The sequence below is a fragment of the Arthrobacter alpinus genome, from assembly GCF_900105965.1.
GTDB classification, from domain to species: Bacteria; Actinomycetota; Actinomycetes; order Actinomycetales; family Micrococcaceae; genus Specibacter; species Specibacter alpinus.
Window position 1 is genome coordinate 3,893,062 of sequence record NZ_FNTV01000001.1, and the last position, 344,961, is coordinate 4,238,022.

Sequence of the window (344,961 nt, forward strand, 5' to 3'; positions counted from 1 at the left end):
CTCTTGGTTGTGGACAACACCTTCGCTTCGCCGTACCTGCAGAACCCCCTGGCCCTGGGCGCCGACGTGGTGGTCCATTCCACCACCAAGTACATTGGCGGTCACTCCGATGCCTCCGGCGGCGCCATCATTTTGTCCGACGCCGAGGCTGCCGAGAAGATCGGCTTCGTCCAGTTCGCCGTGGGTGCCGTTTCAGCCCCCATGGAAGCCTGGCTGACCACGCGCGGGCTCAAGACCCTGGGCGTGCGCATGGACCGGCACTGCAGCAACGCGCAGCAGATCGCCGAGTGGCTGCTGACCCGGCCCGAGGTTGAGAAGGTCTTGTACCCGGGCCTGCCCGACCACCCCGGGCACGAACTGGCCGCCAAGCAGATGCGTGGTTTCGGCGGCATGATCTCGGTGCAGTTCAAGGGTGGCGAGGCTGCTGCGCGCAAGGTAGCCGAGTCCACCCACCTATTCACGTTGGCCGAGTCGTTGGGCGGCATTGAATCACTCATGAACTACCCGTCTGAGATGACACACGCCTCCGTCAAGGGCACCGAGCTGGCCGTGCCGGAAAACCTCATCCGGTTGTCCGTGGGCATTGAGGACATCGCTGACCTCATTGCGGATCTGGACCAGGCGCTCAACACCCTGGGCTAACCGCCCGCCCCACCCAGCCAAACCCAACGCTCCATCAGATACGGGGCACTTTTCAAGAACGCTCTCGCAGTTCACACTGCGAGAGCGTTCTGGTTTCCAGGACTATTTGCATGCTTCCTACACCATGCACCTGATAAAAACTATGACAATTAGGTAACAGTTAGCTGATTTGCGTATCGATTCGGTATCGTTTTAGGGTTAGTCATGCCCTGCGGGGCGGGCGGTACTCTTTCGCCCACGATTGCCCGGGCCTTCCCACACCGCACACCGTCACGCGGAAGGCCACGGAAACAACCTCCATATCTATAGGTTGGACGGTGGCGCGCAGATGTCCGGGGACGGATGGAGCGCAGGTGGCCTTAGGGAGAACGCATCGATGAAGACCTCTAAAATCACACGCAACATTGGCCGTGTCCTGGCTATCGGCGCCATCGCCGGAGGCGGGCTGGCGGTAGCTGGAACCGGCGCCAACGCAGCCGACGGCGGTACGTGGGACGCGCTGGCACAGTGCGAAAGCGGTGGCAACTGGGCCACCAATACCGGCAATGGTTTCTCAGGCGGACTCCAATTCACGCCGAGTACCTGGGCTGCCTATGGCGGAACCGGGGCACCTGAAAGCGCAACACGCGAACAGCAGATTGCCGTGGCTGAGAACGTACAGGCCGGTCAGGGATGGGGAGCATGGCCTTCCTGTGCCGCCGAGCTTGGGTTGAGTGGCGGCGGTGGACAGGCTTATTCACCGGCTGCCGTTCCTGCCGAAGCCGCTCCTGCTCCCGTGGCCGCACAGTCCAGCGACGTAGTACCTGTTGAGCAGGCCCCGGTAGTGGAGGCACCCGTTGAACAAGCCCCCGTTGTTGAAGCCCCTGTTGAGCAGGCGCCTGCCGCAGTTGAGGTAGCCCTGAGCGGTGAAACGTACACCATCGAATCCGGCGATACCCTAAGCATCATCGCCGACAAGCTGGGCATCCAGGGTGGCTGGGAAGCCCTCTACCTGGCCAACGCTGACACGGTAATCCACCAGGACCTGATCTTCACGGGCTCAGTACTCCAGCTCCCGGCCTAGTCCCCACGCCCTCCCCCACCTCGTTCCTCGGCCGGGGCCCCTCGGGCGCGTGGGCCCACCACGCCGACTTTCATCTCGCAAGCTCGGCCGGGGCCCCTCGGGCGCGTGGGCCTACCACGCCCACCACCAAACGCGACATCACTTAACGGCCGTAAAACGCAAACGCTCCAGCACTGACTGCTGGAGCGTTTGGCGTTAATGGACGTTAAAAGACGCGGCGTTGAGGTTAGACGCGGGAAGCCGCGGCACCTACCCGGGTGTCGGCGTCGTACGTGTAAACCTGCTTGCCGCCGATGAACACCGTCAGCGCGCTCTGCATGACGTCCAGGGGATCCCCGCTCCACAGCACCAGATCGGCGTCCTTGCCTACCTTGAGCGAACCGATTCGATCAGCCAAGCCCAGTACCTTGGCCGGGTTGATGGTGATGGCGCGCAAGGCCACGTCCTTGTCCAGGCCTTCCTTCACAGCAAAGGTTGCCTGGTGGACCAGGAAGTTGATGGGCACAACCGGGTGGTCGGTGATTATGGAAATCTCCACTCCGGCGGCCGCCAATTTGCCCGGGTTGGCAATGGAACGGCCACGCAGTTCCGGCTTCGACTTGGTGGTGAATAGCGGGCCAATCAGCACCGGCGTGCCGCGTTTGGCCAGCACATCGCCGAGAATGTGGGCCTCCGTGCCGTGATCAATGACCAGTTCGTAGCCGAATTCGTCGGCCAGACGCATGGCCGTGGCGATGTCGTCGGCCCGGTGGCAGTGCTGGCGCCACGGGATCTCCCGACGCAGCACCATGGCCAGCGCCTCCATCTGGGCATCGCGCGGCCGCGGTTCGGGCAGCGCCATCCAGTTCTGTGCAGCCATGAAGGCCTGACGAATAATAAGCGCCGTGCCCAGCCGGGTGGAGGGCGTTTTCTTTTTCTCGCCATAAACATTCTTGGGATTCTCACCCAGCGCGGATTTCACGCCGCTGGGCGAGCGCAGCACCATCTCGTCGATGTAGCGCCCGTGCGTGTGCATGGCCACGGCCTGCCCTCCGATGGGGTTTCCGGAACCCGGGTTCACATTGACCACTGTGATACCGCCAGCCAGGGCATCATTGAAGCCCGGGTCAAAAGGGTCGACGGCGTCAATGGCGCGCACCGCAGCCATGACGGGATCGGTCATTTCGTTGACGTCACTCGTGGATCCCACCTCTCCCTCGGGGTGCATGCCCAGGTGGACATGGGCGTCGATAAAGCCGGGCAGCAGCCACTGGCCTTTCGCATCAAGAACATCTGCACCGTCAGGGATCTGAATGGATGCGCCAAGACCAAGAATCTTGCCGCCTTCAACCAGCACGGTGCCGTCAAAGGGTTCACCTTCCACCGGCACCACATGGGCGTTGGTGATGGCCAAAACGCGCCTCTTGGCGACGGCGGCAGCCTCACGAATGGCCGCGCTGATCGAGGCCGTATTGGCCGCAGGCTTCACCGGCACAGCCTTGCCGGACTTTTTACCGGGCTTGGCAGTGGCGGATTTGGCCACGAGGAGACCACCTGGTTTTCCTGCTGGCGCGGCCGCCCGGCGGGTGACCCGACCTGGCACAAAGGCGCCCTCTGACGTTCCGCCGGGCTTCGGGGTGGGTGCTGAGGGTGTCATGACGGCCTTTCGTTTGCCAATGGTGAACTATTCCAAGCTACAACGTTTACTCCTGCACGGGGCCACTGCGGGAGGCATGCCAAACGGTGCCCCACTTTCTTATATGCGCTGAACTCGGCGTGAGTTATGCGCATAGGGGGCGGTCCACTTTCTGTATGCGATGAACCCGCGGTGAGTTTTGCGCCCGTGGTCAAGATGCGCTGGACTCGCCATGAGTTTTGCGCAGAATGGTTCACCTGCACGCTTAGGCTGGGGCGATGTATACAAAGACTGCCCTGATCACGGGCGTTGGCCGCACGGTGGGTATTGGCGCAGCCGTTGCCCGCACGCTCGCCGCTGACGGCTGGAACCTTGTCCTGAATTATTGGCAGGCCTATGACGAACGCATGCCCTGGGGCGTTCAGCCGGAGGACATCGACACGCTCACGGCCGAGCTTGAGGCAGCCGGTGCGCGGGTGTGGGCCCTGCCGGCAGACCTGGGCGACCCGTCCGCCGTCGAACGTCTCATGGAACAGATCGCCACGAAAGCCGGGCCGCTGACGGGCATGGTGATGTCACATTGCGAATCGATCGATTCGGGGGTTCTGGACACCTCGCTGGAGAGTTTCGAGCGCCACTTCGCCGTCAATACCCGCGCCAACTGGCAGCTGATTGCTGCTTTTGCCCGGCAGGCAACGGACGACGGCGGAGCCTTGGTTGCGCTGACAAGTGACCACACAGCTTTCAACCTTCCGTACGGTGCCTCCAAGGGTGCGCTGGACAGGATCGTGATTGCCGCCGCGCGCGAACTCGGCGGGCAGGGCATCAGCGCCAATGTGCTCAACCCGGGCCCGGTGGATACCGGCTGGATGGATGAGGGGACGCGAACCGCCATGACGGCATTGCAACCGGGCGGACGGCTGGGTACCCCGGCCGATGTTGCCCCCACCGTTGCTTTCCTCCTGTCCCCGGGTGGGCGCTGGGTCAGCGGCCAGCTGATCAAGGCCGACGGCGGTTTCTCGGCCTAGCGCCGTTGCCGCATCACCGCATCGGCTGCAGTTTCGATTCATGCCGCCTTATGTATCACCCCTAGCAACGGGAACAAGTAGAGGCGGCGTGTCAGGAAGCCGTCAAGATTGACCGGTCCCGCGTAAGGAACCCGTAAAAACAAGCTCCAAACCCACGCCCCGGGTGTGCGATTGAGTCAAGACATCAACGCACATTGGGAAAGTAGGATTGCTGTGGTTTTAGCGACGTGGTTAATTTTGGGGCTGGTGGGGCTGGCCTTGCTGGTCTACCTGCTGGCTGCCCTCATCCGCCCCGAGAAGTGGTGACCGGGCACCATGGACCTCAACGTTTTCTCGTTGGCCACCCAGCTGGCCGTATTGATCGTGGTGCTGGCTGCCCTGCACCAGCCCCTGGGCAAATATCTCGCCGCAACGTTCACCAGCCACAAGCACTTGGCAGTGGAACGCGGGCTGTACAAGCTCTCAGGCATTGACGCCAAGGCAGACCAGCACTGGAAGGTATACCTGCGCTCGCTGCTGGCATTTAGCATCGTCTCCATCGTGGTGCTGTTCCTGGCCCAGCTGCTGCAAGGAATCCTGCCCTTCAACCAGGGGCTGGGGGCCGTTGACCCGTGGGTTGCCATGAACACGGCAGTCTCCTTTGTCACCAACACCAACTGGCAAACCTACGTCCCGGAGACAACCCTGGGCTTCGGCATCCAGATGATGCTGCTCGCTGTGCAGAACTTCCTCAGCGCGGCCGTGGGGCTCGCAGTTGTGGTGGCCCTGATTCGCGGACTCACCAGGGCCCAAACCAACAACTTAGGCAATTTCTGGGTCGACCTGACTCGCGGCACCCTGCGCGTCCTGCTGCCCATGGCCGTTATTGGCGCCGTGGTCCTGATTGTCACCGGCGTCATCCAGAACTGGGGCGGCACCAACATCCACACCCTGGTCACCGGTGCCCAGCAAACAGTCCCCGGCGGACCGGTGGCCTCTCAGGAGGCCATCAAGCTCCTGGGCACCAACGGCGGCGGCTACTTCAATGCCAACTCCGCCCACCCGTTCGAAAACCCCACCGCATTCAGCAGCCTGTTTGAGGTGTTCCTGATCCTTCTCATCCCGTTCTCCCTGCCAGCCATGTACGGACGCATGGTGGGCGACAAACGCCAGGGCTACACGGTACTCACCGTGATGTTGGCATTCTGGCTGGCGTCCACCACATTGATGGCATGGGCCATTGCCGCCTTCACCGGCAGCGGCACCAGCGTGGGAGAAGGGTTCGAGCAGCGCCTCGGGATTGCCCCCAGCGCCCTGTTCGCCACAGCAACCACCCTGACCTCAACCGGGGCCGTCAACGTGGCCCACGATTCCCTGCCACCCCTGGCCGGCGGGCTCGCCATGCTGAACATGATGCTGGGTGAGATTGCTCCAGGGGGAGTGGGCTCGGGCCTCTACGGGATGCTGATCCTGGCTGTGGTGGCCGTGTTCATTGGCGGACTCATGGTGGGACGCACCCCAGAGTTCCTGGGCAAGAAGATTGGCGCACCCCAGATGAAGCTCGTGGCCCTGTACATTCTGGTCACGCCCACCTTGGCGCTGCTGGGCACAGGCATCACCGTCGCAACGCCGGCGCTCGCAGCGGCTGCACCCGCCGGGGGCCCGCACGGTTTCAGTGAAATCCTTTACGCCTTCACGTCAGCCGCGAACAACAACGGCTCGGCCTTTGGTGGCATCACCAGCTCCGGTCCCGGACTGGCCACCCTGTTGGCGCTGGCCATGTTCATCGGCCGTTTCCTGCCCATCGCGCTGGTATTGGCGCTCGCAGGCTCCCTGGCGAAGCAACGCAAAATCCCCGCAACCACGGGAACACTCGCCACGCACGGACCGCTCTTCGCCGTGCTCTTGGGCGGCATCTCCCTGATCCTGACCGCACTCACCTACTTCCCCGCGCTCGCCCTGGGCCCGGCTGCTGAAGGACTGCTCAAATGAACCTCAACAACACACTTGCGGCGCTTCCCCTGGCCTTCCGCAAGCTCAATCCCCGCCAGATGATCCATTCGCCAGTCATGTTCACAGTGCTGATCGGCTCCGTTGTCTGCACCGCCGTGAGTATTCAGCAGCTGGCCATTGCCTCCGATTCGGCAGTATTTTCCATCATCGTCACGGTGTGGCTTTGGTTGACGGTGCTGTTTGGCAACTTGTCCGAGGCCATCGCCGAGGGCCGTGGCAAGGCCCAAGCTGACAGTCTCCGTGCCGCCAGGACCTCCGTTATGGCACGACGCCGGACCCGCGCCTTGGTGCCAGCCGGTGCGTCAGGCGCAGGCCAAGACGTCAACGACGACGGCTATGAAGAGGAAAGGGTCCCCGGCACCGACCTCAAGGTGGGTGACATTGTCATCTGCGAGGCAGGGGACCTCATCCCCAGCGACGGCGACGTCATCGAGGGCCTGGCCAGCGTGGACGAATCCGCCATTACCGGAGAATCGGCACCCGTCATCCGCGAATCCGGTGGCGACAGAAGCTCCGTCACGGGCGGCACCATGGTGCTCTCGGACAGGATCGTCATCCGCATCACGGCAGCCAGCGGCAAGACGTTCCTGGACAGGATGATCTCCCTGGTGGAAGGTGCCACCCGGCAGAAGACGCCCAATGAAATCGCGTTGAACGTGCTGCTGGCCTCGCTGACAATCGTGTTCGTGGTCGCCGTCATGACGCTGGCCCCCATGGCCAACTTCGCCAACGCACTGCCCACCCCCGTGGTGTTGGTGGCGCTGCTGGTCTGCCTGATCCCCACCACCATCGGCGCCCTGGTTCCTGCCATCGGCATCGCCGGCATGGACAGGCTCATCCAGCGCAACGTCCTGGCCACCTCCGGCCGGGCCGTGGAAACCGCCGGCGACATCACCACCCTCCTGCTCGACAAGACGGGCACCATCACCTACGGCAACCGCCGCGCCGTTGCTTTCATAGCGGCCGACGGCGTGAACCAGCAGCTGCTTGTCGATTCGGCACGCTTGTCCTCGCTGGCAGACGAAACACCCGAGGGCCGCTCCATTGTGGAACTGGCCCAGAAGGACGGAACGCCGCAGGACCCAACGGCAACGCTCACCCCGGACGTCGAGGTCATTGAGTTCAGCGCCGTCACCCGCATGAGCGGGCTCAACCTGCCCGTGGGGCATCCTGCCAACCCGGGCCCAACAAACCTGAAGGTGCGCAAGGGGGCGGCGTCCGCCGTCGAACACTATGCCAAGGAACGCGGCGGGAGCCTGCCGCAGGAACTTCAAGATGCGGTCCTGAAGATTTCCGGGACTGGCGGCACCCCGCTGCTCGTGGCCACGCATAGCGGCGAGCGCGCGCAGATTCTTGGCGTCATTCACCTGGCCGACGTGGTCAAACCAGGCATGAAGGAACGGTTCGCCGAGCTGCGGGCCATGGGAATCAAGACCATCATGATCACCGGCGACAACAAGATCACGGCCGCCGCGATTGCCGCCGAGGCCGGGGTGGATGACTTTGTTGCCGAGGCCACCCCGGAGGACAAATTGGCTGTCATCAAGGCCGAACAGGAGGCGGGGAGATTGGTGGCCATGACGGGGGACGGCACCAATGACGCCCCGGCGCTGGCTGCGGCGGATGTGGGTGTGGCCATGAATTCGGGCACCAGTGCGGCCAAGGAAGCTGCCAACATGGTGGATTTGGATTCGGACCCCACCAAGCTCATTGACATTGTGGGCATTGGCAAGCAGTTGCTGATCACGCGCGGTTCGCTGACCACTTTTTCGGTGGCGAACGACGTGGCCAAGTACTTTGCCATTGTGCCGGCCCTGTTTGCGGCGACGTTCCCCGGGCTGGGGCTGCTGAACATCATGGGGCTGTCGTCCCCCGAGAGTGCCATCCTGTCGGCCGTCATCTTCAACGCCCTGGTCATTGTTGCGCTGGTGCCGCTGGCGCTGCGTGGCGTGAAGTACCGGGCCGTCTCGGCGGCCAAGGCGCTGTCCCGGAACCTGCTCATCTTTGGCCTGGGCGGCGTCATCGCCCCGTTCATCGGCATCAAGCTCATAGACCTGCTGGTCTCCCTCATCCCCACGATTGGTCACTAATATGAACGCCTACGGACGCCAACTACTCACGGCCCTGCGGTTCCTGCTGTGCGCCACCCTGCTGCTGGGCCTGGCGTACCCCGTGCTGGTCTTCGGGGCCGGGCAGCTCATCGCCCCCGCCCAGGCCAACGGCTCCATCATCAGCAACGGCGGCAAGGCAGTCGGTTCGTCACTGCTGGCCCAGCCGGTCACCGGCACGGCGTACTTCTTCCCGCGGCCCTCGGCTGTGGGCTGGGACCCGGCGACGTCGTCGGCCACAAACCTTGGGCCCAATCAGGCGGCGTTGGTGGAGGCCATCGCCACCAACAGGGGAGAGGTGGCTGCACGGGAGAAGGTATCGCCGGCGGAGGTTCCGATCGACGCCGTCACAGCCAGCGGCTCAGGGCTGGACCCGGATATTTCCCCGGCCTACGCAGCCCTGCAAGTGTCACGGGTGGCGGCCGCCAACGGGCTCAGCGAGGCGGCCGTGAAGGACCTGGTGGAGCAAAACACGAGCGCCGGGGTGAACGCCTTTCTGGGGCAGCCCTCGGTCAACACCACCACCTTGAATGCTGCCCTTAAAGCTGTGCAGAAAACCCCAACAGGCCTGCGAGAATAAACTATGACGCGCGGCATATTGCGAATCTTTCTCGGTGCAGCCCCCGGTGTAGGCAAGACCTACTCCATGCTGGAGGAAGGTCATGCCCAAGCCGCGGCCGGTGTTGATGTGGTGGCGGGAATTGTTCTTGACCACGGGCGGGAACAAACCCGCGCGCAACTAGACGGCCTGGAGTCCATAGCCGTCAGGACCGTCAACTACCGGGGCAGCGATTTTGAAGAATTGGACGTTGCGGCCCTGCTAGCGCGTAAACCGGCTCTGGCCCTGGTGGATGAGTACGCCCACTCCAACATTCCCGGGGCCGGCAACGCCAAGCGTTGGCAGGACGTGGAGGAGCTCCTGGCCGCTGGCATCGATGTGTATTCCACTGTCAACGTCCAGCACCTGGCCTCGCTGGGGGACGTGGTGGAGACCATTACCGGTGTTCGCCAGCAGGAGACGGTGCCCGATGACATTGTTCGCCGGGCAGACCAGATAGAACTCGTGGACATCCCGCCTGAACTGCTGCGTCAACGGCTCAGCACAGGCCATGTCTATGCGGCCGACAAGGTCGACGCCGCGCTGGCCAACTATTTCAGGTTGGGAAACCTCACGGCACTGCGCGAACTGGCCTTGTTGTGGCTGGCCGACAGGGTGGAAGAGGGCGTGGCCGCTTATAGGGAAAGCCACGGCATCGCCACCAGCTGGCCAACTCGCGAAAGGGTCGTAGTGGGGCTGCCGGGTGGGCCGGAGGGCGAGGTGCTGTTGCGCCGTGCGGCCCGCATCCTTAGCCGGGTCAGCGGCGGGGAGTTGCTCGCCGTGCACGTGCCCAGATCCGACGGCGTCGCCGGGGACGCGCCGTCGGCCCTTGAAGGGCAGCGGCAACTCGTCACCGATTTGGGCGGCACCTACCACTTTGTAGGCGGGGCGGACCCGGCGCAGGCGCTGCTGGATTTTGCCAAGAATGCCGGAGCGACCCAAATCGTGATTGGTTCATCGCGGCGCAAGCCCCGCCTTGGCTTCCTGTTTGGCCCGGGTGTTGGTGCCAGGGTTGTGCGCGACGCCGGTGACATGGACGTGCACATGGTGCCGCACCCCCTGAGTGGCTCCGGGCGTGCCGTGCGCAACCGCAGTGAGCTGAACAGAACTCGCGTAGTTGTTGGATTCGTCCTTGCTGTGACTCTGCCCGTCCTGGTCCAGCTGTGCACGGGTCCGTTGAGCCTGCAAACCATCATGGTGGTCCAACTGGCGGCAACCATCGCTGTTGCCTTGGTGGGGGGCCTCTGGCCTGCGGTGTTGGCTGCCGTATGGGGAATCTTGATACTGAACTTTTATTCGGCACCACCGTTGGGCACTCTCCACATCAACGATCCCGAAAATCTTCTGACGCTGCTGGTGTTTTTGCTCGTCGCTGTTGCGGTTGCACTGGCAGTGGACAAATCTGCCCGCCGTTCGCGGGAAGCCCTGCGGGCCGGCGCGGAGGCAGCCACACTGAGTGAGCTGGCCCGCGGCATCCTGGCCTCGCAGGACACCGTGCAGGTGCTCCTGGAACAGGTTCGGGACCATTTCGCCATGCGCTCGGTAGTGCTTTTCCGCAGTGCGCGGGACGGCAATGGCTGGAGCCTGGAAGCCTCTGTAGGGGATGATCCGCCGCAGAACCCTGAACAGGCGGACACCCTTGAGGAAGTTTCCGAGCATTGGATGCTTGGCCTGGCAGGACGGATTTTGCCGTCGAGCGACAGGCGCCTGCTCAGTGCCTTTGGTGCGCACCTGCTGGCCTTGGAACAGCGCGAGGCATTGAGCGAGACCCAGCGCGAGAACGTGCAATTGAGCCAGGACAACAACATTAGAACCTCAGTTCTGCGGGCCGTCTCCCATGACCTGCGCACACCGTTGGCAGGGATCAAGCTAGCCGTCAGCAGCCTGCGCCAGAGCGAGGTAACCTTCAGCCCCGAGGACGAAGCCGAGCTGCTGGGCACCATTGAGCACTACTCGGACAGGATGGACGCCCTGGTGGGCAACTTGTTGGACATGTCCCGCCTCAGCGCCCAGATGGTGAGCCCCGTTGTGGGGCCAGTGAGCTGGCAAGAGGTGTTGCCGGCTGCCTTGCACGGGGTCCCCGCCGGCCGCGTGCGCCGCGAGCTGCCCCCGAACATGCCGCCCATTGAGGCCGATCCCGGACTGCTCGAGCGGGTTATCGCCAACATCGTGGAAAACGCCGTGAAGTATGCCCCGGACTCGGAAATCCTGGTGGTCGGTTCCATCGGCGGAAGCGGCAGTGCCACCATCAACGGCCGCCCCGCCAGCGAATTGCGCGTGGTGGATCATGGCAAGGGCGTCCCCGCGGCCGAGGTCATGGCCATGTTCAGGCCTTTTCAAAGGCTCGACGACGTCTCTTACGGCCCGCGCGGCGGCACCGGCGTGGGACTGGGGCTGGCTGTTGCCAAGGGATTCACCGAGATTATGGGCGGGATGCTCGAGGCTGCTCAAACACCCGGCGGTGGGTTGACCATGATCATTCGCATACCGCTGTCCACCGGAATTGTAAGGACCCTGCCATGACAACAGTTTTAGTGGTTGATGACGAACCTCAGATCCTGCGTGCCCTGCAGATCAACCTGCACGCGCACGGCTACACGGTGGTTGCGGCGCACAACGGAACCACGGCGCTGGCCGCCGCACAGGCTCACGTGATCGACGTCGTCGTACTTGACCTTGGGCTGCCCGACATGGACGGAATGGACGTGATAGCCGGGTTGCGCGGCTGGAGCGAGGTGCCCATCATTGTGCTCTCGGCCCGGCACGGTTCGCATGACAAAGTTGAGGCGCTCGATGCCGGAGCCGACGACTACGTGACCAAGCCGTTTGGGCTGGATGAGCTGCTGGCCAGGCTCCGGGCGGCAACGCGACGCTCCGGACCGCAGGTGGCCGAGCCGTGCGTGGAAACGGCCGAATTCACGGTGGACCTGGCCAATAAGCAGGTGTTCCGCCACGACCAACCGGTGCGGATGACGCCCACCGAATGGAGCGTTCTGGAGCTGTTGGTGCGCAATCCGGGCCGGCTCGTGAGCCAGCAGCAAATCCTGACCGATGTATGGGGGCCCGCGTATGCCAAGGAAACCCATTATCTGCGCGTGTACATGGCTCAGCTGCGCAGGAAATTGGAGAGCGATCCCGCCGCACCGGTGCACCTGCTCACGGAAGCCGGTATGGGGTACCGGTTCGCGCCGTAGCCCGTACGCAGCTTCGTAAATAAGGTGGCAGAATTGCAGGGCGCCACCGGCTTGTCAGTCCAGGGTGGCTGCCCTTTTCAGACACCTCTTGCAAGGAATTCATGAAGACCTCAGCACCACCCATTGGGCGGGCACGCTCCATTGCCTTGATTTCACTGTTCCTAGCCTCCTTCATGGAGCTCTTGGACGCCACAATTGTCAACGTGGCCCTGCCCGATATTGAACGTGCACTGGGTGCCCAGAATGCCGAATTGCAGTGGATGGTTGCCTCCTACACGCTGGCACTGGCCATCGGCCTCATCACAGGATCCCGGCTGGGCGATATATTCGGTCGCAAAAAGGTCTTCATCATCGGCCTGGTGGCCTTCACCGTGGCCTCCGTGCTGTGCGGTGCCGCGATGAACCCGGAGATGCTAATTGCCTCCCGCGCCCTGCAGGGTTTTGCCTCTGCGGCCATGATTCCCCAGGTTCTTTCCAGCCTTCAGGTCATGTACAAGCCGTCCGAACGCGCTGGCGCCATGGCCGGGTTCTCCGCATTGGCTGGTGTTGCTGCCGTGTCCGGACCCATCCTGGGCGCCGTGCTGACCAACGCGGACATCTTCGGTTGGGGCTGGCGCACCATCTTCTTCGTCAACATCCCCGTTGGTATCTTCGCCGTCATCTGCGCCATCAAATTTGTTCCCGAATCCAAGGCGCCGGTGCGGCACAAGCTTGACCTGTCCGGCGTCGTCATTCTTGCCGTGGGCATGATGGCCATCCTGTACCCGCTCACGATGGGACGCGAGGAAGGCTGGCCGCTGTGGACCTACCTCTCCATGGTGTTCGGCCTGCTGGTGTTGACCGGTTTTGTGCTGCTGCAGCACAGGGAGGAAAAGCGCGGTGGAGAACCATTGGTGGCTGTGTCGCTCTTCAAGAGCCGGCCGTTTGCCGCCGGCATTGTCATGATGTTCCTGTTCTTCATCCCCATGAACGGCTTCTTCCTGATCCAGACACTGTTCCTGCAGATCGGCCTTGAATACCCCATTCTGAAGGCCGGCCTGACCATGATCCCGTTCTCCATCATGGTGCCGGTGCTCGCCGGCATTTCGGCCGCGATCCTCGCCAAGAAGATTGGCCGTGTGGTGCTGCAGCTGGGCCCGTTGGTCATCGCCGCAGGCTTTGTGGTCCTGATCCTGACGGTTCAGTCCGTGGGCGGAACCGTCACCCCGTGGCACCTGCTGGCCGGGTTGGCCCTGAGCGGCGCCGGCTTCGGCATGGTCGTGGCACCCGTGGGAATCTTTGTCCTTTCTGAAGTCCCCACCAAATTCGCCGGCAGCGCCTCTGGCCTGTTCAACACCACCAGCCAGCTCGCCGGAGCCTTGGGTGTTGCCATCATCGGCACCATCTACTTCAACTCGCTGGAGTCCAGCACAGGCACCAGCCAGTCGGCCGTGTTCATTGATGGCTTCACCTTCACCATGTGGATCATGGCCGGCGGCATGGTCTTGGCCTCGATCGCGGCAACGTTCCTGCCGCGCTGGGCCAGCGAGTCCGATGTCTCCGGGGCCGTTGAACTGGTTGACGCTTAAGAAATACGACGTGTAGGTCCCCGACATGGGTGGGCCCGGCACCTCTGGATTAGGGTTAAACCATGACTTCCTTGCTCCCGCCGAGCGCTTCCGTACTGGCAATTTGCCGGGTCCACCAACTGATCACCACAAAAACCGGTTTTGGTGTCACGGCCATCGACAAACGCGCCGTTGACGGACCAGTCAACCTGCGCCGGTTCGGTGTGTTTGGGGACGTGCAGGCAGACTCGGAACACCACGGCGGGCCGGATCAAGCCGTCTATGCCTATTCTCAGGAAGATGCCGACTACTGGAATGCCGAGCTGGGACGCCCCATTCCGCCCGGATTGTTCGGCGAGAATCTGCGTACTCACGGCGTGGCCACAACCGAGGCTGTGATCGGCACGAGGTGGCGGATCGGCAAGGCCCTGCTGGAGGTGACCTCCCCACGTGTTCCTTGTGCAACCTTTGGTGAGCGGATGGACGAGCCCCAGTGGGTCAAGAGGTTCACCCAGGCCGGGCGCGTGGGCACCTACCTGCGGGTGTTGGAGACGGGCAAGGCCCAAGCCGGTGACGCCGTCGTCGTTGAACACGTGCCGGAGCACGGAATAACGGTGGGCAAGTTCTTCGGCGACCCCACAGTAGAAGACGTTCATACGCTTCAAGCCCTGCATGATTCCGGCGCGCTCGCGCTGGGAAATCACTACTGGCCGTACTTCCGCAAGATCCTCGCGAACGCCATCTAGGCAAGGGTGTGCCGAACCTCACGGGCCGGCATCGACTTTCTCTATACCGCAGCGGTAAGGTATGCCCTACAATTTAAATATCCCCCACTCCGGTATCTCCTTTTATTTTCTGCCCAATTTTTGAGGCAGGAGCCTGAAGTGTTTGGGGCCCGCAACGTTAATGTGCGGGCAAGTAGCGTTCATAGGGGATTGCCGGCAAAGAAACGCCATGCAGCATTGGTTTTATTGCAATGCTGGCGGCCGTAGCAACGGTCGTAAAGATGGCGCGAGATCCTGCCCGGGATGCCGAGTAGCGGCTGGATTTCTGCAATGCGGCGTTCCTCGCCGCTTGGCCCTATGAATGAGGACATTTTGACCATGCCCGAAAACTTGACAGAAACTTCCCCGGAGACCGAGGAAGAAATCGAAACTACTTTCGCTGACTTGGGTATTGACGGCCGCGTGCTGTCCGCCCTGAACGACGTCGGCTACGAGAAGCCCTCACCCATCCAGGCAGCAACCATCCCGCTGCTGCTCGAAGGCCGCGACGTTGTTGGCCTGGCGCAGACCGGAACCGGTAAGACGGCAGCATTCGCCGTTCCCGCCCTGTCCCGCATGGCTGAGCTGATGGACCTCAACGGTCCCACCAAGGACACCCAGATCCTGGTTCTTGCTCCGACTCGCGAGCTGGCCCTTCAGGTTGCTGAAGCGTTCACCTCCTACGCCAAGTACATGGACAACTTCTCCGTGCTCCCCGTTTACGGTGGCTCTGCCTACGGCCCGCAGCTTGCTGGCCTGCGCCGCGGTGCACAGGTTGTTGTCGGTACCCCCGGCCGCGTTATCGACCACCTCTCCAAGGGCTCCTTGGACCTCTCCAACCTCCAGTACCTGGTCTTGGATGAGGCCGATGAGATGCTGCGCATGGGCTTCGCCGAAGACGTAGAGAAGATCTTGGCTGAGACCCCGAAGGAGAAGCAGGTTGCCCTGTTCTCCGCCACGATGCCGGGCCAGATCCGCCGCATCTCCAAGCAGTACCTGAACAACCCGGCCGAGGTCACGGTCAAGTCGAAGACCACCACCGGCGCCAACACCCGTCAGCGTTACTTGCAGGTCATGGGCCCGCACAAGCTCGACGCACTGACCCGCGTGCTTGAGGTTGAGCAGTTCGAGGGCGTCATCGCGTTCGTTCGCACCAAGATGGCCACCGAAGACCTCGCCGACAAGCTGAAGTCACGCGGCTTCCAGGCTGCCGCCATCAACGGCGACATCCCGCAGCAGCAGCGCGAGCGCACCGTTGAGGCATTGCGCGACGGCAAGATCGACATCCTGGTTGCTACCGACGTTGCGGCCCGTGGCCTTGACGTTGAGCGCATCACGCACGTCATCAACTACGACATCCCGCATGACACCGAGTCCTACGTGCACCGCATTGGCCGTACGGGGCGTGCAGGCCGTTCAGGTGACGCCATCTTGTTCATGACTCCTCGCGAGAAGTACTTGCTGCGCGCCATCGAGAAGGCCACGCGCCAGCCGGTGGAGCAGATGCACCTGCCGTCCGCTGAAACCATCAACTCCCTTCGCTTGGGCAAGTTCGCTGAGAAGATCACCGAAACCCTGGCCAGCAAGGACGTTGCCAAGTTCCGCGACCTGATTTCTTCCTACGAGCAGGAGCACGACGTGCCCGCCTCGGAGATTGCTGCAGCCTTGGCCGTAATGGCCCAGGGCGGCCAGCCGTTGCTCGTCAATGACCTGCCGGCAGCTCCGGAATACCAGAAGAAGGAACGCTCCAAGGACGGCTTCGGCTCACGTGGCCCGACCCGCACCCTGACCGAGGGCAACGCCACCTACCGCATCTCGGTAGGCCGTCGCCAGCGCGTCATGCCCGGCTCCATTGTTGGCGCCATTGCCAACGAAGGCGGCCTGTCCTCCTCGCAGATCGGCGGCATCGACATCCGCTCCGATCACACCTTGGTGGAACTGCCTGCCGATCTGAGCAAGGACCAGTGGAAGGCGCTGAGCCGCACTCGCATCAGCGGTGAGCTCATCAACCTGGAGCTGGACAAGGGACGCCGCCCCTCCGGCGGCAGCGCCCCCTACCAGGGCGGTGGCGAGCGCAATGACCGCGGTCAGGGCGGCTTCAAGAAGAAGTTCGACGGCGACCGCACCGGTGGCTTCCGCGGCGGTGACCGTGACCGCGGTGCAGACCGCGGCTTCAGCAGCGATCGCGGCCAGGGCCACACCGGCCATGGTGCCGGCGACCGCCGTCCCCGCCACGAAGGCGGACAGAGCTTCAACAGCAAGGGCAAGTGGTAAACACCACGCCCCAAGGCGCTAAAAATGCCGGCCACCTGCAAGGGTGGCCGGCATTTTTTATTGCCAAATTCTTGGCCTAATTTGGTATGTGACGCAACTCATGAAGGAGTCGCTTTGGGGTCATAAACCCTTGATTTCCAGGGCTTCTTTGCTAGTTTTCACCTTGCCATTACGAGTGAAACGCTGCCTCTTGGGCCAATTACGGGTACTACGGAGAGCGCCGATTTCACATCCAGCAAAAGCGCTGGTAAAGTATTCTCTCGTTGCCCCCCTAGCTCAGTGGTAGAGCGCGTTCTTGGTAAGAACGAGGTCACCGGATCGATTCCGGTGGGGGGCTCGCGAATGAGAAGGCTCGTGTCAAGACGGTTTTGACCGGGGCGGCACGGGCCGAACTCATTTGGGGCGGCATAGCTCAGTTGGTTAGAGCGCACGACTCATAATCGTGAGGTCCCGAGATCGAGTCTCGGTGCCGCTACAGAGTAAGCCCCCTCCCGCACTATGCGGGAGGGGGCTTTTTTGTGTCCCCTGAATTTAGCCGGTTATTGTATCTATGACGTGCCGAGTTGCCTTATTGCAACTCATGGCCACGTGGTCACGGTTTTGGGGAACTGAGGAGTAGTCATGATTGAGCCGGATATGTTGGTGATCCCTGGGCGGAGCCACGACAAAGTTACGTTGCGTGGACACGAATCTTTGGAGAACTATTCACGCCCCTGGCGGCTGGTCCCACATAAGAAGGCCGGGTTCCACGCAACGGTACAGACATGGCATTCTCGGCGGCTCCTGCTCTCTCGTGCACAAGGAGACGCCATCATGATGTACCGGGATGCAGAGCATCTCCGGGACGGCCACGATCGCTTTCTCCTCATGGTCCTTGTCCATGAGGGCGGACTGACCTGCGAGCAGCGCGGCAGGATGACAACTGCCTCGCAGGGATCCATCGTGACGCTGCTGCCGAAAGAAACGTTCTGGTCAAGTGCGATGGACGGAACCGACGCAACCCTGCTCTTTGTGCCAGTTGGATATCTTGAGGAGCGCGGCATCGGCGCGGATGTCCTGGCTGCCGCGGCGTGGCATGGCGGACCGCTTTTGGAGGGGATCCGGGCTCTTGTGGACAGAACTCTCGAATTGCCGGAGGATCAACGCGAACAACACGCTATCCATGTTGAACAAGCACTGCTTGAACTCCTGGTTGGCCTCATCGCGCAGTATTTGCAGTCCCTGGGCAGCCACGACGCTGCAGCCGAGGAAGTACGCCGGCGCGTGGCGTCAGCAATTGCCAACAATTACGCCAATCCGTCATACAACGTTGCCTCCATTGCTGCTGAGCTGGGTGTCAGCCGCAGGTATCTGTACAAGGTGTATGAGGGTCGCGAGACGTCCGTGGGCGCGCTGCTGCGCTCCAAGCGGCTTGATGAGGCAGAGATCCTGCTGCGCCGCCAAGATTTCGGGCCAACACTGTCTCGGATCGGAAAATCGGTCGGCTTCACCAGCGCGGAGAGCTTTGGGCGGTCCTTCAAGGACCGGACAGGGACCACCCCCTCCGAATACCGTGCCCGGCACAAGACCCACGGCACGAGAAGAACCGCAGACTAGCGCTGCTGCCCTTTCGGACGTGCACACAAGCGTTTTTGTGCACCAAGACCTGCGAATTCGTGTTTTCGCGTCACGATTCGCTTTGGGCTTACTAGCCTGAATACAACACACAAACTTACTTAGGTCACGGGGACTCTGTGCCCAAATTGCCGACGGCTGCCAAGGCCGCCGGCAATTGTTGCTTGAAGAGACAAATAATCGCACTGAATAGATGGGGACCAATGCGACGCAGGGGTAGAAGTAAATTAGCCACGGCCACAAGAATGCTGATGGCAGCAAGCCTCGTACTCTTGGGCATGGGGACGGCGTTGCCCGCGCAGGCAGCAGAGTTGCCGGCAAGTGTCGGCACCATCAGCAAGAGCAATGACCTGAGCGGCAAGCCGCTGGTCCCGGGCCAGGAATTCAAATACGAGATCTTGGTGACGTGCGCCGGCATCACGGCCGAATGTGTCAACTACACCGTGACTGACCAGCTGCCCCCGGGCCTGGAAATGACGAGCCTGCCGCAGAGCACCGACACCCAGATCGTCAGCTATGACGTCGTGAGCGGCTTGCTGACGGTTGAGTTCAAGCTCCCACTGCAGCACCCCGCAGGGACCGTGGGCCTGCCGGCAGGATCGCCCGTCAGCTTTGAGCTTGGCATGCGGCTGCCCCTTGACAGCGAACTGCTCGACGGCGACACCGTCAGCAACACCGCCGTGGGCTCGGGTGACAACTTCCCTGATGTGCAGAGCACCAGCGACATCATCGTCTCCGTGCCCAAGGTCATCACACCTGTCGCCACCAAGTCCTGGAGCGACGGCTCGGCAGTGGCCGGCACCGGCGAGGCCAGCACCATCACCCTCGGTGTGCGCAACGAATCCACGTCTTCGGCCAATGTCACCTCACTGAGCGTGACTGACGACGCCGCTGCCACCTTCGAGAACTTCAACTTCACCTCCGCGGCAGTTGAGTCCTTCCCCAAGGGCGCCGACACTGCCACCCTGCGCGTGAAGACCACCGCTGGCTGGGTCGACGGCGGAAGCCTCACCGCCGCCGGGACGTTTGCCCTGCCGGCAGGAATCAACCCCACCGACGTGATCGGCACCGAAGTCACCTTCACCAACACGGCCGGCGCAAAACTGCCGTACGACGCCACCGGTGGCACCGTAAAGCTCGGAATGGAACTGCGTGACACCCTGCGTTCCACCGGTGCACCGCTGGCCCCAGCTACAAAACTCACCGTCAACAACTGCGCAACGCCCTCGGCCGCCGAAACTGGCGGCACGGCAGTCTCCGGAACTGCCGTCTGCGCCCCGTACCAGGTCCTGCCCGACACAGTCATCATCACGGGCAGCAAGAAATTTTTTGCCGATGAAAACGGTGACTGGAGCAAGCAGAACAACGAGCACGCCGTGCAGGGCCAGCCCTCCGGCGTCACCGCCACCGTGGACGCGACGAACGGTTCGCCCTTCCCTGTGAAGGAAATCGTCATTATTGAGCCCGACCCGGAAAGCCCCGGCGAGATGGACAAAGTGGACCTGGAAACCGTCCGCTTCCGCCCTCCGGCTGGTGCCACCAGCGTAACCTTGACCGTCGGCTACAGCAGTGGCGCGCCGGTCGTGAAGACGTACACTATTGCCGAGCTTGCAGCCCAGGGCGGGGTGGAGACCATTCTCCGTTCCGGCTCCGACGTCACCCAGGTCAAGGTCAGCTACTCCGGTGTTGACACCAATGGCAACCCCTCCATCGCTGAAGGGGCCAAGGCGGGTCTGGATCTGCACGGCAAGCTCAACGACAAGGTCACCGCGGACGACGTCACCGACGGCATCGCCAACTGCGCAGCCGTCAAGGCCGACGACGGCCGTGTGGACGGGCAGGGCACTGCCTCCGGCAAAGCCTGCCAGTCGCTGCCGATCGAGCCTCCCCGGACCACCGGCCAAGGCGTCAAGGACGTTGGCCAGACCTCCGTCCCGATGGGCCAGCCCATTCCCTTCACGTTGAACGTGAAGAACAACGGCAACATTGCCATGGCCAACCCTGTCATCACGGACCCGCCCATGAACCCGGACGGCACATTGATGGACGGCTATGCCAACCCCTTTGAACAGCTGAAGATCACCGCGGCCTCCATCAGCAAGGCTGCCGCCCTGCCCAACGTGGCCATCGAGCTATACGTCAACGGCGCCTGGGTGCCGTACGTTGCCGGCGACGCGAACGTGGCAGATGCCAAGGGCGTACGTGCCACCATGGCCGGCTCCCTGCCGCCAGGGTCAGCGTTCACGCTGAACCTGGTCACCGAGCGCCGTCCCGGCATCGCCGAATCGGTCACGATCCTGAACTGCTTCGCTACCGGCTCTGGCGGCGTCTTCACGCCCGGCGACCCGGCCTGTGCGCCGGCCATCACCACGGGCCCGCAGGACTCGGCAGCAGCCCTGAACAAGAACATCCAGCCGGGCACCCTGCCGGAGTATGTTCCGGGCCTGCCCACCCAGTACGCCGACGTGTCGGTGTCCATCCGCAACACCGGAAACCTCAGCGCCAAGACGCTGCGCGTCACCGACGCGGACGCGGACTTCTTTGACGCAGTGGACTTCAGCGCCGTCAAGAGCGTGAAATTCCCCAAGGGCGCCAACAGGGTCCAGATCGACGTCCTGACGCCAACAGGCTGGGTGGTCGGCACGCCGTCGGACAAGGGGATCCTCCCGGCCGGGGTGAATCCGGCCAATGTCCGCGGTTTCCAGGCGACATTCAGTCACAGCAGCAACGGCTTCGTCGTTACCCCGTGCAAGTCTGCGGCGGCCAACTCGGACACCGAGTGCATCGGCACCGTGGCCTACACGGTCAGCCCGCGCCAGACACTGCGCAGCAACCCGGCCGTCAAGGTGCCTGCAGTTTTGGAAAACACTGCCTCCGGACAATACTGGACAACCATCAACGCCGGCGGCCCCGTCGCCGTCGGAGAGGATGTCAAGGCAACCCTGACCCTGACCAAGGGCAGCTCACAGCTCGCGGTCGACAAAACCCCGGACACCGTTGTGTCGGCAGGCGCCAAGGCGCCGTTCTACCTCAAGGTCAGCAACACCGGAACGGGCAACCTCACGGGCTTGAACGTCAAGGACATGCTCCCGCCGGGCATCAGCTTTGACGAGACGTTCGTCGGCGACAACGGGCTGCCGTACAAGATCAGGAATGTCCAGATCCCGGCCAGCACCCCGGTTCTGCCCACCCCGGCCTTCATTGCAGAAACCACGGGCGAACGCGTCTCGGCACTGCTCTGGGACTTTGGCAAGAACGCCGACGGCAGTGACTTCCTTTTCGCACCCGGCTCCACGTTTGTCATTGAAATCCAGGTCACCCTGGCCCCGGGCTCCAATGCCGGGGACCTAGTGAAGAACACCATGGGGGCAACATCGACCAACCCGGATCTGGTGTGCAAGGGCACTGAGGACGCTGACAACGTCTTCGGCGAAGGCACCTACTGCATCGACTCGGCCCAGCTGACGGTCAAGGCCGGCGCGTTCTTCCAGTCCCGCAAGTGGGTTGCCGGAACGCCGAGCCTTGGCTGGTACAACACACTGACGAAGGCGGCCGTGCCGGTGGGCGGGGCAACGTGCCCGGCCATCGACGCCGGTGGCGTGAAGTACACCGCGTACCCTTGCGTTGCCCTGGTCAACCCGGGTGACAACTTCAAGTACATCCTGCGTCTGGTCAACTCCGGTACGGAAGCGGGAACTGACATGCGTGTCATCGACACGTTCCCGTCAGCCGGGGACAAGGGAATCGTTGGCGGCCAAGACCGCGGCACCGAGTGGGACAAACGCCCCACCCTGGCCAGCGAACCGAAGCTGACCGGACCCGGCACCATGACCACCTTGTACAGCGACAAGGCGGCCGTCTGCTCCAAGGACCTCGCCATGGGCGGCGCCGGCTCCACCAGCGAACAGTGCGCCACTGGCGACTGGGCTGCTGCCTATGGGCCCGGCGTTACGGCAGCGCAGTTCCGGCTGGCCTTCGATCCGAAGATCGGCCCCGGCGGCCTGGTGGACATCTCATTTGAGATGAAGTCCCCCATGGACGTGACAGCCGTCAGCGACCCCACCGTGGCCTGGAACTCCTTCGCTCACGCTGAAACCACCGACCGCAACGGCAGCCCGCACGTTTTGCCTCCTACCGAGCCCATCAAGGTGGGCGTGGCCCTGGCCTACGGTGATCTGACGCTCGTAAAGAAGATCGGGCAGAACCCGTCCAACCTCCCCGTGGCAGGTGCCGAGTTCACCTTCCATGTGACGTGTGAGATCACGCCCGTGGGCGGCGTACTGGCCACGGTTTGGGACAAGGACTATAAGGTCACATCTCTGGCCGAGGTCAAGGTCACCGGCATTCCCGCCAACTCAAGCTGCAAGGTGTGGGAAGTTGACGCCCTGGGCGGCTTCACCGACCACGGCCCGGAAGACCCCCTGACCTTTGTCATCAAGCCCGGGCTGGGGGCGCCCAGCGTGGAAACCGCCACGATCACCAATGATTTCCCCGACGCCGTTGTGGCGTTGGAGAAGATCGTGACAGGAGCTGCTGCGCAGTTTGCCCAGGACACCTACCCCATGGACCTGTTCTGCACTTTCCAGGGACGCCCGGTGGATGGCTACAGCCCCAAGAAGATTCAGGTCCCAGCCAACGACAACCGCTACGTCACGGCCGTTCCGCCAGGCAGCAGGTGCCATGTAGTTGAAACCGACAACGGCGGCGCAACCGAGGTCACGTATCTCCCCGCCAAGGCCGGCAGCACCACCGAATCAGGATCCGTCACCACCGCGTCCGGGAACCCTGTCAACGTACAGGTCACGAACGATTTCCGCGCGGGCTCACTGTCGGTGAACAAGGAAACCACTGGTGCCGGCGCCCCCGAGCTGGCTCAGGGCCCGTTCACGTTCAATGTGCTGTGCTCCTTCAACGGTGTTGACGGCGTCGTGGACAAGACCATCACCATCCTTCAGGGCAAGGTTGGCCAGACCACCTTCACCTCGGAGGAATTGACCGGCCTGCCCGCCGGGGCAAGCTGCGTGGTGACCGAGACCGACAATGGCGGGGCCGACTACACTCCTGACCCGGTCACCGTCGTTGTCCCCGACAGCGACAATGCAGTGGTTGGCTTCACCGGCGAGAACGCCAACACGTTCTCCGCCGGCACCATCGGCCTGGCCAAGGTCCTGGACGGCGACGCGGCAAGCGAGGACTACGCCACAAACGCCCTCTTTAGCATCATGGTGACCTGCCAGCGCGATGCAGTGGACTCTGAGGGCAACCCCATCCGCACCACAGTGCTGTCCCAGAGTGTTGACATCAAGGGCGGTGAAACAGTCGCCGCCCTGATGGGCGCGGACGGCAAGCCGGTGAAGCTGCCGGTCGGCACCCATTGCTTCGGCGAGGAGACCAACGCCGGCGGCGCCACCTCCAGCAGCGTTGACCACAACAGCTTCGAAACGGCCGCCATCGTTGAGGTCCAGGAAGACGCCTCCGTCGTCCAGGAAATGGCCATCACCGCCACCAACACCTTCGACTACGGCCAGCTTGAACTGTCCAAGAAGCTCGACGGCGCAGCCGCCGGGTATGTGGGTGAGCGCGAGTTTACGCTGGCCCTGACCTGCCAGCTGGACCAAGGCGCGGAGGCGGCAACCGCCGTCGTGAAGGGCCGTGAGTTCACCATCAAGGGCGGCGAATCCATCACCGTGGAGAAGCTTCCCGTGGGAGCCGGTTGCTGGGTGGCTGAGACCGAAGCTGGCGGCGCCTCAAGCGTCAGCATCGACCACAACGATGCCGCAACTGCCGCCGTCGTTGGAGCTGAGGGGACCGTGACGCTGACGGTTGCCAACACTTTCGACGCCGGTCTGCTCACGGTCTCAAAGAAGGTCGTCAACGGTGGCGCTGGCCCGTACTCCTTTGAACTTGTGTGCACCACCGGGCAAGGCGCTGTGGCACTGGCGCCGGGGGATGCTGCATTCAACCTCAAGGGTGGCGAGTCCAGGACCGTCAGTGTTCCCAACGGCGCTGCGTGCGCCGTCACCGAACGTGACGTCCCGGCGGGGGCAGCAGTCACGTACACCGCCTCCTCTGGTTCCACCGATGGGACCGTGGCAGTCGCTACGGAAGCCAATGTCCAGGTGACCAACACCTTCAAGGTCGCCCCTGTGGTGGCCGACCCCGGAATGGATGTACAGCTGGGCAACACCGGTGCCAACGGTATTGCGGGCATTTCACTTGCCGCCGTTGGTGCCATGGTGCTGGGCATGATCCTGATTGGCCGCAGACGTGCCAAGGTCCGGCCCTAACGCCTGATCCCGCCTCCAACCAAGACGCGGCCACCTGGGAGCCTTAGCTTCCCGGTGGCCGCGTCTTTCCTATGTCCTCGTGGAGTGCCAGCCCAATGGGGTATGTAGTGTGGGGGAGTGGGGTGCGGCGGAAAACGCCGCCGGCGCCCGGTACATAGTGTGAACGAAGGTAGGGAACTGTCATGACCAAAGTGATGATTATTGGCGGACACGGAAAGATCGCCCTCTTGCTGGCGCCGCTGTTGAAACAAGCAGGAGTTGAGGTCACCTCGGTGATTCGCAACGCTGCACATATCGATGATGTGGCGGCAGCGGGTGCCACGCCCGTGGTGCACGACGTCGCTTCTTCCTCGGTTGACGAACTCGCCGACCTCTTTGCCGGCCAGGACGCAATCATTTGGTCCGCCGGGGCAGGCGGCGGCAGTGCCGAACGGACTTATGCCGTGGACAGGGACGCCGCCATCGCCTCCATGGACGCCGCCGTGCAGGCTGGGATTCCGCGCTACATCATGGTCTCCTACCTGGGAGCCGGCACGGATCACGGAGTGCCGCCGGAGAACGGCTTCTTTGCCTACGCCGAAGCCAAGGCTGCCGCCGATGCCCACCTGCGGACACTGAGCGCACTGGCATGGACCATCCTGGCGCCCGGGGCACTCACGCTGGATGCGCCGTCGGGCTTGGTCGATCCAACGCCAGCGGTGGACCGGGATCCGGCCGACGCTGGCAAGACCTCCCGAGCCAATGTCGCGCTCATGGCTGCTGCCGTGCTTGAACACCCCAAGACCATCATGCGCACCGTGGAGTTCAGCGACGGGCAGACGTCAATAGCGAAGGTCCTCACGCCGTAAAGTAAAAGGCGTGGAACAGCTCGTATTGATTATTGGTCTCTTGTTCGCCACCGTGGTTGCCGTCGGTTTGGGGGACAAGCTGCGTCTGCCCTATCCGGTGCTCATGCTCATCATGGCTGGCGCGCTGACGTTCATCCCCGGTTTTCCGGACTTGAGGATCGATCCCGAGCTGATCCTGCCTATTTTCTTGCCGCCGCTGCTTTTTGCCACGGCACAAAAGAGTTCGTGGTCGGTCTTTAGGATCCGTTGGCGCACCATCATCATGTTGGCGATCGCCCTTGTGGTGGTATCCACCGCGTTGGTGGCCGGAGCTGCTTGGCTGCTGATCCCCGGCATCGGCATCCCGGCGGCCCTGGCTTTGGGCGCCATGGCAGCCCCGCCGGACCCCGTAGCGGTGGAATCGGTGGCTACCCGCGTTCATATGCCCCGGCGCTTGATCACCGTCCTGCAAAGCGAGGGCCTGTTCAACGACGCCGCCGCAATCGTGATCTTCCAGGCCGCCGTCGCAGCCGCCATGGACGGCCAGCCCTTCGGCTTGGGTGTGGTGGGGAAGTTTGTGCTGGGAGCGGTTGTCGCCGTCGCGGTGGGCCTGCTCATGGGGCGGGTGACGAGTTTGATCACCAAACTGATCACCTCTTCCGTGGCTCGCAGCGCAGTGACCCTGGTGGTTCCTTTTGTGGCGTACATCCTTGCCGAGGAGGTTCATGCCTCAGGTGTTATTGCCGTGGTGGTGACGGCGTTGGAGATCAAGCGCCATGCCCGGGCGGAGGACGCCACTGAACGCATCACCCGTGCGGCCTTCTGGGACGTTGTGGAGTTGCTTGTGACGGGCCTTGCCTTTGGTTTGGTGGGGTTGGAGGTCCGTGAGGTCATCCGCGAAGAGGGTGCAGCCATTTGGGGCATGCTCCCCATGGCCATCAGCATCAGTGTTTTGGTCATCTTGACCCGCTTCCTGTGGTTTGCCATGATGGCGCTGCTGTCCAGAAAACGCGACGGCGATCTCCCTCCCACGAGCCTGAAGGATGTCATCATCCTTTCCTGGTGCGGTATGCGCGGGCTGGCCACCTTGGCGCTGGCCTTGGCGTTGCCTACGGTCTTGCCCTCTGGTGAAGCGTTCCCCGGCCGGCATGAAATCATCGTTGCCGCTTGTGCCGTCCTGCTGACCACGTTGGTGCTGCCGGGGCTTACCCTCCCGTGGCTCATGCGCGTGCTCAAGGCAACGGACGACGGCGTCGAGGAACGTGAAGCGGCCAAACTCCTGGCCCTGCGTGCCCAGGAAGCGGCCGTCGCGGCGCTGAAGGACAATGAGGTCATCAAGAATTTGCCGCCGGAAAAGATCGCTCTCGTCAAGGCCCGCATGCAGCGGCTGCAGGCCGAACTCCTTGACGGCAGTCTCAAAAATGAAGGCCAGGCCGAACGCCGCCGTCGCGGCCGTGAACTGGCCATAGCCGTGCAAACCATTGCGCTCGACGCAGCCCGGGCCGAGGTGCTGATGGCACGCAACGAACCGGAGACCGATCCGGAGGTCGCAGACCGCGTCCTGCGCCAACTGGATCTCCGCACCATGATCATGCCGGACTGATCCCCGCTTCCTCCCAAAGCTCGCACCTCGCTTCGGGGCCCCGCCACACCCTCGTTTTGGACGTAGGAAAAGCAGCGTTGGCGACTTGGCGTTCCAAGTCGCCAACGCTGCTTTTTCGCGGCGTCTCAGGCGGACAGGGCTTGGGATCCCCGTCCAGCCAGTGTTGCCTCCGGGCGGGCCAAGCCGTAGTGCTCCCGCAGGGTCCGGCCGGTGTACTCGGTACGGAACAACCCGCGATCCTGCAGGAGGGGAACCACCTTGTCCACAAAGTCATCCAGCCCGGCCGGGAACGTTGGCGGCATGATGTTGAACCCGTCCGCCGCCCCCGTGGTAAACCACAGCTCAATCTCGTCGGCCACCTGGGCAGGAGTTCCGATGAAGGTGAAATGACCTCGGGCACCAGCCAGCTTTTCTGTCAGCTCACGGATGGTGAGCGACTCCTTCCGGGCGACGTCAACGATCAACTTCTTGCGACTTTGGGCGCCGTCCGTTTCGGCGGGAAGCTCCGGCAACTGTGCATCCAAGGAATACCCGGACAGGTCAAAGTCCAGCTGCTGTGAGAGCTGATGCACACCGTAGTCAGGGTTGGCCAGGGAATTGAGGTAATCGTATTTTTCCTGCGCCTCCTGCTCCGTTTCCCCGATGTAGGCGCTGATGCCAGGGAGGATCAACAACTCGTCACGGGAACGCCCAAAGGCGCCCAGGCGCCCCTTGAGGTCTGCATAAAACTCCCGCGCGGACTCAACGCTCAGATGTGCCGTGAACACCGCCTCGGCGTGGCGGGCGGCAAACTCCTTGCCTGCCTCACTGGACCCTGCCTGAACGAGCAGCGGATGGCCTTGAACCGGGCGCGGCAGATTGAGCGGACCCCGCACCTGAAAGTGTTTGCCTTGATGATTGATCTCGTGGATCTTGTCCGGGTCGCTGTAGATGCCTGTGGCTTGGTCGGCCACCACTGCATCATCTGCCCAGCTGTCCCAGAGCGCCTTGGCGGTGTCCAGGAATTCATGTGCCCTTTCGTAGCGCAGGGAATGGGCTGGCCGGTCCGCAAGATTGAAATTCTTCGCTTCGCCCTGCCCGGCAGAGGTGACGATGTTCCACCCTGCCCGACCACCACTGATCCGGTCCACGGAAGCAAATGCCCGGGCCAGCGAATACGGCTGGTTATACGTGGTGGAGGCCGTGGCGATCAGTCCGATCCGCTCGGTGGCCGTAGCCAGCGCCGAGAGCAGCGTCAGCGGCTCAAAAGAGCTGTAGGCGTTGTACTGGATGTTGCTTGAGATGGCCAGGCCGTCGGCCAAAAACAGCGAATCCAGCTTGCCGCGTTCTGCCGTCTTGGCGATGGTGAGGTAGTGCTCAATGTCCTGTTCCGCCAAGGGATTCACATCCGGGTGGCGCCAAGACGCCTCGTGGTGGCCTGTGCCGTGGACAAAGGCGTTCAGGTGCAGTTCGCGTTTTTGCGTGGCCATGGCTAGTTCACCGGCGCAATCACCGAGTAGGAAGCGGACTCGCCCTGCAGCGACTGGCTGGGCTGACCGGTGATGCCCACGGGGATCTCGCCGGCAATTGTGACGCGGTTCAGCGTGCGGGGTGCGCCGTCGTAATTGTCAGGGGCGTAGTGCTGGGTGATGCGGTTGTCGAAGAGCACCACCTGGTTGGGTTCCCAGTTCACGCGCACAATGTTCTCCGGACGGGTCACATAGGCCTGCAGCAGGCGGATGATGTCCTTGGATTCCGTATTGGAAAGTCCAACAATGCGCAGCCGTTGGGCAAAGCCGCCAATGAACAGCCCCCGTTCACCCGTCAGCGGGTGGACGCGAACCACAGGATGTACGGATTCGAAGATCTCACGAGTGAATTCTGCCCGGCGCTCGGTGGCATTGGCGTGCTCAAGATTCTTGGGCACCGAGTAGTCGTAGTCGTTCGTGTGGACGGCCCACAAGGTATCGGCAAACGCCCTGAGCTCCTCCGGCAGGTCTTGATAGGCCGCCGCCGAAGAAGCAATCAGTGTCTCGCCACCATACGGGGGCAGCGTAATGCTGCGCAGAGTGGATGCCTGTGGGGGATTGTGGACGAACGTGACATCTGTGTGCCAGGTGTTGGCGGAGCCGTTTTCGCTGTCCACGGGAAGGACGTTTGCGGCACCGTCCACCGAGGCCACCGTGGGGTGGGCCGCGGTCAGCGGGCCAAAGTAGCTCGCAAAGCGGACCTGGGCCTCATCCGTGGTGATGTTGGCTTCACGGAAAACCAGGGCCTTGTGTTCATTGAGCGCCGAGCGAATCGCGGCGACCTGGGCGGGGCGCAGCGGCGTGCTTAGATCCAGGCCGCGAATTTCGGCGCCAATCCGGCTACCGAGTTTGGAGAAGGCAAGAACTTCGGTGGAAACGGGTGTATCTGTAATGACTGACATGGAAAACTCCTTAGGGTCTGGGGTGCACATAGGGGTGTTTAAGAGTTGAAATTGGTCCGCCACCGGGAAAAGTGGCGTTCGGCCGCGACCAGCAGTCCATTCACCAGCAGTCCCAGCAAGGAGACCGTGAGGATGCCTGCGTACATTTGCGGAATGAGGAAACTGTTTTGGGCATTCGTGATGAGATAGCCCAAGCCGGCCTTGGCTCCCACCATCTCGGCGGCGATCAGCACCAGGATGGCTGAGGTGCCGGCCATCCTGATTCCCGTGAAAATGGTGGGAACGGCCGACGGCAGAATGACTTTCCGGAAGAGCGCCGGACTGCGAAGCCCCAGCGACCGGGCGGCACGGACCAGCAGCGGATCCACCGTGCGTACCCCCGCGATGGTGTTTAGGAGAACGGGGAAGAACGCCGCGAAGGCCACAATCGTGATCTTGGATTCCTCGCCGATTCCCAACAGGAGTGTGAAGACCGGAAGCAGCGCCAGGGCTGCGGTGTTGCGGAACAGCTCCAGCAACGGGTTCAGGAAGGAATGCAGCGGACGGTACCAGGCAATGACCAGCCCCAAGGAAATACCAAGAACGACGGCGATGCTGAAGCCAGCTGCCGATCGCGTCAGGCTGGCCGCCAAGTGACTTTGCAGCGCTCCCGTGGCGATGAGGTCTGCGCCGGCAATCAGCACCTCGTGTAAGGGTGGCAGGAAGACGCGGGTGGAATCGCTGGCCAGATAGCGCGGGCCCACCTCCCAGAAGGCCAGAAAGAGGAGTACTGCCGCCGATTTCCACAGCCAGGAACCGGCGGTGGTGACGGCTCGGCGCCAAGGCAGTGCCGCCGTCGTCCGTGTCTTTTCGGGGAGTTGCGAGGCAGGTGCCTCGGTGCGCGGCGAGGCCGTGGCTGTTCCCTTTGCTTGCGTCAGTAGGGCACTCATCAGGCGGCACTCCTTTGCTGGGTGGGTACTTCATCCGGGGCAGTCCCGTCCGGGAGGACCTTGCGGTGGCCGGCGTTCTGGGCGGCCTGGACCTCATCGTGGAGCAGCGACCAGACCTTGTGCCGGTGCTCGATGAATGTTGTGGTGGAACGGATATCGGCTTGTTGTTGCCTCTCGCCCAGATCAATGTCAACGATCGCCTTGAGCCGGCCGGGCCGGGAACTCAGGACGGCGACGCGTTGGCCCAGGTAGACGGCCTCATCGATCCCGTGGGTGATGAAGATAATGGTCTTGCCGGTCTCCTGCCAAATCCGCAGCAGCTCATCCTGGAGCTGTTCACGAGTCTGGGCATCCAGGGCCGCGAACGGTTCGTCCATCAAGAGGATGTCCGGTTCGTAGGCGAGACTGCGGGCGATCGCGACACGCTGTTTCATGCCGCCGGAGAGCTCGTGCGGGTATCTCTCGGCGAAACCGGTCAGGCCCACCAAATCAAGGTAATCATTAGCCTTGGCAGCACGCTGGCGGCGGTTCAGGCCGGATCCTTCCAACCCAATGGAAACGTTCGTTGCTGCCGTTCGCCAAGGGAACAGGGCGTATTGCTGGAAGACCACGGCGCGGTCCTGACCGGGGCCCGTGACCTCCTTGCCGTCCACGAGGACCTGGCCGGCGGCCGGCCGGGTCAAACCCGCCAGCAGATCAAGCAGAGTTGTTTTGCCGGAGCCGCTGGGGCCCACGATCGTCAGGAATTCTCCGGCCCTGACATCGAGGTTGAAGTCGTCCAGGACCACAAGGGAGCTGGTGCCGGTTGGCAGTCGGCCTGTGGTGGGGCTGCTTTTCGTGGCACGGACGGTAAATGCCTGGCGAACATGACGGAGACTGATTTTCGCGGTCATGGTTATCCCTTCGAAACCGGGGTTGAGGAAGTAGGAGCCTGGAGTCCCGCCAGGTCATTGAAATCGTTGGTGTAGTACTTGCTCGGCTGAAGTTCCCCGCTGATGAGCCCGGCATCCTTGAGATAGCCGGCCCAAAGCGTGAAGTGTTTGTCCTCGATAATTCCGGCGTTGGGAACACCCACGCTCTTCCAGTACTGCAGGGCATCGGTGCTTTCGCTGCGGCCCCGGGCCTGAATGATCTTGGTGAAGCGGGCAATGACGTCCGCACGGGGCGTGGTGGTTTCCCACTCGATGGCCTTGGCAACACCGGTTGTGAAGGTTCGTACCGTGGTGGGGTTCTCCTTGATGAAGTCATCGCGGAAGACGTATTGGCCACCTGGGAATGAGCCGAAGAACTCCACATCGGTAAAGAGCGCTCGCAGGCCGCCGGCGGCCAGGGCTTTGTCCTGGAGCACGGAGCCGAGCGATCCGGCGTCGATCTGGCCCCTGCGGATGGCCTGTTCGGTGTCATTGGGAGGCAACACCACCAACTGCACCTGCTTGATCTCGGCTTCGCTGAGACCGTTGTTGGCGAGATAGGTGTGGATGACAGCTTCGGATTGACCACCGAGGGTGTTGACGCCGATCTTTTTGCCGATCAGGTCCTTGGCCGTTCGGATGGGGCTTTCCTTGAGGACGTAAAAACCGGTGAATGTTTTGTCATCCGAGCCGTAGTAGTTCACAACACCCGTGATCTGGGCGCCGGCATCGGCGAGTTTGACCACGGCCCCGGTGAATGCGCCACCAAAGTCGGTCTGATTTGTGGCCGCCGACTGGATGTCCTGCGGGCCGCTGATGGTGTTGCCCACCCATTCCAAGGTGAGGCCGTCCAGGTAGCCCAGATCCGCGGCCAGTTCGGGCAGGGTGACCGAATTTGCTGATCCCTGGTACTTCAAGGTGGTGACCTCGGCTCCGCCACCACTGGCCGTTGCGGGGCCGCCGCAAGCGGAGACGGCCATCGAAAGGATGACGGCGGTCGCTGCGGTGGCCAGTGGGAGGAAGCGTTTCATGGTGTCCAGTCCTGTTGTTGGTCCTGCTCCTCGTTTGAGGTTGCAGGGGATTTTTGGTGGTGTGAACGATGTAAACGGACTTCTTGGACGGGTGCAATCACGTTCGACGCCGAGGGACATGGCGGGAAACATGCGGCAAAGTAGGGCTACGAACAGTCATATTTCGCTTGTGACGCCTGATTTCTTGACGTGACAAGAACTCTTGACGGGTCCGGCGTCCAGGACACTAATACGCCTCTTGGCCGAGGATTCCTTGACTTGGTGTTGGCAGCGGCGTCCAATGAAGACATCGTGTTGTACTGGGTAACGCGTCGGTGTCAGGAGCCGGTCATGAGTTCAGTTCTCGCATGGTTCAAGGGCATCATTCCGGCCTCGCCGACGGATCCAGCTGAGCTTGCCCAGCGGAGACGGCTGACGTACTGGCGTACAGGGACGCTGGCGGTCTTGGCGGTGACGCTGTGGATTGCCATGGCCGAAGTGGACAGACTGATCGCGGACTCCGCCACATCCACCGGCAGGAGCGCCTCGGCCAGCTCATTGCAGGCCCTTGACCCTCGGCTGGGTCAGGAAAACTGGGGTCTTTGGCTGAGCCTGGCGGAGGACATCCGGCAACAAGTCTGTGGGCTCTTGCTCATCTATTCCGTGCTGGATGCCATTTTTGCCGTTTTATACATCACGCTGCTGTACGGCTTCTTTTCCTCCAGGATCATGGCAAGGCTGGCAGTTGGAGCCGTGGCCGCCGGTGAACTGGCGGAGTTGATCTTGCAGGCGCAAGGCATCCGCCAACTGCGGCTGGGCACTCTTCCAGAATTTCTGGGCTCCGCCCTTATTGCCTCCAGTGTGAAATGGGCGGGTCTGGCTGCACTGGTGTTGTTCGTGTTTGTCTATCCAAGTTTCCGTACGTCCGTGCGGAACTGCTTGCGGAGGGCATGGCGAGCATTGTTCTTTCACCGGATCTCCGTTGCCATGATCGTGGTGATTGGCGCCCTCGCGCTGGTGCCCATCCCAGGGGTGAACGATCAGATGCCTGATACCCAAAGGGCATGGGTTGATGCTGGGTCGAACAAGTTTGTGGTCACAAGTTGTGCGGCGCTCTTAGTCTCCGGCGGGTTGTTTTATCTGGGGCGGCGCCGCAGTGAATTGGCGTGGTCGCTGTATTTTGCGGTGCCAGATCCGCCCAACGACGCTCCCAAGTACTGGATGTGGGCGTTGCCGCCTGCGCTGCTGGGGCTGGCCATAGTGTTCGTCATGATGACAACCGGGCTCATCGTCCCACTGAGCGGTCAAACATGGGTGGCTGCGGTTGTCCCGTTGGCGGTGTCACTACTGAGTTTTCTTCTTGTCAGCGTCTCCGGGCCCGGGGTGTCGATCGCGCCAAGGCCGCCCGATCCACTCCGGGCCATGGATGCCTGGCGGTGTGGGGATGTGCTGGCGATCGTGCTCTTGGCAATTTCGGGCATGGCGCTCGTCAGGGCCTTCGCAGCTCCGCTGGCCTTGGGCCTGGTAGGTGCCGTGGACTTCGACGGGTCCTTGTGGGCCAGCGTCCGCTACTTCATGGTGGGCCTGCTGATCGTGGCGTTGGCTTTCCCTGTGGGCGCGTATCTGGTGAGGAGCCTCTGGGGTGGAATTCTTGACCCCCGCGTGATTGCCGGAGCCACAACGAAAAAGGTCAACGTAATCGTGGCCCTTGTTTTTACGGGACTGGGGTTTGCCTTTGCCATGAACCCCGTGGCCCTGAGTAAATTTGCCGGAGTTCCCGGAACGGCGCTTCTGACCATGGGAGCCTGGGTCATGGTGATCGGGCTGAGCGTTGTGGCTCTGCAGCGTCAGGTGCCGCTGCAGTTGTTCAAGCTCATGGGGCTGCGGGCAAATCCTGTCATCAGCTTGCTTGCGGTGGTGCTTGCGGTTGGGTCCTTGAACGGTGGGAATCCTGTACTGCACCACGTGCGAGAAAAGGATGCTTCTGCTGCGGTCGAGGCAGGATTAGTGGATCGGCCGAGCCTCGCGGAGGCCTTCGACTCCTGGCTGCAGCGAGATGCCGATTGCGGCATAGATGTCATGTCGGCGGACGGCACCAAGAGTGCGCATCAGGTCCGGCCGATGATCCTCGTTGCCGCAGAAGGTGGCGGGATCCGCGCAGCGAGTTGGACGGCGCGGGCGCTTGAGAAGTTATCCAGCGCAGGAGCCTGCGGGAGCAACTCGGTGTTCGTGTCCTCGGGCGTCAGCGGTGGCTCGTTTGGCCTGACCCTGAGCAGGCTCTACGGACACGACGCTGTGGCAACTATGGAAACCCTGGCCCAGCCCGGACCTTTGGGGGCGGCCGTCGCCGGTGCCATGGTGGGTGACATTGTCGCTTCCGGCACCGGGCTCATGATCCCCACGCGTTTCAAAGACCCTGTCACGGGCGTGGAAAACGTTGCCTGGAACGATCGGGCCGGACTGGTGGAATCCTTATGGGAGGAATCTGCAGGAAAATTGGCGCAGTCATTCGATCCCACGATTGCTGGACCAACCGGGGCGCTGGTGCTCAATTCCACAGACACCGGGACCGGCTGCAGAGTAGTTGTCAGCCAGATTGATCTACCCAGTGCGAGGGACACTCAAAACGTAGGCCCGCCAAACGGTTTGTCCTGCGTTGCCGGGCAGGGTTTCCCCTTGTCTGTGGATCTGTTCGATCAACAGGCGCAATGCCCTCTCGGGCTGCGTTGGTCCACGGCCACGCTGCTCTCGGGCCGGTTCCCCATCATCTCCCCGGCCGGCAGGGCACCAGCAGTGACGGCTAGCCCGGGTGAGGGGCCCCAATGCCGCATGCAGCAGGGATTCCAGCTCATCGATGGCGGGTATTCGGAAGGGTCAGCGTTGGGAACCATCAGCGACCTCTGGCCCACCCTTCAAGCGGAGATCATAGGCCACAACGCTTGCGTCCTTGCAGCTGCTTCCTGGCCCGCAGGCCAGGAAGCAGCTGCTGCGGATCCCTGCGCGGGGGTTGATGCGACCGCGGATTTAGTAGTTCCCATCTTCTTGTTCCTGCAAAACTCCCCGGGCGCAGACATTGTTGGACAGCCTCCCCAAGCTGCGGGTGAATTGGCGGTTCCCTTGGCTGGCCTTAGGGCGGCCAAACTCCAGAGCGGCTCTGCGGCATGGATCCAGCGGCTCGAAGCGGGCGCCGTGGCGTGCCCCTCAACGTTGGCAGGCAACGATTGTGTGAACGCCACCGCCGGGGTGCGGGCAGCGCTGGGGGACCGGTCCGTCGTCGTGGTTGCCACCAACAGCGTTCCAGCCTTGGCGGCGCCCCTCGGATGGTCGTTGTCGAATATGAGCCAGCGACAGCTTGCAGAGGCCATGGATCAGGAAGCGCTCGTGACAAAGGATGACGCTGACATGCAGTCCTTTGCAAAGCTGCTGGCATTCCTTCGAGGCTAGCGATTCTGGTGCAATCCGCTAGTAAAAGTTGCGTTGCTTTGTTGCAGGCCACAAAGCAACTTTTTGCCCATCCGTATACGGTAGAGGTATGTCTAGCTCCGTTGGCAATGAAGCCGCTACCGCACCTGTCCGCATTCGTAACATTCCCGCAGAAATTGCCCGCTCGTGGCTTCTGGTTCCGGCGACGCGCCCGGAGATCTTTGACGAGTCCGCCAACTCGCGCGCAGACGCCGTTGTCCTGGACATCGAAGATGCAGTAGACCCCAAGAAGAAGGACGCCGCCCGCGCCGACGTCATCGCTTGGCTGCGCAACGGCGGCCAGGCCTGGGTCCGCATCAACGACGTTCAGTCAGCCTTCTGGGCCGACGACGTCGCCAACCTGCGCAACGTCCCCGGCTTGCTCGGCGTCATGCTGGCCAAGACCGAGAACGCCGAACAGGTCAAGGAAACCTACCACCGCCTTGACGGTAAGACCCGTGTGCTCGCCTTGGTTGAATCTGCACTGGGCATCGAGGAAGCCAACAACATTGCCCGCGCCGAGGGTGCCTTCCGCCTTGCCTTTGGCTCAGGTGACTTCCGTCGCGACACCGGCATGGCCGCCGATCGCGAAGCAATGGCATATCCGCGCGCCAAGCTGGTTGTGGCCAGCCGCGTTGGCAACCTGCCCGGCCCCATCGACGGACCCACCGTTGGCACCAACCACCCGATCCTGCGTGAGCAGTCTGCCATCACGGTCTCGATGGGCATGACGGGCAAGTTGTGCCTCGCCATGGACCAAACCACCATCATCAACGAGGTCATCAGCCCCACGCCTTCCGACGTTGCCTGGGCCACCGATTTCATGAACGATTTCAACGCCCGCGGCGGCGTGATCCGCGACGGCTCCGACCTTCCCCGCCTGGGTCGCGCCGAGAAGATCATGAAGCTCGCTGTCGCTTACGGCGTCCAGCCCGCACTCTAGCCAAACCGGTGGTCGAGCCTGTCAAGACCGGCCTGGTCCGCGGCGTCTCGTGGAGGCCCGGAGGTCCTGCGCTCTCGCTCATGGCGGACGACGCCGATGCCCAGCTGCCTTTGTCGGCTGGGCAGTGGCTGCGGTTCGAGGTGCTTTCCGGCGATGGAATTCCGGCTCGTTACTGTCTGGGGTACACCAGCGTGCAGGGGCCGGAAGATTCGCTGCACCACTCTTGCCCCACTCACCAGGGCGCCGAACGCGGTTTCCAGTGCGGCGCCTGTTTTGCTCGGGACGATCTGCGGCACATGCATGATTTTCACCGCAGCGGCCAGGCCCCGCCCGGGATGCGCAGCTATTTATCGCAGCAGCACTGGTTGTACATCGCCACGTTTGCCGACGGCACCACCAAGGTGGGCACCGCTTCCAATCTGAGTAAGTGGCGGCGCCTGGCCGAGCAAGGCGCAGTGGTGGCGCAGTATGTTGCGTTGGCCCGGGATGGGGCCGTAGTGCGATTGCTGGAAGATTCGGTGACCAAGGAACTTGGAGTCACGCAATTTGTGCGTGCCGCAAGCAAGGCAGCATCCCTTCTTACGCCCCGGAGTAAGGCGGAACTTGAGCTGCGCAATCGAGAGGTGGCCGGCGTCGTGCGTGAATTCTTGCACGAACGCACGCAGCCGGGTTTCGAGATTGTCGACGAGCAGTGGCGTGGCAGCGATTTTGCCCGCGGAATTCTAGCCGGTGGTCCGAGGATCGCGTACCCGCAGCCCCTGGACTCGGGCAGGCATGGCATGAAGCTGCTTTCCATGCTGGGAGCCAACGCGCTGGTGTCTCTTGATGATGCGGAGGCGGCGTTTGTCGTGGACCTTGGCGGGCTCAAGGGGCATCGGATCAGGTCCGGCGCCTTTAGCACCGAGATTCCGGCCCTGCAGGAATCTCTCTTCTAGTGGCTTCCGGCTTCACGGGTAGACTCAGAGCGTGATTAACGACTTCTGGGAAACCGCACCGCCAGCCTACAAATACGCCGTTTTTGGTGGCATGGGGCTGACCTTCATCGGCATTGTCATCATTGTCATCGGTGCCCTTACTTCTACCGCGTCCATGACGTTCATTGCTCTGCCGTTCGTCGGGGTGGGACTGCTGGCGCACATGGCGTCCCTGGGCTTGCGCGGCCACAACATCCGCAAGGAACTCAAAGCCGCCGAGAAGCGCGAAGCAGAGCGCAACTAACCCCAACGCCGCATCACTTAAGGTTCGTGCGCAGTGTCATGGCGAATCCAAACAGCAGATCAGGCGGGTTGGGACCCAGTTTTTCGCCTGACCTGCTGTCTCAATTGAGCAGGCTAGTGCTCCACAGGTGCCGCGTTGGCCACTGCACCACGTAGCGCCCAGAGGCACATGAGTGCCGCGCCGAGCATGAGGGCAACGCTGACCAGCGCCACGGTTCCCTGTCCGGAATCAAAGGCATGCTTGGCCGATTCCAGCAATGCGGCACCCTGCTGCTCGGGGAGCTTTGCGGCAACATCGATAGCGCCACCCAGGGTCTGAGATGCATTTTCCGTCTCCGCCCCCGAAAGCCCGGACGGAACGGCAACATTCAGCCTGTAGGCAGCAGCCAGAACGCTGCCCAAGATAGCTGTTCCCAGGACCGATCCCACTTCATAGGCGGTTTCCGAGATCGCCGAGGCAGCACCCGCCTTGGCCGGGGGCGCAGCGGCCAGGATCAGGTCATTGGAGATGGTCTCCGCCATGCCGACGCCGGCACCTAGGACGGCGAACGCTGCAATGATGCCCAGTACTGAACCGTCTGTGTTTAGCCAGACGATCAGGAACCCCGTGGCATTTAGGAACAAGCCCCCGGCTACCAGGTACTTCGGCTTGAAACGCCCGGCCAGGGAGGCTGCCAGGAGTCCCGAGACGATCGTGATGGCGAGGCCCGGCACCAAGACAAAGGCGGCATGGGTGGGGGAGAGGCCCACCACAAGCTGGAGATGCTGGGTGACGAAGTACAAGAATCCAACCAGCGCAAAGATGCTCAGCAAGTTGGCGCTCACGCTGCCGCTGAACACGGGATTCTTGAACAACGTCACATCCATCATGGGGTTTGCGCGGCGCAATTGCCGGCGCACAAAAACCACGGCCAGCGCGATACCCGCAGCGATGAGTGCCATATTGATGACGGAGAAGCCCGACTGGGCCATTTCCTTGATGCCAAAGATAGTGGGCACCATGGCTCCGAAGGTCAACAGAATGCTCACCACGTCAATGCGCCCCGGGTTGGGGTCCTTGGACTCCGGGACAAAGATGGGCGCCAAGATCAGGAATGGAACCAGCACCGGCACCGACATCAGGAAGACTGCGCCCCACCAGAAGTGTTCCAGGATGAAGCCGCCCACAATGGGGCCCAACGCTGCGCCGCCGGAGAAACCAGCCGCCCAGACGGCAATGGCCGTGCGCCGCTGAGTCGGATGCAAGAACAAGTTTCGGATCAGGGACAGGGTTGAGGGCATCAGCATGGCGCCGAAGAGGCCCAACAGGGCGCGGTAGCCAATGAGGGCCCCGGCGTTGGGGGCGAAGGCTGCCAGGACTGAAACGATCGCGAAGCCGGTGCTGCCGATCATGAGCATGCGGCGCCGGCCAAATCTATCTGCCATGCTGCCCATCGGGATCAGCAAGGCGGCCAGAACCAGCGGGTAGACGTCAATGATCCACAGCAGCTCCGAGGCAGACGGCACCAAGGCCAGGGAGATTGAGGGGATTGCGAAGCTCAGGACCGTATTGTCAACGGATACGAGCAAAACGGGCAGCATCAAGACGATCAGGGCAATCCATGTACGGATTCCTGCACGCTGCGGAGTGTGAGCTGATGTGGTGTTAAGAGTCGTTGACGCCATGGCAATAGTCTATACCGTCCAGCCGGTACAGTAAACCGTCTGGACGGTGCAGTCCATCACCTCTTGTAGGGTGGACTCATGACTACACAGACATCCACGCGTGAGCGAATCCTTGGTGCTTATGAGGATTTACTCATTGACGACGGCCCCCGGGCCGCCACCTTGGATGCTGTTGCGGCGGCCGCTGGCGTTTCAAAGGGCGGTCTCCTCTATCACTTCAAGAGCAAGGAAGCGCTGACCGAGGGATTGCTCGCAAAGCTGCGGGAGTACGCGGAACTGGATTTCGCCGCGATGGCCGCGGACCCGGAGGGGTGCGCAAGCTATTACGTACGCACCAGCGTCTTTGGCGATACTCCCTTTGACCGGGCCATTGTTGCTGCCCACCGCCTCATTCAGAGCGACGAGGACGTGGTTCGCCTGGTCTTCTCCGAAATCCACTCGCGCTGGTTTGAACTGATCCAGAGTGATATTACCGATGCTGCCGTGGCCCGCGCCGTGATGTTGTTGGGGGACGGGCTCTACTTCAACGCAACACTTTTTGGCTTCCAAACCGGTGTGGGAAGTGCCGTCAACCCGCAAGAGCGTGTTGACGTTGCCTCCCTCCTGGAAGTGGTGGCCAGAATGAAGTCCGGCACACGGTCGTAGTATGCGCCGGAGCACGTCCGGGCTATAGGCTTGAGCGCATGAGTATCAATCCCGAACTGCAGGGGCGCAGCTACCAATTAAGCGAAATTTACAGTGTGGGCCGAGAGTCCATCCGTGATTTCGCCAGGGCCGTCAAGGCCAGCCACACGGCCCACTTTGATGTTGCCGCGGCACAGGCTTTGGGTCATGCCGATCTGGTGGCTCCACCCACCTATGCCATCATCGTGGCCCAGCGGGCGGACGCCCTGCTGATCAACGATTCCGATTCCGGCATCGACTTCTCCCGCGTGGTCCACGCGGAGCAGCGCTTCACCCACCATAAGGCCATCGTCGCCGGCGACGAGCTCGTCGCAGAATTGCACGTGGACACCGTCCGCGGCATGGGAGGTGGGGCCATGATCACCACCCGCGCCGAAATTTCAACCGTCGACGGCGCTGCTGTCGCCACCACAGTCTCGGCCATCCTGGTCCGCGGGGAGGGACAGTAATGAACACTCCAGCGATAAACATTGCAGATTTGGCCGTGGGCACCGAAATCGGCTCACGCACCATCGAGATTTCCCGAGCCGACCTGGTCAAGTACGCCGGGGCCTCGGGTGACTTTAACCCCATCCACTGGAACGAACGCTTCGCCCGCGAGGTTGAACTACCCGGCGTCATCGCCCACGGCATGTTCACCATGGGTGCGGCGGTTCAGCTGGTGACCGACTGGATCGGCGACCCCGGCGCCGTCGTCAGCTACGGCACACGCTTCACCAAGCCCGTGCCGGTGGCCGATCTTGAAGGTGAGCCTGGCGCCGTCGTCAACGTTGTGGGCGTCATTGGTGCCCTGGATGCCGACGCCGGCACTGCCCGAATCGACCTGACGGTCACCTTGGAAGGCCAGAAAGTTTTGGTTAAAGCCCAGGCCTTGGTTCGCGTGGCGTGAACCAAATCAACGCCTGGCGCAACGGGGTAGTCACCGCGTACGCCGGTTCCGGGTTGGTGTTTGCCACCTGGGTTTCCCGCATTCCGGCCGTCCGCGACGATCTTGGGCTGACCCCGGGCCAGGTGGGACTGATGCTGCTCTGCATGTCGTTGGGGTCGTTCATCTCGGTGGCGGCATCCGGCCTCATCGTGCTTCGCCTTGGCTCAAAGCTGACCACCCGGCTGGGCAGCCTCATCCAGGCACTTGGCGTGGTCATCTTGGGCCTGGGAGCCACGGTATTTTCGGATTCGCTGGTGGTGGGCATTGGTCTTGTCCTGGTGGGCCTTGGCACGGGCTGCTGGAACACGTCCTCAAATATTGAAGGAGCGGCCGTTGAACGGGCGCTGGGCCGGCATATTATGCCGCGTTTGCACGGTGCCTTCAGCATCGGCACCGTGCTGGGCGCAGGCGTTGGTGCGTTGGCGGCGGCCGTTCACCTGCCCGTTGCCATTCATCTGGGCGTGATTGCCATGGCTGTTTGTATTGCTGTGATGATCGGTGCCGGTCACTATCAGGCCGACAAGGTCGGCTCCACGGGCGTCATGGTTGATGTCACCGAGGCAAGTGCCGTGCCGGGAACCGGTCCGATCCCTGTTGTGACAGGCCAAACTGCCCAGAATCACGGCTCCGCCAAGAACGGCTCCGCCAAGAGCACCGAAGCCACGGTCGCCGCAGAGAAGGCCAGCAAGGCTGCCGGCAAGGCAAAGATTGCTGCGGCCTGGCGCGATCCTCGCACGCTGTTGCTCGGCGCCCTCGTGTTGGGCCTTGGCTTGGCCGAAGGTGCGGCCGGTGACTGGGTGGCGCTGGCCATGGTTGACGGGCACAGTTCGACGGCGGCGCTTGGCGCCGTCGGGTACGGCATCTTCGTCTCGGCGATGACAATCGGTCGCTTTGCTGGAACGGTGGTTCTGGACAAGTACGGGCGCGTGATTGTGCTGCGCGTGGGTGCCGCCCTTGCCGTCATTGGTTTGGGTCTTTTTGTCTTCGCGCCTTCGGTTGAGCTTGCCATGGCTGCGTTGATCTTCTGGGGTCTTGGTTCGGCATTGGGTTTCCCTGTGGCCATGTCCGCGGCATCCGACGATCCCGAACACGCAGCAGCCCGCGTTTCCGTGGTTTCCACTGTGGGCTATGGAGCCTTCTTGGGTGGTCCGCCACTGCTGGGTTTGTTGGCCGAACATGTGGGAGTGCTCAATTCACTCCTAGCCGTGCTGGTCATGTTGGTGATCGCCTTCTTCCTGACCCCCGTGGTGCGACGGCCTGCGTATCTGGACGCGAACGAGCACGCACACTCGGGATAGTCTGGAGAGGTGAATGCGCAAACGTCTCTTAGTTCCCTGACAACACTTGCCGTGGGCGGACCCGCTCGCAAATTGATTGTGGCCACCACCGAGGCGGAAATTATTGCCGCGGTCAAGCAAGCCGACGCCGCGGGCGAGCCGTTGCTGATCATTGGTGGCGGCTCCAATCTGATCGTCTCCGATGAAGGATTTGCCGGGACCGTGGTGCAGATCGCCAGCAAGGGCTTTGTCGCTGATTCCCAAGACTCCTGCGGCGGCGCCTCAGTGGTGGTCCAGGCCGGCCACAATTGGGATGATTTTGTCCACCAGGCCGTGCTGCACGCGTGGAGCGGCGTTGAGGCGCTTTCCGGCATTCCGGGTAGTGCGGGTGCAACGCCCGTGCAGAACGTCGGGGCCTACGGTTGCGAAGTCTCCCAAACCATTGCCGCCGTGCGAACGTGGGACAGGGAAAATAATGCCGTCCGCACGTTCACTAACTCCGAACTAAAGTTTGGCTACCGCGAGTCGCTCCTGAAGGCCACCACCGTCAACGGATCCCCGCGCTATGTGGTCCTGACGGTTGAATTCCAACTGCTCCTGGGCCGGATGAGCGCCCCCGTGAAGTACGCAGAGCTGGCCCGCCGCCTCGGAGTGGAGGTTGGTCAGCGCGCCAATTCACTCGAGCTGCGCCGCACCGTCCTGGCCCTGCGCGCGTCCAAGGGCATGGTCCTGGACCCGTCCGACCGCGACACCTTCTCCACCGGCTCCTTCTTCACCAACCCGATCGTTAGCGCCGACGTTGCCGCGGGCCTGCCCGAGGACGCCCCGCGTTGGCCTGCCGGTGACCTGGTCAAGCTCAGTGCTGGATGGCTCATTGAGCATGCGGGGTTCTCCAAGGGCTTTGGCCTGGCAGGGGAGCTTTCCGCCGGGACGGACGACGCCGGGACCCCGCCGCGTGCTTCCCTGTCCACGAAGCACACCCTCGCCATCACGAACCGTGGCGAGGCTCGCGCCGAGGATGTCCTGGCTATTGCGAGGGAGGTTCGGGATGGCGTCGTCCGTAAGTTTGGGATCACCCTGGTCCCGGAACCCGTGCTGGTGGGGTGCGCGCTCTAACCTCCGAATTTGAACAATGCCGCCCGTCCTGACAATCGCCGCCGTTACACCACCGGCAATTGTCAGGACCGGCGGCATTTTTGCTGAAGCGACCCGCACCCCGTCACAAGGAGTTATCCACAATCACGAAATTGTGCCTTACAGGCGTCTCCCGACGGTGCAAGGCTTGAGGGATGGACACTTTGCGACTGATTCAGCCGGCCGACTTGGGTCGCCTGGGACAGGACACAACGAAGCTTGCAAAGCTCTGCACCAAGGGAGAGTTGGTGCGCATTCGCCGTGGCGTCTATGCAACATCCGAAGAATGGAAGCAACTGGGGCCGCTGCAACGGTACGGTGCCCAAGCCGCCGCGTTCCAGGCGGTGGTGGCGACGCAGCCAGTGTTATGCCACGCCACGGCTGCGCTCCTGTGGGGTCTGTGGATTGTGGGGGTGCCAAACAAGTTGCACGTTGTGACGGAGGTCGTGGGCAGTGGGCGCAGTTCCAAGGACGTGGTCCGCCATGTTGGCTCGAGGATGGACAACACGGTGGGTTGCGGGCCGTTCCTCTTGACCGACAAGCTGCGGACAACAATGGTGCTCATTGGGGAGCTGGCCTTTCCTTACGCGGTGGCCGTCTGCGACTCCGCACTCCGAGAACCCCATCCGCAGCACGCCGTAAACCGGTTTGGACCCGCCGGTGTCGAGGCCGGACGTCATGAACCTTCGTGGGTTACCGACGGCCCGCAGGGGCCCGCCCTCTCCCTTGATGAACTGCGGATGGCGGCTTCCCTGCTGCCCAGCAAAGCCGCCCGTGAACGCACCCTTGCTGTCATCAACTTTGCGTCAGCCCTGTCAGGATCGGCCGGGGAATCCATCAGCCGCGCGAAAATGCATCAGCTGGGATTTCCTGCGCCCATCCTGCAGAAGAAATACACCCTGCGGGACGGTAAAACCGCGTTGGTTGATTTTTGGTTCAAGGAGCAGAACGTTGCCGGCGAATTCGACGGAAAGGCAAAGTACCTGCGCGCTGATTGGGGCGGTGGTTCCATGGAGGAACGCCTATGGAAGGAAAAGTGTCGAGAGGACGATATCCGTGGTCAGGGCGTTTCTTTTGTTCGGTGGACTTGGCGTGAATTGCAGGACCGGGCGTTGTTTACGGCACTGTTGCGTCGGGCAGGTTTACCGCAAGCATGAGGGCAGCCTGCCGCACCCATACCCGGGTAGGGGGTCAAGACGGCTCCTGAGTGTGATGTGCACTGCAGTTTCAGAACGTAACGTGATGGGTAGATTGAAACTTTTTCGTTACGTGATGATTGGGCATCCGTGAGGCACCAAGAGGAGCACAATGTCATCCGCAACGCTTGACTCGACCGATCTACTGGAAGAGACTCCGGACGCGACGCCTGCGCGGAAACGCCCGGCCCGCGATCGCCATGTCACTGACTTCATTCAACTCACGGAGCAGGTTCGTGCCGCGGGTCTTATGGAGCGCGACATCAAGTGGTACGTGCTACGCATTGTCCGCCAGAGCATTGGCTACTTGGCCGTGTTGGCACTGTTCCTGACACTGGGCCAGACCTGGTGGCAGATGATCACCGCAGTGCTGTTCGCCTTCATGTGTACACAGACCGCCTTCATTTCGCACGACGCCGCACACCGCCAGGTCTTCGCCTCAGCCAAGAAGAACGCCTGGCTGGCCCGTATTGCCGGCAACTTGTTCGTGGGCCTGTCCTACGGCTGGTGGATGAACAAGCACGGCAAGCACCACCTGAACCCGAACAAGATCGGTGTGGATGGCGATATTGACCCCGGTGCGCTCGTGTTTGATCCCGAGAACGCCGCCAAGCGAACCGGCTTCGCCAAGTGGTTCGCCCGCCGCCAGGGCGCCTTCTTCTTCCCGCTGCTGACCCTTGCAGCCCTTGACCTGCACATTGCAGCCGTCAAGCGTGTGCTGGACCGCAAGCAGATTGTGCCCGAGCGCACGGCGGAGATCGCCCTTCTCGCAGTCCGCCTGGTCCTGCTTCCCGCATTCACCGTCTGGTTCCTGGGATGGGGCATCGGCCTGGCATTCGTTGCCGTGCAGATCATGGGTCTTGGCCTGTACATGGGCTGCGCGTTCGCCCCGAACCACAAGGGCATGCCGCTGGTTCCCAAGGACGTCAAGATTGACTTCATGCGCCGCCAGACCCTCATGAGCCGCAACATCTCCGGCGGCTGGTGGGTGGACGTTGGTATGGGCGGTTTGAACTACCAGATCGAACACCACTTGTTCCCCACCATGTCCTCCAAGAACTTGAAGGCCGTCCAGCCCATGGTCCGCCAGTACTGTGCCGAGCGAAACATCGCCTACACCGAGACCACTCTGGGCCAGTCGTACATGATCGTGATGCGTTACCTGAACCGTGTTGGCCTGGGCCAGCGTGACCCCTTCGAGTGCCCCATCACGGCCAGCATGCGCACCGCCCGCTGACACAATCGTTTGGGCTAGATTGGGTCCATGACCACTAGCGTCGCCACTCTTGCCCGGCTGCGGCTCGCAGCCCAAGGAATCCTGCCAACGTCCACCAGTCCCACACCGGGGCCGGTGGACGTTGTGCGTTCAATGACAGCACTCCAGGGCCAGGATTTCCCCGGCGCCTTGTGGTCCATCGGGCTGCGCTCGCCCGGTTCCTCGCGGACAGGCATTGAGGCTGCCTTCAACCGGGGCGAATTGGTCCGTTCCTGCCCTCTCCGCGGCACCCTGCACGTGACGGTGGCCGAGGATCTGGGCTGGATCCTCTCCCTGACGGCGGAGCGGATGGCCAAGGGCCAGGCCACCCGCCACCGCCAGTTGGAAATTACGACGCCGGACGTGGACCAGGTGCGTGTGATTGCCTTGTCGCTGCTGGAAGGCTCGGGCGGCAGGGTCACCCGCGATGAACTGACTGCAGCTTTTGAGCAGGCGGGCCAGTCCACGAAGGCCCAGCGCGGCTACCATTTCCTGTTCCTGCTCTGCCTTGAAGGGACGCTGGTGCAGGGGCCCATCAACAGTGAGGGCAACGGCAATTCCCAGTTCTACGTCAGCGCGCGGGAGTGGATCAAGAACCCGCGCACACTGGATCGCGGGGGTGCGCTGGCAGAGTTGGCCCTTCGATACTTCCGCAGCCACGGACCGGCAACTGTCAGCGACTTCCAGTGGTGGAGCAAGCTCACGCTGGCGGACATCAGGACAGGCCTGGACGGGGCGGCGGGGGAGCTCGAGACCATTGAGTGTAACGGGGCAACATACTATTTGGCCCCGGAGACAGCCGAGCTGACGGGCGGGACGGTTCCGGGTGCCCGGTCCGTGCTCCTGTTGCCAGGCTTTGACGAGTACCTGCTGGGCTACACGGACCGCAGTGCCGCACTGGCCCCGGAGCACGCGCCGCTGACGGTGCCCGGAAACAACGGCATGTTCAAGGCCACCGTGGTGACAGGCGGCAAGGTGGCGGGAACATGGCGCAAGGCGCAAACCGCGGCCGAACGCGAGAGGCAACGGGCCGGCGCGGTGCTTCCGGAGCTGTTTGACGGGCTGACGCCAAACCAGGACAAGGCGTTGGACAAGACCGCGAAGGCCTACGCTCGCTGGTTAAGCAACTGAGCCTCCCATGCCGTTGATCGAGGCAGGGAGGCTCAGCTAAAAAGGGCTACAGCGTGCCGACGGCGATCTTCAGCATGCGGCGCAGCGGCTCGGCGGCACCCCAGAGGAGCTGGTCGCCCACCGTGAATGCGCTGATGTACTCGGGGCCCATTTCCATCTTGCGGATGCGGCCCACCGGAACCTCCAACGTGCCGGAGGCGGCAACGGGCGTCAGATCCGCCATGGAGGCTTCCTTGGTGTTGGGAACCACCTTGGCCCACTCGTTGTCGTTGGCCAGCAGGGACTCGATCTCGGACACGGACAGGTCCTCGCGAAGCTTGAGCGTCAGTGCCTGGGAGTGGGAGCGCATGGCGCCGATGCGCACGCACAGGCCGTCCATGATCACCTTGTTCTCGGAAGTGGTGCCCAGGATTTTGTTGGTCTCAACCCCGGCCTTCCACTCTTCCTTGGACTGGCCGTTGCCCAAATCCGCGTCGATCCAGGGGATCAAGGAGCCGGCCAGCGGAACGCCAAACTGCGAAGAGTCGATGCCTTCGCGCTGGTGGGCCAGGACCTTGCGGTCAATTTCCAGGATGGCCGACGCCGGGTTGTCCAGTTCGGAGGAAACCTCGGAGTTGAGCGTGCCGAACTGGTTCAGGAGTTCGCGCATGTGGCGCGCGCCGCCTCCGGAGGCAGCCTGGTACGTCATGGACGTGCCCCACTCGACCAGGCCGTTCTTGAACAGCCCGCCCAAGCCCATGAGCATGCAGGAAACGGTGCAGTTGCCGCCCACAAAGTCCTTGACGCCGGATGCCAGCCCGGCATCAATGACGGAGCGGTTGATGGGGTCAAGCACAATGATCGAGTCGTTGTTCATGCGCAGCGTGGAGGCCGCGTCCATCCAGAGGCCGTCCCAGCCGCGGTTGCGCAGCTCGGTGTGCACGCGGGAGGTGTAGTCGCCGCCCTGGGCCGTGACAATAATGGGAAGCTTCGCCAGAGTGTCAATATCAAAGGCGTCTTCGAGTTTGCCGGTGTCGCCGCCGGTAATCGCCGGGGCAGCGCCGCCGGCGTTCGAGGTCGAGAAGAAGACGGGGTTGATATCGCCGAAGTCGCCTTCGTCCTGCATGCGCTGCACCAGGACGGAACCGACCATGCCACGCCAGCCAACCAGGCCGACGGAAGGAACACTGTTATTGGTCATGTCCCCAGTTTAGAGGGGAGGGGCAAATTGGCTGTAGTTCGTTTCACCAAGCGAACAAGTGCGACGCCGTTTCCCACCACCGCACCGGCGTTCGGACGGGCAGGCGAGCAATTCGCGGCGGAGGGGACGCCTGTTTACTCCGGGCGGACCAAGGTGATGCCGCGGTCCTTGCGCAGCTTCTCGGCCTTGCGTTCGCGGACATAGTAGCTCCAGCTCCAGACGGTAAAGACAGCCGCCAAGAGCATCGGAACCAAGACTCTGGCGGCCGCGCCGAACCCGTCTTGGACCCACAGAATGACAAATGCGACGGCCGAGATACCGGAAAAGACTGAAATGATCATGGAGATCACCAAGAGCCCGCCAGCGCTGTTTACCGGTTTGACGGCGCTGCCCGCCGAGCCCTTGTAAACGCCGTATTCCTCAACGGTCATGCCCTGCCGGAACGCTTCACGCTCAACTTGCGACTTGTAGTAGCCCTTTCCCGGCCGACCGGAAGGGACGTAGCCCGGCTGCCCGGGGGCTGCCGAATGGGAGCCGGCGGTTTTTTTCGGACGGTTGCTCATGACACCAGCGCGGCACGCAGCCCGGACAGGGATGCAAGCACGTCTTCGGAGCTCAGCCCCGTGCGTTCCACGACGTCCGCGGCCGGATCCTTGGCCTGCCCAATGGCCCACGCCTGCGAGTCGGGACGAATCATCAAATGGTCTTCGGAGTCCAGCGTACGGCTCAGCACATAGGCGGTTCCGGTCTTCGTTTGGCGGACATGCTCCTCAATGATGTCCATTTCTGCTGCAGCGCCATCGAGCGTGGGGTCCTGGGCGAAGACAAACCAGGTGGACAGGGTGCGGGGCTGGAGCAGCACCTTGACCTTGTCCGACTCGACATGGACAACTGTGTCAATGGAGTCACCGGTCATGAGGCTGATCTCGGTCCACCGGGTTGCCTGGGCCAGGGCGTAGGCGAGGACCATGGCCGGACCCTCTAGTTCAATGTCCTCCCCCTGGGCCGATGCGAAGCCCCGAGCCAGCAGCGATGATGCCCCGGCGACACACAGCTGGTCGGAATCGAGTTCGTCGGTCAAACGGAGGACTGCAGCGCTCTTGCGGGCCTGAGCCGTTGACGTCGACCTCAGCACGTAGGCAACTTCTGCGAAACCGAATCCATAAGATTCGGCAGATTCAGGCTGGGATGTGGATGTTAGGTCCATGGCTCGTGCAATCCGTTCTTTGACTTGTACAGTTTCTTCAATACGGGCGGGAATTTACCCAAAACCGAGGAATTTTGCCGCACCCTTGCCAAGATCCTTGATGCCGTCACCGACGTCGTTGGCAAACTTGCCCGGATCGGTGACCGCCGAGGCAATCCCGTCGCCGATGGCCTTCACACCGTTGTTCACGAAATCTTTCACAACTGGGATGTCATAGATGGCCCACCCCACGCTGATCACCTGGGCCACCGTACCTGCTGGCGGGGGAAGGAAGCAGGCCACACCCAGTGCCGTCTTGGCACCGGAAATGGCTGCCTTGTTCATGTCACCTTCGGCAATGCCCGCAATCGTGTCGTAACCGCTCAGTCCCACGCCAAGCCAACCAAGACCACGTCCAAGCCCGCCCTTGCCCAGCCACTCCAGCTGGCTGCCCTTGAACAGCTGGGGAGTTTCAGCAAAGAACCCCTTCATGGAATTTAGTGTGGGGAAGTACTTGTTGAGGTTCTTCAACCCCAGCAGGTCAGTTGCCGAGTCCATGAGGTTGTAGGGTGCGCTGCGAGCCGCAAGCTTTCCCCATTGCGAGGCGTCCTTGAAGACGTCCCAGCCCTTGGCAGCCATATGGCTGAGTCCGAACACGTTTTTTGGCAAAGAAAAGGCGTTCTTGATGTTGCCGTAGAATTTCCAGCCTTCCCTAAACGGCGACTCCTTGGAAAGCCAGTCGGGCCCCCATGGATTCGGCCCGCCGGTGCCCGTTCCGGGGACGCCGGCCGGCCCGCCCAAACTGGCCACCGAGCTGGTCTGCTCCTGTTCGGCGGCGTTTTTCTTGAGGAGATCGGCTGCGTCCTCCAGCATGGCGGCCGTGCGGGAAATGACACCGCGTTGCTGGCCACGCCATTGCGAAGCGAAGCGTTGCGCATCCGGGCCGTGCCAATAGCGTGGCAACTGGTTGACGGCGCCGTCGATCACCTTCTGCGCTTGCGCCAGTTTTTGAGAGCTGCCAGAAAAGTCCCTGGCCAGCGCGCGTAGTTCTTCAACATCAGCGCCCAGCATTTCAGTCATGGTGGCTCCGGAAGGTGAGGGGACAATAACAAGTTTGAGATCATCTTGAGCCTAGCGGCCCTTTTGCTTCCCGGCGATGGGGTGGTCTCCCCATGAAGAGGCTACAGAGCTTCAAACTCCGTCTCGCCCTTGGCCCACAACGTGAACCGGTATTCGCTCCCATTCTTGGAGGTGTGCCAGCCCTCCAGCGGCGACGCCCCGCGGAACGACCATTCCTGGCCCAGACCCGGAGCCTGCGTATCCCCGGCAACGTTCGAGTTGATGACTGTCACCACGGCCACATTGGCGTGCTCTGCGGCCTGTGCAAAGATTTCCCCGCCACCAATGACCCACACTTCGCTGCCGCCGGGGGAGAACTGCGCCTCAACCAGCGCCTCCTCCACCGAGCCAAGCACGACGGCGCCACTCGCCTCGGGCGTCGAGCCCCAGCCCTCCTGGCGGGTCACCACAATGTTGGTGCGATCCGGCAGCGGGCGGAACCTGTCCGGGAACGATTCCCAGGTCTTTCGGCCCATGACTACGGGGTGGCCCGCAGTGACGCGCTTGAAGTGGGCCAGGTCCTCGGGCAGGTGCCAAGGCATGCCGCCGTCGGCCCCGATGATGCCCTGATTGGTCTGGGCCCAGATCATGCCCACGATGGGTTGGCTGAAACGGTAGGTGGAAGCGGACTCGCTCATACGGCTATCGGTGCCTTAATCGTGGGGTGGTGCTGGTAGTCAAGAATTTCAAAGTCTTCGAACGTGTAATCCAGGATGGAATCCGGCTTGCGGGTGAAACGCAGCTTCGGGTATGGGTACGGTTCGCGCGAAAGCTGTTCGGTCACCTGGGCCACGTGGTCGTCGTAAATGTGCACGTCGCCGCCGGTCCAGATGAATTCGCCCGGCTCCATGTCAAGCTGGTGGGCCACCATCATGGTCAGAAGTGCGTAGGAGGCGATGTTGAACGGGACACCCAGAAAGGTGTCGGCCGAGCGCTGGTACAGCTGGCAGCTGAGCTTCCCACGGCCGTCCTCTGTGGGGGCAACGTAGAACTGGAAGAAGGCGTGGCACGGGGGCAGCGCCATGTTCTTCAACTCGCCAACATTCCAGGCCGAGACAATGTGGCGGCGGGAATCGGGGTTCTCCCGCAGGGATTCCATGACCTGGGATATCTGGTCGATGTGTTCGCCGTCCGGGGTGGGCCACGAGCGCCACTGAACGCCATAGACGGGACCCAGCTCGCCGTCGTCGTCCGCCCACTCGTTCCAGATCTTGACGCCATTTTCCTGCAGCCAATGCACATTGGAATCTCCGCGCAAGAACCACAACAGTTCCATGGCGATCGACTTGAAATGCACTCGCTTGGTGGTGATCAGCGGGAAGCTTTCGCTCAGATCAAATCGCAGCTGGCGGCCAAAAACGCTGCGCGTTCCGGTGCCGGTGCGGTCCGATTTCGCCGTGCCGGTTGCCAGCACGTCGGCAAGCATGTCTTCGTACGGGGTCAAAATAGTCACGCCCAACAGTCTACTTGGCCCGCTGGGGGAGTCGTCCAACGGCTCGAGTTCGCCATTGTGGTGACTTAGAGCGTTCTAAGTCACCACAACTGCGAACTGGGTGAGGCGGCTACTTCGCCAGCAGGTCTGCGTGGTGTTCTTCGACCACGTTGGGATGTGCCCGGAGGCGGTAACGGAGCGCATTGTCGCCATAGGTCTCCAAGATGGGGCTGTTGGTGGGGTCAACCGAAAGCCCGCGAGCCTTGGACTGAAACTCCGGGCTCACGGCAAGCTGGGGCATGGTGGCATCCAGCGCAGGGTTGTAGAAGAACGGGAGGGAGATCCTGTCCGTTCCGCGCAGGGGAGAGATCACACGGTGCAATGTCGCCTTGAGGTAACCGTTGGTTGCCAACTCCAGCATCTCGCCAATGTTGACCACAAAAGTCCCGGGAACCTGAGGGGCGTCGATCCACTTGCCCTGGTATTCCACCTGGAGGCCGCCCTTGTCAGGCTCCACAAGGAGCAGCGTTATGACGCCGCCGTCGCGGTGGGAACCCACACCTTGGACGGGGTCGGGGTTGGACTCCCCTGGGTAGCGGACAATCTTCAGAACAGGGAATGCGCGGGATGCGAAGGCCGCGTCAAAAGTGTCCTCGGGGGCGCCAAGCGACACCGCGAGCGCTCGCAGCAGATCCAGGGAAATGGCACTGAGCCGTTCGGTCCACTCGGAAACCACGGTACGCATTTCCGGCAATGCTTCGGGCCACAGGTTTGGACCCTCTAGGCGCCAGTAGTCTGCAACGCCGTCGCCGGCTTCAACCGTGTCACGCTCCACGCCGATATCGATTTGTTCGCGCCAATCGATGGCATTGTCGGTGAGCTCGCCGCCAATGCGGGTGTAGCCGCGAAACTGCGGGCTGTGAACGTTCTCCACCGCAAGCTTCAGATCCTCGGGGAGTTCAAAAAAGCGACGGGAAATATCAAGCATGGAGTCCGTGAGCTCCTGCGGAATGCCGTGGCCGGCCAAGTAGAGGAAGCCAACCTCGTGCATGGCATCGCGCAGTTCATTTCGGAACGCGGTGGCTTCTTCTGGGCCCGCGTTGAGGCGGGAGAAGTCCAGGACGGGCAGTGAATCGAGTGACGGCATGCTATATATCCTTTGCGGTAACGTTGGCAAGCGGAATCCCTTATTCGCTCCAATGTTACGTACCAGAATCCCCGAATGGGGAAATACGTGTCGAAATGCTACGTCCCGTGCATGGCTGAGGCCTGGAATGCCGCATTATGCGCTCTTCCAGGCCTCAGTAATTTGGTGCCGTTGCGGCAACTTCGGCGGCGTCTAGCCACGCAGCAGCCGGCCGTTAGTCCTCAAACGGTTTGTGCTGCTCCAGGGCAACGATCCGCCCGGGAATCTCCTGCGACATGTGGACCAACAGCACCTCGCCGGGAGACAAATGCGGATCAAGGTATGGCAGTGAGTGAGCCATGTCGTCCGGCATGTGCTTGGCCAGAGTGTCCAGAACCGTGGGGAGCACGGGCCTGTGAGTACACACGGCGGTGGCGCTATTGCGGGTCATCAGCTTTTCCAGCACAGCTTCAACCTTGGCCGGCTGGCGCTTGTGGTCTGCCTCGGTCAACCACGAGACCACCTTCACCTTGGCCTTGGTGGCCTGGGCATAGGGGGAGATTGTGGAGATGCACCGCATCCAACCGCTCGTGTAAACCCGTCCGGGGTGCCACGACATCAGCAAGCGCTGCAGGTACAGAGCCTGACGCTTACCCGTTGCCGCCAAGGGGCGTTCACCCTCAGCACGGGTCCAGGCAGACCGCGGCTTGGCTTTTGCATGCCTGATGATGATCAGCGGCCAGGTGCTCAAAGACCCAGCCTCATGTGCCGCAACCAGTGCCTCAAGCGGTTCCACATCGGAGGGATTTGAGAGCAGGCCGCGTGCCTTGTTGGGGCTGCACCAAAGGACGGCGTCCACTTCCTTCCCATCCGCCATGGCGGGCATGTCATCGACGGAAGAAGCCCAGTAGTGAACTTCCTTCAAGCCCGGCTTGACGGCATAGCGAATGGACGGCAGCGGAATGCCCAAGGTGATTGGCAGGCCCACCTCTTCATAGACTTCGCGCACCGCACATTCGGGCAGAGTTTCCCCCTTGTCCAGCTTGCCCTTGGGCCACGACCAATCGTCATAGCGCTGGCGATGAATCAGCAGGACTTCAAGCTTTTTCTTTTTGACCCGCCAGCACAAGGCACCGGCAGCATAAACGGAGGCATAGGAACCTTCGGCAACATTTTCTTCGAGGTGTTCAGTGGTACGCATTAACGGTGCAGTGTAGATCGCGGACGTGAACGGTTGGCAAGCAACCACGATTGGACGTCGAGTAGGGGGTTTCCGTCAGTATCTTGGTGGTGGCGTTTCCATTCACCTTCGTTGTCCAGGTGCCAGCTGGCGGTTCCCGGATCAAGGTAGCGGGTCAGCAGCGAGTTCACCTCGGAAATATCATCCTTGTTGGAGAGCTGCACCAGCGCCTCAACCCGGCGGTCCAGGTTGCGGTGCATCATGTCTGCCGAACCAATGAAGACCACGGGATCCCCGCCATTGGCGAAGGTGAACACCCGTGAATGCTCCAGGAAACGGCCCAGAACGGAGCGGACCGTGATGTTCTCGCTCAGGCCCGGAACGCCCGGACGCAGTGAACAGATGCCGCGCACAATCACGCCGACGTCAACACCGGCCTGAGACGCCCGGTAGAGGGAATCGATGATGGCTTCATCCACCATGGAGTTGACCTTGATGCGGACCTTGGCCGGCAGTCCGGCCTGCTTGTTCGCAATTTCGGCATCGATGCGTTCAATCAAACCGGAACGGACCGACCGTGGAGCCACCAGCAACCTGTCAAAGGATGTTTTTGGTGCGTACCCGGAGAGCTGGTTGAACAGCTTCGACAGGTCCTCGCCCACCTGGTTATCGGCCGTAAGCAGACCCAGATCCTCGTAGTATCGGGCCGTTCGCGGGTGGTAATTACCCGTACCAATGTGGCAGTAGCGCCGCAGGCCGTCCTGTTCTTGACGGACAACCAGTGAGAGTTTGCAGTGAGTTTTCAGCCCCACAATGCCGTACACCACGTGCACGCCGGCTTGTTCAAGCTTGCGAGCCCAAGAGATGTTGGCCTGCTCGTCAAAACGGGCCTTAATCTCAACGAGAGCCAGAACCTGCTTACCGGCCTCGGCGGCATCAACGAGTGCGTCCACGATGGGGGAGTCACCCGAGGTCCTGTACAAGGTCTGCTTGATGGCGCGAACCTTGGGGTCGGCGGCGGCCTGTTCCAGGAAAGCCTGCACCGATGTGGAGAAGGCGTCATAGGGGTGGTGGAGCAGGATGTCACGACGGCGCATGGCGGCAAAGACGTTGGCCGCCTTGGACGTTTCCGAGGCGTTGAGGTCCCGGGAGGTGTGAGCGACGTGCTTGGGGTAGCGCAGATCTGGCCGGTCGATCCCACCAATCACCGACAAACCGCGCAGGTCAAGGGGTGCCGGAAGGAAGTAAACCTCGGTCTCGTCAACATCCAGTTCACGCACCAAGAGCTCAAGGATGCTCGGGTTGATGTCCGTAGCCACCTCGAGGCGAACAGGTGGGCCAAACTTGCGGCGCAACAGTTCCTTCTCCAGCGCCTGCAGGAGGTTTTCGGCGTCGTCCTCTTCAACTTCGAGGTCTTCGTTGCGGGTGACGCGGAAGGTGTGGTGCTCCACAATTTCCATGCCGGGGAACAGCTGATCCAGATGCTGGGCAATCACTTCTTCCAAGGGGATGAAGCGGGCAACCCGGCCGGGGACGGTGCCGGCGCGGGCGCCGTCGAGGGAAACCAGGCGTTCCAGCAGGTCCGGCACCTTCAGGCGAGCAAAAAGTTCCTTGTCGCTCACGGGGTTGCGCACCACTACAGCCAGGTTCAGGGACAGCCCGGAGATGTAGGGGAAGGGGTGGGCCGGGTCCACGGCCAGCGGTGTGAGGATGGGAAAGATCTTCTCGGCGAACATCTTGGACAGCTGGACCTTGGACGGGTCATCGAGTTCGTCCCAGTGCACCAGGTGGATGTGCTCGTAGGCCAGGGCCGGACGGATCTGGCTGGCAAATACGTGGGCGTGCCGTGACTGCAGTTCGTGGGCGGCGTCGCTGATCTGCTCTAGAACCTCCAGCGGGCTCAGGCCAGCCGGTGACGGCACGGCCAAGCCTGCTGCGATGCGGCGCTTGAGGCCAGCCACACGCACCATGAAGAATTCGTCCAGGTTGGAGGCGAAGATGGACAAGAAGTTCACGCGTTCCAGGAGCTGCAGATCCGGATCTTCGGCCAGCTCTAGGACGCGGGAGTTGAATGCCAGCCAGCTCAGTTCACGGTCAAGAAACCTGTCGGGGCTGATGTCGCCCTCGGGGATAAGCGTTGGCTCAAAGTCCGGTATCTCAATTCGATCCTGGGTGGCCCGGGATGCCGGAACTTCGCCAGCAATAAATCGTTCCCGGCCGTTAGCCACCGCCAAGTTCGTGGTTCCCTTGTATTCGCGCTTCATGAACATGTCCTCATTGTTGGTACTGCATTGCAACAACCTTATGCCGCAGGTGCTCGGATTAGGCCGACATGGGGCCGTACATGACATCGGAATCCCACTTGGTGAATCCCAGTTTGCGGTACAGCGCCACAGCAGCTTCATTGTCCGCATCAACGTAAAGCATAATGGCGCTCAGCCCGGCTTTTTGCAGGTGGTCGATTCCCTGGCGAGTCAGTACCTTGCCGAGTCCCAGTCCCTGCGCTGCCGGAGTCACGCCCACGACGTAAACCTCGCCAATGGCCGCCTGGCCCGAACGAGCGGGGTGGACCTTGGTCCAGTGGAATCCCAAGATCTCATCGTTCGCGTCAACGGCGAGGAAGAATCCGGCCGGATCGAACCAATCTTCTGCCATGCGGGCCTGCAGATCAGCCAGCGTCATGGCGCCCTGTTCCGGGTGGTGCGCGAAGGCCGCAGCGTTGGCCACCAACCAGGCCTCTTCGTCCTGGTGCGGGACAAACGTCCGCAACGTCACGCCGTCGTCGGTCCTGAGGTCAGGGGTATCCGCGGACGACGGCGTCTGCCGGACCAGGCGCATGCGCCACAGTTCGCGAATGGCTCGGTATCCGTAGCTGGCCGCTAGATCGGCGGCCGCCTCGTGATCGCCATGCGACCAGGCTTTGATGCCTTGCAGGCCCCTGACCTCCACAAGTTTGTCGGCCAGGATCGCGCCAACGCCTTCGTTGCGATAGGTGGGGTGCACGGCAATTTCCAGCACGCCTTCACTGCCATTGAGGACCACAACGGCCACACCGGCAAGGTCTTCACTTGCGGTAGGGGAAGCGTCTTCAGGGGCATACGTCAGCAGGGTCAGGACCGAGTGGGGGCCCGCCGCGGTGGCTTTGAGTTCCACCAGGGTCTGCTCTGAAAAGGGTGGGTTGCCGTCGGTGTCCTCGGCCGCGTCAATCACCGTTTGGATCTCGCGCAGGAGATCGGGCCCGGGTGCGCCGGGGATCACGGTCACTGGCCAGCTGTCAGTCTTTGCGGGGCTCATAAGCACAGCCTAGTGGGGGTGCATGCGTGAATGCGAGACTCAGCGTCCGCGGATCGTGTCAGGGACAAAAAGCGAACACTGGCACCAAGGGCTCAATTTGCGTGTAGGTGCGGAGGTGACATACAGTTTGGGAGCAGCATCGCCCGGTTTTCACGGGTGCTGCAACTGGGGGGATGCACCAGTGGGGTGTCCTCGATACGTTCGACCCGTATGTCCTCCACCAACAAGTAAGGCCCGAATCCTTCATGGATTCGGGCCTTACTTTTGTTTGGGGCGGTTCAGGCGTCCGTCAGGGCGCCGTCGTTCATTTGGGAAACCGTGAGCCGGTACCCCACGTTGCGCACCGTGCTGATCAGATTTTCATTTTCGGAGCCGAGCTTGGCACGCAGGCGCCTGACGTGAACGTCCACTGTGCGTGTGCCACCGTAGTAGTCATAACCCCACACTTCGTTGAGCAGCTGGGCCCGGGTGAAAACGCGGCCAGGATGCTGGGCCAGGTACTTGAGAAGTTCAAATTCCTTATACGTCAGGTTCAGTATGGTGCCATGGACGCGGGCCGTGTAGCTGTCCTCGTCGATGACAATACCGGCGGCATGGATTTCCTGATTGGTGTCGTCATCGGCGCTGGCCGCACGCGTCACCGCCAAACGGATCCGGGCCTCAACCTCGGCGGGTCCGGCTGATTCAAGAATGACGTCGTCGGCCGCCCATGAAGCTGTCACGGCGGCCATGCCGCCCTCGGTCAGGACCAGCAGCAAAGGCACGTTGATTCCGGTGGCGCGCAACAATTGGGTCAGGGAGCGGGCCCCGGCCAGATCCTTGCGGGCGTCCACCATGATGAGATCTGAGGGCTTTGCATCGAGCAAAGCGGTGGGGACTGCGGGGAGGATGTGGACCGTGTGGCTCAAAAGTTCCAGGGCAGGCAGAACATCCACGGAACTGCCGTGGTTGTTGGTCAGCATTAAGATCTGCGACATGACTTCCTAACAAAGTACTTTGAAACGCGCATCTTTGAGCGACGAACCAACTGCAAGCCCCATGTAGACAGGGATACCCAGAAATCAAGACGCCCCGCCCGCAGGGTTGTTCCACAGTGTACCGGCAGAATAGGGCAGGATTGATGTGTGAAGTCATCTGCAGCCGGACTTATAGGAATCGTCGCCCTTGCGCTATTAGTGTCTGGGCACTACGTGGGACTTGGATACTCGGTGGGGGTCAGCGTGCTGCTCTCCGTCATCTTTGGCTACGGTTGGCCCCACTACTTGGGGATTCCGGCCAAGAAGACTCTGGGCACCATCATTGCCCTCACAGGTGCCGGGTCTTCCCTCAGTGTTGGTCTGAGTCAAGGATCCGATTACCTGATGTGGACGCCCGTCTACATCGCCCTGGGCTTCGGCGCCATCATGGTTGTTCAGATCATTCGCGGTACGGGGCAGAAGCACCGTTTGGAATCCACGCTTGGTTCCGGAGCCGGCGTCCTTATCTCCGGATTCGTCTGCGGCTGGGTGGCCTCACTGAGATATCTCGGCGAGCCCGGGCTGACCCTCATTGTGGGCATTAGCGCGGCCGTCGCCGTGATTGCCGGGATGCTGCCCTGGCCCGATCGCGCCGGGGCGCCGCTAGCCATTGGCTTGGCCGCCTTGGCCGGTCCGCTCGCCGCGCTGCTGTTTTCGGATGTCCGGATCCTGCCGGCAATGGTCCTTGGCATCATTGCCGGAGCCGTGATCGCCGCCTTCCACCGGCTGCGGACACTATCGGGTGCTCCCGTGCGGTTGATAGGGGTTGCGGCAGCCTCACTCGCCCCGATTCTTCCATTGGGTTCGCTGCTGTACTTCGTCGAAAAAATACTTCTGCGCTAGCCCTCTCACCACTGAGTGCTGCGTCAGGAAAAAACACCGCCAGAACATTGTTAGGATGGCACTATGAGCGTACTAGCCTTGGAAATCTTCTTCATTTGCCTTCTGGCCGTGGCCGGCGTGACCATGGCATGGTTTGCCGGACTGGTGGTGTGGCGTCTCTTCAAGGGTCAGCAGTAACCTGCCATGCCTATTGAGATACCCACAGATCTGACCCCGGAACTCGTTCCGTTGTCCTGGCTGCTTGGAACCTGGACCGGCTCCGGGCGCCTTGGCGCCGGTGAAGACGATTCGGAATACTTCACCCAGACGGTCACCTTTGCCGCGAACGGCCTGCCATACCTTAAGTACACGGCGGAGTCGTGGCTCACGGATGAGCAGGGCACTGTCCTGCGACCATTGTCTGTTGAGACCGGCTTCTGGCAGCTGGACCGCACCCTGAATGATTCCGACGGCGGACCGGGCCTGATACCGGCCGATATTGTTCCAGCCCTCCGCACCGCCGACGACGTCGAAGCCCTGCGCAACGCTGACGGCGGCTTCGACATCATGGTCAACATTGTGCACCCCGGTGGCATCTCCGAGCTGTACTACGGAACCATCAAGGGCCCGCAGATTCAGCTCTCCACGGACGCCGTCATGCGTGGCGCAGGAGCCAAGGAATACACCGCGGCAACCCGCATCTTTGGGCTCGTCAATGGCGATCTCTACTGGCGTTGGGATGTAGCCGCACACGGCAAGGCCCTGGCCGCCCACGCCTCAGCTGCCCTCCGCAAGGCCAGCTCCTAAGCTTTCATAAATCCGTGACTGGGCAGATAAGGCCGCTTTGAACATTCAAAGCGGCCTTATCTGTCGGGTCAGGGCTGCAGGCCGGCCGGACTGGTCGGAATAGGCCACTAGAAGAAGGCGTTGGAACCGTTATGAGCTATTTGAGTCCTTTGTTAAACCGTTCCGGCGCCGTCCAGGCAGGTGGCCTTGATGCCGGGGTTGCCGCCCACTATGGTGATCCCAATCGCGAACAGCGCCTGTTGGCGGGGTACCTTGGCAAACCAGGATCCGCCGTCGTGGATCTTTCCCACAGGGGAGTGGTTACCGTGACGGGGCCTGACCGTTTGAGCTGGCTCAACACCCTGTCCTCCCAAGCCGTTACCACCCTTGCCCCGGGTGTGGGCACGGAGCTGTTGCTCCTGACCATTCAGGGCCGTATCGAGTTCGATGCCCGCGTTGTTGACGACGGTGAAACCACGTGGCTGATCGTGGAGAGCGCCGAGGCGGAACCGCTCGCGAAGTGGCTCAATTCCATGAAGTTCACGTTGCGCGTTGAGATTGCAGACGTTTCAGCTGATTGGGCGGTGCTCGGGTCAGTGACCGAGGTTCCACACTGGGACAACCACCTCGTTTGGGTTGATCCCTGGCCGCATGTTGCCGTTGGCGGCTATAGCTATGCGGCCGTCCCCGAAGCAGAACACCCGGGACTGGAACGGCCATGGCGCGAATACCTGATCCCCGCCTCCGCCTTGGAGAAAGAAGTTGGCGATCTCCCGCTGGCAGGGGTTTGGGCTGCGGAGGCGCTACGTCTGGCCGCATGGCGGCCACGCCGCGGAGCCGAGACGGACGACAAAACCATCCCGCATGAGTTGGACTTGCTTCGTACAGCCGTTCACCTGGCCAAGGGTTGCTACAAGGGCCAGGAGACGGTCGCCCGTGTGCACAACTTGGGCCACCCGCCCCGGCGTCTGGTTTTCTTGCAGCTTGACGGTTCCTTGCACACACTGCCTGCGCCCGGCAGTCAAGTATTCCTCGATGACCGCGTGGTGGGCACGGTTACCTCCGTGGCCCAGCACTTTGAGATGGGGCCCATTGCGCTGGCGTTGGTCAAGCGTTCCGTGGATCCTGCCGCGGTTCTGAACGTTAACGATGACGGTGAAATGTACCCGGCCAATCAAGAGCTCATCGTTGCCACGGACGCCGGCCAAGTGGTGGGCAGGCAGTCAGGTTTCCTGCGCGCCCCGCGTTAAACAGCCTGCAGTAAAAGAGCTCCACGTCACCCTTTGGTGCTCTTGTGTCCCATTATTCCACGTGGAATAATTCTCGTGGAATAGAAAAAGGGGAACCGCAAACATGGCACGAACTAAGCCGCTGACGCCGTTGGGCATTTCGGCCTTGGGGCTTCTCGTTGAACGGCCAATGCACCCCTATGAGATGTACCAGGTCCTCATGCAACGTCACGAAGACCGGATCGTCAAGGTCCGCCCGGGCACGCTGTATCACGCGGTGGGTCGGCTTGCAGTTGATGGCTTGGTGGAGCCGGTCGGTACGGAGCGCGACGGCAATCGTCCAGAACGCACCACCTACGCAATCCTTCCCGCAGGCAGGGTTGCGCTCAAAGGCCGCGTCGAGGATCTGATATCGACACCCATCAATGAATATCCGTGTTTCCCCCAAGCCTTGGACGAGGCACACAACCTGCCGGCTGGCTCCGTCGTCGAACTTCTAGAGCACCGACTGGGCCTCCTGCAAGAGCAACTGGACGGGCTGGAAACAGGCGTTGCGAAGGCATTGGCCAAAGGTGTTGAGCCAAGATTCCTGGTCGATGCCGATTATCAACAAGTCTTGCTGAACGCCGAAATTCGGTGGGTCGGCCAGCTGTGTGGCGATATCAACTCCGGGGCCTTGCCCTGGTGAACACGCTGCTCCCACGTACGAATCAAGATTAAGGAAATCCATGGAAACCGTGGAAAAACCGTGGCCCGCGTTATGGGCGCTCGTGCTGGGATTCTTCATGATCCTGGTCGATTCCACCATCGTCTCGGTGGCCAACCCGAAGATCATGGAGGGTCTGAACACTGACATTAACTCGGTCATTTGGGTTACCAGTGCTTACCTCTTGGCGTATGCCGTGCCCTTGCTCGTCACTGGACGATTGGGTGATAAGTACGGTCCCAAGAACCTGTATCTCATTGGTTTGACTGTCTTTACCCTCGCCTCCCTGTGGTGTGGTTTCTCCAACGACATTGGCACGCTCATTGTGGCCCGTGTTGCGCAGGGCCTCGGTGCAGCGCTCATGACACCCCAAACCATGGCCGTCATTACCCGCATCTTTGCGCCGGACAAGCGTGGACCGGCCATGGGGTTGTGGGGTGCCACAGCAGGTGTCGCCATGCTGGTGGGGCCAATTCTCGGTGGTGTGCTGGTTGACGGACTGGGCTGGGAATGGATCTTCTTTGTCAACGTTCCTGTCGGCGTGATTGCTTTTGTCTTGGCTTGGCGGCTCGTCCCCAAGCTGCAAACCCACGAACACAAGTTTGATCTTCTGGGCGTTGCGCTGAGTTCGGTGGGGCTCTTTCTCTTGGTGTTCGGCATTCAGGAAGGTGCCACCTATGACTGGGGGACCATCGCAGGCCCGCTGACGGTCTGGGGCATGATCATTGCCGGCATTGTCTTCTTGATAGCTTTCGTCTGGTGGCAGGCCGTCAATAAGGGCGAGCCGCTGGTGCCGCTGCACTTGTTCAAGGTGCGGAACTTCTCCCTGGCCAACACGGCCATCACCGCCATGGGATTCAGTGTCACGGCCATGAGCCTCCCTCTGTTCTTCTACTACCAGCTGGTGCGTGGCATGACGCCCACCCAGTCCGCGTTGATGATGATCCCCATGGCTCTGGCATCAGGGGTTCTGGCGCCGTTCGTGGGCAAGCTGGTTGATGTGGTCAATCCCAGGTACGTCGCCTTTACGGGCTTCATCCTTATGGCGGTATCCCTCGCCTGGACCGCCGCGCTCATGACCCCGGATACAGCCATTTGGCTGTTCCTGCTCCCCAGCGCCCTGCTCGGCATCGCAAGCTCGGGTATTTGGGCGCCGCTGTCAACCACTGCCACCCGAAACCTTGCCCCGCGCGAGGCCGGTGCAGGTGCTGGTATCTACAACACCACGCGCCAGATTGGTGCCGTCCTGGGCAGCGCGGCCATTGCCGCATTGATTTCTGCCCGCCTGGCCGCCGAGATGCCGGCAGGTGCCGGGACAGGGGCGCAGGACGTCAAGGGAGCTTTGCCGGAGTTCCTTCAGGCAGGATTCTCAACCGCCATGGCGCAGTCGATCTTGCTACCGGCAGCGGTGGTCCTGATTGGCGCAGCGGTCGCAATCATGTTTGCCAAGCCGCGCCCCGTGTCAGCTATTTATGCGGGTTTTGAGGGGACGGCAGAGACACCCGAGTCTGCAACCCGGCAACACTAAGCCCCAGAGAAGTTGCGAGGGAATGGGCCGGGGCATTGTTCACGTCCGCACTTAACTGCACAATGAGCCCGGCGGCCAGGGCTTCATGGGCGGCAATGCTTGTGGCGAGTCGGCCCATTCCCTGCCGCCGGAACTCGGGCGCAACGAGCGTTCCCAAAGGGGCCAGTAGTCCCTGATACTCCCCGTAGGCGCTGCAGGCGAGAGGTGCGGCGTCGGGCTCTGCCGAGGACATGATGGTGAACTTGTGGGCTAGACGGGCCAGGCCCACATCGTTGACGTCGTCGGGCGGGCAGAGGGCCTCCAAGGCGGCAACATCGGCCTCACCCGTTGACACGTGAACCGTGTGGTCAGGCTGGTGGAGCTCAAGGTCATCCGCGTAGTAAAGGGCCGCCGTGCCAAGGCTGCGGCCGCCGGCATCGCGTGTGAGGCGCAGCAGTGTGGCATGGTCGCTGAGCTCATCGTCGTCAAGGCTTTCAGCGGCGGCCAGGAGCTCGGCCGGTCCCGTCAGCACGGCCTTGTCCCACAGCCTCAAGAAGGTCAGCGAAGGATCGTTGGTGGCGTGATTGATCCGGGTGCCGTCGGCCCCGACCAGGAGAGAATCCTCGGGTAACGCCAGCCCGCGCTCCCAAGCCAGGAACACGATGGGCGCGGAGGCGAGGTCAAAGGTCATGGCTTAAACGTTAGCGCCCTTACAGCAAAGGTGTGCTGCAAGGGCGCGTGCGTCACGTTTTTAAGGTTGATGCTTAGCCGAACAGGATGGCGGCTTCTTCGTAGCGGTGCTGCGGAACCGTCTTGAGGTTGCCCAAGGCAGCCTCGAAGGGGACGTGCTCAATCTCGGTGCCCTTGAGGGCAACCATGGTGCCCCAGCGTTCCTCCACAACGGAGTCCACGGCGGCCATGCCCAGACGGGTGGCAAGCACACGGTCAAAGCTGGAAGGGACGCCGCCGCGCTGAATGTGGCCCAGGATGGTTGCGCGGGTTTCGATGCCGGTGCGGGCTTCGATTTCCGGCGCAAGCTGCTCGGAGATTCCGCCGAGGCGGGGACGGCCAAAGGTGTCCAGACCACGCTCTGAGTGTGCCGTGTCCTGGTGGTCTGGGACAAAGCCTTCGGCAACTACAACCAGCGGCGCACGTCCGCGATCGTGAGCTTCCTTAACCCACTCGACGATCTGATCCATGCTGGTGTTTTGTTCCGGAATCAGGACGGCGTGTGCGCCGGTGGCCATGCCTGCGTGAAGTGCGATCCAACCAACGTGGCGGCCCATGACCTCTGCGATCATGCAGCGGTGGTGAGATTCGCCCGTGGTGCGCAAGCGGTCGATCGCCTCGGTGGCGATCTGTACGGCCGTGTCAAAACCAAAGGTGTAATCCGTGGCGTCAAGATCGTTGTCTACGGTCTTGGGAACGCCAACAATCTTCAGGCCAGCATCCGTGAGGCGGCGGGCGGCGGCGAGGGTTCCTTCGCCGCCGATCGCGATCAGTGCGTCAATGCCGAGGCGCTCCATGTGGGCCTTGATGACCTCGGGGCCGCCATTTCCTTCAAAAGGGTTGGTGCGGGACGTGCCCAAAATGGTTCCGCCCTGCTTGGAGATGCCACGGACCATCTGGCGGGGGAGGTCCATGACGTCGCCCTCAACCACACCGCGCCAACCGTCACGGAAACCAACGAACTCGTGGCCGTAGCTCTTGATGCCTTTGAGCACGATTCCGCGGATAACAGCGTTCAAGCCTGGGCAGTCGCCGCCGCTGGTGAGAATTCCAATCTTCATGGGTACCTAGGTCCTTCGAGGGGGTGTGTCTAATGGGGATTGAGCGCACCATTGAGCTCCTCTTCTAGAACATTCTAGACGCTCATGTGATCCCGGCAACGTCACGCCCATCACGTGGACGGCTTTGGCTATGGCTGCTTTTTGCTCAAAAGCTTCACGGCGCCGCCTGCAACCATGGCCACACCCGCGCCGAGCAGCAGCCACATGGCCGTTTGTCCGGCGTCCAGATCAAGGTTCAGTTGACTGCTGAGAATGACCAAGAGTCCAATGACAAGGACGACGGCGCCCCAGACTATGGTGCCGACCCTCGCCGGGTGCCTGGTTGTCGTGGTGACCTCCGGGTCATGCGGGGGCTGTGGGGCTGCGGGGTTGTTCATGATGTGCTCCGTGGGGGTGGTTGATGGTTCTGAGGATGAGGTGAACGAGACCATGGCGGTCACTTCCCGCCTACGGGGAGCACGTCGATGGTGCTTGCCGCGCCTTCGAGGGTTATGACAATCCCGTTGCCGGTGGCATCCGGGTTGATCTCGGTGGTGGACTCTTCGGCGAGGGCGCCGCCGTTGTCCTTGCCGTTGACGGTCAGTGATGCAGCGGCCAATTGGCTCTTGACTGTCACGGGGATGTCCGCGGGCACTTTGAGGATGACGCTCGCTGCGACTGCCTTGATGGGGACTTGAATGTCTTCGGTGAGGGGTGGGGTGCTCCCCAGCTGGGTCAGGTCAAAGGTGGCGCTGCCCAGCACCACGGTCCGCCCGGCCTCCGCCGCGGAACTGGTTTCCGGGGTCCAACGCACATCGTTGAAGGCGGTGACGGGTCCGGCATGCGGGGGAATGCTGAAGAGGCCGGCGAAGATCAGGGCAAAGACTGCGAATGTTCCGAGCCCGCCGGCTGAGCGTCCGCGGAAGCCTGCTGCCACGATCCCCAGTCCGGCGGTCATAGCGGCGGCGGCCGCGGCAATAGCTGTCTCATAGCCGTTGAGGTCCCAGATATTGCTGGCATTTAGCAGCAGCACTGCGGCGCCCACAATGGCGGCCAATCCCAGGACGAGCAGACTGGCTGCGGCTCCGAGCCGCGGTGTCGTCTTGACCGGCTGGCGCTTGATGTACATCGCCGGGTTGGGCGCGAACCCGGGATTGGCTGCGAAGGGCTGGGTGGGTGCGTAGCCGGCCCCTGCATGAGAAGCAGGGTGGGAGAACGCGGCTGGTGCGGCCGGGGCGTTGGCGTAGGGGCGGGGCTGGTGCGCAGCGGTGCTTCCCTCTACGGACTTGGAGCGGGTGATGGCCCAGTAGATGAGCCAACCAATGCCGCCGATGAAGAACAGCGGCCAGGGGAACCATCCGTCGTCACCGCCAAAGATGAAGCCCTGGCCGGGGCCGAGCAGCCCGAGCAACGTCACGATGGTGGCACCCGTCATTCCGGCTGACCAGCGGCCGCGCCCCACCTCCTCGACGTGAATGCGGCCATCGGGCTCGGGCAACAGTGCCCAGGCCACGCCGTAGGCCAGAAGCCCGACGCCGAAGAACAGTGTCAGGACCACGGCAAGGCCGCGCACAATGACGGGGTCGATCCCCCACTTGTTGGCGAGGCCACTGCAGACGCCGCCAATCCAGCGGTTGCCTCCGCGTTGGACGCCGAGGCCGCGAAGCCATTGGAAGAATTTTGCGGACTCAGGTTCTTGGGGTGCGATGCTCGGCTCCGGGAGGGGAGCATCCGGTTCCATCGCGGGTTCGGCTGGTTGATCTGGGGTTTCATGGGAAGTGTTCATACTTCAATGGTGTCGCCCGGCCGGGCTCCGTGCCATCGGGGGTGACCCTGAAAGAACCCTGAAGGATCCCCGGGAAGCACTGCGGGTGGGGCCTTATCGTGTTTGGATTGAATCATGAGCGCAAAGATGTACCGATCCCAACAGCGAATTATCGCCGGGGTATGCGGTGGCCTGGCCGAACACCTTGGAATCAAGGTGGGACTCGTGCGCGCCATCATTGTCGGCACCAGCTTCTTCTTTGGCGCAGGGCTGGTCTTTTATGGCTGGTTGTGGCTGCTGGTGCCCATGGCCGGTGAGCAGCCGGCGGGAGGAAGTAAAGAGCTCGACGCCGATGGCAACCCACGGCTCAAGTTGTTTCGCCCCGCTGCGGGTGCCGAAGCCGCCACGGCTGACAACGAGGGTTTGCAAGATGCCGCTGGGAAACAGAAGCTGTCCATTGGCTTCAAGGATGTCCTCATTGGAGGGTGCCTGGTCATCATCGCGATAGTGGTGTTCGGTCAACAGCTCGGTGGGAACCAACAGATGGGCAACCTCATTCCGCTGCTGGTCATCATCATGGGTGCTGTTTTGGCCTGGATGCAGCTGGACAACACCCGGCGTGTGGGCCTGCTCAGCGCAGCCAGGATGAACACGCCCATGGCCCTGCTGCGTCTCGGCGGAGGTCTCGCCCTCGTCATCACGGGTGTCATTGTGATCGTGACAGGGGCAGGATCGTGGCAGCTGATGTGGGCCTCGGTTGTAGCCTCGCTGGCTGTTCTGGCTGGCGTGGGCCTCGTGTTGGCACCGTGGGCGCTAAAGTTCTGGCGCGAGTTCCAAGACGAACGGGCAGGGCGCATCCGTGAATCCGAGCGGGCGGAAATTGCGGCCCATCTGCACGATTCGGTACTTCAAACGCTGGCGCTGATTCAAAAGAACGCGAGCTCAGCTACGGACGTCACACGATTGGCCAGAGCCCAGGAACGGGAATTGCGTGAGTGGATTTACCAAGAGAATGAGCGCAATTCCGGGGCGTTGGTGGAACGTGTCAAGGCCGCTTGTGCTGAGGCCGAGGACCTCTACGGCCAGGTCGTGGAGGTTGTGGCAGTAGGCGATACCGAGCTGACAGAGCGAGGCAACGCCCTGGTCCAGGCCGTCCGCGAAGCCGTCATGAACGGGGCCCGCCACGGTGGAACCACGGTGTCGGTATACCTTGAGGCCGGGCCCAAGGGTGTGGATGTGTTTGTCAAGGACCGCGGCACGGGCTTTGATGTCAGCACGGTACCAGCGGACAGGCTGGGAGTTCGGGAGTCCGTCGTCGGACGTATGCAGCGCAACGGCGGGACCGCTGAGATCATTAGTTCAGCCGAAGGAACCGAAGTCCGGCTGCACCTGCCCATCGAAACACCCGTCACCGAGGAAGCAAAATGACAATGCCAGCAACGCCCATCAGGGTTGTGATTGTTGACGACCATGCCATCTTCCGGTCAGGACTCAAGGCGGACCTTGCCCAAGATATCGCCGTTCTCGCAGAGGCAGCCACGGTGGAGGAGGCCATCGCGGCCGTCACCGCCCAGCAACCTGATGTGGTGTTGCTGGACGTGCACCTGCCCGGCGGCCGCGGACAAGGCGGACGTGAAGTGATTGCCGGCTGCGCCGCATTGCTGAGCACCACCAAGTTTCTGGCCCTAAGCGTTTCAGACTCGGCCGAGGATGTGGTGTCCGTGATCAGGGCTGGCGCCCGGGGCTACGTCACAAAGTCCATTTCGGGAGCAGAAATATCAGATGCGGTCCGCCGTGTTGCCGGCGGTGACGCCGTGTTTTCGCCCAGGCTGGCCGGCTTCGTCCTGGACGCCTTCGGCACGGCAGAAGTCGCCGTGGAGGACGAGCTCGACAAGCTCTCGGCCCGCGAGCTGGAGGTCATGCGCTTGATTGCCCGCGGCTACTCCTACAAGGAGGTGGCCAAGGCCCTGTTCATCTCCATCAAGACCGTGGAAACTCACGTCTCGGCGGTCCTGCGCAAGCTGCAGCTGTCCTCCCGCCACGAACTCACCCGCTGGGCTGTAGACCGCCGCCTGCTGTAGGGGGATCCGTGAAATTATGCGCCGAACCCGCCGCCAGTTCTGCGCATAGCGTCGGCCGACTGCCACTATGCGCGGTGCCCAGCGCGAGTTGTGCGCATAAACACTTATGCGCACAACCCGAAACGAGTTGTGCGCATAAGTTCAGGGCTTGCTTGGATTATTTGGCGGAGCCCAGGAATTCCTGCAAGCGGCCAACGCCCACGGCCAGGTCGTCGTCGCCCAGCGCGTAGGACAGGCGCAGGTAGCCGCTGGGGCCGAAGGCTTCGCCGGGAACAACGGCAACTTCAGCCTTTTCCAGGATCAACGCAGCCAGTTCCGCAGAGGTGGCCGGACGTATCCCGCCGATTTCGCGTCCCAAGAGTCCACGAACATCTGCATAGGCGTAAAAGGCGCCGTGCGGGGTGGGGCATTCGACGCCGTCGATCGAGTTCAGCGCGGCAACCATAGCCTTGCGTCGTCGGTCGAAGGCGACCTTCATCTCATCCACTGCTGTCAGCGGACCGGCAACGGCTGCCAGGGCAGCCATCTGTGAGACGTTGGAAACGTTGGAGGTTGCGTGCGACTGAAGGTTCGTGGCGGCCTTGGTCACATCCAGGGGCGCGATCATCCATCCCACGCGCCAGCCTGTCATGGCGTAAGTCTTGGCAACGCCGTTGAGGATCACAACCTTGTCGCCGAGCTCCGGTACAGCCGTGGCAATCGAGGTGAAGGGCACGCCGTCGTAGGTGAGGTGCTCGTAGATTTCATCCGTGATGACCCAAAGGCCCTTGGATGCGGCCCACAACCCAATTCCGCGCGTCTGCTCGGGTGAGTACACGGCGCCCGTGGGGTTGGAGGGGGATACGAAGAGCAGCACCTTGGTGCGCGGTGTCACGGCAGCCTCAAGCTGTTCAATCGTGACCATGTAGCCCTGCTCGGGCCCGGCAAATACCTCAACCGGAACGCCTCCGGCCAGGCGGATGGCCTCCGGGTAGGTGGTCCAGAAAGGAGCGGGAACGATGACCTCATCTCCCGGATCAAGCAGTGTCGCGAAAGATTCGTAGACTGCCTGCTTGCCACCATTGGTCACAAGAACCTGGGCGGGGTCCACAGCGTACCCGGAGTCCCGCAGGGTCTTGGCGGCGATGGCACTGCGCAGCTCGGGCAAACCTGCTGCGGGCGAGTAGCGGTGGAACTTGGGCTGACGGGCTGCGTCAATTGCCGCCTCAACAATGTAGTCAGGGGTTGGGAAATCCGGCTCGCCGGCTCCGAAACCAATGACCGGGCGCCCGGCAGCCTTCAAGGCCTTAGCTTTGGCATCAACGGCCAGGGTTGCGGATTCGGCAATCGCGGAGATCCTTGCGGATACGCGGCGCACGGAGGCTTGGTCAACTGTCAAGTCGGCAGACATCAGCAATCTTTCTTTGGTGGGAGGCCCAAAATACTTTCATCGTCAGTAACTACTTTAGGGGCATCGCGTGCTCGGTTCGACTAACGCCCATTGAATGCGTAGAATGGTTAACCGGTGTTCAAACACCATGATGGTTCACGCCTTCAAGCCGGTTTGGAATCACGGCCTTGAGACTGTAAGTTATTCATGGTTTACAAACACCGAGTGGATCTGGAAGCACAAGAAGTTCTCTCGTTTTGTGCGTAATTTCCAAAGGGTAGTGGCGCAATTGGTAGCGCAGCGGTCTCCAAAACCGCAGGTTGCAGGTTCGAGTCCTGTCTGCCCTGCGCATAAGCACAGCAATTTTGCACGGTGATTTGTGCAGTCAAAGCTTGCTTAAGCGAATAGTTTGCACATCGCACGGTCCGAATCCACGGATCTGCGCGGATTCCAACTAATGATGAGTGAGGCACTGGTGACCGAAACTGCGGCAAGCAGCTCCAAGGGCCCGGCCAAGAAGGCGACAAAACCCGGCAAGCCCGGAATTTTTAGCCGGATTGCACTCTTCCTTCGCCAAGTAATTGGCGAACTGAAGAAGGTTGTCACCCCCACTCGCAAAGAGTTGATCAACATGACCGCCGTTGTGCTGGTATTCGTTGTAATCATGATGGGCATTGTGACCGTCTTGGATTTGGGCTTCGGCAACGCCGTTCTCTGGATCTTCGGTGGAAACATCAACATCGAGCAGTAAAACGCTCAACTTGGCCGACCCCGCCGAAAACTTCGGCATTGGGTCGGTTTGAGCCATTTAAGAACGCACAAGGAAAGCAGGAAATTCGTGTCTGAGCTGGAGCCCGAGGCAACATACAGTGAGCAGGACCAGGACACTGTGGTTGCTGATGCTGCCATCAATGCCGACCTTGATGCATCCGATGACACCATCGAAGCAGTCGAAGCTGAAGAAGCAGTAGCTGCCGATGAGCGCGAAGATGCCTCCGAGGCTGACGCCGTCGCCGAATCTGCCGAGCCTGACGTTGATCCCGCCGAGGAATTCAAGGCCAAGCTGCGCCGCCAGGAGGGTGACTGGTACGTCATTCACTCCTACGCCGGTTACGAAAACCGCGTCAAGGTAAACCTTGAGTCACGCAGCCAGACGTTGAACATGGAAGATTTCATCTTCGAGATTCAGGTCCCCATGGAAGAAGTCGTGGAGATCAAGAATGCCCAGCGCAAGGTCGTCAACCGCGTTCGCATTCCCGGCTACGTTCTTGTCCGCATGGATCTGACCGACGCATCATGGGGCGTTGTTCGCCACACCCCCGGTGTTACAGGCTTCGTTGGCAACGCCCACAACCCTGTTCCGCTGCGCCTGGAGGAAGTCTTCTCCATGCTCGCCCCGATCTTCGAGGAGCAGCAGGCAGAAGAGACCGGCGTTCCGCTGCGTCACGATCCGCTCGACGCCGAGATCGACTTTGAAGTTGGCGAAGCCGTCATCGTCAAGGATGGTCCGTTCGAGGGACTGTCCGCATCGATCTCCGAGATCAAGCCCGAAGCTGCACAGCTCGTTGTCTTGGTTTCCATCTTCGAGCGTGAAACCCCCGTCACCCTCGCATTCAACCAGGTCAGCAAGATCTAGTTGCCCACAATTTTCGTTCCGCAAGAGCGTGCTTAGCTCCTGCGAAACGTTCGGCCGGACGCCATTCGGCCAACCACCTTGGACGCGCTCCGTCGTCCTAGGAAAGATATTGAGAGAAGGACCCTACATTGGCTCCCAAGAAGAAGGTCACCGGCCTTATCAAGCTGCAGATCCAGGCAGGCGCCGCTAACCCGGCACCGCCCATCGGTCCGGCACTTGGTCAGCACGGCGTCAACATCATGGAATTCTGCAAGGCGTACAACGCTGCAACGGAATCCCAGCGCGGAAACGTCATCCCCGTTGAAATCACGGTTTACGAAGACCGAACATTTACGTTCATCACCAAGACCCCGCCGGCTGCAGAGCTCATCAAGAAGGCTGCAGGCGTTGCCAAGGGTTCAGCTACCCCGCACACCGTCAAGGTTGCTCAGCTGACCAAGGCCCAGGTTACCGAGATCGCCACCCAGAAGATGGTTGACCTCAACGCCACGAGCATCGAAGGCGCCGAGAAGATCATCGCCGGTACCGCTCGTTCCATGGGTATCACGGTCGAGGCTTAAGCCTATTCCACCCCGGTGGTCACGCCTGTCGAGACCGCCAGTTACACCAAATTCATCAAGAACGACGCCGGGTCACTCACTTCGAGTGGGTTGCGGCGTACGTAGTGGCAGGGCCCGCGCGGTCCTAACGACCACAACTGCACAAGGAGAAACGCAGCATGGCAAAGCGCAGTAAAGCATATGAGGCAGCTCAGGCCAAGATCGATGCGGAGAACGTATACGCACCCTTCGACGCCATCAAGCTCGCCAAGGACACCAACCCGTCCAAGTTCGACGCTACCGTTGAGGTTGCCTTCCGCTTGGGTGTAGACCCTCGCAAGGCTGACCAGATGATCCGCGGAACGGTTAACCTGCCTCACGGTACCGGTAAGACCGCCCGCGTTCTGGTTTTCGCAACGGGTGAGCGTGCCGAGGCTGCAATCGCAGCCGGCGCCGACTTCGTTGGCACCGACGACCTGATCGAAAAGATCCAGGGCGGCTGGACCGACTTCGACGCAGCCGTGGCTACACCTGACCTCATGGGTAAGGTTGGTCGTTTGGGTAAGGTTTTGGGTCCTCGTAACCTGATGCCGAACCCGAAGACCGGTACCGTCACCAACGACGTTGCCAAGGCTGTTAATGACATCAAGGGTGGAAAGGTTGACTTCCGCGTCGACAAGCACTCCAACCTTCACTTCATCATCGGCAAGGTTTCCTTCGACGCCGTCAAGCTGGCCGAGAACTACGCAGCCGTTCTGGAAGAGGTGCTTCGTTTGAAGCCGTCCGCTTCCAAGGGCCGTTACCTGCAGAAGGCCACCGTCTCCACGACGTTCGGCCCGGGTATTGCTGTAGACGCTGCAGCAACCAAGGTTGTTATCGAGGCTTAGTCCTTAAGGACTGATTCGGGAGGGTCGTTGCAGCGGTTGCTGCAGCGGCCCTCCCTTTTTTGTATGCTGAAGGATAACGCACACCGCCGATTCCGGCTCGTGCCCTCCAGCGCAGGATGTTGTTTCTGCGCACCATCGTTTTTTAGGGAGTAACCGTATGGAAGTTAGGATCCGCCAAGCCGGCGCCATTGACGCAACAGCCTTGGCCGAACTGGCAGCCATCACGTTTCCCCTGGCTTCTCCTGCGGACAGCCCGGAAGAGGACGTGAGCGCTTTTATTGCTGCCAATCTCGGGGCCGCTTCATTCCTGAAGTATCTGTCCGACTCCCAGCGGGTGTTGTTTGTGGCCGAAGAAGTTAGCGGCGACCTCGCGGGTCGTCTGGTGGCCTATGCGATGCTCGTCGATGCGCCGCCGTCGGACCCTGACGTGGCCAGTGTGGTGACACACTCGGACGCCGTCGAACTGAGCAAATGTTATGCGCATCCTGCCGTCCATGGTGGGGGAGTGGCGGCCAAGATCATGCGGGCCAGCCTGGCTTGGGTGGCACAACACGGCAACCGGACCACGTGGCTGGGAGTGAACAATGAGAATGTTCGAGCCCAAACTTTCTACGGCAAGCACGGGTTCAGCATTGCAGGAACCAGAAGTTTTCAATTGGGGACGAGGGTCGAGCATGACTTTGTCATGGTGCGGCCTCCAGGAAAGACGATCACGGGGTAATCGAGATATGACTGAAGCTACCATCGAGCAACTGCGAATTCCCGAGACCCTTGACGGCGAACTGGCCCACGATTTCCTCCAAGCGGTTGAAGTTTCACGCCAGGTGCGTGTCCATACGTGGGGCAATGACAAGCTCGCCTACACGGCCGAAGAGTTGTTTGCCCAATGCCACGATCCCTTTGAATGGAACGTGGTGTTGGTTGCCCGGCAGGACGGCAGCATAGTTGGTCGTGCCGGGATCGTCCTGCCGTTGGACGACAATACCGAACTCGCCTACGTGACACTTGACGTGCTGCCGACCGCATCTGGTGCGGGTCTTGGCCGGAAGCTCCTTGAGGCGGCGGAGACTTTTGTGAGGGGCGAGAATCGCAAGATCGTCATGGTTGAAACCAACCATCCGGCGGCCACCCTCGCTGATGCCGAGAGTGAGCAAATCCCAGCCTCCCAGGGAAGCGGAACCCTGCCGCTGAGCAGCAGGGAAGCCCGCTTCGCGTACAGCGCCGGCTATGAATTGGAACGAGTGGAACAATTTAGTGCCTGTGCACTTCCTCTTGATGCGGCTCTGGTTGCCAAGCTGAGCCAACAGGCCGCGGCGACACACAAGTCCTCGTATGCGGTCCACCAATGGATGGACACGTGCCCGGAGGAGTGGGAACACGACTTTGTCCGGCTGGAACGAGACCTGGTGGATGGCAAGCCGGCCGACGACGACGACGACGGCAACGGTGATGCCCAGGAGCCGTGGGATGTGGCCCAGCTACGCGAAACCGAGGAACTCTCCGCCCTGACCGGCCGGCGAACCCTGGTCAGCGCCGCCGAGGATCTCCAGACCGGTGCCCTGGTGGGCTTCACCTCTATTTCTGTGCTTGGCAAGCGCCAAGATGTAGCGTTCCAGGATGACACGGTGGTTGAGCCCGCTCACAAGGGCCGGGACGTCGGACTGCTCATCAAGGTCGCCAACATGGAGGCTTTGATGCGTGAATTCCCGCAAGCCGGATCAATCTTCACGTGGAATGCGCCCGAGAACTCCTACATGCTCACGGTTAACGCCCAGCTCGGTTACGTCAGCGCCGGAATGACAGGGCAGTGGCGCAAGGACTTCAACGCCCTATAGGCAGTGGCTTGTAGCCAGTGACACATGCGGTGGATTTGGAATCTGTCTACGCCGTCCTGTAATCTTAAGGAACCAAAGACCGTCGGTCGATGTCTACCTCCCCCAACGAAGCAAACGCAGCATGCGTTCACTTGCATTGGATTCGGGCCGGTTTTCATCCGAAAAGTCCTCATATGGACGACCAGCGCAGGTGCACAAAGCCTATGAGCAGTGTTGAACCGGGAGCAATCCCATGGATCCGCTGCGCAAAACGCCCCGTACATCTGTGCGGGGCGTTTTTTTGTCCGGGTTCCAGCTTGCTGGAGAAGGGCAAGGACTAAGAAAAGATCGGCACCTAATTCCCGGAAGGAGTGTTATGGCAACGCCAACAAAGGTGGCTGCAGTTGCAGAAATCAAGCAAGATTTCACTGAATCAACTGCCGCAGTCCTAACCGAATACCGTGGGCTCACCGTAGCTCAGCTCAAGGAGCTGCGCGTTTCTCTCGGCCAGGACACCAAGTTCTCGGTTGTAAAGAACACTCTGACTGCCATTGCGGCCAAGGAAGCTGGTGTTGACGCTTTCGATGGTCAGCTCTCCGGCCCCACCGCCATTGCATTCATCAAGGGTGACGCTGTTGCAGCGGCAAAGAGCCTGACGGATTTTGCAAAGGCCAACAAGCAGCTGGTCATCAAGACCGGTATCTTCGAAGGCAAGGCTCTCGATGCTTCTGCAGTTGCCGCTCTGGCAGCTCTCGAGTCTCGCGAACTGCAGCTGGCCAAGGTTGCTGGCATCCTCAAGGCTCCGATGGCCGCCGCTGCGCGCACCCTCGAAGCCCTGCGTTTGAAGCTGGCCGAAGGTGCACCCGCTGAGGAAGCACCCGCAGTCGAAGAAGAAGCTCCGGTTGCTGAAGAAGCTCCCGCTGCTGAAGCTGAGACCACCGAGGCCTAGTCCTCATCAGGGATTTATCCCTGTTAGTTTTCCCCTAAATCCATGAGGACTTAGGTTTTAGATTTGGCCCAGTCTTGGGCCAGTAAACAAGAAGGAGCGCCACTCATGGCTAAGCTCACCAACGACGAGCTCATTGCAGCTTTCAAGGAACTGACCATCATCGAGCTCTCTGAGTTCGTCAAGCTCTTCGAAGAGACCTTCGAAGTAACCGCTGCTGCCGTTGCAGTTGCTGGTCCTGCTGGCGGTGCCGCAGAAGAAGCTGCTGAGCAGACTGAATTCGACGTTATCCTCGAAGCAGCCGGCGACAAGAAGATCGCAGTTATCAAGGAAGTTCGCTCGATCACTTCCTTGGGTCTGAAGGAAGCCAAGGAGGTCGTTGACTCGGCTCCTAAGGCTGTTCTTGAAGGTGCAACGAAGGAAGCTGCTGAGAAGGCCAAGGAAGCTCTCGAAGCTGCCGGCGCCACGGTTACCCTCAAGTAATCACCTCGCTCTTCAAAAGAAGCCCCGCACCGATTGGTGCGGGGCTTCTTTGCGTCCGGGGGCTGGTCGAGACTCGGTTGCCAGCTCCGGCGCCTGTCGAGATCCGGCGGTGGACCGGCATTCCCTCGGCCGCTTTCCGACCGCCGGCCGCGGCCGGCCTTGCGGTCTCCCTGACGCGGCCTACGGAAACGCCGGCTCCACCCCCGATGTGGTTGGACGCTTCCCCAAGGCGCCAGAGCCGACGTTTTTTGTAGGCGACGTAAAGGAGACGCCAAAGGCCGCCCGCGGCCGACGCGTCGGATAGTCGCCGGAAAAATGGCGGCTCTGGCGCCGCTGCGACTACTCCGGCACTGAAATATCGGCCACTGTGGCGTCGAACGCTGCGATGAGATCGTCGCCGGAGACGAACATGCTGTAGCCGTGTTCGCCGGCGCCCATGGCGACCTTGCGCCCGCGGATGCCTTCATCGGCGAACACGGGCCACGCCGTGGTACTGCCCAGGGGAGTGATGGTGCCGCGCTCGTATCCTGTGGCATCCAGGGCGACGTCGGCCGTTGGCATCTTGAGTTTGTTGACACCCACCACGGCACGGAGCTTTGGCCATGCAATGGAGCGGCCGCCGGGCACCAGGGCAAACAAGAAGCTGCCATCGCTGCGCTTGACCACCAGGGACTTCACAATATCCGAGGGCTCAATGCCCATGAGGGCGGCGGCCTCAACGAGAGAGCCCGCGGCCGGTCGAGGAAAGATCTCGATATCGAGTCCCCGCGTGGCAGCATCGGCGGCTACCCGCGCGTGACCGCTGGGCTCAGCTTCTGCGCTCACTTGGCCTCCAGGAACAGCAGCAACGCCTCACCTTGACCGCCTCCGCCACAGAGGGCCACAGCGGCCTTGCCTGTTCCGCGACGGTGCAGTTCAGTGGCTGCGTGGAGGGCAAGCCGGGCACCTGAGGCGCCAATCGGATGGCCTAGGGCAATCGCCCCGCCATGGATATTGCACTTGTCCAGCGGCAGGTCCAGGTCCGCGAGCGACTGGACGGCTACGGAACCGAAGGCTTCGTTGATTTCGATGAAGTCTAGATCTGCCACATTCCAACCGGCCGTATTCAGTGCCTTGTTGATGGCGTTGGAGGGCTGGGAATGCAAGGAGTTGTCCGGGCCAGCCACCTGGCCGGGGGCGCCAACCACGGCAAGCCACTCCAAACCGTTCGCCTCGGCGTATGCGCGGGAGGAAAGGACCAGCGCGCTGGCGCCGTCGGATAGGGGAGAGGAGTTGCCAGCGGTGATGGCGCCGTCGGCCGTGAATGCCGGGCGCAATCCGGCCAACGTCTCCAGCGTGGTCTGCGGGCGGATCCCCTCATCGTGGGTTAGTACCAACGGTTCGCCCTTGCGCTGGGGGACGGTGACCGGGACGATCTCGTCGTCAAAGGCGCCCGCGGCCACGGCGGCGGCGGCGCGCTGATGTGAGGCCACGGCAACTTCATCCTGCGCCGTGCGTGAGATGTTCAACCGAATGTTCCCGCGCTCGGTGGAGAGTCCCATGGAGTCTCCGTCGAAGGCATCGGTGAGGCCGTCATGCGCAGCCACATCCAGGGCCTGCACGGCTCCGTAAGTCCATCCTTGGCGAGAGCCGGGCAGAATGTGTGGCGCGCGTGTCATGGACTCCTGACCGCCCGCCACCACCACGGTGGCCTCGCCACTGCGGATCAGCCGTGCGGCGTCGATCACGGCGGTGAGGCCGGACAAGCACACCTTATTGATGGTTACGGCCGGCACGTTCCAGCTAATCCCGGCGCCCACGGCACTTTGCCGTGCAGGGTTCTGCCCGGCACCGGCCTGCAGTACCTGGCCCATGATCACGTAGTCGATGTCGGCGGCCTCAATACCGGCCTTGGCGAGGGCTCCCGCGATGGCCTTGGCCCCAAGTTCGACGGCGGCAAAGCCCGCCAGCTGTCCGTTGAGCCGGCCCTGCGGGGTGCGCGCCCCCGCGAGAATTACAACATCATTTGCCTGTGTCGCCATGGTGTCCGTGCTCCTCAAAACTTCTGCCGTACGGATCCTCATTGAGCCGTACATCGTATGCCATAGAATCTAACAGCTTGGGCTGGCTAGAAATTTCTTCGGCACACATCTGGGTGTTGAAACGTGGATGTGACCGGACTAATAGCGGCCCAGAAACCCCGTAGAATCAACGATTTCTGACTCATGAACATTGATACTTGCAGTTTTCTGCTTGGTGGGGTAGACGCGTGGGCACTTTGTCCTGTAATGTAGTTCTTTGCGTATCCCTCTTAACCTTCAGCCTTCATATAGCGGTGGGCTTTGTTTCGGTCAAGAGTTACGGAAAGCATGCAATGCCGGGCGGAATAACCGCTGGGTGGGGCGCTATCCGGGACTACTTGGCCAGCGTTCGTCCGGGTTTGATGACCAGGACTGAATCGGGTGAGGGTCCGTAAGAACAAGCCTGCAGGTCTGTGGAAGGATCCCTCTTGGTCGCCTCGAGCACCTCTAATGTAAATAACGCTGCAACCGCTATCGATTCAAACAGCACCGATGGTGCAAAGAGTCGCCTCTCATTCGCAAAGATTCACGAGCCGCTTGACGTGCCGAATCTGCTTGCACTCCAGACCGAGAGCTTTGACTGGCTCGTAGGTAACGGGCGCTGGCAGGATCGCATGCAGACAGCTGTGGATGCTGGCGATGACAGTGTGGCCGTCACCTCGGGCCTATCCGACATCTTCGAAGAGATCTCCCCGATTGAGGACTTCCAGGGCACCATGTCCCTGTCCTTCACGGAACCGGAGTTCTCTGACCCCAAGTTCACCGTTGACGAGTGCAAGGACCGCGACGCTACGTACGCCGCACCGCTGTACGTCAAGGCCGAGTTCATGAACAACTTGACCGGTGAAATCAAGCAGCAGACTGTCTTCATGGGCGATTTCCCGCTCATGACCAACAAGGGTACCTTCGTCATCAACGGCACCGAGCGTGTTGTTGTGTCGCAGCTGGTCCGTTCCCCGGGTGCTTACTTTGAGCGCACTGCGGACAAGACCAGTGACAAGGAAATCTTCACCGCTAAGATCATCCCCTCACGTGGTGCATGGTTTGAGCTGGAGATTGACAAGCGCGACCAGGTTGGCGTTCGTCTTGACCGCAAGCGCAAGCAGTCGGTCACCGTACTGCTGAAGGCCTTGGGCTGGACCGAAGGTCAGATCCTGGAGGAGTTCGGCGAGTTCGACTCCATCCGTGCCACCTTGGAAAAGGATGCCACCACGGGTCGCGAAGATGCCTTGCTTGACATCTACCGGAAGCTGCGCCCGGGCGAGCCGCCCACAGTTGACGCCGCTGACGCGCTGCTGAACAACCTGTACTTCAACCCCAAGCGCTACGATCTGGCCAAAGTGGGCCGTTACAAGATCAACCGCAAGCTGGGTATTGACCTGCCGTTGAGCGACGAGAAGGCATCAGTGCTGAGCGTGGACGACATCGTCGCCATGATCAAGTACCTGGTTGCTTTGCACGCCGGCAACAAGACCACCAAGGGCCAGCGCGACGGCGCCGAGGTTGACTTGCGCGTTGATGTCGATGACATCGACCACTTCGGCAACCGTCGTATCCGCGCCGTAGGCGAGCTCATCGAGAACCAGGTCCGCACGGGCCTTTCTCGTATGGAGCGCGTTGTTCGCGAGCGTATGACCACTCAGGACGTCGAAGCGATCACGCCGCAGACCCTGATCAACATCCGCCCCGTTGTGGCAGCCATCAAGGAGTTCTTCGGAACTTCCCAGCTCTCACAGTTCATGGATCAGAACAACCCGCTGGCCGGTCTGACGCACAAGCGTCGCCTGTCCGCGCTGGGCCCGGGCGGTTTGTCCCGTGACCGTGCAGGCATGGAAGTTCGAGACGTTCACCCGTCCCACTACGGCCGTATGTGCCCCATTGAAACCCCTGAAGGCCCCAACATTGGTCTGATTGGTTCATTGGCATCCTACGGACGCATCAACCCGTTCGGTTTCATCGAGACCCCGTACCGCCGGGTCAAGGGTGGTGTGGTCTCTGACGAGGTCGATTACCTGACTGCCGATGACGAGATGGAAGTTGTTATCGCTCAGGCCAACGCGCCGCTCGATGCCAACAACCACTTCGCCGAAGAATCCGTCCTGGTTCGCCAGCGCGGTGGTGGCGGCGAGCCGGTTTTGATCCCGGCCAACGACGTCGAGTACATGGATGTTTCCCCGCGCCAGATGGTGTCCGTGGCAACAGCCTTGATCCCGTTCCTCGAGCACGACGATGCTAACCGCGCACTCATGGGTGCCAACATGCAGCGTCAGGCTGTGCCGCTGGTCCAGTCCGAGGCCCCGTTTGTGGGAACCGGCATGGAGCGCGCCACAGCAGTTGACGCCGGTGACGTTGTCATCGCCAAGAAGGCCGGTGTGGTCTCCGAGGTTTCAGCAGATGTTGTTGTCATGCTGAACGACGACGGCTCGGAGATCAGCTACCCGATCGCCAAGTACCAGCGTTCCAACCAGGGAACGGCCTACAACCAGCGCGTTTTGGCCTCTGAGGGCCAGCGTCTGGAAGTTGGCGGCATCATCGCTGATGGTCCGGCAACGGACATGGGTGAGCTTGCCTTGGGTAAGAACCTCTTGGTTGCCTTCATGTCTTGGGAAGGTCACAACTACGAGGATGCCATCATCCTTTCGCAGCGCATTGTTGCCGAAGATGTACTGTCCTCCATTCACATCGAAGAGCATGAAATCGACGCCCGCGACACCAAGCTTGGTGCCGAGGAAATCACTCGGGACATCCCGAACGTTTCCGAGGAAATCCTTGCTGGTCTCGACGAGCGCGGCATCATCCACATCGGTGCTGAAGTTGAAGCCGGCGACATCCTGGTTGGAAAGGTAACGCCTAAGGGCGAGACCGAGCTGACCCCGGAAGAGCGTTTGCTGCGCGCCATCTTCGGTGAGAAGAGCCGCGAAGTTCGCGACACTTCCTTGAAGGTTCCCCACGGCGAGTCCGGAACTGTCATCGGTGTGCGCGTCTTCGACCGCGACTCCGAAGATGACCTGCCCCCGGAGTGAACCAGCTGGTTCGCGTCTACGTTGCCAACAAGCGCAAGATCACCGATGGTGACAAGCTCGCTGGCCGTCACGGTAACAAGGGTGTCATCTCCAAGATCCTCCCGATCGAAGATATGCCCTTCTTGGCTGACGGCACCCCCGTTGACATCGTCCTGAACCCCTTGGGTGTTCCGGGTCGAATGAACGTTGGCCAGGTCCTGGAAATCCACCTCGGTTGGGTTGCCAAGACCGGTTGGAAGGTTGAAGGTGAGCCTGACTGGATCAAGAACCTGCCGAACCTGCCGCGTGAAATCGGTCAGACGAAGGTTGCCACCCCGGTCTTCGACGGTGCCCGTGACTCTGAAATCACCGGCCTGCTCGATTCCACCAATGTGACTCGCGACGGCGACCGCCTGATCGATTCCTCGGGTAAGACCCGTCTGTTCGACGGCCGCTCCGGCGAGCCGTTCCCGGATCCGATCTCCGTTGGTTACATGTACATCTTGAAGCTTCACCACTTGGTGGACGACAAGATCCACGCCCGCTCCACGGGCCCGTACTCCATGATCACCCAGCAGCCCTTGGGCGGTAAGGCCCAGTTCGGTGGCCAGCGCTTTGGTGAGATGGAAGTTTGGGCACTTGAGGCATACGGCGCGGCGTACACGCTGCAGGAACTGCTGACCATCAAGTCCGATGACATCCATGGCCGCGTGAAGGTTTACGAAGCCATCGTCAAGGGCGAGAACATTCCGGAGCCGGGTATCCCCGAATCCTTCAAGGTTCTCATCAAGGAAATGCAGTCGCTGTGCCTGAACGTGGAAGTGCTTTCCACGGACGGAACCACGATTGAGATGCGTGACTCGGATGAAGAAGTCTTCCGGGCCGCGGAGGAGCTGGGCATCGACCTTTCACGGGCCGAGCCGAACTCTGTCGAAGAAGTTTAGTGACTTTGACGGCGGTGGCCAGCCCACCGCCGTCGCACTTCTTCCCGTACCCGACACAGACTTTCAGACTTTAGAGAATTAGAGAGAACAGGACCCATATGTCCAGCGAATCCTCCTTCGGCCTCATGCAGATTGGCCTGGCCACCGCGCAAGATATTCGCGACTGGAGCCACGGCGAAGTCAAGAAGCCGGAAACCATCAACTACCGTACGCTCAAGCCTGAGAAGGACGGCCTCTTCTGTGAGAAGATCTTCGGCCCGTCCCGCGACTGGGAATGCTACTGCGGTAAGTACAAGCGCGTGCGCTTCAAGGGCATCATTTGTGAGCGTTGTGGCGTTGAAGTCACCCGCGCCAAGGTGCGCCGTGAGCGCATGGGCCACATTGAACTTGCTGCTCCCGTAACCCACATCTGGTACTTCAAGGGCGTTCCCTCGCGCTTGGGCTACCTCTTGGACCTGGCACCGAAGGACCTTGAAAAGGTCATCTACTTCGCTGCCTACATGATCACCAGCGTTGACGACGCAGCACGTCACGAAGAGCTGCCGAACCTCCAGATTGAGCACGACCTGGAAAAGAAGCGCATGGTGGACACCCGTGACAGCGACATCGCCACGATCGCCCGCGATCTTGAGGGTGAGCTTGCACGCCTGGAAGGCGAAGGCGCCAAGGCTGCCGATAAGAAGAAGGCCCGCGATTCAGCGGACCGTCAGATGGCCAACGTGCGCAAGCGCGCTGACGCTGACATCGACCGCCTCGAGCAGGTTTGGGACCGTTTCAAGGCCCTCAAGGTTGCCGACCTCGAAGGTGACGAGGCCCTGTACCGCGAACTGCGTGACCGTTATGGCATGTTCTTCGAAGGTGCCATGGGTGCCGAAGCCATCAAGAGCCGTCTTGAGACCTTTGACATGCCCGGTGAAGCGGAGATCCTTCGCGACATCATCGCCAACGGCAAGGGCCAGCGCAAGACCCGTGCCCTCAAGCGACTGAAGGTTGTCAACGCATTCTTGACCACCAACAACAGCCCGCTTGGCATGGTTCTGGATGCCGTCCCGGTCATCCCGCCGGAACTGCGCCCCATGGTTCAGCTCGACGGTGGCCGTTTCGCCACCTCGGACTTGAACGATCTGTACCGTCGCGTGATCAACCGCAACAACCGTCTCAAGCGCCTGCTTGATCTGGGTGCTCCGGAGATCATCGTCAACAACGAAAAGCGCATGCTGCAGGAAGCTGTTGACTCCCTGTTCGACAACGGTCGTCGTGGCCGTCCCGTCACTGGACCGGGCAACCGTCCGTTGAAGTCCCTGAGCGACATGCTCAAGGGCAAGCAGGGTCGTTTCCGTCAGAACCTCCTCGGTAAGCGCGTTGACTACTCTGGCCGTTCGGTTATTGTTGTTGGCCCGCAGCTGAAGCTGCACCAGTGTGGTCTGCCCAAGCAGATGGCCCTGGAGCTCTTCAAGCCGTTCGTGATGAAGCGCCTGGTTGACCTCAACCACGCACAGAACATCAAGAGCGCCAAGCGCATGGTTGAGCGTTTCCGTCCCCAGGTTTGGGATGTTCTCGAAGAGATCATCACCGAGCACCCGGTACTGCTGAACCGTGCACCAACCCTGCACCGTTTGGGTATCCAGGCGTTCGAGCCTCAGCTTGTTGAAGGTAAGGCAATCCAGCTTCACCCGCTGGTTTGTGGTGCTTTCAACGCTGACTTCGACGGTGACCAGATGGCAGTTCACTTGCCGCTGAGCCCTGAAGCCCAGGCTGAAGCCCGCATCTTGATGTTGTCCTCGAACAACATTTTGAAGCCTTCAGATGGCCGCCCGGTTACCTTGCCTTCGCAGGATATGATCATCGGTCTGTACCACTTGACCACCAAGCGCGAGGGTTCCGTTGGCGAAGGCCGCGTATTCTCCACCTCCGCCGAGGCCATCATGGCCCACGACGCCGGTGAGCTGCACTTGAACTCCCAGGTGAAGATCCGTTTGGACAACTTCATCCCGGGTGCCGAGCGCAAGGGTCCGGAAGGCTTCGTTGCTGGCGGTTCCGCCATCATCGACACCTCCTTGGGCCAGGTCATCTTCAACGAGACTCTTCCTGAGGATTACCCCTGGGTTGAGGCTGTTGCCGATAAGGGTCAGCTCTCTGAGATCGTCAACGACCTCGCCGAGCGCTACCCCAAGGTTATTGTGGCAGCAACACTGGATAACCTGAAGGATGCCGGTTTCTACTGGGCAACCCGCTCAGGTGTCACCGTTGCCATCTCCGACATCAAGGTGCCCGAATCCAAGCCCGCCATTTTGGAGAGCTACGAGATCAAGGCAGCCAAGGTCCAGGCCCAGTACGACAAGGGTCTGATCGCTGACGAGGAGCGCCGCCAGGAGCTCATCGACATCTGGAACCAGGCAACCAACGAGATCGCTGACTCGATGCGTGCGTCCTTCGCCGTGTCCAACACGATTAACCGTATGGTTTCCTCCGGTGCTCGTGGTAACTGGATGCAGGTTCGCCAGATTGCCGGTATCCGTGGCTTGGTAGCCAACCCGAAGGGTGAAATTATTCCTCGCCCGATCAAGTCCTCCTACCGTGAGGGCCTGTCGGTTTTGGAGTACTTCATTGCTACTCACGGTGCTCGTAAGGGTCTGGCTGATACCGCTCTGCGTACGGCTAACTCCGGTTACCTGACGCGTCGTTTGGTTGACGTTTCACAGGATGTCATCGTTCGCGAAGACGACTGTGGCACCGAGCGCGGATTGACCCTGCCCATCGCAGTGGTTGATTCCATGGGTGAGTTTGTGCTGCACGAGGAAGTTGAGAACAGCGTTTACGCTCGTACCTTGGCTGCCGAGGTAGTTGACTCCTCAGGTGCCGTTTTGGCCGAGGCCGGAGACGACGTCGGAGATGTCCTCATTGCCAAGCTGTTCGCAGCCGGCATCGAAGAGATCAAGGTCCGTTCCGTACTTACTTGTGAGTCCACGGTTGGAACCTGCGCACTGTGCTACGGCCGTTCCCTGGCCACGGGTAAGACCGTGGACATTGGTGAGGCTGTCGGCATTATCGCCGCTCAGTCCATTGGTGAGCCCGGTACTCAGCTGACCATGCGTACCTTCCACACCGGTGGTGCTGTTTCCGCCAGCCGTGGCGAGGACATCACCCAGGGTCTGCCCCGTATTCAGGAGCTCTTCGAAGCACGTACCCCCAAGGGTGTTGCTCCGATCGCAGAAGCTGCCGGCCGCATCAACATTGATGAGTCCGAGAAGACCATGCGTTTGATCCTGACACCGGACGACGGCACGGAAGAGATCGCTTACCCGGTCCTGCGACGCGCACGCCTGACGGTTGCCGACGGCGAGCACGTTGAGGTTGGCCAGAAGCTGATTGTGGGTGCAGTTGACCCCAAGCAGGTTCTGCGCATCCTCGGCCCGCGTGCCGCTCAGAAGCACCTCGTTGAGGAAGTTCAGGGCGTTTACCGCAGCCAGGGTGTAGGTATCCACGACAAGCACGTCGAGGTTATCGTCCGCCAGATGCTTCGCCGCGTCACGGTCATCGAGTCCGGTGACTCGAAGCTGCTGCCCGGTGAGCTTGCCGAGCGCGGCCGCTTCGAGACGGAAAACCGTCGCGTTGTGTCCGAGGGCAAGAAGCCGGCATCAGGCCGTAACGAGCTCATGGGTATCACCAAGGCTTCCTTGGCCACCGAATCATGGCTCTCCGCTGCTTCCTTCCAGGAAACCACCCGCGTTTTGACGCAGGCGGCCATGGAAGGCAAGTCTGACCCGTTGCTGGGTCTGAAGGAGAACGTGATCATCGGTAAGTTGATCCCCGCTGGTACCGGTCTGCCGCGCTACACCAACGTCACGGTGGAGCCCACAGAAGAAGCCAAGGCCAACCTGTTCACCGGTCCGAGCGCTTTCAGCGACTTTGACTACGTGGGCGGCGTTGGAGACTTGGGCGCCGAGTTCCGTGCCATCCCCTTGGATGACTACGATCTGGGCACCAACTTCTCCGGATAGTCCCCAACTCCTCCCCGTCATTGGGTCGCTAGCGACCCAATGACAGGGCCCCTCGGAGTTGTGGGCCCATACGCGTGGGCCCAGCTAACTGAAAGTTCGACGGCGGTGACTCACCCAATCCGGGTGGGGCACCGCCGTCGTGCTTTAACCAAACGCTCGCGCAGTAGCGGGGGGATTCTTGGGAACGCTCGCGCAGTAGGGTGAGCGAGTGTTGCGCGAAAGGGCCCCGTATCTGAGCGAGCGTCCACTGGGGGAGCGGGCCGATTTCTTGGCGGGCCCGAACCCGTGGTAACGTAGTGAGTAATTGTTAGTGTGGCAGTGGATAAGAGCTTCTATTTCCTTCGCTTAGGTGAAGAAAGTGGATGCGGGTCCGGGTTGTACGGTTCTTGTACAGCGAATGCCACATTTTTGCATGCCTAGGCGCTGTGAAGTCGCCAAGCCTGCGACTACCAGTAAACGGCTTACCCCCAGCGACTGAATCATTCCGGTCGGCGGGGCAAGCAACACGATAAAACAACGGAGAACACGAAAGTGCCTACGATTAACCAGCTGGTCCGAAAGGGCCGGACACCCAAGGTCACGAAGACCAAGGCTCCCGCATTGAAGGGCAGCCCCATGCGTCGCGGCGTTTGCACGCGCGTTTACACCACCACCCCGAAGAAGCCGAACTCGGCTCTGCGTAAGGTTGCACGCGTGCGCCTCAACGGCGGCGTGGAAGTTACTGCTTACATCCCCGGTGTAGGCCACAACCTCCAGGAGCACTCCATCGTGCTCGTCCGTGGAGGCCGTGTTAAGGACCTTCCCGGTGTTCGTTACAAGATCGTCCGCGGTGCATTGGATACCCAGGGCGTCAAGAACCGCAAGCAGGCTCGTAGCCGCTACGGTGCAAAGATGGAGAAGAAGTAATATGCCTCGCAAGGGTCCGGCCCCCAAGCGGCCGCTAGTTGTAGATCCCGTATACGGTTCCCCTTTGGTCACTCAGCTGATCAACAAGGTCCTGGTTGACGGTAAGAAGTCCACCGCAGAGCGCATCGTTTACGGCGCACTCGAGGGTGTACGCGAGAAGACCGGTGCTGATCCCGTTGTTGCCTTGAAGAAGGCCATGGAGAACATCAAGCCGAGCCTCGAGGTCAAGTCCCGCCGCGTTGGTGGCGCCACCTACCAGGTTCCGGTTGAAGTCAAGCCGGGTCGTCAGACCGCGCTTGCACTGCGCTGGTTGGTTGGTTACTCGAAGGCTCGCCGCGAGAAGACCATGACCGAGCGTTTGCGCAACGAAGTTCTGGATGCCTCCAATGGTCTTGGTGCCGCTGTCAAGCGTCGCGAAGACACTCACAAGATGGCTGAGTCCAACAAGGCCTTCGCCCATTACCGCTGGTAACTAGAGCCAAGAAGTTGCCGGCGGTAAACCCGCCGGCAACTTTTCAGCTCATCTTTAGATAAGGGAGACACCGTGGCACAGGACGTGCTTACAGACCTTAACCAGGTTCGCAACATTGGCATCATGGCCCATATTGATGCTGGCAAGACCACTACGACTGAGCGCATTCTGTTCTACACGGGTGTGAACCACAAGATCGGCGAAACGCACGACGGTGCTTCGACGACTGACTGGATGGAACAGGAAAAGGAACGCGGCATCACTATCACGTCTGCCGCCGTGACCTGCTACTGGAACAAGAACCAGATCAACATCATTGACACCCCCGGCCACGTTGACTTCACGGTGGAAGTTGAGCGCTCCTTGCGAGTTCTCGATGGCGCCGTTGCTGTCTTCGACGGCAAGGAAGGCGTTGAGCCCCAGTCTGAGACCGTTTGGCGCCAGGCTGACAAGTACAACGTTCCGCGTATCTGCTTTGTCAACAAGATGGACAAGCTCGGTGCTGACTTCTACTTCACCGTAGACACCATCATCAACCGCTTGGGTGCCAAGCCGTTGGTTATGCAGCTGCCGATCGGCGTCGAGAGCGAATTCACCGGCGTCGTCGACTTGCTGACCATGAAGGCCTTCGTTTGGGCCGGTGACTCCAAGGGTGACGTCACCATGGGTGCCGCCTACGAAATCCAGGAGATCCCCGCTGATCTGCAGGAGAAGGCTGAAGAATACCGCGCAGCCCTCGTCGAGGCAGCTGCCGAGTCTTCCGAAGAGCTCATGGAGAAGTACCTCGAGGGCGAAGAGCCCTCCATCGAGGAACTGAAGGCTGGCATTCGCAAGCTGACGGTTAACTCCGAGATCTACCCGGTCTTCTGTGGTTCCGCATTCAAGAACCGCGGCGTGCAGCCGATGCTCGATGCTGTCATCGACTTCCTGCCGAACCCGTTGGATGTTGGCGCCATGATCGGTCACGATCCTCGCGACGAGTCCATCGAGATCAAGCGCGAGCCGAGCGAGACGGAGCCGTTCTCGGCTCTGGCCTTCAAGATCGCGACTCACCCCTTCTTCGGCCAGTTGAACTTCATTCGCGTGTACTCCGGCAAGGCAACTTCCGGTACACAGCTGATGAACTCGACCAAGGGCAAGAAGGAACGCATTGGCAAGCTCTTCCAGATGCACGCCAATAAGGAAATGCCCGTTGATGAGATCCACGCAGGTCACATCTACGCAGTGATCGGCCTCAAGGACACCACCACCGGTGACACCTTGTGCGATCCGGCTAACCCGATCGTTCTCGAGTCGATGACCTTCCCCGCTCCCGTGATCTTCGTTGCCATTGAGCCGAAGACCAAGGGTGACCAGGAGAAGCTCTCCACGGCTATCCAGAAGCTCTCCGCTGAGGACCCGACGTTCACCGTCAACCTCAACGAAGACACAGGCCAGACCGAAATTGGCGGCATGGGCGAGCTCCACTTGGACATCCTTGTGGACCGCATGCGTCGCGAATTCAACGTTGAAGCCAACGTTGGCAAGCCGCAGGTTGCATACCGCGAAACCATCAAGCGCGCCGTTGCCAAGCACGACTACACTCACAAGAAGCAGACCGGTGGTTCAGGTCAGTTCGCAAAGATCCAGATCGCCATTGAGCCGTTGGATACTGCCGAAGGTGAAATGTACGAGTTCAGCAACAAGGTCTCCGGTGGCCGTGTTCCTCGTGAATACATCCCCAGCGTTGACCAGGGCATCCAGTCCGCACTGCCTGACGGTGTGCTGGCCGGTTACCCGATGGTTGGCATCAAGGCCACACTGCTCGACGGTGCGTCCCACGATGTAGACTCCTCCGAAATGGCCTTCAAGATCGCCGGTCGAATGGCGTTCAAGGAAGCTGCTCGGATGGCTAACCCGATTCTGCTTGAACCGTTGATGGAAGTTGAAGTCCGCACCCCTGAGGAATACATGGGTGAAGTAATCGGTGACATCAACTCTCGTCGTGGCCAGATGCAGTCCATGGAGGATGCAAGCGGTGTCAAGGTCATCAAGGCTCTTGTTCCGTTGTCCGGCATGTTCGGTTACATCGGTGACCTGCGGTCCAAGACCCAGGGTCGTGCCGTGTACTCGATGAAGTTCGACAGCTACTCTGAGGTTCCGAAGGCAGTAGCCGACGAGATCATCCAGAAGGCCCGCGGCGAGTAGTCGCTCTTTTTGACTGGGTCTGTTCCGGCCTTAGGCTGGAACAGACCCAATCGGAAGCAATTTCTTAAATATCAAAAGCCCCCAGTAGACTTATTTTGATTTCAGTGGCGAACAGCGCTGCTGAGAGTAAGTTTTCTAAAAGTTCTAGGAGGAACCCGTGGCAAAGGCAAAGTTCGAGCGGACCAAGCCGCACGTTAACATCGGCACCATCGGTCACGTTGACCATGGTAAGACCACGTTGACGGCTGCCATTTCCAAGGTACTGTACGACAAGTACCCGACTCTCAACGAGCAGCGTGATTTCGGTTCCATCGACTCGGCGCCGGAAGAGCGCCAGCGTGGTATCACGATCAACATCTCTCACGTTGAGTACCAGACCGAGAAGCGCCACTACGCACACGTAGACGCCCCCGGTCACGCTGACTACATCAAGAACATGATCACCGGTGCTGCCCAGATGGACGGCGCTATCCTGGTGGTTGCTGCGACTGACGGCCCGATGGCCCAGACTCGCGAGCACGTTCTGTTGGCCCGCCAGGTTGGTGTTCCCTACCTGCTGGTCGCACTGAACAAGTCCGACATGGTTGATGACGAAGAACTCCTCGACTTGGTCGAAATGGAAGTTCGCGAACTGCTCTCCTCACAGGGCTTCGACGGCGACGAGGCACCTGTTGTCCGCGTTTCCGGCTTGAAGGCTCTGGAAGGCGACCCGGTTTGGGTCAAGACTGTTGAAGACCTGATGGACGCAGTGGACAACCACGTGCCGGACCCCATCCGCGACAAGGACAAGCCGTTCTTGATGCCGGTTGAAGATGTCTTCACCATCACCGGTCGTGGCACCGTTGTTACGGGCCGCGCCGAGCGTGGAACGCTTCAGATCAACTCTGAGGTCGAGATCGTCGGCATCCGTCCGGTCCAGAAGACCACGGTTACCGGTATCGAAATGTTCCACAAGCAGCTCGACGAGGCTTGGGCCGGCGAGAACTGTGGTCTGCTGCTCCGCGGTATCAAGCGCGAAGACGTAGAGCGTGGCCAGGTTATCGTGAAGCCGGGTTCCATTACCCCGCACACCGATTTCGAAGCCAACGTCTACATCTTGGCCAAGGATGAGGGCGGTCGTCACAACCCGTTCTACTCCAACTACCGCCCGCAGTTCTACTTCCGCACCACGGATGTTACCGGCGTTATCACCTTGCCTGAGGGCACGGAAATGGTTATGCCTGGCGACAACACCGAAATGACTGTCGCGCTGATCCAGCCGATCGCCATGGAAGAGGGCCTCGGCTTCGCTATTCGCGAAGGCGGCCGCACCGTTGGTTCAGGTCGTGTCACCAAGATCATCAAGTAGTCTCTAACTACTTAGGTTCTTGAAGGAGGGTCCCAGCTTCGGCTGGGGCCCTTCTTTTTGTGCTCCGTGGATCAGGCCGTGCATTCTCGCCGAACAAGACGGTTATCCACAATCGATGGCGTAACTACTCTATTTTAGAACCACGTGCCCTAAACTGAGAGTTCACCGTGAGTAGGGGAATCGCATGAGTCAGCAAGAGCAACCGGGGCTGCCCGTTCAGCAACAGATAAATGTGGGTCTCGCCGAGGCATACCGCCAGGGCTATCTGGAAGGCCACCTCGCCGGGTGGAAGGATGCCCTTGCGGCGCAGGCCCAGGTGACCGCGGTTCCCCTTGCCGTCAAGCAGCCACCCAACGTGATGCCCACGTCTCCTGCTTTCGGGCACGGCACACCGGTGCAGCCGGCTCCTCCCGGGCCTCAGCAAACGCCGATCGCGCCGACTCCTGCGGTTCAGCAGCAACACCTATTGCCGGAGCCACGGCCCATGCCCGTGGGGCAGACGTTCAATCCTGTCTATCCCGTGCAGATGGCGACTCAGCCCGCCAAGCCGCTCAGCCCAGAGGCCGCCGCAGCGCGGAAGGCCAAGCGGGAGAACCAGAATATCAATATCACCTTGTATGTTGCGAGTCTCTTGATGGTGGCGGCTGCGGCCCTCTTCGTGGGAAGCAACGTACCGGTTCCTGTTCGTCTTTTCGGGGTCTGGGCCGGCACGGCGCTTTTCTATGTGGCGGGGCTTGTTCTCCACAGCAGGATTGCCCGGCTCAAGCCCGCGGCTGTGGCATTCACTGGTACGGCGTTGGCAATCATTCCTTTTGCGGGCCTTGCCACCTACAACCTTGGTTTTCCTGAGGCGCCGTTCGTGTGGCTGCTGACCTCACTGATAGGCACTGTTGCCTATGTCGTGGCGGCTGTGCAACTGAACAGTCGTCTCGTGGTTTACCTTTCCCTAGCGTTCCTATTGTCCACGGCCTGGTCTTCAGTTGCTGTTCTGGGCGCCGCGTTGGCCTGGTACTTTACGGCTCTTATTGTCTTCTCCGCACTACTGTCACTAGCTGGCTATCTCCTGAAGCGACGCGCCGCCAACGGCAGCGGCGGACTGGGACTGTACGCAAAGCCACTCTCAGATCTGGGGCCTTGGTTTACCCCGGTGGGCTTGGCCGGTTCATTGGCCTTTGGGCTGTCGCTGAATGCTGCTGATCACGCCCTGGTCCTTGTCGCAGGCGCAATCTTCTACGCGGTCATGACCTTCATTTCCATGCCCTCCCTAAAGCGATTCAACTACGTTGGCTTGCGGGTTTCACTCACACTCGCGGCGCCCTTCATTGGTTGGATGATGCAACCGGAGCTGGCCTGGGCCGCTGGCGCGTTTACGGTGGTCATTGCCATTCAGATCCTGCTCATCTCCTATGCACACGAGCGCATTGGCGCTTACCTGAGGAGCGCCGAGTGGGCGCGCTGGGACGTTTGGGGGAGCATTCCGGCCCTGACTGCTGGTTCTTTGCTCTGGAGCCTTGGTTGGTATTGGGTGCGGGAGGGCAACGGGGGAGAAGTGCCCCTTGCCGCCGTGGGGGTTGGCGTGGCCTTGGTGGTATCCATGGAGGCCGTTCCTGCGTTCCTACCCCGTGGCGAGTGGTTCCCCTTGCCGGCGCTGGGCGCAGTCCTGTTGTTTTCTCCCTTTCTGACAGCCGGAGGCTGGACCGCAATTTTGGCGGTCTCCCTCTGCTATTCCACGCTTAGGTATCTCCGAGCTGCCTCCGGGGTCCTCAAACAGGCCATGCTGGTCGTGGCCAGGATTCTAGCGACGGCGCTTGTGGCCTCGGTGCTGGCCACCTTCGTTCCGGAATACCCGGGCAAGGCACACCTGATCATCGCCGTGACAGCAGTTGTCTCGGCTCTGCAGCTGGCTGCAGACACCCTCCTGACGAGGGTGGATGCCGCGAATCCCATCACCAAGTACTCGGCTGCTGCTTGGACGCTGACCGGCACGTTCCTGGTAGCTGTGCTTTCGGTGCTCTATTTCAATGAGAAGCTGTCTGAAACCCCCGACCCTGCGGTGATGGAAATGCTCCGGGTTGAGTTCCTCGTGACGGCGGTGGTCATGGCGATTGCTGTGGCATTGCATTCCTTGAGCGCGCTACCGCGACAGGGTGGTTGGGTCGGCGCGGAGGTGCTGGCGCCGTCGTACTTTATTGTTGTTGCACTCTTCACGGGACCGGTCTTTGCCGCAAGCGGAGCCAGCGTCGCGTGGGCAGCCACCATGGGCTACCTGATCATCGCTGGGCTGCGACTGCTCCGCTCGGACCAGACTGGGCATCGCTGGTTGTACTGGTGGGGTGCTCGGGGCGTCTGGATGCTGCTGGTGGTGGCATTGTTCCAGCTGTGGGTCGAGAAAGATCCGCAGGCCGAAATCGGTGACACAGAGCTGAGTCTGGGACTAGTCCTGCTGCTGGCCATGGTTGTGCACCTGGCGATTCTTACCGGAGCGGTCCGGAGCGGACACAACATCCCCGGACTGCCAGTGGACGTGTACGTCACTTTGTCGGCAGTTGCTGTCACGGGTGTCCTCAGCGTCATCTGGCAGCCAACCGGTTTGTGGACCACCTTGGTGGTTTTTGCGGTGGTCACGGCCGCAGTGGGAGTTCTTGCCGTGGCTGCGACCACGCATCGGGATCCTGCGGCGTCGGCTGTCTGGGCGGCACCCGCTGCCATGATTGCTTTGGCCCTGTGCAGTATTGCGCACAGGCCGCAGCTGGCGATTGTGTTGGCTTTCATCCTCGCGGTCTCAGCGGTGCTCGCTGCCAAGAGCTCAGGGCCACTGGTCAGGGGTGCGCACTTCCTGCTGACTCGGGTGAGCGTTACGGTTCTTGTTGGTGTTCTGGTCCGTGAGATGACCGCGGACCTTGCCATTGTTTCCCTTGCCCTCACCTGTGCCTTGCTGGCGCAGGTGGTCCTGCAATACATCGCTGGGCAGCAGGGTCGCTTCAATGCTGCGGTGGGCGAAGCTAATTTCTTGTGGGCAAGCCTCTGGCTGCTCTTGACCGCGCAGACTTTGGTTCCTGTGACCTACCACCTCGCCTCAGGCGGATTTGGCTCTCCGGGCGGCGCGCTGCGCTGGGTTGTGGCCGTTGAGCTGCTTGTCCTGGCAGTGACATCCCTTGTTGCGCAGGCGCTTCTGAAGCAGCGAGGGGCTTCATTTATGGCACTCGTTGCGGTTATGGGAGGGGCCGCCGTCATGGCCCCTGTACTGTGGCCCGGTGCTACGGCGCTGATTCTCCTTGCCTTGACGGTTGCCGTCATAGCGTGGCGGTGCCTGTACACGCCCAAGACCACGGAAATGCGCTGGTACTGGATCGTTGCCACTGGCTGCTTCCTTGTCACGGCGTGCGTTGTTGATAGCGAGGCCGCGACCGGAATCTTTGCCGGGATGTGGTTGGTAGCCGGACTGGCCCTCATTGTGGGTGCCCATCTCATGAAGCTGCCGTGGCTGACCCTACCGGGATCGCTGATGGTACTGCTGGCAGCTGTGCTGTTTAGGGCTCAGGTACTCGATCTGTCTGCAAGTCCCGGCTACTCCGCCCTTGCCGGATTCGCAGTGCTTCTAGGGACCCTGTACGTAGTGCGGTTGCTTTCCCTTGACTTGGCCGATGATCGTCAGATTCAACGCGGCAGCCTTGTTGGCACGGCGTTGGCCGGAGGCGTGTTCTTTGCGTTGTGGTCCATGTTCGACAACGATGTGATCCTCCTTGGGGCGTGCGCCTTTACTCTTGTGGCCGTGTTGACCTGCGTGGAGGCACCCGCTGCCTTGCGACGCCTCGCCGTTGACGCGAGCGTTGTTGGCTGCGCAGGTGTGTGGTTTGTTGCATGCTCCAAATACGTCGACCTGGGCTTGTTCTGGGCCGTGCTGTGGTGTGCGTTTGCCTTGGGTGGCCTGGCCGTCATCCGCTACCTGGGGCAGCAGCAAGAGGCTGGGAAGGGTTTGCTGCTCGGCGCTGCGACCGTAGCAAGCTTTGCTGCAGTGTTGACCATCTACAGCGGAGACACACTCCAGCAACTTATCTCGCTGCTGGTCTTCGTTGCACTCTTGGCAGTTGGTTTGAGTCTGGACGAACGTGTCTTCACCATTTGGGGTGCCATCGGAGTTGCGACCGCAGTGCTGTGGTATCTGCGTGGATTCACCTACATAATGCTTGCACTCCTAGCGTTGGGGTTGATTGGATTCGCCATCTGGCGCCTGAACCGCAAGAAGCCGGCCGACGGCGCCCCCGTACCCACGCAGGTGCTATCTGACGCTCCGGACCTGCCCCACGGCTAGGGCCCCGGCCAAAGCCGTGATGCCCGAAACAAGAAAGAGCAGCGTGAACCCTCCTGACAGGCTAACCAGTACCGCACCCAACATTGGAGCAAAGGCTTGCGGCACGGTAAGCGCGATGTTCATGATGCCGAGGTCCTTGCCCCGAGAGAGCTGGTCTGGCAGGACCTCTGTGGCCAGGGCCTGATCCACGGACAGGAAGCAGCCGTAGCCCAAGCCCAGCAGGGCGGCGGCGAACGTGGCCGCGCCCAGCGTGGGGACGAAGGCGAGGATCAGTGCGGCCGTGGCTTGCAGCACCGACGCGAAAAAGACGAAGACCCGACGTCGTCCCAGCCTGTCCGAGAGCCGGCCAAGCCAGAGGGATGCTGCGATCACAAAAACCATGTACACCAGTGTCAGGAGAATGAGCGAACCCTCGGCATCGGCAACTTGCAGGCCGTACATCAGGAAGTACAACAGCAAACTTGTGCCAAAGGCATTGCCGAGGTTGACCAGTACCCGGCTCAGGAGCGTCCAACCGAAGTCGGGAAAGGCCCGGGGGCTGATCCACATTCCCTCAAGCAGTGAACGCCACGTAAGTGGAGACACAACCCCTCGCGGCAGGACCGCGTCCGGGACGAGCAACAGGAACGGCAGCACCAGAATCACGAGCAGGGCGGCCATGAGGGTGTAGCCACCAAACGTCCCGAGCCCCAATGTCGTCACAAGGACTAACCCGGCAATGATGCCCATAGCCTGTGGTGCCGAAATCCATCCTGAGACGTAGCCACGTTGGTTGACGGGGACTTGATCGGAAATGGCGGCGGTGAGAGCCGCCGTGAGTACGCAGAAGAAGATGCCTGCAGCTACCCAGCAGACCCCGATTCCCACCAGGGAATGCTGAAATCCCAAGAACAGCAAGGAGACGGCGAATCCTGCCGTGCCGGCAGCAATCCAGGGTCGTCGTCGGCCAAAGCGGGACGTGGTGCGGTCGGACAAGGCGCCGGTTAGGGGGTAGGCAACCAGCGCAAATGCACCAGCAATCCCAGAGATCGTGCCGAAACCGAGCACGTTCTGGATCCAATCCGTCGTGGCCAGCAACTCTTCAAGCTGTAGCGGAAGGAGCAATTGCACGGGTGTCAGCTGCGCAATCCAGACCCCAAACCAGCTCAGCGCGAAGAATGTAACCCATCGCCCGCCCACTCTCCGTGTGGGGAGAGCGGCGATCGCCGCGCTTGCAGAGGACACTGACCCGTTGATATTTTTAGTGACTTTGCTCACGATTGCAGCCTCTCACGCTCGTGAAGGGAGTGGAAGTGGCGCTGATGGCCCGGTTCGGTCCGAGTCGCGCGGTTAAAGTAAGCAAGCCCACGCCACCCCGGATTGGCGTTCTGGCGCGGAATCCGGCATACTTATTGAGTTGTTCAAGTGCTTTTTCGAGTCCCGACCGAGATAATGCTCGGTGCAGGGTCCAAGCTAAAGCCCAAACATAACCTTCCTTCGCATCATAGGTGCGGGTACGTGCGCGAATTATCCGCGACACGCCCGACCGCGGGGGTCGGAGCTTCGATGGATTGAGGAACCCGGAATTATCCGGATTCAGTTCATTGGGAGCGTGGCTGTGAGTGCCACATATGAACCCGGAAAAGTAAACAGCGTTTACGTCAACAGCATTGCTCCTACAGGATGCTTCGTTACAGGAAAGAGAGTCACGACGCCATGGCGGGACAAAAAATCCGCATCCGGCTGAAGTCATATGACCACGAGGTTATTGATGTTTCAGCCCGGAAGATCGTTGAGACGGTCACGCGCGCAGGCGCAACGGTAGTAGGCCCTGTGCCGCTGCCCACCGAGAAGAACATTTACTGCGTAATTCGTTCACCTCACAAGTACAAGGACAGCCGCGAGCACTTTGAAATGCGCACGCACAAGCGTCTAATCGACATCATCGATCCCACGCCGAAGGCAGTTGATTCGCTTATGCGTCTCGACCTGCCGGCCGACGTGAACATCGAAATCAAACTGTAGGGAGGTGCTGAGAAACTATGACCGCGACCCGAAACACTAAGGGCATCCTGGGCACGAAGCTCGGCATGACCCAGGTCTGGGACGAGAACAACTTGCTTGTTCCCGTAACCGTCGTCCAGGCCGACTCCAACGTCATCACCCAGCTGCGCAACGCAGAGGTAGATGGCTATGTAGCGATCCAGATCGGCTACGGCCAGATCGATCCTCGTAAGGTAACCAAGCCCTTGGCTGGTCACTTCGCAAAGGCAGGCGTCACGCCTCGCCGCCACGTCGTCGAGCTGCGCACCGAAGATGCTGACACCTACACCCTCGGCCAGGAGCTCTCCGTTGAGATCTTCGAAGCCGGCCAGAAGGTCGACGTCGTCGGCACTTCAAAGGGTAAGGGCTTCGCCGGTGTCATGAAGCGTCACGGCTTCAAGGGTGCTCCGGCCTCGCACGGTGCACACAAGAACCACCGCAAGCCCGGTTCCATCGGTGGCGCGTCCACCCCTGGCCGCGTTTTCAAGGGTATGCGCATGGCAGGCCGTATGGGTGCCGAGCGCGTAACCACCATGAACCTCACGGTTCACGGTGTTGACGCCGAGAAGTCGCTGCTGCTGATCAAGGGTGCCGTCCCCGGCGCCCGCGGCCAGGTCGTATTCGTACGCGCCGCCGTGAAGGGAGCATAAGTAAATGACTACTGTCAAAGTAGATCTGCCCGCAGAGATCTTCGACGTACAGACCAACGTGCCGCTGTTGCACCAGGTTGTCGTAGCTCAGCTCGCTGCCGCCCGTCAGGGTACCCACAAGACCAAGACCCGCGCCGAAGTTTCTGGTGCAGGCCGTAAGCCGCATGCACAGAAGGGTACCGGCCGCGCCCGTCAGGGTTCTATCCGCGCCCCTCACATGACCGGCGGTGGCGTTGTCCACGGTCCGACCCCTCGCGATTACAGCCAGCGCACGCCCAAGAAGATGAAGGCTGCAGCTCTCCGCGGCGCCCTCTCTGACCGCGCACGCAACGGCCGCATTCACGTTATCGCTGAATTGGTTTCCGGCACCACGCCGTCCACCAAGGCTGCAAAGGCTGTTTTGGCCGCCGTTACAACTCGCAGGAACCTGCTGGTTGTCATCGAGCGCGCCAACGACGCCACTGCACTGAGCGTACGTAACATCACCAACCTTCACGTTCTGTACGTTGACCAGCTCAACACCTATGACGTGCTCGTTTCTGATGACATCGTCTTCACCAAGGCTGCCTACGACGTTTTCGTCTCGGGCCGTGCCGCTGCTGAGGCTTTCGCTTCCAGCATGCTGCTGGTTGAGGACTTGGTTTCCGAAGATGCAGCTGATGACGCCGAAGGCACCATCAAGGGCAACAAGGACTCCATGAAGTACCACGTGCCTGGTTCACGCTGGTACGACGCCACTGTGGCCGAGGTTTGGTTCTCAACGGTTGAGGAAGCCAAGGCCGCTGGCTTTGTTCCCGCCGGTGGCGAAGCTGCCCAGACTATTGAGGAGGACGCCAAGTGAGCGCCGTCACAATCAAGGATCCGCGCGACGTAGTGCTTGCACCCGTCGTCTCGGAAAAGAGCTACGGCTTGATCGACGAAGGTAAGTACACCTTCTTGGTTGACCCTCGCTCGAACAAGACCGAGATCAAGCTGGCCGTGGAGAAGATTTTCTCCGTCAAGGTCGACACGATCAACACCATCAACCGTGCCGGTAAGCGCAAGCGCACCAAGTTCGGATGGGGACAGCGTAAGAGCACCAAGCGCGCAATTGTCTCCCTCCGCGAGGGCACGATCGACATCTTCGGCGGTCCGCTTTCATAAGCGGAGACCACTTTAACGAGGAAATAAACTATGGGAATCCGTAAATACAAGCCGACAACCCCGGGCCGTCGCGGCTCGAGCGTTGCCGACTTCACAGAAATCACGCGGTCGACTCCGGAGAAGTCTCTGGTTCGTCCCCTGCCCAAAAAGGGTGGCCGTAACAACACCGGTCGTATCACGACTCGTCACAAGGGTGGTGGCCACAAGCGCCAGTACCGCCTGATTGACTTCCGTCGTCACGACAAGGATGGCGTAAACGCACGCGTTGCTGAGATCGAATACGATCCCAACCGCACCGCTCGCATTGCCCTCCTGCACTACGTTGATGGCACCAAGCGTTACATCATCGCACCGAACAAGCTCAGCCAGGGAGACTTCGTAGAAGCCGGCCCCGCAGCTGATATCAAGCCTGGCAACAACCTTCCGTTGCGCAACATCCCCGTGGGTACTGTTATCCACGCTGTGGAGCTGCGTCCCGGTGGCGGTGCCAAGATGGCTCGTTCGGCTGGTGCTTCGGTTCAGCTCGTCGCCAAGGAAGGCAAGTTCGCCCAGCTGCGTCTGCCCTCCGGCGAAATCCGCAACGTTGATGCGCGCTGCCGCGCGACCATCGGCGAAGTTGGCAACGCTGAGCAGTCCAACATCAACTGGGGTAAGGCTGGCCGTATGCGCTGGAAGGGCGTACGCCCGACCGTCCGCGGTGTTGTCATGAACCCGGTCGATCACCCGCATGGTGGTGGTGAAGGTAAGACCTCCGGTGGACGTCACCCGGTTAACCCGAACGGTAAGCGTGAAGGCCGTACCCGCCGTCCCAACAAAGAGAGCGACAAGCTGATTGTTCGTCGCCGCCGTACTGGCAAGAACAAGCGATAGGAGCCTGGAGACATGCCACGTAGCCTGAAGAAGGGTCCCTTCGTTGACCAGCACCTCTTTGTAAAGGTAGCTCGGGAGAACGAAAATGGAACCAAGAACGTAATTAAGACCTGGTCCCGCCGCTCGATGATCGTCCCCGATATGTTGGGTCACACGATCGCCGTGCACGATGGTCGCAAGCACATCCCCGTGTTTGTAACCGAGTCGATGGTCGGGCACAAGCTCGGCGAATTCGCCCTCACGCGGACATTCCGCGGCCATGTTAAGGACGACCGTAAGGGCAAGCGCCGCTAGGCGCCTGCATTTACGGCTAAGACGAGAGAGAGATAGCAATGGAAGCCAAGGCAAGTGCGCGTCATCTGCGCGTAACGCCTATGAAGGCCCGGCGCGTCGTCAACCTGATTCGTGGCAAGCAGGCGAATGAGGCATTGGCGATTTTGAAGTTTGCCCCACAGGCAGCTTCGGAGCCGGTATTCAAGGTAGTCCAGTCCGCAGTGGCTAACGCCCGCGTTCTGGCAGATCGCGACAGCATCGCGTTCAACGAGAACGATCTGTACATCAGCGAGATCTTCGTTGATGAAGGCCCCACCATGAAGCGGTTCCAGCCGCGAGCACAGGGCCGTGCATTCCAGATCAAGAAGCGCACCAGCCACGTCACAGTGGTTGTTGCGACACCCGAGAAAGAGGAGGCTCGCTAAGTGGGACAGAAAGTAAACCCGCACGGGTTCCGTCTCGGGATCACCACGGACCACCGTTCACACTGGTTCGCGGACAGCAACAAGCCCGGTCAGCGCTACAAGGACTTCGTAAAAGAAGACATCCAGATCCGCGCACTCATGTCCACGGGCATGGACCGCGCCGGTATTTCCAAGGTTGAGATCGAGCGCACCCGTGACCGTGTACGTGTGGATATCCACACCGCACGCCCCGGTATTGTTATCGGTCGTCGTGGAGCAGAAGCAGACCGCATTCGCGGCGAGCTCGAAAAGCTCACCGGCAAGCAGGTTCAGCTGAACATCTTGGAAGTCAAGAACCCGGAAGCTGACGCTCAGCTCGTTGCCCAGGGCATCGCTGAGCAGCTGACTTCACGTGTGGCTTTCCGCCGCGCAATGAAGAAGGCCATGCAGTCCGCACAGCGCACCGGCAGCGTCAAGGGCATCCGTGTCGCTTGTGCTGGTCGCTTGGGTGGCGCTGAAATGTCACGCACCGAGTTCTACCGCGAAGGTCGTGTGCCCCTGCACACCCTGCGTGCCAACATCGATTACGGCTTCTTCGAAGCCAAGACCGTGTTCGGCCGTATTGGTGTCAAGGTCTGGATCTACAAGGGCGATGTCACGAGCAAGGAACTGGCTGCTCAGGCAGCTGCTGCTCCTGCACGTGGCCGTGGCCCGCGCCGTGACGGCGATGACCGCGGAAACCGCGGCCCTCGCGCCGGTGGCGACCGTCGTCGTAACGACCGTCCTGAGCGCACCGAGGCTGCTGCCGCGGTTGAGGCTCCTGTAGCTGCAGCTCCGGCAGCAGAAGGAGGAGAGGCTTAAATGCTTATCCCACGTCGAGTAAAGCACCGCAAGCAGCACCACCCGGGTCGTTCCGGGCAGGCTACTGGCGGCACCACGGTTTCGTTTGGTGAGTGGGGCATTCAGGCTCTTTCGCCGGCATACGTAACCAACCGTCAGATCGAGTCCGCTCGTATCGCCATGACTCGTCACATCAAGCGTGGCGGAAAGGTGTGGATCAACATCTACCCTGACCGTCCCTTGACGAAGAAGCCTGCCGAAACCCGCATGGGTTCCGGTAAGGGTTCACCCGAGTGGTGGATTGCAAATGTCAAGCCGGGTCGTGTTCTCTTCGAACTCTCCGGTGTATCAGAAGAGGTAGCACGCGAGGCATTGCGCCTGGCAATCCACAAGCTGCCGTTGAAAGCACGCATTGTGCGTCGCGAAGGTGGTGAGTAGAGATGTCAATTGGTTCCAAGGAACTTGCCCCTGCACAGCTTGATGGGTTCGACAATGCACGTCTTGTTGAAGAACTCCGTAAGGCTAAGGAAGAACTGTTCAACTTGCGCTTCCAGTCGGCTACCGGCCAGCTGGAAGGCCACGGTCGCCTGCGCGTTGTAAAGCGCGACATCGCCCGTATCTACACAGTATTGCGTGAGCGCGAGCTGGGCATTCGCCCGGACGTCGTTGCCGCAGCACCCGTGGAGAAGGCCTCCAAGAAGGCTGACAAGGAAGCCAAGAAGGCCTCCAAGAAGGCTGAAACATCCGAGGAGGACGCCAAGTGAGCGATTCTGTAAACAACACCGAAACTGGCGCGGAGACTGTTGTCCGTAACGAGCGCAAGAAACTGCGCGGTTACGTTGTCTCCGACAAGATGGATAAGACCATCGTTGTTGAGGTTGAAGACCGCGTAAAGCATGCTCTTTACGGTAAGGTTCTTCGCCGCAACAAGAAGATCAAGGCTCACGATGAAGAGAACAGCGCCGGCATCGGCGACCTGGTCGTCATCAGCGAGACCCGCCCGCTCTCCGCAACCAAGCGTTTCCGCCTGGTTGAGATCGTAGAGAAGGCTAAGTAAGCACTTCTGCCATTTGGTTGAAACTGTGAACTAAAACGTTGGGCCCATTACCGCAAGGTGATGGGCCCAACGTCGTTTAACGCCCGACGTCGGTGGTCCTGACTCGCTGAAGCCGGCAGTCACATGATCGGGCACGAATGTGTGCCCCAGCTAACGCGTTTGGTAGGACGGCGGCGTAACTTGTGGTATCGGCGTCGTGCTAGGATTGTTTATTGCTGCGCTTTTTCTGTGCGACCGTCTACGGTTGCGGCAGTTGAGTGCGCAATTTACTCGTAAATGTCTCGTGCCACTTCAAACTGCCCTCCAGAGCGTGAAAATCTTCACGCACATGACTGGAGCGGAAAGTGCAGTTGGCATGAAACGTTTAGGCGTGTTTTGGCAAAATCCAGGCACGTCGAGAGACATCCCGAACAATACGTTCCGCAAGGCTTATCCATAGATAGCTTATGGCCAAGAACCGGCGCGACGAACAGGAGATACTAGTGATTCAGCAGGAGTCGCGGCTTAAGATCGCCGACAACACGGGGGCCAAGGAAATCTTGACCATCCGCGTTCTCGGTGGATCTGGGCGCCGCTACGCAGGCATCGGTGACACCATTGTCGCCACCGTCAAGGATGCAATTCCCGGCGGTAACGTAAAGAAGGGTGACGTCGTCAAGGCTGTCATCGTTCGTACCAAGAAGGAACGCCGCCGTGCGGATGGTTCCTACATCAAGTTCGATGAGAATGCAGCTGTCATTCTCAAAGCTGACGGGGACCCCCGCGGTACCCGTATCTTCGGCCCGGTTGGCCGTGAACTTCGTGACAAGAAGTTCATGAAGATCATCTCGTTGGCTCCGGAGGTGCTGTAACTTATGGCAAAGATCAAGAAGGGTGACCTGGTTCAGGTCATCACAGGCGCCAAGGCAGAACGTGGCGGCGACCGTGGCAAGCAGGGCAAGGTCCTGAAGGTCTACACCGAAACCAACCGCGTGTTGGTAGAGGGCGTAAACCGCGTCACCAAGCACACCAAAGCCGGTCAGACGGAACGTGGCACCAACACTGGTGGCATCGAAATCGTCGAAGCACCTATTCACATCTCCAACGTTGCTGTAGTGGACCCGTCCACGAAGAAGCCGACCCGCGTTGGCTACCGCATCGAAACCGTTGAGCGCGATGGCCGCGAGCGTCAAGTACGTATTCGCTTCGCCAAGACCTCGGGGAAGGATCTGGCATGAGCGCCGCAGTCGCAGAGAACACACCCAAGATCACACCTCGCCTGAAGAGCCGCTACGCAGCGGAAATCAAGGCTGGTTTGGTTGAGGAGTTCAAGTACTCAAACGTCAACCAGGTTCCGCGCTTGGTCAAGGTCGTTGTCAACATGGGTGTTGGAGATGCCGCTAAGGACTCCAAGCTCATCGACCACGCCGTCCGTGACCTCACCGCCATCACCGGTCAGAAGCCTCAGGTAACTAAGGCTCGCAAGTCCATCGCACAGTTCAAGCTGCGCGAAGGCATGCCGATCGGTTGCCACGCAACTCTGCGTGGAGATCGCATGTGGGAATTCCTGGACCGCTTGGTCACACTGGCACTGCCCCGTATCCGCGACTTCCGCGGCCTCAGTGGCAAGCAGTTTGACGGCAACGGAAACTACACCTTCGGTCTGACCGAACAGGTTATGTTCCACGAGATCGACCAGGATTCCATCGACCGCCCCCGCGGTATGGACATCACCGTCGTGACCACAGCCAAGACCGATGACGAAGGCCGCGCGCTGCTCAAGGCGCTTGGCTTCCCGTTTAAATCCGAAGATAAATAATCTACGTAACAGGTCCGTTTTGCGGGTGAACCGCGTTGAAATCTAATTTTCACGCCGTGGCACCACGCGAAGGAAACCGTTACGAGGAAGGGCAAGCGCCCAAATGACAATGACAGATCCTGTCGCAGACATGCTTACGCGTCTGCGCAACGCAAACTCGGCACACCACGACACCGTGTCCATGCCGTTTAGCAAGCTTAAAGGCCACATCGCCGACATCCTCAAGGCACAGGGTTACATCTCTGCCTGGAAGGTTGAAGACGCTGAGGTTGGCAAGAAGCTGACCATCGACTTGAAGTACGGTCCCGCACGTGAGCGTTCAATCGCTGGCCTGCGCCGTATCTCCAAGCCCGGACTGCGCGTTTACGCAAAGTCCACGAACCTCCCCAACGTTTTGGGTGGTTTGGGTGTCGCTATCCTGTCGACGTCTTCAGGTCTTTTGACCGACCGTCAGGCTGCCAAGAAGGGCGTGGGTGGGGAAGTCCTCGCCTACGTCTGGTAGTAGAGAGAGAAGGGAAAGAACTTATGTCACGTATTGGACGTCTCCCCATCTCCGTGCCTGCCGGCGTTGAGGTCAAGATTGAAGACAGCCTTGTTTCCGTCAAGGGCCCGAAGGGAACGCTGGAATTGAACATTTCCAGCCCCATCACGGCTGCTCTCGAAGAGAACACCATCACGGTTAGCCGCCCCAACGATGAGCGCAACTCGCGTTCACTCCACGGCCTTACCCGTACCCTCATTGACAACCTGATCATCGGTGTCACTGCTGGCTACGAGAAGAAGCTGGAAATTGTTGGTACCGGTTACCGCGTAGTTGCCAAGGGTAAGGACCTGGAGTTCGCTCTGGGCTTCAGCCACCCGGTCCTCATTGAGGCACCCGAAGGCATCACACTGGCAGTGGAGAGCCCCACAAAGCTCTCTGTGTCAGGTATTAGCAAGCAGCAGGTGGGCGAAGTTGCTGCCAACATCCGCAAGCTGCGCAAGCCCGACCCGTACAAGGGTAAGGGCGTTCGCTACGCTGGCGAGATCATCCGCCGCAAGGTCGGAAAGGCTGGTAAGTAACCATGGCACTATCCGTACGAGGAAAGTCCAAGGCCGCAGCACGCGGCCGTCGTCACCTGCGAGTTCGCAAGCGCGTCAGCGGAACGACTGTGCGTCCGCGGCTGGTCGTCAACCGTTCAGCTCGCCACGTATTTGTTCAGGTCATCGATGATACCCAGGGTCTGACCCTGGTGTCTGCATCGACCCTGGAAGCAGACATGCGCGCATTTGACGGTGACAAGACCGCCAAGGCAAAGCGCATTGGTGAGCTCGTTGCCGAGCGCGCCAAGGCTGCAGGCATCGAAGCTGTTGTCTTCGACCGTGGCGGTAACCGCTACCACGGCCGTGTCGCAGCTATTGCTGACGGCGCACGTGAAGGCGGTCTGGCACTGTGACCGAAAACATCAACAAGGAGAACACTGTGTCAGAAGCAACTGCAGCTGACTCTGCAGCCGCGAAGACCGAAACTGCTGCAGGCGCCGATGGCGCTCGTGGCCGTGGCGGTCGCGACGGTGCTCGTGGAGGCCGCGAAGGCGGTCGCGACGGCGGCCGTGGCCGCGGTGGTCGTGACGGTGGACGCGAGGCTGAGAAGAGCCAGTTCATCGAGCGCGTTGTCAACATCAACCGCGTTGCCAAGGTTGTCAAGGGTGGTCGTCGCTTCAGCTTCACCGCACTGGTAATCGTCGGCGACGGCAACGGTCTGGTTGGCGTCGGCTACGGCAAGGCTAAGGAAGTTCCTGCCGCTATCGCCAAGGGTGTTGAAGAAGCTAAGAAGTCCTTCTTCCGCGTCCCCATGATCGGCAAGACCATCCCGCACCGCGTACAGGGTGAGGCCGCCGCAGGCGTCGTCATGCTGCGCCCGGCTGCTGCTGGTACCGGTGTTATTGCCGGTGGCCCGGTTCGTGCGATCTTGGAATGCGTTGGCATCCACGACGTGCTGTCCAAGTCACTCGGTTCCTCAAACGCCATCAACATTGTTCACGCAACTGTTGCTGCTTTGAAGGGCCTGGAAGATCCCAAGGCTGTTGCGGCTCGCCGTGGCCTGCCTTTGGACGAAGTTGCTCCGGCTGTGCTGTTGCGCAACATGCAAAAGGCAGGTCTGTAATGACTACACCGAAGAATGTTCAGGTTTCCGAGAACAAGCTGGAAATCACTCAGGTTAGGGGCGTCGTTGGCGCCAAGCAGTTCCAGAAGGATACCCTTCGTTCACTGGGTCTGAAGCGTATCGGTCACACTGTTGTCCGCACCGCTGATGCAGTGACCGTAGGCATGGTCAACACGGTTCCGCACCTGATCACGGTTGAGGAGACGAAGTAAAGTGGCTGAGAAGACTACTGAAACTGCTGAAAAGCAGAACACACTGAAGGTCCACCACCTGCGTCCCGCACCGGGTGCCAAGACGGCTAAAACCCGTGTTGGCCGTGGTGAAGGATCCAAGGGTAAGACCGCTGGCCGCGGTACCAAGGGTACCAAGGCTCGCTACCAGGTTAAGGCTGGCTTTGCCGGTGGCCAGTTGCCGCTGCACATGCGCCTGCCGAAGCTGCGTGGCTTCAAGAACCCGTTCCGCGTTGAGTTCCAGGTTGTAAACCTGGACAAGCTGAACGAGCTCTTCCCCGAAGGTGGCGTTGTCACCGTCGAGGCACTCGTTGAGAAGGGCGCCGTTCGCAAGAACCAGCCCGTGAAGGTGCTGGGCACCGGTGACTTGACCGTCAAGGTTGACGTTACCGCCCACGCATTCTCTTCCAGCGCAGTTGAGAAAATCGCCGCCGCAGGTGGAACCACCACTGAACTCTAACCAGTTCATAAATGCGCGCGTTTAGCGACTAGACTCTTGGTGAGCGGAGCTCCGGTTCCGCTCACCAGGGGTCTTTCTTTATATCTAAAATGTTTCCGGAAGCTTGGATTATCCAAGCATGTTATCCGTCACATTGCCGGTGCGACCTGAATCACCCACTAGAATTATTCCTTGTGCTTCATCTGAGAAGCCAACCTCATTACTAGACATCAGGAGGACGCTTGCTTACCGCATTTGGCCGCGCCTTTCGCACGCCTGATCTGCGACGCAAGTTGTTGTTCACGCTGGGAATTATTGCCATCTTCCGCATGGGTGCATTCATCCCATCGCCTGGAATTGATTACCGAAATGTCCAACAGTGCGTGAACGCTGCTGACACAAGCCAGGGTATCTACCAGCTGGTTAACTTGTTCAGCGGTGGCGCCTTGCTTCAGGTTTCCATCTTTGCTTTGGGAATCATGCCGTACATTACGGCCAGCATCATCGTTCAGCTCCTCCGCGTTGTGATTCCCCGTTTCCAGGAACTGCACCTTGAAGGTGCACAGGGACAGGCCAAGCTGACGCAGTACACGCGTTACTTGACCATTGCCCTGGGTCTGCTCAACGCAACGACCTTGGTGACGCTTGCTCGCTCCGGCCAGCTCTTTGCCGGTTGTGGTGCCGCAGGTTCGCCCGGCGCGTTGATTCCCAACGACAGCCTGATCACGATCTTGCTTCTTGTCATCACCTTGACGGCCGGTTCCGGCTTGATCATGTGGATGGGCGAGCTCGTGACCGAAAAGGGTGTTGGCAACGGCATGTCCTTGCTGATCTTCACGGCCATCGCCGCGCAGTTCCCCACCTCCTTGGGTGCCATCCTGAAGACTCAGGGCTGGGGCACGTTCCTGACGGTCCTGGTCATTGGCCTGGTTGTTGTAGCCCTGGTCGTCTTCGTTGAACAATCACAACGTCGTGTTCCTGTTCAGTATGCAAAGCGCATGGTGGGACGTCGCACAATGGGCGGCACCAGCACCTACATCCCGATCAAGGTGAATATGGCCGGTGTAATCCCGGTTATCTTCGCTTCCTCGATGTTGTACCTGCCGGCCCTGCTGGCACAGTTCGCCACACCGGCAAACAGCACCGATATTCCCGGCTGGGTCGAATGGATCAACAACTACCTCACGCGTGGAGATCACCCGATCTACATGCTGATGTACTTCCTGTTGACCATTGGATTCACCTACTTCTATGTCGCGATCACCTTCAACCCTGAAGAGGTCTCCGACAACATGAAGAAGTACGGCGGTTTCATCCCCGGTATCCGTGCCGGCCGCCCCACCCAGGATTACTTGCAATACGTTATTTCGCGCATCACACTGCCGGGCGCAATCTACCTGGCATTTGTCGCCTTGATTCCGCTCATCGCCCTGGTCTTGGTTGGGGCAAACCAGAACTTCCCGTTCGGTGGTACCTCGATTTTGATCATTGTGGGTGTTGGTTTGGAGACGGTCAAGCAGATTGATGCGCAACTCCAGCAGCGCCACTATGAAGGGTTATTGCGATGACAAGAATGCTGATCATTGGACCTCCCGGTTCGGGCAAAGGTACACAGGCAGAACGAATCGTTGGAGAGTTGGGAATTGTTGCCATCTCCACCGGCGATATCTTCCGTGCGAACGTCAAGGGCGAAACTCCCTTGGGCCTTGAAGCCAAGAAGTACATGGACAACGGCGACTTTGTTCCGGACAGCGTCACGAACCGCATGGTTCGCGACCGCCTCGCCCAGAGCGATGTAGCTGACGGCTTCCTCTTGGATGGCTACCCGCGCACTTCTCCCCAGGTCGATGAACTGGACGACATCTTGGGCAGCGCCGGCCTCAGCCTGGACATTGTCCTGCAGCTGACGGCCGACGACGAAGAGCTCGTTAAGCGTCTGCTGAACCGTGCGCTGGAGACCGGCCGAAGCGATGACACCGAATCCGTCATCCGCCACCGTCTGGACCTCTACCGTGAACAGACCGAGGTTGTAGTGGCCCGCTATGCGGAGCGCGGCATTCTGGCCAAGGTTGATGGACTCGGCGACATGGACGAAGTCACTGCACGCATCATGGACGCCATCAAGAGCGTCTAACCCGCCTAAGTCAAGGCGAATGCATTTTCCAACGGCACACTAGCTGCCTGGTTGTGAAGGAGGGCTCCTTCCCGCATTACGGGGAGGGGCCCTTGTTCATTTCCCTACCGAAAGGATTCTTCATGGCGTTCGGCCAGCCGAAGATTGAATACAAGACCATCGATCAAATGCGCATCATGCGCCGCAGTGGGCTCATCCTTGATGCTGCGTTGAACACCACCGTTGCCGCCGTTTCACCCGGAATCACCACCGGGGACCTCGACGCCATCTTCGCGGGCGAGCTGAAGAAGGCCGGCGCCAAGTCCAACTTCCTTGGCTACCATGGCTTCCCCGCCACTATTTGTACCTCTGTCAACGAGGAAGTTGTTCACGGCATCCCCGGCTCGCGTGTTCTGGAGGCGGGCGATCTGCTCTCGATCGACGGCGGCGCGATTATTGAGGGTTGGCACTCTGACTCCGCACGCAGCGTGATTGTTGGCGGGCCCAAGGATGAGGATCCCGCAGATCGCCGCCTCAGTGACATCACCGAGGAAGGCATGTGGGCCGGCATCGCCGCCATGGCAAATGGCAAGTACGTTGGCGACATCGGTGACGCCATTGACGACTACGTAACCTCGCAGCCCGGCAAGGAATTGGGCATCCTCGAGGACTACGTTGGCCACGGCATTGGTTCTGCCATGCATATGGCCCCGGACGTTCTGAACTACTCATCCAAGCACCGCGGCCCGAAGCTCAAGGCGGGCATGTGCCTAGCGATCGAGCCCATGCTGGTTCGCGGAGGCCTGGACACCATCACGCTCCAAGACGATTGGACAGTTGTCACCGCAGACAAGGCCCGCTCGGCTCACTGGGAGCACTCCGTGGCCTTCCATGCCAAGGGCATTGTTGTTCTCACCGCTGCCGATGGCGGCGCGCAGCGACTTGCACCGTACGGCGTCACCCCAGTGGAAATCTAGCCCAGCAGCGTCACGGTTCCCCTGTTTCCTTCATCGGAGGAGGCAGGGGAACAACTATTTAAGCTGTGTTTGCCTCCTGTCCACCTCGACGCCACCAGAACAGTCATTGCGCTCCGTACCTTGGTCATTGAAGCCGAAGGGGCGCACGCCGAGACGCGCAGCCAGCCCCTTGAGAGAACAATCACGAGGACTGCACAGTATGCACATCTATGCCCACCGGGGAGTGTCTGCCCACCTGCCGGAGAACACGCTAGCGGCCTTCTCCCGAGCCATTGACCTAGGCGTCACCGGCATTGAACTGGACGTCCACCTCTCTGCCGATGAGATCCCGGTAGTGATCCATGACGATACGGCTGACCGTACAACCAATGGCACCGGCAGCATCACCGAGTTCACCGCCCGCCAGCTGGGTCTGCTCGATGCCGGCAGCGGACAATACGTGCCAACGCTCGCCCAAGTTTTGAATCTGGCAGCCGGCAAGGTTCGAGTCAACATTGAGATTAAGGATGCGGCAGCCATCGGACCTGTGGCCGAAGTCGTTGACAGCATTCCCGGGTTGGACTGGTTCGCCTCATCGGCGGACTGGGACGCCTTGGCTGAACTGGGCCGTAAGGTTGCCGGCACCAAGGTTTATCCGCTCTGCATCGGCAAGGTTGAGAAGCTCCGGGCGTTTTTGCCTGACGATGCAACGGGGGAGGAGTTCGCCGGACGCGGACTCGTCGACGCCATCGCCTTTGCGCTCAACAATGGCGGTGAAGGGGTTTCCATCTGGGAGGGCGGCCTGGATGCCGACGACATTCAAACCATCCACGACGCCGGCCTCAAGGCCTGGGTCTGGACCGTCAATGACCCCGAGCGAGCCCGTGAATTGCTGGACATGGGTGCCGACGGAATCTGCACGGACGATCCCGCTCTGATCCAAGAGGTTATTCGAGCAGCCGAAGTATCGGTGGGTCACTAGCTCATGCAAGCATTGTCAACTAGTGCTTTGACGCCGCAATCCGGCAACAAAGCCACCAACCGGTCGGGCGGAATCCAGCACCATGGTGACAGCTCCCCGGCCATGAGGAAACGTCGCACGCCGTGGAAATCCTGGCTGCTCTTCCTGCTCTTTGCCGGACCCAACGTAGCCCTGCTGATCATCTTCACCTACAAGCCGTTGATCCAATCCCTGCAGTACTCGCTATTGCAGTGGAATATTGGGTCAGCGACGGCTCGTTTTGTTGGGCTGGAAAATTACACCAACTGGTTGACGGATCCGGCCACCGCCAACGTAGTTAAGGTGACGGTGATCTTCACGGTGGCCACCGTTGCCGGCGGCATGGTGCTGGGCCTGGGGCTCGCCCTGCTGCTGAACCGGAAGCTTCGCGGTACGGGCATGGCCCGGACGGTAGTCGTCGCGCCCTATGTCTTGTCCGGGGTCGCCGTCGGACTTTTGTGGCTCTTTGTCTTCGACCCGAACTTTGGCGTCCTCGGCGCGGTCCTGAAGGGGATCGGGCTCGGTTCCCCTGATTGGTACAACGATCCGGCCTGGGCGTTGCCCATGATCATCATCGTGTACCTGTGGAAGAACGTTGGCTACGTCGCGCTGATTTACTTGGCCGCGCTTCAGGCCGTGCCCAAGGACCTGACCGAGGCTGCCACGCTTGACGGTGCTGGCCCCTTCGCCAGTTTCCGCAACGTGGTGCTCCCTCTTCTGGGCCCCACCACCTTCTTCCTCTCCGTGACCACCTTGCTCAGCTCGTTGCAGTCCTTTGACATCATTCAGGCCATGACCAAGGGCGGTCCGCTGGAAGGCACCACCACCATGATGTACCAGATCTACCAGGAAGGCTTTGCCACCGGCCGCGCCGGCTACTCCTCGGCGATCGCCACTATTTTGTTCTTTGTTCTGCTGGCCATTACTGCCGTGCAGATGCTGGTTATCCAAAAGAAGGTTCACTACTGATGAGCGTCGAAGCGAAAAAGAAAGACGCTGTGAAGCCTCGGGAAACCCAGCCGCACAGCGACGGCGCTCCAGCCCCACGCCCAGGGTGGGCCAAACCCCGCATCGGTGGTTACCTCATGATGGCGGTGGCCGTCGCGGCCATGATCCTTCCACTGGTCTGGATGATGTTGGCCAGTTTCAAGCAGCGCGATGAGATCTACACGGTTCCCATCCAGTGGCTCCCGGAATCGTTTGACCTCTCCAACTATTTCGGGGCCCTGGCTGCTGTGCCGTTTGGAAACTTCTTCATCAATTCGGTTATCACCACGGTTGTGGGAGCCACCTTGAAGATCTCGCTGGGACTCACCACGGCGTATGCAGTCGTGTTTCTTGAGTTCCCCTTCAAGAAGTTCGTTTTTGGGCTGGTGGTTTTTGCCCTTCTGGTGCCCCAACAAATTGTCATCATCCCCAACTACACACTGGTCTCCGACCTTGGCTGGATCAACACCTATCAGGGCCTGATTCTGCCCGGCCTCGCCAGCGCCTTTGGAACGTTCTTGTTTCGCCAACACTTCTTGACCTTGCCGGTATCCATCCTGGAGGCTGCCGCGCTCGACGGCGCCAGCCACTGGACCCGGCTGTGGAAGTTTGTTGTCCCGATCTCGGCGCCAACTATTGCGGCCGTGGCACTGGTCTCGATCGTGTCCGAATGGAACGAATACCTCTGGCCCCTGCTCGTTGTGGACAAGGCGGAAATGATGACGCTGCCCGTGGGCCTGACCCTGCTGCAAAACAACGACGGCGTCACCAACTGGGGCGTTCTCATGGCCGGAACAGTGCTCATCACGGTTCCTGTCCTGATTATCTTCTTCCTGCTCCAGCGCCGGATTGTCACCGGGCTCACCTCCGGTGCTGTGACCGGCTGACAAGCCAACCTCACCTTCTTCACCCTTTGCTGTGTAACGTACCGCCGGGCCCGTTCGCCCGGTGGCAACCATTCAAGGAGAAACGCATGTCTGCTTCACCGTTTGCAAACCTCAACCGCCGGCAGCTGCTCCAGCTGGCCGCCCTCGTGGGCGGCTCAGCCACCCTGGCAGCCTGTGGGGGACCCGCCGTCGGCGAGGCTGGTGGCGCTGCCACCGAGAGCGCCACCGACTGGACGGCCATCACCCCGGCCAAGGAGATCACCTGGTGGTCCAACCACCCCGGCGCCTCCAAGGACATTGAGTCCGAGATCATCAAGCGATTCACGGCCGAGAGCGGCATCAAGGTCAATCTGGTCACCGCCGGTGCCAACTATGACGAGGTGGCACAGAAGTTCCAGGCTGCCTCCGGTTCCTCCAACCTGCCGGATCTGGTCATCGCCAGTGACGTCTGGTGGTTCCGCTACATGATCAACGGCCAGATCCTTCCTCTGGACCAGCTGGCCAAGCACCTGGACTTCGGAACTGACGATTTCAACACCACGCTGTACAACGATTACGCGTTCACTGATTCACACTGGGCCATCCCGTATGCGCGTTCAACACCCTTGTTCTACTACAACAAGTCCGTGTGGGAAAAGGCCGGTCTGCCGGACCGCGCACCCAAGACGTGGACCGAATTTGATGAGTGGGCTCCCAAGATCCAATCCGCAGGTGGCGTCATGCCACTAGGTTTGGGCAAAGGCACGTCTTGGACCGCATGGTGGTTCTGCAACATGCTCTGGGGTGCCGGCGGTGCCTACTCCAAGGACTGGACCATGACCCTGGATACCCCGGAAGCCCTTGAAGCGGCCAAGTACCTGCAGACGATCGTCTACGAGAACAAGAGCGCCGCGGTCACGGCCAAGGACCAGGTGGCCGATTTCGGAGCCGGGCTCACAGGTTGCACCATTGGCTCCACCGGATCTCTGAGCGGACTCCTGGAAGCCTCCAAGTTTGAAGTTGGCACCGGGTTCCTGCCCGAAGGTGCACAAGGGGCTGCCTGCCCCACCGGAGGCACCGGCCTGGCCATCCCGGCCGGCAAGACCCCCGAGCAGCAGTTGGCGGCAGCCACGTTCTTGAAGTTCCTCACAAACGCCGAGAACACGGCCTACTTCTCCTCCAACACCGGCTACATGCCGGTCCGCACCTCGGCGTTGGAAGGAGAAACCATGAAGGCCGTCTACGCCAAGACCCCGCAGTTCCGTACCGCCGTTGACCAGCTGGCCGGCACACGTGTCCAGGACTGGGGCCGCGTGTTTGTTCCCAACGGTGACAAGGACCTGACCACCGCGCTGGAAAAGATCATGTTGCAAAAGGGCGACCCGGCCGAGGCCTTCGCCACGGCAGCGAGCTCCATCACCAAGTCGTACGAAGAGAACGTCAAGCCGTACCTCTAGACACTGCCATGCACCACGGTAGACAAAAAAGCGCTTGTCCCTTGAATCAGCGCGATTCAAGGGACAAGCGTTTCGTCGTTGTGGCGCTGGTGCACTGCCCACGCAGCGGACATAATCAGGGAAAGACTCACCTGCGTATTCAAGGAGAACCACCAATGGCACGCACCGAAAGCCCAACCACAGGCGCCATCACGGATGTGCCAGGGATTCGGGTGGGCCATGCCCACCGCATCGGGCACGGATGGCTGACCGGGGTGAGCGTGGTCCTGCCGCCACCAGGAACCATCGGCTCGGTTGACGTTCGCGGGGGTGGTCCGGGGACTCACGAAACAGACGCCTTGGATCCCACCACCTTGGTGTCAACGGTTGACGCTGTGGTGCTCACCGGCGGAAGCGCTTATGGCCTGGCCACCGCCGCCGGGGTGCAACGCTGGTGCGAGGAGAACGGCCGTGGCTTTCCGGTCCCCGGCGGTGTGGTGCCGATCGTGCCCGCCGCGGCGATCTTTGACCTCGGCAGGGGAGGCGACTTCTCCGCGCGCCCCGACGCGGACATGGGGTACCAGGCGGCACTGGCCGCTGCGAACTCTTCTGAGGGGGCCGACGTCGACCGCGGGAATGTGGGAGCCGGCGCCGGAGCGGCCATTGGGGCCGGGACGTTCAAAGGCGGGGTGGGGACCGCCTCGGTCCAACTGAGCGGTGAGAATGTGCACATTGTGGTGGGTGCCCTGGCCGTGGTCAATGCGGCAGGACTTCCCTGGCAGCCGGGCCGGGCTGCCCCGGCAGCGGGGGAGGGGCTGAACACCACCCTCGTCGTCGTGGCCACGAACGCGCAGCTTACGGTGGCGCAGGCGAAACGAACATCTACAGCGGCCCACGCCGGCATGGCGAGAGCCTTGAACCCCGTCCACACCATGGCTGACGGCGACACCATCTTCACGCTGGCCACCGGCGCACAAACTCTTATCAGCAGCGTCGAGCTGCCAATCGCGGCCATGATCGAGTTGCAAAGTGCCGCAGCGGAAGCAGTGCGCCTGGCTATCGGGGACGGCATAGCCCAAGCGACGCAGGTGACCACCCCGGTGCAGACATGGCCAGAATTTAGGGCACCGCAGGAGTCAATTTAACTTATTTGCAGATTTGCACTAGAGTAGGTTGTTGGTTGTCTGTGCCTGCCTTTCAGCGGGTCCAATTGGACAAACAATAATCAGTAGCAAATCGAACGCCGATCTGAAACCGGTCCCTTCAGGGGCTGACTATGTCGGCGCAACAAAGTTAGCGGAGGATATGGCCAAGAAAGACGGGGTCATTGAGATCGAGGGCGTTGTGACTGAAGCGCTGCCCAACGCGATGTTTCGTGTTGAGCTGACGAACAAGCACATCGTTCTTGCCCATATCTCAGGAAAAATGCGCCAGCACTACATTCGTATCCTTCCTGAGGACCGAGTTGTGGTGGAGCTGAGCCCGTACGACCTTACCCGTGGTCGTATCGTCTACCGCTACAAATAACCACAACTGCAATCACGCAAAGGAATGCCATGAAGGTCAAGCCGAGCGTCAAGCAGATCTGCGATAAGTGCAAGGTGATTCGCCGTAACGGTCGAGTCATGGTGATCTGCGAGAACCCGCGCCACAAGCAGCGCCAGGGCTAATCCTCCTCTCTGAGGCAGGATCCCTGAGCTATTGCTCACGCAAGTAAATTAATAAGGCAGCACAAGTTGGACGTAGGCGAACGAAAGTTCGCAACCGGACAATGGACCCCTGGTCGGAGGCCAGGGCCGCATTCACAAAATGTGCGGGTGTACTGCCTACGACCTCCGGTTTACACATAGGAGAAGCCAAATATGGCACGTCTCGCTGGCGTAGACCTTCCCCGCGAAAAGCGGTTGGAAGTAGCGCTTACATACATCTACGGCGTGGGCAAGACCCGTGCAAAGAATGTCCTGGCCGAAACGGGTATTTCCCCGGACGTCCGTGTCAAGGACCTTTCTGACGCTGAACTCGTTCAGTTGCGTGACAACATCGAGGGTAACTACAAGGTTGAGGGTGACCTTCGCCGCGAGGTTGCAGCCGACATTCGCCGCAAGGTTGAAATCGGTAGCTACCAGGGTATCCGCCACCGTCGTGGCATGCCCGTGCATGGCCAGCGCACGAAGACCAACGCACGTACCCGCAAGGGTCCGAAGCGCACCGTCGCAGGCAAGAAGAAGGCCGGCAAGTAAAACCCGCCAGCCGGATCGAAGAATGCTCCAGAGCACTTTTCACCCATCTGGCAAGCGTGGGTTTTAGCTTATGCCGACCCCTCATTAAACTTTCGTAGGAGAATAAAATGCCCCCAAAGACTCGGGGCGCGGTTCGTAAGCCGCGTCGCAAGGATAAAAAGAATATTGCGCTGGGCCAGGCGCACATTAAGAGCACCTTTAACAACACCATCGTTTCCATCACGGATCCGAACGGTGCTGTCATCTCATGGGCTTCTGCCGGTGAAGTTGGCTTCAAGGGCTCGCGTAAGTCAACTCCGTACGCTGCACAGATGGCTGCTGAAGCAGCTGCCAAGCGCGCACAGGAGCATGGCCTTCGCAAGGTTGACGTTTTCGTAAAGGGTCCCGGTTCGGGCCGCGAAACGGCTATCCGTTCGCTGCAGGCTGCTGGTCTTGAGGTTGGGTCCATCTCGGACGTAACCCCCAGCGCCCACAACGGCTGCCGTCCGCCCAAGCGCCGTCGCGTCTAACGAGAATTAGAGCAACAGAGTTGGCCTTCACTTCGGTGGGGGCCAACTCCGCCGCCGTTAACTCTCGTCAGCCGTCATTTCCACTACCTGTGTTGCGTCATATAGCGGATGCTCGCTGAAAGGAAAACCCAGTGCTCATTGCACAGCGCCCCACCCTATCTGAAGAAGTAGTTTCCGAAAACCGTTCACGGTTCGTTATCGAACCGCTGGAGCCCGGCTTCGGTTACACCCTGGGAAATTCCCTGCGTCGGACCCTGCTGTCCTCCATCCCTGGCGCTGCTGTCACCAGCATCCGCTTGGATGGCGTTCTGCACGAGTTCACCACGGTTCCCGGTGTTAAGGAAGATGTCACTGAGATCATCCTTAACATCAAGGGACTCTCCGTGTCTTCGGAGCATGACGAGCCCGTCGTCGCCTACCTGCGCAAGCAGGGTCCTGGCGTTGTTACGGCTGCCGACATTGCTCCTCCGGCCGGTGTGGAATTCCACAACCCTGACATGCACATTGCCACACTGAACTCGAAGGGCAAGTTCGAACTCGAACTGACCATCGAGCGCGGTCGCGGCTATGTTTCGGCAGCTCAGAACAAGAACGTGGATCAGGAAATTGGCCGTATCCCGGTTGACTCCATCTACTCTCCCGTTCTGAAGGTGACCTTCCGCGTAGAAGCAACCCGTGTTGAACAGCGCACCGACTTTGACAAGCTCATCGTTGATGTTGAGACGAAGCAGGCCATCTCCCCGCGAGATGCCATCGCCTCCGCTGGCACCACGCTGGTTGAACTGTTCGGATTGGCTCGCGAGCTGAACACCGCGGCTGAAGGCATTGAGATTGGCCCGTCCCCGACGGATGCTGCTCTTGCCGCAGACATGGCCCTGCCGATCGAGGATCTGGACCTTACAGTCCGTTCCTACAACTGCCTCAAGCGTGAGGGCATCCACTCCGTGGGTGAACTCGTTGCTCGCTCCGAGGCTGACCTGATGGACATTCGCAACTTCGGTGCGAAGTCCATCGACGAGGTAAAGGCAAAGCTGGTTGAACTAGGTCTTGCCCTGAAGGATTCCCCTCCAGGATTCGATCTGGCCGCCCGCGCCGCAGCCCTTGACGAGAACGACGACGCATACAGCGACGACGAGCTCTAAGTTCGAACAACAATTTTTTTAGCCGGCCCTGCGGACACAAGTGATGTGTCCGCGGCGGTTCGGCTGACACTTGAGGAGAAACACCATGCCTACACCCGCCAAGGGTCCCCGCCTCGGAGGCGGAGCGGCTCACGAGCGTTTGATGCTCGCGAACCTTTCCGCTTCGCTCTTTGAGCACAAGCGGATCACCACCACTTTGACCAAGGCCAAGCGCCTGAGCCCCTACGCAGAGCGACTGGTAACTTTCGCAAAGCGTGGCGACTTGTCTTCACGCCGCCGCGTTCTCGGCCTGATCAGCGACAAGGGCATTGTCCACGAGCTGTTCACCGACATCGCCAAGGCTGTGGAGAACCGCGACGGTGGCTACACCCGCATCACCAAGATCGGCAACCGCAAGGGCGACAACGCTCCCATGGCTGTCATCGAGCTCGTTCTGGAGCCGGTCAGCGCTAAGCAGGCCGTTGTGAAGGAAGCTACCGTTGCTGCCGCCAAGGCTGCGCCGGTTGAAGAAGCACCGAGCGAAGAAGTTGTGGAAACCGAAGTTGTAGCTGACGAAGCTGCTGCTGAAGAGTCCAAGTAAGGCTTAAGCGAAAGCTTTAGTTCTGCTCAAAAGGACCCGTCTCCCCTGAGGGAGGCGGGTCCTTTTGCATGTCCGTGTTTCACCGTCCCGTAGAATTGACTCCATGCACAACCCGAAATTGACCCCCGAATATCAAGGCCTGATTCGGGCTCGCCTGGACGTAGCGTACGACGGCGGGCCCTATAGCGGGTGGGGAATCCAAACTGTTGAGCGCACCGTACAGGGCGTGATTGAAGAGGCGCTGGCCATGATTGTTCGCCGGCCCGTGCGGCTTACGGTCGCCGGACGCACCGATGCGGGTGTCCATGCACGCGGCCAGGTGGCACATTTTGATCTCACACCCCAAGAATGGGACGGCCTCCGGCGCGGACACGATGCCGTGCCGGAAGAATCTCTCAAGAGGCGCCTGAACGGTGCCCTGGGATGGGTTTTGGGGGAGTTGCGTGGCACCGTGCAGATCGTGGAAGCCTCACGGGCACCCGTCGGCTTCGATGCCAGGTTTTCGGCGCTGTGGCGCCGCTACAGCTACCGCATCGCGGACGGGTCCACCCACAAGGATCCGCTGCAGCGAGCACTGACCATGTGGCATGAGCGAGACCTGGATGTCGCGTTGATGAACCAAGCCGCCGAGCCACTGCTGGGGCTGCAGGATTTCCGGGCATTTGCAAAGCCGCGGGAAGGATCCACCACGGTGCGCACCCTGCAGCGATTCGATTTTATTGCCGATGACGAAGGTGTGATTAACGTCAATGTTCAGGCCGATGCCTTCTGCCACAACATGGTGCGGGCGCTCCTTGGTGCCTCCCTGCGCGTAGGGGAAGGCCTGGAAAGGCCGGAGTGGATGCGCGAGCGATTAACCGCAGGAATTCGCGACGCAAAGTCCGTTTTGGCCCCGCCGCACCCGCTCATTCTGGAGGAAGTTCACTATCCTCACGAGACGGCAATGCATGAACGGGCTGTCCTGACACGAACCCGGCGTGCGGTTCCCGAAGCTGTTAACGGATAAAAATGGCCGCATCGTGCACCCCCGCTTTGACCCGGTGGCAGTATTAAAGGTATCGTTGGTAGTCGTTGTGCGTGTCCTATCTCGATATCACGCGCCCGTTACAGGTCCGGTTGCAGGACTACCACTGAACGGGCGTCATCGGGAAGTGTAAGGATGACTGGTGTTAGAGCCCTCACCTCTGTTCCGGTAAACGCATAGATAGCAGGTGTCAACCATCTGTGACACCACCTAAGAACAAGAAACGAAGGCAAAAACCGTGCGTACGTATACCCCGAAGCCCGGCGATATCAACCGTCAGTGGCACATCATTGATGCCAACGACGTTGTCTTGGGCCGTCTTGCCAGCCAGACCGCAACACTGCTGCGTGGAAAGCACAAGCCGACCTTCGCTCCCCATATGGATATGGGCGATTTCGTCATCATCATCAACGCCGAGAAGGTTGCCCTCACCGGCGCCAAGCTCGAACAGAAGCGCGCTTACCGCCACTCGGGTTTCCCGGGCGGTCTGTCCAGCGTGAACTACGCAGAACTGTTGGAGAAGAACCCGGTTCGCGCAGTGGAGAAGGCCATCGCTGGCATGCTCCCGAAGACCAAGCTGGGCGCAGCCCAGATCGGCAAGCTGAAGGTTTACCGCGGTGCTGAGCACCCGCACGCCGCTCAGCAGCCTCAGACGTTTGAAATCACCCAGGTCGCCCAGTAGTCCTGGCCACCAACCCAATATTTATCAAGGAGAATCGTGGCTCAGAATACTGAAGAGCTGAACACCGAGGCCGTTGTGGCCGAGGAAGAAGTTTTGACTAGCTACACGAGCGAAAGCTCAGCTGCAGCAGATGCAGCACCCAAGAAGGAACGCCCGGCACTGACCGTTTCAGGCGCTGCTGTTGGCCGTCGCAAGCAGGCAATTGCCCGCGTTCGCGTCGTACCCGGCACCGGCAAGTGGATCGTCAACGGCCGCGAGCTGTCCAACTACTTCCCGAACAAGCTGCACCAGCAGGAAGTAAACGACCCGTTCCGCATCCTGGACCTGGATGGCGCTTACGACGTTTGGGCACGCATCCACGGTGGCGGCCCCTCCGGCCAGGCCGGTGCATTGCGTCTGGGTGTTGCTCGTTCCTTGAACGAGATCGACGCTGAGAACAACCGCGCCATCTTGAAGAAGGCAGGCTTCCTGACTCGTGACGCCCGCGTCATCGAGCGTAAGAAGGCTGGTCTCAAGAAGGCTCGTAAGGCTTCGCAGTACTCCAAGCGCTAATCCAAGCCTTCCCGGACCTCGTGCCTCGGCACGGGACCCTCGGCTTGACTTAGCCCTCGGCTCCACAAGCGCTAATCATATTGCGCTTCAAAAAATCCCCGGTCGCCATGCGGCCGGGGATTTTTTGCGTTCAACGATGAGACCCTCCTGCAGATCCGAGGGTATTTTTCGAGACCCTCCTGCTCCTGAGTGCAGGAGCGTTGCCGTGAAGAGCCCCAGATCTGCAGGAGCGTCTGGAGGCGTGTAGGGCTGGCCTGGGGAGCGGATGTCTTGCCGGGGAGGGTATTCCCAGTTCAATGATTTAGACTGATTCAGATGTCAAGATTATTTGGAACAGATGGTGTCCGCGGTTTGGCCAATGGCCTGCTGACGGCTGAATTGGCCTTGTCCCTCGCCCAGGCTGCCGCTGTGGTCCTCGGCCATGAGCAGATGAGCGCGGGAAAGCGGCCACGCGCCGTCCTTGCCCGCGACCCTCGCGCCAGCGGTGAGTTCATTTCCGCTGCCGTGGAAGCGGGACTGGCGAGCGCCGGCGTCGACGTCTTCAACGCCGGGGTGTTGCCCACCCCCGCCGCGGCTTTTCTCATCGCTGACCTTGGCGCTGACTTTGGTGTGATGATCTCCGCCTCCCACAACCCCGCGCCCGACAACGGCATCAAGTTCTTTGCCGGCGGCGGTACAAAGCTGCCTGATGAGGTCGAGGACGCGATCGAGGCGCAACTTCAACAGGATGCTTTCCGGCCCGTAGGCGTGGATGTGGGACGCATCCAGCGCTTCTCGGACGCCGAGGACCGCTACGTTGTTCACCTCCTAGGCACCCTGCCACACCGTCTCGACGGTTTGAAGATCGTCCTTGACTGCGCCCATGGTGCCGCCAGCGGATGTTCGCCTCAGGTATTCACAAATGCTGGTGCTCAGGTGACCGTCATTGGTGCAGACCCGGATGGGCTGAACATCAATGACGGCGTTGGCTCCACGCACCTCGAGTTGCTGCAGGAAACGGTGCTGGCCACAGGCGCCGATCTGGGCATTGCCCACGACGGTGACGCCGACCGCTGCCTTGCCGTGGATCACGAAGGCAATGTTGTTGACGGGGACCAGATCATGGCCGTCCTGGCCTTGGCCCAGAAAGCGGCCGGTGAACTCAAGGACAATGTTCTTGTCGCCACCGTCATGAGCAATCTTGGCTTGAAGATTGCCTTGCGCGATGCTGGGATCACTATCCGCGAAACCGGTGTGGGTGATCGTTATGTTCTCGAGGAAATGCGACGCGGAGATTACACACTGGGCGGCGAGCAGTCCGGCCACGTGATTTTCTCCAAGTACGCAACCACCGGTGACGGCGTTCTGACCGGCTTGCAGCTTGCTGCGCAGGTAGCCATGACGGGCAAGTCCCTGAAGGACTTGGCCAGTGTCATGACCAAGCTGCCCCAGGTGATGGTGAACGTCAAGAACGTAGATAAGAGCCGAGCGGCCATTGTTCCGGCCATCAACGCTGCGGTGGCCAAAGCCGAGGCGGAACTCGGTGACACCGGACGAGTCCTGTTGCGGCCCTCTGGAACCGAAGCTCTGGTGCGCGTCATGGTTGAGGCCGGCGATACCGAAACGGCAGAGCGTATTTGCAATGACCTTGTCAGTGTTGTGAAGGCCGAGCTTTCGCTCTAGGGCCCAGTAGCTGGCCATGAGCCAGCGCCAAACAGGAGGAGGCGGCAACCCCATCGGGGTTGCCGCCTCCTCCTGTTTGCAAGTCGTTAGTGTTGTCCGCCGGTTGGGCGGGCCTGAAGGGAATCGCGGATTTCGGTCAGCAGCTCAATCTGAGGATCAACTGCGGGCTCTTCTTCCTTGATACCAAGTTTGGCATTGCGACGGGCGATCATGTGGTTCATGGGTACAACGACCATGAAGTAGATGGCTCCAGCAACGATGAGGAAATTGACCAAGACGGTGAGGAAGACACCAAACTTGATGTCAACACCATTGATGGTCAGGAGAGCAAAGCTGTCAAAGTTGGCTGAACCAAACAAGGCAGCGATGAGCGGCATCAGAATATTCTCCACCAGGGAATTTACAACTGCCCCGAAGGCGGCACCGATGACGACGGCCACGGCAAGGTCAACGACATTGCCCTTCATTACGAAATCTCTGAATCCCTTTAACATGCCACCAAGGTACCGCACTAAACCGCCATGTGGGAGTATTACCAAAATCTTTTCTGTAGCCCTATTTGTAGCCGGGTGCGTCCGGAACACCCAAATATTTCTCGTAGCTGGAGATGCCCCGGGCCTTCATGTCCAGGGCAACCCCCGCGCCGACGTACCGCAAGTGCCATGGCTCGGCGAGATATCCGGTGATGGATTCATCCCCTGGCTGGTACCTCACGAGGAACCCAAATTCGCTGCCATGAGTAGCAACCCATTGGGCCGCGGGGGCATCCTCGAAGCAACTGTTGAAGTCACAGGCCGTGCCGGCATCCGCATCGCCAATGTCTAGGGCCAGCCCGCTTTGATGCTCGGAAAACCCGGGGCGTGCCGAGGTTGAATCGGCTGCGGCCTCGCCCTTGCCCGCGACATAGCCGTTGTAGACCGAAACCTGAGTCTCGTAGGAACGGTAGCTGCTTTTGACCGTGATGGTCAGGCCTTGGGCGGCGGCCGCGGCGAACATCCGTTCCGCTGCCGTCGCGGCCTCGGCCCGGAGCAAGACAGGTTCGCCGGATCCCGAGAGGATCTTCGGCGCCACAAGGTCACTCGGAGAATAGTTGGCAGGCACCAGAGGGCGTTGCTTGTTGACCAAGACCAGCGGGCTGTTGGGGTTGGTGATGTCACGCAGGGTCTTCTCCGTTGGTTCAACGGTGGCGGCTGCGAACAGTTTTTGAATGGGAGAGTCGGCGGTGGCGCCGGCAATGGCCGGTGCGGAGGCCGCCGTTGTCGGCGCCAGCGGCGAGGCGGTGAGGCCCGACGCCGAGAGAGTCGCCGGAGCGCTAGTGGGAACCTGAGTCACGCGCTCCGTTGGCGTTGCATTGCTGAGGGTGGGCGCCTGGGAGGCAGTCGGCCTCACACTTGGGGAAGGAGCAGGCGCGGAGGACACGGAAGTGCGACTATCCGCTGAGGGACTGATAGTTAGGGAGCCACCGAAGACCAGGGCGGCGCCGACCACCGAGACAATGATGCCGCCTGGACGTGGCCAGGACAGCTCTCGACGCATGCGGTCACCGGTAGTTTGCCGCGGCCGCCGTGCTTGGTGGAAACCAACAACAGGCACTAGACCTTCCTCAGCAGCATCCGCCTGATGGAATGATCGGCGTCCTTGGTCAGTACCAACTGTGCCCGGCCGCGGGTGGGCAGGACATTCTGGACCAGGTTGGGTTCGTTGATGCTTTTCCAGATCTTGTCGGCGGTGGCAGTGGCCTCTGCATCTGACAGGTCCGCGTAGCGGCGGAAGTAGGAATCGGGGTCGGCGAAGGAGCTGGTGCGCAAGGAACGGAAGCGTTCGATGTACCACTGCTGGATGTGGCTGGTTTTGGCATCGACGTAGATGGAGAAGTCGAAGAAGTCGCTGACTGCCAGACCCGAGCGGCCATCGCTTCGTGGCCGCGCGGCGGCCAGGACATTCAGACCCTCCACAATGAGGACGTCAGGACGGCGAACAACGACTTCCTTGTCCGGCAGGATGTCGTAGGTCAGGTGCGAGTACATGGGTGCGCGAACTTCCTCGGCGCCGCTTTTGATGGCGCTGACGAATCGTAAAAGGGCGCGGCGATCATAGGATTCCGGGAAGCCCTTGCGAGTCATCAGGCCACGGCGTTCTAGTTCTGCGTTCGGGTAGAGGAAGCCGTCCGTGGTGACAAGCTCCACATTGGGAGTGTCCGGCCACCGGCACAGCATCTCCTTGAGGACGCGAGCGGTTGTGGACTTGCCCACAGCGACAGAGCCAGCCACACCAATGACAAACGGGGTGCGAGTGCCACGCTCGCCCAGGAACGTGGTGGTGGCACTGTGCAGGTGCTCAGCGGCGCCAACGTAGAGATTCAGCAGGCGTGAAAGCGGCAGGTAGACATCATGAATCTCGCGCATGTTTAGTTGGTCACCCAGACCACGCAGGCGCGCAACATCTTCCTCGTTGAGCGGCTGCTCAATCTTGTTGGCAAGCCGAGACCATGTCTGGCGGTCCAGTTCCACGAAAGGGGAGGCGCTGACGCTGCTGCCGGACTCGGTTCTTTGAGCTGTCACACCTGCAATTCTGCCTTGTTTGAGGGGCGGTGGGAAACGGAGCCCGGCTGGCGCGGCAGAATTCTGACACTTTTTCACTGAAACTTCCCCCGAGGAGGTAGAACGTCCCCTGAACTCATCGGGGCATATGATGACTTTTATGTGTGGAATTGTGGGATACGCCGGTACCGCCCCGGCTCAGGGAACTAGTTCGTCGGCCAATCAGCGCGCCCTTGAGGTCCTGATCGAAGGCCTGCGCCGTTTGGAGTATCGCGGCTACGACTCCGCAGGTGTGGCTGTCGTGGGCGCCACAGGTGTCGCGATGCGCAAGAAAAGCGGCAAACTGGCCAGGCTCCTGGAGGAACTGGAAAGCAACCCGTTGCCGGACGCCGCCACTGGCATTGGCCACACTCGCTGGGCCACTCACGGTGGGCCCACCGACGCAAATGCGCACCCCCACCTTGTGGACAATGACTCGCTTGCGGTTATTCACAACGGCATCATTGAAAATTATGCGGTCCTGAGGTCTGAACTTCTGGCCCGCGGGTTCACATTCAAGTCAGAAACTGACACCGAGGTTGCTGCCACGCTGCTGGGCGATATTTACCGCGGCCTTGCCGACTCCGGATCGAAGGAAGGTCAGCTGTCACAGGCCATGCAGCTGGTAGCCCAACGTCTTGAAGGCGCTTTCACGTTGGTGGCTACACACGCCGACGAGCCTGGTGTTGTTGTTGCCGCCCGCCGTAACTCTCCTCTGGTCGTGGGTCTGGGCGAAGGCGAGAACTTCCTCGGCTCGGATGTCTCCGGATTCATCGATTACACCCGCCGGGCCGTCGAGCTTGGGCAGGACCAGGTTGTCACCATCACGGCTGACAACGTGGAGATCACAGACTTCTACGGCGTACCCGGCGTCGGCCGCGAATTCATCGTTGACTGGGATGCTGCCGCAGCCGAGAAGGGCGGCTACGCGTCCTTCATGGAAAAGGAAATCAACGACCAGCCTGACGCCGTGGCACAAACCCTGCTGGGCCGCAGCGATGAAAGTGGCAACCTGACGCTCGATGAGGTCCGTATTGACCCGAGCGTGCTAAAACACGTCGACCGTATTATTGTGCTGGCTTGTGGCACTTCGGCTTATGCCGGCCAGGTGGCTCGTTACGCGATTGAGCACTGGTGCAGGATTCCCACCGAGGTGGAACTGTCTCATGAATTCAGGTACCGGGATCCCATCGTTGATGAAAACACCTTGATTGTTTCCCTCTCCCAGTCCGGTGAAACCATGGACACCTTGATGGCCGTGCGCTATGCACGCGAGCAGGGTGCCAAGACGATTGCCATCTGCAATACCAATGGTTCAACCATCCCGCGTGAGTCGGATGCTGTGCTGTACACACACGCCGGACCTGAGATTGCCGTGGCCTCCACCAAGGCCTTCCTGGCACAGATCACCGCAGCCTACCTCTTGGGTCTTTATTTGGCGCAGCTGCGCGGAAACCTGTTCCAGGACCAGATCAAGGACATCATGGCCGAGTTGGCCAAGATGCCGGCAAAGATTGCCACAGTGCTTGAAAGTGCCGAACAGGTCAAGGAACTGGCTCACAGCATGGTCGATACCCGCAGCGTCCTGTTCCTGGGTCGCCATGTGGGCTACCCCGTGGCCATGGAAGGCGCCTTGAAGCTCAAGGAGCTGGCCTACATCCATGCCGAAGGATTCGCAGCTGGCGAGCTCAAGCACGGGCCGATCGCCCTGATTGAAGAAGGGCAGCCGGTTATTGTTGTGGTTCCCTCACCTCGCGGACGCCATTCACTGCACTCCAAGGTTGTCTCAAACATCCAGGAGGTTCGGGCTCGCGGTGCCAAGACCATAGTTATTGCCGAAGAAGGGGACGAATCGGTGCAGGCCTATGCCGAGCACGTGTTCTACGTTCCTCAGACGAGCACGTTGTTGGCGCCACTGCTTACAACTGTTCCCCTGCAGATCTTTGCCCTCGGATTGGCCTCGGCCAAGGGCTTTGATGTTGACCAGCCGCGCAACCTGGCGAAGTCGGTCACAGTCGAGTAGGTAGGGTTGGGTCATGATTATTGGCATTGGCGTGGACGTTGTAGACATTGAGCGGTTTGGCCGCCAGCTTCAGAGAACTCCGGGGCTGCTAGACCGGCTCTTTGTTCCGGCCGAACGTGGGCTTAACACGCAGTCGCTGGCTGCGCGTTTTGCCGCGAAGGAGTCCGTGGCGAAGGCTTTGGGCGCCCCGGCCGGAATGAACTGGCAGGACTGTTGGATTGGCTTGGACGAAAACGGGCCCACCATCAACGTCAAGGGCACCGTTGCCGCCGTGGCCAAATCCAAGGGGATCAAGCACTGGCATGTGTCCATGACACACGACGGCGGGATCTCCACGGCCATGGTGATCGCAGAAAGCTGACGTGATCAGCGCCCATTCCACCGAGGCCGTCCGTGCCGCCGAGCAACCGTTACTGGCTGCTGGGAAGGGGCCCGCGCTCATGCGCGCGGCGGCACACGGGCTGGCAATGGGTGTGGTGTCGCTCTTGCGCTCACACGGGCACCGTATCTACGGAGCGCGAGTGACTCTCTTGGTGGGCTCTGGCAACAACGGCGGCGACGCCTTGTATGCCGGTGCTTGGCTGGCCTCGCACGGTGCACGTGCGACGGCGTTGCTCGCCGACACCCGCACCCACCCTGCCGCACTGGCTGCTTTTGAGCAGGCAGGAGGCCGGTGCCTTGCCCTGGCCGATGACTCGGCGGCGTCGATCTTCATCACCGAAGCCATGGTGTCCCACGTGGTCATTGACGGGTTGCTGGGGACGGGAAGCCGCGGCGGGCTCCGAGGAGCCGCGGCTGCCGTTGTGGCAGAGCTGGACGGGATGTCCGGGGCGCAGCGGCCCTTGGTGGTTGCCTGTGATCTGCCCAGTGGCGTTGAGGCGACCACGGGGGAGGTGCATGGGCCCGTGCTGCGTGCCGACCTCACGGTGACCTTTGGGGCGTACAAGTCCGGGCTGTTGAGTGCGCCGGCGGAGCAGCTGTGCGGCAAACTAAAACTCATCGACTTGGGAATCAGCGGTTTTCTGGGCGCGGCCCCTGTACGCCGACTGGAGCCCGGCGATTGTGCAGCACTCTTGCCCAACCCCTTGGCGGCCGATCACAAATACACTCGCGGGGTGGCCGGAATCATCGCCGGGTCCGCGCAGTACCCTGGTGCCGGACTGCTGGCGGTGGCCGCGGCCTCCGCGTGCGGCCCGGGAATGGTCCGCTATCTAGGGCCGGCCGAAGTTGCCGCCGCGTTGCATCTTCGCAATCCAGAAGTGGTGTGTTCCGAAGACTCTCCCACCAATGTGCGGGTGCAGGCGTGGCTGATTGGCCCCGGCATAGATGGCGACGAAGCTCAGCTTCAACGTGCCCGTGAAGCTCTCGCCTCAGCCCGTGCGGCAGGAATTCCCGTAGTGGTTGACGCGGCCGGCCTGGCACTCATCAATCCTTCCGAGGGCGGCGAAAATTCGCGACTAGTCCTGACCCCGCACGCCGGTGAACTGGCGGCTCTGCTAACGCGCTGCGGACGGCCGATGAGCCGCAGTGAGATCGAGGCGTCGCCCCTGGCGGCGGCCAGGGCTGCCGCAGCGTTCTTGGGTGCTGTGGTGCTGCTGAAGGGGCCAACCACCGTGGTGGCGAATCCGCAAGGCTCCGTCCTGACCCAGGCAAACGGAAACGCACGGCTGGCAACGGCAGGAAGCGGTGACACCCTGGCCGGAATCCTTGTTGCGCTGCTGGCGATGGATGCGGCACGCGGCAGCACCGACGAGCTGATAGTCACGGATGCCCTCGCCGCAGCCGTCCATGGGGAATTGTCCAGCCAGGGTAGCGAACTGGTCGGCGAATCCCCGCGAGCACCTTTGAATGCGGGGATGCTGGCAGCAAGGATTCCGGCGGTGTGGGCGAAACTTTCCACGCCACTTCCTACGAGCGCATCATAAAGGAACCATGGAGATCTGGCCGGGACGAGCCCACCCCTTGGGGGCCCAAGCGGATGGCGGCGGCACCAATTTTGCCCTGTTCAGCGATGGTGCCGAATCGGTGACGTTGTGCCTCTTTGACCAACAGGGGCAAGAAACCAGGCTGCCGCTGACCGAGGTGGACGGCTACGTGTGGCACGGTTACGTGCCGGGCGTGATGCCGGGCCAGCGGTACGGCTTCCGCGTTGGCGGCCCGTGGGAACCAGCCAACGGGCTCCGTTTCAACGCCGCCAAGCTTCTCCTCGATCCTTATGCCAAGGCCATTGACGGTACCGTCACGTGGGGACAACCAGTCTTTGGCTACCAGCTCGGGGAGCCCCTTGTCCGCAATGACGATGATTCAGCGGACAGCACGTACCGCAGCGTAGTGGTCGATGACAGCTTTGACTGGAATCATGCCGACGGAGTCCCGGATGCGCGCCTTGATATTCCGTATCACCGGAGCATCATCTATGAGGCACATGTCAAGGGCATGACGGCGCTGCACCGAGACGTTCCCGAGGACCAGCGCGGCAGTTACACAGCCATGGCGCACCCGGCCGTCGTCGAGCATTTGAAGGACCTTGGCGTCACTGCCGTGGAGCTCATGCCGGTGCACCAATTTGTGCAGGATGAACGGCTTCAAGAACACGGCCTACGGAACTATTGGGGCTACAACACCATTGGATTTTTTGCTCCGCACAACGAATATGCGGCCAGCAGCGATCCGTGTGATCATGTCCGTGAGTTCAAGTCCATGGTCAAGGAACTGCATCGCAACGGTCTGGAAGTCATCTTGGACGTGGTCTACAACCACACGGCCGAAGGCAACCATTTGGGCCCCACGCTCGCCTTCCGTGGCATCGACAACGACGCTTACTACCGTCTGCAGGAGGACAACAAGGAACGGTACATCGACTACACAGGCACCGGAAATTCATTCAATGTCCGCCAGCCACACGCGCTACAGCTGATCATGGACTCGTTGCGGTACTGGGTGACTGAAATGCACGTTGACGGCTTTCGCTTCGATCTGGCGGCCACCCTGGCCCGCGAGTTTTTCGACGTGGACAAGCTCTCCACCTTTTTTGAAATGGTGCAGCAAGACCCCGTTGTCTCACAAGTCAAGCTCATCGCCGAGCCCTGGGATCTGGGCCCCGGCGGCTACCAAGTGGGCAACTTTCCGCCGCAGTGGACCGAATGGAACGGGAAATTTCGAGATACGGTCCGCGATTTTTGGCGTGGTGAGCCGTCCACCCTGGGCGAATTTGCGTCCCGTCTGACCGGTTCCTCGGACCTGTATGGGCATTCCGGCCGGCGCCCTGTGGCATCGATCAATTTCGTGACTGCCCACGACGGGTTCACGCTAGCGGACCTGGTGAGCTTCAACGGCAAACACAACGAGGCCAACGGTGAGGACAACCGGGACGGAGAATCCCACAACCGTTCCTGGAATCACGGTGTGGAAGGGCCAACAGCCGATCCTGCCGTGCTGGAGCTCCGGGCTCGCGCCCAACGGAACTTCCTTACAACGCTCCTGCTCTCCCAAGGCGTGCCCATGATCCTGCACGGTGACGAAGTGGGGCGAACCCAAAACGGCAACAACAATGCTTACGCGCAAGATTCGCCGCTCACCTGGATCAATTGGGAGAGCGCCGATTCTTCACTCATCGACTTTGTCTCCCGGCTGGGTCGGTTGCGGGAAGCTCACCCCGTGTTCCGGCGTCGTAGGTTTTTCGATGGACGCCCTGTGGAACGCGGGGACGACGGAGCCCTGCCGGACATTGTGTGGCTGCGTCCCGATGCGCTCACGATGACGGCAGGCGATTGGGACAGCGGCTTGGGGCGCTGCATCGGGGTGTTCCTCAACGGCGGCGGCATTCCCGACTGTGATGAGAAGGGCCGGCAAGTGGAGGACGATTGCTTCCTGATGCTCTTCAACAGCAGCGACGCTCCCGAGAAATTCACGCTGCCGGATGAGGACTACGCTGCGCGGTGGGTGGTGGAAATAGACACCGGGGAAAAGGTGACCCAGGACCTCGTCGCGGGCACCATTGTGACGCTGGAATCAGGCTCCGTACTCGTGTTACGCGCCCCAGAGCGGAAGTAGAGAAATCTCACACCGAATGCTGGCAAGATGGTTGGTATGACTTTTCATGCTGCGGAAAACCGCTACGAAACCATGCCCTACCGCCGAGTCGGCCGCAGTGGATTGAAGCTGCCCGCCATCTCGCTGGGATTGTGGCACAACTTCGGGGACGACAAGGGCTTCGAAGTGCAGCGAGGCATCCTGCGACGCGCCTTTGATCTGGGTGTCACACACTTCGATCTGGCCAACAACTACGGCCCGCCAGCCGGAAGTGCCGAGACGAACTTCGGACGCCACTTCAAGGACGATTTCACCTCCCACCGCAACGAACTGGTGATCTCCACCAAGGCTGGCTACGACATGTGGCCGGGCCCGTACGGTGAGTGGGGATCACGCAAGAGCCTGCTCAACAGCCTGGACAACTCGCTGACCCGCATGGGCTTGGACTACGTTGACATCTTCTACAGCCACCGCCCGGACCCGGAGACTCCCATGGAGGAAACCATGGGCGCGCTGGATTACGCCGTGCGCTCCGGCAAGGCCTTGTACGCCGGTATCTCCTCGTACACCCCGGCCCAAACCCTTGAAGCCGCGCGGATTCTGAAGGAGATGGGCACGCCGCTGCTCATCCACCAGCCCTCCTACTCCATCCTGAACCGTTGGACAGAAGACGGAGAGCCGAACCTTTACGAAACGCTCGACGCCGTCGGGGCAGGTTCCATTGCCTTCTCGCCGCTGGCCCAGGGTGTGCTCACCGACCGCTACCTCAAGGGTGTCCCGGCGGATTCCCGAGCCGCCAAGGAACACTTCCTCCACGGCAGCGATCTGACCGAGGAAAAGATGGGCCGCGTTCGGGCCCTGAATGACCTGGCCGCCGAGCGCGGACAGTCACTGGCACAGATGGCCATTGCCTGGATCCTGCGCGAGCGGGCCGAGAGCAGCCCCGTCACCTCCGCACTGATCGGCGCCTCAAGCGTCAGCCAGCTGGAGAACAACGTGGCCGCCATCAACAACCTCGTGTTCAGCGAAACCGAGCTGCGCGCCATCGACGAGTACGCCGTCGAACCTGCCCTCCAAAGCTAGGCTCCCAAGCCTCGTTTGATCCAGTGAAGCCACCCGTTGTGCTCGCATAGCGCACAACGGGTGGCTTCACAAGGACAGTCATTCTCTCCCCAATGGAACAAAACCGGGCTCCCGGGTGTTGACTATTATGGTTAGGGCGCCGTAGGGGCGTCAGATCCGGCCAAGCAGCCGTCGTGTCTTTATGTCAACCGTGAAGTAGTGCGTCGACCCGTCACCGTAGCGTGAGCGCCGGATCCGTGTGAGTTTTATGAAGGAGTTCCGTGTCCAATCATCCTATTCGGGTTGCCATTGTCGGTGTAGGCAACTGTGCCTCATCACTGGTCCAAGGCGTCCAGTACTACCATGATGCAGACCCGACCGCGAAGGTTCCGGGCCTGATGCATGTTGAGTTCGGCAAGTACCACGTGAATGACGTGCAGTTTGTTGCTGCGTTCGACGTTGACAGCAAAAAGGTGGGCCTTGACCTCTCCGACGCCATCGGCGCCAGCGAGAACAACACCATCAAGCTGGCCGACGTGCCGAACCTCAACGTTCCTGTCCTGCGCGGGCACACGCTTGATGGCTTGGGTAAGTACTACCGCGAGACCATCGTCGAAGACGACAGCGAGCCCGTAGACATCGTTGCGACGCTGAAGGCCGCCAAAGTAGACGTTCTGGTTTGCTACCTGCCCGTGGGCTCGGATGCTGCCGCAAAGTTCTACGCCCAGTGCGCCATCGACGCCGGTGTCGCGTTCGTCAACGCCCTGCCCGTCTTCATTGCCGGCACCAAGGAGTGGGCTGACAAGTTCACCGCCGCCGGTGTGCCGATCGTAGGCGATGACATCAAGAGCCAGATCGGTGCAACCATCACGCACCGCGTCATGGCGAAGTTGTTCGAAGACCGCGGCGTTGTTTTGGACCGCACCTACCAGCTCAACGTTGGTGGCAACATGGACTTCAAGAACATGCTTGAGCGCGATCGTCTGGAATCCAAGAAGATCTCCAAGACCCAGGCCGTCACCTCCAACACCTCAGCTGTGCTGGCCGCGGATGATGTCCACATCGGCCCGTCCGACTACGTGGCCTGGCTCGATGACCGCAAGTGGGCCTTCGTCCGCCTCGAAGGCCGTAACTTCGGTGACGCCCCCGTGTCCCTGGAATACAAGCTCGAAGTATGGGATTCACCCAACTCGGCCGGTGTCATCATTGACGCCATCCGTGCCGCCAAGATCGCTCTTGACCGCGGCATCGGTGGACCCATCCTGTCGGCTTCCAGCTACTTCATGAAGTCGCCGCCGGAGCAGTACGCCGACGACATCGCCCACGAAAAGGTCGAAGCCTTCATCCGCGGCGACATCTAACACTGCTTTTCACCCAACGCTCGCTCACATACGGGCCGGTTTCCACCGACCCTCGCTCTCTTGTGGGTGAGAAATGCCGAACGCTCCTTCACATCATCATGTGAAGGAGCGTTCGGCATTTGGGACTGATCAGCACCGGATGCGTTAGCAGCTCGAGGCAAAGCCGGAAGCGATCGCCGGATCCACCCAGGAAGTCCGCAACGCCTTCTTGATGAGCAGGACTGCGTCTTGAAATTCATTGGCCAAGTCCTTGTCCGTGAACACCAATACGGTCCAGCGGGCAGCCCTGAACGCCTTGTCGCGCCGCTTGTCGCTGTGGCGCTGGGCCGCATCCAAATGATGGGCGCCGTCGTACTGCAAGGCGATGCGCCGTGCACGGTACCCGGCGTCCGCCGACGGTGCATTTGGCCCGTCCCACAGTTTCAGCTGCAGCTCGGGCTCCGGCAGGCCGGCGTTGAGCATTGCAAGGCGCATGAGCGTTTCCGGGCCGGAATCGGCACCCACCCTCATGATTTCGAGGGCTTCGCGTGCACGGACGATCCCTTGCAGGTTCTTGTGCCGATCCACCATGGCCCGGAGCTGCTCGAGCGTGGCAAACGGGTTGCTGCGGCCCTCAAATTCCGGCCGCGGGATGCGAATCAGCTGATCACCCATGCACACGAGCTCGTCTAGGCGAAGCGTGCGCGCCAGATCGAGCCAGGTGCGCGGCCGGGTACTAATCCGCAGCTCGTCGATGTATTCAACTTCATCAGACAGGGCGACCACCGTGTGCCCAACGATGCCGCGCCTGCGCGTTCCAGGCAGCTTCCTGGGTTTGCTCAAATGCAGTTCATTGGATTCCGACATCCACGGCGGCAAGATCAACCTATGCAGTCTTGCGGCAGTGGTGTGAGAGATCCAGGCCCCGGGCGTAGCGGCACACAATGCGCGCCCAGCGTCCCGCAGTTCGAAATCCCACGACGCCGGGCGGTACAAGTTGCGGCTGACGCCAGAGAATTCGCGGCTCCGGAGTTTGTCCCGTGATAAACCCAGCGCTTGCGCCTCAACCAGTGTGAATGGCCCGCCAGGAAGTCTCGGTGTCGGTGGAATGTCCATAGGGATATTTTGGTCTCAATTCGCAGACCCTGCAGAAGTTATCCACAGACACTGGGAACGTGGCCGGCCACCGTCAAATCGACGGCGGCCGGTCGTGAGCGAGCGTTGTCTTCAAGCGCCCCGTATGTGAGCGAGCGTTGGGGTTAGGGGGCGATCCAAAGGGTTGTTTCGGCCGGGATCGTCGCACTCCCCGCACCGCTCACCCTGCCCGCACCAATCCCGGCCGTTGCGTTCCCGCCCGAGCTGAGGACCACCTTGGAAAGGTCGACGTCGTGCGGCAGCTGTGTGGGCGTGGCACCAAAGTTGGTGATCACTTCCCACCCGTTGGGGCGCCGGTACCGCACCATCTCGGGCGACAGGGATGCGAGCCACTCCAGGGTCTCCTCGGCCTGCAGCTTGCTGCGCCATGACAGCGCGGAGCGGTACATTTCCAGGGTCGAGCCGGCCACACCGTCCTGCGCCGTCGCCGCCAAAGAACCGAACCATACAGGTTGCGGCAGCCACGGTGTGCCGCCAAAGCCAAAGTTGGGCTCAACGGCGGACCACGGCAGTGGCACTCGGCAGCCATCACGGCCCTTAACCGTATTTAGCGTGCGGAACCATGTGGGGTCTTGCAGGGCAGAAGCCGGCAGATCGGCCGCCTCAAAAAGGCCCAGCTCCTCGCCCTGGTAGAGATACGCCGAACCCGGCAGCCCCAGCATGAACAGCGTCGCCGCCCGGGCTCGGCGCAAACCGCGCGCCAAGTCCACGGCGGGGGTGGCGCCGTCGGCCAGCAGCCAGGCTTCTAGATCGTCACGAGTGCTGCCGTCCGGCAGGGCATACCGCGAGGGATGGCGGACCACATCGTGGTTGGAGAAAACCCACGTCGAGGATGCGCCGGATGCGGTAGCTTCGAATAGGCATTTTTCGGCGATGGAACGGAACTCCACGGCAGAAAATGGCGCCTGCAGCAGGTCAAAGTTGAACGCCTGACCAAGCTCGGTGGGGCGCGCATACTTCAAACGGCGGTCGGTGAACGGAACCCAGGCCTCGGCCACGGCAGCCTTGGGCGGGTTGTATTCATTCAGTACCGAACGCCAGCCCTCGAAGATCTCGTGCACAGCGTCACGGTCAAAGAGTGGATCGGTGCCGTCGTCAACAAGGATTTCCAGAACCGGTTTGGACCGCAGAGGCAGCGACATATCCTTGACCAGGGCGTGCGCCACATCGATGCGGAAACCGTCCACGCCGCGATCGGACCAGAAACGCAAGGTGGTGTGGAAGTCCTCGCGAACCTCGGGGTGGTCCCAGTTGAAATCAGGCTGTTCCGTGGCGAAAAGGTGCAGGTACCACTGCCCCAAGGAACCAGCCCGAGGCCCGGCCTGCTCAACCACCCGGGTCCAAGCACCTCCGCCAAAGTGGGAAGGCCAATCCGACGGCGGCAGCTCGCCGTCGTCCCCCAGCCCATCAAGGAAGTGGTACCTGGCACGCTCGGGAGATCCGGGAGCCGCGGCCAACGCTGCCTTGAACCACTCGTGCTGGTTCGAGCTGTGGTTCGGCACCACATCCACGATCACGCGAGTATCCGCGGCGTGGGCGGCGGCCACCATGGCATCGAAATCATCCAAGGATCCGAGCCGGGGATCAACGTTGCGGTAATCGTCAACGTCGTAACCGCCGTCGGCCAGTGCCGAAGGGTAGAACGGGCTGAGCCAGATCGCGTCGATCCCGAGAGCTGAAAGGTAGGCCATGCGGGAGGTGATACCGGGCAGATCGCCCATGCCATCGCCGTTGGAATCGGCGAAACTGCGCGGGTAGATCTGGTACACGGCGGCTTGGCGCCACCAGAGAGAATCGGAAGGGGACACAGGCATTATTTGATGGATCCTCTCATGACGCCGGAGATAACCCAGCGCTGGGCGAATAGGTAAACCAAGAGTAGCGGTGCCATGGCCATCAAGTACGAGGCAAAGGCAGTTGTGTAATCGGTATTGAACTGGCCCTGGAAAACGTACTGGACCAGGGGCAGGGTGCGCGTGTTGGGATCGGAGAGGATCACCAGTGGCAGCAGGAAGTCGTTCCAGGCCCACAAGCAGGTCAGGATGCCCACAGTGGCGTTGATGGGTGTCAGGATCGGGAAGATGACCTTGCGGAACGTGGTCCACACGCTGGCGCCGTCCATGATGGCGGCCTCCTCCAGCTCGGCCGGGATGGACTTGATGAATGCCGTGTAAACAAAAACGTTGAAGCTCAGCCCGTAGACCGTGTACAGCAGGAACAGGCCCACGGGATTGTCCAGGCCCAGCACAGCCATTTCCTTGGTCACCGGCAGCATGATGATGGGGAAGGGCACAAACAAGGCAGCAATGAAGAAGTAGTACAGCGCCTTGAAGAACGGGCGGTGCATGTTCCGGGCAATGGCGTAGGCCACCAGGGAGTTGGTCAGGATGGTCAGGATGACCGCCACCACAGTGACAATGCCGGAGATCAGCAGGGCATTGGGGAAGTTGGTCAGCTTCCATGCGTTGGAGAAATTCTCCAGGTGGACGCTGGTGGGCAGGGCCAGGCCGTTGCCGCCGAGCTGATCGGAAGATTTCAACGCCGTGACAATAGTGAAGTACAGCGGAATCAACACGGTCAGGGACAGCACGGCCACGAGCAGCGTTACCGGAATGTTGACGGAGGAACGACGCCGGGGCTTGGCAGGGACGCCCGCGCCCAGTCCTGTGGGGCTTGAGTTGAGAGTGCTCATGAGAAGTCAGCCTCCTTGCGCGAGAGAACGCGCAGCTGCAGTAGTGACAGGACCACGATGACGACCAGATACACCACGGAGTTGGCCATTTGATAGCCGTATTCCCCGCCTTGGAAGCCGCCGCGGTAGATGACCATGGACACTGATTCGGTGGATGTGCCGGGACCGCCGTTGGTCAGGGCCACGATCTGGTCGAAGGCCTGCAACAGGCCCTTCAAGGCAAGCACCATGTTGATGGTGAAGAAGCCGGAGATGAGCGGGAAGGTGATGGACCAGAACTGGCGCCAGGGTGAGGCGCCGTCAAGACTGGCGGCCTCGTAGAGCTCGCCAGGGACGGTCTGCAGCCCGGCCAGGTAGATGATGACGCTGAACGCGATGGACTGCCAAGCCGTCACGCCCACAATGCCCAGCCACGCCAGATCGGGGTTGGCCAGAATGGAGGTCGAGAGCCATTCGATGCCCAGAGCCTGGCCAATCAACGGCAGGTTGTTTGAGAGCAGGTAGTTGAAAACGTAACCAACAATCAAGACCGAGAGGATGTTGGGGATGAAGAAGATCCCGCGGAACGCCGTCTGGTACTTAATCTTGGAATTGAGCAGAATGGCAATGAACAATGCGCCAACGTTGACCACAATGGTGGTGGTGACGGCAAAGAGGAATGTGAAGCCATAAGAGGCAAGGATCCGGTCATCCTTGAACAGGTTCACGTAGTTGGAGATTCCAACGAAGTCCCATTCGCCGTAGCCGGCGTAGTTGGTGAAACTATAGAACATGCCGGTCAGGGTGGGGACAGTGTGCAAAATGACGAACAGCACGAGTGCCGGAATGACCATCCAGTAAAACGTCTTGCTGATGCGTGATGGCCGACGGCGTTGGAGGCCGGCGGTGGTGCGGGGCTTCAATGCCTTGGCCGCAGTGGTGGTCATGATCTAGTCCCCTTTCTTGGTAATGGTGCGGGCTGCAACCTTTTCAAATTCATGATCCATGCGGCTCAGGAATTCGGGTTGCTTGCGGTCAAGGATGTACTGCTGCAATAGCGGTGCTAGCGGAATGCTTGGCGGGACGTGGTGATCGAAGTAGCCAATGACCTTGCCCTCCGCGAAGAGTCCCTGCATGCCGGCCAGCGCCGGATCCGTGCTTGGGGCGGCGTCGGTGACGGGCGTCAGTGAGGACTGGGCTGCCGAGTAGTAATCCAGGACCTTCGGGGTCATGAGGTATTCAACAAACTTTTTGGCTTCGACGGGGTGTTTGGTGTCCTTGCCGATGGCCAGGGTTACGTCCACGCCGGAGACCAGGGTGTTCTTGGCCGGATCATTGGTGGTGGGGTACGGGAAGGAGGCGATCTTCGCGTCGGGGTTCGATGCGCGGATGGCCGGGATGGCGAAGCTGCCCTGCAGGTACATGGCAGATTTTCCGGCACCGAATGCAGCGTTGCCGTCGTTGTAACCAGCGGCCTCAGCGCCCGGTTGGGCGTAACTGAAGAGTTTAGCCAATTTGGTGGCGGCCTCGGTGCCGTCCTTTTCAAAACTGTACTTGCCGCTCTCCGGCGTCCATCCTGGCGAGCGAATGTCGTCGAAGAGATCGGCGGGCATCAAGTTTCCTGACAAATTCACATAGGAGGGCAGCGCCGTCCAAGCGTCTTTCAGGGTGATGAAGAATGGGTTGACGCCGTTGGCCTTAAACGTGTCGGCCGCGGCGATGAATTCATCCCATGTGGTGGGAACAGCCACGCCGTATTTGGCGAAGATCTCCGGGTTGTACAGGACACCGCTGGCGTTGTTGGCGAAAGGCAGGCCGTTCGTCTCGTTGCCATGGCAGGTCCCTAGTCCGTTCAGGATGTCTTGAACGGGAGAGTTGACGCGTGCCGCGGCGGGTAGTTCCGAGAGATCCGCGAAGACACACGCCTTGGCGAGGTCCCCAAAGTTGCCGTTGCCGTTCAGGGTCAACACATCTGGCGTTTTGTCCTTGACAAGCAGCGTGCGGATGGCCGTATCCGGATCGGGAACGTTGTTGACGACGACGTCGATGTTGGGGTTTGCCGCCTCAAAATCGTCCACGATCTTGGTGAACTGGGCTACGGCTTCGGGTTTGAACTGGAAGAAATCCAGTTTGACTCGGCCGTCGCCGGCGCCGGAGCAACCGGTCAGTCCTAGGGCCAAGGCAAGAACGACGGCGGCACTTGCCACCGCTGTGACAGGCGTTTTTGGGCGCGCTGCAGCTAAGCGTTGTATTGCTTTCATGCGAACTCCTTAGATGGCCCGGGCAGAGTCAGCATCGACCCTGGTGAGCATGATGAGCACGGATTGCTCTGGGAAGAGTACGGGGGATTGGATGCCTGCGGAGCCCAAGACTGCGCCCGGAAGAACTGTCTCGTGCAGGGGCCAAGCGAGAGGGGACTGCCCATTTCCCACCTGCTCATCGAGCGGCTGGGACAGGGAGACGCGGTAGCGGGCCTCGGCGGCAAGCCCGGGCAGAGTGACCCTGCCCGAGGGGTACGTAGTGGAGACGCTGCGCTGGGTCAGCGCATAGACGGCGCGCCCGCCGTCGCCGGCGACAACACCACGCAAATCCATGGCAGGGTCCGGCAGGTCTGCGTGAACGCTGGTTCCTGTGTGGAACAGCTCACGGTTGTCCTTGTGGAACTGCACCCAGCTGGCAAGTTCAGTGCTTTGTCCGTCGCTGATATTGGCGATGTTCCACTCAATGCCGAAGTGGCCAAAGATGGCGGTGCGGGCCATGAAGCCCAGGCTGTGCTGGCGGCCGGTTGAGTGCGACTTTGGTCCGCCAATGTGGGCTCCCATGAGTTCATAGGGCACCAGCAATGAGGTGTTGGCCTGGTTGTCCAGACGTTCAAGGGGATCGATGCAATCGCTGGTCCAGATCCGGTCCGTGTAGTCCAGAATACTCAGATCCACGCGGGCGCCGCCGGAAGCGCAGCTTTCAATTTCCAGCTCAGGGTGGCGGGTCTTCAGCTCGGCCAGGAGTTTATAGAGGGCCAGCGTTGACTCGCGCACGCCGGCGTTGCCGCTGCGGGGATCTGAGGCGTCGAGTAGATCGCGGTTATGGTCCCACTTGATGTAGCTGATGGGGTACTCGGTGAGGAGCGTGTCAATACGGGTCAACAGGTATGCGAAGCAGTCCGGGTGGGCCAGATTCAGAACTTGTTGTTGGCGTGCGGAGACAGGCCAGCGACCGGGGGTGTGCAAGATCCAATCAGGGTGGTTGCGGGCCAGCTCGCTGTCTGGGTTGACCATCTCGGGTTCAAACCAGAGCCCAAATTCCATCCCCAGCCCGTTGACGTGATCAATAATGGGACTCAGGCCATCGGCCCACACGGCGGCGTCAACAAACCAGTCGCCCAGGCCTGCGGTGTCGTCGCGGCGGCCCAGGAACCAGCCGTCGTCGAGCACAAAGCGTTCCACACCAACAGCTGCTGCCTTGTCGGCGAGATTCTTCAGCGTGGTGAGGTCATGGTCGAAGTACACGGCCTCCCACGTGTTGAGTGTGACCGGACGGGGGCGGCTGGGGTGCGCCGGGCGCGCTCGCAAGTCCTGATGGAATCGTGCCGAAAGCTGGTCAAGCCCGTGGCCCCATGATCCCAGAGACCATGGTGTGGTGTGGGATTCCCCGGGCTCGAGCACCACTTCACCGGGCAGCAACAGTTCGCCTGCGGTGAGGAAGCTGTCGCTGGTAATGGTTCGTTCGGCGGTGAGCCGGTGGTTGCCGCTCCACGCCGTGTGGACGCCATGGACCAACCCTGTGCGGTAACCAAAGCTGTCCGATCCGGCCAGCATCAGAAGCGAGGCATCCGCGCCGGGCCGTCCGCGGCGACTTTCGCGCACGTGGGCCCCAACGGTCAAGGGCCTGCGCTGCGCCGTACGTTCCTTCAAATGACGTCCGGTTGAATCCTGGACTGTTGTAGCCGTGGTGGGCAGCGGGAAAACAGTGGTGAGGTGGTGGATCTGGTAAGCAGTGGTGGCCGTATTGGTCAGGGTGTGGCGCTGCTTCAGGACACCGGCACCGGTAAGCAACAATTCCGTGATGAGCCGAAGCCCGCCCTCAGCGTCTTCAGAGACGATTGTGGCCGATTCGGTATCGGAGAGTGCCGAGGTCGTGCACAGTGCGCTGGACCAGGCTCCAACTGCTCTCTGCCCGCTGAGTGCGGGGGATCCCTGCCAGCCGAAGGTCTCTTGCGGCAGGAGACTTAGACGCGCCGGAAAGTCAATGCCGCCGGATACGCGTTGCGGCCGGGCTGCCAGGGCCAAGGATTCCAGCTCTGCATCTGAAAGAACGCCGGTGGGGGTGCCCCAATGAACGATGGTGGGGGTGCCAGCGGTAGTCAGGTCCACAATGACCGAGGTGCCGCCACGATGCAATTGCAACTGTGCGGGAAGTAAAGGGAGTGTTGTGCTCATGTAATAGTTTTACAGCAACATTAATTCACGTGTCAAGGGTCACGCAAAGTCCCAAATTCGAATTATTTTCTCTCAAATTGACTGGGATTATGTTCAAACTGCAATAAACTAGGAGCATGAAATCTATCTCTTCCCCGCCAGCCGTCTCCCCGCGGCCGGCACTCCATGCCGAGAAGCACCGAGGTCCTGCGGCGCTCGCAGATTCGGCACTGGAGTTGGCACGGCTGGTGCTGGTGCACGGCCCGGTCTCCCGAGGGGAACTGGCCAAGGAACTCAAGCTGAGCGTGGCGAGCCTGACCAGGCTAAGTAAACCGTTGCTCGATGCCGGTCTCTTGGTTGAAGGGGAGCTCGTTGCCGATGGCACAGTTGGCCGACCCGTGCGGTTGCTCGACGTCCGCAGCGATAGTGCGTGGTTTGTGGGAGTAAAGGTTGGAGGTGACCTGCTGACAGCAGTATTGACGGACCTGAGAGCGACCATACTGGCCCAGGCAACCCTGCCCCTCGCGGACACGTCAACCCACACCGTCGTGGAAGGTATTGCGCAGCTAACCGAACAGCTTGGTGCTCACAACGATGTGGTGGTGACAGGCGTTGGTGTCTCCTTGGGTGGACAAGTGCGTCCCAACGGAGTTGTCCATAGGGCGCCTTTCCTCGACTGGAACGACGTCCCGTTGGGCGCGTTGCTGGCAACGCGCCTTGAGCTTCCGGTTGTAGTGGATAACGATGTCACTGCACTCGTTGCGGCCGAGCAATGGTTCGGGGCAGGGCGCGAGGTGGCCGATTTTGCCGTCATCACAGTAGGTGCGGGAGTCGGCTACGGACTAGCCATTCGCAACCACGTCATCCGCACGGCAGATACCGGGTTGGGGCTGGGTGGACACTTTCCGCTGGACCCCACTGGACCCATGTGCATGGACGGGCACCGGGGCTGTTCCACTGCCATGTTGTCCATTCCCAGCATCTGCCTGCAGATATCCGTGGCACTGGGACGGCAGGTTAATTACGAGCAGGCGCTGGAACTTGCCGAGGAAGGCAATCGTGTTGCCGTCGCTGTCCTCGAGGCGGCAGCGAAAGCGCTTGGGGTGCTGATTGCCGCAGCAGCAAACCTGGCCATGGTTAACACGATTGTGCTAGGTGGCGAGGGCCTGGCTTTGTTTACCTCCAGGAAAGCCACTGTTGTGGCCGCGTTGGCGGCAGGGCGCGATCCTGAAGCGGAAGCTGTCACCCTGCGCGTTGCCTCGGACGATTTCACCGAGTGGGCGCGTGGCGCAGCTGCCGTAGCCATCCAAGCGCAGGCATTTATCCTTTAGCCCGCGGGTTCGGTACGGAATCTCTTCGAGCGAACGGACGCGCCATGGGTTAGCATGGCAGAAACGCGAGGAGGCGGCCACGATGCCAAGGATTTCCAGCCTGAGAAGGTCGGCGCAAGCAGTGAGCTCCCGGCTTGCCGCCACGGTGCTTTTACTTTCAGTTGTGGCGGTGGTTGCCGGGTGCGCGCAGCAGCAGCCCGGTGGCGATGCCACCGGCACGCCGCCCGTGACTGCAACACCGCCTACGAGCATCCCGTCCAAAACCACAAGTCCGCCATCCAGCACGCCGTCTGCCACAGGCATCGACCTGACCATCACGTTGACGGAATCGCCAGAGGCTGCCCCCCGGACGTTCCGGCTAGTTGCTGACGGTTCGACTCCGGCGCCGGAGTCAACGTTGCCGGATTCCGCGGCCGCCCTGGATGCTGTGGAGCAGCACGGTGAGAAAATCTTCTTCGCGTTGCCCGATCCCAATCGCATCTGCACCCAGCAATACGGTGGGCCGCAGATCGCTGTGGTCACCGGTTCGTTCCATGGCCGCGAAGTGGAGGCCACCTTCAGCCGGACCGACGGCTGTGAAATTTCACGCTGGCAGGCGCTGGCACCCTTGTTCGGCGCTTTGTCAGGCGGAAGCGGGGCGGTCTAGCCTGCGAGAACCTCCCAGATCAAAGGCGATCCACAAACGACATCGGCCATCCAGATTGACTGGATGGCCGACGTCGTAGCGTGAAACGAAACGCGGGTCTAAGCTTCAGGTTCCTATGTTCCTGGCCTTAGCGGAACAGATCGCTGGGCGCTTCCTCGGTAGGGAACGCCGACTCCTGCTTCTTGCCCTTCTTCGGTTTGTCCTTGCCGTTTCCATTGCCGTTCTCGTCAGGAACCACAGCGGTTCCGCCCGGGGTGATGATGACGGAAACGAAGGTTGCGGTACCCGCGTCTCCAAAGGAAACCCGGCCAAGGTAATTGCCCGGGGAGAGCCCCTGCCAGCTGAGGGTCACGTTGCCGGTTTTGCCGTTCGCCAACTTGAGCGGGTTCGGTGCCACCGATGCATTGCCAGCGTTGGCGCCTAGGATCGCCGCGTCAACCGTAGCCTTCACTGCACCGCCACTTGCGCTGGAGTACAGGTTTGCGAGCACCGTGTATGTGCCCGGCGCAGGGTTAGTCAACGAAAGTGTTTCGCTGGAGGAAGCGGTCCGAACATCGCTGTACTGGCCCTGAGGGTTGAAAACGATCATGTCGTAATCGGCCCCCGGATCGGCGGAAATGACCTGGAACTTGGCCAGTTCAGTACCGGCCGGAACCACAACTTCCTTGAGGAAATTGGAGGCGTTGCTGCCAACCACCAGGGGACCCGGTACCAACTCAACAGCGCTGGAATCTGCCTTGGACAGCCCGTTCAAGGTCAGCGCCACGGGAGCGTTCGTACCGGAAACCACCGGAATCTTGCCGCTGCTGTTGCCGTTGTTGGAGCTAAAGGTAATCTCCGGCTGAACCAGGGCTGCCAGAGGACGGACAGCTACCGGCGATGTCACCGTGGCGCCCGATCCCTGCCAGGTGAGGCTGCCCATGGCGAATGCGCCAAGGGCAGCGTTGGCGTTTTCAAAGGTGACCTTGAACGTACGCTGCTCACCCGCCTGTGAAAAGTTCAATACCGAAGGGGTTACCTTGACATTGACGCCGGGGACGTTCGCGGTGGCCCGGTACATTCCTGGCGTCAGAGCCGTGACCGTGCGGGTGACGGTGACCTTGCCCGCCAAACTCCCCACGGCAAACGAAGCCACGTTCATGTCCCGTGCCGCCGTGCTGCCAAGCCCCGGCATGCCCAGGTCAATCCCTGTGCCCTGAATGAATTTCAAGTACTCCGTATCCCCGGCGTCGTAGACGAGCCCGGGTGTGAGGGCATTGACCACCGAGGTCTGGCCGGCGCCGGTTGCAAAGAGGTCGGAATTCTTACTGCCGTCCTCGTTCACCACGTTGGTGGCCGTTGTCATCATGGCCGATTTCACGGCGGCCGGTGACCACGTCGGATTCTTGGCCTTCAGGAGTGCCCCGAAGCCGGCAACATGCGGTGCTGCCATAGACGTACCGGACATCATGCCGAACTGGTCACCGCCGGAGGCAATGGGTGAAACGCCGGCCAGCACGGCCACGCCGGGTGCGGCGACGTCGGGCTTGAGGAGATCCGAATTCGTGGCGCTTAGTGGACCTCTTGAGGAGAACCCGGCAACCTGTGGCTGCGGGGAGACCGGCAGTCCGGTGGTGTCGGTGTCAACGAGGGAGACCAGAATGTCCGGGTTGGCCGTGACCTTGTCTTTGATGATTTGTGTTGCCGGGGGATTCACATGGACGGTGGGCACTGCATGCAGGTCCACGTCTTCAGAAGACGGGGTGACGTTTGTGAGGATCATGCCCACTCCGCCTGCCCGTTTGACCTCGGCGCTCTTGGCCGTGCGATCAATGACGCCGCGATCACACACCACAACTTTGCCCGCAACCTTTGCAGCGTCCAAGGTGTTGGGTCCACAGAGCTCCGGGTTGCTTGCTCCAGCCGCAGCGGCCGCCACTGCCAGGATGACATGGCTGGCAGGTACGGTTTGTCCCATCATGCTGGCACCGCGGAACTTGGTGCCGTCGGAGAACTCAGCCGTTCCCTGAAGTTCTGAGGAGAAAGAGGTGGCAGCCACGGTGGTCAGCCAAGGAGCTCCGTGGTTGACGGTGCTTGCCGTGGGGCCCGAGTTGCCAGCCGATGCCGCAACGAAAATCCCTGCCGAGGTGGCAGAGAGGAACGCCAAGGAAACAGGGTCTGTTGTGGAGGTGGTGCTGCCCGAGATGGAGTAGTTCAGCACATCCACACCATCAAGGATGGCCTGGTTGATAGCCGCGACGGCGGAGGAAGAGTAGCAGCCGCCCGTGTCAGGATCGGTGTCCTCCCAGCAGATCTTGTATACGGAGAGTTTGGCTGCGGGGGCCACACCGCTGGTGATTCCCATGTTGCGATCACCAATTTTTGCGGCGACGTTTGCATTGCCTGCGGCCGTGCTGCCGGTGTGCGTGCCGTGACTGGCGACGTCCACGGGGGAGAGGACTTCCTCGGGAGCCCGGTCCCCGGGGGCAACGTAGTTCAGGAAGTCGTCGGCAAAGTAGTGTGCGCTCAGGACCTTTGAGTTGCAGGCCGTGCCGTCAAAATCGACTCCCGTCTCCACACCTTTTTGGCATTCGCCGGAGAAGGTGTCACCGTTGGCCTTGAGCATGGCGATGTTGCCGTCATCGGTGCGGTACGGGACTCCAACTTGTGGATCACCCGTTAGCGGCTGCACCTCATCTCCGGCAAAGAACGGGCTGGAAGGTGTGTAGCCGGTGTCGATGATGCCAACAACAACACCTTTTCCGGCGTTGTCCTGCCCTCCAAATTTGCTATTCCAGCTGCCGTTCTGGCCGCTAAGTCCCAGGAAATCGGTGCTGGAATAGTCTGGTGCGTTCTCGGTATCCCGTTCCACGGCTAAAACACTCGGGTCCTTGGCCAGCGCCAGCGCCTGATCGGCCGAGAGATCTGCGGAGAAACCGTTGAGGGCTGCCGTATAGGTGCGCTTAACCTTGACATTTTTTGTCATGGCAACCGCGGCCTGTTTGTTCTCCAGGTGAGCCTTGTACTGCTTGACCTCGGGTCGTGAAGAGTCAAGCTTTTGCCCTGACTGCGGCTTGGTCGCAGCCAGGCCGGCCGTGCCGCCGTTGTACATGGCGATGGGCTGCTCGGCAAGGATCACAATGTATCGTCCGGCCTGGTAGTTCAGCGGATCAACGGCTGCGTGTGAAATTCCGGGCACAGTCTGTTGGCTTTGGTTGGCCGATGCTGGCAGTGCCCCCACTGTGGCCAGAAGCAACGGCAGACCGGCACACAGGGCCACAGCCTTTCGCAGTCCTGGGCTTCGAAAGAGAGTTCTTCCCGTTCGTTTCATGGTGCTGTGAACCTTTCAACAGGATCTCCGCCAGGCGTCTTACCTGACGGGTGCAACATGGCACTTCGGCAGGCGTCCTAACGAGAAGAAAGGGCGCTGTGATCCGTTGCAGCCACCTAAAACAGGCTACCGATCGGTAAGGTGTTTGTGATCCAAAACACCAACATTTGCTTGCAGACTAGCCAAATGGGCAGAAAGCCGCCGGGGGCATTGACAGTAAGGGCTGCGAGTTAAAAATCGGCTGGCTGGAAAGTCATAAGGCGCCGGCTAGCAGCCGGGAGGGGCCACATACTGGTATGTGAGGGCCAGGTCGTAGCTCAAGACTGTGCGTGAGGCCGTCCGTTCCCAGCCAAAAGCTCCTGCGAATACGGAGGCGGCGCGCCCCATATCGATGCGGGTTTCACGGAAATCATGCAGGGACGCGATGGCTTGGGCCCACAGCTTGGGCGAGCGCCCATCCACCAGAAGGCCCGTGCGCCCGTCGCTTACGGCACGGGGCAAGCCGCCAACGTTCGTGGCGATAACAGGGGTGCCGCAGGCCTGCGCCTCGAGTGCCACCAAACCAAAGGATTCGCTGGAGGATGGGACGGCCACCACGCTGGCGCTTCGGTACCAGTCAGCCAGCTTCACTGCTTCGACTGGTGGGTAGATCGTTGCGGTCGCGTTCAGGCCGGCGTCGTCAATCATGGCCTGGAGATCGTACTTGTCATGGCCGCTTCGGGACCCCAGGAACGAGAGTTGCAGATCGATGTCGGGGCGTTCCTCCCGTAAGATAGCCGCCGCCTTTACCAGCACATGGGGTCCCTTGAGACGTTGCATGCGGCCGGCAAACACCACGTGGAAGCGCCCCGGGGCAATGCCTAAATCTTGGCGGGACCGGTCTCGGAACGCGGGCTTGAAAATCTTCAGGTCAACGCCGGGAGAGACCACATCGATGCGCTGTTCGCAGCCGTCATAGTGGCGTTCGAGTTCGGCAGCCTCGGCCGTGGTGTTGGCAATCAGGCGGGTAGCCGCAGCCACAATGTGTTGCTCGCCATCTTCGCGAATGCCGGGCTCGGCGCTCTGGCCCTTGGGGAGATGGTGGTTTTTGACCCGTGCCATGGTGTGCATGGTGTGCACGAGGGGCAGGTCCAGGCGTTTTGCCGCCAAAATGCCGGCCATCCCGGATACCCAATAGTGTGAGTGGATCACGCGGACAGGCTCGCCCGGAAGGGCCGCGACGTGATCGGCGACGGCGTCGGCCATCTCTGTGATGAGCTCCGGCAGGGCTTCCTTGGAAACCTTGGAGAACGGGCCCGCCTTGATGTGGTGGACATTGACAAGGGGTGCGAGCCGGACTGTCGCGGGCTGGTCGGCGGAGGTGCGCCGCGTATAAATGTCCACGGCCACGCCGGTGGCGGCCAGCTCCAGCGCCAGATGGCGGACATAGACGTTCATGCCGCCGGCGTCGCCGCCACCTGGTTGTTCGAGCGGGGAAGTGTGGAGGGAAAGCATGGCAACACGCCGAATCTGGTGCACAGCTACCTCCTTGTCTGTTCTGGCCGGGCCGGTGGGCCCCGCAATGGTTGTGGGTGGCGGTGAATGCTCAACGCCATGGGGTGTAACGGAGCGCAATTACCTTGACTATCTTCCCACCGGCGGGCCCAGCATGCTATCTGTATGGCGGCGATGGAAGCTGCCTGGTTCACGCCCCCACGGCATGTGACCGGCTGCACTGCCGTGCCGCATCGGCAAAGCTCCCAGAAAATAGGCCTAAAATGGGCTGGTGAGCCCTTTAGTTGTGCCAGTTCCTGCCCCGAGTCACGGTCTTGAACGGCAAGCCATCATTGACCTGTCCGCAATCGCCAACAACATCCGTCATCTGCGTGAGATTGCTGCCCCGGCTAAATTCATGGCGGTGGTCAAGGCCGACGCCTACGGACACGGCATGATACAGGTGGCCAGCACCGCGGTGGCGGCCGGGGCGCAGTGGCTGGGAACGGCCCACGTCACCGAAGGTCTCGCTCTGCGAGCAGCCGGGTTTGAGGTTCCGGTGTTGTCCTGGCTGCACACGCCAGACACCGATTTTACCTCGGCCGTGGCCAATGAGATTGATCTGGGATGTTCCGGTTGGGAACTCGAGCACATTGTTGCCGCGGCCCGTGAACTCCAGCTGCCGGCCCGGATCCACCTCAAAATCGATACCGGGTTGGGCCGTAACGGCTGTTCCCGGGAAGATTGGTCTGCCCTTGCCGAGGCGGCCATGAGCTACCAGCATCAGGGGCTGTTGCGCGTGGTTGGCGTCTTTAGCCACCTGGCTGTGGCGGATGAACCTGATCGCCCGGAAACGGATCGACAGCTGGAACGGTTCCGCGAGGCCATTGGGGTTCTTGAGGCGGCCGGTGCCCACCTTGAGGTCCGGCACATTGCCAATACCCCGGCCACGCTGTCCCGTCCCGATTCCCATTTCGATATGGTCCGGGTGGGGCTGGGGCTGTACGGGCTTTCGCCGTTTGAGGATCGCACCTCCGCCCAGCTGGGGTTGGTTCCGGCCATGACCCTGCAGACCCAGATTGCGCTGTGCAAAGATGTCCCCTCAGGCCAAGGGGTCTCCTACGGACTCAATTTTATTTCTGAAGTGCCCACCACCTTGGGCCTGGTCCCGGTGGGGTACGCGGACGGCATTCCGCGCATCGCCACGGGTGGTCCGGTCCGCGTCAACGGAGTCACGTACCCCGTGGTGGGGCGCATCGCCATGGACCAGATGGTTATTGACCTAGGACCCAATGCCCACGAAGGCTTTGCTCCGGCAGCAGTTCCGGGTTCCGCATTGGGTGCCACAGCGGTGCTTTTTGGCAACGGGGCCGACGGCGGACCGCTCGTTGAGCAGTGGGCGGCGGCTGCCGGGACGCTCAACTATGAGATCGTGACGCGCATAAGCCAGCGCGTGCCGCGCCGGTATGTGGGTGGTGCCCAGTGAGCACCTGGGAATTTGCTACCGGGACGGCTGAGCAGACCCAGCACCTTGCCGGAAAACTGGCGGAACTGCTGCGTGCCGGGGATCTGATTATCCTCAGCGGTGAGCTCGGCGCCGGCAAAACCACCTTCACGCAGGGTCTTGGCCGCAGCCTTGGCGTGCGAGAAGGGATCATCTCGCCGACCTTCGTGCTCGTGCGCATCCACCCGAACGTCCCGGACGGCACTAACCCGGGCGGACCGGACCTGGTCCATGTTGACGCTTATCGTCTAGGTACACCAGGCGAGATCGATGACATCGACCTGGAGAACACCATGGACTCCTCCGTGACAGTGGTCGAATGGGGCGTGGACAGGGTGGAACACCTCGCCGCCAGCCGGCTCGAAATTGAGCTGGTGCGCGCCGTGGGCGATGCCGGCGCTGTTGCACGCGCTGAGGCCGCAACGCAATCGGCATTTGATGATGGTGGGCTTGATTTTTCGGCCAGCTTCGATGCCGACGAGGACGACGACGAACCCCGCACCTTGCGCTTGACCGCTGTGGGGCCGCGCTGGGAGGGCATCGATTTTTCGGTGCTCGGCCAGCTTGTGAACACAACAGAATAGATGAGAAATACGTGCGAATACTGACCATTGACACCTCGGCCGTCGCCAGCGCAGCGATCCTTGACTTTGATCCGCTGAACCCCGTGAAAACGGCGGAAGTTGTGGCCAATTTTGCCACCGCCGACACCCGCAGCCACGCCGAGGTGTTGGCTCCCGGAGTGAAATCCCTCTTTAGCGATCCCGTCACAGAGGGCCCGGAACTGGACGCCATTGTGGTGGGTACCGGTCCGGGGCCTTTCACCGGCCTGCGTTCCGGCATTGCCATGGCCCGTACCCTCAGCTTCACCTGGGGTGTTCCGCTGTACGGAATGATGAGCCTGGACGCCCTGGCCCACCAAGTTTTTGATGCGCCCGAATACCGTGATGGTGTGGCCGTTGCTCCACTGGCAGTAAGGGATTTTGTGATTGCCACCGACGCGAGGCGCAAGGAAGTGTATTGGGCAAAATACAGTGCCGGCGCACAACTCTTGGACGGGCCGTATGTGGGCCCCGCGGATGACATCTTCGGTGTGCAGGTCTTTGGCGCCGGTGCCGGACTCTATGAGGACGTGCTGGCGGCCAACCGATGCACCGTTTATGCCCCGTTTGCTCAGGCCCAGCCAACGGCCCTTGATCTGGGCCGCGCCGCGGCACGAAAAATCACGGCCGCTGGCTCCTTGGAGCGAGCCGGTCTGTTGGACTCAACGCCCCTGTACTTGCGCGAATCCGATGCCAAGGTTCCGGGTCCCCGGAAGCGGGCACTCTAGTGGCGGGCATGGGAGAAACCACCGCGAGCGACCGGCCCGCCGAGCTCCGCGACATGGTTGCTGCAGACATTGACTTCATCACGGCATTGGACCTGGAACTCTTCGGTGTGGATTCGTGGCCACGGGAGATGTTTGTCGCCGAACTTTCCCAACCCGAAACCCGGCGGTACATCATCGCGGAGCTGTCATCCGGCGTCGAACGCGAGCAGAACCAAATTGCAGGATATGCGGGGCTGATGTGCGTGCCACCTATCGGCGACATCCAGACCATTGGCGTCCTGCCGGAATTTGAGGGCCGGGGCATTGCCCGGGCCATGCTGGACGAGCTCATTGCCGAAGCGGGTCGGCGCGGTGCCGATGACATCATGTTGGAGGTCAGCTCAAAGAATCCGCGGGCCCAAAAGCTGTACAAGCGCTACGGATTTGAACATATTCATACGCGGCGCAAGTACTACCGTGACGGCTCGGACGGGCTGATCATGCGCCTGTCGCTGGCCGGCGACGTCACATCCACTACCGCTACTACATCGAAGGACCCGGCATGAATCAGGCCAACCCGTTAATCCTGGGGATCGAATCCTCCTGCGATGAAACCGGCGTGGGGCTGGTTCGGGGCACCCAATTGCTGACCAACACGGTGTCATCTTCCATGGAAGAACATGTGCGTTTTGGCGGCGTCATCCCCGAAATTGCCTCGCGCGCGCACCTTGATGCTTTTGTGCCAACCCTGCAGCAGGCGCTGGCCGATGCCGGGGTGACGCTGGCCGATGTTGATGCCATCGCCGTCACGAGCGGGCCAGGTCTGGCCGGTGCGCTCATGGTGGGTGTCAGCGCCGCCAAGGCTCTTGCCCTGGCAACGGGCAAGCCGCTGTACGCCATCAACCACCTCGTGGCGCATGTTGGTGTTGGCCTGTTGGATGAATCCATCGCGGCCGTGACCGAGTCTGGATCGTTGCCTGAGAACCTTGGCGCCTTGCTGGTTTCCGGCGGTCACACTGAGATCTTGCGGGTGCGAAGCATTGCCGACGATGTTGAACTGCTGGGCGCCACGATCGACGACGCCGCGGGGGAGGCCTTCGACAAGGTGGCCCGCCTGCTGGGGCTGAACTACCCGGGCGGCCCGGCCATCGACCGGCTGGCCAAGGACGGCAACGCAAAGGCCGTGCGCTTCCCGCGCGGACTGACCATGCCCAAGTACATGGGCACGGCGGAGGCTCCCGGCCCGCACCGCTACGACTTCTCTTTTTCGGGGCTCAAGACGGCCGTGGCCCGGTGTGTGGAAGGCTACGAGGCCCGCGGTGAGGATATCCCCGTGGCCGACATTGCGGCCTCGTTCCAGGAGGCAGTGCTGGATGTCATCACCGCCAAAGCGGTTCTGGCCTGCAAGGAAAAGGGCATCACCACGCTGCTGCTTGGCGGTGGCGTTGCCGCGAACTCGCGTCTGCGTGAACTGGCGCAGCAAAGGTGTTTGGCGGCCGGCATTACGCTGTTGGTCCCCAAGCTTTCACTTTGCACGGACAACGGCGCCATGGTTGCAGCACTGGGTGCACAGCTGGTCATGAATGGTGTTGCCCCGAGTGATCTGGCGTTCGCCCCGGATTCCTCCATGCCCGTGACAAGCATCAGCCTGTAGCAACTGACCGTCTGAAAGTGATCCGGCGTGGAGCGGGGCGCTGTATGCCCTCCGGCCACCCTCCGGCATGTGGGCCAAGGCCAAGGCCACAGGCACAAAGAAACGCTGCACCACCATAAATGGTGGTGCAGCGTTGGTGCGCGGTGGCGTTTATGCGGCCGAGAAGCGCAAGGTTATGGTCCTTGCTTCCGGGCGGAGTGCGAAGTCCGGCCACACATCCGGACCGCAGGCCCGTGAACCCAGACCGTGCTGCGCCGCATCAATGTACAGGTAATGACAGCTTGATTCCGGCAGCTCATGTGGGTGCCCGGCCTTGGATACTTCCTGGGCCGTGTTCCGTGTCAGCGTGAACCCGGGACGCCGTCCCAGCGCATCGGGATCGGCCTCAACGCGAAGCCATGGAGCTCCGGAACGGCTCAGCTCCAGCCGGCGCAGATCGCTCCGGTGCCCCGTTTCCTGAGGCCTGGCGTAGTTGACGTTGAGCTCATCAATCGACGCCTTGTGTTCTCCCACCGCGGTGGCGTGCATGCTGTCCGGGTACGATTCCCGCGGACCTGCGCCGAACCAGGACGCCCCGTCAACATCTGTGGGCAGATCCAAGCGCACGCCGATCCTGGGGAACACCAGGTCCCAACCGGCACTGGGCGCAATATCGATTCGGAGCCACAGCTCTTCACCGTCAAGCTGCCAGTTCTCCTCCATCGCCACCGAGTTCCCGCCGTCCGCAGCGGCATAGCGAGTGCGAACCCGCAGACCGTTGGGCAGGGCAGCAACGTCCTCAACGCGGCGGGTCAGCCGATCCAGTCCGGCCTGTTTCCACACGGTCTCCGAGGACGGCGCCGGAACGCCACGTCCGGCATTGAGCCACGGATCCTCCGGGCCGTACGCACCGAAGCCGTTGCCCTTGTCATTGTCGGTGGGCGCACGCCACAGCTCGAGTCGGGGACCAGCCACAGGCAAGCCCGCAAGCGAAACAAGCGATCCGGCGTCGAACGTGGCCGGGCCAAGCTCCACGGGGAGCGCATCATCGGTGGCTGTGGCTGTGGCTGTGGCTGTGGCTGTGGCCGGACGTGGCGCGCGCCGAGCAGGCTGCGCGGCTGTGAGATCAAGCTGCGTTTCGCTGAGCGGGTGCCCGGCGGGTGCCCACGGCGTCGCCTCAGACAGCACGGCCTGAACACTGAGCCAGGTCTCGCCGCCCAGTGCAGCAGTAACCGGGGGCAGCGCCAAAGTGGCCGATTCGCCGGCAAGCAGCGCCCCGCTGCTGCCGTTTGCGGCCACCTCGCCCGAGGCGCCCATAACGCCGTTGTGCTCTACCCGCCAGCGAAGCACGACGTCGGACGCGTCGGCCGTGTGCCGCAGGTTGGCTACCGTGAGGCTCGGGCTTCCGGCGTCGTCCAGGGTCAGGCCGAGGCGGATGGGGGAGACGATCTGCTTGTACTCGAACAGGCCCGGCGTAGGCGTGGAATCGGAGAGAACCATGCCGTCCATGACGAAGTTGGAATCGTGGATCACCTCATCGAAGTCGCCACCGTAGGCAAAGAACTCCGTGCCGTCGGCGGTGGAGGTGCGGATGCCGTGATCGCGCCACTCCCACACGAAACCGCCGTGCAGGCGGGGGTACTTTTCCACCAGCTCCTCGTACTGGTCAATGGCGCCGGGACCGTTGCCCATGGCGTGAACGTATTCGCACAAGATGAATGGCCGGGTGCGCTGGCGGGCCGATTCGGCCGCGTTGCAGCCAAGGAGGAGAGCATGGGAATCGTCCCGGCCAATGGAATCGGTTTCCGGGATGGAGGAGTACATCCGGGAGTAAACGTCCGTGTAGGCGCCCGTGTAATCGCCCTCGTAGTGAACCGGGCGGGATGTGTCCCTTGCACGGGTCCAGGCAGCCATGGCGGCTAGGTTTGCGCCCGTGCCGGACTCATTGCCCAGCGACCACATGATGATCGAGGCATGGTTCTTGTCCCGCTCCACGGTGCGTTCCATCCGGTTCACCAAGGCATCTCGCCATGCAGGATCGTCGCTCGGGTTGCCGACCCAGTCCAGTGCGTGGAAACCATGGGTCTCCAGGTCGCATTCCAAGATGACCCAGAAGCCCATCTCGTCAGCCAAATCCAACAGACGCGGGTGCGGCGGGTAGTGGCTGGTTCGGATCGCGTTGACATTAAAACGCTTCATGAGGGCAAGGTCTTCGCGGGCGCTGGCCTCATCAAAGACACGTCCCCGGTCGGCATTTGTCTCGTGGCGATTCACGCCATGGAACACCACACGGCGGCCATTGACCAGGAACGTATCTCCCACGATCTCCACCGTGCGGAAACCCAAACGGAGTGTGATGCTCTCCGCCGCGCTGGACACGCTCGCGTCGTAGAGCCGGGGAACCTCGGCTGACCACGGCTCCACATTCTCCACAGTTACCGGGGCAAGCTCCGCGGCGGAGTTCCACGTGACGTTGATGCCCAGTTCCGGGACGCTCAGGGTCACCGGGAATGCAGCGGCATCCGCAGTGATTTCGGGATCGATGGTGCCCACTGTTGCGTTCCAGCCGGTCCGCAGCCAAACGTCCGTCAGTCCGCCGGCCGGGCGGGCCTGCAGCGTCACGTCACGGAAAATGCCCGGCAGCCACCACTGATCCTGGTCCTCAAGGTAGCTTGCCGCCGACCATTGGTGAACCCGGACCGCAAGCACATTGTTGCCGGGGCGCAGGGCCGCGGTGACATCGAACTCCTGGGCGAGCCGGCTGCCCGAGCCAACCCCAATTTCTTGCCCGTTCACCCACACCTTGTAGCGGGACTCGACGCCGTCAAAGCGCAAGGTGAGTGACGCCGTCGTACTTTCAAACCAGGCTTCCGGAACGTCAAAGCTGCGGCGGTAATCGCCCGTGGGGTTGGCATCGGGGATGAAGGGCGGGTCGATGGGGAACGGGTATTGCACGTTGGTGTAGATGGGGCGGCCGTATTTGCCGTCACCCTGCAGCACCCAGTGGGAGGGGACAGCGAGCGTGTCCCATCCGGAGTCGTCGAAGGACTCGGCGCCCACGCCTTCCACTGATTCGCCTGCGGGAAGGATGGATCCGGCGCCGGGGGTGCCAGGGGCTGCGGGCAGCAGGCGGAAGCGCCAATCCCCATTAAGGGACAGGGACGGGGCGTCGCTGTTCAACCAGGAGCGGGCCGGAACGCGCAGACCCGAGCCGGGGCCCCGGTCGGTGATGTATGAAGACGACATTATTTAACTGATCCTTCTGTGAGGCCGCCACGCCAGAAGCGTTGCAGCACGACCATGGCGATTCCCAGCGGGATGATGGAGAGCAAGACTCCGCCGGTTGTGAGTTCGTAGAATTCGGGCAACCTGTCGACCTGGCTAAGCCAGTTGTTCAGGCCAAGCGTAATGGGGTAGAGCTCCACGTCGGACAGCATGACCAGGGGCAGGAAATAGTTGTTCCAGATTCCCACCAGCTGGAACAAGAACACGGTGACCAGGGCTGGTGTCAGCACCTTCAGGCCTATGGTGTGGAAGATGCGCAACTCACCTGCACCGTCAATCCGGGCGGCCTCGATGAGGGCCGTGTCGACGGTGCTTTGTGCGTAGATCCGGCACAGGAAAATTCCAAATGGTGAGACGAGCGAGGGGATGAGCACGGACCAGTAGGTGTTGGCGATACCCAGCTGGCTGAAGAGCAGGAACAACGGCAGTGCGGTGGCCGTGCCGGGGACCAGCACGCCGCCAAGAATCGTTCCGAAGACCAGGTTCCTGCCGCGGAACTCATACTTGGCCAGGGCGTAGCCGCCGGCTGCGGCAAAGTAGGTGGCAACCAGCGCGCCAACACCGGCGTAGATGATCGAGTTGAAGAACCAGCGGACAAAAATTCCGCCGTCGTAGCTCAAGACCTGGGAGATGTTGTGCCACAGGGAGAAGGTGGGCGCAAACCAAAAACCGTTGGTTGAGAACAGGTCGGACGTTGATTTGGTGGACGCCACAAGGACCCAGTAGACCGGGGCAAGGAAGTACATGGCCACCACCAGGAGCAGCCCGGTGACGATAATGGTCGATGATCGGGCCCGTCGTTTGGACCTGGCCGAGGATGGCATTGCTGCCGGCGACGGTGCCGGCCTCGATTCCTTGAGGATTGTCATGAGGATTTCCTGTTCGAGATTTTGAGGAAGACAAAGGAAAGGATGAAGGCCACGGTGGCAATGAGGACGGCCTGGGCGGCAGCGACGTTGTAGTCGTTGTAGGCGAACGCGGTGCTGTAGGCGCTGAGGTTTGGTGTGTATTGGCTGTCGATTGACGGTGCAACAGTCTTCAGGACCTGAGCTTCTGCAAAGAGCTGAAGGGTGCCGATAATCGAAAAGACCGTGGTGAGCACAAGGGCCGGCTTGATCAGGGGCAGCTGAATGCTGCGGGCGATCCGCCATGTAGTGGCCCCATCCACCCTGGCTGCTTCATAGAGTTCCGCCGGGATGGTTTTGAGCTGCGCCACGATGATGAGCATGTTGTATCCCGCATAACTCCACAGGACAATGTTCGCGATGGACCACAGAACGGCGTTCGGACCGAGGAAATCAAGTTCCAGGCCGAACATCCCGGCAATGTCGATCAAGGGACTCAACCCTGGCACGTACAGGAACGACCAGAGGATGGTGGCGATCACCCCGGGCACTCCGTAGGGCAAAAAGTAGGCTGCACGGAAGAACCCGGGCCACTTGGCCGAAACCGATTCCAGCATCAGGGCCAACACGGTGCAGAGGGCAATCATGACAGGTACCTGGACAATGCCAAACAGGAACATTCTGCCAATCGAGGCGACGAAGTTGCCGTCGGAAAGGGCCTGGGCGTAGTTGCTGAACCACGCGAATTCGCTCGTCACACCCGCTTCGCCAAACAGGCCGCTGCGGGTGACCTTCGTGAAGCTGGAGGCGATGGCAACAAGGATGGGCAAGATGAAGGTAAGCAGGAACAATGCCAGAAATGGTGCCAGCAGAATCCATGGGGCGCGGGCCTGGGCTCGGGACCTGCGGGGGACACGCTTGTAGTCGTTGCCTTGCGGGGTGGTCCCGGCTTGTTGCCGGGTGGTTTGGTGCGTGGTTGTCATGATGCTTCCCTTCGAATGCTCAGGCCCTTGTTCTTGAAGACGGTCATGATCTGGGCCTCCGCGATCGACATGGTTTCCACGAGGGATGTTCCGGTGGCTTTTTTGCGGAAACCGTCACTGAGGATGTTCAGCGACTGTGTGGTGACCGGCCACCACGTCCAATCCGGGTTCTGTTGCAACGTTGCTGGTTCGAAAATTTCCTCGTTGTAGTTTTGACCGCTGAAGAACGCCGAAGGTTCGGTCCGGGAGCTGCCAATGAAAGCGGGAGCCGGCGACCATCCGATGCCACTGTTGTTGATCATGGCGTCGATTCCTTCCTTGGACGTAGTCATCCAAACGGCAAATTCAAGCGCCTCCTTTGGATGCTTACTGTTCGCAAGGACCGCCGCGGTCGAACCGCCCAGGTAGCTGGACCCAAAACCGGCGCTGCCGTCCCATACCGGCATGGGCGCCACCCGCCATTTGCCCTCGCCCCCGCTGACGCCTCCGATGAGGGCGTCAGCCCAGCTGGCGGACGCCACTGATGCCAGTTGGCCCTTCGCCGCTGCGGCGAACCAGCCAGGCGAGAAGGCGCCGTAGCCGGTTTGGACGAGATCCTTGTCAATTGCTGCATCGAAGAATTCAGCGGCTTGCAGGGTTGCATCGTCTGTCATGTTGACCACCCAGCCATCCTCTTCGGCGCGGAACCAGCGGGCACCGGCTTGGGTTGCGTACGCCGCAAAGACTGATGCGTCGCCAAGAGGGAAACAGTCCATGTAGGTGTCGGCCTTGCGCAATTCCCCGGCCACCTCGCCCCATTCCTGCCATGTGGCAGGTGGTGTTGCGCCGACCTTCTCCAGCACGGCAGGTTGGTAGTACATGCCCATGGGGCCGGAATCCTGCGGAATGCCGTAGACGCCTCCCGTGAAGCTGACTTGGTTCCACAGTGTGGGGTCATAGAGGTGCGCCGATTCCGTGGCACCGTATCGGGTGAGGTCAACCAAGCCGTTGACGAGCATGAACTCGGGAATGGACCGCATCTCGACCTGGGCCAGATCCGGCCCGCCTTGCGTGGCGAGGGCGGAGAATATTTTTTGGTATCCACCAGAGTTGCCTCCGGGTATCCAAACAGTTTCAACCTGGACGTTGGGGTGGGACTCGTTCCAGATATCGGCAACCTTTTGCAGATCCTTCAACCAGGACCAGTAGGTAAGGGTGATCTTTTCCCCGGATGCCGCCGGTGGGATGGTGGGGGTGCCGTTGACCGAAGCCGTGCCCGGGCTGGCGCAACCTGCCAGCATTCCCAGGGCTGCCGTTCCGAGTCCGGCACCAAGGAGCTGCCGTCGTGTGAATTGTGTCATGAGCCTTCACTTCGTCGTATAGGTCGAGACGCGAGGTGTCCGCGGGACACCAGCATCACCCGGCGAACCGAGTACGAAGGACGCTAACACAAATATCGAGTAGGTACTCGAAATTGAAATTATGTGACGCAAGACTCATGTAGGCTCGCTACTTATGACCACCAATGAGGCCCGGACCAGGGCGCCGCGCGGACCTTATGCCAAGTCCAAGGCCCGCCGCGAAAGTATTGTTCTGGCTGCCCATGAAGTGTTTGCGGCCCAGGGCTACCGCAGCGGCTCATTGCAGGATGTGGCAGACGCCGTGGGAATGAGCCAGACGAGCCTGCTGCACTACTTCCCGTCGAAAAGGGATCTGCTGCTAGCGGTGCTGAATTGGCGTGACACTGTCACCGGGGACGGCGGGCCCCGCGACCCCGAGGAAACCCTGGCCGAGGCCGTGATTCGGCAGGCCCGATTCAACGAAACGGTGCCTGGGGTCATTGAGCTTTACACGGTGCTGTGCGCTGAATCTGTCACGGCCAACCACCCCGGCCGCGACTATTTTACCCAGCGCTATGAAGGCTTGCGCCGCAGCTACTTGAGATCATTTTCCGCGCTCGCAGAAGAAGGGCGGCTGCGGCCGGGCGTGAATCCTGAGCGGGCTGCGGCGAGCCTCATTGCCCTCTGGGACGGCATTCAGACGCAGTGGCTCATGGACCCGGAAAGCGTGGACATGGCAGAGTGTCTGCGGGACTACCTGCAATTGCTGATCCTCCCCGAATGAAGGGCGTTTCAGCTGCCTAACAGGATGAGCGCCGTGTCAAGGGTGGCCAACGCCTGAGGGTTGTCCACTCTTGCCAGGGTCATGGCGGCAATGACCAAGGAGCTAAGAACCGTGGCCAGCTGTTCCTGGGCGGCCAAATCAAGTTCGGTGCGGTGGGCGGCTACTCCGCGGAGCAGTGAAGTGCGCAATTCCTGCCGGTAACCGGCAATCGTTCGGCTGACCGCCTCTTCATTGGAGATGGGTGCCCCGGCCACGTTCAGCAGCAGACAGCCGTTGTCGGCGGACAGTGTTCCGCGCTGGGCCAGGGCTTCCTTGAGACCTGTGAAGTACTTCACGATCGCATCGGGGGCAACGTCGGCGGTATTCAGGGGCAGGAGCCTGGGGCGGATAACCTCACCAAGGTAGCTTGTCAGGGCGGCGTCAAAGAGCCCCCGCTTACTGCCAAAAGCATGGTAAATGCTCGACCGGCTCAGGCCAGTGGCGCGCTCGAGGTCCGGAAGTGATGCGTCCTCGTAGCCGTGCTCCCAAAAAACCGTCCGCGCAGAACGGATGACCTCTTGCGTGTCAAAGGCTTGCGTGCGTCCCATGGGACCTCTCATTTTGTGGATCGATCAGTTCAATATATAGTGGACTAGTCAATACATAATAAACCATGGGTGGCGGTTCCTGGAACCAACGCACCCCTTGAGGAGTTGTCCAACGTGGTTATCACCGGTCTCGTGTTCGCAGGCATTGCTGCGCTCATTCACGTCTATATCTTCTACATGGAATCGATCGCATGGACCGGGGATCGCAGCCGCGCCACCTTTGGGATTGCGAGCCGAGAAGAAGCCGAAATGACGAAGGCGTTGGCCTTCAACCAAGGGTTCTACAACTTGTTCCTAGCCCTCGCAGTCATGGCCGGCATCATCGTTTTCGCAGCGGGAAACACCACAGTCGGCGCCACGCTGATGTTTGTGGGGGCAGGATCCATGATCGCTGCCGGTGCCGTACTGCTCCTCTCCAGCCCGAGCAAAGCCCCGGCAGCACTGAAGCAGCTCCTTCCACCACTGCTTGGTGTTGTGGCACTGGCCATCGGCCTGTCTCTCTAAAACAAGACCTCTCCATCACTTCCAACAGAAAGTTCACATCGTGACCAACTCAGTCAGCACCCAAATCCAACTCACCTCCCGCCCCGTAGGCTGGCCGACCGCCGAGGATTTCACCACTGTCAAGGTGGAAATAGGACCGGTGAAGCCCGGCCAAATCCGGGTGGTCAACGAGTTCGTATCCGTTGACCCCTACATGCGCGGCCGCATGAGCGCAGCCAAGAGCTACTCGGCACCCTTTGCCCTCGGTGAGACCATGACAGGCGGCGCGATCGGTCGCGTAGTCGAGTCAGCCAGCGAGCAGATCCCCGTGGGTTCTGTGGTGCTCCACCAGTTTGGCTGGCGCGATGTGGTCCAGGAAGATGCCGCCGGTTTCAAGATCGTTCCCGAGTTGCCCGGGGTGCCGCTGTCGCTGTACCTGGGGATCCTTGGCATGACCGGGTTCACCGGCTATGTTGGCTTGACCGCAATCGCCGCCATGAAGCCAGGGGACACCGTCTTTATTTCCGGTGCTGCAGGTGCCGTGGGCACCGCAGCCGGACAGATCGCCCGTCTGTTGGGCGCGGGCCGTATCATCGGATCGGCCGGCAGTGACGAGAAGGTTGCCCTGCTGACCGAGAAGTACGGTTACGACGCAGCCTTCAACTACAAGTCAGGTTCCGTGCGTGAGTTGTTGGCCGCCGCGGCCCCCGAAGGCATTGACGTGTTCTTCGACAACGTGGGTGGGGATCACCTCGAAGCCGCTCTCGACGTCTTCAACCCAGGTGGCCGGGCCGCATTGTGCGGTGCCATCACCGGGTACAACACCACGGACCGAAAGTCAGGCCCGGACAACATGGTCAACATGATTACCCGCGGCCTGAACCTGAGGGGTTTCACCTTGGGCAGCCACTTGGACATGGCAGCGGAATTCAACCAGCACATGACCGGCTGGTTCACCGAGGGAAAGATCGCTTACGACGAGACCGTAGTTGACGGAATCGACCACGCTGTTGATGCCTTGCTCGACATGATGCGCGGAGCCAACACCGGCAAGATGGTGGTTCGCACGGCCGTTCCGGTCGCCGCCAACGCATAGAAGTTAGTCGCAAGCCGGTGCGGGGGTGGCCTAGTTGCTGGCCATCTCCGCGACAAGCTCACGGACGACGGCGCGCAACTCGCCACCGTGGGCGGCGGCGACGCGGCGTTGGCGCTGATAGCTGGCCCCGTTTGCCAAGATCTTCTCCACATTGGCCAGCTCATCGGCGCAGCCAAGTTTCGCGGCAACGGGTTCAAGCTTGTTTAGCAGCTCAACCGTGTGCTCGGTGACGAGCTGTTCCTTGCCGGCGGCATCGAGAATGATGATGGCGTCCATGCCGTAGCGGGCCGCCCGCCATTTGTTTTCCTGGACGTGCCACGGCGGCATGGTGGGGATGGTGCCGCCATCGTTGAGGGTGTTTGAAAAGTCTTCAACGAGGCACTGGGTCAGCGCCGCAACGGCGCCGATCTCTTCCAGTGTGGACATGCCATCGCAGATCCGCATTTCAATCGTGCCCAGACCAGCCACGGGCCGGATGTCCCACCGGATTTCATTGGTTGCATCGATGACGCCGGTGGTGAACATGTCCTGCACATAGGATTCGTAGGCAGCCCAGTTTGGGAACTGGAACGGCAGCCCCGCCGTGGGCAGCTGCTGGAACATGAGGGCGCGCTGGGAAGCGTAACCGGTATCCTCACCGTTCCAGTACGGGGATGATGCCGAGAGTGCCTGGAAGTGCGGGAAGTAGTTGACCAATCCGTCCAGAACCGGCATCGCCTTCGATACATGGTCCAAACCAACATGGACGTGAACGCCGTAGATGAGCATCTGGCTGCCCCACCACTGGGTCCTGTCAACCAACTTCGCGTAGCGTTCTTTGTCGGTCACCACCTGCGTGCGTGAATTGCTATAAGGGTGGGTTCCGGCGCACAGCAGGTCCAGTCCCAGTGGCTCGGTGGCCTCGCGCAAGATGTTCAGGCTGCGGCGCAGATCTTCGGTGCCCTCGGAGACCGTGTGGTTGACTCCCGTGACCAACTCCACAGTGTTCTGAAGCATTTCACCCTTGATGTGCGGGTGCTCGCCATCTGCCATGACGTCGGGGTGTGCGGCGGTGATGTTGGCAAAAACATCATTTGCGCGGGCGGCGAGCTCACCCGAATCTTTGTCAACGAGGGCAATTTCCCATTCCAAACCCAGCGTAGATTGCTCGGACTTTGCGAAATCAATCTTCACTGCGGCGCCTCCTTGGCAATGCGAAGTTGTGACAGCAATTCGGTAAAAGTGCCGGCTGCTCTCTGATTGTAGTTCAGGATCTCAGGCACAATGGATGCATGCCTATCCTGAATAAAGACATGACATTGTGCATCTCCTTGGCCGCACGGCCCAGCAACATCGGCACGCGCTTCCACAACTATCTTTATGATGCGCTTGAGCTGAACTACGTCTACAAGGCGTTCGCTCCGGTTGATCTGGCCCAGGCTGTTGCCGGCATCCGTGGACTCGGCATTCGCGGAGCCGCCGTGTCCATGCCGTACAAGGAAGATGTCATTGAGCTCATTGACGTCATGGATGCCTCGGCTTCCGCGATCGATTCGGTCAACACAATTGTTAATAATGACGGCGTGCTGACCGCCTACAACACCGACTACCTCGCGATCGCGCGTCTATTGACGAGCAATGCCGTTGACCCTGCCACGACCGTGCTTCTGCGTGGCTCGGGCGGCATGGCGAAGGCTGTTGCCGCTGCCTTGCACGACGCCGGATTTGCTCACGTGACGATCGTGGCCCGCAACGAAGAGCGGGGCCGGGCCCTGGCCGCGCTGTACAACTTTGCCTGGTTGCCTGAGGTAGGCGGGGATACGGCGCAGATGCTGATCAATGTCACCCCGATGGGCATGACCGGTGCCGATGAAACCGTCCAGTCCTTCGCCGATGACACGGTGGCGGCGGCACGGATTGTCTTTGATGTGGTGGCGCTGCCGGCGGAAACCCCGCTCATCAAGGCCGGGCGCACCGCGGGCAAACACATCATCACCGGGGCCGAGGTCGTTGCCATTCAAGCCGAGGAGCAGTTTGTGCTCTACACCGGAGTGCGCCCCAGCCCGGAACTAGTCCTGGAAGCCTCCGTGTTCTCCCGGCAGGCCTAGCCTAAACACCTTTTGCCCCGGTTTAGAGGGCGGAAGGGCCATTCACGGGACCATGAGGTTCCACCACCACGGCCACCCGGTCCTCGCCAATGCGCGTCAGGATCAGGGTGGCCTTGTTCGGCCCCTTGCCTGAACCGGTCAGAAGCTGTCGGCGCAGTTCCTCGGGCGTGACAGAAATTCCACGCTTCTTGATATCCAGCACGCCGATCCGATTCGCCTTGACCCAGCTCTTGAGTGCCTTGACGTTGAATGGCTTGACTTCAACCACCTTGTAGGCTCGGGCAAATGGTGTGTCCACAGCGTCATCGCAGGACAAATACGCGATGTGTTCATCAAGTAGGTGGGCACCCATTGTCCGGGCGAGATCTGCCACCAGTCCCGCACGGATGACGGCGCCGTCGGGCTCGTAGAGGTAGTGACCCACGGGGCCGAGCTCAGCATTTTGATTGAGCGGATCGTAGGACTCCCCACTTGTCAGCTCTGCAGTGCCATGCCGGCCAATGACCAGCGCGGACCGGCGAATGCCCGGCCGGGCCAAAGCGTTGAAGTACAGGCCGGCCTCAACCACATCGCCATTGATTGAAATCCATTGAGCCTCGGCGGTTGCCGGCACCGCCTCATGCGGGATGCCCGGCCCCATCTTGACACCGACGGCCAGGCCCCGATCTGCCAGAGATTCCACGAAGGACAGCGGAGGGGAGAAAGCCTCTGGGTCAAAGAGGCGCGTGGTGCCGGAGGTGTTGGTGGTGCGCCGTGCCGGGTCGAGCCACACGCCCTCGATGCTGGCGAGGTCCACTTCCTCAGCCTTTGCGCACAGCACCTTTGCGTTCGGGAAGGGCATCAGGTTCACGGTGGTGCATGCTGCGGTAATCTCGTCCATCTCCACAGCGGTGACGTCGATATCCAGGCTGGCCATGGCCAGCGAATCCGCACCGAGACCACAGCCCAGATCGGCCACGGAGGTGATGTTCGCCGTCGTAAATCTTTGGGCGTGGAGAGCGGCAATGCTCAAGCGCGTGGCTTGCTCGAGCCCCGCCTGGGTAAACAGCATCTGGTGGGCGAACTCGCCAAATTTTGCCTCGGCCTTGGCGCGCAGGCGTGCCTGCGTCAACGCGGCGGCCACCAATTCAGGGGAGTGGCCGGCTTTACGCAGGGACTCGTTGAGTTTGAGGGAATCGGCCTCACGGTAGGGGCCCAGGGATGACAAGAGTTCCCAGCCTTCAACGGTGAGCAGGGGGGAGATTGCATCGCTAGGCATGACTCAAGCCTAGCCGCCAACGCGCGAGTGATAAGGATCACTGGAAATAGGATACGAATAATTTGCGCAATTATTCGCCCATGTAATAGCTTCTTAAGAGTGCTTGTAAGGCTTGCCTAAGCTAATCTAACTCTGGAGAAAATCGATGTTGAAGACGCGCCTGATGACGTTCGCCGCCACCGCCGCCGTGCTTGCCCTGACCGCCTGCGGTTCACAATCCGCAGCCCCCGCGGACTCCGAAAGTGCCGTGGCCGCAACTGTCACCATCGAGGACAACAACGGATCTCACACCATCAACACCCCGCTGAAGTCAGTGGTGGCCACGGACAACCGAACCTTTGAGACGCTGGCCGCCTGGGACATCAAGCTCAGCGCCGCTGCTGTAGCGCTCATGCCTAAAACCAGCCCGTACAAGAGTGACTCCTCGATCATCGACCTGGGCAGTCACAACGAACCGGACTTGGAAGCCGTTGTAGCCGTGGATCCGGACATCATTGTTAACGGACAGCGCTTCACCCAGTACCAAGATGACTTCCGCAAGCTGGCCCCCAACGCCACCGTCCTGGCCCTTGACCCGCGTGACGGGGAACCGCTGGACGCTGAACTGAAGCGCCAGATCACGGTTCTGGGCGAAGTCTTCGGCAAGCAGGCCGAGGCCACCAAGCTCAACGCCGACTTCGATGCAGCCGTTGCCCGCGTCAAGGCTGCGTACAACAAGGACGACACCGTCATGGGCTTGATCGCCTCCGGAGGCAAGATCAACTACTCCGCACCGAGCACCGGGCGCACCCTGGGCCCCCTGTTTGACCTCCTGGACCTGACCCCGGCTCTTGAAGTGGACAAGGCAAGCACCGATCACAAGGGTGATGACATCTCCGTCGAGGCCATCGCCAAGTCCAACCCCACCTGGATGCTGGTCATGGACCGAGACGCCGCCGTTTCAGCAGACGATGCCGAGTACAAGCCGGCCAATGAGGTGCTGGAAACCTCCGCAGCGTTGAAGAATGTCACGGCTACCAAGTCCGGAAACATCGTTTACATGCCAGCCGATACCTACACCAACGAAGGTATCCAGACCTACACCGAATTCCTTAACTCCTTTGCGGATGCCCTCGAAGGCAAGTAAGAAAATAGCGTTCCCAACAGTGGCAGATCCGGCATTGGCCGGCTCTGCCACTGTGCTGTTTCCAAGCACGTTCTGAAAGGACTGCTGCATCATGACCGCCAGACCCGCCTCGGTTAAAACCGTCCCGCCGCAGGGAGCTCGCAACAAGGGCAGGCTCTTTGAGCCCAGCCTGCTGATAGGCATCGCCATTGTGGCTGCCTTGCTTGTGGTTTCCCTGTTTACCGGTGTCTATGACATCTTTGGTGGCCAAGACGGTGGGGAGATGTTCGCGGTGACGCGAATACCGCGCACCATAGCCCTGGTTCTGGCGGGGGCAGCCATGGCGATGTCCGGTCTGGTGATGCAGTTGCTGACGCAAAACCGCTTCGTTGAACCAACCACAACCGGTACCACCGAGTGGGCCGGTCTGGGTCTGCTGGCCGTCATGATCATCAATCCAGGTGCCAGCATCCTGGTCAAGATGTCCGGCGCGGTTCTGGCGGCGTTCATAGGCACCATGATCTTCTTCATGTTCCTGCGCCGGGTCTCGCTCAAAGCCTCGCTAACGGTTCCCATTGTTGGCATCATGCTCGGTGCCGTGGTGGGGGCGGTTTCCACCTTTATCGCACTGCAGACCGACATGCTCCAGAGCCTGGGCATTTGGTTTGCCGGCAGCTTCACCTCCGTCCTTCGCGGCCAGTACGAGGTGCTGTGGATTGTGGCCCTGGTTGGAGTGGTCGTTTTTTACGTTGCCGACAGGTTCACTGTCGCCGGCCTTGGCGAAGAAGTGGCCACCAACGTAGGCCTGAACTACAACCAAATCATGCTGCTGGGTACCGGGCTCATCGCCGTGGCTACCGGCATTGTCACGGTGGTTGTAGGCAACCTTCCCTTCCTGGGGTTGATTGTGCCGAACATCGTCTCGATGTTCCGCGGTGACGACCTTCGCGGAAACCTGCCCTGGGTCTGCCTGCTGGGCATTGCCATCGTGACAGTGTGTGACCTGGTGGGCCGCACCATCATCATGCCCTTTGAGGTGCCGGTGTCTTTGATACTCGGCGTGATCGGTGCCGTGGTCTTCATTTCACTCCTACTGAAGCAGCGTCGACATGGCTGAAACACTCCCACGCACCACGGCCCCACTGAGCCGGCACCACGGTGGCCGGTCCACCGGCCCCCTGCCGACGGCCGCAGTGCGAAAGCGCTACTGGATCATCCTGAGCATCTTGATTGTCTTGGCCGCAGGCTTTGGCTTTGGACTGCTTGCCTGGGACAACCCCATGCCCGTGGGCACACCCGGCTTCTGGCGAATCGCTGAGCTCCGGGCCACCAGCATTGTGGTGATGGCGGTGGTGGCCATCTGCCAGGCCATGGCAACAGTCAGCTTTCAAACGGCCACCAACAACCGCATCATCACGCCGTCGATCATGGGCTTTGAATCCTTGTTTGTGGCCGTTCAGACGTGCGCCGTCTTTTTCATGGGCGCCGCGGGCGTGGTCATGATGGCCGGTATTCCGCAGTTCATCCTGCAAATCGTGATCATGGTGGGCTTGTCCATGGCGCTCTACGGCTGGTTGTTGTCGGGCAAGTACGGCAATCTGCAGATCATGCTGCTCGTAGGGATCGTGATTGGCGGTGGGCTGGGAGCCATCTCCGCTTTCATGCAGCGGCTGCTGAGTCCCAGCAACTTTGACGTTCTTACCGCCCGGCTCTTCGGCTCTGTCTCCAACGCTGATCCCGCCTACCTGCCCATTGCCATCCCGCTGTGCCTGGCCGCCGGGACCCTGCTGCTGCTCAACGCAAAACGGCTGAACATCATTGCCCTGGGCGCGGACACCACCACCAACTTGGGGCTCAACCACCGCTTCGAAGTGATGCGGGTGCTGTTCCTGGTTTCCATACTCATGGCGACGTCCACGGCGCTTGTTGGGCCAATGACGTTCCTTGGCTTTTTGGTGGCAACCCTGGCCTACCAGCTGGCCGACACCTACGACCACAAATATGTGTTCCCAGTGGCCGCCTTGGTGGGCTTTGTGGTTCTTTCCGGCGCGTACTTTGTCATGAAAAACATCTTCTACGCCCAGGGTGTGGTCTCCATCCTCATCGAGGCCGTAGGCGGAACCCTGTTCTTGTTCTTTATTCTCCGAAAGGGTCGACTGTGATCACGCTGACCGATGTTTCAAAAAGTTACAGCAGCGAGGTCGCCATTGGCCCGGTAACTCTGCAGATCCCCGCCGGTGGCATTACCGCATTGGTGGGCCCCAACGGGGCAGGGAAGTCAACGTTGTTGACAATGATCGGGCGCTTGCTGGGGCTCGACGCCGGTGTCATTGAGGTCGCCGGATATGACGTGTCCAGCACCTCCTCCAAGGACCTGGCGAAGATCGTGGCGATCCTGCGTCAAGAAAACCACTTCGTGGCACGTCTTACGGTCCGCCAGCTGGTTGGCTTTGGCCGATTCCCACACACCAAGGGGCGGCTGACCGCGGCCGATGAGGAAGTCATCAGCCGGTCCATCGATTTCCTCAACCTTCACGAGTTGGAGAACCGCTATTTGGACCAGCTCTCGGGAGGGCAGCGCCAACGAGCCTATGTTGCCATGGTGCTGGCCCAGGACACCGACTACGTGCTGCTGGATGAGCCGTTGAACAATTTGGACATGAAGCACTCCGCGCAGATGATGCAACTCCTCCACAAGGCAGCCCGCGAGTTGGGCCGCACCATTGTCATTGTTCTGCATGACATCAACTTCGCCGGGCACTATGCGGACCATATCTGCGCAGTGAAAGATGGCAAGGTCATTGAATTCGGTACGCCGGAGGAGATCATGACCGATGAGGTGCTCAGCAGCGTCTTTGACACACCCGTGACGGTGATCGACGGCCCGCGCGGACCGCTTGCCGTGTACTACTGACCCCTCGCAGGCAGGCCGGGAGTTACGTGTCCTTGCGGATCCACTTGAACGTCATCTTGCACAGCGCGAGCCCCAACACCAGCCACATGCCCAGCACCAACGCCACGAGCCCCAAATCCCACGCGCCCGAGGGCTCGGCGGCCTCGAAGGTGGCGGGCAGGAACACGCTGCGCATGCCTTGAGCCATCCATTTCAGCGGAAAAATGCTGGCAAAGTTCTGTAGCCAGCCCGGCAACTGGGAAAAGTTCAAGTACACGCCTGAGATGAATTGCAGCACCAGAACCAGCGGGATGATCACTGCCGTGGCCGACTTTCCCGTCCGGGGGAGCGCGGAGAGCGCAATACCCAGGACACAACTGGTGATGACACCAAAGAGAAATACCCAGGCAAAAGTCAGCCACTTGCCAGGCTCGCTGGGCAGCTCCACGTTGAAGGCAACTCGGGCCACCAGCAGCAGTAAGGCCACCTGCAACACCGAACTGAGCAGGACCATGCCGATCTTGCCCATGAAATAGGAAAACACTGGCAGGGGAGTTCCGCCGAGACGTTTGAGCGTGCCGTCACCCTTTTCTGCCGCGATGTCCACCGCGAGGTTTTGCACGCCGCTGAGCAACATGCCCGCGGCCACCATGCCTGGCACATAGAACGACGCCACCGTGATGCCACCGCTGCCATCGGGGGCCGTGCCGATGTTGCCGCTGGTGCTGAAGGCCACGGCAAAAATGGACAACATCATGATGGGGAACAGGAACGTGAAGAACACGGTATCGCCCTGCCGAAAGTACACCTTGAGCTCGTAGCCGATCCGTGAAGTGCCCAGTTGGAGTGTTCTCATGCGTTTTCCTCCGCAGTCTTGGGTGCGGCTGAATGGGTACCCACCATGCCTAGATAAATGTCCTCGAGGCTGGGCCGGGTGATTTCCAAACCATCCACCTCGCCTCCGGCCTCGGCGTACAGCCGCGCCGCGAGTGCTGCCGGTTCGGCGGTGCGCTCACTGCGGACGACGCCGTCCTGCCGCCACCGCACCAGTGGCACCCTTGCGCTTGCCCCGCCGATAACATCGATGGGGCCGATGTCCACGAGCTTGCCACCCACGATGACACCTGCCCGGTCTGCCAACGTCGCAGCCTCATCCAAGTAGTGGGTGGTGAGCAAAATGGTGGTGCCTTCGGCCTTGAGCTGGTTGATCAAGTCCCAAAATTGTCGCCGGGCTTCCGGATCGAAGCCGGTGGTGGGTTCGTCCAAGAACAAGAGCCTGGGCCTGCCAATGATTCCCAACGCCACATCAACCCGGCGGCGCTGACCGCCGGAGAGTTTGCTGATGCGGGTCTTTGCTTTGCTGCCCAAACCCACAGCCTCGATGACGTCGGCGACGTTGCGCGGATGAGGATAGTAGGCGGCGAAGTGAGTCAGCTGCTCCACGACACTGACATTGCCGCTCTCCCCGGTGGATTGCAAAACGATGCCCAGTTGCGACTTCCAGTCCAGCCCGCCGTGTGCCGGGTCCACGCCCAGGACACGAACGTCACCGCTTGTCCTGTCGCGGTAGCCTTCCAAGATTTCTATCGTGGTGCTCTTGCCAGCACCGTTGGGGCCGAGCAAAGCAAAGGTCTCGCCCTCATGGATGTCGAAGCTGATGCCGTCCACGGCTTTGAAGCTGCCATAGGTTTTTTGGAGGTCGCGCACCTGCACGGGGCTCATTGTCATAGCTTCATCCTGACATCTTTGGTGAAGACACCAAAGATGTTTAGGCACAATGCGTCGCGTTAGGCTGTGCGGCATGATCAAATCGCATATTGGCCTGAAGTTGGCAATAATGTTGGCCGTTTCAGTCGCGTTGGCCAGCTGCCAAACGGGCAAGCCAGCCGACAACGGTACGCCAGGGCCAACTGCTGCCACGTCGGAGGCACAACCGTCCTCTCCGTCGCCAACACCGCTGCCATCCAGTGCTCCGCCACTGACACCCCAACAGCAAATGGCTCTCAACACCGAACTCATTGGCGCGGCCACGAACAATGATTCCGCTGCGGTGGTGGCCCTGCTGGCCGATGGAGCCCAGCTGGAGTTCAAGGGAGCAGAAGGACGGACGGCTCTCGTGGCAGCGACGAAATCCAACGCAGTGGCGGCTGCCAAATCCTTAATGGCAGCCGGAGCCAACGTCAACACCAAAGACGATCTGCAAGATTCCGCCTTCCTCTATGCCGGGGCCGAAGCCCTCGACGAGATCCTGGAGATGACGTTGGCGCACGGGGCTGACGTCAAAAGCACCAACCGGTATGGGGGAACCGCCTTGATCCCGGCGTGTGAGCACGGGCATGTCAGCACCGTGAAGATCCTGCTCGCTGCCGAGGTTCCTGTGGACCACGTGAACAACTTGGGATGGACGGGGCTGTTGGAAGCGGTGATCCTTGGAACCGGCGGGGAAGCTCACCAGGAAGTGGTTCGCCTGCTAATTCAGGCTGGAGCCAACGTCAATCTGGCCGACGCGAACGGCGTCACCGCGCTGGCTCACGCCCAAGCCACAGGGCAAGGCGCCATAGCGCAGTTGCTCCTCAACGCCGGAGCCCAAGGTGCGCCGTGAGCGTAACCGGGCCCGCCGGCGTCGTACTTTTAGGGTCAAATCTGGCACTCGCCTTGACCGAGTGCTAATCGATTCCCTAGAGTCGAGTTAGCACTCTCGCCCTGAGGGTGCTAACTGCTTATCTTTTTGGCCATGGGAGCAACACCGGCACCGCGACGACGGTTGGGGCTCCACAAAACATGGCCAGCAAGCCTGCCAGTCATCCATAGAATTTACGCATGTGAAGGAGAGGTCCGAGTGTCGGTCTCTATTAAGCCTCTTGAGGATCGTATTGTTGTTCGCCAGCTCGAAGCAGAGCTGACCACCGCTTCCGGTCTGGTTATCCCGGACACTGCCAAGGAAAAGCCCCAGGAGGGCGAAGTTGTGGCAGTTGGACCCGGCCGCGTTGATGACAACGGCAACCGTGTCCCGATCGATGTTGCCGTTGGCGACGTTGTTATCTACTCCAAGTACGGTGGAACCGAAGTCAAGACCGGCGGCGAAGAGCTGCTGGTTCTCTCGGCCCGCGACGTACTGGCCATCGTAGTTAAGTAACCACTTTTGTAAAGCCCCGCACCGGGAATCCCGCTGATCGAGCCTGTCGAGATCATGGATGAGGGAGCGGGGTCTTTGCTTGAAAGGACCAAACGCATGGCTAAGCAGCTTGCATTCAATGACAGCGCACGGAAGGCCCTTGAGGCTGGTATCGACAAGCTTGCCGATACCGTCAAGGTCACCCTCGGCCCGCGCGGTCGCAACGTTGTGCTCGACAAGAAGTGGGGCGCTCCCACCATCACCAACGACGGCGTAACGATCGCCCGCGAAGTTGAGCTGGAAGACCCGTACGAAAACCTTGGCGCACAGCTGGCCAAGGAAGTTGCCACGAAGACCAACGATGTTGCCGGCGACGGCACCACCACGGCCACCGTTCTGGCACAGGCACTGGTCAAGGAAGGCCTGCGCAACGTTGCCGCAGGCGCGGCTCCCGGTGAGCTCAAGCGCGGCATCCAGGTTTCGGTTGAAGCCATTGCCAAGCGCCTGCTGGAGAACGCCCGCCCGGTTGAGGGTGGACAGGTGGCAGAAGTTGCCGCCATCTCCGCTCAGAGCCAGGAAATCGGCGACCTGCTCGCCGAGGCTTTCGACAAGGTTGGCAAGGATGGTGTCATCACCATCGAAGAGTCCTCCACCACCTCCACCGAACTGGTCCTCACCGAGGGCATGCAGTTCGACAAGGGCTACCTGTCCCCGTACTTCGTCACCGACGCAGAACGCCAGGAAGCAGTCATGGAAGACGCACTGGTTCTGATCAACCAGGGCAAGATCTCCAACCTGCAGGAATTCCTGCCGCTGTTGGAAAAGGCGCTTGCCGCCAACAAGCCGCTGTTCATCATCGCTGAAGACGTCGACGGCGAGGCTCTGTCCACGCTGATCGTCAACCGCTTGCGCGGCACGTTGAACGTTGTTGCTGTCAAGGCTCCGGGCTTCGGCGACCGCCGCAAGGCCATGTTGCAGGACATTGCGATCCTGACCGGCGCACAGGTTGTCTCAGCTGAGATCGGCCTGTCCCTGGACCAGGTTGGCCTCGAGGTGCTGGGTACGGCTCGCCGTATCACCGTCACCAAGGACAACACCACCATCGTTGACGGTGCTGGCACGGCTGACGATGTTGCCGAGCGCGTTGCTCAGCTGCACGCCGAGCTCAAGCGCACCGACTCCGACTGGGACAAGGAAAAGCTGCAGGAACGCCTGGCCAAGCTGGCCGGCGGCATCGGCGTGATCAAGGTTGGCGCAGCCACCGAGGTCGAGCTGAAGGAAAAGAAGCACCGCATCGAGGATGCTGTTTCAGCAACCCGCGCAGCTTTGGAAGAGGGCATTGTTGCCGGTGGCGGTTCCGCACTGGTTCAGGCAGCCAAGGCCCTCGACGACGACGCTGACGTGCTCGCATTGACCGGCGACGCAGCAACTGCTGTTGAGCTGGTCCGCAAGGCTGTTGCTCAGCCGTTGCGCTGGATCGCCCAGAACGCTGGCCACGACGGTTACGTTGTTGTTCACAAGGTTGGCGAACTTGAAGACGGCTTCGGCTTCAACGCTGCCACCGGCGAGTACGAGAACCTGGTTAACGCCGGCGTGATCGACCCCGTCAAGGTCACCCGTTCAGCCCTGCGCAACGCTTCCTCCATCGCGGCTTTGGTGCTCACCACCGAAGTTCTCGTGACCGAAAAGCCTGCCGAGGATGACGAAGCCGGCCACCAGCACTAGTCCCCACACCCTCCCAACGTTCAGCCGCTGGCGCGTCTGAACGTTGGGGCCCTCGGGCGCGTGGGCCCAGCTAGTTTTGGAAATGCCGCCGTTCGCGCATTTTGGCACCGATATACCGGTGGCATTGTGCGGGAACGGCGGCATTTTTGCTTTAACGGCGGAAGGGGCTGCGAACTCCGATCCGCGGCAGGGCAAGTTTCGCCTGAGCGGCGGAGTACTGCGACGGCACCGGTCGACGTCGTTGGCCGAGTCGGTAGATCAGCAAGACTGCCGCGGCAGAGACGATGATGCCTGAAACGTTGAGCAGCAGTTGCAGGGCGGAGCCGGCCGCACGGTCGGGCTGGCCCAACACCAACGCCACGGCAACATAGCCTGCAGCCGGAACTGTTGTCACAGATATGAAGACGCCCACCAGCACCGCAGACTTGCGCCCAATTAGCGACAACATTCCCGCGGCGCCGGCCAGAACAGCCACAATGAACGAATACCAGCCGGGATGGTAGATGAAATCCGTGGAGTTGGAACCGTTCAGCACGTCCGCGGGGTCGAAGAGTCCCATTGAGACGGAGAACGCTGCGGCCACGGCCGTGACGACCATGGCCAGAGGGAAACCAACCGCCAGTGCCAGGAATGCGCGCCGGGCCAATGCCCAACGCCTGTCCACCAGGGCCAAGGCAAGGCCCGCCAAGGCCCCAAATTCCGGGCCCACCACCATGGCGCCCACAATGGCGATGGTGGAATTGGTGACAATGCCAATGCCGGCCAACTGGACCGCGATGATCATGAATGCCAGGTAGCTCCAAGTCAGCTTGGACTCCTCGCTGGTGTTCTTCTCCACCTCATCCCAAATGATGGCGTCGGCTTCCTGACCGGGGACAGCGTTGTCGGCCTGCTCCAGGAGTTCTGAGATCACCAGTTCCGGGCTGGTGATGGTGACTGAACCGACGCTGGCGATATTGAGCCCATGGAGTTTCTCCAGCAGGCCTTCAGCGCTTTCGCGCACCGCTTGCAGGGTGATCACATCACCGGGGGGAATTATTGAAGCTCCCCGGACCCGGGAAACCTCGGAGACTCCGGCGTGTTCTGATGCCAGGGCCACCACCCGGTCCGAAAGTTCAGCCGGGATAACAATCCGAATTTGCAGTGCCATCTGCTGCTTCCTGTGGTGCCGGTGCTTGATCGGAACACTACTACAGGGCCGTGAGGTGGTTCACGGAAGACGTGTCTGCCGTCCGGATGGACGTACGGTGTTAAAGAAGACTCGAACCGTGGGGGCGGTGCAATCCATACGGAAAGTGCTTTTTGAATGTCGCTTGGACTAATGAACGTACCGAAAACTAGCGGCCGGCTTGGGGAACCGGAGGTTCCGGCCGGGCTGGCCCCGCGTGAGCGCAAGTTCCTTCCGGAGGTTCAGGGACTGCGTGCCCTGGCTGTCCTCATGGTGGTCAGTTACCACGTCTGGTTTGGCCGAATCTCAGGCGGCGTGGACATATTCCTGCTCATCTCGGCCTTCTTGCTCACGGGGCAATTCACCCGCAAGATTGAGAGCGGACGCGACTTGGGCCTGCTCAAATACTGGGTTCACTTGTTCAAGCGGCTTCTTCCGCTCATTGCCGTCACGCTTGTAGTTACCCTTGTTGGCGCGTATTTCCTCATACCTGAGACGCGTTGGCACAGCATTATTGGGCAAAGCTGGGCGTCGCTCCTTTACTACCAAAATTGGTTCCTGGCTGCTGAATCCGTGGACTACTACGCCACCGACCACAGTTTGGCCAGCCCCCTGCAGCACTTTTGGTCCTTGTCCATTCAAGGACAGATCTTCATTATTTGGCCGTTGATCTTTGCCGTGGCGGCGCTCATTGCGCGGCGAAGCAAGCTGAGGGTGCGCCCATTGCTCATGTGCATGTTTGGTGCAGTCTTTGTTGTATCGCTGGTGTTTTCCATCGTCACCACTCATGGCAATCAGGCCTTCGCCTACTTTGATACCCGGACCAGGCTTTGGGAATTCGCACTAGGTTCATTGCTCGCCCTGGTGCTGCCTTACCTTCACTTCCGCCGAAACCTCAGAATTGTGCTTGGCTGGTTGGGCATCGTCGGCATGCTGTCCTGTGGTCTTATTTTGCAGGTGGGACAGCAATTTCCGGGCTATATGGCCTTGTGGCCCACGCTGTCGGCAGCGTTCATCATTGTCGCCGGATTCACCGACAGCAAGGTGGGCGTGGATAGATTCCTCAGCTGGAAGCCCTTGGTGAACCTGGGCAACAGCTCCTACGCCTTGTACTTGTTCCACTGGCCCCTGCTGGTGTTTGTCTTGGTAGTGACGGGCCGTGACCATGCCGGTCCCAAGGCTGGGCTGGCGATCATAGTTGTCTCCATCGTGGCCGCTTTCCTTGCTACGAGGTGGATTGACACACCCCTGCGCCGGAACAAGTGGTTTGAACTCAAGCTTCGCCGAGCAGTGGTGGTCATCGCTGTGTGTATTGCAGTGGTGGCGGCGCCACTGGCTGGCTGGCAACACCAGATCCAGGCAAAAGAGCAGGCCGCCTTGGCGCAGGCAGAACACAACAACCCAGGTGCCGGAGCTCTTCGCCCCGATTTTGTGCCACAGGGCGATCCCGCAGCGCCCATGCTGCCAGCACTGACGGCCCTGGACAAGCAGTGGGTCAGTTTGGATAAGAAGTGCGAAGGGGACCTGGCCACTACAGATGCCGTGTTGGAAAAATCCTGTACACAATCAAGTCCCGCAGGCACGCCAAGTAAAACAATCGTTGTTGTCGGAGACTCTCACGCTGAACAGTGGATGGGGGCATTGATTCCCATTGCTGAGGAGAACAACTGGCAGTTGGTCTCGGTTCTGTTGGGCGGCTGTGACTTTGGCGATGAATCAGAAGACAGTGGCAGGGAAAGCAGCTGCGTTGATTTCAATGTTGCTGCGCAGGACTATATTTTGGACCAGCAGCCAGATGCCGTGTTCACCATTGCAACGAATGCTGTCCCTGACTCGCCGACTGAGAACGTCGTTGCCGGTTACGAGACCGCCGTCAAGACCTTCACAAGCGCCGGGATTGACGTGGTGGGTATGCGCGACAACCCGCGGTTCGAAGCCGACGTTGCCAGCTGCGTCTCGGCGCAGGGGGCTGATGCGTGCTCGTTCCAGAAGGACAACAATCTTGCGCCGGAGAACCCAGCAGAAAGCCTGAACTCGATCGACGGTGCCTACATGCTGGACCTCTCCGACAGCTTGTGTGCCGACGGGCGCTGTGATGCTGTGATTGGCAACACCTTGGTGTACATGGACAACAACCACCTGACAGAGGTCTACGCCAAGTCAATGGCCCCGGATCTGGAAGAGCACTTGTTTGCTGCCACGGGATGGAAACGTGGCTAGCTGACCATGACGTGAGGGCTGCCAGTGTGAGCTGGGCCTCGGGAATAGGGCAACAGCAGCTTTCGTTTTAGACTGTAACCAACGCACAGGCCAGCTTCGTAATTACGGGACCGGCCATCGGATGCACACACCCACCGGTTCTACCCCGCCAAGGAGCCTTCGTGTCCCAGCCCGAAATTCATGACCCATTCGCCTTTGTTGGACTGACGTACGACGACGTCCTGCTCCTTCCCGGACACACCAACGTGATCCCCTCCGATGCGGACACCAGCTCACGCGTGTCCAAGCGCATCACTGTTCAGACCCCGCTGCTTTCGGCCGCCATGGACACCGTGACCGAATCCCGCATGGCCATCGCCATGGCCCGCCAGGGCGGTTTGGGTGTTGTGCACCGCAACCTGTCCATTGAGCGTCAGGCCGAAGAGGTTGACCTGGTCAAGCGCAGCGAATCCGGCATGATCACCAACCCGGTGACCATTGGCTCAGAGGCCACGTTGGCCGAGTTGGACGAGCTCTGTGCCCGCTTCCGCGTTTCGGGCCTGCCGGTCGTGGACAACGACGGACGCCTCATGGGCATCGTTACGAACCGCGACACCGTCTTCATCCCCGAAAACGAATACTCTCAACGCCTGGTGCGCGACGTCATGACCCGCATGCCGTTGATCACCGGCAAGGTGGGCATCAGCCGCGAGGACGCCTCCAACTTGCTCGCCAAGAACAAGATTGAGAAGCTCCCGCTGGTTGACGACGCCGGAATTCTCCGCGGCCTGATCACCGTGAAGGACTTCGCCAAGGCTGAGCAGTACCCCTTGGCCACAAAGGACGACGAGGGCCGCCTGCGCGTTGGTGCTGCTATTGGCTTCTTCGGTGACGGCTACGAGCGCGCCATGACCCTGGTTGAGGCTGGCGTGGACGCCTTGTTCGTTGACACTGCCAATGGTCACAGCCAGGGAGTCCTGGAAATGATCGCACGCCTGAAGAGCGAAAAGGCCGCTGCCCACGTTGACATCATCGGCGGCCAGGCGGCTACCCGTGAGGGTGCTCAGGCCTTGATCGACGCCGGTGCCGATGGCATCAAGGTTGGCGTTGGCCCGGGCTCCATCTGCACCACTCGCGTTGTTGCTGGTGTTGGCGTTCCGCAGATCACCGCCATTTACGAGTCCGCCAAGGCAGCTATCCCGGCCGGTGTTCCGTTGATTGCCGACGGCGGTCTGCAGTACTCGGGCGACATCGGCAAGGCACTCGTTGCCGGCGCCGACACCGTCATGATCGGTTCACTTTTGGCCGGCACCGAGGAATCCCCGGGCGAGACCGTGTTTGTCAACGGCAAGCAGTTCAAGGCTTACCGCGGCATGGGCTCACTGGGCGCCATGCAGACCCGTGGCAACAACACCTCGTATTCCAAGGACCGTTACTTTCAGGCCAATGTCTCCGGCGATGACAAGCTCATCCCCGAGGGCATTGAAGGCCGTGTTGCTTACCGCGGCCCGCTGGCTTCGGTTGCCTACCAGCTGGTTGGTGGCCTGCGCCAGACCATGTTCTATGTTGGTTCGCCCACCATTCCCGAGCTGAAGGCCCGCGGCAAGTTTGTCCGCATCACGGCTGCCGGCCTGAAGGAATCGCACCCCCACGACATCACCATGACCGTGGAAGCACCGAACTACAACAAGTAACTTGCCCGCGCAGGACTGCGGTTAAGGTTCGACGGCGGCGGCTCACCTTTCACGGGTGGGTCGCCGCCGTTTCTGCGTTTCTCACGCTAGATACGACAATGCTAGGCGGACAAGGCGGCCTTGAAGTTCTCGAGAGCTTCGGCGGCTGGGTGGGTGCTTTCAACGGATCCAAGAGCGAGTTCCCATGGTCCCGATTCCACGGCCGTCAGAAATGCTTGGACTGTCTCGGCATCGACGCGCATACGCCGAATGCTCACCTTGGCGGGGAATCCTTCGGTGCCGGCCGCGAGGTACTCATTGCACAGGTGCAGGCCAAGCTCCATCATGGCGGGCCCGGACTCGATGGGCTGGACATCGTGCACACCGAACGGGGAGATGCTCAACAGGACGGCCCCGACGTTGGAGCCAACGGCGAAGAGCAGATGACTGGAAGCGGGTGCGGCCAGCGTGATTTCCAACCACTCTTGAGCCTGTGCAATAACGGATCCCACAATGGCGGCATTTTCCACCGGCACAATCTTCTCGCCCTGTGGTGCGGCCAGCCCACGCACCATCAAAGTGGTGACTCCTGCGTGGCGGAAGAGCTCGTTGTCGCCGTGCTGATCAAGTCGCAACAGGCCCAAGGTAGTGGCCGCCGACTCCGTGGGTGTCATGGACAGCAGGGCAAGCAGCTCATGATCGGTCATGCGTAATTCAGTTTCAGTCATGGGCTAAGCGTAGCGGCCGAGGGGCCCCGGCCGAGGGCAGCGAGGTCTGGGGAGGTCGCAAGCGGTAGCGGCCAAGATTCCTACAGCGGCCCGAAGCTTCTGTTGCCGGAGGGGTCGTGCCACGTGGATGAAAGGGCCTCAAGCTCCTGCCGCAGCGCGGGGCTCTTGTTGATGTAGCCGCGGAAGCCTTGCCGCGCATGTTGGGCGCAATAGGCCGGCCCCACGAACACGCTGGCGATACCCAAGAGAAACAGCAGCGCAACTACCACGAAAGAAATTGCGGGGCCGGGGCCCTCCGATAGCCAGCCGTGCAATGCCAACGCCATGGGGCCGCCCACGGCAAAGACCATGAGAGCTGCGAGACTCAAGCCCGAAGCAGTTCTTCCCGGTGCACGGGACGTTCGGGGCTGGGCCGCACGGGCGATCTTGGGCAATTTTGCCGTCGTGATGTAAATGCTGACGCACAGCAGGGCCAAACCACCTAAGATCAGGCTGATCCATAATCCTGGAGCGCCGCGCATCATGATGAGGGCAAGCAGCCCACCGGCAAGGACTGCGGTGCCCAGACCTGTCATGGCAACGGCGAAGCCCCGCCACTGCCCGTACGCCCACGCCATGTCGCGCAGGGCCGAGGTGGTGGTCTCCGGAGCCATTCGGGCCATGTCCGAGTCAAGCCAGTAGTCGAGTGGTTTTCCCGGCATAGCGGGAAAGGGGGTGGTGTAGTTCATTGTCCTTCTACTTTCGGGCGTGCGGTGTTGGCGAGCTTCCGAGCCCCGAGAATCAGCAGCGGGTAAATCGTCAACGGCACGGCAAGAACAACGGGGTCCATGCCGTAGCGGAGGTTGATGCCGAGGGCTGAAAAATACCAAAACAGGCCGGCCATGAGCCATAGAACGACGGCAATAGTTGCCAGAATCGCAGCCTTTTTCTTCACCAAGGAGGGTTCAGTGCTTTCACCCGGCGGCTGTACGGCCGGGAGGGTCCGCGTACGCATCCACAGGAGCAGAAGTACTGCGGCGAAAACCAACGCCCCGATTCCGGCCGCCAACCCCCGGGGCTGTCCGCCCAGAGTGGGGTTAACGAGCGCCATCACGGCAAAGACCAGTACGACGGCGCCTGTGGCCAGCATGAGCGCTGCCGCACGTCCGCGCGGCGTGGCATTGAGCGCAGAAGCGAACCGATGAGAAGGCGGGGGCATTAGACCAGAGCTGAACTGAACAGCTCAAACGCGGTCGCGGCTGGAACCGTGGCCGTCTGTGCTGCCTCACCTTGGCCAGTCTGCAAGGTCCACGTCTCGTCTTCGTCGCGTTTGAGATGGGCTGTGCGCGAAGTTTCAGAGAGTGCATGGTGCGTGACCATGGCCGCAGCCGGAAGGCCGTCCGTTGCGTCCTGAAGATACGCTTTCGTGAGGAGAACGCCCAGATGGGCCAAGCCCTCGGAGGTATCAACGGGCCGAACCTGGTGGGCGCCAAGCCGGTTCAACGACAGGAGCAAGGAGCCGTGCTCCGATGCGGCAACGAACATGACATGGTCGGCGGCGGGAGTCACGAAGGCCACCTCAAGCCATGCGGTTGCGGTGGTCAATACCGCCGCGACCAAGGCACCCCGCTCGGCGGGAATGATGTCATCACCACTGGGCTCGGCCATTCCGCGAGCCAGTAGCGTAGTAATTCCGGCGCGTTCCAAAACATCCTGGTGCGGTACGCCGCCGAGCCGGAACACGTCACGGGTGGAGGCGGATGACTGAGTTGGATTCATGGCCAGAAGAGCTAGCAGTTCATGGTCGGTCAGGAGGAGATCTGATTCGTTGGTCATTGTTCCTTCTTGGTGGAGTCCAAAGCGGTTAAGTCTCAAAATGTGCGGCGGTATGCCCCAACTCTATCCACCGGAGAGCCAGCCCCAGGCCTTCTTGGCAACGTTGGCGGTCTCTTCGCCAAGCCATTTGGCACCGTCGGCGGCCTTGTCGCCTACCCACTGGGCCCCGGCCCCGATCATCTCACTCGTTGAACCGTAGCCAAGAGAACTGGAGAGCAATCCCAGACCGGCCCATGCGATGCCCGCCACGGCGAAGGCTGGGCCAACCACCGGAATGAAGGATCCAACGGCCAAAACGGTAGTCACGCCACCGTCAATCATTTGGTTCGCATCGCCATTGATGTAGCCATTGGCGAACTGGACGCCGCCACCAATGACGCTTAGCACTCCAGCGGCACGTCCCACCATGGAAAGACCGTTGAGCAGTTGGGTGCCCTTGACGTACTGGCCCAACTGGCCAGCCTCGGCGCTCAAAAGGCTCCACGGCATCTTGCGCAGGAGACCGGCGTCGACCATTTTGCTCAGGAGGTTACTGGCAAAGGTTCCACCTATGGTGGCCACCAGGTTGCCTGTTTGATAGATCGGGTTGCCGTTGGCATCCACGAGGCCCTGCAACGGTGAATCGGATCCGCCCGGACCGGAACCGCCTGATCCGCCCGAGCCACCCGGACCGCCTGCCGATCCCGAGCCGCCGCTGTCAACGGCACTGGTTTTTTCCTGTTCGTCGGCCTGGACCTTGAGCAGATTGGAGTGTTCGGCCAGCATGAGCCCAGTGGAGTGCAAGGTTTTGCGCATGCCGTTGTTCCATTGGCCGCGGAACTTCTCGCTGTCCGGCCCATTCCAACGGGCATTGGCTATGACACTGTTCAGTGAGGCCGCCACATGCTTGAGCTTGCTGCCCGAGGACTCCATGGTCTTGGCGAGATCCCGAAGTTGGTCCGGGTCCGCGCCGATCATGCCATCTGCCATAGCCTCGCCTGTCTGAGTCGAAAATGGATGCGGACACACCCGCAAGTTTCGTTTCAGCCTAGGCCACCTAAGCGTTAGGGCGCGATGGGTAGGAGTCACCATCCACCGATAGACTCAACGAATGCTTCCCCCTTATGACCCCTGCACCGAATATTCGCACTGGGACTCAGGGCTCTGGACCCGTGTCCTGGCCGCGTCCGGTGTCCGCAATCCCTTCAGCAATGCCCCTTTCAGTGAGGCGATGCTGGCGGGCCTGGCCGGCGGTATCGGTTTCATGATCTTCACGTTTGAATACAAGGAGACCACCACGGCCTCGGCTGTCACCCGTTTCCACCCTGGCCCATACACCGAGAATTTGCTGCGTCGCAGTGGTGCCGCGGTCAACATCCAGCAGACCGGCAGCGCCAAGCTAGCCCAGTCGCGACTGGATGCCGCGCTGGAATCCGGGGTACCCGCCGTCGTGCGTGTTGTGCGCGGCAAGCTGCCGTGGGTGGCCGAGGATCCGCTGGCGGACATGGACTCCGTGGACATGGCGGTGGTGGCCAGGGAAGGCGAGGACTACCTGATGGACGACGGCGGCGGACAGCTTCGGCTGCTCGGGGCGCAAGAGCTGGCACAAGCGCGCGGATCGCGCAAAGCCGACAAGCATTGGCAGGCGCACGTGGTCAAGGGCGAGGGCGATTCCCTAACAGGGGAGGTGCTGCGGCAGGCCGTGGCCGAGACAGCGCAACAACTGCTGACCCAGCAATCGCCTCCCGGAATTCCGCCGGGTTATGCAAAGAATTTTGGCATCATGGGCATGCAGACCTGGGCCCACCGCCTCTTGGATTCGACGTCCAAACTCGGGTGGCCGCGGATCTTCGCCGATCCCGAACGCTCCCAGGCTGGCTTGAGCATGTTGCACGGGTTGTTGGCCGGGAAACGGTTCAGCGGACCCGGCGCCTTGCGCCCGTTGTACTCACAATTTCTGCGTGAGGTGGCGCTGCTCGGGAGTCTGTGCCCGGCGTCGACCTTTCGGTGCTGGACGAGGCGGCCACGCAATACCAGGCCCTGGGCATGCACTGGGACGCGGTGACCAAGCTGGTCGGTGCCGCGGGAAAGCCAGATTTTGCGGCTATGGCCAAGAAAGTTGAAGTCATCGCCGAACTTGAAACCGAAGCAGCCCTGGCCCTGCGTGGTTCGGTGGCCGACGCGCTTTAATGGCTCCGGCCCTCGCTGCGATAGGCTAGGGGCGTGACTTATGAGATTGAGATTGGCCGTGGAAAGCGTGGACGCCGCGCATATTCGTTGGATGAGATTTCGATTGTGCCTGCCCGGCGTACTCGCGATCCCCAAGATGTGTCGGTGAAATGGCAGATCGACGCCTACCAGTTTGAGGCGCCCGTCATTGGCGCGCCCATGGATTCGGTTATGTCTCCGGAGACCGCCATTGCCCTCGGCAAGCTCGGCGGACTCGGCGTGCTGGATCTGGAAGGCCTGTGGACCCGCTACGAGAACCCGCAGTCCGTCCTGGATGAGATCGCCACGCTGGAGGGTTCGGTCATTGATCCCGAAACCACCCGCCGCTTGCAGGAAATCTACAGTGAACCCATCAAGGAAGAGCTGATCACGGCGCGTCTGGCCGAGATCCGTGCCGCGGGCGTTACGGTTGCCGGCTCTCTGACACCGGGACGCACCCAGGAGTTCTACAAGACGGTGATTGCCGCTGGCGTGGACATCTTCGTGATCCGTGGCACCACGGTTTCCGCCGAGCATGTCTCCAAAACCACCGAGCCGCTGAACCTCAAGCAGTTCATCTACGAACTCGATGTTCCCGTGATTGTAGGCGGCGCTGCAGGTTACACCTCCGCGCTTCACCTCATGCGCACCGGCGCCGCAGGCGTCCTGGTGGGCTTTGGCGGCGGCGCCTCCACCACCACCCGCCGCGCCTTGGGCATTCGTTCACCCATGGCCAGCGCCATCTCCGATGTTGCGGCCGCCCGCCGTGACTACATGGATGAATCCGGGGGACGTTACGTTCACGTCATCGCCGACGGCGGCATGGGCTCCAGTGGTGACATCGTCAAGGCTATTGCCATGGGTGCCGACGCCGTCATGCTCGGCGCAGCGCTGTCCCGTGCTGCCGAAGCTCCCGGTCAGGGCTGGCACTGGGGTGCCGAAGCGCACCACGCCGAACTGCCGCGCGGCCACCGCGTGAAGATGGACACCGTGGGTACCTTGGAAGAAGTTCTGCACGGCCCGGCCCACCGCGCCGATGGAAGCTCCAACCTGATCGGTGCACTGCGCCGCGCAATGGCCACCACGGGCTATTCAGATCTGAAGGAATTCCAGCGGATCGACGTGATTGTTTCCGCATAGTTTTGCCTCCTGAAATTGCCCCGGTCAGCTAGCTGGCCGGGGCATTTTCTTGCCTCAAATGCGCCGGGTTAAGCGGCACCGGATAGACTGGATGCAGATTTACGCCGCCGTCCGCCTTGAAAGGTACAGATGACACCGGGTTCACTGGAACGCTATGAAACTGAACTGACCAACGCCGGCCTGGTGATCTTGGAAATGGAAGCTGTTTCCAAGGAAGACGCGGCGCTGCAGTTGGCAACCAAACTCTTTGAGCAGGGCCGAGTTTCTGATCTTGACGGGTTCCTGAGGGACGTCAACGCCCGCGAACACCAGATGGCCACGGGCCTGCCCGGCGGCATCGGCCTCCCACATGCTCGAAGCAACTTTGTGCAGGAAATCTCCATCGCCGTGGGCATCACCAAATTTGACCACAGCCTGGACTTTGGTGGGGTGGATGGGCCAGCCACCGTCATCTTGCTCGTTGCAACGCCCGCCAGCTCCTTTTCCGTCCACCTGGAAGTCCTGGCGACCTTGGCACGCTCACTGTTCAAGGAAAATTTCCGTGAATCACTGCGCCGCGCCCACGACGCCGAGGTTATCGCCGAGCTGATCAACTCGACCCTGGTGTTCTTCGACCACTAGTCCCCACGCCCTCCCACTGCTCGCAAGCTCGCGGCGGGTCCCTCGGGCGCGTGGGCCCACCCACGCCCTCCCACCGCTCGCAAGCTCGCGGCGGGTCCCTCGGGCGCGTGGGCCCACCCACGCCCTCCCACCGCTCGCAAGCTCGCGGCGGGTCCCTCGGGCGCGTGGGCCCACCCACGCCCTCCCACCGCTCGCAAGCTCGCGGCGGGTCCCTCGGGCGTGTGGGCCCACCCACGCCTGTGCGGTCGTCATCACTGCATTCGTTGTTCTACACGGTTACGAAGTACCTTTGAAGTGTGTTAAAAACTGCTGTCAAGCCCAAATGGATCGCCGCGCTGGTCTTTGCCCTTGCCGTATCAGCCGTTCTGGTCCTCTTGAGCCAATGGCAGTTCTCCCGCTCGCTTGAAAAGGACGTTGCCCCGCCCTCCGTAACGGAGAAGGTCCAGCCACTGCTGGACACCCTGCAACCTGGTCACCTTATGACAGGCGATATTGAAGGCCAGATGGTGACCGCCACAGGCCATTTTGATCCCACCAAACAGGTCTTGGTGCCTTCCCGACTCCAAGATGGCAATGAAGGCTATTGGGCGGTAACAGGGTTTGTGGTCGATGGCGCAGTTCCACCCGTTGGATCCGCGGCCACCCAAGAAGTGGTGATCCCGGTTGCACGTGGATGGGTTGCCTCCCCGGGTGATGTTCCCGCGGTGCCTGTTGGCGGCGTCGAACTTGAGGGCCGGCTCCTGAACTCGGAAGGGCCAGTTCTGAAGAAGGATCTTCCTGAGGGCCAGGTTGCGGCCTTGTCCTCGGCCGAGCTGACCAACCGGTGGAACGTGAGCATGTATGCGTCCTTTATCGTGTCCTTCAGCGAAATCATTGACGGCCAGGACGTGGGGGCCGATGCCACGAGCAACGCGTTGGTGCCCATTACCGTGACGGCAACAGACCAAAATAACAAGATTAACTGGCTGAACATTTTCTACTCAATCGAGTGGGCCGTGTTCGCCGGATTCGCCGTCTTCCTGTGGTGGCGCTTGGTAGCGGACGATTACCGCCGTGACCAGGACGCGCTCTACGACCTCGAACATGACGACGACGAAACGCCCTGACTCAGCACACCCGGACATGCCACCGTGCACCGTCTGAAACCAGCGACGCCCACCACCAGAAACGATTGAGGAGAGCCGGCACCGTGACCGAGCCCAAGAACAGCGAATCAACCCCCGTGCACGCCACCGCACAGCCAGCCAAGGCTGCCCCCAAGCGCCGCTTCGGTGGCACTCCGGCACAGATCCTCACAGCCCTTAAGTTCTACAAGGTGCTCGCTTACGCAACGGGCATCATGTTGTTGCTGCTCGTCATTGAGTTGGTGCTCCGCTACGCCTTCCAGAGCGTTCTGGTGGCTGGCGGCACGGACACCCTCGGTGCCAGTCACGGCTTCGGCCTGGTCAACATTGACGGCGGCGTCATGCCCATCACCGGCGGCGTGAACCTCTCCACCACGGTTCTGATCATCCACGGTTGGATGTACGTGGTGTACCTGATCGCCGATTTCCGCCTCTGGACCTTGATGCGTTGGCCCTTTGGCAAGCTGGTGCTGATTGCACTCGGCGGTGTGATTCCTTTCCTGTCCTTCTTCGTTGAGGCCAAGGTGCACAAGGAAGTCCTCGCCGAGGTCGCCGCCAACCCCAAGGCCGGAAAACGGTACTAAAGGCAGCACTAACCGCAGCTGCACCACAACTCGCTTCACTCATGAACGCCGCATCACTTTCGGGCCCTAAATTGAGAACGCTTCTGCAATCGTTGATGGAGCGAAACGGTTTTAACCCCTAAAGATGATGCGGCGTTTGAGATATGCGGTTCATGACGGGCCCATTTTGAGTCGCTCATCACGGAAAGCACAGCGTCGGGGCGCGCTGGTGCCGCCGTGGGTTAAGATTGAGGGGTGACTAATCCCGCTACGGCCCAGACTTCCCAGAAGCCCGTCCTGGTTGTGGACTACGGTGCCCAGTACGCCCAGTTGATTGCGCGCCGTGTGCGTGAGGCCAATGTGTACTCGGAAATCGTGCCGCATACCTATACAACTGCGCAGTTGCTGGCTAAAAACCCAGCTGCCATCATCCTCTCCGGTGGACCTTCCAGTGTCTACGCTGAGGGCGCACCCAACGTTGGTGCAGACCTTTTTGAAGCCGGCATTCCGGTCCTGGGCATTTGCTATGGCTTCCAGGCCATGGCCGCGGCCCTCGGCGGAACCGTAGCTGAAACCGGACTGCGCGAATACGGCTCCACCCAAGTGCAGATCCTTGGCGAAAGCCGCTCCATCCTCAGCGACACCGGTGCTGACCAGACCACATGGATGAGCCATGGCGACAGCGTGCAGGAGGCACCCGAGGGCTTCGACGTCCTCGCATCCTCCGCCGGTGCCCCCGTTGCCGCCTTTGCGAACGAGGAAAAATGCCTGTTCGGTGTGCAGTGGCACCCCGAGGTCAAGCACTCCGAATTCGGCCAGAAGGTCCTGGAGAACTTCCTGTTCAACGGTGCCAAGCTGGAAAAGAACTGGACTGCCACGTCCATCCTCGACGAGCAGGTTGATCGCATCCGCGAGCAGATCGGCAGCGCCAAGGTCATCTGTGGCCTGTCCGGTGGCGTTGACTCCGCCGTTGCCGCAGCCCTCGTGCAGCGCGCAGTGGGCGACCAGCTCACGTGCGTGTTCGTCAACCACGGACTGCTCCGTCAGGGCGAGGCCGAGCAGGTCGAAACCGACTTCGTTGCCTCCACCGGCGCCAAGCTCTACGTTGCCAACGAGCAGGACCGCTTCTTAAACGCCCTTGCCGGCGTCTCCGACCCGGAGACCAAGCGCAAGATCATTGGCCGCGAATTCATCCGCGCCTTCGAGGAAGCAGAACGCGCCATCATGGCCGAGGCTGCCTCCGAAGGTGAAGAGATCAAGTTCCTGGTCCAAGGCACGTTGTACCCCGATGTTGTGGAATCCGGCGGTGGTGAAGGCGCAGCCAACATCAAGAGCCACCACAACGTTGGTGGCCTGCCCGAGGACCTGCGCTTCGAGCTCGTTGAGCCGCTGCGTGCCTTGTTCAAGGACGAGGTCCGTGCAGTGGGCGCCGAACTGGGCCTGCCGGCCGAGATCGTTGGCCGCCAGCCGTTCCCCGGCCCTGGCCTGGGAATCCGCATCGTCGGTGAAATCACCGGCGAACGCCTGGAACTGCTCCGCAAGGCAGACGCCATTGCCCGCGCCGAGCTCACCGCAGCCGGCCTGGATAACGAAGTTTGGCAGATGCCTGTCGTGCTGCTGGCGGACGTCCGCAGCGTCGGCGTGATGGGCGACGGCCGCACCTACGGCCACCCGATCGTGCTGCGTCCGGTTTCCTCCGAGGACGCCATGACCGCCGACTGGTCACGCCTGCCGTACGATCTTCTCGCCAGGATCTCCAACCGAATCACCAATGAGGTGGAAGGTGTAAACCGCGTTGTTCTGGACGTCACGTCCAAGCCACCGGGAACCATTGAGTGGGAGTAATCCCCGGTAGATGACCTGAAGGGCGCCAATGCCTGTAAAATCACGGGAAATTTGGCGCCCTTCAGTGTGCCGAGCAAGCATTAGCGGGCTGAGAGCGATAGCCTGAAAAGCATGTCAGTATGGTCAAGACCGTTTCGCTCAAGTGCAGAGAAGAAGGCACCCGTGTCCGAAGTTGCAGGCCCCATGGAGAGTTCAGTGGAACTCCAAACCTGGCTTGCTGGATTGGATTCCTATTCCGGCCCTGACACTGCCCTTGCGTTTGTAAAGACAGGGCACGGCAGTATCAGCCTCACGCACGCCAACCCGTCCGGCCTCGCCCAGTTGCTTGCCGGCCGAAAGACGCGCCTGTCGACGTTGATTCGCGAACCCGAGCACTACTCGGCCGCTAAGCGGGCGGCCGCTGCCTTGCGCGCCAAAATTTTTGAACTGAGCACCGACCGAGGGATCGATGTCGGGTACCTCGGCGCCGGCATGGCCCGATGGACTTCCGCCGGGGAACCTTCAGCAGGGGAGCATCCCGACGGCGAAGTATGCGCACCTGTGCTGCTGGCGGCCGTGGCTCTCACGGTTCGCCCGGGGCAGGATGATTATGAGCTCCAGCTGATGGAGCAGGCGCAGGTGAACCCCTCGCTGGTCAAGCACCTGGCACAGAAGTGGCACGTCCACCTTGACGCTGCCGCACTGGGGCGACTGGCCTACAGCACGGCTCGCTTTGACCCAGCCCCGGTTTTGGACCGGGTACGGACCTTGCTGGCGTCCATTCCGGGGGCCACGGTGGAACACGATCTGGTGGTCTCCACATTCGCGTTCCTTGCCGATAACTTGGAGGATCCTGCGCTGCAGGCGGGCAGCGAATTGCTTGAACTGCTAAGCAACCACAGCGACGATGACGTGTTGCCGGTTGAGCTTGCTCCCGATTTCTCCCGTTTCGCCGCCTTGGATGACCGTCATCCCGAGGATGAAATCCTGGTGCGCGACGCCGATCGGCACCAGCAATATGTGTTGGACATGATTGGCAACGGCGAGTCAGTGCTGGTTTCCACGCCTCCGGGCACGGGTCAGACACAGACCGCCGTCAACGCGATTGCCCAGCTGGTCCATGATGGCAAGAGTGTCCTGGTGGTGGGCGAACGCCGTGGGACACTCAATGAATTGGCCCAGATTTTCACGGATCACGGCCTCGATTCACTGCTCCTGCAGCTGAGTGCCCAGACAGGCCCGCAGCAGATCAAGTCCCAGCTCATCCGCGCCATCACGCGTAATGAAAAGGCGACGGAACCTGCCCTTTCCAGCCTCCATGAAACGCTGGTTGACCACCGCCACCAGCTGGTAGACCACGTCGCCAGCCTGCACAACGTGCGCGACCGTTGGGGCTGCTCACCGTACCAGGCCATGCAGTCCCTGGCCGAGCTCACCTCGATCCACCCGGCGCCATCCACCACCGTGCGCCTGAAGCGCAGCGTGCTGGACAGCATCCGCGATCGCAAGGAACTCACCGGTCGGCTGCGCCGAGCCGCAGCGCTTGGCGCGTTCAGCCAGGTAGCTGTCAGCAGCGCCTGGCACGGGGCGCGCATGGTGACCCGCAAGGAAACCGAAACCGCCTATGCCCTGGCCGAGCAGCTCAATGAGCAAGTGCCGGAATTTGCCGAGAAGATGCGCGAGGTGGCCGAGTTTGGTCAGATTCGCCAGGGTAATTCCTTCTCCCAGTGGGGTCGCCAGCTGAACATGCTGGTGGCCATCCGCGAAAGCCTGGACAAGTTCAACGCCGACATCTTCGACTGGTCAACAGACGAGATGATCGCGGCCACGGCCACTGCGAGCTGGCGCCGTGAGCGCGGCATCGAGATGCCTGCACTGCAGCGCGCCCGCTTCCGCCGCAACGCCAAGGACCTGGTTCGCCCCGGAGTGCACATCGCCGATCTGCACGAATCACTTGTGCTGGTCAATCAACAAAGCGCACTGTGGGCCGAGGCTGCCACGAGCAAGCGCCATCCCACGGTTCCTGCCGGCCTGGCCGAGCTGAGCCGGACTTACATGAGCCTGCGCGAGAAGCTGCAGACCCTGGGCAAGGTGCTTGAACGCACTGTTGACGGTGGGGATCTGCTGAATTTCAATGCCGGTGAGCTTGCCGGCCGTCTGGAAGCCCTGGTTGCTTCCAAGGCATCGTTGGAAACCCTGCCGGAGCGCACGCTCCTGCTTGAAGGTATGCGGGAGCAGGGTCTTGGGGAACTCCTGGACGACCTTGCAGGTCGCGAGGTCCCCGCCGAGGAGACTGGTTCCGAGCTTGAGTTGGCTTGGTGGCAGTCGGCCCTTGAAGCCATGATCAGCGGCGATGAGTACCTGGCAATGTCCGACGGCGCGAACCTGCGCCGTTTGGAGGCCGAGTTCCGTTTGGCTGACCAAACGCACGTCGCGTCCGGGCCCGGCCGCATTCGCTGGCGCTTGGCGCAGAAGTGGTCGGCGGTCTTGACAGGCCGCAACCGCCAGGGCGAGATGCTCCGCAACGTCTTGAAGGACGGGCGAGTTTCCTTGTCCGCCCTGAGCGCGCAAGCCCCGGATCTGCTGCGGAACTTGGCGCCGGTTTTTGTGCTGAGCCCCTTGGTGGTGCCTTCGGTCATTCCTGCTGACTACCGCTTCGATGCGGTGGTGATCTTGGATGCAGAGTCCACTTCGCTGCAATCGGCACTGCCTGCCTTGGCCCGCGCCGAGCAGGTTGTGGCGTTCGGTGACGAACAAACCGCCTGCCCCAAGAGCTTCTCGGTGTCGGTCAACAAACCCGGTGACAAGAGCGTTGACCAGCATCCTCTGGAAAGCGTCTTCGGCGCACTGTCTCGCGTCTTCCCGCGGCACCGCTTGAGTGTTTCCTACCGAGCCGTTGACGAAGAACTGGTTCGGCAACTCAGTAACGGCTTCTACGATTCCCAGTTGGAGCGGTTGCCCGATGGGCGTGCTGTTACCGGTCTGGACCGGGCCATCACTGTTGACTACTTGCCCGATGGCAAGGGCCTGCCCGGCATGGGTGACAGCGGCGTGGAATCGGTGGTTGCCGAGGTCAACCGGATCGTTGACCTCGTGTTCGAACACGCCCGTGTCCGGCCTCGTGAATCGTTGGCCGTCATCACGGCCAGCGATCGCCACGCCGTTCGGGTTGCGCAGGCCATCCGCCTGCAAATGGCCAACCACCCGCTGCTGACCGAGTTCTTTGGTTCCGGTCCGGAGTCCTTCCGTGTTGTCACGGTGGACAGGGCCGCCGGTTTGGTCCGCGACCGTGTCATCTTCTCGCTGGGTTATGGTCGCACGCCGCACGGGCGTGCCCTGCACGGCTTTGGCCCGTTGTCCGAGCCCGATGGTCGCGCCAAGTTCGCCCTAGCCATGACCCGCGCCAGGACGCACATTCACTTGGTGACCTGCTTCCGTCCCGAGGATCTGGACGAGACCCGGCTGAGCTATGGTGCGGTTGACTTCTTTGAGCTTCTTGATCGCGAATTGGCCGGCAACTCGCTAGTGGGGACACCGGCAACACGAGCCCTCGACAGTGAACGCGAAACAGGGGAGGACCCCCTTGTGGCAGATCTTGCCGATAGGCTCCGCGCCCGCGGCGCCCGGGTATGGCATCATTACGACGGCGCTCTGGACATGGCCGCCGCACCTGATCCCATCCAGTTGCTGGGCCGGGAAGAGCATGAAATTCCGGTCCCAGTTGCAGTCGAGTCGGATGGAACCGCCAGATACCAGAACATGAGCGTGCGCGAACGTAGCCGTTTGCGCCCGGAAATGCTCGAACGCCTAGGCTGGCGGTACGTGCCGTTGTGGACCATTGAGGTCTTCACCGATCCGTCCAGCTGCGCCGATCAGATTGGCCGCTACTTAGGCTTGGGTACTGGAACCGGAGACGCGCTTTTGTCATCCCTCATGGGCTCATCTGAAGATCCGTCCATGACTGCCGTGATTGATTCCCCGCGTTCCCGGCGCCGTACTCCCTCCGCAGCCGAGGGCACGGCGGACCTTGCCGAGCCCGTCGAAGCAAGTGAGAGTGTTCCGACGCTCGCAGCAGTCGTGGCTCCGAACCAGGTAGCAGAAGAAAAACAAGAAGTTGAAGAAGGCGAAACACTCGTGAGTGAAAACGACCAGACAAACGATGCGGAAGCTGCAGAGCCGGCTCCCGGGGCCGTGCCTGCGGCCAAGGAACCGGAGCTACTGCCCAAGGTTGCTCCCCACGATGCTGCCCATACTTGGGGAGATTCCACCTCCGAGAATGGCCACGACGAATGGCTGCGCGAAAACAAGCCCCCGCACTGGGGATAAGGACCGAACAAACATGGCTACTCCGCCACACATTCCCGGGCTGGGTGCCTTCCTCGACAAGGACTCATCCACGCCCCGGCCGGCTGCGCCGCGTCCGGTCACGGTCGCGGTTTGGCTCTTGGTGCTCGCCGCCGCGGCTCAGATAGTGGCTTCCGTCATGGGCATCATCCATGCGGTCTCCCCTGAGCGCGCCCAGGTGTTGCAGGCTCAACTGGCTGCCGACCCTGCCTCCACGCTCAGCCTGGAGGCGATGCGGAACATGGGAGTCATAACGGTGGTGCTGGCCGCGCTGGCCACGGTGTCGGCGTATGTGTTATTTGCCTTCTTCCTCCACAAAGGCCGGATGTGGGCCAGGACAGCCACAAGTGTCTTGGTGGTCCTGACCTTGTCACAGCTGGTGGGGATCGTTTTCCCGGGTGGATTCACCACCATTGCCCAGCTGGTTCTTGGCTCGTTGGCCATTGCGCTTTGCTACATGCCGGCCTCCAAGACGTTCTTCGCGGACATGAAGGCGTACAGGGGCTGAAAGAGGCCACCCAAGCAGGCTCGGTCAGTTGTGCAAGATGAGAAACACCTTGCCCCGGCTGATGGCCCCGGCGAGCTTCACGGCCTGTGTGGCCGATGCCGCCACCACCACGACACCGTCGCTCTCCTGGGCTGGAAAGAGCCCTCCGCCTGTTGACTCCTGATCCGGGGTCCAGAGAACCGGCACTTTCTCGGCCAACGTCTCGTTCGTCACCGGCCCGTCCATTCCTTGGCTGCTACTGAGGACTACGGTGACCAACTGCCCCTGTCGGAGCAGGGTGAGAGTGGAGGGATCGCTCAACCGGAGGGGAACCGCTTGGCTGCCAGCCGGGGCGCCGGCCAACAATCCAGTGCCCAAAAGCGACGCATCCGTGAGTACCTCGCCGCGACGAATCGGGCCGGAGACCTGAAGTCCGAGCCACTCCGTCGAGGAATCCACGGGTGGAGGGGCCCCTGCGGCAAGGACTCCAGCTGCTGGAGAACGTATCGCACCATCGGGAACCATCTGTGGGCTCACCTTCGCGGTCTTCAGGTCATTTGCGCTGAGCACATGACCAGCAGGCAGATCACGAGAAGCAACCATCACACCAGTGGTGATGGGACTGGCAGGAGTGAGCTGTTGAACGGCCAGGGCGGCGGCCGCACAGAGGAACATCGCGGCAAAGAGGCGCCGTCGCCGGACAACCAGCCGGGCCAGTTTTCGAAGAGGAGACGCACGCCGAGACCACTGTTGGGATCGCCAAGCAGGTCCCGCAAATACTGGCGGCGTTGGGGGAGTGCGTGTTGATTTCATGAGGCAACGCTAGGCTCGCGTGCAGGCCAGAAACAGCGGCTAGCGCCTAAAAGTGGACAAGCCGCATCACGCAGGTGTGTGTGGAGGAATCAACGCACGCGATGTTGCCCGTACGTCGAGAACAGCAGAACCTCTAGCTGACCGAAGCCGGAGTGGGGGCGCTGGCCGGCGCAGCAGTGGCTGGTGCTGCCGCGGCCGGTACTGAGCTGGAGGTTGAGCGTGAATCGGTACGGTAGAAGCCCGATCCCTTGAATACAACGCCCACGGAGTTGAACTTCTTGCGCAGGTTGCCGCTGCATTCGGGGCAGATGCTCAGGGAATCATCACTGAATGACTGCTGAATATCGAAAGCATGGTTGCAATCTTTGCAAGCGTAAGCGTACGTAGGCACTAAATTTCCTCCTGGATACGTGCGTTGGGACCGTGCGATTTCCAGTCACGTGACTGGAAGTCCATGGTCCCAAGGCCTAATTCTATCACCGCCCTGTTCAACGCCCCTAAGGGCCGGGACATTCCCGGGCAACATACACGGCCGCTACGCCGGCCCCAAGGTGTGGTGTTCGCTCGGAGTGAGGGCATAGGCAACGGGTGCGTCAAGCGAATCATGGGGCAGCGATGGGGATGGGAAATATTCATGGTTATGCACCACGGCTGCTAGCGGCACAGTAACAATCCCACCCTTTCGTGGGAGGCCAGCGAGAAACCTGTCGTAGTAGCCGCCGCCTTGTCCTAAACGCACACCGGAGCCGTCCACAGCAAGGGCAGGGAGCAAGATGGCCCGCACGGAGACCAGCTGATCATAGGGGAAACGCGGGCCAACGGGTTCCATGACAGGTGCCAGTGCACTGCGCTGCATCGAAACGCCGGGGCTCCAGCGCGTCCAGGTCATTTGGAAATCGGGTTCGCAAACAGGAACAAACACGGAGTAACCGGTGGAGGTCAACGCGGAAAGAAGCGGGCCGGTCGCGGGCTCGCTGCCCATAGCGAGGTAAGCGCAAACCGAACCGCGAGCCGAAGAACCCGTGTCGGCAAGTTTGGCGTCGTGCGTGTCCAGCGTCTCCAGCCACTCCTGGGCAACACGGGCCAGACCTGCGCCAGCGTCTGGGAGTTCCAACTCTCGCCGCTGTGCACGCAGTCGGGAACGCCAGGCAGCCTTGTCGAGCGCATTCATGGGGATCCTGTCGAGAGAAATGGGGCGCTGGATGACGCTTGGAAAATGTAGCGCACCTAACATTATCCGGGGAAACCGTGGCCAGTCCGCTAGCCTAATGGCATGACTTCTGCAAAAACTGTACGCAAGGCCGTTATTCCCGCAGCAGGTTTGGGGACTCGGTTCTTGCCCGCAACCAAGGCAATGCCCAAGGAAATGCTGCCGGTGGTGGATAAGCCCGCCATCCAGTACGTGGTTCAGGAAGCCGTCAGCGCCGGTCTCATCGATGTCTTGATGATTACCGGACGTAACAAGCGTGCCTTGGAGGATCACTTTGACCGTGTTCCAGTGACGGAGCAGCTCCTTGAAGAAAAGGGCGACGCCGATCGCCTCGCCGCAGTGCAGCACGCCACCGATCTGGGCGAGATCCACTATGTCCGCCAGGGCGATCCCAAGGGCCTGGGCCACGCGGTGTTGCGTGCCAAGACCCATGTGGGCGATGAGCCCTTTGCCGTGCTCCTTGGTGATGACCTGATCGATGAGCGCGATGAGCTGCTGACCACCATGATCGAGGTGCAGCAGCGCACCGGCGGGTCCGTGGTGGCCTTGATCGAGGTTCCGCAAGAGAAGATCTCCTCCTACGGTTGTGCCGACATGACCGTCATTGACGGCGAGGACTACGTCCGTGTCAACCACCTCGTGGAGAAGCCCTCCATTGAAGAGGCTCCCTCCAACCTCGCCGTGATTGGCCGCTACGTGCTGCACCCGGCCGTGTTTGAGGTTCTTGAAAACACCCCTCCGGGACGTGGCAACGAGATTCAGCTGACCGATGCCCTGCAGACCCTGGCCACCATGGAAGGCGAAGGCGGCGGCGTGTACGGTGTCGTGTTCCATGGCCGCCGCTATGACACCGGTGACAAGCTCAGCTACCTCAAGGCAGTTGTCACCCTCGCCTGCGAAAACGAAGAACTCGGCGAAGACCTGCGCGAATGGCTGGGAGAATTCACAGCCGATTTCAAGAGCTAGTTCGTGTGGGGGCAGGCCATTTGGCCAGTAACCTTGGAATGCGGTGATCTGGTTCTGCGCCCCATCAAGCTTCGCGACAAGGCGGAGTGGACAAGGGTGCGAGCCCACAATGCCGATTGGCTGCAGCCGTGGGAGGCAAGCAACCCTGTGAGTCAGGGGCAGCTGCCCACGTTCTCCGGGATGGTGCGTGTTTTGAATCAGCAGGCACGCGAGGCGTCGGCTCTGCCGTTCATCATCACCGAGAGTGTTCCCACGCAGGCCAAACCAGCCATTGTGGGCCAGCTGACGGTGTCCTCGATCATGTGGGGCTCGGCGATGTCGGCCACCCTTGGCTATTGGGTTGATCAGGACAGGGCCGGTCGAGGAATTGTTCCAACGGCAGTGGCCATGGCTACGGATCACTGCTTCCGTGCACTGGGGCTGCACCGGATGGAGATCAATATTCGTCCGGAGAATGCGGCTAGCTTGCGCGTGGTGGAAAAATTGGGCTTCCGGGATGAGGGGCTGCGCCCGCGGTACCTGCACATCAACGGTCAATGGGCCGATCATCGCAGCTTTGCCTTGACTAGCGAGGAAGTGCCGGAAGGAATTCTGGCTAGGTGGTTGGCCCGGCGCTAGGAGGGTGGGTGGACTGTCCAAAAGGCGAATTTTCCCCTTGACCTGCGACACACCGGCAGTAATGCCAGACGCGGCATGTTTCCCCTCTAGGGTTGAAATATGGCCGGACAACTGTTGCCAGTCCGCCAAATCCAGCAGTTGCAGGAGACGTCAATGGAAAGCAGTACTTCCGACGCCCACACCCACGTGGAGCCGGGACCTTCAATGGCCGTGCCTTCGGCTGCTGAGAAGCCCCTCAATGTTCGTTGGGGCCGAACATTTTTCGCATTGGCGGGCCTTCTTGCCCTGCTGACAGCGGGCATTTCCGGTGCCCTGAGCGTGTTCAATCTTGGCTCTCCCGGCGTTGCCTGGACCTCGCTGGCCGTGTTTGTTGCCGTGATCGCCGTGCTGCGCACCTTGGCTATTCGTGATCAATCGGCTCGCCGTGCCGCCCGCCAAGCTGCAAGTGCGACGGCGCACTCAGCCTCCGGGGAATCGGCGTCGAACGCTGTGGCCCCGAAAGAGACTGAGCTTTTCGACCGCGCTGAAGGCGCGGAACCGGCTCCCGTTCAGAAGCCGCTCACGGCTGAGGAATTGCGTGCCGCCGCTATGCGAGTTGCCGCCAAGGGAACCGCAGATGCCAAGATTGCGCACACCCAGACCATTGCCGAGGGCGAGCTGGAAATTGAAACTTGGGAGCCCGTCGAGGTTCCAGTTCCTGGTTACGTAACTGCTAACCGTGCGCTCACGTTGGAAAAGCCGTTGGTCCTTGCCGAGGCGCCCAAATCAGCCGGTACCTCGATTCGTGCCGACCTGGCTGGAGTGGGTGTTGCCGGTGAGCACGACGGTGTTGTGGTGGTTGTTGACGCTCCTGATATTGCAGCCGAGAAGGCCGCAAAGAAGGAAAAGACCATTGCCGCCTCGGAACGCGGAACGCACGCGTTGACCAATTTGGACGACGTTCTCCAGCGCCGCCGGGCGTAAGGACTATGAGTCGAGCCCTAGCGACTCCGGTGATCGAGCCTCTCGAGGCCTAGGACCGTTAGGCTAACAACTATGGTGCTAATTGCAGTTGCTGGCGGAACGGGTTCGGCCGGCCGGGCCGTGGTTGAGGAAGCTGTGGCCCGTGGATACCGAGTGCGATCGTTAAGCCGCCGCTTGCCATCTGCCGACAAACGTGTGGCAGGGGCCGAATACGTCCAGGCTGACTTCAGCACTGCCGCGGGAGTCGCAGCAGGGCTGGCCGAGGTGGATGCCTTGATTGAAACCCTTGACGCCCGCTCAGGTTCTGCACTTCGGGCACTTCCCGTCACAAGCGTTGCGGTGTTGGCGGCTGCTGCCGCAGCGGGAATTAGCCGGTGCGTTTTGCTGACGATTGTCCGCGCCAACGAAAGCTCCATGGGTTACTACCAGGCCCAGGCGGCACGTGCTCTGAGCTACGAACATTCTGGGCTTCCTACCACGGTTGTATACGCCACGCAGTTCCATAACTTGGTGGCAGGAATTTTTGCTGCCGGCGCCAGGGTGGGCGTCATTCCTGTTTTTAAGGGTGTTTCCTTTCAGCCCATTGCCACGAGCGATGTTGCCCGGGTATTGGTGGCTGCGGCCGTGTCCGAGGGACAAGGCAACAGGAAAGTAGTTGCTGGCGGGCCAGAGGTGCACGGCATGAACGGATTGGCCAGCCAATGGAAGGAAGCCACGGGTAGTAGTGCGGTGGCGCTGCCCGTTCCGTTGCCGGGATCTTTTGGCGGCTTCCTGCGAGCAGGCAAGAACCTAGTCCCTGAAGCAGCTGTGGGCACAGTGACGTTCAGAGATTGGGTGGCGAGCCGATGAGCCGGGCGATTCATGTTGGAGTCATGGCTGAGTCGGGTTTAGTCTAAGACAGTGGCGGTTCAAGGACTGCTGCGGGGCTATGGCGCAGTTGGTAGCGCGCCTCGTTCGCATCGAGGAGGTCAGGAGTTCGAATCTCCTTAGCTCCACCCGAATACCCCTCTGACCTGCGGAAACGCTTGGTTGGAGGGGATTTTTGTTTGCCCAAAAATGGCCCAACGACACGGAAACGACACGCTTTGAGGTTAATGGGGGGCTCATTTCCCCCATGTCGACGGTTTTGGCATTGCCTTCCCGCCACGGCCCTTCGTCAACGAGCGACACTTGGATTTTGAGTTGTCCGGTGTGCTCTGGCCGGAATTTTCCGTCTATCCAGGCCGCAGCAAAAGCGGTCTTGTACTGGAGGTTTCGCACGGCCTTGGCGCTGACGGCTCGGACTTAATTCTTCAACTCGGTCAGAAGTTCGCTGTATCCGGCCGCAGTCTTGGTGTGGTCCTGGCGAAACAGCGGTTGGCCCTTGTAGCGAGTGACGGTTCCGCTGATTGTCAGGGATGGGTGGTCAGCATCCAGATCCACATCCAGCCACCGCAGGGCCATAACTTCTCCGATCCTGGCACACCAGTCGACGGGGCAGTAACGCCAATTACATCGCCGGGTACTAGCGGACTAGGGTATCGAATCTCCATGAATTCATACTTGCTTGCCTAAGTGATTAGCTAATAAGTCTTCGCGAACGTGACGGTACCCCCCCTAGGATTCAACAGCGAGGAAATTGTGGACAGCGATCACCGGTGCTGGGGTCGAAGTCGTCGTAAAAAACTGCAGCACCGTCCCGAAAGGGGTGTCCCGTATAGACACCGGCAAACCGTCCCGTACGCCGGTCTTTCACCGGATGTTAGGCCGTTGGACCTAGCCTAGGAATGTCAGTCACTCCATGTCTCGCAGGGAACCCTTGGTCGGGACTTGTCCGAGAGTGAGCGGCAAAACAATTAGTATCTAGCGGACTCTTGCTATGTCCGGAACACTTCCCGTGCAGTAGCTCGCCTCGTTGCTGAGCAGCCAGCTGATCGCAGCTGCGACCTCCGCAGGATCACCAGCTGGTTCCCTCGGAGGTGTGGATCATGGTCACGCTTTAGGAGGTGCTGGATAGTATGCGGTGTTAGTACGGCGTGGCGAGGCCGGTGGATTCCTTGATCATCAGCGCTATCTTGCCCGTTGGCTTGTCTTCGGCGGCGGACTGGGCCACGGCGTCGAGTTGTTCAGAGGCAACAAAAATGGTGACGGTGCCGGTCTTCCCGTCGGGAATGATTTTGTGGATGGCTCTGGCTTGCTCGGAGGGAAGCTTGGTTTGCCACGTGGCGACTGCAGCAAGTGCTTCTTCCAGCTCGGCGGCTTCGACCGTAACCAGCGTGGCAACCGCGCCGGCCTTGGTCACTATGGCTGCCGCCGATTCGTTGGTGACGGCAACGTGGAGCTTGTTGCCCTCAATCCAGGAATCTGAATAGGAGGCGCCCAGCTGGGCGCGGAGGGAATCTTTGAGCAGCAGCAAGGCACTGGTTTCAGCTGAGCTGGAGGACTGGGCAGGTGAGGTAGACAAGGGAGCTTGGGGCGTGGCGCATCCGCTCATGCCAAGGGCTCCTGTCATTGTGGCTGCGAGCATGGCCGCGGCCATTTTTTTGTTGTTCATGATGCCTCCCGTACTTGCTGAGGGGGTGTGGATAAAGCTTGGGCGTCTATTATTTACGAGTCGCAATAACAGCAGTGGGTCCCATTCATGGTGAACGGGACCCACTCCTTTTGTTACCTTTTCGTGCTTCTGGCGGTTGCTAGATCATTGAACTTGGTTCGCTGGGACTAGTTGGCTGAGCGGCGGCGGAACAGCAGGAACGCAGCACCGCCGAGAATCAGTACGGCTGCGGCTGCGCCGAAGGCCAACACTGTGCTGGAAATTCCAGTGTTCGCCAGATCATTCTCAACCGGTGCCTGTGTCGGAGCCGGGGTGGGGTTCTGGGTTGCCGCAGGGGCCGGGGTAGTCGGAGCCGGGGTGGGCTCCTGTGTTGCCGGCGGGGCCGGGGCTGCCAGCACATTGAAGGTGGAGTTTGCAGTCACCGAATCGATGCCGTCAACACGCTGCACGGCCGAAACCGTGTAGTCGGCGGTAGCCAAGCGGCCACCAAGTGCAACGCTCCAGGTGCCATCAACAACTACGGCGTCGTAGGACTTGCCGTTGATGGTCACGGTCACCGTTGCGCCCGCAGCGTTAGTGCCGGAGATAGCGGACGGCCCTTGGTCGAAAATGAATTCCTGGCCATTGGTGGGCGAGGTGACGGCCGGAGCTGCCGGAACCACATTGAATTTGTTCGTGGCAGTGACGGAATCATTCCAGTCAGTCAGTGACTGCTTGGCTGTGACGGTGTAGCTGCCAACTCCAAGGGGCTGTCCCACGGTGAATGACCATTTGCCGTCGGTGCCAACAACAACTGTGCCCTCGACGTCGCCGCTCAGTGCAACCGTTGCGCCGGCGTTTCCGGTACCGGAGACTGTGGTGACGGGAGCGGCAACCGTACCCTTGTTGGCAGGCGTCGTGATTGCTGGCGCTGGCAGGGTTTCCTTGATGACCTCAATGGTTTCCTTGGTGGAGACCGAAGTGCTGAAGCCGTTCTTTGTTTGTGCGGTGACGGTGAACGTTCCGAACTTGTTAGGAGCGGCAACGCTCCATTTGCCGTCGCCGCCCACGACGGCCTCAGTGCCCACGCCATCAATGGTGACGAGGACGATACTGCCTGATGGTGCATTCGGAGCTGTGCCGGTTACGGCGCCCTTGCGGTATACCGGGGTGGAGGTTGAGACTGTAGGTGCTTCCAAGAAGATCTTTACCGAATAGCCTGCAGTGTGTGCCAGGGCGTCTTTGAGATCCACACCATAGGTGATGACGCCAGGATCCCCGGCGCTGATCATGCCTACGGCAAGTGAACCGGCAATGATGGCGCCACCGGAGTCGCCCTGTGCGCCGAGCAAGTTCGTTGAACCGAAGCCTCGAACGGCGCGAATGTCGTCGGGATTCGTCGCGAGATTGTGCCCTCCAACCAGGAACACGCCTGTTTCGGTCACGGTGCCACAGCTCCAGCCCGTGGTGCGGCCGGACTTGCAAATATTGGTGCCATTGATGGCGCTGGAAACGCCTGTCACCAGAGGACCGGAGTTTTTAGGTGCGGCCGGGGTTGTCCAGTCGGTGACTTTGGCCAGCTGGTTCAGATCCTGGTCGATGCTGTCAATAACGGAAACGTCGGTGCCGATGTTGTTCAGATTATTGTTGTTGCCGTCCCAGCCGGACGGCGCTGTGGCGGGAGTATTGTTGGGTCCGCCGAACTGTGAGGCACCGAAGACGCCCAGAGGAGCGACGATGTCGCCTCCGACACCGCCCTCTGCAGGTTCTGTTGTGGGGTCAGTCAATTCGGTTGTTGTTGCCACACCATCGTCAGCGCAATGGCCAGCCGAGATAACGGCGGGTTTTCCTGCAGCATCGAAGCCGTTCCAGCCGATAGAACAGGCGGATAGGTCGGAGCCGGAGGTTGCAGCATAGCCCTGACCGTTGGTGACGTCCGTTGCGAATGCAGTCGCGGGACCAGCAGCCGCTTCTACTACGACATTGGCGTATTTACTGGCAAAGTCGGCTACAGATGGTTGCGCGGGCACAGTGAATGACCTGGCGGCAGGCGTCTGCACTCCCGTGGCTGCATCTCCGGTGCGGATGACGTAGGCGCCGTTGCCGTTGACCATAATGGCCTGCAAGTTCTGAAGGCCGAATTCTGCCGTGTAGGCGGCGAACAATGCGTCGACGCCCGCTGCATCCACCTTCGCGGCCAGTGGTGTTGCCTCGATCGTTGTGACCTTGACCTTGGCGGTCCCTGCTGCCGTTTTGGCGGCTGCGGTAGCGGACGTCTTGACGTTGATGGTGTCGCCAGCGACGGAGACGACGGCGGCCGGATCGGCCTTGGTCACCTCTGCCTGCACATCTGCTGCCTTGGCGGCCAGAGTGGCTTCCGCATTGAATTGCTCCAGGCTCTTGCCTAGATCCCGCTCCACGGCCTCGGCCAAGCCATTGGGCATCGCTGTTTCGGTGGCGGACGGCGTGGCGACGGAGGCGGGCGTCGCCTCGGCTGAAGGTGCTGCTGTGGCGGCGCTGGCAGCGAAGGTGCCGCCGATCAAAACTGCTGCTGCGGCGCAGGCCGCACCGCCGCGCTTAAAAATAGCGCGCTTATTTGCTCGCATGTATGTAATTCCCCAAGAAGTAATAAGGATGATCTGTGATGAAATCAGGGCGCTCATGGCGCCGCTGCCTGCTTAGACAAAGCCCTGCTGAGAAAACGGCAGCCCTAAGAGTAAAACTATCAAGTGGATTAACGTGTGGCAACTTTATTTTGCACCATCTCACAAGATGACCAATAATGATGCCCCATTGACGAGTGGCATGCGGGATGCGTCCCATCGGCAGCTAATAGACAAGGAGCGTATGTTCTCTAGTGCGTTCTGTGCATCGGTGGGGTTTCCCTGACTTGTTTGAATGAAGGAGGCCGAGGTTGCCTTGGCCTGTCGTCTCCTAGCATTGATGGCGGCGCCCAGCGAGAGGGCAGGTGCCAGGCAGTGAAGATTTCCGTGGCCGTGCGTGAGGCATAGCTGAGTCGTTGATAAAGAGTGCATGAGTCATGAGCATGCCCCGATATTCGATGAGACTCGTTCCTCTTACTCTGCTTGCCGGGTGCGCCCCCACCGAGTCGTCCCAGGTTAACCAAGACGCGCCCAGTCAGAGCGCGACGGCTACCGCGACGCCGACGCCAATACTCAACGAAAAGGAAGCACTCGCCAAGGCCATGAAAGGCCAAATGGGTGCCACAGTCCTTGAGGTTCTCGATCCCGGAACCTTCCTCGTTGAACTCTCCCCGTATGAGCAGAAGATGAAAGGGCTGTCCGGAGAAGCAACAGTCACGTTCCGAAAAAGTTTGGGCCTTGTCACTCCTGCTCAGGGTGAATGCGGGTACGACGAGGCGTTCGCGTTTGCGAAGCAATACTTCGCCGATAACCCGGATGATGTCTACGTGTCCGAAGGGAGCTTCGGAACCGACCATTATCTCGACGAGGCCCTGCGTGCTGGATTCGCGTACATCCCCGACCACGAGGGCCGTTACGACAATGCCCTCGCCCAAGCAGCAGCCGATCGTGCGGGGCTGTACGCGCTTTGTCCCAACTTTGGTGCGTAGAACAGAGGCCGTGAATCCTAGAATCTGCGGTGAAGATCATTGGAACGATAGGACATCTAGCGAGCGGCACCATTGAGCAGACGGAAATGGATGCCGCTGACTACCAAGCTGGCGCGGCAATCCATGCGCCGCACGTTGGTCGCAGGCTACCGCCTGTTGTGGGTAAGAATTGATCGTTAGGCAGGTCGCCTGAGAGTGGCCACAGCTGCCGCCGAGCTGGTGCCATGCTAACGCTCAGTATGTCGCCGTAGTGTCGTACTTGAAGTGGCCAACCGTCCCCCAAGAGGTTGGCCCCTTTTATGCCCGCATGCAGTAGCCGACTATCGTGCAAGTTCCCCATATCATCTAAGACACCGCGCTGCCGAGTTGCAGCCCGCTGTGGCTAGGTTCTTTTGGGTGGTTTGTGAATAAGTGAAAAATCGTGGGTTAGCGTTCTCGGGGTTTGGCGGGTATGCGGGAAACGACCCCTGCTGGGCTCATAGAGGACGGGTCTTCACTTTGCCGAGTTCCTGTAGTTCGCGGAGAATCTCTAATTGCTGGCGGTTGATGGTTATCAGCAGTTCGATCTCTTTCCCAGACTTGACGTTGGTGTCGAAGTCATGCTGGGCCATCGCCCCGGCAATAGCGTCCTGTCGTTTGGCCGCGATGAGCAAAATTGCCCCCTGCAGGCCGGCCAACATCGACAGGAAGAGATTTAGGAGGATGTACGGGTACGGATCCCATGCATGTGAAGTCAATGCCAGGGTGTTAATGGCCGCCCAAACCACCATGAAGGCAACGAAGCCTCCCACGAACGGCCAGCTTCCCATACCGTTGCGCATGAGGTCCGCGGCCCGCTGGCCGCGCGTGAGGGAATCCTTGTGCTTGGTATGCCAAGTCTGCGGTTCATCAGTCATTCCTTAGCTTAACTGGTCGCTGCATGCCCCGGTGCAGGGCTGCGGCGCTCCCTCGCCATCGCGGAACAGGCGACGTCCTAGCTGGGGGTTGAGTACCGCTTTCCCTGTTTGTTTGGAACCCACCTTGTGGCTCGCCCAAACTAGATACCAACAACACATCGACGCCTAAGAAGGGACCTAGGCATAATAAGTTTTGTTGCAGCGTGGCCATCGGCCAGATAAGAGTTCCAGGGGGCTTGAATCCGCCCTCATTGACGCCGATATAGTAGGAACCGCCACCCTGTCGCACAACACGTCTTATGGCCGAAGAAGTTCAGGTTGCTTGGTTGTGGCCGGGGAGAAAATCTATGCCCATTGCCAGAGTGTCGGCGTAGTGTTTAGAACGGAGTGGTCAACAGTCCCCCTATTAGGTTGGCCACTTCGCCATTTAATGGCCGTGAGCAATAGCCGGCTATCGGGCAAGTTCCCCATGGTCTGTAAGTATTTTGTTGGTTGCTCTGTGAGTGACTGGCAGTCTGATGTTGTGGCTTGGTTCGGGCGTGGCTCGCCCATGGAATTGCCTCTGCCGGTTGGTGTGGGTGCGCTGTCTTGGATATGTCCGCCCGGGCCGGGTTCAGCATCGGTTCTGTCTACTGCCCTGGCTTGATTAGAAGCATGTCCGCCAAGAACATTGGCGTGGCTCATGACAGACCTGCCAAGCGGTATCCCCTTTCGATGCTTCACACGACTGATAGCAATCGTCGATATTGGAGGAAACATGAGCATCGTTGCTGAAAAATTCAGTTTCGTCGTAGGAATTGATACCCACGCAAAAACGCATACGTTCGCGATCATCAACACCATCACTGGTGAGGAAATCGCGAACGAAACCTTCCCCGTCACCGTTCCAGGAGGCAGGCGTGCCCTTTCTTGGATACAACGACGTTCTCAGGGGGGCTAAGGAGAACATCCTTTTGACGATGGAGGGCACAGGATCATATGGCGCAAAATTCCGGCAGCAGGCGACTGACGCCGGTTTTCAAGTCACTGAATCACCTTTCCGCATCGCAGGTTAGGGCGGCTGAGAGGCAAATCAGATGCCATCGATGCGGCGCGGGCTGCTCGCACCACGATGGGGATCCCTATCGAGAAAGTTAGAGATCCACGGGCCGGTGGTGTCCAACTGGCTTTGCGGGTGTTGACGACTGCTAGGACATCAATGTCTCGTGAACGTACGGCGGCGATCAATTCATTGAACGCTTTGCTGCGGACAGTTGAGCTGGGATTCGATGCACGAAAAGCACTGTCAGTCACCCAGATCAATGCGGTGGCAGCGTGGCGGGAACGAGAAGAAGACTTTAGTCTGCAAATTAGCCGCCGCGAAGCAGTGAGACTGGCGAGCCGAATCATCGTGTTGACAGATCAATTGAGGCAAAATCATGCCGAACTTCAACGCCTGATACAGGCCGAACATCCCAAACTACTTGAGGTTTTTGGTGTCGGTCCTGTCAACGCGGCGATCATTCTTACGGCTTGGTCGCATCCAGGGCGAGTTCGGTCAGAGGCGGCGTTCGCGGCCTTGGCAGGAACATGCCCCGTTCCGGCATCATCCGGGAGCACAATCCGATATCGGCTCAATCATGGTGGAGACCGACAGCTCAATAAAGCGCTCTACACCATCGCTCTGAGCAGGATTCACTGGGATCAAGTAACGAAGGACTACGTCTCGAAACGTACAAGCCAAGGACGAACGAAGAAGGAGATCATCCGCAGCCTCAAACGCTACATCACCCGCCAAATCTACCGAACGCTTCAAAGTTCCTTAGAGACCGGAACCTCGATCCCGGACCGCCCCCAAGCAGCGTAATCCAAGGCTTAGCACTGCCGAGCTTGCGGCCGCCGTGGACATGATTTTTCAGCTGATGACAACACCGGGCGCGGGAGCCTCCCAGTTTTATGGGCCTAAGAAACTCCGGCGTCGTTCCGAGTAGCTTGTCGTTGTAGAGACCCCGGGCTGGAGTGCCAGGGTGTCAATGTCGGTCGGCATGTTTGGCCACTGATCGTTAATATCACCGCGCGGAACTAGCAAGACGAAATATCCATCAAGGTAGGTCTTTGTACCCTGTCTGCGCCGCAGGAACGGAAATACTCTAAGCGAAACAGGGAGCACCCTGAGAACCATAGTTTTTAGTGTGGTAGATCACAATTTGGGGGATATGACATGGTCTTGCATAAATCTTTTTCAGCTGCGCTTGCTGCTGCTGCTTTGGTAGTTGCCTGGACGGTCGCCGCTCCGGCTGGTGCGGCCATGGCTGCTGACACGACAACGACTTTCACGGTTAGCGGCGGTGCCCTTGGCATCAGTGCTCCGGCATCCAAGGACTTGGGCACCGGAGCCGCCGCTGGAACACTCACAGCGCAGCTCGGTGCCGTCACCGCCACAGACACCCGCGGAGCGCTTGGCGCATCGTGGACGGCGTCCGCGGCGGCCACAGCATTCACGAATTCCACCACACCTGCCGCCGCAAGCATCACGACGGCAACCTACTCCTCTGGGCTCGCCACAGGTACAACCGGCACGGCTATTTTCCTCCCAGGACAAACAGCCACACCGGCTGCGATTTCCGCCATTGCGGTGACAGCCTATTCAGCGTCCGTCTCGGTCGGTAACAATTCCGCCACATGGAACCCAACCGTCGTGGTGAGTGTTCCGGTACAAGCGATAGCCGGCGACTACACCGGAACCATCACCCACTCTCTGTCCTGACTGGTCGCCGATTCCAGTGCCTAGGATTTTCGTTGCCCTGCTGACCGTGCTTGCCGTTTTAGGTCCGGCGGCCGGCGCGGTCGCTGATTCGGCTCCACCGGCTGAAGGAGGCATCGGTGTGCGTCTCATGGACGCACCTGCGGACCGGGCCAATGATCCACGCGCCCTGATCTACATTGTTGACCATATGAATCCTGGCGAGGTGATTCACCGCCGGATCCAGGTCTCCAACACCACTGCCGAGGTGGTGTCAGTGTCCGTGTATGAGGCGGCGGCCCAGATCGAGTCTGGGGTTTTCGCCGGGGCCCCGGACCGCACCGCCAATGATTTGACGTCGTGGACCTCGGTTGACCGCTCAGTCGTTACCCTGGACGCCAACGATGCGCAAGCGGTGGCTGTGACTATTGCTGTGCCCCAGAACGCGGTCGACGGCGAACGCTACGGAATAGTCTGGGCCGAGATCCGGTCCGTCCCGGCTTCCGCTGACGCCGTGACCGTGGTGAATCGCGTAGGCATCAGGGTATATCTCTCCGTCGGAACGGGTGCCGAACCGTTGTCGGCCATGCACATTGACTCGCTACTGGCTGGCCGTAACCATGATGGGCAACCCGTTGTCACGGCTCAAGTACGCAATAGTGGTGCTCGCGCATTGGATATCGGCGGGCAGCTCAGCCTGACCGACGGCCCTGGAGGGCTCAACGGAGGCCCGTTCCCAGTCAGAGTCCCCACCACGCTCGGTCCCGGAGAAACAGGACACGTCACCGCCACCCTAGACGCATCCCTGCCCGCGGGCCCCTGGAAGGCTCACCTGGAACTGAAAAGCGGGCCACTCACCGAAACCGCCGACGCCACCCTCACCTTCCCGGAGACACCCGGAACAGCGACGGCTCCCATCACCCCTCAGAGCAACGCAGGGATTCTGTGGCTCTCCATCGGCCTTGGCCTCGCAGCACTGCTGTTGCTTGCAGTACTCCTGGTGCGGAATCGAAGGCGCCAGAATTCCGACGCCGGAATACCTGAATCTTAGCGATGATTCAGGCAACGCGGCCGCCCGGGGGCATGAAGGGCGCGGTCCAGTGGTCGCCACATCCGGGTCGCAAGAGCGGCTATCGCCACATCGCTCGATGGGGGTCAAAGACCATTGCCAAGTCTGTTCAGATCAGTCGAATCGGAGGGCCGAGTTCCATTCGGTGGAGCGCAGCTGCAGGGATCGCCGCGCTGACGAGCGTCTTGTTCGTCGCAGGCATGCTTCTGAGCCCGCCACGGGCAGACGCCGCGGTATCACCGGTGGGGTTGGGTGCTGCGGGGACGTATCTGGTGTTGGGTGGGACGGGCGTTACGAACACTGGGGCCACGGTCTTGAGTGGGGATCTCGGGGTAAGTCCGGCAACCGTGATTGTTGGGTTCCCGCCTGGTATCGCGGCTGGTGCCACGCATGCCGGTGACGCGCAGGCTGGGCTGGCGCAGACTGATCTGCTCTCCGCCTACAATAACGCCGCCGGACGGATTCCGACCGCCCTGGACTTCGCCGGTGATCAGAATGGGAAGACCTTTACCCCCGGCGTTTATCACACTGCGGCGGCGTTCACGCTGACCGGGGTCATGACGCTGGATGGTCAGGGTGATCCGAACGCGGTCTTCATCTTCCAGGTTGGTGCCGCTCTCAACACTGCTGCTGGCAGCAGTGTCAGCCTGGTCAATGGTGCTCAGGCCTCCAACGTTTTTTGGCAGGTGCTGGGTGCCGCCGGGACGGGTGCTTCTTCCTCCTTTTCCGGGACGATCATGGCCCTGGGGGCGATTACCGTGGGCGCGGGTGCCGTCGTCACTGGCCGTGCCCTCTCCCATGCCGGACTGGTCACCTTGTCCACCAACACCTTCACCTTCCCCGGCGGCGCCTTGAGTATCAGTGCACCCACGGCTAAGAACTTTGGTTCCGGGGCAGCGGGCGGAAAACTCACCGTACAGCTCGGCGGCGTCACCGCCACGGACAACCGCGGCCAGTCCGGCGCCGGGTGGACAGTGCAAGCATCTTCCACAGCATTCTCCAATACCACCACGCCAGCTGCCGCGCCCATCATGACGACGACATACGCGTCCGGGGCTGCTACATCCACAACCGGAATAGCCGTCTTCCTCCCGGGACAGACGACAACCATGTCAACGTTGTCATCCTTCGCCGTGACAGCCTTTTCGGCCTCCGCCACAGGTGGTAGCAATTCCGCCACATGGAACCCCACCATCGTGGTCAACCTTCCAGCCCAAGCCATCACCGGCTCCTACACCGGAACCATCACCCACTCCGTCTACTAACAAACGGGCTATCGAAGCCATCTGCACGTCAGCCTGCTGCATGGTGGCGGGATCTTGATCCAAGCATCGTCAACGTCCGACGCCCGGCCAGTGTTGGAGGGTTCCCTGATCAGGTTTTCTGAATCTCCGGGAATCCTGCGAAACGGATGACCTTGACAGATATAGAAGCATCCAAGACTTCCCGCCGTCGAGGTGCCGCCAGCTGTCGACAAGTTCCTTCCAGTCAATGACGACATGCATGGGAGCGGAGCTAGGGCGCCTAGTCGCAGGAATTAACGCGCGGGAATGCAGTGCAAACGTGTGCAGAAATTTGTGGGGCCGACTTGTGAAATCGACTGTTCCACTGGCGGGGAGGATCGCTTACTTGAAACTGGAACGCATTGGGGCCTTATCTTTCAGGTAACTCTGAAGGGGCGCCGGGCAGTCACTGCCGTGATGCTATAGCTTTGACCGCCACCAGATGCCTTATTCGGGATGTGGCGTATTTGGAGGTCATTTTGTGGCAAAAAACAGGCTTGCATTTTCTTCTGGGTTCTTCGATTCATCGAGAGATTGACACGAAACTGCCTTTTGCAATCGACACGGAAACGACACGCTTTGGTCCAAAGCGTGTCGTTGTTCGACGCTCTCAGCAAGGTATCGAAAGCCCCGTTTGCCCCGGATTCTAGGGGTTTTAGGTAGCGTTAAAAACTATTGAAAACACCACAATCTGAAGAGGAGGTTAGGAGTTCGAATCTCCTTAGCTCCACCCCCTAACCCTCTCCGAGCAGCCGAAAGGCTGGTCGGAGAGGGTTTTGCTTGCCTTTTTGGCCAAGCGACACGCCCTGGGGTGCGAAGCACTTTGATGTGCAGCTGTGCAGCTGTGCAGTTCGGGCCGCGCGTCGCTATGTGATCATGCTTTTGGCAAGCGGTTGCTTATCTGCTTTCGCTCAAGTTAGGCTGGTATATGTCATTGGCACATAACATCGCCCTTGAGGCAAATCCTCTCTAAGGATTATTCAAGAGTTCAGCTGGCAATCGATTGCCAGCGGCTTTTGATGCTCCTTGGATCCTGTTCAGTGCAGTGCTGCCCCGGCGACAACATCCCCTGATGTCGCGGACATTTTCTTAGATTCATAGACCTGCCTCTTGGAGAACACCATGACCCTGAAGTGCACCAGCCACCGCACCGGATGCGAGAACCTCTCTGCTGGGCACTTGGACAGCCCTGCCGGGCTAGTTGCCCAAGGTCTTGTCGTGGTGTCTCCGGTGGACTTTTAGCATGGCCTCAGCCGTTGGCACCGAAGCTAGCCCTCAATTTGGGTCGGCAGCACGTGTACTGGTTATGGGTGTCCCGTTGGCTGTTGCTGCTGGACTGACCTTGCCGTTGCAGGCTCGGATCAATGGTGAGCTGGGGCATCGGCTCCAGGATCCGCTGCTGGCCGGATTGTTCAGCTTCGGGGGAGCGGCGCTGGTCATGGCAGCCGCTACTCTGCTGATTCCCAGCGGCCGCACCGCGTTCGTCAAGCTCCTTGCGGATACGCGTAAGCGGAGCATCCCGTGGTACTTCCATGCGGCGGGCTTGATTGGTGCATACTTTATCTTTGCGCAGACCAGCTTTGTCGCAAGCGTCGGGATCGCCATCTACACGGTGGCAGTTGTGACCGGCCAGACCGTCAGCGGACTCGCTGTGGACCGGATCGGTCTTGGCCCCGGCGGTAAACGAGCCATCACTGCACTCCGTGTGCTGGGTGTGATCCTCACGGTTTGCGCGGTGTTCTGGGCGGTGTCGCCGAGGATCGCCGGATCGCCGGACCCCCTCGCCATGTTGGTCCCCCTGGCATTTGTTGCCCTAGCCGGGGTATTGATGACCTTTCAACACGCCGTGAATGGAAGGATCGCCGCGCAAGTCCGGTCCCCAATACCGGGAACCCTGATCAACTATGCGGTTGGCAGCGTGGCATTGGCGCTGATCTGGTTTATCAAGCTGGTCCTCACCGGCGGGCTGCCCACGCTGCCGATTGATCCATGGTTGTATCTGGGCGGCGTGCTGGGCTGCATCAATCTGGTCCTGAGTGCCCTGCTGATCCGGCGTATTGGCGTGCTGCTGACCGGGTTGAGCATGATCGCCGGACAATTGATCGGTGCGCTCTTAATGGACTGGCTGCTGCCGGTGGCTGGAAGCGTGGTCTATCCGCAAACTATATTCGGCACCTTGCTCACCTTGGCCGCAATCGTCGTGGCCGCGCTGCCGGTGTCGGTCCTGCAGAGGTTTCGCAGGAGGCTCACGCCTTGAAGCAGCTTCAAACAGTGGCTCACCGTGAACTAGACGGCACAACAGCCTGATCCCAGACACCTTGAAACCCGGATATCGCCGATCCAATCCGTAGAGGCAACAATTGAATGAACTTGACGGGTTCAGTCCGGTCCGCGGTCGCTCACGCATCTGTTGGAACCCGAACGATTTCGTGGTTGAGGACCATTGTTTCCGCCCCTGCACAGGCATATCGTTAGGTATATCGTTCGCGATTCGCTGAGGAGATTATGATGCACAGTTCATTCCCGGCAGGCGGGTTTTTCGGCAACAACATGGACGGCGTGTGGCAGGCCGTTGAGGAGTTGCGTTCACGATTTGAAAAACCTTCGGGCACCCGTGTGGGGCGGGGCGAGGTGCGCTCTGCGGTGCTGGCGCTGCTCGCAGAGCAGCCCATGCACGGCTACCAGATCATCCATGAGATTGAGGAGCGCAGCGGCGGGAGCTGGAAGCCAAGCGCCGGCTCCGTTTACCCAACGTTGCAGCTGCTGGCTGACGAAGGACTGATCAGCGCAGAGGAAGCCAACGGTCGCAAGGTTTACTCACTAACTGATGCAGGCCGTGAGGCCGTTGCGGATTCCGATTCACCAGCACCCTGGGATGCGTCTGGTCCGGCGCAGGGCAGCGGTTTCTCAGCGCTTCCCAAGGCCGGCATGGAGCTGGCTCAGGCTGCGGCCCAGGTTGGGCGTACCGGCACCAAGAAGCAGGTGCAGGAAGCTGTTGCGGTGCTCGATGACGCACGGCGGAAACTGTATTCGATCCTCGCCCAGGACTGACGGGTGTGACACCCAGTAGAGCAGAACGGGCAGATCCAGTCCACGTCACACCCAATACCAGAGCCCGCTACCGCCGTATCCTGCGCTTTGCCGCGTGGCATCTGACGCTCACCTGGTGGTTCGAGTTGGTGCTTCCTCGTCTAGGCATGGCCCGGATGGCCAACCGGAGCCGGCCCAAGAGGATGCGGCGCTTCGCTCAGCGGTTCCATGTGCTTGCCGTTGAGCTTGGCGGTCTAATGATCAAGGTGGGGCAGTTCATGTCCTCCAGACTCGATGTTCTCCCGCCGGAAATCACCGAAGAACTCGAAGGCCTGCAAGACGAGGTCCCTCCTGTGTTGTTCCCTGCGATCCGGATCCTTGCCGAAACACAGCTGGGTGCGCCGCTGGAGAGCGTGTTCGCTTGGGTGGATCAGACGCCTATAGCCGCAGCATCACTAGGGCAGGTCCACCGGGCGCATCTTCTTCCGAACGATATAGCGGATACCGGGCTCAACAATGTTGTGGTGAAGGTGCAGCGTCCGGGTATTTCGGACATCGTCGACGTGGACCTTGCCGCTTTGCGCAAAGTGGGCGGCTGGCTCAGTCATATCCGCCTTGTGTCCAAACGCGTTAACGCGCCCGCCTTGGTTGAGGAGTTTGCAACCACCAGCCTTCAGGAGATCGACTACCTTCATGAGGCTGCGAATCTGGAGCGCTTCGCCACTGAATTCGCCGACGACGCACGGGTCTTGGTGCCCGGCGTAGTCTGGGAAAGAACTACCCGCCAGGTGCTCACCCTGGAAGATGTCACGGCCATCAAGATTACCGACCTTCCGGCACTCCGGTCAGCCGGGATCGATCCGGCGCAGATTGCCCCCGTTTTCGCGTCGATCATGTTTGACCAATTGTTTACGCTTGGCTTCTTCCATGCAGATCCGCATCCCGGAAATATTTTTCTCACGCCGGTCCCCACCGCAGCGGCCGGGCACCCATGGAAGCTGACCTTTGTGGACTTCGGCATGATGGGTGAGGTTCCGCCCGCCACACGCAGCGGTCTGCGGAAGCTGCTCATTGCGGCCGCCGCAAGGGATGGCAAGGGCTTGGTGGCCGCGATCAGCAATATTGGGGTGCTGGTTCCGTCCGCCAACACTGCCGAGCTTGAACGGGCCATGACGCAGCTCTTCGCCCGATTCGGCGGGATGGGGTTTGCCGAGCTTCGTGAGGTGGACCCGCGCGAGTTCCGAGATTTTGCCGCCGAGTTTGGTGATGTGGTGCGCTCCTTGCCCTTCCAGCTGCCGGAGAACTTTCTCCTCATCATCCGCGCCATGTCACTGACATCTGGTGTGTGCAGCTCTCTGAACCCCCGCTTCAACTTGTGGGACTCGGTGGAACCGTACGCGGCTCAGTTGTTGCGCGAGGAACGCGGCAACATCGTCAAGGATGTGGCGACGCAGATGCTCGACGCCGCGGCCGGCACCTTTCGCCTGCCCAAACGCCTCGATGGTCTGCTCGCCAGCCTCGAGGACGGTTCGATCTCGGTAACGAACCCCAGGTTGGAGCGGCAGATGGTACGGATGAACCGGATGCTGCGCCTGGGCGTTGGTGCAGTGATCTTCGGGGCGTTGTTGATTTCCGGCTCAGCGGTCAGGGCCGACGACCTTGTCTTGGGTTCGGTCCTGATGGGCGTTTCAGTGGTGCCGCTGGTCTTTGGCTTCTGGGCGGGCCGGCGCCGCCGATGATGCCGCCCCGAACCACCTGGGCAGGTGGTGGACGAGGTCCTGTTGGTCCCCTCCGATCCATACGACGTGGCCATCGGGTCGGAGCAGGATCGCGGGCGCACTCAGTTCCCCGCCGGCGAGTTGAACGTGGTGGATTCGATCCGTCCATCCAGACAAGGAAAGTTCACCGGTGGTGTCCAGTAGGAGTCCATGGCCATCGCGGCCGAGCTCGTAAAGACGGCCCTGGCTCAGGGGGATGTCGCGAAGCCGCAAGCCGAGTAGTTCGGGGCCTTCGCCAAAGTCGTAGCGAATCCCGATCCCGGTGATCTTTTCCGCCAAGAAACGGCTGACGCCATCGACATCCATGAGCTCGGTCAAGAGCCGGCGCACAGCCTGTGGGCCGGGCTCCGGCGAGATCAGTTCGGACTGTGCCCGGGTCAGGGCCAACACCCCTTCTGCCACAGGGTGACGCTCTGTGCAGTAGCTGTCCAACAGCTCCTTCGGCGCCCACCCCTTGATCGCGGCGGCGAGCTTCCAACCAAGGTTGAAGGCGTCCTGAATCCCAAGGTTTAGCCCCTGACCGCCCAATGGCGGGTGGACGTGCGCGGCATCGCCAGCGAGGAAGACTCGACCCACTCGGTAGCGTTCGGCCAGGCGTGTGGCGTCGCTGAAACGCGTCAACGAACGCGGCGAGTGCACACCAAAATCGGTTCCCGCGTAGGCCCGCAACTGCGTTTTGAACTCCTCCAACGCTGGCGGCACCGTACGATCCTCGGTGACCGTGGCGGCGGGAACAACGGCACGGAACAGGCCATTTCCGGCCGGACCAATGCCGAAGCCCTTGTGGATCTTGCGAACCTCTGCCGCCACGGAAGCCAATTCCTCCGCCGGTGTGGTGACCTCAACCTCGCCCAGTAGCCACTCGGTCTTGGCCGCCTCACCGGGGAAGCCGATCTTCAGGAGCCGGCGCACAAGGCTTCGTCCGCCGTCGCACGCCACGAGCCAGCGTGAGCGCAAAAGCCCGCCGTCAGCGAGGTGGACGCTGACGCCGTGCTCGTCCTGCTCAATACCTGTTACCTCCGTGCCACGCCGGATCTGGGCACCGAGTTCGACGGCGCGTTCTGCAAGCAGCCGATCGGTCACGGGTTGGGGAATTCCCAGGATGTAGTCGTGGGCGGAGTCCAACGTTGTTGGCCGGGGTGGCTCGATTCCCGCAAACCGGCCAGCACCGCCGGGATACTGTTTCCCTTGTTCAAGGAATCTCTCAAGCAGGCCGCGTTGATCCATGATCTCGATGCTGCGCGGGTGCAAGCCCAGCGAACGGACAGCCAGATTCGGCTCGGCGTCCTTCTCCACGACCAGTACGTCCACGTTGTGCAGGCGCAGCTCGCTGGCGAGCATCATCCCCGTTGGCCCACCACCACTAATAATTACGTCGAACAAGTGAAAACCCCGCTTCCTGAAATTACCTGGACTTAAGAGTAAAGGGGCGCCCCACCAATTGGTGGAACGCCCCTTTGCTACACCGAAACTTAGATCGTCGCGGTATCAATCACAAAGCGGTAGCGGACATCTGATTTCAGGATGCGCTCGTAAGCGTCGTTGATCTGTGCGGCCTCGATCAGTTCCGTTTCCGGGGCGATGTTGTGCTCGGCGCAGAAGTCCAGCATTTCCTGAGTTTCTGCAATGCTGCCGATGCCGGAGGCGGCGAAGGAGCGGCGGTTGCCCATCAGTGAGAAGACGGAGATGGGCAGGGGCTCTGCCGGGGCGCCCACGTTGACCATGGTGCCGTCCAAGCGCAGCAGGGAAACGTAGGAACCCAGATCAACCGCTGCGCTGACCGTGTTGATGATCAGGTCAAAGGTGTTCTTGAGCTGTTCAAAGGTACTGGAATCGCTCGTGGCGAAGTAGTGGTCCGCACCGAAACGCAAGCCATCTTCCTGCTTGCTCAAGGACTGGGACAGCACGGTGACCTCGGCGCCCATGGCGTGGGCGATCTTGACGGCCATGTGGCCCAATCCGCCCATTCCAACAACGGCAACCTTCTTGCCCGGGCCCGCATTCCAGTGGGCCAGTGGGGAGTACGTGGTGATGCCGGCGCAGAGCAGGGGTGCGGCGGATTCGTACGGGATGCTCTCGGGGACGCGAAGAACAAAGTCCTCGTTGACAACAACGTTGGTGGCGTAGCCGCCCTGAGTGACGGTGCCGTCCAGGTCAACGGACGCGTAGGTGCCAACGTTGCCGTTGGTGCAGTAGTTTTCCATGCCGGCCAGGCAGTTTTCGCATTCGCGGCATGAGTTGACCATGCAGCCAACGCCTACGCGATCGCCCAGGGCATGGCGGGAGACGTCGCTGCCAACGGCAGCGACGGTGCCAACAATTTCGTGGCCCACTACCTGCGGGTATGCGATGGGGCCCCATTCTCCGCGGACGGTGTGAATATCGGAGTGGCAGACGCCCGCGTAGGCGATGTCGATCAAAATATCGTGCGGTCCCACTTCACGGCGTTCGATGGTCGTGGCAACGAGCGGCTCGGTGGGGGAGGTGGCAGCGTAAGCGCGTGCGGTAGTCATTAAATCTCCAAGCGTGGGGTTAATCGGCGCCCAATGGCGCGTTCCGTCCTCGACGCTACATGCTCAAAGAGCTGCGGAACAGAGAAAATCCACTAATCCGGGAGGTCTGGTTGATGGGGGCACTGCCAGTGACTGCCTCACGGGAGCCATGGGACGTAAAATTGAATAAATGGACAACAAAACTGAGCTGCGCGAGTTCCTTACGTCCCGCCGCGCGAAGATCCGCCCGGAAGACTATGGCCTGCCCGCGGGAAGCAGTCGCCGCGTGCCAGGCCTGCGCCGGGAAGAACTCGCGGCGCTGGCTGGGGTCAGCGTCAGCTGGTACACCCGGCTGGAACGAGGCAACGCCGTCGGCGCATCAGACGCCGTCCTGGACGCCATTGCCCGAACCCTGCGCCTAGGTGAAATTGAACGCCGTCACCTCTTCGACCTCACTCGCGGAGCAAATAACGCTGGCCCTAAACCCGTACGACGGCGCTCGCCGGCACCCGCCATCCGCACCACCCTGCAACTGGTCATGGACCAGATGACGGAGATGCCCGCCGTCGTCCAAAATGGACGGGGCGACATCCTCGCCATGAATGCTCTCGGCAAGGCGTTGTTTGCCGGGCTCATCGCCGGCGCCGCGGGCGCCTCGAAGATCGGCGCACTAAACCATGCCCGCTACATCCACCTGGATCCTGGCGCTCAGCGTTTCTACGTTGATTGGGATCAGGTGGCCAGTTACAGCGTTGCCATGCTTCATGTAACCGCCGGCCGCAACCCACACGACAAAGACCTGACGAATCTGATCGGCGAGCTGGCCACGGCTTCGGAAGACTTCCGCGTCCGATGGGCCGCCCACGACCTTCACGAGCATCAGTCGGGTGTGAAGCGGGTCCATCACGACGTTGTGGGAGACATGGATCTGATCTACGAGACGTTGTCCCTGCCTGGCGAGTCTGCCCTGAGTATGTACATCTACACGGCAGCTCCCGGCAGTGCATCGGCAGACGCGCTCCGGCTCTTGGGCGACTGGCATGCACCGTGCCCACCGGAGGTCGCCGCCCTCCCAACCACTGCGAAAGGTGGAAAGGAGCCGGGGGCCTAGCGCGGCGAAAGGAAACCCTCGGCGAGGAATCGCCAGCCCCGCGCGAGGATAGCAACATCCACGCAAGCTGTCAGGCATTTTGATCCCGGTTTGGCTTTGACACCGGTCACATGTGTATTCTTATTTGGCTGCCACTTTTTGGCCGCAGTCATCGGGATTGTAACTTTCGGCAATAACCTGAGACGCCCGGCCTCTCGCATCCGTATGCGTAGGGGTCATTCGTCCGTATTTGCCTGAGGGTCCATCCATGACTACGCATATCGCGTGGGCCGCCAATGTCGCCGCCCATTTCGCACCATCTGCGTTTCTTACGGAATTACCGGATCCCCATAGGCTCTGATTTTGGCTTTGACGACGTCGTCAAAGCTCGAGCGTAGGGAATTATCGTGTTCAAGCAACTTTCTAAGATCGGCAAGGCTTTCATGCTGCCGGTGGCCATTCTTCCCGCAGCAGGATTGCTGCTCGGAATTGGTGGAGCCCTCTCCAACCCCACAACGGTGAAGGCCTACCCGTTCCTGGACAACCACGTGCTGCAAGGCATCTTTGGCGTCATGTCGGCCGCCGGTTCGACTGTCTTCGAGAACCTGGCGATCCTTCTCGCCGTCGGCCTGTGTATTGGCCTGGCCAAGCGCGACAAGGGAACCGCCGCACTGGCCGGTGTTGTTGGTTACCTGGTCATGGTGGCAACCATCAAGTCGCTGCTGGGGATCTTCACGCCCGACGCCGCCGCGATTGACACCGGTGTTGTCGGTGCCCTGGTGGTTGGTGGCGTGGCAGTGATGCTGCACAACCGCTTCCACAACATCCAGCTGCCGGCCATTCTCGGCTTCTTTGGAGGTTCGCGCTTTGTCCCGATTGTCACGGCCTTCGCCGCCATCATTGTTGGTGCAGTCTTCTTCATCGTGTGGCCGCCGGTCCAGAACGCCTTGGTCGACGCCGGCACCGGAATTGCCAGCATGGGTGCCTTCGGAACCTTCCTTTACGGCTCCTTGCTCCGCCTCAGCGGTGCTGCCGGTCTGCACCACATGATCTACCCCATGTTTTGGTACACCCCATTGGGCGGCACAGAAATGGTCAACGGCGTCCAGGTTATCGGCGCGCAGAAGATCTTCTTCGCCCAGCTCGCCGACCCGAACCACGTAGGACTCTTCACCGAAGGCACCCGCTTCTTTGCCGGCCGCTTTGCCACCATGATGTTCGGACTGCCCGGCGCTTGCTTGGCCATGTGGCACGTCATCCCCAAGGGCCGCCGCGCCAAGTACATGGGCCTGTTCGCCTCGGTTGCCCTGACCTCCTTCGTCACCGGCATCACCGAGCCCATTGAGTTCATGTTCCTCTTTGTGGCCCCCATCCTCTACGTGATCCACGCAATCTTCGACGGCCTGTCCTTCCTCATTGCAGACCTGCTCAACATCAGCATCGGCAACACCTTCTCCGGTGGCCTGATCGACTTCCTGCTCTTCGGTGTCTTCCAAGGCAACGACCGCACCAACTGGCTCCTCGTCATCCCCGTCGGCATCGTGTGGTTCTTCCTGTACTACTTCACGTTCAAGTTCGCCATCAAGAAGTTCAAGTTCGGTACACCCGGACACTTGGAAGACACGCTCGGGGACGACGCCGAGACCCCCTCAGCAGGCGACGCTGAGTTGGTCCCCGCAACAGTAGGCGGCGCCGAAGCCGGCACGCCGATTCAGCGCGAGGCCGCACAGGTCCTCGCCGCGCTTGGCGGGGCCGAAAACCTGGACGACGTGGACGCCTGCATTACCCGGCTGCGCGTTTCCGTCAAGGACCCAGCCCAGGTGGACAAGGACAAACTTCGCAAGCTCGGTGCCACTGGCGTTTTTGAGGTCAGCGGAGGCGTTCAGGCCGTCTTCGGCGGCAAGGCTGTTCTTTACAAAAGTGCGATTAATGAAAGCCTTGGCATAGACGACTAATCCCGCGCCAACCGCTTACACACCCTAGGAGTCACAAAGATGTTGAAAATGTTCAAGAAAAAGGGCGAGCAGATTTTTGCCCCAGCCGCGGGAACCGTCATGGCGCTTGCCGATGTGCCGGACCCCGTGTTCGCCAGCGGCGCTGTTGGTGAGGGATTCGCCGTCGACCCTTCCGAGGGAAACTTTGTCAGCCCGGTTGATGGCGAGCTGATCCTGCTGGCCAAGACGCTGCACGCCTTCGCGGTGCGTACGGATGCCGGCGCGGAAATCCTGGTCCACGTTGGCATGGACACCGTCAAGCTCAAGGGCGAAGGCTTCACGGCCCATCGCGCCAAGGGCGACCGCATCAAGCAGGGCGATGTGGTCGTCAGCTGTGACCTGGCCCAAATGGCGCCGCTGGTTCCCTCCATGGTCACGCCGGTTCTGGTGACCAACGGCAAGGACTTTGCCATTGCCGAGACCGAAATCGGCGCCAGCGCCGGAACCCCGGTCATTACTGTTCGGAAGAAATAACATGGTGCCCGTCACGGGCGCTGCCTGTGCCATGGTCACTGCTGGGATCGCATCCCCATGGACCTGAGCCGCAGCGGGCCCGCAACCATCAAGCGGGTTTACAACAACAACGTCCTTCTTGCCGAGCTTCACGACGGTAGCGAAATGGTGCTTGTTGGCAAGGGCATCGGATTTAACCACAAGGCGGGCCAGCCCGTTGACCTGGGCGTCGCGGACCAGCGGTTTGTGCCTGACGGCAGCTACGCCGCCAGCCATGTGGCGGGGGTGCTCAGTGATGCCCCGCTGGAGCAGATCGAGCTGGTCCAAGAGATTGTGGCGATGGCCCAGGCTGAGCTGAAGCTGGAGCCGCGGCAGTCGCTGATGGTGCCGGTCCTGGATCACCTGGTCTTCGCCGTGCAGCGCGCCCGTGAGGGCATCAAGGTGGACTTCCCGCTTCGGTGGGAGGTATCCCAGCTGTACCCCGCCGAGGGGCAATTGGGGCGCCGCGTGGTGGATCTGATTGCGCAGCGCCTGGGAGTGCAGCTGCAGGATGAGGAATGGGTGGCGTTTGCGCTGCACTTCGTCAACCAGCAGTGGGGCAAGTCTGATTTCTCCAAGACGGTGTCCATGACGGAAACCATTGCCAAAGTGTTCACGCTTTTGTCAGTGCGGTGGCAGAAGAATGTTGACGAGAACGCCCTCAGCGCCGCCCGCTTCGTGACGCACCTGCGCTATTTGTTTGCACCCTCGGCCGAGGTAACCAGTTCCACCACCATCAAGGTGGATGTGTTGGCGTCCGTGCGCCAGGCCTACCCCGAGGCGGCCGACGCCGCCCTTGAGGTTGCGAAGCTGATCGGCGCCGCCCTCAGGCGTGAGCTAGGCGACGACGAGGTGTCCTACCTAGCGCTGCACACCAGCCGGCTTTATGTGGAGATGACCGGGGCGTAGTCTTCGTTTCTGCCGAAATGGCCCGGCCGCCGCACCTTGACTGGTGCAATGCCAACAGGCCGCCTCCGAGGCTAGCGGCTATTGTCCTAATTTTTCTCTTCAAGGAGTGCTAAGAATGAGCACACAAACCGTTGTTGTGGAATCGTCTGTTGGCCGCATGCCCGTCCTGCTGCCTTGATTGCACGCGACCTGGACACCTAACCAAGTTTTCTGCACGGGGCGTCTCGATCCAATGGATTGAGGCGCCCTTTGCGGCAGCTAGTCGAATTCGTTCTCAGCTCTGTTCGAATGGCGCCCACCGGGGTAGCGTTTCTGAGCATGGACTGGAAATTGGAACTTGTATTTGTACCTGTCTCCGACGTGGACAGGGCCAAGGATTTTTACGTAAACAAGGTTGGCTTCAATGCCGACTACGACGAGCGCCCGGGCGGTGGAATCCGCTTTGTGCAGCTGACACCGCCCGGCTCCGCCTGCTCCATCGCCATCGGTGAAGGGCTTACGGAGGCCGAGCCGGGTAGCGCACCTATGCTGCAAATGGTGGTCAGCGACATTCAGGCAGCTCACGATCAACTGGCCGCCAACGGTGTGGAGGTCAGCGACATCGCTGTGTTGGAGTGGGGGCACTTCGTGTACTTTGCCGACCCCGACGGCAACAAGTGGGCGGTGCAGTATCTGCCCAACCGCCCCAACGGCTAATTGCCGCCAAGGGCAATTTAAAGGGCGGCGATGATCCATTGGGCGTCGTGCCGTTCTCCGGGGGAGAGGCTGATGAGGTCGGTGCCTGAATTAAAGGCGTCCGGCGGGCAGCTCATGGGTTCCACGGCCAGCCCGATCCGGTTCAGCCCGGGTTCGGGCCTGTCCGCCGTGTGGATCTGAACCCAGGGCAGAACCGCCGCGTTCCAGCGCATCACGACGCCCGTGCCTTCGGGCGCCATGACCCTGACTTCAACCTCGTTTGCACTCGTTTCGCCAGCTGTGGTGGTGTGCAGACCTGTGAAGGCGTGGTCGATCTCCGTGCTGCCCAGCTCCCGCCCGTGCCGGAAATCAAAGTATCCGCCGTGGTCGCCTCTGACGTCATCAACTGTGGTGGGAAGCAGGCGCTCCGGCGTCACGCTGAGGACCTGCGACGCCGGCAGCTCCAACGTCCACCCGTCAACAGTTCCGTTACCTGCCACCAAATATGGGTGAGGCCCGACGCCGTAGGGCGCCGGATCTGTGCCCACACCTATGTTCGTGGCCGAGATGCGCCACGCCAAACCCTCCTCGCTGAGGGTGTAGGCGGCCTCGATCGCCAACCGGTGCGGGTACCCTTCTTGAGGTTCGATGACGGCACCAAACGTTGCGCTGTGCGGCGACTGGTTCAGTAGTTTCCATTCGTTCCAGATGACCAGCCCATGCAGTGCCGTCAGCCTGTCGATCTCATTGACGGGTAGTTGGTGACGCTCGCCGCCAAAGGTGTAGGCGCCGTCGGCAATCCTGTTGGGCCACGGGGCGAGGTTGGCGCCGCGGTATCCGGGGCGGATCTCGGCCGCCTCGAAGGGGACCACAAGATTACGTCCGCGGTGGCTCAATGAACGCAGTGATGCGCCCACCGAGGCGATCACCGCGTGGTAGTCGCCGGACGTCAGGGCTATTTGCGTTCCAGAAACCGGGCGCGTGGAATTGCTGTGCATGCGTTCTCCTCTGCGAGAATGTGGTTATGAGCGAAAATGCGTCGGCAAATGCACACCCGCCCGTCATGGCGGACGTGGCGGCCAAGGCAGGCGTTTCACATCAGACGGTCTCACGGGTGATCAACAACCATCCCAATGTAAGCGCCAAAACGCGCGTCGTGGTGGAAGCCGCCATCGCCGAGTTGGGATACCGGCGCAATACGGCCGCGCGGGCGCTGGTGACCCGCCGTTCCGAAACTCTGGGCGTGGTTGCCCACAACATGGAGCACTTTGGTCCGGCACATATCTTGCTGGGTATTCAGGAGGCCGCTCATGCCGCGGGCTACGCGGTCAACACGGTGGGGCTGCCGGACGTGAGTGAACGGGCCATCATGGACACCGTTGAATATCACCTGGCTCATCAGATGGACGGGCTTGTGGTCATTGCCCCGCAGGAAGAAATTGTGCGAGCCATTGAGCGGTTGAGCCCGGGGGTGCCCTTGGTTGCCATTGGCGATATCGGTGCCGCTGGAGTTCAAAACGTGGGCGTTGACCAGCAGCGCGGCGGTTACCTGGCCACCAAGCACTTGATTGATCAGGGGCACCGCAAGATTGCCCACATCATGGGGCCGGTGGATTGGCTTGATGCGCAGGCCCGGCGCCGCGGCTGGGAAGCAGCCTTGGCCAGTGCAGGACTTGAACCGGGACCATTGCTGGTGGGTGATTGGAGCGCCGAATCCGGTTACGAAGCGGCCAAAACCCTGATTGACAACGGTGAATGCACTGCCGTTTTTGTTGCCAACGACCAAATGTCCCTTGGCGTCATGCGAGCCGCGTATGAACGCAAGCTTACGCTCCCCCGCGATCTTTCCATTGTTGGTTTTGATGACAGCCCCGAATCCGGTTTCTACTACCCGCCGCTGACAACCATCCGGCAGGATTTTGCTGAATTGGGTCGGCGCTGCGTAGGCATGCTCTTGGATGGAATCGCCGGTAACGATCCCTTGTTCTCCGTGCGTATCCAGCCACACCTCGTTGTACGGGGCAGTACCGGCCTGCGCCCAACGGCCCTGACCCGCAGCTAGGCCGCAACGCCCAACCTTCAGCGATTCTCGTCAGCTTCGGGCGCCTTTTCACTCTTCAATGCAGCCGAATGCCCTTCGTTATTATTGTTAGCGTTCACAGGCCGGCTGGCAATCTTGACCTCAGCCAGCCGTATTCGGGCGGCGCAACAGATCCATCAAACCCTTGACTCACAACATATATTCGGTATTGTTAGCGTTCACAATAGATTTACTTCCAGGCCGCCAAAGGAGGCGTGCCGGTTGCATTGGTTGAGAGGAACGCATCATGACGCAGGATTCATACGTCATCGGGATTGACTACGGCACCCTGTCCGGGCGGGCGGTGGTTGTCCGGGTAAGCGATGGTGCCGAGCTGGCATCCGCCGTGGTGGAATACCCGCATGGAGTCGTTGAGCGCTCACTGCCCGGGTCTCAGGACAGATTGCCCCCAGAGTGGGCGTTGCAGGTTCCGGAGGATTACCGGCAGGTGCTCAAACAGGCGGTTCCGGCTGCCATTGCCCAGGCGGGGATCAACCCGGCCGATGTGAAGGCCATTGGCACCGATTTCACGGCATGCACCATGGTTCCCACCACCAATGACGGGACGCCGTTGTGCGAACTTCCGCAGTGGGCTGGCGAGCCACACGCCTTTGTGAAGTTGTGGCGCCACCACGCGGCGCAGCCCCAGGCCGAGCGTATCAACGAGCTCGCGCGGGAACGCAAGGAAAGTTGGTTGCCGCGCTACGGCGGGCTGATTTCCTCGGAATGGGAGTTTGCCAAGGGCTTGCAGATGCTCGAAGAAGCTCCTGAGGTTTATGCGGCCATGGATCACTGGGTGGAGGCCGCCGACTGGATTGTGTGGCAGCTTACGGGTTGCTACGTCCGCAACGCTTGCACGGCCGGCTACAAGGGAATCCTGCAGGACGGCAACTACCCTTCCGTTGAATTCCTGACAGCGCTGAATCCTGACTTTGGCCAATTCGTCGTGGACAAGGTGGACCACCCCATCGTCAGCCTTGGCGATGTTGCCGGGCGCCTCAGTGCTGAAGCAGCGGCCTGGACCGGTTTGCCTGAGGGGATCCCGGTTGCCGTAGGAAACGTTGACGCTCACGTCACGGCTCCTGCTGCCAAAGCCGTGCACCCGGGCCAGATGGTGGCCATCATGGGCACCTCGACCTGCCATGTCATGAGCTCCGCCGAATTGCGCGAGGTGCCTGGCATGTGTGGCGTTGTGGACGGCGGCATCATCCCCGGACTGTACGGCTACGAAGCCGGCCAGAGCGGCGTGGGTGACATCTTCGGTTGGTTTATCAAAAACTCGGTTCCGGCCAGCTACCTGGAGCAGGCAGCCAAACAGGGCCTGGGTATCCACGAATACCTGACCTCACTGGCCGAGCGACAAAACATTGGCGAACATGGACTGGTCGCACTGGACTGGCACAGCGGAAACCGCTCGGTCCTTGTTGACCACGAGCTCTCCGGCGTAGTCGTTGGCCAGACCCTGGCGACCCGTCCCGAGGATGGTTACCGGGCACTGTTGGAGGCAACGGCATTCGGAGCCCGTGTCATTGTGGAGACGTTTAATGCCGCAGGCGTTCCCGTAACTGAATTCATCGTTGCCGGCGGGCTCATGAAGAACCAGCTGCTCATGCAGATCTACGCGGACGTGCTAAATCTGCCGCTGTCCACGATCGGCTCCAACCAGGGTCCGGCACTGGGATCTGCAATCCACGCGGCCGTGGCTGCAGGGTTGTACCCGGACATCATGGCGGCCTCGGAGGCCATGGGCAGCGTGAACAAGGCTGTTGTCAGCCCCATCGCGGAAAATGTTGCTGCTTACAACGCCCTCTTCGCCGAGTACAGCCTGCTGCACGACTACTTTGGCCGTGGCGCAAATGAGGTCATGCACAGGCTCAAGGCGATCGCCCGCAATGCGCAAAAGGTTGCCGTCGAACCCACAGGCCTGATCCGAGCAGGGGTGAACGCATGAGCTACGCAGCCGAAACCGGTGCCGCCATTGCAACGCTCCGTGAAGAATTGTGCGCGCTCCATGCAGAGCTCGTCCGCTACGAACTCGTCGTCTGGACCGCCGGAAACGTCTCCGCCCGGGTGCCCGGCGCGGACCTGATGGTCATCAAGCCATCCGGCATTGACTACGACGCGCTGTTGCCGGAATCCATGGTTGTTACCGACCTCTACGGAACCCCCGTGGATGGCGAGTGGGGCAATCCCGCGCTGGCGCCGTCGTCCGATACCGCCGCGCACGCCTACGTTTACCGGCACATGCCCGAGGTTGGTGGCGTAGTGCACACGCACTCCAGCTATGCCACTGCCTGGGCCGTACGGGGCGAAGCCATTCCGTGCGTCTTGACCATGATGGGCGATGAATTCGGCGGTGAAATCCCCGTGGGCCCGTTTGCCCTCATCGGCGATGACTCCATTGGCCGCGGCATTGTTCAGACGCTGGAGGGCTCCCGATCGCCGGCAGTGCTCATGCAAAACCACGGCCCGTTCACGATCGGCGCCAACGCCAAGGCTGCCGTGAAGGCCGCCGTCTTGTGCGAGGAAGTGGCCCGTACGGTGCACCTTTCACGTGAACTCGGCCCCACCATCCCCATCGACGGCGCGCACATCGACAGCCTGCACCAGCGCTACCAAAACGTCTACGGACAGTAACCCCCAAACCACCTCTTGTTTCGAAGGAATGAAAATGTCTTTGCAGCTCAACAACTCCCTGGCCGGCTATGAAGTCTGGTTTCTGACGGGAAGCCAGAACCTCTACGGCGAGGAAACCCTCCGCCAAGTCGCCGAACAGTCGGCCGAAGTCGCCAAGACCTTGCAGGAATCGACAGAGCTTCCCGTACGGGTTGTCTTCAAGGACGTACTAAAGGATTCCGAGGCCATCCGTCGAGCTGCCATTGATGCGAATGCGGATGACAAGGTCATTGGGCTCATCGCCTGGATGCACACGTTCTCGCCCGCCAAAATGTGGATCCGCGGACTCTCCGAACTCAACAAGCCCCTGCTTCACCTGCACACACAGGCGAACGTGGCGCTGCCGTGGGCCGAGATCGATTTCGATTTTATGAACCTGAACCAGGCCGCACACGGTGACCGCGAATTTGGCTACATGCAATCACGCATGGGCATCAGCCGCAAGACCGTGGTGGGCCACGTGTCCAACCCGCTCGTCCGTGAAAAGATCGGCACCTGGACGCGCGCTGCCGCCGCGGTGGCCCAGATCCGGACCCTGAAGGTTGCCCGATTTGGTGACAACATGCGCAACGTTGCCGTCACCGAGGGAGACAAGACCGAGGCCGAAATCCGCTTTGGCGTCTCGGTGAACAGCTGGTCCGTCAACGAACTCGCGGAGGCCGTCGATGCGTCCTCTGAGGCGGATGTTGATGAGTTGATTGCCGAATACCTGCGCCTGTACAACGTGGCGCCCGAACTCCACCCCGGTGCAGAACGCCACGATTCCTTGCGCTACGGTGCCAAGATTGAGCTGGGCCTGCGCAGCTTCCTGGAAGCCGGCGACTTTGGTGCCTTCACCACCAACTTTGAGGACCTTGGCGGCCTGCGCCAGCTTCCCGGCTTGGCCGTGCAACGACTCATGGCCGACGGTTACGGCTTCGGCGCCGAGGGTGACTGGAAGACGGCTGTGCTGATCCGTGCAGCGAAGGTCATGGGCGAGGGTCTGCCCGGAGGGGCCTCCCTGATGGAGGATTACACATATCACCTGGTCCCCGGCCAGGAGAAGATTCTTGGGGCCCACATGCTCGAGGTCTGCCCCAGCCTGACCACCAGCAAGCCCTCCCTCGAGGTGCACCCGCTGGGCATCGGTGGTCGCGAAGATCCGGTCCGCCTTGTGTTCGACGCCGATCCCGGAGCAGGTGTTGTTGTGGCCCTGTCAGACATGCGTGAGCGCTTCCGGCTTACGGCCAACAAGGTTGAGGTGGTTCCGCTGGATGAGCCGCTGCCCAACCTTCCCGTCGCCCGCGCCGTCTGGAAGCCGCTGCCCGACTTCGCCACCTCGGCCGCTGCCTGGCTTGAGGCTGGCGCCGCGCACCACACAGTCATGAGCACGGCCGTGGGCATCGAAGCGTTCCAGGACTTTGCTGACATCTTTGAGGCTGAGCTGTTGGTTATTGATGAGGACACCACCCAGCGCGGATTTGTCCGTGAGATCCGCTGGAACCAGGCCTACTACCGCTTGGCCCAGGGCTTCTAAAAATTCGGTTCTCCAGCTGGTGGAAACAAAGCGGCGCCCGTCCAGTTCATCTGGACGGGCGCCGCTTTTCTATTGTTAGTTAGGGAACGCTGAACATTCGGCACGGGCAGTCCGGGGCGAGTGAAGCGCGGGGCGAGATGTTGTCGGCAAGGCGACTGACGACGTCGGACTTTTGGACACACGCACCGGCGAACTCAGGTTGCTAGGAACGCGAGGGGAAACCCGAACGTCGGGCGGTTGCTGCGATGGCCAGCGCAGCAACACCCAAGCCAATCATCAGCAGGGGCAGAACCATGCCGTTGTAAGCCGTGATGAGGAATGCGCCGAGAACACCGGCGGCGAAGATCGCGATATTGAAGGCGACGCCCAGCAGCGAGTTTGCCATGTCGGCATTCTCGCCGCCAGCCACGCTGATGGCGGTTTGCAATTGCGGTGCAGCTCCGCCGAAGGCAATGCCCCACAGAACCAATGCCAGCAGCACGGCGATGACCGAGTGACTGCCCAACGTGAAGATCGCTCCTGCGGTCATGAAAAGCGCGATACTGGCCAACACCACGAGGCGCGGTGCTCGGTCGATGAGCGAACCTGTAATCCCGAGGCCGATCAGTGCGGACGCGCCGAACACAACGAGCGCCACATCAATACTCAGGGTCATGCCGGCGTCGCGCAGATATAGGGCGATGTAGGTGTAGAGCGTGTTGTGCGCAATCATCCACACGAAGATGACCAACAAAATGGCGGCAACTCCTGGGATCACCAACACCTTGCGGATGGGGATTTGGGATTCGGCGCGCTGCCCCGGCGCGTTGGGGACGATGATGAGCGCGAGGACTGCGGCGAGGACCGCCAAGGCCGAGAGAATGCCAAAGGACCAGCGCCAGCCAAAGGCTGTTCCCAGCCATGAACCCAAGGGCGTGCCTACCGCCAAGCCCAGCGGGGTGCCGAGGGAGGCAATAGCGAGTGCCCGCCCCGCCAACTCAGGCGCGGTGATGCGGCGTGCATATCCGGCCAGCATGCCCCACAACAAGCCAGAGAAAGCTCCGGCGACAAAACGTGCTCCCAGCGTCAGCGCGATATCCGAGGAAACCGCCGCAATGGTGTTGGCAAGGAAGAAGCCGAGGATGGCGACGATGAAAACCGGCTTGCGGGCCATGCCGCGTGTCAATGCCATGGCGGGAAGCGTTAGCACCACAGTGCCCAAAGCGTAGGCGCTCACGAACTGGCCGGCGGTCCCCTCCGCCACACTCAGCCCGTTTGCGATCTGTGGCAAAAGACCAGCAGGCATGGTCTCGGTTGCGATCAAGATGAAACCCATGAACGCCATGATCAACAGCGGGGCCAAGGGCAACTTGCGCCCTGCAGGTGTGAGGTTCTTGTGCGCCGAGGTTGTGGATACAGAGGTCAAGGTGGTGGGAGGCTTTCTGTTGGTGGGCTTGGCTCCAGTCAACAGTGTTTACCGGCTGCGGGGGAGTCCCTGTTGTGAGGGGTACCGTCAGGGACTCCTCAAGCTCCGAGGGGTTGCTGGCAGAATCGGCCGGTCCTGGCCGGACGGTAAAGTGGAAGCGGGTGTTTTTCCTGCCCCACAACTCTGTACCAAAGGACCTCACCCATGAGCTTGATCCGCCTCAATGACGTTTCCGTGCGCTTCGATAAGGTGCAGGTGCTCCGGGAGGCGTTCTTTAAACTTGAGGCTGGAGACCGGGTTGGCATGATCGGGCGCAATGGTTCAGGTAAGTCCACGCTCCTGAAACTGGTCATGGACCAGGTGGAACCCGATTCCGGCACAGTCGCCGTGGAATTGGGCACCAAGATTGGCTATTTCTCCCAGTTCTCCGAGCTCAACGGGGCATCCTCCATCATTGAGGTGCTCGAAGAAGTGTTTGCGCACGTCTTGGAGATAGAAGCCGAGCTGGCACTGATCGATGCCGCGCTCGCCGTCGATCAGCCCGAGGCGGAGATGGACCGACTCATCCACCGCCAGTCCGAACTCTTTGCGGACATGGACCGGCTGGACGGCTGGGACTACCAGCGCTCCATCGACAAGGTACTCACCACGCTGGGCTTCAACGAGGCACACCGCGTCTGCCCCATCGACGATCTATCGGGCGGCTGGCGTAACCGTGCTGCCCTTGCGAAGATCCTGCTCGAAGCCCCCGACGTTCTGCTCCTGGATGAGCCCACCAACTACCTTGACGTGGCCGGTGTGGAATGGCTGGAGGCGTGGTTCAAGAACTTCAAGGGTGCGGCCATCATCGTCTCGCACGATCGCAAGTTCCTGGACGCCGTCGTCACCCGGATCATCGAGCTGGAAAACTTCCACCTGCACGAGTACCCGGGCAACTTTGCTGAGTATGTGGTGGCCAAGCAGTTCCGGCTCAAGACGCTCGAAAGCCAGTTCGTGCACGAGTCGGAGCTGTTGGCCTTTGAAGCCGAGGGCATCTCCGACCGGCGCGAGGCTGCGAAAGCCGCGACGAAGGGTCTGGATTCCAAGCTTTCAAAGATCAAGAAGTCCCGCGCACCGCGGCCCGTTGACAAGATCATCACCGAAATTTATGGCGGCCTTCACGTCAAGGACGTGCTGTGCCGGGTGGAGTCACTGACCAAGTCATATGGGGACCGGACACTTTTCGGTGATCTGAGCTTTGAAATTCGTCGAGGCAACCGGATTGTGGTTCTAGGTTCCAACGGTTCCGGCAAGTCAACCCTGCTGCGTGCCCTGACGGGGGAGGAGCCAGCAGATTCCGGTTACGTCACCTGGGCAAAGGGCGGCGGACTGGTCTCCTACAACCAGGTCCTGGATGAGTTGGATCCCGACGACACCGTCACACACGCCGTCAACGCCATGCCTGACAGTCTGGCCCTGACGGCCACGAAGAAGTCGGTCAACAGATTCCTGGCCATGTTCCAATTCTCCGAGGCCGATCTGAAGCAGCGCATCGGCAACCTGTCAGGTGGCCAGCGCGCCCGCGTAGCCATGGCCCAGTGCCTGCTGTCGGGCGCCTCCGTTCTGGTACTCGATGAGCCCACCAACCACCTGGACATGTCCAGCACCCAGGTCATGGAACGGGCCCTCCTGCACTTCCCTGGCGCCGTGCTCGTTGTCAGCCACGATAGGTTCTTTACCGACAAGATTGCCAACCGCAAGCTGGTGTTCAACGCCGACAACCCCGGCGTGGTGGCCGTTACAGGCGGCTAATCCCGCGTGGTGGTCGATCCTGCCGAGACCCTGAAGCCCGGTCTTTGCAACAAAACTATAGAATATTTGTTCCTGTAAATATTGCTTTTAGGTAACGGTACGTTTAGGGTTGTTTTATGAGTAGTCGGGAGTGTTTCCCCGAGGACCGGGGCGATCCAGCCACACAGGATGTGGCTGGACTGCTCGCTGGAATTACTCTTCCTTCCATTGAACCCTTTGGCCCTGACAATCCCGCCCTGGCGGGATTGTCGGGGCTGGTTCCGTTCCCAGTGCCGGTTCTTGAGCCGTTGACCCGGTTGGTGGTCGCCCAGGGTGTGTACGACGCCGGGATGGTCGCGTTATCCGCGATGAAGGGCCTGGAGGATGCTCTTGCCGCGTGCAAGGCATCGTTGATGGATCGCATCATGGGCGCGGCCTCGGTCGAGGCTGCTGCCATGGAGCTGGATCCCTGGCAGTCAGGCATGGCCGAGACCAGCGCGATATCGAACATGGCGTTGGTTTTACGCATCCCTGAGGTCACGGCCGCGGCGTTGGTGCATCACAGTATTGATCTGTTGCGGCACCGCCCGGGCACCTTTAGGGCGTTGGAATCCGGCGTGTTGTCCTGGCGGCACGCGTGCATCGTGATGAATGAAATCACCACCCTGCATGAAACCCCGGGCATCACCGAGGAGGATGTGGCCAGGTTCGAGGCCAGGTTGTTGGGGTTGGCGGTGGGGACCACGGCGGCCGGGTTCGCATCCAAAGCACGCAGGGCCCGGGAATCATTGTTTCCGGCGTCTATGAGCATCCGGACGAAGAAAGCTTTCGCCCAGCGAAGGATGAGTTGCGAGTCAGGCCGGGATGGGATGTCATGGATGACGTTTTATCTACCCACGGTCGCGGCGGAATCGATCATGGCCCGGTGTACGAGGATCGCCAGGGCGATCAAGGACGACGCCCGCCGCCAACACCGCGCCGCAAACCACGCGAGAAGAAATGAAGCAGGTCCAAGCGCCACAGGGGAAGTGGGAACCAGGGAGGATTTGCTGGAGCACCGGACTCTAGGTCAGCTCCGTGTTGATGTTGCGGCCCAGTTGCTGATGGGCCAAGACCTACCGGCTAATACTTACACCACCCCCACCTCCACGGACCACGACACTTCCAGCGCCGATACGTTCAATCCATCGAACGAGACAGCTGGCGGGCGTGTCTTCCGCAGCGGTAGTCATGACGGCGCCGGTCAAGGCTTCAGTGGGCAGGACACAGGTGGTGTGAGCTTCGGCGGGGTGACGCTAATTGATGAAGAACCCGGCTGGGCGCACAAGGACCCCGAGCAACCGACCGGATGGAAGCCCGTCCCGGGTGGCGGTTGCGACGCGAACAATGCCCCTGGCGGCGCGAATGGTGCCTGGTGTGGTGGCTCGAATGTGGCCAGCCCTGCTGCTGATCCACCTGCACCGCCCGACGAACCGTCGGGCCACTGGCCCGGCGAGCCCGTGGCCAAGCCTCTGCGCGGGCAGCCACCCGATGAGCCCGAGGCCCCCTGCTACCAGCCCGATGTGGATGAGCTGCTGGTTGGCGAGGTGATGGGGGATGATTCCGGGTTTGTGGACGGGGTCATTGACGGGATTGTGGAGGATCCCGGGCGGGACTACCTGAACCAGCTCAAGGAACTGAGGGATGGTGGTATGGTGGCGGGTCCGCCACTGCCGGAAACGATCGTGCTGGTGACGGTCCCGTTCTTAGGATTGTTGGACCTCACCGATGAACCAGGAGAACTCGTTGGCCCTGGGGGTGGGCCGGTCCCTGCCGATATTGCCAGGAAGCTCTTGGCTGGTTCCTCGACGTTCCTGCGGGTGCTGACGGATCCGGTGACCGGTGAAATGCTGCCTTTGAGTCCGGAGCGGTACACGCTTCGAGAGGCGGAGCGTGAGGTGTTGCGGGCCATGGCGGGGAGTTGTTATTACCCGAACTGTCCGAATCCAATCATGGATACCGAGTTCGATCACCTAATGCCCTTTGAACGAGGTGGGAAGACCACGCTGGAGAATGTGCGCCCGGCGTGTAAGAAGCATCATGGGCTGAAGCACTTCAAGGATGACAAGGACAAGCACGGTGTTTATCGCCGATTCAGGGAACCCCAGCGGGAAGGGATCCGGATTCGTGGTTGGACCCCTAAAATGACCCCGGACGGCCGGGTCGGATGGATCACCCCGACCGGAGCCTACGAACCACCCCCGGCAGAACAAGCCCAGCCAACGAAATACCCTAGATGGCTGAAGAAACGCATCACCTGGCAACGCATCACGAGGCTGCGCAAAGACGCCGAGCACAACGAGGGCCAGCCCCGGTGGATGATTTAGAGGGGTCGGAGAGCGGCTTGACTACCGAACTTTGGGCAGTCGAGTGCCGCCGGGCTTTTTACCGCGGGACTTCTTGCCCCGATTTCGTAAATCCCGGACAGCCAGCCCAGGAACGTAGCGGCCGCCCAGCCGCCAAATGGCGACGGTGATCCGTCCAGACACGCTGTAAGGCTCACCAGGGGCAACTGCTGGACGGCGTCGCCTGTGACAGTCTTGAAGTCCACGTAGAGAATTCTGCTGCCGGATCCCCTGTGGTGTCCCAGTTCAGTTACGGTTCCGGGCACTTCGTGGAACGTGTGGGTGGGCGTTTGGAAGGCCGCGGTTCGGTTACGGCCTGGTTCAGGCCGAGGAATCCACCAAGGACAAAGAGCACCGCTGTGAGCGCGCAAGATGCTGTCCCGATCCAGTTGGCCGATACGCGCGTTCGCCGCCAAGCGAAAGTGCCGCCGTCGTCCATTGAAGCCCACGACGACGGCACTTACGTTCAGGCCGAGGCGAGACTAGCGCTGGGCTGACTCAAACGGCTCGGGAGCGGTGGCCGGAACTGACGAACCTTGTCCGAACTTTGTTGACTTGGCTGGCCACCACACACGGTCGCCGAGGTCGTAGCTAAGCGCCGGAACCAGCAAGGTTCGGACAATCACGGTGTCCAGCAGTACGCCAAACGCCACGATGAACGCCAACTGAGCCAAGAACAGCAACGGGATGATGCCAAGTGCTGCGAAGGTTGCCGCCAGCACCACGCCAGCCGAGGTGATGACCCCGCCCGTCTTTCCCAAGCCACGCAAAACCCCTGCATGCGTACCCAACAGCAGGGACTCCTCACGAACCCGAGTCATGAGGAAAATGTTGTAGTCCACGCCAAGGGCCACGAGGAAAACGAAGCCAAACAACGGAACCGTGGCGTCGGCCCCGGGGAAGCCAAACACGTGGTTGAACACCAATGCCGAGACGCCCATCGTGGCTACATAGGACAGCACCACGGTGACAATCAACAGCAGCGGGGCAACAATGGAGCGCAGCAGGACGATCAAGACCAGGAAAATGACCAGCAAAACCAGCGGCACAATCTTGAACAAGTCACTTTGTGCCGTGACATTGGTATCCAACGCGATTGCGGAAACCCCGCCCACCAGGACACTTGAATCGATGGCTGGCAATTGATTGCGGAGTTCAACAACCACCTGTTCGGCGGACTCGGAGTCAGCCTGGTCCTTGAGTGTGGCATTGATCAGCACGCGGCCGTCCTTGACCACGGGTTCGGCAGCAGGGTCCGGGCGGCCGCCTCCCTTGTAAACACTGGCCTCGGTAATGCCTTCGGTGCCTTCGACCGCGGCCAGAACCTGGTCTTGGCTCGCCTGGTCCGCAACGATGAGGACAGGGCTGCCGCTGCCTCCGTCAAAGTGTTCGGCAAGTGCGCGCTGGCCGTCGACCGCGTTGCTCTGGCCAAGAATGACCTCCGTTTGTGACACCCCGTTGGCCTGCAACTGGAGGATTCCTGAGCTTGCGGCGAGCAGGATCACTAGGGTGACTACCCAGGTCATGCGTGGTTTCCGGGCAATCAGCAGGCCGATGCGTCGCCAAATACCACCCACTCCGGCCAGGCCGCGTCCAATGTCGGCGGCCGTTTCCTCGGTCATGCCAGCCGTGTCGTCGGCATGGTGCTTGTGGTTGCGCCCGGATTCGACCTTGGGCATGAAGGGCCAGAAAGATCCCCGGCCAAAGGCGACGAGGAGAGCAGGTAGGCAGGTGAGCGCGGCAAGCAGGGAGAAGAGGATGCCGATGGCCGCAATCGGGCCGAGACTGCGGTTGGAATTCAAATCTGAGAACAAAAGGCAGAGCATGGCCAAGATGACCGTGGAACCCGAAGCCACGATGGGTTCCCACGCGCCACGATATGCCCGGCCCAGAGCGGCCCACTTGGAATCGACCTGATGCAAGGCTTCACGGAAACGCGCAACGAACAGCAAGGAGTAGTCGGTGGCGGCACCAATGACCAGGATGGAAAGTATGCCCTGGCTTTGCCCACTGAGCTTGATCCAGTCCCAACTGGCCATGTAGTAGACCACAAGAATAGAGGCGCATAGGGCAAACACCGAGGTAAACAGGACCAAAAGTGGCAACACCACAGAGCGGTAGACAATCAACAAGATAATGAAAACCGCCACTAGGGCTACTAGCAGCAGCACACCGTCGATCCCGCCAAAGGCGCTGACCAGATCGGCGGTGAGTCCAGCGGGGCCGGTCACGTAGACGCTCAAACCTGCCGGGGTGGAGGCCGCTAAGGTCTCCCGAAGTTCACCCACGACCTCCTTGATCTCACCTGTCGCAGCGATGGGGACCAGGAACTCCACGGCCTTGTTGTCCTCGGAGGGAATCGGGCCGGCAATGCTGGTCGTGGCTGGTGCCTCCGGTTCCTGTACGCCGCCAACCCCTCCCAGCTTCTTCGACAGGCCAGCGATTTCGCCCAACTGTTCCTGCGTCAGTGCTTCCTCGCTCGTTAGCAGCACCACGGCCGGGATTACGTTACTGTCCACGAACTTCAGCTGCCACTCACGTGCCACCGTGGATTCCGCACTGGCAGGCAGGAAGCTGGCTTGGTCGTTGGTGGAAACGTCGGAGATCTTGCCAAAGGTGGGTCCGCCAAGACCTGCCGCCATGAGCCAGACAATTATCAAGACCGCGGGAAGAGCTATTCGGAGCCAGCGTTTGGGAGACCAGTCGGTGTTCTTCATGCCTCCCATAATACTTCCACAGTAGAGAAGTTAGACAATCTAGATAAAATATTAACGGGATGTTCATTGGTAGAGGAAGATTGTAGCCATGAAGTCTCCACACCCCAATGCGCAACTTTTCGTAAGCATGCGCGAATTCACTCTTGAGTCTGACCGCTATGTCGATAAAGTCGCCTCCCTGCACGGCCTGCACCGGACTGATCTCAACGCCTTGGGTCTGTTGATCCGTCCCACCCGCCAAGGCAGCGGGATGACACCGGGACGTCTGGGAGATGCCCTGAATCTCAGCTCACCGGCAACCACCGCCCTCGTCGACAGGCTTGAGAGATCCGGCCACGTCACCCGTCACCGGAGCGAAAGTGACAGACGGCAGGTAGACCTTGCCATGACCGACACGGCACGCGGTGTGGGCCGTCAACTGTTTGCGCCGCTGGCGGCCGAGATGGGCGCTGCGCTTGCGAACTACACTCCCGCCGAACTGGCCCTGGTTCAGCGATTTCTTGACGAAATGACCACGGCTACGGCCGTGGCCGCGGCCCATCTTAAAGGGCCAGAGGATGTGAACGAGGCCGGATAGCCGCGCGCGACGCGGCCATGAGGAATCAGGGAACAAGCGAAGATGTGGGTAGGGTGGGTGACAAAACTACGTCAGGGAGCCTATGTTTCGCCGTGTCACAGTTCTTTTGCTTGCCTTCAGCCTGGTTCTCGGCGGTGCTGCCTGCTCGGCTCCTGATGATGGAACCTCAACCGCGGATGCGCTAGCTAAAGCGCTCTCATCCCACACTGTGGGAGATCTCAGTTTTGATACACCAGTGGCCGAGGTTCAAAAGGAACTGACCGAATTGGCAGAGGGCATCGACCCCGTATGGCCGGCCGTGACCGTGAGCGGAGTCGAGGTAACTGATGACACCGCCCGCGTGTCCTTGAACTATTCCTGGGCGCTTCCACATCTCGAGAAGCCGTGGACCTACGCTACAAGTGCCGACATGTTGCGCAAAGGCAATTCCTGGACCGTCACATGGTCTCCGACGATGATCCAACCCGAGCTCGCTGCCGGTGAACGCCTCGCTATCGACACCCAGTATGGGAAGCGCGCCAGCATCCTTTCGGCCAATGGCGAGGCCATCGTGAAAGATCTCCCCGTGAGAACCGTAGGCATCAACAAGGATGGCCTTACTCCCGAAGCGGCGAAAAGCTCTGCCGAGGCCCTGGCGACCCTGCTCGATGTTGATGTCGCCGCTTATCTAGCCAAGGTTGAGGCCTATGGTCCAGTGGCTTTTGTTGACGCACTCACCTTGCGGGAAGAAGCCTTTAAGGCGCTGGATCAGGAAAAGCTCAAGGCGATCAACGGCGTTCTGGCGACACCGGGAACCCTGCCGCTGGCCCCCTCCCGCACCTTCGCCGCGGCTCTCTTGGGCACAGTTCATGAGGCCACAGCCGAGGACATCGAAAAGTCCGAGGGCAAGGTGGTTTCGGGCCAGATTGTAGGATCTGGTGGACTCCAAGCGGCCTTCGACGCCCAGCTGGCGGGCACGCCCGGGGTCACCATCACCGCCGTCGCAGCTGCGCCGGCGAGTACCGGCACCGCTGCTCCCACGGACGACGCCGGAACCGAGGATGCCACGCCCAAGTCACCCGCCAAGGTACTCTTTTCCGGCGCACCCGTTGACGGCAAGGACGTGAAAACCACTCTTGTGCCCGGGCTGCAAAGCGCGGCCGAGGATGCACTGGGCAGTGTGAAGACGCCCAGCTCGATCGTGGTCATGCGTCCGTCCACGGGTGCCATTCTGGCCTCGGCCAACGGTCCGGACAGCAACGGCTACAACACCGCGTTCCTGGGTCAGTATGCGCCCGGGTCCACCTTCAAGATCGCCACCTCGCTTGGACTGTTCCGCTTGGGCATGAACCCGGCCTCCACCGTGAGCTGCACCGACCAGTACACGGCGGATGGAAAGAAGTTTCTTAATGCACCGGGCTACGCGGTCGAGGCAACGGGGGAGGTGCCGCTGACAACGGCCGTGGCACATTCCTGCAATACGGCCTTTGTGAGCCAATTTGAAAAGCTGGGCCAGGACAAGCTGGCGGAAGCGGCAGGTGCACTCGGCATCGGCATGACCAACGATCTTGGCCTGGATGCCTTTACCGGAGTGGTGCCACGCGATTCCGCCGGCACCGAGCACGCGGCCTCCATGATTGGCCAGGGCAAGATCCTTGTTTCACCGCTCGCAATGGCCTCCCTGATGTCAAGCGTGGTCAAGGGATCTGTGGTGGCTCCGGTCCTGATCGACGGGCGCGACGGAAAGGTCAAACCCGCCGAGGGTGCGGCGTTGACGGCCAAGGAAGCCGCGGACCTGCGTGTCCTCATGCGCGCCGTCGTTACGGACGGATACCTGGACAACTTGGCTGATCTGCCCGGTGCTGAGGCCATCGGCAAGACCGGTACCGCCGAATACGGCAATGACACCCCGCCACGCACACACTCGTGGGTCATTGCGGCCCAGGGCGACATTGCGGTGGCCGTATTCGTTGAAGACGGCGATCTGGGAGCCGTCACGGGCGGACCGTTGGCGAAGACCATGCTGGCCGCCGCTGCAGGCTAGGCACACCAGGCTAGTTCAAAAGGTCTAGCTCAAGTGCCTTTGCGATGGCTTCAGCGCGGGACCCGGCACGCAGCTTCTTGTAGATGCTGCGCAGCTGGGTCTTGACGGTGTTGTTGGACACGAAGAGGGCGCCGGCAATTTCGTCAATAGAGCTGTGGTGCACCAATTGCGCGAGCACCAACTTCTCCCGGGGTGAGAGCTCAGCCGGCAGGTGCATATTGCTCAAGGTTGCTGGAATTTTGGCGCTGAGCATCTGAACAATCTCCCAGTCACCCGAGGATTCGGCCAGCTCGAGCAAGGGCGCGCGGTCTTCTGCCGGTATGAGCATCAGGTGTGTATTGACTCCGGTGGCTTGGAAAACAATGAAGGCTTTGCGCAGGAGCTTGAGCGCGTTCGCGGGACTTTCCAATCGCAGCGAAGCGACCGCGCCCAGGATGTGAAGTGCTGCTCGTGTGCGTGGAGTGTTTCCTTGGGCCGCGACGGCGACCGAGTATTCGCTCACTGCAGCCGTAGCATTGCCCGTGAGTAAATGCAGCAACATGCGTGCAGGGGCAACATGGTGGTGGCCGTGGGGATATTCATTCAGGACGGCTGCCGCCTTGCGCGGTTGGCCTGCTGACAGCCACAAGATAGCGAGCATGTTGTGCATGGCCGCGGTGCCAAGGTTTTTCCCGATCCCCGAGTTTTGGGCGCCCAAGCTTCGTTCAGCCGGGGACAGCAAGGCGTCCAGGCGCTGGGCTTCGCGGCGGCCGTGGCCCAAGGCCAGCCGGGCCTGCATCATGGCGGCGGTGGTGAATGGCCAGAATTCTGTGCGGGCACAGAAATGCTCAGAACGAGCCAGCAGTTGTTCAGCCGCCTCATAGTCACTCCGGTCAATGAGCCACATCGCCTTGCCCGCTGTACCCAGGACGTTCAGATACGACGCATCGTGGTCGAGTGGCCAACCCGTGGGATCGGTCATCTCCAAAGCCTGCTGCGTCGCGGCGTTGGATCCCATGAAAGCGTGGATGCCGGCGGCAAAAGACAGGGAATAATTAATCGACGGCTGCGCGGCAGCTGCAGCAACGGCTGCGTTGATGACCGGAACGGATTCCTCCACCAAGCCCGCCTGGAAGAGACAAAATCCCAGGTGGCGCAGTGCTAGAACAAGGTAGCCATGCAGTGAATCACGCTCCTCGGCGGACATGAGTCCAGCGTTGAACAGGGCGGTTTGGGCCACCTCGGCCGCTTCTTGATAGCGCCCAATCTGGCGCAGGGCCACAGCACGCATGGTGTGCACCATGAACCTGTTCCGGGAATTCTCACCGAGACTTGGCTTAAGCAAGGAATCGGAGGCCGCCTCCAGCAGCGCATTGGCGGATTCAGCCATCAATGGATTGTTGGAGTACGCCAGCCCCAAGGAGAAAGCCAAGATGGGATTGTTCCGCAGCGCTTTGAGGGGAATGGTGCGGAGCAGATTTGCCAGCTGATCGCTCATGTAGCTCTCAGGGCTGGTGATGAACAAGGTTGTGATGATTTCGGTGGCCAGTTCATAATTCTTGCCATGGACGGCGAAGGTTAATGCGTCTTCATAATCCGAATTGCCGCGGAACCATTTTGCCGTGACCGAGTTAGCTCGCAGGAATTGCTTCGGGTGGGCTTGTTTGAATTCCGTGGCAAAAATAGTGCGAATAGATTCCACATAGGCGAACACCGGGCGGTTCGTGGCATAGGGATTCCAGCGGCCAAAACCTTTGAGCTCCAGCTCATCAATGAACGCCGCAACATCACCAATTTTGGATAACTTCTTGGCAAGTGCGGAATCAAAATAAGGCGCCACGGAAGTGACCTGAACAAACTTGAGCATGCCCGGGTTTGAAAATTGGTGTGTCAGATCCTCGGCTACCAATGAACGCCATTGAGTGCTGTGATCGGCGGGAATCTTCTCGAGCGAAGCCAGTGCCAGCACCATACCGCTAACGGCCAGCGGAAACCCTGCAGTTTCACGATAAATGCTGCCGGCCACCGAGGCTGGGGCTGTTGGTAGATGAGTGGCCACCAGAAGGCGGATGTCATCGATGGTGAAGGCCAAATCCGTGTGATGGAGCACAGCCACCCTCCCATGCATCCGATGGCGCGGCTCCGTCAACGTGGTGCTGCTGCAGGTGGAAATAATGAATTTGGTGAGGGAGTTGGCTGCGGCCCGTTCAAGGATGCTCCGATCCACAACAGGACCAAGACGCCCAACATTTTCATAGCCGTCGATGATGATGGTTGTCTCGGCGTCATCCACGGCGACCGTTTCCCAAAATGATGTGAGGGAAACAGGTTCCTCCGCAAGATTGATCCACTGGACTGGAGCATCAGCTGGCAGTTGGAGCGCCCACCCGCGCAGCAAAGTTGTTTTCCCGAAACCGGTAGGCGCCGTTATGACCGTGATATTGGGAATCCGGGCATCGAGCACAGGGAAAAGCCGGGTTCGCAAAACGCGTCCCGGCGCTGTGCAATCCACGCCTCTTACCACCATGCTCCAGGATTCAATTTGATTCATGCCGCAAGTTACCAGGCCGAAATTTTAGTCTAAACCGTTCATCGTGGAACTTCTTCATATTAGATGCCTGTTGGCTCTGGGAAGAAGACTTTTGCCGGGTTCGGGATTAGGGTTGGCGGGAAGCAATGGATGCGGATCAATGACGCTCCGCCAGAGGGTAAAGGCAGCACCATGAAAAGCTCCGAGGTCATCAACGCCAAGTTCTCCACGACGAAATTCCGGGAAGGTTATTCCATGCAGGAGGTGGACACCTTCCTCGACCAGATCCGCGGGTCCTTGAGCGCATGGGAGTCTGGCCAGCCTGGGGCCTTGACTGCGGCGGCCATCATGGAGGCAAGGTTTCCGCTGACGAAGTTCCGCTCCGGTTACGTCGAAGATCAAGTGGACGCCTTCCTTGATGAGGCGGCGGCCGCACTCAACACGTTCGAATCAGGAGAACCTCCCGCGTCGCGATAGTCATTCCGCTGTGACATCGCGGGTGCGGAAACTCCAGAAACCCAATATCGCAAGCACCGCGGCGATGACTGTCAGGACAACGAGGGGCGTCATCGTCAGGCTCTCGGCCGGGAGGCGCGGCACGGCGCCGAAGGGAGTTGCCTTGATTGCGGTCTGGGACAACGAGAACAACCCGCCAAACATGGCCACACCCATCGAAATTCCATAGACCGCCCACGACAAACTCACGCTTAGGCGCGGCAAGATGCCGTGCAAGCACAGCATTAGGCCCAGCATTACCAACACGGCCGGCCAGTATGCAAAGGAGGCCGCAGCCAACTGCCCTCCCGTTGCAGCACCGTTGGACGCAACACCTGTGAGGTACCCGCTCAGAAGCAGCATCACGGCAGAGCCGATGGCTGCCACGGCCACCTGGGCGGTGAGCCACCGCATTCGTGAGACAGCCCCGGCAAGCTGGGATTCGAGTCGTCCGCTGGCCTCCTCACTGCGTGCTCCGGCTAGACATTGCACGGCGAACGCTCCCGCAAGGAGGCCGTTGAACAAGATGAAAAGGCCTAGAACGCCGTCGAGCATGGTGGCGGAGCTGCCCACAAATGACTGGGCAAACGGGTTGGCCGGATCCAAAACACTGGTCATTGCTTGGGCTACGCCGCCAAAGAACAAGCCGGACACCATTGCGCCCAGAAGCCAGCCGATGAGGCTGCCGCGCTGCAACCTGAGGACAAGGCCAACCGGGTGGCCCAGAAAAGCAGACGCCCCCGCGGGTCCGCGACGTTCGGGCAGGAGCCCCATGCCAAGATCGCGGCGGCTCTCGATCCGCAGCGCAACAGCACAAGCAAGAACGGTCAATCCCACAATCGCAAGCACCGGCCACCATGTGTCCTGTCCGAAGGCCCGCATGTTTTGCGCCCAGCCGATGGGGGAGAACCAACTGAGCGGACTTGCCTGCATCCCGTTGGCCTGCAAATCGGCTCCCGCACGGATGAAGTAAAACAGGGCCATGATGGCCACGCCGAGGGAGTTGGCGCCCCTGCTCGTGGAACTGAGCTGTCCGCAGATGGCGGCAATGCCCATGAACATCAACCCGGTTCCTGCAATCGAGGCTCCCATCACGAGCGATCCCGCCACGGGAAGATTAGCCGCGAGGCACAGCAATGAGATCAGTGCCCCGGTCACCACGCTCAGTGCGCCAACCACCACGTAGTTTGCCACGCTGTAGGCGTGCCGACCAAGAGATGCGGATCGGAGCAATTCGGTGCGCCCGGCCTCCTCATCGGCCCGGCCATTGCGCGTCACCAGGAAAATCGAGGCAAAACCCAAGGCCACAGCCAGGGTCATCCAAATCTTAATGACCAGGATTCCGCCCAGCGATCCGGCGGCGTAGGGCAATCCAGTCATAGCTGCCACGGCGGGTGTGTTGGCTATCTGGGCATACTCGTCCCGTGCCGACTGCGTGGGGAACGCCTGCTGTTGGGAATCGTAGACAACAGGAATCATGATGGCCAAGATGGCCGCCCATAACAGCAGCCGGATCCAGTTGCGGCGCAGGATGAAACGGACACAGGCGGCAAATCCTGTCATGGTTGAGGTACTCATCGCGTGGCCGCAGTGGCTCTAGTTGCGCTGTAGTGGCGCAGAAACAAGTCCTCAAGGGACGGCGGGCTCGAGACCAGCGATCCGGGTGAATAGGCCGACAACGCCAGCATGACTGTGCCGAGTTCGCTCTCGCCAACCGTGAAGCTGGCTTTGGGTCCGTCAACAACCAGGTCATTGATGCCGGGCACCTGCGCCAACACGGACGCATCCCGGTCCAGGACAATGGACACGGTAGTGCGGCGCAGATGCCGGAGGTCATCGAGCCGTCCAGCCTCCACTGTCTTGCCGTCCCTGATGATCGTGACGGTATCGCAGAGTTTTTCAACCTCGGCAAAGATATGGCTGGACAGGAGAACGCTGCGGCCCTCTGCCTTGGTGTCGCGGATGCACGCGGTAAAGACCTGTTCCATCAAAGGATCCAGCCCCGAGGTTGGTTCATCCAAAATCAGCAGCTCGGCGTTGGAAGCCAGGCCGGCAACCAGCGCCACCTTTTGACGGTTCCCCTTGGAATAGCTGCGGGCCTTCTTGGTGGGGTCCAGCTCAAAGCGTTCCAGCAGATCATTTTTCTTGGCATTGTCCACGCCGCCGCGCAAGCGGGAGAGGATGTCAATGGCCTGCCCTCCCGTGAGGTTGGGCCATAGGCTGACCTCCCCGGGTACGTAGGCAATGCGCCGGTGAAGTTCGACGGCGTCCCGCCAAGGATCGCCGCCCAGCAGTCGGGCCGTCCCGCCGTCGGACCTTAACAGGCCCAGCAGGATGCGGATCGTTGTTGATTTCCCGGAACCGTTGGGGCCCAGGAATCCGGCTACTGTTCCCTGTTCCACGCTAAGATCCAGGCCGGACAAGGCCGTGGTGCGGCCAAATCGCTTCTGCAACCCGGAGACCTCGATGGCCAGAGGGCTGGTGTGGCCGGTGATGGCAGATGAAGAATGCGAGGACATAATTGTTCCTTACAGCGTGGAGGATGTGCCGGCGGTTCCCGCCGGCGGGTTTGCGGCCAGGAAAGCAAGATACTGGTCAAGGTAGGCGCGGCTGGTGAACAGGCCCTCCGTGTAGAGCTCCAGGGTGGGCAGCATGGCATCGGCATAGAACTGCGCCATAACGCCTTCGAAATCATCCAGATCCGTGTCCGGATGCATGGCGAGCCGGACCACAAAGGCGCCGATCGATTGGTGGACAAGGAACCGGACGCGGGCCTCCTCGTTACGACTTGGCACCACGATCCCGCGAGCTACGGCATCAAGGGAAAATTCCAGCGCCTCCGAGACCATGTGATCTATGAAGTCACGGCCGGCGGCCCCACCTTCCCTGATGCTGCGCAGGATGTACACCAGCAGCACGCCGCCCTCTTTCGAGGATGGAAACTGGGCAAATAGTGCGGACGGTTCGGCGTTCAGGCTCTGGGTCTTCAAGGTGCGGTATCGCTGGAGCACGGTGGCATCACATTCGGCGCGCAACGCTTCCTTGGAACCAAAATGGTGCCTCACGAGCCCGGCGGTTACACCGGCACGTGCGGCGATAGAGCGAAGAGATTCGTTGAATCCGTTCGCTGCGAAACACTCGATGGCGGCGTCCCGCAACCGGGCCTTCCCGGTCAAATCGTGCTGGGCTGTACCCATAGATAGCAGGCTACTCGTGTGTATAGCCTGGGGCAATGATCAATTTCTCCGGAATTGAACGGGCCGGGAGAGGATAGGCGTTGTTAGGCTGTCGGCATGGAAGAACTTGCACCTCTAGAGGATGCCTGCACCGTTGTGCTGTTGCGCGACGGCGATGCAGGGCTGGAAACCTTGATGCTCGAACGGCCTAAGAGCAGCAGGGCCTTTGGCGGCGCATGGGTGTTTCCCGGAGGGAAAGTGGACGCTGAAGATCGGGTTGCCGGAACCGGCGGTTCCACCAATGAACTGGCTGCGGCCGTGCGTGCCGGCCTGCGCGAAGTGGCGGAGGAAACTGGGCAGCAGCTGCGTGGTTCTGATCTCGTCTGGCTGTCGCAGTGGACGCCCCTGCAGAGCCTTCCTCGACGATTCAGGACGTGGTTCATGCTGGCAGCTGCGGTGTCAACAACCGTGGTGCTGAACCCCCATGAGCATTCACGCTACGCGTGGCTGACTCCCGCCGAAGCCCTTGCCCGCCATGGTCGCGGCGAGATCATGCTGGTTCCGCCGACCTGGGTCACACTGCATCACTTGGCCGGTCTGGACAACGTCTCCCAGGCGCTCGCGGATACGAAGGCCAACAAGCCTTTTGAATACGAAACCCACCTGCTCCCCTCTGACAGTGGAACTGCAGCTGAATCACCTTTACGCGGTGTCATGTGGCCCGGTGACGGCGCGTATCCATCACTTCAGCACACTGCGCCCGGTGCCCGTCACCGGTTGCTCACCGCGGCCCTGCCCTGGAGCTTCGAACACACAATTGGGTGACACCGAATGGAAGGAACCATCATGACGCCAAAGAAGCGTTGGAGTGAACTGAGCAAGGGCCGCCGCGGCGCCCTTATGGCGCTTGGGGCGGTACAGATTGCCCTGCAGGTGGCCGCCTTGCGGGACATCTCCCACAGAACCCCCGAACACATCAATGGCAGCAAACGGTGGTGGGTGGCGGCGTCGTTCCTTAACTTTGCCGGGCCCATCGCCTGGTTCCTGCGCGGGCGAAAGGACTAGCCCGCCCGTGTGGGCATTGAGATTCAGGCGAGTGCGTTGAGTGAGCGTTTCAGAGCAAACCCAATTCCGTGACAGCTTCGCGCTCCGAAACCAATTCCGCGACCGAGGCATCGATACGGGCGCGGGAAAAGTCGCTGAGCTCAAGATTGGGCACAATGGCATACTTGCCGCCCCTGGTGGTGACGGGGAAGGAACTCACCAAGCCCTCGGGTACTCCATAGGACCCGTCCGAGGGGACCGCCATGCTGGTCCACTCGCCGTCGGGCGTGCCCTGGATCCACAGGCGCATGTGTTCAATGGCGGCGTTGGCGGCCGACGCGGCGGAGGAACCGCCGCGCACCTCAATGATCTCGGCGCCCCGCTTGGCGACACGGGGAATGAATTCATCAGCAATCCATCCCTGTTCAACCAGGGTTGTTGCCGGGATGCCGTTAGCCGTTGCGTGGGTGATGTCCGGGTACTGGGAGGCCGAGTGGTTGCCCCAGATGGCCAGTTTGCTGATGCTGCTGACGGGTGAGCCGGTTTTGGCTGCCAGTTGCGCCACGGCCCGGTCATGATCAAGCCGGGTCATGGCGGTAAAGCGCGACGCCGGGATGTCAGGTGCGTGTGATGCCGCAATCAAGGCGTTGGTGTTGGCCGGGTTCCCCACCACAACAACTTTCAGGTCCTCTGCCGCACCGGCGTTAAGTGCCCTGCCTTGTACGGAGAAGATGCCACCATTGGCGCTGAGAAGATCGGCCCGCTCCATGCCAGGGCCCCGTGGACGGGCGCCCACAAGCAGTGCGACATTGGCGCCGTCGAACGCCTTGACTGGATCGTCAAAGACCTCCAGCCCGGCCACAAGGGGAAAGGCGCAATCCATCAATTCCAAGACGGTGCCCTCCGCAGCTTTGGCGGCCTGGGGGATTTCCAACAGGTTCAGTTTGACCGGCACGTCGGGGCCCAACATGGCGCCGGAGGCAATCCGGAAGAGCAATGCATAGCCGATCTGGCCGGCGGCCCCGGTGACCGTGACGGTGACGGGGGAAGGCGCATGTGCGTTCATGCAGCCAGTCTAGCCCCGGCGCATGGTCACGCGAGGACCCCAAGTAAAGTTGCTAAAGGCTGCCGGGGGAGCGCAGCCACCATCAGAAGGGGACCGGGTGTCGCAGGAGCAACTACACGAGAACGCATTGCCACAGCGCACATGGAGTGAGAGAGCCCGAGCTTTACCGGGACTTTTGGCCAAGGCACCATGGTGGGTATCGCTCGCTGTTGGAGTGCTCTGCACCTGGTTGGGGTTCACCATTGCCACCAAACCGCTTTCCTCCTTGGGCGCGTTGACGTTTTATATGGGTGCCAGCTTCATCATCTCCGGCATCTCGGATCTGGTGGAGAGCGAGAAGTTCGGCGCCGCGAGCATTCGCATGATGCTGGGTTGGGGCTGGATTGCCGCGGGCGTGGTGGTGCTTGCCTGGGTTGGTGGCACCATGGCCGTGCTGCCGGCTTTCATTGCCATCTCCCTCCTGGTCTCCGGCGTGATCCGCAGCGTCGGGGCCATCTTCGGCAAGGGTCGCCTGGCCGACGAACGCGTTGCCACCATGATCCTTGCGCTCGCAGACCTCGTCTTCGGGGTGGTGGCGCTGGCCTGGCCCGATGTGACGCTGCTGGTGGTGGCCGTCCTCTTTGGCGCCCGCACCCTGCTCTTTGGCCTGGGGCGGATCTTCAATTCCCTGGCAGCGCTCATCGCAGGTTTCCATGCACGACGGCGCCCGGGCGCCGCCCCCGCTGTGGGAACCACCAGGCCCGCGCCGTTCCGGCGCTGGATGCGGGTCATCGGTGCCGTGTTGTCGCTGGCATTGGCGGTGGCCGTCGCCGGACTGGGAGCGCAGGTGCGCAGCGGCGCGCCCCGGGTGGACGCGTTTTATGACGCCCCGGCCGCTGTTCCCGATGGGCCCGGCCACTTGCTCAAGAGCGAGCCCTTCACCACAGGTGTCCCGAAGAACGCCAGGGCGTGGCGGATTCTGTACACCACCACCCGTGACGATTCCACGCCCGCCGTGGCAAGCGCCGTCGTGCTTACCTCGCTGAAACCCGCCAGCGGGCCGCGGCCCGTGATCACGTGGGCGCACGGCACCACGGGTTATGCCGAGCCGTGTGCGCCGTCCAACCTGTCGGGATCCTTCGACTCGGGCGCCCTGCCGGCGCTTGATCACGTTGTTGAGAACGGGTGGGTGCTCGTCACCACCGACTACGCGGGCCTCGGCACCAAGGGGCCGCAGCCGTACTTGATCGGTCAGGGTGAGGCACGATCCGTGCTGGATTCCGTGCGGGCGGCTAAGGCGCTGGATACCGAGCAGGATGAGCTGACCATGGCTGAAGAAACTGTCGTGTGGGGCCATTCGCAGGGAGGACAGGCCGCACTGTGGACTGGCGGGCTGGCCGCCAGTTACGCTCCGGACGTCAAAATTAGTGGCGTGGCAGCCATGGCCCCCGCCAGCGACGCGATTGGACTGGTGAAAAACATGCCCAACATTGCCGGTGGAAGTGTGTTTGCCGCCTACGTTGCCGCGGCCTACGCCGACACGTATCCGGATGTCTCGTTCAACGATTACATTGCCCCGGCGGCCCGTACCTTTGTTCGCGAGATGTCCACGCGATGCCTTTCCGAACCCGGGGTGTTGGTGTCCCTGATCAATGCCCTCGCGATTGACAGAGACAAGACCATCTTCAGCAAGGACCCCACCACGGGCGCCATGGGTGAACGTTTGCGAGAGAACACCCCCGTGTTGCCCATTGGGTTCCCGTTGTTTGTAGCCCAGGGCGCGGCCGATACCTTGGTGGTCCCGTCCGTGCAGGATGCCTACGTTGCCGCACGATGCAGGGCCGGGCAGGAGCTGCTCTACAAGAAGTATGCGGGCAAGGACCACATGAGCGTTGTGGCGCCGGACTCGCCGCTCATCGCTGACCTGCTCAGCTGGACGCAAGAGCGGATCGAGGGCCTGCCAGCCACGGGGAACTGCGCGGATTTGCCGTAGCTCAGGACCAAAGCAGCGGTGGCGTTCTTGGTGCGGGCACACAAAAGCGCGCTGTCCGGCGTAAAAAACGAGGACAGCGCGCCTGGGTGAAAATGATCCACCGGAATTTTAGGTGGAGCGAAAAACCGTGGAGAGAAATTACAAGGTTACGGTGGCCAGATCGAAGTCCAGGCGGGGGAGCCGGTCGTGGGTGCTGGGGCCAGCCGGCTTGCCAAGGTTGATCACCATGAATGCGCTGTGGGAAGAGTCGGCATTGAATTCGGCGTCGACACCGGCGGGATTGAAGCCCGTCATGGGACCAACGGCCAAACCTGCGGCGCGGGCGGCCAGGATGAAGTAGCCGGCCTGCACGTGGGCGTTGTTCGAGCCGGACGTGGTGCGTGATTCAATGTTGGCCTCAAACATGGGCATCATCATGTCCGCCATGTGCGGTGCCGTGGTGGGCATGAGTGAATGCCATTCGGTGCTGAAGCTCAGTACCGCAACCATGGGAGCGGTCAAGGTCTTGGCCTTGTTGCCGTCCATCATGTGCTCAACCAAACGCTCGCGGGCTTCGGCTGAACGGATCCAGGTGATGCGTAGCGGCTGGCCGTTGAAGGCGGTGGGGCCCATCTTGGTCAGGGCGTAGATTGCCTGGAGGGTCTCGTCGGTGATTTCCTCATCCGACCAGGCGTTGGCTGTGCGTGCGTCCAGGAACAGCGCCGCCGTGGCCTCACTGTTCAGGGCGAGCTGGGAGTCAAAATCGATTTCGTTGGCGATGTCAATGCTCATGGGCCGGCTTCCTGTTGCTAAAGATTGTGTTCTCATAGATGCTCAGCGTTGGAAAGCTCCCGGTTGTTTCCCGTTTTGCCATGAGTTGCGTCACAGTGCCAAGATGGCGGCAGTGGTTAACGCAAAGGAGCGGTGCTACATGACAGCCTGGACCATCCGTGATTTTCATCCGCAAGACGTGGAGGGAATCCTCCATCTGTGGCAGTCGCTGCGCGAGAGCGCAGTGGAACCTGTCTATGACTTATCAGAGGTACTTGCCTCCTGCGAACAGGATCATGCCGTGGTGGCGGTGCAGGGGGACCGGGTCATTGGCGCTGCCGTTGGGCGCGCGGCACATGATCAGGGATGGATCGTCTTTCTCGCCACCCTGCCGGAATTTCGGGGCAATGGCATTGGCACCTTGCTGCTGGCAGCGGTTGAAAACCGGATGGCCGCTCACGGTTTGAACAAGCTCTCAGCGCTCATGCCGGAAACGGAAACCCGTGTGGAGGCTTTCACCAACCGAGGGTTCGTGGTGAAGAAGAATCTGCGCTATTTTGAGCGGCGCATCCCCGTACAGCGTGCCGAACTCGGTGCCTTGGAGGATTTGGGCGGGCGCATCCTGCCGCGTGACCTGTGGGACCGGGTGGCGGGCATGGCCGCCGAGAAGGAGCTACTGGAGCGGCGGCTTGTCTTGCCCCTGGCCGAGGCGGCCTTGGCGGAGGAATTCGGCGTGGTTCCGCCGCGCGCCGTGGTACTTTTTGGGCCGCCGGGAACAGGCAAGACCACCTTCGCAAAGGCCATTGCCTCGCGGCTGGAGTGGCCGTTCGTGGAAGTTTTCCCTTCTCGCCTGGCGGGGGAGCCCGGCGGATTGGCCGGAGCGCTGCGCCAGACCTTCCTGGAGATTGCGGAGCTGGAGCACGCCGTGGTGTTCATCGACGAGGTCGAGGAGATTGCCTCGCAGCGTTCGGGGGAGCCGCCCTCGCCCATGCAAGGGGTCACCAATGAGCTGCTGAAGATCATTCCAGCGTTCCGCGATCAACCGGGCAGGTTATTGGTGTGCGCCACGAACTTCATCCGGGCACTGGATTCGGCGTTCTTGCGCCACGGTCGCTTCGACTACGTGATTCCCATCGGCTTGCCGGACGATGAGGCCCGCACCGCGATGTGGAACCGATTCATTCCGGCCCAGGTTGTGGGGCGGATCGACGTCGCCGCACTAGTGGAGGCCAGCAGCGGATTCTCGCCCGCAGACATTGAGTTTGCCGCGCGCAGCGCGTCCCAGCGGGCGCTCGAAAAGGCCATGTTCGACGCCGTTGCACCCGAGACCGGTGTGCCCGGTACACAGCGTGGTCCCGTCACGGCCGATTACCTGGAGACGATAGCCGAGACGAAGGCAACCGTCAGCGATGCCGTGGCCGCCGACTTCCTTGAAGACATCGCAGCCCTGGCAAGGACCTAGCCGGCCTCGCTGAGGTCAGCTAGAGCCACGTCTTCTTCTTGAAAATGATGTACATGCCAAGACCAACCAGGAACATCAGGGCCAGGGCAAAGGGGTACCCGAACGCCCAATGAAGCTCGGGCATGTGATCAAAATTCATTCCATAGATTGAACCCACAAAGGACGGTGCAAACAAGATCGCCGCCCAGGAGGAGATTTTCTTCATCTGCTGGTTCTCCGCTGCGCTGGCAGCGTTTTGCCGGTTCGTTGTCAGGGTTCCATCAACCGTCAGCGCATTTTGTAGCAGCTGGCGGAAGGAGTCTGCCCTGGCTGTCACGGATTCCACGTGGTCTTCCACATCGCGCAGGTACCTTTGGAGTTCAACATTGACCTGGTATTTGGCGAAACCTGCCTTGAGCCGCTCAAGCATGTCCCGCAACGGGTGGATGGCCCGCTGGAACTGAATGACCTCGCGGGAGAGCTGGTAGATGCGGCGGGAGACGTTGGGATCTCCGGCAAAGAGCTGGTCCTCGATCTCGTCGATGTCATTTTCCAGACCGTTCACCACGGGCTGGTAGTCATCGACCACCTGGTCCACGATGGCGTAGAGCACCGCTTCAGGCCCCATGGCCAGCAGCGTTGGATCCGCCTCGAGCCGTGTTCGGGTGGAAGCCAAGCCCGGCGTTTCAGCGTGGCGGATGGTGACTACAAAGTCCTTGCCGGTAAAGATGTGAAGTTCGCCGAACTCCACCGTCTCATCCGCATCGATGTATCGGGCGGGCCGAAGCACTGTGAAGAGAACGTCGTCATACCTCTCCAGCTTGGGTCGTTGGTGGGCCATGATGGTGTCCTCAACGGCCAGTTCGTGAAGTGAAAACTCCGCGGCCAGTGACTTCATCTCGGCAGCATCGGGGCGGAACATGCCAATCCAGGCCATCCCGCCACAGGAATCCATGACCTCGTAGGTCTGCTCCAGGCTGTGCGGATTGGCGAAGCGCGAGCCGTCCACGTACACGGCATTATCAATGATGGTCACCTGCCCATTATGGGTGTGCCGGGACCAAAAGCGTGCGCGCCGCTACGGAGTTGCGTCGGTGGACTCGCTTAGTCCAGCGGGCCGGTGTGTCCTGGAATGTGCTTAAACACCAGGGTGGTTTCGGTGTGGCCCACCACGGGATCGGTGGTCAGGTTGTCCAAAACCCAATCACGCAGCGCGTCGGTGTCGCGGACGGCAATGTGCAGCAGGTAGTCAACGGAGCCTGAAGTGTGAAAGGTGGAGAGTACCTCGGGCAGCAGGGGGACGCGCGCGGTAAAAGTATCGATCTGGTCCCGATCGTGGGCGCGCAGACGAACAGCAATGAGCGCCTGGACTGCCCGGCCAATCGAGGCCAGGTTGAGCTTTGCCTCAAAGCCTTCGATGGCGCCGCGTTCCATGAGTGCACGAGTGCGCATCAGTGCGGTGGACGGGGCAATCCCCACTGCGTCGGCGAGATCCCTGTTGGTGATCCGGGCATCTGAGACCAGGGTGTCAATGATCTGACGGTCCACGGCATCCAGCGCCTCGGGTGCTTGATTCCCCTGAGGTTGTTCCCGCCGAACGTTCTTCGCCGTTGCTGCCATTGGATCCTCCGAGAATCGTGATGCCGTCGTCACTACCTGCCCCAAATGGCAGCCGATAGTTCGCCATACTAGCAAATTTCCGAATATCCGAACAATGTCCGATCAATATCTGAGCGGTCTGGACCGTTTCTTGGTGCCTCGGGGCGGACGCGGCCAGGCTGGGGCCTAGGAAAGGCCCTTTAGAAATCCCTCAACCACAGCTGCGGCAGGGCCGCTCTTGGCGGACTTCCATCCGGTCCCGGCCCACAGGTTCAGGGCCCGTGGATCGTTTGCAGCAGAAGCCGCGGCCCGGAGCGGAGCCGTCAGGAAATGTACCTCCGGGTAGGCCTCGGGAGCTGAGCCTGAATGGTCCCGGACAAAATCATTGACGAGTGCCCGGGCCAGCTTCCCCGTGAACGCCCGCGTCATGACTGTGGCCGTATAGGCGGGATCGGCCAGCGCGTCCTTGTGGAGTGTGCGCGCGCCGCTCTCGTCAGTGCGGAGCAGGGCTGTGCCAAGAGCGGCGGCCTCGGCCCCAGCCGCCAGGACTGCCTTCACGTCCTCGGCTCCGGCAATCCCGCCAGCGCCCACAATTGGAAGCTTCACGGCATCTCGAACGGCAGAAATCAGTTCTGGCAAGGTAGCTGAGGAGTTCGTCGGCCCCGAAAGGAACGCGGCGGTATGGCCACCGGCGTTGGCGTGCTGCACCAGGAGAGCGTCGACGCCTGTCTCGACTGCGGCCAGGGCTTCGGCAACGCTGGTCACCGACGCCATGACTCGCGTGCCCACCTTCTGGAGTCGGGCCACCACCGGGGCTGGTGCCAGGCCAAAGGTGAAGCTGACCATGGAGACCGGATCAGCCAGCAGGAGATCGACCTTCTCGGCCCAAAAATCCTGCACCTTCGGATCGTCCTCCGCCAGGACCGTGCCGGGCACTTCGGTGCCGTAGCGGCGGGCAGTGGCCAATAGTTGAGTCCGGTAGGTGGCCAGGGCCGCGGACTCGTCGGCACCAAGAGGGAAAGGCCTTGGCACAAAGAGGTTCACGCCGAAGTCCATGCCAGCCGCGCGCAACGGGGCAATATGGGTGGCAAGTTGTTCTGCGGTCCTGTAACCACCGGCGGCGAAGGGGAATGCACCGGCGCCATGCGTGGCCAAGGCGAGTTCCGGCGTGGTGGTTCCGCCTGCCATGGGTGCGGCGATCAAAGGTGTGACGAACATGGCATTAGTCTAGTTCCGTGGACACTAAACCCTTTAACTCACCCAAGTACCCCGCGCGCTTCGTAGGGCTTGATATTGGCGGCTCCAAAACCCGTGGCATCGTGTGGACAGACGGCGTGATCAGCTCCGATTCCAGCGTGGGAAGCACCAATGTCCAGAACGTGAGTGCCCAGACAGCCCAAAGCAATATGACTGAACTTTTCACACTCCTTGACGCCACGGGGGCCACGGAAGTCTTTGCCGGCGCCGGCGGTGTTGACACGGACGACGACGCCGCCGCCCTGCGCGCCTTGATCGCTCCCTTTGTGCCGAGTGCGAAGGTGACGGTGGTGCATGACACCCGATTGTTGCTCGCCGCGGCGGGGGCCACCGAGGGCGTGGCCGTGATTGCCGGAACGGGATCGGCGGCTTGGGGTGTCAATGCGGCTGGTGTTGAGGCCCGTGCAGGTGGCTGGGGATATCTGCTCGGTGATGAAGGCAGCGGCTACTGGCTGGGCAGGGAAGCCGTCCGGCACAGCCTGCGTCGAATGGATTCGGGGGAGCCTGCGGATGACCTCACCGTGGCACTGCTGGATTATTGCGGGCTTTCGTCTCCGGGCGAATTGATCGCGCACTTCCACCAGGGCACAACACGGCGCTATTGGGCGGCCTCGTCGCCGGTGATTTTTGCCGCTGCCGCCCGGGGGCATGAACATGCCCTTGCCCTTGTTGACCAGGCCGGCGCTGACCTTGCCGGCATGGCGGCTAAAGTGGCCGGTCAATTGGGCATTTCTGGTCCCATAGTGTTGGGCAGCGGCATGGGGAGCAACGTCCCGGCGCTCCAAGAGGCGTTCAAGGCACACCTTGCTGAGCGCGGCATCACGGATGTGCACATTCTGGCGCAGGACCCGATCTTTGGCATTCCGCTGCTGGTCGGGCAGGCCCGCCCCGTCCGAGCTGCGTAGCTGAGCTGACTAGCTCGCCGCCGGCGGGGGAGCAGTGCTGCCGCGGACAACCAAGGTGGGCGCCACGAGATCTGGGGCGCTGCCCAGGCTCGGGTCGGTAATCTGGGCCACCAGACGCAGCACGGCGCGCCGCCCAGTGTCCTCAAAGGACTGACGCACGGTGGTCAGCGGAGGGTTGGCGAACGCGGCGAGGTCGATGTCATCGATGCCCACCACCGAGATATCTTCCGGAACGCGCCGACCAAGTTCGTTCAGTGCACGGAGCACGCCGAACGCCATTTCATCACTGGCAACCAAGATGGCCGTCACCTCGGGCATGCGGCCCAGGATGAGTCCGTTGTGGTATCCCGATTCCGGGCTCCAATCACCGTTGAGCTCGGGCGGCACCTCGCGACCTGCTTCCTGCAGGGTTCGGCGCCAGCTGTTCAAACGGCTCGCAGCGTCAGACCATTCGGCGGGTCCTGCTACATGCCAGACGGTCTTGTGCCCGAGTTCCAGAAGGTGCTTGGTGGCCAGAACCGCGGCCATGTCCTGGTCCACACCCACCATGCCCTCGCCCATGCTGGAGGAGCCGTCGGTGTTGATGGTGGGAATTCGCGCCGTGATCTTGCTGATCTGTTCGGTGGCTTCCTGGAGGGGGGCGGCGATGACAATTCCATCCACGCCCTGCAAAACCAGCCGGCTGACGGCGTCGGTCAGGCCCTGAACGGTCAGGTCAGAGGTGACAGCGTTGACGGTGTAGCCCATCTCGCGCGCACCCAGCTCAACACCCAAGGCCAGGGCGGCCTTCGAGTAGTTGCTCGTAGCGAGAGTCAGTACACCAATGGTTTTGGAACGCCCGGTGACGAGCGCCCTGGCCGTGTTGTTCCTGCGGTATCCGAGTTCCTCGACCACGGCCAAGACTCGCCGGCGGGTGCTTTCCTGAACGTTGGGATGGTCATTGAGCACGCGGGAAATGGTCTGCGCGGAGACTCCCGCGGCTGTTGCGACGTCTCGCATGGACGGGCCACGGGTGTACTGCTGCGCACTCATCGATTTCCTTTACGGCGTTACTAGCGTTGCTGCGTCGGACTCGCCAGCTGCGGAAGGAGTTCCGTGGCGATTCCTGAATGTTTACTTGTAACATACCGTGAATTCGTGAAGATGATGGTGAGTTTGTGACCTTTTTGCCTCCATGACGCGTAATGTTGTTATCGATAACAGAAGCTTTACCTTCAATTCGATTAATTAGTTCCAGGAGATTAGTTGTCTACAACCGCTATCCAGCAAGGCGCCGCTACACCTGCGCTGAGCTATGCCGACCGCCAGTTGTTCAAGAACGGGGAGCCGCACCGCATCATTGCCGGCGCCGTGCACTATTTCCGGATCCATCCCGAGCAGTGGCAGGACCGGATCGATCGGCTGGTGGCGATGGGTGTCAATACGCTCGACACCTATGTTGCCTGGAACTTTCACCAGCCATATCGGCACGTCGCCCCGGATTTCACGGGATGGAAGGACCTGGCCCGGTTCATCACCATTGCCGGCGACGCCGGATTGGATGTCATTGTGCGCCCCGGCCCGTACATCTGCGCCGAATGGGACAATGGCGGATTTCCGTCCTGGGCGATCTCCAATTCTGAGATGGTGCTGCGCTCATCCGACAAGCTGTTCACCGGCGCCGTTGAGGAATGGTTCGCGCACCTTTTGCCCGTGATCGAGCCGCTTCAGGCGAGCCATGGCGGCCCGGTCATCGCGGTTCAAATCGAAAATGAATACGGCAGCTATGGTGACGACCAAGAGTACCTGCGCTGGAACCGCCAAGCACTCATTGACGGCGGCATCACGGAAATCCTTTTCACGGCCGACGGCGGCACTGACTACTTTCTTGATGGCGGCGCCCTGCCGGACACCTGGGCAACGGCTACGCTGGGTTCCCGCGGTCAGGAAGCCGATGAAATTTGGGAGCGCAGGCGACCTGGCGAACCCTTCTTCAATGTGGAATTCTGGAACGGCTGGTTTGATCACTGGGGCGAGGACCACCACACCCGCAGCGGCACGGAAGCCGCTGCAGAGGCTAAAAAGATTCTCGACGTGGGCGGTTCGATCTGCCTCTACATGGCGCACGGAGGAACCAATTTTGGGTTGGGTTCCGGCTCCAACCACGACGGCGCCATCCAACCCACCGTGACCAGCTACGACTCCGATGCACCCATCGCCGAGGACGGGCGCCTCACGGCGAAATTCCATGCCATGCGGGAAGCCTTCTTCGCTGCCGCAGGCCGCGAATTGACGCCCGTTCCCCAACGCCTGGAACAGCCGGCACCCGTGTTGGCCGCTACCGACATTCCCTTGACCCGGGGGACAGCGTTGGTGGACTTCATGCGCGCTGCTCATCCGGTGCCCAGCGTTAAACCGATGTCCTTTGAACAGTTGGGCCTTGACCGTGGACTGGTCCACTACAGTGCCAAGGCGGTGCTGCCCGCAGGGGATGGCACCATCAAGATCCGGGGTCTCCACGATCGAGCTTATGTATGGGTGGACAACGTGTTCGCAGGCGTCTTGAGCGACGCCACGGGCGAGGCTGGTCTGACGGTCCACGGACGTGGTGTAGCTGCCCAGCTTGAAATCCTCGTCGAGAACCAGGGCCGCATCAACTACGGCCCGTTCTTTGGCCAGGGCAAGGGCATTCTTGACGGTGTCCTGATCAACCAGCGCTATGTTTTCCACTGGGAACAGCGGGCCATCGATCTGGACAGGCCGCTGGCGGAGCTGCTGTCGTTGGGAGCAACTGAGGCCACCGACGCCGCCGAGGCGGGGGCAGGATTCTTCCACGGCGAGCTGGACGTTCACGAACCGGCGGATACTTATCTGGCGCTTCCCGGCTTTGGCAAGGGCTTTGTCTGGATCAACGGGTTCCTTTTGGGCCGTTTCTGGAAATCGGGACCGCAGGTCACGCTCTATGTTCCCGGGCCGCTATTGAAAGCTGGAATTAACGCCATCACCATCCTCGAACTTGAGCACAGTGGAACGGACGCCGAGTTTCGCACTGAACCTGACTTGGGCGCCGTCGGGGTAACGTATGTTGAGGATTTGGGGTAACCCGTGAGGCAAGCCCATCAGCAATAGTCAGGAGAGGTCACAGTGCAGCGCAAATTCGTGCAGCCGAGATTCATGCACCGAAAGATCGCCGCTGCATTGACGGTGGCCGTGCTCTTTACGGGCGCGGCCACGGCCTGCACTCCCGAGCCGATCGTCAGCATTCCCAGCGCCTCGAAGGCGCCGGGTGAGACGGTTCTGAAAATCGGGACGCCGCACGTGCCCGACGGCGTAGACCCGGCCGAAGGCGCACTGGTTGCCCACGTTTATGCGGCCGCCCTCTATGCGGCAGGCGTGCAGGCTTCAGTGGTCCAAACTCCTGCCCCCACGGGGACCTTGCTGGCAAGCCTGGGGCAGGGCAGCGCCGATGTGGTTCCGGTGTACTCCCGCGTGGCCCTGGCCGAGGTGTCCGCGGAGGCCACGGCCGAGACAACGAGCGCCGTGGTGGATGCCTTGAAAGCTGAGTTGCCCAGCGGCTTGGAACTTTTGGACCCCGCAAAGGTGGAGGACCAAGACAGCATTGTGGTGACGGCCGTGACGGCCGAGAAATACCAGCTCAAGAGCCTAAGCGATGTGGGCAAGGTTTGCCAGAAGCTCAGCATGGGCGGCTCCGCCATGTTTAAGACCAAGGCAGGGGGACTGGCCGGGTTGGGTAGCGACTACAACTGCGTACCGAAGTCGTATGAATCCTTGGCCCCCACCCTGACCTTCGGCGATGACAGCACCCTGTGGGCGTTGCTTCGTGATGATGTTCAACTGGCGAGCATGCCCAACACCTCGCCGGCCATTGCGGACAATGCACTGGTGGTCTTGAACGATCCCAAGGGTTTGTTTCCCAGCCAAAACATTGTTCCCTTGGTGGCAACGAGCAAAGTCACCGATGCCCTTCAAGTGGTCATCGACAAGGTCAGCGCGGCTTTGACCACTGACGAGCTCAGCAATCTCAACCGCCTTTCCCAGGATGGCCACTACGCCAATTTGAGCGAGGCTGCCACAGCTTGGCTGACGCAACAGGGGCTGGTCAAGGCCAGTTCTTAGCCATTGGCATCAACCGATCGGCACGTTGTGGAGGCCAATATGCGGTGCCGTGTGCCATATTGGGTAAATGGCAGAATTCACCCAGTCCACCAAGCTCCACAACGTTCTCTATGACATCCGCGGACCCGTCTTGGAACGGGCCCAGGAGTTGGAGGCCGAAGGCCACCGGATCCTGAAGCTGAACATTGGCAATCCGGCTCCCTTCGGCTTTGAAGCGCCGGATGCGATTCTGGTGGACATGATCCGCCACCTGCCCCATGCCCAGGGTTACAGCGATTCCCGCGGCATTTTTTCGGCCCGCACAGCCGTTGTCCAGTACTACCAAACGCGTGGCATCCAAAACATCCATGTTGACGATGTTTACCTCGGCAACGGGGTCAGTGAACTCATCACCTTGTCCCTCATGGCGTTGCTGAACAATGGCGACGAGGTGCTCGTCCCCACGCCCGACTACCCGCTGTGGACGGCCTCCGTGAGCCTGGCCGGCGGGCGCCCCGTGCACTACATCTGCGATGAGGACAACGAATGGTGGCCGGATCTTGAGGATCTGGAAGCCAAAATCACGCCCAAGACCAAGGGCATTGTCATCATCAACCCCAACAATCCCACGGGCGCCGTATACCCCAGGCACATTGTGCAGGGCATGGTGGATCTGGCCCGCAAGCACAACCTGGTGGTCTTCTCGGATGAGATCTACGAGAAAATCCTCTATGACGGTGCCGAACACATTAATACCGCCACCATCACCGGTGACGACGTGCTGTGCATGACCTTCAGCGGCCTGTCCAAGGCGTACCGGATCTGTGGCTACCGCTCAGGCTGGCTGGCCATTTCTGGACCCAAGTCCCGTGCCGCGGACTACCTTGAAGGCATCAACCTGCTCGCGAACATGCGCATGTGCGCCAATGTCCCCGGACAGCACGCCATCCAGACGGCATTGGGTGGGCACCAGAGCATTGAGGACCTGATTCTGCCCGGCGGCAGGTTGAAGGAACAGCGCGATATTGCGTACCGCTTGCTCAACGAAATTCCGGGTGTCTCCGTCAATCAGGCCAAGGGCGCGCTGTACCTGTTCCCGAAGCTTGACCCAGTGGTGTACCCCATCAAGAGCGATGAGAAGTTCGCCCTGGACCTGCTGGAATCACAAAAGATTCTCGTTTCCCATGGCACCGCGTTCAACTGGATCCGCCCCGATCACTTCCGCCTTGTCACCTTGCCCAACGTCAAGGATCTTGAAGAGGCCATTGGCAGGATTGCGGAGTTCCTGAGCACGTACAAACCCTAAGGAAAGGTTCCACCCATGCCGTTGCCCGTTGGTTTTACCGACCACCCCGCCGACTTGTTGCGTGTTGGGCCAGGATTTTCCCTGGCCCAACAGCCCACTGATGCGCGCCCGGGGTTTTCCGGCAAGAAGGTCGACGGCGCTGCCGCCTTGGTAGCTCGGGCACCGGCACTGGCCCAGCTCCAGGAGCAACTCTTTGCCGAGAGCCGTTTTGGCGGAAAGAAGTCGGTGCTCCTGATTTTGCAGGCCATGGACACGGCGGGCAAGGGCGGCATTGTGGGACACGTGGTGGGTTCGGTGGACCCGCAGGGCATCAAACTGACAACTTTCAAAGCGCCCACGGATGAGGAAAAAGCGCACGACTTCTTGTGGCGGGTGCGCCCCGGTGCGCCCGGTCCGGGCATTTTTGGCGTGTTTGACCGGTCCCACTATGAGGACGTGCTGATTCACCGTGTGCATGGCTGGGCAGACGCCGATGAACTCGAACGACGCTATGCGGCCATCAACGAATTCGAGGCCGAGCTGGCAGCGGCTGGCACCACAGTTATCAAGGTCATGCTCAACATCAGTCCGGCCGAGCAGCTGGAACGGCTCACGGCGCGCCTTGACGATCCCACAAAGTACTGGAAATACAGCCCCACAGACCTGGATGAGCGTAGGTTCTGGCCCCAATACATGGACGCCTACCAACGAGTCTTTGACAAGACGAGTACGGAGAGTGCGCCCTGGTATGTGGTTCCCGCGGACAAGAAATGGTACGCGCGACTGGCCGTGCAGGAAATTCTGATCCAGGCCCTTGAGGGGCTTAAATTGGCGTGGCCCACGGGCGACTACGACCTGGAGAAGGAACGGGCACGTCTGAAGGACGCCGTTATCTAGCAGGGGGCCAGGGCTGCAGCACCGGGAAAAACTCGGTCAGCGCCTCTACGGCACTGATGTCTTGGGTGGTTCTGCCCGCAATGGAAATGGTCTTTCGCCGGCGGTGGGGCACTACATGCCCGCCGCCGGCCACTGTGTAGAGTGCCACGGGCGGGTGTCCGTCTTGCTCAAAGCGGGACAGGGTAACCGAGGTTCGGCCGCTTTCCCTGCGGTGAGGCAGGGCAACGGTGACCGGCGGCGCTGAGATGAGGTTGCGCCGGGCAAAATACTGCGCGGTTTGCAAAGCGGATGGCCCACGTACTTTGCCGAAGAGGTTGGCGAACCAGCCCTCACCTCCGTAGGGTACGACGACGTCGTGGGTTCCATGGACCAGCATGACCGGCAATGGTTGGTGCTTATCGCTGAAAACGAGTCCGCCTGGACGGGGCAGTGTTGCGCCAATAATCGCGGCTCCGTGGAGCTTGCCAGGGATCTCGTGGATCAGCCTGATGACCAATTGCCCGCCGTTGGAGAACCCGACGACGATTACCGGAATTGGGCCATGGAGCCGGTGAAAATGATCAGCAAGCGCTGCCAGAAAGGCGACATCGTCTGTGGCCATGTGGGCTGACTTCTTGTGGTTCCACAGTTTCTTCAGCCCGTCAGGATATACAACAGCCACCCTGCCGGTCTCAGCGAGCTTGTCGAAACTGTTTCCACTGAAAGCCCGCATGGACAGACCGGTTTGGCTCGAACCGTGCAGCACAATGACAACTGCTTCCAAGCTGTGGGGAGCCGTTGGCTCAGTTCCCGAGCCTGCCGTGAGGACTATGAAAGATCGAGTCTGTCCTCCAACCAAGATTTCCTGTCGCATGGCGCGGGCTACTGCTTCGGCTGGTCCGGATCCTCGGAGGCGCGGGCCGCGTCGAGGCGTGCCTTGGCGCCCTCGAGCCACTCGTCGCAGCGCTTGGCCAAGGCTTCGCCGCGTTCCCACAGCGCAAGCGAATCTTCCAGACTGGAACTGCCGGCTTCGAGCTGATTGACAACGCTCATGAGCTGCTCACGGGCTTGCTCATAGCTGAGCGCCGCAATGTCTGCTGTGGCCGGGTTGGGTTTGGGGGTGCTCATGGATTTCCTTCTGTCATTGCATGAATCTTTGGTGGGCTGGTAATTGCTTGTGATTAATTGCTTGCGGCGGTGAAATCTCCACCGGCCACACGAATCTTCAGACTTGTGCCCGGTGGCACCTGATCGGGTGCCCGGACAATGCTTCGATCTTCCAACTGGACCACGGCGTAGCCACGGTCAAGGGTTTTTTGAGGCGACAACGCACGGACCTGGGCCCGCAGGTGCGCCAATTGGTCATGATGGCGGCTGACCTGGGTGCGCACCGCATTCAGGGCCCGGCCGCGGAAGGCGGCAACGTCGTCGTACCTGGTGGTGATCATGACCTGCGGATTGGCAAGCACCGGGCGGGTTCGCAGGTAGGCGAGCCGTTCGATCTCCCGGTCCAAAAGGTCCTCAATGCGCCGGTTGAGCTGCGCCCGAGCCTGATTGATGCGGCGCAGTTCATCGCCAACATCCGGCACGATCCGTTTAGCGGCGTCTGTGGGGGTGGAGGCTCGAAGATCGGCCACCTCATCGAGCAACGGCCTGTCCGCTTCGTGACCAATGGCGCTCACCACGGGGGTTTGGGCGGCAGCCACGGCTCGCACCAGGGATTCGTGGCTGAACGGCAGCAGATCCTCGAGGGAACCACCACCGCGGGCAATGACAATGACATCAATCCGCGGATCGGCATCGAGCTCGGTCAGGGCGCCGATGACGCCCGTGACTGCGTTGACGCCCTGGACGGCAACCTCGCGAACCTCAAACTCCACGGCTGGCCAGCGCAATGACGCGTTGCGCAAAACATCCTTCATGGCATCGGAATTGCGGCCGGTAATCAGGCCGATACGGTGTGGCAGCAAGGGCAACGGCTTCTTGCGGCGAGGGTCAAATAGGCCCTCGGCGGCCAAGGCTTGGCGCAATTGTTCAATGCGGGCCAACAAATCGCCCAACCCAACGGGTCGGATGTCCTGGCCCTGCATGGATAGACGGCCCGTCTTGAGCCAGAAATCTGGTTTGAGTTGGGCCACCACGCGTGAGCCGCGCTCGATCGGTGCCTCTAAACGGCTCAGGACCGAACCCCATACCGTCACGCTTAGGGAGACCTCGGCGTCAATATCGCGCAGCGTCAGGTAGCTGACGTTGGCCCGCTTGTTCAACTCGATGACCTGAGCCTCAACCCAAGCCGGCGGTGCTTTTTCAATGTGCGCCTTGAGCTTTTGGCTCAACAGTTGCAGCGGCCACGGGTTGTCGGGTGTGGTTTCGGCCGCCGTTGGTGCAATGACCTTCCGCTCCGGTGTGTCCGCCATAACCGTGTCGCCGTCCTTTGTGCGTTGTTGCTTGTCCTTCGCCTTGAAATAACCATATCTTCAAGCACTGACACCGGCGCACCGTCATCCACAGGCATCGGCTAGTCTGGAAATCCTTAGTCGATGCCTTCTTCGTGGTTTGGGATGATTCATGCGCACTGCCGTCTCCGCTCTACTTGTCATTCTGGCCCTCGTGGTTGCAGCCGTGGCTGGACCTGCCCTGTGGCTACAGAAGAACGTCATCGATCAGGCCGGTTTCGTTCAATTGGCGGGGCCGTTGGGTTCCAACAAGTCGTTCCAGGAGGGGCTCTCAGCCCTGGCTGCCTCACAGGCCACCGCGTCCGTCGACCTACCTCCGCAGTTGACTGATCTAGCCGCAGCACTCATCCAAAGTGCTGCCCAGAGCATCTACACCGAGCCCGGCTATGACGCCGCCTGGACCGAAACTCTCAAGCGCAGTCACGCCCTGACATTTGCCGCGGCCGGCAACAAGGACATCCAAGGGGACTTGCAGCTGGACATAGCCCCGCTCGTGGCTCTGGTTGCCGCCAAGGTGAGCGACTCCACCAGCGTGCCGTTGGCTACGCCCAAGGACGTAGTCGTTGCCTTGGAACAGCCTGAACTTGCCCGGCTGCTGCCCGCGGCAACCACGCTGGGCGGTTGGGCCGGCTGGATGGCGTTCATCGCCGTCGACCTTTTGGTGCTGGCCCTCGTTGCCGCGCGACGCCGGTCGCTGACCCTCATACTCGCAGCCGCCGGGCTGGCCACCGTGGCCCTCGTGTGGTTGTTCGCCTCGGGGGTTGTTCAAAGCGTTTTGACCGGCATGGCGACGGGCCCCGCGGCAGCCCAACAGTTTGGGGTGGAACTGGGAGCCTTGGCGCGGGAGAGCTGGCAGGGCGGAATCAATGCCACGTTCGTGATTGCCGGGGTGCTGGCGTTGGCCGGTGTCGCAACTCTCATCATCAAGCGTAGACGCACCACGTAGGATGGTGGGTATGAGCTCCACTGCCGTTTCCTTGTCAATGCCCGCCGTTCCGCGTCGTCGCAGGTCACCTGAAGAAGTCGCCAACGCGGCCCCGGTGACCGGAGAAAAGCGCGTCTTGCTCGCTGCCCCGCGCGGCTACTGCGCCGGCGTGGACCGCGCCGTCATTGCCGTGGAGAAGGCCCTGGAGCACTACGGCGCACCTGTTTACGTGCGCAAGCAGATTGTTCACAACGTGCACGTGGTCTCCTCGCTGGAGGAAAAGGGCGCCATCTTCGTGGAGGAAAACGAGGAGGTCCCCGAGGGAGAACTGGTGGTCTTTTCGGCCCACGGTGTTTCTCCCGCGGTAGTCCAGTCCGCCGAGGACCGTGGGCTGCGCACCATTGACGCCACGTGCCCGCTCGTGACCAAGGTCCACAAGGAAGCCGTCCGCTTCGCCAAGGCGAAGAATCACATCCTGTTGATTGGCCACGAGGGTCACGAGGAGGTTGAAGGGACGTACGGGGAAGCCCCGGAAAGCACCACGATCGTGAACAACCCGGCCGAGGCACGCACCGTCCAGGTTGAGGATCCCGACAACCTGATCTGGCTGTCCCAGACCACGCTGTCGGTGGACGAGGCCATGGAGATTGTTAACATTTTGAAGGAGCGCTTCCCCAAGCTCCAGGATCCGCCCAGCGACGACATTTGCTACGCAACCACCAATCGCCAGGTGGCCATCAAGAAGATCGCGCCGCAGGCAGAGCTGGTCATCGTTGTGGGTTCTGCCAACTCCTCGAACTCCGTCCGCCTGGTCGAGGTGGCGCTCGAGTACGGTGCAAAAGCTTCGTACCGGGTGGACTTCGCCAACGAGATTGACGAATCCTGGTTTGAGGGCGTGGCCACGGTTGGTGTAACCAGTGGTGCCTCCGTTCCCGAGATCCTGGTCCAGGATGTTCTGCGGCTGCTGGCCGAGTACGGCTATGGAAGTCTCGAGGAGGTCGTCACCGCGGAAGAGGACATCTTGTTCTCCCTGCCCAAGGAACTCCGCGCCACCATGAAGGCCGCAGGGGATACCACCAACGGGATTGGCGGACACGGGAAACGCCCGGTCAACTAGGGCCCTGCACTTAGCTAAGAAGAGCCTGCCCCGCCACCATGGCGGGGCAGGCTCTTCTCGTTTGTGGGCAGCCGTGACAGTCAGCTGGCGCGTTCCTCAAACTCCGGGGCCGTGAGCATGCGCGGCGTGACCTCGACCTGGGCGGGGGACTCGAGCGTCTTCGGATCCAGCGCATTGAGCTTGCGGGCCGTGGGCAGAACCCGCGACTCCAGCGTGCCGACCAGCTTGTTGTAGCGGTCCACGCTGGACTTGAGTGACACGCCGACGGCCGAAACCGCCTCACCCATGGTGCCTAGGCGTGTGTAGAGCTGGGCGGACAGCTCAAAGAGCTCCTTGGCGCTTTCCGTCAGCACATCCTGGCGCCAGCTGAAGGCCACGGACTTCAGGATCGCAAGCAGTGAAATGGGGGAGGCCAGCACCACGTTCCGGGCCATGGCGTAGTCCAGCAGCTCCGGATCGGCCGTCAGGGCCGAGGACAGGATGGATTCCACGGGGACAAAGCAAATGACAAGTTCGGGGGAGTTCTTCGCCGAGGTCCAGTATTTCTTGCTGCCGAGGGCATCAATGTGGGCCCGGACGGCCTTGGCATGGCGGAGCATGTGCTGCTGGGCCTCGACTCCGCCGGCTTCGGATCCGGCGGACTCGTGCGCGTTCAGGAATGAGGTCAGCGGGACCTTGGCATCGAGCACCAGCTCCTTGCCCCCGGGCAGGCGGACCACCATGTCGGGGCGGTGGACGCCGTCGTCCGTTGCGGTGTGGACCTGTTCAGAGAAGTCCACGTGCGCCAGCATCCCGGCAGCCTCCACCACGCGACGCAGCTGGACCTCGCCCCACTTGCCGCGGGCGCTGTTGGAACGCAGCGCCGAGGCAAGCGAGGACGTGGTGGCCAACAGCTTGGCATCGGCATCCTTGGCTTCACGAAGCTGTTCGGCAAGCTGGCCGTACTGTTCCACGCGGTCGCGCTCCAACAAGGCCACCTGGCGCTGCACGGCGTTGAGCTTCTCGGACACCGGACCGAGAGCTTGAAGCACGTTGGAATTGGATCCCTGCTGGGCGGAGAGCGCGTGGTTCTGCGAGGCCAACAGCCTGCGTTCGGCATCCGCCGCCGCGAAATTAGCGTTGAGTGCCGCCGCCCGTTCATGGGCAGCGTCAGCTTCCTCCGTGGCACCGCGCAACCTGCCCAGCAGCACCCACGCCACCGCCGCTGCACCCAGGACAGCACCAACCAACAACATTAAGATAGCTACAAGCCACGCGATTCCATTCATGGATCCACCTTCGCATGAGGCTCTGACATTGTGCATTGCGGGCAGTGACATGGGGCGAATAAGCATAATCGGGGCCCTGCCGGTAAGCTTGTCCCGTGGCTCTTACTATTGGCATCGTCGGACTGCCCAACGTCGGCAAATCAACTCTTTTCAACGCACTGACGCGTAACAACGTGCTCGCAGCGAACTACCCGTTCGCCACGATCGAGCCCAACGTTGGCATCGTCAGCCTGCCCGATCCCCGTTTGGCAAAGCTGGCTGAGATCTTCGGGTCCGCACGCCTGCTGCCTGCTGTGGTGTCCTTCGTGGACATTGCCGGCATCGTCAAGGGTGCTTCGGAAGGTGAAGGCCTGGGCAACAAATTCCTCGCCAACATCCGCGAGGCTGAGGCCATTGCCCAGGTCATCCGCGTCTTTGACGACCCGGACGTTATCCACGTTGACGGCAAGGTTGATCCCCGCTCCGACATGGAGACCATCAACACTGAGCTGATCCTGGCGGATATGCAGACGGTTGAAAAGGCCATCCCGCGCATTGAAAAGGCAGTCAAGCTCAAGCAGAGGTCCGCGGCCGAGCTCAACGCCATCCTCGCAGCGCAGAAAGTCCTGGAACGCGGCGACACCATTTTCTCCTCCGTCAAGAGCGACAAGCTGGAGATGGAACACCTGAAGGAATTGGCACTGCTCACCGCCAAGCCGTTCATTTACGTGTTCAACGTTGATGATGCCGTGCTGGGCAACCCGGAACGTCAGGAAGAACTGCGCGCACTCGTGGCTCCGGCCGACGCGATCTTCCTGGACGCCAAGCTTGAATCAGACCTCGTTGAACTCGACGAGGAAGAGGCCCGCGAAATGCTGGAGATGAGCGGACAGTCAGAGTCCGGCATGGACCAGCTGGCACGCGTCGGCTTCCACACACTGGGCCTGCAGACCTACCTCACGGCAGGTCCCAAGGAAACCCGTGCCTGGACCATCCACCAGGGCGACACCGCACCCCAGGCTGCCGGCGTCATCCACACCGACTTCCAGCGTGGCTTCATCAAGGCTGAAGTTGTGCACTTCGATGACCTCATCGAGGCCGGATCCATGCATGAGGCGAAGGCCAAGGGCAAGGTTCGCATTGAAGGCAAGGAATACGTCATGCACGACGGCGACGTGGTGGAGTTCCGATTTAACGTTTAGGTCCGCTGCTGCCGTGCCCGGTTTCGGGCGATTGCAGCTGAAGTCCAGCGTGGTGAAGAAGCTCAGCGGACGGCCTCATGTATTCGCCGGGCCGTGGCTTACCCGCGGCGCAGCCGTCTCTCGCCACGAGCGTGAAAGCAGCAGTCCAATGAAGACCTCACCGCGGGCCAAGCAGGCCAACGACTTCACTTCTTCGCCGGAGCACCACTGGCCCAGGATGAAAATGAGCATCCCGTACCTGCTCGCCGGCCTGATCGTGCTGGCATTGGGCGCGCTGATGATCCTCAACGACATCCCCGCGCCTGGCAGCTTCAACAATGAGACGAAGAGGATCGGCTTTCAGTGGATGCCCGCCATCTGTGGCGCAGTCACTCTGTGGTTCGGCGGCTTCGGTGTGCTCGCTGCGTGGATGGGCGCGAGGCGCGAGGGCAGCGATGCCCTCGACCTCGCGTTCGCCCCGGACGGGATCATCGTGCGCAGTGGCCACGAGATCGCCTGGACGTCCATCGCGAGCGTCACAAACGTCAAGTACCGCTACTCGGCCAAATTCCTGCCCGTGTGGAAGATTGTCGGCCTGAACCGCGCGTTTGATGTCTACCTCAACGAGCCCCTGGACATCCCGCAGCTCAGGACGAAAAAAGGGAGGCCGTACGTGAATGTCACGCTTCTGAGGTATCCGGCCGCCGACTACGAGCTCCTCTTCGAGCGGTTCGTCTACCAGTTCAATCGCCGGGGGATCCCGGTAAGCAATGAGCAGAGGCAGAGGTGACGTGGTCCGACTCTTGTGCGAGGCATACACAGCAGCCCTGGGTGGTCGATCGTCAAGGGCGTGACAGAGTCAGGGGAGCGACTACGCAAAACCATTCGTCACGGTGATGCGCAGGTAGGTGGCGCAGGAGCTCATCGGGGCGTTGCTCGGGGAGGGATTGGTTGTGCACGACTGGTGTTCGGACGTGAGGTGAGGTGTCGATTCGTCGCGCAGCCAGACGTTGGTTTGTGTGGCGACGCGGTTGAATTTAGGTTCAACGTGTAGTTCCGTGCCGGTTTAGACTGTAAGAAATGCCCGGAATGCTTTTGCATCCCGGGCATTTCTGCGCTCAAAGGTGCGGTGTGTACAACCAATGGCCAAGAGAGGCATGGATTTGTGGCGACCCTAGCCCTGGTCGGAATGGCCCACCGATATTTGACTTGGGTAGGCAATTGTTAGCCAAACAGGAATTAGTCAGTGCAGCGTCGTCCGGGTTGGCGGCAGGTGAGGAACCTGAGTTGGATTCGCACGAGAGCCGGTCGGCATCGATGAGCCGCAGCAGCCGGTGACAGCTCGGATCAATCTGGTCTTCAACGCAGGGGCACGGATATACCCGTCTGCGCACTAACCCCTCGCCGCGGGTTCTCAGGGAGTCGCACTCGGGGCAACGGAATGGCTAAGGGTCGAGGACCAACGCTGTGAGTGAGGTTGCCCTGAATCGGAAGACCGTCGACTTTGGATTTCGCACCAACCTCTGGCCACGCGAACTGGTGGGAGCCGTCCATGTGGTCTGGCGTTTCTACACGAACGCTCCCGCTTGATTCGGCTCCTTCGATGGGCCTGTTGGCACTCACGCGCGGTCACCTCGAATTCGGCTTGATCGAAGACGTAGGCTACGTCTCTTTCGTTTTCATTTTCTTGTCGACCGGAATGCGCCTGCGTTCGAACTCGTCGATGACCCACTCATAGAGGGGCTTGTAGTCGACGGCGGGATAACGAAAAACGTTGATCTTCAGCTGCGGTACGCCGTCCTTTGTTTTGAGTCTCGGAATGTCCAAGGGCTCGTTGAGATGGACCACGAAAGCGCAATTCAGATCAGCCCGATCCCACATGGCCTGGATTGAGGCACGGTTGTAATACTGCATGCTGGTGACATGGGAAATGGAATCCCAGGGGATCTCGTAACCTCCCCGCACAGTGAGCCCTTTTGCAGAAATCTTCAGGTCAATCGCGTTCTCTCGCTTGCGTACTGTGCCCTTCAATCCAATTACAAACCCGATGCAGCCGAAGATGATGCAGATTCCGCCAGTCACCATCGGCAAACCGCTGACCCTGATCTGTGAAAGGTAACTCGGCGTGCCGGGAAGGTCAATGGTGGCCAGGTACAGGCCGGGCAAGAACATGAGAAGGCCGAAAAGGAGGTTTTTGAAGCTTCTATCTAGCACGGGCCAGTAGTGCGGACTAGAACTGATGAAGTCTCTGATGGCGTATTTTCCAGATCTTACGTTCTTCAAGGAGTAAGGTTCTCGCTTCCTTTAGTGCCGCGCTACCCAGCTCCGCGGCTGCATATTTAGCGGCGGGCTGGCGCACCCGTATCGTCGGCGGCGACACCCCTCCTGCCTATTGTTGCAGGATCCGTCACAGCTGGCCTGATAGGTGCCGGTCACGAGGTCGTCAGACACCCCACGAACTTGATCGTGCGGTCACTCACGCCTGCGCGCGCTCTGAACCGATCCCGCTGCAGCGTACTTCTCCAGTCCCACTCCGGGATGCCGCGCAGTTCAGAGGTTGATTTGCACCGGAATGTGGTGGAGTTCCGCTTCAACGTCTAGGTCCTGACATTCATGCAACCTTTTGTCATGGCCGCCAAGAACACGTGTTCTTGGCGGCCATCGCTTTTTTCGAGTGGTTGCCAAGTCGAAACGATGCCGTAGCTAGAGGACGACTCAACGTGACACGGACTGCAAAGCCAATGGCCGCAATCCCCTTAGAACAGCGGCCAGGGGACCGCTGGCATCTCACCGCTTGGAGCAGGGAACTGCCCTGCCGAGCGCAACCGGGCGCAGCGCGCGGCGAGGGATGCGATTTCTTCGGTGCTGAGCAAGTCCGTTAGGTTTTGGCCTAGTTCACCATGCAGTCCTTCGCTGACACGATCCAGGCCGTCTTCTTCCTCGGCGGTCAAGGCGTCCCCTAGCCACCCCCACAGCACCGTGCGCAGCTTGTGGTCACGGTGAAAAGTGAGCCCGTGGTCCACTCCGTGCCGGTGTCCGTCAGCCATGGACAGGATGTGGTCGCCCTTGCGGTCGGCGTTGTTGACGACGACGTCGAACACCGCCATGCGCCTGAGTGCCGGCGAGTCTTCATGGACGAGGGCAACCATCCGTCCGTTCTCATCCCGTCCCTCGAGAACGTGTTTCCAGCCAGTTTCCGGCACCTGGTCCGCCGCGATCAGGTCCACGGCGTTTTGGACGGGATCCTGCTCTTGCCAGAGCTGCACCATTCCTTCGCCCAGCGGACCATCGCGCAGCCAGGTGTGGGGCACCACGCCCCAGCCGAGGGCCTGCGAGACCAGATAGGCGGCCACCTCCCGGTGGGCCAGCGTTCCCTGGGGAAAATCCCACAGCGGACTTTCGCCGGCTATCGGCTTATAGACGACCACCACGTCGCCGATGTTGCCAAGAAATGTAGCATTTGAAGCCGTCGTGATACGGCCGGTGAGAGTCAGCGCAGCGGCCACTAGGTCCGGCGTTGGCATCAGACCTCGGGAAGGGTGCAGGTGTGTCCGCCAGCGTCCACGGGATAACCGCAGAGCGGGCACATCGGACGCCCGGCACCCACGATCTCACGGGTGCGCTTGGCGAATGCGCGGGCGGTGCCGACAGGTATTCGCACGCGCAGCATCTCGGGCTCATTAGCCCCGTCCTCATCAAGCGATCCGTCGTTGTCATCATCATCTGTGATGGGGTGGGCTTCAATGACGATCTGGGCCGTGGTTGGGTCCCACCCCAAGCTCATGATCCCAGTGCGAAACTGCTCCTGGACGGCCTCGAGCGGGTCATTGTCGACAAGTTCAATGGGAGTGCCCGTGGGAATGCTGAAGGGATTGCTCTGGACGGTGATGAGCTCGTCGAGAATTTCGTCGATCTTCTCCGCGAGTAGAGCCGACTGCTGCTTCTCCAGGGCAATACTCACAACTTGCTTCCCTGCGCGCACCTGCAGGTAGAACGTGCGCGCCCCCGGAAGACCAAGGGTGCCAATGACGACCCGATCAGGCCAGGAAAACTCGTGAACACGTGTAGGCATGTCAATATTCTAGGCCCAGGAGGTTCATGGCGCCTTTTGACCTGCGCCGCCACCCACCGGCGCATCGTCGGAGTGGATGCCGTTAGACAGCCACGACAGATCACCCCCGTCCGTGTTGCTCGCGTAGACGCTCGGCCGACTGGGGCCGTAGCGCACGATCGATATGGAGGCGGGGCCCACGTTGATCCGCTGGAACAGGTCAAGGTGCATGCCGAGGGCGTCAGCGAGGATTGACTTGATGATGTCACCGTGACTCACTGCCGCCCACACGGCCCCTGGCCCGTGCTCGGATTCGAATGCTGCATCGTGGCGTCGAATCGCTGCCACTGACCGGGCCTGCATCGCGGCCATGGATTCGCCGCCCGGAAAGACGACGGAGGACGGTTGCGACTGGACAACGGGCCACAAATCCTCGGTCGTGAGGTCACTGAGCATGCGGCCCTGCCACTGGCCGTAATCGCACTCGGTGAGGTCGGGATCAATGGGCGCGTACGGCGCGCCAGTCTGGCGATCGAGGATGAGCTGGGCGGTCTGCAGACAACGCTCAAGGGGGCTCGAGACAACCCCGACTAAGGGCACGGGCGCGAGCCGTTCTCCGGCAAGGGCTGCCTGGTCCCGCCCAATCTGGTCCAAGCTGACTCCGACAGCCCGACCCGCCAGCAGTCCAGTGGCATTGGCTGTGGAGCGGCCGTGCCGCACGAGAATAACTGTCGCCATGCACCCAGCCTAACCACCCGCCGTCGACGAACCCAGCCCAGAAGCCGAGTGTCACCAACCTTATGGCGAATTAGAGCTAACCAGTTCAGATGGACCCCCTTGATCTGCCATCCATCAGATCATGGGCACATTGACCGGGCAGGGTCGTGGGACGGATGCTTTAGACATGAAACTCCTCGAGTTCGATAGCGTCTCCTTGGCGGTCGACGAGTTCGGCGACAAGGGTTCCCCGCCGGTCTTGCTCATCGCCGGAGCCACCCAATCCATGGACTGGTGGACCCCGGACTTCTGTCAGCTCCTCGCTGCGGAAGGACTGTACGTTATTCGGTACGACCAGCGGGATACCGGGGCGTCGACAATAAGCCCGCCGGGCAGACCGGACTACGTGGGCAGTGACCTGGCAAACGATCCTCTACGGATCCTTGATGCGCTCGGCATCGACGCGGCACATCTCGTTGGTCTGTCGATGGGTGGCGGTATAGCGCAGTACCTCGGTGCCACCGAGCCGCTACGTGTTCGAACGCTCACGCTCATCGAGTCGTCACCGATCGGAGGTGACTCGGGCGAGCTGCCGCTCCCAGACTTGAGCCTGGGAGCGGCGGAGAGCGAGCTCCCTGTGGTGAGCAACTGGAACGACGCCTCGACTGTCATTGATTACCGGGTCGAAGCCGAGCGCCCATATAGGGGGTCGTTCGGCTTTGATGAAGACCGTATCCGTGCAATCGCCACTATTGAGTTTGGCCGCACGAAGAACATTGAATCCTCGATGATCAATCACTTCCTCGTTGCAGGCGACACCGAGGTGGACCCGTCGACGATCACGATGCCGACTCTTGTCATCCACAGTGACTCGGACCCGTTATTTGCGCTGCCCCACGGCGAGGCACTCGCCCACATGATTCCCCACGCCGCTTTGCTGCGTATTCATGGCATGGGGCACGAGGCACCGCCGCCGAAGGTGTGGGATGTCGTCGTACCTGCGCTTGTCGACCACATGCGGGGATATCGCGAGACGGCCACATCCGGAGCCGCAGGCTCCGATGAGTGAGAATAACGCGGCACCTGACGTGCCCGCCTGGCTGACGGATACCCGGACTTCGTACGACGTCGATGCCTCCGGTTACGCAGAAAAGGTCCAAGGGCTGCTCGAAGCTCATCCGCACCTGCGGGCACACTTGGACGTGTTCGTGGAACTCGTCCAGCGCGACGGAGGCGGGCGGGTGGCCGACGTAGGTTGCGGCCCCGGATATGTCACGCGATACCTTCAGGATTCAGGTACCGAAGCGTTCGGGATCGACCTCTCACCCGCGATGGTCGCTATCGCCCAGCGTACCTACCCAGATCTGCACTTTGAGGTGGGGACGATGACGAACCTCGATCTGGCCGCTCACTCCGTCGCCGGCATCGTCGCCTTCTGGTCCACGATCCACATTCCTGACCACGCCATGGCCGGTGTGATCGAAGAGGTTCATCGTGTCCTGCGGCCCGGCGGTCACGTCCTCGTCGGTTTCCACGTCGGGGACAGTACTGAGCACGCCTCCAGTGGATACACGGGCCAACCGATCAGCGTCGATACACACCGTCGACAGGCCAGCAAGATCTCTGACTGGTTGCGAGAAGCCAACTTCCAGATCGAGTCCGAGTCCGTCTTCCGGCCAGACGACATTGTTCCGGGTGGGATAGTTCTCGCCCGGAGACGTAGGTGAGCATTTTTCTGCCCACCCGTCGTGCATCCCTCGGGTGATGGCAAGCGTGTCGACGCAACAGAACAAATTCGAAACCGACGGACCTGGGCGGTCCACAAATACACCGCGAAAGTGACCGAACTGCAGTGCCCAGAACGTCCCGCCTTCGTCCAGTCGGTTGATGCCGGCACGGAGTCTGAACTCACTGAATCTCGGCATGATGCATGCGGGATTCGGAGCGTTCATCTTGCCTGGTTGCTCACCATCCTCACACACGATGAGCGACCACGATTCCGACGAGTTAGCTTGCAGCTTTGCGGATGTGCTCCGCGATCTTCTTTTCAGTCTCGGGCGTCAACGCCAGCACGGCGAACGAGGTTACCCACAGGTCGCCGTCATCGAGCTTTGCGGACTCCTCGAATCCCAGGGTGGCGTAACGAGAGGTGAACTTCGAGGCGGCCTTGAAGAACACGACCACTTTCCCGTCCTCGTCGGCATACGAAGGGAACCCGTACCAGGTCTTGGGAACAAGATGCGGAGCGACTTCGGAAACGATCCTGTCGATACCTTCGGCGAGAACCCGGTCCTCATCCGGTAACGCGGCGATCGCTTCACGAACTGCCTGCTCACCTGCGGCGCGGTTTTTCCCGGCTTTTTCCTGTGCACGCAGCTCCGAAGCGCGCTGTTTGACAGCATCGCGTTCTTCCTTGGACAGCCCGGCGTTCTTCTCAGCCATGTGATTCTCCTAAGTTCCAGTGCGGCAACCATTGCCGCTTGGGAATCACACTACGGCCACCCATCGCGGCCCGCTTCTTGAATCCTGCTCGAATACTTTCTGCGCCTGGCCTGCTTGATCCTGCTGGCTAGACGGTAAGGCGTTAGTTGGCTAAGAAACGCGGTGGAGTTCCGGGTTAACGTCTAAGACTCCTAGAAAACGCTCTTGAGATTCCCACCTGAGGAGCGTTTTCTTGTATCCCGGCAATGAGGGCGGAGTCTAATGCCAGCCGGCTGTCGTCCAAAACCATTGCAGTTGGAAATCACTCTGGGCTAGGGTTCAAGTGATTCCAGATGGCAGTCAAACAGGGAGATCTTATGGCTCGGACGCGGGTACACAGCCTGTTCGTTTCCTCAGATGGATATGCTGCAGGTGACTATGTGACGCTCGAAAAGCCGATCGGTGAAGCCGGGGCGCTCTTCGGCAAGTTCGACGGACGCGTCATCCACGGCATCCATGGAGTGGACGACCCTGTGACCGTGGATCGGGCCATGTTCAGCATGTGGGGCCAGGGCATCGGGGCGGAGATTATGGGCCGGCGTAAGTTTGGTCCGCAGTCGGGCGAATGGCCCGACGACGGCTGGGAAGGATGGTGGGGAGACGCACCGCCCTTCCTTACCCCGGTGTTCATCCTGACTCACTATCCTCGTAAGGCGCTCGAGTTCACCAACGGCACCAGCTTCCACTTCATAGATGCGTCGCCGGAGAAAGCACTTCGGCTGGCGCAGGAAGCGGCTGGCGGGCTGGACGTTCGGATTGGCGGCGGGCCATCGACAGTGAGCGAATTCCTGCAGGCTGATCTCGTCGACTTCCTGCATGTGGTGATCGTTCCGATCGTGCTCGGCTCCGGTGTCCGGATCTGGGATCAGTTGGCTGGCTTGGAAGACCGATTCAGTGTTGAATCCATCAGCACGTCAAGTGGTCTCACGCATCAGCTGTGGAACAGGACCGGCCGCGTGTGAAAGCTTCACGCCGTCGCTAAGAGGGCCCCGTTCAGGATGGCCAACTGAAATTGCCGTCCTTGCCGTAGGAATCCCGGCGCGCCGCGTACGCCAGGGCAGCATGCTCCCGTGCGTCGTCACCGATCAGCACCCGCAGCGGGCGATCAGCGCCAGAGAGGTGCGCGACAAGCAGCTCAGCCGCCAAGGCCGGGTCGGCGTCCGTCACCGGTGAATCAGGATCGACGGCGGGCCAGGGGATCTCCGCGGTACCAAACACGGCTGTGCGGAGATCGTCATACTCCGGTTTCGGGGCTGCGAACCTCATGCTCGGACCGGCCCAGTCTGTCGCGAAACCGCCAAGCTGGGCGATAGTCACATGGATCCCAAACTGGGCGACCTCGGTTGACAGTGCCTCGCTGAAACCTTCGAGGGCCCACTTACCGGCGTTGTACAGTCCAAACGTCGGCATCGAGCCGATGGCGCCGACCGTCGATATCTGAACGATGTCGCCACCACCGCGTGCCCGCAGGTGCGGGATCGCCGCCTGGGAGACCCACATTGCGCCGAACAGATTAAGGTCGAGATGTTCGCGGGCCGCCCGCTCGGCAACCTCTTCGATGGCTCCGACAAAACCGGCGCCGGCGTTGTTGATGACCACGTCGAGGCCGCCGAAGATGCTCTCTGCGTGATCCACGGCGACGGTGACTGCGGTTGCATCGCGGACATCGAGGAGGATTTCCCGTGCCGAGTTCGGGTGGTTGGCCAGGAGATCCGACATGGCTCCGGGGCGGCGGACAGTTCCGACGACGCGATCTCCTAGTTCCAGGGCGGCCAGCGCAAATTCCCGGCCGAGACCGCGTCCAGCACCGGTGATGAACCAGGTTCGAGAAGTGCGTGGTGATTCAGTCATGGCAAGATTCCCTCCAGTGAAACGCTCCTTCCTCGTTAGGCTAACAAGCGAACAAATTTAGTTTCAAGACAGATCGGCTCCTCTCCCGCTCCTGAGGGTATGAGTTACGTTGTCCTTCAAATCATGCTCAAGGAGAAGATGTGGGGAACAGGGTCGGGAAATCTCACTGAACTGGAGAAGGCCATAAATGGGCAGGCTGCTCTCGGCTCACGTCGTCTGCGCAAGCTGCTGGATCAGCGCAGTTGGAGCTCGATGAGCGGGTGATCCGCGAAAATCTCAAGTATGAGCTCGAAGTACGTCTTCCCGAGTCCGCTCCACAAGGAGTCAAGATCAGACTGGATACGTTGCTGGTTGAAGGAATTCGATTGTGACAACTTGTTGTGCAGCCACCGCTGGGTCTCATCGAATCCGAGCGCGTCACGGCTGTGTGCATGGTCGGTCCAAATGAACGTAGCAGGATCACCGTCGCGGATCTCTGTCTCTACCCGGTAGAGGATGTCGTTGAACCCATCTAGGCTGGACCCGAGACGCCAGTCCTCGTCCGTCATCAGCTCTCGGTTGAGCTGCTCGTACAGATCGGAGATGCAGTGCACCTCGGCACCTTGGATTCGGTACAGCTTCATGGTTCGGCGTCCTTCCCCTTATTTGTTCATGACAATAGGCCACGAAAAGGACTTGCGGCTTTTGCCACTCGGAAAGTCCGCCCCGCATTCCTGAGGGCTGTATCCTGACCAAAACGTTTGCTGGAGCGGTCGAGAGGAAGCCCTTTGCCCATTCGTGTACCCGATCCGTTAATTCCGGTGTTCCTTAAAGCGACCCGGGCGAACCGGCCTTTTGTCAGCGAGGCTGGCGCACACCAGCGCATTCTTGAGCGCACATTGCGGCCGGCGTCCTATGGGCCGCCGGGGCGCCTGCGCGGTGTGAGGGTGGAACGCCGGGTGCCGAACCCGCTTGGGTGGCCCGTCTATGACGTGAAGCCTGAGGATGGGGGCCATGCATCGGTGGTCGTGTATGTCCACGGCGGCGGCTGGGTCAACGAGATGTCCTTGCCGCACTGGCGCTTGATGGCCCGTATTGCTCGCGAATCAGGCCAGCGCGTGGTGGCGCCCATCTATCCTCTCGTGCCCTTCGGCACCGCGCGTCTGGTGCGGGACGGGGTCGTCGAACTTGTCCGGGCAGAACTTGAAGCCGGCAACGAGGTGCGGCTGGCCGGGGACTCGGCCGGTGGCCAGATCGCGCTCTCGGTGGCGCTGGGACTTCGCGATCGAGGGATCATCCTTTCCTCCACGGTCCTGCTCTCGCCTGCTTTGGATCTCTCATGGAAGAACCCGCGGATCGACGCAGTGCAGCCTAGCGACCCATGGCTGGGACGGCCCGGAGGGCGTGTGCTTGCGGAGGCCTGGCGAGGTCCCGACCCAATTGAGGACCCCGTGGTCAGCCCACTGTTCGGTGACATGTCCGGGCTTGGCCCACTGACCATCCTCACGGGCACGCGCGACGTCCTGAACCCTGATGCGCAGATCCTGCGGGACAAGGCGGGCACCGCAGGTGTTCAGGTGGCGTGGCACGAGGCCGAAGGGCAACTACACGTTTACGCACTTCTGCCCACCGAGACAGGCGAGCAGGGGACGCGAACTATTGTGGAAAGCCTGCAGCCTTCGAACGGGATGCTCGGCGCCTCCATGTGAGGCGTCACCCCAGGGGCGAAGCCTAGCGCGCCGGGGTCCAGCCTAGGGCAGGACCCAGCTTGGTGGCGATATCGGTGAGGATCTGGACATAGTCTTCATGGTCAAAACTGAAAGGCAGGGCGAAGGCAACCTCATCAACCTCCTGGAAGCCTGCGTGTGCATATAGCTGCTCGGCAATCTGATCGCTGGACCCGATGAGATCACGGGCAAACAGCATCCGCCGGGGCCCTTGCGGTGTGAGGGTTCGAGGTGTGCGCTCATCAACGTACCGCTGGTACTTTTCGCGTTGTTTCGGTGTGGCCGAATCCGTAGGGATCACCACCAAGCCTTGTGAAACCCTGGCGTTGCCCTGATGTCCCGCGGCCGCCGCGGCTTCACGGAAAGCACGGATCTGCGCCTGCTGGATGCTCGCGAACTCCGGCACTTGATCTGCTTCGGGGAAGATCACGCTGCTGGAGAGCAGATTGAAGCCGTTGTCCCCTGCCCAGATGGCAGATTTTGCGCTGGCGGCCCCGTACCAAAGACGTTGCCGCAGCCCGGCGGAGTACGGCTCCACGCGGTTGGAAAACTCCTCAACGACGCCCTGTTTGCCCGAAAACTCCCGAACAGCTTCTCCCGCAATCAAACGGGCCAAGCGGTCCACGCGTGCGTAGCTGAAGTCTTCCTGCTCGGCAGAGTCCGGGTACAACTGGTGCTTCACGGTGTCGAAGTGCATTGGTTCGCCTACGCTCAGCCCCGGATTGATTCGCCCGCCAGCCAGCAGATCCACCGTGGCCAGATCCTCAGCCAGGCGCAGAGGGTTTTCCCACCCCACAGGTGTCACCGCGGTGCCCAGCTCGATCCGGGAGGTGCGCTGGCTGGCCGCGGCCATGACCGCAATGGGGGAGGAGATGCCGAACTGCAGGTGGCGGTGCCGCAGCCAAGCACTGTCAAAACCAAGCTGTTCGCCCAACTCAATGACTTGCAGGGTCGATTCGTGGCCTGCGGCCGGATTCGCCGGATCGAACAGGCCAATGGTGAGGAATCCGAGTTTGCGCAACGGCTTTGAGGAGAGGGGCATGAGCTACTTTCTCGAATTGGGTGGCAACTGTTCCCCATACTAGGGGCGGCTGGTAACTAGGCAGCCGGAATGGGACGGGACGTTACTTTCGAAGTCCTCGAAGGAATAAAACAAGCCCTCAGGTGCAGCGGTGAGTCCAGCAGAAAATGCGCTGTGGCCCCGGAGGCACGGTCTAGGATGATTTCTGCCTGGCTTTTTCATTTGAGCGCCAAAGAAGCTTTTCTGACGGTGCGTGAATCAGTGCCGGTCACAGGCGCATTGACTACACCAACCGCAACACCTCAAGGAGCGCACCATGTCTGTTGGCTTGCTCGCCATCGTTGATGACATCCTGACCGCCGCATTGAAAGCGTCTGCCAAATCCGCTGGCGTGGTGATTGATGACGCCGCCGTCACCCCGCAGTATGTTGCAGGCCTGACTCCCGCCCGCGAACTTCCGGTGGTGGCCAAGATCGCCCGCGGCTCGCTCATCAACAAATTTGCCATCATCATCCCGTTGGCCCTGCTGCTGACCGCGTTTGCACCATGGGTGCTTCCGTACCTGCTGATTATTGGCGGTGTCTACCTCTGCTTCGAGGGTGCCGAGAAGGTGACCGAATGGTTTGGCCACGTCCATGCCCACAAGGAAGAGGGCGCTCGCGATGAGAAGGCGCTCGTTGCTGGTGCCGTCCGTACTGACCTGATTCTTTCCACCGAGATCATGCTCATCTCACTGTCCAACCTTGACCCGGAAATGGGCTTCTGGATGCGGCTCGGTGCCCTCGTGGTGATCGCGTTGGTGATGACGGCGCTGGTCTATGGCGCGGTTGCGCTGTTGGTAAAGCTCGACGACGTCGGCGTCAAGATGGAGGGCAGCGACAAAAGCAACACACGCAGAATCGGCACGGGAATTGTCCGTTCCATGCCAGCCGTGTTCCGCGTCATCAGCATTATCGGCACCGTGGCCATGCTCTGGGTTGGTGGCCACCTGGCCATCCTCAACCTGGGTGAGGTCGGGTGGCACTGGCCCGCAGACCTGCTGCACACGGTAGAACACGCGCTGGAGCCGCTGGGTGCCGTCATCACCTGGTTCGGCGATACCTTGGTTTCGGCGGTGGCTGGACTGCTGATTGGCCTGGCCGCCGTCGGCGTCATGCTCTTGGTCCAAAGGTCCGGCCCCAGCGGGACCACGTAGAGGCCTAGCTCGCCAGGGCCGCGTTTTCGGCCTCCGTCAACGCCCGCAAAATACAGAATTCGTTGCCTTCCGGATCTGCCATGACCACCCATGTGACGTCACTGCCTTGGCCGATATCAACCCGCGTGGCACCGAGGGCTTCCAAACGGGCAACCTCCGCAACTTGGTCAGCGGGGCGCAGATCAAGATGCAAGCGGTTTTTGACGGCCTTGGTTTCTGGGACGCGAAGGAACAAGATGTCTGGAAGAACCCCGGCCTCCGGGCTGCCCGGGGTTGGTTGCACAGCGATTTCATCATCGTCGCCGTCTTCGTCAATCTGCCAGCCCAGGGCCTGCGCCCAAAACTGCGCCGTTTCAAACGGGGACGTGGAATCAATGGAAATGTTCTCGATGCGAAATGTCATGCCGTCATTCTGCCGTCTGAGGATCGGTTGCCGCTAGAGGCGGGGGTTCAGAGTCCCTCAAAGAGATCATGCAGAAGTGGCTGCCCGGCGCCGCGCGGCGGCCAGACCATGACCGCCGGCTCACGGGAGACCACACGTTCCCAGCGGCGCACAGTTGAGCTTGGATCGATCAGGACGTCACGCTGGCTGCGGTGTTCAAGCAGTCCGGCAACAATGCGTGAACTTACCGTTGAGGTGTCGACCTCAATGTCGATCTGGTCGTCGGGGACAGGGCGGAGGTGGTATTCCATCGTGGGATCCCACCCTGGCAGTCCGGCCCGTCGGCGTGCCACATTCCAGCGTTCAAAGGTGGAGGTGCGCAGTGCCCCATGGACCAGCCGGCGAAGGCCCGGTCCGGGTGTGTGCCGGGCCCGCTCAAACGCCTCGTCGGTGGCGCGGCCAATCATGATGTGGTCGCGGTGCCCCGTGATCCCGTCCGGCCCAAAGGTGGCCACCACCTGGGGCCGCTCGGTCAGCAGGATGTCCAACACGCGCCGCACCAATTCCTCGAATCCCACCTGAGGCAACCGCCCGTCGTCGTAGCCGAGCCATTCGTGGCGGACCGGGATTGTTCCGTGCGCACGCCACGCATTGGCGCTCTCCACCCGGCGGTAGGCGCCCAGCGTTTCGGGGGTGGCCGGGACCCCGGCGGAAATCTGTCCCGCGGCACCATCAGTGGCCAGTACCAAAACAAAGCGGAACCCCGGATCGTGCTCATGCAGGGCGATCGATCCGGCGCACCCATAGGCATCGTCGTCGGGATGGGCGACGATGACCGCGATGGAATGCGGTTCATTCATGGGCACATTTTAGTCCCAAGTGCTGCCACACAGTAGGGGCCCAGGGCCAGAACTAGCCACCCGATCGCGTGCAACACAACAAGACGGCAGCACTGTCGTCGTGATGAGTGCATGTGCAATGGTTTACACATGGAATCCATACTTGAGCGCACCCCTGAGATACCCGACACCCGCACCGGTCCGCCGTTCATGGCGGGGGAGCGGGAGTCGCTGGAGGCGTGGTTGGAGTTTTACCGTTTCACCTTGCCCATCAAAGTTGGCGGACTCACTCCGGAGCAGCTTTGCAGGCGGGCCGTACCGCCCTCGAAGCTGACGGTGGTGGGAATTGTCCGGCACCTGTCCGACGTCGAACGGTATTGGTTTTCCAATGTGGTCGCCGGGAGCACCGAGCCTGCGCGCTACAAGGCGGAGGATCCTGACGCGGACTTCAACGGCATCACCGAATCCTGCGCCTTGGCAGATATTGCCGCCTATGGGGACGAGCTTGTCCATGTCCGTGAGCTGGCAGCAGTGGTCGATGATCTGGATGCTCCCTTGCCGGGGCTCCGGCGTGGACAAGAAGTGAATCTGCGCTGGGTATACACGCACATGATCGAGGAATACGCCCGCCACTTGGGGCATCTGGACCTGCTGCGCGAATGCGTTGACGGCACCGCCGGATACTAACGCACCCCGCCGGAGGGCACCCCGCCGCCCGGTAAGCGGTACAGGCAACGCCCAAACTGCTGCGGTACGCTAACAAGCAGGCTAATTCCCGGGATTGGCGCATGCCCATGACTTCCCGGACGGACCATATTGAAGCGAAAAACCTGGAGGTGAAATGCGGCCCGGACGCATTTCCAAAGTACTGGCAGCGGCCGCAGTCGTGGCACTATCCCTGGCAGCGTGCACACCCACGCCGCCAGCGCCCACCGAGACCACGGCAGTTCCAACGGCTGTGGATGGCGGGAACCTCACGGTTCTGGAGAGCGAGCCCTTCACCTCGTTTAACCCCACGAGCGTCACTGGCAATTCGCTGACGAACTCCCGTATTTCCTCCGCTACTCACTCAGGGTTCAGCTCCGTGGACAGTGCCTTGAACATCGTCAAGAACGAGCAGTTTGGCAAGTATGAAAAGGTCAAGGACGATCCTCTGACCATCAAATACACCATCAACAGCGGCGTGCAATGGTCCGACGGCGCGCCCGTGACGGCCGATGACCTCTTCCTGGAATGGGCCGCCGCCTCGGGCTATTTCAACGATGCCACCCTGGATGCGAAATTCGCCGTCAAGAGCGGTACAGCCTACTTCCACTCGGCGGGGGACAACTCGGGGCTGGCCCGCACCGCAATTCCTGTGATCAGTGACGACCGCGCCTCCCTGACGCTGAGCTACACGTCTCAATTCTCGGATTGGGAGACCGCCCTCGGCTCCACCGTCAGCGTCCCGGCCCATATTGTGGCCGTGCGCGCCGGGCTCAAGGACGCCGAATCACTCACAACGCTGCTCAAAAGCATGGAAAAGGGGGACCCTGCCAAACCCGCCGCGGTCAACCCGACGCTACGGAAGGTGGCGGATTTCTGGAACACCGGCTTCGACACCAAGGGCATGCCTGACCCGACCCTGGCTCTGTCCAACGGGCCCTTCCTGGTCAATGGCATCACCGCGGACAAAGAACTCATCCTTACCCGAAACCTCGATTACACATGGGGAGCCGCCCCCAAGCTGGACACCCTCACGGTCCATTACGAGAATGATCCGGACAAGCAGGTCGCGGCACTTGAAGATCAAACGGCGGACGTGATCTCTCCCGCCGTCACCGCGGAACGGATAGCTGCGCTCACGGCGTTGCAGGACAAGGGCGTTGCCCTGCAGCAGGGGCAGGGGCTCGGTTTCGACCAGGTGGTGCTGAACTTCAAGGGTGTTCTTGCCGATCCGAATCTGCGAAGCGCATTCCTCCACACCGTGCCCCGCCAGGAGATCGTGGATCAGGTGGCCAAGCCCCTTGATCCCAAGGCCGAGGTTCTGAACTCCTTCGTGTTCCGCCCCGCACAAATTCCCTACAAGGAATCTGCCAGAAGCAATGGCGTTGACACCTACTCGGTCCCTGCCGTGGATGCCACCGCAACGCCGGCGCCCGATCAGGCCAAGGAACTGCTCGACGGCGCCAAGCCCACCGTGCGCATCCTCTACAATTCTGGCGATCCGGAGCGCGTCAAGGAGTACTCCTTGATTGCCGCCGCAGCCACGAAGGCCGGGTTTGTTGTTACAGATGCTGGCAAGGGCGCCGATCAGTGGCTCGATTCACTCAAGGACGGAGCCTTTGACGTTGCCCTCTACGGGTGGACCAGCAACCCCACCGGTTCCGTCCAGGTGCCACAAGTCTTTAGGACGGGTGGCATTTCCAACTTGAACAACTTCTCCAATACCGTGGTGGATCAGCTCACGGAGCAGCTTGCGCTCAACCCTGACATGGCGAAGCAAAACGCTCTAAAGATGCAGATCGATCGGCTCGTCATTGAAGCAGGCTACGGTTTGCCGCTCTTTCAACGCACGGCCCTGAGCGCCAGCGGCCAGCACGCCACGGGAGTGGCCTACTCGCCATTGGCCCTGGGGCCGTGGCAAAGCGTTGCCCAGTGGGCTTACGTCAAATAACCAGCCGGAGAGCGCCCAGGAGTCAGATTTTTATGAACGACGGCGGCAGGTGAGTTTCATCACGAAACTTGGCTGTCGCCGTCGTACCGATGGGGCGAAAATCCGCCCCATCGGCGGGGTTGGGCGCCTCAACGGTGCGCTAGGTGGCAAAAAATCTGGCAATCATGGGATAAAGTGGCTAGGCCGTATTTGTCAGTACGACTAGAATGGTGTTATCTGCCGATTCTTCACGGCCAATCATCAATGTGACTTTCTGCTTTAGCCCTACCGGGCCTGCAGCCGGGCCCAACTGAAACGAGTCTTAACGCATGAGCGATCTTTCCCTCAATACTGCCTCGCGCAATGACCTGCGCAACGTCGCCATTGTGGCGCACGTTGACCATGGAAAGACGACCCTGGTCGACGCCATGCTCCAGCAGACGCACGCATTCGCCGCTCACGGTGACGTTACTGAGCGCGTCATGGACTCCGGTGACCTGGAGCGCGAAAAGGGCATCACCATTCTGGCCAAGAACACGACCGTTGCTTACAACGGCCCCTCGGCCAATGGTCTGGCCATGACCATCAACGTCATCGACACCCCCGGCCACGCCGACTTCGGTGGCGAAGTTGAGCGCGGTCTGTCCATGGTTGACGGAGTTGTTCTTCTCGTTGACGCTTCTGAAGGCCCGCTGCCGCAGACCCGCTTCGTGCTGCGTAAGGCACTGGCTGCAAAGCTCCCCGTAATCCTTTTGGTCAACAAGACCGACCGTCCCGATGCTCGCATCGACGAGGTTGTTGCTGAGTCCATGGACCTGCTCCTGGGCCTCGCCTCCGACATGGCTGACGAAGTTCCGGACCTGGACCTCGACGCCGTTCTGAACGTTCCGGTTGTTTACGCATCCGGCAGGCTGGGCCGCGCCTCCACCGTGCAGCCCGAGAACGGTGCCGCACCGGACAACGAAGACCTTGAGCCGCTGTTCAAGGTCATCATGGACCACATCCCGGCCCCCACCTACAACCCGGAAGGTGTCCTGCAGGCGCACGTCACCAACCTGGATGCTTCACCGTTCCTGGGCCGTCTGGCTCTGCTGCGTATCTTCAACGGCACCCTGCACAAGGGCCAGACCGTTGCCTGGTGCCGCCAGGATGGCACGGTTAAGTCTGTCAAGATCACCGAACTCCTCGCCACCAAGGCATTGACCCGTGTTCCGGCCGAGTCCGCTGGCCCCGGTGAAATCGTTGCTGTTGCAGGTATCGAAGACATCACCATTGGTGAAACCCTGACCGACGTTGACAACCCGCAGCCGTTGCCGCTGATCACGGTTGACCCGCCGGCCATCTCCATGACCATTGGTATTAACACGTCCCCGATCGCCGGCCGCGTCAAGGGCCACAAGGTCACCGCCCGCCAGGTCAAGGATCGCCTTGACAAGGAACTCGTCGGTAACGTTTCCTTGAACGTTCTCCCGACCGAGCGTCCCGACGCCTGGGAAGTACAGGGCCGTGGCGAATTGGCTCTGTCCATCCTCGTTGAGCAGATGCGTCGTGAAGGCTTCGAACTGACCGTTGGCAAGCCGCAGGTTGTTACCAAGCTGGTTGACGGCAAGGTTCACGAGCCGATGGAACACATGACCATCGACGTCCCCGAAGAGTACTTGGGTGGCGTAACCCAGCTCCTGGCAGCTCGCAAGGGCCGTATGACCAACATGGCCAACCACGGTACCGGCTGGTGCCGCATGGAATTCGTCGTTCCTGCCCGTGGCCTGATCGGTTTCCGTACCCGCTTCATGACCGACACCCGCGGTGCCGGTATCGCAGCCTCCATCTCTGAAGGCTACGAGCCGTGGGCCGGCCCGATCGAATACCGCACCAACGGTTCAATCGTGGCTGACCGCTCCGGTGTCGTCACCCCGTTTGCGATGATCAAGCTCCAGGAACGCATGAACTTCTTCGTGCAGCCCACCTCCGAGGTATACGAGGGCATGATCGTTGGCGAGAACTCACGCGCCGATGACATGGACGTGAACATCACGAAGGAAAAGCAGCTCACCAACATGCGTGCAGCTTCCTCGGACACCTTCGAGAACATGACGCCGCCGCGCAACCTCACCTTGGAAGAGTCACTTGAATTCGCTCGCGAAGACGAGTGTGTTGAGGTTACCCCTGAGGCAGTTCGTATCCGTAAGTTGATCCTCAACGCCGGAGACCGCGCCAAGCAGTACCGCTCACGCGCCAAGAACTAATTGGTTCAACAAAAGCCCGCCCCAGCATCTGCTGGGGCGGGCTTTTGTGGTTAAGGTCTCATCTCTATAAAGATCTTCCCAGAATGTGGGCTTGTTTACTTGCAGGTAACATATTGCCGATAGGCTCATCGAGTATGAGTTGAAACACTACCCGCCCAACAAGGAGCCGGGAAGTATGGGGTTTTTGCTCGCGTCCATATCATAAACAAGGAGGCGGAATGCGTTTCTCACGCACTTCCAAAGCATTGGGCCTGGCGGCAGTTGTTGCCCTGTCCCTGTCCGCATGTGGTGGCGGTACCGGTGGCGACACCACTGCAACCGGCGACACAACCAAGGTCATCACCGCTAACGGCACAGAGCCGGAAAACGGCCTGTTGCCCGCTGACACCAACGAAGTTGGTGGCGGTCGCGTCATGGACCTCATCTTCAGTGGCTTGGTCAGCTACGACGCAGATGGCAAGCCCGTCAACGAAGTTGCCGATTCCATCGAATCAAGCGATTCCACCAACTACACCATCAAGTTGAAGGCCGGCAAGACCTTCAGCGATGGCACCCCCGTCACGGCCAAGAGCTTCGTTGACGCGTGGAACTTCGGTGCAGCCGCTAAGAACGCACAGAAAAACTCCTACTTCTTCGAGTCCATCAAGGGTTACGACAAGGTTTCTGCAGAAGGTTCCACCGAGGCCGCCATGGAGGGCTTGAAGGTTGTCGATGACACCACCTTCACCGTCCAGCTTTCTCAAGCCGAGTCTGACTTCCCGCTGCGCCTTGGCTACACCGCGTTCTTCCCGCTGCCCGAGTCGGCTTTCGCGGACCCGAAGGCGTTCGGCCAGAACCCGGTAGGCAACGGCCCGTATGTCATCGCTGCCGATGGTTGGAAGCACGATGTTTCCATCGCCCTGGTCCCGAATGAGAAGTACGACGGCCCGAGCAAGGCACAGAACGGTGGCGTGACCTTCACGCTCTACGCTTCCTTCGATGCCGCTTACACCGATGTTCAGTCTGACAACTTGGACGTTTTGGATCAGGTGCCGCCGAGCAACCTGCAGAACTTCCAGACAGACTTCGAAGGCCGCTTCATCAACCAGGCTTACGCTGGCAACGCCACCATGACGATCCCGAGCTACATGCCCGAGTTCCAGGGTGAAGCCGGACAGCTGCGTCGCCAGGCAATATCCATGGCCATCGATCGTCAGCAGATCATCGACAAGATCTTCTACGGCAACAAGAAGATCGCCACCGAATTCACCTCACCGGTCATCGACGGCTATGAAGCCGCCCTCCCCGGTTCCGAGGTTCTCAAGTTCGACGCCACCAAGGCCAAGGAACTCTGGGCAAAGGCTGACGCCATCAGCCCGTGGCCGGCCGACAAGGTCTTCACCGTCTCCTCGAACATCGATGGTGCCGGCAACAAGGAATACATCACGGCCATGGCCAACCAGATTGCCACCAACCTGGGCATTAAGGCTGAGCTTAACCCGATCGCCACCTTCAAGCAGATGCGTGAACTGGTCAACTCCAAGAAGCTCACCGGTGCATCACGCGCCGGTTGGCAGGCTGACTACCCGTCGCTCTACAACTTCCTGGGCCCGCTGTACGGCACCGGTGCAGGTTCCAACGACGGTGACTACTCCAGCGCTGAATTCGACGCAAAGCTGAAGGCCGGCCTTGCAGCAACCAGCGTTGAAGAAGGCAACAAGCTCTTCAACGAAGCTCAGGAAATCCTCCTCAAGGACCTGCCGGTTGTGCCCCTGTGGTACCAGGCAGTTCAGGGTGTATGGAGCAACAACGTCACCAACGTGAAGTTTGGTTGGAACGGCGTGCCGATCTACAGCGAGATTACCGCTAAGTAAGTAGTTCTTCTTACTGCCGTGGATTTATAGGGGGAACCCGGCCAACGAGCCGGGTTCCCTCTTTTTTCGCGGGTTACACAAGTTTTTTGCTATATTCCGTACAGACAACTGCGGTGGATCCCGTCAGCTGAATGTACCGACAACTATTGAACAGGTAATTTCATGAACGCATTGCGATCGGGAGCCTGGCGAAAGGGGACACCACAATGGTGATGTTCGCTTTCCGCCGCTTCCTGCAGCTGATACCCGTATTCTTCGGGGCCACGCTGTTGGTTTACTTTTTGGTCTTCGCCACCCCTGGAGACCCCATTTCCGCCTTGTCGGGCGGCAAGCCGATGGCCCCCGCCGTCGAAGCCGCGCTCAGGGCCCAGTACAACCTGGACCAACCTTTTTGGGTCCAGTACGGTTTGTACCTTAAAAACTTGGTCACCTTGAACCTCGGCCAAACCTTCTCAGGCCAGGAAGTCTCGGCAGTTATTGCCCGGGCCTACCCTGTAACGGCCCGCCTGGCCATCATGGCCCTGGCCATTGAAGCGATCTTTGGCGTGTTCTTCGGAGTTATTGCCGGCCTGCGCAAGGGCAAGCTCTTCGACAGCACCGTTTTGGTTGCGTCTTTGGTTGTCATCGCCGTCCCCACCTTCGTTCTAGGCTTCGTGCTGCAGCTGGTCGTTGGCGTTAAGCTCGGTTGGGCTCGCCCCACCGTCAGCGGTGGTGCGCCGTGGAACGAACTTCTACTGCCCGCCATTGTTCTTGGTTTGGTGTCGCTGGCCTACGTTATTCGACTCACCCGTACCTCCATCGCCGAGAACATGAACGCCGATTATGTGCGCACCGCAACGGCTAAAGGCCTGAGTCGGCGCCGCGTAGTTGTCGTGCATATTTTGCGCAACTCACTGATCCCCGTGATCACCTTCCTCGGCGCCGACCTGGGTGCCCTGATGGGTGGCGCTATTGTCACCGAGGGAATTTTCAACGTTCCCGGCGTGGGCAACCTGCTGTACAAGGCTATTTTGAAGGGCGAGAGTGCAACCGTTGTTGCCGTCGTCAGCATCTTGGTCATTGTGTTCGTGGTAGCCAACCTCGTCGTTGACTTGTTGTACGCGTGGCTCGACCCAAGGATTCGTTATGTCTGAGAACCTCACACCCAAAAATGACCTGACCAAGCCGGCGACCCCGGCTGCCCGTCAGGGAAAAGTCTCCACGCGTGTTATCGAGCACTATGTGGCACCCCTGGAAGAAACACCGCTGGCTGCGGTCGACAAGGTCGATGTAACAGCCGCACCGTTGAGCCTTTGGGCTGATGCTTGGAAGAACCTGCGCAAGCAGCCGTTGTTCATCATCTCGGCTCTCTTGATTGTCCTTGTTGTTGTTGTGGCAGTCTTCCCCCAGCTGTTCTCCAGCGTTGCGCCCACCAGCTGCACTCTCGACAACTCAGGCGAGGGAGCACGTTCCGGTCACCCGCTGGGCTTCACGCTGCAGGGCTGTGACGTTTACGCACGCATGATCTACGGAACTCGCGCATCCTTGATGGTGGGTATCTTCACCACCATTGGCGTTGTTGTCATCGGTGGCATCATGGGTGCACTCGCTGGATACTACGGTGGCTGGCTCGATGCGATCCTGGCCCGCTTGGGCGATATCTTCTTCGCTCTGCCGCTGATCCTCGGTGCCATCATCATCATGCAGCTGCCGGCATTCCGCGACAACCGCAGCGTTTGGACGGTTATCGTGACACTCATTGCCTTTGGCTGGCCGCAGATCGCCCGCATCACCCGTGGTGCCGTGATTGAAAACCGCAACGCCGACTACGTCACGGCCTCCAAGGCATTGGGCTTGTCCTCGTTCCGCGCTTTGGTAAAGCACGTCATTCCCAACTCCATGGCTCCGGTTATTGTTGTTGCGAGCATTTCCTTGGGTACGTTCATCGTGGCCGAGGCGACCTTGTCCTTCCTGGGCTTGGGCCTGCCTCAGTCCGTTATGTCCTGGGGCAATGACATCTCTGCAGCTCAGCCGCAGGTTCGCAACAACCCGGCCGTATTGCTCTGGCCCGCTGTGGCGCTGTCCATCACCGTCTTGAGCTTCATCATGCTCGGTGATGCACTCCGTGATGCGCTGGATCCCAAAGCAAGGAAGCGGTAACGGCCATGTCATTTAATGAAAGAAACACCTCCATGAATGCCGCCGCAAGGGATGCCAATGTTCCGTTGTTGGAAATCCGAGATCTGGCAATCACCTTTGACACCGCCAACGGGCCGGTCAACGCGGTGCGCAATGCGCACCTGACCATCATGCCCGGTGAAACGGTTGCCATTGTGGGCGAATCCGGTTCCGGTAAATCCACCACCGCACTGTCAGCGATTGGCCTGCTTCCGTCCAACGGACGGGTCAGCGGCGGACAGATCATTTTCGACGGCGAGGACATCACCCACGCCGGCGAAAAGCGCATCATTGAGTTGCGCGGCAACTCAATCGGCATGGTTCCACAGGACCCCATGTCCAACCTGAACCCGGTCTGGAAGATCGGTTTCCAGGTCCAGGAAACACTCAAGGCAAATGGCCTGGCCGGTTCGAACTCCAAGGAGCGCGTTGCGGAGGTGCTGGCGGAAGCAGGTTTGCCCGATGCGGCAGCCCGTGCCAAGCAGTACCCCCACGAGTTCTCCGGCGGTATGCGCCAGCGTGCGTTGATCGCCATTGGTTTGGCATGCCGTCCCCGCCTGCTGATTGCCGATGAGCCCACGTCTGCACTGGATGTCACCGTCCAGCGCCAGATTCTGGACCACTTGGACACCATGACGACCGAGCTGGGCACCGCGGTGCTGCTCATTACGCACGATCTTGGCCTCGCAGCCGAGCGTGCCGAAAAGGTTGTTGTTATGTACAAGGGGCAGGTGGTTGAATCGGGTCCCGCACTGGAGATCCTGCGCAACCCCCAGCACCCGTACACGCAGCGTCTTGTAAACTCGGCGCCGTCGTTGGCTTCTCGTCGCTTGCAGTCCGCCAAGTCCAAGGAGGCGGCAACGGTTGTCACTGAACCGGCACAGGTTTTGGTGCCGAAACCTGTGGCAGCCGACGCTGGCGATAACATCTTGGAAATCAAGAACCTGACAAAGGTCTTCAAGATCCGCGGAGCATTGGGCAAAGCCAATGCCTTCAAGGCAGTGGATAACGTGTCCTTGAACGTTCCCCGCGGCACCACAACCGCGGTTGTGGGCGAGTCCGGTTCCGGCAAGTCCACGGTGGCGCAGATGGCGTTGAGCCTGTTGGCGCCAACCGAAGGCAACATCACGTTCGACGGCGTGGACGTCACCACCCTCAAGGGCCGTGCACTGTTCGATTTCCGCCGCCGCGTGCAGCCGATCTTCCAGGATCCCTATGGTTCCCTGGATCCGATGTTCAACATCTTCCGCACCATTGAAGAGCCGTTGAAGATCCACAAGATTGGTGATGCCAAATCCCGCGAGAAGAAGGTGCGCGAGTTGTTGGACCAGGTTTCCATGCCTGCAGCCACCATGCATCGCTACCCGAACGAGCTCTCCGGTGGCCAGCGTCAGCGCATCGCCATTGCGCGGGCACTGGCACTGAACCCGGACCTGATCATTTGTGATGAGGCCGTCTCGGCTCTGGACGTCCTGGTTCAGGCTCAGGTTCTGAACCTGCTGGCTGAACTTCAGGAAGACCTGGGCCTGACGTACTTGTTCATCACGCATGACCTGGCCGTGGTTCGCCAAATTGCGGACACCGTGTGCGTCATGCAGAAGGGCCGTGTTGTCGAGTCGGGCACCACCGATGAGATTTTCGCGAACCCCACGCAGGCCTACACCCAGGACCTGCTCAACGCCATCCCGGGCGCCACGCTCCTGGCCTAAGGCAATTCCGCAGCGGCACTAGCACTACCAAAGCTGGCGCATCCGAAAGAAACTTTCTTCCGGATGCGCCAGCTTTTTGCGATTGTGCCCGTAAGGGGTTAACCGGAGTGCTGCGGAGGCGGCTGGGGCTCTGCGCTTCGCTGCGGGTAGATTGGAGGCATGGAAACACCTGCTTTGCTGCCCGGCACCGCTCCTGGGGACACGATGCTCTTCGTGCACGCCCACCCGGATGATGAAACCATCGTCACCGGCGCCACGATGGCGGCCTCGGCGTCGGCTGGAGCCAACGTTGTTCTCGTGACGTGTACGCGCGGCGAGTTGGGTGAGGTTATCCCTGCCGAACTAGCCCACCTAGAGGTGAAAACTGCAGACGTTGCTGCCAACGATGGAGCGGCACTGGGAGCAGGGCTGGCGTTTGAACGCGAACGTGAATTGGCCGCTGCCCTGAGCGAATTGGGCGTGGACAGGCACATCTGGCTGGGCCAGGATCTGACGGCACCGTCTGGCGGCCCCGTTGTCTTCCGCGATTCGGGGATGCAGTGGGGACCCGATGGCCGCGCCATGGCTGCCTCAACAATTCTGCCCGGCTCCTTCTCCCGGGCCGGGCTGCCGGAAACCGCCGCCCTGTTGGCCGCAGCCATCCGCGCATTGCGCCCCACCGTGGTAGTTACGTACGCTGCCGACGGCGGCTACGGCCACCCCGATCACGTGTGGACCCATCGGCTCACCATGGCCGCTCTGCGCCAGGCGGCCGAACCCCCAGCCATGGACGCTTGGCGTGTGCCGTACCTTTACTCGATCGTCAGCGACCGGCCGGAACGCCCACTCGAGGCTGGAATGCCGCGGCTGGCCATCGAGGGGGACCTGGCCGCCAAGACAGCCGCCATGCAAGCCCACCGGACTCAAATCACCGTCGATGGTGCCCGGTATGCACTCTCAGATGATGTCTGGAAGGACATCTCGGCCGTAGAAGAGTTTGTTGCCCTTGATCTCGATGCTGTTTACGGAACGCCATGACTGCACCCGAACGGAAAACCCGTATGGCATTTCCCACACCGAAACGGTGGGCAGTGCTGGCCGCGGCGATGGGCGCAGGGGTTGGTGCGGGCCTCTTGGGGACCGCGCTGCACGGGCACGCTTGGTTCCCGGATGGCGCCAACAGTGCCGTTCCCTACGGCTCAGCCCTGGCGCTGCTCCTGCTCGCTGCGGTGAGCATGTTTGTGGGTCTGTGGAGTAAAAGTTCCTGGATTGTGGTGTGGTGCGGAGCGGCAGCCTATGCCACGGCCGGACTGTTGTCCATGCAATTGGGCTCTTTTGGCATGATTTTCGATAACACCCAGGGCAGGGTTTGGCTCTATGGAATCGCCTTCGTTACGCCGCTCGTGGCGTGGCTGGCCTGGGCTGTTCTGCGCGCGCGCAATTAGCTGGCCAACGCGCTGCAGGCTATGGTGCTGCCCGCTCGCGCCGCACTGGAGGCGGGGGAACAGGCTTTGCCAGCTGGACGTCGTCGAACCTTATGGTGACCGGACCGGAGCGCGTGGTGATGGTGCAGCCAAGACTGTCGCGGTCCGTGAGATCGCCCAGGGCGTCGGTCAATCCGCCGTCAATCCGGTAGCGGACAACCATTCGGGTGCCCAAGGGAAGTTCGGCGAGTCGGTCAAGTGCACTATTCACTTCTTCATACTAAGTCTCGCCAACGTGCATAGCGTGGCGGCGGTGGGGGATAATGGGAGCGCCGGTGACGATTCGTGCCGGAATGAGACTTTTGAAGGAAGGTTGGGGTTCGTGACGTACGTAATTGCGCAGCCGTGCGTGGATGTCAAGGACAAGGCATGTGTTGAGGAGTGCCCTGTTGACTGTATCTACGAGGGTGAACGCTCGCTCTACATCCACCCCGACGAATGCGTTGACTGCGGTGCCTGTGAGCCCGTATGCCCTGTGGAGGCCATCTACTACGAGGATGACACCCCGGACGAGTGGGCCGAATACTACAAGGCCAACGTGGAGTTCTTTGACGTTCTCGGCTCGCCGGGTGGTGCTGCCAAGGTTGGCAACACCCACACCGACCACCCGTTCGTCGCGGCCCTTCCGCCGCAGAACCAGGACTGATCCGCGCACCATGACTTCAGTTCCGCGCACCTTTGGCTTGCAGCTTCCCGATTACCCGTGGGACGCGTTGGCGCCGTATCACGCAATCGCCGCCGCGCACCCTGACGGGTTGGTGAACCTTTCCATCGGCACACCCGTGGACCCCACGCCAAGGTTGATCCAGGATGCCCTGGTTGCCGCGGCTGACGCTCCCGGTTATCCCACCACCCACGGCACGCTGGCCCTGCGCCAGGCGGTTGTGGACTGGTTTGCACGGCGCCGCAACGTGCCCGGGCTGTCGCCGACAGATGTGATGCCAACGGTTGGGTCAAAGGAGCTGGTTGCCTGGCTGCCGCTCCTGCTTGGCCTTGGTGCCGGCGATGTCATTATGCGGCCCACTGTCGCCTACCCCACCTATGACATGGGTGCGGTATTCGCCGGTGCCACCTCTGTGGCGGCGGATTCCCTGGACGAGCTCGACGCCGAAACACGCGCCAAGGTGCGCCTGATCTGGGTCAACTCGCCGGGCAACCCCACGGGAATTGTCCGTGGCGTTGACGAGCTGGCTGCTTTGGTGGTGGCGGCTCGGGAGATTGGCGCCGTCGTCGCTTCCGATGAATGCTACGGCGAGCTGGGCTGGGGCCAGTGGGACCCCGAAAATGGCGGCGAGGCCGTTCCCAGCGTGCTTGATCCGCGTGTCTGCGGCGACTCCCATGAGAACCTGTTGGCCATCTATTCCCTGAGCAAGCAGTCCAACGTGGCCGGCTACCGCGCTGCGTTTGTTGCCGGCGACAGCGCAATTGTGGCGAACCTGGTCAACAGCCGAAAGCACGCGGGCATGATTGTGCCCTATCCGGTTCAGGAAGCCATGCGAGTGGCGTTGGGGGACGACGCCCACGTAAGCGCCCAGAAGGCCTTGTACCGGGCGCGTCGTGAGCAACTGGTCACTGCGCTGGAATCGTTCGGGCTGACCATCCACCACTCCGAGGCCGGACTGTACCTCTGGTGCACCGCCGGTGAGGACACCTGGACCACCATTGGACGCCTTGCAGAGTTGGGAATCGTTGCCGGGCCGGGCACGTTCTACGGTGACGCAGGGGCGGGATTCATCCGTGTTGCACTCACCGGCACGGACGAACGCATCGGTGCCGCGGTGGAACGACTCGGCGCAAAATCCTAACGTTTTGGTGGAATTCACACACTTTATACCCTCAGGATTAGTGTTGAAGGCCTACTTCGCGGTAGTTTCGTAGGTAGCCGTCTCGGCTACCGGACGCTTTATGTGCTGATTTTTTCTTGTGGTTTTTCCTCAACGGGCGCGGGCGCCCGCGGATAAGAAGAACAGCATTGAACCAACCAAAGCCTTTCGCAGGCTACCTCATGAAGGGGACTCCATGACTGACTCCACGAGCGCTTCACTGCGCTACGACGGCGGAGAACTTGAACTTCCGCGACTAGAAGCAGTAGAGGGCAACGCCGGCTTCGACGTTTCCAAGCTTCTGGCCACCACTGGCGCTGTCACTTATGACCCCGGCTTTGTGAACACGGCAGCGACGTCCTCCGCCATCACCTACATCGACGGTGACAAGGGCATCCTGCGCTACCGCGGATACCCCATCGAAGAACTGGCCGAGCACTCCAGCTTCCTGGAAGTTTCTTTCCTTTTGATCTACGGCAACCTGCCCACCCCGGCAGAACTGGAAGCTTTCGACCAGCGCATTCGCCGCCACACCATGCTGCACGAAGACCTCAAGGGTTTCTTCGGCGGCTTCCCGCGCGACGCGCACCCCATGCCGGTGCTGTCCTCGGCCGTTTCTGCGCTGTCAACGTTCTACCAGGACTCGCTGGACCCGTTTGATGACGAGCAGGTTGAGATGGCCACCATCCGCCTCATGGCCAAGATGCCCGTCATCGCCGCTTACGCGTACAAGAAGTCCATCGGCCAGCCCATGCTCTACCCGGACAACTCCATGAACCTGGTGGAGAACTACCTGCGCCTGAGCTTCGGCCTGCCCGCCGAGCCTTACGAACTGGACCCGGTAGTAGTCAAGGCTCTTGACCTGCTGCTGATCCTGCACGCTGACCACGAGCAGAACTGCTCCACCTCAACGGTCCGCCTGGTAGGTAGCGCCAACGCCAACCTGTTCGCCTCGGTCTCTGCCGGCATCAACGCACTCTTCGGCCCGCTGCACGGTGGCGCCAACGAGGCCGTGCTGAACATGCTCCGCCAGATCCAGGAAAGCGGCGAGCCCGTCGAGAAGTTCGTCGAGCGCGTCAAGAACAAGGAAGACGGCGTGAAGCTCATGGGCTTCGGGCACCGCGTCTACAAGAATTACGACCCGCGCGCCACCATTGTTAAGGCAACGGCTCACGAGATCCTGCAGAAGCTCGGCGGCAACGACGAGCTCCTGGACATTGCCATGCGTCTGGAAGAAGTCGCGCTGACGGATGAGTACTTCATCTCCCGCCGCCTCTACCCGAACGTGGACTTCTACACCGGCCTGATCTACAAGGCCATGGGCTTCCCCGAAAAGATGTTCACGGTTCTGTTCGCCATTGGCCGCCTGCCGGGCTGGATTGCCCAGTGGCGCGAAATGATGAAGGACCCGGCCACCAAGATCGGCCGTCCCCGCCAGCTGTACACAGGCGAACCGGAGCGCATGTACCCCTCGCGGTAGCTAGTATTTCTAAAGCACGACGGCGGCGGGAGACTTTCCCTTGGGAGAGTCACCCGCCGCTTTTCTTTTGCGTAATCTCGGATGAAAGTAAAAAAATATGAAAATGTCGACATTGCTGCTGCACACCTTCTCCATGGCCTTCCCGATTGTTGTTGTGGTGTTGGGCATCATGGTGCTGGTTGGCAAGAGCGTTTTCCTGCCGTTCTTCATCGGTGCCCTGGTCATCATGCTGGCACTGCTGGTGTTGATGTACCTGGACAAGAAGAAGAACCGCGCCGCGGGTCAGTAGGCTGCCACGTTTGTGCCTGAAGCTCCATGATTGAAGAATCATGAAACAAGTGTGCTAAAAAAGATGTGTGCCTAAAATTGTTGATGCTGACGACCGCCGCGAGCTGGTTGCAAATGCCGTTTACCAAGTCATTGCGGACAGCGGGCTGACACAAGCCTCGCTACGTAATGTGGCCAAGGAAGCAGGCCTGGCCTTGGGCTCGGTGCGGCACTATTTCGACAATCAGGCTGAACTCATGGAGTTTGCCTTCAGGGTCAATTCCGAGCGGATCCACCTGCGGGCGCTGGATTCCTTGGAAGCGTTGGAGCAGGACCCGTTGCCCACGGACCGCAGCAGACTGCTGGAGAAGTGTGCAGTGGTGCTGGAGGAGCTGCTGCCGCTGGATGAGGCTCGCCGGGCTGACGCCGTGGTGCACATGGAATTCATGCTCGATGCCCGGACCAACACAGGCCTCATGGAGGCCGCGCAAGACGACTACCGCGCCACAGGTGCCGTTGTGGGCCGTGTGCTGCTGCAGCTCATGGAAAGCCCGCTAGCGGCCGATTCCCTGGTCCCTGTGGATGAGGCCGAGCGGCTCATTGGCTTGTTGGACGGGTTGAGCCTGCGCATGGTCCTTCAGCCCGCGTGGGCCGGAGCCGAACAAGGCCAGGCCACCCTCCGCCGACATCTAGAATCCCTCCTGGCCTCCGTCTAATTCGGAGTAGCGTGCCGGAGGTCCAGCTTCGGAGTAATCTTGTATGCAGGGATTGCTGCACTCACAGCGCAGCAGGCTGGAGGCGGTAACTATGCATCACACCGGTGGCCCAGGCTGGCGGATTACCATGGACACGTGCGCGCCCATGTTGATGGCACTGTACTTGCGGGATGTGGCCGGGCTCGTCGGCGCCGGCACCCCGGCACTGTCGAACGTGGCGCCGTCGATCAGGGCGGCAGATCATTCCATGTTGATCCACGGCGTTGGCGGGACAGACGCCTTGCGCGATCAGTGGGAAGTCTGGTGGGGCCGCTTGCTCCATAACCTCCCCGACGCTCAAGAGAATCTCACACCGCCTGAATTTCCAGAATTGGCCGGAATGCCGGCGCTTCAACGCGTGGCTCACGCACACTACGGTGCGGCCCTGAGCTGGTCCCGGGAACAAACGCAGCTCTATTCCATCATGGCTGCCGAGCGCGAGACGCTGGGAGGGCACAAGATCTTGGCAGATCTGGTGCAAAACCGTGAGATGGAATTAGGACGCAGCGCCCGAGACTTCACGCTGACCATCGTGGAGATTCCCTTGGCCGAACAACGTGCCTGGTTCATAGAACCAGACCAACTCATCATGAGCTCGCACCTGCTGGCTGACCAAGAGGTCTTCCGCAGTTTTGTCCAGCCCGTAGTTGAATTGCTGGTCTAGAAAATCAACCGGTGGCAGCTGCCGCGGGCAACAAGATCGTCACCTGAGTTGCGGTCGTTGCACCGCTTGGCTGCCAACCAACGTTGTGGCCGTCAGCATTGGCGTTCCTGTCCCACGCCTTGCCGTCATGGCCGATTCCTACAATGCCAAACTGGTTGGCGTTGGCCAGCGCCCAGTGCGCCAGCATCCAGCCAAAGGCCTCGTTGACCTCGAACTGGAGGGTGGTTCCGGCTTCGCCTTCAGACGTGCTGGCCGTCAGGTGGCCAACGGCCGTCTGCGCGGCCGCGATCACCAGATCCGGGGTGCTGGCAGTTGCGGCCGGTTCAAGGGTGCAGTTCAAGGCGTGCGGGGATTGCCCTGTCAACGCCGAGGCAAACGCACGGGACAGTTTTTCATGCTGTGCATAGGCGTGCGGGAAGCCCGAACGCTGGACAATCTGGGCGGCATCGTTAATGGGAAGGTCAACATAGTTCGGCACGTCCGCAAGGACATCAAAAAAAGCGTTGGTGGAATACACAGGATCCATGATTTCTTCCACCGTGCCCCAGTCCTGGGACGGGCGCTGTTGGAAGATCCCCACCGAGTCCAGGTCGCCATAATCAATGTTCCGTAGCTTGGACTCCTGCATGCCGGTGGCCAGCGCAATCGTGGCGGCCCGCGCTGGCATTCCACGTTGAATCGCGATTGTGGAAATGAGCGCGGCATTTTGAGCCTGGTCAAGTGCCAGTGAATACTTGGCGTCCGCAACGGTGGCTGTACAACCCAGCGCCAATCCCGGGGCAAAGGTTGCCTTCACGGTGTTCAGAACCCAGATGCCGCCGCCGACGAGGGCAGCTGTGGCTGCCACCAAAATGACGAGCCAGCCAAGGGCGGCGCGGCCTTTCACGGCCGGCCGCCCTCAAACTGGAGGTCAAACGCTGCCAAGAACTTAGTTAGCATGCAGGCTTTCATTCAGGGCCACCGTGGTGCCCAAACGAGGGAGGACTTCAACCTCACCCGTGGTGGAGTTGCGGCGGAACAGCAAGTTGGCAACGCCGGAGAGTTCGCTGGCCTTGACGATCACGGTGGTGTCTTCCCCGTCGTCGTTCTTGGGTCCCAGAACGCGAACCCGGGTACCGGCTGTCACGTAAAGGCCGGCCTCGACCACGGAGTCGTCGCCGATGCTGATGCCCACGCCGGAGTTCGCGCCGAGCAACACACGCTCACCCAGGGTGATGCGCTGGGTGCCACCACCGGACAGGGTGCCCATGATGGAAGCGCCGCCACCAACATCGGTGCCGTTGCCAACCACTACACCGGCAGAAATGCGGCCCTCAACCATGGAGGTGCCCAGAGTTCCGGCGTTGAAGTTCACGAAACCTTCATGCATGACGGTGGTGCCTTCGGCCAGGTGCGCGCCGAGGCGGACACGGTCGGCGTCGGCAACACGCACGCCCGAGGGGATGACGTAGTCAACCATGCGAGGGAACTTGTCCACGGAGTAGACGGTGACCGGGCCGCGGCTGCGGAGCTTGGCCCGGGTGAGTTCAAAACCTTCGACGGCGGCCGGGCCAAAGTTGGTCCACACCACATTGCTGAGTTTGCCGAAGACGCCGTCCAAGTTGATGCTGTTCGGGGCCACCAGGCGGGTCGATAGCAGGTGCAGGCGAAGGTAGGCGTCGACGGCGTCGGCGGGCTCGGCATCGAGGTTGATCTGTGCAAAGACAACGCTCTGGTGAACGCCGCGTGCTGCATCGGCGCCGGATTCGGCCAAGGCGGTCAGCTCGGGGCTGGCCTCAGGGGCGTTGCCCAAGGCGTCAGCGGCGACGCCCAATGCGGGGGCAGGGAACCAGACATCCAGCACGGTGCCGGAATCTGTGATGGTGGCAAGGCCAAAGCCATGGGCGGAACGGTCGGTCAACGGCGCAGATTCAGTCATGGCCCCAGTCTATCGAGGCAGCCGCGGCTCCCCAACATCTGCCACCAGCGCTGGACGTTGTTTAGGTGACAGTGAAGTTGATGGAGTGCCATCCGGTGGAACCATCCGGCTCCGGCGGCGCCTGATCCTCAATTTGCAGTTCCCCAGCAGTGTCATAGGCGCGCACCCGGACCTTGTGCGTGCCGGCCGGGGCATCGTTCCAGATGTACGACCACTGGCGCCACGTGTCCACGGAGGCCTCGTCCGCGAGCGTAGCCTGCTGCCAAGCGCCGTCGTCGAGCTGGATCTCCACTTTCGAGATGCCCTTGGTTTGGGCCCAGGCACTGCCGCCAATGGATACTTTTCCTGCCGGAATTCGTCCGAAAGCGCGGGGTACCTCAACCCGTGAAGCGGTCTTGATGGGCCCATGGGAGGACCACCCGCGGGAGGTCCAATATCCGGCCTTTTCGGCAAAGGTGGTGACCTCCAGATCAACAACCCACTTGGTGGCCGAGACAAAACCATAGAGCCCTGGAACCACCATGCGGACGGGGAAGCCGTGTTCCAAGGGCAGTGGCTCGCCGTTCATGCCGATCGCCAGCATGGCATCCCTGTCGTCCTGCAGGACGGGAAGGGGAGTGGAAGCGCTGAAGCCGTCACTGCTTGTGGACAGAACCATGTCGGCACCAGCCTTGGGCTTGGCGCGAGCCAGTACCTCTCTCAACGGAAAGCCCAGCCATTTGGCGTTGCCGGCCAGATTTCCGCCCACAACATTTGAAACACAGGTCAGGGTTACATGAGACTCAATAAGCTCCGATTTCAGGAGCTGATCAAAGGTGATGCTGAATTCTTCTTCCACCATTCCATGGACCCGCAATTCCCAGGACTCAGGATCCAGCTCAGGAACAATCAGGGCCGTATCAATGCGGTAAAAGTCCTTGTTCGGTGTGACGAACGGCGTGACGCCTTCCACAGGGGCTTGTACACCGGCAGGAAGGGCCTCTGCCTTGATTTTGGGGGCTGGGAGCTTCAGGGCGTCACGGAACGCCCTGGCCGTGTTGCGTGTGGCGGAAAGGACGCTGCCTCCAAAACCGGCAACAACGGCAACGCCCGCCAATGCTGCAGACCTGATCAGGAACGTGCGCCGACTAGGGGTCACACCTTGTGAGGGTGCGGGTTCGCCATTGCTTTTGGCAGCTGGCTGGCCCAGGAAACTCCGGATCAATAGACGCAGCGCCCACAATCCGGCGGCTGTTCCAATCAGAAGGGGTAGAAGGTCAAAGGGGCCGGCGCCTGAACGGGTAATGATGCAGGCCGCCATGACAATGGCAAAGGCTGAGACCATTCCCAAAGCTATGCGGAGGGACTTTAGGGCCACGACTCCGGCGACTGCCGATAGCAGGGCCGCCACGATCCCCATGGACAGCAGGAGCACCATCTTGTCATTGGTGCCGAAGGTGGCAATGGCAAAGTTCTTCATCCACGCTGGTGTGAAGTCGATGAAGGTTGAACCCACGGATGTCAGCGGGGACGCCACAGGTCCAAAGAATGCGGCAACCAGTTCGGCGATGGCGAACAGCACACCAGCCGAGATCAGCCCGGCTAGAGCCCCGATGCCGAATGTGCGCCAGTCCTGTTTTTTAAACGCCGTGCTTCGCTTGCCCATGGGAGGCTCCTTTGAACTCTTTATTGGCTACCGCTTGGCAGCCGGTAGAAGTACGTGTTGGTACTTCGGAGCCAAACACCCTCCGGATTGCTCCGGAGGGTGAAGGATTCTAGATTTCCTGTACCAGGATGGGGGTCGTGGTGGGCTTCGCCGAGCCGCCCACTGGTTCCACCGTGATGCCAACGTGTGTTGCCCCGCCCATGGCGCCGTCGAGCAGCTGCATGGCCGGTGCCTTGGGACTGTCCATCAAACCGGCCGGCACTGCGCCTGCGGCCGAGATGAACCAGAGCTCGTAGGTCTTGCCCTCTGGCAGCGGCGGCATGTCATTGACCATGACGGCTGCCTTGTTGGCTTTCCCGGAAGATGCAACTGTCACGGTTCCGCCATTTGAGAGCGGGGTCGTGGCAATTTGGGCATCAGGGGAACTCATAATGGCCAGCATGGCTTCCTGCTGTGCCTGTGAGGCGGAAAGTTGTTCCTTGATGTCCTGCTCTGAAGAGTTTTGGCCTGCAACCCAACCGCCCACTCCCACACCGGCAAACAGTGCCAGTGCGGCCGCGGCGCTCAGAGCCGGCACCCAACGACGGCGCTCTGTAGCCCTGCCTTGAGAACTCGCCTTGGCGCTGCGGGCGGAGGAGATGTCCCGCACGACCGAACTTGCAGGCAGCTGGCGGGTATTCCGAATTGCTGCCATGACATCGGCCTTCAAGGCCGGTGGCGGTGTTTCTTCGGGAGTTCCGAACGCCAGCAGGGCTGCGGTCTCGCTGAGACTGCGCACTTCCTCCAGCGTCTGTGGATCGGTGAGGGCATGGCGTTCAAAGTCGCTGCGCTCACCGTTGGTCAGGGAGTTCAAGGCGTAGGAGCCGGTCAGTAAATGCAATTGTTTTTCCATCACGCCACCCCTAACTTGTCCCTGAGCCTGATCATGCCGTCTCTAATTCTAGTTTTAACAGTACCGACCGGGATTTTGAGCAGCTCGGCTACTTCCTGATGGGTGTATCCACCGTAGTAGGCCAAACTGATAGCTTCCCGTTGCGGATCTGTGAGAGTCTCCAACGCTTTGCGTACACGTTCGGCCTCCATCTGTGTTTCCACGGTGTCGGCGACGTCATCGTAACTTTCTTGGTACTCCTTGATGCCTTGGCGCAAGTCCCGATCCGCGCTGGCCTGGCTTGCACGAACCCTGTCAACGGCCCTTCTATGGGCTATGACAAGAATCCAGGACATCGCCTTGCCTCTATCGGCATCAAAGCGGGTAGCTTGTGCCCAGACGTCCACAAAGACCTCTTGGGTGACCTCCTGGCTTTGTGCCGGGTCCCGAACCACGCGGCGAACGAGTCCGTAGACCCGTGGTGCCACCGCATCGTAGAGTTCTTCAAAGGCCGCCTCGTCGCCGAGGGCGACGAGGCGGATAAGGTCCTCATGGGTAGGTGGTGCCAGTGGCTCCACGGACCGCATCCAAGGTAAACGCATGGTGTCTACCTTGCCACGGTCCGTGCCCATGAGCCCATTCCCTCCAAGACGTGTTGCAATTTGTTCCCTGAGAAGCCGGTGTTGCTACTTGGCCGGCGGCATCAGGACGGTGTCGATGAGGTAGACAGTTGCGTTGGCTGTCTTGACGCCACCGCAGATCACCTTTGCGCCGTTGACCATCAGGTTGTCGCCGCTTCCGGTGACCTCCAGGTTGCTGCCCTCAGCCGTTGCATGCTCGCCGGCAACTGCACTCGGAGCCAACTGGCCGGGAACCACGTGGTAGGTCAGGATGGAGGTGAGAGTCTTCGAATCGGTCTTCAGGCCCTCGATGGTTTCTGCCGGGATCTTGGCGAAAGCGTCGTCAACGGGTGCGAAGACTGTGAAGTCGCCGGAGTTGAGCGTGTCCACCAAGTTGACGTCCTTGTTCAACTGGCCGGAGACGGCTGCGGTGAGGGTCTTCAACAGCGGGTTGTTGGAGGCTGCCGTGGCAACCGGATCGGCAGCCATGCCGGCAACGGAGCCGGCGCCGTCGGGAACGGCTGCTGCGTAGGCTGCACAACCCGAACCAACAAGATCAGAGGCCGGGTCCATTGCTGCGCTGGTGGCCGGCGCCGGAGCGGAGGTCGCCATGGGTGCCTCAGAGGAAGCGCTGGGGGTGCTGGCCGAGCTGCAGGACGTCATGCCCAACGCTGCGACGGCCAGGAGACCGAGTCCCATGGTGATGCTCTTACGGGTTCCAAACTTCTGGGTAACGCTCATGATGATTCTCCATAGTGTGAAGGCGGAAAGATTCCGTGGTGCTTCTCCCGAATTGCTTCTCAAGTTCCAGATCCGCAACGGTGGGCTGTCAGGTAGTACTTCGGAGCCCTTGGGGAAGCGGATTGGAAAGTATTTAAGAATTCTTTTGGCACCCTCATGCGCCGGTAAACTGTCCTAATGACAAACTCCACCAGCGCCGCCTCGTCCACGTCATTGCCAAGTGGGCAGGGCGCCGTCGTTCTTGACCTGACCCAGGATGTGGCGCTCTTGACGGCGGCATTGATGGACATTGAAAGTGTCTCCGCCAATGAGCTGGCCATTGCCGACGCCGTGGAAGTCGCCTTGCGGGCCCTGCCGCATTTGTCTGTGACTCGCAATGGGGATTCGATCGTGGCCAGGACCGAGTTGGGACGTGCAGAGCGCGTGATTCTGGCCGGACACCTGGACACCGTGCCGCTGCCCACCACCGCCGGCTCCCGGGGCACGGTCCCAAGCAGCTGGGACGGCGAAGTCCTGTACGGCCGTGGCGCCACGGACATGAAGGGCGGCGTTGCTGTGCAGTTGGCCCTGGCCGCCACCTTGGCCGAACCCACCAAGGACATCACCTTCATCTTTTACGATCACGAGGAAGTCGCCGCGGTCAAGAGTGGGCTGGGACGCCTGGTGCGGGAGAACCGGGAACTGCTCGACGCCGATTTCGGCATACTGCTGGAGCCCACCAACGGCACTGTTGAGGGTGGCTGCAATGGCACCATCCGTTTTGAGGCCACCACCCGAGGCAAGGCGGCGCACTCCGCCCGTGCATGGATGGGGGAGAACGCCATCCACGCCGCCGCCCCGATCCTGTCCCGCCTGGCCGCCTATGAGCCCGCAACTGTCAATGTGGACGGTTTGGATTACCGGGAATCGTTGAACGCGGTCAAGGTTCATGGGGGCACAGCCGGGAACGTGATTCCGGATCTCTGTGTCGTGGAAATCAACTACCGCTTCGCCCCGGATAAGAGCCCGGATCAGGCCGAGGCGCACGTTCGCGGGTTGTTGGCCGGATTCGATCTGGTGCGCACGGATTTCTCGGCCGGGGCACGTCCTGGCCTCAACGCCCCGGCGGCAGCATCGTTCGTGGCGGCCGTGGGTCGCGAACCGTTGCCCAAGTACGGCTGGACAGACGTTGCCCGACTGAGCGAAATGGGCATCCCCGCCGTCAACTTTGGTCCCGGCGATGCACTCCTGGCACACAGCGACAACGAACACGTCCATGCAGATGCCATCCGTGAGTGCCTGGCCGCCCTGACTCGCTGGCTGGTCTAAGCTGCGTTAAAAGTGCGACGGCGGGAGGTTGCCTTTTCGATGAAAAGGCAACCTCCCGCCGTCGTCATGGCGAGAAGCTGGAATCAGCCGGCGATGCCAGCCTTGGCCTTGACGACCTTCACACGTGAGGACATCTTGGACTCCACGAGCTTGGCAATGCCGGAGAGGATCAAGCACAAGCCAACGTAGATAACGGCCGTGACCATGAGCGCCGGGACCACGGGCGAACCGTACTGTCCCTGCGAGCCCAGGAAGTTGGCGTACTTGAGGATCTCGTCGTAGGTGATGAGGAAGCCGAGCGCCGTGTCCTTCATGATGACCACGAGCTGGGCGATGATGACAGGAAGCATTGAGCGCACCGCCTGCGGCAGCAAAATGGTGCGCAGGACCTGGCCCTTGGTCAAACCAATGGCAAAACCTGCTTCACGTTGGCCCTTGGGCAGCGATTCAATGCCGGCGCGGAAGACTTCCGCCAGTACGGAACCGTTGTACAGGATCAAGCCAACCACCACGGCGATGAAGGGCGTGATGCCCTTGACGCCGGCTGACGGCAGGCCGTAGTACATGATCATCATCAGGATCAATAGAGGCACGGCACGGAACAGCTCGGTGAACCAGTAGCACGGGATCCGGACCCACTTGGTGTCTGCCAGACGGCCAAAGGCCAACAGCACACCCAAGACGATGCTGCCTACCGCGGCGACGCCGAAGGCACTCAACGTGGCGCCGATGGCCTCCACGAACTTTTGTTGCACGCGGGGGAAGGTAAAGATCTCCCACTTCTTGGCCGTGAACTGGCCGGACTCGTAAAACCTGAACAGGATGAAGCCGACGATGACAGCCACCACAACAATGGTGAAGATGTTCAGGTAGACGTTGCGTGTGCGGGCCTTGGGGCCCGGAACGTCGAAAAGTACTGCGCTCATCGCGCCACCTTCCACTTCTTCTCGAGGTAGCGTTGCAGCGGTGTCAAAATGCCCAGCACCAGCACCACGAAGATCACGGCAACCCAGAGCAGACCCGGTAGCAAAGGCTCACCCCGCTCGCTGAGGTAGGCCCGGATGGCACCGGCCTCAAAAACGGAGAAACCGGCGGCGACGGTGGTGTTCTTCAACAAAGCGATGAACACGCTGAACAGGGGCGGCACCACAGAACGGAAAGCCTGGGGCAGCACGATCAAGGACAACGTCTGCATAAAGGGAAGACCGATGGCCCGAGCAGCCTCGGACTGGCCGACGGAAACCGTATTGATACCGGAGCGAATGGCCTCGGAAACGTAGGTCGCCGTGTACAGGGACAGGCCGATCGCGGCGGCCGCAAGGAAGCTGACCGGAGGCAATCCGAGCTTTGGATAGCCCAGCGCAAAGAAGGCCAGGATCAGCGTCAGCGGGGTGTTGCGGACAAAGTTGACGTAGATGGTTCCGGTGGCACGCATGGCCGGTGCCGGAGACACACGCATGCCGGCAACGATGGTGCCCAGAATCAGGGCGAAGAACGCGGCGATGACAAACAAAATTCCGGTGTTCTTGAAACCCGTCAGGAACAGGTCGCTGTTATCAGTAATTACATTCACAGGCCAGTGTCGCTTTCAGTGAATTAGAGAAGACGAAGTGGTGGTGCTGCGCCGGCCCAAGGCAAGTGCAACACCACCACTGGCGGGTTTTAGTACTGGTTGACTGCGGGCTGTTCAACCTTGGTGCCGGAGAGGCCCAAGGTTGCATCGTAGATCTTGGTCCACGTGGCGTTGCCGTCCGTCAGTGTCTTGTTCAAGAAGGTACGCAGCGCGGTGTCGCCCAGCTTCATGCCGATGCCGTAGTTTTCCGTGGTGAACGGCTCGCCAACAACCTTCAGCGCGTCGGGATCCTGCGAAGCAAAGCCCAAAAGAATGGCCTGGTCTGTAGTGACAGCATCCGTGTCACCGTTCTTCAAGGACTCAACGCACTTGGAGTACAGATCGAATTCCTGGGGTGTGGCCTCAGGGAAGTTCTCGCGAATGTTCTGGATAGGTGTTGAACCGGTGGCGGAGCAAACCTTCTTCCCGGCCAGATCCTTCTCGCTCTTAATGTCAGTGTTGTCCTTGGCCACCATGAGGCCCTGGCCTGTCACGAAGTACGGTCCGGCAAAGTCAACAAGCTTCTTGCGCTTGTCGGTGATGGAGTAGGTGCCTACGTAGAGGTCCACATCGCCATTGGCCAGCGCGGTCTCGCGGTTGGCTGACGGGATGGCCTTGAATTCAATCTTGTCCGCGGCTACGCCCAAGGAGGCTGCCATCCAGGTTGCGATCTGAATGTCGAAGCCTGTGCGCTCACCCGTTGCTGCATCGAGGTAGCCAAGACCAGGCTGATCTTCCTTGACGCCGATGCGAATTTTTCCAGAGGACTTGATCGTGTCAAAGGTGGGGCTGCCGGTCAGGGCAACATCCTTGGCTACTTCGAAGGCCGGGGCGTCGCCGCCGGCGCCAGCGGATTCGCCGCCACCGGTGTCGCCACCACAACCGGTCATAGCCAGTGCGGCCGCCGTCAAGACTGCGGCAAAGCCGAGGGTTTTCTTGCTAAAGAACTTTTTCAATGCGGGTTCCTTTCATAGTCGGCCACATGCGGCCGGTGTAATGAGTGGCGGTAATCGCCGGAATTCTGTGAGAGCGAGCTATCCGTTGGTCAGGATCTTCGAAAGGAAGTCCTTGGCGCGCGGTGTCTGCGGGTTGGTGAAGAAGTTCTCGGGGGTGGCCTCTTCCACAATCTGGCCGTCGGCCATGAAGATGACCCGGTCGGCAGCCTTGCGAGCAAAACCCATCTCGTGGGTGACAACCACCATGGTCATGCCCTCCTTGGCCAGTTCAACCATGACGTCAAGGACCTCATTGATCATTTCCGGGTCGAGAGCACTGGTGGGTTCATCGAAAAGCATGACCTTTGGCTTCATTGCCAAAGCCCGTGCAATCGCCACGCGCTGCTGCTGACCACCGGAAAGCTGGGCGGGCAACTTCGCTGCCTGATGCCCAACGCCCACGCGCTCCAACAAGCTCAAGGCGAGTTTGTCGGCGTCGGCCTTGTTCATGCCCTTGACCTTGATGGGGCCGAGCGTGACATTTTCCAGAATGGTCTTGTGCGCAAACAAGTTGAAGGACTGGAAGACCATGCCAACATCGGCACGGAGGTTGGCAAGTTGCTTGCCTTCCTTGGGTAGTTCCTTGCCATCGATGGTGATGGAGCCGGTGTCGATGGTCTCCAGGCGATTAATGGTGCGGCACAACGTTGACTTGCCGGATCCGGACGGACCAATGACAACCAAAACCTCGCCCTTGGCGACCTCTAAGTTAATTTCTTGAAGCACATGGAGGGAGCCGTAGTGTTTATTGACAGCTTTTAGCTCCACGAGCGCAGGAGCATGTGCGGGATTTGTCATGGATCGAATCTATCGACATTTCCGAGGGGCAGTAAAGGTTTAGGCCATGTCGGCGTGGATCGTAACGGTAACGAGATGTTGTGACTCTGGACACGGAGTCTTTTCGCGTACCCTTGGTGGCATGAGTGCACCCACAGGATCCAGCCGCCCCTCCACTACGCCAACAAAAGGGTTTGGTGCTTGGCGAAAAAATGGTGGCATGCATGAGACCGCAGACGCCCGGCTCCTTGAAACACCGCGCAGCAGCGACTTCACCCACACCGATCCGTGGCGGGTGATGCGCATCCAAAGCGAGTTCGTTCAGGGTTTCCAAGCACTCGCCGAGATCGGCCCGGCCATCAGCGTCTTTGGCTCTGCCCGAACCAAGCCGGATTCCCCGTACTACGCCACCGGCATGGAAGTGGGCCGGCGTCTGGTGGAAGCCGGTGTTGCCGTCATTACCGGCGGCGGCCCAGGTTCCATGGAGGCTGCCAACCGCGGCGCTGCGGAGGCCGGGGGGCTGTCCATTGGCTTGGGTATTGAGCTTCCCTTTGAACAGGGCATGAACGAATGGGTTGGCCTGGGGGTCGACTTCCGCTACTTCTTCGCCCGCAAGACCATGTTCGTCAAGTACGCCCAGGGCTTCGTGGTGCTGCCAGGCGGCCTTGGCACCCTCGATGAAATGTTTGAGGCCATGGTCCTGGTGCAGACAAGCAAGGTGGTCCAGTTCCCCATAGTCCTGGTCGACAGGACCTTCTGGGGCCCGCTGATCGACTGGATCCGCGACGTCATGGTTGCCCAGGGGCTTGTCTCGCCCGGGGACATGAACATCATCTCCCTCGCGGACACGGCCGAAGAAGCCGTGGAACTGGTCATGGCAGGCAAGGCAGGGGACAGGGTTGCCGCGCAGGAAGGCTAGCTGGCAGATCGCACCAAGCCGTTGCGCATCTGGCAACATGTACCTGTGACCTATTTCCTGATTTTTCTGGCCGTGATGGTGGCGGCCGCGGCCGCGCTCTACGTTGTGGGGCTGAATAAGTCTGCGGCGGATGCCCCCATTTACGAGGACGCCCTGGCCGCGCCCGTGGCGAACCTGCCACCCGTTCTTCTGCCCGGCACGCCCATGCCGGCGGACGTGGACCGGCTGCGCTTTTCGTTGGGCCTGCGAGGTTACCGCATGGATCAAGTGGACGAGGTTCTAGACCGCCTGCGGGATGAACTGGCAGGCAAGAACCTGCGTATCGCGGAGCTGGAAGCCTTGGTGGCTGGCACACACGACGCCGGAGACTCCAATGAGCGCTGACGGCAAGATCCGCTGCGCCTGGCCCGGCCTTGAAAACGATGAGCTGTACCAGCGCTATCACGACACCGAATGGGGTCGGCCGGTAACGGGCGAGGCCGAACTCTTTGAGCGGCTGAGCCTGGAAGCTTTCCAGTCGGGGCTGAGCTGGATCACCATCTTGCGCAAGCGCGAGTCGTTTAGAGCAGCTTTTTCCAACTTTGACCCTGAGAAAGTGGCAGAGTTTGGTCCCGAGGACTTTGAGCGTCTCATGAACGATGCCTCGATTGTGCGCAATCGTTTGAAGATCAATGCCACGATCGGCAACGCACGGGCGCTCCTGGCTCTCCCGGACGGCATCACCTTGGGTTCGTTGATTGCCCAGCACACGCCTGCAGCCAGGGCTGCCGGTGAACCCGCACCAGCCCATACACCCGAATCCAAGGCATTGGCGAAGGCCTTGAAGAAGCTCGGCTTCGCATTCGTGGGGCCAACCACCGCCTACGCCATGATGCAGGCCATCGGTGTGGTTAACGATCACCAGCACGATTGTTGGCTGGCTGGCGGCACGGAACCACGTTGAGGTTAGGCGGCGAAACGACGGGGCACGCCAAGACGGCCGGAACCACCATCAATGATGAGCTGTATTCTTCGCTGCGCCGTTTGCTGGCCCCCTGCGCCGCGCGCCGTGGTGGCTCAAGGTAACCCTGCTGTACCTGGCCGCAAGGCTTGTCAGTTATGCCATCTTGCTGGGTGCCGCATGGCACGCCGAGGAGTCGCCCTGGGGTGGACGGCAGCCGGACTACCTCACCTTCATCGACCGCTGGGACGCCGGCTGGTACGAGAGAATTTTCGACGGCGGATACCCCACCACCATTCCGCGGAACGAAAACGGCACCGCCCAACCCAACCAGTGGGCCTTCTACCCGGTCTTCCCCTTGCTGGCTCGCGGGCTGAGTGCCATCACGGGGCTCGGATGGCCGGCCGCCGGTGCCATCGTTGCCACGGCGGCCGGGCTGGGCGCCGCCTTGATGATTTATGTCCTGTTCAAGAACTTTGCCTCACCCGGCACGGCGTTGTGGGGTGTGGCGTTTTTCGCCATGTTCCCCATCTCGCCGGTACTGCAGGTGCCATACGCCGAATCGCTTGGCGTGTTCTTCCTCGCGGCAGCCCTGCACTTCCTCATCCGGGGCAACTACTGGGCGTCGTTGCCCATGGTGGTGCTGCTGTGCCTTTCGCGGCCGGCAGGGGTGCCGTTTGCCGCCGTTGTACTTCTCCACCTGCTGCTGCGCTGGCAAAAGCGGCAGCCATTTCCTGCTCGGGACGTGGTGGCGGGCACGGTTCTATTGCTTGCCAGCGGCGTCATGGCGTTCGCCTGGATGCTGATTGCGTGGTGGGTGACCGGGGAACGCACGGCCTATACGGACACCGAAACCGCTTGGCGCGGCTCCGAGCTGGTGCTGTTCAAGCCCTGGTTTGACGCCGGCGTTGACCTGGTGGGGCCACTGTGGGGGCCCGTGTTGCCGGTGCTGTTCGTTGGGCTGGCGGCGCTGTACCTGAATTCGAGGGCTGTTCGGCTCATTGGCCTTGAGCTGCGGATTTGGTGTGCCATGTACATGCTGTATTTACTGGCCGTCCTGCATCCGCAATCGAGTACTTTCCGGATGCTGCTGCCACTGTTTCCCCTGGCGCTGGCGGCCGCCTTCATCTCACGTTCACGGGCCTACCGTTGGAGCGTGTTGGTAATGTTCACGCTCCTGCAGGTTGTGTGGGTTGTGTGGCTATGGCAATTTTCGGCAATCAGCACGGGGCAGGCCTGGCCGCCCTGACGGAGGGACCGAGGTTACCAATGAGTAAGAAGATGACAAAAAACGTGCTCAAGTGACCCCTCGCAGAGCGCGCCGATTAGCACCCGGGCCCTCACATACGGAATAATGGGCTGTGAGCAAGACAACATCAAACGCCTCGTTGGGTAAAACTCAGGCGCGGCGTGAATGCACTACGAAAAGGGGAACTCCTGATGGCGGCCATGAAACCAAGGACCGGCGACGGTCCAATGGAAGTGACTAAAGAAGGTCGGAGCCTGATCCTGCGGCTTCCGCTCGAAGGCGGCGGACGGCTCGTGGTTGAGATGAATGCGGATGAAGCAGCCAACCTCAAGGAGTGCTTGGTAGGCGTGACCGAATAAGGTCCGCACCATAGCCTTAAACAAGGAACCGGCGGGACAGCACAAGCTGTCCCGCCGGTTCCTTTATGTTTTGCGCTGCTCGTCTAACGCTTGACTGCCAGCAGCAGGCCGTCGCCGGTGGGCAGCATCGCACTGACCATCGACTCGTGCTCGCGGATCATCTTCCCCACCCGGCGCAGCACCACGGTGCTGGTTTCACGGATGGCCGGATCTGAAACACGGTCCTTGTCCAAGGCGTCATTGACGATCAAGAGTCCGCCGGACTTCAGCAACCGCATGCCCTGCTCAACATAGTCAGGGAAGCTGGGCTTGTCTGCGTCGATGAATACCAGATCGTAGGCTTCGTCTGTCAGGCGCGGCAGAACGTCCTGTCCGCGCCCGGAAATGGTGCGGGTGCGGTTGGCGGGGGAGCCGGATTCGGCAAACGCCTCGCGCGCGGCCTTGAGGTGATCCACATCGGGATCAATAGTGGTCAGCACAGCCTTGGGGCTGAGCCCGCGCAGCAGGGCCACGCCCGATACGCCTGCGCCGGTGCCAACTTCGACGGCGGTCTGAGCCTTGGACGTCGCGGCAAGGACCGTCAATGCCGCCGCGACCCCCGGGCTTACGGCGAAAAGGCCCAGCTCGTGTGAGCGTTCGCGGGCGCGTCGCAGGACACTATCTTCCACGGGCAGGCCCTCTGCATAGGACCAGCTGGTGGATTTATCGGCACTCATGGGTGGCATTTCCTAAACTGTTGCGGTGACTAGCTCTAGCCTACTGCCTGCACACTGGGGGAACCTGCCGTAACCGTTCAGCAAAATGTCAGCTTTGTTTGGCAGACTGTGGGAACAATGGGGAAGCGTTCTACCGTTATTTCCCGTCACCGGATGTCCCGTCACCGGGAAAAGTGGAAGCGAGGTGCAGCGATGAACTCAGCCGTCAGCTCCGCGTTTCGTCCTGCAGAAGTACCCCAGAGCCAGGCCGCCACTGCCGCAGAGTGGGTCACGCCGTCGTGGGATGAGGTTGTCACCAACCACTCGGCCAAGGTTTTTCGCCTCGCTTTCCGCCTGACAGGCAATAGGTACGACGCCGAGGACCTCACCCAAGAAGTGTTTGTGCGCGTCTTCAAGTCCCTCGCCAACTTCAAGCCAGGCACACTCGATGGCTGGTTGCACCGGATCACCACAAATCTCTTCCTTGACCAGGCGCGCCGCAAGCAGCGGATCCGCTTCGACGCACTCTCCGAGGATGCCGCAGCACGCCTTGCTGGCAATGACCCGGGCCCTGAACGCACCTTTGAATTCAACAACCTGGACAGGGATATCGCCGCCGCATTGGAAGCACTGCCGCCGGATTTTCGGGCCGCAGTGGTGTTGTGTGACATGGAGGGCCTCTCCTATGACGAGGTGGCCCATGCCCTGAACATCAAGCTCGGAACCGTCCGCTCCCGGATCCACCGCGGGCGGGCCATGTTGCGCGAATCCTTGGCAGACAGGGCGCCGGGGCGGGATCTTGGGCAGTCCTCAGGCAAAGGCTCTGGTGGCACAAAACAGCTGCGCCCTGCGCGAAAGCCCTTGCTGTCACTGCCACGGATTGCCGGCGCACGTTAGACTTTTGGCTCTGGCAGCAAGCGGTCTCGCAATGGCCAGGTACGCGTATCCAAGTCAATAAGCTAAATACTTTCGAGCGTTACCGCTAGGAATCGTTGCTTTTAGTGTTGAGAGGGTAATCTTCCTAACGTGTTTGGTATCAATACCCCTGAGCTGATCCTGATTGTCGTCCTGGCAGTTTTGGTCATTGGCCCCACCCGGCTCCCAGGCTACCTGGAGCAGCTGAAGAACCTCATCCGCGAGGTGCGCAAGATGGCTTCCGGCGCGCGCGAAACCATCAAGGAAGAGGCCGGGGTTGATATTGATGACATCGATTGGAAGAAGTACGATCCCCGCCAGTACGACCCCCGCCGCATCATTCGCGAGGCTCTACTGGACGATGAGGACGTAGAAAAGCTCAACTCCCTCAAGATGGCGCCGACCGCAGCCATCGCGTCCATGATGGGCAAGGACGAGCTCAAATCCAAGGACAACTCCGAAGCACTTGCCGGATCCGCAGTTCCTGCAGCTCCCGAGATTGAACGACTGGCAGAGGGCCAGCGAGCCCCCTTCGACGCAGAAGCCACCTGACCCTTTCCCAAATTCATGAACGCCGCATCACTGGTTGATGCGGCGTTCGCGTTTAATGGCTCGTACGTGATGCGGCGGTTGATGATGGGGTCTGCTAACGGGGGGTGACGCCCAGCTTCATGCCAGCCAGGCCTCGCGGACGCACCGCGAGTTTGCTGGCAATTTTGATCAGCGCCTGTGCAGCCGGCGATTCCGGGGCGGAAAGCACAATGGGAAGCCCTGAGTCTCCGCCCTCCCGCAAAGCCATATCCAAGGGAATCTGACCCAGCAATTTCACCTCGGAGTTCATCGTCTGGCTCAACCGCTTGGAGAGAATCTCTCCGCCGCCGGAGCCAAAAACCTCCATGGTGCTGCCGTCGGGAAGAGTCAAAAAGGACATGTTCTCGATGACTCCAGCCACCTTCTGTCCCGTCTGCACGGCAATCGCGCCCGCACGTTCGGCCACATCGGCCGCAGCCGCCTGAGGAGTTGTCACCACCAGGATCTCGGCCTTGGGCAGCAACTGCGCCACCGATATGGCGATGTCGCCCGTGCCAGGAGGCAGATCCAGAAGCAGGATATCAAGATCGCCAAAGTACACGTCGCCCAAGAACTGTTCCAGAGCACGGTGCAGCATGGGGCCGCGCCAAGCAACGGGCTGGTTCCCGGCCACGAACATGCCAATGGAAATGACCTTCACGTCATGTGCCACGGGCGGCAGGATCATTTCATCCACGCGGGTGGGCGTCTGGGTGATGCCCATGAGTCCGGGGACCGAGAAACCGTGAATATCGGCGTCCACAATGCCCACGCGCAACCCCTTGGCCGCCAAGGCACAAGCGAGGTTGACAGTCACACTGGATTTCCCCACCCCGCCCTTGCCGCTGGCCACGGCGTAAACACGGGTCAGGGAGTCCACGTCATTGAACGGGATCCCACGTTCGGCCGCTGTGCCCTTGAGTTGTTCCTTCAGCTGGGCGCGTTGCTCGGCCGTCATCACGGTGAGTTCAACGGTGACGGAGGCGACGCCGTCCAGCTTTGACAGCGCGTCGGTGGCGTCCCTCGTGATGGTCTCGTGCATGGGGCAGCCGGCAATGGTGAGCCGAACGACGGCGGTGACCTTGCCGTCGTCGTCCATCTCCACCGAGGCCACCATCCCCAACTCCGTGATGGGCTTGCGCAACTCTGGGTCGATGACCGTGGCGAGGGCGGCGAGCAGTACGGATTGGTCGATCATGGGGTGCAGGCCTTAGGAGTTGGTGGGGCGCTTGTTATTGCCGTTTTTGGCGGAGACGGACTTCATGGACGAGGTGCCAGGATGACGGTGATTGTCCCGGCCGTCCCGGGCATCATCCTCGTCCTGGTGCGCAATAAGCTCCTCGAGGAGGCTGCGCAGCTCGGACCGGACAAAGTCACGCGTGGCTACCTCTCGCAGTGAGATGCGCAGGGCGGCCACCTCACGCGTCAGGTATTCGGTATCGGCAAGGTTGCGTTCGTTGCGGGAACGGTCCTGCTCAATCTGGACGCGGTCACGGTCATCCTGACGGTTCTGGGCAAGCAGAATCAGCGGTGCCGCATAGGAAGCCTGAGTGGAGAAAAACAGGTTCAGGAGGATGAACGGATAGGGATCCCACCTCAGGCCAAAGAGACCAATCACGTTGATCGCAATCCACACCACCACAAAGATGGTCATGTACAGCAGGAAGTTTGCCGTGCCCATGTAGCGGGCAAAACGTTCGGCGAAACGGCCAAAGAAGTCTGGATCGCTGGTCAGGCTCGGCAGCAGCCGGGACTTCAGCTCCATGGGTGTGTCAAGGCCAGCGCCCTTGGTGTGATGCCGCTCAGCCAATGCGTCCTCCTAGCTTCCTGAAGGGTGCGCCATCTTCATGGGTGCGCCAGTCGTCAGGCAAAAGATGATCCAACAGGTCATCGACGGTGACCGCACCAACCAGCCGGCCCTCCTTGTTGACCACGGGAAGTGAGTTCAAGTTGTAGGAGGCCATGATGTGGCTGACGGTACTGATGTCATCCTGGTCGGAGGCCGGCTCCAGGTTTCTGTCCACGATCGTGCCCAGTTGTTCCGGAGGTGCGCTGCGAAGCAGCTGCTGGATATGCACAACACCTAGAAAACGGCCAGTGGGCGTTTCCAGAGGCGGGCGGCAAATGAAAATAGCGGAGGCCAATGCGGGGGAGAGATCTTCGCTGCGAACATGGGCCAGTGCCTCGGCCACGGTGGCCTCCGGCGGCAGGATCACCGGAACTGGCGTCATGAGCGCACCGGCCGTGCCTTCCTCGTATTGCAGAAGACGCCGGACGTCCTTGGCCTCGTCGGGTTCCATGAGCAGCAGGAGCTCCTCGGCCTTGGCCTGGGGGAGATCGGCCAGGAGGTCGGCGGCGTCGTCGGGATCCATTTCTTCCAAGACGTCGGCGGCGCGTTCATTGTCCAGTGCTGTCAGCAGCGTGACCTGGTCGTCCTCCGGGAGCTCGGACATGATGTCTGCCAGGCGCTCATCCTGGAGTTCACTGGCTACCTCAACCCGCCGTTTATCGCTCATTTCCTGCAGCGCGTCAGCAAAGTCGGCTGCCTTGAGGTCCTCATGGGTAGCGACAAAGTGTGTGGCGCTTTGCGGCTCGGCTGCGGAGTCGGTGTGGGCCTCGGACCAGTCGATCAGCATGGTGTGTCCGCGGCGCAGACCGCGCAGCCGGGAGGTGGAGGAACCGCGACGGACAAAAAGCTTGGTGATCAGCCAGTCGCCGTTGCGCTGTTGATCCATGGCGATGTCTTCGATAACAGCGACACTGCCGTCGTCGACAAGTGTGACCTTGCGGTCAAAGATGCCGCCGACCACCAATTGCTCGGCCCCGCGCTGTTCGAATCGTCTCAGGTTAACCAAACCCGTACATATGATTTGCGATTGGTCCATGGAGGTCAAGCGGGTCATGGGGACAAACACGCGCTTCTTACCGGGGACTTCCACCACAATGCCGACGGCGTGGGGTGCGGTGTTCTGTGCCCGGCCCAGCACTACGACGTCGCGCAACTTGCCGAGCCGGTCGCCGATGGGGTCAAAGACGTCAAGGCCCAGTAGTCGGGCGACAAAAATGCGCGTTGGTTGAGTGCTCACAGATACAGGCTACTTCCCCTCTCTGGCAATAGCCCAAACCTTGACGCACTGTGATTGTTTCACTCCCAGCGATACTCCAGCCAACGTGCAGGAACATGGTGAACAATGGGGGTATGGCAAACCTCTTTGGACGCACCCGACCCCTGGACGAGGCACGCCTTGTCCCAACGGGCGAAACAATCGGTTCCTACATCTCCTACCTGGACGCCCAGAAGGCGGTTGACTACCTGGCGGATGAGAAATTCCCCGTCCGGCACGTGTCAATTGTGGGCAACGACCTGAAAATTGTGGAGCGCGTAACCGGCAAGCTCAGCTACCCCCGAGTGGCTCTCACCGGCGCCATGACAGGCGCCTGGTTTGGTCTGTTCATCGGCGTGATGCTCTCCTTCTTCGACTCGGCAAGCAACGCGGGCGCTCCCTATGTGAATGTTTTCACGGCCGTGCTGTTGGGCGCAGCGCTGTGGATGTTGTTCGCGATCATTGGCTACGCCGCCCAGCGTGGCAAGCGCGACTTTACATCCACCAATCAGGTTCTGGCCTCCAGCTACGATGTCATCGTCACCGCTGATGTGGCAGGGGAAGCGCGCCGGCTCCTGGCCCAACTGCCCATGAACTCCAATGCGCCGCGTCCCGTGCAGGTGCAGGACCCGCAGGGCTACCGTCCGCCGGTTCAGCCACCGGCTGCCTCGGGGCCTGTCCCGACCCGTCCGGAAGGGTGGCACGATCCTTACGCGCCGGCCGATCCTGCTGCAACTGCAGCGCCGGAGGGCAATGACCGTCCGGGCCAGGCTCCGCTTGACGGCCCGCGCCGCGGACAATTCCCTGATTTGCCCGACGGCCGCCCACAGTACGGCATCCGCGTGGACGCCCCGGCACCGGCCGAGGAACAGGATCCGAACGTGCCCGGAGAGCCGAAAGCTCCGCAGAACCCGGAACAGTAAACTACAGCGCGCGAAAATGCCGCCGTTCCTGACAATTGCCGCTGTACGACCAGCGGCAATTGTCAGGAACGGCGGCATTTTTGATTTGGGCGGTGGGTGGACTCGCAGGTCCCCGTAATTGACTTTCCGCTTAGGAAAGTGTTTGACTTTCCATTATGGAAAATCAAACACGTGAAGACGCCGCTGCCGCCCTTGCCGCTGTTGGTGCAGCACAGGCTGATGCTGCCGCCAGGCTCGTTACGCCGTGGTGGTACCACCCCGCTCTCGGACTGCTTGCCGCGGTGTTTGTTGTCGCCTACACAATCGGCGGCACCGTGATCATGATCGGTGTCGCCGTTGTGTATTTCCTGGGCATTGGCATCCTGATGGGGGCCTACAAGGAGAAGACTGGACTCTGGATCAATGGGCTAAAGGCGGGCAAGGCCAGCTGGTGGACGGTTCCCCTCGTGTTGCTCATGATCATTTGCATGATTGGTGCCTACTACTTTCATGCCGAGAAGGGGTTCCACTGGCCAGCATGGGTGGCCGGGGCCATCGTTTTTGTGGCCGTAAACGTCTTCGGGCGGCTCTTTGACGGCGCCTTGCGCACACAGCTGCGGACCGCCGAATGACGCCCGCCCTGAACGAGGTGATCCACGCGCCTAACAGGCTGCGCATCTGTGCTTTTCTCAGCAGTGTGGAACAGGCCGAATTTGGCGTTATTCGCGACATGCTTGGCGTGGCCGATTCGGTGGCCAGCAAACAGCTCAAGGCGCTCCAAGAGGCCGGCTATGTGAGACTCACCAAGCCCACGGGCAAGGGCCGCGTGAAGACGTGGGCGTCGCTGACCGCCGAGGGCCGGGCCGCCTATGAGGATCATGTCGCGGCGCTGAAGGCACTGATCGCCGGAGTCTCGACAGGCCGGACAACCGAAGAATAACAACGACGCCGGGTGGTCACCTTTGCTGACAAAGGTGACCACCCGGCGTCGTAGTTGATCGAGAGCCGAGAAAGCTAGCCGGCCAGGCCGGCCATCCAGGCCTCAACTTCTTCGGGCTTGCGCGGAAGGGCGGCGCTCAAGTTGACCGGGCCGGTGGCGGTGATGAGGATGTCGTCCTCGATGCGGACTCCGTGGCCGCGGAACTCGGCCGGAATGGCCAGATCCTCTTCCTTGAAGTACAGGCCGGGCTCAATGGTGAAGACCATGCCTTCGGTGATGATGCCATCGAGGTAGAGCTCGGCACGGGCCTGGGCGCAGTCGTGCACGTCCATGCCCAAGTGGTGGCTGGTGCCGTGCGGCATCCAGCGGCGGTGCTGCTGGCCCTCGGGCGAGAGCGCAACCTCGGCGGCAACTGGCAGCAGGCCCCAAGCAGCCAGACGGTCTGCCAAAACCTCCATGGCTGCCGTGTGCACCTCGCGGAACTTGCGGCCCGGGACTGCCACGGCGAAGGCTGCATCGGCAGCATCCAGAACGGCCTGGTAGATCTTGCGTTGAACATCCGAGTACGTACCGTTGACGGGAATCGTGCGGGTGATGTCCGCGGTGTAGAGCGAATCAGCCTCAACGCCGGCATCAACGAGCAGCAGCTCGCCCTCGTTGACGGTTCCGGTGTTCCGGTTCCAGTGCAGCACGGTGGCATTGTTACCGCCGGCGGCGATGGTGTCATAGCCGAGCTCGTTGCCTTCTTCGCGGGCGCGGGCAAAGAATGCGCCTTCAACCACGCGCTCTCCGCGCTGGTGGGCAACCGCGCGTGGCAGGGCCCTGACGATGTCCTCGAAGCCGTTCACGGTGGCCGCGACAGCAATCTTCATCTGCTCGATTTCCCAGGCGTCCTTGATCAGGCGCAGCTCGGAAAGCGCCTCGGCCAGCTTGCCGTCCAGATCATCCAATGCGCCGAAGTCCAGGGAATCCGGGTTCTTGGCCGTGTTGTAGCGGGCAGTGTCCACGAGAGCGTCGATGTTCTCGTCAACCTTGCGCACCAAGCGGATGGACGTGCCGCCCACGGACGTCTCGCCGACGTTCTTGGTGACGGCAACCTCAAGCTCGGTAACATCGGCCGTTGGCAGACCAAGCTGGGCCTGGAATTCGGCCAGGGTGGGGCGGCGGCCAATCCAGAACTCTCCGCTGCGGGCATCGGCGTAAAACGCCTTCGTGTCCCGGCCAGCCATGGGGCGGAAGTAGAGGGTGGCGCGGTGGTGGCCGCCGTCGTCCCCGGCACCCTCGGCAACGGGGTCCATGACCAGCACGGCGTCGGGCTCGTGGTCAACGCCCAGACCGGTCAGGTGCGCGAATGCGGAGTGCGGGCGGAAACGGTAGTCGCAGTCGTTGGAGCGGACCTTCAACGGGCCGGCGGGGATGACCAGGCGTTCGGTCTTGAACTGCTCGGAGATGGCACGACGGCGGCGGGCGGCATGGTCTGCCACCTCGGCACGGGCGGGGAGTTCAGTGGACGACGGCGCCCAGCTGGAAGCCATGAAGGAACGGAAGGCGTCAGAGTCGGGCCGCTGCGAACGGTTGTTCACACGCTCCTCGAGGGGCTGATCGCTTGAGTGGTCGGGGTGCGCGGAGGATTGCTCAGTCTGGTTCACCCCTTAAGTCTCCCACCGCTTGCGCCTTGGGACAAAGAAGCACGCGGATGCAGAAGCGACGTAGGCTTGGAACGTGAGAATCGATTTGCACGCCCACTCAAATATTTCCGACGGCACCCAGCGCCCTGCCGAGCTTGTCGCCGCCGCCGCAAAGGCCCGCCTGGATGTGGTTGCGTTGACAGATCACGACACCACCGACGGCTGGGCCGAGGCCAGGGCAGCCGCGAAAGACCACGGCGTCGGCCTGATTCCGGGCATGGAAATCTCCTGCAAAACCTCACTGGGAATCAGTGTCCACCTGCTCTGCTACCTCCACGACCCCGCCAACCCGGCGCTGTTGGAGGAGATTACCAAGGCCAAGGTGGCCCGGCTGAGCCGTGCCGAACGCATGGTGGAACGCCTCGCTGAGGACTACCCGCTGAACTGGGACGACGTCAGCGCCCATGTTGCCCCCGGAGCCACGGTGGGCCGCCCGCATATTGCTGATGCCCTGGTAGCGGCGGGCATCGTGGGGGACAGGAACGAGGCTTTCGCCAGCATCCTCACCTCCCATTCGCGCTATTTCGTCAGCCACTACGCGCCGGATCCGGTGCACGCCGTGGAATTGGTCCGTGCCGCCGGCGGCGTCCCCGTGTTTGCGCACCCGCTGGCGTCGGCCAGGGGGCGTGTGGTTGCCCCGGGGATTTTTCACGACATGATCGACGCCGGATTGCTCGGTTTGGAAGTGGAGCACCGGGACAATCCGCCCGAGGGTCGCGCGTGGCTGCGCAGGCTGGCGCAGGAAACCGGCCTCTTCATGACCGGGTCCTCGGACTATCACGGGGCCGGCAAGCCCAATTTGTTGGGCGAAAATCTCACAACGCCTGGGGCGCTGGACCGCATCCTGGCCCAGGGGACAGGTTCCGCGCCGTTCCTGCCATAACGGCGAAGTATGCACCATCAGTACCCTTGTGAGGGCATAGCGGCCATGTTCAATCACGGGCACCTGTTACAGTCACAAGAGATGATTGGTTCGAAAGTGTGGCGAAAGTCCCCTTTTGAGCCGTTGTAATCCCGTTGCCGGCTGAACGTCAGCCGTTGATTTTCCGGTAGTGAAGATAAGCCTTGAAAGCACTTCACTTTGGGCCGCCTGCGCAGAAATCTCTGCTTGCCTTGGCGGCTGGTCCCGGGCGGGAAGTGCGCCTGACAGGTCCCTCACCGGATTACCTCATGCACCCTTATTTGGCGGCGCACGCTGATTGTTGGCGGAATGCCGGTGAATTCCGTCCTATCGAAGGGACAAGAATGGTGCCGAATGGCGCAGGACTTCACCAACTGGGAAGTTGGACAGTAATTGGACTATTAGTGCTGTTTTACGGCGGCACACTGCTAATGACACTGTTCATTGGCCGCAAGAATGAAAACGCTGACGGCTACATGACCGCCGGCAACAAGGTCGGTTTTGGGATATCGGCCGGAAGCATGACCGCAACATGGATCTGGGCGTCGTCAATGTACGCCTCGGCCACCTCCGGCTACACGTACGGAATATCCGGGCCCATCCACTACGGTTTGTGGGGCGCGTTGATGATCTTGTTCATCTACCCGTTTGGCAAGCGAATCCGCGCCGTCGCCCCCAAGGCCCACACCTTGGCGGAGGTCATTTACGCCCGGCACGGCAAATCAAGCCAGTTGATGCTCGCCGGCTCGAACATTGTTGGATCGATGGTGAGCATCACCTCCAACTTCATCGCCGGTGGTGCGCTGATTGCGTTGCTGTCCCCGTTTAGCTTCACCCAAGGCATCCTGTTCATCGGCGGCGGCATCCTGCTGTACTCGCTGTGGTCAGGGTTCAGGGCCTCCGTGCTCACCGACGCCGCGCAGGTCTTTGCCATGCTCGGGGCCGTGGTGATCATTATTCCGGTGGTTTTCTTTGCCGCCGGCGGCCCCGACATGTTTGTCACGGGCGCTTCGAGGTTGACGCCGCAGCAGTCCAACTTCTTCTCCTCCGACGCGTTCATGAACCAGGGTGCACCGTACATCGCGGCCGTTCTGGCCTACGCCATCGGTAACCAGACCATTGCCCAGCGGCTCTTTGCCGTACGTGAAGACCTCATCAAGAAGACCTTCGTGACGGCCACGGTTGGCTATGGCGCCACCATTATTGGGATTGGCATGATGGGTGTCATGGCCCTGTACGCCGGTATTCTTCCGCTGGATGGAGACACCAACAACCTGATCCCGCAGATGGCCGCGACCTATCTCAGCCCGGTGCTGTTGGGGATCTTCCTGATCATGATCGTGGGTGCGCTGTCCTCCACGGCTGATTCAGACCTATCTGCCATGTCTTCAATCATGATGGCCGATGTCTACGGCCAGAACATCGCCAAGGAGGGCAAGGCGAACCCCAAGACCATGCTGTTCATTGGCCGCATCACCATGATTGTGGCCACCGGCGCCGGCCTGTATTTTGCCAGCGGACAGCTAAACATCCTTGACCTGCTGGTGTTTGTCGGAGCCCTCTGGGGTGCCCTGGTGTTCCCCGTCATTGCCAGCTTCTACTGGGAAAAGATCACCAACAAGGCCTTCACCATCTCGGTGCTTGCCGCCCTCGCCTGCTTCATCCCTGTGCGGTTTGAGTGGATCTCCATGGGCGGCGCCACCGGAATCGTGGTGGATGTACTCTCCGTTGTCGGCATTGGCGTGGTCCTTGGCCTAATGGCCTTCGGGTTCTTTGGCCTCAAAACGGCCAAGATCGTGGCGGCCGTTGCCATGCTCGCGGCCGCACCATTCGCGATCGGCGTCCTGCACGATTACACGGTGCTCTCGGGCTCGCTCGTTGCCTACGCTGTCAGCACCCTGGTGTGTTACTTCATGTGCTTCCGCAACCAGGCGACCTTTGACTTCGACACCATCAAGGAGCGCATCGGCGACTTCGACAACCGGGAGGAAGCCAACCACAACACCCCCGGAACCCTTCTCGAGAAGAAAGCCTAGGCACTGTTCATGACCGTATTTTTTCTATCCCTCTATGTTCTGATCTGGCCGGTCATCGTTGCTGGCGTGCTCTACGTGCTGGGCAAAGCCTTCCTCCAGGAAATCCTGGACGCCCGGCGTGAAGGCCGACCGCTGATTTAGCGGCCACAACAAAAAACTGCCCTGCCGGTTCGTCAAGAAGATTTCTTGATGAACCGGCAGGGCAGTTTGCGTGGTGCCGGTGAGTTCTACTCGCCGGACTCCTTGGCTACCGTCTCACCGTTGCGGCGGCGGGTGCGGGTCCGGCGTGCACGCGGTGCCGCGGCCTCGGCCGAGGCCGCCACAGGGGCACTGTTTTCGGCCGGCGCGGCACTTTCGGATGATGGACGACGGCGGCTCCGGCCGCCCTCGCGCTTCTCACCTGTGCTGCTGGCGGCACGGCTTCCGCCGTCACGGCCGGACTCCTCGCGGCGCTTCTCACCGTGGCGGGCACCGGTGTGGTTGCCACCGCGGTTGGCGTTGCGGTCGCCGCCACGAGAGGAGTCCTGCTTCGGGGCGTTGCGCTTACCGGTCTCGCCCAGATCCTCCAGCACTTCGGCGTCAATGCCTGCGTGCGTGCGCTTGTCGCGCGGCAGGCGGCCCTTGGTACCGGCCGGAATATCCAGATCCGTGTAGAGGTGAGGGGAGGAGGAATACGTCTCGATGGGCTCGGGAACGCTCAAACCCAGTGCCTTGTTGACGAGGGCCCAGCGAGGCATGTCATCCCAGTCAACGAAGGTCACGGCCGTGCCCTTGTTGCCTGCGCGGCCGGTACGGCCCACGCGGTGCAGGTAGATCTTCTCGTCTTCAACGCACTGGTAGTTGACCACGTGCGTGACATCATCGACGTCGATGCCGCGAGCGGCAACGTCGGTGGCCACCAGAACGTCAACCTTGTTGTTACGGAAGGCCCGCAGGGCCTGCTCGCGGGCACCCTGACCCAGATCGCCGTGAATGGCTGCCGCAGCAAATCCGCGGTCAACCAGCTCCTCGGCCACCTTGGCTGCGGTGCGCTTGGTCTTGGTGAAGATGATGGAACGGCCACGGTCCTTGGCCTGCAGGATCCGGGCCAAAACCTCGATCTTGTCCAGGTTGTGGGCACGGTAGATGAGCTGGCGGATGTCGCGCTTGGTCAAGCCCTCGTCGTCCGGGTCAGCGGCACGGATGTGCGTGGGCTGGGTCATGTAGCGCCGTGCCATGGCAACAACCGGGCCGGGCATGGTGGCCGAGAACAACAGTGTCTGGCGAACCGGAGGAGTGCCGGCAATCAACGTTTCAACGTCGGGCAGGAAGCCCAGATCCAGCATTTCGTCGGCCTCGTCGAGGATCACGATGCGTACGTGCTTGACGTTCAGGTGGCGCTGCTTGAGCAGATCGATCAGGCGGCCGGGCGTACCAACAATAAGTTCGACACCCTTTTGCAGGGCCTCGACCTGGGGCTCGTAGGCGCGGCCACCATAAATTGTGGCGATGCGGATGCCGCGGTGCTTGGAGGCGGTGGTGAGATCTCCGGCCACCTGCACGGCAAGCTCGCGGGTGGGCACAATCACCATGGCCTGGGGGGCGCCCGGGGCGGCAAGCTTTGCAAAGCCTTCGTCCTTGGGGGCCACAATGCGGTTCAATGCCGGGATGCCGAAACCGAGCGTCTTGCCCGTTCCGGTCTTGGCCTGGCCAATGATGTCGTGCCCGGTCAACGCGATGGGCAGGGTCATGGCCTGGATCGGGAAGGGGTGGAGGATGCCGGCCTCGGTCAGGGAGGAAACGATCTCGTGGTGCACGCCAAAGCTGGCGAACGTTTCCTTTTCTTCGTGCCGGGCAGGCTCGGTGCTGCTGAGGGATCCGTCAATTTCAACGATCTCGTTGCTGTCTTCTGCCTGCAGGAGTGAATCTGCTTCAATGCTCAAATGCTTACCATTCAATTCGTCTATACAAGGTGCCGTCAGCCGGGCTCAACGCTGGCGCTTGGAAGGCCTCACGGAACGCAGGTCGGCGGCACTATCTAGGGAAGCCGATCGCGGGCTAACAAAAACTTAGCCCTCCCTTTTGTCAGAACGACGGGTTTGGGAGGAGCTGAAAAGACGCGCGTTGGGGCGGGTTTGTTGAATCAATACTTTTTAATCAACGACCGGGCATCCATGTCTACCTCTTCAGTCTAGCCGCACACCCTAACTTTGCGCTGACGGCACGAACGTTACGCTGCGCTTGGCAATATCGACAGCGGTAAGCCGTACCCGAACCACGGTTCCCGGAGTCAGGTCACCTTCGCAGTAGGCGGTCACGGCAGGGACGCTGATCTGGATGGAACTGCGGGCGGTTGCGGACTTGGAATTGTGGCCGTTGCTGCGTGGCCCGGCAAGGACGACGGCGTCAAACTCGCCTCCCACCTGGTGGCTTAGCAAGGCCGCCTCAACAGTGTCGATCGCCGCCTTGTCCACCTTGCTGGCCAGCTGGTTTGAGGCACTCATGATCTCAGGCAGTTCTGCCAGTGCCTCAACGGCCCACACCGGAACCTCTTCCTGGGCGCACAAGGCGGCGCAGAGGGACAGTACGAACCGGTCGACGAGCCTGCGCAGGGGGGCGGTGGTGTGCGCGTAAGGCGCGGCAACCGCGGCCTGCATGATTTCTTGGGGAACCGTGCCGTTGAATGGGGTGTAACCGGCGCCCCTGAACAGGCTTGCCGCCGCGTGCATCAGGGCAAGTTGCTTGGGATCCTCGGTATTGAGACTACGCAGATATTCCCCATAGGCGATGTCCTTGGTCCACGGGGTTCCCAGGGCCACGGTTTGCAGCCTGTACGTGGCGATCGATTCTTCATCCGGGGTGGGCATGGTGCGAAGGATGCCCACCTTGCCTTCGATCATGATCGTGGCAGCGGCCATGCCGGTCAGAAGAGAGATCTGGGCATTCCATTCCTCGATGGGCAGGTTGGGGCGGAAACTCAGGACGTAGCGGCCGTCGACGAATTCCACTTCCTGGCCCGGCACGTTCAGGCTGGCGCCGCCCCGGGCTCGTTCCAGGGCGATGCGCTTCGTCCCAATCTCGGCCAACAGTGCCAAGGTGTCGGCGAAAGCGGCGGGCGCAGTCCCGGCGTCGTACATTTCCTGGGCTTGTTCGTAGCCAAGCTTGGCAACACTTTTCACTGTGGCGCGGCGGACCGTGGCGGTGGTCTGTGAACCGTCAGCGGCAAGATGGATCTGCCAGACGTAGGCCGAGCGGGGATCGTTGGCGAAGAGGCTGGCGGCGCCCTCACTCATTGGAGCGGGGTGGAGGGGAATGCGTTGGCCAGGCGTGTAGATGGTTTGGCCACGTCGACGGGTCTCGGCATCGAGCGGACCACCGGCGGGGACAAAGGAGGGGACATCGGCGATGGCGTAGTGGACAATGTAGCCGTCGTCGTTGCGCTCCAGATACATGGCCTGGTCGAGGTCCTGCGAGGTGGGCGGATCGATCGTGATGAAGGGCAGCGCCGTGAGATCGGGTGCGGGCAGCTGATGGGCCGCAATGACCCGGTCAACCTCCGCCAAGACGTCAGGGGAGAACTCGCCGGGCAACTTGAACTCCTCGCTCAGGGCGGCAAGGGCTTGGGCAAGGGACTGTTCTGCGGCGCTGCTTCTGACGCCAATGTGAGAGTACGGCACCGTTTCAGCGTAAACGAATCCTGCCCGGGAACAAGGGCGGCGCGGCACGGACTATTCTGGGGGTATGAGTATTTCAGCTTCCGACGCCGATGATTCCGTTTCCGCAGGGGAATTGAGCGCCCGCTACGACAACTTTGTGGTGGATCTGCTCGGCAGCATCGCTTACGGGGAGCTTTCCGCGTTTGAGCGTTTGGCAACCGACGCGCGCCACTCGCCGTCGCTGGCCGACAGGGCGGTGCTGGGAAAAATGGCCGTGGCGGAGTATGGCCATTACGAATCCATGTGTGCACGGCTCAACGCCATGGGCATGGATCCGGAACTGGCCATGGCACCCTACCAGCGCATGGTTGATGCCTTCCACGAGCGGACCCGCCCCGCTGATTGGCACGAATCGCTCATGAAGGCCTATGTGGTTGAGACGATCACTGAAGAGTTTTACGCTGCAATTGCCGAGCACCTGGATGAGCCCACCCGTGAGGCAATTGCCCAGGTCCGCACAAGTGACGAGCAGATTGAGGTGTTGACCTCGCTGCTGAGAACCATGCTGGCCGAGGACCCGCGGCTGTCCTCGCGCTTGGCGTTGTGGGGGCGGCGCATGGTGGGGAGGCCCTGACCCAGGTGCAGCGTATCGGTGCCAAGCACAGCTTCCTCGTGGGGCTGCGCCCGGACGCCACACATGAGCAGGCTGCGGCAGAGGTATCGGCCATCCTGAGTGCGCTCACGCGAAACCACTCCAAGCGCATGAGCAAGCTGGGGCTGACGGCTTAGGCCCGACGTTTGTGCCGAAAACGGTGTCAACTCGCCAAACGCCCCACAAGATACGCCGTTCTGACGGGTTTGCCCCGTTTTCGCGGCGGGCCGCGACTACCGGCTACCGTGAGCCGTTGCGCACGTCGTTGAGGATGCGGGCCACCGTTTCGGCCAGCGACTCCTCCGCCGTGATCGGCCGCTCCTCGATTCCCGTCAATGGGTCCCAGCCGTGGTACCAGCCACGCATGGCCTTCTCGCCGAAATCGGCCTGCTTGTGGGCGCGGGTGGCATGCCGGCGAAGCGTTTCCTCGAGCGTGAGGTCATATGCGTAAAAGTGGCTGGCGCCGGCGTGGTTTTCTTGCAGCCTGCGGAAAGAGCCGCTGTATTTACTGGCGTTGAACATGCCATCGGCAATCACGCTCCTGCCGTGGTTCAGGGCCAGGGCAGCGGATTGTTCGATCAGCTCAACCGTCAGCGCCGAATAATTTCCACTTTCCCCCAGGACGGTGCGGCGGAAATAATCCTGCTCTATCCACACACCGGACAACTCCTGTTGCAGGGCGCGGGCAACAGAGCTCTTCCCGGAGCCGGAATTGCCACGCACCACAATGAGCAGGGACATGCTTCCATCCAAGCACGTGTGGCCCCGCAGGCGCACCTGGGTGCATTACGGGGCCACATGCCAGTTAGCGAACGGTGTTGCAGGGATCAGGCTGGAATCACTGCTACGGCGTCAATCTCCACGAGGAAGTCACCCAGAAATGAGCCCACCGTGGTTCGCGCCGGGTAGGGTGCCTGAACAAATTCCTCGTAGGCGGCGTTGAATCCGGCAAAATCTCGTGCCGGATCCTGGAGGTGAACGGTTGCCTTGACCACGTGCGAGAAGTCCAAACCGTGAGCGGCGAGCACGGCCGCCAGGTTTTCCATGGCGGCCCGTGTCTGCTCGCCAATCGTTTCCCCAGGGTCTCATCCGTGACGGGGTGGTGCGGTGTTTGGCCCGCGGTGTAGAGGAAACCGTTGGCGGCGATGGCCTGGGAGTATGGGCCTGCCGGAACCGGCGCCTTGTCAGTGATGATTTGTGTGCGGAGCATGGGGTTTTCCTTGATGTTCGACGGCGGTCGGGTGCGGCCGCGCTGTTGGGTGCGTCTGCCGGTGGTGGCAGGGAAGCGGATTACAAAACCTTGGAGAGGAATGCCTTGGTGCGCGCGTGCTTGGGTGAGCCAAGAACTTCTTCGGGCGGCCCGCTCTCCACCACCACGCCCATGTCCATGAAGATGACCTGGTCGGCCACCTGCCGGGCGAAGGCGAGCTCGTGGGTGACAACCACCATGGTCATGCCCTCTGCCGCGAGGTCCTTCATGACCTCCAGGACCTCTCCGACGTTCTCGGGGTCAAGGGCAGAGGTGGGCTCGTCAAAGAGCATGAGCTTGGGCTTCATGGCCAGGGCCCGGGCAATGGCGATGCGCTGCTGCTGGCCGCCGGAGAGGTCCTGCGGGTAGGAATGCCCCCGGTCGCCCAAGCCAACCCGGTCCAGCAGGACCTGGGCCTCGGTGATGACTTCCTTCTTGGGCCGGCCCAGGACGTGAACGGGAGCCTCGATGATGTTTTCCATGACCGTCATGTGCGGGAACAGATTGAAGCGCTGGAACACCATGCCCGCGGTCAGGCGGGACTTGGCGGTCTGGCTTTCCTTCTTTTCGTACAGGCGGCCGTTGCGTTCGGTGTAACCAACCAGCTGCTGATCCACGTAGAGACGGCCGGCGTCGATCTTCTCCAGGTGGTTGATGCAGCGCAGGAATGTGGTTTTGCCGGAGCCGGACGGGCCGATCAGGCAGGTCACCGTGCCTTGTTCAATTTTCAGGTCGATGCCCTTGAGGATTTCAATGGCCGCGAAGTTCTTGCGAACTCCCTGGGCCTCCACCATTGCTGTGCTCATGATGCTTTCCTTCTCTTGGGCCGGCGAACCAGGCGGGTTGCTGTGTCAAAGCCGCGACCGTAGCGCCGCTCAAGCTTGTTTTGGAAGTAGCTCAGTACGGTGGTCATGAGCAGGTACCAGAGGCTGGCCACAATGAGCAGCGGGATGGTCTGGTAGTTGAACGAGTAGATGATCTGGGCCGAGTACAGCAGGTCGGAGATGGCCAGGACGCTGACCAGGGAGGTGCCCTTGAGCATGGAGATGACCTGGTTGCCCGTGGGCGGCAGAACCACGCGCATGGCCTGCGGCAGGACAACACGCAGCATCAGCTTGCTGCGGTTCATGCCCAAGGCGCGGGCGGCGTCGTACTGGCCCTTGTCTACAGAGCTGATGCCGCTGCGGATGATCTCAGCCATGTAGGCGGCCTCGTTCAAAGCCAGGCCCAACAGGGCCGCACCGAGCGGGGAGATCAGGACGTTGGCCGAGCCGATGACCACGGAAGGTCCACCGAACGGCAAGCCCAACGCAATCACCGGGTACAGGGCTGCAACGTTGTACCAAAAAATCAACTGGACCAACAGGGGAGTGCCGCGGAAGAACCAGATGTAGGCACGGCTGAGCGTCCTCAGAATGGGGTTGCTGGACAGGCGCATGATCGCGAGCACCGTGCCGAGCAGGATGCCCACCGTCATGGAGACCACCGTCAGCATCAGCGTCAGCCCGGCGCCGCTCATGATCTCCGGGGAGAACAGGTAAGAGACGACGACGTCCCAGTGGTAGCGCTCATTGGTGGATACATCCAGGGCCGCGCTCGCGGCAACGAGGATCAGGACAATGGCGAGGGCGTTGCGGATGGGGTGGCGCAGGGGCACCACCGGGACAGAACCACCCGTTGCTGCTGGGGAACGTGGTGCGAATCAGTGGATGAAAGCGTTGGTTGTTGCTGCATGGTGTTCACCTCCTATGGGGTGGAATCTATTGGGCGAAATTGACGCGGGGATCGGCGATGGCACTGCCATCCAGGCCGTACTTCTTCAGAACTAACTGGTAGGAATCGCTTTTGACGATGTCCACCATGGCGGTGGAGACCGCCTTGACCAACCCGGACTCGATGGGCAGGCCAACCCCGACCGGGGTGAAGTCGTATTGGGAGGAAATCTCGATGGCCGGGTTGGCCTTGGCGGCAAAGTCCAGGATGGGGGAGTCGGCCAGCACCGCGTCCAGGCGGCCGCTTGTCAGGGCGGAAATGGCCTGCCGGGTGTCTTGGAATTCGCTGTCCTGAATTGGCTCCTTGCCCTCCGCCAGGCATTTCTCGTTGGCGGCAGGCACGTTGGCGGTGAGCTGGTAGGAGCCGATCAACAGCCCCACCTTCTTCCCGCACAGGGCTGCTTCCTCCGTGATGGCCCCTGGGTTGCCAACGGGCACAGCAATCGAGTTGCCCATCTGCAGATAATCCACAAAGTCCAGAACCTTCATCCTGTTTTCGGTGGGTGTCATCGAGGCAACCGTCATGTCATAGCGGCCGGCTGCCATGCCGGGAATGATCGAATCAAAGTTGGTGACCTTGATGTCAACCTTTACCCCCAGGGCCTGGCCGATCAGCCGGGCGATGTCCGGGTTGCTGCCCGTCATCTCACGGGTGCCCTCCTTGTAAAACTGGGTGGGCGGTTCGTTGGTGGGGATGGCCACCGTGAGCACTTTGGCTGCCTTGATGGAATCCGGCAGTTGCGCCGCGGCGGCTTCATTGAATGCCATGGCGGGAATGTCTGTGCCCAGTTCCGCGATGCCGTCGCTGGCCGTCGAACTTCCACACGCTGTCAGGGAGAGCAGCAGGGCTGAGGAAAGTACGACGGCGGCTGCCTTGCGGACTGCGATTGGCGTGCCCATCAGGGGGTTCCCATGTCGGCCAGGGACAATTCCGGTTCCGGGGCGGCGGCAACCTGGTTTGATTCAGCGGGGCCGGGGACAAACAATTCTCTGCGGTGGCGGATGAGCTCGCGTCCGCCTTCCTTCAGCTCTGCCACGCTGGTGACACCCAGCAGGGCCATGGTTCGGTGCATTTCAGCCTTGAACAGCTTAAGTACATGGGCAACTCCTGCCTCGCCGGCGGCCGCGAGCCCGTACAAATAGGGGCGGCCAATGGCGCATGAATCGGCACCCAGGGCCAGGGCCTTGATGACGTCAGAGCCGCGGCGGATGCCACCGTCCACAATGATTTCCATGCGCCCGTCGACGGCCGCCACCATCTCCGGAAGTACGTCCATGGGGGAGGCCATGTGGTCCAGCTGGCGGCCACCGTGGTTGCTGGCCTGGATGGCGTCGAAGCCCATGCCTGCGGCAATGGCGGCATCCTTCGGGTTGACGCAGCCCTTGAGTATGATGGGGCCGTTCCAGCGGGCGCGGATTTCCGCCAGGTCGTTCCAGTCTGTGGGTTCGTAGGCGCCGGCCAGCAGCGTGCGCCACATGTCGGGGGTGCTGGTGAGCGGACCCGTCGGACTTCTGCGTCAAGGTTGGGGAAGGCAATGGCGTCGCTGGTGATGAAGCCCAGTGCCAGCGGGGGCGCAGAGCTCCTTCAAGCACGGTCTTGGGCTTGATGGACGGCGGTGCCGTGAAGCCGTTGCGGTAGTCGCGCTCGCGGTGTCCGATGTCGCGGCAGTCAATGTTGACGATGAGTGCCTCGTAGCCGGCGTTGGACACGCGGTCCAGGACTGCCTGGAGCAAGGCCGGATCATTGGTGGGCTCCATGTTGAACCAGCGGCGCAGCCCGGGGGTTGCCTCGGAAACGGCCTCCATGGTGGTGGTGCTCAGGTGTGCCAGGCCGTATGGAACGCCTGCGGCACGTGCTGCCCGGGCCGCGGCAATCTCGCCCTGCGGGTGGAAGAGGCGGGTGCCGCCGGTGGGGGAGAGCCAGAGCGGCATGGACGAGGGGCCGCCCAGGATGGTGGTTTTCAGGCTGAGGTTTTCCACGGAGCCCCACTTGGGCATGAAGGACCAGTCGTTGTAGGACTCGATGTTGCGGCGCATGGAGGCCTCGTCCTCGCCGCCGCCCTCGATGTAGTCAAGAATGCTCTTGGGCAGGGCCTTGGCCGCCAATTTCTGCATGTCCCCAACGCTGTAGCAGCGCCTGTTCAGGCGTTCGGCAGTTGATCTCGCCGGGCCTTGGACCGAAGCCAGTGCTGTGATGTCCTTGAATTTCATCTCTGATTCCTTTTGTTGCGCTGCAGCTTCCGGGTGGCCGGCTGCTACCGAGAGAATTAGTGTGTCCCGCCTCACTCAATGGTGACGTGGATCTCCTGTCTGCTATATGTGAAAATCTCCAACAGTTCGGATCGGCTGTGATAACGTCAAGCATGGACGTTATCACAGCGATTCCGAAAACTGTTGAGATTTTCACATATAGCAGACAGGAATCCACGTCACCATTGAGTAGGCGGACACACTAATTTCTCGGTAGCAGCCCCACCCAACTGCAGCGCAACAAAAGGAATCAAGATGAAATTCAAGGACATCACAGCACTGGCTTCGGTCCAAGCCCGGCGAGATCAACTGCCGAACGCCTGAACAGGCGCTGCTACAGCGTTGGGGACATGCAGAATTGGCGGCCAAGGCCCTGCCCAAGAGCATTCTTGACTACATCGAGGGCGGCGGCGAGGACGAGGCCTCCATGCGCCGCAACATCGAGTCCTACAACGACTGGTCCTTCATGCCCAAGTGGGGCTCCGTGGAAAACCTCAGCCTGAAAACCACCATCCTGGGCGGCCCCTCGTCCATGCCGCTCTGGCTCTCCCCCACCGGCGGCACCCGCCTCTTCCACCCGCAGGGCGAGATTGCCGCGGCCCGGGCAGCACGTGCCGCAGGCGTTCCATACGGCCTGGCACACCTGAGCACCACCACCATGGAGGCCGTTCCGAGGCAACCCCGGGCTGCGCCGCTGGTTCAACATGGAGCCCACCAATGATCCGGCCTTGCTCCAGGCAGTCCTGGACCGCGTGTCCAACGCCGGCTACGAGGCACTCATCGTCAACATTGACTGCCGCGACATCGGACACCGCGAGCGCGACTACCGCAACGGCTTCACGGCACCGCCGTCCATCAAGCCCAAGACCGTGCTTGAAGGAGCTCTGCGCCCCCGCTGGGCACTGGGCTTTCATCACCAGCGACGCCATTGCCTTCCCCAACCTTGACGCAGAAGTCCCGACGGGTCCGCTCACCAGCACCCCCGACATGTGGCGCACGCTGCTGGCCGGCGCCTACGAACCCACAGACTGGAACGACCTGGCGGAAATCCGCGCCCGCTGGAACGGCCCCATCATACTCAAGGGCTGCGTCAACCGAAGGATGCCGCCATTGCCGCAGGCATGGGCTTCGACGCCATCCAGGCCAGCAACCACGGTGGCCGCCAGCTGGACCACATGGCCTCCCCCATGGACGTACTTCCGGAGATGGTGGCGGCCGTCGACGGGCGCATGGAAATCATTGTGGACGGTGGCATCCGCCGCGGCTCTGACGTCATCAAGGCCCTGGCCCTGGGTGCCGATTCATGCGCCATTGGCCGCCCCTATTTGTACGGGCTCGCGGCCGCCGGCGAGGCAGGAGTTGCCCATGTACTTAAGCTGTTCAAGGCTGAAATGCACCGAACCATGGCCCTGCTGGGTGTCACCAGCGTGGCAGAGCTGAAGGAAGGCGGACGCGAGCTCATCCGCCACCGCAGAGAATTGTTTGTCCCCGGCCCCGCTGAATCAAACCAGGTTGCCGCCGCCCCGGAACCGGAATTGTCCCTGGCCGACATGGAACCCCCTGATGGGCACGCCAATCGCAGTCCGCAAGGCAGCCGCCGTCGTACTTTCCTCAGCCCTGCTGCTCTCCCTGACAGCGTGTGGAAGTTCGACGGCCAGCGACGGCATCGCGGAACTGGGCACAGACATTCCCGCCATGGCATTCAATGAAGCCGCCGCGGCGCAACTGCCGGATTCCATCAAGGCAGCCAAAGTGCTCACGGTGGCCATCCCCACCAACGAACCGCCCACCCAGTTTTACAAGGAGGGCACCCGTGAGATGACGGGCAGCAACCCGGACATCGCCCGGCTGATCGGCCAGGCCCTGGGGGTAAAGGTTGACATCAAGGTCACCAACTTTGATTCGATCATTCCCGGCATGGCAGCCGGCCGCTATGACATGACGGTTGCCTCGATGACACCCACCGAAAACAGGATGAAGGTTCTGGACTTTGTGGATTATCTGCAGATGGGCAACTCGATTGCTGTGCCCGTTGGCAACCCAGGGGCCATCACGGAGGAAGCAGCCCTGTGCGGAAGAAGGTGGGGCTGTTGATCGGCTCCTACCAGCTCACCGCCAACGTGCCTGCCGCCAACGAGAAATGCCTGGCGGAGGGCAAGGAGCCAATTCAGGACAGCGAATTCCAAGACACCCGGCAGGCCATTTCCGCCCTGACAAGCGGCCGCCTGGACGCGGTGCTGGCCGACTCCCCCATCCTGGACTTTGCGCCAAGGCCAACCCGGCCATCGAGATTTCCTCCCAATACGACTTCACCCCGGTCGGGGTTGGCCTGCCCATCGAGTCCGGTTGGTCAAGGCGGTCTCCACCGCCATGGTGGACATCGTCAAAAGCGATTCCTACCAGTTAGTTCTGAAGAAGTACGGCCTGGATGGCAGTGCCATCGCCGATCCCCGCGTCAATTTCGCCCAATAGATTCCACCCCATAGGAGGTGAACACCATGCAGCAACAACCAACGCTTTCATCCACTGATTCGCACCACGTTCCCCCAGCAGCAACGGGTGGTTCTGTCCGCGTGGTGCCCCTGCGCCACCCATCCGCAACGCCCTCGCCATTGTCCTGATCCTCGTTGCCGCGAGCGCGGCCCTGGATGTATCCACCAATGAGCGCTACCACTGGGACGTCGTCGTCTCTTACCTGTTCTCCCCGGAGATCATGAGCGGCGCCGGGCTGACGCTGATGCTGACGGTGGTCTCCATGACGGTGGGCATCCTGCTCGGCACGGTGCTCGCGATCATGCGCTGTCCAGCAACCCCATTCTGAGGACGCTCAGCCGTGCCTACATCTGGTTCTTCCGCGGCACTCCCCTGTTGGTCCAGTTGATTTTTTGGTACAACGTTGCAGCCCTGTACCCGGTGATTGCGTTGGGCTTGCCGTTCGGTGGACCTTCCGTGGTCATCGGCTCGGCCAACGTCCTGATCTCCCGCTCGGTGCGGCCCTGTTGGGCCTGGCTTTGAACGAGGCCGCCTACATGGCTGAGATCATCCGCAGCGGCATCAGCTCTGTAGACAAGGGCCAGTACGACGCCGCCCGCGCCTTGGGCATGAACCGCAGCAAGCTGATGCTGCGTGTTGTCCTGCCGCAGGCCATGCGCCGTGGTTCTGCCGCCCACGGGCAACCAGGTCATCTCCATGCTCAAGGGCACCTCCCTGGTCAGCGTCCTGGCCATCTCCGACCTGCTGTACTCGGCCCAGATCATCTACTCGTTCAACTACCAGACCATCCCGCTGCTCATTGTGGCCAGCCTCTGGTACCTGCTCATGACCACCGTACTGAGCTACTTCCAAAACAAGCTTGAGCGGCGCTACGGTCGCGGCTTTGACACAGCAACCCGCCTGGTTCGCCGGCCCAAGAGAAGGAAAGCATCATGAGCACAGCAATGGTGGAGGCCCAGGGAGTTCGCAAGAACTTCGCGCCATTGAAATCCTCAAGGGCATCGACCTGAAAATTGAACAAGGCACGGTGACCTGCCTGATCGGCCGTCCGGCTCCGGCAAAACCACATTCCTGCGCTGCATCAACCACCTGGAGAAGATCGACGCCGGCCGTCTCTACGTGGATCAGCAGCTGGTTGGTTACACCGAACGCAACGGCCGCCTGTACGAAAAGAAGGAAAGCCAGACCGCCAAGTCCCGCCTGACCGCGGGCATGGTGTTCCAGCGCTTCAATCTGTTCCCGCACATGACGGTCATGGAAAACATCATCGAGGCTCCCGTTCACGTCCTGGGCCGGCCCAAGAAGGAAGTCATCACCGAGGCCCAGGTCCTGCTGGACCGGTTGGCTTGGGCGACCGGGGGCATTCCTACCCGCAGGACCTCTCCGGCGGCCAGCAGCAGCGCATCGCCATTGCCCGGGCCCTGGCCATGAAGCCCAAGCTCATGCTCTTTGACGAGCCCACCTCTGCCCTTGACCCCGAGAACGTCGGAGAGGTCCTGGAGGTCATGAAGGACCTCGCGGCAGAGGGCATGACCATGGTGGTTGTCACCCACGAGCTCGCCTTCGCCCGGCAGGTGGCCGACCAGGTCATCTTCATGGACATGGGCGTGGTGGTGGAGAGCGGGCCGCCCGAAGAAGTTCTTGGCTCACCCAAGCACGCGCGCACCAAGGCATTCCTCTCCAAGGTTTTGTAATCCGCTTCCCTGCCACCACCGGCAGACGCACCCAACAGCGCGGCCGCACCCGACCGCCGTCGAACATCAAGGAAAACCCCATGCTCCGCACACAAATCATCACTGACAAGGCGCCGGTTCCGGCAGGCCCATACTCCCAGGCCATCGCCGCCAACGGTTTCCTCTACACCGCGGGCCAAACACCGCACCACCCCGTCACGGATGAGACCTGGGGGAAACGATTGGCGAGCAGACACGGGCCGCCATGGAAAACCTGGCGGCCGTGCTCGCCGCTCACGGTTTGGACTTCTCGCACGTGGTCAAGGCAACCGTTCACCTCCAGGATCCGGCACGAGATTTTGCCGGATTCAACGCCGCCTACGAGGAATTTGTTCAGGCACCCTACCCGGCGCGAACCACGGTGGGCTCATTTCTGGGTGACTTCCTCGTGGAGATTGACGCCGTAGCAGTGATTCCAGCCTGATCCCTGCAACACCGTTCGCTAACTGGCATGTGGCCCCGTAATGCACCCAGGTGCGCCTGCGGGGCCACACGTGCTTGGATGGAAGCATGTCCCTGCTCATTGTGGTGCGTGGCAATTCCGGCTCCGGGAAGAGCTCTGTTGCCCGCGCCCTGCAACAGGAGTTGTCCGGTGTGTGGATAGAGCAGGATTATTTCCGCCGCACCGTCCTGGGGGAAAGTGGAAATTATTCGGCGCTGACGGTTGAGCTGATCGAACAATCCGCTGCCCTGGCCCTGAACCACGGCAGGAGCGTGATTGCCGATGCATGTTCAACGCCAGTAAATACAGCGGCTCTTTCCGCAGGCTGCAAGAAAACCACGCCGGCGCCAGCCACTTTTACGCATATGACCTCACGCTCGAGAAACGCTTCGCCGGCATGCCACCCGCGCCCACAAGCAGGCCGATTTCGGCGAGAAGGCCATGCGTGGCTGGTACCACGGCTGGGACCCATTGACGGGAATCGAGGAGCGGCCGATCACGGCGGAGGAGTCGCTGGCCGAAACGGTGGCCCGCATCCTCAACGACGTGCGCAACGGCTCACGGTAGCGGTAGTCGCGGCCCGCCGCGAAAACGGGGCAAACCCGTCAGAACGGCGTATCTTGTGGGGCGTTTGGCGAGTTGACACCGTTTTCGGCACAAACGTCGGGCCTAAGCCGTCAGCCCCAGCTTGCTCATGCGCTTGAGTGGTTTCGCGTGAGCGCACTCAGGATGGCCGATACCTCTGCCGCAGCCTGCTCATGTGTGGCGTCCGGGCGCAGCCCACGAGGAAGCTGTGCTTGGCACCGATACGCTGCACCTGGGTCAGGGCCTCCCCCACCATGCGCCGCCCCCACAACGCCAAGCGCGAGGACAGCCGCGGGTCCTCGGCCAGCATGGTTCTCAGCAGCGAGGTCAACACCTCAATCTGCTCGTCACTTGTGCGGACCGGGCAATTGCCTCACGGGTGGGGCTCATCCAGGTGCTCGGCAATTGCAGCGTAAAACTCTTCAGTGATCGTCTCAACCACATAGGCCTTCATGAGCGATTCGTGCCAATCAGCGGGGCGGTCCGCTCGTGGAAGGCATCAACCATGCGCTGGTAGGGTGCCATGGCCAGTTCCGGATCCATGCCCATGGCGTTGAGCCGTGCACACATGGATTCGTAATGGCCATACTCCGCCACGGCCATTTTTCCCAGCACCGCCCTGTCGGCCAGCGACGGCGAGTGGCGCGCGTCGGTTGCCAAACGCTCAAACGCGGAAAGCTCCCGTAAGCGATGCTGCCGAGCAGATCCACCACAAAGTTGTCGTAGCGGGCGCTCAATTCCCCTGCGGAAACGGAATCATCGGCGTCGGAAGCTGAAATACTCATACCCCCAGAATAGTCCGTGCCGCGCCGCCCTTGTTCCCGGGCAGGATTCGTTTACGCTGAAACGTGCCGTACTCTCACATTGGCGTCAGAAGCAGCGCCGCAGAACAGTCCCTTGCCCAAGCCCTTGCCGCCCTGAGCGAGGAGTTCAAGTTGCCCGGCGAGTTCTCCCCTGACGTCTTGGCGGAGGTTGACCGGGTCATTGCGGCCCATCAGCTGCCCGCACCCGATCTCACGGCGCTGCCCTTCATCACGATCGATCGCCCACCTCGCAGGACCTCGACCAGGCCATGTATCTGGAGCGCAACGACGACGGCTACATTGTCCACTACGCCATCGCCGATGTCCCCTCCTTTGTCCCGCGCGGTGGTCCGCTCGATGCCGAGACCCGTCGACGTGGCCAAACCATCTACACGCCTGGCCAACGCATTCCCCTCCACCCCGCTCCAATGAGTGAGGGCGCCGCCAGCCTCTTCGCCAACGATCCCCTCGGCCTACGTCTGGCAGATCCATCTTGCCGCTGACGGTTCACAGACCACCGCCACGGTCGCCGCGCCACAGTGAAAAGTGTTGCAAGCTTGGCTACGAACAAGCCCAGGAAATGTACGACGCCGGGACTGCGCCCGCCGCTTTCGCCGACACCTTGGCACTGTTGGCCGAGATTGGGACGAAGCGCATCGCCCTGGAACGAGCCCGGGGCGGCGCCAGCCTGAACGTGCCGGGCCAGGAAGTGGAATTCGTCGACGGCCGCTACGTCCTGAGTTTC

Annotated in this window: 319 protein-coding genes, 4 tRNA genes and 10 pseudogenes (1 of these 333 only partly in view); 217 read left to right on the top strand and 116 right to left on the bottom strand. The window is 61.0% G+C overall.

The annotated features are described in order from the left end of the window. Both BLV41_RS17840 and BLV41_RS17845 read left to right on the top strand, forming a co-directional pair. Nucleotides 1–642 carry the 3' portion of a cystathionine gamma-synthase gene (locus BLV41_RS17840; protein WP_280138648.1) on the top strand. It extends 552 nt beyond the left edge of the window, so 642 of the gene's 1,194 nt are visible here — the last part of the coding sequence; its start codon lies beyond the left edge, outside the window; it ends in the stop codon at nt 640–642. A gap of 376 nt (nt 643–1,018) precedes the next feature. Then, nucleotides 1,019–1,705, top strand: a complete 687-nt coding sequence (locus BLV41_RS17845; protein ID WP_074712805.1) for a LysM peptidoglycan-binding domain-containing protein — start codon at nt 1,019–1,021, stop codon at nt 1,703–1,705. 226 nt (nt 1,706–1,931) lie between these two features. Here BLV41_RS17845 and BLV41_RS17850 read toward each other — a convergent pair whose 3' ends face one another. After that, nucleotides 1,932–3,341: an amidohydrolase gene (locus BLV41_RS17850; protein WP_083360856.1), complete on the bottom strand. Its 1,410-nt coding sequence runs from the start codon at nt 3,339–3,341 to the stop codon at nt 1,932–1,934. A 257-nt stretch (nt 3,342–3,598) separates the two neighbouring features. Here BLV41_RS17850 and BLV41_RS17855 point away from each other — a divergent pair, with 257 nt between their 5' ends. The 16 genes from BLV41_RS17855 to BLV41_RS17930 all read left to right on the top strand — a co-directional run bounded on the left by BLV41_RS17855 (nt 3,599) and on the right by BLV41_RS17930 (nt 27,156). Beyond that, a complete protein-coding gene (locus BLV41_RS17855; protein ID WP_074712806.1) occupies nt 3,599–4,348 on the top strand; it encodes an SDR family oxidoreductase in 750 nt (249 codons plus the stop codon). A gap of 213 nt (nt 4,349–4,561) precedes the next feature. Next, nucleotides 4,562–4,654 carry a K(+)-transporting ATPase subunit F gene (gene kdpF / locus BLV41_RS17860; RefSeq protein ID WP_239437152.1) on the top strand — a complete coding sequence of 31 codons (93 nt, stop codon included), beginning with the start codon at nt 4,562–4,564 and terminating at the stop codon, nt 4,652–4,654. A gap of 9 nt (nt 4,655–4,663) precedes the next feature. Then, complete coding sequence (gene kdpA / locus BLV41_RS17865; RefSeq protein ID WP_074712808.1) at nt 4,664–6,319, top strand: potassium-transporting ATPase subunit KdpA; 1,656 nt, start codon at nt 4,664–4,666, stop codon at nt 6,317–6,319. Further along, nucleotides 6,316–8,430, top strand: a complete 2,115-nt coding sequence (gene kdpB / locus BLV41_RS17870) for a potassium-transporting ATPase subunit KdpB (RefSeq protein ID WP_083360858.1) — start codon at nt 6,316–6,318, stop codon at nt 8,428–8,430. Before kdpA ends, kdpB begins: the two co-directional genes overlap by 4 nt. A gap of 1 nt (nt 8,431) precedes the next feature. Then, entirely contained in the window at nt 8,432–9,028 is a 597-nt protein-coding gene (gene kdpC / locus BLV41_RS17875; protein ID WP_074712809.1) for a potassium-transporting ATPase subunit KdpC, read from the top strand. Nucleotides 9,029–9,031: 3 nt separating this feature from the next. Further along, on the top strand, nt 9,032–11,569 hold the full coding sequence (locus BLV41_RS17880) for a DUF4118 domain-containing protein (RefSeq protein ID WP_074712810.1): 2,538 nt from the start codon (nt 9,032–9,034) through the stop codon (nt 11,567–11,569). Continuing rightward, the gene (locus BLV41_RS17885; protein WP_044576256.1) at nt 11,566–12,240 is read left to right on the top strand and encodes a response regulator; all 675 of its coding nucleotides are present in this window, start codon (nt 11,566–11,568) and stop codon (nt 12,238–12,240) included. Before BLV41_RS17880 ends, BLV41_RS17885 begins: the two co-directional genes overlap by 4 nt. 101 nt (nt 12,241–12,341) lie before the next feature. Next, complete coding sequence (locus BLV41_RS17890; protein WP_074712811.1) at nt 12,342–13,808, top strand: MFS transporter; 1,467 nt, start codon at nt 12,342–12,344, stop codon at nt 13,806–13,808. Nucleotides 13,809–13,870: 62 nt separating this feature from the next. Then, complete coding sequence (locus BLV41_RS17895) at nt 13,871–14,533, top strand: MOSC domain-containing protein (RefSeq protein WP_074712812.1); 663 nt, start codon at nt 13,871–13,873, stop codon at nt 14,531–14,533. A gap of 357 nt (nt 14,534–14,890) precedes the next feature. Beyond that, complete coding sequence (locus BLV41_RS17900) at nt 14,891–16,825, top strand: DEAD/DEAH box helicase (protein WP_170835496.1); 1,935 nt, start codon at nt 14,891–14,893, stop codon at nt 16,823–16,825. Between the two features lie 265 nt (nt 16,826–17,090). Continuing rightward, nucleotides 17,091–17,162: transfer RNA gene (locus BLV41_RS17905), tRNA-Thr, on the top strand. Between the two features lie 64 nt (nt 17,163–17,226). Continuing rightward, nucleotides 17,227–17,300, top strand: a tRNA-Met gene (locus BLV41_RS17910). Between the two features lie 146 nt (nt 17,301–17,446). Then, a complete protein-coding gene (locus tag BLV41_RS17915; protein ID WP_074712813.1) occupies nt 17,447–18,421 on the top strand; it encodes a helix-turn-helix domain-containing protein in 975 nt (324 codons plus the stop codon). Between the two features lie 269 nt (nt 18,422–18,690). Next, nucleotides 18,691–24,726 carry a DUF5979 domain-containing protein gene (locus BLV41_RS17920; RefSeq protein WP_074712814.1) on the top strand — a complete coding sequence of 2,012 codons (6,036 nt, stop codon included), beginning with the start codon at nt 18,691–18,693 and terminating at the stop codon, nt 24,724–24,726. A 182-nt stretch (nt 24,727–24,908) separates the two neighbouring features. Then, the gene (locus tag BLV41_RS17925) at nt 24,909–25,574 is read left to right on the top strand and encodes an NAD(P)H-binding protein (RefSeq protein WP_074712815.1); all 666 of its coding nucleotides are present in this window, start codon (nt 24,909–24,911) and stop codon (nt 25,572–25,574) included. Nucleotides 25,575–25,584: 10 nt separating this feature from the next. Continuing rightward, entirely contained in the window at nt 25,585–27,156 is a 1,572-nt protein-coding gene (locus BLV41_RS17930) for a Na+/H+ antiporter (RefSeq protein WP_044576270.1), read from the top strand. Nucleotides 27,157–27,281: 125 nt separating this feature from the next. On the opposite strand, the gene BLV41_RS17935 is transcribed toward BLV41_RS17930, so the two are convergent. From BLV41_RS17935 to BLV41_RS17955, 5 genes are read right to left on the bottom strand one after another with little or no spacing between them, the layout of a single operon-like run. After that, complete coding sequence (locus BLV41_RS17935) at nt 27,282–28,625, bottom strand: LLM class flavin-dependent oxidoreductase (RefSeq protein ID WP_074712816.1); 1,344 nt, start codon at nt 28,623–28,625, stop codon at nt 27,282–27,284. A gap of 2 nt (nt 28,626–28,627) precedes the next feature. After that, complete coding sequence (locus BLV41_RS17940) at nt 28,628–29,566, bottom strand: TauD/TfdA dioxygenase family protein (protein WP_074712817.1); 939 nt, start codon at nt 29,564–29,566, stop codon at nt 28,628–28,630. Between the two features lie 38 nt (nt 29,567–29,604). Further along, nucleotides 29,605–30,495 carry an ABC transporter permease gene (locus BLV41_RS17945; protein WP_074712818.1) on the bottom strand — a complete coding sequence of 297 codons (891 nt, stop codon included), beginning with the start codon at nt 30,493–30,495 and terminating at the stop codon, nt 29,605–29,607. Beyond that, the gene (locus tag BLV41_RS17950; protein ID WP_074712819.1) at nt 30,495–31,388 is read right to left on the bottom strand and encodes an ABC transporter ATP-binding protein; all 894 of its coding nucleotides are present in this window, start codon (nt 31,386–31,388) and stop codon (nt 30,495–30,497) included. The genes BLV41_RS17945 and BLV41_RS17950 overlap by 1 nt, the downstream gene beginning before the upstream one ends. A 2-nt stretch (nt 31,389–31,390) precedes the next feature. Further along, a complete protein-coding gene (locus tag BLV41_RS17955; RefSeq protein ID WP_074712820.1) occupies nt 31,391–32,437 on the bottom strand; it encodes an ABC transporter substrate-binding protein in 1,047 nt (348 codons plus the stop codon). Nucleotides 32,438–32,767: 330 nt separating this feature from the next. Here BLV41_RS17955 and BLV41_RS17960 point away from each other — a divergent pair, with 330 nt between their 5' ends. The 4 genes from BLV41_RS17960 to BLV41_RS17975 all read left to right on the top strand — a co-directional run bounded on the left by BLV41_RS17960 (nt 32,768) and on the right by BLV41_RS17975 (nt 38,039). Beyond that, nucleotides 32,768–35,860: a hypothetical protein gene (locus BLV41_RS17960; RefSeq protein WP_074712821.1), complete on the top strand. Its 3,093-nt coding sequence runs from the start codon at nt 32,768–32,770 to the stop codon at nt 35,858–35,860. A gap of 88 nt (nt 35,861–35,948) precedes the next feature. Continuing rightward, the gene (locus BLV41_RS17965; RefSeq protein WP_044576291.1) at nt 35,949–36,821 is read left to right on the top strand and encodes an HpcH/HpaI aldolase/citrate lyase family protein; all 873 of its coding nucleotides are present in this window, start codon (nt 35,949–35,951) and stop codon (nt 36,819–36,821) included. Nucleotides 36,822–36,829: 8 nt separating this feature from the next. Next, nucleotides 36,830–37,756: a DUF2797 domain-containing protein gene (locus tag BLV41_RS17970; RefSeq protein WP_244516963.1), complete on the top strand. Its 927-nt coding sequence runs from the start codon at nt 36,830–36,832 to the stop codon at nt 37,754–37,756. 31 nt (nt 37,757–37,787) lie between these two features. Continuing rightward, nucleotides 37,788–38,039 (top strand): hypothetical protein, encoded by a 252-nt coding sequence (locus BLV41_RS17975; protein WP_044576295.1) that lies wholly within the window; start codon nt 37,788–37,790, stop codon nt 38,037–38,039. 113 nt (nt 38,040–38,152) lie between these two features. On the opposite strand, the gene BLV41_RS17980 is transcribed toward BLV41_RS17975, so the two are convergent. Continuing rightward, nucleotides 38,153–39,703, bottom strand: coding sequence for an MFS transporter (locus BLV41_RS17980; protein ID WP_074712823.1), 1,551 nt, complete (start codon nt 39,701–39,703; stop codon nt 38,153–38,155). 78 nt (nt 39,704–39,781) lie between these two features. Here BLV41_RS17980 and BLV41_RS17985 point away from each other — a divergent pair, with 78 nt between their 5' ends. From BLV41_RS17985 to BLV41_RS18020, 8 genes are all read left to right on the top strand, one after another. Then, the gene (locus BLV41_RS17985; protein ID WP_074712824.1) at nt 39,782–40,348 is read left to right on the top strand and encodes a TetR/AcrR family transcriptional regulator; all 567 of its coding nucleotides are present in this window, start codon (nt 39,782–39,784) and stop codon (nt 40,346–40,348) included. Between the two features lie 38 nt (nt 40,349–40,386). Beyond that, a complete protein-coding gene (locus BLV41_RS17990) occupies nt 40,387–40,836 on the top strand; it encodes an FAS1-like dehydratase domain-containing protein (protein ID WP_044576305.1) in 450 nt (149 codons plus the stop codon). Continuing rightward, nucleotides 40,836–41,276, top strand: coding sequence for a MaoC family dehydratase (locus tag BLV41_RS17995; protein WP_074712825.1), 441 nt, complete (start codon nt 40,836–40,838; stop codon nt 41,274–41,276). The genes BLV41_RS17990 and BLV41_RS17995 overlap by 1 nt, the downstream gene beginning before the upstream one ends. After that, nucleotides 41,273–42,613: an MFS transporter gene (locus tag BLV41_RS18000; protein WP_074712826.1), complete on the top strand. Its 1,341-nt coding sequence runs from the start codon at nt 41,273–41,275 to the stop codon at nt 42,611–42,613. Before BLV41_RS17995 ends, BLV41_RS18000 begins: the two co-directional genes overlap by 4 nt. A 9-nt stretch (nt 42,614–42,622) precedes the next feature. Continuing rightward, the gene (locus tag BLV41_RS18005) at nt 42,623–43,708 is read left to right on the top strand and encodes a UDP-N-acetylmuramate dehydrogenase (RefSeq protein ID WP_074712827.1); all 1,086 of its coding nucleotides are present in this window, start codon (nt 42,623–42,625) and stop codon (nt 43,706–43,708) included. 173 nt (nt 43,709–43,881) lie between these two features. Beyond that, the gene (locus tag BLV41_RS18010) at nt 43,882–44,883 is read left to right on the top strand and encodes a type IV toxin-antitoxin system AbiEi family antitoxin domain-containing protein (RefSeq protein ID WP_074712828.1); all 1,002 of its coding nucleotides are present in this window, start codon (nt 43,882–43,884) and stop codon (nt 44,881–44,883) included. A gap of 151 nt (nt 44,884–45,034) precedes the next feature. After that, nucleotides 45,035–46,159 (top strand): fatty acid desaturase family protein, encoded by a 1,125-nt coding sequence (locus tag BLV41_RS18015; protein WP_074712829.1) that lies wholly within the window; start codon nt 45,035–45,037, stop codon nt 46,157–46,159. A gap of 27 nt (nt 46,160–46,186) precedes the next feature. After that, nucleotides 46,187–47,308 (top strand): winged helix DNA-binding domain-containing protein, encoded by a 1,122-nt coding sequence (locus BLV41_RS18020; RefSeq protein WP_074712830.1) that lies wholly within the window; start codon nt 46,187–46,189, stop codon nt 47,306–47,308. A 46-nt stretch (nt 47,309–47,354) separates the two neighbouring features. On the opposite strand, the gene asd is transcribed toward BLV41_RS18020, so the two are convergent. The 11 genes from asd to BLV41_RS18075 form a co-directional block, all read right to left on the bottom strand. Continuing rightward, nucleotides 47,355–48,488, bottom strand: a complete 1,134-nt coding sequence (gene asd / locus BLV41_RS18025) for an aspartate-semialdehyde dehydrogenase (protein WP_074712831.1) — start codon at nt 48,486–48,488, stop codon at nt 47,355–47,357. Nucleotides 48,489–48,622: 134 nt separating this feature from the next. Next, nucleotides 48,623–49,051 carry a hypothetical protein gene (locus BLV41_RS18030; protein ID WP_074712832.1) on the bottom strand — a complete coding sequence of 143 codons (429 nt, stop codon included), beginning with the start codon at nt 49,049–49,051 and terminating at the stop codon, nt 48,623–48,625. Then, nucleotides 49,048–49,695: a hypothetical protein gene (locus BLV41_RS18035; RefSeq protein ID WP_074712833.1), complete on the bottom strand. Its 648-nt coding sequence runs from the start codon at nt 49,693–49,695 to the stop codon at nt 49,048–49,050. The genes BLV41_RS18030 and BLV41_RS18035 overlap by 4 nt, the downstream gene beginning before the upstream one ends. Before the next feature lie 54 nt (nt 49,696–49,749). Then, nucleotides 49,750–50,754 (bottom strand): WXG100 family type VII secretion target, encoded by a 1,005-nt coding sequence (locus BLV41_RS18040; RefSeq protein WP_074712834.1) that lies wholly within the window; start codon nt 50,752–50,754, stop codon nt 49,750–49,752. A 101-nt stretch (nt 50,755–50,855) separates the two neighbouring features. Beyond that, the gene (locus tag BLV41_RS18045; RefSeq protein WP_044576327.1) at nt 50,856–51,431 is read right to left on the bottom strand and encodes a dihydrofolate reductase; all 576 of its coding nucleotides are present in this window, start codon (nt 51,429–51,431) and stop codon (nt 50,856–50,858) included. After that, the gene (locus BLV41_RS18050; protein ID WP_074712835.1) at nt 51,428–52,246 is read right to left on the bottom strand and encodes a thymidylate synthase; all 819 of its coding nucleotides are present in this window, start codon (nt 52,244–52,246) and stop codon (nt 51,428–51,430) included. Before BLV41_RS18050 ends, BLV41_RS18045 begins: the two co-directional genes overlap by 4 nt. A gap of 109 nt (nt 52,247–52,355) precedes the next feature. Next, the gene (locus BLV41_RS18055) at nt 52,356–53,372 is read right to left on the bottom strand and encodes an isopenicillin N synthase family dioxygenase (protein WP_074712836.1); all 1,017 of its coding nucleotides are present in this window, start codon (nt 53,370–53,372) and stop codon (nt 52,356–52,358) included. Nucleotides 53,373–53,586: 214 nt separating this feature from the next. Then, nucleotides 53,587–54,552 carry an NUDIX hydrolase gene (locus BLV41_RS18060; protein ID WP_044576334.1) on the bottom strand — a complete coding sequence of 322 codons (966 nt, stop codon included), beginning with the start codon at nt 54,550–54,552 and terminating at the stop codon, nt 53,587–53,589. Then, nucleotides 54,552–56,801, bottom strand: coding sequence for an RNA degradosome polyphosphate kinase (locus BLV41_RS18065; RefSeq protein ID WP_425284283.1), 2,250 nt, complete (start codon nt 56,799–56,801; stop codon nt 54,552–54,554). The genes BLV41_RS18060 and BLV41_RS18065 overlap by 1 nt, the downstream gene beginning before the upstream one ends. A 52-nt stretch (nt 56,802–56,853) precedes the next feature. Continuing rightward, nucleotides 56,854–57,825, bottom strand: coding sequence for a mycothiol synthase (gene mshD / locus BLV41_RS18070; protein ID WP_074712837.1), 972 nt, complete (start codon nt 57,823–57,825; stop codon nt 56,854–56,856). A 278-nt stretch (nt 57,826–58,103) separates the two neighbouring features. Further along, entirely contained in the window at nt 58,104–58,802 is a 699-nt protein-coding gene (locus BLV41_RS18075; RefSeq protein WP_044576350.1) for a winged helix-turn-helix transcriptional regulator, read from the bottom strand. Between the two features lie 147 nt (nt 58,803–58,949). On the opposite strand from BLV41_RS18075, the gene BLV41_RS18080 reads away from it, so the two are divergent. The 5 genes from BLV41_RS18080 to BLV41_RS18100 all read left to right on the top strand — a co-directional run bounded on the left by BLV41_RS18080 (nt 58,950) and on the right by BLV41_RS18100 (nt 63,912). After that, nucleotides 58,950–59,684, top strand: coding sequence for a permease (locus BLV41_RS18080; RefSeq protein ID WP_074712838.1), 735 nt, complete (start codon nt 58,950–58,952; stop codon nt 59,682–59,684). Between the two features lie 183 nt (nt 59,685–59,867). Next, entirely contained in the window at nt 59,868–60,470 is a 603-nt protein-coding gene (locus BLV41_RS18085) for a heme-binding beta-barrel domain-containing protein (RefSeq protein WP_044576354.1), read from the top strand. Between the two features lie 131 nt (nt 60,471–60,601). Continuing rightward, nucleotides 60,602–61,699: a CAF17-like 4Fe-4S cluster assembly/insertion protein YgfZ gene (gene ygfZ, locus BLV41_RS18090; RefSeq protein WP_074712839.1), complete on the top strand. Its 1,098-nt coding sequence runs from the start codon at nt 60,602–60,604 to the stop codon at nt 61,697–61,699. Between the two features lie 103 nt (nt 61,700–61,802). Continuing rightward, a complete protein-coding gene (locus BLV41_RS18095) occupies nt 61,803–62,366 on the top strand; it encodes a PadR family transcriptional regulator (RefSeq protein ID WP_074712840.1) in 564 nt (187 codons plus the stop codon). A 40-nt stretch (nt 62,367–62,406) separates the two neighbouring features. Further along, a complete protein-coding gene (locus tag BLV41_RS18100; RefSeq protein ID WP_074712841.1) occupies nt 62,407–63,912 on the top strand; it encodes a DHA2 family efflux MFS transporter permease subunit in 1,506 nt (501 codons plus the stop codon). On the opposite strand, the gene BLV41_RS18105 is transcribed toward BLV41_RS18100, so the two are convergent. From BLV41_RS18105 to BLV41_RS18120, 4 genes are all read right to left on the bottom strand, one after another. Beyond that, the gene (locus BLV41_RS18105) at nt 63,851–64,582 is read right to left on the bottom strand and encodes a GNAT family N-acetyltransferase (protein WP_074712842.1); all 732 of its coding nucleotides are present in this window, start codon (nt 64,580–64,582) and stop codon (nt 63,851–63,853) included. The two genes, BLV41_RS18100 and BLV41_RS18105, sit on opposite strands and share 62 nt — an antisense overlap. A 73-nt stretch (nt 64,583–64,655) precedes the next feature. Then, nucleotides 64,656–65,681, bottom strand: a complete 1,026-nt coding sequence (locus tag BLV41_RS18110; RefSeq protein WP_044576367.1) for a 6-phosphofructokinase — start codon at nt 65,679–65,681, stop codon at nt 64,656–64,658. A 128-nt stretch (nt 65,682–65,809) separates the two neighbouring features. Next, entirely contained in the window at nt 65,810–66,121 is a 312-nt protein-coding gene (locus tag BLV41_RS18115) for a hypothetical protein (protein ID WP_074712843.1), read from the bottom strand. Continuing rightward, nucleotides 66,118–67,446 carry a PspC domain-containing protein gene (locus BLV41_RS18120; protein ID WP_074712844.1) on the bottom strand — a complete coding sequence of 443 codons (1,329 nt, stop codon included), beginning with the start codon at nt 67,444–67,446 and terminating at the stop codon, nt 66,118–66,120. Before BLV41_RS18120 ends, BLV41_RS18115 begins: the two co-directional genes overlap by 4 nt. Before the next feature lie 114 nt (nt 67,447–67,560). Here BLV41_RS18120 and BLV41_RS18125 point away from each other — a divergent pair, with 114 nt between their 5' ends. Both BLV41_RS18125 and BLV41_RS18130 read left to right on the top strand, forming a co-directional pair. After that, nucleotides 67,561–68,853: an ATP-binding protein gene (locus tag BLV41_RS18125; protein WP_074712845.1), complete on the top strand. Its 1,293-nt coding sequence runs from the start codon at nt 67,561–67,563 to the stop codon at nt 68,851–68,853. After that, on the top strand, nt 68,850–69,506 hold the full coding sequence (locus BLV41_RS18130) for a LuxR C-terminal-related transcriptional regulator (RefSeq protein WP_044576372.1): 657 nt from the start codon (nt 68,850–68,852) through the stop codon (nt 69,504–69,506). The genes BLV41_RS18125 and BLV41_RS18130 overlap by 4 nt, the downstream gene beginning before the upstream one ends. A 157-nt stretch (nt 69,507–69,663) precedes the next feature. Here the strand turns inward: BLV41_RS18130 and BLV41_RS18135 are convergent, their stop codons facing one another. Continuing rightward, nucleotides 69,664–70,896: a pyridoxal phosphate-dependent aminotransferase gene (locus BLV41_RS18135; protein ID WP_074712846.1), complete on the bottom strand. Its 1,233-nt coding sequence runs from the start codon at nt 70,894–70,896 to the stop codon at nt 69,664–69,666. Nucleotides 70,897–71,149: 253 nt separating this feature from the next. On the opposite strand from BLV41_RS18135, the gene BLV41_RS18140 reads away from it, so the two are divergent. The 9 genes from BLV41_RS18140 (at nt 71,150) to rplL (ending at nt 77,180) form a co-directional block, all read left to right on the top strand. Continuing rightward, nucleotides 71,150–71,222 (top strand) — tRNA-Trp (locus BLV41_RS18140). Nucleotides 71,223–71,335: 113 nt separating this feature from the next. Continuing rightward, nucleotides 71,336–71,626, top strand: coding sequence for a preprotein translocase subunit SecE (gene secE, locus BLV41_RS18145; protein ID WP_044576714.1), 291 nt, complete (start codon nt 71,336–71,338; stop codon nt 71,624–71,626). A gap of 87 nt (nt 71,627–71,713) precedes the next feature. After that, nucleotides 71,714–72,511, top strand: coding sequence for a transcription termination/antitermination protein NusG (nusG, locus tag BLV41_RS18150; protein WP_074712847.1), 798 nt, complete (start codon nt 71,714–71,716; stop codon nt 72,509–72,511). Between the two features lie 128 nt (nt 72,512–72,639). After that, nucleotides 72,640–73,071 (top strand): 50S ribosomal protein L11, encoded by a 432-nt coding sequence (gene rplK / locus BLV41_RS18155; RefSeq protein ID WP_044576382.1) that lies wholly within the window; start codon nt 72,640–72,642, stop codon nt 73,069–73,071. Between the two features lie 158 nt (nt 73,072–73,229). Beyond that, nucleotides 73,230–73,937, top strand: a complete 708-nt coding sequence (rplA, locus tag BLV41_RS18160) for a 50S ribosomal protein L1 (protein ID WP_044576384.1) — start codon at nt 73,230–73,232, stop codon at nt 73,935–73,937. Nucleotides 73,938–74,094: 157 nt separating this feature from the next. Continuing rightward, on the top strand, nt 74,095–74,658 hold the full coding sequence (locus BLV41_RS18165; protein WP_074712848.1) for a GNAT family N-acetyltransferase: 564 nt from the start codon (nt 74,095–74,097) through the stop codon (nt 74,656–74,658). Between the two features lie 7 nt (nt 74,659–74,665). After that, complete coding sequence (locus BLV41_RS18170) at nt 74,666–75,772, top strand: GNAT family N-acetyltransferase (protein WP_074712849.1); 1,107 nt, start codon at nt 74,666–74,668, stop codon at nt 75,770–75,772. A gap of 355 nt (nt 75,773–76,127) precedes the next feature. Beyond that, nucleotides 76,128–76,700: a 50S ribosomal protein L10 gene (gene rplJ, locus BLV41_RS18175; protein WP_044576391.1), complete on the top strand. Its 573-nt coding sequence runs from the start codon at nt 76,128–76,130 to the stop codon at nt 76,698–76,700. Between the two features lie 105 nt (nt 76,701–76,805). Further along, a complete protein-coding gene (rplL, locus tag BLV41_RS18180) occupies nt 76,806–77,180 on the top strand; it encodes a 50S ribosomal protein L7/L12 (protein WP_044576394.1) in 375 nt (124 codons plus the stop codon). Between the two features lie 339 nt (nt 77,181–77,519). On the opposite strand, the gene BLV41_RS18185 is transcribed toward rplL, so the two are convergent. Together BLV41_RS18185 and BLV41_RS18190 are read right to left on the bottom strand one after the other, a co-directional pair. Continuing rightward, nucleotides 77,520–78,005: an aminoacyl-tRNA deacylase gene (locus BLV41_RS18185; RefSeq protein WP_074712850.1), complete on the bottom strand. Its 486-nt coding sequence runs from the start codon at nt 78,003–78,005 to the stop codon at nt 77,520–77,522. After that, nucleotides 78,002–79,201 carry an acetyl-CoA C-acetyltransferase gene (locus BLV41_RS18190; protein WP_074712851.1) on the bottom strand — a complete coding sequence of 400 codons (1,200 nt, stop codon included), beginning with the start codon at nt 79,199–79,201 and terminating at the stop codon, nt 78,002–78,004. Before BLV41_RS18190 ends, BLV41_RS18185 begins: the two co-directional genes overlap by 4 nt. A 467-nt stretch (nt 79,202–79,668) precedes the next feature. Between BLV41_RS18190 and rpoB the strand changes: the two are divergent. The 7 genes and pseudogenes from rpoB (at nt 79,669) to BLV41_RS18225 (ending at nt 96,412) form a co-directional block, all read left to right on the top strand. Beyond that, nucleotides 79,669–83,186: pseudogene (gene rpoB, locus BLV41_RS18195) on the top strand (DNA-directed RNA polymerase subunit beta). 98 nt (nt 83,187–83,284) lie between these two features. After that, entirely contained in the window at nt 83,285–87,187 is a 3,903-nt protein-coding gene (locus BLV41_RS18200) for a DNA-directed RNA polymerase subunit beta' (protein WP_074712852.1), read from the top strand. A gap of 531 nt (nt 87,188–87,718) precedes the next feature. Next, the gene (rpsL, locus tag BLV41_RS18205; protein ID WP_038464715.1) at nt 87,719–88,093 is read left to right on the top strand and encodes a 30S ribosomal protein S12; all 375 of its coding nucleotides are present in this window, start codon (nt 87,719–87,721) and stop codon (nt 88,091–88,093) included. A 1-nt stretch (nt 88,094) separates the two neighbouring features. Beyond that, entirely contained in the window at nt 88,095–88,565 is a 471-nt protein-coding gene (rpsG, locus tag BLV41_RS18210; RefSeq protein WP_038464713.1) for a 30S ribosomal protein S7, read from the top strand. Between the two features lie 72 nt (nt 88,566–88,637). Then, the gene (gene fusA / locus BLV41_RS18215; RefSeq protein ID WP_044576412.1) at nt 88,638–90,752 is read left to right on the top strand and encodes an elongation factor G; all 2,115 of its coding nucleotides are present in this window, start codon (nt 88,638–88,640) and stop codon (nt 90,750–90,752) included. A 157-nt stretch (nt 90,753–90,909) separates the two neighbouring features. Continuing rightward, nucleotides 90,910–92,100 carry an elongation factor Tu gene (gene tuf / locus BLV41_RS18220; RefSeq protein ID WP_044576415.1) on the top strand — a complete coding sequence of 397 codons (1,191 nt, stop codon included), beginning with the start codon at nt 90,910–90,912 and terminating at the stop codon, nt 92,098–92,100. 184 nt (nt 92,101–92,284) lie between these two features. Continuing rightward, on the top strand, nt 92,285–96,412 hold the full coding sequence (locus tag BLV41_RS18225; protein ID WP_074712853.1) for a hypothetical protein: 4,128 nt from the start codon (nt 92,285–92,287) through the stop codon (nt 96,410–96,412). Here the strand turns inward: BLV41_RS18225 and BLV41_RS18230 are convergent. Next, nucleotides 96,380–97,669: an MFS transporter gene (locus BLV41_RS18230; protein ID WP_244516964.1), complete on the bottom strand. Its 1,290-nt coding sequence runs from the start codon at nt 97,667–97,669 to the stop codon at nt 96,380–96,382. The two genes, BLV41_RS18225 and BLV41_RS18230, sit on opposite strands and share 33 nt — an antisense overlap. Nucleotides 97,670–98,107: 438 nt before the next feature. Here BLV41_RS18230 and rpsJ point away from each other — a divergent pair, with 438 nt between their 5' ends. The 39 genes and pseudogenes from rpsJ to glmM all read left to right on the top strand — a co-directional run bounded on the left by rpsJ (nt 98,108) and on the right by glmM (nt 124,033). Then, nucleotides 98,108–98,416: a 30S ribosomal protein S10 gene (gene rpsJ, locus BLV41_RS18235; protein ID WP_038464699.1), complete on the top strand. Its 309-nt coding sequence runs from the start codon at nt 98,108–98,110 to the stop codon at nt 98,414–98,416. Between the two features lie 17 nt (nt 98,417–98,433). Further along, a complete protein-coding gene (gene rplC, locus BLV41_RS18240; RefSeq protein ID WP_044576422.1) occupies nt 98,434–99,084 on the top strand; it encodes a 50S ribosomal protein L3 in 651 nt (216 codons plus the stop codon). Nucleotides 99,085–99,088: 4 nt separating this feature from the next. Then, nucleotides 99,089–99,754: pseudogene (rplD, locus tag BLV41_RS18245) on the top strand (50S ribosomal protein L4); the annotation flags it as partial. A 6-nt stretch (nt 99,755–99,760) separates the two neighbouring features. Beyond that, nucleotides 99,761–99,925, top strand: a complete 165-nt coding sequence (locus BLV41_RS23170) for a sunset domain-containing protein (protein WP_476726844.1) — start codon at nt 99,761–99,763, stop codon at nt 99,923–99,925. Then, nucleotides 99,922–100,227 carry a 50S ribosomal protein L23 gene (gene rplW / locus BLV41_RS18250; protein ID WP_044576426.1) on the top strand — a complete coding sequence of 102 codons (306 nt, stop codon included), beginning with the start codon at nt 99,922–99,924 and terminating at the stop codon, nt 100,225–100,227. The genes BLV41_RS23170 and rplW overlap by 4 nt, the downstream gene beginning before the upstream one ends. Nucleotides 100,228–100,257: 30 nt before the next feature. Continuing rightward, nucleotides 100,258–101,097 (top strand): 50S ribosomal protein L2, encoded by an 840-nt coding sequence (gene rplB / locus BLV41_RS18255; RefSeq protein WP_044576428.1) that lies wholly within the window; start codon nt 100,258–100,260, stop codon nt 101,095–101,097. Between the two features lie 12 nt (nt 101,098–101,109). Continuing rightward, on the top strand, nt 101,110–101,391 hold the full coding sequence (gene rpsS, locus BLV41_RS18260) for a 30S ribosomal protein S19 (protein WP_038464689.1): 282 nt from the start codon (nt 101,110–101,112) through the stop codon (nt 101,389–101,391). Nucleotides 101,392–101,429: 38 nt separating this feature from the next. After that, nucleotides 101,430–101,795: a 50S ribosomal protein L22 gene (gene rplV, locus BLV41_RS18265; protein WP_044576432.1), complete on the top strand. Its 366-nt coding sequence runs from the start codon at nt 101,430–101,432 to the stop codon at nt 101,793–101,795. Beyond that, the gene (gene rpsC / locus BLV41_RS18270) at nt 101,796–102,635 is read left to right on the top strand and encodes a 30S ribosomal protein S3 (RefSeq protein ID WP_044576434.1); all 840 of its coding nucleotides are present in this window, start codon (nt 101,796–101,798) and stop codon (nt 102,633–102,635) included. Continuing rightward, nucleotides 102,636–103,052, top strand: a complete 417-nt coding sequence (rplP, locus tag BLV41_RS18275) for a 50S ribosomal protein L16 (RefSeq protein ID WP_038464683.1) — start codon at nt 102,636–102,638, stop codon at nt 103,050–103,052. Nucleotides 103,053–103,054: 2 nt separating this feature from the next. After that, nucleotides 103,055–103,378, top strand: a complete 324-nt coding sequence (gene rpmC / locus BLV41_RS18280) for a 50S ribosomal protein L29 (RefSeq protein ID WP_044576436.1) — start codon at nt 103,055–103,057, stop codon at nt 103,376–103,378. Continuing rightward, nucleotides 103,375–103,671 (top strand): 30S ribosomal protein S17, encoded by a 297-nt coding sequence (gene rpsQ, locus BLV41_RS18285; RefSeq protein ID WP_044576439.1) that lies wholly within the window; start codon nt 103,375–103,377, stop codon nt 103,669–103,671. The genes rpmC and rpsQ overlap by 4 nt, the downstream gene beginning before the upstream one ends. Nucleotides 103,672–104,153: 482 nt before the next feature. Beyond that, nucleotides 104,154–104,522 carry a 50S ribosomal protein L14 gene (gene rplN / locus BLV41_RS18290; RefSeq protein WP_044576718.1) on the top strand — a complete coding sequence of 123 codons (369 nt, stop codon included), beginning with the start codon at nt 104,154–104,156 and terminating at the stop codon, nt 104,520–104,522. 3 nt (nt 104,523–104,525) lie between these two features. Further along, nucleotides 104,526–104,888: a 50S ribosomal protein L24 gene (gene rplX, locus BLV41_RS18295; protein ID WP_044576442.1), complete on the top strand. Its 363-nt coding sequence runs from the start codon at nt 104,526–104,528 to the stop codon at nt 104,886–104,888. After that, complete coding sequence (gene rplE / locus BLV41_RS18300) at nt 104,885–105,469, top strand: 50S ribosomal protein L5 (RefSeq protein WP_044576445.1); 585 nt, start codon at nt 104,885–104,887, stop codon at nt 105,467–105,469. Before rplX ends, rplE begins: the two co-directional genes overlap by 4 nt. Nucleotides 105,470–105,572: 103 nt before the next feature. Further along, a complete protein-coding gene (gene rpsH, locus BLV41_RS18305; RefSeq protein ID WP_044576448.1) occupies nt 105,573–105,971 on the top strand; it encodes a 30S ribosomal protein S8 in 399 nt (132 codons plus the stop codon). Nucleotides 105,972–105,994: 23 nt separating this feature from the next. After that, nucleotides 105,995–106,531, top strand: coding sequence for a 50S ribosomal protein L6 (gene rplF / locus BLV41_RS18310; protein ID WP_044576450.1), 537 nt, complete (start codon nt 105,995–105,997; stop codon nt 106,529–106,531). A gap of 2 nt (nt 106,532–106,533) precedes the next feature. Beyond that, the gene (gene rplR, locus BLV41_RS18315) at nt 106,534–106,905 is read left to right on the top strand and encodes a 50S ribosomal protein L18 (protein ID WP_044576453.1); all 372 of its coding nucleotides are present in this window, start codon (nt 106,534–106,536) and stop codon (nt 106,903–106,905) included. A gap of 26 nt (nt 106,906–106,931) precedes the next feature. Continuing rightward, complete coding sequence (gene rpsE, locus BLV41_RS18320) at nt 106,932–107,615, top strand: 30S ribosomal protein S5 (RefSeq protein WP_170835497.1); 684 nt, start codon at nt 106,932–106,934, stop codon at nt 107,613–107,615. Next, nucleotides 107,615–107,827: a 50S ribosomal protein L30 gene (rpmD, locus tag BLV41_RS18325; RefSeq protein ID WP_044576458.1), complete on the top strand. Its 213-nt coding sequence runs from the start codon at nt 107,615–107,617 to the stop codon at nt 107,825–107,827. The genes rpsE and rpmD overlap by 1 nt, the downstream gene beginning before the upstream one ends. 1 nt (nt 107,828) lies before the next feature. After that, entirely contained in the window at nt 107,829–108,305 is a 477-nt protein-coding gene (gene rplO, locus BLV41_RS18330) for a 50S ribosomal protein L15 (RefSeq protein ID WP_044576460.1), read from the top strand. A gap of 221 nt (nt 108,306–108,526) precedes the next feature. Next, nucleotides 108,527–109,852 carry a preprotein translocase subunit SecY gene (secY, locus tag BLV41_RS18335; RefSeq protein WP_044576463.1) on the top strand — a complete coding sequence of 442 codons (1,326 nt, stop codon included), beginning with the start codon at nt 108,527–108,529 and terminating at the stop codon, nt 109,850–109,852. Next, nucleotides 109,849–110,418, top strand: a complete 570-nt coding sequence (locus BLV41_RS18340) for an adenylate kinase (protein ID WP_074712854.1) — start codon at nt 109,849–109,851, stop codon at nt 110,416–110,418. Before secY ends, BLV41_RS18340 begins: the two co-directional genes overlap by 4 nt. 122 nt (nt 110,419–110,540) lie before the next feature. Next, complete coding sequence (gene map / locus BLV41_RS18345) at nt 110,541–111,374, top strand: type I methionyl aminopeptidase (RefSeq protein WP_074712855.1); 834 nt, start codon at nt 110,541–110,543, stop codon at nt 111,372–111,374. Nucleotides 111,375–111,573: 199 nt separating this feature from the next. After that, on the top strand, nt 111,574–112,335 hold the full coding sequence (locus tag BLV41_RS18350; RefSeq protein WP_074712856.1) for a glycerophosphodiester phosphodiesterase: 762 nt from the start codon (nt 111,574–111,576) through the stop codon (nt 112,333–112,335). A gap of 102 nt (nt 112,336–112,437) precedes the next feature. Next, nucleotides 112,438–113,322 (top strand): carbohydrate ABC transporter permease, encoded by an 885-nt coding sequence (locus BLV41_RS18355; protein ID WP_074713429.1) that lies wholly within the window; start codon nt 112,438–112,440, stop codon nt 113,320–113,322. Next, the gene (locus BLV41_RS18360; protein ID WP_074712857.1) at nt 113,322–114,227 is read left to right on the top strand and encodes a carbohydrate ABC transporter permease; all 906 of its coding nucleotides are present in this window, start codon (nt 113,322–113,324) and stop codon (nt 114,225–114,227) included. The genes BLV41_RS18355 and BLV41_RS18360 overlap by 1 nt, the downstream gene beginning before the upstream one ends. Nucleotides 114,228–114,313: 86 nt before the next feature. After that, entirely contained in the window at nt 114,314–115,663 is a 1,350-nt protein-coding gene (locus BLV41_RS18365; protein WP_074712858.1) for an ABC transporter substrate-binding protein, read from the top strand. Between the two features lie 155 nt (nt 115,664–115,818). Further along, nucleotides 115,819–116,787, top strand: a complete 969-nt coding sequence (locus BLV41_RS18370) for a P1 family peptidase (RefSeq protein WP_074712859.1) — start codon at nt 115,819–115,821, stop codon at nt 116,785–116,787. A 160-nt stretch (nt 116,788–116,947) separates the two neighbouring features. After that, entirely contained in the window at nt 116,948–117,169 is a 222-nt protein-coding gene (gene infA / locus BLV41_RS18375; protein WP_009358723.1) for a translation initiation factor IF-1, read from the top strand. 29 nt (nt 117,170–117,198) lie between these two features. After that, the gene (gene rpmJ, locus BLV41_RS18380) at nt 117,199–117,312 is read left to right on the top strand and encodes a 50S ribosomal protein L36 (protein ID WP_011775570.1); all 114 of its coding nucleotides are present in this window, start codon (nt 117,199–117,201) and stop codon (nt 117,310–117,312) included. Between the two features lie 192 nt (nt 117,313–117,504). Continuing rightward, nucleotides 117,505–117,882, top strand: a complete 378-nt coding sequence (gene rpsM / locus BLV41_RS18385; protein WP_044576485.1) for a 30S ribosomal protein S13 — start codon at nt 117,505–117,507, stop codon at nt 117,880–117,882. A 107-nt stretch (nt 117,883–117,989) separates the two neighbouring features. Then, on the top strand, nt 117,990–118,391 hold the full coding sequence (gene rpsK / locus BLV41_RS18390) for a 30S ribosomal protein S11 (RefSeq protein WP_038464649.1): 402 nt from the start codon (nt 117,990–117,992) through the stop codon (nt 118,389–118,391). A gap of 131 nt (nt 118,392–118,522) precedes the next feature. Beyond that, nucleotides 118,523–119,533 (top strand): DNA-directed RNA polymerase subunit alpha, encoded by a 1,011-nt coding sequence (locus tag BLV41_RS18395; protein ID WP_044576488.1) that lies wholly within the window; start codon nt 118,523–118,525, stop codon nt 119,531–119,533. An 85-nt stretch (nt 119,534–119,618) separates the two neighbouring features. Continuing rightward, complete coding sequence (rplQ, locus tag BLV41_RS18400; protein WP_074712860.1) at nt 119,619–120,113, top strand: 50S ribosomal protein L17; 495 nt, start codon at nt 119,619–119,621, stop codon at nt 120,111–120,113. Nucleotides 120,114–120,216: 103 nt separating this feature from the next. Further along, entirely contained in the window at nt 120,217–121,119 is a 903-nt protein-coding gene (locus BLV41_RS18405; RefSeq protein ID WP_074712861.1) for a tRNA pseudouridine synthase A, read from the top strand. Nucleotides 121,120–121,375: 256 nt separating this feature from the next. Then, a complete protein-coding gene (gene rplM / locus BLV41_RS18410; protein WP_044576496.1) occupies nt 121,376–121,819 on the top strand; it encodes a 50S ribosomal protein L13 in 444 nt (147 codons plus the stop codon). Nucleotides 121,820–121,855: 36 nt separating this feature from the next. Then, nucleotides 121,856–122,371 (top strand): 30S ribosomal protein S9, encoded by a 516-nt coding sequence (gene rpsI / locus BLV41_RS18415; RefSeq protein ID WP_050070312.1) that lies wholly within the window; start codon nt 121,856–121,858, stop codon nt 122,369–122,371. Between the two features lie 315 nt (nt 122,372–122,686). Then, nucleotides 122,687–124,033, top strand: coding sequence for a phosphoglucosamine mutase (gene glmM, locus BLV41_RS18420; protein ID WP_074712862.1), 1,347 nt, complete (start codon nt 122,687–122,689; stop codon nt 124,031–124,033). A gap of 86 nt (nt 124,034–124,119) precedes the next feature. On the opposite strand, the gene mscL is transcribed toward glmM, so the two are convergent. From mscL to coaA, 3 genes are all read right to left on the bottom strand, one after another. Further along, a complete protein-coding gene (gene mscL / locus BLV41_RS18425; protein WP_044576725.1) occupies nt 124,120–124,527 on the bottom strand; it encodes a large conductance mechanosensitive channel protein MscL in 408 nt (135 codons plus the stop codon). A gap of 61 nt (nt 124,528–124,588) precedes the next feature. Further along, nucleotides 124,589–125,365: a M15 family metallopeptidase gene (locus BLV41_RS18430; RefSeq protein ID WP_244516965.1), complete on the bottom strand. Its 777-nt coding sequence runs from the start codon at nt 125,363–125,365 to the stop codon at nt 124,589–124,591. A gap of 260 nt (nt 125,366–125,625) precedes the next feature. Next, on the bottom strand, nt 125,626–126,594 hold the full coding sequence (coaA, locus tag BLV41_RS18435) for a type I pantothenate kinase (protein WP_044576499.1): 969 nt from the start codon (nt 126,592–126,594) through the stop codon (nt 125,626–125,628). 139 nt (nt 126,595–126,733) lie between these two features. On the opposite strand from coaA, the gene glmS reads away from it, so the two are divergent. From glmS to BLV41_RS18465, 6 genes are all read left to right on the top strand, one after another. Continuing rightward, nucleotides 126,734–128,635: a glutamine--fructose-6-phosphate transaminase (isomerizing) gene (gene glmS, locus BLV41_RS18440; RefSeq protein ID WP_044576502.1), complete on the top strand. Its 1,902-nt coding sequence runs from the start codon at nt 126,734–126,736 to the stop codon at nt 128,633–128,635. Nucleotides 128,636–128,648: 13 nt separating this feature from the next. Then, a complete protein-coding gene (locus tag BLV41_RS18445) occupies nt 128,649–128,996 on the top strand; it encodes a holo-ACP synthase (protein WP_044576504.1) in 348 nt (115 codons plus the stop codon). 1 nt (nt 128,997) lies between these two features. Beyond that, nucleotides 128,998–130,560, top strand: a complete 1,563-nt coding sequence (locus tag BLV41_RS18450) for a bifunctional ADP-dependent NAD(P)H-hydrate dehydratase/NAD(P)H-hydrate epimerase (protein ID WP_074712863.1) — start codon at nt 128,998–129,000, stop codon at nt 130,558–130,560. A gap of 7 nt (nt 130,561–130,567) precedes the next feature. Continuing rightward, nucleotides 130,568–132,688, top strand: coding sequence for a glycogen debranching protein GlgX (gene glgX, locus BLV41_RS18455; RefSeq protein ID WP_074712864.1), 2,121 nt, complete (start codon nt 130,568–130,570; stop codon nt 132,686–132,688). A 36-nt stretch (nt 132,689–132,724) separates the two neighbouring features. Continuing rightward, nucleotides 132,725–133,750 carry an L-glyceraldehyde 3-phosphate reductase gene (mgrA, locus tag BLV41_RS18460; RefSeq protein ID WP_074713431.1) on the top strand — a complete coding sequence of 342 codons (1,026 nt, stop codon included), beginning with the start codon at nt 132,725–132,727 and terminating at the stop codon, nt 133,748–133,750. A gap of 260 nt (nt 133,751–134,010) precedes the next feature. Further along, nucleotides 134,011–135,090 carry an inositol-3-phosphate synthase gene (locus BLV41_RS18465; RefSeq protein ID WP_074712865.1) on the top strand — a complete coding sequence of 360 codons (1,080 nt, stop codon included), beginning with the start codon at nt 134,011–134,013 and terminating at the stop codon, nt 135,088–135,090. A gap of 144 nt (nt 135,091–135,234) precedes the next feature. On the opposite strand, the gene BLV41_RS18470 is transcribed toward BLV41_RS18465, so the two are convergent. The 6 genes from BLV41_RS18470 to BLV41_RS18495 all read right to left on the bottom strand — a co-directional run bounded on the left by BLV41_RS18470 (nt 135,235) and on the right by BLV41_RS18495 (nt 143,331). Further along, on the bottom strand, nt 135,235–135,912 hold the full coding sequence (locus BLV41_RS18470) for a hypothetical protein (RefSeq protein ID WP_342028209.1): 678 nt from the start codon (nt 135,910–135,912) through the stop codon (nt 135,235–135,237). Between the two features lie 416 nt (nt 135,913–136,328). Further along, nucleotides 136,329–138,038 carry a glycoside hydrolase family 13 protein gene (locus BLV41_RS18475; RefSeq protein ID WP_074712867.1) on the bottom strand — a complete coding sequence of 570 codons (1,710 nt, stop codon included), beginning with the start codon at nt 138,036–138,038 and terminating at the stop codon, nt 136,329–136,331. After that, nucleotides 138,038–138,916 carry a carbohydrate ABC transporter permease gene (locus BLV41_RS18480; protein ID WP_074712868.1) on the bottom strand — a complete coding sequence of 293 codons (879 nt, stop codon included), beginning with the start codon at nt 138,914–138,916 and terminating at the stop codon, nt 138,038–138,040. Before BLV41_RS18480 ends, BLV41_RS18475 begins: the two co-directional genes overlap by 1 nt. Beyond that, nucleotides 138,913–139,842, bottom strand: a complete 930-nt coding sequence (locus tag BLV41_RS18485) for a carbohydrate ABC transporter permease (RefSeq protein WP_074712869.1) — start codon at nt 139,840–139,842, stop codon at nt 138,913–138,915. Before BLV41_RS18485 ends, BLV41_RS18480 begins: the two co-directional genes overlap by 4 nt. Nucleotides 139,843–139,845: 3 nt before the next feature. After that, nucleotides 139,846–141,156, bottom strand: a complete 1,311-nt coding sequence (locus tag BLV41_RS18490; RefSeq protein ID WP_074712870.1) for an ABC transporter substrate-binding protein — start codon at nt 141,154–141,156, stop codon at nt 139,846–139,848. A 9-nt stretch (nt 141,157–141,165) separates the two neighbouring features. After that, nucleotides 141,166–143,331, bottom strand: coding sequence for an alpha-galactosidase (locus tag BLV41_RS18495; protein ID WP_074712871.1), 2,166 nt, complete (start codon nt 143,329–143,331; stop codon nt 141,166–141,168). Between the two features lie 116 nt (nt 143,332–143,447). On the opposite strand from BLV41_RS18495, the gene BLV41_RS18500 reads away from it, so the two are divergent. Both BLV41_RS18500 and BLV41_RS18505 read left to right on the top strand, forming a co-directional pair. Next, nucleotides 143,448–144,641, top strand: coding sequence for an ROK family transcriptional regulator (locus tag BLV41_RS18500; RefSeq protein WP_083360864.1), 1,194 nt, complete (start codon nt 143,448–143,450; stop codon nt 144,639–144,641). Between the two features lie 121 nt (nt 144,642–144,762). Next, nucleotides 144,763–145,287, top strand: coding sequence for a serine protease inhibitor (locus BLV41_RS18505; RefSeq protein WP_342028210.1), 525 nt, complete (start codon nt 144,763–144,765; stop codon nt 145,285–145,287). Between the two features lie 127 nt (nt 145,288–145,414). Here BLV41_RS18505 and BLV41_RS18510 read toward each other — a convergent pair whose 3' ends face one another. Both BLV41_RS18510 and mshA read right to left on the bottom strand, forming a co-directional pair. Then, nucleotides 145,415–148,597 (bottom strand): S8 family serine peptidase, encoded by a 3,183-nt coding sequence (locus BLV41_RS18510; RefSeq protein ID WP_083360865.1) that lies wholly within the window; start codon nt 148,595–148,597, stop codon nt 145,415–145,417. 267 nt (nt 148,598–148,864) lie between these two features. Further along, a complete protein-coding gene (gene mshA, locus BLV41_RS18515) occupies nt 148,865–150,115 on the bottom strand; it encodes a D-inositol-3-phosphate glycosyltransferase (protein ID WP_139244383.1) in 1,251 nt (416 codons plus the stop codon). A gap of 247 nt (nt 150,116–150,362) precedes the next feature. Here mshA and alr point away from each other — a divergent pair, with 247 nt between their 5' ends. From alr to tsaD, 5 genes are read left to right on the top strand one after another with little or no spacing between them, the layout of a single operon-like run. After that, nucleotides 150,363–151,556 carry an alanine racemase gene (gene alr / locus BLV41_RS18520; protein ID WP_244516966.1) on the top strand — a complete coding sequence of 398 codons (1,194 nt, stop codon included), beginning with the start codon at nt 150,363–150,365 and terminating at the stop codon, nt 151,554–151,556. Continuing rightward, entirely contained in the window at nt 151,553–152,158 is a 606-nt protein-coding gene (tsaE, locus tag BLV41_RS18525; RefSeq protein ID WP_074712873.1) for a tRNA (adenosine(37)-N6)-threonylcarbamoyltransferase complex ATPase subunit type 1 TsaE, read from the top strand. The genes alr and tsaE overlap by 4 nt, the downstream gene beginning before the upstream one ends. A gap of 11 nt (nt 152,159–152,169) precedes the next feature. After that, nucleotides 152,170–152,904, top strand: coding sequence for a tRNA (adenosine(37)-N6)-threonylcarbamoyltransferase complex dimerization subunit type 1 TsaB (gene tsaB, locus BLV41_RS18530; RefSeq protein WP_074712874.1), 735 nt, complete (start codon nt 152,170–152,172; stop codon nt 152,902–152,904). Between the two features lie 8 nt (nt 152,905–152,912). Next, nucleotides 152,913–153,449 carry a ribosomal protein S18-alanine N-acetyltransferase gene (gene rimI, locus BLV41_RS18535; RefSeq protein ID WP_074713436.1) on the top strand — a complete coding sequence of 179 codons (537 nt, stop codon included), beginning with the start codon at nt 152,913–152,915 and terminating at the stop codon, nt 153,447–153,449. Next, a complete protein-coding gene (gene tsaD, locus BLV41_RS18540) occupies nt 153,446–154,537 on the top strand; it encodes a tRNA (adenosine(37)-N6)-threonylcarbamoyltransferase complex transferase subunit TsaD (RefSeq protein ID WP_074712875.1) in 1,092 nt (363 codons plus the stop codon). Before rimI ends, tsaD begins: the two co-directional genes overlap by 4 nt. Nucleotides 154,538–154,687: 150 nt before the next feature. Here tsaD and BLV41_RS18545 read toward each other — a convergent pair whose 3' ends face one another. The 4 genes from BLV41_RS18545 to BLV41_RS18560 are packed head-to-tail and all read right to left on the bottom strand — an operon-like array spanning nt 154,688 to nt 160,969. Continuing rightward, nucleotides 154,688–157,762 (bottom strand): glycoside hydrolase family 2 TIM barrel-domain containing protein, encoded by a 3,075-nt coding sequence (locus tag BLV41_RS18545; RefSeq protein ID WP_139244385.1) that lies wholly within the window; start codon nt 157,760–157,762, stop codon nt 154,688–154,690. Next, entirely contained in the window at nt 157,762–158,625 is an 864-nt protein-coding gene (locus tag BLV41_RS18550; protein WP_139244482.1) for a carbohydrate ABC transporter permease, read from the bottom strand. The genes BLV41_RS18545 and BLV41_RS18550 overlap by 1 nt, the downstream gene beginning before the upstream one ends. Nucleotides 158,626–158,666: 41 nt before the next feature. Then, on the bottom strand, nt 158,667–159,629 hold the full coding sequence (locus BLV41_RS18555) for a carbohydrate ABC transporter permease (protein WP_074712877.1): 963 nt from the start codon (nt 159,627–159,629) through the stop codon (nt 158,667–158,669). Beyond that, nucleotides 159,626–160,969, bottom strand: coding sequence for an ABC transporter substrate-binding protein (locus tag BLV41_RS18560; RefSeq protein WP_074712878.1), 1,344 nt, complete (start codon nt 160,967–160,969; stop codon nt 159,626–159,628). Before BLV41_RS18560 ends, BLV41_RS18555 begins: the two co-directional genes overlap by 4 nt. Nucleotides 160,970–161,123: 154 nt before the next feature. On the opposite strand from BLV41_RS18560, the gene BLV41_RS18565 reads away from it, so the two are divergent. Further along, the gene (locus BLV41_RS18565; protein WP_074712879.1) at nt 161,124–161,732 is read left to right on the top strand and encodes a TetR/AcrR family transcriptional regulator; all 609 of its coding nucleotides are present in this window, start codon (nt 161,124–161,126) and stop codon (nt 161,730–161,732) included. 8 nt (nt 161,733–161,740) lie between these two features. Here the strand turns inward: BLV41_RS18565 and BLV41_RS18570 are convergent, their stop codons facing one another. Then, complete coding sequence (locus BLV41_RS18570) at nt 161,741–162,319, bottom strand: TetR/AcrR family transcriptional regulator (protein WP_074712880.1); 579 nt, start codon at nt 162,317–162,319, stop codon at nt 161,741–161,743. A 114-nt stretch (nt 162,320–162,433) separates the two neighbouring features. On the opposite strand from BLV41_RS18570, the gene BLV41_RS18575 reads away from it, so the two are divergent. Both BLV41_RS18575 and BLV41_RS18580 read left to right on the top strand, forming a co-directional pair. Continuing rightward, nucleotides 162,434–162,823: a DUF1304 domain-containing protein gene (locus tag BLV41_RS18575; RefSeq protein WP_074713438.1), complete on the top strand. Its 390-nt coding sequence runs from the start codon at nt 162,434–162,436 to the stop codon at nt 162,821–162,823. 40 nt (nt 162,824–162,863) lie between these two features. Beyond that, the gene (locus BLV41_RS18580) at nt 162,864–163,898 is read left to right on the top strand and encodes an NADP-dependent oxidoreductase (RefSeq protein ID WP_074712881.1); all 1,035 of its coding nucleotides are present in this window, start codon (nt 162,864–162,866) and stop codon (nt 163,896–163,898) included. Nucleotides 163,899–163,928: 30 nt separating this feature from the next. On the opposite strand, the gene BLV41_RS18585 is transcribed toward BLV41_RS18580, so the two are convergent. Further along, nucleotides 163,929–165,071 carry a glutamate--cysteine ligase gene (locus BLV41_RS18585; protein WP_074712882.1) on the bottom strand — a complete coding sequence of 381 codons (1,143 nt, stop codon included), beginning with the start codon at nt 165,069–165,071 and terminating at the stop codon, nt 163,929–163,931. 98 nt (nt 165,072–165,169) lie between these two features. On the opposite strand from BLV41_RS18585, the gene BLV41_RS18590 reads away from it, so the two are divergent. Beyond that, nucleotides 165,170–165,985, top strand: coding sequence for a shikimate 5-dehydrogenase (locus BLV41_RS18590; protein WP_074712883.1), 816 nt, complete (start codon nt 165,170–165,172; stop codon nt 165,983–165,985). A gap of 22 nt (nt 165,986–166,007) precedes the next feature. On the opposite strand, the gene BLV41_RS18595 is transcribed toward BLV41_RS18590, so the two are convergent. Further along, the gene (locus BLV41_RS18595) at nt 166,008–167,243 is read right to left on the bottom strand and encodes a class I SAM-dependent methyltransferase (protein WP_074712884.1); all 1,236 of its coding nucleotides are present in this window, start codon (nt 167,241–167,243) and stop codon (nt 166,008–166,010) included. A 145-nt stretch (nt 167,244–167,388) separates the two neighbouring features. On the opposite strand from BLV41_RS18595, the gene BLV41_RS18600 reads away from it, so the two are divergent. The 4 genes from BLV41_RS18600 to BLV41_RS18615 all read left to right on the top strand — a co-directional run bounded on the left by BLV41_RS18600 (nt 167,389) and on the right by BLV41_RS18615 (nt 171,262). Next, nucleotides 167,389–168,369 carry a siderophore ABC transporter substrate-binding protein gene (locus BLV41_RS18600; RefSeq protein ID WP_074712885.1) on the top strand — a complete coding sequence of 327 codons (981 nt, stop codon included), beginning with the start codon at nt 167,389–167,391 and terminating at the stop codon, nt 168,367–168,369. Nucleotides 168,370–168,460: 91 nt separating this feature from the next. Further along, nucleotides 168,461–169,465: an ABC transporter permease gene (locus tag BLV41_RS18605; protein WP_074712886.1), complete on the top strand. Its 1,005-nt coding sequence runs from the start codon at nt 168,461–168,463 to the stop codon at nt 169,463–169,465. Next, on the top strand, nt 169,458–170,510 hold the full coding sequence (locus BLV41_RS18610; RefSeq protein ID WP_074712887.1) for an iron chelate uptake ABC transporter family permease subunit: 1,053 nt from the start codon (nt 169,458–169,460) through the stop codon (nt 170,508–170,510). Before BLV41_RS18605 ends, BLV41_RS18610 begins: the two co-directional genes overlap by 8 nt. Then, nucleotides 170,507–171,262, top strand: a complete 756-nt coding sequence (locus tag BLV41_RS18615) for an iron ABC transporter ATP-binding protein (RefSeq protein WP_074712888.1) — start codon at nt 170,507–170,509, stop codon at nt 171,260–171,262. Before BLV41_RS18610 ends, BLV41_RS18615 begins: the two co-directional genes overlap by 4 nt. A gap of 22 nt (nt 171,263–171,284) precedes the next feature. On the opposite strand, the gene BLV41_RS18620 is transcribed toward BLV41_RS18615, so the two are convergent. Both BLV41_RS18620 and BLV41_RS18625 read right to left on the bottom strand, forming a co-directional pair. Beyond that, nucleotides 171,285–172,097 (bottom strand): ABC transporter permease, encoded by an 813-nt coding sequence (locus BLV41_RS18620; RefSeq protein ID WP_074712889.1) that lies wholly within the window; start codon nt 172,095–172,097, stop codon nt 171,285–171,287. Continuing rightward, nucleotides 172,094–172,969, bottom strand: coding sequence for an ABC transporter ATP-binding protein (locus tag BLV41_RS18625; RefSeq protein WP_074712890.1), 876 nt, complete (start codon nt 172,967–172,969; stop codon nt 172,094–172,096). Before BLV41_RS18625 ends, BLV41_RS18620 begins: the two co-directional genes overlap by 4 nt. 73 nt (nt 172,970–173,042) lie before the next feature. Here BLV41_RS18625 and BLV41_RS18630 point away from each other — a divergent pair, with 73 nt between their 5' ends. The 3 genes from BLV41_RS18630 to groL all read left to right on the top strand — a co-directional run bounded on the left by BLV41_RS18630 (nt 173,043) and on the right by groL (nt 176,081). After that, nucleotides 173,043–173,843, top strand: a complete 801-nt coding sequence (locus BLV41_RS18630; protein WP_211481639.1) for an ankyrin repeat domain-containing protein — start codon at nt 173,043–173,045, stop codon at nt 173,841–173,843. Between the two features lie 237 nt (nt 173,844–174,080). Beyond that, on the top strand, nt 174,081–174,377 hold the full coding sequence (groES, locus tag BLV41_RS18635) for a co-chaperone GroES (protein WP_038464523.1): 297 nt from the start codon (nt 174,081–174,083) through the stop codon (nt 174,375–174,377). Between the two features lie 96 nt (nt 174,378–174,473). Further along, entirely contained in the window at nt 174,474–176,081 is a 1,608-nt protein-coding gene (gene groL, locus BLV41_RS18640; protein ID WP_044576585.1) for a chaperonin GroEL, read from the top strand. A gap of 151 nt (nt 176,082–176,232) precedes the next feature. Here groL and BLV41_RS18645 read toward each other — a convergent pair whose 3' ends face one another. Then, on the bottom strand, nt 176,233–177,231 hold the full coding sequence (locus BLV41_RS18645; RefSeq protein ID WP_074712891.1) for a DUF389 domain-containing protein: 999 nt from the start codon (nt 177,229–177,231) through the stop codon (nt 176,233–176,235). A gap of 171 nt (nt 177,232–177,402) precedes the next feature. On the opposite strand from BLV41_RS18645, the gene BLV41_RS18650 reads away from it, so the two are divergent. Together BLV41_RS18650 and guaB are read left to right on the top strand one after the other, a co-directional pair. After that, nucleotides 177,403–179,469, top strand: a complete 2,067-nt coding sequence (locus tag BLV41_RS18650) for an acyltransferase family protein (protein WP_074712892.1) — start codon at nt 177,403–177,405, stop codon at nt 179,467–179,469. A gap of 161 nt (nt 179,470–179,630) precedes the next feature. After that, the gene (gene guaB, locus BLV41_RS18655; RefSeq protein WP_044576590.1) at nt 179,631–181,142 is read left to right on the top strand and encodes an IMP dehydrogenase; all 1,512 of its coding nucleotides are present in this window, start codon (nt 179,631–179,633) and stop codon (nt 181,140–181,142) included. Nucleotides 181,143–181,243: 101 nt separating this feature from the next. Here the strand turns inward: guaB and BLV41_RS18660 are convergent, their stop codons facing one another. The 5 genes from BLV41_RS18660 to BLV41_RS18680 form a co-directional block, all read right to left on the bottom strand. Then, entirely contained in the window at nt 181,244–181,849 is a 606-nt protein-coding gene (locus BLV41_RS18660; RefSeq protein WP_074712893.1) for a hypothetical protein, read from the bottom strand. A gap of 80 nt (nt 181,850–181,929) precedes the next feature. After that, entirely contained in the window at nt 181,930–182,577 is a 648-nt protein-coding gene (locus tag BLV41_RS18665; RefSeq protein ID WP_074712894.1) for a hypothetical protein, read from the bottom strand. Next, entirely contained in the window at nt 182,574–183,047 is a 474-nt protein-coding gene (locus BLV41_RS18670; RefSeq protein ID WP_074712895.1) for a hypothetical protein, read from the bottom strand. The genes BLV41_RS18665 and BLV41_RS18670 overlap by 4 nt, the downstream gene beginning before the upstream one ends. After that, on the bottom strand, nt 183,047–183,664 hold the full coding sequence (locus tag BLV41_RS18675; RefSeq protein WP_074712896.1) for a hypothetical protein: 618 nt from the start codon (nt 183,662–183,664) through the stop codon (nt 183,047–183,049). Before BLV41_RS18675 ends, BLV41_RS18670 begins: the two co-directional genes overlap by 1 nt. Before the next feature lie 63 nt (nt 183,665–183,727). Beyond that, the gene (locus BLV41_RS18680) at nt 183,728–184,633 is read right to left on the bottom strand and encodes a WXG100 family type VII secretion target (protein ID WP_074712897.1); all 906 of its coding nucleotides are present in this window, start codon (nt 184,631–184,633) and stop codon (nt 183,728–183,730) included. 121 nt (nt 184,634–184,754) lie between these two features. On the opposite strand from BLV41_RS18680, the gene BLV41_RS18685 reads away from it, so the two are divergent. The 9 genes from BLV41_RS18685 (at nt 184,755) to BLV41_RS18720 (ending at nt 195,975) form a co-directional block, all read left to right on the top strand. Further along, entirely contained in the window at nt 184,755–185,708 is a 954-nt protein-coding gene (locus tag BLV41_RS18685; RefSeq protein ID WP_074712898.1) for a BtrH N-terminal domain-containing protein, read from the top strand. Next, on the top strand, nt 185,690–185,833 hold the full coding sequence (locus BLV41_RS22160) for a hypothetical protein (RefSeq protein WP_170835498.1): 144 nt from the start codon (nt 185,690–185,692) through the stop codon (nt 185,831–185,833). The genes BLV41_RS18685 and BLV41_RS22160 overlap by 19 nt, the downstream gene beginning before the upstream one ends. A 33-nt stretch (nt 185,834–185,866) precedes the next feature. Next, on the top strand, nt 185,867–186,991 hold the full coding sequence (locus BLV41_RS18690; RefSeq protein WP_044576609.1) for a GuaB3 family IMP dehydrogenase-related protein: 1,125 nt from the start codon (nt 185,867–185,869) through the stop codon (nt 186,989–186,991). A gap of 129 nt (nt 186,992–187,120) precedes the next feature. Further along, entirely contained in the window at nt 187,121–187,612 is a 492-nt protein-coding gene (locus BLV41_RS18695; protein ID WP_044576613.1) for a PTS sugar transporter subunit IIA, read from the top strand. A gap of 296 nt (nt 187,613–187,908) precedes the next feature. Next, nucleotides 187,909–188,718 carry an SURF1 family protein gene (locus BLV41_RS18700; RefSeq protein ID WP_074712899.1) on the top strand — a complete coding sequence of 270 codons (810 nt, stop codon included), beginning with the start codon at nt 187,909–187,911 and terminating at the stop codon, nt 188,716–188,718. A gap of 83 nt (nt 188,719–188,801) precedes the next feature. Next, nucleotides 188,802–189,320 carry a DUF3817 domain-containing protein gene (locus BLV41_RS18705; RefSeq protein ID WP_083360867.1) on the top strand — a complete coding sequence of 173 codons (519 nt, stop codon included), beginning with the start codon at nt 188,802–188,804 and terminating at the stop codon, nt 189,318–189,320. A gap of 234 nt (nt 189,321–189,554) precedes the next feature. Then, nucleotides 189,555–191,144 (top strand): glutamine-hydrolyzing GMP synthase, encoded by a 1,590-nt coding sequence (guaA, locus tag BLV41_RS18710; RefSeq protein WP_074712900.1) that lies wholly within the window; start codon nt 189,555–189,557, stop codon nt 191,142–191,144. A gap of 111 nt (nt 191,145–191,255) precedes the next feature. Continuing rightward, nucleotides 191,256–195,449, top strand: a complete 4,194-nt coding sequence (locus BLV41_RS18715; RefSeq protein ID WP_074712901.1) for an AAA family ATPase — start codon at nt 191,256–191,258, stop codon at nt 195,447–195,449. A gap of 13 nt (nt 195,450–195,462) precedes the next feature. Beyond that, a complete protein-coding gene (locus BLV41_RS18720; RefSeq protein ID WP_074712902.1) occupies nt 195,463–195,975 on the top strand; it encodes a hypothetical protein in 513 nt (170 codons plus the stop codon). Between the two features lie 24 nt (nt 195,976–195,999). Here BLV41_RS18720 and BLV41_RS18725 read toward each other — a convergent pair whose 3' ends face one another. The 3 genes from BLV41_RS18725 to BLV41_RS18735 all read right to left on the bottom strand — a co-directional run bounded on the left by BLV41_RS18725 (nt 196,000) and on the right by BLV41_RS18735 (nt 197,938). After that, entirely contained in the window at nt 196,000–196,767 is a 768-nt protein-coding gene (locus BLV41_RS18725; protein ID WP_244516967.1) for an RcpC/CpaB family pilus assembly protein, read from the bottom strand. A gap of 133 nt (nt 196,768–196,900) precedes the next feature. Next, nucleotides 196,901–197,158, bottom strand: a complete 258-nt coding sequence (locus BLV41_RS18730; protein ID WP_074712904.1) for an FmdB family zinc ribbon protein — start codon at nt 197,156–197,158, stop codon at nt 196,901–196,903. Nucleotides 197,159–197,302: 144 nt separating this feature from the next. Next, nucleotides 197,303–197,938, bottom strand: coding sequence for a 5-formyltetrahydrofolate cyclo-ligase (locus BLV41_RS18735; protein ID WP_074712905.1), 636 nt, complete (start codon nt 197,936–197,938; stop codon nt 197,303–197,305). 102 nt (nt 197,939–198,040) lie between these two features. Here BLV41_RS18735 and galU point away from each other — a divergent pair, with 102 nt between their 5' ends. From galU to BLV41_RS18760, 5 genes are all read left to right on the top strand, one after another. After that, the gene (galU, locus tag BLV41_RS18740) at nt 198,041–198,943 is read left to right on the top strand and encodes a UTP--glucose-1-phosphate uridylyltransferase GalU (protein ID WP_044578370.1); all 903 of its coding nucleotides are present in this window, start codon (nt 198,041–198,043) and stop codon (nt 198,941–198,943) included. Between the two features lie 3 nt (nt 198,944–198,946). Then, a complete protein-coding gene (locus BLV41_RS18745; protein WP_074712906.1) occupies nt 198,947–199,561 on the top strand; it encodes a GNAT family N-acetyltransferase in 615 nt (204 codons plus the stop codon). Nucleotides 199,562–199,714: 153 nt separating this feature from the next. Beyond that, nucleotides 199,715–200,524, top strand: a complete 810-nt coding sequence (locus BLV41_RS18750) for a hypothetical protein (protein WP_139244387.1) — start codon at nt 199,715–199,717, stop codon at nt 200,522–200,524. Nucleotides 200,525–200,596: 72 nt separating this feature from the next. Beyond that, nucleotides 200,597–201,373 (top strand): SDR family oxidoreductase, encoded by a 777-nt coding sequence (locus tag BLV41_RS18755; RefSeq protein WP_074712908.1) that lies wholly within the window; start codon nt 200,597–200,599, stop codon nt 201,371–201,373. Nucleotides 201,374–201,446: 73 nt separating this feature from the next. After that, nucleotides 201,447–201,519: transfer RNA gene (locus tag BLV41_RS18760), tRNA-Ala, on the top strand. A gap of 289 nt (nt 201,520–201,808) precedes the next feature. Here BLV41_RS18760 and BLV41_RS22165 read toward each other — a convergent pair. The 3 genes from BLV41_RS22165 to BLV41_RS18770 all read right to left on the bottom strand — a co-directional run bounded on the left by BLV41_RS22165 (nt 201,809) and on the right by BLV41_RS18770 (nt 205,642). After that, a complete protein-coding gene (locus BLV41_RS22165; protein ID WP_170835499.1) occupies nt 201,809–201,967 on the bottom strand; it encodes a hypothetical protein in 159 nt (52 codons plus the stop codon). Nucleotides 201,968–202,529: 562 nt separating this feature from the next. Then, nucleotides 202,530–203,057 carry a hypothetical protein gene (locus BLV41_RS18765; RefSeq protein WP_139244389.1) on the bottom strand — a complete coding sequence of 176 codons (528 nt, stop codon included), beginning with the start codon at nt 203,055–203,057 and terminating at the stop codon, nt 202,530–202,532. Between the two features lie 167 nt (nt 203,058–203,224). After that, nucleotides 203,225–205,642, bottom strand: coding sequence for a S1 family peptidase (locus BLV41_RS18770; protein ID WP_170835500.1), 2,418 nt, complete (start codon nt 205,640–205,642; stop codon nt 203,225–203,227). A 434-nt stretch (nt 205,643–206,076) separates the two neighbouring features. Here BLV41_RS18770 and BLV41_RS18775 point away from each other — a divergent pair, with 434 nt between their 5' ends. Continuing rightward, nucleotides 206,077–206,628 carry a hypothetical protein gene (locus BLV41_RS18775; protein WP_074712911.1) on the top strand — a complete coding sequence of 184 codons (552 nt, stop codon included), beginning with the start codon at nt 206,077–206,079 and terminating at the stop codon, nt 206,626–206,628. A 476-nt stretch (nt 206,629–207,104) separates the two neighbouring features. Here BLV41_RS18775 and BLV41_RS18780 read toward each other — a convergent pair whose 3' ends face one another. Next, on the bottom strand, nt 207,105–207,524 hold the full coding sequence (locus BLV41_RS18780; protein ID WP_074712912.1) for a DUF1003 domain-containing protein: 420 nt from the start codon (nt 207,522–207,524) through the stop codon (nt 207,105–207,107). A 757-nt stretch (nt 207,525–208,281) separates the two neighbouring features. Between BLV41_RS18780 and BLV41_RS22615 the strand changes: the two genes are divergently transcribed. The 8 genes from BLV41_RS22615 to BLV41_RS18815 all read left to right on the top strand — a co-directional run bounded on the left by BLV41_RS22615 (nt 208,282) and on the right by BLV41_RS18815 (nt 217,367). Further along, entirely contained in the window at nt 208,282–208,464 is a 183-nt protein-coding gene (locus tag BLV41_RS22615; RefSeq protein ID WP_244516968.1) for an IS110 family transposase, read from the top strand. A 258-nt stretch (nt 208,465–208,722) separates the two neighbouring features. Next, a complete protein-coding gene (locus BLV41_RS22620) occupies nt 208,723–209,370 on the top strand; it encodes a transposase (RefSeq protein WP_244516969.1) in 648 nt (215 codons plus the stop codon). A gap of 354 nt (nt 209,371–209,724) precedes the next feature. Next, complete coding sequence (locus BLV41_RS18790; protein WP_074712913.1) at nt 209,725–210,270, top strand: hypothetical protein; 546 nt, start codon at nt 209,725–209,727, stop codon at nt 210,268–210,270. Nucleotides 210,271–210,286: 16 nt separating this feature from the next. Further along, nucleotides 210,287–211,297 (top strand): peptidase, encoded by a 1,011-nt coding sequence (locus BLV41_RS18795; RefSeq protein WP_139244391.1) that lies wholly within the window; start codon nt 210,287–210,289, stop codon nt 211,295–211,297. A gap of 2 nt (nt 211,298–211,299) precedes the next feature. Beyond that, nucleotides 211,300–212,580: an ice-binding family protein gene (locus tag BLV41_RS18800; protein ID WP_074712914.1), complete on the top strand. Its 1,281-nt coding sequence runs from the start codon at nt 211,300–211,302 to the stop codon at nt 212,578–212,580. A gap of 1,261 nt (nt 212,581–213,841) precedes the next feature. Further along, nucleotides 213,842–214,855: a DMT family transporter gene (locus BLV41_RS18805; RefSeq protein ID WP_074712915.1), complete on the top strand. Its 1,014-nt coding sequence runs from the start codon at nt 213,842–213,844 to the stop codon at nt 214,853–214,855. A 251-nt stretch (nt 214,856–215,106) separates the two neighbouring features. Then, entirely contained in the window at nt 215,107–215,649 is a 543-nt protein-coding gene (locus BLV41_RS18810; protein ID WP_074712916.1) for a PadR family transcriptional regulator, read from the top strand. 5 nt (nt 215,650–215,654) lie between these two features. After that, nucleotides 215,655–217,367: an ABC1 kinase family protein gene (locus BLV41_RS18815; RefSeq protein WP_074712917.1), complete on the top strand. Its 1,713-nt coding sequence runs from the start codon at nt 215,655–215,657 to the stop codon at nt 217,365–217,367. On the opposite strand, the gene rox is transcribed toward BLV41_RS18815, so the two are convergent. Beyond that, nucleotides 217,317–218,789, bottom strand: coding sequence for a rifampin monooxygenase (gene rox / locus BLV41_RS18820; RefSeq protein ID WP_074712918.1), 1,473 nt, complete (start codon nt 218,787–218,789; stop codon nt 217,317–217,319). The two genes, BLV41_RS18815 and rox, sit on opposite strands and share 51 nt — an antisense overlap. A gap of 89 nt (nt 218,790–218,878) precedes the next feature. Beyond that, entirely contained in the window at nt 218,879–219,919 is a 1,041-nt protein-coding gene (locus BLV41_RS18825; protein WP_074712919.1) for an NAD(P)-dependent alcohol dehydrogenase, read from the bottom strand. Between the two features lie 169 nt (nt 219,920–220,088). On the opposite strand from BLV41_RS18825, the gene BLV41_RS18830 reads away from it, so the two are divergent. The 5 genes from BLV41_RS18830 to BLV41_RS18850 all read left to right on the top strand — a co-directional run bounded on the left by BLV41_RS18830 (nt 220,089) and on the right by BLV41_RS18850 (nt 225,079). Further along, nucleotides 220,089–221,009, top strand: a complete 921-nt coding sequence (locus tag BLV41_RS18830; RefSeq protein WP_074712920.1) for a helix-turn-helix transcriptional regulator — start codon at nt 220,089–220,091, stop codon at nt 221,007–221,009. Nucleotides 221,010–221,395: 386 nt separating this feature from the next. Continuing rightward, complete coding sequence (locus tag BLV41_RS18835; RefSeq protein WP_074712921.1) at nt 221,396–222,943, top strand: PTS transporter subunit EIIC; 1,548 nt, start codon at nt 221,396–221,398, stop codon at nt 222,941–222,943. A 48-nt stretch (nt 222,944–222,991) separates the two neighbouring features. Further along, entirely contained in the window at nt 222,992–223,456 is a 465-nt protein-coding gene (locus BLV41_RS18840) for a PTS sugar transporter subunit IIA (protein ID WP_211481640.1), read from the top strand. 57 nt (nt 223,457–223,513) lie between these two features. Further along, the gene (locus BLV41_RS18845) at nt 223,514–224,383 is read left to right on the top strand and encodes a PRD domain-containing protein (protein ID WP_074712922.1); all 870 of its coding nucleotides are present in this window, start codon (nt 223,514–223,516) and stop codon (nt 224,381–224,383) included. Between the two features lie 318 nt (nt 224,384–224,701). After that, the gene (locus BLV41_RS18850; protein ID WP_074713442.1) at nt 224,702–225,079 is read left to right on the top strand and encodes a VOC family protein; all 378 of its coding nucleotides are present in this window, start codon (nt 224,702–224,704) and stop codon (nt 225,077–225,079) included. A gap of 17 nt (nt 225,080–225,096) precedes the next feature. Here BLV41_RS18850 and BLV41_RS18855 read toward each other — a convergent pair whose 3' ends face one another. After that, nucleotides 225,097–226,056 carry an aldose 1-epimerase family protein gene (locus BLV41_RS18855; protein ID WP_074712923.1) on the bottom strand — a complete coding sequence of 320 codons (960 nt, stop codon included), beginning with the start codon at nt 226,054–226,056 and terminating at the stop codon, nt 225,097–225,099. A 26-nt stretch (nt 226,057–226,082) separates the two neighbouring features. Between BLV41_RS18855 and BLV41_RS18860 the strand changes: the two genes are divergently transcribed. The 4 genes from BLV41_RS18860 (at nt 226,083) to araA (ending at nt 231,330) form a co-directional block, all read left to right on the top strand. Further along, nucleotides 226,083–227,120, top strand: a complete 1,038-nt coding sequence (locus BLV41_RS18860) for a LacI family DNA-binding transcriptional regulator (RefSeq protein ID WP_074712924.1) — start codon at nt 226,083–226,085, stop codon at nt 227,118–227,120. Between the two features lie 265 nt (nt 227,121–227,385). Next, nucleotides 227,386–229,089, top strand: a complete 1,704-nt coding sequence (gene araB / locus BLV41_RS18865; RefSeq protein WP_074712925.1) for a ribulokinase — start codon at nt 227,386–227,388, stop codon at nt 229,087–229,089. Continuing rightward, nucleotides 229,086–229,775: an L-ribulose-5-phosphate 4-epimerase gene (locus BLV41_RS18870; RefSeq protein WP_074712926.1), complete on the top strand. Its 690-nt coding sequence runs from the start codon at nt 229,086–229,088 to the stop codon at nt 229,773–229,775. The genes araB and BLV41_RS18870 overlap by 4 nt, the downstream gene beginning before the upstream one ends. A 34-nt stretch (nt 229,776–229,809) precedes the next feature. Further along, nucleotides 229,810–231,330 (top strand): L-arabinose isomerase, encoded by a 1,521-nt coding sequence (gene araA / locus BLV41_RS18875; RefSeq protein WP_074712927.1) that lies wholly within the window; start codon nt 229,810–229,812, stop codon nt 231,328–231,330. 202 nt (nt 231,331–231,532) lie between these two features. On the opposite strand, the gene BLV41_RS18880 is transcribed toward araA, so the two are convergent. Continuing rightward, nucleotides 231,533–232,735: an MFS transporter gene (locus BLV41_RS18880; RefSeq protein WP_244516970.1), complete on the bottom strand. Its 1,203-nt coding sequence runs from the start codon at nt 232,733–232,735 to the stop codon at nt 231,533–231,535. Nucleotides 232,736–232,939: 204 nt separating this feature from the next. Here BLV41_RS18880 and BLV41_RS18885 point away from each other — a divergent pair, with 204 nt between their 5' ends. The 3 genes from BLV41_RS18885 (at nt 232,940) to BLV41_RS22170 (ending at nt 237,386) form a co-directional block, all read left to right on the top strand. Further along, nucleotides 232,940–234,526, top strand: a complete 1,587-nt coding sequence (locus BLV41_RS18885; RefSeq protein ID WP_074712928.1) for an ABC-F family ATP-binding cassette domain-containing protein — start codon at nt 232,940–232,942, stop codon at nt 234,524–234,526. Nucleotides 234,527–234,642: 116 nt separating this feature from the next. Further along, the gene (locus BLV41_RS18890) at nt 234,643–236,871 is read left to right on the top strand and encodes an HNH endonuclease signature motif containing protein (RefSeq protein WP_074712929.1); all 2,229 of its coding nucleotides are present in this window, start codon (nt 234,643–234,645) and stop codon (nt 236,869–236,871) included. Between the two features lie 377 nt (nt 236,872–237,248). Further along, the gene (locus tag BLV41_RS22170) at nt 237,249–237,386 is read left to right on the top strand and encodes a hypothetical protein (RefSeq protein WP_170835501.1); all 138 of its coding nucleotides are present in this window, start codon (nt 237,249–237,251) and stop codon (nt 237,384–237,386) included. Here the strand turns inward: BLV41_RS22170 and BLV41_RS18895 are convergent. Beyond that, the gene (locus tag BLV41_RS18895) at nt 237,372–239,606 is read right to left on the bottom strand and encodes an MMPL family transporter (RefSeq protein WP_083361000.1); all 2,235 of its coding nucleotides are present in this window, start codon (nt 239,604–239,606) and stop codon (nt 237,372–237,374) included. The genes BLV41_RS22170 and BLV41_RS18895 overlap by 15 nt on opposite strands. A gap of 88 nt (nt 239,607–239,694) precedes the next feature. Between BLV41_RS18895 and BLV41_RS18900 the strand changes: the two genes are divergently transcribed. Continuing rightward, on the top strand, nt 239,695–240,183 hold the full coding sequence (locus BLV41_RS18900) for a MarR family winged helix-turn-helix transcriptional regulator (RefSeq protein ID WP_044578285.1): 489 nt from the start codon (nt 239,695–239,697) through the stop codon (nt 240,181–240,183). A gap of 82 nt (nt 240,184–240,265) precedes the next feature. Continuing rightward, nucleotides 240,266–242,206, top strand: a complete 1,941-nt coding sequence (locus BLV41_RS18905) for a penicillin-binding transpeptidase domain-containing protein (RefSeq protein WP_074712931.1) — start codon at nt 240,266–240,268, stop codon at nt 242,204–242,206. Nucleotides 242,207–242,216: 10 nt separating this feature from the next. Here the strand turns inward: BLV41_RS18905 and BLV41_RS22625 are convergent, their stop codons facing one another. Further along, nucleotides 242,217–244,736: a LuxR C-terminal-related transcriptional regulator gene (locus BLV41_RS22625; RefSeq protein ID WP_083360872.1), complete on the bottom strand. Its 2,520-nt coding sequence runs from the start codon at nt 244,734–244,736 to the stop codon at nt 242,217–242,219. A gap of 171 nt (nt 244,737–244,907) precedes the next feature. On the opposite strand from BLV41_RS22625, the gene BLV41_RS18915 reads away from it, so the two are divergent. After that, the gene (locus BLV41_RS18915; RefSeq protein ID WP_162265791.1) at nt 244,908–245,192 is read left to right on the top strand and encodes a DivIVA domain-containing protein; all 285 of its coding nucleotides are present in this window, start codon (nt 244,908–244,910) and stop codon (nt 245,190–245,192) included. On the opposite strand, the gene BLV41_RS18920 is transcribed toward BLV41_RS18915, so the two are convergent. From BLV41_RS18920 to BLV41_RS18930, 3 genes are read right to left on the bottom strand one after another with little or no spacing between them, the layout of a single operon-like run. Further along, nucleotides 245,193–246,788 (bottom strand): ABC transporter permease, encoded by a 1,596-nt coding sequence (locus tag BLV41_RS18920; RefSeq protein WP_139244395.1) that lies wholly within the window; start codon nt 246,786–246,788, stop codon nt 245,193–245,195. Next, nucleotides 246,785–247,729, bottom strand: coding sequence for an ABC transporter ATP-binding protein (locus BLV41_RS18925; RefSeq protein ID WP_044578272.1), 945 nt, complete (start codon nt 247,727–247,729; stop codon nt 246,785–246,787). The genes BLV41_RS18920 and BLV41_RS18925 overlap by 4 nt, the downstream gene beginning before the upstream one ends. A 9-nt stretch (nt 247,730–247,738) precedes the next feature. Then, on the bottom strand, nt 247,739–248,407 hold the full coding sequence (locus BLV41_RS18930) for a TetR/AcrR family transcriptional regulator (RefSeq protein WP_044578270.1): 669 nt from the start codon (nt 248,405–248,407) through the stop codon (nt 247,739–247,741). 96 nt (nt 248,408–248,503) lie between these two features. On the opposite strand from BLV41_RS18930, the gene BLV41_RS18935 reads away from it, so the two are divergent. Together BLV41_RS18935 and BLV41_RS18940 are read left to right on the top strand one after the other, a co-directional pair. Then, complete coding sequence (locus BLV41_RS18935; RefSeq protein WP_074712934.1) at nt 248,504–249,211, top strand: NUDIX hydrolase; 708 nt, start codon at nt 248,504–248,506, stop codon at nt 249,209–249,211. 21 nt (nt 249,212–249,232) lie between these two features. After that, the gene (locus BLV41_RS18940) at nt 249,233–249,451 is read left to right on the top strand and encodes a hypothetical protein (RefSeq protein ID WP_044578428.1); all 219 of its coding nucleotides are present in this window, start codon (nt 249,233–249,235) and stop codon (nt 249,449–249,451) included. A gap of 49 nt (nt 249,452–249,500) precedes the next feature. On the opposite strand, the gene BLV41_RS18945 is transcribed toward BLV41_RS18940, so the two are convergent. Continuing rightward, nucleotides 249,501–250,496, bottom strand: a complete 996-nt coding sequence (locus tag BLV41_RS18945; protein ID WP_074712935.1) for a malate dehydrogenase — start codon at nt 250,494–250,496, stop codon at nt 249,501–249,503. Between the two features lie 175 nt (nt 250,497–250,671). Here BLV41_RS18945 and BLV41_RS18950 point away from each other — a divergent pair, with 175 nt between their 5' ends. Then, the gene (locus BLV41_RS18950; RefSeq protein WP_211481641.1) at nt 250,672–252,468 is read left to right on the top strand and encodes a lipase family protein; all 1,797 of its coding nucleotides are present in this window, start codon (nt 250,672–250,674) and stop codon (nt 252,466–252,468) included. A gap of 138 nt (nt 252,469–252,606) precedes the next feature. Here BLV41_RS18950 and BLV41_RS18955 read toward each other — a convergent pair whose 3' ends face one another. Next, a complete protein-coding gene (locus BLV41_RS18955; protein ID WP_074712936.1) occupies nt 252,607–253,239 on the bottom strand; it encodes a malonic semialdehyde reductase in 633 nt (210 codons plus the stop codon). A gap of 139 nt (nt 253,240–253,378) precedes the next feature. Between BLV41_RS18955 and BLV41_RS18960 the strand changes: the two genes are divergently transcribed. Continuing rightward, nucleotides 253,379–254,680, top strand: a complete 1,302-nt coding sequence (locus tag BLV41_RS18960) for an ATP-binding protein (RefSeq protein ID WP_074712937.1) — start codon at nt 253,379–253,381, stop codon at nt 254,678–254,680. A gap of 19 nt (nt 254,681–254,699) precedes the next feature. On the opposite strand, the gene corA is transcribed toward BLV41_RS18960, so the two are convergent. From corA to BLV41_RS18975, 3 genes are all read right to left on the bottom strand, one after another. After that, on the bottom strand, nt 254,700–255,695 hold the full coding sequence (gene corA, locus BLV41_RS18965; protein WP_044578255.1) for a magnesium/cobalt transporter CorA: 996 nt from the start codon (nt 255,693–255,695) through the stop codon (nt 254,700–254,702). A gap of 68 nt (nt 255,696–255,763) precedes the next feature. Beyond that, nucleotides 255,764–256,279: an Lrp/AsnC family transcriptional regulator gene (locus BLV41_RS18970; RefSeq protein WP_074712938.1), complete on the bottom strand. Its 516-nt coding sequence runs from the start codon at nt 256,277–256,279 to the stop codon at nt 255,764–255,766. A 165-nt stretch (nt 256,280–256,444) separates the two neighbouring features. Continuing rightward, a complete protein-coding gene (locus tag BLV41_RS18975; protein WP_074712939.1) occupies nt 256,445–257,476 on the bottom strand; it encodes a nitronate monooxygenase in 1,032 nt (343 codons plus the stop codon). A 17-nt stretch (nt 257,477–257,493) separates the two neighbouring features. Between BLV41_RS18975 and BLV41_RS18980 the strand changes: the two genes are divergently transcribed. Beyond that, a complete protein-coding gene (locus BLV41_RS18980; protein WP_074712940.1) occupies nt 257,494–258,420 on the top strand; it encodes an N-acetylglucosamine kinase in 927 nt (308 codons plus the stop codon). 9 nt (nt 258,421–258,429) lie between these two features. On the opposite strand, the gene BLV41_RS18985 is transcribed toward BLV41_RS18980, so the two are convergent. Then, nucleotides 258,430–259,452 (bottom strand): LacI family DNA-binding transcriptional regulator, encoded by a 1,023-nt coding sequence (locus tag BLV41_RS18985; protein ID WP_074712941.1) that lies wholly within the window; start codon nt 259,450–259,452, stop codon nt 258,430–258,432. 213 nt (nt 259,453–259,665) lie between these two features. On the opposite strand from BLV41_RS18985, the gene BLV41_RS18990 reads away from it, so the two are divergent. From BLV41_RS18990 to BLV41_RS19005, 4 genes are all read left to right on the top strand, one after another. Then, complete coding sequence (locus BLV41_RS18990) at nt 259,666–261,501, top strand: glycoside hydrolase family 35 protein (protein WP_244516971.1); 1,836 nt, start codon at nt 259,666–259,668, stop codon at nt 261,499–261,501. A 72-nt stretch (nt 261,502–261,573) separates the two neighbouring features. Next, entirely contained in the window at nt 261,574–262,536 is a 963-nt protein-coding gene (locus BLV41_RS18995) for an ABC transporter substrate-binding protein (protein WP_074713446.1), read from the top strand. A 67-nt stretch (nt 262,537–262,603) separates the two neighbouring features. Beyond that, nucleotides 262,604–263,821: a pyridoxal phosphate-dependent aminotransferase gene (locus tag BLV41_RS19000; protein ID WP_074712942.1), complete on the top strand. Its 1,218-nt coding sequence runs from the start codon at nt 262,604–262,606 to the stop codon at nt 263,819–263,821. 15 nt (nt 263,822–263,836) lie between these two features. Continuing rightward, complete coding sequence (locus tag BLV41_RS19005) at nt 263,837–264,697, top strand: PPK2 family polyphosphate kinase (protein ID WP_074712943.1); 861 nt, start codon at nt 263,837–263,839, stop codon at nt 264,695–264,697. On the opposite strand, the gene BLV41_RS19010 is transcribed toward BLV41_RS19005, so the two are convergent. From BLV41_RS19010 to xseA, 3 genes are read right to left on the bottom strand one after another with little or no spacing between them, the layout of a single operon-like run. Further along, nucleotides 264,690–265,550 carry a CE1 family esterase gene (locus tag BLV41_RS19010; protein ID WP_074712944.1) on the bottom strand — a complete coding sequence of 287 codons (861 nt, stop codon included), beginning with the start codon at nt 265,548–265,550 and terminating at the stop codon, nt 264,690–264,692. The two genes, BLV41_RS19005 and BLV41_RS19010, sit on opposite strands and share 8 nt — an antisense overlap. Nucleotides 265,551–265,558: 8 nt before the next feature. Beyond that, nucleotides 265,559–265,804 carry an exodeoxyribonuclease VII small subunit gene (locus BLV41_RS19015; protein ID WP_044578229.1) on the bottom strand — a complete coding sequence of 82 codons (246 nt, stop codon included), beginning with the start codon at nt 265,802–265,804 and terminating at the stop codon, nt 265,559–265,561. Between the two features lie 53 nt (nt 265,805–265,857). After that, nucleotides 265,858–267,093: an exodeoxyribonuclease VII large subunit gene (gene xseA, locus BLV41_RS19020; protein WP_044578224.1), complete on the bottom strand. Its 1,236-nt coding sequence runs from the start codon at nt 267,091–267,093 to the stop codon at nt 265,858–265,860. Between the two features lie 151 nt (nt 267,094–267,244). On the opposite strand from xseA, the gene BLV41_RS19025 reads away from it, so the two are divergent. Beyond that, nucleotides 267,245–268,078 (top strand): hypothetical protein, encoded by an 834-nt coding sequence (locus BLV41_RS19025; protein WP_074712945.1) that lies wholly within the window; start codon nt 267,245–267,247, stop codon nt 268,076–268,078. 10 nt (nt 268,079–268,088) lie between these two features. After that, complete coding sequence (locus tag BLV41_RS19030; protein WP_074712946.1) at nt 268,089–269,174, top strand: 4-hydroxy-3-methylbut-2-enyl diphosphate reductase; 1,086 nt, start codon at nt 268,089–268,091, stop codon at nt 269,172–269,174. Nucleotides 269,175–269,254: 80 nt separating this feature from the next. On the opposite strand, the gene BLV41_RS19035 is transcribed toward BLV41_RS19030, so the two are convergent. Beyond that, the gene (locus BLV41_RS19035) at nt 269,255–270,442 is read right to left on the bottom strand and encodes a DNA recombination protein RmuC (protein ID WP_074712947.1); all 1,188 of its coding nucleotides are present in this window, start codon (nt 270,440–270,442) and stop codon (nt 269,255–269,257) included. Between the two features lie 95 nt (nt 270,443–270,537). Here BLV41_RS19035 and ychF point away from each other — a divergent pair, with 95 nt between their 5' ends. Beyond that, a complete protein-coding gene (gene ychF / locus BLV41_RS19040) occupies nt 270,538–271,623 on the top strand; it encodes a redox-regulated ATPase YchF (protein ID WP_044578215.1) in 1,086 nt (361 codons plus the stop codon). A gap of 148 nt (nt 271,624–271,771) precedes the next feature. Then, nucleotides 271,772–272,392, top strand: coding sequence for a hypothetical protein (locus tag BLV41_RS19045; RefSeq protein ID WP_139244397.1), 621 nt, complete (start codon nt 271,772–271,774; stop codon nt 272,390–272,392). An 872-nt stretch (nt 272,393–273,264) separates the two neighbouring features. Here the strand turns inward: BLV41_RS19045 and BLV41_RS19050 are convergent. From BLV41_RS19050 to BLV41_RS19065, 4 genes are all read right to left on the bottom strand, one after another. After that, nucleotides 273,265–273,885 carry a hypothetical protein gene (locus tag BLV41_RS19050; protein WP_139244399.1) on the bottom strand — a complete coding sequence of 207 codons (621 nt, stop codon included), beginning with the start codon at nt 273,883–273,885 and terminating at the stop codon, nt 273,265–273,267. A gap of 473 nt (nt 273,886–274,358) precedes the next feature. After that, nucleotides 274,359–275,126 carry an SCO1664 family protein gene (locus BLV41_RS19055; protein ID WP_074712950.1) on the bottom strand — a complete coding sequence of 256 codons (768 nt, stop codon included), beginning with the start codon at nt 275,124–275,126 and terminating at the stop codon, nt 274,359–274,361. Further along, a complete protein-coding gene (locus tag BLV41_RS19060; RefSeq protein WP_074712951.1) occupies nt 275,126–275,674 on the bottom strand; it encodes a DUF3090 domain-containing protein in 549 nt (182 codons plus the stop codon). Before BLV41_RS19060 ends, BLV41_RS19055 begins: the two co-directional genes overlap by 1 nt. A 24-nt stretch (nt 275,675–275,698) precedes the next feature. Beyond that, nucleotides 275,699–276,391, bottom strand: coding sequence for a histidine phosphatase family protein (locus BLV41_RS19065; RefSeq protein ID WP_074712952.1), 693 nt, complete (start codon nt 276,389–276,391; stop codon nt 275,699–275,701). A 166-nt stretch (nt 276,392–276,557) separates the two neighbouring features. On the opposite strand from BLV41_RS19065, the gene BLV41_RS19070 reads away from it, so the two are divergent. Beyond that, nucleotides 276,558–277,439, top strand: a complete 882-nt coding sequence (locus BLV41_RS19070) for an alpha/beta fold hydrolase (RefSeq protein ID WP_074713447.1) — start codon at nt 276,558–276,560, stop codon at nt 277,437–277,439. Next, the gene (locus BLV41_RS19075) at nt 277,432–278,097 is read left to right on the top strand and encodes a class I SAM-dependent methyltransferase (RefSeq protein ID WP_074712953.1); all 666 of its coding nucleotides are present in this window, start codon (nt 277,432–277,434) and stop codon (nt 278,095–278,097) included. The genes BLV41_RS19070 and BLV41_RS19075 overlap by 8 nt, the downstream gene beginning before the upstream one ends. Before the next feature lie 280 nt (nt 278,098–278,377). On the opposite strand, the gene BLV41_RS19080 is transcribed toward BLV41_RS19075, so the two are convergent. Beyond that, nucleotides 278,378–278,812, bottom strand: coding sequence for a hypothetical protein (locus tag BLV41_RS19080; protein WP_074712954.1), 435 nt, complete (start codon nt 278,810–278,812; stop codon nt 278,378–278,380). A gap of 356 nt (nt 278,813–279,168) precedes the next feature. On the opposite strand from BLV41_RS19080, the gene BLV41_RS19085 reads away from it, so the two are divergent. Then, on the top strand, nt 279,169–279,813 hold the full coding sequence (locus BLV41_RS19085) for a dihydrofolate reductase family protein (protein ID WP_074713448.1): 645 nt from the start codon (nt 279,169–279,171) through the stop codon (nt 279,811–279,813). 31 nt (nt 279,814–279,844) lie between these two features. Here BLV41_RS19085 and BLV41_RS19090 read toward each other — a convergent pair whose 3' ends face one another. Together BLV41_RS19090 and BLV41_RS19095 are read right to left on the bottom strand one after the other, a co-directional pair. Then, a complete protein-coding gene (locus BLV41_RS19090) occupies nt 279,845–280,702 on the bottom strand; it encodes an SDR family NAD(P)-dependent oxidoreductase (protein ID WP_074712955.1) in 858 nt (285 codons plus the stop codon). Nucleotides 280,703–280,935: 233 nt separating this feature from the next. Then, nucleotides 280,936–281,325: a barstar family protein gene (locus tag BLV41_RS19095; protein WP_074712956.1), complete on the bottom strand. Its 390-nt coding sequence runs from the start codon at nt 281,323–281,325 to the stop codon at nt 280,936–280,938. Between the two features lie 144 nt (nt 281,326–281,469). On the opposite strand from BLV41_RS19095, the gene BLV41_RS19100 reads away from it, so the two are divergent. Beyond that, nucleotides 281,470–282,390 carry an alpha/beta hydrolase fold domain-containing protein gene (locus BLV41_RS19100; protein ID WP_074712957.1) on the top strand — a complete coding sequence of 307 codons (921 nt, stop codon included), beginning with the start codon at nt 281,470–281,472 and terminating at the stop codon, nt 282,388–282,390. 22 nt (nt 282,391–282,412) lie between these two features. On the opposite strand, the gene BLV41_RS19105 is transcribed toward BLV41_RS19100, so the two are convergent. After that, a complete protein-coding gene (locus BLV41_RS19105; RefSeq protein WP_074712958.1) occupies nt 282,413–283,450 on the bottom strand; it encodes an LLM class flavin-dependent oxidoreductase in 1,038 nt (345 codons plus the stop codon). A gap of 295 nt (nt 283,451–283,745) precedes the next feature. Here BLV41_RS19105 and BLV41_RS19110 point away from each other — a divergent pair, with 295 nt between their 5' ends. Next, nucleotides 283,746–284,624 carry a DUF808 domain-containing protein gene (locus BLV41_RS19110; protein WP_074712959.1) on the top strand — a complete coding sequence of 293 codons (879 nt, stop codon included), beginning with the start codon at nt 283,746–283,748 and terminating at the stop codon, nt 284,622–284,624. A gap of 4 nt (nt 284,625–284,628) precedes the next feature. Here the strand turns inward: BLV41_RS19110 and BLV41_RS19115 are convergent, their stop codons facing one another. Together BLV41_RS19115 and BLV41_RS19120 are read right to left on the bottom strand one after the other, a co-directional pair. Further along, on the bottom strand, nt 284,629–285,027 hold the full coding sequence (locus BLV41_RS19115) for a VOC family protein (RefSeq protein ID WP_044578182.1): 399 nt from the start codon (nt 285,025–285,027) through the stop codon (nt 284,629–284,631). Nucleotides 285,028–285,074: 47 nt separating this feature from the next. Continuing rightward, nucleotides 285,075–285,866, bottom strand: coding sequence for a PIG-L deacetylase family protein (locus BLV41_RS19120; protein WP_074712960.1), 792 nt, complete (start codon nt 285,864–285,866; stop codon nt 285,075–285,077). Between the two features lie 129 nt (nt 285,867–285,995). On the opposite strand from BLV41_RS19120, the gene BLV41_RS19125 reads away from it, so the two are divergent. From BLV41_RS19125 to BLV41_RS19165, 9 genes are all read left to right on the top strand, one after another. Beyond that, on the top strand, nt 285,996–286,532 hold the full coding sequence (locus BLV41_RS19125; RefSeq protein ID WP_139244401.1) for a DinB family protein: 537 nt from the start codon (nt 285,996–285,998) through the stop codon (nt 286,530–286,532). A 154-nt stretch (nt 286,533–286,686) separates the two neighbouring features. After that, the gene (locus BLV41_RS19130; RefSeq protein ID WP_074712961.1) at nt 286,687–288,501 is read left to right on the top strand and encodes an ABC transporter substrate-binding protein; all 1,815 of its coding nucleotides are present in this window, start codon (nt 286,687–286,689) and stop codon (nt 288,499–288,501) included. A gap of 308 nt (nt 288,502–288,809) precedes the next feature. Further along, nucleotides 288,810–290,726 carry a translational GTPase TypA gene (typA, locus tag BLV41_RS19135; RefSeq protein WP_074712962.1) on the top strand — a complete coding sequence of 639 codons (1,917 nt, stop codon included), beginning with the start codon at nt 288,810–288,812 and terminating at the stop codon, nt 290,724–290,726. 218 nt (nt 290,727–290,944) lie between these two features. Further along, complete coding sequence (locus BLV41_RS19140) at nt 290,945–292,579, top strand: peptide ABC transporter substrate-binding protein (RefSeq protein ID WP_074712963.1); 1,635 nt, start codon at nt 290,945–290,947, stop codon at nt 292,577–292,579. Nucleotides 292,580–292,785: 206 nt separating this feature from the next. Further along, nucleotides 292,786–293,712, top strand: coding sequence for an ABC transporter permease (locus tag BLV41_RS19145; RefSeq protein ID WP_044572562.1), 927 nt, complete (start codon nt 292,786–292,788; stop codon nt 293,710–293,712). Next, nucleotides 293,705–294,718 (top strand): ABC transporter permease, encoded by a 1,014-nt coding sequence (locus BLV41_RS19150; protein WP_083360875.1) that lies wholly within the window; start codon nt 293,705–293,707, stop codon nt 294,716–294,718. Before BLV41_RS19145 ends, BLV41_RS19150 begins: the two co-directional genes overlap by 8 nt. A gap of 5 nt (nt 294,719–294,723) precedes the next feature. After that, on the top strand, nt 294,724–296,445 hold the full coding sequence (locus BLV41_RS19155) for an ABC transporter ATP-binding protein (protein WP_044572560.1): 1,722 nt from the start codon (nt 294,724–294,726) through the stop codon (nt 296,443–296,445). Nucleotides 296,446–296,604: 159 nt separating this feature from the next. Continuing rightward, complete coding sequence (locus BLV41_RS19160; RefSeq protein WP_074712964.1) at nt 296,605–297,462, top strand: PIG-L family deacetylase; 858 nt, start codon at nt 296,605–296,607, stop codon at nt 297,460–297,462. Between the two features lie 23 nt (nt 297,463–297,485). Then, the gene (locus tag BLV41_RS19165; protein WP_074712965.1) at nt 297,486–297,869 is read left to right on the top strand and encodes a hypothetical protein; all 384 of its coding nucleotides are present in this window, start codon (nt 297,486–297,488) and stop codon (nt 297,867–297,869) included. A 19-nt stretch (nt 297,870–297,888) separates the two neighbouring features. Here the strand turns inward: BLV41_RS19165 and BLV41_RS19170 are convergent, their stop codons facing one another. After that, nucleotides 297,889–298,119, bottom strand: coding sequence for a putative acetyltransferase (locus BLV41_RS19170; RefSeq protein WP_239437131.1), 231 nt, complete (start codon nt 298,117–298,119; stop codon nt 297,889–297,891). A gap of 111 nt (nt 298,120–298,230) precedes the next feature. Here BLV41_RS19170 and fdxA point away from each other — a divergent pair, with 111 nt between their 5' ends. From fdxA to BLV41_RS19200, 6 genes are all read left to right on the top strand, one after another. Continuing rightward, the gene (gene fdxA, locus BLV41_RS19175) at nt 298,231–298,554 is read left to right on the top strand and encodes a ferredoxin (RefSeq protein WP_044572552.1); all 324 of its coding nucleotides are present in this window, start codon (nt 298,231–298,233) and stop codon (nt 298,552–298,554) included. Between the two features lie 10 nt (nt 298,555–298,564). Beyond that, nucleotides 298,565–299,713 carry a succinyldiaminopimelate transaminase gene (dapC, locus tag BLV41_RS19180; RefSeq protein WP_074712966.1) on the top strand — a complete coding sequence of 383 codons (1,149 nt, stop codon included), beginning with the start codon at nt 298,565–298,567 and terminating at the stop codon, nt 299,711–299,713. A 214-nt stretch (nt 299,714–299,927) separates the two neighbouring features. Further along, complete coding sequence (locus BLV41_RS19185; RefSeq protein WP_044572547.1) at nt 299,928–301,211, top strand: citrate synthase; 1,284 nt, start codon at nt 299,928–299,930, stop codon at nt 301,209–301,211. A gap of 103 nt (nt 301,212–301,314) precedes the next feature. Next, the gene (locus tag BLV41_RS19190) at nt 301,315–301,500 is read left to right on the top strand and encodes a hypothetical protein (RefSeq protein ID WP_074712967.1); all 186 of its coding nucleotides are present in this window, start codon (nt 301,315–301,317) and stop codon (nt 301,498–301,500) included. 67 nt (nt 301,501–301,567) lie between these two features. Next, on the top strand, nt 301,568–302,194 hold the full coding sequence (locus BLV41_RS19195; RefSeq protein WP_074712968.1) for a TetR/AcrR family transcriptional regulator: 627 nt from the start codon (nt 301,568–301,570) through the stop codon (nt 302,192–302,194). A 145-nt stretch (nt 302,195–302,339) separates the two neighbouring features. Then, complete coding sequence (locus BLV41_RS19200; RefSeq protein ID WP_342028211.1) at nt 302,340–302,897, top strand: hypothetical protein; 558 nt, start codon at nt 302,340–302,342, stop codon at nt 302,895–302,897. Nucleotides 302,898–302,901: 4 nt separating this feature from the next. Here the strand turns inward: BLV41_RS19200 and BLV41_RS22835 are convergent, their stop codons facing one another. The 6 genes from BLV41_RS22835 to BLV41_RS19230 all read right to left on the bottom strand — a co-directional run bounded on the left by BLV41_RS22835 (nt 302,902) and on the right by BLV41_RS19230 (nt 308,692). Beyond that, complete coding sequence (locus BLV41_RS22835; protein WP_170835502.1) at nt 302,902–303,783, bottom strand: hypothetical protein; 882 nt, start codon at nt 303,781–303,783, stop codon at nt 302,902–302,904. Between the two features lie 42 nt (nt 303,784–303,825). Beyond that, nucleotides 303,826–304,815 carry a 2,3,4,5-tetrahydropyridine-2,6-dicarboxylate N-succinyltransferase gene (dapD, locus tag BLV41_RS19210; RefSeq protein WP_074712969.1) on the bottom strand — a complete coding sequence of 330 codons (990 nt, stop codon included), beginning with the start codon at nt 304,813–304,815 and terminating at the stop codon, nt 303,826–303,828. Between the two features lie 61 nt (nt 304,816–304,876). Further along, nucleotides 304,877–306,460, bottom strand: coding sequence for a molybdopterin-dependent oxidoreductase (locus BLV41_RS19215; protein ID WP_074712970.1), 1,584 nt, complete (start codon nt 306,458–306,460; stop codon nt 304,877–304,879). A 109-nt stretch (nt 306,461–306,569) separates the two neighbouring features. Beyond that, nucleotides 306,570–307,352, bottom strand: coding sequence for an anti-sigma factor (locus BLV41_RS19220; RefSeq protein ID WP_074712971.1), 783 nt, complete (start codon nt 307,350–307,352; stop codon nt 306,570–306,572). Next, nucleotides 307,352–307,963, bottom strand: coding sequence for an ECF RNA polymerase sigma factor SigK (gene sigK / locus BLV41_RS19225; protein ID WP_425284284.1), 612 nt, complete (start codon nt 307,961–307,963; stop codon nt 307,352–307,354). The genes BLV41_RS19220 and sigK overlap by 1 nt, the downstream gene beginning before the upstream one ends. 54 nt (nt 307,964–308,017) lie before the next feature. Then, entirely contained in the window at nt 308,018–308,692 is a 675-nt protein-coding gene (locus BLV41_RS19230; RefSeq protein ID WP_044572525.1) for a fasciclin domain-containing protein, read from the bottom strand. A gap of 177 nt (nt 308,693–308,869) precedes the next feature. Between BLV41_RS19230 and dapE the strand changes: the two genes are divergently transcribed. Then, a complete protein-coding gene (gene dapE, locus BLV41_RS19235; RefSeq protein WP_074712972.1) occupies nt 308,870–310,000 on the top strand; it encodes a succinyl-diaminopimelate desuccinylase in 1,131 nt (376 codons plus the stop codon). 83 nt (nt 310,001–310,083) lie between these two features. Here the strand turns inward: dapE and BLV41_RS19240 are convergent, their stop codons facing one another. The 4 genes from BLV41_RS19240 to BLV41_RS19255 form a co-directional block, all read right to left on the bottom strand. Further along, nucleotides 310,084–310,926 (bottom strand): amino acid ABC transporter permease, encoded by an 843-nt coding sequence (locus tag BLV41_RS19240; RefSeq protein WP_139244403.1) that lies wholly within the window; start codon nt 310,924–310,926, stop codon nt 310,084–310,086. After that, nucleotides 310,923–311,573 carry an amino acid ABC transporter permease gene (locus BLV41_RS19245; RefSeq protein WP_044578161.1) on the bottom strand — a complete coding sequence of 217 codons (651 nt, stop codon included), beginning with the start codon at nt 311,571–311,573 and terminating at the stop codon, nt 310,923–310,925. The genes BLV41_RS19240 and BLV41_RS19245 overlap by 4 nt, the downstream gene beginning before the upstream one ends. Nucleotides 311,574–311,662: 89 nt before the next feature. After that, entirely contained in the window at nt 311,663–312,502 is an 840-nt protein-coding gene (locus BLV41_RS19250; protein ID WP_074713452.1) for a glutamate ABC transporter substrate-binding protein, read from the bottom strand. A 144-nt stretch (nt 312,503–312,646) separates the two neighbouring features. Beyond that, entirely contained in the window at nt 312,647–313,405 is a 759-nt protein-coding gene (locus tag BLV41_RS19255; protein ID WP_074712973.1) for an amino acid ABC transporter ATP-binding protein, read from the bottom strand. Between the two features lie 121 nt (nt 313,406–313,526). Here BLV41_RS19255 and BLV41_RS19260 point away from each other — a divergent pair, with 121 nt between their 5' ends. The 5 genes from BLV41_RS19260 (at nt 313,527) to BLV41_RS19280 (ending at nt 316,851) form a co-directional block, all read left to right on the top strand. Further along, a complete protein-coding gene (locus BLV41_RS19260) occupies nt 313,527–314,303 on the top strand; it encodes an LOG family protein (protein WP_083360876.1) in 777 nt (258 codons plus the stop codon). A gap of 45 nt (nt 314,304–314,348) precedes the next feature. After that, nucleotides 314,349–314,687, top strand: a complete 339-nt coding sequence (locus BLV41_RS19265; protein ID WP_244516972.1) for a DivIVA domain-containing protein — start codon at nt 314,349–314,351, stop codon at nt 314,685–314,687. Beyond that, nucleotides 314,677–315,246, top strand: a complete 570-nt coding sequence (locus BLV41_RS19270) for a DNA-3-methyladenine glycosylase I (protein WP_074712975.1) — start codon at nt 314,677–314,679, stop codon at nt 315,244–315,246. Before BLV41_RS19265 ends, BLV41_RS19270 begins: the two co-directional genes overlap by 11 nt. A gap of 163 nt (nt 315,247–315,409) precedes the next feature. Next, nucleotides 315,410–316,492, top strand: coding sequence for a hypothetical protein (locus BLV41_RS19275; protein ID WP_244516973.1), 1,083 nt, complete (start codon nt 315,410–315,412; stop codon nt 316,490–316,492). Nucleotides 316,493–316,683: 191 nt separating this feature from the next. Further along, nucleotides 316,684–316,851, top strand: coding sequence for a DUF3117 domain-containing protein (locus tag BLV41_RS19280; protein ID WP_074712977.1), 168 nt, complete (start codon nt 316,684–316,686; stop codon nt 316,849–316,851). Between the two features lie 83 nt (nt 316,852–316,934). On the opposite strand, the gene BLV41_RS19285 is transcribed toward BLV41_RS19280, so the two are convergent. Then, nucleotides 316,935–317,567: an O-methyltransferase gene (locus tag BLV41_RS19285; protein ID WP_044578142.1), complete on the bottom strand. Its 633-nt coding sequence runs from the start codon at nt 317,565–317,567 to the stop codon at nt 316,935–316,937. A 192-nt stretch (nt 317,568–317,759) separates the two neighbouring features. Here BLV41_RS19285 and sigE point away from each other — a divergent pair, with 192 nt between their 5' ends. Beyond that, entirely contained in the window at nt 317,760–318,443 is a 684-nt protein-coding gene (gene sigE, locus BLV41_RS19290; protein ID WP_074712978.1) for an RNA polymerase sigma factor SigE, read from the top strand. 129 nt (nt 318,444–318,572) lie between these two features. Then, entirely contained in the window at nt 318,573–319,013 is a 441-nt protein-coding gene (locus BLV41_RS19295; protein ID WP_074712979.1) for a twin-arginine translocase TatA/TatE family subunit, read from the top strand. Between the two features lie 94 nt (nt 319,014–319,107). Here BLV41_RS19295 and BLV41_RS19300 read toward each other — a convergent pair whose 3' ends face one another. The 3 genes from BLV41_RS19300 to BLV41_RS19310 are packed head-to-tail and all read right to left on the bottom strand — an operon-like array spanning nt 319,108 to nt 322,117. Then, nucleotides 319,108–320,229: an Mrp/NBP35 family ATP-binding protein gene (locus tag BLV41_RS19300; RefSeq protein ID WP_074712980.1), complete on the bottom strand. Its 1,122-nt coding sequence runs from the start codon at nt 320,227–320,229 to the stop codon at nt 319,108–319,110. Nucleotides 320,230–320,241: 12 nt separating this feature from the next. After that, the gene (locus tag BLV41_RS19305; RefSeq protein WP_074712981.1) at nt 320,242–320,841 is read right to left on the bottom strand and encodes a DUF1003 domain-containing protein; all 600 of its coding nucleotides are present in this window, start codon (nt 320,839–320,841) and stop codon (nt 320,242–320,244) included. Next, on the bottom strand, nt 320,834–322,117 hold the full coding sequence (locus BLV41_RS19310; RefSeq protein ID WP_044578133.1) for a magnesium transporter MgtE N-terminal domain-containing protein: 1,284 nt from the start codon (nt 322,115–322,117) through the stop codon (nt 320,834–320,836). The genes BLV41_RS19305 and BLV41_RS19310 overlap by 8 nt, the downstream gene beginning before the upstream one ends. Before the next feature lie 113 nt (nt 322,118–322,230). Here BLV41_RS19310 and BLV41_RS19315 point away from each other — a divergent pair, with 113 nt between their 5' ends. From BLV41_RS19315 to BLV41_RS19325, 3 genes are all read left to right on the top strand, one after another. Further along, nucleotides 322,231–323,058 carry a YflT domain-containing protein gene (locus tag BLV41_RS19315; protein ID WP_139244405.1) on the top strand — a complete coding sequence of 276 codons (828 nt, stop codon included), beginning with the start codon at nt 322,231–322,233 and terminating at the stop codon, nt 323,056–323,058. A gap of 155 nt (nt 323,059–323,213) precedes the next feature. Further along, nucleotides 323,214–323,669 (top strand): hypothetical protein, encoded by a 456-nt coding sequence (locus tag BLV41_RS19320; protein WP_074712983.1) that lies wholly within the window; start codon nt 323,214–323,216, stop codon nt 323,667–323,669. Beyond that, nucleotides 323,666–323,977, top strand: a complete 312-nt coding sequence (locus BLV41_RS19325; protein WP_074709437.1) for a transcriptional regulator — start codon at nt 323,666–323,668, stop codon at nt 323,975–323,977. Before BLV41_RS19320 ends, BLV41_RS19325 begins: the two co-directional genes overlap by 4 nt. 74 nt (nt 323,978–324,051) lie before the next feature. On the opposite strand, the gene BLV41_RS19330 is transcribed toward BLV41_RS19325, so the two are convergent. Beyond that, nucleotides 324,052–325,626, bottom strand: a complete 1,575-nt coding sequence (locus BLV41_RS19330) for an aminopeptidase P family protein (RefSeq protein ID WP_074712984.1) — start codon at nt 325,624–325,626, stop codon at nt 324,052–324,054. A gap of 73 nt (nt 325,627–325,699) precedes the next feature. Here BLV41_RS19330 and BLV41_RS19335 point away from each other — a divergent pair, with 73 nt between their 5' ends. From BLV41_RS19335 to BLV41_RS22345, 3 genes are all read left to right on the top strand, one after another. Then, nucleotides 325,700–326,548: a PHP domain-containing protein gene (locus tag BLV41_RS19335; protein WP_074712985.1), complete on the top strand. Its 849-nt coding sequence runs from the start codon at nt 325,700–325,702 to the stop codon at nt 326,546–326,548. 362 nt (nt 326,549–326,910) lie between these two features. Continuing rightward, nucleotides 326,911–328,602, top strand: a complete 1,692-nt coding sequence (locus tag BLV41_RS19340) for a sodium:solute symporter family protein (RefSeq protein ID WP_074712986.1) — start codon at nt 326,911–326,913, stop codon at nt 328,600–328,602. A gap of 9 nt (nt 328,603–328,611) precedes the next feature. Continuing rightward, on the top strand, nt 328,612–328,743 hold the full coding sequence (locus tag BLV41_RS22345) for a putative transporter small subunit (protein ID WP_044578469.1): 132 nt from the start codon (nt 328,612–328,614) through the stop codon (nt 328,741–328,743). Nucleotides 328,744–328,829: 86 nt separating this feature from the next. On the opposite strand, the gene BLV41_RS19345 is transcribed toward BLV41_RS22345, so the two are convergent. Further along, nucleotides 328,830–330,518 (bottom strand): DEAD/DEAH box helicase, encoded by a 1,689-nt coding sequence (locus BLV41_RS19345; protein ID WP_420836176.1) that lies wholly within the window; start codon nt 330,516–330,518, stop codon nt 328,830–328,832. A gap of 267 nt (nt 330,519–330,785) precedes the next feature. Next, on the bottom strand, nt 330,786–332,258 hold the full coding sequence (locus BLV41_RS19350) for an RNB domain-containing ribonuclease (RefSeq protein WP_074709439.1): 1,473 nt from the start codon (nt 332,256–332,258) through the stop codon (nt 330,786–330,788). 64 nt (nt 332,259–332,322) lie between these two features. Here BLV41_RS19350 and BLV41_RS19355 point away from each other — a divergent pair, with 64 nt between their 5' ends. Both BLV41_RS19355 and BLV41_RS22635 read left to right on the top strand, forming a co-directional pair. Further along, the gene (locus BLV41_RS19355) at nt 332,323–332,871 is read left to right on the top strand and encodes a ferritin-like fold-containing protein (protein WP_244516974.1); all 549 of its coding nucleotides are present in this window, start codon (nt 332,323–332,325) and stop codon (nt 332,869–332,871) included. Between the two features lie 5 nt (nt 332,872–332,876). Then, nucleotides 332,877–333,026 (top strand): hypothetical protein, encoded by a 150-nt coding sequence (locus tag BLV41_RS22635; RefSeq protein ID WP_244516975.1) that lies wholly within the window; start codon nt 332,877–332,879, stop codon nt 333,024–333,026. Between the two features lie 103 nt (nt 333,027–333,129). Here the strand turns inward: BLV41_RS22635 and BLV41_RS19360 are convergent, their stop codons facing one another. The 8 genes and pseudogenes from BLV41_RS19360 to BLV41_RS22855 all read right to left on the bottom strand — a co-directional run. Then, nucleotides 333,130–333,630 (bottom strand): AAA family ATPase, encoded by a 501-nt coding sequence (locus BLV41_RS19360; RefSeq protein ID WP_044578480.1) that lies wholly within the window; start codon nt 333,628–333,630, stop codon nt 333,130–333,132. Nucleotides 333,631–333,716: 86 nt separating this feature from the next. Then, nucleotides 333,717–333,935: a RidA family protein gene (locus BLV41_RS22840; RefSeq protein WP_244516978.1), complete on the bottom strand. Its 219-nt coding sequence runs from the start codon at nt 333,933–333,935 to the stop codon at nt 333,717–333,719. Between the two features lie 83 nt (nt 333,936–334,018). Beyond that, nucleotides 334,019–334,099 (bottom strand): annotated as a pseudogene (locus tag BLV41_RS23085) (RidA family protein); the annotation flags it as partial. 80 nt (nt 334,100–334,179) lie between these two features. Then, entirely contained in the window at nt 334,180–334,944 is a 765-nt protein-coding gene (locus BLV41_RS19370; RefSeq protein WP_074709443.1) for an amino acid ABC transporter ATP-binding protein, read from the bottom strand. Then, entirely contained in the window at nt 334,941–335,798 is an 858-nt protein-coding gene (locus BLV41_RS19375) for an amino acid ABC transporter permease (protein WP_083360877.1), read from the bottom strand. The genes BLV41_RS19370 and BLV41_RS19375 overlap by 4 nt, the downstream gene beginning before the upstream one ends. Nucleotides 335,799–335,898: 100 nt before the next feature. Continuing rightward, a complete protein-coding gene (locus tag BLV41_RS19380) occupies nt 335,899–336,810 on the bottom strand; it encodes an ABC transporter substrate-binding protein (protein ID WP_074709447.1) in 912 nt (303 codons plus the stop codon). Next, on the bottom strand, nt 336,810–337,388 hold the full coding sequence (locus BLV41_RS22850; protein WP_280138641.1) for an alpha-hydroxy-acid oxidizing protein: 579 nt from the start codon (nt 337,386–337,388) through the stop codon (nt 336,810–336,812). Before BLV41_RS22850 ends, BLV41_RS19380 begins: the two co-directional genes overlap by 1 nt. Nucleotides 337,389–337,479: 91 nt before the next feature. Then, a pseudogene (locus tag BLV41_RS22855) lies at nt 337,480–338,121 on the bottom strand (alpha-hydroxy acid oxidase); the annotation flags it as partial. Between the two features lie 397 nt (nt 338,122–338,518). Here BLV41_RS22855 and BLV41_RS22860 point away from each other — a divergent pair. From BLV41_RS22860 to BLV41_RS22870, 11 genes and pseudogenes are all read left to right on the top strand, one after another. Then, entirely contained in the window at nt 338,519–338,881 is a 363-nt protein-coding gene (locus BLV41_RS22860; protein ID WP_170835388.1) for an alpha-hydroxy-acid oxidizing protein, read from the top strand. Further along, nucleotides 338,865–339,107 carry an alpha-hydroxy-acid oxidizing protein gene (locus tag BLV41_RS22865; protein WP_170835389.1) on the top strand — a complete coding sequence of 81 codons (243 nt, stop codon included), beginning with the start codon at nt 338,865–338,867 and terminating at the stop codon, nt 339,105–339,107. Before BLV41_RS22860 ends, BLV41_RS22865 begins: the two co-directional genes overlap by 17 nt. 42 nt (nt 339,108–339,149) lie before the next feature. Continuing rightward, on the top strand, nt 339,150–339,869 hold the full coding sequence (locus BLV41_RS22355; RefSeq protein ID WP_211481643.1) for an alpha-hydroxy-acid oxidizing protein: 720 nt from the start codon (nt 339,150–339,152) through the stop codon (nt 339,867–339,869). Further along, nucleotides 339,856–340,254: a transporter substrate-binding domain-containing protein gene (locus BLV41_RS22360; RefSeq protein WP_074712987.1), complete on the top strand. Its 399-nt coding sequence runs from the start codon at nt 339,856–339,858 to the stop codon at nt 340,252–340,254. The genes BLV41_RS22355 and BLV41_RS22360 overlap by 14 nt, the downstream gene beginning before the upstream one ends. Before the next feature lie 935 nt (nt 340,255–341,189). Then, a pseudogene (locus BLV41_RS22955) lies at nt 341,190–341,252 on the top strand (hypothetical protein); the annotation flags it as partial. A gap of 97 nt (nt 341,253–341,349) precedes the next feature. After that, nucleotides 341,350–341,589 (top strand): hypothetical protein, encoded by a 240-nt coding sequence (locus tag BLV41_RS22650; protein ID WP_244516977.1) that lies wholly within the window; start codon nt 341,350–341,352, stop codon nt 341,587–341,589. Further along, nucleotides 341,586–342,347, top strand: a pseudogene (locus tag BLV41_RS19405) (amino acid ABC transporter ATP-binding protein). The gene BLV41_RS22650 and the pseudogene BLV41_RS19405 overlap by 4 nt, the downstream one beginning before the upstream one ends. Before the next feature lie 80 nt (nt 342,348–342,427). Beyond that, nucleotides 342,428–342,505: pseudogene (locus BLV41_RS22960) on the top strand (RidA family protein); the annotation flags it as partial. Between the two features lie 86 nt (nt 342,506–342,591). Continuing rightward, nucleotides 342,592–342,810, top strand: a complete 219-nt coding sequence (locus BLV41_RS22655; protein ID WP_244516978.1) for a RidA family protein — start codon at nt 342,592–342,594, stop codon at nt 342,808–342,810. 86 nt (nt 342,811–342,896) lie between these two features. Further along, nucleotides 342,897–343,109: pseudogene (locus BLV41_RS23090) on the top strand (AAA family ATPase); the annotation flags it as partial. A gap of 160 nt (nt 343,110–343,269) precedes the next feature. Next, nucleotides 343,270–343,395 carry a P-loop NTPase family protein gene (locus BLV41_RS22870; RefSeq protein WP_280138642.1) on the top strand — a complete coding sequence of 42 codons (126 nt, stop codon included), beginning with the start codon at nt 343,270–343,272 and terminating at the stop codon, nt 343,393–343,395. A 157-nt stretch (nt 343,396–343,552) separates the two neighbouring features. Here the strand turns inward: BLV41_RS22870 and BLV41_RS23095 are convergent. Together BLV41_RS23095 and BLV41_RS22185 are read right to left on the bottom strand one after the other, a co-directional pair. Beyond that, nucleotides 343,553–344,073: pseudogene (locus tag BLV41_RS23095) on the bottom strand (ferritin-like fold-containing protein). 176 nt (nt 344,074–344,249) lie between these two features. Beyond that, the gene (locus tag BLV41_RS22185; RefSeq protein WP_170835505.1) at nt 344,250–344,408 is read right to left on the bottom strand and encodes a hypothetical protein; all 159 of its coding nucleotides are present in this window, start codon (nt 344,406–344,408) and stop codon (nt 344,250–344,252) included. 59 nt (nt 344,409–344,467) lie between these two features. On the opposite strand from BLV41_RS22185, the pseudogene BLV41_RS19425 reads away from it, so the two are divergent. Then, a pseudogene (locus BLV41_RS19425) lies at nt 344,468–344,719 on the top strand (RNB domain-containing ribonuclease); the annotation flags it as partial. Between the last annotated feature and the right edge of the window lie 242 nt (nt 344,720–344,961).

Bases quoted from the DNA above. Each gene is read 5' to 3' on its own strand.
- BLV41_RS18480 (WP_074712868.1), bottom strand. From the start codon at position 138,916: ATGAGCACTCTCAACTCAAGCCCCACAGGACTGGGCGCGGGCGTCCCT.
- BLV41_RS17965 (WP_044576291.1), top strand. From the start codon at position 35,949: ATGTCTAGCTCCGTTGGCAATGAAGCCGCTACCGCACCTGTCCGCATT.
- BLV41_RS18355 (WP_074713429.1), top strand. From the start codon at position 112,438: ATGAGGAAACGTCGCACGCCGTGGAAATCCTGGCTGCTCTTCCTGCTC.
- BLV41_RS19260 (WP_083360876.1), top strand. From the start codon at position 313,527: ATGAGTGCACCCACAGGATCCAGCCGCCCCTCCACTACGCCAACAAAA.
- BLV41_RS18650 (WP_074712892.1), top strand. From the start codon at position 177,403: ATGAACGTACCGAAAACTAGCGGCCGGCTTGGGGAACCGGAGGTTCCG.
- BLV41_RS18570 (WP_074712880.1), bottom strand. From the start codon at position 162,319: ATGGGACGCACGCAAGCCTTTGACACGCAAGAGGTCATCCGTTCTGCG.
- kdpB (WP_083360858.1), top strand. From the start codon at position 6,316: ATGAACCTCAACAACACACTTGCGGCGCTTCCCCTGGCCTTCCGCAAG.
- BLV41_RS18955 (WP_074712936.1), bottom strand. From the start codon at position 253,239: ATGAGCATTGACATCGCCAACGAAATCGATTTTGACTCCCAGCTCGCC.
- BLV41_RS19095 (WP_074712956.1), bottom strand. From the start codon at position 281,325: ATGAAGCTGTACCGAATCCAAGGTGCCGAGGTGCACTGCATCTCCGAT.
- BLV41_RS18890 (WP_074712929.1), top strand. From the start codon at position 234,643: ATGAGTAGTCGGGAGTGTTTCCCCGAGGACCGGGGCGATCCAGCCACA.
- BLV41_RS17945 (WP_074712818.1), bottom strand. From the start codon at position 30,495: ATGAGTGCCCTACTGACGCAAGCAAAGGGAACAGCCACGGCCTCGCCG.
- BLV41_RS19200 (WP_342028211.1), top strand. From the start codon at position 302,340: ATGTTGATGGCACTGTACTTGCGGGATGTGGCCGGGCTCGTCGGCGCC.
- rplQ (WP_074712860.1), top strand. From the start codon at position 119,619: ATGCCTACACCCGCCAAGGGTCCCCGCCTCGGAGGCGGAGCGGCTCAC.
- BLV41_RS18790 (WP_074712913.1), top strand. From the start codon at position 209,725: ATGGTCTTGCATAAATCTTTTTCAGCTGCGCTTGCTGCTGCTGCTTTG.
- rplE (WP_044576445.1), top strand. From the start codon at position 104,885: ATGAGCGCCGCAGTCGCAGAGAACACACCCAAGATCACACCTCGCCTG.
- BLV41_RS18370 (WP_074712859.1), top strand. From the start codon at position 115,819: ATGGCACGCACCGAAAGCCCAACCACAGGCGCCATCACGGATGTGCCA.
- BLV41_RS18555 (WP_074712877.1), bottom strand. From the start codon at position 159,629: ATGACAACCACGCACCAAACCACCCGGCAACAAGCCGGGACCACCCCG.
- BLV41_RS18750 (WP_139244387.1), top strand. From the start codon at position 199,715: ATGGAAAGCAGTACTTCCGACGCCCACACCCACGTGGAGCCGGGACCT.
- BLV41_RS22360 (WP_074712987.1), top strand. From the start codon at position 339,856: ATGGCATTCAATGAAGCCGCCGCGGCGCAACTGCCGGATTCCATCAAG.
- kdpC (WP_074712809.1), top strand. From the start codon at position 8,432: ATGAACGCCTACGGACGCCAACTACTCACGGCCCTGCGGTTCCTGCTG.
- BLV41_RS17960 (WP_074712821.1), top strand. From the start codon at position 32,768: ATGAGTTCAGTTCTCGCATGGTTCAAGGGCATCATTCCGGCCTCGCCG.
- BLV41_RS19160 (WP_074712964.1), top strand. From the start codon at position 296,605: ATGGAAACACCTGCTTTGCTGCCCGGCACCGCTCCTGGGGACACGATG.
- rimI (WP_074713436.1), top strand. From the start codon at position 152,913: ATGGGAGAAACCACCGCGAGCGACCGGCCCGCCGAGCTCCGCGACATG.
- BLV41_RS18605 (WP_074712886.1), top strand. From the start codon at position 168,461: ATGACCGCCAGACCCGCCTCGGTTAAAACCGTCCCGCCGCAGGGAGCT.
- BLV41_RS19145 (WP_044572562.1), top strand. From the start codon at position 292,786: ATGGTGATGTTCGCTTTCCGCCGCTTCCTGCAGCTGATACCCGTATTC.
- ygfZ (WP_074712839.1), top strand. From the start codon at position 60,602: ATGAGCTATTTGAGTCCTTTGTTAAACCGTTCCGGCGCCGTCCAGGCA.
- BLV41_RS19075 (WP_074712953.1), top strand. From the start codon at position 277,432: ATGAGTGAGAATAACGCGGCACCTGACGTGCCCGCCTGGCTGACGGAT.
- BLV41_RS18095 (WP_074712840.1), top strand. From the start codon at position 61,803: ATGGCACGAACTAAGCCGCTGACGCCGTTGGGCATTTCGGCCTTGGGG.
- BLV41_RS18780 (WP_074712912.1), bottom strand. From the start codon at position 207,524: ATGACTGATGAACCGCAGACTTGGCATACCAAGCACAAGGATTCCCTC.
- rplF (WP_044576450.1), top strand. From the start codon at position 105,995: ATGTCACGTATTGGACGTCTCCCCATCTCCGTGCCTGCCGGCGTTGAG.
- BLV41_RS19165 (WP_074712965.1), top strand. From the start codon at position 297,486: ATGGCATTTCCCACACCGAAACGGTGGGCAGTGCTGGCCGCGGCGATG.
- BLV41_RS19285 (WP_044578142.1), bottom strand. From the start codon at position 317,567: ATGAGTGCCGATAAATCCACCAGCTGGTCCTATGCAGAGGGCCTGCCC.
- BLV41_RS19000 (WP_074712942.1), top strand. From the start codon at position 262,604: ATGGCAGAATTCACCCAGTCCACCAAGCTCCACAACGTTCTCTATGAC.
- BLV41_RS19105 (WP_074712958.1), bottom strand. From the start codon at position 283,450: ATGCCCCTCTCCTCAAAGCCGTTGCGCAAACTCGGATTCCTCACCATT.
- BLV41_RS18985 (WP_074712941.1), bottom strand. From the start codon at position 259,452: ATGAGTGCGCAGCAGTACACCCGTGGCCCGTCCATGCGAGACGTCGCA.
- BLV41_RS18765 (WP_139244389.1), bottom strand. From the start codon at position 203,057: ATGAACAACAAAAAAATGGCCGCGGCCATGCTCGCAGCCACAATGACA.
- BLV41_RS22870 (WP_280138642.1), top strand. From the start codon at position 343,270: ATGCGTGGCTGGTACCACGGCTGGGACCCATTGACGGGAATCGAGGAG.
- BLV41_RS18015 (WP_074712829.1), top strand. From the start codon at position 45,035: ATGTCATCCGCAACGCTTGACTCGACCGATCTACTGGAAGAGACTCCG.
- BLV41_RS19120 (WP_074712960.1), bottom strand. From the start codon at position 285,866: ATGAATGAACCGCATTCCATCGCGGTCATCGTCGCCCATCCCGACGAC.
- groL (WP_044576585.1), top strand. From the start codon at position 174,474: ATGGCTAAGCAGCTTGCATTCAATGACAGCGCACGGAAGGCCCTTGAG.
- BLV41_RS22840 (WP_244516978.1), bottom strand. From the start codon at position 333,935: ATGGAAAACCTGGCGGCCGTGCTCGCCGCTCACGGTTTGGACTTCTCG.
- BLV41_RS18365 (WP_074712858.1), top strand. From the start codon at position 114,314: ATGTCTGCTTCACCGTTTGCAAACCTCAACCGCCGGCAGCTGCTCCAG.
- BLV41_RS18945 (WP_074712935.1), bottom strand. From the start codon at position 250,496: ATGAACGCACATGCGCCTTCCCCCGTCACCGTCACGGTCACCGGGGCC.
- BLV41_RS18550 (WP_139244482.1), bottom strand. From the start codon at position 158,625: ATGCCATCCTCGGCCAGGTCCAAACGACGGGCCCGATCATCGACCATT.
- BLV41_RS18680 (WP_074712897.1), bottom strand. From the start codon at position 184,633: ATGGCAGATGGCATGATCGGCGCGGACCCGGACCAACTTCGGGATCTC.
- BLV41_RS18920 (WP_139244395.1), bottom strand. From the start codon at position 246,788: ATGAGTACCTCAACCATGACAGGATTTGCCGCCTGTGTCCGTTTCATC.
- BLV41_RS17845 (WP_074712805.1), top strand. From the start codon at position 1,019: ATGAAGACCTCTAAAATCACACGCAACATTGGCCGTGTCCTGGCTATC.
- BLV41_RS18915 (WP_162265791.1), top strand. From the start codon at position 244,908: ATGAAAAGCTCCGAGGTCATCAACGCCAAGTTCTCCACGACGAAATTC.
- BLV41_RS22620 (WP_244516969.1), top strand. From the start codon at position 208,723: ATGTCTCGTGAACGTACGGCGGCGATCAATTCATTGAACGCTTTGCTG.
- BLV41_RS18665 (WP_074712894.1), bottom strand. From the start codon at position 182,577: ATGAACTACACCACCCCCTTTCCCGCTATGCCGGGAAAACCACTCGAC.
- dapC (WP_074712966.1), top strand. From the start codon at position 298,565: ATGACTTCAGTTCCGCGCACCTTTGGCTTGCAGCTTCCCGATTACCCG.
- tsaD (WP_074712875.1), top strand. From the start codon at position 153,446: ATGAATCAGGCCAACCCGTTAATCCTGGGGATCGAATCCTCCTGCGAT.
- BLV41_RS18065 (WP_425284283.1), bottom strand. From the start codon at position 56,801: ATGTTCATGAAGCGCGAATACAAGGGAACCACGAACTTGGCGGTGGCT.
- BLV41_RS18560 (WP_074712878.1), bottom strand. From the start codon at position 160,969: ATGACACAATTCACACGACGGCAGCTCCTTGGTGCCGGACTCGGAACG.
- BLV41_RS19190 (WP_074712967.1), top strand. From the start codon at position 301,315: ATGTCGACATTGCTGCTGCACACCTTCTCCATGGCCTTCCCGATTGTT.
- rpsM (WP_044576485.1), top strand. From the start codon at position 117,505: ATGGCACGTCTCGCTGGCGTAGACCTTCCCCGCGAAAAGCGGTTGGAA.
- BLV41_RS18475 (WP_074712867.1), bottom strand. From the start codon at position 138,038: ATGCCTGTGTCCCCTTCCGATTCTCTCTGGTGGCGCCAAGCCGCCGTG.
- BLV41_RS19140 (WP_074712963.1), top strand. From the start codon at position 290,945: ATGCGTTTCTCACGCACTTCCAAAGCATTGGGCCTGGCGGCAGTTGTT.
- BLV41_RS22865 (WP_170835389.1), top strand. From the start codon at position 338,865: ATGGAGCCCACCAATGATCCGGCCTTGCTCCAGGCAGTCCTGGACCGC.
- BLV41_RS19060 (WP_074712951.1), bottom strand. From the start codon at position 275,674: ATGCCTACACGTGTTCACGAGTTTTCCTGGCCTGATCGGGTCGTCATT.
- rplR (WP_044576453.1), top strand. From the start codon at position 106,534: ATGGCACTATCCGTACGAGGAAAGTCCAAGGCCGCAGCACGCGGCCGT.
- BLV41_RS18725 (WP_244516967.1), bottom strand. From the start codon at position 196,767: ATGAAATCAACACGCACTCCCCCAACGCCGCCAGTATTTGCGGGACCT.
- BLV41_RS18040 (WP_074712834.1), bottom strand. From the start codon at position 50,754: ATGACTGAAATGCTGGGCGCTGATGTTGAAGAACTACGCGCGCTGGCC.
- BLV41_RS18825 (WP_074712919.1), bottom strand. From the start codon at position 219,919: ATGACTACCGCACGCGCTTACGCTGCCACCTCCCCCACCGAGCCGCTC.
- BLV41_RS17900 (WP_170835496.1), top strand. From the start codon at position 14,891: ATGCCCGAAAACTTGACAGAAACTTCCCCGGAGACCGAGGAAGAAATC.
- BLV41_RS17885 (WP_044576256.1), top strand. From the start codon at position 11,566: ATGACAACAGTTTTAGTGGTTGATGACGAACCTCAGATCCTGCGTGCC.
- BLV41_RS19220 (WP_074712971.1), bottom strand. From the start codon at position 307,352: ATGGAAAAACAATTGCATTTACTGACCGGCTCCTACGCCTTGAACTCC.
- BLV41_RS17950 (WP_074712819.1), bottom strand. From the start codon at position 31,388: ATGACCGCGAAAATCAGTCTCCGTCATGTTCGCCAGGCATTTACCGTC.
- BLV41_RS18675 (WP_074712896.1), bottom strand. From the start codon at position 183,664: ATGACCAACGAATCAGATCTCCTCCTGACCGACCATGAACTGCTAGCT.
- BLV41_RS18850 (WP_074713442.1), top strand. From the start codon at position 224,702: ATGGACTGGAAATTGGAACTTGTATTTGTACCTGTCTCCGACGTGGAC.
- typA (WP_074712962.1), top strand. From the start codon at position 288,810: ATGAGCGATCTTTCCCTCAATACTGCCTCGCGCAATGACCTGCGCAAC.
- BLV41_RS19065 (WP_074712952.1), bottom strand. From the start codon at position 276,391: ATGGCGACAGTTATTCTCGTGCGGCACGGCCGCTCCACAGCCAATGCC.
- BLV41_RS17880 (WP_074712810.1), top strand. From the start codon at position 9,032: ATGACGCGCGGCATATTGCGAATCTTTCTCGGTGCAGCCCCCGGTGTA.
- rpsJ (WP_038464699.1), top strand. From the start codon at position 98,108: ATGGCGGGACAAAAAATCCGCATCCGGCTGAAGTCATATGACCACGAG.
- BLV41_RS18830 (WP_074712920.1), top strand. From the start codon at position 220,089: ATGGACAACAAAACTGAGCTGCGCGAGTTCCTTACGTCCCGCCGCGCG.
- BLV41_RS17955 (WP_074712820.1), bottom strand. From the start codon at position 32,437: ATGAAACGCTTCCTCCCACTGGCCACCGCAGCGACCGCCGTCATCCTT.
- BLV41_RS17995 (WP_074712825.1), top strand. From the start codon at position 40,836: ATGAACACTCCAGCGATAAACATTGCAGATTTGGCCGTGGGCACCGAA.
- BLV41_RS18130 (WP_044576372.1), top strand. From the start codon at position 68,850: ATGACAATGCCAGCAACGCCCATCAGGGTTGTGATTGTTGACGACCAT.
- araB (WP_074712925.1), top strand. From the start codon at position 227,386: ATGACGCAGGATTCATACGTCATCGGGATTGACTACGGCACCCTGTCC.
- BLV41_RS19125 (WP_139244401.1), top strand. From the start codon at position 285,996: ATGGAATCCATACTTGAGCGCACCCCTGAGATACCCGACACCCGCACC.
- BLV41_RS18735 (WP_074712905.1), bottom strand. From the start codon at position 197,938: ATGAATGCGCTCGACAAGGCTGCCTGGCGTTCCCGACTGCGTGCACAG.
- BLV41_RS19255 (WP_074712973.1), bottom strand. From the start codon at position 313,405: ATGACAAATCCCGCACATGCTCCTGCGCTCGTGGAGCTAAAAGCTGTC.
- BLV41_RS18755 (WP_074712908.1), top strand. From the start codon at position 200,597: ATGGTGCTAATTGCAGTTGCTGGCGGAACGGGTTCGGCCGGCCGGGCC.
- mscL (WP_044576725.1), bottom strand. From the start codon at position 124,527: ATGTTAAAGGGATTCAGAGATTTCGTAATGAAGGGCAATGTCGTTGAC.
- BLV41_RS18360 (WP_074712857.1), top strand. From the start codon at position 113,322: ATGAGCGTCGAAGCGAAAAAGAAAGACGCTGTGAAGCCTCGGGAAACC.
- BLV41_RS18800 (WP_074712914.1), top strand. From the start codon at position 211,300: ATGATTCAGGCAACGCGGCCGCCCGGGGGCATGAAGGGCGCGGTCCAG.
- BLV41_RS22625 (WP_083360872.1), bottom strand. From the start codon at position 244,736: ATGAATCAAATTGAATCCTGGAGCATGGTGGTAAGAGGCGTGGATTGC.
- BLV41_RS18855 (WP_074712923.1), bottom strand. From the start codon at position 226,056: ATGCACAGCAATTCCACGCGCCCGGTTTCTGGAACGCAAATAGCCCTG.
- BLV41_RS19130 (WP_074712961.1), top strand. From the start codon at position 286,687: ATGCGGCCCGGACGCATTTCCAAAGTACTGGCAGCGGCCGCAGTCGTG.
- araA (WP_074712927.1), top strand. From the start codon at position 229,810: ATGTCTTTGCAGCTCAACAACTCCCTGGCCGGCTATGAAGTCTGGTTT.
- BLV41_RS17850 (WP_083360856.1), bottom strand. From the start codon at position 3,341: ATGACACCCTCAGCACCCACCCCGAAGCCCGGCGGAACGTCAGAGGGC.
- BLV41_RS19115 (WP_044578182.1), bottom strand. From the start codon at position 285,027: ATGACATTTCGCATCGAGAACATTTCCATTGATTCCACGTCCCCGTTT.
- BLV41_RS18595 (WP_074712884.1), bottom strand. From the start codon at position 167,243: ATGCCTAGCGATGCAATCTCCCCCCTGCTCACCGTTGAAGGCTGGGAA.
- BLV41_RS18840 (WP_211481640.1), top strand. From the start codon at position 222,992: ATGTTCAAGAAAAAGGGCGAGCAGATTTTTGCCCCAGCCGCGGGAACC.
- BLV41_RS19325 (WP_074709437.1), top strand. From the start codon at position 323,666: ATGACGCCCGCCCTGAACGAGGTGATCCACGCGCCTAACAGGCTGCGC.
- dapD (WP_074712969.1), bottom strand. From the start codon at position 304,815: ATGACTGAATCTGCGCCGTTGACCGACCGTTCCGCCCATGGCTTTGGC.
- BLV41_RS22165 (WP_170835499.1), bottom strand. From the start codon at position 201,967: ATGGCCCTGCGGTGGCTGGATGTGGATCTGGATGCTGACCACCCATCC.
- BLV41_RS18190 (WP_074712851.1), bottom strand. From the start codon at position 79,201: ATGGCGACACAGGCAAATGATGTTGTAATTCTCGCGGGGGCGCGCACC.
- glmM (WP_074712862.1), top strand. From the start codon at position 122,687: ATGTCAAGATTATTTGGAACAGATGGTGTCCGCGGTTTGGCCAATGGC.
- rpsG (WP_038464713.1), top strand. From the start codon at position 88,095: ATGCCTCGCAAGGGTCCGGCCCCCAAGCGGCCGCTAGTTGTAGATCCC.
- glmS (WP_044576502.1), top strand. From the start codon at position 126,734: ATGTGTGGAATTGTGGGATACGCCGGTACCGCCCCGGCTCAGGGAACT.
- BLV41_RS19240 (WP_139244403.1), bottom strand. From the start codon at position 310,926: ATGAGCGCAGTACTTTTCGACGTTCCGGGCCCCAAGGCCCGCACACGC.
- kdpA (WP_074712808.1), top strand. From the start codon at position 4,664: ATGGACCTCAACGTTTTCTCGTTGGCCACCCAGCTGGCCGTATTGATC.
- asd (WP_074712831.1), bottom strand. From the start codon at position 48,488: ATGACCAATAACAGTGTTCCTTCCGTCGGCCTGGTTGGCTGGCGTGGC.
- BLV41_RS19270 (WP_074712975.1), top strand. From the start codon at position 314,677: ATGAGCGCTGACGGCAAGATCCGCTGCGCCTGGCCCGGCCTTGAAAAC.
- BLV41_RS18970 (WP_074712938.1), bottom strand. From the start codon at position 256,279: ATGGCAGCAACGGCGAAGAACGTTCGGCGGGAACAACCTCAGGGGAAT.
- BLV41_RS19340 (WP_074712986.1), top strand. From the start codon at position 326,911: ATGGTGCCGAATGGCGCAGGACTTCACCAACTGGGAAGTTGGACAGTA.
- BLV41_RS19085 (WP_074713448.1), top strand. From the start codon at position 279,169: ATGGCTCGGACGCGGGTACACAGCCTGTTCGTTTCCTCAGATGGATAT.
- BLV41_RS17985 (WP_074712824.1), top strand. From the start codon at position 39,782: ATGACTACACAGACATCCACGCGTGAGCGAATCCTTGGTGCTTATGAG.
- BLV41_RS18930 (WP_044578270.1), bottom strand. From the start codon at position 248,407: ATGGGTACAGCCCAGCACGATTTGACCGGGAAGGCCCGGTTGCGGGAC.
- BLV41_RS19185 (WP_044572547.1), top strand. From the start codon at position 299,928: ATGACTGACTCCACGAGCGCTTCACTGCGCTACGACGGCGGAGAACTT.
- BLV41_RS19150 (WP_083360875.1), top strand. From the start codon at position 293,705: ATGTCTGAGAACCTCACACCCAAAAATGACCTGACCAAGCCGGCGACC.
- BLV41_RS18445 (WP_044576504.1), top strand. From the start codon at position 128,649: ATGATTATTGGCATTGGCGTGGACGTTGTAGACATTGAGCGGTTTGGC.
- BLV41_RS17895 (WP_074712812.1), top strand. From the start codon at position 13,871: ATGACTTCCTTGCTCCCGCCGAGCGCTTCCGTACTGGCAATTTGCCGG.
- rplX (WP_044576442.1), top strand. From the start codon at position 104,526: ATGGCAAAGATCAAGAAGGGTGACCTGGTTCAGGTCATCACAGGCGCC.
- BLV41_RS18055 (WP_074712836.1), bottom strand. From the start codon at position 53,372: ATGCCGTCACTCGATTCACTGCCCGTCCTGGACTTCTCCCGCCTCAAC.
- secE (WP_044576714.1), top strand. From the start codon at position 71,336: ATGAGTGAGGCACTGGTGACCGAAACTGCGGCAAGCAGCTCCAAGGGC.
- BLV41_RS18120 (WP_074712844.1), bottom strand. From the start codon at position 67,446: ATGAACACTTCCCATGAAACCCCAGATCAACCAGCCGAACCCGCGATG.
- BLV41_RS19155 (WP_044572560.1), top strand. From the start codon at position 294,724: ATGTCATTTAATGAAAGAAACACCTCCATGAATGCCGCCGCAAGGGAT.
- BLV41_RS19005 (WP_074712943.1), top strand. From the start codon at position 263,837: ATGCCGTTGCCCGTTGGTTTTACCGACCACCCCGCCGACTTGTTGCGT.
- BLV41_RS18995 (WP_074713446.1), top strand. From the start codon at position 261,574: ATGCACCGAAAGATCGCCGCTGCATTGACGGTGGCCGTGCTCTTTACG.
- BLV41_RS18075 (WP_044576350.1), bottom strand. From the start codon at position 58,802: ATGTCGCAGATCTTAATGCTGACCAACAACCACGGCAGTTCCGTGGAT.
- rpsK (WP_038464649.1), top strand. From the start codon at position 117,990: ATGCCCCCAAAGACTCGGGGCGCGGTTCGTAAGCCGCGTCGCAAGGAT.
- BLV41_RS18940 (WP_044578428.1), top strand. From the start codon at position 249,233: ATGACGCCAAAGAAGCGTTGGAGTGAACTGAGCAAGGGCCGCCGCGGC.
- rplV (WP_044576432.1), top strand. From the start codon at position 101,430: ATGGAAGCCAAGGCAAGTGCGCGTCATCTGCGCGTAACGCCTATGAAG.
- galU (WP_044578370.1), top strand. From the start codon at position 198,041: ATGACTTCTGCAAAAACTGTACGCAAGGCCGTTATTCCCGCAGCAGGT.
- BLV41_RS18625 (WP_074712890.1), bottom strand. From the start codon at position 172,969: ATGACAATGAGCCCCGTGCAGGTGCGCGACCTCCAAAAAACCTATGGC.
- BLV41_RS22650 (WP_244516977.1), top strand. From the start codon at position 341,350: ATGCTCAAGGGCACCTCCCTGGTCAGCGTCCTGGCCATCTCCGACCTG.
- sigK (WP_425284284.1), bottom strand. From the start codon at position 307,963: ATGGGCACGGACCGTGGCAAGGTAGACACCATGCGTTTACCTTGGATG.
- BLV41_RS18660 (WP_074712893.1), bottom strand. From the start codon at position 181,849: ATGACTGAAACTGAATTACGCATGACCGATCATGAGCTGCTTGCCCTG.
- BLV41_RS19090 (WP_074712955.1), bottom strand. From the start codon at position 280,702: ATGACTGAATCACCACGCACTTCTCGAACCTGGTTCATCACCGGTGCT.
- BLV41_RS18895 (WP_083361000.1), bottom strand. From the start codon at position 239,606: ATGAAGAACACCGACTGGTCTCCCAAACGCTGGCTCCGAATAGCTCTT.
- BLV41_RS18030 (WP_074712832.1), bottom strand. From the start codon at position 49,051: ATGAGCAACCGTCCGAAAAAAACCGCCGGCTCCCATTCGGCAGCCCCC.
- BLV41_RS19250 (WP_074713452.1), bottom strand. From the start codon at position 312,502: ATGACCGGTTGTGGTGGCGACACCGGTGGCGGCGAATCCGCTGGCGCC.
- BLV41_RS19035 (WP_074712947.1), bottom strand. From the start codon at position 270,442: ATGAATGGAATCGCGTGGCTTGTAGCTATCTTAATGTTGTTGGTTGGT.
- BLV41_RS18720 (WP_074712902.1), top strand. From the start codon at position 195,463: ATGGCTACTCCGCCACACATTCCCGGGCTGGGTGCCTTCCTCGACAAG.
- BLV41_RS19355 (WP_244516974.1), top strand. From the start codon at position 332,323: ATGAGTATTTCAGCTTCCGACGCCGATGATTCCGTTTCCGCAGGGGAA.
- BLV41_RS19110 (WP_074712959.1), top strand. From the start codon at position 283,746: ATGTCTGTTGGCTTGCTCGCCATCGTTGATGACATCCTGACCGCCGCA.
- BLV41_RS18600 (WP_074712885.1), top strand. From the start codon at position 167,389: ATGTTGAAGACGCGCCTGATGACGTTCGCCGCCACCGCCGCCGTGCTT.
- rpsH (WP_044576448.1), top strand. From the start codon at position 105,573: ATGACAATGACAGATCCTGTCGCAGACATGCTTACGCGTCTGCGCAAC.
- BLV41_RS22655 (WP_244516978.1), top strand. From the start codon at position 342,592: ATGGAAAACCTGGCGGCCGTGCTCGCCGCTCACGGTTTGGACTTCTCG.
- BLV41_RS18405 (WP_074712861.1), top strand. From the start codon at position 120,217: ATGCACAACCCGAAATTGACCCCCGAATATCAAGGCCTGATTCGGGCT.
- BLV41_RS17920 (WP_074712814.1), top strand. From the start codon at position 18,691: ATGGCAGCAAGCCTCGTACTCTTGGGCATGGGGACGGCGTTGCCCGCG.
- BLV41_RS18590 (WP_074712883.1), top strand. From the start codon at position 165,170: ATGCCTATCCTGAATAAAGACATGACATTGTGCATCTCCTTGGCCGCA.
- BLV41_RS18905 (WP_074712931.1), top strand. From the start codon at position 240,266: ATGTTTCGCCGTGTCACAGTTCTTTTGCTTGCCTTCAGCCTGGTTCTC.
- rplP (WP_038464683.1), top strand. From the start codon at position 102,636: ATGCTTATCCCACGTCGAGTAAAGCACCGCAAGCAGCACCACCCGGGT.
- BLV41_RS19320 (WP_074712983.1), top strand. From the start codon at position 323,214: ATGGAAAATCAAACACGTGAAGACGCCGCTGCCGCCCTTGCCGCTGTT.
- BLV41_RS18870 (WP_074712926.1), top strand. From the start codon at position 229,086: ATGAGCTACGCAGCCGAAACCGGTGCCGCCATTGCAACGCTCCGTGAA.
- infA (WP_009358723.1), top strand. From the start codon at position 116,948: ATGGCCAAGAAAGACGGGGTCATTGAGATCGAGGGCGTTGTGACTGAA.
- BLV41_RS18805 (WP_074712915.1), top strand. From the start codon at position 213,842: ATGGCCTCAGCCGTTGGCACCGAAGCTAGCCCTCAATTTGGGTCGGCA.
- BLV41_RS18340 (WP_074712854.1), top strand. From the start codon at position 109,849: ATGACAAGAATGCTGATCATTGGACCTCCCGGTTCGGGCAAAGGTACA.
- BLV41_RS18105 (WP_074712842.1), bottom strand. From the start codon at position 64,582: ATGACCTTTGACCTCGCCTCCGCGCCCATCGTGTTCCTGGCTTGGGAG.
- BLV41_RS17890 (WP_074712811.1), top strand. From the start codon at position 12,342: ATGAAGACCTCAGCACCACCCATTGGGCGGGCACGCTCCATTGCCTTG.
- BLV41_RS17925 (WP_074712815.1), top strand. From the start codon at position 24,909: ATGACCAAAGTGATGATTATTGGCGGACACGGAAAGATCGCCCTCTTG.
- BLV41_RS18775 (WP_074712911.1), top strand. From the start codon at position 206,077: ATGAGCATGCCCCGATATTCGATGAGACTCGTTCCTCTTACTCTGCTT.
- BLV41_RS18545 (WP_139244385.1), bottom strand. From the start codon at position 157,762: ATGTCGTCTTCATACATCACCGACCGGGGCCCCGGCTCGGGTCTGCGC.
- BLV41_RS19055 (WP_074712950.1), bottom strand. From the start codon at position 275,126: ATGCCAACGCCGGACCTAGTGGCCGCTGCGCTGACTCTCACCGGCCGT.
- BLV41_RS19315 (WP_139244405.1), top strand. From the start codon at position 322,231: ATGGCAAACCTCTTTGGACGCACCCGACCCCTGGACGAGGCACGCCTT.
- BLV41_RS18610 (WP_074712887.1), top strand. From the start codon at position 169,458: ATGGCTGAAACACTCCCACGCACCACGGCCCCACTGAGCCGGCACCAC.
- BLV41_RS22345 (WP_044578469.1), top strand. From the start codon at position 328,612: ATGACCGTATTTTTTCTATCCCTCTATGTTCTGATCTGGCCGGTCATC.
- sigE (WP_074712978.1), top strand. From the start codon at position 317,760: ATGAACTCAGCCGTCAGCTCCGCGTTTCGTCCTGCAGAAGTACCCCAG.
- rplA (WP_044576384.1), top strand. From the start codon at position 73,230: ATGGCAAAGCGCAGTAAAGCATATGAGGCAGCTCAGGCCAAGATCGAT.
- BLV41_RS18495 (WP_074712871.1), bottom strand. From the start codon at position 143,331: ATGAGCACAACACTCCCTTTACTTCCCGCACAGTTGCAATTGCATCGT.
- BLV41_RS18225 (WP_074712853.1), top strand. From the start codon at position 92,285: ATGAGTCAGCAAGAGCAACCGGGGCTGCCCGTTCAGCAACAGATAAAT.
- BLV41_RS19360 (WP_044578480.1), bottom strand. From the start codon at position 333,630: ATGTCCCTGCTCATTGTGGTGCGTGGCAATTCCGGCTCCGGGAAGAGC.
- BLV41_RS19025 (WP_074712945.1), top strand. From the start codon at position 267,245: ATGCGCACTGCCGTCTCCGCTCTACTTGTCATTCTGGCCCTCGTGGTT.
- BLV41_RS18485 (WP_074712869.1), bottom strand. From the start codon at position 139,842: ATGACCACCACTGCGGCCAAGGCATTGAAGCCCCGCACCACCGCCGGC.
- BLV41_RS18010 (WP_074712828.1), top strand. From the start codon at position 43,882: ATGGACACTTTGCGACTGATTCAGCCGGCCGACTTGGGTCGCCTGGGA.
- mshD (WP_074712837.1), bottom strand. From the start codon at position 57,825: ATGAGCCCCGCAAAGACTGACAGCTGGCCAGTGACCGTGATCCCCGGC.
- BLV41_RS19070 (WP_074713447.1), top strand. From the start codon at position 276,558: ATGAAACTCCTCGAGTTCGATAGCGTCTCCTTGGCGGTCGACGAGTTC.
- BLV41_RS18695 (WP_044576613.1), top strand. From the start codon at position 187,121: ATGACACCGGGTTCACTGGAACGCTATGAAACTGAACTGACCAACGCC.
- rplL (WP_044576394.1), top strand. From the start codon at position 76,806: ATGGCTAAGCTCACCAACGACGAGCTCATTGCAGCTTTCAAGGAACTG.
- BLV41_RS17935 (WP_074712816.1), bottom strand. From the start codon at position 28,625: ATGGCCACGCAAAAACGCGAACTGCACCTGAACGCCTTTGTCCACGGC.
- BLV41_RS18620 (WP_074712889.1), bottom strand. From the start codon at position 172,097: ATGAGAACACTCCAACTGGGCACTTCACGGATCGGCTACGAGCTCAAG.
- rplB (WP_044576428.1), top strand. From the start codon at position 100,258: ATGGGAATCCGTAAATACAAGCCGACAACCCCGGGCCGTCGCGGCTCG.
- BLV41_RS18885 (WP_074712928.1), top strand. From the start codon at position 232,940: ATGAGCTTGATCCGCCTCAATGACGTTTCCGTGCGCTTCGATAAGGTG.
- BLV41_RS18135 (WP_074712846.1), bottom strand. From the start codon at position 70,896: ATGTCTGCCGACTTGACAGTTGACCAAGCCTCCGTGCGCCGCGTATCC.
- BLV41_RS18490 (WP_074712870.1), bottom strand. From the start codon at position 141,156: ATGAAAGCAATACAACGCTTAGCTGCAGCGCGCCCAAAAACGCCTGTC.
- BLV41_RS22185 (WP_170835505.1), bottom strand. From the start codon at position 344,408: ATGGGCCGCAATGACCCGGTCAACCTCCGCCAAGACGTCAGGGGAGAA.
- BLV41_RS18860 (WP_074712924.1), top strand. From the start codon at position 226,083: ATGAGCGAAAATGCGTCGGCAAATGCACACCCGCCCGTCATGGCGGAC.
- BLV41_RS18810 (WP_074712916.1), top strand. From the start codon at position 215,107: ATGCACAGTTCATTCCCGGCAGGCGGGTTTTTCGGCAACAACATGGAC.
- BLV41_RS18975 (WP_074712939.1), bottom strand. From the start codon at position 257,476: ATGTTCGTCACACCTTTGATCGCCGCACCCATGGCAGGCGGAACCACC.
- BLV41_RS18200 (WP_074712852.1), top strand. From the start codon at position 83,285: ATGTCCAGCGAATCCTCCTTCGGCCTCATGCAGATTGGCCTGGCCACC.
- BLV41_RS18020 (WP_074712830.1), top strand. From the start codon at position 46,187: ATGACCACTAGCGTCGCCACTCTTGCCCGGCTGCGGCTCGCAGCCCAA.
- BLV41_RS19380 (WP_074709447.1), bottom strand. From the start codon at position 336,810: ATGGGCACGCCAATCGCAGTCCGCAAGGCAGCCGCCGTCGTACTTTCC.
- BLV41_RS18670 (WP_074712895.1), bottom strand. From the start codon at position 183,047: ATGCCCCCGCCTTCTCATCGGTTCGCTTCTGCGCTCAATGCCACGCCG.
- BLV41_RS19045 (WP_139244397.1), top strand. From the start codon at position 271,772: ATGAAGACCTCACCGCGGGCCAAGCAGGCCAACGACTTCACTTCTTCG.
- BLV41_RS18085 (WP_044576354.1), top strand. From the start codon at position 59,868: ATGCCTATTGAGATACCCACAGATCTGACCCCGGAACTCGTTCCGTTG.
- BLV41_RS18935 (WP_074712934.1), top strand. From the start codon at position 248,504: ATGGAAGAACTTGCACCTCTAGAGGATGCCTGCACCGTTGTGCTGTTG.
- BLV41_RS19010 (WP_074712944.1), bottom strand. From the start codon at position 265,550: ATGCGACAGGAAATCTTGGTTGGAGGACAGACTCGATCTTTCATAGTC.
- BLV41_RS18125 (WP_074712845.1), top strand. From the start codon at position 67,561: ATGAGCGCAAAGATGTACCGATCCCAACAGCGAATTATCGCCGGGGTA.
- map (WP_074712855.1), top strand. From the start codon at position 110,541: ATGGCGTTCGGCCAGCCGAAGATTGAATACAAGACCATCGATCAAATG.
- BLV41_RS18645 (WP_074712891.1), bottom strand. From the start codon at position 177,231: ATGGCACTGCAAATTCGGATTGTTATCCCGGCTGAACTTTCGGACCGG.
- BLV41_RS17940 (WP_074712817.1), bottom strand. From the start codon at position 29,566: ATGTCAGTCATTACAGATACACCCGTTTCCACCGAAGTTCTTGCCTTC.
- BLV41_RS18060 (WP_044576334.1), bottom strand. From the start codon at position 54,552: ATGCGTACCACTGAACACCTCGAAGAAAATGTTGCCGAAGGTTCCTAT.
- BLV41_RS19280 (WP_074712977.1), top strand. From the start codon at position 316,684: ATGGCGGCCATGAAACCAAGGACCGGCGACGGTCCAATGGAAGTGACT.
- BLV41_RS18510 (WP_083360865.1), bottom strand. From the start codon at position 148,597: ATGAAACGAACGGGAAGAACTCTCTTTCGAAGCCCAGGACTGCGAAAG.
- BLV41_RS18500 (WP_083360864.1), top strand. From the start codon at position 143,448: ATGAAATCTATCTCTTCCCCGCCAGCCGTCTCCCCGCGGCCGGCACTC.
- BLV41_RS19370 (WP_074709443.1), bottom strand. From the start codon at position 334,944: ATGAGCACAGCAATGGTGGAGGCCCAGGGAGTTCGCAAGAACTTCGCG.
- rpsS (WP_038464689.1), top strand. From the start codon at position 101,110: ATGCCACGTAGCCTGAAGAAGGGTCCCTTCGTTGACCAGCACCTCTTT.
- BLV41_RS22850 (WP_280138641.1), bottom strand. From the start codon at position 337,388: ATGTGGCGCACGCTGCTGGCCGGCGCCTACGAACCCACAGACTGGAAC.
- rplJ (WP_044576391.1), top strand. From the start codon at position 76,128: ATGGCAACGCCAACAAAGGTGGCTGCAGTTGCAGAAATCAAGCAAGAT.
- BLV41_RS19215 (WP_074712970.1), bottom strand. From the start codon at position 306,460: ATGGGCAAGCGAAGCACGGCGTTTAAAAAACAGGACTGGCGCACATTC.
- BLV41_RS18900 (WP_044578285.1), top strand. From the start codon at position 239,695: ATGAAGTCTCCACACCCCAATGCGCAACTTTTCGTAAGCATGCGCGAA.
- rpmC (WP_044576436.1), top strand. From the start codon at position 103,055: ATGTCAATTGGTTCCAAGGAACTTGCCCCTGCACAGCTTGATGGGTTC.
- BLV41_RS22160 (WP_170835498.1), top strand. From the start codon at position 185,690: ATGCACTGGGACGCGGTGACCAAGCTGGTCGGTGCCGCGGGAAAGCCA.
- BLV41_RS18350 (WP_074712856.1), top strand. From the start codon at position 111,574: ATGCACATCTATGCCCACCGGGGAGTGTCTGCCCACCTGCCGGAGAAC.
- BLV41_RS18925 (WP_044578272.1), bottom strand. From the start codon at position 247,729: ATGTCCTCGCATTCTTCATCTGCCATCACCGGCCACACCAGCCCTCTG.
- BLV41_RS18770 (WP_170835500.1), bottom strand. From the start codon at position 205,642: ATGCGAGCAAATAAGCGCGCTATTTTTAAGCGCGGCGGTGCGGCCTGC.
- BLV41_RS18565 (WP_074712879.1), top strand. From the start codon at position 161,124: ATGACCACCAATGAGGCCCGGACCAGGGCGCCGCGCGGACCTTATGCC.
- BLV41_RS19015 (WP_044578229.1), bottom strand. From the start codon at position 265,804: ATGAGCACCCCCAAACCCAACCCGGCCACAGCAGACATTGCGGCGCTC.
- rpmD (WP_044576458.1), top strand. From the start codon at position 107,615: ATGACTACACCGAAGAATGTTCAGGTTTCCGAGAACAAGCTGGAAATC.
- BLV41_RS18045 (WP_044576327.1), bottom strand. From the start codon at position 51,431: ATGAGCGAGTCCGCTTCCACCTACCGTTTCAGCCAACCCATCGTGGGC.
- glgX (WP_074712864.1), top strand. From the start codon at position 130,568: ATGGAGATCTGGCCGGGACGAGCCCACCCCTTGGGGGCCCAAGCGGAT.
- rpmJ (WP_011775570.1), top strand. From the start codon at position 117,199: ATGAAGGTCAAGCCGAGCGTCAAGCAGATCTGCGATAAGTGCAAGGTG.
- BLV41_RS18715 (WP_074712901.1), top strand. From the start codon at position 191,256: ATGTCAGTATGGTCAAGACCGTTTCGCTCAAGTGCAGAGAAGAAGGCA.
- BLV41_RS17915 (WP_074712813.1), top strand. From the start codon at position 17,447: ATGATTGAGCCGGATATGTTGGTGATCCCTGGGCGGAGCCACGACAAA.
- BLV41_RS22615 (WP_244516968.1), top strand. From the start codon at position 208,282: ATGAGCATCGTTGCTGAAAAATTCAGTTTCGTCGTAGGAATTGATACC.
- dapE (WP_074712972.1), top strand. From the start codon at position 308,870: ATGACAAACTCCACCAGCGCCGCCTCGTCCACGTCATTGCCAAGTGGG.
- BLV41_RS17990 (WP_044576305.1), top strand. From the start codon at position 40,387: ATGAGTATCAATCCCGAACTGCAGGGGCGCAGCTACCAATTAAGCGAA.
- BLV41_RS18110 (WP_044576367.1), bottom strand. From the start codon at position 65,681: ATGAAGATTGGAATTCTCACCAGCGGCGGCGACTGCCCAGGCTTGAAC.
- BLV41_RS18845 (WP_074712922.1), top strand. From the start codon at position 223,514: ATGGACCTGAGCCGCAGCGGGCCCGCAACCATCAAGCGGGTTTACAAC.
- BLV41_RS19080 (WP_074712954.1), bottom strand. From the start codon at position 278,812: ATGGCTGAGAAGAACGCCGGGCTGTCCAAGGAAGAACGCGATGCTGTC.
- BLV41_RS18035 (WP_074712833.1), bottom strand. From the start codon at position 49,695: ATGGACCTAACATCCACATCCCAGCCTGAATCTGCCGAATCTTATGGA.
- BLV41_RS18685 (WP_074712898.1), top strand. From the start codon at position 184,755: ATGCTTCCCCCTTATGACCCCTGCACCGAATATTCGCACTGGGACTCA.
- BLV41_RS18170 (WP_074712849.1), top strand. From the start codon at position 74,666: ATGACTGAAGCTACCATCGAGCAACTGCGAATTCCCGAGACCCTTGAC.
- BLV41_RS18630 (WP_211481639.1), top strand. From the start codon at position 173,043: ATGATCAAATCGCATATTGGCCTGAAGTTGGCAATAATGTTGGCCGTT.
- mgrA (WP_074713431.1), top strand. From the start codon at position 132,725: ATGACTTTTCATGCTGCGGAAAACCGCTACGAAACCATGCCCTACCGC.
- BLV41_RS18100 (WP_074712841.1), top strand. From the start codon at position 62,407: ATGGAAACCGTGGAAAAACCGTGGCCCGCGTTATGGGCGCTCGTGCTG.
- BLV41_RS18165 (WP_074712848.1), top strand. From the start codon at position 74,095: ATGGAAGTTAGGATCCGCCAAGCCGGCGCCATTGACGCAACAGCCTTG.
- BLV41_RS18960 (WP_074712937.1), top strand. From the start codon at position 253,379: ATGACAGCCTGGACCATCCGTGATTTTCATCCGCAAGACGTGGAGGGA.
- BLV41_RS17980 (WP_074712823.1), bottom strand. From the start codon at position 39,703: ATGGCGTCAACGACTCTTAACACCACATCAGCTCACACTCCGCAGCGT.
- xseA (WP_044578224.1), bottom strand. From the start codon at position 267,093: ATGGCGGACACACCGGAGCGGAAGGTCATTGCACCAACGGCGGCCGAA.
- BLV41_RS19300 (WP_074712980.1), bottom strand. From the start codon at position 320,229: ATGATCGACCAATCCGTACTGCTCGCCGCCCTCGCCACGGTCATCGAC.
- BLV41_RS19030 (WP_074712946.1), top strand. From the start codon at position 268,089: ATGAGCTCCACTGCCGTTTCCTTGTCAATGCCCGCCGTTCCGCGTCGT.
- BLV41_RS17855 (WP_074712806.1), top strand. From the start codon at position 3,599: ATGTATACAAAGACTGCCCTGATCACGGGCGTTGGCCGCACGGTGGGT.
- BLV41_RS19230 (WP_044572525.1), bottom strand. From the start codon at position 308,692: ATGAGCGTTACCCAGAAGTTTGGAACCCGTAAGAGCATCACCATGGGA.
- rplC (WP_044576422.1), top strand. From the start codon at position 98,434: ATGACCGCGACCCGAAACACTAAGGGCATCCTGGGCACGAAGCTCGGC.